The organism is Gordonia cholesterolivorans (genome assembly GCF_039531975.1).
In the GTDB taxonomy this organism is placed as follows: Bacteria; Actinomycetota; Actinomycetes; order Mycobacteriales; family Mycobacteriaceae; genus Gordonia; species Gordonia sihwensis.
In genome coordinates this window covers 1-354,853 of the sequence record NZ_BAAARB010000001.1, presented here as the reverse complement: position 1 = coordinate 354,853, position 354,853 = coordinate 1, and the positions used below count along the sequence as shown (strand labels likewise).

Genomic DNA, 354,853 nt, shown 5'->3' with positions numbered 1-354,853 from the left:
ACCGGAACCATTGACGCCGACGGCATCGACGCCGAGGCTTTGGCGGCGGCGCGGGGTCGGGATCTGCGCAGTGCCGCTCAGCGCACGCACGATGCGTTGCTGGCGTTGTGTGATTGCGTTCTCGCCCGCGGCGGACTGGGTGCACCGAACCGGATACCGGCCGAACTCGTCATCACCGTCACCGATCAGGATCTCGCCGCGCATGCCGGAATCGCGTTGACCGCGACAGGTAGCCGTGTTCCGATCGGTGAACTCGTGCGGCTCGCTGCCGAGGCTGTGCCGCACCTGGCGGTCTTCCGGCATCACACCAGCGAGCTCCTCTACCAGGGTCGCGCGGCACGGTTCGCCAGTAAAGCGCAGCGGTTGGCGTTGTTCGCCCGCGACCGCGGTTGCACCGCACCCGGCTGCGACCGCCCCTTCGCCCAAACCCAAGCCCATCACGCACCGGACTGGATCACCCCGGCCGGACGCACCGACATCGACGCCCTCGGCGCCGCGTGCGGACGCCACAACCGCGCCGTCGGCACCAACCGCGGCCAATGGGAGACCACCATCCTCACCGACGGACCCGACGCCGGACGCATGGCCTGGCGACCGGCCACCACCGATCAACCTTGGCGCCTGAACCCGATCCACCACGCCGGGCAGGCACGGCACCTGCACCCGCGAGAACGGCATCGGCAAGAATCGGGCCCACCACCGGAAAGACCTTCGGAACCCGGCGGACCCGCGAGCTACCGATTCCGGGCCCAGCCGAGCGAGAACGCCGCGAAGGGCTTCGGCGCCGCGTCGGCGTAGAAGGAGTCGAGCGCCACGATCTCCCAGCCCGCCTCGGTCAACATCGTGGGGATGTCGCGGGTGAGGTGGCATCCTCCGCCGAGACGCTTCTGGATCGGCTCCAGTCGGCGCTGCCATCGGCGTACGCCGGGGTCCGGAGCCCTGCCGTGCTCGAGGAAGGCGAGAATCCCGCCGGGTTTGACGACCCGCCGCAGCTCCGCGAGCGCCACGGGGAGTTCCGGAATGGTGCACATGGTGAACGTCGACAACGCCGAGTCGAACGAATCGTCGTCGAAGGGCAGCCGCTGCCCGTCCAGACCACCCCGCTCGATCGGCACGGACGACGCCGCGACCCGCGCGGCCCCGAGTCGCCAACCGGTATCACTCGGCTCCACCGCGGCGACACGCCTCACATCCGCCGGATACCGGCCGACGTTGAAGCCGGACCCGAAACCGATCTCCACCACATCGCCGGACAGCGGCTCGCAGGCCCGGCGCCGCAGATCGTCCATCGCGGGCATCCCGCAGGTCTTGACGATGATCCGCGGCAGCACGTGCTCGGAGTAGAAGCCCATGTGCCGACGATATTTCATGGCCGCTTCCGGAGGGCGCGGAGTCGGAGCCGACCTTCGGATCGGCTGCCTCGTCCCGGCGCATAGGGTCTATATCCATGAACCCGTCCACCCTGCAGGCGCGTGTGATCGTCGACGAACTGATCCGCGGCGGTGTCACCGAGGCCGTGCTGTGCCCGGGATCGCGGAACGCGCCGCTGGCCTTCGCGCTGCATGCGGCTGACACGCAGGGCCGCCTTCGGCTCCATGTCCGCATCGACGAGCGGTCGGCCGGATACCTCGCACTCGGATTGGCCGTGGCCTCCGGCCGCCCGGTGCCGATTGTGATGACTTCCGGCACCGCCGTCGCGAACACCGGGCCCGCCGTCTTCGAAGCGAACTACGCGCGGGTGCCGCTGGTCGTGATCAGCGCCAACCGGCCGTACGAGCTCCTGGGCTCGGGCGCCAATCAGACCATCGAGCAGTTCGGCATGTTTGGCACCCAGGTGCGCGCAGCCATCAGCCTCGGGCTCGCGGAGGAAGACCTCGATACCAACTCCCAGTGGCGGTCGGCGGTGGGCCGGGTCCTCGCATCTGCGCGCGGCGCGCGCACCGGCAACGCCGGGCCGGTGCAGTTCGACATCCCGCTGCGTGAGCCGCTGGTGCCCGACGCGGGGGACCTTCCGGACACCGACCTCTCGGTCCTGGATGACGGACGTTTCGCCGGGCGCCCCGGCGACGCTCCGTGGACCTACGCGCCGGTCGGCAAGCTCGACATCCCCCTGGAGATCGACCTCTCGCGCGACACCGTCGTGGTGTCCGGGCACGGCGCCGGAGTTCATCCCGAACTGGCAGCACTGCCGACCGTCGCCGAGCCGACAGCGCCGAGCGCGGCGAACCCCCTGCACCCGCTCGCACTCGGCAAGCTGAGACCGAAACAGGCGATCATCTGCGGGCGCCCGACTCTGCACCGCTCCGTGTCGAGGCTGCTCGCCGATCCGTCGGTGGAGGTGTTCGCGCTGACCACCGGCCCGCGGTGGCCCGACGTGTCCGGCAACGTGGTCGCAACCGGCACCCGGGCGGTGGCCACCGGTGATCCCCGGCAGACATGGCTCGACGAGGCCGCGCGAGTCAACAACCTGGTGGAGCAGGCGGTGACGACCGAGCTCGACGCCTCACACCAGAGCACGGGTCTACACGTGGCTCGGGCCGTCGCCGCCGCGATGACGCCCGGCGGCACGCTCGTGGTCGGTGCGTCGAACCCGATCCGGGACATCGCGCTCGCGGGCACCGTCGCCGACGGAGTCAAGGTGATGTCCAATCGCGGGGTCGCCGGCATCGACGGAACCAACGCCACCGCGATAGGCGCGGCCCTGGCCCGCGGACGGACCGTCGCGCTGATGGGCGACCTCACGTTCATCCACGACGCCACCGGTCTCGTCATCGGCCCGGATGAGCCGCGCCCCGCCGATCTGCGCATCGTGGTCGCGAACGACGACGGCGGCGGCATCTTCGGCCTCCTGGAACAGGGCGATCCGCGTTTCGCGCGCGACGCCTACCTCGGCGTCTACGACCGGATCTTCGGCACCCCGCACCGCACCGACCTCGCCGCGATGTGCGCGGGATTCAACATCGGCCACCGCCGCGTGCGACTCGACGAGCTGTCCGACGCTCTCACCGGCCCCGCGCCCGAGGGCGGCATCGAAGTTCTCGAGGTGCGCACCAACCGTGACGGTCTGCGCGAACTCCACGCCCGGATCGCCGCCGGGCTCGACGCGGCACCCGACTATCCTGAGCAGTCATGACCCGGACAGTGCAGCGGCGCATTCAGATCGCGCTGGTGGCCGTCGGCGTCGTGGTGAGTCTCATCGGCGCGGTCATCATCGCCGGCGCCTACCGCAACGACTCGAAGATCGACGCCAACAAGGCCACCGCCGTCGCCGAGGTGATCTCCGCCGACCGCCTGCACGCCGCCGTCAACTTCGTGACCCCGGACGGGGTACTGCGCAACCCCAAACTAGGCCTGCTGTACCCCACGCATCTGTCCACCGGGCAGCGCATCCTCGTCGACTACGACACCACCGATCCCGACAACCTCGCCCGGCCGGTCGGCCGCGATGCCCAGTTGTCGATCGTCCCCGCACTGTCGGTGATCGCCGCGGGCTGGGCGGTGGTGATCGTCCTCATGGTCGGGGTGGCCGAGACCGGGCGCCGCACACGCCGCGATTAGGCTGGACTCCATGACAGACAGCACCGACCACGGCGCCGGAACGCGCGCGAGCCTCGAGAAGGAGCCGTCCGAGGTCGCCGAGATGTTCGACGGCGTCGCACGCCGCTACGACCTGACGAACACGGTGCTCTCATTCGGTCAGGACCGGCTCTGGCGGCGCAACACCCGCCGCGCGCTCGACCTGAAGCCGCGCGACGTGGTCCTGGACCTCGCCGCGGGCACCGCCGTGTCCACCGTCGAACTCGCGGCCTCGGGTGCCACGTGCATCGCCGCCGACTTCTCACTCGGCATGCTCCGAGCAGGCGCGAACCGCAAGGTGCCGAAGGTGGCCGCGGACGCGCTGCACCTGCCCTTCGCGGACGCCTCCTTCGACGCCGCGACCATCTCATTCGGTCTCCGTAACGTCAACGACGTGCCCCTGGCCCTGTCGGAACTCAATCGGGTGCTCAAGCCCGGCGGCCGGCTCGTGATCTGCGAGTTCTCCACTCCGACGCTCAAGCCCTTCCGCACGGTCTACATGGAGTACCTGATGAAGGCGCTGCCCGCCGTCGCCACGAAGGTGTCGAGCAATCCCGCCGCGTACGTCTACCTCGCCGAGTCGATTCGCGCGTGGCCGGACCAGGCCGCTCTCGCGTCGATGATCGGCGACGCCGGATTCGGCGAGGTCACCTGGCAGAACCAGACCGGCGGAATCGTGGCGATCCACCGGGGCGTGAAGAGCGCGCAACCCGCCGCGTGAGTCCCGGACCGGTCAGCTGAACGGCGGCCGGTCCTCCAGAGTCGAAGCGATGCGGCCGGCGCCGCGCCAGGCTCGGGCGATGAGATCGGCGTCGTCCGGGGTCAGGAGATTGCCCATCACGCGCACCACCGCCGACATCAGCCGAGCCGAACGGATCCCGGGCCGGCCGAGCAGCGGCACCGTCTGCGGGACGGTCAGCAGACCCGCGGCCCGGCGCGCCGCGGCGAATGCGACACCGTACTCCGACCGCAGCAGCCCCGGCCACGCGACCGAGTAGTCGTGCTCCGACTCCAGCATGTCGACCGCCAGGGCGGCCGTCTCGATCGCGTAGTCGATCCCCTCGCCGTTGAGCGGATTGACGCACGCGGCGGCGTCACCGATCAGCATCCAATTCGCTCCGGCCACTCCGCTCACCGCTCCGCCCATCGGCAGGAGCGCCGAAGCGATCCGTTGCGGCGCCGACGTCAGCTGCCAGTCACCTGCCACCATCCGCGCATAGTGCTCCACCACCGGGCGCAGAGCCATCGACGCCGGCCGGCCCGCCGTGGCCAGAGCCCCGACCCCGACGTTCACCGTTCCGTCGCCGAGCGGAAAGACCCAGCCGTAACCGGGCAGAAGCGCACCGTCCGGATCGCGGAGCTCGAGATGCGAGCCCATCCATGCGTCGCCGGACCTCCCCGAGTCGACGTACGACCGCGCGGCCACGCCATACGCGGTGTCACGGTGCCACCGGCGCCCGAGCGACTTTCCGAGCGCCGATCGCACACCGTCCGCCACGATCACGTCCCGCACGCGGATCTGACGCCGTTCACCGTCCCGTACCACGGTCACCGACTCGATCCGGCCGCCGACCAGCTGCGCGCCGACGGCCTTGGCCCCGGACACCATCCGGGCGCCGCGCGAGAGCGCGAAACGGCGGATCGCGTCGTCGAGTTCGGTGCGGGCGATCGCGCTGCCGTACGCGCCGAAACGGTCGGCGGCCGGCCACTCGACCCGCTGCCGTGCGCCCCAGCCGTTGAGCTCCAGGCCCCGGATGCGGGGACGGCCGTCGAGCAGACCGCTCATGCCGAGTCGGTGCAGGCCGGTCACCGCCCTCGGCGTCAGCCCGTCGCCGCACGTCTTGTCCCGGGGGAACACCGCCGCGTCGAGCAGCACCACATCCGATCCGCGGGCCGCGGCATGGGCTGCGGCCGCCGCACCGGCGGGTCCGGCGCCCACCACCAGAAGGTCGGCGGAATCGGGAACGGCTTCGCCGGGCGTCGCGCTTGTCACCCGACCAGTATGTCTGTCGCCGTGAGCAGTTACGCTTCTGGTGTCGCCGAACGACGAATCCGCGGCGTTCGGATCACCGATGGGATTGGGCCAAACACGTGAAGTCCACTTTTGCCGGACTGGACCTCGGGACCGGCGAGTTCGCCGGGCAGGTGCAGGAGTCGCTTCAGCGCGTCGAGGATCTGTTGATCAGCGAGCTGTCGTCGGGGGACGACATCCTGGTCGAAGCCGCCACCCATCTGGCCAAGGCCGGTGGCAAGCGGTTCCGTCCGATGTTCGCGATCCTCGCCTCGCACTTCGGTACGACTCCGGGGAGCGACGACGTCATCACCTCGGCCACCGTCATCGAGATGACCCACCTGGCCACCCTGTACCACGACGACGTCATGGACGAGGCCTCCCTCCGCAGGGGAGCGCCGAGCGCCAACGCGCGCTGGTCCAACTCGATCGCGATCCTCGCGGGCGACTTCCTATTCGCGAGGGCCTCGCACCTGGTGTCGACACTGGGCCCGGAGGCGGTCCGGATCATCGCCGACACGTTCGCCGAACTGGTGACCGGGCAGATGCGTGAGACCGTCGGCGTCAGCGCCGGCGGCGACCCCATTGATCACTACCTCAAGGTGGTGTGGGAGAAGACGGGGTCGCTGATCGCGACCGCCGGGCGCTTCGGCGCGTACACCGCCGGCGCCGACGCGACCACCGTCGACACGCTCGCCCGGCTCGGCGACGTGGTGGGCACCGCATTCCAGGTCTCCGACGACATCATCGACATCGCCTCCGTGAGCGGCGACTCGGGCAAGACGCCCGGCACCGACCTCCGCGAGGGAGTCCACACGCTGCCGGTGCTGCTGGCGCTCGCGGGCGACGGGCCGGGCAGCGAGCGGTTGTCGCAGCTCCTCGTCGACCCGCAGAGCGGAGCGGCACGACCACTCGTCGACGACGGCGAGGTGAACGAGGCCCTGAACCTGCTCGTCGACTCGGCGGGCATGAAGCAGGCCCGCGCTCGCCTGGAGGCGATGGCCGACGAGGCCGACGGGCTCCTCGCCGGTCTGCCCGCGGGACCGGCGAACGACGCTTTCAGCTCACTTGTGCGCTATACGGTCGACCGCGTCGGCTGACCGTCGCGACTCGCGTATTCTTCGCGCGTAGTGACTGCGGTAACGGCTGGAACTATCGGGGTGGTCCTGCACGTTTGCCACTGTGAATGAAGTTCTAAGGACAGTGTTCTTCTGACAGTGAGGTGCCATGCATTTCAACGGCCTCAAGACGGCGGCGTTGATGGGCTTGATGTCCGCGATCATCGTCGGCATCGGTGCGTTGTTCCACAACCCGAACATCCTGGTGTTCTCGGTTCTGCTCGCCGTGGGCACCAACGCCTACGCCTACTTCAACAGCGCCAAGCTGTCGCTGCGGGCGATGCACGCGCAGCCGGTGACCGAGGTGCAGGCGCCTGAGCTCTACCGGATCGTGCGCGACCTCGCCACCCAGGCGCACCAGCCGATGCCCGCGCTCTACATCAGTCCCACCGAGTCGCCGAACGCGTTCGCGACGGGGCGCAATCCCAAGAACGCCGCGGTGTGCTGCACGTCCGGGATCATGCAGTTGCTCGACGAGCGCGAGCTGCGGGCGGTGCTGGGCCACGAGCTCTCCCACGTCTACAACCGCGACATCCTGATCAGTTCCGTCGCCGGCGCGATGGCCGCGGTGATCAGCGGCCTGGCCAACATGGCCATGTGGATGGGAGCGTTCGGCGGCAACCGCGACAACGGGCCCAACCCGCTGGCGATGATCCTGATCGCGATCCTCGGTCCGGTGGCCGCGATGGTGATCCAGATGTCGGTGTCCCGGTCGCGGGAGTACCAGGCCGACGCGTCGGGCGCGGAGCTCACCGGTGATCCGCTGGCGCTCGCATCCGCGCTCTCGAAGATCTCGGGCGGCATCGCTGCCGCACCGCTGCCTCCGACGCCGGATCTGGCGAACCAGTCGCACCTGATGATCGAGAGCCCGTTCCGCCCCGGCGAGAAGCTGTCGCGCCTGTTCTCCACGCACCCGCCGACCGCCGACCGGATCGCGCGGCTCCACGAGATGGCGCGCAACGGCGGTCAGCGGTTCTGATCCTGCTTCCGCTTCGCCGCCCAGCGCCCGACGAGCACCGCGGCGAGGGCCCCGACGACTCCTCCGGCGACGGCCCCGCCGACGCCGTCGCCGGGATCGATTTCGGCGATGACGGCCGTGGCCATCGAGACCGCGCAGCCCCCGAAGTAGCAGCCGATCAGAGCGGTGCGCACCCACGACTCGCCGCCGTAGGCGAGGGCGTGGGCGTCGACGCCGCGAGCCCGGCAGTACCGCTGCCACTCGACCGACGGGATCAGCAGTCCGAGGAAGAAGGCCACGGTGACCCAGGCGGGAACGAACCACGCGGACACCGCGGCCAGCGTCCACAGCAGGATCGTCGCCAGTATGAACACGTAGGCGTAGGCCTCGAGCATCACGGCCCGTTCGCGCTCGTCGCCCCACGAGTCGTCGGTGTTGCGCAGCAGGAGCGCGGGAAGGGTCTTCGTCTGAGGTGACATGTCAGTGCTCCTCGGGTAGCGGAAAAAGCTCTTCGACCGAACTGTTCAAGGTCCGAGCTATCCGAATCGCCAGATACACCGACGGTGCGTAGTCGCCTCGCTCCAGCGAGACCACCGTCTGCCGGCTGACACCCACCGCCGTGGCGAGATCTGCCTGCCGCAGACCGGCTCGAGTGCGTGCCGCCTTCACCGGTGACGGAGTTTCGGACATGCAAGAAGTCAAGCCGACTTGTCATCAGTGTGTCAAGTCGGCTTGACTCGGGGTCTGTCGCTGAGGAGCTGCGAGGGCTAGCGGTAGTTCACGAACTGCAGCGCGATGCCGAAGTCCTCGCCTTTGAGCAATGCGATGACGGCCTGCAGATCGTCGCGCTTCTTCGACGAGACGCGCAGCTCGTCGCCCTGGATCTGAGCCTTGACTCCCTTGGGGCCTTCGTCACGGATCTTCTTCGAGATCTTCTTGGCGTGCTCGGAGTCGATGCCCTGGACCAGCTCTCCGGTGATCTTAAAAGTCTTGCCAGAGGAGACGGGCTCGCCGGCGTCGAACGCCTTGAGGGAGATGTCCCGACGGATCAGTTTCTCCTTGAACACCTCGAGGCCGGCCAGGGCGCGCTCCTCGGCGTCGGAGGTGATCACGATCTTCTCTTCACCGGACCAGTCGATGGTGGTGTTGGTGCCGCGGAAGTCGTAGCGCTGCGAGAGTTCCTTGCCCGCCTGGTTGAGGGCGTTGTCGACCTCCTGGCGGTCGACCTTGCTCACGACGTCAAACGAAGAATCAGCCATGAGAACCAGCCTATCAGCGGTCTGAACAGCAGATTTGCGCGGACATACGGGGTACGTTGTATTCTTCTACCCGTTGCCTTCACCGGACTTCTCCGCGCGAGCGGAGCGGTTTCGTGGACGGCGGCACGGCAGATTGCCCGAGCGGCCAAAGGGAGCGGATTGTAAATCCGTCGCGCAAGCTACATAGGTTCGAATCCTATATCTGCCACTGAGGACTTGCACCGCGCATAATCGGCGTGACCAGCGGTTTTGGTTAAACTGAGAGCGTGTGTGTAACCTCGTTGAGGCTCTTCGGTTACGGACTGTTCGCAGGCTGGATCCGGACGGCACGCCCCCTTAGCTCAGTCGGCAGAGCGTTTCCATGGTAAGGAAAAGGTCGACGGTTCGATTCCGTCAGGGGGCTCGCTTGGTTGTGACCGACTCGGTCGCGGCCGAACAGGGCGGTGTAGCTCAGCTGGTTAGAGCGCACGACTCATAATCGTGAGGTCGGGGGATCGAGTCCCCCCACCGCTACACATACCGCCTGCGCACGGTGGGACCTCGGCCCCCAAGCGTGGGACCGAAGAACTGCAAGACGCGAAAGTAGGCAACAAAGTGGCTTCCTCAACCGATGTGCGGCCGAAGATCACCTTGGCGTGCGAGGTGTGCAAGCACCGCAACTACATCACCAAGAAGAATCGTCGCAACGACCCCGACCGTCTCGAGCTGAAGAAGTTCTGCCCGAACTGCGGTAAGCACGAGACTCACAAGGAGTCGCGCTGAGGCGTCGTCGCTTCCGCGACCCCTCCCGAGCTTTTCAACGAGCCGTCTCACTTGGTGAGACGGCTCGTCTGATTTTGTCCGGAGCCGATCGGAGTGGACAATCTTCGTAACGAATCAGTTGCGAATCGTTTCCCCGGAGGCCTTGTTCCACACCGATCGCCGGGGCCGTGCGGCCTGACCGCGCCGAGTGAGGAGACACCGTGACCGGTCAGCTGGAGGACATTCGGGTCGACAACCCACTGGAGGCTGCGCCGATGGGCGATCCGACCGCGGCGGAGGTCGCTGAACACACCAAGTCGATGGTCGGTTTCAAGTACACCGTCGACGACTACTACGAAGTCGGTCGTCAGGACATCCGCAGGCATGCGCGGGCGGTCCAGGACTCCCATCCGGCGTTCTGGGACGAGGCAGAGGCCGCGAAGCTCGGCCACGACACGCTCTTCGCGCACCCGACCTTCGTCTCGGTGCTCGGACTCATCGCGCAACGCAGGCTGTTCGACGACGTGATCACCGGATACGACATGTGGCAGATCATGCAGACCGATCAGCGGCTGATCATGCACCAGCCGATGCGCTTGGGCGACCGGCTGGTCTGCGACGTCTCGCTCGAGTCGTTCCGGCAGTCGATGGGCGCCGACCTGCTCGTCAGCAAGAACATCATCTGGAATCAGCACGAGGAGCCGGTGATGACGACCTTCACCTCGGTGGCCGCCCGACCCTCGGTGGATGTGGATCCGGGACTCGTCGCGAAGCTCAACGAAGTGATGATGCAGGTGGACGTCGATCCCGCGGTCGGGAAGACCGTGCACGGACCGTTCAGCAGGTACGACGAGCCCGACCCGGTGGTGGAGCCCAAGGCCTACGGGGCTATCGACTTCGACACCCTCGAAGTGGGGCAGGAACTCCCGCAGGTCACCAAGACCCTCACGCTCGGAAACCTGGTGAACTACGCGGGCGTCTCGGGCGACCCGAACCCCATCCACTTCTCGCCGGAGGTCGCGGAGGCGGTCGGCCTCGAGAGCGTGGTGGCGCATGGAATGCAGACGATGGGCCTCGGTGCCAGCGTCATCGGCTCGTTCGTCGGAGACCCCGCGGCCATCCACGAGTACAACGTGCGGTTCACCAGTCCGGTCTACGTGCCGGCGGTCGGCGCGGCGCAGGTGGACTTCGGCGGCAAGGTCAAGTCTCTCGACCCGCAGACCCGGCGGGGAGTGATCGCGCTGGTCGCCAAGCAGTCCGGGCGGAAGATCTTCGGCCGCGCGCAGGCGCTGGTGCAGTTCAACTGACGCCGCCCAGTCGGGGCGAGTTGGGGCGAGCGGCAGCTTTGCTCTACACTCATCTGAGTCTGATGCTTCAGAATCACGCGCTGCCTGAGGGTGGCGCGTTGGTTTTGTTAGCCTTGGATCAAAGTGTGGGTCGACGGGCCCGCGCAAAGGGGCGTAGCTCAATTGGCAGAGCAGCGGTCTCCAAAACCGCAGGTTGCAGGTTCAAGTCCTGTCGCCCCTGCCCACCGGGGCACTAGCAGACGAAGGGATCGGTGAGAAGGTGGCCAAGCGAGATCGCAAGGCTTCTTCAGACGTCAACGACGATCTGGTGGTCGACGACGTCGCCCAGTCCGACTCCGCCGAACTGCGTCCCAGCGGCAAGCGCTCCGCGCGCGGCCGTCGGGGTGCCGGCTCTGCGACCGCGGTCGCAGAGCGTACCGCCGAGTCCGCCGCGACCGATACCGGCGTCAGCCGCAATCCGTTCGTCCGCATCTGGACCTTCCTCAAGCAGGTCGTGTCGGAGATGCGGAAGGTGGTGTGGCCGACTCGCAACGAGATGGTCAACTACGTGATCGCCGTCTTCGCGTTCGTCGTGGTGGTCACGGCGTTCATCGCCGGCCTGGACATCGGATTCGCCAAGCTGACCCTGCTGGTGTTCGGCTGACAGGCAACTATTACAGGGCGGCCAGCCCGAGTGACCAACGAAGGAGCGTGGGGCAGTGAGCACCCCGGAGAACGAGATCGAATCGCCGGAGATCGGCGACGAGACCGCCGAGGCCACGCCGGTGGATGTGTCCGCTGACGACGTGGACCAGAACGCCGAGGTCACCGAAGCCGTCGATCCGGTCGCCGAGTTGAAGGCGCAGCTGCGCCGCCTGCCCGGGGAGTGGTACGTCATCCACTCGTACGCGGGCTACGAGAACAAGGTGAAGACCAACCTGGAGACGCGCGTCCAGAACCTGGACGTCGGCGACTACATCTTCCAGGTCGAGGTGCCGACCGAAGAGGTCACCGAGATCAAGAACGGCCAGCCGAAGAAGGTCAACCGCAAGGTGCTTCCCGGCTACATCCTGGTGCGGATGGAACTCAACGACGAATCGTGGAGCGCCGTCCGCAACACCCCGGGAGTGACCGGATTCGTGGGCATGACCTCGCGTCCGTCGCCGCTCTCGATCAAGGAAGTGGTGCAGTTCCTGATGCCGCGCGCCGAGGTCCGCAAGGCGGAGGCCGCCAAGGCCGCCGCGGCTGCGGGCGAGAGCGTCGAGGCCGCTGCCGCCGCCGCGTCGAACCTCGTCGAGGTCGACTTCGAGGTCGGCGAGTCGGTCACCGTCATGGACGGACCGTTCGCGACCCTGCCGGCCTCCATCAGCGAGGTCAACACCGAACAGCGCAAGGTGAAGGTGCTCGTCTCGATCTTCGGTCGTGAGACCCCGGTCGAGCTCGGCTTCAACCAGGTCGAAAAGCTCTGACCTCGCGCCGCAGCCGTCGAGCGCTGTGACCAGAATTGAGACTTCCGCGTATCCAGCGTGCGCGGATCTGTAGGAAAAAGGACAAGAGGACATGCCTCCCAAGAAGAAGAAGATCGCCGGAATCATCAAGCTCCAGATCCAGGCGGGCCAGGCCAACCCGGCGCCGCCCGTGGGGCCGGCGCTTGGTCAGCACGGCGTGAACATCATGGAGTTCTGCAAGGCGTACAACGCCGCGACCGAATCGCAGCGCGGCAACGTGGTGCCGGTCGAGATCTTCGTGTACGAAGACCGCTCGTTCGACTTCAAGCTCAAGACCCCGCCGGCCGCCAAGCTGCTGCTCAAGGCCGCAGGTCTGCAGAAGGGTTCGGGTGAGCCGCACGTCAACAAGGTCGGCAAGGTGACCATGGACCAGGTCCGCGAGATCGCCAAGACCAAGACCGAGGACCTCAACGCCAACGACATCGAGGCGGCCGCCAAGATCATCGCCGGCACCGCGCGTTCGATGGGCATCACGGTCGAGGGCTGAATCCCTCATCCGAGAGACCGATACCTGAAACACCCCGTGGGAGGGCCGCGCTCGGCCCACTAACCACTAACTCCCGCCGATACGGCGGGGAGAAGGAACAGAGCACATGAGCAAGAAGAGCAAGGCCTACCAGGCCGCCGCCGAGAAGATCGACCGCGACAAGCTGTACAGCCCGCTGGAGGCTGTGACGCTTGCGAAGGACACGTCTTCGAAGAACACCGACGCCACCGTCGAGGTCGCCATGCGACTGGGCGTCGACCCCCGCAAGGCCGACCAGATGGTCCGCGGCACCGTCAACCTGCCGAACGGCACCGGTAAGACCGCCCGCGTCATCGTCTTCGCCGCCGGTGACAAGGCCACCGAGGCGGCTGCGGCCGGTGCGGACGAGGTCGGCGCCGAGGACCTGATCGAGAAGATCCAGGGCGGGTGGCTCGACTTCGACGCCGCGATCGCGACGCCGGACCAGATGGCCAAGGTCGGCCGTATCGCGCGAGTCCTCGGACCGCGCGGCCTGATGCCGAACCCGAAGACCGGCACCGTGACCACCGATGTCACCAAGGCCGTCAACGACATCAAGGGCGGCAAGATCAGCTTCCGCGTCGACAAGGCCGCGAACCTGCACTTCGTCATCGGCAAGGCGTCGTTCGACGCCGCCAAGCTGGCCGAGAACTACGGCGCCGCGTACGACGAGATCATGCGCGCCAAGCCGTCGGCCGCCAAGGGCCGCTACCTGAAGAAGGTCACCGTCTCGACCAACACCGGCCCGGGCATCCAGGTCGATCCCGCGGTCTCGCGCAACTTCACCGAAGAGGCCTGATCCTCAGCAGAGCCTGAGAAAAGGGGGCACCGCCGATCGGCGGTGCCCCCTTTTCTCGTCATCGGGCGCGGCGATACTCCTGACGCGGACGGCCGGTTCCGCCGTATTGCAGTGACATCCGGAGCGCGCCGCAGTCGACCAGGGCTGCGAGATGGCGCCGAGCGGTCGCCGCGGAGACTCCCACTCGGGCCGACACGTCGTCGGCGAAGAGCACCGAGTCCGGGCCGAACAGGTCGAGTATGCGCTGCTCGGTCGGTGAGGGGTTGTCGTTGCGCTTGGCGGTGGCAGGCTTCCCGAAGCGCAGCGCTCCGAGCGCTGAGTCGACGGCAGACTGATCGACGTCCGCGGAGTCCAGTACACGGCGGTACTGGATGTATCCGGCGAGGCGGCGCGCGAGGTCGGCGTCGGCGAAGGGCTTGATCAGGTAGCTCAGCGCGCCGGCGCGCATCGCCGACCGGACAGCGGCTGAATCGGTCTCCGCGCCGACGACGAAGCAGTCGCGATCGAGTTCGCCGATCAGGTCGATCCCCGAGCCGTCCGGCAGGTACACGTCGAGCAGCACCAGTTCGATCTCAGGATGGTCGGCCAGTGCCGTACGCGCCGCCGCGATGGAGCCCGCGCGAGCGACCACGCGGAAGCCCTGCACCGCGGCGACGATCGCGGAGTGCAGGGCGGCGACCCGGAAGTCGTCGTCGACCACGAGCACCCCGTAGTCGGTCTCAGTCATCAGATTCATCCTCCGCTGTCTGCTCTGTGGTCTGCTCGGTCGCGATCACGCCGGGAAGGCCGGCCACCAGCACCGCGCCGTGACCTGATTCGCGGCCTCCGGGGTCCGCGACGCGCACTTCGCCGCCGATCCGTCGCGCCAACTGTCGCACGATCGACATCCCCATCCCGCGGCCGCCAGGGACCGCGCCTGTCTTGGTGGTGATCCCTTCGGCGAAGATCTGCTCGGGATCGGAGAAGGGGATGCCCGCGCCGGAGTCGGCGACGGTCACCCACAGCACCTCGCCGGGGCCGTCGTACGAGTCGGTGAGTATCTCGACCTCCACCTCAGCGTCGGTTGAGCCCGCGGCCGCCTCGATGGCGTTGTCGAGCAGGTTTCCGACCACGGCGGTGACGGTGACCGGATCGGTCAGGCTTCCGGTGACCCAGGTCTGGTCGCCGAGACGGAGGGAGACGCCGTGTTCGCGGGCGTGCGCCGCCTTTGCCTCGAGGAACGCGTGGAGGTGGGGTTCGGTGACGTTCTCGATGCCGTCGAGTCCGCCGCTCGCGCCGGTTCCGGTCAGTTCGTCGAGATAGTCGAGGGCGTCGTCGACATGCCCGTGCCGCAGGAGTCCAGCGAGCACGTGCATCCGATTCGCGGTCTCGTGTCGCTGGGCGCGGAGAGCAGTGCTCATCACCTGGATGGAGTCGTTCTCGCGCGCCAGTGCTTCGAAGTCGGTGCGGTCGATCACCGACACCACCATGCCGAGGTCCTGCCCTTCGGTGATGATGCGGTGCGACGAGACCAGGACGATCCGGTCGCCGACAGTGGCGGCGATGGGATCTGGCGTCGGAGTGGACAGGACTCGGCGAACCCGCGGCGTGAGGCCGATGCCGTCGACCGGGCGCCCCACCGGGTGGTGGAGGGACAGGAGTTCGCATGCGGTCTCGTTGGCCACACGCACCACGCCGGTCGCGTCGACGGCCAGCACGCCGTCCGACAAGGAGTGGAGTACGGCACCCTGGTTCCGGACGAGTTCGGCGAGTTGGTCGGGCTGCAATCCGAGGGTGAGGCGCTGCCAGCGCCGAGCGAGAAGGATCGATCCGATTGTGCCGATCGCCATGGCGCCGAGCGCGATCCAGACGGTGGTCAGGATGTCGCGGCGGGACTCGCCGGCGAGTTGACCGGTGGAGACGCCCACGCTCACCAATCCGATCACCTGTCCGCCGGCGCCACGGATGGGCACCTTGCCGCGGACGGATTCGCCGAGCGTGCCGCGGTCGGTCGTCAGGTCAGTCTCGCCGCTCAGAACGCGGTCGGCGTCGGTGGAGACGTGCTTGCCCAGCTCCACAGGGTCAGGATGGGCCAATCGCACGCCGTCGGCGTTCGCGATCACGATGAACAGTGCGGAGGTCGCGCGACGGACCGCTTCTGCCTGGCGCTGGACCGGTCCGTCGACCAAGTCTGTCGCCGGCAGCGACGTGCCCTGGTGGCTGCCGACGCCGGCGACCACGTCGGGGTCGACGGCGACGGTCTCGGCGATCGCGAGCGCCCGCTGCCCGTACTCTTCGCGAACCCGGTCGTCGGCCCCGGAGATCACCGCGCCGAAGCCGACGCCGAGGCTGACCGCGATGACGACCAACTGCAGCAGCAGCACCTGAGTTCGCAACCGCATGGCGACAGCCTAGTGTCGCGATACCGCGTGCCACCGGGTCACAGCGGGATCGCGCCGATCAATCCGCCGACGACGAGCATCGCGAGCGAGACCAGTGCGGCGCGCCAGAGGACCTGCTTGTGATGGTCGGCGAGGCTCACTCCGGCGAGAGCGACCAGCAGCAGGATCGCCGGGACCAGCGGGCTCTGCATGTGGAAGGGCTGGCCGGTGATCGACGCCCGAGCCATCTCGGTCGGATCGATGCCGTATTCGGCCGCGGTCTTCGACAGAACCGGCAGCACGCCGAAGTAGAACGCATCGTTGCTCATCAGGAAGGTGAGCGGGATCGACAGGACGCCGATCACCACGGCCATATGCGGTCCCATCCAGGAGGGGATGCCGTCCGCGAGCCACCGAGCGATCGCGTCGACCATTCCGGTGCCGCTGAACACGCCGGTGAGCACGGCGGCCGCCAGTACCATGGCGACTACCGAGACGATGCTCGAACTGTGCCGGGTGATCGCCTCCTGCTGATCCTTCAGATGCGGGAAGTTCACTGCGAGGGCGATCGCGGCCGCGATCATGAAGAGAACCGGGATCGCGATGATGTCGGCGCCGAGCACGGCCAGCAGCGCCACCGTCAGCGCCGCGTTGACCCAGAACAGCTTGGGACGAAGAGTGGTCCGGGTGGGATCGAGGACGCCGGTGAGCGCCGAGTCTCCGTCGTTCGCGTCGTCCGAACCCCACGAGGAATCGGCTGCCGGCGTTCCGACAGCTTCGGCGGCGGTGATCGAGGCAGAGCCGCCGGTAGGCATGTCGTCGCGTCCGGCCCCGCGCGATGAGGCGAGCACCGATTCCCGGATCTCGATCCGCCCGATGCGGCGGCGCTCCAGCACACCGAGGTGGAATGCGAACGCGAAGACCACCAGCATGCCCGCCGCCAGCGCCGGAAGCATCGGCAGGAACACCGCGTTCGTATCGATCTTGAGGGCGGTCGCGGCGCGGGCGGTGGGGCCGCCCCAAGGCAGGATGTTCATCGTGCCGTTCGCGAGACCGGCGACCACGGTGAGCACGACCGGGGAGACGCCGAGCTTCAAGTACAGCGGGAGCAGCGCGGCGGTGGTGATGATGAAGGTCGTCGATCCGTCACCGTCGAGGGAGACGACGGCTGCGAGAGCCGCCGTGCCGACCACCAGGCGAGCGGGATCGTTGCGTACCAGTCGGACGATGAAGCGCACGATGGGGTCGAAGAGCCCGACGTCGATCATGAGTCCGAAGAAGATGATCGCGAAGAACAGCATCGCGGCGGTGGGGGCGAGGTCGGCGATGCCGTCCTTGATCATGTCGCTGACCCCGAGTCCGGCACCGGCGAACAGGGCGAACGCGACCGGGACGAGAATGAGCGCGACCACCGGTGTCGCGCGTTTGGTGATGATCAGGAACATGAAGGTGGCGACCATCGCCAACCCGAGCGCTACCAACATTGCGTGCTCCTTCGTGCCGTGAAGTTCCGGAAGGTCGTGTGACCCGCCACTTGAGCACTCTGGTCGTAACGTGAATCACAGTCGAGGTTGTGTGCGTTAGTCGCCTTTCGCGCATTGTGCGCAGGGCCCGTACAGCGCCGGCGTCGAACGCGTGGGCCTGTGGACAGCGGCCTGGGAGACGTCACGGTGCCCCGATAGCCTGTGACTCATGCGCGACGACAAACTGCTCACCCGGATCGGCGGTCTCCTGCGGCAGGCGGAGGGCACGGACAACGAGCACGAGGCGGAGGCGTTCATGGCGGCCGCTCAGCGGCTCGCGACGGCGGCCTCGATCGATCTCGCGATGGCCCGGGCGCACGATCCCGCAGCCAGGAAGGCCGCCGCGCCGATCACCCGGCAGATCGAGATCGGCAAGGCGGGCAAGCGGGGACTGCGGACATACGTGCAGTTGTTCGTGCAGATCGCACAGGCCAATGATGTGACATGCGACGTGGCGTCCAATTCCACCTTCGTGATCGCTTACGGCTTCGAGACCGACATCGACGCCTGCGAGGCGCTGTACACGTCGCTGGTGATTCAGATGGTGGCCGCGAGCGATGCGTACCTGAAGTCGGGGGCGTACAAGGGGGAGACTGCCAGGCAGATGGTCACCAAGACCGCGGGCTACCGCCGTCGACGTGTGGTCGAGGAGAAGGCGCTCTCGCCGATCACCGCCCGGCTCAACTTCCAATCGGCGTTCGCGGCACGGATCGGCACCCGGCTCCGCGCGGCGCGCGACGAACAGCAGCGGGAGACGGTGCGCATCGAGACCGAGAGCGGCCCGGCGCGCTCGGTCTCCTCGGCGGTCGCGCTGCGGGACAAACAATTGGAGATCAAGGACTTCTACCGCTCCGAATCGAAGGCCCGCGGAACGTGGCGTGCGAGCAGTGCCACGGCCGGGTACTCTTCGGCCGCGCGCCAGGCCGGCGACCGTGCCGGCCGGCGCGCGCGCATCGGCGCCGACCGGGAGTTCGGTGCGCCGCGCGGCGCGCTCGAATCGTGAGCCGCGACCAGACGCGCCGACGGCTGTACGACGCCGAGCGCCTGGTGTTGCGGATGTTCGAGCGGGCGGGCGGCGCGCATACGGTGCAGCTCGCCGGCACCGAACTGACGTTGCCCGCGGAGGCGAGGTTCGGCTCGGTGGACGACGTCTCCGCGTACGCCCGGCGCGTTCTGGCCCTGCCGTCGGTTCGGGCGGAGTTCACTCGGGCGATCGTCCCGGTCCGGGTTCGGACGAGACGAGGCGAACGTGCCGCGCACTACGAGCGGGCGACCGCGACCATCGCCGTCCCGGACTCGGCCGGCGGTCGCTGGGCACTGCGGGAACTCGTCGTCCTGCACGAGTTGGCGCATCACTTGGACGAGGTGGGCGCTCCGGCCCATGGTCCGGCGTTCGTCGGAGCTCTGATCGGGCTCGTCGAGCGGGTCCTCGGGCCCGAGGCAGCGTTGGTCTACCGCGTCGTCTTCGGCGACAGCGGACTGTCGGCGCGCTAACCCCGCTGCGCGGTCGCGGCGACGATCGGCACCGGGGCGGCACCGAGCTCGCCGTCGGTCTGGAAGGTCAGGTAGCTGGGCTTCGCCGGGTCCAGGACCAGCTGCTGACGGCGCCCGCGGGCCTTGATCAGGTCGGGGACGATCGTCAGATAGCGCGGCAGGCTCGCCGCGTACACGTCCACCCGCAGACGGTGGCCCGGGGCCAGGACCGCGTCCGTGGGCACGAGGTCGACGTCGATGCGGACCGGCTCGTCCGCGGGAACGGGCAGCCGGCGTGACCGCGTCAGGTAGTGGTACGCGTCGAGCAGCACGCCGTCGTCGGTGTAGGTGGACCGCGACGGGTCGAGCGCGCGGTTGGAGGCTGTGAGTGCGCCGTTGGTCAGCACGGTCGACGTCCCGTCGGGTGCGACGTCGTTGACCGTCACGGCCCAGATCCCCTCGTGCGCCGTCGTGGAGACGTTCAGACGCAGATTCATCTCGCCGGAGACCTGCGTCGGCCGGTCGACCGGCTCGCTGGTGAACGACAGGGCCGCCTCCTCCTGGAAGCGGGCATCGGTCGCGAAGCTGTCGCCGAGCACGATGGCCGCGCCCGCGGTCACCTGCGCGAGATCGCGGGAGACGAATCCGCGCAAGCTCGGCCGGATCCGCAGGGAGCGGCGCCGGGAGGCCGGTGAACTGCGCAGCGTGCCGTCGTGTTGCGCGTGCAGTGCGGTTCCGGTGGGCCCCTCGGTCAGGAACAGGCGCCGCGGTGCCACCTCCTGCCGGGGGAACGACGGTCCGCACGACCACGCGCCGCCCTGCTGTTCCAGGGTCACCGGTCCGTAGGCGTCGACTCCGTTCTCGACGCCCTTGAGCCAGCGGTCGAACCACGCCCGCTGGAGGACGTCGAGGCGGGGCGGTGCGAACGGGCGCTCGTGACCGAACCCCGGGTCGAGGTGGTAGCCGTCGGCGATGAGCGCCTGCTTGCGTCCGGGCTCCATCTGCAGCTTGGAGTAGACGCGCGTGGCACTGCGGCCGAAGAGATCGTGCCAGCCGCCGACCGTGAACGTGGGACACACGATGTTCTCGATCGCGGGATCGCGCTCGGCGAAGTACGGATCGTCGAAGATCCGGTCGTCTCGAGCGGTCAGGAAGCCCCACATCAGCGACGGCATCTCCGTGGCCGGAGACTTCACGCGCGCCGACAGCCACCGGTACGCGTCGCCGCGCAGCACGTCGGCGACGGCGGTGGCCGGGTTCGGCAGCCACTTGAGCCCGTTGACCAGTGCCAGCCACAGCGGGATGAAGGCCGACGGCATACCGCCGGTGATGTAGATGTCGCGGACCACGTCCTCGCTGCCCTCGACGGCGAAGACGGCTTTGAGTTCCTCGGGGCGGTGTCCCGCCGTCTGCAGGGAGTTGATGGCCGAATACGACCATCCGGTCATCCCGACGCCGTCGGCGTACCAGTCCTGAGCGCTGATCCAGTCGATCACCTCGAGGCTGTCCTGCTGTTCGCGGGAGCCGAGGATCTGCCATTTGCCGTGCGAGGTTCCCGTTCCCCGGACGTCCACCAGGACCTGTACGTACCCGGCGCGCACCAGATTCCGGTTGATGCCGAAGACGTCCCACAGCCCCTTGGAGAAGGTGCGCGTGATGCGCGTGGCGCCGGCGAGCGGCCCCTCGTCGGCGACCATCATCGCGCTGGCGGTCTGGACGGTCTTGCCGATCACGGGAGCGTGCAGTGCGTGGTCGAGCCCGTCCAGCACTGCCCGGTTATAGGGATTCATGTTGAGGATCGCCGGCAGGGGAGTGCGGATCGGCTGACCGAACCGATTCGCCGGCCGGACGAGCGTGGCGCGCAGGGTGACCCCGTCGCTCATGGTGAGACGAATGCTGCGGTCGATGTGAACGCGCGGATAGGGCTTCGGCCCGTCGACGGCTCGACGCCATTCGAGGCCGGCGACTCCGCCGGCGGCATCGCGGTAGTCGGGTGCCGGGATCAGAGCCGGACGTTCCTGCGGGACTGCGAATCCGCTCTGCCCCTCGGCCAGGCCGCCCAGGTCGTACTGAAGCGTCATTCTCACGTCCCCCCTTTGCATTCGTCACAGTGCGGGCTGGAGTCGGCCCGAGCGCATCGGTGTGGCGTGAGTCACGCGGGCGTCCTCCCTAATCTAAAACGATGCACAGCCAGATCGTTAATCCGGGGTTGCCGAACCGGTGTGCTCGCTTGACCCGATCGTGACCGAGACAGCCGCCTCGAGCAGGATTCCGGCCGAGATCTGAACGGAGAGATCCCGTTCGGGGACGCTCGACGACTTGACTGCGCCGCCGATCCTCTGCGCCGCGGCGCCGGTCGCGTCCGGCAGACGCGCCGGCCTGTGCCAGTCCGGTCCGAAGACCGGCAGTCCCTGCGGGTCGGTGGCGCGGTTGTCCCACGCGGCCTGTGCCGCGGTGAGGACCAGTCCCGCCGCCGCTGAACGCAGTTCGCCGGCGCCCGCCGCCTCACGGGGAAGGTCTGTCGCGACCAGTGCGAGATAGCGGGCGAGGATGCCGGCGAAGAGGCCGCCGTCCCCGCCGCCGGCGCCGCGAATCACACCGTCGACGGTCATGCGGTCGCCGACTGCTCGCAGGATCCGGTCGATACGGTCCAGGTGCACGGGTGAACCGGTGAGGCGAAAGGCCTCGGTCTCGGCACCGAGGGCGACGCCCTGGCAGTAGGTGAAGACCGTTGAGTCCAGCTCACGCGTGCCGTCCGGCCGGGACCACACGCCGTCGGCGATCAATCCCGACGGCAGGCGCAGTTCGCGTTCGATCCAATCGGCCATCTCCACGGCACGGTCGGGTCGGCCGGTGCGGGCCAGCAGAATCGCGGCCGGACCGTTGGCGGGGGTGTTGAAGAACGAGTCGGTGGTCCGCCAGGGGATTCCGCCGCCGAGTTCGGGTGACCACGCGTCGTGCATCCGGTCCCGCAGCGTGTGCAGCGCCCGGCGGTGCGATGCGCCCGCGGTGTCGTGCAGATGGCGACCGGCGCGTTCGAGAGCCAGGCCCAGCCACGCCATGTCGTCGTAGTAGGCATTGGTCCAGTGCGCGACGTTCCGCACCCAGATCCCGCGCAGCAGCGCCGCGGCGTCGTCGGCGCAGCGCCGGTCCTCCCGGTGGACGGCGCCGTCGACGAGCAGGTCCACCAGATGGGCCTGCCACCAGTAGTTCCATGACGCTGTCAGGCGCTCGCGCGAGAGCGGTCGTCCGGGCATCGGCCAGGCGACCCGGCCGATGCGGGTGAACGGCAGCCAGCCGCCGACCCGGCGCAGGTGGCGAGCGGCGATCGCGGATTGTGCGGCGGCGGCTCGGTCCTGTGCCTGCACCTCGGCCGATTTGGAATCGGGGCTCATGCCGGTTAGCCTATTAGCCGGTGCAATGAGTCCGACGAGGTCGGACACTTTGCGTCAGTTCAACCAGAGACCGTTGGTTGTCGGAAGTGTTTCCGATCGAAGGCCCGATGCGAGTCGGCGGCCCACGCAGGATGAACGTGGTGAGACCATCTCACGGCCTTTGTGCCGTGCTATGCGCGCCCCGTGCCTCCTGCCCGGGGCGTTTTTCATTTCTCGCGGACCCCTCGTCGAGCGCCCCCGCCTCCCACCGCATTCTCTGGACAGAGGTGCCCCGGTACGCCGGGGCACGACGAATGTGACACGAGAGGAGGCGAAGTATGGCTAAGGCTGACAAGGTCTCTGCAGTTGCAGAGATCACCGAGCAGTTCAACGGTTCCACCGCTGCTGTGATCACGGAGTACCGCGGACTGACGGTGCCGCAGCTCCAGGAGCTGCGTCGCTCGCTCGGCGAAGGCGCTACCTACTCCGTCGCCAAGAACACCCTCGTCAAGCGCGCCGCTGCTGAGGCGGGCCTCGAGGGTCTCGACGACCTGTTCTCCGGTCCGACCGCGATCGCCTTCATCGAAGGTGAGCCGGTTGTGGCCGCCAAGGCGATCAAGACGTTCGCCAAGGACAACAAGAACCTGGTCATCAAGGGCGGCTTCATGGACGGCCGTGCGCTGTCCGTGGCGGAGATCGAGCAGATCGCCGACCTGGAGACCCGTGAGGTCCTGCTGGCAAAGCTGGCGGGCGCCATGAAGGGCAACTTGGCAAAGGCCGCAGGGCTGTTCACCCAGCCCGCATCGCAGGTCGCGCGGCTCGCCGCGGCCCTGCAGGAGAAGCAGGAAGCCGGCGGCGAAGCCGCGTAGCTCACTGCACTCTCCACTTCGGCTCCGGCCGATCACCCATGAACCAGCCTGCGACGCAGGCGCCCCCGTTCCGGCGGGGATCTAACGGAAGGACGCCATCATGGCGAAGCTCACCGCTGACGAGCTCATCGAGCAGTTCAAGGAACTGACCCTGCTGGAGCTCAGCGATTTCGTGAAGAAGTTCGAAGAGGTCTTCGAGGTCACCGCTGCCGCTCCGGTCGCCGTCGCCGCCGCCGGTGCTCCGGCCGCCGCTGCCGAGGCCGCTGCCGAGCAGGACGAGTTCGACGTCGTTCTCGAGTCGGCCGGCGACAAGAAGATCCAGGTCATCAAGGTCGTCCGCGAGGTCGTCTCGGGCCTGGGCCTGAAGGAGGCCAAGGATCTCGTCGAGGGTGCCCCGAAGGCTCTCCTGGAGAAGGTCAGCAAGGAAGACGCCGAGGCTGCCAAGGCCAAGCTCGAAGAGGCCGGCGCTTCGATCTCGCTCAAGTGATCTGATCGACGATCACGAGATCGCCGCATAGGCGATCGCCGAGGCGGGGCTCGCAGGGATACCTGCGAGCCCCGCTTTCGTCGTTCTCTCAGGCGGTTGTCGAGACGGCCGAAGCGACCGCCGGAGCGGCCGCTGAACGACCCCAGGGCGGGTGGTCTTCGCCCGAGGCGGGCGCCGGGGCCGGGCCGACATCGCGGGCCACTGAGGGGCCGCTGGGCACACTTTCCGCTGGTGTGACGGGTATCTCGCTTCAGATCGGCGTTCGCTTTGGACCACGCCGCTTCTTTGGGTATTCTCAGGCCACCAAGATGTTACTAGCGGGTACAGCAACTTCGGAGCAGAGTTCGGCTCCCGACTCCGAAGTGTGACTTGAACCTCTGGTGCGTTAGAGTGACCGCAGCCACAGCCGTCCCAGGTCGGTGGCTGCGAAGACTCTGTAGGGGGAGCGAGGCGCCTCGCCTCACCTACGTGGTACCTAGAAAGGTTTGGAGGAACACTGTGGGTGTTGAGGTCAAGGTCGAGGGACTGACGAAGTCGTTCGGCTCACAGAACATCTGGCGAGACGTCTCGCTGACGCTGCCCGCCGGAGAGGTCAACGCCCTGCTCGGTCCGTCCGGTACCGGTAAATCGGTCTTCCTCAAGACGCTGATCGGCCTGCTGCATCCCGAGCAGGGCTCGGTCGTCATCGACGGCACCGACATCACCGAGTGCTCCGCCAAGGAACTCTACGAGATCCGCAAGCTGTTCGGTGTCCTATTCCAGGACGGCGCCCTGTTCGGCTCGATGACGCTCTACGACAACATCGCCTTCCCGCTTCGTGAACACACGAAGAAGAAGGAAGACGAGATCCGCCGCATCGTAATGGAGAAGGTGGAGCTGGTCGGTCTCGCGGGCGCCGAGGGCAAGCTTCCCGGTGAGATCTCGGGCGGTATGCGCAAGCGCGCCGGCCTGGCCCGCGCACTGGTCCTGGACCCGGAGATCATCCTCTGCGACGAGCCGGACTCGGGCCTCGACCCGGTGCGAACCGCATACATCTCGCAGCTGCTGATCGACATCAACGCCGAGATCGACGCCACGATCCTCATCGTCACGCACAACATCAACATCGCCCGCACCATTCCGGACAACATCGGCATGCTGTTCCGCAAGGAACTCGTCATGTTCGGCCCGCGCGAGCAGCTGCTCACCTCGGAGCAGCCGGTGGTCAAGCAGTTCCTCTCCGGCGACCGGTTCGGTCCCATCGGCATGTCCGAGGAGAAGGACGAGGCGGTCGCGGCGGCGGAGGCGGCAATGCAGGCCGCGGGTATCTCCGGCGGCGGCACCAAGGACGACTTCTCCGAGATCATCGCGCAGGTGCAGCCGAACCCCGGCATGCCGGTGCGCAAGGCGGCCATCCGCCACCGCGCGAACGTGCTGGCCATGCTGCCCTCGCTGCCGGAGAACGCTCAGGCCGCGATCCGCGCGTCGATCGCCGAGGAGGACGAGCGCGCCGCGCAGTCCCCCGAGTCCGTTGCGACGCTCGTGGCCCTCGCCAACACCGACTTCAGCGACCCCGCGGCAGTACAGGCCGCGCAGGACCAGGCTGACACCCAGGTGATCGAACGTCCGACCGACGTTCTCGCCACCGCGGCTGACGATGCTCAGACGCAACCGATCGATACCGCTGCGATCGAGACCGCCGTCAACCAGTCTGATGGACAGGGGAGTACCCAGGCATGACGAGTGCCACCTCGCGTGGCGTCGACAAACTGGCGAAGGCCGGTGAGGGCGCGCTTGCCCAAACCGGCAATATCGTCCAGTTGTTCGTCGACGTCGCCCGCCAGCTTTTCGTGCGGCCTTTCCAGTTGCGCGAATTCATTCAGCAGGCCTGGTTCATCGCCAGCGTCACGATTCTGCCGACCGCGCTCATCGCGATTCCGTTCGGCGCCATCGTCTCGCTGCAGACCGGCTCGCTGATCAAGCAGCTCGGCGCCGAGTCGTACACGGGTGCGGCGTCGGTGCTCGTCGTCGTGCAGCAGGGATCGCCGCTGGTGACCTCGCTGCTCGTCGCGGGAGCCGCTGGCTCGGCGGTCGCGGCCGATCTCGGCTCACGGACCATCCGTGAGGAGATCGACGCCATGGAGGTGCTCGGCATCAACCCGGTCCAGCGGCTGGTGGTGCCGCGCGTGCTGGCGATGGTGCTCGTCGCAGTCCTGCTCAACGGCCTCGTCGCCGTGGTCGGCATCGGCGGTGGCTACTTCTTCAACGTGGTCGTGCAGGGCGGTACGCCGGGTGCGTACCTCGCCTCGTTCGGCGCGCTCGCTCAGTTGCCCGACCTATACATCTCGACGCTGAAGGCAGTGATCTTCGGTGTGATCGCGGGTGTGGTCGCGGCCTACAAGGGCCTCAATCCGAAGGGCGGCCCGAAGGGCGTCGGTGACGCGGTGAACCAGTCCGTCGTCGTGACCTTCCTGCTGCTGTTCTTCGCCAACCTGATCATTACTGCGGTCTTCCTGCAGATCGTTCCGCCGAAGGTAGGTTAGTGATGACTCGTGGTGTGACGATCGCCAAGAGCCGGCCGGAGTACCTGCTCTACGAGACCCGCAAGCAGCTCGGGCGTCCGCTCAAGCTCCTCGACGGCGCCGGCGAACAGATGTCGTTCTATGCGCGCACGCTCGCTTGGATCCCGCGGACCCTGGTGCACTACACCCGAGAGGTGATGCGCCTGCTGGCCGAGGTCGCCTTCGGTTCGGGAGGTCTGGCCGTCATCGGCGGCACGATCGGCGTGATGGTCCTGATGTCGGGATTCACCGGCGTCGTGGTCGGTATGCAGGGCTACGCGGCCCTCGACCAGATCGGTTCGCAGGCACTGACCGGCTTCTTGTCGGCGTACGTGAACACCCGTGAGGTGGCACCCCTGGTGGCCGGTCTCGCATTGTCGGCGACGGTCGGCTGCGGTTTCACCGCTCAGCTCGGCGCAATGCGGATCTCCGAGGAGATCGACGCGCTCGAGGTGATGGCAGTGCCGTCGATTCCATTCCTCGTCAGCTCCCGGGTCATCGCCGGCTTCATCGCAGTGATCCCGCTGTACGTGCTCGGCCTGATGGCCGCCTACCTCGCCTCGCGCGTGGTGAACACGGTCTTCAACGGTCAGTCGACCGGTTCGTACGACCACTACTTCAATCTGTTCCTGCCACCCGTCGACGTCCTGTGGTCGTTCGGCAAGGTGCTGATATTCGCGTTCGTCATCATCATGATCCACTGCTACTACGGCTACTTCGCCAGCGGCGGGCCCGCCGGCGTGGGTGTGGCCGTCGGTCACGCCGTGCGAACGGCGCTGGTGCTGATCGCGGTGATGGACTTCTTCCTGGGCCTGGCGATCTGGGGTACGACCACGTCGATCCGAGTGGGAGGTTAGGAAACGTGGGGACGCTCAAACGCAGGCTCCTGGGCCTGTTGTTCTTCGTCGTCGTCATCGGTCTGCTGGCGGTCTCGGTGCTCAAGTTCCGGGGGACGTTCGACGACTATTCGACGGTGACGCTGCGTACGGACAACGCGGGCAACTCGCTGGTCAAGAACGCCGACGTGAAGGCCAACGGGGTGGTCGTCGGCTCGGTGCGCAATGTGGACGTGGAGCCCGGCGGCAAGGTCAACGTCGAACTCGGCATCAATCCCGACCAGATGCACAATCTCCCCGACGGCACCACGGCCCGGGTGCTCCCGAAGACACTGTTCGGTGAGCGGTACATCGCTCTGCAAATCCCGGAGAGCTCGGACGGCGGCACGCTGAAGGACGGATCGGTGATCCTGACCGACCCGAAGGGCAACTCGCAGGAGGTCGAGGATCTCTTCGACGCGCTGCTCCCGGTCATCAAGGCGATCCCGCCGGAGGACCTCAACGTGACGCTGAGCGCGATCTCGCAGGCGATCGGCGGCAAGGGCCACCAGATCGGCGAGATCGTCGATCGGCTCAACACGATCTTCACGCGGGTCAACGCGAACATGACCGATCTGCAGGGCACCATCCGCGGACTGGCGTCGTTCTCGCAGACCTACTCCGAAGCGGTGCCGGACATCATCGACGCGCTCGACAACCTGCGCATCACCGGTAACACCGTGGTGGAGCGGCAGGGCGATCTTCGGTCGACCATCCAGACGCTGAGCGTGGCCGCGGTGGACACGACCAAGTTCCTCAAGGCCAACAAGAAGGACATGCTGAACCTGTTCATCGACTCCGAGCCCTTCCTGAAGGCTGCGGCGCGCCAGTCGCCGACCTTCGGCTGCATGTTCCACAACTTCGCCACGATCGTCCCGAAGGTGGGCCCGATCGTCGGCAAGGGCACCGCCAACCCCGGCGTCCACGTGAACCTGCAGTTCGTGAACCCGCGCGGCCGGTACCTGCCCAACCAGGACGAGCCCCGGCTGCTGTGGGTGGATCCGCCCGCCCGCTGCTACGAGCCCGCAACCAACGGCCGCCCGTTCCCGCAGTACCCCGGCGGCGGTGTTCCCGACGGCTCGTACCAGCCGCCGTCGCGTAACCCGGGTCCCAAGACCTGGCCGGATCTGCCTCAGCCGCAGTTCAGCGGCACGCCGAGCGGCACCGTGTCGGAGACCGACTACCAGCGCCAGATGCAGGTGCTCTACGGGGCGTCGTCGGGTGTGAGCCCGGAGCAGGTGCCGCTGTGGGTGACCTCCATCGGTGCCGGATCGCTGCAGGGAGCGCAGGTGACCGTCAAATGAGAGGCGTCGTCGCACCCCTGGTGAAGCTGATCATCTTCGCCCTCATCACGATCTTCGCCACCGCGATGCTCGGTCTGACCATCGCCAACGCCGGCTCCGGCGGCAAGGCGAGCTTCAAAGCCGTGTTCGACGACGCGGCCATGCTGAACCCCGGCGACGATGTCCGCATCGCGGGCGTCCGCGTCGGCCAGGTCGAGAGCGTGGAGATCACCGACCGCAACAAGGCGCTCGTAGGATTCAGCGCCGACCGTGATCGGCTGCCCAAGGGCACCCAGCTGTTCATCCGGTACCGCAACCTGACGGGACTGCGTTACATGGCGCTGGAGAAGGGGCCCGGATCGGCGAACGACACCGTCGGCGCCGGATACACCTTCACCAACTCGCCCACGCATCAGAGCACGCACGACGCGGTGAACCTGACCGAGCTGTTCAACGGTTTCCGTCCGCTGTTCAAGCAGATCACCCCGGAGGACATCAACAAGCTCGCCGAGACCATGATCAAGGTCTTCCAGGGCGACATGGACACCACCATCGGCGACCTGATCAGCGACACCGCCGGACTCACCAACGCCCTGGCCGACAAGGACAAGGTGATCGGAGAGATGATCACCAACCTGACCAAGGTGCTCAACACGGTGAACCGGAACGACGACCAGTTCACCAGCCTCCTGGTGAACACCGAGAAGCTCATCACCGGGCTCGCGGCTCAGCGCGGGTCGGTGGGATCGGCGATCACGTCGGTGTCGAACCTGACCACGGTGACCGGTTCGATCCTGAGCAAGACGCGACCGGCCATCCAGGGCGACATCGCGGGGATCAAGTCGCTGTCGGACCAGCTGAACTCGCGCGACGACGACATCGAGAAGGCGCTGACCAACCTTCCGGTCAAGCTGCAGAAGATCGGCCGGGCCGCGACCTTCGGCTCCTGGTTCCAGTTCTATCTGTGCGGCATCGACGTCGTCGCGGGCAACGGTAAGTCCACCCTGCTGACGCAGCCGGTGGTGCCGCTGCCGAACATCAACCACGTCCTCTACACCAGCGCCGCCACGCGATGCTGGCGCGACATGAAGCCCGGGGGGTGAGCATGACCGACCGACAGAACACACCCGACGGGCAGCCGGAAGTTCCGACGACGCCTAAGAAGAGCCGACGGTTCGCCGGCCGACGGAGTGCGACGAGCATCGGCGCACTCGGTCTGCTGATCCTGATCATGGCCGCGGTGTCGTCCTTCTACCTGAAGGACCTGCCGCTGCTGGGCGCGGGCGCGCGCTACACCGCGCAGTTCTCCGAGGCCGCCGGGCTCAAGGCGGGCAACGAGGTCCGTGTCGCCGGCGTCAAGGTGGGCGAGGTGACCGAGGTCGCGCTCGACAACGACAAGGTCGACGTCACCTTCACCGCGAACAACACCTGGATCGGCAACCAGACGCAGGCGTCTATCCAGATCAAGACGGTGCTCGGCCAGAAGTACCTGGCGCTGAACCCGCGCGGCAGCGAACTGGCCGACCCCCGGGTCAAGCTCACCGACACGGTCGCGCCGTACGACGTCATCGAGGCCTTCGGTGACGCGGCCGATCAGATCGAGAACGTCGACACCGACGAGGTCGCGAAGTCGCTGCGGACGCTGTCGGCCGCCTTCTCCGGCACCAACGCCGACGACATCAACTCGTCGTTGACCGGCATCTCGCGGCTGTCGAACACGATCGCGAGCCGCGACCAGGAGGTGCAGCGGCTGCTGAAGGCGACCAAGGACGCCTCCAAGATCCTCGCGGACCGGAACGAGGAGTTCACCCGGCTGATCGCCGGCACCGGCGTCCTGCTCAAGGAACTGAACAACCGGCAGAAGAGCATCTCGGCTCTGCTCGCGAGCACCACCACCCTTAGCAAGTCGCTCAGCGGCATCGTGAAGGACAACGAGGCGCAGATCGGTCCCGCACTCGATTCCCTCAAGGGCGTGACCGACATGCTGACCAGGCAGAACAAGAATCTGCGCGACACGATCACGTACATGGCGCCGTTCTACCGCGTCTACGCGAACGTGCTCGGCAACGGTCGCTGGTTCGAGGCGACGGTCACCAACCTGCTGCCGCCCGCACTGCCGCAGCAGAACACGACCAGGCTGCCGAACATGACTAAGAATCTGAACAACGGTGGAACGGGGGCCGGCGGATGACGGAGTCAGGTCAGACCTCCGGTCTGTTCAACAAGCGCAACATCGTCTACGGCGCACTCGGTCTGGTGCTCGTCCTCATCATCGCCGCAGGCGGCTGGTGGGCGTCGACCCTGATCGGCACCACCAAGGTGCACGCCACGTTCACCAGCGCGGTGGGCATCTACAAGGGCAGTGACGTCCGGGTGCTCGGCGTCGACGTCGGCAAGGTCACCGACGTGACCCCGCGCGGCGACGTGGTCGAGGTCGACATGCGGGTGAACCGCGGTGTGAAGCTCCCGGCCGATGTCAAGGCCGTGCAGATCATCCCGTCGATCGTCGCCGACCGCTACGTGCAGCTCACCCCCGCCTACTCCGGCGGGGCGCAGGCGGGAAGCGACGTGACGCTGTCGACCAAGCAGACCAAGGTGCCAGTGGAGATCGACGCGATCTACGCCAACCTTCAGAAGCTGTCGAAGTCGCTCGGACCCGAGGGCGCGAATCAGAACGGTGCCGTCACGGACTTCGTGGACGTCTTCTCGAAGAATCTGGACGGCAACGGCGCGAAGCTGGGCGAGGCGATCACGAACCTGTCCAAGGCCGCGGGAACGCTGTCCGACGGCAGCACCGACCTGATGAGCACGATCCGCAACCTGAACGTCTTCGTGGGTGCGCTGAAGGAGAACGACGCGCAGGTCCGGCAGTTCAACAGCCAGATGGCCTCGTTCAACACCTTCCTGGCCGGCGAGCGCGACCAGCTGGGCAAGGCGCTCGACAGCCTGTCGTACGCGCTGGGCGATGTCGCGACGTTCATCTCCGACAACAACGACAAGATCGGTCAGGCCGTCCGCGACCTGCAGCCGACGGGTCAGGCGCTGCTGGACAACAAGGATCACCTGCTCGAGATCCTCACCGTCCTGCCGGTCACGATCAGCAACCTGATCAACGCCTACGACGCGGAGTCGGGCACCGTCGCGATGCGCGTCAACATCCCGGAGTTGCAGGACCCGCTGGCCGCCGGCTGCCGGTTGCTCGACTTGGGCAAGCTGCTGCCCGGCAATCCGATGGCCGTCGACTTCAGCCGCAAGCTCGCGCCGCTGGTCAACAACTGCAAGAACGTCGCCACGCAGATCACGAAGGGCGTTCTGGAACCGGTGCTGCCGGTGCTGCCCTTCGGAATCATGAGCGGTGACAAGGAGCAGAAGAACCCGGCACCGGGTACCGTCCCGGGCAATCCGGACCCGAGTCTTCCTGGAGGACAGCGATGAAGGTGAAACTGTCGACGCGAGCCCGCGTCGCCGGTATGGGTGCCGCACTCGCGACCGTTCTCGCGGTGACCACCGGTTGCTCCGGTATCCAGTCGGTACCTCTGCCGGGCGGTGTGGACGTGGGGTCGAACCCGCGGACCTACAAGGTGGTGTTCAACAACATCCTGGACCTGGTCCCGCAGTCGGTCGTGAAGATGGACGGCATTCCGGTCGGCCAGGTCACCAAGGTGGAGGTGCCCACCGGTGCCTGGGATGCGCTGGTGACGATCAAGGTCAAGAACAGCGTCGATCTCTCCGACGAGGCCTCGGCCTCGGTTCAGCAGACCAACCTGCTCGGCGAGAAGTTCGTGGCGCTGTCCGAGCCGCAGGGCGTGACAGCGCAGACGCCGCGTCAGCCCGAGTCGGAACCCATCCAATCGGACCGCACCCGCACCGTCACCGATATCGAGCAGTTGCTCGGCGCACTGTCGATGCTGCTCAACGGCGGCGGCATCAACCAGCTCGAGCCGATCATCACCTCACTGAACGAGGCGCTCGGCGACCGGCCGAACACGGTGCGCTCGCTGCTGAAGCAGTCGGAGAAGTTGATCGACAGCCTCAACAAGCAGCGCGACGACATCATCAGCGCGATCGACGGCGTCAGCAAGCTGTCGGCGCGTGCCAATCAGCAGACGGCTCAGATCGAGCGGATCCTGAACCAACTGCCTGCGGGTGTGAAGGTGCTCGAGGAGCAGCGCCCGCAGTTCGTTGACCTGCTCACCAAGCTCGACGATCTGGGCCAGGTCGGCACCGACATCCTCGGCAAGGCGCACGATCAGATCATCACCGACCTGAAGGCGCTGCGCCCGATCCTGTCGGAGCTCGCGAAGTCGGCACAGGACGCGGTCACCGCGTTGCCGCTGATGCTGACCCATCCCTTCCCGGACGATCTGCTGCCCGGTGTGCACGGCGACTCGACCAACCTGTTCGCGACCCTCGACCTCCGGCTGCTGAATCAGCTCGAAGCGCTCGGCGTGGGACAGGGCAAGCCGGTGTACCAGGCGCCGACCGTCAGCCCGCCGAAGATCGACCCGAACAACCCGTACATCAACGGCAACGGACCCCGCTGGGGCTGGCCGACGATCTCGCTGCTTCCGCCGGCGGCCAACTCGCGGAAGGGTCCGAACACTCCTCCGTCGGGTGGCACGTACCCGATGAATCCGTCGTCGGGGACCGCCCAGAGCAAGTCGGGCCAGAAGAACTCGGTGCAGAAGAAGCCGTCGGACAAGAAGGCTCAGTACTCGCCGATGCCGTCGGGAGACGAGAACTTCCTGGACGGGCCGCTGCGGATGCTCGGAGGTGGTGACCAGTGACCAGTCGTCTCGTCAAGATTCAGCTGATCGTCTTCGTGGTGATCGGTGTGCTGGCGATCGTCTACGTCGGTGCCAAGTACGCCCGGCTCGACAAGCTGGTCGGCGTCTCCACCTACAAGGTGACCCTGCACATGCCCGACGCGAGCGGCATCTTCACCAACGCGGAGGTGACCTATCGGGGAGTGCCGGTGGGTCTGGTCGGTGACATGAAGATGGTGCCGAACGGCGTGGACGTGACGCTGGACATGAACTCCGGCGCACCCAAGGTCCCCGCCTCGGCTCAGGCGGTGCTGGCGAACCGATCGGCGATCGGTGAGCAGTTCATCGACCTGCAGCCCAAGACGAGCGCGGGGCCCTACCTGGAGAACGGATCGCGCATCCAGGGCGCCGAGACGCCCCCGAAGCTGCAGGACGTCATCGCCGACACGATCAGCCTCACCAAGACCATTCCGGTCGATCAGCTGAGCAGTGTGATCCGGGAACTCGGCACGGCGTTCAACGGCAAGGGCGAGGACCTCACGCACTTGATCTCGTCACTGGACAAGCTGTCGAAGGACGGCGTCCGGAACATCGAACCGATCACGCAGCTGCTGCAGAACTCCAATGTGGTGCTGTCGACGCAGGCCGACCAGTCCGACGAGATCCTCGCATGGTCGAAGAATCTCGACCGGGTCTCCGCCCAGCTGGTGAGTTCGGATCCGGCGATCCGCCGCATTCTGACGAACGGCCCGCCGGCGGGCACCGCGCTCTCGACCTTCCTGCAGGACAACGGTGCGGATACCACCAAGCTGATCCATCAGCTCGGCGGAACCGTTCACGCGGCGGCGCCGGCGTCGTTCGCCACCGGTGCCACCTTCGCGATGCTGTCGGCATTGTCGGCGGGCAGCCACAGCGCCGCTCCCGGCGACGGCCAGATCCACTTCGGCATCGTTCTGGAGACCGGCAACCCGGTGAGCTGCACCAAGGGCTACGAGAGCACGTGGGCGATGATCGCCGAGATGAAGAAGCGCAACCCGAACTTCGACGTCAATTACGACGATTTCCCGTTCAACACGAAGGCCAACTGCAACGTGCCCGAAGGGAACCCCACGTCGGTCCGCGGTGCCAACCGCGCCGCGCTGGCGAATCCGTACATCGCACAGCCGTGGGACAACACGCCGAAGAAGGATCCGGACAAGTTGAACCTGAATCCGCTCGCGACCCAGCTGGCCGCTCTGATGGGTGTGCATCCGAAGTGACGCCCGGCCGATCCGTCGCCGTCTCCGCGGCGGCGACGGATTGGCACGGCGTGCCTCGCGATGACTACAGTTGCGCTCGATGACACACGAAGACACCAGCCAGCCGCAGGACGAACCGGTGGACGCCGCGACGTCCGCCGAGCCTCCCGTCGCGTCCGAATCCGCTGAGGCGGACACCGTCGAGGTGAAGTCCGCTGAGGCAGAGACCGCTGAGGTGGAGACCGCTGAGGCAGACGTCGACGATGCTGCTGCGGACGACGCTGCCGAGGACGACGCAGCCGCGCCGAAGCGTTCCCTGCGGTTCTGGTCCCGGTGGTCCAGCGGCACCGAGGAGGCCGACACCGACGACGCGTCCGCGCGGTCGCCCATCGCCTCCTTGGCACTGGCTGCCGCCGTCGCGGCACTCATCGCTGCGGTGGTGTGTCTCGGATACTTCGGCTACACGGGGATCCGCGCATACACGGTCGACTCGGAGGCCGATCAGCTCCGCAACGAGTCGGTCGATGCGGCCGAGCAGGCCGTCCTCAACATCACCGCGGTGGACCCCAAGGACACCGCGGGCTGGAAGAAGCGTCTGGAGTCGTCGCTCACCGGAGATGCCCTCAAGCAGGTGAACACCGGCGTCGTGGCCGACGTCGAGCAGCGTGTCGCGGCCTCCGGGGGACAGGTCGGCAAACTCGAGTCGCGTATCACGCGCAGCGCCACCACGGAGCTGAGCACCGACGACGACACCGCCACCGTTCTGGTGTTCGCGAACGTCGCATCGACGATCCCCAATCAGCCCGTCGCGCAGCAACAGATGGGCTTCCTCCTGACGATGGTCGACGTCGACGGTGTGCGTAAGGCGACCAAGGTGGTCGCGCTGAACCCGATCGACTACACCGACACCGGCTCCGGGGTGTCGACCGCGCCCGGCCAGGGCACCGCGGACCAGTCGCAGGACTCGCAGCCGCAGGAGGGTGGAAACTGATGGCCGGCGGACGTCCGAACAAGCCCGGATCCGGAAAGCGGACACCGAAGGTCGCGGGCCGCGCGGCGCCGCGCGTCACGGTATCGAGGCCGGTGCAGGCCGACACAGACGCGCAGATGCAGCACTCGACGGTCCCTACCGAGCCCGTCGACACCGCCGGAACCACCGTGTCCGGCGTGGAGCGCAAGCGCCAGGTGGCCGCGGAGAAGGCGGCCCGGGAAGAGGCCGCCGCCGCTGCCCTGAACCAGGGGCGCCCCCCGCGCGACACCTCGTCGACACTCCGGCTCGCGGCGATCACCGGGGCCGTCGCCGTCGTACTCGGCGTCATCGCCACCGTCCTCGCATTCCACCCCGGTGTCACCGTGAGCGACAACCGTGCGTTCGTCGACCAGCGCGAGACCGACAAGGTGCTCAGCCAGGCGCGGGCCGGCGCGTGCGCGCCCTTCCAGTTCGACTACAAGAAGCTCGACCAGTGGGCCGCGTCCACCCGCGACACCTTCACCGGTGGAGCGCTCGACCAGTTCGAGACCTTCTTGAAGACGAACCGCAGTGTCATCGAACAGTCCAAGACGGCGTCGGAGTGCCAGATCGACGCTCTCGGCCTGTCGGACCTCACCGATGAGCGCGCGGTGGTGGTCGGCACACTGATCGTGAGCACCTCGCGAGACGGCGTGATCGCCGACTCCCAGGTGCCGCATGTCCAGTACACCTTGACCAAGGACGATGGCGGGAATTGGAAGATCAGCGAAGTCGGACAGTTCTGATCGAGGGCGCTGAACAGGCTTTTCTGACCGATTCGGCGCGTTTCGCTTGACGTGACAGCCTCGGCACGTCACGCTGTCACAAGTTGATTGTCTCCAGGTAGGCAGCCGTCGACAATCATTCTCCGGCAGGGGTATACCCATTGCCATAGATATCTGATACAGTTGGACGTTGCGCTGGCTGCCTCCTGTCCGCTGATCGATCATCCTTCCAGCCCTCCCTCCGGGGACGGTTCTCGGGTGTGATGTTTGTGCAGGTCGCACGACCACCGCAGGCCACCATGGCCACGCACCGAGAAACTTCGTGTTGGAAGGACGCATCTTGGCACTCGACCGCCAGTCCACCTCAACCACAGCGGGAATCATCCCGGGCGCGCCGCACCGCGCTTCCTTCGCCAAGATCGACGAGCCGCTCGAGGTTCCGGGTCTGCTGGATCTGCAGCTCGACTCGTTCGAATGGCTTGTGGGTACGCCCGAGTGGCGCGCAAAGGCGATTGCACGGGGTGAGGAGAACCCGGTCGGCGGACTCGAGGAAGTCCTCCGCGAACTCTCGCCGATCGAAGACTTCTCGTCCTCGATGTCGCTGTCGTTCTCTGATCCGCACTTCGACGAGGTCAAGGCCTCGATCGATGAGTGCAAGGACAAGGACATGACCTACGCGGCGCCGTTGTTCGTCACCGCGGAGTTCATCAACAACAACACCGGTGAGATCAAGTCGCAGACCGTCTTCATGGGCGACTTCCCGATCATGACCGACAAGGGCAGCTTCATCATCAACGGCACCGAGCGTGTCGTGGTGAGCCAGCTGGTCCGCAGCCCCGGTGTCTACTTCGACTCCACGATCGACAAGACCACCGAGAAGACGCTGCACTCGGTGAAGGTGATCCCGGGCCGCGGCGCCTGGTTGGAGTTCGACGTCGACAAGCGCGACACCGTGGGTGTCCGCATCGACCGCAAGCGTCGTCAGCCGGTCACCATCCTGCTCAAGGCACTCGGCATGACCAACGAGGACATCGCCGAACGCTTCGGCTTCTCCGAGATCATGATGTCGACCCTGGAGAAGGACGCGACCACCAATCAGGACGAGGCCCTGCTCGAGGTCTACCGCAAGCTGCGTCCGGGTGAGCCCCCGACCAAGGAGTCCGCGGAGAGCCTGCTGGAGAACCTGTTCTTCAAGGAGAAGCGCTACGACCTCGCTCGCGTCGGCCGCTACAAGATCAACAAGAAGCTCGGCCTCACGGCGAACCCGATGGTCGGCGAATCCACGCTGACCACCGAGGACATCATCGCCACGGTCGAGTACCTGGTGCGCCTGCACGAGGCCGACCCCAACATCACCACCATGATGACCGTCCCGGGCGGCGTCGAGGTGCCGGTCGAGGTCGACGACATCGACCACTTCGGCAACCGCCGGCTCCGCACCGTGGGTGAGCTGATCCAGAACCAGATCCGCGTGGGCCTGTCGCGTATGGAGCGGGTGGTGCGTGAGCGCATGACCACCCAGGACGCCGAGGCGATCACCCCGCAGACGCTGATCAACATCCGCCCCGTGGTCGCGGCCATCAAGGAGTTCTTCGGAACCAGCCAGCTGTCGCAGTTCATGGACCAGAACAACCCGCTGTCGGGGCTGACGCACAAGCGTCGTCTCTCGGCGCTGGGTCCGGGCGGTCTGTCGCGTGAGCGCGCCGGCCTCGAGGTCCGCGACGTGCACCCCTCGCACTACGGCCGCATGTGCCCGATCGAGACCCCCGAGGGTCCGAACATCGGTCTGATCGGTTCGCTCTCGGTGTACGCGCGGGTGAATCCGTTCGGCTTCATCGAGACCCCGTACCGCAAGGTGGTCGACGGTGTGCTGACCGACGAGATCGAGTACATGACCGCCGATGAGGAGGATCGCTACCTGATCGGTCAGGCCAACACCAACTACGACGCCGACGGCACCATCACCGACGAGCGTGTCCTGGTCCGCATCAAGGGCGCCGAGGTGGAGTTCGTTCCGGCCAAGTCGGTCGAGTACCTCGACGTGTCGCCGCGCCAGATGGTGTCGGTCGCCACCGCGATGATCCCGTTCCTCGAGCACGACGACGCCAACCGTGCGCTGATGGGCGCCAACATGCAGCGCCAGGCGGTGCCGCTGGTCCGCAGCGAGGCGCCGCTGGTCGGCACCGGCATGGAGCTGCGTGCGGCGGTCGACGCCGGCGACGTGATCGTCACCGGCAAGACCGGTGTCGTGGAGGAGGTCTCCGCCGACTTCATCACGGTGATGGCCGACGACGGAACGCGCGACAGCTACCGTCTGCGCAAGTTCGAGCGCAGCAACCACGGCACGTGCGCCAACCAGGTGCCGATCGTCGACGAGGGGCAGCGGGTGGAGGCCGGTCAGGTCCTGGCCGACGGCCCCTGCACCGACCAGGGCGAGATGGCGCTGGGCAAGAACCTGCTCGTGGCGATCATGCCGTGGGAGGGTCACAACTACGAGGACGCGATCATTCTGTCGCAGCGCCTCGTGGAAGAGGACGTGCTCACCTCGATTCACATCGAGGAGCACGAGATCGACGCCCGCGACACCAAGCTCGGTGCCGAGGAGATCACCCGGGACATCCCGAACGTCTCCGACGAGGTGCTGGCCGATCTCGACGAGCGCGGCATCGTCCGCATCGGTGCCGAGGTCCGCGACGGCGACATCCTGGTCGGCAAGGTCACGCCGAAGGGCGAGACCGAGCTCACCCCGGAGGAGCGCCTGCTGCGCGCGATCTTCGGTGAGAAGGCTCGCGAGGTCCGCGACACCTCGCTGAAGGTGCCGCACGGCGAGACCGGCAAGGTCATCGGTGTCCGCACGTTCAGCCGCGACGAGGACGACGACCTGGCGCCCGGCGTCAACGAGTTGGTCCGCGTCTACGTGGCGCAGAAGCGCAAGATCCAGGACGGCGACAAGCTGGCCGGCCGCCACGGCAACAAGGGCGTCATCGGCAAGATCCTCCCGCAGGAGGACATGCCGTTCCTGCCCGACGGCACCCCGGTCGACATCATCCTGAACACCCACGGTGTTCCGCGTCGTATGAACATCGGCCAGATCCTCGAGACCCACCTCGGCTGGGTGTCGAAGGCCGGCTGGGACATCGACACGGAGAAGCTCGAGGAGGAGTGGGCCAAGCGCCTGCCCGAGGCGATGCACTCGGCTCCGCCGAACACGAACACCGCGACCCCGGTGTTCGACGGTGCGAAGGACGACGAGCTCGCGGGTCTGCTCGGTTCCACCCTGCCGAACCGCGACGGTGAGGTCATGGTGGGTCCGGACGGCAAGGCGACGCTGTTCGACGGTCGTTCCGGCGAGCCCTTCCCGTACCCGGTCTCGGTCGGCTACATGTACATCATCAAGCTGCACCACCTGGTGGACGACAAGATCCACGCGCGTTCCACCGGTCCGTACTCGATGATCACCCAGCAGCCGCTCGGCGGTAAGGCCCAGTTCGGCGGCCAGCGCTTCGGTGAGATGGAGTGCTGGGCGATGCAGGCCTACGGCGCCGCCTACACCCTGCAGGAGCTGCTGACCATCAAGTCGGACGACGTCGTCGGCCGCGTGAAGGTGTACGAGGCCATCGTCAAGGGCGAGAACATCCCCGAGCCGGGCATCCCGGAGTCGTTCAAGGTGCTCCTGAAGGAGCTCCAGTCGCTGTGCCTCAACGTGGAGGTCCTCTCCAGCGAGGGCACCGCCATCGAGATGAGCGACACCGACGACGAGGACCTCGAGCGCGCTGCTGCCAACCTTGGCATCAACCTGTCGCGCAACGAGTCCGCCACGGTCGACGATCTCGCCAACTGATCCTCACCTGACTAGAAGAGACACTGAAAGGCAACTAGTGCTCGACGTCAACTTTTTCGACGAACTGAAGATCGGCCTTGCGACGGCCGACGACATCCACAACTGGTCGTACGGTGAGGTCAAGAAGCCGGAGACCATCAACTACCGCACGCTCAAGCCCGAGAAGGACGGCCTGTTCTGCGAGAAGATCTTCGGACCGACTCGCGACTGGGAGTGCTACTGCGGCAAGTACAAGCGCGTGCGCTTCAAGGGCATCATCTGTGAGCGCTGCGGCGTCGAGGTGACCAAGGCCAAGGTGCGCCGTGAGCGCATGGGCCACATCGAGCTGGCCGCCCCGGTCACGCACATCTGGTACTTCAAGGGTGTGCCGAGCCGGCTGGGCTACCTGCTCGACCTGGCGCCGAAGGATCTCGAGAAGATCATCTACTTCGCCGCCTACGTGATCACCGCCGTCGACGACGAGCTGCGTCACGCCGAGCTCTCGACCCGCGAGGCCGAGATCGGTGTGGAGCGCAAGGCGATCCTCGACGATCTCGAGGCCGCTCTCGCCGAGCGTCAGCAGAAGCTCGAGGCCGATCTGGCCGAGCTCGAGGCCGAGGGCGCCAAGGCCGACGCCAAGCGCAAGGTCCGCGACGCCGCCGAGCGTGAGCTCAAGCGCATGCGTGACCACGCGAACCGCGAGGTCGAGGCTCTCGACGAGATCTGGGACAAGTTCACCAAGCTCACCCCGGGCGATCTGATCGTCGACGAGCGTCTGTACCGCGAGCTCGAGGACCGTTTCGGCGAGTACTTCACCGGCTCGATGGGCGCCGAGGCCATCAAGAAGCTGCTCGAGAACTTCGACATCGAGGCCGAGGCCGAGTCGCTGCGCGAGACGATCCGCAGCGGCAAGGGCCAGAAGAAGCTGCGCGCGCTGAAGCGGCTGAAGGTCGTGGCGGCGTTCCAGCAGTCCGGCAACTCGCCCCAGGCGATGGTGCTCGACGCCGTGCCGGTGATCCCGCCGGAACTGCGCCCGATGGTTCAGCTCGACGGTGGCCGCTTCGCGACCTCCGATCTGAACGATCTGTACCGCCGTGTCATCAACCGCAACAACCGTCTCAAGCGACTGATCGACCTCGGTGCTCCCGAGATCATCGTCAACAACGAGAAGCGGATGCTGCAGGAGTCGGTGGACGCGCTGTTCGACAACGGCCGTCGCGGCCGTCCGGTCACCGGGCCGGGCAACCGCCCGCTGAAGTCCCTGAGCGATCTGCTCAAGGGCAAGCAGGGCCGATTCCGTCAGAACCTGCTCGGCAAGCGCGTCGACTACTCGGGCCGAAGCGTCATCGTCGTCGGCCCGCAGCTCAAGCTGCATCAGTGCGGCCTGCCGAAGCTGATGGCTCTGGAACTGTTCAAGCCCTTCGTGATGAAGCGTCTGGTGGATCTCAACCAGGCCCAGAACATCAAGTCGGCCAAGCGCATGGTGGAGCGTCAGCGCCCCGCCGTCTGGGATGTCCTCGAAGAGGTCATCGCCGAGCACCCGGTTCTGCTGAACCGTGCGCCGACGCTGCACCGACTCGGCATCCAGGCCTTCGAGCCGCAGCTGGTGGAGGGCAAGGCCATCCAGCTGCACCCGCTGGTCTGTGAGGCGTTCAACGCCGACTTCGACGGTGACCAGATGGCCGTGCACCTGCCGCTGTCCGCGGAGGCGCAGGCCGAGGCCCGCATCCTGATGCTGTCCTCGAACAACATCCTGTCGCCGGCATCGGGCCGCCCGCTGGCCATGCCGCGTCTGGACATGGTGACCGGCCTGTACTACCTGACCACCCAGAAGGACGGTCTGACCGGCGAGTACACCGGTGCCACGGACGGCGACGTGGAGCGCGGCGTCTACTCGAGCCCGGCCGAGGCCATCATGGCCGTCGACCGCGGTGCGCTGACCATCCAGTCGCGCATCAAGGTGCGGCTGACCGACCAGCGTCCGCCCGCCGACGTGGAGGCGGAGCTGTTCCCGGAGGGCTGGACCCGTGGTCAGCCGTGGGAGACCGTCACCACCCTGGGACGTGTGCTGTTCAACGAGCTGCTGCCGCGCGACTACCCGTTCATCGACGAGCAGATGCCGAAGAAGCGTCAGGCCGTGATCATCAACGATCTCGCCGAGCGCTACCCGATGATCGTCGTCGCGCAGACCGTCGACAAGCTGAAGGACGTGGGCTTCTACTGGGCCACCCGCTCGGGCGTCACCGTCTCGATGTCGGACGTTCTGGTGCCGCCGGCCAAGGCAGAGATCCTGGAGCGCTACGAGGAGCGGGCCGACGGTCTGGAGCGCAAGTTCCAGCGCGGTGGTCTTACCCCCGACGAGCGTCGCGACGCCCTGGTCGAGATCTGGAAGCAGGCCACCGAAGAGGTCGGTAAGGCGCTCGAGGACTACTACCCCGACGACAACCCGATCACGATGATCCCGAAGTCGGGTGCCACGGGCAACATGACCCAGGTCCGCAACCTGTCGGGTATGAAGGGCCTGGTGACGAACCCGAAGGGTGAGTTCATCCCGCGCCCGATCAAGTCCTCGTTCCGCGAGGGCCTGACCGTTGCCGAGTACTTCATCAACACGCACGGCGCTCGTAAGGGTCTGGCGGACACGGCACTGCGTACGGCCGACTCGGGCTACCTGACCCGTCGTCTGGTGGACGTGTCGCAGGACGTCATCGTCCGCGAGACCGACTGCGGCACCGAGCGCGGCATCGTGGTGCCGCTCGGCGAGAAGCAGCCGGACGGCAGCATCATCCGCGACGCCCACGTCGAGACCTCGGCGTACGCCCGTACGCTCGCGGCCGATGCGGTCGACGCGGACGGAAACGTCGTGGTGGAGCGCGGGCACGACCTGGGCGATCCGGCCATCGAGGCTCTCCTCGCGGCAGGCATCTCCGAGGTCAAGGTCCGTTCGGTCCTGACCTGTGCCACCGGCACCGGCGTGTGCGCGCACTGCTACGGCCGTTCGATGGCCACCGGCAAGCTCGTCGACATCGGCGAGGCCGTCGGCATCATCGCGGCGCAGTCGATCGGTGAGCCCGGCACGCAGCTGACGATGCGTACCTTCCACCAGGGTGGCGTCGGTGACGACATCACCGGTGGTCTGCCGCGAGTCACCGAGCTGTTCGAAGCCCGTGTCCCCAAGGGCAAGGCCCCGATCGCCGAGGTCTCGGGCCGGGTCCGCATGGAGGACGACGACCGGTTCTACAAGATCACGATCATCCCGGACGACGGGAGCGACGAGGTCGTGTACGACAAGCTGTCGAAGCGTCAGCGTCTGCGCGTGTTCCGCCACGAGGACGGCAGCGAGCGTCTGCTGGCCGACGGCGATCACGTCGAGGTCGGTCAGCAGCTCCTCGAGGGCGCTGCCGATCCGCACGAGGTGCTCCGCGTGATGGGCCCGCGTCAGGTGCAGATCCACCTGGTCAACGAGGTCCAGGAGGTGTACCGGAGCCAGGGTGTGTCGATCCACGACAAGCACGTGGAGACGATCGTCCGCCAGATGCTGCGCCGTGTGACGATCATCGACTCCGGCGCCACCGAGTTCCTGCCCGGTTCGCTCACCGAGCGCGCCGAGTTCGAGGCGGCCAACCGGGCCGTCGTCGCCGAGGGCGGGGAGCCGGCTGCCGGCCGACCGGTCCTCATGGGCATCACGAAGGCCTCGCTGGCCACCGATTCGTGGCTGTCGGCGGCGTCGTTCCAGGAGACCACCCGCGTGCTGACCGATGCGGCGATCAACAATCGCAGCGACAAGCTCGTCGGCCTCAAGGAGAACGTGATCATCGGTAAGCTGATCCCGGCCGGTACCGGTATCAACCGCTACCGCAACATCGAGGTCCAGCCGACCGAGGAGGCCCGCGCAGCGGCGTACGCCCTGCCGACCTACGACGACACCTACTACAGCCCGGACGGCACCTTCGGTGCCCCGAGCGGTGCCGCCGTTCCGCTGGACGACTACGGCTTCGGCAGCGACTTCCGCTGATCCGACCGAACGCAGGGTCCCGTCTCCATCCGGAGGCGGGACCCTCGTCGTATCGTGCCTCGACCCGGCGAACGCCGCCGATTTAGAACGTGTTCTACGATGGCCGCATGGCTCTGATCACCGACAGTTGGATCGACATCGACGCTCCCGCCGCCGTGGTGTGGCAGGTGCTGACCGACTTCGATGCGTACGGCGAATGGAATCCCTTCCAGGTGGAGTGCCGATCCACCCTGCGGCCGGGCGATCCGATCGACATGCGCTTCCGGCTCGGTCCGGGCGGGCTGAAGCGGACGCGTGAGTACATCGACGCCGTCGACGAGGGCCGGTCGTTCTCCTATCGGATGAAGCCCGCGCCGTTCGGCGCGGTGCGCAGCCTGCGCAGGCACACCGTGGTGGACCTCGGCGACGGACGCAGCCGGTACGAGTCGCACTTCGAGATCACCGGCCCGGCGTCGGGCATCGTCAAGCTGCTGTTCGGCAAGGAGCTCGTCGCGAAGTTCGCTTCCGTGACGCGGGCTCTGGCGCCACGTGCGGAGGAACTCGCCCGGGAATGAGCGCGGCGTGCGCTCAGGCGCCGATCGCGCGCGCGATCATCGGCCATGAATTGCGAAGGTCGGCGTAGAACAGGCCCCAGGTGTGGACGCCGTCGGGCCGGTGCACGAAGGTGTGCGGGATACCCAGGGCGCTCAGCCGGTCGGCCATATTCGTGGTGCACCGCAGCGCGATGGCCTCCATGATGTTGCCGCCGACGAGCCCGCCGCCGGTGCGCAGCGGATCACCGTCGACGGGACCGGGCAGGCCCGAACCCGCCGACAGGTAGACGGCGGTGCCGCGCAGCTTGGCGGCATTGAGCACTGGATCGTGGGCACGCCAGGCCGGGCCGCCGGGAGGTCCCCACATATTGAGCACGTTGCCGCCGCCGCGGGCGACGATCGCCGTGGCCGCGATGGTGCCGAGCGGATCGGCGGCGCCGGGACAGCCGCTGTACGCGGCCACGGCGCGGTACTTTCCGGGCGCCTGCGTCGCGAGGTCGAGTGCCGGACCGGCGGACATGGAGACACCCGAGAGTGCGCTGACTCCGTTGGTGCGGAAGGCTCGGTTCACCGCTGCGGGGAGCTCCCGGTTGACGAAGGTCTGCCACTTGTTGCGGCCGAGGATCGGGTCGTCGGAGATCCAGTCGGTCATCATCGAGAACCGTCCGCCGATCGGCAGGACCACATTGGTGCGCTTATCGGCGAAGAACCGGCGAACCGGTGTGTTGTCGTACCAGGAGATCCCGTCCTCGGCACCGCCGGCGCCCGGCAGCATGTAGAAAGTCGGAAGTCCGCTCGGCCGTCCGGCGGGATGCAACACGTGCGCGCGGATCGTGCGATGCATCGACGGCGAGTACACCGAGATCAGGCTGACGGTGGCACTGATCCGTTGTTCCGCGGTCACGCGGGGCGCCGCATCGGCCGGAGCGGCGGGCAGCACCAGGAGCGCCATCGTGCCGGCGAGGGCGATGATCGCGAGGCGTGCGATCCAGGGCATGCGTCGAGTAGTGCGAGTTCCTGCCATACAGGGCACCGTACGAGACGGGTGTGACGGATGGGAAACCGGCAAAGCCGGTCGTTTCTGAATCGATAGAGTCGCGAGACTCGGCCCCCGTCGCCGGCGTGCGTTCGCGAGGAATGGATTTGTGCCACCTCGACCTGGGCGAAGTCAGATTCGTGCCACGTCGTCCGTTCAGCCGAAACGAACCCGGAATCTGGCACGAATTATGATTCGACCGATTTGCGAAGAGATCCGCCCCCTTCTGGAGAAGAACTGTGACTGAGCCCATGAACCGTGCGCAGCGCCGCGCACTCGATCGCGCCGAAGGCGCGCGCCGACGCCGGCTGAAGAAGGGGATCGCTGCGGTGGGAGCCGTCGCGGCTCTGGGTGCAGGTGCGGCCATGGCTCCCGCGGGTCACGCCTTCGCGGAGACCTCGACCACCGCGATCGCCGGGCTGGGCGATCTGGACCCGAACGCGATCCTCGGCATGCTCGACGATCCGATGGTCTCCCAATTCGTCGAGATGTGCCGGACGGGTGCGCTCGCGACCGGTCCGGACTCGTCGAAGAGCACGGACTTCGATCCGGCGGCCCCGCCGCAGGCGATCGCGGACTGCAAGGGCTCCAACGGAACGGGCGTCGCGTTGGTGCTGCCCGAGACTCTCGAGGTCGGCCAGGCGGCCGAGAACATGGTGCTCGACCTCGGTGACGACATCAACCTGCTCGTCGTCAAGTACCGGATGGGGGAGCGGAACCTGCTCGAGATCCTCGGCGGCGTCACCCTCGGCAGGGACTTCGTGAAGGGCGCTGCCTCCGCGCTGGGCATGCCGAGGGTCGATCCGGGCGCGTTCGACAAGTACAAGACCTACGCCGAGATCCAGCGCGACGCGGCCCTGCCGGTGAACAGGGCGGCGAAGGACGGATGCCTCCAGAACGACGGATCGATCAAGAACACGGTGCTGGGCGGCTGCCTCTTCGTCGGCGGTACGAAGGTCACCAAGGGCGAGGATCTCAATCTCGAGAAGCGCACCGAGGCGCTCAAGCTCGCCGAATACCTGACCAACCACAAGTACGACTACACCCAGCCGCAGGATCTGCCTGCTCCGGTGAAGCCGATCGGCAGTTCCACCATCGTCGGCGACGGCATCAACGTCGCGCTGTCGATGCGCGGGGGAACTGCGCTCGCGCAGACCGCCAACGCGCTGGCGGTAGCGCTCGCCGGCGCCGATCACGGGCGGACGTCGACCGCGCAGTCGCAGCTGGGTCTCGCGTCCGCGGTGAACATGGACACCAGCGACATCAAGTTCACCTGGTTCGGACAGGAACTCGACTTCACCCAGCTGCGCAATGCGGGTCTGCTCGACTCCAGCCTCGCGGGTGAGGCCGGGGCCGACGCCGCCGGAATGCTCGATCTGGTCGACGGCATCAACGGCAACCTGCCGGGTCTGAAGGAGGTGGCCTGCTTCGGCTTCCAGACGCGGGCGACGGCGGAGGGCCTCGGTTCGTGTACCAACGCCCTCGGCACGTTCGACTACTACAAGGATCTGCGTCCGGTCACCGACGGCGGTCACCGCCAGGAGCAGTGGGGACTGACCGACGTCACGTCGTTGCTCTTCGGCAACGATGCGCTGCTGAAGCAGATGGCACCGCTGCTGTCGGGCGACGGCGACCTCGGCTCGATGATGGACACTCCGTTCGTGGCCGACATGCTCAAGGCGTTGATGTCCGGCGAGGACCGGATCAAGTTCGCCAAGGACTTCGTGCGGTTCACCAAGGACGTGCAGACGGTGTACGCCAAGGAACCGGTGTTCGAGGCCGACGGGGTGACCCCGAAGCTCGATGCCGACGGCAAGCAGGTGATGCGGGTCAAGACCGCGCCGCGGATGGTCGGCGTGTACGAGTGGGTCAATGAGGAGTACCAGGCGCCGGTCGTCGACGAGAACGGCGCTCCCGTCATCGACGAGGAGACCGGCGAGCAGAAGACCGAGACCAAGACCAGGTCGGTGAAGAAGCCAAAGCTCGGTCCCGACGGCAAGCAGCTGATGGAGCAGGCCACCGATGAGTCCGGTGCGCCGATCCTCGATCCGGTGGTGGAGCGGACCGTCACCGCGCACTGGCTGACCAGTGATTACGGACTGCGCAACCCGATCACCGTGGAATGGCTCGGACACCAGATCGTGTTCTTCCCGCCGGTGGAGGTGAACGGCAGCACTCGCCCGAACCTGATCGGACTGCCGCAGATCACGAGGATCACTCAGGGTGCGCACGCCGGCCTGCTGCCGAAGATCAGCCTGGTGCAGGTGGACAATCCGTTCGGACTCGGCACCCTGAGCCTCGACAACCCCTTCGATCCCATCGGGACACTGCGCAACTACCTGAACACTGTCACGATCGGCGACGACGTGAAGTTCGCCAAGAACCTGATCGACGGGCTCACTGCGAAGCAGACAGGGCCGACAGGGCCGGGGAGTACTGCCGAGCCGACGCAGGATGACGACACGGCGACCCCCGCCGCGGTCACCACCTCCGCTCCCGAGCGTGCGCTCGCCGACGCGGTCGTCGGCGAACCGTCGACGAATCTGCCTCCGATGATCGTCAACCCGGCTCCGGAGCCGGCTCCGATCGAGATCGTCGAGCCCGCGCCGTCCCAGGAGACGCCGACCCAGGAGACGCCGTCTGAGGAGCCCGCCGCCGAGACGCCTGCGAGCGAGACCCCTGCGAGCGACCAGCCCGCGCCGGAGACTTCCGCCACCGAGCCCGAGCCCGCCCTCGCGGGCTGATCCGCCCGCCGGTGTTCCCATACAGTTGACGCATGGGTGTCCCGACCCGCTACCGATGGCTGCTCCACGTCGACCTCGACCAGTTCCAGGTCTCCGTGGAGCGGCAGCGGCGACCGGAGTTGGTCGGACAGGCGGTGATCGTCGGCGGGGACGGCGATCCGACGCGTGCCCGGCAGGTGGTGACCTGCGCCTCGTACGAGGCGCGCGCGGACGGAGTACGGGCAGGTATGCCGATGCGCGCCGCGAGCAAGAAGGCGCCCGACGCGGTATTCCTCCCGCTCGACATGGGGGAGTACGAAGCCGCATCCGAGCGCGTGATGGACGTCCTCCGGGGATTCGGCGATGCACTCGAGGTGTGGGGCTGGGATGAGGCCTATCTGGGAATCGAAGACCGCGCGGGCCCGCGTCTGCTGAGTGCCGCCGACGTCATCGAGACGGCGCGGAGCATCAGACGAGCGGTGGTGGCGGCGACCGGGTTGGACTGCTGCGTGGGCGTCTCCGACAACAAACAGCGTGCCAAGGCGGCGACCGGATTCGCGAAGCAGGCCGTCCGGAGTCCGGAGGCCGGCGAGGAACAGCGGGTCTTCGTGCTCGACGACGGCAACTGGGCCTCGCTGATGAACCACCGTCCCTGCCGCGAACTGTGGAGTGTGGGATCGCGGACCGCGGCCAAGCTGTCGGCCGCGGGAATCGACACTGTGGCGCAGCTCGCCGCCGCCGATCGAGACGACTTGACGGCGATGTTCGGCCCGCACCAGGGCGACTGGCTGTACGTGCTGTGCCGGGGCGGAGGCGATGACGCGATCTCCGACGAGCCGCGGATCGCCAAGTCGCATTCGAAGGCGCGGACCTACGACACCGACCTCACCGATCCCGGCCGACTGCACGAGGCGGTGCGGGCCCTCACCGAGGAGGTGCTCGAACAGGTGGTCGCGGAGGGGCGCACCCCGTTCCGTGTCGGCCTCACCGTACGGACGGCCACATTCTTCACCAGAACCAAGATGCGTAAGCTGCCGGCTCCGACGACGTCTCTCGATGCGATCGCGGCTGTCGCGGACGATTTGCTCGACGCCTTCGAGATCGACCGGCCGATCAGACTGCTCGCGGTGCGGCTGGAACTGCTCGACCCGGAGTGAATCCGGCGGCAGTGCGGCCGCCGGATTCCGGCGCGGGTCAGGTGAGGTTCACTCCGGCCGAACGAGCGTGCAACTCGCGGATCTCGTCGGCCAGTTCGGGGGCCGGACCGGAGACGGGGACGTCCGGTGCGACCTCGTTGATCGGCAGGGCCGCGACCGGGCCCTCGGGCAGACCCCACTCGGTGCGCCAGGTGCTGAGCCGGCGGGCGCCGACCGCGTAGACGATCCGCCCCAGCCCGACCCACGCGTGCGCCGCCGAACACATCGGACAGTGTTCGCCGGAGGTATAGTCGGTGGCCGCGGCTCGTTGTTCCTCGGTCAGATTCTTCGCCGCCCACCGGGCGATCGCGAACTCCGGGTGCCGCGTGCGGTCGCCGGCACCGACCCGGTTGCGGTCGGCGAACCGGACCATGCCCTCGGCATCGACGATCAGCGAGCCGAACGGTTCGTCGCCCGAGTCGAGCGCTTCGCGGGCGAGAGTGATGCATCGACGCAGGTGCACCAGGTCCACGTCGGTCGGTGCGGTGATCGTGTGGGTCATGCGGCCGACGTTACCGTGGAGAACCCCGCGGTCAGCGGGGTACCCGGAACGCGAGGAGCCGGGCGTCGGCGTCCACGTCGAGCCCGAGGCGATCCCAGGGCACACCGATGCGCAGCACCGCGTAGGCGGAGGTCGGAAACCGGTCGATCTCGCCGGCCGGATCGAGGCTCAGGGCGGTCTCCGGCATGCCGGGGAAGTGCCCCACCACCAGCACGGTGGACGCTTCGGGCGGGGTGTGGATCCGAACCGCCTCGAACACCTCCGACGGCGTCCCGCCGTACAGATCGTCGATGAACTCCACCGGCGCGGCGACGCCGGTCTGTTCGAGGGTCATCCTCGTCCTGAGCGAGGTGGAACAGAGCACCTGATCGACGGCGAGGCGGTCCTCGGTCATCCATCGTCCGGCGAGCTGCGCCTGCCGCATCCCGCGCTCATTCAGCGGGCGATCGTGATCGTAGACACCGTCCGGATAGGCGGACTTGCCGTGCCGCATCAGAATGAGGGTGCGGTCGGTCATGCGGCACCGGTACTGCGCACGGTGCGGTCGGCCGCCATGCGCCGAAGCAGTTGAGCGGTCTCTCGCCACGCCGAGACCTCCTGCACGTAGAGGACGTGCTCCTCGATGCGTTCGTCGGTGAGCGCCTCGTCGGCGAGCTCGGTCAGTTCCAGCAGTTCGTCGACGCAGTGGTTGATCAACGCCGGGATGCGCGAGCCCCCGCAGGCATCGTCGATGTCCTGCGACGACAGTGTCGTCATCCGCTCGAGTTCTCTGCGATAGCTCATGCCCACACGGTAGATCCAGGGGGTGACAGAACCGGGCAGGCGCGGCCGCGGCGGGGCCGGACGAGGCTTAAACCCGCTGTGGCCGCAACCCTGTGCGGCGCCTCGGGATCTTCGTACGGTTCCATCCATGACGACAACACAGCTCATCGACATCCCGGATTCGCGGACCCCGCTCAACTCCATCGCCGCCGCCACGGCCGATGCCGTCGCCGCCAGGGCGAGCAATGCCCAGGTGGTCTTCGGCGCATCCGCGGTGGCGACGGCCGGAGTGTCGAGCGAGGTCTCCCTGCGCTCGTTCAGCGTCCGGGTCGACGAGCCGCCGACCCTCGGCGGAACCGACAGCGCGCCCAACCCGGTCGAGTACTACCTGGCCGCACTGCTGTCGTGCCAGGTGGTGACCTACCGCTTCTGGGCCGAACGGCTCGGGGTGGAGTTCGACGATCTCACTCTGTCGGCCGAAGGTGATCTGGACGTCCGCGGGTTCTTCGGACTCGACGCCGACGTGCGACCGGGATTCACCGCGGTGCGCGTGATCGCCGACATCTCCGGACCTGCGTCGGACGGGGACTACCAGCGGCTCCAGGAGATCGTCGAACGCCACTGCCCGGTGCAGGACCTGACGGTGAACGCCACGCCGGTCACCACCGAACTCCGCATCGCACGCTGAGTCCCACCGGCCGGTAGCCGACTCGGGCGGTGTCGCGGGCACTAATCTGTCAGTGATGCATACCTGGGCACCGATACTGCTCGCGATCACCGCAGCAGTGCTGATCGCCGGCGGAACCGTGCTTCGGCAGCGGGCGTCGGCCGCCAGTGGCGCCATCACCGCCGGCTGGTGGCTCGGAGCCGTGATCGCACTGGCCGGCTTCGGTCTCCAGGCCGCCGCGCTCGGCCTCGGATCGATACTCGTGGTCCAGCCACTGGTGGTGCTGGCGGTCCTGTTCGCGCTGCCCATGGAGGCCTGGATAGACAGACGCCGGTTCGAGCGCGCCGAATGGCTGTGGGGTCTGACGCTCGTGGTGTGCGTGGTCCTGTTCCTGGTGCTCGCGCGCCCGGTATCGACCGATCGGCGACCGAACGTGGTGGTCATGGGCATCACGGTCGGGGCATTGGTGCTGGGGATCATCGGAATCGTGGTCAATGCCGAACGGTGCCGGAGCGCGCATTTCCGAGCGCTGAGCTACGGTCTGGCGTCCGGAGCGTTGTTCGGCGTGTCCGCACTGCTCATCAAGGCTGTCGCCCTGCGCATCGTGGACGACCCGCTGTCCGTGCTCCCGCATGCCGAGCTGTACCTGCTCATCGCGGTCATCGTGCTGGCGATCGTCGCGCAGCAGCGGGGTTTCGGTGCCGGCGATCTGCAGACCTCGTTCCCCGCGATGAACGTGATGGAACCGACCGTCGCCATGATCCTCGGCGTCGCACTGCTCGGCGAGAACATCTACGTCAGCGCGCCGACGGCCGTGTTCCTCTGCGTCGTGGCGCTGGTCGCGGCGACGGCGGTGGTCAAGCTCGCCCAGGACGCGGCGGTCCGAGGCGGACAGCGGAGTGAGACGCGTGAAGAGCGGGTGAACGTCGGACCGTGACGTCCACGCACTGAGTCGGGGTGTGTGCCGGCTCAGTCCTGCTCGATGAGCGCCGGGAGCGACTGCGCCCATTCCTCGGCGGCCTTGGCCGGCTTCACCGCCGAGGACGCGTCGTGGCGGAAATGCTCGCCGACCTGGACCGCGCCCAGCTCGGTGAGCTTGGCAGCCATGATCTCGCCGCCCTTGTTGTAGGTGTCGCCGTAGACGGTGTCGCCCATGCCGAACACCGCGAAACGCAGCCCGGCGAGGTCCGGCTTCTCCTCGTCCAGTTCGTCCGCGAACGGGAGCGCGCTGGAGGGCAGTTCGCCCTCGCCGTAGGTGGAACAGACGACCACCAGGAAGTCGTTCGCGTCGAGATCCTCGACCGCGAACTCCGCCATGTCGTACACCGACGGATCGTGGTCTGCTGCCAATACGTCTGCGATGGCGTCGGCCACGAGCTCGCCGGTGCCGGTCTCGGTGCCGTAGAGGATGACAGCTGACATAGTTGCTTACTCCTGGGTATTGCGGTCTGCGACGACGATTACGGTAGCGTAACCTAATCGCTCAGTCGAATCCCCTACCAGGGACTTTGTTCCCTCATGAGGCCGGGGCGGACCCTTTTCCCCACTGTCGTGACGACCGAGGGGCCCGTGATCGACGCTGCGATGAGGCTCGAGTGGCTGCCGGGACCATAGTCCTTTACGGGTGATGCTGTTGCCCATGAGGTGCCGAGCGTGGATACGATTGACGCCCGTCTAAGAAAGTAGGTCCCCATGGACTGGAGTTCGTTCTGGAACGTGATCTGGTACACGGTGCTGGTCTTCGCCTTCATCGCATACCTGATGGTGCTCTTCATGGTCCTGACCGACCTGTTCCGCGACCACAAGCTGGCCGCCGGATGGAAGGTCGTCTGGATCATCTTCCTCATCGTTCTTCCGTATCTCACAGCGTTCGTCTACCTGATCGCGCGCGGGCGCGGCATGACCGAACGCAGTCAGGCAGCGGCGCTGGCCGCGGAGAAGGCGAACCAGGAGTACATCCGGCACGCGGCGGGCAAGAGCTCGCCGGCCGCCGACATCGCGACCGCGAAGTCGCTGCTCGATGCGGGCACCATCACCGAGGCCGAGTACGAGGCCCTCAAGGCCAAGGCCCTCGCGTCCTGAGCTGATCGCATTCGACCCGATGCCCGGGACCTGCTCGTCAGGTTCCGGGCATCTGCGTCTCTCGGTGCACTGCGTCTTCCGGGCGCAGTCCGCGGGTCCGATTACTGTGGGGGACGATCGGACTGCCACGGGAAGGGGCGTGATGGCGACGCGCATCGACAGCTGGATCTGGGCGATCCGGCTCACCAAGACGCGGTCGGCCGCGGGTGCCGCGTGCCGCGCCGGACACGTCCAGCTCAACGGTGCGACCGCCAAACCCGCGGCGCCGGTGTCGATCGGCGACCGGGTCACCGTGCGGCTGAACGGTCGCGAGCGGATCGTCGAGGTGACGCGGCTGATCAGCAAACGGGTCTCCGCACCGGCCGCGGCCGAGTGCTACATCGACCACAGTCCGCCTCCGCCGCCGCGGGAGGTTCTTGCCAGCCTCCCGCGGCGCGATCGGGGTTCGGGACGGCCGACGAAGCGCGAACGCAGGCAACTCGACCGTTTCCGCTCGGAGATCATTCTGGTGACGCTGGCCGCGCTCGCGGCGCTGCTGCTCGCCGGGTGCTCGGGCGGCGGTTCCGACTCGGCGGATGTCTCCGAGACGCCGAAGGCGGGAACGGGTCCGCAGTTCGCGCGATGCGGTGGGCTGACGACCGACGACGTGGTCCGGATGTCGGGCATGGCGGGTCTGCGGCTGGCGATCGACAATCCCTCGACGTGTGAATGGCGCGCCGACGCGCAGCGCAACGGTTCGGTCTCGTTCAACTGGTACCGCGGCTCGCCGATCGGACGCGAGCGAGGGACCGAACAGCTCAGCCGCGACACGACGCAGGACTACGAGATCGACGGCAATCCCGGCTTCCTCGCCCATACCGCGGGAATCTGCGAGATCGGCGTCGCGTGGGACGCCGACTTCATCGAGATCTCGCTGGCGTCGCCGATCAGTCCGGGCGCCGGTCCCACCATCGCCGAGGACCAGCTGTGCGGCGCCGCGAAGAGCATCACCGAGAAGGTCGTGAAGGGGGCGGCATGACGTCGATCCGGAGGCGGGCGACCGCGGCGGTGCTGGGCCTGGCGGCGGTCGCGGCGTCGGCAGCGTGCACGGTGGACGGACAACCCGTCCGCGAGGGAGGAGCGGTCGGTTCCGACACCGGCCACGTCGACACCAGCCGTTTCGACAAACTGCTCGCCGAGTGCGAGGTACTGCCCGCGGCGACGATCGCGAAGGCGGTGGGCGGAACCACCGCCGAATCGAACTTCTTCGGAGCGAACTGCCGTTGGTCGGTGCTGCCGCAGCAGATCGACGTGACCTTCAACTGGTTCGAGTGGGGCGATTACAACCTGGAGAAGGAGACCGCGCAGCATCTCGGCTTCACCACCGAGAACATCTCGGTGCAGAGTCAAGCGGCCTTCACCCAGCGCGACCCCGCGAGGCCGGCTGTCTGCGGAGTGACCGCGAAGTCGCCCGCGGGCGGGATCTTCACGTGGTGGGTGGAACCGGAGGGGCAGCAGGCCGGTGACGCCTGTGCCGCGCCGGTCAAACTGATGGAGTTGATCCTGACCGGCGCCAACTAGTCCGCGCGGGATTCACGGCGCGGAATGATTCACGGCGCGGGAATCGACGCCACCGAGACCGACGCCGCCACCTGCGGTTCGCCGGCGTCGTCCGGGATGACGAACCAGATCAGCAGGGTGCCGTCGAGCCGCTGCCTGCGGATGGTGACGCGCGTGCCGGGGGTGATCGGACGCAGGTACTCGATGATCGCCCGGTGCGGTCCGTCGATCAGGTCGGCGTGATGGACCAGCTCGTCCTCGACCGCTTCGAAATAGGCGGCGTTGTTGAGGTGCTTGAACGGGTCGAAGTCGGTGATCCGCAGGACGTGTTCCCGGTCGGGCAGTTCCAGTGCTTCGGCCGCCGGCGGGGTGGCGGGATTCATCGCCCTCCAGCGCAACCGGTGCTCGTCCGTCATCGCGGTGAGCGTCTCCATCGCGAGATCGCTGATGCGTGCGGGCGTTCCCGACTCGGTCATGTTGATCCAGAAGGCCTCGGTCTCCACGAGGCCGTTGGGCCGAGGCTCGGGATTGAACCGGTTGGTGCCGCCGTCGGCGGTGATCCGGACGCGCATGTTGGTCCACCGCGTCGACAGTGCGCCGCACCACCGTTCCATCCTCAGCTCCGACGGCCAGGTGATCGGTTCGAGGACGTCGACCACGGTCCGGCGGATGATCCAGAAGGGGTCGGTGTCGGCGAACGGAAGGACGGCGATGTTGTCGTTCGCGACGTCCTGCAGATATCGAGCGATCCCGTCGAGCCGAACTCTCATGTCCTGGTCGATGTCGCCGGTCCGGACGCGGTATCCGGCCGAGTAGAAGTCGGCTCCCGGCTTGCGGTCCTCCAGGGGCCGGTAGGCCTGCGGTGCGGTCATTCGGGTGGGGACTCCTCTGCTTCGTCCGGAGACGGGGATACGCTTCGGGCATGGCGGGGTGTGACCTCGAATACGGTACTCTCGGAGAAACTAGAACACGTTCACCCTTGAGCTCGAAGGGATGTCCCAGATGACGCACGTAATCACGCGATCCTGCTGTAACGACGGATCTTGCGTTGCCGTCTGCCCGGTCAATTGCATTCATCCGACACCGGACGAACCGGACTTCCTCACCGCCGAGATGCTCTACATCGACCCGGAGACGTGCATCGACTGCGGCGCCTGCATCGACGAGTGTCCGGTGAGCGCGATCTATCCGGACGATCAGCTCCCCGAGAGGGAAGAGCCCTTCCTCCAGATCAACGCCGACTACTACAAGGACCACGACGTCGAAGGCGGACTCGTGCGGCATCCCAAGCCGCCGCAGCTGCCCGACACCGAACTCCGTGTCGCCATCGTCGGAGCCGGGCCCGCCGCCTTCTACGCCGCCCAGGAGTTGGTCAAGAAGGCCCAGGTGCGCGTCGACATGTTCGACCGTCTGCCCACCCCGTACGGGCTGGTCCGGGCCGGAGTCGCCCCCGACCACGCGCAGACGAAGGGGGTCGAGGAGACCTTCGCCGCGGTGGAGCGGAAGCGGAACTTCACCTACCACCTGGGCGTGGAGGTGGGCGAGCACATCACCCACGACGAACTGCGCGAACGCTACGGTGCCGTCCTCTACGCCGTCGGCGCCGCACACGACCGCCGCCTCGACATCCCCGGTGAGGATCTGGCGGGCTCGATCGCCGCGACCGACTTCGTGGCCTGGTACAACGGCCACCCCGACCACGCACAGCGGGAGTTCGACCTCAGTGCCGAGCGCGCGGTGGTGATCGGCAACGGAAACGTGGCGCTCGACGTGGCGCGCATCCTGGTCACCGATCCCGACGAGCTCGCACGGACGGACATCGCCGACCACGCACTCGACGTCCTCCGCGCGTCCAAGGTGCGCGAAGTGGTGGTCGTGGGACGGCGCGGTATCGAGCACGGCGCCTTCACCAACGGGGAGTTCGTGTCGCTGGCCGACCTCGAAGGCGTCGACGTGGTGATCGACGAATCGGAGTTGACGCTGTCCGAAGAGACGGCGGCCGCGCTGGCCGACGACTCGCTGGACTCGGTGATCGCGACCAAGATCCGCCTGGCCCGGGAGTTCGCCGCGATGCCGCGGACCGAGGGGAGTCGACGGATCGTATTCCGCTTCCTGACCTCTCCGGTGGAGATCACCGGTGACGGTGCGGCCGCCTCGGTGAAGCTGGTGCGCAACCGCTACATCGGCGACGGCGGGATCGAGCGCACCGACGAGATCTCCGAGCTCGACGCCGGGCTGATCGTCCGGTCGATCGGATACCGGAGCCGGCCGATCAAGGGCCTGCCCTTCGACGAGGGCCGGTCGGTGGTCCCGAACGCCGGCAGCCGCGTCCTCGACGGGTCGGCCGGGGATCCGATTCCGGGCGTCTTCGTCGCCGGCTGGGTCAAGCGCGGACCCACCGGGGGCATCGGCCGGAACCGGCTGTGCGGCGAGGAGGCCGCGGCGGCGATCCTGGCCGACTTCGCCGCCGGCGCGCTGACGGATCCCGCGGTCGACAACTCCGACGTCGCCGACCTGGTGGCCTCTCGCGGCGCACATCGCGTGGATCTGGCGGGCTGGAAACGCATCGACGCGGCCGAACGCGAGGCCGGGTCGGAGTCCGGCCGCCGACGGGTCAAGTTCGTCTCCGTGGAGGAGATGACCGGCGTGGCCGGTCAGGCCGATCCCGTCGGACAGGCCCTCTAGTGCGGATCGCGCTGCTGTCGTACCGCAGCAAACCGCACTGCGGGGGCCAAGGCGTGTACGTCCGCCATCTCTCGCGGGAACTGGTCGCACTCGGCCACGACGTGGAGGTCTTCTCCGGTCAGCCGTATCCCGAGCTCGACGCCGGCGTCCGGCTCACCAAGGTGCCGAGCCTGGACCTGTACGGCGAACCCGAACCGTTCCGGACTCCGCGGCTCGGCGAGTATCGCGACTGGATCGACGTGCTCGAGGTGGCGGCCATGTGGACCGCGGCGTTCGGTGAACCGCTGACGTTCAGTCTGCGGATGGCGCGGCTGCTGCGCGGCCGGCGAGCCGACTTCGACGTGGTGCACGACAACCAATGCCTGGGCTACGGGCTGCTCGATATCAAGCGTCAGGGTTTCCCGCTGGTGGCGACGATCCATCACCCGATCACCCGCGACCGTTCGCTGGCGGTGAAGGCCGCCGTGGGACTGAAGAAGATCAGCGCGTGGCGGTGGCATTCGTTCCTGGCGATGCAGGGCCGCGTGGCGCGGCGGATTCCGTCGCTGCTGACCGTCTCGAACAGCAGCGAACAGGACATCCGCGATGCGTTTCACGTGGAGCCGGGCGCACTGGCGACCATCCCGCTGGGCGTCGACGTCGATCTGTACGCGCCCCGCGGCGAGCGGGTCCCCGGGCGGATCGTGTGCGTCGCGAGCGCCGACGCACCGCTCAAGGGGGTCTCGTACCTGCTGGAGGCGGTCGCCAAGGTGGCCGTCGAACGGGACGTGCACCTCACGCTGGTGTCGAAGCTGGATCCGGATGGCCCCTCGGCGCGGCTGATCGACGAACTGTCCATCGGCGAGCGGGTGTCGGTGGTCTCCGGACTCGACGACGCCGAGCTGGCCGACCTGTTGGCGAGCGCGGAGATCGCCTGTGTGCCCTCGCTGTACGAGGGCTTCTCGTTGCCCGCGGTGGAGGCCATGAGTTGTGGCACACCGCTGGTGGCGACTCGTGCGGGCGCGATCCCGGAGGTGGTCGGCGAGGACGAGTCGGCCGCCCTCCTGGTTCCTCCCGGCGATGCCGGCGCTCTCGCGCAGGCGCTGCTCCGGCTGCTCGAGGATCCGGAACTGGCGGCGCGCACGGGCGCGGGCGGTCGCGCCCGTGCCACCTCGAGGTACAGCTGGTCGGCAGTCGCCAAAGCGACAGCGGATCGATATCGGGCGGCCGTCGACGCCGCCGCGGGCGAAGGGAACTGACACGTGCTCACTGTGGATTTCGACCGTCTCGCCGTCGGACCGGGAGTCAAGGCCATCGACATCGGCGCCGGTCAGGGCCGTCACTCGTATGAGATGCTGCGCCGCGGTGCGGAGGTCATCGCCTTCGACCAGAACGAGAAGGACATGGCCGACGTCGCGGAGATGTTCGGCGCGCTGGCCGCGGCGGGGGAGGTTCCCGAATCGGGTGTCGCGCGCACCGAGGTCGGCGACGCGCTCGCGCTGCCCTACGACGACGAGTCCTTCGACGTCGTGCTGATGTCGGAGATCCTGGAGCACATCCCCGACGACGAGGCGGCCATCGCCGAAATGGTCCGCATCCTCAAACCCGGCGGGTCGGCCGCGGTCACCGTTCCCCGCTACTGGCCGGAGAGGGTGTGCTGGGCGCTCTCGGACGAGTACCACGAGGTGGAGGGCGGCCACGTCCGTATCTACCGCGAGTCGGAGCTGGCCGACAAGCTCGCGGCAGCGGGCCTGGAGATCACCGGATCGGGACACGCGCATGCCCTGCACGCGCCGTATTGGTGGCTCAAGTGCGCGGTCGGCGTCGACAACGACCGCAACCCGCTGGTCCGCGGCTATCACAAGATGCTGGTGTGGGACATGATGAGTAAGCCGTGGGTCACCCGTGCGGGCGAGCAACTCTTGAATCCGCTCGTCGGGAAGTCGGTGGCGATCTACTTGCGCAAGCCGGCCGGACTCGCCGAATCCGCGTAACGATGGCCGTCCCCTCCGTGTCCGGCGTCCTGACGCCCGCGCAAGTGCGCGCGACCGGAGCCGCGATCGTCGGAATGCAGGAGCCCGACGGTGCGCTTCCGTGGTTCCCGGGCGGCAAGACCGACCCGTGGGATCACGTCGAGTCGGCGATGGCCTTGTCGGCGAGCGGCTACCTCGACGCTGCTCGTGCGGCGTACGAATGGTCGGCGCACACCCAGCGCGACGACGGTTCCTGGCCGATGGAGCTGCGGGCCGGGCGGGTCGTCGACCCCGGCGTCGACAGCAACTTCTGCGCCTACATCGCGGTCGGAGTGTGGCATCACTATCTGATCACCGGTGACGAGGCCTTCCTGTGGAGCATGTGGCCCACGGTGCGTGCCGCTCTGGACCGGGTGTTGATGTTCCAGCGCGGCGACGGGGCGTTCCGATGGGCGGCCGACTACCGGACCGGAGCCATGTTCGACGACGCCCTCCGGACCGGCAATTCGAGCATCTACTCGGCGCTGTGCTGCGGTATCCGCATCGCGGGCGAGGTGGGAGCCGACGCCGGCACGTGGGAGCGTTCGCGCGGTGACCTCGCGGTGGCGTTCACCCGGCCCGACGAGGTCTTCGTCGCGGCCGGCGAGCATTCGATGGACTGGTATTACCCGGTTCTCGGCGGGCCCCTGCGCGGCGATGCCGGCCGCGCGCAGATCGATGCGGAGTGGGAGAGGTTCGTGGTTCCCGGACTGGGAGCGCGGTGCGTGGACCATCGCCCGTGGGTCACCGGCGCCGAGACCAGCGAGCTCGCGCTGGCGCTGGAGGCGCTCGGCGACGTGGATCGCGCGGCGGCGATGGTGGAGTCGATTCAGCACCTGCGTGATCCCGACGGTTCGTACTGGACCGGGCTGGTCTTCGCGGACGGTAAGCGCTGGCCGGTGGAGCGCAGTTGCTGGACGTCGGCCGCGGTGATCCTCGCGGCGGACGCGATCAGCCGTGCGACACCCGCCGGCGGCATCTTCGCCGAACTCGACGACGACCGTCTCGCAGCCGATGAACCGGTAGCGCAAGGGCGATGATTGGACTAGTGTCCAGTCTAGCGTCCAGTGAGGGCGTCTGAGTTCGGAGGGCCAAGTGGATTACGGAATCGTGCAGTTCACCAGCGACCGCGGTCTGCGACCGCACGAGTTGGCGCCGCTGATCGAGCAGGCGGGCTTCGCCGCGTACTACGTGCCCGAGCACAGTCACATCCCGACCAGGCGCGAGGCGGCCCACCCGCGGACCGGCGACGCGAGCCTCCCCGACGAGAGGTACACCCGGACGCTGGACCCATGGACGTCGTTGGCGGCCGCGGCGGCGGTCACCTCACGCATCGAACTGTCGACGGCGGTGGCGCTGCCCGTGCAGTCGGACCCGCTGACCCTCGCGAAGACGATCGCGACCCTCGATCACCTGTCGGGCGGACGCGTGCGCCTCGGCGTGGGCTTCGGCTGGAACCTGGACGAGTTGTCGGACCACCACGTCCCGGCGGGCCGCCGGCGCACGATGCTGCGCGAATACCTCGAGGCGATGCGCGCCCTGTGGACGCAGGACGAGGCCGAGTACCACGGTGAGTTCGTCGATTTCGGTCCCAGTTGGGCGTGGCCGAAACCGTCCCGGACCATCGGGGTGTCGGTGGGCGCGGCGGGCACCGAGAAGAACTTCACGTGGATCGCGCGCAATGCGGACGGTTGGATCACGACACCGGGCGAGACCGACATCGACGAGTCGGTGGCCCTGCTCAAGACGATCTGGGCCGACGCGGGACGCGACGGCGCACCGCAGATCGTCGCGCTCGACATGCGGCCGGACGCCGAGCGGCTGGCGCGGTGGGACCGGATCGGAGTCACCCGCGTCCTCTACGGGCTGCCGGACGAGAACGCCGACACCGCGCGCTCGTATCTGGAGAAGCTGGCGGGCAAGCTCGGACTCGGAGTCGCCGCGTAGGCTCAGCGGATCCGCCGCAGGACGCGCAGTGAACCGTGCGCGGACTGCTCGGTGAACCGGCCGGAGTCGAGGGCCTGACGGTAGATCTCGTACGGCGGCCGCCCGCCGTCGTTCGGGTCGGGGAAGACGTCGTGGATGAGGAGTGCGCCGCCGGCGCGGACCCACCCGGACCACCCGTCGTAGTCGTTCTGCGCGGCCTCCATCGAATGGCCGCCGTCGATGAACACGAAATCCACCTCGCGTCCCCAGACCCGCGCGGCGGCGGTCGAGGGCGCGAGCAACCCGAGCACGGTCGATTCCAGCCCGGCGTCGTACATCGTCCGCCGGAAGCGGGCGGCCGTGTCGAGCAGTCCGCTGTGACTGTCGACGAGTTCGGTGTCGTGGTACTCCCAGCCCGGCTGATGCTCCTCCGAACCGCGGTGGTGGTCGACGGTGACCACCAGGGCGCCGTATGCTTCGGCGGCGGCGCCGAGGAACACCGTCGATTTTCCGCAGTAGGTGCCGATCTCGACGCCGATGCCGACCGAGTCGGGCTGCGAGAGATACGACGTCGCCGCCTCGTGCAGTGCGAGGGCCTCATCGAGCGGCATGAAGCCGGGCGCTTCGTCGGCTACGCGCAGACGCTCGTCGGACAGTCCGTTGGTGGGGGAGGTCAATGCCATCGTTCAATCGTATAGACAGGTGTCCGACGGTTACCGTGGAAGTCATGAAAGCACAGGTGATCGTCAATGAAGTGGGCCCGGAAGGCCTGGAACTGCAAGAGATTCCGGCTCCCGAGCCGCAAGCGGGTCAGTACCTGGTGGATGTGCGGTCGTGCGGAGTGTGCTTCCCCGACCTGCTGATGAGCCGCGGCGAGTATCAGCTGCGGCCGCCGCTGCCCTTCGTTCCAGGCACCGAGGTTGCCGGCGTCGTCGCCGCGGCTCCGGAGGGCGGTCGGTTCGCGGTCGGCGACCGCGTGGTCGTCGCATCGATGCTCGGCGGATTCGGTGAGCAGATCGCCGTGGCCGAACAGCAGTTGTTCCCCCTGCCCGACGAACTGAGCTTCGACGAGGGCGCCGCGCTCGGCATCAACTTCCAGACCGCGCTGTTCGCCTTGAAGATGCGGGCGAATCTGCGGACCGGCGAGACCGTCGGGGTGCTCGGTTCCGCGGGCGGCATCGGTGTGGCCTCGATCATCGTCGCCAAGGCACTCGGCGCCCGGGTCGTCGCGGTGGTGCACCGGACCGGCAACGAGGAGATGCTCCGGGCGCTGGGCGCCGACGAGGTCATCGCACTGACCGAGGGGTGGAAGGACCGGGTCCTCGAGCGCACCGGGGGAGGCGTGGACGTGCTGATCGATCCCGTCGGCGGTGAGGTCTTCGACGAGGCGCTCCGCACCGTCGCGCCCGACGGCCGTTTCGTGGTGATCGGCTTCGCCGCCGGCGGCATCCCGACGGTGAAGCTCAACCGCGTGCTCTTCCGGAACATCTCCGTCGTCGGCGCGGCATGGGGCGAATACATCCGGACGCACCCCGAGGTGCCCGGGCTGCTGCACGAGGACATCGTCCGGTTGGTCGGGGAGGGGATGCGACCGCCGGTGAACCACGTCTACGAACTCGCCGAACTGCCGCGGGCGCTCACCGATCTGGCCGAGGGTCGCGTGCGGGGCAAGGCGGTGGTGCGGATCTCGTGACCGCGGCCTCCCGGACCGCGGCGGCGAGGTCCGCGAGCAGGGCCGGATCGGCGCGGTAGGGCGTGTTGAAGCCCAGCCGGTCCACCCACGGTCCGTACCGATCCACCAACTCGGCAGCGCCCGAGCCGATGTCGTCGACGGTGACCGCGACGGCGTCGACCAGCGCGTCGTCGACCATCTGAGCCATCGCCGTCCAGTCGCCTGCGCGTGAGAGCTCGTGCAGCCTGGGGCCGAGCTCGGCGCGGCCGACGGCTTCGAGCACCGGATGGTAGGCGGGCGTGGAGCCGTAGAACGCGACCTGCGTCCGCACGGCTTCGCGCGCCGCCGCGCGGTCGGCTGCGTCGCGCCCGGTGATCACCATCGCCGAGTGGTGGACCTCCGGGACCCGGCGCCGCGCCGACGCCGCGCCTGCGGCCAACGCGGGCAGGGTGGTCTCACGCAGGAACGCGGGCGGGCACAGCGGATGCGAGAGGAATCCGTCGGCCGTCTCGCCCGCGACCGCCGTCATCCTCGGCCCCACGCCCGCAAGCCAGATCGGCGGCGGACCGAAGCCCTCCACCTCTCGCGCGTCGGGCCGGAACAGCGGCGGCATCAGCGTGTGCTGGTAGAACTCGCCGCGGTGGTCGAGGCGGCCGCCCGTCTCCCAGCTGTCCCAGATCGCGCGGATCGCAGTGACCATGTCGCGGATCCGGTCGGCGGGGCGGCTCCACGGCATCCCGTATCGCCGGGTGATGTGCGGCTTGATCTGAGTGCCGAGGCCGAGCACGAACCGCCCGCGTGAATAGGCCTGCAGGTCCCATGCGGTGGTCGCCAGCAGCATCGGGTTTCGGGCGAACGCGATCGCCACCGAGGTCCCGAGCCGTACCCGCTCGGTGCGTTCCGCGGCGAGCAGCAGCGGCAGGAACGGATCGTGGGCGCCTTCGAAGGTCCACACTCCGTCGTATCCGGCCGATTCGGCGGCGGCCGATGCCGCGCCCATCTGCTCCAATCGACAGACGATCGTCGTGTCGACATACACGGTGTCAGCCGATTCCGAAGAGCGCGGCGGCGTTGTCGTGGAACACGCCGCGCAGCCAGCGGTCGCCGAGGTCGAGCCGGGCGCAGGCGGCGAGCGCCTCGGTGTAGCTGTACGGAATGTTGGGGAAATCGCTGCCGAAGAGGATCTTCTCGCCGACGTCCCGGAGCCGGCCGAAGAGCTCGCGGGGGTACGGCGCCGACTCCTCCGAGAACGCGGTGAACGACATCGTCGTGTCGAGCCGGACGTTCTCGTACCGTTCGGCGAGTGCGAGGAAGGGCTCGTACTCGGGGGTGCCCATGTGCGCGACGATGAGCGGCAGGCTCGGGAACCGCCGCAGCAGTTCGTCGATCGGTTCCGGGCCGGTGAACTCGCCCGGTGCCGGACCCGAACCGCAGTGGATCACCACGGGGATCTGCGCGTCGTCGATCCGTTCCCACACGCCGTCGAGCAGCGGATCGATCGGCGAGTACGCGCCGACCTGGATGTGCGACTTGAAGATCCTCGCTCCGGCGTCGATCGCCTCGGAGACGTACGCCGCGGCCCCCTCCTCCGGGTAGAAGGTCGCCGTCTGCAGGCAGTCCGGGTGCGCCGACGCGAACTCCGCCGCCCAACTGTTGAGCCATCGGGCCATATCGGGTTTGTGGGGATAGATCATCGACGAGTACGCGCGCACACCGAACGCGCGCAGCGTCTCGACGCGGCGGTCCTCGTCGGCCCGGTAGGCGATCGGCCACTGCCTGCCGAGCATCGGGCCGGCGGAGTCGAAGTACGCCCAGACCTTGTCCATCACCCGGCGCGGCATGAAATGGGTGTGCACGTCGATGAGACCCGGAATGCCCAGCTCTCGCCAGATGCGCTGAACGGCTTCGGACTCCTCGGCGGAGAAGGGCTCCATGCGATGATCGTCACACATGGCCTCGACGCTACCGAACGGCCGATCGGTGGCCGGCGGACCGGTGGGAACGATCGAGCCGGGTGGGTCATTCGCCGCGGGTGACGCCTCCGGATCCGCCGGCCCACAGTGACCGACCATTGCAGTGACCGACCATTGGGTTACCGACCATGCCGGACGCGTGGGTCGCGCGACGGGCGACGAAAGGACTGCGATGGACGAAACCGGGTCCTGCGCCGCTGCAACGCCGACGGTCCGGCCGCCGGTCGCGCAGATGATCGCGCTGACCCCTGTCGGGATCGCGGTCGGCGCGTTGTGCGCGCTCGGGCTGTGGGGCGTCTCGGCGCTCGCGGAACTGGTTCAGAAACTGGTCTGGGACGATCTCAGTGCCGCGCTCGGCGTGTCCGGCGACAACGGCTGGTTCATCTTCGGGACGCTCACCGCTGTCGGTCTGCTCGCCGGACTCGTGATCCGGTACCTGCCGGGCCATGCCGGCCCCGATCCGGCGACGGAGGGACTCGTCTCCACTCCTCTCGAAATACGCGTGCTCCCCGGCCTCGTGCTCGCCACCGTTCTGACCCTGTCCGGCGGGGTGAGCCTGGGGCCGGAGAACCCGATCATGGCGATCAACGCCGCGATCATCGTCGGGCTGGGTGTCCGGCTCGTGCCGAAGCTGGGGCAGAAGGAGTGGATGGGGCTGTCGACCTCGGCCACGATCGGCGCGATGTTCGGGACACCGGTCGCCGCGGCGCTGATGCTGTCCGAACTCAACAGCGGCGATCCCCGCGTCCCGCTGTGGCACCGGCTGTACGTGCCGCTCGTCGCCGCGGCGACCGGTTCGTTCGTGATGCTGCACTTCACCGATCTCGGGCTGTCGATGGGTCTGCCGGACGAGACGATCGGCGGTGTGGTCCACGTGCTCCTCGCCATCGGTGTCGCGGCGGCCGCGGCAACCGTCGGCGTGGTCGGTGCCGCGCTCTTCGACCCCCTGCACCGACTGCTGAACACCCGGTTGCCCGGTCCCGTGGTGCGGCTGACCGTGGCCGGGGCGGTCCTCGGCGGCCTCGGTGCGCTCGGCGGCACCATCACCCTGTTCAAAGGCCTCGAGCAGATGAACGAGCTGCCGGGCGAGGTGGCGACCACCACCGCCATGGGATTCTTCGTGTTCGCGGCGGTGAAGCTGTGCGCGCTGCTGGTCGCCGGGGCGTCAGGTTTCCGGGGCGGCCGGATCTTCCCCGCGGTGTTCATCGGAGCGGCCTTCGGATTCGGCGTTCACACACTCTGGACCTCGATACCGCTGACCCTGTGCGTGAGCGCGTCGGTAGTCGGGATCTCGGTGGCCGCTGCGCGCAACGGCTGGCTGAGTCTGTTCCTCGGGTTGGCGATCGTGCCGCAGATGGATCTCATGGTTCCACTGCTCTTCTCCACGCTCGCGGCGTGGCTGGTGGTGGCTAACGCACCGGAATTGAGTGCTCGGCCGGTCGAGATCCGACGAGATTCGCAGGATACGGAGAGGAACGTCTGAGGTGGCCGTGTCAGCGATCATGCGCCGGATCCGAAAGATCTCGCGGCCGAGACCAGCGGATGCCGTATCCGGTCTGGTGACCGCGTTGTTCTCCATCCCGGAGGGGATGGCGTACGCGTCGATCGGTGGATTCAATCCGGTCAGCGGTCTGTATTCGGGGATGCTCTCGACACTCGTGGGGTCGATGTTCGCCCGGACCGCGTTGATGGTCACCACGCTGACCAGTGCTATCGCACTGTCGTCGCAGAGCGTGCTGTCCTCGGCCGGCCTCGACCCGCACGACGTCGGGAACATCGCGATGCTGACGGTGGCGGTCGGTGCCGTGATGCTGGTGATGGGTCTGCTGCGCGTCGGCGCGATCATGGACTTCGTCTCGAGCGCCGTGATGACCGGATTCACGGTCGGCATCGCCGTACAGATCGTGGCGGGGGTGCTCGGCGACGTCACCGGCTACGACCCGGAACGGCACAACACCGTCGTGAAGTTCGTCGAGGTGCTCGGACACGTGCCCCAATGGTCGGGGGCGTCGGTGGCGGTGGCGCTCGGCACCGTCGCGGTGTGGGGAGTTCTGCAGTTCGTCAGACCGGTCAAGTCGTACGCCACGCTGATCGCACTCGTCGCGGTCACCGCGGTGGCCGCGGTGACCGGCGCCGACACGGAGACCGTCGGTGATATCGCGAAGGTGCCGAACAGTCTGCCGCCGTTCACGTTTCCGGATCTGAGTGCATTCCCGAACCTCGTTCTCGGAGCGTTCGCCATCGCCCTCGTCGGTCTCGCTCAGGCAGCGGGCATCTCGGCGGCGGTGCCGAACCCGGACGGATCGAAGGCGAGTGCGTCCGGGGACTTCTCGGCGCAGGGTGCGGCCAACATCGTCGGCGGCTTCTTCGGATCGCTGCCGACCGGCGGCTCCCTGTCCCGCACAGGTGTCGCGGTCTCCGCGGGCGCGACGAGCCGCTGGGCGGGCGTCTTCGCCGGTGCGTGGCTGGTGGTTCTCGTGCTGATCGCCGGCGCCGCCGCGCAGATCATCCCGATGCCTGTCATCGGGGGACTGCTGTTCGTCATCGGGTTCGAGTTGATTCAGGGTCGATGGGCCGACGTCACTCTGGTTCTGCGCACGGCGCCGCTGAGCGCCGTCGCGATGGTGGCGACCTTCCTCGCGACGACCCAGATCCCCCTGCAGTACGCGATCCTCGTCGGTGCCGGAATCTCGCTGGTGCTCTACTGCGTCCAGGCGGCACGCAGCGCCCGGCTGCTGGCGCTGGTCCGAGACGACGAGGGCTGGTGTCTGGAAGAACCGCCGAAGACGCTGCCCGCCAACGGAATCACCGTGCTGTACTACGCCGGCGTCGCGCTGTTCGCAGAAGTGCCCCGCATCTCAGAGACGTGGCCGGCGCCGCCCTCCGCACCGGGCCGGTTCGTGGTGATTCTGAACGTACGCGTCCTGCCCGACGTGCCGTCGGCGACACTGCAGAAGCTGCTGCGCGCGAAGGCCGAGGCATTGCGGAAGTCGGGCGGGCGTCTCATGCTCGCAGGCGTCAGTTCCGCGATGATCGACGCGGTGACGCGAGCGGGCCTGGTCCGAGCGCTGGGCGAGGAGAATGTCGTGCCCGCGTCCCGGCATGTCTTCGGTGGTCTCGACACCGCCTACGCCGAAGCCCAGCGCTGGCTCGCGGAGACCGACGGGAACGGTCCGGACACAGGTACGTCCTGACCTCGTCGTCAGGCGTCGTGATCTGCGGCGGTCGCTGCACGCAACTTCGCGATCTGATCCGGGGACGGGAGATTCCTCGGTGAGACCATGATTCCCTCCGCCGTCACCGTCGGGCCGTCCGCGTCGCAGAGTTCGGCCCGCACGAAGACCTTCCGTCCTTCCGATCCGGTGGTGCGGGCGCGCAGATCGACGTCGCCGAGAGGTGTCGGGCGCAGGTACTTCACGGTGAGCGTGCCGGTGAAGCAGGGGGTTCCGTTGCCGACGCTGGCCGCTTCGCCGAGCATCTGATCGAGCAGCATGGCCGAGATCCCGCCGTGGACCAGGCCGGCCGGGCCCTCGTACGCGGCGCCGAGCCGTACCCGAGCGGTGGCCGTCCCGTCGTCGTGGTGGTCGACCCGCAGCGGGGGAGCGATGGCGTTGCGCACACCCACGGCCGCGTTGCCCCACGGCATGCCGGTGAAGTCGCGGGTGAACGGCACTCCGTAGCTGCCCGGCTTCTGCGCTGCGCGCAGTGAGGCGGTGACCGCGTCGATCCGCCGGCGCGCGTCGTCCAGATCGTCGTCGGGCACCTCGGTGCGGATCACCGCGTCGATCAGCGCGCGGACCGACTCGGTCAGCGGTTCCACCACGGCGAGCTGCGCAGCGATCTCGTCGGCGCTGAGGTCTACCAATCGAAAGTCCATGCCGGTCAGCCTATGGTCGTGCGCGGTCTCGACGGGCGCGGGTTCGGGCTCAGTGCTCGGACTTCCGGTGCTTGCCGGCGACCTCGCCGAACATCATCGTCATCTTGGTGCCCAGCGGCCAGCCGACGTAGTAGCAGAGGAACAGTCCGATCTCGTTCAGCTCCTCCGGCGTGAGTTCGCCGTTGCCGAGCGCCGCCGCCGCCTGGATCTCGGCGACGTCCACCTGACCGTTGGCGGCCAGCGCGCCGAGGAGGACCAGCCTGCGGTCGCGGTGGGTGAGGCCCTCGCGGCTCCACACCTCGCCGAAGACCTGATCGGCGGTGTGCGCGAAGAAGTCGCCCGGACCGTCGGACATCTCCCAGCCGTACACCTCCGACATCGTCGCCAGGCCCTTGCGGCGTCGCTCGGTCATCGGGGGCAGATCGTCTTGCGGGGTCGGGTTCACAATGCTCCTTCGGTTCGGTTCATTTCGCTGCGCGCCGGATCAGCCGTCGCGGCGTGCGTCGTGGGCGGAATGGGGCACACCGAGTCCGGCGGCCAGATCGGTGAGGGCGCGGCGGCCCAGCGGGAGGTCGACGCCGAGCCGGTCGGCCAGGGTCAGTGCCAGGGTCAGGTCCTTCTCGCCGAGATCGCGGACGTGCGTGAAGACACCGAACCAGAAGTCGTCGGGAGCGATCGGCCCGGTGGTGTCACGAAGCATGATCGCGCCCGCACCGCCGGTGATCGCATCGGTGTGCCGGACCACTCGCCCGAGTTGTGCGATGTCGATTCCGGCGGCCTCGGCGAGTCGGGACGCCTCGGCCGTGGCGGCGAAGGAGACGAAGTGCAGCAGGTTGCGGGCCAGCTTCATCCGCGTTCCGTCGCCGGCCGCCGGGCCGGCATGGACGATGAGATCGCCCGCCGGCGCGAGTGCGGCTCTGGCCCGCTCGTAGCCGGCGCGATCGCCGCCGATCATGATCGCCAGCCGGCCCTCCGCAGCCCCGGGGGCGCCGCCGGAGATCGGAGCGTCGAGCACGACGATCCCGTCCGCCGCGCACGCGGCGGCCTGCTCGGCCGCCGTCTCGGGGGCGATGGTGGAGTGGATCGCGATGAGCGAGCCCGGCGCCAGGTGCGGGCGCAGTTCCCCGATCACCTTGCGGACCTGGGCGTCGTCGCGAACGCAGATGCTGACCAGATCGCTGGCGGACGCGAGTTCGGGCAGACCGTCCACGGCGACCGCGCCCGCATCGACCAGGGTGGCGACGGCATCCGGAGAGAGGTCGAAGACGGTGGTCGGAGCGGATCCGGCCAGGCGCGCAGCCATCGGACCGCCGATGTTGCCGAGCCCGACACAGCCCAGCCGCAGTGCCTCGCTCATGAGCGGATGACCTGTCCGCCGTCGACGTTGAAGATCTGTCCGGTGATCCAGGACGCCTCGTCGGACAGCAGGAACAGACACATGCCGACCAGATCCTGCGGCGTGCCCATCCGCCCCAGCGGGAGCTTGGCGACCATGTCGTCGACCATCGCGGCGGGAGTGGTGGAGCGGGTGGCCTCGGTGTCGATGGGGCCGGGGGCGATCGCGTTGATGCGGATGCGCTGACCGCCGAGTTCGACGGCGAGCTGCTGGGTGAGGCCGTTGACGCCCACCTTGGCCAGACCGTAGAAGCCGCTGTACAGCCAGGCCGCCGTCGACGACTGGTTCACGATCGCCCCGCCGTGCCGCATATGCGGGTAGCAGGCGCGGGTCACGTTGAGCGCACCGTCGAGGTTCACGCTCATGAACTTCTTGTAGTAGTCCCACGGCACGGTGGTCAGGAAGTCGAGCTTCATGCCGCCGTAGATCGCGGCGTTGTTGACGAGCGCGTCGATCTTCCCGCGTTCGTCAACGACGGCCGTCGCGAGCGATGCCGCGGAGTCGGGGTCGGAGACGTCGGTGTGCACGTACATGCCTCCGATCGCGTCGGCCACCGACCGTCCGGCGTCGTCGTTGACATCGGCGATCACCACGTACGCGCCCTCGTCGGCGAGTGCCCGGGCGTAGGCCTCTCCGATGCCTCCGGCGGCGCCGGTGACGATGGCGGTTTTGTCGGCGAATCTGGTCATGTTGTTCCTTCGGGGTGTTGTGGGGTGTGGGCGGGGGGTGGAGGTGGGGGTGGAGGTTTCGACTCGCTTCGCTCGCTCAACCAGCGGGCGGGGCCGGCCAGCGGGAGAGGTGGGCAGCGGGCGGGCCAGGCCGGCGGGAGAGGTGGGAGCGGGAGGGGCCGACCTCCCTATACGGGTGTGGCGACCGCCTTGATCTCGAGGTACTCCTCGAAACCGGCGCGGCCCATCTCTCGCCCGATTCCGCTCTGCTTGTAGCCGCCGAACGGGACGTCGGCGGAGTACCAGATGCCGCCGTTGACGCTCATCGTCCCGGTGCGGACGCCGTCGACCACGGCGTTCACCCGTTCCGGCGATGTGCCCCACACGGCGCCCGACAGTCCGTAGGGGGAGTCGTTGGCGAGATCGATCGCGTCGTCGTCGCCATCGTGCGGGATGATCACCAGCACCGGGCCGAAGATCTCCTCCTGTGCGACGCGAGCGGAGTTGCCGACGCCGGAGATGAGCGTCGGTTCGACGAAGAAACCGCGGTCCAGTCCGGCGGGCCGGCCACCGCCGATCTCGATCACGCCGCCCTCCTCGCGTGCCAGACGCAGGTAGTTCTCGACGCGCTCCCGCTGCCGGGCGGAGATGAGCGGTCCGCAGACCGTTCCCGGGTCCGTCGGGTCCGCCGCGGACAGGCCCGCCATCGCGTTCTTGGTGAGTTCGACGGCGGCCGCGAGCTTCTCGCGCGGCACCAGCAGACGGGTGGTGATGGCGCAGCCCTGCCCGGCGTGAGTCACGACGGAGAACGCCGCCATCGAACAGGCGGCTGCAAGGTCGGCGTCGTCGAGCACGATGAAGGCCGACTTGCCGCCGAGTTCCAGAAAGACCTTCTTGAGCGTGGGCGCGGCGGCGGCCATCACCCTGCGGCCGGTGTCGGTGGAACCGGTGAACGAGACGAGATCGACGCGGGGGTCGGTGCACAGTTGCTCACCGAGTGCGTGGTCGGTGGAGGTGACGATGTTGACCACGCCCGGAGGGCAGTCGGTCTCCTCGGCGATCACCTTCCCGACCAGCGCGGCACACCACGGGGTGTCCGGGGCCGGCTTCAGGACCACGGTGCAGCCGGCGGCGAGCGCCGGACCGATCTTGGCGAAGTTGATCTGGTGCGGAAAGTTCCACGGTGTGATCGCGCCGACCACACCGATCGCCTCGGCGCGCAGCTCTCGCCGGTTCTTGATGCCCATCGGGCTCGCCTCGCCGAGATCGGTGATCCACGAATAGCTCTCGGCGAGGTCGGCGAAGTACCCGAGATCGGTGATCGGCCCCACCAGCTGCGGGCCGTGCGTCAGGAACGTGGGACAGCCCACTTCGGCGACCGTCAGCTCCCGCAGTTCGTCCGCGTGCGCGAGCAGTGCGTCGCGCAGTTGCCGCAGGCAGTGGGCGCGGAAGGCGTGGTCGCGCGACCAGTCGGTCCGATCGAAGGCTCGGCGGGCGGCCTCGATCGCCCGATCCATGTCGGACGCGGTGGCTTCGGCCGCCTGGCCGATCACCTCCTCCGTAGCGGGGTTGACGACGTCGAAGACGCCGCCGGAACCGGGGATCAGGGCGCCGTCGACGAGCAGGTCGGTGGCGGTGTCGGGCCTGAGTGGGAGGCTCGCTCGGGTCATTGTCAGAACTCCATCTGGACAGGTGTCTGGACTTCGGTTCAACCGTAGAGTAGCGTGCGTCACATGTCCACCCCAGTCGAGTCCGCCGGTGTCGCGGCCGAGTCCACCCGGCGGCGCCTGAGTCCGCAGCAGGCCGAGAAGATCACCAAGATGACCGAGGCGGCCGTCGAGATCCTCGCCGCGGACGGCTTCGATGCGCTCTCGGTGCGTGACGTCGCGAAGCGCGCGGGGGTGGCGCCGGCCACCGCCTACACGTATTTCAGCTCGAAGAGTCACCTGGTGGCGGAGGTGTTCTGGCGGCGTCTGGCCGCCGGAGTGCCCGAGGTGGACGCCTCCCTGCCCCGGGCCGAGCGCGTGGCGCAGGTGCTGCGCGGAGTCTCGACCGTGGTCGCCGGAGAGGGACAGCTCGGCGGAGCCGTCACCGTCGCGCTGCTGGGCAGCGACCCGGACTCCGAGCACCTGCGGTGGCGGATCGGCGGGTTCATTCACGACCGCCTCGCCGCCGCGGTCGGTGACGACCACCCCGATGCCCCTCGGGTGGTGGACGCCCTGCAGATGCTCTACGCAGGCGGACTCGTCACCGCCGGCATGGGACACCTGACCTACGAAGCGACATCCGAGCGGCTGGTCGCGGCCGCCGCACTGCTCTTCAACGATTGATGGGAATGAGACGTTGACCGTCACCGACACCGGAATGCAGGAGTCGATTCCGTTCGACCCGTACGACTACGACTTTCACGAGGACCCGTATCCGACCTACGCGCGGCTGCGCCGCGACGCGCCGGTGTACCGCAACACCGACGGCGACTTCTGGGCGCTGGCCCGGCACGACGACGTCTCCGAGGCCTTCCGCGACAACGTGCGGCTGTCGAACAGCTGGGGCGTCTCGATGGATCCGACGTCGTACAACGAGAACGCCGAGTACGCGATGAGCTTCCTGGCGATGGACGACCCGCGCCACCTGCGCCTGCGCAAGCTCGTATCGAAGGGATTCACGCCGCGCCGGGTCAGCGAGCTCGCACCTCGGATCCACGAGCTGACGAATCGGCACTGGGCGCGCTGCGTGGAGATGGGGGAGTTCGACTTCGTCCACGACTTCGCCGGACTGTTGCCGATGGACGTGGTCTCGGAGCTGCTCGGGGTCGGGCCGTCCGACCGCGCATACCTGCGACGGCAGTCGGATCTGCTGATCCACCGGGAGGAGGGCGTCACCGATGTACCCGAAGCCGCTGTGCGCGCCTACCTGGAGTTGCACGGCTATTACGCGGAGCTGCTCGCCGACCGTCGCAGACGCCCGGGCGACGACCTCGTCTCCGCGCTGATCGGCGCCGAACTCGTCGGAGACGGGGTGGCCGCGGCGAAGGGCGAGCGCACCACGATGACCGACCAGGAGATCATCGGCTTCATGATGCTCATGGTGGTCGCGGGCAACGAGACCACCACCAAGCTGCTGGCGAATTCCGTCTACTGGGGTCATCGCAGCGGGGGGCAGGTGGCGGGGATCCTCGATGAGGTCGGCGCGGGCGCCGATCCGGCGGCCGTCGTCGGGGACTGGGTCCAGGAGACGCTCCGGTTCGACACCTCCACGCAGATGCTGCTGCGGCGCGTGGTCGACGACGTCGAATACGGCGGCTACACCATTCCCGCGGGCGATCGGGTGCTGCTGCTGATCGGTTCGGCGAATCGAGACGAAGAGGTCTTCGGGCCGGACGCGGACCAGTACCGCATCGGCCGTGACAGCAGCCGCACCATCCTCTCGTTCGGACTCGGCACGCACTTCTGCCTGGGAGCGCACCTGGCCCGACTCGAGGCCGACCTCGGCCTCGCCGAGATCGCCCGAACCGTCAAGAGTTTCGACGTCGACCTCGACGCCGCCGAACGCGTGCACTCGGTGAACGTCCGCGGTTTCGCGTCCCTCCCGATGAAAGTGGTCCCCCGATGAGATTTCAGCCCCATCCCGAACGTCGGCCCGTGCTGGTCGCCGGTGCCTCGTCCGGCATCGGCGAGGCCACCGCCCTGGCCCTCGCCACGGCCGGCCATCCGGTCGCCCTCGGCGCACGCCGTGTGGAGAAGTGCGCCGCGACTGCCGCACGGATCGTCGCCGACGGAGGTGAAGCGGCCGCCGTCGCGCTCGACGTGACCGACGACGACTCCGTCCGGAACGCGGTCGACGCGGCGCAGGAGGCGCTGGGTCCCCTCGAAGTGGTGGTCGCCGGTGCCGGCGATCTCCAGATCGGCCGAGCCCACGAGATGCCGGTGGACGAGTGGGCGGCGCAGATCGATGTGCACCTGGTCGGCGCGTACCGGCTCTACCGCGCGGTGGCGCCCGCGATGATCGCGCGCCGCCGTGGCGACATCGTGTTCATCAGTTCCGACGTCGTCGCCCACCCGCGTCCGTGGTCGTCGGCGTACGTCGCCGCCAAATGCGGTGTCGAGGGCATGGTCGCCACCATCGACATGGAGTTGGAGGGCACCGGGGTGCGCGCCGGTCTGGTGCGGCCCGGCCAGACGATCACGGGCATGGGCATGAATCTCGATCAGAAGCAGACCGAGGCGATGCTCAACGACTGGATCGCGTTCGGCCTGGCCCGGCACGGCAACTTCCTCACACCCGAGAATCTGGCTTCGGCTGTCATGGCGATGATCTCGATGCCGCCCGGCGCGCACATGCGATCGGTCGACGTCGAAGCCGAGGGCGAGCTCGTACCGCCGGAATCGTCCACCCCCGCCCAGCCCGAACCGGTCGCGCATTCGGAAGGAGCACCGGCATGACCACGAGCGCATCTCACACTGAACCCTCTGACCGCGCAGCATCCTCCGAGCACGCAGCATCCTCCGACCCTGCAGCATCGATCCGCGTATCCGGCGGAGAGGGCGAGCACGGACACCTCGACGAGCTCGCCACCGATCCGATCGGCCTGTTCCGGCGTGTCCGGGCCGAGCACGGCGACGTCGGGATGTTCCAGCTCGCCGACCGGGAGGTGGTCCTGGTGAGCGGTGCGGCCGCGAACGAAGAGTTCTTCCGCGCGCCCGACGAGGTGCTCGATCAGGGCGCCGCGTACCCCTTCATGACTCCGATCTTCGGTGAGGGCGTCGTCTTCGACACCAGTCCCGAGCGGCGCAGCGAGATGCTGCACAATCAGGCGCTCAAGGGGGCGCACATGAAGCAGCACGCGGTCACCATCCCCGACGAGGTGGAACGGATGATCGCCGGCTGGGGCGACGCCGGCGAAATCGATCTGCTCGACTTCTTCGCCGAACTGACGCTGTACACCTCGTCGTCGTGCCTGATCGGACGCAAGTTCCGCGAAGAGCTGTCGGGCCACATCGCGCACCTCTATCACGAGCTGGAGAAGGGCACCGACCCGATCGCCTACGTCGACATGCACGCCGACATCGAGAGTTTCCGCCGACGCGACGCCGCGCGCGCCGAGTTGGTAGAGTTCATCGGCGGCGTGATGGACCGCCGTATCGCGAACCCGCCGGCCGACTCCGCCGACCGGGATCTGCTCGACGTGCTGGTGTCGCTGAAGAACGACGACGGTTCGCAGATGTTCAGTCCGGACACCGTGACCGGCATCTTCATCTCGATGATGTTCGCGGGCCACCACACCACTTCGGGGACGGCGGCGTGGACGCTGATCGAACTGCTCAAACATCCGGACCATCTCGCCGAGGTCGTCGGCGAACTCGACGGGATCTACTCGGACGGCGTCGAGTACAGCTTCGCTGCGATGCGTCAGATCCCGAAGCTGGAAGGCGCGATCAAGGAGGCGCTGCGACTGCATCCGCCGCTGATCATCCTGATGCGCCTGGTTCAGGAGGACTTCGAGGTCGGCGGGGTCACGGTTCGCGCCGGACAGTCGATCGCGGTCTCGCCTGCGGTCTCGAACCGGCTGCCGGAGGACTTTCCGGACCCGGACTCCTTCGATCCCGCTCGGTACGAGCAGCCGCGGCAGGAGGATCTGGTCAATCGCTGGACGTGGATCCCGTTCGGTGCCGGACGGCATCGCTGCGTCGGCGCGCAGTTCGCGATGATGCAGTTGAAGGCGATCTTCTCGGTGCTGCTGCGCAACTATGAGTTCTCCCTGGTTCAGGAGCCGGACAGCTACCGCAACGACCATTCCAAGATGGTCGTGCAGTTGCAGCAGCCGTGCCGCGTCGCCTATCGGCGGCGGGAGCGGTGATGCGCGTCGTCGTCGATCTGGATCTGTGTCAGGGACACGGGATGTGCGAGTTGGAAGCCCCCGACGTCTTCGAGGCGGGCCGTGACGCGGTGACGATCCTGAACGAGAACCCTGACGAATCGCAGCGCGCCGAAGTGGAGGCCGCTGTTCGGTTCTGCCCGACCCAAGCACTGAAGATCGTGGAGGAATGACATGGCTTTTCCCCGTGCCGAACTGGACGAGATGAAGCAGCGTTGGCTGGATGCCAACGTCGAAGCCGAGAAGGCGGGCGACTGGCGCCCGCTCGCGGATTTCTACACCGAGGACGCCACCTACGGCTGGAACTACGGTCCGGAGAAGGACTTCATGGCCGTGGGCCGCGACGAGATCCGAGAGATCGCGCTCGGCCAGGAGATGGAGGGCCTGGAGGGCTGGGAGTATCCGTACCAGGCGTGGGTGATCGACGAGCGGACCGGCGACATGATCGGGCTGTGGCGCCAGGTGTACTCCGGCGCCGGGAACCCAGTGAGCGGGCCGATTGACGTCAGCACTCGAGCCGACGGTTCCCACTACGCGGTGCACGGCATCGGCGGGAGCTGGTTCCGTTACGCGGGGAACTTCCAGTTCGGCTGGCAGCGCGACTTCTTCGACTTCGGGAACGTCTCGGCACTGTTCCTGGAGATGCTGACCGATCAAGCCTGCAGTGACGGCATGCTCAAGCGCATCGAGAAGTCCGCGCCGGGGAACCTGCCCGGTTGGTATCCGCTCGGGCAGTCGCCCGTCGGCCTGTGGGACCTGCCGTGAGCCTGGCCGGACTGACCCGCGCGCAGTTGGTGGCTCTGGTCCCGGAGTCGCTGCTGTCGGGCCAGCTGATCGATCGGTCCGGGATGGCACACCTGATCGCGGCGTTCGGCCGCGAGGGCATGACCCAGGTCGCCATCGAGGAGTGGATGGCGGCCAGCCCGGTGTACACGGGGCGGATGCGGACCGCGCTCGGGATCGAGGGCGACGGGGTCGAGGACATGTTCAAATGCCTGCAGCTCGATATCGGTGCGCCGCCGCAGTTCATGGACTTCCGCTACCGGATCGTCGATCGGTACCACGGCTCGTTCGTGCTCGATCACTGCGGCGCGCTTCTCGACGTGGAGCCGATGGGCGACGAGTACGTGACGGCCATGTGCCACGACATCGAGGATCCGACATTCGATGCGACCGCCATAGCGACCAATCGGCGCGCGCGGATCCGTCCGGTGCACCGACCGCCCCGCGTACCCGCGGGCCGGACGCCGCACTGCGAGTGGACGGTGACGATCGAGCCCGACCGCGAGGAGCTTCCGTTGCCGGAGGTCACCGAGCCGACTCTGCGAACCCGGGCGGCGTCGATCGCCCTCAGCCCGATCGACGGGTCCGCCGGCGACGGTCTCGCCGATTACCGCGGTCCGCTCGTCGAGGACCTGGCCTTCGACGAGTTCTCCACCTCCGCACTGGTGCGGATCGCGGAGGAGACGGCCTTGCAGCACCAATTGCTCGCGATCGGATTCCTGGCATCCGTGCGACGCCGGACCGATGCTGCGCGCGCGGACGAGATCCTCGAGAAGCAGCTCATCGGCATCGCGGGGATCACCGCCGAACGATTGTCGGCCGCGCTGTTCGACGGTCGGTCCGACGCGACGGCGCTCGCCGGCGTTTTGAACGCGCACCCGGTGTTCGGCCCCGAGCAGTACACGGGGGTGGTCGCGCAGGTGCGCGAAGACGGTGACGGCGTTCGCGTGCGCATTCGAGTGGATTCGCCTGCGGTGGAGGACGGCGCGTGGATGCGGCTGTTGGCCGCGGGCCGGCTCGGTGCGATCGCGTCGGCGGTGCGGGCGGTCGAGCCGACGTGGGTCGTCGAAGAGAGTGCCGTGAACGGCGACGAACTCGTGGTGACCGTCGGCCGCGGCGATCCGCAGCCCGAGTGCGACGAGGTCGCCATCGTGCGCTTCTCGGCCGGGTCGTCGTTCACCTTCGCCGACCGCGGTCCGTCGAAGCCCCTGCCGCTCTCGGTGGTGTGAGGAGAGGGGCGCGCCTGTGGACGTGTGCCTCGGGTAGACGCGAGGCTCGGCGACAGATCCCCCGTCCCGGACGGGGGATCTGTCGCTGAGTGGCGCTGCTGCGGATGGCGGATCGTGGGCTGTGGACGGCGGATGGAACCGTCTTGGGCCCGGTCGCGTCTAAAGAGATATGTGGCCTGCAGATCGATACGGACTCATCTGGCGCGGCGTCGCCCTGGATTCCGGAGTCACCGAACGCGAGATCCGGGAGGCCGTTCGCAGACACACGCTGATACCGGTGGGACGGGGCGTGTACGTGACGCGTGAGTCGCTCGGTCCGGACCCGGGGCAGGCGCTGCGGGACCGCTATCGGCTCCGGTGCGTGGCGGCCGCTGTCGGAACCGCCCGCGACTGCGGCAACGTGCTCAGTCACGAGTCTGCGGCCGCAGTCCTCGGGCTCGGGACTCTGCGTCCCGATCTCACGAGCATTCACCTCACCAACGGTCGCAGCAACGGCGGTCACCGTCGACCCCACCGCGTGATACACAGCGGGGGACTGCGCGACGACGAGGTCGTCGAGGTCAATGGGCTCGCGGTGACGTCGATCTCGCGGACCGCGGTCGACGTGGCGCTCTCGGTGCCGGACTTTCCGCGGGCCCTGTCGGTCATGGACAGCGCACTGCGGCTCGGTGCGGATCGCGGCGTACTGCTCGCGGAGCTCGCACGGCCGCGGCGCGGAGTCGCCCGGGCGCGTCGGGCGCTGCGTCATGCGGACGGGCGGTCGGACAACCCCGGCGAGTCGTGGGGCGGGCACAGATGATCGAGGCCGGACTGCCAGTTCCCGAGCTTCAGACCCGCTACCGTCTGCCGAGCGGCCGGACGGCGATCTGCGACTACGACTGGGATGGGTCCGTGGTGGCGGAGTTCGACGGTTTCGGGAAGTACCGGCGGGAGATGCGGAAGCCGGATCAGCCGGCTGACGACGTGGTGATCGCCGAGAAGCTGCGCGAGGACGAACTGCGCGCCCGATCTGCACGTGGTGCGGTGGACGACCGAACACTTGGCGTTCGGGCAGATGGTGCCGCTGCTGCGACGGCAGCTGTCGCGGTTCGGGATCCTCCCCGCGGCATCGCGGACGCGAGGCTCGGCGACGAAACACCCGTCCCGGACGGGGGATCTGTCGCCGGCAGGCGCGACGTCAGACGTCGAAGCGCGCGTCGGCCGTCGCCCGTCCGAGGAGTCGGTCGCCGTCGTACATGCGGGCGTCGAAGAGGCAGAGACGGCGCCCGAGCTTGACCGGCACGACGTCGATGCGCACGCGGCGGCCGTCGACGACGGGCGACCGGTGGAATTCGCAGGTGAAGTCGATCAGCTGGTAGCCGCCGCCGGCGCGGACATTGCGCTGGGCTCCGAACGAGCACGCCTGGGCGAGCATCGCGGCGATCACTCCGCCGTGCATGGTGCCCATGAGGTTGCGCATCCACGGTGCGGTGGTGAACTGCACGTCGACGGAGCCGTCGTCGCCGGTTCCCGTGACGCCGCCGTCGAGGATCTCTGAGATCGGGCCCATCGGGAGCGAACCGTCGATCAGCTTCGCGACCACCTCGGCACCGGAGAGGGACGGGTCGATCCGCTCGACCGCGGGTACGCCGTCGGGTGCGGGCTGTTCCGGATGCCACTGAAGGTCGCCGCTGGTGGGACGACCGACCCGGACGTTGCGAGCGGTGCCGAAGCACACCGTCTCACCCGCGGACCCGGCGATGGTGACCGACGTGGTGCCGAACGCGTCGTCGTGCATGCGGAGGTCGGCGCTCGCGCGGAGCACGTCGTGGGGCGCGGGACGCCGCACCATCGACATCGTGAGCCGTGCCTGCATCGACGACGACGCGGCGTCGAGCCGGTAGAAGGGAACGCCACCGACGTCGTCGAAGAGCACCGTGAGAGCCGGCAGTTCGATGAGGCCGCGGTGATCGGTGACGCCGCTGCCGAGCTTCTGGACCAACACCGGTGCGTCGACGTCGGTGTCCCGGCCGATGGCGAACGTGGTGAACGGGTCGGCGATCGGCGGGGCGTGACTCGTCATGGGTCCGTCCTATCAGGGGACAGCGCGCGGGGCGAAACTCGCGGACTCGGATGAGACCGGTGCCACTCGCGCGGGGTCCGGAAGAGAAACAATCATTCACGCTTGATTTGTTTGCCGATCCGTGTGACGCTGGGCGCATGGCGATCGTCGATGAACTCGTTCAGGCATTGCAGGCGGAATCGGAATCCCTCGACGGCCTCGTCGCGGAGCTCTCCGACGAACAGTGGGCCACCCCGACGCCGGCCCAGGGGTGGACGGTGGCGCACCAGATCGGTCACCTGCACTGGACCGACCGCGTGTCCCTGCTGTCGATCACCGATCCCGCGGGGTTCGGCGACCTCGTCGAGCAGGCGATGGGCGACCCGTCGGGCTTCGTGGACGCGGCAGCGGAGACCGAGGCGGCCAGGCCGCCCGCCGAACTCCTGGCCGACTGGCGCAAGACGCGCGACCGGCTCGGCGGTGCGTTGGTCGCGGTCCCGGAGGGCACCAAGCTCACGTGGTTCGGTCCGCCGATGTCCGCGGCGTCGATGGCGACCGCGCGGATGATGGAGACCTGGGCACACGGTCTCGACGTCGCCGACGCGCTCGGTGTGAAGCGTCCCGAGGGCGACCGCATCAAGAACGTGGTGCACCTCGGGGTCCGAACCCGCGATTTCGCCTACCTGGTCAACGGGCTCGACGCCCCGGCCGAACCGTTCCGCTACGAGATCACCGCGCCGTCGGGCCGGCTGTGGACGTGGGGACCGGAAGACGCGACCGACATCGTCCGCGGCCCGGCGGTGGACTTCTGCGAACTCGTGACTCAGCGACGGCACCTCGACGATCTGAACCTCGAGTTCATCGGCGACGAGGCCGCCGCGTGGTCGCGGATAGCCCAGGCCTTCGCCGGACCTCCCGGCGCCGGCCGAGCGCCCCAGAGGTCCTGAGCGCCGGCCGCACCCGCACCCACACGCGTGAAACACCAGGAGGAATGATGTCCGACGCATCGCGTCCGGTCCGGATCGGCAACGTCTCCGGCTTCTACGGCGACCGCTTCAGCGCGGTCCGCGAGATGCTCGAAGGCGGCGATCTCGACTTCATCACCGGCGACTACCTCGCCGAACTCACCATGCTGATCCTCGGCCGTGACCGCATGAAGAACCCCGACCTCGGTTACGCGAAGACCTTCCTGCGGCAGATGGAGGAGAACCTGCACCTCGTCGCCGAGAAGGACGTCAAGGTGGTCGTCAACGCCGGCGGACTCAACCCGCACGGCCTCGCGGTGGCGCTCAGGGAACTGGTCGACCGCCTCGACGTGGATCGCCGGGTCGCCTTCGTCAACGGTGACGACATCGTCGGGCGGGCGGGTGAACTCGGGCTGGGATCACCGATCACGGCCAACGCCTACCTCGGCGGATTCGGTATCAAGACAGCGCTCGACGCGGGCGCCGACATCGTCGTCACCGGCCGTGTCACCGACGCCTCGCTGGTGGTCGGGTCGGCGGCGTCGGTCTTCGGCTGGGGCTACGAAGACCTCGATCAGCTCGCGGGTGCGGTGGTGGCCGGGCACATCATCGAGTGCAGCGCCCAGGCCACCGGCGGCAACTATTCGTTCTTCACCGAGATCCCGGACATGACGCGGCTCGGCTTCCCCATCGCCGAGGTGCACGCCGACGGCAGTTCGGTCATCACCAAACACGAGGGCACGGGCGGCGCGGTGCAGGTCGGAACGGTCACGGCGCAACTGCTCTACGAGATCGGCGGGCCGCGGTACTACAACCCCGACGCGACCGCGCGGATCGACACCGTCGAACTCGCGCAGGAGAGCACCGACCGCGTGCGGGTGAGCGGGGTGCGGGGAGAGGCGCCGCCGAAGGACCTTAAGGTCTCGCTCAATCACCTGGGCGGCATCCGCAACGAGTTCGAGGTGGTGCTCACCGGCCTCGACATCGAGGCCAAGGCCGAGCTGTTCCAGAAGCAGTTCGAGGCCGCGCTCGGGCAGCGTCCCGCCGAACTCACCTGGGAGCTGGTCCGCCTCGACCGTCCCGACGCCGACACCGAGGAGCAGGCCAGCGCGATGCTGCGCTGCGTGGCCCGCGACACCGACCCCAAGAAGGCCGGACGGCAGTTCACCGGTGCGGCAGTCGAACTCGCGCTCGCGAGCTACCCGGGTTTCACTCTCACCGCACCTCCCGGCAACGGTTCGCCCTACGGCGTCTTCGAGCCCGGCTACGTCGACGCCGCGCTGGTTCCCCACCAGGTGAACCAGCCCGACGGGGTCACCGTGCGAATCGATCCGTCGCCCCTTCGCGCGGAACCGATCGTCGACGAGAGCGTCCCGGCGGCGGCGTCGTCGACCGACTGGGGCGAGACCGTCGACCTTCCGCTCGGCACCGTGGCCGGTGCCCGATCGGGGGACAAGGGCGGCAGCGCCAACATCGGGCTCTGGGCCCGGACCGACGACGAGTACGCATGGCTCGACGAGACGCTCAGCGTCGCCAAGCTCAAGGAACTGCTGCCGGAGGTCGCGGACCTGACCGTGCATCGGTACCCGCTTCCGAATCTGCGGGCCGTCAACTTCGTGATCGAGCAGGTGCTCGGGCGCGGCGTCGCCGAGAACGTCCGCTTCGATCCGCAGGCCAAGGGGCTGGGAGAGTGGCTGCGCTCGCGCGTGGTACCGATCCCGACCCGTTTCAGCAAGACAGAAGGGAACTGATCCGTGCCCATCGCCAGTGACATCTGGGATTCACCGGAACGGCGTGAACTCCGCGCGAGTATCGCCGGTTTCGCCAAGCGGCACATTCTGCCGTATCAGGACGAGTGGGAGCGCGAGGGACTGATTCCGCGCGAGACCCACCTGGCCGCGGCCGAACTGGGACTGTTCGGTCTCGGCGTGCCGGAGGAGATCGGCGGCAGCGGCGGCGACCTGATCGACTCGATGATCCTGGTGGAGGAACTGCACTGTCAGGGCGTCGCGGGCGGCGTCTTCGCCTCGCTGTTCACCCACGGCATCGCTCTGCCGCATCTGATCGCCGCGAACGACCCGGCCCAGATCGACAAGTGGGTCCGGCCGACCCTGGCGGGCGAGAAGATCGGCAGCCTCGCGATCACCGAACCCGGTGGCGGCAGCGACGTCGGCCACCTGCGCACCAGCGCCGTGCGCGACGGGGACCACTACGTGGTGAACGGCTCCAAGACATTCATCACCTCGGCGGTGCGTGCCGACTTCGTCGTCGCGGCGGTCCGGACCGGAGGGCCCGGCGCCGCGGGAGTCTCGCTGCTGGTGATCGAGAAGGGCACGCCGGGATTCGAGGTGGCGCGCAAGCTCGACAAGATGGGCTGGCTCAGTTCCGACACCGCGGAACTGTCGTTCACCGACGTCCGCGTGCCGGCCGCGAACCTCGTCGGTGCCGAGAACTCCGGCTTCGCGCAGATCGCGCAGGCCTTCGTCACCGAGCGCGCCTCGCTGGCGGCCCAGGCGTACGCGAGCGCGCAGCGGTGCCTGGACCTGACCCTCGACTGGGTGCGGAACCGGGAGACCTTCGGCAAGCCGCTCATCTCCCGGCAGTCCGTGCAGGACACGGTCACGGAGATGGCACGCCGGATCGACGTGGCGCGGACCTACACCCGGGCGGTCGTCGAACGGAAGGTGTCGTCGGGCGACGACCTCATCGCCGAGATCTGCTTCGCGAAGAACACCGCTGTCGAGGCGGGCGAGTGGGTGGCGAACAAGGCGGTCCAACTGCACGGCGGAATGGGTTACATGCGGGAGTCGGAGGTGGAACGCCAGTACCGCGACATGCGCATCATCGGCATCGGCGGCGGCACCAACGAGATCCTGACCGGACTGGCGGCGAAGCGATTGGGGTACCAGGCATGACGGTTCTGAGGAGCAAGATCGACACCTCGTCGGCGGAGTTCGCGGCCAACGTCGAGGCGATGAACGCCAAACTGGCCGAACTCGAATTGGAGTTCCGCAAAGTCCTCGCCGGCGGCGGCGAGAAGTACGTCGAGCGGCACCGCAAACGCGGGAAGATGACCGCGCGCGAGCGAATCGAGCTGCTGGTCGACGAGGATTCGCCTTTCCTGGAACTCTGCCCGCTCGCGGCGTACGGCTCGCAGTTCACTGTGGGCGCCTCGGTGGTGGTCGGCATCGGCGTCGTCGAAGGCACCGAATGCCTGATCGTCGCCAACGATCCGACGGTCAAGGGCGGCACCTCTAACCCGTGGACGCTGCGGAAGATCCTCCGGTGCAACGACATCGCCCGGCAGAACCGGCTCCCGGTCATCTCGCTCGTGGAGTCCGGCGGTGCCGACCTCCCGACGCAGAAAGAGGTCTTCGTCCCCGGCGGACGGATGTTCCGCGATCTGACGCAACTGTCGGCGGCGGGCATCCCGACCATCGCACTGGTCTTCGGCAACTCCACGGCGGGCGGTGCCTACGTCCCCGGAATGAGCGATCACGTCGTGATGATCGAGGACCGTTCCAAGGTCTTCCTCGGCGGCCCGCCCCTGGTCAAGATGGCCACGGGTGAGGAGAGCGACGACGAGGAACTGGGCGGCGCCAAGATGCACGCCCGCGTCTCCGGACTCGGCGACTACCTCGCGGCCGACGAGCAGGACGCGGTGCGGATCGGCAGGCGGATCGTCGCCCGCCTCAACTGGCGCAAGCAGGGACCGGAGCCGATCGCCGAGCCGGTCCGCGAACCCCGGTACAGCCCGGAGGAGCTGCTCGGCATCGTTCCTCCCGGTCTGAAGATCCCCTTCGACCCGCGCGAGGTGATCGCGCGCGTCGTCGACGACTCCGACTTCGACGAGTTCAAACCCGAGTACGGCACCTCGCTGTGCACCGGCTGGGCCCGGATCCACGGCTACCCGGTCGGTATCCTCGCGAACGCGCAGGGCGTGCTGTTCTCGGCCGAATCGCAGAAGGCCACTCAGTTCATCCAACTGGCCAACCGCAGCAACACGCCGCTGCTGTTCCTGCACAACACCACCGGCTACATGGTCGGCAAGGAATACGAGCAGGGCGGCATCATCAAGCACGGCTCGATGATGATCAACGCGGTGTCGAACTCGACGGTGCCGCACATCTCGATCCTGATGGGCGCGAGTTACGGAGCGGGCCACTATGGCATGTGCGGCCGGGCGTACGACCCCCGCTTCCTGTTCGCGTGGCCCAGCGCCAAGAGTGCGGTGATGGGCGCCGCGCAGCTCGCGGGCGTCATCTCGATCGTCTCCCGTGCGGCCACCGAGGCACGCGGCGGCACCGTGGACGAGGAGGCCGACGCCGGAATGCGCGCCATGATCGAGGCGCAGATCGAGGCCGAGTCGGTGCCGATGTTCCTGTCCGGGATGCTCTACGACGACGGCGTCATCGACCCGCGCGACACCCGGACGGTGCTCGGCCAGGCGCTCTCGGCCATCGCGTCCGCCCCGGTCGAGGGCACCAGCAACTTCGGCGTCTTCCGGATGTGAGGAATCTGCACATGACTACAGCCATCTCTCAGAAGCCGATCACCAGCGTGCTCGTCGCCAACCGCGGCGAGATCGCGTGCCGGGTCTTCACCACCTGCGTCACGATGGGCCTGCGCACCGTCGCGGTGTACTCCGATCCGGACGCCGACGCCCCGCATGTGCGGGCCGCCGACGCCGCGGTCCGACTGCCGGGTTCCACCTCGGCCGAGACGTACCTGCGCGGTGAGAAGATCATCGCCGCCGCACAGGCGGCGGGCGCGGACGCGATCCATCCCGGGTACGGATTCCTCTCGGAGAACGCCGAGTTCGCGCAAGCCGTGATCGACGCCGGACTGACGTGGATCGGTCCGCCGCCCGCCGCGATCACCGCGATGGGCTCCAAGGTGAACGCGAAGGCGCTGATGGAGGGCGCCGGTGTGCCGGTGCTCAAGGACATCGATCCCGAATCGGTCACCGCCGATGATCTTCCGCTGCTGATCAAAGCCTCCGCGGGCGGCGGCGGACGCGGCATGCGGATCGTCCGCGAACTGGGCGAGTTGAGCGACGCCGTCGCCGCGGCCCGGCGCGAAGCGGAGTCGGCGTTCGGCGATCCGACCGTGTTCTGCGAGCCGTACATCGAGCGCGGCCACCACATCGAGGTCCAGGTGATGGCCGACGACCACGGCCAGATCTGGGCGGTCGGCGAGCGGGAATGCTCGATCCAGCGCCGGCATCAGAAGGTGGTCGAAGAGGCTCCGGCACCGCTCGTGGAGCGGATCGGTGCCGACATGCGCGACAAGCTCTTCGCGGCCGCACGCAAGGCGGTCGAGTCGATCGGCTACCGAGGCGCGGGCACCGTCGAGTTCCTCGCCGACGAGACCGGCAAGTTCTTCTTCCTGGAGACCAACACGCGACTGCAGGTGGAGCATCCGGTCACCGAGCTGACCACCGCCGTCGACCTCGTGGAGTGGCAGCTGCGCGTGGCCCGGGGCGAGCCGCTGGGACAGATTCCGGCGACCGCTCCGGCGGGCGGCGTCGGCCACGCGATCGAGGTGCGGCTCTACGCCGAGGATCCCGCGCACGACTGGCAGCCGCAGTCGGGCACCGTCGCGCGCATCGACCTCCCCGCCGCCACCCGGTTCGGGCTGCTGGAGCGGCCCGGGGTCCGCGTGGACTCGGGAATCACCGACGGCAGCGAGATCTCGACCTTCTACGATCCGATGCTCGCCAAGGTGATCTCCTGGGCTCCCGACCGCGACCAGGCGGCGGCCGTGCTGGCCCGTGCCCTCTCGGACGCGCGCATCCACGGTGTCGTCACCAACCGCGACATGCTCGTGAACACCTTGCGCGAGGCCGACTTCCTCGCCGGCGCGACCGACACCGGCTACCTCAGCGACGAGCGGATCGCCGAGTTGTCGCGGCCGCTCGCCGGCGACGGCGCGGACGTGGTGGCGGCGACCGTCGCGGCGCTGGCGCAGTCGGCGCGCAACCGCGCCGACGCCCGTGCGGTCCCGGCGGCGCCGTCGGGCTGGCGCAACATCGCCTCCGACTACCAGCGCAAGACCTACCTCGCCGCCGATGGGACCGAGATCGTGGCGCGGTATCGCTTCGGGCGCGACGGGCGAGCCGAACTGCCCGATCTGGACGATGCGACCGTGGAGTCCGTCGAGCCCACCGAGGTGGTGCTCTCGCGCGGCGGCGTGGTGCGCCGCTACGAGGTGAGCGCGGTCGGCGACCGGGTGTTCGTCGACTGGCCGGGCGCATCGGTGACACTGACCCGCGCACCGCGGTTCGTCGACCCGGCGTCCGTGGAACGGCCCGGTTCGCTGCTGGCGCCGATGCCCGGTTCGGTGATCCGGGTGGCGGTGGCCGAAGGCGATCGCGTGACGGCCGGACAGCCGCTGCTGTGGCTCGAAGCGATGAAGATGGAGCACACCATCAAAGCACCCGCCGACGGCGTGGTGTCCGTCCTCGCGGTGGAGCCGGGACGGCAGCTCTCGGTGGGCGATGTGCTCGCCGTGATCACCGAAGAGGAACCATCCGCGGAGTGAGCCCTCGCGGGACCAGACCTATCTCCAACCGAACTCCAGGAGCCCCAATGAGTTTCATCGAGACCGAAGAGCAGACAGCGCTGCGCGAGGCCGTGGCCGCGCTGGTGAAGAAGTACGGCCAGCAGTACTTCAGCGACTGCGCCCGACAGGGACGCAAGACCGACGAACTGTGGCAGGAGGCCGGCGAACTCGGCTTCATCGGCGTCAACCTGCCGGAGCAGTACGGCGGCGGTGGCGCCGGAATGTACGAGCTCGCGATCGTGATGGAGGAACTCGCCGCCGGCGGCAGCGGGCTGCTCATGATGGTCGTCTCGCCGGCCATCTGCGGCAACATCATCGCCCGCTTCGGAACCGACGACCAGAAGCAGCGGTGGATCCCGGGCCTCGCCGACGGCTCGATCACCATGGCCTTCGGCATCACCGAACCCGACGCCGGATCGAACTCGCATCAGATCACGACCACCGCTCGCCGTGACGGCGACGACTGGATCCTCAACGGCCGCAAGGTCTTCATCTCCGGCGTCGACCAAGCGCAGGCGGTGCTCATCGTGGCGCGGACCGAGGATGCCAAGACCGGCAGGCTCAAGCCCGCGCTGTTCATCGTGCCCACCGACACACCGGGCTTCGAGCATCAGATCATCGACATGGAGATGCTGAACCCGGAGAAGCAGTTCACCCTCTTCCTCGACGACGTCCGGCTCCCGTCCGACGCGCTGGTGGGATCCGAGGACGCCGCGCTGAGTCAGCTCTTCGCCGGTCTCAATCCGGAGCGGATCATGGCCTCCGCGTCGGCGATCGGCATGGGCCGCTACGCGCTCGACCGCGCCGTCGAGTACGCGAACGATCGGACCGTCTGGAAGACGCCGATCGGGGCGCACCAGGCGATCGCTCATCCTCTCGCGCAGGGCAAGATCGAGCTCGAGATGGCCAAGCTGATGATGCAGAAGGCCGCCACCCTGTACGACGCGGGCGACGACTGGGGCGCCGCGGTCCCCGCCAACATGGCGAAGTACGCGGCGGGCGAGGCCACCGCCAAGATCGTCGACCAGGCCATCCAGACCCTGGGCGGCAACGGTCTCACCGTCGAATACGGTCTGGCCGCGCTGCTCCCGCTGTCGCGCCTGACGCGCATCGCTCCGGTGAGCCGCGAGATGATCCTGAACTTCGTCGCGCAGACGAGCCTGGGACTGCCGAAGTCGTACTGATCCCGTTTCGCCGCCCTTTCCAGCGGACGTCGCGGGGTTTCGACTGCGGCTCTCGCCCTTTCAGGTTCGTCGAGTAGCGAGGAACAGAGTGAGGAGCGTATCGAGGCCGTTGACCTGCGCGGTCTCGATACGCCCGACTCGCTTCGTTCGCGGAGAATCGACAATCCGGTAGTTGCGACCAGCCGAGTACGGGCCTTCCTCATCGACCTTCAGAAGGAGAACCATGACCGACGACATCCTCGTCCACACCGCCGTAGACGCGTCCGTCCTCACCGTCACGCTCGACTCACCCGCCAACCGCAATGCGCTCAGCTCGGCGCTCGTCGCGCAGCTGCAGACGGCGTTCGATGCCGCGACCGACGAGGAGATTCGGGCGGTCGTGCTGACGCACACCGGCGGGACGTTCTGTGCGGGCGCGGATCTGGGGGAGGCGCTCAAGCGCGGTCTGAGCCCCGAGGAGGCGACCGCCGAGGGCGGTCGTGCGATGGTCGGACTGATCCGCACCGTCCTCGAACTCGACAAGCCGGTGATCGTCGTCGCCGACGGACACGTCCGTGCCGGTGGACTGGGGTTGGTCGGCGCGGCCGACATCGCGCTCGCCGGACCGGCCGCCACCTTCGCTCTCACCGAGTCCAGGCTCGGCCTTGCGGCCTCGATCATCTCGATCCCGTTGCTGGCCAAGATGTCCGCCCGGGCAGCCGGCCGATACTTCCTGACCGGAGAGAAGTTCGGCGCCGACACCGCGGCCGGGATCGGCTTGGTGACCGCCGCCTGCGCCACGGCCGACGACCTCGCCGCTGAACTCGACAGTGTGCTGGAAGGCATCCGCAAGGCGTCCCCGCAAGGACTGTCGGTGAGCAAGAAGCTGACCACCGCGGCGCTGCTCGACGGCTTCGACGTGCAGGCGCAGGCGCGCGCCGAGGAATCGATGCGACTGTTCGCGTCCGACGAGGCGCGGGAGGGAATGACGGCCTTCCTCAGCAAGCGCCGACCGGAGTGGGACACTAGCCGCTGATGAACGCGCCACTCCGTGAACCGCAGCAGGACCGGTCCCGAGCCACTCGGGAGCGGCTGCTGGCGTCGACTGTCGACTTGCTCGCCACCCGTGGCTGGGCCGCGACGACGGTCGCGAAGGTCGCGGAGGAGGCCGGTGTCTCACGAGGCGCGGCGCAACATCACTTTCCGACGAGGGAGGCGTTGTTCACCGCGGTCATCGAGCAGATGTACGACGACATGACCGAGGACGTCGGGCACTCACTGGAGAGCATCCCGTCGGGTCCGGGCCGGATCGCCGCGGTGGTGGAGCAGGCCGTCTCGATCTATACGGGAACGTCGTTCAAGGCCGCGCTTCAGGTGTGGGCCGCCGCGGCGTCCGATCCCGCCCTCGCCGACGTGATCCGTCCGCTGGAGGCCAAGATGGGCCGAGCGGCCCACGCCTTCGTCGTCTCCGGACTCGACCCCGACGGGACCCGCCCGCAGGCCTACCGCCTGGCGCAGATCACCCTCGACCTCGCCCGCGGCTTCGGCCTGGCCGACACGCTGACCGACGATTCGCGCAGACGCGCCGGGGTCCAGGCGGCGTGGGTGGAGCAGCTGACCGCGGCTCTGGACTGATCGCGTCGGGGCGCGGGTCAGGAGTGCGCCATCACCTGCAGGGCGATCACTGCCAGTGCCAGCGCGGCTTCGATCGTCAGCATCACCACCTGCTGCTTCCAGCTGAGGCCCACCCGATGTACGGCCCTCGCGCAGATCAGGACCAGGGCGATGGCGAGGGCGATCGTCGACGCGAGCAGCGCCGCGTTCACGTCCCAGCCGGTGATCAGGCTGACTCAGAGGAACACAAAGGGCAGCGTCACCGACGACAGTGCGCCGAAACTCGTCCGCACGGCGTGCGCGAACTCGTGACGGCTCATCATCACGCCGTGGACCACCGTGTGAGCGAGGACGTCTGCGGTGAAGACGGCGAGCACCGTGCCTCCGAGCGTCACGGCGAGGGTGGCCAGCGCGGCGGGGGCGCTCACGTCCCCGTGCGCTCGGATCGCCAGCGTCACCGAGAGCGTCGCGAAGACGAGATAGATGGACTCCTTCAGAACCGCAGCCTGTTCCTCTCGGGTCGGCTGCGCGCGGGTGCCGGACATGCACAGAGCGTAGTCGGGCCCGCCGCGGCGTAGGGTCGGTCGTGGTGGCCGGGTAACGGCCACGCGCGAGCAGAAGGGGCGGGCATGGACGACGGTCCGGTGCGCGGTTTCGAAGCGATGATGGCCTCGATCGACTCATCCGTCTACCTGGTGACGGCAGCCGCCGACGGTCGCCGAGCGGGTTGCCTGGTGGGTTTCGCCGCGCAGATGAGTATTGAACCGGAGCGGTTCGTGGCCGGGATCTCGCGACAGAACCACACCTATCCCATCGCCGCGGCGACCGGTCACCTCGGTGTGCACGTGGTCTCCCGCGAGCACCTGGATCTGGTGCGACTGTTCGGCGGAGAGACCGGGGACGAGGTCGACAAGTTCGAGCGCTGTCGATGGGTTCCGGGACCGCACGGCGTGCCGATCCTGTCCGACGCCGAGGCCTGGTTCGTCGGCCGAGTGCTGGCTCGGCACGACGTCGGCGACCACACGTGCCACGTCCTCGCTCCGGTCGCCGGCGGCGGGTCGGCCGGCGGGCGCGGAGGCTTGGCGGGACTGGCCGACGTCGACGACCTCGAACCGGGGCACCCGGCCTGACGCACGGCGGGAGGACATCCTCCTGGCGACCGGCGAATGGAAACCGCGGGCCCACCGGTGTCGATCACCGATGAGCCCGCGGAGTTCGGGGGGACGAGGCCTACGACTCGTGCATGATCACGCCGCGGATGTTCTTCCCGTCGCGCAGATCCTGGTAGCCCTGATTGACGTCCTCCAGTGAGTAACGCTGGGTCACCAGCTCGTCGAGCTTCAGCTGACCGGCGTCGTACAGGCGCAGCAGCTTCACGATGTCGTACTGCGGATTCATCGAACCGAAGAGCGTGCCCATGATCGTCTTCTGGTTCAGCGTCAGATCCGCACCCGAGACCTGGACGGTGAGCTTGGCGGGGTCGGCCAGACCGGTGATGACCACCTTGCCGCCCTTGCCGATGACAGCGGTGGCCGCCTGGACCACCGGGACGTCGACGGTACCGACCAGGATGAGGGCGGCGTCGGCGCCCTTGCCCCAGGTCAGCTCGGTCACCTTCTCCTGCGCCTCCTCGGCGGTCGCGAAGGCGTGCGTGGCGCCGAACTTCAGCGCCTCGGTGCGCTTCATCTCCACCGGGTCGACGACGACCACGTACTTGCAGCCCGCGCTGACCGCGCCCTGAACCGCATTGATGCCGAGGCCGCCGATGCCGTAGATGACGGCGGTGTCGCCCGCGCGCAGATTGCCCGCGTTGACCGCTGTGCCCCAACCGGAGGGGACGCCGCAGCCGACGAGGACAGCGGTCTCCAGCGGCAGCCAGTCGTCGACCTTGACGACCGAGTGCTGCGAGATGGTGGCACGCTCGGAGAACGTGCCGAGCATGCACATGGCGCCGAAGTCCTGGCCGTTCCCGTGAAAGCGGAAGGTGCCGTCGGGCATGGAGCCCTCGAGGATGGTGGCGCCCATGTCGCACAGGTTCTGCCGGCCCGTGGAGCAGTAGCGACAGGTGCCGCAGTTCGGGATGAAGCTGCACACCACGTGGTCGCCGGGCTTCACCTTGGTGACGCCGGGGCCCACCTCCTCGATGATTCCGGAGCCCTCGTGACCACCGACGATGGGGTAGCGGGGCGGGAGGTCGCCGTCGGTGAGGTGGAGGTCGGAGTGGCAGAGGCCTGCGGCGGTGTACTTGATGAGGACCTCGCCCGGGCCGGGGCCGTCGAGGTCGAGTTCCATGATCTCGAAGGGCTTGCCGGGCTCGAGGAGTACGGCGGCTTTGGTCTTCATGGTGGGTTCCTTAAGGGTTGGTTGGGTGGGGTTGGTGAGTGGGTTGTTGGTTTCGACTCGCTGCGCTCGCTCAACTGGCCTGTGGGGGACTCGCTCAACTGGCGGGCGGAGGGGAGTCGCTCAACCAGCGGGTGGAGGGAGGGCCTGGGCGGGGACGCCCGCGCGAGTCAGAGGGCGATGTTGACGGACTTGGTCTGGGTGTAGAGGTCCAGGGCGGAGTCGCCCAGTTCGCGGCCCCAGCCGGACTGCTTGAAACCGCCGAAGGGGAGGGCGGTGTCGAAGCCGTTGTACTGGTTGACCCACACCGATCCGGCCTTCACCGCCGCGGCGGTGCGGTGCGCCTTCGAGATGTCCTTGGTCCAGATTCCCGCGGCGAGTCCGTAGATCGAGTCGTTGGCAGCACGGGCGACGTCGTCCTCGTCGTCGAACGGCAGGGCGGCGACGACGGGGCCGAAGATCTCCTCCTCCACGATCGAGAACTCCGGCTTCACGTCCACGAAGACGGTCGGTTCGATGAAGTAGCCCTTGTCGCCCCAGCGGCCGCCGCCGGTGAGAGCGCGTGCCCCGTCTGCCAGGCCCTGCTGGATGTAGCTGTTGACCCGATCGAACTGCTCCTGCGAGACGAGCGGTCCGAGTTCGGTGGTCGGATCGAGACCGGGGCCGATCTTGGCCTGCGACGCGGCGTCGGCGACAGCCTGCGTGAACTCGTCGAAGATGCTGCGCTGCACGAACAACCGGGTGCCCGCGACGCAGCACTGACCGTGGTTGAACATCCACGCCGCGACCGAACCGGCGACGGCCGACTCGATGTCCGCGTCGGCGAAGACGATGTTGGGGCTCTTGCCGCCGAGTTCCAGCGACACCTTCTTGAGATTGCCGGTCGCGGCCTGGACGATCTTCTTACCGACTTCGGTAGACCCGGTGAAGGCGACCTTGTCGACGTCGAGGTGCGCCGACAGCGCGGCGCCTGCGTCGCCGAATCCGGTGACGATGTTGACCACGCCGGGCGGGAAGCCGGCCTCCTCGAAGACCTCGCCCAGCATCAGCGCACTCAGGGGCGTCTGCTCGGCAGGCTTGAGGACCACGGTGTTTCCGGCAGCGAGCGCCGGAGCGAGCTTCCACGTGGCCATCAGGATGGGGAAGTTCCACGGGACGATCTGGCCGCACACGCCCAGCGACTCACGTCGGGTGTAGGCGTGGAACTGGGCGTCCGGACCGGCGAACGGCATCGACGGGGTGATCGACGAGCCCTTGATCTTGGTGGCGAGCCCGGCGTTGTAACGCCACACGTCCGCCGACCAGGAGACGTCGACCGCTGTCGCGATGGTGACCGACTTGCCGTTGTCGAGCGCCTCCAGCTGCCCGAAGATCTCGGCTCGCTCGGAGAGGATGTCGCCGACCCGCCAGATCAGGCGTTCCCGTTCGTTCGGCTTCATCCGGCCCCACGGGCCCTCGTATGCGGCGCGCGCCGCGGCCACGGCGCGATCGACGTCGGCCGCCTCACCGTGCGCCACCCGGGTGATCACCTCGCCGGTGGCCGGGTCGTGGGTCGCGAAAGTGCGGCCCGACGCCGCGTCGACCCACTGGCCGCCGATCAGCAACTGGCGGTCGCGGGACACGAAATCGGCTACGGCCGGATGAAGGGCCGAATTGAGGGTGGCGGTCATGGAAGCCTCCTGACGAGATGGGCACGTCGCGCACCGTGTGATGCGCGCCACTGAATGAGTGCCCCTCATTTGTCACATGCCGCCGCGAGCCCGCCGTGTGCAGAAACTGAACAGTGCCGGTGGACACGGCCTGTACACGGACCGGGTACGCGCCGTGTCAGCGGGAGATACCCAGCGCCCGGATCCGGGCGTACAGGGTGGTGCGGGAGACGCCGAGCGCCTTGGCGGCATGCGATTTGTTGCCGTCTGCGGCGTCGAGCGCATCGATGATGGCCTGGCGTTCGGCCTGCTCCAGACCCATCAGACGGGAGGCGCGGGAACTGCCGCGGTAGCCCTCCGGGAGGTCGGCGGCGGTGAGTTGCCTGCCGCCGCGCGCCAGGGTCGTCTCGGCCGCGGCACCGAGCACCACCGACATCTCGGTCAGGTTGCCCGGCCACTCCTGGCAGGCCAGCGCGTCTGCGGCGTCCGGACCGAGTTCCAGGCGGCGGTCGCAGCGCTCCAGCATCCGCTGGGCCAGGGAGACGATCTCGCTGGTGCGCTGCCGCAGCGGCGGCAGGGTGACGCGGGTGCGGCAGCAGCCCACGAGCGCGGCGAGGCCCGCGGCGCCGCCGGTGACCGGCTCGCAGACGACGACGATCGGCGGGAGATCGGGCCGATGGGTGGCTATCGCCGCCTGCAGCAGGCGGATCGAGCGATCGTCGAGGAGATCGGCGCCGTCGACGACGAGACCGTGGCCCGCGGAACGGGCCTCCCGGATCGCCGCCGCGACATCCGGAGGCGTGCCGTCGAGCAGGGCCGCGGCGACGTCGAGTCGCACCCGGCGATCGTCGGGGATCAACGACTGCGCCTCGGTGGTCCGGCCCGTGCCGGGCTCGCCGCAGATCGCGACCGACGCCGCGGCGGCGCGCGGCACCGGATCGGCGGGTGTCCGATGCCCGACGCGGGGACGCAGGCGGAATACGGCGGCGTGCCGTACGCCGTCGACTCGGTCGATCTCGATGTCGGCCTCGATGCCGGACACCAGGGTGATGGTCCGGCGCCGCTCGGAGCGGTCGTGGAGCATCGCGCGGAGCGACCCGAAGTCGGCGGAGCCGAGCAACTGGGCGGCCAGGGCGTTGGTGAGCTGCAGGTCGTCGCCGACCGCGGCGACCGCGACATCGCGGCGCGACGAGGTCTTCTCGAACGCGGCGATCACGGCACGATGGTCGGCGTGCGTGCGGTTCAGGAGCCGTTCGGCGATGTCGTCGACGAGCCCGCGCACCAACGGCACCGACAGCGGGTTGATCTGCGGGGCCACCTCGGTCATGCAGATCGCGCCTGCGACGCGGCGGGTGGCCGGGTGTACGATCGGCCGGCCGAAGCAACTCAGCGACCGGAACTGCTCCAGGTAGTGCTCGGATCCGTTGATGACCACGTCGCCGCGCACCTCGACGGTGGTGCCCAGCGCGGTGGTGCCCATCCGAGACTCGTCGCAGGCGGCGCCCTCGACGGCGCCCACCGACTCCAGATGCCGCTCCAGTGTGCTGTCGGCCGAGACGCGCGAGACCATGCGGCAGTCCTGATCCACCAGCAACAGCGCCGTGGTGGTGCCGCTGAGCATCGATGCGGCCCGCGCGAGCACCGGCCGCGCGGCGTCGAGCAACCGGTCGTCGGCGATGTCGCGGACGGCCGGCCGGAACGGCGAGTCGGGGGACAGGCCGGACTGGGTGACGCGACGCCAGGACGCGGCGATCACGTCACGCTGGGGAAGTGGGGTGGTCACGACACCACTGTGACATGGATCATGCGCGATCGGTAGGTCCGGGCGATCGCACTCGGTCGCACTCGATCGCGCCGGGCGGTCCGCGTCGCCGTGCGCCGTCCCGGCTACGGTTGGTCGCATGCGAGTGGCGACCTGGAATGTGAACTCGGTGAGACAGCGAGTGCCCCGGCTGCTGCCGTGGCTGGACGAGCGGTCGCCCGACGTGGTGTGCCTGCAGGAGACCAAGGTCACCGACGAGGCGTTCGCGGCCGAACTGGGTGACGAACTCGCCGCACGCGGCTACGAGTTCGCCCACGCGGGGCAGGGACAGTGGAACGGCGTGGCGCTGCTGAGCAGGGTGGGGCTCGACGACGTCCGGATCGCATTCCCCGGCGCACCCGGTTTTCCCGACCCCGAGTCGGCTCCGGAAGGGCGGGCGGTCTCGGCGGTGTGCGACGGGGTGCGCGTGTACTCGGTGTACGTCCCCAACGGCCGCGAGGTCGGCTCCGACCACTACGCGTACAAACTGGCGTGGCTCGCGAAGTTGCGGGAGGCCGTCGAACCGGAGGCGGATTCGACCGTCGTCTGCGGCGACTACAACATCATCCCGACCGACGACGACTGCTTCGATCCGGCGGCCTTCGTCGGTCACACGCATGTCACCGACGCCGAGCGTGCGGCGTTCGAGGCGCTGAAAGGCGCCGGTCTGCACGACGTGATGCGGGAGCACTGGCCCAGCGAACGGATCTACACCTACTGGGACTACCGTGCCGGAATGTTCCACAAGGATCTCGGCATGCGGATCGACTTCCTGCTGGCCGGAGGCCCGGTGGCCGCGCGCGCCCAGGCCTGCTGGGTGGACCGCAAGGCCCGCAAGGGCACCAAGCCCAGCGACCACGCACCGGTGTTCCTGGATCTGGACACCGCGCCTGACGGCGACGTGGGTCCGGTGGTCCCGCCGCCTTCGCGTCCGGCACAGGTGAAGCCGGGGTCGGTGAAGCTGCCGCACTCGGTGGCCGACTGAGGGCTCTCGGGTTCTCAGCCGTAGGTGAACGAGAAGACCTCGAGCCCGGGGGACGGTGCCAGTTCGAGCCGCCCTCGCCGACTGCCGGTCCCGTCGACGATCTGATGGAGGGTCGGCGGTCCGCTGATGGGGATCGTCGAGGAGGAGCCGTCGTCGCGTCTCACGGTGATCGTCCCCGTCCCGCCGGCGACGACGTACACGTTGCGCGCACGGTAGTTCAGCGAGATCGCCGCATCGCGACGCGCGGTGGCACCCTGACGGTCGAGCGTCCACCGGCCGCGCAGGGCGAAGGAGTCGGGGGCCGGGCTCTCCGGAAAGTCGAAGTCCGCGGTGCCTGCCGAATAGGGGGTGGGACCCGCGTAGTTCCCGGCCTTGCCGATCCCGAGGTACGTCTCCGCCGTGGTCGGCTCGGTCGGCGTGGTGTCGGCGCGCTCGGTGGGCGGCGGTAGCGTGCTGTCGGGCCGGGCGTCGGCGAGCAAGTCGCGGATCATCCGCTCCGACGTCGCGTACCCGCCTTCACCGAACTCGATGTGCCGCACCACTCCGGTGGAGTCGATGAGGTACTGGGCCGGCCAGTAGCTGTTGCGGTAGCCGGTCCAGGTCGAGAACGCCGGATCGAGCGCTATCGGGTAGTCGATGCCCAGGCGTTCGGCCGCGGCGACGACGTTCGACGGCACCTTCTCGAAGGCGTACTCCGGGGTGTGGACCCCGATCACCTCCAACCCGCTGTCGCGATACGTGCGATACCAGTCCACGACGTGCGGAATGGATCGCTGGCAGTTGATGCACGAGTACGCCCAGAAGTCGATGAGGACCACTTTTCCGCGCAGTTGTGACAGCGGCAGAGCGTGGTCGCCGGGGGTGTTGAACCAGTCGGTGATACCGGTCAGCGGCGGCGCCGTACCGCAGCTCTGCAGACGATCGGCTCCGTCGGTGCAGTTCGAGAGTTCGCGATTCGCGTCGGTGACGATGCCTCCGAGATCGAGCCGGCGATTGAGATCGTCGGTGCCGCCCACCGAGTCCTGCAGGGACCCGGTGTAGTCGGGGATCGCCCGCTGGAGCGCGGCCGGGGCGTCGAAGACCAAGCCGACGGCGAGGCCGATCGTCACCAGTCCGCCGATCACGCGGATCAGCCGTTGCCTGCGCCGGAAGGCGCTCACCCGTTCGGCGATCCGCCGACCGGCCAGCGCGAACACCAGCAGCGGGAGCGTCGAACCCACCGCGAAGGACAACGTCAGCGCCACCGTGGAGAGCCCGATCGATCCCGTCGCACCGGCGACCACGATGGCCGCGAGCACCGGACCGGCGCACGGAACGTAGAGCACACCCAGTGCCAGCCCGAGCCCGAATCCGGACCGCCCGCGGGCCACCGGCCGCTGCGGCAGCCGGGCGAAGGGCTTCTCCAGGAGCCGTTCGACGGGCGGAAAGATCAAGCCGAGTCCGATCGAGACCAGCGCTGCCAACCCGATCCACCGGATGGTGTCCTGCGGCAGGTGCAGCAGCGACAGCAGGCTCGACCCGACGAGCGTCACCGCGGAGAAGCTCACGACCAGCCCGGCGATCACCAGGTACGGCCGCGCGCTCTCGGCGAACCGCCGTCTGCGGTCCGGTCGTCCCTGGGACGGCTGTTCGGTCTCCTCCGGGCCGCGGGCGTTCTGCGCGCCGGAGAGGAACAGGACCGGCAGCACCGGAAGGATGCACGGCGAGATGCCGGTGATGAGTCCGCCGACGAAACCGATCGCGATCACTGTGTTCATGACCGGTATTCGGTGGCGTCGACGGCCCGGATGGGTCGGCCCGGCGGCACCGCCGGACAACCGGCCCATCCGAAATCCGGAGGGCGCCGAATGACCCATGTCACTGATGACGACGCCGGCGCCCGTCGGCGTTCGACGAGAAGGAGCAGTCGATGAGAACCAGCAAGACCATGGGTGCCAAGGTTGCGGCGATGGGCTTCGCCCTCGCAGTCGCGGGCACCATGACCGCGTGTTCGAGCGACGACTCGACGAGTACGTCGACCACGGACGCCATGCCGACGACCGCGATGAGTTCGCAGACGATGAAGGCCGATCCGGCCGCGGATCTGGTGGGTCCCGGCTGCGCGGCCTACGCCGAGAAGGTGCCCACCGGTCCCGGGTCGGTGACCGGCATGTCCACCGAACCGGTAGCCGTCGCCGCGTCGAACAATCCGATGCTGACCACGCTCACCTCGGCGGTGTCCGGCGGCCTCAACCCGAAGGTGAACCTGGTCGACACCCTCAACGGCGGTGAGTTCACCGTGTTCGCCCCGGTCGACGACGCCTTCGCGAAGGTCGATCCGGCCACGATCGACTCGCTCAAGACCGACTCGGCGGGCCTGACCAGTCTGCTGACCTACCACGTGGTGCCGGGCCAGCTGAGTCCCGACCAGGTCGACGGCGTCCACAAGACGGTTCAGGGCGACACCGTGGACGTGACCGGCAGCGGCGACGATCTGAAGGTCGACGGCGCGAGCGTGATCTGCGGCGGAGTCCACACCGCGAACGCGACCGTGTACCTGATCGACCAGGTGCTCATGCCGCCCGCCAAGCCCTGATCCGCGCCGGCCGGTCTCAGAGCCGGTGATACCGGGCCAGCGCGACCTCCCGCTCGGCCCGGTGATCGACCATCGGCGGCGGATAGCTCGCCGGAGACGGCGACAGCGGCAGCACCGCGTCCCCGTCCCCGGCGAGCAGCCACGGCCGGTGAACGGCCCGGCCCGCGATGCCGCGGAGTTCGGGCACCCAGCGCCGGACGTAGTCGCCGTCCGGGTCGAACCGCTCACCCTGCGAAACCGGGTTGAAGATCCGGAAGAACGGCGCCGCGTCGGTGCCGCAGCCCGCGGTCCACTGCCATCCGTGCTGATTGGAGGCGAGGTCGCCGTCCACGAGGTGCTTCATGAAGTGTCGGGCACCCCGCCACCAGGGCAGATGCAGGTCTTTCGTCAGGAACGAGGCGACGATCATTCGCACCCGGTTGTGCATCCAGCCCTCGGCCAGCAGCTGACGCATACCCGCGTCGACGATCGGATACCCGGTACGGCCCGCACACCACGCGTCGAAGGCGGCGTCCGCGTCGGGCCCGCTGTGGTACTCCAGGGTATCGAACGCGGCGTGATAGTTGGCGCGCGCGGTGTCCGGGCGCCGATGCAGGACGTCGGCGTAGAAGTCGCGCCAGGCGAGCTCGCTGCGGAGCGCGACGGCTCCCGCGTCACCGCGTCCGCGCAGATCGTGCAGCAGCGTCCGCGGGTGCACGCAACCGAACTTCAGATACGGCGACAATCGGGTGGTCGCGTCGAGGTCGGGACGGTCGCGATCGTCCGAGTACCGGTCGAGGCCGCGCTCGGCGTCCTGCTGGAAGCGCCGCCAGCGCCGCAGTGCGGCCGCCTCACCCGCGGGTGGCAGGTCGACGGATGTCCGCTCGGCGAGGGCGTCGAAATCCAGACGCTCACCCAGACCGTCTGGGTCGATCCAGTCGAGCGTTCCGGCATCGGTGCGTGCCGGAGAATGCCAGCCGTGGTCGAGCCAGGCGCGGCGGTACGGGGTGAACACCCGGTACGGCCCGCCCGCCTTGGTCCGGAGTCGGCCGGGCGAGACGGCGTACGGCGAACCTGTCCGCACCAGTGGCACGGCGCCCAGCGCCGCTTCGACGGCGTCGTCGCGCATCCGGCCGTACGGCCCGAAGTCTTCGCTGATATGCACCGACGCCGCGCCGATCCGGGTGGCCAGATCGGCGATCACGGCCGCCGGCTCACCGTGGGTGAGCAGCAGGCGGCCGCCCAGGTCGGCGTCGAGGGCGCGCAGGCAATCCGCGAGGAATGCCAGACGCGGCGCACCGGAGGGTCGCCGCAGTCTGTCGTCGATCACGAAGACAGCCAGCGCCGCGTTCGCACGGTCGGCGGCGGCGAGCAGTGTGGGCAGGTCGGTGAGCCGCAGGTCGCGGCGGAACCAGACGATCGCGGGAGCGTTCACCCGACCAGTGTGCGCCGTGCCGGGCCGGTCCCGCCTCGACCCATCCGCGCGTCGGCCGACTCCGAATGCCTGGTGTGACTGACAGTGGAACCTTCGCAGCGCCGAATTTCGCCGAACCCTCCCGCATCGCCGTCGTGGGCGGCGGAGTCGCGGGACTGACCGCCGCGCTCCGGTTGTCGGAACGCCATCGGGTCACCCTCTTCGAAGCCGACGACCGGTTGGGCGGCCACGCGCACACGCATCGGATATCGGAGGCGGACGGAACGCGGGTCGCAGTCGATTCGGGATTCATCGTCCACAACGACCGCACGTACCCGACGCTCCTTCGCCTGTTCGAGGAACTCGGTGTCGCCACCCGGGACACCGACATGTCGATGTCGGTCCGCTCGCAGGCGACGGGACTGGAATACGCCGGTGCGCTGGGCTTCGCGGGGCTGTTTCCGACGTGGCGTACCGCGCTTCGCGGACGCTACCTGCTGATGCTCCTCGAAGTGGTCCGGTTCCACCGGTCGGCGCGCCGCCTGCTGGCCACTGCCGACGACGACTGCCGGCTCGGGGAGTTCGTCGAGCGGACGAGGCTGTCGTCGTACTTCCGCGACAACTTCCTGCTGCCGCTGGTGGCGGCCGTGTGGTCGTGCGACGCGGAGACGGCCGCGGAATACCCGGCCCGCTACCTCTTCACCTTCCTCGACCACCACGGCATGCTCTCGGTGTACGGTTCGCCGGTCTGGCGCACAGTCGTCGGCGGATCGGCCGTCTATGTTCGGGCGATCGCCGATCGCGTCGAGGCGCGCGGAGGTCGCACCCGGTGCGGAGCCCCGGTCACCGCGGTCGCCGACGAGCCCGGCGGGGTCGTCGTCACCGCGAACGGGACATCCGAGACCTTCGACGGCGCGGTGATCGCCACTCACCCGCATCAGGCGCTGGCCATGCTCCGGTCGCCGACCCGGCTGCAGACCGAGGTGCTCGGCGCCATCGGCTACAGCGCCAAGCCGGCGGTCCTGCACACCGACGAGACGCTGCTGCCGACCGCCGTGCGCGCCCGGGCGTCCTGGAACTACCAGATCCGGGCCGACGGTTCGGCGGTCGCCGTGACCTACGACCTCACCCGGCTGATGAGGTTGTCGCAGGGGCGCGGCGGGCCGCGGTATCTGGTCACCATGGGACGGACCGATCTGGTCGACCCGGCGACGATCCTCGCGGAGATGGACTACGAGCATCCCGTCTACGACGCCGGTTCGGTGGCAGCCCAGCAGCGGCTGCCCGAGATCGATACGGACCGAATCGCTTTCGCCGGTGCCTATCACGGTTGGGGCTTCCACGAGGACGGCGCCGCCTCGGGTGCCCGGGCCGCGGCGCACTTCAGGACGACACGGACGGCGGTGCGACGATGACGGCGCCCGCACTGGTCCACACCCGCATCAGCCACATCCGCCGCGAACCGGTGGACCATCGGTTCGCGCACCGGAGCCTGAGCTGGCTCGTGGACATCGACCGCCTGCCGCGCCTGCCACGGGGACTCCGCTGGGCCGCCCGCTTCCGGCCCGAGGACCACTTTCCGTCGCCCGCCGCGGCCGGCGAGACCCTGCGGGGGCGACTGGAGTCGTACACCGACTCCGTCGGAGCCCCGCGGGCCGACGGCGCGGTCATCGCTCTGCTCTCGCCGCGCGTGGCCGGGTACGTCTTCAATCCGCTGTCGGTGTTCTGGTGCCACGACCGCGACGGTCGCCTCCGGTACGTGATCGCCGAGGTTCACAACACATACGGCCAGAGGCACTGCTATCTGGTGCGCACCGACGGCGCGGGACGGGCCGAGGTCGACAAGGAGTTCTACGTCTCACCGTTCAACGACGTGTCCGGACGTTATCGACTCGTCTTGCCCGAGCCCGGCGCCGACGGCCGGATCCGGCTCAGCGTGGTCCTCGAGCGACCGGGCCGCAGCCGATTCACCGCGACCCTCACCGGACGCGCGGAACCGGCGACTCCGGCCGCGGTGGTGCGCGCACAGCTGCGCACCCCGCTCGCCCCGTGGGTCGTCGCGGCCCGCATCCGCCTCCACGGGATCCGGCTGTGGTGCCGCGGCCTGCGCGTGGAGCCCCGACCTCACCCCGACACGAAGGAGCGTTCACGATGACGACCGACGACAGCCGTCGCACCGACGATTCCCGGCACACCGGCCGCCGCGACCGCATCCCGCGGATCGACCCGGTGCGCTGGCCGGATGTGTCCGCGCCGCCGCACGCCCGCATGTCCGGGCTGCGCGCCTTCGCCGCGGAACGGCTCTTCCGGCGGGCCGCGGCGAGACTGCCGATCGCCGTCGAGTTCCCCGACGGGAGCCGCATCGGCCGGCTCGACGGCCGGATGGTGCCGAGAATGATCGTCCGTGACCCGGAGTCGTTCTTCGCCCGTCTGGGCGCTTCCGGGCTGATCGGCTTCGGCGAGGCGTTCATGGCGGGGGAGTGGACCACCGACGACCTCGTCGGGGTGCTCAGCGCGTTCGCGGCCGACGTGGCCGATCTGGTGCCCGCGTCGCTGCAGCGCCTGCGTTCCTCGGTACTGCCGCGGCATCCCGCGGACGAGGAGAACTCCCTGGCCAACACGCGGTCGAACATCGCCCGCCACTACGACCTCTCCAACGATCTCTTCGCCGCCTTCCTCGATGAGACGCTCACCTACTCGAGCGCCTTCTTCGGCACCGACCGCGACGCGGAACGCGCGCAGTGGTCCGACCTCGCGGACGCACAGCGCGCCAAGATCGACCGGCTGCTCGACGCCGCGGGCGTGGGGCCGGGAACCCGTCTGCTGGAGATCGGGACCGGGTGGGGCGAACTGTGTCTGCGAGCGGCCCGGCGCGGGGCGTTCGTCCACTCGGTGACGCTGTCGGCAGAACAGCGAGACCTGGCGCTGCGGCGCGTGGCCGAGGCGGGCGTGGCCGACCGCGTCCGCATCGACCTGCTCGACTATCGGCTCGTGCGCGGCCGGTACGACGCCGTCGTCTCGGTGGAGATGCTGGAGGCGGTGGGGCGTGAGTACTGGCCCGTCTACTTCCAGACCCTCGACCGGCTGCTGGTGGACGGCGGTCGCGCCGCCCTTCAGGTGATCACGATGCCGCACCGGCGGATGCTGGCCTCGGAGGGCACCTACACCTGGGTGCACAAGTACATCTTCCCGGGCGGGCGGCTGCCGTCGATCGAGGCCCTGCGCGAGGTCGCGACCCGCGGCACCGCCCTCCGGCCCGCCGGGGAGTTCGCGATGGGCCTGCACTACGCACGGACCCTGCATCTGTGGCGGGAGCGTTTCCGGTCCGCGGACGAGGCGGTCGGCCGGCTCGGCTTCGACGCGGTGTTCAAGCGGATGTGGACCTTCTACCTCGCCTACTCCGAAGCCGGCTTCCGGTCCGGCTACCTGGACGTGTACCAGCTCCGATTCGACAAGACGGCGCCCGCGGGGACGCGATCGTCATGATCGCGCCGCTCGCGACGGCTAGGCTGGCGTGCGATGACACACGCCGACTCGCCTGCGGTCCGCCAATGACCGCGGGCGGCGCACAACTGGAGGACCTGCTCGGCCTCGTCGCGTCCGGAGATCGCGGTGCTTTCGCCGACCTCTACGACCGCACCAGCGCGCGGGTGTACGGGATGGTGCTGCGGGTGCTGCGCGATCAGGGGTACAGCGAGGAAGTGACGCAGGAGGTGTACCTCCAGGTGTGGCGCGAGGCCCGGAATTTCCGGCCGGATCGCGGCAGCGCCGTGTCGTGGCTGCTGACCATCGCTCACCGGCGGGCCGTCGACCGGGTGCGGTCGGAGCGATCGGCGTCCGACCGCGACACCCGGTACGGCGTTCGCGAACTGGTCGAGATCACCGCGGGCGTCGAGGAGGAGGTGCTCTCCCGGGAGAACGGGCGGCGGGCGCGCGAGTGCCTCGGCGCCCTCACCGCACTGCAGGCTCAGGCGGTGAGTCTGGCGTTCTACGAGGGCTTCACCTATCGCGAGGTGGCCGAACGGCTCACGGTGCCGTTGCCGACGGTCAAGAGCCGCATCAAAGACGGACTGAAGAGGCTGAGGGGGTGTTTGGGCGGTGAGTGAAGACCCGGACTACCTGCGTGAACTCGCCGCGCTCATCGCCCTCGACGCGGTCGACGACGTGGAGCGCGCCCGGATCACGCGGATCGTGGGGAGCGCCGAGGACGGCGACCGACAGATCTTCGAGGCGGAGCTCAGGGCGGTGCGCGAAGCACTCGCCGGAATCAGCGAGGCGACGGCCACACCGCCGCCGGCCGCGTTGCGCGACCGCGTCCTCGACGGAGTCTCGGGCCAGGAGCAGACGGCGCCGGTGCATGAACCCGAGCCGACGGTCGCCGACCCCGAGCCGCCGTCGCGGCGCATCCGCTATGCGTGGGTGGCCGCCGCGGCCGCGGTGGTCCTGGGGATCGGCGGCGGCGTCGTCGGCTACACGCTCGCCGACCGGTCGCAGCCGGCCGAGCCCTCGCAGGCCGAGCAGATCTTCGCCGCACCCGACGTCCGCACCACCACCGGAACCGTCGCGGGCGGCAAGGCCTCGGTCACGTATTCGCCGTCCACCGGCGAGGGCGTGCTGGTGATGAACGACGTGCCGCGCCCCGAGCCGGGCACGATCTATCAGATGTGGCTGATGGGGCCGAGCGGGCCGAAGCTCGCCGGAACGATGTCGGCCGCGGACGTCGCGCCGTCGACCACCGCGGTCATCACCGACATGCACGGTGCCACCGCGGTCGCATTCACCGTCGGCGACGCCGCGACGCCCGACAAGCTGATCAGCGCCCCGGTCGCGGAACTGCCTCTGAGCTGATCGCTCAGCCGAGCTGGTCCTCCAGGTACCGGGGACGGCAGATCACCCAGGCGCCGCACAGCATCACCACGACGGTGGCGGTGAGGAAGCCGAACGGGACGGTCCATGAATGTGTGGCGTCGTGCAGGACCCCGAACAGCATCGGCCCGGCGCATGCCAGCAGGTAGCCGACGCCCTGGCCGAATCCGGACAGCGACGACGACCCGGTGCTGGTGCGGCTGCGCAGGTTGATCAGCGTCAGCGCCATCGGGAAGGTGGTGGGCCCGATGCCGATCAGGACGGCCCACAGCCACGGCGCTGCCAGCGGCGCCCACAGCAGCCCCGCGAAGCCCGCCAGCCAGCAGGCCGCGAAGCCCAGGGCGAACGGGAACGGATTGGCGAACCGGGCACACAGGACCGGCGCCACCAGCGTGCCCGCGAACCCGATCCCGGAGAACAGCGCGACCATCGCACCACCGAGTGATTCGCTGCCCCCGGCGTCGCTGAGCACCTCGGGCAGCCAGGTGAACATCGAGTAGGTCATCAACGAGGTCATGCCGAACATCAGGGTGAGACCCCAGGCCATGCTGCTTCGCCAGACCGGCAGTCGCGCGGCCTCGTCGACCGCGGGACGCGCCTCGTCTGGCAGATCGGCCTCGGCGCGGACGGTGGCCCGTCGTTCGCGCACCACCCACATCCAGGGGAGCAGCGCGGCGAGGGGGACCAGTGCCCACATCGCGAGCGAGGTCCGCCAGCCCGCCGCGTCCGCGACCGGCACGGCCATCGCGGCGGGCAGCGCGGTGCCGATCTGCACGAAGGTGATGTACACCGTGCTGACGAGCGCGATCTTGTCGCTGAAATAGCGCTTCACCAGGGGCGGGATGAGGATGTTGCCGACTCCCATGCCGAAGAGTGCGACACCGGACAGGATGAGCAGCGCCGCGACGCCGCCGACGAAGGGACGGCTGGCGATGCCGACTCCGGTGAGGATCACCGCGGCCAGCGTGGTCTGCTCGATGCCGAAACGCCGGCCGAGGGCGGGGGCGAAGACGCCGGCCAGACCGAACATCAGCGTCGGCAGCATGCCGAGCAGACCGCTGACGGTGTGGCCGAAGCCGAGGTCGTCGGAGATCCGCGCGAGCAGCGGCGTGATCGAGGTGACGGCCGTGCGGAGGCTGAGCGAGAAGAGCACGATCGCGACCAGGACCATGACGCGGCCGCGCCAGGCCCCGATCGGGGTTCGGAATGGTGCGGCGGTTGTCGCGGAATCGGTGACCATGGCCTAAATCGTAGGATGAATGGTTGTATTGAGGCAAAGTGATTTAGACTGCAGGAGTGCAGACAGTGAAGCGTCAGAGTCTCATCGCGCAGGTGACGCAGCAACTGAGAAACGAGATCGCCGCCGGCCGCTGGCAGGTGGGTGAGCGCATTCCCACCGAGCCCGCGCTGTGTGAGATGACCGGTACCGCGCGGAACACCGTGCGCGAAGCAGTGCAGGCGTTGGTGCACGCGGGGCTGCTGGAGCGCAGGCAGGGGTCGGGGACCTACGTCATCGCCACCGATGAGCAGGAGGTGGCGCTCGGTGACTTCTTCGCCGCGGCCCGGCGGCAAGACCTCCTGGAACTGCGCGAGGCGCTGGAGGTGACCGCGGCCGGACTGGCCGCCCGCCGTCGGGACGACGATGACATCGCCGCGCTGCGTCGACTGCTGGCGCAGCGCAATGGGTTCTGGGACGGCGCCGACGCTGCCGAGTCCGTACACTCGGCAGCGGTCGAGGCCGATGCGCACCTGCACCGCGCCATCGTCGCCGCCAGCCACAACGAGGTGTATCTCGAGTTCTACGACTCGTTGCTGCCGGCGCTGCGAGAGTCGATCGCCGAACACGGTATCGGCGCGCACAGGTCGTACGAGGCGCTCCACGTCGAGGTCGTCGAGGCGGTGATCGGCGGGGATGTGGACGGCGCCCGGGCGGCCGCTCGGCAGTTGCTCACCCGCGTCGGCGAATCCGGATGATCGGCGCCGGTAGTGAACTGTTTCGGTGCGGTTCGCGCAGTGGTGTCAATCATTTTGACCGTGGTAAATCCGGGCGGTAAAGTATTTCGTCGGCGCCTTGCCAAGCTGGGTGCTGCTCACCTTCCGGCGTCCGAGCGGGCGCCGAGAGGGCGGAGTCGTGGATCGGCGTAGGGCGTGCGACACGCCCGACAACGGGTGCACGATTCGAACCTGACCTGCATAGACGTGCAGGTGGGGCGAGTTGCGGAAGTATCTGTCCACGCGTGAGCGTGGCGGACCGCTTGCCCGGAGCACCAACCGCAACGAATACGAACAAGGCCCGGCGGGAGCCGGTCCTCAAGGAGAAAGAACTCAGTGCCAACCATTAACCAGCTGGTCCGCAAGGGCCGCAAGGACAAGACGTCCGCCAAGAAGACGGCTGCCCTGAAGGGCAGCCCGCAGCGCCGCGGCGTGTGCACCCGCGTGTACACCACCACCCCGAAGAAGCCGAACTCCGCTCTGCGAAAGGTCGCCCGTGTGCGCCTGACCAGTGGCGTCGAGGTCACCGCCTACATCCCCGGTGAGGGCCACAACCTGCAGGAGCACTCGATGGTGCTCGTCCGCGGCGGTCGTGTGAAGGACCTCCCGGGTGTTCGTTACCGCATCATTCGCGGCTCGCTCGACACCCAGGGTGTCAAGGACCGCAAGCAGGCTCGCAGCCGTTACGGCGCCAAGAAGGGGAACTGATCTAAATGCCACGTAAAGGACCCGCTCCCAAGCGCCCCCTGATCAGCGACCCCGTCTACGGTTCGCCGCTCGTCACCCAGCTCGTCAATAAGATCCTGCTGGACGGCAAGAAGTCGACCGCCGAGCGCATCGTGTACGAAGCCCTCGAGCAGGCCCGTGAGAAGACCGGCACCGATCCGGTCGTCACCCTCAAGCGTGCGCTCGACAACGTCAAGCCCACCCTCGAGGTCAAGAGCCGTCGCGTCGGTGGCGCCACCTACCAGGTTCCGGTCGAGGTGAAGCCGGGCCGCGCCAACACCCTCGCGCTGCGCTGGCTGGTCACCTTCAGCCGTCAGCGTCGCGAGAAGACCATGGTGGAGCGTCTGGCCAACGAGCTGCTCGACGCCTCGAACGGTCTCGGTGCATCGGTGAAGCGTCGCGAGGACACTCACAAGATGGCCGAAGCCAACCGCGCCTTCGCTCACTACCGCTGGTGAGGCTGCCGCATCGGACCGGGGGATGCGCACGCGAGCCCGGTCCGATGCGTCGCACACTGACAGACTCAGTTCCAAAAACTTCCCGAAGGGAACCTAATGGCACAGGAAGTGCTCAACGACCTCACCAAGGTCCGCAACATCGGCATCATGGCGCACATCGATGCCGGCAAGACCACGACCACCGAGCGCATCCTCTACTACACCGGTGTGAACTACAAGATCGGTGAGACCCACGACGGCGCGTCGACCACCGACTGGATGGAGCAGGAGAAGGAGCGTGGTATCACCATCACCTCCGCCGCCGTGACCTGCTTCTGGAACAACAACCAGATCAACGTCATCGACACGCCCGGTCACGTCGACTTCACCGTCGAGGTGGAGCGCGCGCTCCGCGTCCTCGACGGCGCCGTCGCCGTCTTCGACGGCAAGGAGGGCGTCGAGCCGCAGTCCGAGCAGGTCTGGCGCCAGGCCACCAAGTACGACGTCCCCCGCATCTGCTTCGTCAACAAGATGGACAAGATGGGCGCGGACTTCTACTTCACCGTGCAGACGATCATCGATCGCCTGGGCGCGAAGCCGCTGGTCATGCAGCTCCCGATCGGTGCCGAGGATGCCTTCGACGGCGTCGTCGACCTGCTCGAGATGAAGGCCATCACCTGGCGCGGAACCGTCGAGATCGGCGCCGAGCCGACCATCGAGGAGATCCCCGCGGATCTGGCCGACAAGGCCGCCGAGTACCGCGAGAAGCTGCTCGAGACGGTCGCCGAGTCGGACGAAGCTCTCATGGAGAAGTACTTCGCCGGCGAAGAGCTCACGATCGACGAGATCAAGGGCGCCATCCGCAAGATGACGATCAACTCCGAGATCTACCCCGTGCTGTGCGGCTCGGCGTTCAAGAACAAGGGCGTGCAGCCCATGCTCGACGCCGTCATCGACTACCTCCCGAACCCGCTGGACATCGGCGAGATCGAGGGCCACGTCGTGGGCAACGAGGAAGAGATCATCTCCCGCAAGCCCAGCAAGGACGAGCCGTTCTCGGCACTGGCGTTCAAGATCGCCGCGCACCCGTTCTTCGGCAAGCTCACCTTCGTCCGCGTGTACTCGGGCCGTGTGGAGCCGGGCACCCAGGTCATGAACGCGACCAAGGGCAAGAAGGAGCGCATCGGCAAGCTCTTCCAGATGCACGCCAACAAGGAGAACCCGGTCGACGACGCGGTGGCCGGCCACATCTACGCGATGATCGGCCTCAAGGACACCACGACCGGTGACACCCTGTGCGATCCGGCGAACCCCATCGTCCTCGAGTCGATGACCTTCCCGGACCCGGTCATCAACGTCTCGATCGAGCCGAAGACCAAGTCCGACCAGGAGAAGCTGGGCACCGCGATCCAGAAGCTCGCCGAAGAGGATCCGACCTTCTCGGTGAACCTGGACGAGGAGACCGGCCAGACCGTCATCGGCGGCATGGGCGAGCTCCACCTCGACATCCTGGTCGACCGCATGAAGCGCGAGTTCAAGGTCGAGGCCAACGTCGGCAAGCCGCAGGTCGCCTACCGTGAGACGATCCGCAAGACCGTCGAGAAGCACGAGTTCACCCACAAGAAGCAGACGGGTGGCTCGGGTCAGTTCGCGAAGGTCATCATCAAGCTCGAGCCGCTGGTCGACGCCGAGGACGGCGCGACCTACGAGTTCGCGAACGCCGTCACCGGCGGTCGTGTCCCGCGCGAGTACATCCCCTCGGTGGATGCCGGTGCGCAGGACGCGATGCAGTACGGCGTTCTGGCCGGCTACCCGCTGGTCAACCTGAAGGTCACCCTCCTCGACGGTCAGTACCATGACGTCGACTCGTCGGAGATGGCCTTCAAGATCGCCGGTTCGCAGGCCCTCAAGGAGGCTGCGAAGATGGCTCAGCCCGTCATCCTGGAGCCGATCATGGCCGTCGAGGTCACGACTCCGGAGGACTACATGGGCGACGTCATCGGCGACCTGAACTCCCGCCGTGGCCAGATCCAGGCCATGGAGGAGCGCAGCGGTGCACGAGTCGTCAAGGCTCAGGTGCCGCTGTCGGAGATGTTCGGCTACATCGGAGACCTGCGGTCGAAGACTCAGGGCCGGGCTAACTACTCCATGGTTTTCGACTCGTACGCTGAAGTTCCGGCGAACGTGTCGAAGGAGATCATCGCGAAGGCAACGGGCGAGTGATCTCGCCCTCCGCCTTGGCGGACCTCGCGCCGGGGTCGGCTATCGAATCCGCGCGCACAAACGAATAAGGTGGACGGCCAGGTCCCGGCACGACGCCGGGCCGGCCGGACACCGGTTCAGCAAGACCGCTCCTGCCGACGGCAGGAAGTAAGAAACCCACTGCTGGGAACCACCCGGCAGCAACAGTCCAGGAGGACACAAGTGGCGAAGGCGAAGTTCGAGCGGACCAAGCCGCACGTGAACATCGGCACCATCGGTCACGTCGACCACGGCAAGACCACCACCACGGCGGCCATCACCAAGGTGCTCGCCGACCAGTACCCGGACCTGAACGAGAGCTTCGCTTTCGATCAGATCGACAAGGCGCCTGAGGAGAAGGCTCGTGGTATCACGATCAACATCTCCCACGTCGAGTACCAGACGGAGAAGCGTCACTACGCTCACGTCGACGCTCCGGGTCACGCCGACTACATCAAGAACATGATCACCGGCGCCGCTCAGATGGACGGCGCGATCCTGGTCGTGGCTGCCACCGACGGCCCGATGCCGCAGACCCGCGAGCACGTGCTGCTGGCTCGCCAGGTCGGCGTCCCCTACATCCTCGTCGCACTGAACAAGGCCGACATGGTCGACGACGAGGAGATCATGGAGCTCGTCGAGATGGAGGTCCGCGAACTGCTGGCCGCCCAGGAGTTCGACGAGGACGCTCCGGTGGTCCCGATCTCGGCGCTGAAGGCGCTCGAGGGCGAGGAGAAGTGGGTCAAGTCCATCCAGGACCTGATGGCCGCTGTCGACGAGTCGATCCCGGACCCGGTCCGTGAGACCGACAAGCCGTTCCTGATGCCCGTCGAGGACGTCTTCACCATCACCGGTCGCGGCACCGTCGTCACCGGTCGCGTGGAGCGCGGCGAGGTCAACGTGAACGAGGAAGTCGAGATCGTCGGCATCCGCGAGAAGAGCACCAAGACCACCGTCACCGGTATCGAGATGTTCCACAAGCTGCTCGATTCGGCTCAGGCCGGCGACAACGCGGGTCTGCTGCTCCGCGGCCTCAAGCGTGAGGACGTCGAGCGCGGTCAGGTCATCGTCAAGCCGGGCACCACGACTCCGCACACCGAGTTCGAGGGCCAGGCGTACATCCTGTCGAAGGACGAGGGCGGCCGTCACACCCCGTTCTTCAACAACTACCGTCCGCAGTTCTACTTCCGCACCACGGACGTGACCGGCGTCGTGACCCTCCCCGAGGGCACCGAGATGGTCATGCCGGGCGACAACACCGAGATGACTGTCAAGCTCATCCAGCCGGTCGCCATGGACGAGGGCCTGCGCTTCGCTATCCGCGAGGGTGGCCGCACCGTCGGTGCCGGCCGCGTCACCAAGATCATCAAGTGATCTAGTCTGACGACTCAGGACGCCCGTCCCGCTGATGCGGGGCGGGCGTTCTGCTGTTCCGGGGGCTCCAGGCGTACGTCGAGTTCGTCGGCGAACCCGAACCGGCGTCGGCGCCGCCTCAGGCTCGGTGGAGCTCGGCGTGCAGATGGTGCGAGACGGGGACGTCGGCGTAGGCCATCCACAGGTCGTACGTGAGGGTGTCGCCGGCGAGTTCGAAACGGCGTTTCACCGCGTGCACCTGTTTCGCGTCGGGGGAGACGCCCAGAGTGTGCTGGGCGAACTCGAGAACGGCGTGGTGAGCGGGGGCGCGCTGGAGTTCCACGAAGCCGGTCGGCTGCGCCACCAACAGTTCCGCGTGCTGCTTGCCCGCCAGACGCAGGAAGCCGGTCTCGGTGTGCATCGGGCGGCCGCCGCCCGGTGCGCGCGTGCGCGATCGATAGAACAGGAAGGGCCGTCCGCTCGGCGACAGCTCGATCTCCTCGTCGTAGGTGAAGCTGTCGATCGTCGCATAGTGTCCGGCGCCGGTACCTCGCCAGAGACCGGCGAAGGCAGCGAGCGGGCCGAGGGGGTTGCGCTGTGAATCGGACATGCTGCCAGGTTAGACCCCGACCGGGGTCAGTCCGGGTGCAGTTCGCGCAGCCAGGACGACGACGGTGCGTCGGACGGCGACCGCCAGTCGCCGCGCGGCGAGAGCGATCCACCCGACCCGATCTTCGGGCCGTTCGGCATCGCGGTGCGCTTGAACTGGCTCGACATGAACCGCTTCAAGAAGACCGTCAGCCACTTGTCGATGGTGGCCTCGTCGTACTCGTTGCGTTCGTCGTCGCGCATCAGATCCGACCACGCGCCGCGGCTCCGGTCGCCCCACGCCTGCCGGGCGAGGTAGGCGATCTTGCTGGGCCGGTAGCCGAACCGCGTGAGGTAGTAGAGGAAGAAGTCGTGCAGCTCGTACGGGCCGACGTGGTCCTCGGTGCTCTGGATGTTGCCCTCGGCGTCGGCGGGCACGAGCTCCGGTGAGATCACGTCGGAGAGGATCTCCTGCAGGGTGCTGACGGTCTCGGGTCCGTAGCGGGCGGTGCTGATCTTCCAGCGGATGAGATGCTGGATCAGCGTCTTGGGGACGCTGCCGTTGACGTTGTAATGCGACATCTGGTCGCCGACCCCGTAGGTGCACCAGCCTAGGGCCAGCTCCGACAGGTCGCCGGTGCCCAGCACGATCCCGCCGAGGTGGTTGGCCAGCCGGAAGAGGTGGGAGGTGCGCTCTCCTGCTTGGACGTTCTCGAAGGTGACGTCGTAGACCGGTTCCCCGTCGGCGAACGGATGCTTCAGGTCGGCGAGCATCTGCATGCATGACGGCCGGATGTCGAGTTCGTTGCCGGTGACGCCGAGCGAGTCCATGAGGACGTGGCTGCGCGCCAGGGTGGCGCCGCCGGTGGCGAAGCCGGGCATCGTGTACGCGTGGATGTTGGTGCGCGGCAATCCCATCGCGTCGAAGGCCTGGATGGCGACGAGCAACGCGAGGGTGGAGTCGAGACCGCCGGAGACGCCGATGACCACCTTGTCGATTCCGGTGGAGCGCAGCCGCGCGACGAGCCCCTGCACCTGGATGTTCAGCACGTCGTGGCACCGCTCGTCTCGGTCGGCGGCGTCGGCGGGAACGAACGGGAAACGCGCGACCGTCCTGCGCAGAGCCCCGGTGGTCTCGGGGACGTCGAGGTCGAACGAGATGCGGCGCATCGCCCGCGAGCGTTCGGCGAAATCGCCCACCTGGTCGCGCAGGGAGATCATCCGGGACCGCTCCTGCCGCAGCCGGTCGAGGTCCACATCGCTGACTATCAGCTGCGGTTCCATCGAGAAGCCCGCGGTGCGCGCCAGCAGGGTGCCGTTCTCGGCGATCAGTGCGTCGCCGTCCCAGGCCAGGTCCGTGGTCGACTCGCCGAAGCCGGCCGAGACGTAGACCTGCGCGGCGATGCAGCGCGCCGAGTGGCCGGTCACCAGCGACCGCCGGTACGCCTGCTTGCCCACCGTGACCGGGCTGCCCGAGAGGTTGACCAGTACGGTGGCCCCGGCGAACGAGGCCCAGGTGCTCGGTGGGATCGGCACCCATCCGTCCTCGCACACCTCCACGTGGATTCGCAGGCCGGGCAGGTCGTCTGCTTCGAAGATCAGGTCGGCGCCGAACGGCACGCGCTGTCCGCCGATGACGGCGGTGTCGCGGACCGCGTCGCGTGCGGCGGCGAAGTAGCGCTGCTCGTAGAACTCGCGGTAGTTGGGCAGGTACGACTTCGGTGCGACGCCGAGCACGCGGCCGCCGTGGATCACGATCGCGCAGTTGTACAGGGCGTCGTCCACCCGCAGCGGAGCGCCGACGATCACCACGGGCGTCGTCTCAGCGGTCGCGGCCACCACGGCGGCCAGCGCGGCCTCCACCTCGTCGAGCAATGCATCCTGCTGGACGAGGTCGTCGACGCTGTAGCCGCAGAGGCCCAGCTCGGGGAAGGCGACGACGGCCACCGACTCCCGATGGGCCTGCTGGATCAGTTCGACGGTGCGCGAGGCGTTCTGACGCGGGTCGGCCAGGGCGACCTGCGGGACGGCAGCGGCGAGACGGGCGAAACCGTGTGAGTAGACCGACACTCCTTCAGGCTAATGCGTCGCTGCGTGCCACGATGGAGGGGAGTCGGCGCGGGCCGCCTCGTCTGTGTCCGTAACGTCTTCAAGGTCAGGTGTTCTGCGCATGTCCAGGTTCCTCGCACGTTCTTCTGTCTTCGCGGTCCTCGCGGCCACCGCCGCTCTCCTGGTGGGGCTGGTGGCGGGCCCGGCGTCGGCGCATTCGGCGCTGGTCGGCTCCGACCCCGAGCAGGGGGCCAAGGTCGCGACGGCTCCCGAACGGGTGACGCTGACCTTCAACGAGAACCTGAAGTCCTCGTACGCGGTGCTCAAGGTGGTCGGCCCCGACGGACACTTCTGGCAGCAGGGCGAGCCCACGGTCGACGGTCGCGACATATCCGTTGCCCTGCACGGACTGGGGCCGGCCGGTGAGTACAAGGTCAACTACCGCGTCACTTCGGCCGACGGCCACCCGGTGGAGGGCCAGGTGACCTTCGAATTGACGGCTGCGGGCAACGGCACCCCCGGCGCCGTCGCCGACGACTGGCAGCCGGAGACCGATAACGGTGTGAAGGTGTGGCCGTTCATCGTCGGCGGTGTGGTCGTGGTGATCGTCGTAGCCGGTGTGCTGGCGCTGCTGCTGGCCCGTCGCCGACGCTGACCCGCATGCCCGGAGCCGAGACGGTGCGACTGCGCGCCGGATTCGCCATCGCCGCGGCGGCTCTGGCGGTGGTGGGCGTGGCGATCTGCCAGGCGCTGGCCGCACCCGAGCCGGCGGCGTGGGCCGGCGCGGTGACGATCGGTTCGCTCTCGCTGCTGCTCGGCCTCGGTGCACTGCCGCTGATCGGCGCGGAGCCCTCGGTCCGGGTGATCGTCGGCGCCGGGGCGATGTGGGGAGTCGCCAGCGTCATCGGCGGATGGCTGCAGGTGGCCGACCGCATCGGGGTCTCGCCGTTCGAGGTGGGTGTCGGTGATCTGACGACCGGCGTGCAGACCGGCTTGCCGGTGCTGGTCGGCGCCGTGGGATCGCTGGCCGTCCTGGGCTGGGGTTATGCCGCGCTCCGGGCGGAGCCGCCGGTGCTCTTGGTCTCCGTGATCGCGGGCCTCGGCGTGCTGGCGGTCTCGGTCACCGGCCACGGCGGTGAGTCGGTCTGGACCCCGGTGTTCCTCGCCGTGCATTCGATCTGTGCGGCCTGGTGGGCCGGCACGCTCGCCGCGCTGGTCGTCACGGTGCGCGGGAAAGGCGGCTGGGCCCGGACGCTTCCGGAGTTCTCCCGATGGGCGATGCCCGCGGTAGGCGCGTTGATCGTCACCGGGGTGGTCGCCGCGGCGGTGCAGCTCGGTGTGGGTCCGCAGCTGTGGGAGACCGGCTACGGCCGGATCCTCGTGGCGAAGGCGGTTCTGCTGGCGGTGGCGCTGGCGCTGGCGTGGTGGCACCGGCGGTCGTGGCTGCCGCGCGCACGACGGCACGGAGTGAGCGAGCGGGAGTCCATCGTCCGGGCCGGCACCGAAGTGCTGGTGCTGGCACTGATTCTGGGTCTGGCTGCCGGGTTGGCGACCACCGGGACCGGTTAGCGGCCGGCGTCGCCGCTTCCCGCCGCCGGCCGATCCCAGGCGGCGAGCAGGATGTCGAGCATCTCGATGCTGTGGCCGAGGCCGCTGATGTGGCTCTGGCCGGCCAGCGGATGGAGTTCGGCGTGCGGGAGCAGCTTCACCATGTGCTCGCCGTGGGCGAACGGGATGATGTTGTCGGCGTCGCCGTGCCACCAGTGAACATAGGCGTCCACGTCGGAGATCCGGAATCCCCAGTCGCGGACGAACAATTGCAGGTCGGCGAACGGAGCCTCCATGCGGCGGCTGCCGCCGTGCAGCAGGTCGTCGAGGAACATCGCCCGGAACTCCGGGCGTGAGAGCAGTTCCCGGTCGGCCTCGGGGGAGAGGCGGCCGTAGAGGCTGATCGCCGGGTCGGCGATGGGCCGCGCGAAGCCCAGGACCGTGCTCAGCACCGACCCGATCGGTCGGCCGGCCACATTGAGCAACGGAACGGCGAACTGTGCGAGGTCCACGGCGCCGCCGCGGATCCCGTCGGGTCCGTTGACCGGAGCCACACCGCCGACGATTCCGGTCGACACCACGCGGTCGGGCAGGAAGCGCGACACGGCGAGTGAGTACGGGCCGCCGCCGGAGAGTCCGATCACCGAGAAGCGGTCGACGCCGAGGGTGTTCAGGACGGTCTGGAAGTCGAGCGTGAAGTCGGCGATCGACTCGTACCGGTGAGGCGTCGACGACCCGACGCCCGGCCGGTCGAGCCCGATCAGGCGGAAGCCGCGCGTCTCGGCGTATTCGCGCGCCTCGGTCGGGATCTGCCGTCGGGCTCCGGGGGTGCCGTGCAGCCACACGACGGCCGGGCCGCCGGGGGAGCCGAACTCGGAGAAGCCGATGCGTCGGCGTCGCTTGTCGCCGACGGCGATGGAGCCCTCGAGCTTCGGTCGGTCAATCGGAATCACGTCGCGGAGTATGTCAGATGCGCGCTGCCCGCACGAGATGGATTCTCATATTTGTCTAAGAGGAACCTGTGAGCAGGGACGACCCTCTCGGGCGGGTGTATTTTGGAGGGATGCCAGCACTGAGCAGTCGTCTCGCCGCCATGCGCCGCGGCATCGGTCACGCCATGCGTCCCCATCCGGTCACCGGGGTCCCGTCGGGCCGGCGGCTCGAGCTTCCGGGGCGCGGGGAGACCTTCGTCACCGACTCCGGGCGGCGCGACGGTCCGGCCGTCTTTCTGCTTCACTCGGTCAGCACCACCGGACTGCTCTGCTGGTATCCGGTGATCCCGCTCCTGGAACGCGACTTCCGCGTCATCACCATGGACCACCGTCTGCACGGTCGCGGGATCGAGTCCGACACGTTCTCACTCGACGACTGCGCGGACGACGTGGTCGCCGTCGCCGACAGCCTCGGGATCGACTCGTTCATCGCCGCGGGATTCTCCATGGGCGGAGGCATCGCACAGCTCGCCTGGCGCCGCAGCCCCGACCGGGTGGCCGGGCTCGTCCTCTGTTCGACCGGCCCGTACTTCTCCAGCATCGATCCCGCTCGGCTGGCGCTCGAGCAGCGTCTCGGCAAGGCGCTGAGCGTCGTCGAAAAGGTTCTCCCCACTCCGTCGGAACGGATCCTCGACGACCCGACCGCTCATCCGGTCAAATGGGGTCTGGCACAGGTCACCTCCACGAGACTCGGTCTGCAGGGCGTGTTCGCCGAGGCGATGGCCCGATTCGATTCGCGCGATTGGCTCGGTGAGATCGATGTGCCGACCTCGGTGGTGGTCTCGACGTTCGACAAGGTGGTGCAACCCGAACGGCAGCAACTGCTCGTCGACGGCATCCCGGGCGCTCAGCGTTTCGATGTCGCCGGTGGCCATGCGTGCTGTGTGCTGGGCGCGGAGAAGTTCATTCCGGAGTTCACGGCGGCCGTCCGTTCGGTCGAGCGCCAGTCGTTGACTGTCTGACACGAGAGGTCGTGCCGGAGCGTCGGTCGGCGGTTCGGTAGACTGCCACAAGTCGTGCACCGCACGCGACGCCCCTATAGCTCAGTTGGTAGAGCTACGGACTTTTAATCCGCAGGTCGTAGGTTCGAGCCCTACTGGGGGCACTGGTGGAAGCCAGGCCGGAGAACATCTCCGGCCTGGCTTCTTCGCTTCCGGTCTCCGACGGCTGTCGGCGCGGCGCTCGCCGATCACCCTCGATGTGCGTGTGAATAGCCGAAAAACGTCGCTGACCACACGATTTGCGTTCTGTCGACGAAGTGCCATAAAGTTTGTCTCGCTCCCAACGAGGAACACCGGCCCCCTTCGTCTAGCGGCCTAGGACGCCGCCCTTTCAAGGCGGTAGCGCGGGTTCGAATCCCGTAGGGGGTACGCGGTGAGAGTCTGATAAGGTTCTCAAGGCAACAAATTGAATATGGCCCTGTGGCGCAGTTGGTTAGCGCGCCGCCCTGTCACGGCGGAGGTCGCGGGTTCGAGTCCCGTCAGGGTCGCTTTTTGGTTTCGGTTTTTCACCGGCACCGTCCGGCCAGGTAGCTCAGTTGGTACGAGCGTCCGCCTGAAAAGCGGAAGGTCGTCGGTTCGATCCCGACTCTGGCCACATTCGATCAGAGGCCCACCGGCAACGGTGGGCCTCTGATCCTTTTCGTCTGAACATCTCTCGTCGTCTGAACATCTCCGGCAGGCCCGCGGATGGTGCGAACCGGATCGAGTTCACTGTGTGTCCATGTCATTCGGCTGCCGCGTAACCTTAGGGTCCAGCTAGGAAGTTTCTGCCGCCCTGTGGAAGGGTTTCGGTGATAGCAGCGCGCACAAGGAGGGGCGATGGCCAACGGCGGGACGCCGCAGGAGAACGATCCGGCGTTGAACATTGTCGACAACGTCGTCGACCGCGAGTACACCGTCGAGCGGTTGGTGGAGAACCCGGTAGAGAAGGTCATCGATAAGCCGGTCACGCTCGAGCGGATCGTGGAACGGCTGGTGGTCAACACCGTCGACACCATCATCGACAAGCCGGCGACGGTCTCGCGGCTGATCGAGAAACCCGTTGTGACGGTGGTCGACGAGATCGTCGACAAGCCCGTGAGCGTCAGCCGCGCCGTGGAACGCCCGGTGGTGACGATCGAGGACGAGGTCGTCGACAAGCCCGTCAACATCCATCGCCGGGTCGAGAAGCCGGTGGTGACGGTGGTCGACAACATCATCGAGATGCCGGTCGAACTCCAGCGACTCGTGCAGCAGCCGGTGGTGACGGTGGTCGATGAGATCGCTGAGAAGCCGGTGGAGCTGTCGCGGTTGGTGGAGAAGCCGGTGGTGACGGTGGTCGATGAGATCGCTGAGAAGCCGGTGGAGTTGCCGCGGTTGGTGGAGAAGCCGGTGGTGACGGTGGTCGATGAGATCGCTGAGAAGCCGGTGGAGTTGCCGCGGTTGGTGGAGAAGCCGGTGGTGACGGTGGTCGATGAGATCGCTGAGAAGCCGGTGGAGCTGTCGCGGTTGGTGGAGAAGCCCGTCGTCACCTTCGTCGACGAGATCGTCGACACCCCCGTCGACGTGCCGCGCGTCATCGAGAAGCCGATCGTGACGGTGAAGGACGAGATCGTCGACAACGAGATCGACATCCCGCGGTTGGTGGAGAAGCCGATCGTCACGATCCTCGACGAGATCGTCGACAAACCGATCGAGATCCAGCGGCTCGTGGAGAAGCTGCTCGTGACTGTGGTGGACGAGATCGTGGAGCGGCCCACCGAGGTCTCGCGCATGGTGGAGAAGCTGCTGGTCGAGATCACCGACGACGTCGTCGAGAAGCCCATCAGCGTCGAGCGGATGGTGGAGAAGCCGATCGTCACCATCGTCGACAAGGTGGTGGAGGTCCCGGTCGAGTCGGTCGTCGAGAAGGTGATCGAGAAGCCCGTCGAGAAGATCGTCGAGGTGATCCGCGAAGTTCCCGTCGAGAAGATCGTCGAGAAGGAGATCGAGGTCCCGGTCGAGAAGATCGTCTACAAGCCCGTCGAGAAGGTCGTCGAGAAGCACGTCGACGCGACCGAGGAATCGGCGGCGGAGACGACGGTCGAGAAGGAGATCGAGGTCCCGGTCGAGAAGATCGTCTACAAGACGGTCGAGAAGGTCGTCGAGAAGGAGATCGAACTCGTCGTAGAGAAGGCGGAGATCAAGACCGTCGAGGTGCCGCGCGAGGTGATCGTGGAGCAGATCGTCGACAAGCCGATCGAGAAGCCGGTCGACCATGTGGTCGAGCGGATCGTCGAGAAGCCGAACGTGGTCGAGAAGGTGATCGAGAAGCCCGTCGACCGTGAGGTGGAACGGATCGTCGAGATCCCCAACGTCACCGAGAAACTGGTCGAGAAGCCGGTGGACCATGTGGTCGAGCGGGTGGTCGAGAAGCCGAACGTGGTCGAGAAGATCGTCGAGAACCCCGTCGAACACGCCGTGGAGCGCGTGGTCGAGAAGCCCGAACTGGTCGAGAAGATCATCGAGAAGCCCGTCGAGCACGTGGTGGAACGGGTTGTGGAAGTGCCCAACGTCGTCGAGAACGTGGTGGAGAAGCCCGTCGACCGTGTCGTCGACAAGGTGGTCGAGATCCCCAACGTCATCGAGCAGGTGGTGGAGCGGCCCGTCGACCGCGTGGTGGAGCGGGTGGTGGAGCGGCCGAATGTGGTCGAGAAGATCGTCGAGCAGCCGGTGGACCATGTGGTCGAGCGGGTGGTGGAGCGACCGAATGTGGTCGAGAAGATCGTCGAGCAGCCGGTGGACCATGTGGTCGAGCGGGTGGTGGAGCGACCGAACGTGGTCGAGAAGGTCATCGAGCAGCCGGTCGACCGCGTGGTGGAACGCGTCGTCGAAGTGCCCAACGTGATCGACAAGGTCGTCGAGCGCCCCGTTGACCGCGTGGTGGAGCGGGTGGTGGAGCGGCCGAATGTGGTCGAGAAGGTCATCGAGCAGCCGGTGGACCGGACCGTCGAGCGCGTGGTGGAACAGCCCAACGTGGTCGAGAAGATCGTCGACAAGCCGGTGGAGCACGTCGTGGAGAAGATCGTCGAACGGCCGGAGATCATCGAGAAGGTGGTCGAGCAGGAAGTCCGCCGCGAGTTCGACAAGAACGTGCAGACCCCCGTCCTGGTGGAGAACGTGATCGAGAAGCGGTTCGACCACGTCGTGGAGCGGATCGTCGAGAAGCCCGTCGAGCACATCGTGGAGAAGGTGGTCGAGAAGCCGGTCTACGTCGAGGTCGAGAAGGTGGTCGAGAAGCCCATCGAGCAGATCGTCGTGGTCGAGAAGCCGGTCATCGTCCGCAAGGTGGTCGAGAAGCCGGTGGAGACCTACGTCGAGGAGTCCGAGGACACCGTCCGGACCGTGACCCACGACCAGCCGGAGCCGGCGACCGGCGGCGAGACGCAGTACGTCCAGCCCGAGCCCGACACCGGCAGGCATCACTGGGTGGACGCCGGCACCGGGCAGCACCCGGACCACGGCTTCGCCGGCTCCGAATCCGAGGAGACGCGGCCGCGCGTCAAGGTGGACCCGACGTACACCGTTCGCCGGGCGCGTCACCGCAGCCCCGACTGAGATCAGTAGGCACGACGGCATCCGAGGGGAATGTTCCCTCGGATGCCGTTGTGCGTCCTGATGCCGGCACGCACCCGGCCCTACAGTGGACGCATGAAAGCTGTGGTGTGTCACGAAGGTTCGCTCGACGTGCGCGAGATGGAGGTTCCCCGCCCCGGCCCGGGCCACGTATTGATCAAAGTGCTCCGCGCCGGGATCTGCGGGTCCGACCTGCATGCGCGGGTTCACGGAGACGTCGCCGCCGACATCGGGGAGAAGGTGGGCTACGACCACTTCATGCGCCCCGCCCACGAGGTGGTGATGGGCCACGAGTTCGTCGGGGAGGTGGTCTCGTACGGTCCCAAGTGCCGCAAGCGGTGGAAGCCGGGCACCGCGGTGGTCGCGCTGCCGATCATCCGTCACGACGGCGAGGTCGAAATGGTGGGGCTCTCGGCGCAGGCGCCCGGAGCGTACGCCGAATACATGGTGGTCCAGGAAGATCTGGCGATGCCCGTCCCCGACGGTGTGGACGTGGAACTCGCGGCCTTGACCGAGCCGCTCGCGGTGGCGCATCACGCGGTCCGGCGCAGTGAGATCGGCCGGCGCGACGTGGCCGTTGTGGTCGGCTGCGGCCCCATCGGCCTCGCGGTGATCCTGATGCTGAAAGCGGCGGGAGTGCGCACGGTGGTCGCCGCCGACCTCTCCGAACTGCGCCGCGACCTCGCCCGTCAGTGCGGAGCAGACGTCGTGGTCGACCCCGCCGTCGACAGTCCTTGGGACGCGGCGCCGCAACAGAGGAAGCACTTCACCCGCGTCGGAGATCTGTTCTCGGTGGCATTCGACGCCATGCACGCACTTCAGACCATTCCCCGGACGCCGTGGTGGTCGCTGATGAGCGTCGCCGACAAGCTGTCGCTCACGCCGCGCGGGCCAGTGGTCTTCGAATGCGTCGGCGTTCCCGGAATGATCGACGACCTCGTCGCGCACGCGCCCTTCCGCTCGCGGGTCGTGGTGGTCGGAGTGTGCATGGAGCCGGATGTCTTCCAGCCGGCGATGGCAGGCAACAAGGAGATCGACCTGCGCTTCGTCTTCGGCTACGACCCCGCCGAGTTCCGGGCCACGCTGCACATGATCGCGCGCGGGACGGTTCAGCCGAGGCCGCTGCTGACCGGGACGGTCGGGCTCGGCGGTGCCGCGGGGGCATTCGAGGCGCTCGCCTCGGCACGCAGTCACGCGAAGATCCTCATCGATCCGGCGAGCGACGTCGTGGACGTCTGAGCGTCCGGAGGTGATCCGGCGGTACTTTCCGTGATTGGCGCCACAACCGGAATTATGCGGACCACGGTCCGGTTATGCTCTGTGTGTGCGGCACACGCCGCCGCAGAACCACAGACGCCATCGAGATCGCTTCCGCAAGGAGAACCGTCATGACTGCAGCAACCGTCACCCCCGCTGACCTGACCCCCGGCACCTGGACCATCGACCCGGTCCACTCGACCATCGGCTTCTCGGTCCGCCACCTGATGGTCTCGAAGGTCCGCGGCACCTTCGACGCCTTCACCGGCGCCATCACCATCGCCGAGGACGGCACGCCGTCGGTCCAGGCCGAGATCGACGTCACCTCGATCAACACCCGCAACGAGCAGCGCGACGGCCACATCAAGTCGGCCGACTTCTTCGACGCCGAGAAGTTCCCGACCGCCACTTTCACCTCCACCTCCGTGGTGGAGAAGGGCGGGGACTACGAGCTCACCGGCGACTTCACGCTCAAGGGCGTCACCAAGCCGGTGACCCTGAAGATGGAGTACAACGGCGTCAACGCGGGAATGGGCCAGGGCCCGGTCGCGGGCTTCGAGGCCTCGACCGTGATCAACCGCAAGGATTTCGGCATCGACATCGAGATGCCGCTGGAGACCGGTGGAACCGTGGTCGGTGACAAGATCACCATCACGCTCGAGATCGAGGCGACGCACACCGCCTGATCGCTCCACCCCGACATCACCTCCCGGTCTTCGGTAATCTCAGTGAGATTCCATTGGGCCGGGAGGTGATTGCTTGTGCGTGGCGAGACTCGCACTGAGCTGCACCGTTTTGCCGAATGGGTGGACCGCAGGCTGAAACTGGCCTACTTCGGCGGGCGGCTCGTGGAAGGCGGAAGCGAACGCGTCGCCACCGAGTGGCGGGCGATGGACGTGGAGACCCGCCGCGGAATCGTCGCCCGGGCCATGGTGCTCGGAAGCGCGATTCTCGGCGGGGCCAAGATCCTGATCAGCATCGAGACCTTCATCGCGGTGTTCCTCGCGTTCAGCGGCGGCGAACTCACGCTGCACTCGGGTTCCGAGGATCCCGGCATGCTCGCGGTGCTGTTCTCGACGCTGGTCGGACTGATCGTCAGTCTCGCGATCTCGCTGCTGTTCCTGAAACCGCAGTTCGCGTGGTTCGTCAGCGGCGGTCCCGCCGACGACGACCGTCGAAGACAAGTGCAGGTGATCCCGACCCGCGTGGTGTACGCCGACTTGGTCGGCTGGCTCGCCGCGTACCTGATGTACGTGGTGCTCTCCGACGCCGAGCCGGTGTTCCTGCTCGCCATGCTCGTGGCGTTCATGCTCGCCGCCATCACCTCGGCGTGCCTGAACTACATGTTCATCGAGAGCGCGGTCCGGCCGTTGACGGTGCTCGCCTTCGGCGGGCGGTCGATGCGGTTCGCGATGCACGGCGTGCGCGAGCGCATGGCGGTGATCTGGCTGGTCTCCTCGGCGGTGCCGATGGTCGGGATGGTCACGATCATCGTCGGGCGGGTACTCGGCCTGGTCCCGCAGGTGGAGGATCGTTTCGACTGGCCGATCGCGTTTCTGGCCTTCATCGCGCTCGCCTCGGGCGGGCGCGTCGTCGGACTGGTGGGCCGTGCGATCCGCGATCCCCTCAACGAGATGAGTGATGTCATCGAATCGGCTCGCGACGGCGACCTGACCAGGCGCGTCGCCGTCTACGACTCCTCCGAGATCGGTGTGCTCCAGCACGGCATCAACGGGATGCTCGACGGGCTTCAGGAACGTGACCGGATGCGCGAGATCTTCTCCCGCCACGTCGGAGTGGGGGTCGCCGACCTGGCTCTCGAACACGGCGGAGATCTGGTCGGATCGAACACCGAGGTCGCGGTGATCTTCGTCGACATCACCGGGTCGACGTCGTTCGCGGCGCGGCGCGACCCGCGCGAGACCGCGGTGGTTCTCAACGCCTTCTTCTCCATCGTCGCCGAGGTGGTGGAACGGCACGGCGGCTTCATCAACAAGTTCGAGGGCGATGCGGCGCTCGCCGTATTCGGTGTGCCCGCGCCACTGGACAATCCCGCCGAATCGGCGTTGGTGGCCGCGCGCGAACTCGGTGTGGCGCTCGGTGAGAAGCTCCCGCTGGAGTGGGGGATGGCCGTGGCCTACGGTCCGGTGTTCGCCGGCAACATCGGAGCGCGGACCCGGTACGAGTACACCGTGATCGGGGACCCGGTGAACGAGTGCGCGCGGTTGTCCGACCGGGCCAAGGAGGGATACTCGCCCGTCTACGCCAGCGGCGCGGCCATCGACCGTGCCGGCGCCGACGAGGTGGCGAAGTGGCGCCGCGTGGATCGGGTGACCCTGCGCGGTCGGCCGGAGCCGACCGAGATCTTCGCGCCGCGCGAGTTGCTGATCCGCGCCGAGCCGCCGTCGCTCGGTAGTGTGCTGGCTGACCTGGTGAAGTTCGCCATACCGCGTGAGCGTTCGCCGCGTGCGGCCGCGAAGGAGCAGTGACATGAGCGATCGGCCGACAGCCGGATTACCCGACCAGAGCGGCCGCACCTGGGTGATCACCGGCGCGAACAGCGGGCTGGGTGCCGAGATCGCCAGGGCTGCCGCGGCGGCAGGCGCCGACGTGACCCTCGCCTGCCGCAACCTGGACAAAGCCGAACGTGTGGCGGGCCGGATCGGCGCGTCGGCGCGCGTCGCGCATCTCGATCTGGCCGATCTGGGCTCTGTGCGCGATTTCGCGGCCGGCGTCGAGCCGTTCGACGTCCTGGTCAACAACGCCGGAGTGATGGCATTGCCGCACAGGCGTACGGCCGACGGTTTCGAGATGCAGATGGGCACCAACCACCTGGGGCATTTCGCCCTCACCGGACTGCTGCTGCCCAGAGTGCGCGAGCGGATCGTCATCATGTCCTCGCTCGCGCAGAACTGGGGAAGGATCCACGCCGACGACCTCAACTGGGAGCGGCGGCGCTACAACCGATGGGCGGCGTACGGCGACTCCAAGCTGGCGAACACCGTGTTCGGACGAGAGCTGGCGCGCAGGCTCACCCAGTCGGGATCCCCCGTGCGGGCGGTCCTGGCTCATCCCGGCTACACCTCGACCGGTCTGATGGGGCAATCCGAGACGCCCGTGGACTACTTGATGAAGGCGGGCGCGATGCTTCGCGTGGGACAGCCTGCGGCTCAGGGGGCCTTGCCCGCACTGTTCGCGGCGACGGCCGACGTCCCGAACGGCAGCTATTGGGGACCCAACCGGGTGCTGCGCGGTACACCGTCGCGCGCACGTTATCGTGCGGCGGCCGACGATCAGCGGGTTCGCGACCGCCTCTGGTCGGCGTCCGAGGAACTGACGGGCGTCACTTTCGACGTCTGAGAGCGCGCGGGTCAGCGCACCCCGGCGGGACGGAACTGGACGCTGATCCGCGGGCCGACCCCGGGCGTCTTCGGGACCGCGTGATCCCATGTGCGTTGGCATGAGCCACCCATCACCAACAGATCGCCGGAACCGAGGACGAATTTCCGTGACGGTCCGCCGCCCCGCGGGCGCAGCAGAAGGGTGCGCGGAGCGCCCAGGGAGACGATCGCGACCAGGGTGTCGTCGATCCGTCCCCGGCCGATCCGGTCACCGTGCCAGGCGACGCTGTCGGAGCCGTCCCGATACAATGCCAGACCCGCGGTGGCGAAGCCGTCGGGCAGTTCTCGTCGGTAGTGGTGCGTCAGTGCATCGCGGGCCCGTTCGAGGATCTCGTGCGGCAGCGCGCTGCGCTGATCGTAGAAGGCCAGCAGCCGCGGGACGTCGACCACCGACTCGTACATCTGCCGGCGTTCGGCTCGCCACGGGACATCGGCGCGCAGGGCGTCGAACAGGTGCATCGACCCGGTGACCCAGCCGGGGCGCACATCGACCCAGGCGCCGTCGGAGAGCGGGTGTCGTACGGTGATCGCGCTCAGTGCGGCCAGGCCGACGTCCGCGTCAGCCGAGTCGAACAACGAGGCCTGAACTCCAGTGCCCATGGCTGGAGCCTACCAGGGTATCGAACGTACGTTCTAGTACGAACGGCGCGCGGTCATCGCAGACTGCCGAGTCGCTCGGCGGCCTCGGCGATGACCTCGTCGCGCTTGCAGAAGGCGAAGCGGACCAGGTGCCGCCACGGCTGATCGTCGTCGACGAATGCGCTGACCGGCACGGCGGCGACCCCGATCCGCGCCGGCATCTCGCGGCAGAACTCGAATCCGTCCGAATACCCGAGAGGGCGCGGATCGGCGCAGACGAAGTACCCGGCCTCGCTGCGGTGGACGTCGAACCCGGCCGTGCGCAGCGCGTTCGACAGGACGGTCCGTTTGCGCGCCAGGTCGGCGGCGTTGGCCCGCACCCAGTCCATCTCGGTGCGCAGCGCGTGCGCTACCGCGGGCTGGAACGGTCCGCTGCCGACGTAGGTGAGGAACTGCTTGGCCGCACGCGCCGCCGCCACCAGATCGGCGGGGCCGGTGATCCAGCCGACCTTCCACCCCGTGCACGCGAAGGTCTTGGCGGCGCTCGAGATCCGCAGGGTGCGCTCGGCCATGCCGGGCAGCAACGCGAGCGGGTGCTGGCCGCGGCCGTCGAAGAGCAGGTGCTCGTACACCTCGTCGGTGATGGCGACGGCGTCGTACTCGATCGTCAACCGTGCGATCTGGGCGAGGTCGTCGTCGGTGAGTACCGTGCCCGTCGGATTGTGCGGCGAGTTGACCAGCACCGCAGCGGTATTCGGTCCGAACGCGGCGGCCAGCGCCGATCGGTCGAGCACGAATCCGTCGCCGTCGCGCACCAGCGGAACGGTGCGCCGGACACCGCCCGCGAGGGCGACGCAGGCCGCATAGGAGTCGTAGTACGGCTCGATCATCACCACCTCGCGGCCGGGCTCGACGAGCCCGAGCAGGGCACCGGCGATGGCCTCGGTGGCGCCGACGGTCACCAGGACCTGCGAATCGGGGTCGCGGTCGATGCCGTAGTGATCGCGTTCATGTGCGGCGATCGCGTGGCGCAGCGACGGCACGCCGATCCCGGGCGGGTACTGATTGCCGCCTGATTCGATCGCGTCGACGGCCGCCGCCAGCATCGATGCCGGCCCGTCGGAGTCGGGGAACCCCTGACCCAGGTTGATCGCGTCGTGCTTCACCGCGAGGGCCGACATCTCCGCGAAGACGGTGGACGTGAACGGGCGCATGCGGTCGACCAATGGCATGGCTCCAGGTTGGCACACACCCGACCGATGCGGTCAGCGGACGTGCGCCACTCCCGTGCACGTCGGTGCGGCCAGGGTGAGGAAGGGCCCTCGGTTCATCGCTCGCGTGGTGATCCGGACCGGTCCCGGACCCGTGGCGATCTCCGCCGAGAACCCGGCGCCCTCGGCGTCGTGGGTGAAGTGGGCATTGCTCTGGCCGCTCCGGCCGGTGCGCAGGTTCTTCCAGGTCAGGGTGCCGTCGGTGCGGTAGCCCCAGATGCTCGGATTGCCCCAGGTGACGCTGATGCGCCCATTGCCGTCGGGGTAGACGGTGACGCCGCCGTAGTAGGGATTATCGATGATGTTCGGTGACAGGCCGATGCAGTTCTGCGCGACGTACTCGCTGGTCTCGATGTCGGCGCCGGCCGCGCCGGCCCCGGCCGCGGTTCCCGCGACGACGGCTCCCGCTGCGAGAGCGACGACAGTTCCGGTGACGAGACGGTTCACGGTTCCCCCTTGGAATCGACGATGGTGTTCGAACCCCCGACAACCGGTATGTCGCACGAACAGACGACGAGTGTTACGTGCGTCTCACGGCAGCGGCGGTCCGACGATGTCGTCGGCGTCGACGATCCGGTACGCGTAGCCCTGCTCGGCGAGGAATCGCTGGCGGTGCGCGGCGTAGTCGGCGTCGAGGCTGTCGCGCGAGACGACCGAGTAGAAGTGCGCTTGACCGCCGTCGGCCTTGGGCCGCAGCAGACGGCCGAGGCGCTGGGCCTCCTCCTGGCGAGAACCGAACGTACCCGAGACCTGAACCGCCACCGAGGCCTCGGGGAGATCGATGGAGAAGTTCGCGACTTTCGAGACCACCAGGGTCTGCAACTCTCCCCGGCGGAAGGCGTCGAAGAGCTTCTCGCGTTCGGCGTTCCGGGTGGAGCCCTGGATCACCGGGGCGTCGAGTTCCCGGCCCAACTCCTCGAGTTGGTCGATGTAGGCGCCGATGACGAGGGTCTGGGAGTCCCGGTGGCGTTCGAGGATCGACCGGACCACGCGGATCTTGGAGTGGGCGGTGGAGCAGAGCTTGTACTTCTCCTCCGGTTCGGCGACGGCGTACTGCAGCCGCTCCGAATCGGTCATCGTCACCCGGACCTCGATGCACTCGGCCGGAGCGATCCAGCCCTGCGCCTCGATGTCCTTCCACGGGGCGTCGTAGCGTTTGGGGCCGATGAGGCTGAAGACGTCGCCCTCGCGTCCGTCCTCGCGGACCAGCGTGGCGGTGAGGCCGAGGCGCCGTCGCGACTGGAGGTCGGCGGTCATGCGGAACACCGGGGCCGGAAGCAGATGCACCTCGTCGTAGATGATCAGACCCCAGTCGCGCGAGTCGAACAGGTCGAGGTTCTTGTACTCACCCTTCGATTTGCGGGTCATCACCTGGTAGGTGGCGATGGTGACGGGTCGGATCTCCTTGCGCTCGCCCGAGTACTCGCCGATCTCGTCCTCGGTCAGGGAGGTCCGGGCCACCAACTCACGCTTCCACTGGCGGCCGGCGACCGTGTTCGTCACGAGGATCAGCGTGGTGGCGCCGGCCTTGGCCATCGCCGCGGCGCCGACCATAGTCTTTCCCGCACCGCACGGCAGGACTACGACGCCCGAACCGCCCGCCCAGAACGAGTCGGCCGCCAACTCCTGATAGTCGCGCAGATGCCAGTCGGTCTGCTCCAATTCGATCGGGTGCGCCTCGCCGTCGACGTAACCGGCGAGGTCTTCCGCGGGCCAGCCGACCTTCAGCAGGATCTGCTTGAGGCGCCCGCGCTCGGACGGGTGGACCACGACGGTGTCGTCGTCGATCCGCGCGCCGAGCATGGGCGCGACCTTCTTGTTCCGCAGGATCTCCTCCAGCACGGCGCGATCCAGACTCACGAGGGTGAGCCCGTGCGCGGGGTTCTTCATCAGCTGGAGCCGCCCGAAGCGGCCCATCGTGTCGACGATGTCGACCAGCAGCGGCTGCGGAACCGGGAAACGCGAGTGCGTGACGAGGGCGTCGACCACCTGCTCGGCGTCGTGGCCGGCGGCCCGCGCGTTCCACAGTGCCAGCGGAGTGACCCGGTAGGTGTGGACGTGCTCGGGAGCGCGCTCGAGTTCGGCGAAGGGTGCGATCGCGGCCCGCGCGGCGGCCGCCCCCGGATGGTCGACCTCCAGCAGGAGGGTCTTGTCCGATTGCACGATGAGAGGTCCGTCGGTCACCGGTCCATTGTCCAGGTTCGGGCGCGGTGCGGCCACCTGCCGTCGGGAGTCAGAGCACCTCGACGCGGGTGATCCGGTGCAGCGCGAACCGGAGGTCGGGCTCGCCGCCCTCCTCGTCGGCCACCAATTGTCCGGCGGCCAGCGAACGGGCGTGCACCACATGCCGACTCGCCGCGCCCTGCGCGTCCACATAACCGATGCGCAGGCGCCTCCCGGTGCGCAGGGCCAGTTGGATCAGCGTGGACACGGTCTCGCCGGCGGCACCCGACGCCGAGGCCGCGGCGACCGGTCCGGCGGCGCGGTCGGCGGTCCGCATCCGGGAGACGACGGCGTGCGCCTGACCGGGACCGAGAGCGGCGCGTCGATGCGGTGGGGACGACGCCGCACCGCGGGCCGGGACGCGGACGCCTCGGCTGCGCAGGTCGATCAGCGCTCCGGAGGAGTCCTCGCCCGCGGGGCTGAACCCCGATGCGCGCAGCCGGTCGATCACATCGCGCAGCGGTGCCGCCGACACCGCGACTGTCGGGGCCAGGGCGCGCAGGGCCAGCTCGGTCGCGGCCTCGCTGCGCAGCACCTCGGTGAGCGTCGCGGTGTCGTCGCAGCGGATGAACGACGCCGCCACGCCCACGCGCAGCCGGCCGTGTCTGCGGGCGACGTCGTCGATCAGATATGTCAGCGACTGCGGCACGGGCGTCCGTGAGTGCTCGTGGAGGAACGTGGCGATCTCGGCACTGGTGCGGCCGGTGTCGAGCGTGCGCCGCACACTGTCTTCGGTGATCCGATACATCGAGGCGGCACCGCCCGATTCGAGGTCGGCGATCAACCGGAGCCGGTCGGCCACGTCCGGATCGAGCGGCCCGGGCACCACGACTGTCAGGTCGGCCTGGACCAGAAAGTAGTCGATGAGGTCGGGCAGGGACGCGTCCATCGCCGCGAGCACGTCGGCCGCCGACTCGGCGTCGGCGGGAACGTCGAGGAGCAGCCGCCCGGCGGTCGTGAGCGAGCCGTGCGCCACGAGTCCGAGTTCGGTCGCCTCGCGCAGGGTCTCGGACACCACGTGCACGTTGAGTCGGCGGAGACGGCGCGGATGACGCCATCCGAGCACCGCGGTCAGCGCTTCGGGGGACACAGGGTGGGCGGGCTCGGCGTCGGCGAGCGGAGCCAGCACCGCGCGGCGTGAGGCCGCGGCGGTGGCGTCGAACAGTTCGGACGACAGCGCCGCGAGGGTGTTCCCCTCGCGGTCGGTGTCGCCGATCTGCCAGGGCTGCCGCGGCAGATCGAGCCACGCCCGCGCCATGCCGAGCCATCGTCGCCCGGAACTCAGATGCGCCCAGGCGTCGACGGCGCCGGTGGGCGCGAAGACGTCGTCGGCGAGGTGGTCGCCCGCGTCGGAGTCGGGCGCACCCGCGTCGAGCAGCCGCTGCCTGGCCAGCAGTTCGACGAGCAGGCCGACGCGGCTCACGGTCAGGGCGGTGGTCTTGGCGAGGCGCCGGAGTTCGCGGATGCCCAGGCCGCCGGACCGCAGCAGGGCCGCCGGTGCGGTGCCGAGCGCCTCGATCAGATCGCCGGAGTGACGGAGCAGTTCGAGCGCCTCGCCCGCCCCCGCGGCGTCGACGGCCTTCGCGTCGAACCGCCCGGGGCCGTCCGCACCGGTGAGTGGCGGTTCCCGCAGGACCGCGGTCTCGAGCGGCGGCTGACCGCGAAGCAGTTGTCCCACCTGGGGCGGAAGCTCCACAGTCTGCTCATCGATCCGTGCGAGCAGGCCGAGGGAGATGAGGGTGGGCACCGGCGCGCTCGGATCGGCATCCGGTGCGGCGTCGCGACTGCGCCCGAGAGACGACCCCTGGGCGAGTGTGGTGAGCAGTTCCCTGGGCCGCTCGGCGGCCGATTCGATGCGCTCGCGGATCTGCGCGGGAGTCGACTCCGCGATGGGGCCGAGCAGATTGTGAGCCCGCCACGGCAGGGCGGCGGGCAGATGCGCCCCGGCGATCCAGTCGGTGTGCCTGCCGCGCCGGCGGGGGCCGGTGCCCCACAGCAGTGCACGGGTGACCATCTGGTCGAGACGCGCGTCGACGTCGCCGCGCCGCGCCCGCCGACCGAGACGGGCGACGATCGCGTCCCGGCTCACCGGCCCGAGGAGTTCCTTGCGTTCGCCGATCGCACTGGACGCGTCGAGAAAGGCCTCGATCACTGCGACCGCCAGAAGGTCGAGCCCTTCGCCCGCCAGGGAGATCGACGCCGCCGACAGCGCGCGCTGGGCGAGGACACCGGTGCCGCGGGGCGGGGGAGAAGCGAGGTCGGGCCGGGCGATCAGCAACTCGACGAGCGCATCGTCGGACCGCTCGGCGAGATCGTCGGCCAACCCGCGCAGCGGCAGGTCGGGACTCATTCGGACAACTGTACCGCCGGTTCAGCGGGCATGGCACAATGAGGCCGTGGCTAAGAAGAGTGGATACGTGGACAACGGTTGGCCGACGGATATCGGTGAGCAGCACGCGGTGACGGAGTTCACCTCTCACCTGGCGGGTGCGCTCTCGCCGTTCGGCGATTACTACGAGCTGCCGCAGCCCGTCGACAGCCTGCCGTACATCCAGTCGAAGACCGTCGTCAACCGCTGACCTGACCTGAGCTCTGCCGAGACCGGCCGGACCGTGTGGTCCGGCCGGTTTTCGTGCGCCATGCGTCACGTCGGTGCGGGGGCGGTCGCGAAATGCGAGAAGACCCCCGCCGAAGCGGAGGTCTTCTCGGATGAACTTCTCGGGTGATCAGGGGAGGTTGATCAGGCCCTTGTTCTGGTTGTACAGCTTCAGCTGGTCCGGGGTGAGCTGGTAGCCGGAGTCCTTGGCGGCCTTCCAGGCGCTGCGCACCTCGGGGCTCACCTTGGAGTCGTTGACGACCTTGTCGATCTGCTGCTTGGCCTCTTCGGTGTTCTTCGCGTCGGCAGACTTGGCCAGGCCGGTCTTCGGGGCGTCCTGCTGCTTCGGTGCGAGCGGGTTGGCCGGCTTGGGGGTGGCCGGGGCGCTGCGCTGGGTGGGGCCCGAGAGGGGACCGCCGCAGGTGGGCCATGCGCCCTTGCCCTGGGTGGCGAGAACGCGCTCGCCGACGGCGATCTGCTGCTCGCGGGTGGCCTGGTCGGCGCTCGGTGCGTACTGGGTGCCGCCGTGGGCCGCCCAGGTGCTCGGGCTGAACTGCAGGCCGCCCTGGTAGCCGTTGCCGGTGTTGATGGCCCAGTTGCCGCCGGACTCGCACTGTGCGACCTGATCCCACTCGGAATCGGTCGCTGCCGAGGCGTGACCGCCGCCCATCAGGGCCGCGCCGCCGCCGATGATGGCCGACGTGAGGGCGATCTTCGCGAAAGTCTTGGTATTGGTCGTCTGCTTCGAGTGACGTCCGGACATATGTCTTCGTTTCCTCTCTCCACGCGCCTACGAGGTGAGCTGTCGGGTTCGGGCTGAGAGGTGCCCGGTCCGGCTCGCGTCACTGGGTGCGACGTCTGCCGGGCTTAACCCCAAGGCCGACCACCGAGGTGATCGACCGGTTCCCGGAGGATTGTGGGTCCCCCGTCCTCGCTCCTGAAACTGCATCAGCGGGTGTCCTGCCGGCGGAGCGAGGTTGGGCGCGACCGGCGGAACGGGCGTTCGGGTGGTCGCCTGGGTGGCGGCCGTCATGAACACTACGTCGTCGAGCCCGCGAGAACATCTGATGCGAAGAGGTGCTCTGAGGTGGTGTGAAGCGGCCGATCGGGCGTCGTGGCACGTCCGTGCTGCTCACGGCACTGATACCCGTCTCGTATCCCGTTCGTTATCGGGTTGTTATGTGACAAAGGTCACATCCTGATTGAGAGTTCCGACACGCCGGTATGTCAGGATTGTGCGCGTCGAGCTTCGAGCGCGCGGAAGCTGCTGGCGTGGAAGACAAGTGGTTCGACGTTCGGGTCGCAGCGCAGGGCGTCGATGGTCAGAAGCACCACGAGGTGGTCGCCCGCGGGGATCTCTGAGAACACCGTGCATGCCAGGTGGGCGGCGGCGCCGGGGATGAAGACCGCGCCCGAGTCGTCGGCGATGGGGCGTACCCCGGTGAACCGGTCCTCCGGCGGCCCCGCGAGCCTGCGGCAGACTTCGCCCTGGTGCGCGGCGAAGACACTCACGCCGACGGTGCCGCCCCTCAGTGCGGGCCAGGTGGTGGAGCCGTTGCGGACGCACACCGACACCAGCGGCGGATCGAGCGAGACGGTGGTGAAGGCGCTGGCGGACATCCCGATCGGGTCGCCCCCGGGATCGTCGCCTGTGCGACACACGGCCACCACGCCGGACGGGAAGCAACTGAAAGCTCGTTTGAGTTCGGTCTCGTCGCTGACGGGCCGCAGCGGCCGGTCCGGGTCGATGCGGTTCACCGGCTGCGCCGGCCGGACAGCAGGGCGAACACGATCCCGAGCAGCAATCCCAGCGGTGCGCCCATGGCCAGAACGTAGACGGTCGTGACGACGGCCGTCCCGGTGTCCCGGACCGCCGGGAACAGCAGGGCGATGCTCGCGATCATCCCGATGCCGAACATGACGACGGCGACCCCGAGCAGGCGTGAGGACTTCTGGGTCTGCATGGCGTCAACGGTAGCCCGAACGCTAGAATCTGTTGCAGCGCGCCTCCGCTCGGACTGCCATCGGGCCAAGGCGCTTTTGTCTGTGGCAGACCAGATCAGTTGTGAAGGTGAGCACTGTGCCGACCGGCCGGGTGAAGTGGTACGACTCCGCGAAGGGCTTCGGGTTCCTGTCGCAGACCGACGGCGAGGATGTGTACGTCCGGGCCAACGCGCTGCCCTCGGACGTCTCGGAGCTGAAGGTCGGACAGAAGGTGGAGTTCGACATGGCGGCGGGACGCCGCGGCCCGCAGGCGCTGCGTGTCACGGTCCTCGAACCGGCGCCCAGTGTCGCGCGCAACACGCGCGAGGCGGCACGCCGCGAGCGGGACGCGAAGCGTCTCTCGCCCGACGAACTGCACGGGCTCATCGCCGATCTCATCACCTTGCTCGAAGGCAAGGTGCAGCCGGATCTGCGCAACGGCCGCTATCCCGACCGGAAGACCGCCCAGCGGATCTCGGAGGTCGTCCGCGGCGTCACACGCGAACTCGACCGCTGAGGCGGGCGTCCGTCCGGCCGAGCTAGCCGCGCTGGTCGGGCAGCGTCGCGGTGTTCGGAATGCGGAAGTCGACCGGCAGAGTCCGGATCGAGAAGGTGCCGCGGATCGACAGGTCGACGTCGAGCGAGTCGTTGTCCTGGCCGGGGGTCTTCTCCCGGTACGCCGAGATCGACGACACCTCCACGCCCATCAGCACCCGATCGGGTTCGCTATGCAGGATCTGCGTGAAAGTGGTGCCCGGCAGGTGCAGCCACATCACGCGTGCGATGCCCCGTGGTGTCGCGTATTCGGCGATGAGCGTCCACGGCCCGTCTGAGATCTCCTTCGGAACGCTCAGGGTCACCCGCTCGCCGATGGCGACCGGGTGGTCGTAGGTGCGGAGCTTGAACTTGCCGTTCCGGTCGACGAGTCGGCAGTCGTCCATCTTCACCGAGCACCAGTACGACGGTTCGGCCCGGGTCAGGTGGTCGCCGGCCTGGAACGAGATGGTCGGCAGCGGCTTCTCGTGTCCCCGGACGAGCAGCGTGGTGGCGCCGGCGATGATCACCAGGGCCGCGACCACCACGGCTCCGATGATCGCGAGGGCCTTCTTGTCTCCCGGTTGCAACACGTCGAATACGTCCTTCGGTTAGGGGGCGGGGGGCTGGGGGATGTGCGGGCCCGATCAGGGGCGTGTCGGCCGCGGCTCAGCGCGGTGCGCGCAGATGGTCGGGCACTTCGATCGGCATCGTCGGGGCCGCGTGATCGGGGCGGCGGCCGCCGAAGCCCGGCACCATCGTGGAACCGCGGCTGGTCAGGAAGGTCTGGACGAGACCGATGCCGACGAACACGGTGACCACGGTGAAGCCGATCCACAGCTCGGTGGGCAGGAGCACACCCAGGGTGGCGCCGAAGACCCAGCAGAGTTGGAGCACCGTCTCCGACCGGCCGAATGCGGACGCCCGGGACTCCTCCGGTAGATCGTCCTGGATGCTCGAGTCCATGCAGACCTTCGCGATGGCGCTGGTCGCCGAGCCGATGAAGCCTGCGACGACGACGAAGATCAGCGAGTTGAAGACCGCGGCCAGCAGACATCCGACGAATGTGGCCGCGGTGGACCACACGACGATCGCGGTGGGATTGCGCAGCTCGATCCGCGTGCCGAGGCCGTTTCCGACGGCGTTGCCGACGCCGGCGGCGGCACCCACCGCACCCAGCATCATCAGCTGCGCCCAGCCGGAACCCAGGTGGTCCTGCGCCTTGGCGTAGAAGGCGATGTACAGGGTGAGAAACCCGGTCAGGATGCGGATGGTTCCGTTGCCCCACAGTCCGGTCACCACCGAACGGCCCAGCGGCTGGCGCATCTTGGCCGCCAACCGCTTCGAGAGGCTCGGCTTGTGGGCCCGCTCGGTGGGGGCCTCGGCGTCCGGACTGCCGCGGTAGGTGATCGTCGTCGGGACCTCGCCCTCGGTCACCTCCACCCACGACGGGATCTTCATGCAGTAGTAGCCGCCCATCGCTGCGACCAGCACCAGCCAGATCATCGCGCCCGGAACGTGGAAGGGGAGGAACTTGCCGAGCACCATCTCGAGCGCGCCCGCGATGCCGCCGCCGACGATGGTGCCGCCGATCAGGCCGAACGTGGTGAGCCGGGAGTTGACGCGGGGCAGATCGATCGAGGGCGGCAGCACGCGCGGTGCCACGGCCGATTTGAGCACCCCGAACGATTTCGACAGGACCATGAGCCCGAGTGCGCACGGATAGAGCACCCACGGCTTGTACGTGAGCTGCCCGGATGAGGAGTCCCACGAGGAGTTCACGATGATGAGCAACCCGAGGACCGCGCGGAGGCCGAAGGTCGCGGCCATCGCGATTCGCCGCCCGTTCTGCAGCCGGTCCAGAAGCGGCCCGATCAGCGGTGCGATGAGCGCGAACGGTGCGATCGTCAAAGCCAGGTACAGGCCGACGTTGACCTTCGATTCGCCGGTGGCCGCGGCGAAGAACAGCGTGTTCGCCAGCGCGACCGCCATCGCGGCGTCGACGGCGCTGTTGGCGATCACCGGCAGCGTGAGCGCGGTGAGTCCGGACCGGTCGGCGCCGTCGGCCGTCGCCGCGCGATGCACCATGTTCACGCCGCGGGCGGTGAAGTACTTCGACCGCCGCGCGAAGACCCGGACCACCGTGACCTTCTCGGGTGGAACGTATTCGGTGCCGCGGCGACGGTCCTGCGCGCCGGCCTCCGGCTTGATCCGGGTGGTCGGCTGGTCGACGGGTTCGGTCTGCGGGTCGAGCGGGGGCAGATGCGGGTTCCGGGTGCGCGGAGGCAGATAGCCCTCGCTGGCCGGACGTTCGCGGGACTCGAACGGTCGGGTGGGCACGCGCGGTCGCGGGTCGGCCGGGTAGTTCGCCTGGCCGGGATGCGGCGCCGGCCGCCGCGGAGACCGCGGAGACTGCTGCCGGTCACCGCCGTGGGGGCGGTTGTCACCGGGTTGACGAGGATTCACGTCATCAATTGTTCCCTATGACGCGGACAAGGCTGGGAACAGGCGGCGCCCGACGCTTCGTGTGTGCCTCGCCGATCCCGCGAATCGTCTGCGAAAGGTGCCTGACGTGCATTACCCGGGCCGCTATTGCACACTGGAAGGGTGAGTGTTGCATTCGAGAACGGCGCCCTGGTGGATGCTGTCGCCTTCGCGCGCGAAGCATTGATCGCCGACGGCGAAACGCCTGGTGAGCATCTGGGGGCGCGCTCGGAGGGCGAGTACGCCGCCACCCACTACTTCGCCGCCGAAGTCCCCGGCTACCGGGGTTGGCAGTGGTGCGTCGTCGTCGCGGGTGCGCCCGAGTCGAGGGAACTGACGGTCAGCGAGACCGTCCTGCTCCCCGGCGACGGCGCTCTGCTCGCCCCCGAATGGGTTCCCTGGGTGGATCGCGTCGCGCCGGGCGATCTCGGTCCCGGCGATCTGCTTGCCGCGCCCGCCGACGATCCGCGGCTGGTCCCCGGGCAGATCGACACCCTCGACGTCGATCCCATCGACCGGGATCAGGTGGGGCAGGTCTCGGCGGAGATCGGCCTCGGACGCAAGCGCCTGCTCTCCTTCGAGGGCCGCGCCGACGCCGCCCAGCGCTGGTACGACGGCGAATTCGGTCCCGATTCGGCGATGGCCCGCAACGCCCGGCACTCGTGCGGGACCTGTGGTTTCTACCTGCCCCTCGCCGGAGCGCTCCACGGCGCCTTCGGCGTCTGCGCCAACGAGCTGTCCGCCGACGGCCGCGCGGTCTCCGCGGAGTACGGTTGCGGCGCGCATTCGGACGTACGGCCCGCACCGGGCAATGGCAGCCCGGCCTACGACGCCTTCGACGACGGTGCCGTCGAGGTCGTGACGCTGCCGGCCGTTCCGGCGAGCGATGCCCCGGCCGGAGACTGATCCCGCGGATCCGTTCGGGACCGCGGACCTGCGCCGGAGCACCCTGCAGGGCTGGCTGTCGTCGCCCACCCGTCTGGCCGAGGACGCTGCGGCCGAGGCGGAACTTCTCGAGATCGGTTACCGCGACCGCCTCTTCACCGAGCTCGCGGCCAATGCGGCCGACGCGGCGAGCCTGGCCGGCATCGACGGCCGGGTGGCGGTGTGGGCCGACGGCGCCACCGTCCACGTCGCGAACACCGGTGCGCCGCTGACGGCCGCCGGAGTCCGGTCGCTCACGGCGCTGCGCGTGTCGCCGAAGAGCCCGCTGATCCACGGCGGGACCACCGTCGGCCGCTTCGGCATGGGTTTCCGTGCCACCTCGCTCGCCGCGCGCGTCACCCTCGCCTCACGCAGCGGATCGATCGAGTTCGACGCCGATCGGACTCGCGGACAGATCCGCGCGCTGATCGACGATCCCGATTCGGAGCTGGATCTCGATCGGGTCCCCGCGCAGCGACTGGCCTGGCCCTCGGCGGCCCAGCCCGCTGCGGGATTCGACACCGAGGTGGTGCTGGAGACGGCCGACGAGGAGGCCGCGGCCGCGATCGTGTCGGCGGCGCAGCACCAGGCGCCCGACCTCCTGCTCGAACTGGAGGCGCTCGCGCGGATCGACGTCGCCGGGCGGAGTTACGAGCGTCGGGCCGACGGCGACACCGTCGTCATCACCCGCGACGGCACCGAGCACCGGCGCTGGCTGATCGCGCGAGCCGACACCGCCCGATGGCTGGTGCCGATCCGGGACGGACGGATACGGCCGCTGTCGGGCGACGCGCTGCGCAGCCCCACAGCCACGGATATCGAACTGACCCTTCCCGCGCGCGTGATCGCCGACCTGCCGTTGACACCCGATCGCCGGGAACTGCATCCCGACGCCGACGTCGAGGCGGCGGCCGCGGGTTATCCCGAACTCGCGGCACTGGTTCCCGACGACCAGAAGCAAGCGGTGATTCCCCCGCCGGCGCTCGCATCGGGCCGGGTGGACGCGGTGCTCCGGGAGGCGGTCCGGGACCGGCTGCGCACTGCCCGGTGGCTGCAGTCTGCCACCGGGGAGGCGCTCTCGCCCGAACGGGCATGGGTGCTCCCGGGCCTGACGGCCGACCTCGCGGCGCTGCTCGGCGACGTTCTCGAACCGTTGGCGCATCCGGATGTCAGTGACCGGGTGACGGCGTCGCTGCTGGTGGGGTTGGGCGCTCGGCGCCTCGGCCTGGCCGATCTGGCCGAGCTGCTGTCCGGTGCCGGCGGCGAGGACACCGCATGGTGGTCGCGGCTCTACGCGGCGCTGGCGCCGATGGTCCCGGACGCACGGACCGCCGAGGAACTGGGAACGCTGCCGGTTCCGCGCGCCGACGGCCGCATGAACGTCGGGTGCCGCGGGCTCTTTCTCATCGAGGGGCTGGACGGGCTCGACGATCCGCCCGTCCCGAGCTGGGTGCCGACCGTCGATCCCGCCGCCTACGACCCGCTCCTGGACCGCCTCGGACTCACGCGCATCTCGCCCGCGGCGGCGCTGGCGCTGCCCGAGCTGATTGCGGAGCTCGACGCCGGCCCCGATTCCGACGACCCCGCTGCCGACCCGGACGCCGTGACCGACGTGGTGCTCAGGATCCTCGGACTGCCCGACGCCGGTCGCGCGCCGGCCGAACTCGGCGGTCTGGAACTGCTCGGAGCCGACGGCGAGCGGTGGCCGGCGGACGAACTCCTGCTGCCCGACAGCCCGCTGGCGCGGGTGCTGGTCGACGACTCTCCGTTCGGAACCGTCGCCGATTCGGTGGTCGAGACGTACGGGCCGACGGCTCTGCGCCGACTCGGCGTCGGATGGGGATTCACGCTCGTGCGCGACGACGCGCCCGTCGCGCCGGATCACGACCTGCCCGACGAGGAGCGATGGTGGGAGGAGCACGAGGTGCCGCCCGAAGAACTGATCGCCGTTCGCGACCTGGACCTCGTCGACTCTCGGCAGTGGCCGGCCGCTCTCGCGCTGCTGGCCGACGACCCCGACACCGCGTCCGCGCTGACCGGCGGGTACACGCGGTGGTGGCTGCGCCGATACGCCGAGATCGACGGCACGGCGCTACGGGGTCTCCGATCGGTCGACGAGACGTCGCTGCGCGGGCTGTTCGACCCCGTCGAGGTGCCCGCGGCGGCCGCCGGACTTCTCGCCGCCGGTGAGCCGGACGACGCCGACGACGCGGCCGACTGGCTGGCAAGGCTCGCCGATCCGGCACGGACGGTCGCACCCGGCGTCGCAGTCCGTGCCCATGCCGCGCTGGTCAGTGCCGTGCGGTCCGGGACGTTCGCGGTCGACGACGTCGAACCGCCCCGAGGCGCCCGGACGGTCTCCGGCGAAGTCTCCGACGATCCCGTGGTGGTCGGGGCGCCGTGGTGGACGATCGTGGTGCCCGCCGGTCGCGCCGTCCTGCCTGCGATCCCGCCCGACGCCGATTCAGCCGCTCTGCTGGCCGATCTCCTCGATGCACCTACCGCGGCCGAGGCCTACCGGGTGATCCCGGACCAGGGCGGCGAGTCCGTCGGACCCGACTCCGCCGACGCCGTCCGGCTGTCCGCGGCTGCCGGACTGCCCGCGCCCCACCGCGTGCGGCTCCACGACGATCTCCACGTCACGGTGACCGGTGAGACCGACGAACGGCGTCGCGTGCCCCTGTGGGTGGACGACGACGGGACGGTGCATCTGAGCCGATGTCGGGAGCGGGCGGACGATGAGCCAGTACCGTGAGCGGCGAGCCGCGAACGATGAGTTCCCTCCAGAGACACCAGCGAGGCAGTAGTGCAGCAGTTCCCGATCGACGAACGCATCACCGACTGGGTGGTGCACTCCCGGCACGAACCGCTGACCTCGGTGATGCAGTTCCTGACCGTCCTCGGTGACACCCTGACGGTGGTCCTGGTGGTCATCGGGGTGCTGGTGCTCGCGTGGGTGGGCAACCGCATCGACCTCTCGGCACTCATCGTGGTCGGCAGCCTGAGCGGCTACGTGCTGATGGTGCTGCTCAAGCTCTTGTTCGCCAGACCCAGACCACCGGTCACCGACCGGCTCATCGACGTCGGGGGAGCGTCGTTCCCCTCTGGGCACGCGATGCTCAGCACCGTCGTGTACGGGCTCTCCGCCGTCATCCTGTACCGGCTGTATCCGCGCGTGCGGGCGCGACCGCTGATCCTGCTGTGGATTCCCGCGCTGATCGCGGTGATCGGTCTCAGCCGGGTGTACCTCGGCGTCCACTGGACCTCCGACGTCGTCTTCGGCTGGTTGTTCGGACTGATATGGCTGCTCGTCTGTCTCGTGGCCCATGCGCAACTGGTCCGGCGACCCGCCCTGCTGCGGGTGGGAACCAAGCGGGTGACGAATTCGGTGGCCCAACAGGCCCAGCACGATCAGCAGGTGAAGAACGCCAGGGATCAGCGCACGTCGAGCCCTTCCTGAGCGCCGCGGGAACCGCGCCGCACGGCGGCCTTCTGGAGGAGTACCACGCCGGTGCCGAGCACACCGACGCCGAGCCCGACCAGGCACACCGGCAGCGCGCTGTCGGGACCAACACCGCCGAGCCACACCACCAACGTGGCCACCGTCCAGATCAGCATCCCGGCCACGATGACCGGTTCGGGTGCCCTGAGCCTGGCCGGGAGTTGCGGGATCTCGGACTCGTCTGACATGGGTTCAGACTAGCTTTCCCGCCCGTGGTGGTTCGCGCGCGGCGCATGCGCAACAATTATCCGGTCCATTGAATGCCCGACACTGAGAGGCCCGCCGATGACCGATCCGGCCGACAACGAACCGCAGGAGGCGAACGGCACCGACACGGCGAAGACGTCGCAGTCCGTGCTGGATCGGTACTTCAAGATCCGCGAGCGCGGTTCGACGGTGGCCCGGGAAGTGCGCGGCGGACTGGTCACGTTCTTCACGATGGCGTACATCGTCGTCCTGACGCCGATCATCATCGGCGGTGTCCCCGGGAAACCGATCAACGCCGACTCCCTCGGCAACGTGCTCCCGATGCTTCAGGTGGCCGCCGTGGTGGCACTGGCCGCGGGTGTGATGTCCATCGTATTCGGCCTGGTCGCCAACTATCCGTTCGGCCTGGCGGCCGGCATCGGGATCAGCAGCCTGCTGGCGGTGACCATCGCGCCGCAGATGAGTTGGCCGGCGGCGATGGGCCTGGTGGTGATCGACGGTGTCATCATCGTGCTGCTCGGCCTCACCGGTGTCCGGACCGCCGTCTTCAACGCCGTGCCGGCCGAACTCAAATCGGCGATCGCTGCGGGCATCGGCGCATTCATCGCCTTCATCGGTTTCATCAACGCCGGCTTCGTGACCCGGCCGGAGGCTGCCGGCGCCCCGCCGGTCCAGCTGGGGCACGACGGGTCGATCGGCACCGTGCCGACGGTCGTCTTCGTCGTCGGCGTCCTGCTGATGGCGGTCCTGGTGGTGCGGAAGGTGCCCGGCGGACTGCTGCTCGGGATCATCGTGATGACCGTGGTCTCGATCATCGTCGAGGCCGTGATGCATCTCGGCCCGGCGTCCGAAGGCCACGGGGGCTGGGCGATGAACGTTCCCAAACTCCCGAGCGGCATCGGCGGACTGCCGGACCTGTCCCTCGTGGGCGATGTGGACCTGTTCGGCGCGTTCACCGGACAGTTCGACGATGTCAGCGTTCTGATCGCCTGCGTCTTCCTGTTCACCCTGCTGCTGTCGAACTTCTTCGACGCGATGGGCACGATGACCGGTCTCGGCAAGGAGGGCGGTCTCGCGGACAAGGACGGCAATCTCCCGGGCATCGGACGGGCGCTGATGATCGAGGGTACGGGCGCCATCGTCGGCGGCGCGTCGTCCGCGTCGTCGAACACCGTGCTGGTCGAGTCGTCGGCGGGCATCGCCGAGGGCGCGCGCACGGGATTCGCGAACATCGTGACCGGTGTGCTCTTCCTGGCGGCGATGTTCTTCACCCCGCTGTACAGCGTGGTGCCGATGGAAGCTGTCGCACCCGTGCTGGTGGTCGTCGGCGCGATGATGATGGGCCAGATCAGGGACATCGATTTCACCCGGTTCGAGCTCGCGCTCCCGGCCTTTCTGACCATCGTCACCATGCCGTTCACCTACTCGATCGCCAACGGCATCGGCGTCGGCTTCATCAGCTGGGTGGTGCTCGGAGCGGCGCGGGGACAGTGGCGCCGGATGCATCCGCTGCTGTACGTGGTGGCGGTCCTGTTCCTGCTCTACTTCGCGAGAGGGCCGATCTCCGATCTGATCTCGGGCTGACGCGTCAGAAGAACGTGCCCGCGAAGGGCGCCTCGTCGACGGCGAACATCGCCGCCAGCTGCGCTACGACCTCCGGATCCGCGTCGATCCGTCCGGCGGCGGCCATCTCGCGGACGCCGACACCCCCGAGGTAGACGCTCGAGAGCGTGGCGATGTCGATGCCGGCCTGCGGGGCGTCGTCGGTGCGCGTCACCGTCGCACGGGCATCGGCGACCGTCAGCCGGTAGCGTCCCGCACGGTCGCCGAAACCATCGGTCACGTCCAGGACCAGGTCGCCGTCTGCGCCGTAGGTGCGCAGTTCCAGGGCGGCGACGACGTCGAGGATCGACACCCACAGCTCATCGGCCCGTCCCTGCACCTCGAGGGCTCGCGCGTTCACCAGCTTGTGCGGCAGCGGGTCGTCGACCGGGATCGACGCCGTAACGGCCGAGACCAGGTCCAGGCTCGACAGGACGCGCCACAGGTCGGTGTGTGCCTCCGGCGTGGCGGCGACGAAGTCCTCGACGATCGCGGTCTTGTCGCGGGCATCGATCCGGTACGCCGCATAGCCGTCGGCGTGCAGTAGGTAGTGCAGGCCGCTGGTCTGCGAGTTCCGGCGGAAGGCGCGGTCGGCGATGATCGACGGCCACCAGGTCTCCGGGCGGGTGATCGCGCCGTTGCGCCCCGCGGCCCAGCGGCGATGGACCTCGGGGACGTGCCGGACCACCTGCTCGCTGTTGCCGTAGCGGACCCGGGAATCGGCCGGCGGGGGAGTGCGGAACTGCGCGGACGCGGGAGTCACGCGGACGCGATGAGAGAAGATCGCGGGCCCGAAACCGAAGCGTTCGTAGATGCCGCCCTCCGACGCGGTGAGCGTGGCGAGGGGGAACTCGCGTTCACGCCAGGTCCGGTACTGCTCGGTGATCATCCGCCGCAGCAGACCGCGGCGCCGATGGGTGGCCGACACCGAGACCCACGACAGTCCGGCCGTGGTGGCCGACTCGCCGCCGGGGACGGTGAGCGGCACGGGGAAGTACAACGAGACGGCGACGATCGGACGTCCGTCCGAGCCGGTGTCGCGGATGATGACGGTGTCGCCCTCACCCGCCCGGTTGCGGAACTCGATCATCTCGTCGGCGGGCAGCGGCTTCGGCAGGGCGAACGCACGGGCGTCGATCTCGAGGATCTCCGGCCAGTCGGTGCCCCTGGGGCGTTCGAGCGAGAGCGGATCGGCAGCGTCAGACGACGAATTGTTCACCCGTCCAGTGTGCCAAAGCTCACCGACGCCGGTGCAGAGCGCCGCTGACCGGCCACGATGTGGCACCGTTGACTGGTGACCTCGACAGACGCAGTCCGGCCGACCGACCACCTCGCCGTGGACGTCATCGACATCGTCGACCCGTCCGATCCGCGGATCGACGACTTCCGGGACCTCAACTCGGTGGACCGCCGCCCGGATGTACCCGCGCTGCCCGGCGGCCGGGTGGGGAAGGGGCTTGTGATCGCGGAGGGAGTGCTGGTGGCGCAGCGGATGATCGCCTCGAGGTTCTCTCCGCACGCCTTCTTCGGCGTCGACCGCCGGCTCGACGAACTGGCATCGGACCTCGAAAACCCGGCACTGGCCGGGGTGCCCTTCTACCGTGCGAGCGCCGAGGTGATGGCCGAGGTGATCGGCTTCCACCTCAATCGCGGCGTCCTCGCCGCGGCCCGGCGGCCCGTCGAACTCTCGGTTCCCGAGGTGATCGAGAACGCGCGCACCGTCGCCGTCCTGGAGGGCGTCAACGATCACGAGAACATCGGCAGCATCTTCCGCAACGCCGCGGGCCTCGGCGTGGACGCAGTGATCTTCGGGACCGGGTGCGCCGACCCCCTGTACCGACGGTGCGTGCGCGTGTCGATGGGGCATGCGCTTCTCGTGCCCTTCGCTCGCTCGCAGGCGTGGCCGGCCGACCTGGACCTGCTGCGGTCGGCCGGATTCACCACGGTGGCACTGACTCCCGGCGAGGGCAGCGTCCCCCTCGCCGAGGCGGTCACCGACGGCAAGGTGGCCTTCCTGGTCGGGGCCGAGGGCCCCGGCCTGGCCGAACACACGATGCGCCGCTGCGACGTCCGCGCGCGGATCCCGATGAGCCGGGGCACCGATTCGCTGAACGTCGCGACCGCGGCGGCGGTGGCCTTCTACGAGCGCGCCCGCTGATCTGTGCCGATGGTGTTCCCCCCGCCGGTTGAGCGAGCGCAGCGAGTCGAAACCCTCCCAGGCTGGTTGAGCGAGCGCAGCGAGTCGAAACCAACGTGTGTCGGTTCCCTCCCAGGCTGGTTGAGCGAGCGCAGCGAGTCGAAACCAAACCCCACGCGGTTTCGACTCGCTTCGCTCGCTCAACCAGCGGCGGGGGCTGCGCTCGCTCAACCAGCGGCGGGGGCTGCGCTCGCTCAACCAGCCTGGGAGGGCCGGTATTCGCTCAACCGGCGTCGAAGACCGTCACAGACGACCGCGGAAGCCGAAATAGCGGGAGATCGGTCCGGGAGTGCGCGCGGGCGGGGAGTCCGGCTGCTGCTCCGACTGCGGCTTCGGGGTCGCGACCGGCGCGGGAATCCGCTGGATCGGCTCGGTCTCCTCGGTCGACCCCTCCGGAGCGGCGTGCGCGTGATGCGGCTCGGTCGGGGCGTCCGCGCGGAGGGGCACCGATGATTCGATCACGTTGTCGAATCCGTCGTCGGGCCCGACGCGGTAGACGGTGACGGGGATGCGCGCGGGGTCGACGGCCGACGATGTGTCGCCGTGGAAACTGAAGCCGAACCAGGCGCCGTGCGCGGCGTCCGCGAGTTCGCCGGGATGGAAGGGCAGCGCGAGCGGGTCGTGTTCGGCGGCGGCCTGCGGGTGATCGCCCGCCCAGAACGGCCCTTCGAACGGATACGGCAGTCCCACGTCGGTGCGGATCACCGTCGGCGTGCCGACGAAGGCGCGCTGCAGTTCACCGTCCTGCCAGCGGGCCACACATCCGGTGTCAGTGTCGGGGTCGAGCGAGACGAGAGCCCAGGTCTGGCCGACACCGAGATCCTCGAGATAGGAGGTCAGCTCGTCGGGGTCGGTGGTGCGAAGGCTGGCGCCCGCGAGCACCGCCAGGCGGCCGAAGTGCGCGGCGAACACCCGGTTGTCGGCGCCGTCGACGGCAGCCGCGAGATCGGAGGTTCCGATGGGCGTGATCTCGGTGTCGGCGAAGGCCTTCTCGATGAAGTCCGCCGTCTTCTCCGGATCGATGTACACGCCGCCGGCCAACTCCGCCGCCGGATCGGGGCAGGCGATGAACCAGAGGGCAGATATGTTCGGCAGCACCGAGTCTCCAAGTCGCATCAGTCGTTCGGGTGGCTTCGGACGCCGAGCAGTACGTCCTCCCACGCCGGCACGGTGGGTGTCGCACGCTTGCCGCGGTGCCGCGGTGCCGTCGACTCCCTCTCCTCCTGCGGCGTCGATGCCTCCACTCGACGCTCGTCGTCGTACCGCAGATCGAGGACCTCTCCGAACGGGTCCCGTCGGTGACTCTGCCGTCCGGTGAGGTCGTTGGCATCCACCGTGACGTATTCGTGCCCGTCGGGCGCCACCTCGTGGGCCGGAGGCTTCGGTACCGCCTGCACTGTGGGCCTGCGGCTGCTGCGCGCCAGCTCCGGTTCGGTCAGCTCGACGGCCAGATCGTCCATCGGGTCGGTGGTCCCGCCGTGCGATCCGGGCACGAAGCGCCAGTGTGCGAAGAGGTCCGAGCCCGGTTCCGGCGACACCTGGACCACCCACTGACCCGACTCCGTGCGCCACGCGTCCCATTCGGCGTTCTGTGGTGAATGTCCGCGCAGCACAAGGCATTCGGCCACCATCTCGCCGAGTGTGCCTGCGACGGGACCGTCCACCCCCATCGGATGCGAGGCGCGCGCGAGTTCCGCGGCCCGGCTCCGTTCCAGGATCACCGGATGCGCGAACCGATTGATCTTCTCGACTCCGACCCCGGTGGCGGCGGCGAGTTCTTCGACGCTGGCACCGGAGCGGACGCGAGCCTGGATCTCCCGGGGCGTCAGCGACAACGTCGCCTGCGCATCGGTCGGCTGGTCGGCCACCGGCTGAGCGGGCCCGGAGGGGGTCGACTCGGGCCGGGCGGCGTCGGTCGACGCGCACTCGCACTGGGCGGGGACATCCGCCTCAACCGATTCCGGCGGGTGGACGAGCGCGCGCAACGTGCTGTCGATCGGGATCTGAAACTCTTCGCCGGAGTCGAGGTCCATCACGACGATGAACGCACCGTCTGAGTCGGCGCGATCGGCGTGCAGTTCACGCATCGACTCCTCCTCCGGTCACCAGGTACGCGGATACCGCACTCAACACTAGTGAATTTCTGTGCCGGAGCGCGAGAGGACACGCGGCCCTTCTGTGAAGATCAGATCTGCGATCCGGGTCAGAGGCGCTCGACGATGTAGTCGATGCACTGGGTCAACTTGGTGACGTCCTCGGGGTCGATCGCCGGGAACATGCCGATGCGCAGCTGGTTGCGGCCGAGCTTGCGGTAGGGCTCGGTGTCGACGACCCCGTTGGCACGCAGCGTCTTGGCGACGGCCGCGGCGTCCACCGAGTCCGCGAAGTCGATGGTGCCGACCACCTGGCTGCGGTGCGCCTCGTCGGCGAACGGAGTCGCGAACTCGCTGGCCTCGGCCCAGCTGTAGAGCCGCGAGCTGGAGTCGGCGGTGCGGCCGGTGCAGAAGTCCAGACCGCCGTTGTCGTTCATCCACTCGATCTGGTTCTTCAGCAGCAGCAGCGAACCGAGCGCGGGCGTGTTGTAGGTCTGGTTCTTGGAGCTGTTGTCGACCGCCGTCGGCAGAGACAGGAACTCGGGGCACCAGCGGCCCGACTCCTTGATCTCCTCGATGCGAGCCAGTGCGGCCGGGCTCATGATCGCGATCCAGAGCCCGCCGTCGGAGGCGAAGCTCTTCTGCGGCGCGAAGTAGTAGACGTCGGTCTGCGCGATGTCGACCGGCAGCCCGCCCGCACCCGAGGTGGCGTCGATGGCGATCAGGGCATCGCCTGCGGCGGCCGGGCGGACCACGGGAACCGCGACGCCGGTGGAGGTCTCGTTCTGCGCCCAGCCGATGAGGTCGACGCCTTCGACGTCGTCGGCGGTCAGCGCAGCCGGGTCGGGTGCGGTTCCGGGATCGGTCGAGACGACCTTCGGATCCTGAAGGAACGGGGCCTTCTTGGACACGGTGGCGAACTTGGAGGAGAACTCGCCGTAGGTGAGATTGAGGGCGCGCTCGCGGATCAGGCCGAATGCCGCGGCGTCCCAGAACGCGGTGGTGCCGCCGTTGGAGAGGACGACTTCGTAGCCCTCCGGCAGCGAGAACAGCTGTGCCAGACCCTCGCGGACCGCGCCGACGACGTTCTTGACCGGTGCCTGACGGTGGCTGGTGCCGAAGACCGAAGCGCCGGTGTCGACCAGCGATTGCAGCTGCTCGGGGCGGACCTTGGACGGGCCGCAGCCGAAACGGCCGTCTGCGGGAAGGAGTTCGGCGGGCAGCGTGATCGCGGTATCGGTCATGACGACGATTCTAAGACAGCCCAGCACGGCATTGCGCAGCAGCGGGCGCCGTGCAAGAGCAGGATGACTCTGGACACCGTTTCGCTGTTTCGTCGAAAGTGAGGAAATGGACACGTCGAAGGTGATCGATGTACGAGCTCTGCGGAAGAACTTCGGCAGATTCACCGCGCTCGACGGGCTCGACCTGAGTGTCGAGACCGGCGAGATCGCCGGATTCCTGGGGCCGAACGGCGCGGGTAAATCTACTACCATCCGCATCCTGCTCGGCATGCTCCGCCACGACGGCGGACAGGTCCGGCTTTTCGGTGCCGACCCGCATCGCGATGCGGTGTCCGTGCACCGCCGGCTGGCCTATGTGCCCGGCGACGTCACGCTGTGGCCGCAGCTCAGCGGTGGTGAGTCGATCGACCTCCTGCTGCGGCTGCGGGGTCTGGACCCGGCAGCCACGCCCGCGCGCGACGAACTGATCGAGCGGTTCGAACTCGATCCGACGAAGAAGGCGCGGTCGTACTCGAAAGGGAACCGGCAGAAAGTGGCGCTCGTCGCGGCCTTCGCGGCCGACACCGATCTGCTGGTGTTCGACGAGCCGACGTCCGGGCTCGACCCGCTGATGGCGCGCGAGTTCATGCGCTGCGCTGCCGAGCGCGCCGCACGCGGGGCGGCCGTCCTGATGTCGTCGCACCTGCTCTCCGAGGTGGAGGAGCTCTGCAACACCGTCACGATCATCCGGGCGGGAAAGACCGTGCAGGCGGGCCGGCTCGAGGATCTGCGACATCTGCGCCGGTTGCGGGTCACGGCCACCCTCCCCGGTCCGAGCGACCTGTCCGCGGTGCCGGGGGTGCACGATCTCGACACGACGGCTTCCGGGGACGTGACCTTCACCGTCGACGACGATGCCCTCCCCGCCGTCACCGCGGCGCTGTCGGCCGCGGGGGTCGCCCGGCTGGCGATCGAACCGCCGAGCCTGGAGGAGTTGTTCCTGCAGAACTACCGCGATCAGGACGATCAGGACGCGGTCCGCGGCAGCCGGGAGCGGGCATGACTTCGCCGACTACGCGCTGGCCGCTGCTGGCGCGCATGGACGTGCGCCGTGAGCGGCTGATCATCCCGGTGACAGTGGTGCTGTTCGCGGCCATCAATCTGTCGACCGCCGCGATGATCCAGAATCTCGCCGGCGATCCCGCTCAGCAGCAGAGCCTGCGGACGGTCGCGGGGACCAATGCGGCGTTCCGGTTCCTCTTGGGAAGTGTTCCCGGAGACGACTCTCTGGCGGCGCTGGCGTCGTGGCGGGCGGGACTGTTCATGATCGCCGCGCTCGGCGTCTGTGCCGCGATGGCGGTGGTTCGGCTGACCCGCAAGGAGGAGGAAGAGGGACGCACCGAGTTGGTCCTGGCCGGGTCGGTCGGACCGGTGGCTCCCGCCGTCGCCGCGGTGAGCGTCGTCGTCGGTTTCGTGCTCGTCGTGTCCGCGGCGATGGCGGCGAGCCTGCTCACCGTCGACGGCGCGGACCCGGTGTCGCTGCTCGCGGTGTTCGCGCAATACGCCTCGACCGGTCTGGCCGCCGCCGGCCTGGCGCTGGTCGCCGCCGAGGTGTTCCCCTCGGCCCATTCGGCGAATCTCGCCGCGTCCGGCGTGGTGCTCGCCGGATACGTCCTGCGCGGCGTCGCCGACACGGTGCCCGCCGCGGCCTGGTTGAGATGGACGAACCCGGTCGGCTGGGCCGAGGCGATCGAGCCCTTCGACGGCAACAGTTTCTGGCCGGCGCTGGCCTCCGTCGCGGCGTTCGTCGCAGGTCTCGCGCTGGCTCCGGTGGTCCGCAGGCGCCGCGACCTGGGGGCGGGGCTGCTCGCCGCCAGACCCGGCCCGGCGACCGGACCGCACTTGCGGTCGCCGCTGGCTCTCGCGTGGCGGCAGAGCCGTTCGACGGCGGCGGCCTGGATCGGCGGCGTCGCGGTGTACGGCGTCACGGTCGGCGTCATCACCGATCAGGTGGATCAGTTCGCGGGTACCAACAAGGCGATCACCGACTTCCTCGAGTCGTCCGGAGCGGCGGGCACACTGAAACAGGTCTTCCTGTCGACGATGACCGGGTTCCTCGCGGTAGCGGCGGTGGGTGCGGGCGTCTCGCTGCTCACCAAATGGCGGTCGGAGGAAGTGAGCGGTCGCCTCGAGGTGCTGCTCGCCACCCCGGTGTCCCGGCGACGCTACTTCTGGACCCAGGCGGGTGTCATCGGTGTCACCGTGGTGATCGTGATGGCGGCGGCGCCGGCATCGGTCCTCCTCGGCGCCGGACTCTCCGGCGCGGGATGGGGGAGCACGGCGGAGGTCGCATTCCCGATGGCGGCGGCTTCGGTCCCGGCGGCCGCGGCGACCATGTCGCTGGCCGTGCTGCTGTACGGCGCCCGGGGACGGCTCGCCGTGGTCGGCTGGCCGATCCTCATCGCCTCGTGGCTGCTGGGCCCCTTCGGCGGGATGCTCGGCCTGCCGCAGTGGGTGCGCGACGTGTCGCCGTTCACGCACGTTCCCCAGATTCCGCTGCAATCGGTCCAGGCGCTGCCGCTCGTGATCCCGGCGCTCGCCGCAGCGGCCTTCGTGGTCGCCGCCGCGGCGCTCTGGGAGCGGCGGGATCTGGGGCAATAGCGGGTTCTGAAGAATTGGGCAGACCTGCGGCAGAGGTGTGGGCCGCGTCCGTGACGCGGGTCTCGCCGGCCACCGCGCGATCGACGCGCATCAGCCGGGCGAACAGTTGGATGAGCGGACCGACTGCCACCGCGTAGAGCACGGTGCCGACCCCGAGGGTGCCGCCGAGAGCGAACCCGACCGCCACCACTGCGACTTCCAGGACGGTTCGGACCACGCGCACCGACCATCCCGTCCGCGCAACGATCCCGGTCATCAGGCCGTCGCGCGGCCCGGGGCCGAGCCGTGCGCCGATGTACAGCGCGGTGGCGAAGCCGTTGAGGACGATGCCGCCCAGCATCATGGGGACCGCGACCGCGAGCCCGGGGCGGTCGGGCAGGTAGGGGGAGACCGCGTCGAAGGTCAGGCCGAGGACCACCACGTTCGCCACGGTGCCCACGCCGGGCCGTTGTCGGAGCGGAAGCCATGCGAGCAGGACCACCGCACCGACGATGATCGACACCGTGCCGATCGAGAGGCCCACCTGGTCGGCGATTCCCTGATGCAGGACATCCCAGGGGATGTTGCCGAGTCCGGCGTGCAGGATCATCGCCATCGAAGCGCCGTAGAGCACGAGGCCGACGGCGAGTGCGAGGAGTCTCTTGAACATGAGACCACCGTGGCCGAAACTGGCCATTGAATCCATAGCCAGTTGTGGAACACTGGACTTGTGATCACTCCTACCGGCGCAATCGGTGCGGCTGCACTGGCACGACATCTCGGGGCCTGGCGCCCGGACGGTCCGCGGCCCGGCTATCAGGCGCTTGCGGACGCGCTGCGGATGCTGGTGCTCGACGGACGTGTTCCGGTCGGCACCGCGCTGCCGAGTGAACGCACCCTCGCGCAGGCGCTGAACGTCTCGCGCACGACGGTGGCGGCGGCCTACGCGGCGCTGCGCGACGGCGGCCATCTGCAGTCGCGGCAGGGGGCGCGCAGTGTGCTCACCCTGCCGGTGCAGGTGCCGCCGGAGCCGATCGATCTCGGGGCCGAAGCCGACATGATCAAGCTCAACATCGCCGCGCCGACCGCTCCCGAACAGATCGTTCACGACGGATTCCGCCATGCACTCGAATGCGCGCCGGGCTACCTCGCCGGAACCGGGCTGTATCCCAATGGCCTGCGTGCACTCGCGGAGACGATCGCCGAGAGGTACACCGCGCGCGGTCTGCCGACCACGCCTGATCAGATCCTCGTCACCTCCGGCGCTCAGCACGCGTTGCGCCTGGTGCTCGACGTCCACGTCGCGCCGGGTGATCGCGTCCTGCTCGAGCAGCCGACTCATCACGGGACCATCCTGGCCCTCGCCCGGCATCGTGCCCGGCCGGTCACGGTGGGACTGCATCCCACCTATGGCTGGGACCTCGACCAGCTCGAATCGGTGGTCCGGTTGCAGCAACCGCGCCTGATCTTCGTCATTCCCGATTTCCACAATCCCACCGGACTGCTGCTCGACGAGGCCGGGCGCCTGCGCCTCGCCGAGATCTCCGCGCGTCACCGGGTGCCGGTGATCGTCGACGAGACGATGGTGGAGTTGGGGCTCGACGTGAGTGCGCCGCCGCCGGTGGCGGCCTTCGCTCCCTCCGCACGGGGACCGAGGCACAGGTCGCAGATCATCACACTCGGTTCGGCCAGCAAGACCGTCTGGCCGGGTCTGCGCGTCGGCTGGATCCGCGTCGACGGCAGGCCGGACGCCTACGCGCTGGCTCGCTACGAATCCGATCTCGGGGGAGCGGTGGTGGAGCAGTTCGCGGCTCAGTACGCACTCGCGAATCTCGACGCCTTCCTTCCCGCACGCCGGGCGGTGCTCCGCGCCCAACGCGCGGCCGCGTTGCGGGCGATCGGCCGACACCTTCCCGGCGCGGTGCCGGTGCGCGGTGTGGGCGGTCTCTGCCTGTGGGTGGCGCTGCCCCGCCCGGTGGCGACCGCGACGGCCGCGGCGGCGGCCGAACTCGGCGTCCGACTGATCCCCGGCGGCTCGTTCGGCCCGCTCGGCGGCTTCGACGGCCACATCAGGGTCCCGTACACGCTCGATGCCCAGACGCTCGTGCGTGGGATCGAACTGGTCGGTCGGGCTTACCGGGCGGTGTCCGGAGTCGACGCCCCGGCGCCGGTGCCGGGCGTCGACGGACTGCCGGATCGGCTGGTGGTGTGATCGGAAGTAGCATGCAGGGCGTGAAGAAGCTGGTAGACCTGCCGAGTATGCGAGTCGGATACGGGTCGGGTGCGGACGGTTCGGGTGACGGGGCGGCGGGTGCCGACGGAGTGCGAGCGAATCTCGATCCGTCATGGCTGACCGGGGACCCGCCCTGGCGATCGCTCTTCGAGACATGGCTGGCCGAAGCCATCGCCGCGCGCATCCCCGAACCCAACGCCATGGTGCTGGGAACCGTCGATGCGCAGGGCCGTCCGGCGACGCGCACCGTTCTGTGCAAGGGAGTCAGCGAAGCGGGCATCGTCTTCTTCACCGGCTACGACTCGCAGAAGGGACGGGCCATCGCTGCCAATCCCCATGCGTCGGCGACGTTTCCGTGGATCGCGCTGGAGCGCCAGGTCCACTTCCGCGGCCGCGTGGTGAAGGTGGACTCGGAGGAGACCCGCCGCTACTGGGAATCGCGGCCGCGCGGATCGCAGCTGTCGGCGTTCGCATCGGCGCAGTCGCAGCCGATCGGCTCCCGTGCGGAACTGGAGGAGGCCGCGGCGGCGGTCGCGGAACGATTCGGCGGTGCGGACGAGGGGGAGCCGGTACCGGTTCCGCCGGGCTGGGGCGGATACCGCCTGGAGCCGGAGATCGTCGAGTTCTGGCAGGGGCGCGCCAACCGGTTGCACAACCGGGCCTGCGCCGTCCGGACCGCCGACGGCTGGCGGTTGGAGCGGCTCCAGCCCTGATGGCGCGTGGAATCCTGGCCGATACCCGGCCGCTGCAGAACGTCTACTTCCGCCGGCTCTGGACCGCCAACATCATCACGGTGGTCGGTGCGCAACTGACCATCGTCGCCGTGCCCGCACAGTTGTACGCGATCACCGGAAGCTCGGCGTACGTCGGACTCAGCGGTGTCTTCGGCCTCGTCCCCCTGGTGGTCTTCGGGTTGTGGGGCGGGGCGCTCGCCGACACCTTCGACAGGCGTCGCATCCTGATGGTCACCACTGTCGGCCTGATCGTCACCTCCGCGGCCTTCTGGGCACAGGCGGCGGCCGGAGTCGGCAATGTCTGGCTCCTGCTGGTGATCTTCGCGCTTCAGCAGGCCTTCTTCGCGGTCAATCAGCCCACGCGCACAGCTGTTCTGCCCCGTATCCTGCCGCTCGAACGACTGCCCGCCGCGAACTCGCTGAACATGACCGTGATGCAGGCCGGTGCCATCGCCGGACCCCTGGTCGGCGGTGCGCTGATCCCGGTTCTGGGCTTCTCGACCCTGTACTTCGTCGACGCCGTCTGTCTGTTCGCGACCCTGTGGGCGGTGGTGAGCCTGCCCCCGCTGCCGCCGGAGCACGGCGTCCCCGACGCGGGCGACGGCGGTACGCCGCCCGCGCGGCCCACCGCCGGCTTCCAGTCGGTGGTCGACGGCCTGGTGTACCTGAAGGGCCACCCGGTGCTCCTGATGTCGTTCGTCATCGACCTGATCGCCATGATCTTCGGGATGCCGCGCGCGCTGTTCCCGCAGATCGCACATGAGAGCTTCGGTGGACCGTCCGACGGCGGCGTGGCCTTCGCGCTGCTGTTCATCGCCATCCCGCTCGGCGCGGTGGTCGGTGGCGTCCTGTCTGGCTGGGTGTCGCGGGTGCAGCGGCAGGGACGCGCGGTGGTGGTGTGCGTGCTGATCTGGGGTGTCTCGATCGCGGTGGCGGGCGGGGTGTTGGTGTTCGCCCACGGCTCCATGCTTCCCGTCCTCCCGATCGTGGTGCTGGCCCTGATGATCGGCGGTGCCGCGGACATGGCGTCGGCGGCCTTCCGCCAGACGATGCTGCAGTCGGCGGCCAGCGACGACGTCCGCGGCCGACTGCAGGGCGTCTTCATCGTGGTGGTCGCGGGCGGCCCGCGCATCGCAGACGTGACCCACGGCGCCGCGGCAGCCGCGGCCGGGACCGCTGCGACCTTCGCCGGAGGCGGTGTGCTGGTGGTGATCTTCACGGTCGTCGCGACGCTGGCCGCGCCGGTGTTCTATCGGTACCGGGTATCGACGGGTTAGCTGTGATGTCCGGGGACGTTCAGTCGAGCGATCGCAGGAACTCGATCATCGCCGCGCTGACCCGGTGAGCGGGATGCGACGACTACCGACGCGGGGCCGCGTCGTTGCTCTGCCACGGCAAGTTGGCCCTGCGCGAGGCGTGCACCGGACAGTAGTGGATGGGATTGCCGCGTTCTGATTCCGGCGGAAGGTTGCGAAGCGGGCTCTCCAGCAGCGGCGCGTCGGCCGCGACACGGCCCGACAGTCGGTCGACGGCGTCCCGGCGGCGGGGATGACTCTCATAGCGCGGCGGCAGCAGCCCCATCACCACGTTCACCGCCTTCCCGAAGAGCCGGAACCGGCGCTCGTCGGCGGGGGTCCACGTCAACTCCATCATCTCGCGGACCGGTTCGTCGTACAGACCGGTGGTGATCCACATGAAGAACCGCCCAATGACTCGGATCTGCTTGCGCCACAACCACATAGGCATCCACGCGCGCATCCAGGGCGGAGGCGGCAACTGCGAGATGTCCAACACGGTGCGCACTGCGGCATGGTCGCGGAGCACATGCCGGCACATGTGGTCCCAGTACTCGAGGAACTCCTCGTAGGTGTCGGGGCACGGACGCATGCTGACGCCGTACTGGGCGTACCAGCCACGAGACTCCTCGAACAACGCTCGCTTGTCCGCCTCGGAGATCGGTGGGCCGAAGGCCTCGGCGCACCGGATGTTCCCGTACCAGAACGTCGCGTGCGCCCAGTAGAAGACGTCGGGATCGAGTGCGTGATAGCGCTCGCCGTTGTCCATGGTGCCTTTGATGGTGAGGTGGTAGTCGCGCACGCTGCGGCCCGTCTCCGGGGTCTGGTCGAAGACGACGCCGCTGATCGGGTAGAGCGAGCGCATGAGGCGTTCCCAGCGCTCGCCGAAGAAGTCGGAGTGATCCCAGACTCCGGCGGCGAGCTTGGGGTGCATGTTCTGCATCGAGCCCGACCACAGGCCCATCAGCATCCCCCGCCAGCTTCCGAAGTAGCGCCAGGTGACCGAGCCGGGTCCCGGAGCCGGAATGTCGGATGAGGATCGAGCGCCCGGGACGCGGCCGTTGTCGCCGAATCGCTCACTGCCGGACGGGGCTGCCACCTGGGTCATGAGACAAACGTTAATATCCGTCTCACCGCTAGTCAACGATACTGCTAGTCAACGATCTCGACAGTCAACGATCTCGACAGTCAGTGGCCCCGGGGCGCGGGACTCATCGCAGGACGAACCGCACCTCGTCGCCCGCCGTCAGCTGCGCTGCCCGCCAGACCGACTCCGGGTTCAGGACGGCCACCACCGGGTATCCGCCGGTCACCGGGTGGTCGGCGAGGAAGATCACCGGCTGGCCGCTCGGCGGGATCTGCACACCGCCGAGCGGGACGCCCTCGCTGCGCATTTCCGGCAGGTCGGAGCGGTGCTCTAGCGGCGGGGCGGAGTGGTCGGAGGGGTCTCGGTCCAGGCGGACTCCGACGCGGTTGCTCGCCGGCGCCACCCGCCAACGTCCGGTCCCGAGAACTCCGACGTCGACGAGCCGGTCGTCGCGCGGTCCGGGGGCGGCGACCAGTTCGACGATGTCCGCGATGCTGCCGACGGGTGCGAGCGAGGTTGCGGGCCAGTCGTCCTCGCAAGTTCCGACGGTCAGCACGTCGCCGGCGCGCAGGGGGGCCGGGCCCAGTCCGGAGAGGGTGTCGGTGGATCGGGAACCGAGTTCCGCCGGTACATCGAACCCGCCGCGCACCGCGAGATAGTTCCGGCAGCCGCGAGACGGGGTGTGGATGCGGATCATGCCGCCGTCGTGGACCGCGACGACGCTGTGGCTGCCGACTTCGATGCCGTCGACGGTGAGGCTGACCGCCGGGCCGGTGACCGCGATCAGCATCCGGCCCGTGGCCCGCGCCGCCCATCCGCCGAGCGTCACCTCGATTGCCGCGGCGTCCTCGGGGTTCCCGACGAGTCTGTTCGCCTGCGCGAGGGACGGGAGGTCGGCGGCGCCGGATCGTGGTACGCCGAGATGCGCGAGGCCGGGGCGACCGAAGTCCTGAACGGTGGCGAGCGGGCCCGGAGCCTCGATGCTCAGGCGCGCCTGAGGTTGCTGTGCCGGAGTGGCCGGAGTGGGATGTGTCACGATGGCGCCTCGGTCGGCTCGAAGCGGACCGTCATTCCCGCGGTCAGCAGTGACGGCGGACGGGCCTCGCTGTCCCACATCGGCAGATCGGTGCGGCCGAGCAGGAACCAGCCGCCCGGACTGCTGCGCGGGTAGACGGCGCTGTAGCCGGCGGCGACGGCGACCGATCCCGTCGGCACGGCGGTCCGCGATTGGCCGCGGCGAGTGATTCGAGCGAGGGCGTCGGCGTCCCGAGCGCTGGTCTCGGGGCCGGGTACGAGATAGCCGAACCCGGGCGCGAACCCCATGAACTGCACGGTCCACAGCCCTCTCGAATGCGTTGCGATCAGCTGTTTCTCGGTCATTCCGGCGAGTGCTGCGGCGTCGGCGAGATCGTCGCCGTCGTACACAACCGGGATCACCAGATCCGGCGGTGAAGGAGTCGGGGAGTGCTCGTCCGGGGGAGTGAAGGACCGCCGTGCGTCGTGGACCACCCGCAGTACCGACAACTCGTCCAAGCCGGAACCGGGTCGGGTCTCCACGAGGATCGTGTGTGCGCCGGGCACGATGTCGCACGGCATCAGGCGACCCTCGTCGAGGGCCTCGCGAAGGGCACGCGCGGTGTGTGCGGCTTCGGCTTCGGGGGCCCGGCCGGTGCTGAAGTCCAGGAGGACGGCGTCGCTTCCCGCTCGGAGCTCTCGCATTCCAACACGGTACCGACATGTGAGTAAGCTGAGCACGCGACAAGCGTCGCGGGCGCCGAGGTGACCCTCATGCGGCGTCTCAGTCGAACCACGACTAGGTTGTTACCCAGCAACTGCTCACCCGCGAGTCAAAGGGGTTTGTGTGTCCGTTGACAATGACGTGACCGAACAGGCGACAGGAAAGTTCACCTACCCGGGTGGCGAGATCGACCTGCCGATCCTCAAGGCCACCGAGGGCAGCGATTCCGTCGCTCTGGGCCCGTTCCTCGCCCAGACCGGGTTGACGACCTTCGACGGGGGCTTCGTCAACACCGCGTCGACGAAGTCCGCGATCACCTATATCGACGGTGATGCGGGCATCCTGCGGTACCGCGGTATCCCGATTGAGCAGCTGGCGGAGAAGTCCACCTTCATCGAGGTGAGCTACCTGCTGATCTACGGTGAGCTGCCGACTGACGCGCAGTTGGAGGAGTTCGCCACCAAGATCCAGCGGCACACCCTCCTGCACGAGGACCTCAAGCGGTTCTTCGACGGCTTCCCGCGCAACGCGCACCCGATGCCGGTGGTCTCGAGTGCGGTCAACGCGCTGAGCGCCTACTACCAGGACTCGCTCGATCCGAAGGATCCCGAGCAGGTGGAGCTGGCCACGATCCGGCTCCTCGCCAAGCTGCCGACCATCGCGGCTTACGCGTACAAGAAGTCGCAGGGTCAGCCGTTCCTGTACCCGGACAACTCGCTGAGCCTGGTCGAGAACTTCCTCCGGATGACCTTCGGCTTCCCGGCCGAGCCCTACGAGGTCGATCCCGAGGTCGCCAAGGCCCTCGACATGCTGTTCATCCTGCACGCCGATCACGAGCAGAACTGCTCGACGTCGACGGTGCGTCTGGTGGGCTCGTCGCAGGCCAACCTCTTCACCTCCATCTCGGGCGGCATCAACGCGCTCTGGGGCCCGCTGCACGGCGGCGCCAACCAGGCGGTGCTGGAGATGCTCGACGAGATCCGCGCTTCCGGCGGCGACACCAAGGCCTTCATGACCAAGGTGAAGAACAAGGAAGACGGCGTGAAGCTCATGGGCTTCGGTCACCGCGTGTACAAGAACTACGACCCGCGTGCAGCGATCGTGAAGAAGACCGCCGATCAGATCCTCACCTCGCTGGGTGTGGAGGACGAGCTGCTCGACATCGCGAAGGGCCTGGAAGAGGTCGCGCTGCACGACGACTACTTCGTCGAGCGCAAGCTCTACCCGAACGTGGACTTCTACACCGGCGTCATCTACCGGGCGATGGGCTTCCCGACTCGCATGTTCACCGTGCTGTTCGCTCTCGGCCGGCTGCCCGGCTGGATCGCTCACTGGCGTGAGATGCACAACGATCCGACCACCAAGATCGGCCGTCCGCGTCAGCTGTACACCGGTTACACCGAACGTGATTACGTCCAGATGGGGGACCGCTGACCATGAGCAAGCCCGAAGTCGACTTTCCGGAGGGCCCGGCCCCGACGTCGCTGGAGATCACCGACCTGGTGATCGGTGACGGTCCCGAAGCGCAGCACGGCGGCACCGTCGACGTGCACTACGTCGGCGTGGAGTTCGACTCCGGCGAGGAGTTCGACTCGTCGTGGGACCGCGGGCAGTCCGCCCGATTCCCCCTCGACGCGTTGATCCCCGGTTGGCAGGAGGGCATTCCCGGAATGAAGGTCGGCGGTCGACGCCGACTGGTGGTTCCGCCGGAGCTGGCCTACGGTCCGGCGGGCGCCGGACACCGGCTCTCGGGCAAGACCCTGATCTTCGTGATCGATCTGCTCGGCGTCTGACCTCGGACATGACAGACAAGGCCGCGTCGCTTCCCTGCGACGCGGCCTTCGTCGTCCCCGGGCGGACCGGTCGGCGAGGCAGGCCGGAGCGGTCCGCTGGTTTGAGCGAGTCTCGTAGTCCCGCAGAGTCGAGCGAGTCTCGTAGTTCCGCAGAGTCGAGCGAGTCTCGTAGTCCCGCTGGTTGAGCGAGTCTCGTAGTTCCGCTGGTTGAGCGAGCGAAGCGAGTCGAAACCCCCACACCCCACACCCAAGGAGCGAAGATGACATTCACCGCGATGGTGGCACGCGAGAGCGCTGACGGCATCAGCCTGGCCGCGGAGACGGTCGACGACACCTTCCTCCCTCTGGGCGAGGTGACCATCAAGGTCGAGTACTCGAGCATCAACTACAAGGACGCTTTGGCCGTCACGCCACGCGGAGGCGTGGTCCGCGAGTATCCGATCGTTCCGGGCATCGACATCGCCGGAGCGGTGAGTGAATCGACCTCACCGGAGTTCGCGCCGGGCGACCCCGTGGTCGCTCACGGCTACGACATCGGTACCGCCCGTCACGGGGGCTACGCCGAGTACGCGCGGGTCCCTGCCGACCAGGTGGTTCGTCTCGAATCTCTCTCGACTCGGGAGGCCGCCGCGATCGGCACTGCGGGATTCACCGCGGCGATGAGTGTGAAAGCGATCTTGGACGGCGGCTATCGTCCCTCCGACGGGCCGATCCTGGTCACTGGCGCCAGCGGCGGTGTCGGTTCGGTGAGTGTGGATCTGCTCTCGAAGTTCGGTTTCGAGGTCGTCGCATCGTCGGGCAAACCCGATGCTGTGGACCTGCTCACCCGGTTGGGGGCGTCGTCGGTGATCGGCCGGCTCCCGGAGGACCCCGAGGCGAGGATCCGTCCGCTCGACAAACAGCGGTGGTCGTCGGCCGTGGACTGTGTGGGCGGAAGGACGCTCGCCTACGTTCTCAGTACTGTCCGTTACGGCGGTACTGTCGCCGCGAGCGGTCTGACCGGCGGGGCGGACCTGCCGACCACGGTGATGCCCTTCATTCTGCGCGGGGTGACCCTGGCCGGCATCGACTCGGTCCAGCTCGGCATCACCGCCCGGCGTGCCCTGTGGCAGCGACTCGAGACCGACCTGCGCCCGCAGCATCTGGATCTGCTGACCTACGAGGTGGGGCTCGACGAGTTGCCGCAGGCACTCGACCGCATTCTCGCCGGCGGAGCGACCGGTCGAGGAGTCGTCACGATCTGACAGCCGGCTCAGTTGGCCGTGAGGTCGGCCCCGAACTCGAGGAACTGAACTGATCGCGCGGGATCGGTGTTCTGCTGGTTGGCGCGCAGTGCTTCGAGTTCGGTGGCGAAGACCCGCTCCACGCGCGGGCCGCCGTCGTCGCGCACGATGGCCCATACGCCCGGCTCCGCGTCGATGATCCCGGCATCCTGTTCAGGCTCCGGCGACGTGCGCGGGCGAGTGGCAGAGGCCGCGATGTCGGCCCATGTGAGCGTGGTCCGAGGATTGTCGAGGGCTTGACGGAGCAGCTTCCGCAAGCCTTCTCCGGCTTCGCGGGCGAAGCGGTCGAAGTCGTCGGGACCGAAGTCGTTCGATGGAGCCATGCTGTCCATCGTCCCCACGATCAGGCGCCGGCGCCAGCGGTGTGTCCGGTCAGGCGGCCAGGAGTGTGTGGAGGTAGTTCTCGATCCGGGATTCGCTGGGTTCGGGCGGCGGCTGGGGTTCGTGGTCCGGGAGTAGTTCGGCGTGGTGGATCTGGTTGATCCGCCATCCGGGCGGTCTTGTCCTGCCGCGGCTGGTGTTGCCGCTGGGTCGCCAGGCGACGCGGCCAGCGTGGGGACCGTCGATCAGGATCATCGTCTGCCATTGCCCGGGGCGGGGGCCGACGGAGCGATTGTGGCGCCCGCATGCGGCGCCGAGGTGGTCGATGTCGGTGGGGCCGCCGTCGGCCCAGTCCGGGAAATGATGGGCCTGCGTCCGCGAGAACGGGGCCGCGCAGCCGGGGGCGGTACAGCCGCGGTCGCGGGCGAAAAGCATCAACCGCTGCGCCCGCGACGCCAGCCGACGACCCCGACCGAGATACAACGCCTGCCCGGTATGACCGGAGAAGACCGCCAGATGCGGAGTCGCGGCGGCGGCGACCTCGATCAACTCCGCCACCGGCACCCGAGTCCCGGTCGCGGTCAACGCCACCCCAGCCCGCTCGGCCAACTCCCGGTCGGTGACAGTGATGACCAGATCACCCGACCGCCGACCACCCCCAGCACCGCGGGAGGTGCGCAGCAGCGCCTGCAGACCGTCATGGGTGCGCTGCCCCGGCGTGCGAGTATCACGCTCCACCGCCGCCGCCAGAGCGGCCGGGTCCGCCGACTCCACGGTCCCGGATGGGGAGTCGGGGTCGTCGGGGTTGTTCATTCCCGGCGCCGCCCACGACGGCAGTGCCGCCTCCATTTCCGCCCGCAACGCCGGAGTCAGATACCCGCGGACTTTGCTCATCAACCGCAGATCCTGCGGCAGCACAGCGAAGCCGCGCAGGCGTTTGCGGTCGCGTTCGTCGGTGACGGTTCCGTCCGGATCCAGGTGCGCGAGCAGTCGGATGCCGGCGGTGCGGACACCGGCCGGACTCAGCTCGCGGGCGACCCAGGCCAGCTGTGCCTCGGCGCGTGCTCGGGTGTCGGCGTCGATGGCGGTGGGGATCTTGTCCATGACGGCGTCGATTTCGCGGACGTGGTCGGCACCGATCGCACCCTCGCCCACCGCGACCGCGGTCGCCGGTAGTACCGGCGGGCGGGTTTGTCCTTGCAGGTCGGTGAACCGTCCGATCCCGGCGGCGCTGACGCGCCGGCGTCGGGCGGCACCGTCACCGAGCCGCAACCCCTGCGCCAAATACTGATGCACCGACAGGTACCCGACCTTGCGGTAGGCGCCGCGGTCGGAGACCTCCACCAACACCGCGGCGTCCACACCGTCGAGACGACGATGAGTACGCTCCAATGTCTCGACGGTTTCCAGCAGGGTGTCTTCGGGGACCGCGGACAGTGGCAGGGACGCGAACTTGGTCGCCGCAGCTTCCAGCAGGCGCGCGAGGGCGGCCGGGTCGTCCGGGAGCAGCACTTCTGACGCGACCATCGAACCCACCCCCTTTCGACCTGCACAGTGTTCGAGAACACTTCTGCTGTGTTTCTATGTTCGAATCATACCGATCCCCTCCGACAAAACCTCCGACAGGACCTCTGGCAACCTCTGCTGCTCAAGCCGGGCGCGCAGCCTCGGCTCACTTCCGGCCCGACACCATCGCGGCCACCTCACCCCACTTGATACGACTGCCGGTGCGCAGGATCGACCGCGTGTAGATCCGCGATGCGACCCAGACGGCGAGCAGGCAGGCGGCGACCATGATGGCGAAGGTGCCGATCACCTGCCCCGGATCGGTGTCTCCGGTCGCGATGCGGATGGGCATCAGCACTGCGCTGAACGGCGGGATCCAACTGAGCGTCTGAATCAGCGTGGAATCGAGCGCCTGGATGCCGAAGGTGCCGGAGTACAGTGCGGCGAGCACGAGGATCGTCAGCGGTGCCGAACTGGAGTTCAATTCCTCCTGCCGGCTCACCATCGCGCCGGTGGCCGCATAGAGCGCGGCGAAGAAGAGGAATCCGAGCAGGAACCACGCGATCACGGCGGCGAAGACGGTGGTCGCGGTGCCGGTCAGGGTGAGGAGCCCGGTGGCGCGGCCCGCGATGAGCGCGGTCGCTCCGATCAGCACCACCTGTGCCAGAGAGATGGCGCCGATACCGAGGATCTTGCCCCAGAGCAGCTGGAGCGGACGCACGGCCGACAGCAGCAGTTCGACGATGCGCGACGACTTCTCCTCCACCACGCCCACTGCCACCATCAGCCCGCCCATCATGATCGTCATGATCAGCAGGATCGATCCGATCAGGGCGACGGTCACACGCTGCGCCTCGTCGGGCTTCTCGGCCTGCGTCCGGTCCAGCGTGAAACGAGGCTGCGGCAGCCAGGCGGCGTCGACGCCGCGGGCGGACAGCGCCTCCGACAGATCTCGCTGGGCGACGGCACCGCGCAGGACGCCCTCGATCGTCGGATCCATGCCGTTCTTGCTGACGGCGGTGTAGGCACCGGGTCCGGTGACGATGAGAGCCGCGGCCAGATCCCCGTCGCCGACGGCCGACCGCGCCGCGTCTGCGTTCGGCAGCACTTCGGTCTCGATCCGCTGTCCGGCGGCGTCTCCGCCGGACTCGATGGTCGCCGACAGTCCGGCGTCTGCGCCGACGATCCCGACCTTGTCGACGCTGTCGCCGCCGGACAGTGCGGACCAGACGATGGCGCCGATGATGATCACCGCCATCATCACGCCGGTCGAGATGATGAACGACTTCTCCCGCGCGCGGGTGTTGATCTCGCGCCCGGCGACGAGCTTGATGTTGTTCAACGTGGAATTCATTTCGTCACACCAACTCTCGGAACAGCTCGGTCAGGGAAGGGGCGGTGGTGGCGAACCGGTGCACTGGGCCGGCGGCCATCGCGGCGGTGAGAATCTGCTGGTCGTCGGTTCCGTGGTCGATGTGCAGCACGGCCGAAGCGTCGCGGTACTCCACATCGGTGACGCCCGGCAGGCCGTCGGCCCAGCGGGTCTCCGACCGTGGGCCGCGCACCTCCAAGCGAAGGCCGTCGCGGGCACGGAGGTCGTCGACGGTGCCGAGTGCCTTCATCACCCCGCCGGAGATGACGCCGACTCGGTCGCAGAGACGCTCCACCAGGTCGAGCTGGTGCGAGGAGAAGATGACCGGGATGCCCTGCGCGGCCTTGTCGGTGAGGACTTCGCTCATCACGTCGACGGCCACCGGATCGAGCCCGGAGAAGGGCTCGTCGAGCACCAGCAAGTCGGGGTCGTGCACCAGTGCGGCGGCCAGCTGCACGCGTTGTTGGTTGCCGAGTGAGAGGTCGTTGACCTGGTCGCCGAGCCGACCGTGGATGCCCAGCCTGCGAGTCCACTTCTCGGTCGCGTCGGCGGCCTCGGACTTCGACAATCCGTGCAGCCGTGCGAGGTAGGCGAGCTGATCGCCGACCTTCATCTTCGGGTAGAGACCGCGCTCCTCGGGCATGTACCCGATCCGCTTGCGGCCGTCGAAGTCGATGGGCGCGTCGCCGAGCCGCACGTCGCCGGAATCGGCGGCCAGCACGCCGAGCACGATGCGCATCGTCGTCGACTTGCCTGCCCCGTTGCTGCCGACGAATCCGAAGATCTCGCCCGGCGCCACGGAGAAGGTGACATCGTCGAGCGCCCGCACGGAGCCGTACGACTTGGCGAGGTGATTGATGTTCAGTGCTTGTGGCACGGGGATCTCCTAGATCTCGTCGCTGGAGTGTTCGGGTTCGGGGTCCTGCATCCACCAGGACATGAGGACGTCGGGAACGCAGGAGAGCGCGTACACGGACGCGATCAGCAGCCACGCGATCGACATGACGGTCTCACCGGAGACGTAGTCGCGGTAGCCGAGGACGATGAGGATGGCGTAGACGACCATCATCGGCGGCAGGAGCAGGTTGTAGCTGAGCGCGCGGGCGGCGTTGCGCTGAGTCAGCTGCAACTCGTCGAGGGTGTCGGCGGGTGCGCCCGCGATGGATTCGGTGACCACTCGCAGCATCATCAGCACCACGAGGGAGGTCACCAGGCCGATCGCGAAGGGCACGGCCGACCACAGCGGCGCCCAGAACGATGCGATCGAGGAGATCACCACCACGCAGAGCAGGATCAGCAGGACCGACGACAGCAATCGTCGGCCGCGGCGGTTGCGAAGGCCGGGCAGCCACGTACCGGTGGTTCGGACGAAGGTGTCGTGGCGTCGCGCCGCCGACCGGCTGTACCGCCGCACCCATTCGGGGATGGCGGAGTCTGGAAACACGTAGTTCGGGTCATGCATGGTCGGGTCCCCCGTACAGTTCCGTCGACATGGCGGTGAACTCGGTCCGGCTGAAGACCGCTTCGACCGGCAGGCCGAAGACGTCGCAGATCCGGAACGCCAGGTCGAGGCTCGGATAGTTGTCGCCACGCTCCAGCGCGCCGACCGACTGAACATTGATGTCGACCAGTTCGGCCAACTGCGCCCGTGACATCTTCCGCTCCGCGCGCAGAACGGCGATGCGGTTGTAGATGGGGAGCTTGGGTCCCCGCCTGATCGGACTCACAGAACACAGTGTTGGGAAAACACAACAAATTGTCAATGGTTCAGTATCAAGTCGGGCCCGGAGGGCACCGCTGAAGCGCGGTGGATAGCATGCCCGCATGATTGTGAGCAGCACCGTGGGATCCGTGACGACCATCGAACTCGCCCGCGAGGAGAAGCGGAACGCCCTCGATCAGGACATGGTCCAGGGCCTCTCGGAGGCGTTCACGGCCGCGGTCGACGGCGGCGCCCGCGCCATCGTGCTCACCGGTCGGGGCAATGTCTTCAGTGCTGGCGCCGACCTCTCCGGTCCCGTCTACGACCAGTCGTTCCTGGACCGGCTCGTCGCACTAATCGAGCAGATCGAATCGACTCCCGTCCCCGTCATCGCCGCACTGAACGGCGCCGCGCTCGGAGCCGGATTGCAGCTGGCGATGGCGGCCGATCTCCGGGTGATGGCCGATGTGGCGTTCGCGGGGATTCCGGCGGCCAAGATCGGCGTCGCCGTCGACGAGTGGACCATCAGGAGGCTTGTGTCGCTGGTGGGTGCGGGCCAGGCGCGCGGGATGCTGCTCGGCTGCGAGCCGCTCTCGTCGGACCGTGCCCTCACGCTCGGCTTCGCCAACAGGTTCGGTGATCTGGCCGTCGCCCAGAAGTGGGCCGCCGAGATCGCCGAGTACGCGCCGCTCACCCTGCGGCACTACAAGCTCGTGCTCACCGGAGACGGGGCGCGAGACGACGCGCCCGAGGAACGAGCGGCCGCCATGCGCGCGGCGTGGCTCAGCGAGGACGTTCAGGAGGCCCGTGCCGCGCTGGCGGAGAAGCGTGCCCCGGTGTTTCAGGGACGCTGAGTTTCAGGGGCGCTGATCAGTCGCCGAGGGTCTGCCGCAGATAGGGGTTCGCGAAGGTGCGGTTCGGATCGAAGTGATTCCGGACGGCGAGGAAGTCGTCGAACTCGGGATACACACTGCGGAGGTACTCCGCGTCGCGGGTGTGCATCTTGCCCCAGTGCGGCCGGCCGCCGTGCGCGACCATGATGTCCTCGACGTCGCGGAAGTAGGCCTCGGAGTCGCGCACGTCGTCGCGGTGATAGCGGTGTACCGCGATGTAACCCGATGCCCGGCCGCTCGCCGTCGAGAGCATCAGGTCGTCGGCCGCGGCCGCGCGCACCTCGACCGGGAAGCTCACCTTGTGCCTGCGCCGGTTGATGGTGGCACGCAGTTCGCGCAGCGCCTCCGGTACCGCTTCGAGGGGGATCGCGTACTCCATCTCGCGGAACCGAACGTTGCGTGCGGAGATGAAGATCTTGTCGGAGCGGTCGGTGTATGTGCGCGCCGACAGCGCCCGCCCCGACACCTGATTGATCGCGGGGACCACGCGCGGTTGGGTGGCGCTGAGCGTGCACAGCACCCGGAACATCCCGTTCGAGAGCAGTTCGTCGTCGATGTAGCGGCGGATCTTGGACGGTCCGTTCGCGGGGGTGCCCGCGGGCAGCCGGGTGTTGGTCTTGGTGAGGGTGCGGGTGGTGTGCGGGAACCAGTAGAACTCGTAGTGATCCACGGAGGCGACTCGATCGAGGAAGCCGTCGATGGTCTCGTCCGCGTCGGCGGGTGCCTCCACCGCTTCGATCGCGAAGGCGTCCACCAGCTGGAGCGTGACATCGGTCAGCACGCCGAGTGCGCCGAGGCCGAGAGCTGCGGCCTTCAGGTCGGGGTCGTCCTCGCCGACGGTGCGGACCTGCCCGGTTCCGTCGACCAGCGTGACGCCGCGGATCTGCGTGGAGATACCGCCGAACGCCCCGCCCGTGCCGTGCGTGCCGGTGGACGTGGCACCGGAGACCGTCTGCCGGTCGATGTCGCCGAGATTGGTCATCGCCAGACCCAGCGGCTCGAGCATCGCCGGAATCTGGTGCAGGTGGGTGCCCGCTCCGAGGATGATGCGCTTGCGGTCGGCGTCGACGGCGCGAACGCCCTGGAATCCCGACATGCCGACCTGGATGCCCGGTGCGACGGCGATCTCCGAGAAACTGTGGCCTGCGCCGACCGGCTTCACCGTCTCACCGCGTTCGGCCGCGGCCCGGACGGCGGCGGCCAGTTCGTCGACGCTCTGCGGGACGATGAGCCTGCTGGGGGCGCAGTGCGCGGTCCCGCCCCAGTTCGTCCACCTACCCGATGCCGCTCGGCTCACAAGAAACACTTCCCTTCTCCACGGTAGGTCGGAACCACCTCGACGACGTCCGCACGCCCGGCGGAGTCTCGTTCGATGAGGGCCACCGACTCCGACCTCTCGCACACTTCACCCGACTTGGTGTGCCGGAACCACACCCTATCGCCGACCGTCAGCGACCGTGCGGCCGAACCGCGCAGCGGAGTCTGCACCTCGCCCGCGGCCTCGGTGCCGATGAACTGCAGGCCGGCGGGCCAGACCGGCTTGGGGAGACGGTCGGGTCCCGGGGGGCCGGAGGCGATCCATCCACCCCCGGCACATGTCACGATTTCGTCGTCGGGACGGCGCAGAACGTCGAGTCCGAAGGACAGCGCGGGCGCCGGACGGAAGTGCCTGTACGTGTCGAAGAGATGTCCGCCGAAGAAGCCGCTGCCCGCGGCGATGTCGGTGATCGCCCGGTCCTTGGCCGTCTCCTCCAGCGATCCGGTGCCGCCGGCGTTGACGAACTCCAGGTCGGCCACCTCGCGCAGCGCCGCGATCGCCTTTCCGCGGCGGCGCCGCAGTTCCAGCATCGACACCGCCTGCATGGTCTGCACCGCGGTGTTGGTCAGGAGCTTGCCCGCGACCTCGTTTCCGACCCCCGCGACCTGCGCTTCGTACGACATCGCGCCCACCAGACGGAACCCGTCGCGCGCGACGACCGTGCGCGCTAGGGAGCGTGCCTGCTCCACGGTGTGAACGGGGGAGCGGCGGACCCCGACGTGGACGTGGCCGGCGGCGGCGCGCAGGGAGGCGTCGAGGTCGATCGCGATCCGGACCTCCGGTCGCCGCCCTGCGGCGGCGACGTCGTCGACGATGTCGAGTTGAGCCGGGTCGTCGATGAGCAGGGTCACCCGCTCGCACGCCGTCTCGTCGGCCAGCAGCCGTTCCAGGGCGCCCCGTCTGACCGTCGGGTACCCGAGGAGTACGTCGGTGATCCCGGATTCGGTGGCCAGCCAGTGCGCTTCGGCGACGTCGTAGGCCAGGACGCCGGCGAATCCGTCGCGCCCGAGGACGTCGTCGATGACCGAGCGCACACGCAGCGACTTGCTGGCCACCCGGATCGGGACGCCCCCGGCGCGGGCGCGCAGATCGGCGATGTTGTGTTCGAGTGCCCCGAGATCGAGTGCGAGCACAGGGGAGTCGAGTCCGGCGCGGCGCACCGCGTCGTCGATCCCGCCCCAGTAGTCCGCGGGATCGGTGACGTACGGGCTTCGCGTGGGCGGCATGGCGCAGCACTCCTTGTGTAGAACTCCGGCGGTTTCGACAACGATTACGCTAGACAAGCGTGAGGACACTGGGAAACACCGTCGCCGAAAGCGCTTCGGCAGTACAGGCGAGACTCGCGCGGACGGCACGGATCTTGCCGCCCGTGCACGCGGTGGGCGCGAGCCGCGAACAGATCGCACCGATGACCGCGGCTTCGCGGTTCGCGACGGACGGAGTCTTCGCCAACCGCGAGGCCGCCGCTCAGGTCCAGGGCCCGGACATGTCGGTGATGATCGACATGATGCGGCGTCGGGGGAGGCCCGGCCACCGCGTCCCGGTTCTGCGTCCCGAGTTCTCCGGCGAACCCGGTGCGCTGTCGGCCACCTGGCTGGGCCATGCGAGCATGGCTGTCGAACTCGACGGCGTGCGGATCGTCACCGATCCGGTGCTGTCCGACCGTTGCTCGCCCTCGCAGAGCATCGGTCCCCGGCGCATGCACCGGGCGCCCCTGACGGCCGGCGAGCTGCCCCCGCTCGACGTCGTGCTGATCAGCCACGATCACTACGACCATCTGGACACCCCGACGGTGCTGACCATCGCGCTGACACAGCCGAACGCGATCTTCGTCGTGCCGATCGGTGTCGCGGCGCATCTGATCTCATGGGGCGTCGATGCCGCGCGCATTCGGCAGGCCGACTGGTTCGAACAGGTGGATCTGACGGTCCGCGGCACCACGATCAGCTTCCACGCGGTGCCCGCCCGGCACTTCTCGGGCCGTGGACTCTCCCGCAACCTGACCCAGTGGGTCAGCTGGGCGGCCGTGGGACCGCAGCACCGCTTCTTCTTCTCGGGCGACACCGGATTCACGGAGAGCTACGCCGACACCGGCGCGGCGCTCGGCCCGTTCGATCTCAGCCTCGTGGCCGTCGGCGCCTACGATCCCGTGTGGCCGGACGTCCACGTCGACCCGGAAGAGGCACTCGTGGTCCATCGACTGCTGAACGGCGACGAGCGCGACGCGCTCTTCGTCCCGATCCACTGGGGTACGTTCAATCTCGCGCGGCACTCGTGGGCCGACCCCGTCGGCAGACTCACGACCGAGGCGGACCGGGTGGGCGTCGACATCTGCGTGCCGCGGCCCGGCGCCACGCTGGTCGCGCACAGCCGCAGCGGCACAGCCTTTTCCGATCCGACCTGGTGGGAGCGATCCGCATGACCACATCGACGACCACCGAGCGCGATCCGGGGCTCACCGACGAGCAGGTGGCCGCACGCGTCGCGGCGGGGCAGGTCAACGTCACCTCCGACAAGTCGGGCCGCTCGGTCGCCGACATCGTCCGGGCCAACGTGTTCACCAGGATCAACGCAATCCTCGGGGTGCTGTTCCTGATCGTCGCCGCCACCGGCTCGTTCATCAACGGACTGTTCGGGCTGCTGATCGTCGCCAACAGCGGCATCGGCATCATTCAGGAGGTCCGCGCCAAGCGCACCCTCGACCGGCTGGCGATCGTCGGACAGACCAGACCGGTGGTCCGGCGCAACGGAATCGCCGCCGAGATCCCCTCGGATCAGGTGGTGCTGGGCGACGTCATCGAACTCGGTCCCGGCGATCAGGTGATCGTCGACGGCGAGACCATCGAGTCGGAGTCGCTCGACATGGACGAGTCGCTGCTCACCGGCGAGGCGGACGCCGTCGATAAGTCTCTCGGCGACGAGATCATGTCCGGCAGCTTCGTGGTGGCCGGCTCGGGTGCGTATCGCGCCACCAAGGTCGGCGCTGATTCGTACGCCAACAAGCTCGCTGCGGAGGCCTCGAAGTTCTCGCTCGTGTCGTCGGAGCTGCGTTCGGGAATCGATCAGATCCTCCGGGTGATCACCTGGCTGCTGATCCCGGCGGGCATCCTGACGATCATCAACCAGCTGTTCATCAGCCAGAACGGGCTGCGCACCGCACTGCTGGGCATGGTCGCCGCGCTGGTTCCGATGGTGCCCGAAGGCCTCGTGCTGATGACGTCGATCGCCTTCGCGGTCGGTGTGGTCCGCCTGGGGCAGCGGCAGTGCCTGGTGAACGAACTCCCGGCCATCGAAGGTCTGGCGCGCGTCGATGTGGTGTGCACCGACAAGACCGGCACGCTGACCGAGAACGGCATGCGGCTGTCGGAGGTGCGGATCGTGGCACCCGGCTCGGGTCCGGGCGCGGTGAAGCAGGGGGATGTGGAAGCGGCCCTCGCGGCGATCGCCGCGCACGATCCGCGGCCCAACGCCAGCATCGCGGCGATCCAGGAGGCGTTCCCGGACGCTCCCGAGTGGTCGACCTCCGCGGTGCTGCCGTTCAGTTCGGCCAACAAGTTCTCGGGCATGTCGTTCATCGACGCGTCCGGCGTCTCGGTGGGGAACTGGCTGATCGGCGCACCCGACGTATTGCTCGACCCCGACAGCGACACGGCCCGGCTGGCGTCCGACCTCGGATCGACCGGATTGCGGGTGCTGCTGGTCGCGACCACCGATGTTCCGGTCGATACCGAGCCGACGGCCGACACGGCGGTGCCCGGAACGCTCGTGCCCACCGCCCTGGTGGTGTTGGAGCAGCGTGTGCGACCCGACGCCCGCGACACCATCGAGTACTTCGAGTCGCAGAATGTCGCGGTCAAGATCATCTCCGGCGACAACGCCCGATCGGTGGGCGCCGTCGGGGAGTCGCTGGGACTCGGCTCGCCCGAGACCGCCGTCGACGCTCGCGAGTTGCCGACCGACGACGCCGAACTGGCCGGTGTGATCGCCGACCACGATGCCTTCGGCCGGGTGCGCCCGGACCAGAAACGCGCGATGGTCAAGGCCCTGCAGTCCAAGGACCACACCGTCGCGATGACCGGCGACGGCGTCAACGACGTGCTCGCGCTCAAGGACTCCGACATCGGCGTCGCGATGGGTTCGGGTTCGTCGGCCGCGCGTTCGGTGGCGCAGATCGTCCTGCTGGACAACAAGTTCGCGACGCTGCCCTACGTGGTCGGCGAGGGCCGCCGGGTGATCGGCAACATCGAGCGTGTGTCGAACCTGTTCCTCACCAAGACGGTGTACGCGGTGCTGCTGGCGCTGCTCATCGGCGGCGCGGGGCTGCTCGCCAAGGTGATGGGCTGGGCGTCGATCAGCTACCCGTTCCAGCCGATCCATGTCACCATCTCGGCCTGGTTCACCATCGGGGTGCCTGCCTTCATCCTCTCGCTGGCGCCGAACAACGAGCGCGCTCAGCCGGGCTTCGTCCGCCGGGTGCTGACGCAGGCGGTGCCGAACGGCATCATCGTGGGCCTGTCCACGTTCGTCTGCTTCTTGCTGGTGAACCGCGACTACTCCGCGGCCCTGGGCGGGTACGTCGCGAATGCGGCGACCCGGCCCTCCGACGGGATCGCCGCCGTCGCCAACGCCACGCAGACCGTCGGCGCGGTCCAGACACAGGCGGCCACGGCCGCGCTCGCGACCATGATCGCGGTCGCGGTGTACGTGCTCGTGGTGGTCGCGCGTCCCTACAACTGGTGGAAGATCCTGCTGCTCGCGGTCTCGGTCGGGATGTACGTGCTGATCTTCATGCTTCCGCTGAGCCAGCGGTGGTTCCACCTCGACTCGTCGAACGGTCCGATGATGGCGGTCGCGGGAGTGTGTGCGGTCGTGGGCATCGTCGCGGTGGAGGTCTCCACACGCGTGCTCGACGGCGTGCTGAATCGGCGGTCGCGCACCGCTGAACCGCTGGTGTGACTGGACCGCCGGTGTGACGCGCGCCCGCCTGAGTCGACGTACCATCGGCACATGGATCTCAAAGGACTCGTGGACAAGGCCAAGGACGCGCTGAAGTCGAACCCCGATCTCATCGAGAAGGGCGGCGACCTAATCGACAAGGCCACCGGCAACAAGTACGCCTCGCAGGTCGACAAGGCTCAGGACGCCGCGCGCAAGGCGGTCGGTGCCGAGCAGTCGAAGCCCGAGGACCGCAGAGCCGAGCACGCCCCGGCCGAGCAGCCCCAGGCCGAACAGGCCGAACCGCCGAAGGGCGAAGGCCCGGCCCAGTAGGCAACTCCCGGGGGTCGGTCAGGCCCGTGGATGCCGCCGGTACGCCGACACCGACGGCTCGCCGTCGATCCAGAACCGCCACGGTCGGTCGGCGGCGAGCCGGACGCCCACGCGCGGCCCGGCGATCACGTGCCCGCCGGCGGTCGGATCCGACGCCGGGTCGGCGGGCAGCAGGTGCACGCCGACCGGATCGAGCAGATCGGTGTCGAGGTCGGCTTTGGTGATTCCGAGCGCGCGGGTGAGATTGCCCGGGCCGCGTGCGAGGAGATGCTCGGCGACGCCTCCGCGGCGGTCGCGGGCCGCCTGCACTCCGTCGATCACCGCGCCGGCTCGGATCAGCACCGCCGAGCCCTGCCCCTCCGGACTGGTGACCACGTTCGCGCAGTGGTGGGTGTGGATCTGATACACGTACAGGCGGTTCGGCGGACCGTACATGATCTCCGACCGCGGCGTCCGGGTGAACGCGTGCGAAGCGGGGTCGTCGGGCCCGTTGTACGCCTCCACTTCGGTGATTCGCACCGACACGCCGTGCCCCACCAGGACACGGTTCAGGAGCGACCGCGCCGCCGCGAGGATCGTCGGCTCGGGTGCCGTCCCGGCGTGGGCCGGATCTACCTGTGACGCGCGGTGGCGGTTAGTCTCTGTACTCATGGCAAAGACCAGTGACTCCATTCATGTCGCGCTCTCCCCGGAAGACGCCTTCAAGTGTGCCGCCGATCTCGCCCGGTACGACGACTGGCTGGTCCTCCACGACGGCTGGCGCAGCCCGCTGCCCGCCCCCGACGACCTCAAGAAGGGCACCGCGGTCTCGTCGGTGGTCTCCGTCAAGGGGGCGCGCGTGCGGTTCGCGTGGGAGATCGAGAAGCTCGACCGGCCCGGCGAGGTCGTGCTCAAGGGTAACGGCAAGGGCGGAGTGAAGGCCAAGATCAACCTGCTCGTGAAGCCGGAGGGCGACGGCTCCCGGGTCACGTTCCTCATCGACCTCGGCGGTCTGCCGCTGATCGGACCGGCGGGCAAGGCCGCGGCGATGGCGGTCAAGGGCGACATCGAGAAGTCGCTCGTCAAGTTCAACGAATTGTTCGGCTGAGCCCGGCAGAGCGGAGCCGACCGATCAGTACGCCGACACGGTGATCGTTCCCGTGTAGGTGCACATCGAGGCGCCGTTCGGGTAGGCGACGGTGAGCGCCGGAGTCCAGGTGCCGGTGTTGAGAACACCGTTCAGCCCAGATCCGCCGCTGGTGAACACGGTCTTCGGCGACGCGAGCGTCTGCGGGCCGGTCGCGGTGCCCGCGACGCCGGCGGGCGCCGTCGCACTGTAGGTGACCTGCGATTTAGGAATCACTGCGCCGTTCGGGCAAGTGAAGTCCGTCGAAGACGCGCTCGCGGACCAGCCCTGTCCCTGCCACGTACTCACCGTGACGGTGGGCAGGATGCCGGTGGCGCTGGTGGCGTACGGCACGATGGTCCCGTAGGAGCCCGCCGAGACCGACAGATCCGATGCCGCCGACGGCGCGACGGCGGCGCGTCCGTGTTTCACGTCCTCGGTGGACGGGTTCGAGGAAGTCGTCGAGGTCGCCGGGGACACCGACGACGGGGGACGGCTGGTGGCGGCCTGGGGGGTGGTCTCGGTGATGGGCTCAGTGGTCTCCGCGGTAGGCGTGACAGTCGGCTCCGCGGTCGGAACCACGGCCGTCGTGTCCGGAGCCGGCGACTCGGAGAACTGCGCATCCGCGGAATCGGCCGGCGACGTCGTCGACGTGGTCGATTCAGAGGGTGTGGCCGAGGCGGGGCAGACGCCGACAGCCAACACTCCGGCAGTCGCGAGGGCGACGGTGCCGAGCGCGGCCCTCAGTGCGCTGTTCACACGGACTCTCCCGGCCCGGACGACGATCCCCGGCGTCGTCGGAGCAGCCACGCGGCGATGCCCGCCAGTGCTGCGGCGGCGATGACGACGATCGTGACGATCAGCGCGGTGTTCGACGATCCTTCGGTCTGATCCGACTGGTCGAAGGTGATCGATGCGGTCGAGTCGTGCGTGTGCACCCCGCTCTCCAACTGCACCTCGGCCTTCCACGGGCCGTCCGGGAGCTGTGCGCTGTTCGGGACTGCGAACACGACGTCGGCCGACTCACCCGGAGCGATGGTCATGCCCTTCGACGAGACCGCCTTGGCGGAGAGCCCTCCGGGTCCCTCACTCAGCTTCAGGGTGCCGGTGACGTCGACGGCGCGCCCTCCGGTATTCGTGACGTGGGCGGTCACTTCGGCGCCGTTGTCCGCACCGCGACGTCCCTCGAGCTTCTCGATCGCGAAGTCCGACGGCGGGCCGTTGCCGGGTCCGGTGGAGAGGTACATGCGGACGCCGACACGGGATGCGAGGCCGATGCCGGTCTCCTTGTTCTGGTTCGGCACCGTGGACGCCCAAATGACGCCGTACTGCTCCATCTCCGGCGCGTCCTTGGGTACGGCAATCGTCACCGCGACTCTGGCCTTCTGTCCCGGCGCGAGGTTCAGATTCGGCTTGTCGACGCTCGTCCACGACGTCAGGAGGTTCTTCGTTCCCGGCTCGCCCGGGACGAAGCTGCCGTCGACGATGCCGGCCGGTCCCGGGTAGACGGCGATCTTCATCGCGGTGTCGGTGCCGTTCGTCACCTGGACATGGCGTGTGATCGTGGTGCCGGGGTTCAGGTTGTCGATGATGTAGAGCTGCGCCCGAGGATCGTCCTTCGACTTCGCGGGGACGTCGAGCAGTCGGATACCGATGGAACCGTCCGGCGTTCCGCGGTCGGCCGGTGCCGTCGACGATCCGGGCGCGGCACCGGCGACGGCGGGACCGGTGAGGAGGACGACACCGGTCAGGAGGGCCGCTGTCAGCGTCGCGAGAAGTGCACGGAGGGAGGAGGTGGGGCGCATGCTGGGCTTTCGAGTGCGGTGGCCGGGACACGCGCGGTGCGTGTCCCGGCCACGAGGTTCTAGCCTGTCGGGGTCAGGCGACGGAGACGGTCACGGTGCCGGAATAGCTCCCAATCGGCAGACCGCCGGTGGGGAAGTCGACCGTCAGAGCCGGACTCCAGGTGATGATCTCGAGCGGCCAGGTGAGGCCGGTCCGGGTGACGACGGTAGCGGGGGATCCGAGGCTCTTCTCTCCCTGCCCGGTGACGTCGCCGCCGCCGACCTTGCCGATGATCGCGTTCGCCTCGTACTTCACGTCGGAGGCGGGAATCGTGACGCCCTGACCGGTGAAGTCGGTGGAGGATGCCGTGGTCTCCCAGGAGCGGGGAGAGCCATTGCGATTGTCGGTCACCGAGGCCGTCGGGAGGCCCCCGGTCGCCAGGGTGCCGTTCGCGTTCGGGACGATGGCGCCGAGCGGCCCCGCGGTGATCGACAGATCGCCGCCCTGGCCGGCCACGACGAAGGTCACCTGGGTGTCGGCCGATGGTGCGGCCTCGGCAGCGCCGGAGGGGACGAGGATTCCGGCGGCGGCAGCGGCGGCCACCGCCGCGACGAGTGGGAGTTTGCGCATGTTTCGGGGCTCTCTGGTGATGTGGCCGATCGGGTGGGAGGAACCTCGGCGACCTGATCGGGTAGACGGCGAGGTGTGCCCGACAGGCGGGCGCGCCGACGGGTGTCAGCGCGCGAAACATAACGCGATGTGCCGACTATGAAGCGGGGTCGGGCCGCACTTCGTGTGATCGTCGGACAGTTCCTGTGCCGCAGTGCCGGCCGGTGGCACAAATCAGCGGTTCCGCCGTCGTGTGGAGAGCCGTCGTGTGGAGCCGTCGTGTGGTGGTGCGTCCTCAGGGGGGCGCGGCCCGGATCGACGGTGTCAGTCCCCAGCCGGCGCGAAGCCGCCTTTATCTGCGGTCGGAGCCGTGGCGAACCAGAGGTCGGGTGTCACTGACGCATACTCGGCGTCGGCCGGTCGGTAGTACAGGCCCGATTCGACGATCGCCTTGATCGGGTACCCGTCGGGTGCTTGCATCGGATCGTTCGGCAGCGGGCGCGACGCCCCGATCGGCAGCGGCACCTCTCCGCCCTGGGAAGGGACTCGCGCGCCCGGCCGCACGGGCACCTCGGCGGCCTTCGCCGCTGCGGCGGCCGCCTCGGCCCTTGCGATCGCGTCCGCGGCGCTCGTCTCCCGGCCGTCCGCCAAGGCCCGCAGCCGGTCCGCGCGCTCGTCGGTGACCGGAGGGAATCCCGGGCCGGTCGCCGGGGAATATGTCTTGTAGTTGTAGGAGTTCAGTCCGCGCAGCCACGCCAGCATCAGGCCGACGAGCGGGATCAGCAGCAGGAGCATCCACCACCAGGCGGAGATGCCGTCGTCTGAGGCTTCGGCCTCACTCGCGGCAGCATTCGTGGAGAAAAGAACGATGTGGGACCCGTTGGACGGCGTCCGAACTCTGTTCGTCTGCTCGTTCTTCGCGCCTGCATCTTCGAACACGACTTCCTGCGCGCCCGACTCCGCGGTCCACACGATGACGCCGTTCTCATACAGCTGCCGGTAACCGTCGCCTGATTGGGTCAGATCGCCCTGCTGCTCACCGAGGGAATCCTCCATGGTGACCGAGAGTTGGTTGATCGCCTGCCGTGCGTCGTCGCGCGTGTCGGCGTGAGCGGGGGTCGGAACCGACAGCGCGGCGGTGACCGCGACGGCCAGTCCGAGGGTGAGTGCGCGGATTCGCGACGTCATCACTGAGAGATCCTCCTGAGCTGAGCAGCACTGCGGGTGCTTCGCTCACGACTCTAGACACAGCACTCTGGACACTGCGTGCTCCCGGTAGGATTCGAACCTACGACACCCGCTTTAGGAGAGCGGTGCTCTATCCCCTGAGCTACGAGAGCGGGGACCGCGGTGAGCGTCATCGGTTCGCCGCCGGCCCGGTCGGCGGCCGAGATGGGGACGCGGTCGCCGACGAGGAGAAGTCTACGTCACCGGCTCGGCTGCGACGCCGAGCGCCTCTGCTCCTCCGCACCCGCGACGCTCACTCCACATCGCCGGTGTCCGGACCGGTCGTTCGCCCCGCGGCCCGCTGTCCCGGCTACCGTAGGTGCCATGACCAAATCGATCACCGGGCAGCGGACTGTGCTGGTCACCGGAGCGAGCAGCGGAATCGGGGAGGCCGTGGCGCGACAGTTCGTGGCGCTCGGACACAAGGTGTACGGCACCAGCCGCAACCCGGACTCGGTGCGCAACCCGATCCCGGGCGTCACGTACCTGCGCCTCGACAACGAGGACTACGCGTCGGCCACCGAGTGCGCCGAGGCTGTCGGCGATCTCGACATCCTCATCAACAACGCGGGAGAGAGTGCCGCGGGTGCCTTCGAGGACACGCCGATGGACGCCGTCGAGCACCTGTTCAAGGTCAACGTCTTCGGGCCGGTCGCGCTGACGAAGGCTGTGCTGCCGCGTATGCGCCATCGTCGTACCGGGACCATCGTGATGGTGGGGTCGATGCTCTCGAGCTTCCCGGTCGCGTTCCGCACCAACTACGCGGCCACCAAGTCGGCGCTCAAGGGCTACGCGATGGCGCTGCGCCGCGAGGTGGCGCCGTACGGAATCCGCGTCACCACCGTCGAACCCGGCACCATCGCGACGGGGATCGGCGAGCGGCGCACCATCCACATCAAACCCGACTCGGTGTACCGGGAGGAGTACGAGACCCTCGCGGCGGCGACGCGCCGCAATGAGGCGAAGGGGATCTTGGCGGCGTCGATGGCGCAGGAGATCGTCGAAGCCGCGCTCGCGGAGCACCCGCGACCGCTGTACGCCCGCGGCAATCGGGCGCCGATCGTCTTCGCACTGCGGCGTCTGGTTCCGCGTCAAACGGTGCTCGACCTCACCGCGCGCATCCACGGCTTGAAGAAGGTGCGGCTCTGAACGCCGTGCTGCTGCGCGTCATCGGGATCGGACCGGGGTCGCCGCGCCAGATCACACTGGAGGCGGTGGATGCGATCGGCGCCACGGACGTCTTCTTCCTGCTCGACAAGGGCTCTCGCACAAGCGAACTGACCGCTCTCCGGGAGAAGTTCCTGACCGAGTACGGTGCGCCCGGACATCGCGTGGTGGCGATCGCCGACCCGCCGCGCGATCGTCGTCCCGACGATTACGAGGCCGAGGTCCGGCGCTGGCACGCCGCGCGCGTCGACGCGGTGCGGGCCGCGGTCTCCGAGCATCTGCGTCCCGGCGAGACCGGCGGTTTCCTGGTGTGGGGCGATCCCGCGCTGTACGACTCCACACTCCGCATCCTGGACCAGCTCGCCGCGCGCGACGACGTCTCCGTCGAGGTCGAGGTGATCGCCGGTGTGACGAGCGCGTCCGCGCTGACCGCCGCGCACGGGATCGTCGCGCACGGCATCGGCGAACCGATCCTGACCACCACGGGCCGCCGGCTCTCGGCCACGCCCGCGGGTGCCGACGCCAATCAGATCGTCATGCTCGATTCCGACCTCGCCTTCCGCGAGACGGCCGCACCCGACGACCTGGTGTACTGGGGCGCCTACCTGGGCACCGAACACGAGATCCTGGTGAGCGGCCGGGTGGCGGACGTCACCGCGGAGATCGAGGAGAAGCGGGCGCGAGCGCGTGAACGGCTCGGCTGGATCATGGACATCTACCTGTTGCAGAAGGCTCGCTGAGCGGCCCTCTCACCAGGGTGTCGCGACCGCCTCGAGAACGGCGTCGGCGATCTCCGTGCGGCAGATGACGAAGTCGGGCATGTACGGCTGCGGGTTGTTGTAGACGATCTGCCGTCCGTCGAGCCGGCTGCAATGCAGTCCCGCCGCCAGCGCGACGCCGACCGGCGCGCAGTTGTCCCACTCGTACTGGCCGCCGGAGTGCACGTAGGCGTCGACATCGCCGCGGACCACGGCCATCGCCTTGGCGCCCGCCGAACCGATGCGGATCGCGTCCATGCCGAGCCGATCGGCGACCGCCGCGGAATGATACGAGTGTCCGTACCGCGACACCGCGAGTCGGCCCGTGAGCGGCCCGTGAGTGGCGGGTACGTCGTCGCTGCGGAACACCTCGTTCTTCGCCGGGAGCGACACCGCGGCCGCGGCCGGCGTGCCGTCCACCGCGAGCGCAACGTGCACCGCCCAGTCCGATGTACCCATCGCGAACTCGCTCGTGCCGTCGAGCGGATCGATGATCCACACCCGCCCGGCGCGCGAGCGGTCGCCGACGTCCTCGGCCTCCTCCGAGAGCACGGCGTCCCGTCCTCGGTGCCTGCGCAGGACGGTGGAGATCCATGCTTGCGCCAGTGCGTCTCCCACATCGCCGACCAGGGGGCCGGTGAGCAGATCCCGGTGGCGGATGCCCAGGAGGATCTCGCCCGCGCCTTCGGCGATAGCGGCGGCGAGTTCGGCGTCGGACATCGCGGGAGGGGACGGGCGCATTCTCTAACTAGAACACACGGGCGCAGGCTGGAGCACCCGGCGGATTTCCGGTCGGGTCGGTCCGGCTCACGTGAGAAAGTCCGACCCGTGGCGCACACTGGGGGCATGCCGGAGCTTCCCGAAGTGACCGCCATCGCGACGTACCTCGACTCGCGGGCCGCCGGCCTGCCGATCCGGCGGGTCGACGTCGCCTCGCTCGCCGTGCTCAAGACCGCCGATCCGCCGTACACGGCGCTGACGGGCCGCATCGTGTCGAGCGTCGACCGTATCGGGAAGTACCTGGTGATCCGGACCGCGCCCGGGCCCGCGGACGGCGGTGCCGCGGTCGACGACGAGATCGACCTGGTGATCCACCTGTCCCGTGCCGGGTGGGTGCGTTGGAGCGACTCGCTCTCGCAGACTCCGCCGAAACCGGGAGGCAAGGGCCCCATCGCGCTGCGCGTTCACTGCGGGCTGCCCGGTGAGGGATTCGACGTCACCGAGGCCGGGACGCAGAAGCGGCTGGCGGCCTGGATCGTCCGCGACACCGCAGAAGTGGAACGGATCGCCGGCCTCGGGCCCGACGTTCTGGCGCTGGACCGCGACCAGTTCGCCGCAATCCTCGCCGGCAGCAGCGCGCGGATCAAGAACCTGCTGACCGATCAGCGGGTCGTCGCCGGCGTGGGCAACGCCTACTCGGACGAGATCCTGCACACCGCTCGGCTGTCGCCCTTCGCCACGTCGAAGAGCCTCTCGGACAAGCAGATCGACGACCTGTACCGGGCCGTCCGCTCGGTGCTGCACGATGCGATCGAACGGCTCGAAGGACAGGAGGTGGCCCGCCTCAAGTCGGAGAAGCGCACCGGGCTTCGGGTCCACGCGCGCACCGGCCTGCCCTGTCCGGTGTGCGGCGACACCGTCCGTGAGGTGTCCTTCGCCGACCGCTCGTTCCAGTACTGCCCGACGTGTCAGACGGGCGGCAAGGTGCTGGCCGACCGCCGGATGTCGCGGCTGCTGAAGTAGGCGATCGACGCGGGTGGCCGCTGCGCTCCGGGCCGTCGACCGCCGCTCCTACACCCGCGTACGCACTAGGAGCACGTTGTAGTCGTCCCAGCGGCTCGCGTTGAAGTAGAGATCGGGACCGGTGCCGCGCAGGGCGGGTGAGTTCGGGAGCATCATCGGCGCGTACAGATCCAGGCTCGCCGGAGCGATCCGGCGCGGGCCGCTCCACGGGCCCTGCGGAGACGGTGCCGTGCGCATCAGCACGCCGCGCGGGCTGTCGAGCATCACGTACTTGTTCAGGAAGGGACTCCAGGCCACCGACAGTTCGGTGACCGGTCCGCGCACCACCGGTCGCGCGGCGTCGGGCGACGGCGCCCAGACGCGCCCGGTCCAGTACTGATACCTGCCGAGGTCGAGGATGTCGGCGGGCCGGAAGCGAGCGACGTACGCGGAACCGAAGCGGCCGTTCGGGGTGCCGTACTGGTAGATCCAGCCGGCGTCGGCGCCGCGCCCCTTCACGTAGGCGCTCTGCTGGAAGTGCGCGTCACCGGCCCGGATCGACGGCGAGCCCGCTCCGGTGGGCACCGTGACTCCGGCATTGACGCGGATGGTGTTCTGCGGGGTGGACCAGGTGCGGCCGTTGTCGTTCGAGACCGCCGTCGCCGAGTAGTTCGTGTACCAGACACTGGCCGGGCCCCAGGCTCGGACCGACATGTAGTTGACGTACTGTCGGCCGCCGATCGAGATGCCGGCGGTCGGAATCGTGGTCTTCTCGATGCCGTCGAACCCGAGCGCGCCGAACATCTGGCCGGCGTAGCCGCTGCCGTCGAGGCGCAGCCCGTCGGACAGGTTCCGGTCGGACGACCGCAACAGCGCGTTGTGGCGCCACTGCTGATCGCCGGTGAGGCAGTTGCCGAAGGTGTCGCCGAAAGCGAGGAGCGTCTGCCCGCGGCCGTTGTCCCAGGCGACTCCGACATCGGTGCCGGAGACGCCGAACCGTCCGAAGGTCCTATTGGGGCTGCGGGGACCGGTGACCCACGCGACAGTCGCGGTGGTCCCGTCGTCGTAGGCGGGCATGGCCTTCTGCGGACCGGCCGGGGCGCCGCCGCGGGGCAGGAACTTGCCGATCACCGGAATCGGGACCACCGGGCCGCTGTTGCTGCAGGCGCGAGCGTCGGCGGGTGCGGTCACCGACAGTGCCGCCGCCGCGGACGCGGCCGTGATGACACAGGCGGTGAGCATCTGGAGCGTTCGGAGTCTCAGACGGCGCATGGTTCCTCATCTGTGGCTGGAGTGCTTACCGTGCCTCTCTTTGGTAACAGGCGGGTTCGGTGCTCGTACAGCGATACGGCACGGGTGTCGCCGACTCGAGGGAATCGGGTGATATCACCGTGACAGGCGAGTTCGCACCAACGCGACGTTGTAGTCGTCCCATCGGCTGCCGTGGAAGTAGAGGTCGGGTCCGGTGCCGGTGAGCGCGGGCGACTGGGGGAGCATCATCGGAGCGTAGAGGCCCAGCGTCCCGGGGACGAGCAGCCTGGGTGCGCTCCACGGTCCTTCGGGATGGTCGGCGGTCCGCATCTGGACCCCGGTGGTGGGACTGTGCAGCATCACGTACTTGTTCAGGAACGGACTCCACGCCACCGACAGTTCGGTGACCGGTGCGGGAAGGACCCTCCCGGCGGAGCCGCCGGGGATGTCGTCGATGGAGTCGGACCAGCCACTGCCGGTCCAGTAGTGATAGCGGCTCAGGTCGAGGACGTCCGACGGCCGGAATCGGGCGAGGTAGGCGCCACCGAACCGGCCGTTCGGGGTGCCGAACTGGTACACCCAGCCGTCATCGTCGCCGTGCCCCTTCACGTAGGCGGCCTGCTGGAACTTGCTGTCGTTGGCGTGAACAGACGGCCATCCCTCCGGGATGGGCAGCGAGACGCCGGCGTTCACGCGGATGGTCGCAGGCGGCGTGGTCCAGGTCTGTCCATTGTCGGAGGAGACGGCGGTCGCGGAGAAATTGGTGTCCCACTGGCCGGGGAGTCCCCACTTCCGGACCGACATGTAGTTCAGGTACTGCTTGCCGTCGATGGCGATCGCAGATGTGGGGATGGTGGTGACCTCGACGCCGCTCCAGCCGATCGCCCCGATCATCTGACGGGCGAAGGCCGGCGCGTCCGCGGCCACCGAAGCGCCGGAGTGGACGTCGCCCGGAACGCCGTCCGGCACGGTGAGTCCGTTCGTCAGGTCGTCGTCGGTGGTGCGGAGCAGAACGTTGTGCCGCCACTGCCTGCCCGGTGCCGTGCAGTCACCGAATGTGTCGCCGAAGGCCAGGAGGGTCTGGCCCGCGCCGTTGTCCCAGGCGATGCCCAGATCGGTGCCCGAGATGCCGAAGCGGGTGAAGGTCCGATTCGCGCTGCGGGGTCCGGTGGTCCACGCGACGGTGCGGGTGACTCCGTTGTCGAACTGCGGGAGTGGGCCCTGTGGTCCTTGCGCGGCACCCGAACCGGATCCCGACGAACCCAGCGAGCCAGATGAGCCCGGCGATCCTGATGAGCCCAGCGATCCGGTGTCGAAGAAGGGCAGGCTCGACCCGTTGCCCTGGGTGCCGCAGGGTGCCGCGGCGGCGTCTCCGACTCCCGGAACCGTCACGAGGACGGCCGCGGTGATCGTCGCAGCCGACACAGTGAGGCTGCGGAAGGGAAGGAGGCGGCGGAAGGGAGGCATGGGCTCACTCCTGTTACGCAAGGTGAAATTGTGATGGAAGTTACTAGAGTGACGTTGATCGTCTCATCCCGTCGGTTCGCCGCGCAACGGCGCGTCCGGCCGATCACGCCGCGGTGCCGACCCTCGTCACGGCCGGTAGATTCGGCTGCATGGTTCGCGAGAAGATCATCATCACCGGTGCGAGTTCAGGTCTCGGAGAGGGGATGGCCCGCGAGTTCGCGGCCCGCGGCCGCAGTCTGGGACTCGCGGCGCGACGGATCGATCGGCTGGAATCGCTTGCCGGGCAACTCGAATCATCCGCGCGCCGGGTGGCAGTCAGGCAACTCGACGTGACCGACGCGGATGCGGTCCCAGTGGCCTTCGAGGCGCTGTCGGAGGACCTCGGCGGTGTCGACCGGGTGATCGTGAACGCCGGGCTCGGCAAGGGTGCTCCGATCGGAACCGGACACGCCGCGGCCAACATGGAGACCGTTCAGACCAATCTCGTCGGTGCGCTCGCGCAAGCCGAAGCGGCGATGGAGATCTTCCGCAGGCAGAACGCAGGACACCTCGTCCTGGTGAGTTCGATGAGTGCGGTCCGGGGCCTGCCGAAGGCTCAGACCGCGTACTCGGCCTCGAAGGCAGGAGTCTCGGCCCTCGGACAGGGGCTCAGAGCCGAACTCGCGGGAAGCCCGATCACGGTGACGGTGCTGCTTCCGGGTTACATCGAGACGGACATCAACCGCGGAGTGAAGACCTCGATGATGACCGACACCGAGCGCGGGGTGAAGGCGATGGTCGCGGCGATCGAATCCGAACGCGCCCGCGCGGCGGTTCCGGCGTGGCCGTGGACGCCGATCTCGTGGGCGCTGCGCTACCTGCCGGAGTCGCTCTCGGCGAGGCTGATCTGAGCCACACCTCGCGAGGAACTCGTTCGACCGAATAATGTGGGGACAATGATGACGAATCTGCGTGGACGGCTCGACGGGACGGACGATTTCGACATCACATCGACTGTCTCGTGGCACGCTCTGGCTGCTCACCAGCAGCATGTGTACTCGCTGCACCTGCGTGAACTCTTCGTGATGGATCCTGATCGCGGACGTGATCTGACGGTCGACGCCGCCGATCTGCACATCGACTTCTCCAAGAACCTGATCACCCGGGAGACCGTGGAACTGCTCGCGGCACTCGCCCGTGAGGCCGGTGTGGAAGAGCAGCGCGATGCCATGTTCGCCGGGGCGCATCTGAACACCTCGGAAGACCGTGCCGCGCTGCACATCGCGTTGCGGCTCCCGCGCGACGCCGAACTCGTGGTCGACGGCCAGGACGTGGTGGCCGACGTGCACGCGGTCCTCGATGCGATGGGCGAGTTCACCGACCGGGTGCGCAACGGCGAGTGGACCGGCTACACGGGCAAGCCGATCACCGACGTGGTCAACATCGGTATCGGGGGCAGCGACCTCGGTCCGGTCATGGCGTACGAGGCGCTCCGCCACTACCGTCATCCGGGGATCGCCGGGCACTTCGTCTCCAACAGCGACCCGTCCGATCTGGTGTCGGTGCTCGAGGGACTCGACCCCCAGACCACGCTGTTCGTCGTCTCGTCGAAGACCTTCACCACCCTCGAGACCATCACCAACGCGACCGCGGCGAAACGGTGGCTGCTGCGTGAGCTCGGGGTCGACGGGGCCGACTCGGACGCGGTCGCCAAGCATTTCGTCGCCGTCAGCACCAACACCGACGAGGTCGCGAAGTTCGGTATCGACACCGCCAACATGTTCGGATTCTGGAACTGGGTGGGCGGCCGCTACTCGATCGACTCGGCGATCGGGCTGTCGTTGATGATCGCCATCGGCCGTGAGCTGTTCGGCGAATTCCTCGCCGGTTTCCACGCGATGGACGAGCACTTCCGGACCGCGCCGCTGGAGCGGAACGCGCCGGCGATCCTCGCGCTGGTGGGTCTGTGGTACTCCAACTTCTGGGATGCGCAGTCGCAGGCCGTGCTGCCGTACTCCGACGACATGGCTCGGTTTCCGGCATACCTGCAGCAGCTGACGATGGAGTCGAACGGGAAGTCGGTCACCGCCGCCGGACATCACGTCACCTCGCCGACCGGCTCGATCTACTGGGGTGAGCCGGGGACCAACGGGCAGCACGCCTTCTACCAGCTCCTGCATCAGGGGACCTGGCTGATCCCGGCCGATTTCATCGGGTTCGCGCAACCGCTCGACGATCTGCCCGCGGCCGACGGACGCTCGATGCACGACATCCTGATGAGCAACTTCTTCGCACAGACGCAGGTGCTCGCCTTCGGCAAGACCGCCGACGACATCGCCGCCGAGGGGGTGCCGCCGAAGCTGGTGCCGCACAAGGTGATGCCCGGAAACCGCCCGTCGACGTCGATTCTGGCGCCCAAGCTCACGCCCTCGGTCCTCGGACAACTGATCGCACTCTACGAGCACGAGACCTTCGTGAAGGCGATGATCTGGGGGATCAACCCCTTCGACCAGTGGGGTGTGGAACTCGGGAAGAAGCAGGCCGTCGATCTGCTCGGCGTGATCAGCGACGACGCCGCGCCTGCGCCGCTGCCGGACTCGTCGACCGACGCACTGGTGCGCTGGTACCGCACCGAACGCGGCCGGCCGTCCTGAGGCCGCCGGAAGGCAGGGAGGTCGCTAACGCCCCAGCGGTCCGCGGCCCAGTCTCAGGAGCAGCATCGCGAGGGTGTGTCCCTCGGACCCCAGCGCGGAGAAGCGGTCGAGGACCTTCATCTCGCGGCTGTGCACCAGGCGCGGTCCACCCGTAGCCATGCGGTGCGCGCCGATCTTCTTCGACACGGCGCTGCGCCGCTGAATGGCGGCGAGGATGACAGCGTCCATGCGGTCGATCTCGACTCGGAGTTCCTCGATGTCGTCGGGCAGGGCGGTGACATCGTCGCTCAACCCCAGCGCTTCCAGATCCAGCGCGAACCGTCCGCCGCCGTCGTTTCCGTGGGCCGCGCCGTCATTGGTCTGCTGATCATCCTGGTCACTCACGTCTTCCGATTTTGCCACGCAGGGTTCGCAGGCGTGGCGGCGCGTAGTGAACAATGCAGTGATGACCACCGCCGCGATGACCACCGCGAGAACGACCGCCGCGAGAAGAGTCGGAGCACTGGCACTGGCGCTGATCATGGTGCAGCTCGTCGTGCGCGCGGTGCTGGTGATCTGGGGAAACTTCTACTGGGACGACCTCATCCTCATGGGGCGGGCGTCCACGTACCCGATTCCGTCCTGGGATTTCCTGGGTTACAGCCACGACGGCCACTTCATGCCCGCCGCGTTCCTGGTCGCCGGGCTCACCACGGCACTGGCCCCCGTGCAGTGGTGGCTGCCCGCGCTGACGCTGCTGGTCCTGCAGGTGGTCGCCTCACTGGCGGTGTGGCGGATGATCCGCATCCTCGCGCCGCGGGCGGGGGGCTGGGCGCTGGCCGCCCTGGGCTTCTATCTGTTCGTTCCGATGACCGTCAGTGCCTACGTCTGGTGGGCGGCCGGTCTGAACACCCTGCCGATGCAGGCCGCGATGGCAGTCGTGGTCGGCAACGCGGTAGCGCTGGTCCGCGACCGCCCGGACCCGGTGCGCAGCCGGCGTCTGCTGATCGGCGCGGTGGCCGCCTTCGTGGTCGGTCTGCTGTTCTTCGAGAAGTCGCTGTTCATCCTGCCCATCGCCTTCGTCGCGGCGGTTCTCGCGCTCCGCAATCGCTCATCGGCCCGCTGGGACGATGAGGCCGACTACCGATCGTCACCGCTGAGCCAGGCCTTTCTGCGGGCTCGTCCGCTGTGGCTGATCCTCGGCGGCGTGTTCGTGGTGTGGGCCGCGGTCTTTCTCGCGACGTCGACGGCCACGGCCGGCGTCCACTCCATCGGGCAGACGGCCCATCTGGTGTGGCGCAGCATCAACAACGCGATCGTGCCCTCGTTCACCGGCGGTCCGTGGGTGTGGGAGCGGTGGACGCCGTCGCCGCCGATGGGTTTCCCGAGCGTGTGGATGATCGTCCTCGGCTGGGTGGTGCTGGCGGCGGCGATCGCGATCACCGTGCGCCGCAGACGCGGCGTGGCGCTGATCTGGTTCTTCGCATTGCTGTACGCGGTGGCGGCCCAGATTCCGGTGATGTGGAACCGGTCGAGCGGCAACACCGCGCTCGAGCTGGCGCAGACCATGCGGTACCTGCCCGACACCGCGCTGGTGCTGGCGATCGCGTTGGCCCTGATCGCCGCGGCGCCGCCGAATGTCGGTGCACACACCGCGGGACCCTCACAGCCCGACCGGCGGATGGCGGTCGCGGCCGCGGTGGCGGGTGCGGCCTTCCTGGTCTCGGCGGTCACGGCCACGATGTCCTTCGGGCAGTCCTGGCGTGACGATCCGACCGGCGGCTATCTGCGCACCGCGCGTGCGTCGCTGGCGTCGATGGACGGCAAGACGATGTTCGATCAGCCGGTGCCGCTCGAGGTGCTGCTGCCGGTCGCTTATCCGAACAACATGATCAGCCATGTCTTCGGCCGCCTGCGCGAGCGTCCCGACTTCGGGAAGGTCACCGATGAGTTGAAGGTCCTCAATGCGGAGGGTCGCCTGGTCGCGGGAGCGGTGTCGCCGGCGCGGACCTTCGAGCCGAGCCGGGGCAGCTGCGCCAAGCCCGGCATCGACGACCTCACCAGGCTGCCGCTGAGCGGCCCGTTGATCGACTGGCAGTGGACCGTCGGTTTCAGCTACTGCGCCGACCGAGCCGGCACCGTGGAACTCCGTCTCGAAGGGGGCGACCCCGTCGAGGTCCCGGTGCGATCGGGACTGCACGCGGCCTACGTCCAGCTCGACGGGCACGGCACCGAACTCCGGATCCGGCCGGTGACGCCGGGGCTGCGCCTGCACACCGGGGACGGCAGGGTGGGGGCGCCGGTGATGGCCGAGGCGGCGCCGTGACCGATGGTCGGGGGACAGGCGTGACGGCGAGGACTGTCGGGGGCCGAAGGTAGCCTGAAGAGGCCATGAACTCTTCACCTGCCGCCATCGACGAGACCCAGCTGAGCGACCGGGGACGCGAACTCCTCGACGGACTGAACCCCCAGCAGCGAGATGCGGTGCTGCACACCGGGTCGCCGCTGCTGATCGTCGCGGGAGCGGGATCGGGTAAGACGGCCGTGCTGACCCGGCGCATCGCCTTCCTGCTCGCCGAACGGAACGTGACGCCGGGACAGATCCTCGCGATCACGTTCACGAACAAGGCCGCAGCCGAGATGCGCGAGCGGGTAATCGACCTGGTCGGACCGCGCGCTGCCTACATGTGGGTCTCGACCTTCCACTCCACCTGCGTTCGGATTCTGCGGGCGCAGTCGAGCCTGCTCGGTGATCGCAATTCGAACTTCTCCATCTACGACGCCGACGACTCGCGCAGACTGCTCGGCATGGTGGTCCGCGACCTCGACCTGGATCCCAAGAAGTTCAGCCCGCGCGGTGTGGGCACGTTGATCTCCAACTTCAAGAACGAACTGAAGGATCCCGACGACGCCGCGGCGGAGGCGGCGGCCGACGGCCAGAGTGATCTGGCGGCGGGCACCGTCGCCCAGATCTACGCCGAGTACCAGCGTCGGCTGGCGGCGGCGAACGCCTTCGACTTCGACGATCTGATCGGCGAGACGGTGTCGTTGCTGCAGCGGCACCCCAATGTCGCCGAGTACTACCGGCGCCGCTTCCGGCACGTGCTGATCGACGAGTACCAGGACACCAACCACGCGCAGTACGTGCTGGTGCGGGAGCTCGTCGGCGAGCAGACGACCCCGAGCGGCCTGGAGCCGTCGGAGCTGTGCGTGGTCGGCGACGCCGACCAGTCGATCTACGCCTTCCGCGGCGCGACGATCCGCAACATCGAGGAGTTCGAGCGCGACTACCCGGACGCCGAGACGATTCTGCTCGAACAGAACTATCGCTCCACCCAGACCATCCTGTCGGCGGCCAACGCCGTCATCTCACGCAACGCGGGACGCCGTGAGAAGAAGCTGTGGACCGATTCGGGCGACGGCGACCTGATCGTCGGTTACGTCGCCGACTCCGACCGCGACGAGGCCGCGTTCATCGCGAAGGAGATAGAGGAACTCGTCGATTACTCGATCGGGGGTTCGGCGAGCCACACGTACGCCGACGTCGCGGTGTTCTATCGCACCAACACCGGGTCGCGGTCGCTGGAGGAGGTCTTCGTCCGCCACGGAATCCCCTACAAGGTGGTCGGCGGCACCAAGTTCTACGAGCGCAAGGAAGTGCGCGACGTGATCGCTTACCTGCGCGTGGTGGCGAACCCCGACGACTCGGTCAGCCTGCGCCGGATCCTCAACACACCGCGGCGCGGGATCGGCGATCGTGCCGAGGCGTGCGTCGCCGTCCATGCGGAGAATCTCGGCATCAGCTTCTACCAGGCGCTGGTGGAGGCGACCGAGAACCGCGTCCCATTGCTCAATACACGCGCGGTCAAGCAGATCACCCTGTTCGTCGACCTCATCGAAGGACTGCGCAGCGACTTCCTGATGGCCTTCGGCGCCGTCGGCGGCGAATCGGTCGACGACGCCGTCGCCGACGCGACCACGGAGGGCGGCGACATCGGCGAACTGGTCGACGCGATCGTCGATCGCAGTGGCTACCGTGCCGAGTTGGAGGCGTCCAACGACCCGCAGGACGCCGCACGGATGGACAACCTCAACGAACTGATCGCCGTCGCCCGAGATTTCAGCATGGAAGCCGCGCAGCGGGCCGATGAGCCGACCGACCCCGACACGGACGCGGCCGGCGAGATCGTTGGCGACGGTGAACCCGAGCCCGGCTCGCTCGCGGCGTTCCTGGAGAAGGTGGCCCTAGTGGCCGATGCCGACCAGGTGCCCGACGAGGGAGAGGGCGTCGTCACCCTGATGACGCTGCACACCGCCAAGGGGCTGGAATTCCCTGTCGTCTTCGTCACCGGCTGGGAGGACGGGCACTTCCCGCATATGAGGGCTCTCGGCGATCCGGCCGAACTCAGCGAGGAGCGACGGCTGGCGTATGTCGGGATCACTCGAGCCCGCCAGCGTCTCTATCTGACCCGTGCGATGTCGCGCGCATCGTGGGGACAGCCGGTGTCGAATCCGGAATCGCGGTTCCTGCAAGAGGTTCCGCAGCACTTGATCGACTGGCGGCGTACCGAGCCGAAGCGTGGCATGCGAGAGTTCGGCTCTCGCGGCGGCAGCTTCGGATTCGGTTCAGCCGGCGGAGGATCGTCCAACGGTTCCGAGTCGGGTTTCGGCTCGGGGCTGCGCGGACGGTCGTCGTACTCGTCCGACCCGACCCGTGGGCGGAACAAGAACGTCCACTACGAGATCGGCGACCGGATGAACCATCCGCAGTACGGGATGGGGAAGGCCGTGGCGAAGGAGGGGAGCGGTGTCACCGAGCGCATCACGTTCGACTTCGGCGGGAAAGTGGGCCGCGTGACGTTGATGACCGTCGGCGGACTGCCGGGGGAGAAGCTGTAGGGCGGGGGTGGTGGGCAGAGCAGACGTCTCGATACGCTCGCTCACTACGTTCGCGTGCTACTCGACCAGCCTGGGGGGCTGGTGCTGCTCGGCAAGCCTGGGGGGCTGGTGCTACTCGACCGGCCTGGGGAGCTGGTGCTGCTCGGCAAGGTCGGTGGGCCGGTGCGGCTCGGCGAACCGAACCCGTCGGTGTCTGACTAGCCGGTGAGTGCGGAGAGGCGGACGCCCTTCTTGGCGAGCCAGATGGCGGGATCGATCTTCACGTAGGCGCCGCTCGGGCCCTTGATCCACACCTCGAAGTGGCAGTGCGGTCCGGTGGAGAACCCCTCGGAGCCCACCAGCGCGATGGTGTCGCCGGCGGTGACCTGCTGGCCCTTGTGGACCAGCACACCGGAGGAGGCCATATGGCCGTAGACGGTGATGGTGCCGTCCGGCGCCTTGAGCCGCACCCAGTTGCCGAACCCGGAGGCCGGTCCGGCGTCGATCACCACGCCGTCGGTGGCGGCATGGATGGGCGTACCGAGCGGTGCGGCCATGTCGATGCCGCCGTGGAAGGTGCCCCAGCGGGGCGCGAAGGCCGACGTGAGGTTGTAGACGCCCATCGGGATCGGGGAGACCACGAGGGGCTTCTGCTTCGCGGCGATGGCGGCCGCCTGCTCCTTGGCGATCTTCACGCCCTGCGAGAGCTGATCGCCGAAATCGCTCATATCGGCCTGCGAGGCGGCCGGAACGGCTCCGGGGCCGGTGTCGCTCGCGGAGGTGTTCGCTACCGGGACGACGTTCGATCCGTCGACCGGCGCGGGGTCGGCGGGGGCCTGGGCGAGTGGGCTCGCCTGGCCGTCGGATCCGGAGCCGGTGACGGCGATCGCGGTGGCGCCCGCGGCGATGGCGAATAGGGCGGTACGAGCACGCAGGGCCGACGAGGGGGCGCGGAGGCGGTGCTTCGGCTTGCCGGTCTCGGGCTGCGCGGCCACCGCAGTGGCGGTGGTGTCGGCAGCGGTGTCGTCGACCGCTGCGTCGTCGGTGAGAAGGATCTCGGTGGTGCTGACGGTGTCCTGGTTCAGTGCGGACCCGCCGAGGCCGATGCGCAGCGAGCGCGAAGGGAGCGGGAAGTCGTGAGTGCTGGGGGTGTCGAGAGGAGTGGGGTCGGCTTGGCCGGCGGTTGCGCCGTCACGGTCGAGAAGGCTCCGTGCTGCCAAGTCGTTCACCTCAAATCCTCAGCGCTGCCGCTCGAGGCAGCGGCTCGCATGTCGTGACCTAGTTGTTACCAACCCTGACGACGGTAACGAACGGTCGGCGCTAAGTCCACCGCCTCTTTCTGTGACGTCCTCATTCTGGCTGCTCAGCGGCCACAATTGCGGTGCATAAGGGGTTACTGGTCAGTAGCGCGTGAGATGCGGCACAAGGTTGGGGTCGCGTTCGAATGCGACGGCGCCGGGGGTTTAGAGTCGCCTATGGCCCGCGTTACACCGGAGCGGGCGAAACATTACTTCAGATGGTGAGCTGAATGGATCTCTTCGAATACCAGGCGAAGGAACTGTTCGCCAAGCATGGGGTACCCACCACACCAGGTCGGGTGACTGACACTGCCGCCGATGCGCGGGCGATCGCCGAGGAAATCGGCAAGCCCGTGATGATCAAGGCGCAGGTCAAGGTCGGCGGCCGCGGTAAGGCCGGTGGCGTCAAGTACGCCGCAACCCCTGATGACGCACAGACGCACGCTGAAAACATCCTCGGGCTCGATATCAAGGGCCACGTTGTCAAGAAGCTCCTCGTTGCCGAGGCCAGTGACATCGCCGAGGAGTACTACATCTCCTTCCTGCTCGATCGCGCCAACCGCACCTACCTGGCCATGTGCTCGGTCGAGGGCGGCATGGAGATCGAAGAGGTCGCCGCAACCAAGCCGGACCGGCTGGCTCGCATCGCCGTCGACGCGGTCAAGGGCGTCGACCTGGCGTTCGCGCGCGAGATCGCCGAGAAGGGCCATCTGCCCGCCGAGGTCCTCGACGCGGCCGCCGTGACCATTCAGAAGCTGTGGGAGGTCTTCGTCGCCGAAGACGCCCTGCTCGTCGAGGTCAACCCGCTCGTGCGCACGCCGGACGATCAGATCCTGGCGCTCGACGGCAAGGTGACGCTGGACGGCAACGCCGAGTTCCGGCAGCCGGGCCACGCCGAGTTCGCGGACAAGGACGCCACCGATCCGCTCGAGCTCAAGGCCAAGGAGAACGACCTCAACTACGTCAAGCTCGACGGTCAGGTCGGTGTCATCGGCAACGGTGCGGGTCTGGTCATGTCGACCCTCGACGTGGTCGCCTACGCCGGTGAGAACCACGGCGGCGTGAAGCCGGCCAACTTCCTCGACATCGGCGGCGGTGCGTCCGCCGAGGTGATGGCGGCCGGTCTGGACGTCATTCTCGGCGACGAGCAGGTCAAGAGCGTCTTCGTGAACGTCTTCGGCGGCATCACCGCCTGTGACGCGGTCGCCAACGGCATCGTCGGCGCGCTCGCCAAGCTGGGCGACGCCGCCAGCAAGCCGCTGGTGGTCCGTCTCGACGGCAACAAGGTCGAGGAGGGTCGCAAGATCCTGGCCGAGGCCAACCACCCGCTGGTGACCCTGGCGGACACCATGGACTCGGGTGCCGACAAGGCCGCTGAGCTGGCGAACCAGTAGGAGACGAAGAAGACTCATGTCGATCTACCTGAACAAGAACAACAAGGTCATCGTCCAGGGCATCACCGGCGGCGAGGGCACCAAGCACACCGCGCTGATGCTGAAGGCCGGCACCAACGTCGTCGGCGGTGTCAATGCCCGCAAGGCAGGCACCACCGTCTCGCACGTGGACGCCGACGGTAACACCGTCGAACTGCCGGTGTTCGCATCGGTCGCCGAGGCCATGGAGAAGACCGGGGCCGACACCTCGATCGCCTTCGTGCCGCCCGCCTTCTCGAAGGACGCCATCATCGAGGCCATCGATGCCGAGATCCCGCTGCTCGTGGTCATCACCGAGGGCATCCCGGTCCAGGATTCGGCCTACGCCTGGGCGTACAACGTCGACAAGGGCGCCAAGACCCGCATCATCGGCCCGAACTGCCCCGGCATCATCACGCCGGGCGAGGCGCTGGTCGGCATCACCCCGAACAACATCACCGGCAAGGGCCCGATCGGCCTCGTGTCGAAGTCGGGCACCCTGACCTACCAGATGATGTACGAGCTGCGCGACCTCGGCTTCTCGACCGCCATCGGCATCGGCGGAGACCCGGTCATCGGCACCACCCACATCGACGCGATCGAGGCCTTCGAGAAGGATCCGGAGACCAAGCTCATCGTCATGATCGGCGAGATCGGCGGCGACGCCGAGGAGCGTGCGGCCGACTACATCAAGGCCAACGTCACCAAGCCGGTCGTCGGCTACGTCGCGGGCTTCACCGCGCCGGAGGGCAAGACCATGGGCCACGCAGGCGCCATCGTCTCTGGCAGTTCCGGCACCGCGCAGGCCAAGAAGGAGGCCCTCGAGGCCGCCGGCGTCAAGGTCGGCAAGACCCCGAGCGAGACCGCCGCACTGGCGCGCGAGCTCTTCGACGCACTCTGATCGGACTCCGGTCCGGACGGACCTGAGAGTCGGACGACGAAACGTCCCGGTACGGCTGCATTGCCGCACCGGGACGTTTCGCATTCAGCCATAATCGTCGAGTGATAACCGATCTGGTCTCGGGTGCCGTGAACCGCGTGCTCGATGTTCCGCGTGCAGTGATCCGCGGCGTGCTGTCCGAGGCGATCGCATTCCTCACCGAAGAGATCGACCTGACCGAGGTGCTGCTCGCGGCCGTCGACCTCGACCGGGTGCTCGGCGAAGTGAATCTGCAGGCCGTCGTGGAACGACTGGACCTCAACGCGGTGATCGACACCATCGATCTGCAGAAGGTGCTCGACGGCATCGACCTGACGCCGATCCTCGACCGGCTCGATCTCAACCCGGTTCTGGCCAGACTCGACATCGACGCGGTGGTCGACGGAGTCGACCTCGACAAGGCGGTCCGGCGCATCGATCTCGACGCCGTCCTCGCGGGCGTCGATCTGGTCGTGGTCGGCAACCGGGTGATCAACGGCGTGGATCTCTCGTCGATCGTGCGCGACGCCAGTTCCACCGTGACGACCGAGATGATCTCCGACGTCCGGACCAGCAGCGAACGCGCCGACGACGCCGTGGAGGGCTTCGTGAACCGGGTCTTCCGCCGGAAGTCCGACGATGACTGAGCCGCGCGACGCGCGGCCGCGGACCGCGGGGATCGTGACCAGGCTGATCGCCGCCGTCATCGACGTGGTGCTGGTGGTCGCGCTTCTCGGTCTCGGTTATCTGGGGACGGCCTTCGTCCTGTTCACGATGGATATCACCAACTTCGCCTTCCCGCAGGTCGGGTGGTGGTTCACCACCAGCGGATTCCTCGGCATCGCGTTCGTCTATCTGGTCGCCGGGTGGTCGGTGACCGGCCGGACGGTGGGGAACGTGTTGATGGGACTGCGTGTGGTGCGCGTCAGCGGACGGCCGATGCACTTTGCGCAGATCCTGCTCCGGGCGTTGACCTGCGTGGTGTTCCCGGTCGGACTGTTCTGGGTTGTGCTGTCTCCGCGGCGGATGTCGTTGCAGGACGCGGTGCTGCGGACCAAGGTGATCTACACCGACGGATGAGAGAGGGGCGGACCGCCGCCGTCGACCGGGCCCGCAGTGTCGGATCCGGGTGGTTAGATACGGACATGACCAACCCGCCGCATCCGGATCAGCCGGACCCGAAGCCGGACTCGCAGCAGGCCCTCGGCCAAGAGACGAATTCCTGGACTTCCGCCAACCCGATGCCCGGATACGGTCCGGGACCGAGTGCGCAGCCGGGACCGCCGCCGATGATGTACGGCGCGCCCGGTTACCCGCCGCCTCCCGCCAGGCCCCCGCTCCTCTCGCGCACTCCGACGCCGGTCCTGATGGCCGTCGGGTCCACGGCCGCCGGACTGGTCACGTTCTTCACGGGATTCCTCGGCTGGGTGACGGTCTCAGACGAGATCGACCACAAGGCCGAGGTCTGGGCCACTGGCATGAACGGAACCTTCGACGTGCCCGCTTACCTCAGCCCGTCGCTGATTCTCAGTCCCGGCTGGTTCTTTCTGCTGCTGGGGACAGTCGGTGTCGCGGCAGCGGGGCTGGCCGCACCGAGGTGGCGGCGCTACCTGCCATTGCTGGCCTTCCTCGCGATCTTCGGCTGGCTGGGTCTGCTCGTCTGCGCACTGGGTCTTCCGCCGTTCCTGAGTCTCGGGGCCGGTGCCTATGTGGCGCTGACGGTCGGTTTCATCCAAGCGGCGTTGTTGGCGATCGCCGCGGTGATCGACGGTCGTGCTCCCGCCGACCAGGGGCCGCCGCCCCGATTCTGAGTTCGGTCGGACGCGAGCGGTGATCGTTCGGCCGAATCGTGCTGCGCCCTGGACGAGGCTCGTCGCTCGTCGTAGCGTCGAGGACAGAGCGTTCGCCGGAGGCAGTCCACAGGGATTGGAGGCTCGCCATGATCCGCAGAATCACGCTCCTCGCCGCCGTGGCGGCGGTCGGACTCACCGTCGCCTTCGCCGGGGCACCGGCCGCGTCGGCCGCACCGACCCACGCGCCCCCTCCGCGGATGTACTGCACGGGTACGGTCTGCTTTCTGATCTGCGCGGCCATCGACGCGATCTCGCCGGTCCCGCAGCGCTGGTGCTACCCGTTGTGGACGCCGAACATGAGTTGACTGCCCGAACGCCCGGCGTGAGGCATCATCGGGCATATGGGTACTGAGCGGCCGGGTGATGAGCGGCCAGACGCCGCGGCGATGATCGACGCCGTGCTCGACGACGGGACGTGGTGCAGCTGGGATCGGTCCACCGAGCCGGAGTCGGTCTGTACCGGCTCGGGGCGCGTCGGCGGTCGTCCCATCGCCTTGGTGGTCAGCGAATTCGGTGTATCGGGCGGGTCGATCGGCGCGACGGCCGGTGCGCGAATCGTCGAGGCGGTGCGCCGCGCCACCGCGGAGCGGCTGCCTCTCCTGGCGCTTCCGGCGTCCGGCGGAACGCGCATGCAGGAGGGCACCCCGGCGTTCCTTCAGATGGCCGCCATCACCGCTGCCGTAGCAGAGCATCGCGACGCCGGCCTGCCCTACCTGGTGTATCTGCGACATCCGACCACGGGCGGGGTATTCGCCTCCTGGGGGTCGCTCGGCGACGTCACCTGGGCTCAACCCGGAGCGCTGACCGGATTCCTCGGACCCAAGGTGTACGCGGGCATCCACGGCCGCCAGTTCCCGGCGGGCGTGCAGACCGCCGAGAACCTGCACCGCCTGGGATTAGTCGACGACGTCGTCGACCACCGCCGCCTCGGCGCTCGGATCGCGAGCGTCCTCGCGGCGCTCGATCCCGCTGCGGCGGCCGTCCGGCACGAGGCGGCGGGACCGCTCGCCGCGAAGGTCGACGACGCGTGGTCGGCGGTGGCCGCCACACGTGACCGGATGCGCCCCGGGCTGACCGAACTCGAGACTCACCTCGGGGCGGTGCGGCTGGCGGGCGACGGGCCGATCCGTATCGCGCTCGCGAGGTTCGGCGGCCGTCCAGTGGTGCTGGCGGGGCAGGATCGCCGAATCCAATCGGAGGGCCGGTCGATCTCGGCCGACGCCCTTCGCGTCGCTCGCCGGGGTATCGCGCTCGCCGTCCGATGGGGACTGCCGCTGGTGACCGTCGTCGACACCAGCGGCGGCGAACTGTCGCGGGCGGCCGAGGAATCGGGCCTGGCTCGGCAGATCGCCGCGTGCACGATGGAGCTGCTGTCGGCCGCGACTCCCACGGCGTCGGTTCTGCTCGGGCAGGGCGCGGGCGGCGCGGCGCTCGCGATGTTCCCGGCCGACCGTGTGATCGGTGCCGCTGACGGCTGGCTCGCACCGCTTCCGCCCGAGGGGGCGAGCGTCATCATGCACGGCGACGTCGGCCATGCGGCCGAGATGGCCCGGGCTCAGCACGTCTGGGTGCGCGAGCTGCGCCGGCTGGGAATCGTCGACGAGGTCGTGACGACACTCGACGAGACGGTGGCGGCGATCGACCGCTGGATCGCCACCGACCCCGTCGCCGATCGCTCGGGGCGGGTGCGGGTCGGGCGGTAGAGTCGGCAGCGTCATGTCTTCGCAACCCGTCCCGACGCCGCGACCGGCCACTCGCCGTGAACAGGCGAAGGCGGCGCGGCGCGTGGAGATCCTGTCGGCGGCGGCCAGGCAGATGGCCCAGCGCGGCTACAACGGAGTGCGGCTGGAGGACATCGGCGCCGAGGTCGGGATCAGCGGCCCGGCCATGTACCGGCACTTCCAGTCCAAATCCGAGCTGCTCGACACGATTCTGATCGACATCAGCGAGCGGCTGCACGACGGCGGCGTGGCCGCGGCGGCCGAGGGCGGAACACCGGTCGAGGTGCTCGAACGACTCATCGAGTTCCACATCGACGTGCTGGTGACCCGGCCGGACCTGATCAGTGTGCAGGACCGCGATCTGTGGTCGCTGTCGCCGCAGGCGCGGCACCGCGTGCGTTCGTTGCAGCGCCGTTACGTCGAGGTGTGGGTGCGAGTGCTGATGGACCACGCCATCGACCGCGGCGTCGAACTCGAAGCGGTAGAGGCGCGGGTGCGCATCCACGCCATGTTCGGTCTGCTCAACTCCTCGCCGCGGCTTCCGGAGTTTCCCCGGGACCGGCTGCGCGGATTGCTGACCGGAATGGCGATGGGCGCGTTGCAGGGCTGACGGCACGCCGGCCAGGCTCCCACGAGACCGTTTCGGGTCCGTGCGAGGGCGCCTCAGCTGCACAATTCACTCATTCCGCTGTGAGACCCCGCCAGGGACTGGCGAATGTGGGCGCCGTCACCTATCCTGTATTTCAGTTAATCGAAGCTAACTGAAAGGGCGGCATGACGGCGACATCCTCTTCAGACGCGCATCACGCCAATGTGGCCGTGTTGCGGACCCGGCTGCTCGCCGCGGCGCAGGGCGGCGGCGAGAAGGCGCGAGAGCGACATCTCTCGCGCGGCAAGCTCCTCCCACGCGACCGGATCGACGCCCTGATCGATCCGGGTTCGCCGTTCCTGGAGGTGGCTCCGCTCGCGGCTTACGACATGTACGATGGCAAGGCTCCGGCGGCCGGCGTGGTGGCCGGCATCGGCCGGATCCACGGCCGCGAATGCATGATCGTCGCCAACGACGCCACGGTGTCGGGCGGCACGTACTACCCGGTGACCGTCAAGAAGCATCTGCGCGCGCAGGAGATCGCGTCGCAGAACCGGCTGCCGTGCATCTACCTGGTCGACTCCGGCGGTGCGATGCTCCTCAACCAGGACGACGTCTTCCCGGATCGGGAGCACTTCGGCCGCATCTTCTACAACCAGGCCACCATGAGCGCGGCCGGGATTCCGCAGATCTCGGCAGTCCTCGGTTCCTCGACTGCGGGCGGCGCCTACGTCCCGGCGATGAGCGACGAGAACGTCATCGTGCGGAACCAGGGCACCATCTTCCTAGCGGGCCCGCCGCTGGTGAAGGCGGCGACGGGCGAGGACGTGACCGCGGAGGAACTCGGCGGCGGAAGCATGCACTCCACCGTCTCCGGTGTCACCGACCACCTCGTCGACAACGACGAGCAGGCACTGGCCAAGGTGCGCGAGATCATCGCAACCCTCGGCCCGCGCGAGCCCGCGCAGTGGGAGACGGTGCCCACCCGCGCGCCGCAGCGCCCGCAGACCGACATCTACGACGTGGTGCCGACCGATTCGCGGATCCCGTACGACGTGCGCGAGGTCATCGAGATCCTGTCCGACGGCGGCGAGTACACCGAGTTCAAAGCCGGCTACGGCACCTCGCTGGTGACGGCGTTCGCGAAGATCCACGGTCACCCGGTCGGGTTCGTGGCCAACAACGGCGTGCTGTTCAGCGAGTCGGCGCTCAAGGGAGCGCACTTCATCGAACTGTGCGACCAGCGCCGCATCCCGCTGATCTTCCTCCAGAACATCACCGGTTTCATGGTGGGTCGCCAGTACGAGGAGGGCGGCATCGCCAAGAACGGCGCCAAGATGGTCAACGCCGTGGCCTGCGCACGCGTGCCCAAGCTGACCGTGATGATCGGCGGCTCGTTCGGCGCGGGCAACTACTCCATGTGCGGCCGCGCATACTCGCCGCGCTTCCTGTGGATGTGGCCCAACGCCCGGATCTCCGTCATGGGCGGACCGCAGGCCGCAGACACCCTGGCCACGGTCCGGCGGGGCGGTATCGAACGTTCCGGCGGCACTTGGTCGGCGGAGGAGGAAGAGGCCTTCAAGGCGCCGATCCGCGATCAGTTCGAGCGTCAATCCGACGCGTACTACTCCACGGCGAGACTGTGGGACGACGGGATCATCGATCCCGCCGATACCCGAACCGTGCTGGGGCTGGCCCTGGAGGCCTGCCGGTACGCGCCGCTCGACGATCCCGCCTACGGCGTCTTCCGGATGTGAGGGACATGCACGTGAACACCGCTACTGACACTCGCAGCATTCGCAAGGTCCTCGTCGCCAACCGCGGCGAGATCGCCTGCCGTGTGATCGCCACGCTCCACGACATGGGCATCAAATCGGTGGCCGTGTACTCGGACGCGGATGCGGACGCCCCGCACGTCAAGGCCGCGGACGAGGCCGTCCGGCTCGGCCCGGCACCGGCGACGCAGAGCTATCTGCGGATCGACGCCGTCATCGAGGCGGCCCGGCTCACCGGTGCCGACGCCGTGCACCCCGGCTACGGCTTCCTGTCGGAGAACCAGCAGTTCGCCGAGGCACTGGCCGAAGCGGGCATCATCTTCATCGGACCGCCCGCATCGGCGATCGCCACGATGGGCGACAAGATCACCGCGCGCGACGCGGTCACCAAACGCAGCGTGCCCGTTGTCCCGGGCATCTCCCGTCCGGGCCTGACGGATCAGGAACTGATCGACGCCGCGGGCGGCGTCGGCTTCCCCGTACTCATCAAGCCGAGCGCGGGCGGCGGCGGCAAAGGCATGCACCGCGTGGAGGACCCGTCCGGACTTCCCGAGGCGCTGGCCACCGCGCGTCGCGAAGCGGCGTCGGCGTTCGGCGACGACACCCTGTTCCTCGAACACTTCGTGCTCACGCCGCGGCACATCGAAGTGCAGATCCTGGCCGACGAGCACGGCAACGTGGTCCATCTCGGTGAGCGCGAGTGCTCCCTGCAGCGCCGCCACCAGAAGGTCATCGAGGAGGCGCCGTCGGCGCTGCTCGACGAGGCCACCCGGCAGCGGATCGGCGAGGCGGCCTGCGATGCGGCCCGCAGCGTCGGCTACACCGGGGCGGGAACCGTCGAGTTCATCGTCTCGGCCACCGCGCCCGAGGACTTCTTCTTCATGGAGATGAACACCCGGCTGCAGGTGGAGCATCCGGTGACCGAGATGGTGACCGGTGTCGACCTGGTGGAGCAGCAGGTGCGGATCGCCCGCGGTGAGAAGCTGGCCTTGACGCAGGACGACATCGTGATGACCGGTCACGCGGTGGAGGCGCGCGTCTACGCCGAGGATCCGGCGCAGGGATTCCTGCCGACCGGTGGCGAGGTGGCGCGGCTGTCGTGGCCGCGTGCGGCCTCGATGGAGCCGGCTCGGCTCGCCACCGGGGCTCAGCGGCCCGGTGTCCGCGTCGACAGCGGCATCGAGGAGGGGTCGGTGATCGGCAGTGATTACGACCCGATGCTGGCCAAGGTGATCGCTTACGGCACCGATCGCGCCGAGGCGCTCGACCGTCTCGACGAGGCCTTGTCGGAGACCCGGCTGCTCGGCGTCGTGACCAACATCGGCTTCTGCCGTTACGCGCTCGCGCAGCGCGATGTGCGCGACGGTGTGCTCGACACCGAACTGCTCGACCGGATCGCCGCCGACTACGCCGCCCCGATGCCCGATCCGCACGCGCTGGTCGCGGGTGCGCTCGGCGCTCTGGACCTCGGCGACCCGGACGATCTCTGGTCGTCCGCGATCGGCTTCCGCATCGGCGCACCGTCACCGGTCCTCGCGCGGCTGGCCGAGTCCGGGCACGTCTACACGGTGTCGGCGCAGATCGATCAGAACCGCACGCCGCGGCCGGGGACCCTCGACGCACACGTGACGATCTCCTTCGAGGATCTCGACCGCGAACCGTGGCAGGCCCCGGTGCGGCTGCGCCAGGTGCCCGGCGACGCCTTCGACCTGATCGTCGACGGACGTTCGCACCGCTGGGAGGTGGCGGTCGACGCCCGCGGCGGTCGCCGCTGGGTGTCGGGCCGGCCGGGAACCTGGATTCTGCACACGGTCCGTGCGCTGTCGGAGCACGATGAAGGCGATGCCGCGGGCCACATCGTCAGTCCGATGCCGGGCACCGTGGTCGCGGTGCCCGGGGTCGACGGCGAGCAGGTCGCGGCCGGCGACCCGCTGGTGGTGGTCGAGGCGATGAAGATGGAGCACACCCTTCGCGCTCCGATCGACGGAACCGCGTCCATCAAGGTCCGGGTCGGGGACAAGGTGGACGCGCAGCAACTGCTCGCGCACGTCCAGGTCGACGACTGAGCCGCTTCGACGCGAACCACGTCAACGACACACGGCTCCACAGCTAGAGACTTTCAACCCCAGACAGCGATCCACAGACAGCGCCGGACCGATGGACCCGGCCCCACATACGACGAGGAATCTCACTCCATGGAACTGACGCAGGAATACACCGACCTGGTGAGCACGGTGCGCGACTTCGCACAGCAGGTGGTGGCGCCCGTCTCCGCCGAACACGATGAGAAGAAGACCTTCCCGTACGAGGTCGTCGCGCAGATGGGCGAGATGGGCCTGTTCGGCCTGCCGTTCAGCGAGGAGTTCGGCGGGATGGGCGGCGACTACTTCGCGCTCGCCCTCGCACTCGAGGAACTCGGGAAGGTCGACCAATCGGTCGCGATCACGCTCGAGGCCGGGGTCGGTCTCGGCGCGATGCCGATCTACAAGTTCGGCACCCAGGAGCAGAAGGAGACCTGGCTGCCGGATCTGCTCGCGGGCCGCCGTCTCGCGGGCTTCGGTCTCACCGAGCCCGGCGCCGGTTCGGACGCCGGCGCCACCGCGACCACGGCACGCGAGGACGGCGACGAGTGGGTGATCAACGGTGGCAAGCAGTTCATCACCAACTCCGGCACCGACATCACCTCGCTCGTGACCGTCACGGCGGTCACCGGGCAGCGCGACAACGGCAAGAAGGAGATCTCGACGATCATCGTGCCCGCCCGAACACCGGGTTTCACCGCTGAACCCGCGTACAACAAGGTCGGCTGGAACGCCTCCGACACCCACCCGCTGAGCTTCGACGACGCGCGCGTGCCACGGGAGAACCTGCTCGGCGAACGAGGCCGCGGCTACGCGAACTTCCTGTCGATCCTCGACGAGGGCCGGATCGCCATCGCCGGTCTCGCGACCGGCGTCGCCCAGGGGTGCGTCGACGAATCGGTCAAGTACGCCCGCGAGCGCAAGTCGTTCGGCAAGGCGATCGCCGAGTTCCAGTCGGTGTCGTTCGCGATCGCCCGCATGGAGGCCCGGGCGCACGTCGCGCGGATGGCGTACTACGACGCCGCCGCCAAGATGCTCGCGGGCAAGCCCTTCAAGAAGGAGGCCGCGATCGCCAAGATGATCTCCTCGGAGGCCGCGATGGACAACGCCCGGACGGCGACGCAGATCCATGGCGGCTACGGCTTCATGAACGAGTACCCGGTGGCCCGGCACTACCGCGACTCCAAGATCCTCGAGATCGGCGAGGGCACCACCGAGGTGCAGCTCATGCTGATCGCGCGATCGCTGGGACTGCCGGCATGACCGCGGCCGACGGCGGCGCCAAGCACGTCACGCAGCGTGGGCTCTGGTTCGAGGAGTTCGAGATCGGCACCGTCTACGAACACCGTCCCGGGCGCACCATCACCGAGGCGGACAACACGTTCTTCACCACGCTGACGATGAACACCCAGGCCCTGCACTTGGACGCGGCGTGGTCGGCCACGCAGCCGGGCTTCGGCGGTCAGCGGCTGGTGAACTCGATGCTCACGCTGTCGACGATCGTCGGGCTGTCGGTGGCACAGCTGACTCAGGGGACGCTGGTCGCGAATCTCGGCTTCCACGACATCGCCTTCCCGGCACCGATGTTCGCCGGCGACACCCTGTACGGCGAGACCGAGTGCACCGGCAAGCGGCTGTCCAAGTCGCGTCCGGGCGAGGGGATCGTCGACCTGACGCACATCGGCCGCAATCAGGACGGAGTGATCGTGGCCCGTGCCTCGCGCTCGACCCTCGTGCGCGTTCGACCCGAAGGGGAATGACAGTGTCCGGAGTGAGAGGGTCGGGAATGACAGGGTCCACAGCGCAATCCTGGACGCCGGCCGGACCGGCTCTGCTGTTCTGCCCGGCCGACCGCCCCGAGCGGTACGCCAAGGCGCTCGACCGCGCCGACATGGTGATCCTCGATCTCGAGGACGCCGTCGCCGAGGTCAACAAGGCCGACGCCCGGGAGGCGCTGATCGCCGATCCGATCGCGGCCGACCGGGTGATCGTGCGGATCAACCCCGCGGGCAGCGTGGAGCATCAGCGGGATCTGGACGCGGTGCAGTGCACGCCGTATCGGGTCGTGATGCAGGCGAAGGTCGAATCCGCGGCGCAGATCACCGCGCACGGACTGCCCACCATCGCGCTCATCGAGACACCTCTCGGCGCGGTTCGTGTCGAGGAGATCGCGGCGGCGCCCAACTGCGTCGGCCTGATGTGGGGTGCCGAGGATCTCGCGGCCGGGATGGGCGGCACGTCGAGCAGGTTCGGTGCGGACGAGCCGGGCACCGGCGGCTACCGCGACATCGCCAGGCACGTCCGGGCACGGGTCCGGCTCGCGGCCGCGGCCTTCGGTGTGGCGGCGATAGACGCGGTCCACATCGACATCGCGGACGTGGACGGACTCGTGGCGGAGGTCCGCGACGCCGTCGCCCAGGGTTACACGGCCACCGCCTGCATCCATCCGAGTCAGGTGGAGCACATCCGCGCCGGCTACGCACCGTCGGCCGAGCGCGTCGAATGGGCCCGCAAGGTGTGCGACGGCGCCCTCGCGCACGACGGCGGCGTGTTCGCCGTCGACGGGCAGATGATCGACGGCCCGGTGATCGCCCAAGCCCGAGCGATCCTCGCCCGGGTGATGCAGCCTCCCGCCGGCTGAGCCGGCACTCGCCCCCGCATCCGACCGACCCACCCGACCCCCACGAGACACCTCAACCCTCACGGAGGACACCATGACCGGCACAGCCGCCGCCCCCTCGTACGCGATCGGGGAGACCGAGCCCCCACTTCTCACCCAGACGATCGGTGCGACCCTCGCCGCCACCGCGGGCAGCTATCCGGACTCCGACGCCCTGATCGACGCCGCCGTCGACCGGACCTGGACGTACGCCGAGTTCCGCCGCGACGTCGTGGCGTTGGCGGCCGGACTTCTCCGGCACGGGGTGGCGCCGGGCGATCGCGTGGGGCTCTGGGCCCCGAACCGGTTCGAGTGGGTGCTGACTCAGTTCGCGGCCGCCGAGATCGGCGCGATCCTGGTCGTGATCAATCCGTCGTACCGGCGCCACGAGCTCGCGTACGCACTCAAGCAGTCGGGCACCTCGCTGGTGCTGGCGGCCACGAGCTTCCGCGACTCGGAGTACGCCGTCATGCTCGAGGACGTGCGCGACCAGACGCCGGACCTGCGCGAGGTGGTGCTGTTCGAGTCGGATGCCTTCGCCGAGATGCTGACCCCGCCGTCGGCGGCGGAGGTGGCCGAGATCGCCGAGATCGCGGCCGGACTGAACCCGGACGATCCGATCAACATCCAGTACACGTCCGGTACCACCGGCGCGCCGAAGGGCGTCACGCTCACTCATCTCAACATCGGCAACAACGGTTACCTGGTCGGATCGCTGCTGGAGTACACCCAGCACGACCGCATCTGCCTGCCGGTGCCCTTCTACCATTGCTTCGGCATGGTGATGGGCAACCTCGCGGCGATCGCCTTCGGCTGCGCCATGGTGATCCCCGCCCCGGCCTTCGATCCGAAAGCCACACTCGCGGCGGTCGAGAAGTATCGGTGCACCAGCCTCTACGGCGTGCCGACGATGTTCATCGCCGAGTTGGCTCTCCTGGACTCGAGCGCCGACGAGGGCACCGCCTTCGACCTGTCCTCCCTGCGTACCGGCATCATGGCGGGCTCGCCGTGCCCGGAGCAGGTGATGCGCCGGGTGATCGACGAGATGAACATGTCGCAGGTGTCGATCTGCTACGGCATGACCGAGACCAGCCCGGTCTCGACGCAGACGCGCATGGACGACGACCTCGACCTTCGCGTGGGGACGGTCGGCCGTGTCGGGCCGCACTTGGAGATCAAGATCGCCGACCCGCTGACCGGCGAGACCCTGCCGCGCGGTGAGACCGGCGAGTTCCGCACCCGCGGGTACTCGGTGATGAAGGGCTACTGGAACGATCCGGAGAAGACCGCCGAGGTGCTCGACGCCGACGGCTGGATGGCCACCGGCGACCTCGGGGTCATGGCCGACAACGGATACGTCAGAATCACCGGCCGCATCAAGGACATGGTGATCCGCGGCGGAGAGAACATCTACCCGCGTGAGATCGAGGAGTTCCTCTACACGCATCCGGACATCATCGACGCCCAGGTGATCGGTGTCCCGGACGAGAAGTACGGCGAGGAACTGATGGCCTGGATCCGGGTTCGCGAAGGCGCGGACGAACTGACCGCGGACTCGATCCGTGAGTTCGCCACCGGTCACATCTCCCGTCACAAGATTCCCAAGTACGTGCAGATCGTCGACGAGTTCCCGATGACCGTCACCGGCAAGGTGCGCAAAGTGGAGATGCGCGAACGCGCGATCGAGGTCCTGGGGCTGGGGTCGTGACCGTCTTCGATCGTTTCGCCGAGAAGTTCTCCGAACGCGCCGGAGCGCCGCTGACCTCATACGACGACGTCTGGCAACGGTCGGTGACCGATCTGCCGGGCTTCTGGCGGTGCGTGTGGGATTTCTTCGCGCTCGACGAGATCGCCGAGACGCCGCTGGGCGACGGGGACGACGCGGTGCTTGCCGACGACACCATGCCCGGTGCCGTGTGGTTCCCCGGTACGGCACTGAATTACGTCGACGTGGTGCTGAGACATGCGGATCTGCCCGGCGAGGCGATCGTCGGATTGGACGAGGACGGCAACCGCACATCGGTCACGTGGGCCGAACTCCCGGTTCGGGTCGGCGCCGTCGCGCACGCGCTCCGCGAGGCGGGTGTCGGCCGCGGCGACGTCGTCGCGGCGTACCTGCCCGACATCCCGGAGGCCGTGATCGCGTTCCTCGCCACCGCGTCACTGGGCGCGATCTGGTCGGGTTGCGGTCAGGACTATGCGCCGGAGGGTGCGGCCGGCCGGCTCGCGCAGTTGGAGCCCACGGTGCTCGTCTCCGCCGCGGGCTACCGATACAACGGCAAGGAGGTCGACAAGCGTGCCGACTCGGTCACGCTCGCCGGACTGCTCGGCGACGAGGTCACGCACATCATGGTCGGCGACCCCGGCGCCGGTGACGTCGGCGACCCCGGCGCCGCAGTGGTGCGCTGGTCGGAGGTGATCGCGGACGAGAGTCGCCGTCCCGAGCCGGTGAAGGTCGCGTTCGATCATCCGCTGTGGGTGCTGTTCTCCTCGGGCACCACGGGCCGCCCCAAAGGCATCGTCCACGGGCACGGCGGCGTGGTGCTCGAGCACCTGAAGGCGGCGGCGATCCAGTCGGATCTGGACACCGAGTCGGTCTTCTTCTGGCAGACGGCCCTGTCGTGGATGATGTGGAACTACCAGGTCGCCGGGCTGCTGGTGGGGGCCCGGATCATCACGTACAGCGGTTCGCCGCTCTACCCGGACGCGGACCGCCTCTGGCAGATCGTGGCCGACGAACGGGTCACCTTCTTCGGCACCAGCCCGGGACAGCTGCAGGCCTCGCGCAAGGCCGGACTCCATCCCGGCGCGGACCACGACCTCTCGGCGCTGCGGCTGCTGGGCAGCACCGGTTCGACGCTCGCGGCGGATCTGTTCGGATGGATCGACGAGAACGTGAAGGCGGGTCTGCCGGTGTCCTCGATCAGCGGTGGCACCGACGTCGTGAGCGCATTCGCGGGTGGCACCACGGGAGTGGAGGTGGTCGCCGGGGAACTGTCGGCACGCTATCTCGGCGTCGGACTCGAGAGCTGGTCGCCGAGCGGTCGGCCGCTGATCGGCGAAGTGGGCGAGATGGTCGTCACCACGCCGATGCCGTCCATGCCGGTCAGATTCTGGAGCGACCCCGACGGGGAGCGCTACCGGAAGGCGTACTTCGCTCACGAATGGGAGGGCGAGGGCCCGGCGAAGCCGGTGTGGCGGCACGGTGACTGGGTCACCGTCACCGAGCGCGGATCGCTGGTGATCCACGGCCGCAGCGATGCGACGCTGAACCGGCACGGCATCCGTATGGGTTCGGCCGACATCTACGAGGTGGTCGAGGGTATGCCGGAGATCGCCGAGGCCTTCGTGCTCGGCGTCGACGGACCGGACGGCAAGTACTGGATGCCGCTGTTCGTGACCCTGGTCCCCGGTGCCGAACTCACCGATGAACTGTCCGCGCGTGTCGCCGCCGAGGTGAAGACTCGGTTGTCGCCGCGGCACGTTCCCGACGAGATGATCCTCGCGCCGGGCATCCCGCACACCCGGACGGGGAAGAAGCTGGAAGTGCCGGTCACGGCGATTCTCGCCGGCCGGAGCGAGGTCAACGTGGATCCGAAGTCGGTCGACGACTACGGCCTCATCGAGTGGTACGCCGAGCAGGGAAGAGCCCATCGCTGGTGATTCGACCGATGGACGGCGTTCAGCGGACAGACAGGGACGTGTATTAGCGTGGACCAGAAGTTCGCCGGCCATCGCCCACGGTGGCCCTAGTCTCACGAGGAGTGATCGGATGACGTACCCGCAGTCGGGGTCTGGCTATGGCCAGGGCGACGCCGGATCCCAGTCGGCCTACGGTCAGCAGTACGGCCAGCAGTCCGGCTACGGTCAGCAGCAGTACGGCCAGCAGCAATACGGGCAGCAGGCCGGCTACGGCCAGCAGTACGCGGCGCAGCAGCAGTACGGCCAGCAGGGCTACGGCTACCAGCAGCCGCAGCAGCCCGCGAGTCAGGGCCTTCCCGCGAACACGACGACCATCCTCGCCGCCGTCATCGGCGCGCTCGGCGTCATCACGCTGTTCTGCGGATTCGTGGCGGGTTTCAAGGAGACCGGTCCGTACGGTGCCCAGTACAGCGCGAAGCTGTTCGAGACCGAGTTCGCGACCCCGTACGGTCTGATCGCCGTCGCGGGTGTGCTGGCTCTCGCGACCTTCCTGCTCGGTACTGAGAAGTGGGTCGCAGGCGTGGTGTTCGCGCTGTCGACCGTCGGTGCCCTCATCACGGTGTTCCAGTTCGCGACCGCTGACGCGGGCAAGGGAGCCGGCGCGATCATCCTGCTGATCACCTCCATCCTGGCCTTCCTGGCCGCGGTGGTGTGGCTGCTCATCGAGGCGGGTCAGATCAAGACGGCCGCCGCCGATGCGTCGGCCGCGGCCGCGGCTCCCGCCGCCGCCCACGCGGCGCCGGCGGCGGATCCCGCGGCGTCGTCGTACGGCTACGGCTACGGTCAGCAGGCCCAGCAGCAGGCGGCCCAGCAGCCGGCGGCCGGATACGGTCAGCAGGCGCAGGCCTCCTACCAGCCCGGTTCGAGTTACGGCCAGCCGTCGGCGACACCGTCGTACGGTCAGGCCGACACCCCGCCGGCCTCGGACGCCGGGGCGACCACCGCCTTCGTGAAGCCGGAGGATGCCGACAAGCAGTAGCACTGCTCGCTCAGTCAAGAAACTGTCGAGTTCGTACCCGTACGGGGTACGAACTCGACAGTTTTTCGTTCGGGGCAGGGGAGTGCGGCGCGTCGGCGGGGCTCGACTGCCGGACCGTGACACCCTGGTAAGCGATGTCCGCGCCTTCAACTTCGAATCTGGCGGCCCGTCTTCGGCAGGTCCGTCTGGCCCGCCGTGCCGACCAGGAGCCGAAACTGCCCGCCACCTGGGACGTGATCAAGGTCGGGCTCACCGTTCCGACCGTCGCCTGGCTGGTGTCGGCGGTGATCGTGCTGATCACCAAGGTCGCGGCGGGCGCGGGGTTCTCCAGCTTCGGGTCTGCGACCGCGGCCGGATGGCTCGCGGCCAATCAGACGGCGCTGACCGTCGGCGGCGTCACCATCGGGGTGCTTCCGCTGGTTCCGACACTCCTGATCGGATACGGAACGTACCGCGTGGTCCGTCGGGCGACGGTCGACGCGACCTCGTTCAACGAGCTCCTGCGCATCGCTGGAACGGCTGTGGTCGGGCCACTGGTCGCGACCGCGCTCGCTCTCGCGGTGGTCGCCGACGGCAGTTCGTCCGGTCCGGTGGGCAGTCCGAGTCCGCTCGTCGCGTTCGGCATGACGATCGTGGTCCACGGTGTGGCGGCGCTGGCAGGCGTGGTCCCTCGCGTGATCGGGCCGTTCCTCGATGAGTTCGCCGTCGCGGCGTCCGACCGGATCGGCGCCGAAGCCGGGGTCGCCGCCTTCTTCGCCTTGATCGCCGGGGGCGGGGTCGCCGTGTTCGCGGGCTTCCTCGCGCATCTCGGCGCGGTCTCCGATCTCGTCTCGCGAGGCAACACCTTCGACGGCTACCTCGGGCTGTCGGTGTTGTCGATCCTCTACCTGCCGAACTTCGTGGTGAACGCCGCGGCCGTCACCGCGGGCGCGAGCGCGACGCTGGGCGGCACGACGATCGATGCGCTGAGCACGCATCCGGGGACGCTGCCGCCGGTGCCGATCGCGGCGGTGGTCCCCGGCTCCGATCTCGGCGCCTGGGGGGCGTTGCTCTACGCCGTGCCCGCACTGGCCGGTGTGCTGATCGGCTGGCACACCCGCAGCGACGACCTCGTCGCCCATCTGCGGGCGATCGGCGTGGGGGCGGCGGTGGCCTCACTGCTGATGGTGGTGGCTGTGGCGTTCTCGGGCGGCACGCTCGGCGAGATGGGGGAGGCCGGCGTCAGTGTTCCGCTGGCCGGGGTCTTCACACTGACCGCGCTCGGGGTGACGGCGACGGCGACCGCCGGGATCCTCTGGCTCAACCGCAGGTTCGGCGGTCGGCGGGCGTACGGGGCTCCCGACCTGGATCTTGACGAACTGCTCGACGAGCCGGAACCGGTGGACGCGGATGCGGACTCGAACTCAGGAGCGGACGCGGATTCGGACTCGAATTCGGACCAAGACCCGGACTCGGGTGACGGGGACGGGACCGAGGCGCTCGACGACGTCGATCCGGCGGTCGCGAGTGGCGCAGACCACGGACCCCCGGCGGGGGACCGACCTCCCGGTTCAGTGCGGGAACTGGACAACTAAGCTGTAGGTCGTGACATCAGCCCAGGACGCCCGTGTGCCCGTGGTCGTCATGGCATCCGGCACCGGATCGTTGATGGCCGCAGTCCTCGACCTCGCAGCAACCGACGACGCACCCTTCCGCGTCGTCGGCGTAGTGGTCGACCGCGACTGCGGGGCCGCCGACCGCGCCGTCGACGCCGACCTGCCCGTGATCCTCTGCGAGTTGCGGGAGTACCCCGACCGTGAGGCGTGGGACGCGGCGCTCACCGCCTCGGTCGCGGAGTTGGCCCCGGAGTGGGTGGTCACCGCAGGATTCATGAAGATCCTCGGCCCCGCATTCCTCGACCGTTTCGGCGGCCGGATCCTCAACTCGCATCCCGCGCTGCTGCCCGCGTTCCCCGGCGCGCACGGGGTCGCCGACGCCCTCGCGTACGGCGTCAAGGTCACCGGCACCACGGTGCACCTCGTCGACGACGGCGTCGACACCGGACCGATCCTCGCGCAGCGCATCGTGGAGGTGCTGCCCGACGATTCCGAAGAGACCCTTCACGAACGCATCAAAGAAGTCGAACGTGTGCTGCTGCCGGAAGTGGTGCATGCGGTCGTGACCCGTGGCGTTGTCACAGATGGACGAAAGGCACACATCAAGTGAATGCACCTGCAGACTCCGGAGCTCGCGCGGTGAAGCGCGCGCTGATCAGCGTCTATGACAAGAGCGGGCTCACCGAACTGGCGACCGCCCTCCACGGCGCGGGCGTCGAGATCGTCTCGACCGGCTCCACCGCCAAGACCATCGCCGGTGCGGGCGTTCCGGTGGTCGAGGTCAGCGAACTGACCGGCTTCCCGGAGTGCCTCGAGGGGCGGGTCAAGACCCTGCATCCGCGGGTGCACGCGGGCATCCTGGCCGACACTCGCAAGGACGATCATCTGGCGCAGCTCGACGAGCTGGGCGTGGCGCCCTTCGAGTTGGTGGTCGTGAACCTGTACCCGTTCACCGAGACCGTCGCCTCCGGTGCCGCCCCCGACGAGTGCGTCGAGCAGATCGACATCGGCGGTCCTTCGATGGTCCGTGCCGCCGCCAAGAACCACCCGTCGGTGGGCGTGGTGGTGGATCCCGCCGACTACCCGGACGCAGCCGCCGCCGTCGCCGGTGGCGGGTTCACCCTGGCACAGCGGAAGCAGCTGGCGGCCAAGGCCTTCCGTCATACAGCCGATTACGACGTCGCCGTCGCCTCGTGGATGACCTCGGTGGTCGCGCCGTCGGAGGAGACCGCAGGCGAACCGGGTGCGACCACCGGTGCGCAGTTCCCCGTGTGGGCCGGCGCCACCTGGAAGCGGTCGGCCACCCTGCGCTACGGGGAGAACCCGCATCAGGGGGCCGCGCTCTACGTCGACACCGACGCAGCACCGGGGCTGGCTCAGGCCGAGCAGCTGCACGGCAAGGAGATGTCGTTCAACAACTACACCGACGGCGACGCCGCCTGGCGTGCCGCCTACGACCACACCGAACCGGCGGTCGCGATCATCAAACACGCGAACCCCTGCGGCATCGCGGTGGGGGCCGACATCGCCGAAGCGCACCGCAAGGCGCACGCCTGCGATCCGGTCAGCGCGTACGGTGGCGTGATCGCCACCAACCGCGAGGTGTCGGTCGAGATGGCCGAGCAGGTGGCGGAGATCTTCACCGAGGTCATCATCGCGCCGAGCTACGCCGACGGCGCGGTGGACGTCCTCTCGCGGAAGAAGAACATCCGCATCCTCGTCGCGCAGGCTCCGGCCGAGAGCGGTATCGAGATGCGTCCGGTCTCGGGCGGGTTGCTCCTGCAGGAGCGCGACGTGATCGACGCCGAGGGCGACGATCCGGCCAACTGGACGCTCGCCACGGGTACCGCGGCCGACGAGCAGACGCTGCGCGATCTGGTCTTCGCCTGGCGTGCCTGCCGTGCGGTCAAATCGAACGCCATTCTGCTCGCCTCCGACGGTGCGTCGGTCGGCGTCGGAATGGGTCAGGTCAACCGCGTCGACTCCGCGCATCTGGCGGTGAACCGGGCGGGCGAGCGCGCGGCGGGCGCGGTCGGTGCGTCCGACGCCTTCTTCCCGTTCCCCGACGGTCTTCAGGTGCTGATCGACGCCGGCGTGCGCGCGGTGGTCCAGCCGGGCGGTTCGGTCCGCGACAACGAGGTGATCGAGGCCGCCAAGGCTGCGGGCGTCACGATGTACCTGACCGGGGCGCGTCACTTCGCACACTGAGTGCCGTACGGCACGTGAGGCGCGCATGAACAGCGCTCTCGCCGCATGACGGTGATCGGGCTCCTCGCACTCGTGGCCGCGGGATTCGGTGCGGGCGTGGTCGGCTACGTGACCGGGCTGGCTTCTATCGTGAGCTATCCGGCGCTGCTCGCGGCGGGCCTGACGCCCCTGTCCGCCAATGTCACCAACACGGTGGCTCTGGTCGCCGTCGGTGTGGGGAGTTTCGCGAAGTCGGGCCGGGCGCTCACTGCCGACGACGGCGGCCGGTCGCTGCTGCGCTCGTCGCTGATGGCGCTGGCCGGCGGAATCGTGGGTGCGGCGTTGCTGCTGCTGGCGCCCGCCGCGGCGTTCGGATACGTCGTTCCGTACCTGGTGGCGCTGGCGTCGGTCGCGCTGCTGGCGCAGCCCGGTCTTCGACGGTGGATCGAGCACGGCTCCGACCGTCCGGTGGCCTGGCCGGTCGCGGTGTTCGTGGTGTCGATCTACGGCGGCTATTTCGGTGCGGGAGCCGGCGTGATCTTTCTCGCGCTCGCGCTGCTCCTGACGAGTCTGCCGCTGTGGCACTCCATGCTGCTGAAATCGGCGCTTCTGGGCGTCGCCAATGCGGTCGCGGCCGTCGCCTTCATCGTCTTCGGTCCGGTGCACTGGCCGGCGGCGGTGGCGATGGGCATCGGCTGTCTGCTCGGCGGCTGGATGGGGCCGCCGCTGGTCGCTCGGCTGCCTGCCCGGCCCCTGCGGATCGCGATCGGTCTGTGCGGTCTCGGACTCGCGGTATGGCTCGGCCTCCGTCCGGCCGGCTGAGCCGTACGCGTACCTGAGCCGTACGCGTCCTACGGAATCGCTCGCCGCAGAGTCGCGTACGAGACGCCCGACAGCGCCGCCACCAGGACGAGCCCGTAACCGCCTACCGCGACCGGCGTGAGACCGGTGAACCAGCGTCCGACGGCCGGCCAGCCGCCGCCGAGACTGATGCCCAAGATCGCGAGGGCGATCGCCGCGGCCAGACCGATGCCGATGAGGACCAGTGTCAGCATGCCGAACCGCTTGTACACGGTGGCGGCGAAGAAGCCGATGGTGAACGTGAGCATCGGCGCCATGAAGTACAGCAGGCCGGCGGCCGCGGGTCCCTGGTTCCAGATCCACGGCACCGCGAAGAAGTAGCCGTCGATCCCCCAACCGTCGGTGGCCTTCTCGATCAGGCCGCCGATCACGTACAGCACGGCGAGGCCGATGGACGCGAGGAGGGCGGTGAGGGTGGTCCCGAGATAGAACTCGCGACGAGTGACGCTCATGGCCTGGGAGAACGGGAAGGTCAGCGACATCGCCTGGATGCCGATCACGGCGAAGTACCAGAGGGGTGCCTGTGATGCGCCGCCGTAGATCGGGTCGGTGAGGTCGCTGACCGAGGCGTAGATCGCGCCGTAGATGATCAGCGAGATCGCGAACGCGGCGCCGAAGATCGTCAGCGGCAGCCAGACGAAGATCTTCTTGTTGATCAGTTGCATGCGGACGACGTTCGCTGTGCGGTTCATCGCGAGGCTCCCATCGGACGAGAGGTTCGCTCACGCCGGTCGGCGCGAGTGGTGAGACGGACGATCAGTTCCTGCATCGAGACCGGAGCGGTGGCGATGCCGCGGGCGGACAGTTCGGCCAGGTCGGTGTCCTCGAGTCGTCCCAGGACGGTCACCGAGGCGACGGAGCCGAGTCGGTCGCGGTGCAGTTCTTCGCGGTCGCCGATGAAGGCGTCGACGGCGGATTCGGCGCCGACCACGGTGAACGCCATGCCGCGGAGGTCGTCGGCCGACTCGTTCAGGACGAGCCTGCCCTCGTCGACCACGAGCACCTGCTCGACGAGGTTCGAGACCTCGTCGATGAGATGGCTCGACAGCAGAATGGTGCGGGGGAAGTCGCTGTAGTCCTCGAGGAGACGGTCGTAGAACAGTTGTCGGGCGACGGCGTCGAGACCGAGGTAGGGCTCGTCGAAGAAGGTCACGTCGGCGCGGGAGGCGAGGCCGATGATGACTCCGACCGCGGACAGCTGACCCCGGGAGAGCTTCTTGATGCGCCGGCAGTCGGGAAGCCGGAACTCCTCCACGAGGCGGTCGGCGAGTTCTTGGTCCCAGTTCGGGAAGAACAACCGTGCCATCTGGAAAGCCTGGGCCGGAGTGGAGTCCTCGGGGTAGCGCTGGCTCTCGCGTACGAAGCAGATGCGCGGCAGGACGTGCGTGTTCTCGTACGGGTCTTCGCCGAAGATCCGGGGCTCACCGGACGTCGCGAAGTTCTGAGCGGTGAGGATCGACATCAGCGTGGTCTTGCCCGCGCCGTTGCGGCCGAACAGCCCGCAGACGGTGTTCGCCGGAAGGTCGAAGCTCACGTCGTCGAGGGCGTTCGTCGATCCGTATCGCTTGGTGAGGCCTCGCGCGCTGATGGCGGGTGCGCTGGTCTGGCTGGTCATGGCCGGACTCCTTCCGACGGCTGATCGATGGTGGTGGAACGTTCGTGAATGAGGGCGACGACGTCGTCGGTGGTCAGGTTCAGCCGGCGTGACTCCACCAGCAGCGGAGTCACGAACCGGTCGGCGAAGGCCTCCCGGCGACGCACGCTCAATGCGGCGCGGGCCCCGGCGGCGACGAACATTCCCACGCCGCGCTTCTTGTAGAGGACGCCTTGGTCGACGAGCAGGTTGATGCCCTTCGCTGCGGTCGCGGGATTGATGCGATAGAAGGCGGCGAGTTCGTTGGTGGAGGGCGCGCGAGTCTCCTCGGGCAGGGTGCCGTCGATGATCGAATCGGCAACGTGGTCGGCGACCTGCTGGAAGATGGCCCTCCCGTCGTCAATCATTGGACCGCCTCGGTTTCTTGGTTAATTACTCGACTAACTAACCATGCAACCAGTCGTCGGAGGTTGTCAAGGGGTGCGGTGCGATAGGTTGGCCGAATGAGCGATCGGCGATGCCCGTGCGGTTCGGGAGAGGTGCTGTCGGAGTGTTGCGGGCGCTACCTCACGGGCCTCGGTGTGGGGAGGCCGGCGCCGACGGCCGAAGCGTTGATGCGCAGCAGGTTCACGGCGTTCGCACTCGGTGACGAGGAGCACCTGCTCGCGACCTGGCATCCGGACACCAGGCCGGACGAGTGTGCACCCGACCCCGGCACGCGCTGGCTGCATCTCCATATCGACGAGGTGGTGGACGGGTCGCCCTTTCATCAGACGGGCGTCGTCGCCTTCACTGCCGTCTTCCGCGACTCCGGAGGCCGCGGTGAACTGCACGAGCGCAGCAGATTCGTCCGAGTCGGCCGTGTCTGGCTCTACGTGGACGGCGTGCACGCGGGGTGAAGCGGCCGCCACGCGCTGTGAACGGGCTGCCGCGGCGTTCTCCCGCGACAGGCGGCGGTCGTCGATGCTCAACCAAGGGGTTGACAACGCACCTCACGCGGCGTCTACTCGTAGACAACCATTTGGTTGAATAAGGAGGTCGACGGCGATGGCCGACGAGTTGTCTCTCATATTCGCGGCACTGGCGGATCCGACGCGTCGAGACATGGTCGCGCGTCTCACGTCCGCGGACGCGACCGTGGGGCAGCTCGCCGAACCCTACGACGTCAGCGTGCAGGCGATCTCCAAGCATCTGAAGGTGCTCGAAGAGGCCGGCCTGGTGACGCGCTCACGGGACGGGCAACGACGTCCGGTGCACCTGGAGACCGAGGTCTTCGACCTGATGGCCAAATGGATCGAACGGTATCGCCGCCGAGCGGAAGCGCGGTACCAGCGGCTCGACGCAGTCCTCGCAGAGATGACGGGCGCCGATGCCGCGCACTCCACCGACACCGAAGGGGCCGCATCATGAACACCGAGACCTATCCCGAAGCCGCGATCGACGCCGACCCGGCGCTGCCGATCATCCGGATCACCCGCGACTTCCGGGCCACACCGGCCCAACTCGCCAAAGCGCACCTCGACCCGGAACTGTTCATGCGGTGGGTGGGACCCGACGCCATCACCTCGCGCGTCGTGATCTGGGATGCCCGCAGCGGCGGCGAATGGCGGTACGTCTCCGAACACGAGGGGCAGGAGTTCGGGTTCCGGGGCTGCTTCCACACCGTCGGCGACGATCGCATCGTTCAGACGTTCACCTTCGAGGGCATGCCCGACGAGGTGTCGTTGGAGACCCTCCGCTTCATCGATCTGGGCGACGGGCGCACCCGATTGGAGGCGCAGTCGCTCTGCGACTCCATCGAGGTCCGTGACGCCTGGCTGCGGTCGGGTATGGAGGTCGGCGTGCGGGAGGGCTATGCGAAGCTCGACCGATTGCTCGCCGACGGCGAGGTCCGGGCGTGAGCCGACTGAGCGGTCTCACGGCGTCCGATCGTCACCGCGTGGTCGCCTCCGACTTCGGTTCGCAGGCGGCCGCCACGGCCGACTGGGACGCGCCGTCGCCCGTCGACGGCTGGCGGGCACGGGACGTCGTCGCCCACCTCACCGGGTGGTTTCCGGCGTTTCTCGCCGACGGCGGCGTTCGGTTCGACGCGGCGCCGTCGGCCGACGATCCGGCCGCCGTCTGGTCGGCGCACTCGGCGCGTGTCCAGGAGCTGTTCATGCGCGACGACGTCGAGTTCTCGCACCCGAGGGTGGGCACGATGCCGCTGGCTGATGCCGTCGACCGCTTCTACACAGCCGACGTGTTCATGCACACCTGGGATCTCGCGCAGGCGAGCGGCCGTCGCCCGGACCTGGACGCGGAGTTCGCGGCGCAGTTGCTGGACGGACTGCGGGGGATGGAAGAGGTGCTGCGCTCGTCCGGTCAGTACGGTCCCGCGAAGACCGCACCGGCTGGCGCCGACCCAGTGATGCGCCTGGCGGCGTTCATCGGCCGCGACCCGCACTTCGCCGACGCCCGATAGCCGTCCGGAGCAGGGCCCTCAGGCGGACCAGTCCGGGTCCCGGCCGGCGAATCCGAGGATGTGGTCCGTCTCGTCGCGATCCGCGCCGACCTCGACGGGGGCGCCGAAAACGCCGGGCCTGCGGGTCACCTCGTCGGGGACGTGGGCGAAGACGTCGCGGATGAACTGGACGGCTGCGGCCGGGAACCGCACGCGCGAGCCGGTGGCCGCGGCGAGGTCCCAACCGTGCAGGTACAAGTCCACCGCGGGGAAGGACAGACCCTCCCTCACCGTCCGGCGTCCGACGGGGCTGTCGACCTCGCGGTCCAGATCGGTCACCTCGGCCAGGGCCTGACGGGCCTGTGCCGCTGCGGCCGCCCACCACACCGCCGGGTCGCCCTCGACCGCCGACGAGGGCGGATCGTGTCTGTTGAACTCGCGCTCGCCTCCGCGGAGTATGCGCGCGCCGACCAGTGCCGCCTCGCCCACGTGCCCGAGGACGTCCAGTGCCGTCCATCCGTCGCAGGGAGACGGAGCGGTCCAGCGGTCGGCGGGCACGGTCTCCACCACGCCGGTGAAGAAGGTCAGCCCGTTGTCGTAGGTGTCGAGGGAATCCCAGGGAGCGGTGTTCGAGGACATGATGCGAATCCTTCCGAAGAGGTGAGTAGAGCGTATCGACGAGCACTGACAGACCACGGACGAATTCGCCGCCTTCAGCGGGCGGGCCGGATCGGGAGGTAGCGTGGATGACGTGGCTGTCACCGATATCGACACTCCTGCACCGGCTCTCACCACCGTCGGCGAACTGCGTGCCTCCGGGCACGTGGAACGTGACGTCCGGGACGAGATCCGCAACAATCTGCTGACGGCGCTGCGCGCAGGCGACGACCCGTGGGACGGCATCGTCGGATTCGACGACACCGTGATCCCGCAGCTCGAACGCGCGTTGATCGCGGGGCACGACGTGGTGATGCTCGGTGAGCGCGGACAGGGCAAGACCAGGCTGCTGCGCACGCTGGCCGGGCTGCTCGACGAATGGACGCCGGTCATCGACGGCTCCGAACTCGACGAGCATCCGTACAACCCCATCCTGCCCGCCTCGATCCGGCGGGCCGCGGAGCTCGGTGACGCGCTGCCGGTGGCATGGCGGCATCGGAGCGAACGGTACAGCGAGAAGCTCGCGACCCCGGACACCTCGGTGGCCGACCTGGTCGGCGACATCGACCCGATGAAGGTGGCCCAGGGGCGGAGTCTTGGCGATCCGGAGACCATCGCATTCGGTCTCATCCCGCGGGCTCATCGCGGCATCATCGCGATCAACGAGCTGCCCGACCTCGCCGAACGGATCCAGGTGTCGATGCTCAATGTGATGGAGGAGCGAGACATCCAGGTCCGCGGCTACAGCCTGCGACTGCCCCTCGACGTCCTCGTGACGGCCAGCGCGAATCCCGAGGACTACACCAATCGAGGGCGGATCATCACTCCGCTCAAAGACCGGTTCGGTGCCGAGATCCGCACGCACTACCCGCTCGACCTGCAGGACGAGGTGGACGTCATCGAGCAGGAGGCCGACCTCGTCGCCTCGGTGCCGTCCTATCTGATCGAGGTGCTGGCGCGATTCACCCGCTACGCCCGCGAGCATCCGTCGATCGACCAGCGCTCGGGTGTGTCCGCGCGGTTCTCGATCGCCGGTGCGGAGACGGTGGCCGCGGCCGCGCTGCATCGTTCCGTGGTGGCCGGCGAGGAGTTCCCGGTCGCGCGACCGGTCGACCTGCACGCGGTGATTGAGGTGCTGCGCGGCAAAGTGGAGTTCGAGTCCGGCGAGGAGGGGCGTGAGCTCGAGATCCTCGACTACCTGCTCCGCAAATCCGTCGCCGACACCGTCCGGGCCCACCTAGGCGGCGTCGACATGGCGCCGCTCGTCGCGGCGCTGGAGGCGGGCGAGGAGGTGCTCACCGGCGACCGCGTTCCCGCGGGCGACGTGCTCACAGCGCTCGGCGACACCGGCGCGGTGGCCGAGGTGATCGACGAGATCACCCGGCGCCTGGATTCCACCGACGCCGCCGAGCGCGCCAGCGCCGCCGAACTGGCCCTGGAGGGGTTGTATCTCGCGCGCCGGATCGGCAAGGACACCGACGAGTACGGCCGCACCGCCTACCTGGTGGAACAGGTCGACGAGGACGACACGGCCTAGCTCATGAGCAGAAGGCGCTTCCACCGCTCGTCCTACCGGCGCTACACCGGCGGGCCCGACCCGCTGGCGCCGCCCGTCGACCTCCGCGAGGCCCTGGAGGCGATCGGTGACGACGTGATGGCGGGATCCTCGCCCGACCGTGCGCTTCGCGAGTTCCTCCGTCGCGGGAGCGAGAACATGCGCGGGCTGGACCGGCTGGCGGAGATGGCGAACCGCAGACGGCGCGAACTGCTACGGAACCGGAACCTCGACGGGACGTTCGACGAGATCCGCGAACTGCTCGATTCGGCGGTGCTCAGCGAACGCAAGCAACTCGCGCGCGACCTCGACGACGACGCCCGGCTCGCCGAGATGCAGATCGAGAGCCTTCCGGCGTCGACGGCGCAGGCGGTCCGCGAACTCGCCGACTACGACTGGCGCAGTCCGCAGGCGCGCGCCGACTACGAGAAGATCTCCGACCTGCTCGGGCGCGAAGTGCTCGACCAGCGGTTCGCCGGAATGAAGCAGGCTCTGGAGGGCGCCACCGACGACGATCGTCGGCGCATCTCGGAGATGCTCGACGATCTCAACGACCTGCTCGCCGCGCACAATCGCGGCGAGGACACGAGCGAGCAGTTCGCCGAGTTCATGGACAAGCACGGCGAGTTCTTCCCGGAGGATCCGCGCAGCACCGAGGAGCTGATCGACTCCCTGGCGCGCCGGTCCGCCGCAGCGCAGCAGTTCTTCAACTCGCTGACCCCCGAACAGCAGGCGGAGCTCGCCGAACTGTCGCAGCAGGCCTTCGGTTCGCCTGCGCTGATGTCGCAGCTCGCGCAGATGGACGACGCGCTGCGTCAGGCGCGGCCCGACCTCGACTGGAACGGCGGCCAGGAGTTCTCCGGCGATCAGCCGATGGGACTCGGCGAGGGCGCGGCGGCGCTGCGCGATATCGCCGAGCTCGAGAACCTGGCAGAGCAGCTGTCGCAGGGATACGCGGGGGCGCAGCTCGAGGACGTGGACCTCGACGCCCTCGCGCGGCAACTCGGCGACGAAGCCGCGGCCGATGCGCGGACGCTCGCCGAACTCGACCGGGCGATGCGCGAGGAGGGCTTCTTCGACCGCGCCCCGGACGGTCAGACGAGGTTGAGTCCGAAGGCGATGCGCCGACTCGGGCAGGCGATCCTGCGTGACATCGCCCAGCAGTTGTCCGCACGCGGCGGCGACCGGCAGTCCGACCTCGCCGGCCGGCTCGGGGAGCCCACCGGAAGCAGCCGTGAGTGGCAGTTCGGCGACACCCAGCCGTGGAACGTCACCCGCACCGTCACCAACGCGGTGTTGCGCACCGTCGCTGAGGACCCGTCCGCGGCCGCTCGTCTCGCATCGGGCGACGGCGTGCGCCTCGACGTCGGTGACATCGAAGTGATCGAGACCGAGGCGCGGACCCAGGCCGCCGTCGTCCTCCTCGTCGACACCTCGTTCTCCATGGTGATGGAGGGCCGTTGGACTCCGATGAAGCGGACGGCATTGGCCCTCAATCAGCTCATCAGCACCCGGTTCCGCACCGACGAACTGCACTTGATCGAGTTCGGCCGCGTGGCCCGCGACACCACCGTCGACGTATTGACCGCGCTCGAGCCGCGGATGGAGCAGGGCACCAACCTGCACCACGCGCTGTTGCTGGCGCAGCGGCACCTCCGGCGGTTCCCGAATGCCCAGCCGGTGGTGCTGATCGTCACCGACGGTGAGCCGACCGCGCATCTGGAGCCGGACGGAGAGGACTTCTTCTTCTACCCGCCGCATCCGCGCACTATCGGGCTCACGGTGTCGGAGCTGGATCATCTCTCGCGCATGGGCACCCAGATCACGTTCTTCCGGCTGGGCGAGGATCCCGGCCTGGCGCGGTTCATCGACCGCATCGCGCGCCGGATCGGCGGCCGCGTCGTGGCGCCGGACCTCGACGGTCTCGGTGCGGCCGTGGTCGGGGATTACCTCCGGTCGCGACGGGCCCGGTAGCCGGCGGTGGGGTTCACCCGAGAGGAACTGCTCGACCGGATCGGTGCGACCGTTCCGGATCTGATCGGCCCCGACTGCCGGCTGCTGATCGCGGGCATCAATCCCGGGCTGTGGACCGCGGCGACCGGGGCCCACTTCGCCCGGCCCGGCAATCGCTTCTATCCGGCACTGCACGCCGCGGGCATCACCGATCACGTGATCGACGCGTCGGCGGGGATGTCCGACGACGACGCCGCGGCGCTCACCGATGCCGGGATCGGCATCACCAATGTCGTCGCGCGGGCCACCGCGAAAGCCTCCGACCTGGCTCGGGACGAGCTGCTGCGCGGCGGTCGGGAACTGGAGGCGACGGTGCTCCGGGTGCGGCCGCGCGTCCTCGCGATCCTGGGGGTCACCGCCTATCGCGCGGCGTTCGGGCGCCGCACGGCCGTGGTGGGCCGGCAGCCGGAGTCGATCGGCGGCGCCGAGCTCTGGGTCCTGCCGAACCCGAGCGGGTTGAATGCGCACGAGACCGTCGAGACCCTGGCGGCTGCGTACCGGCGGGCGGCGGACGCGGCCGGGGTACGCGATGTGCGTCGCCGGTGAGCCGGGCGATTCTTGTCTAGGCTTGGGCAGATGAGCGACATCGAGCCCCGCACCTCCCGTGCTCCGCAGCCATCCGCCGGTGATGCCGCCGCGATGCTGGTCAGCGACGCCGACCGCGAACGCACTCATTCCTATCTATCGGCCGCGATGACGATGGGCGTGCTCACTCCGGAGGAGTACAGCCGGCGCGCCGGCGATGCCTCGGTCGCGCGGACCCGGGCCGATCTGGACGCATTGACTCGGGACCTGCCCCTCGATCAGCTCCGCTCGGTGGCCGCCGACGCCGCATTCGGCCAGACCCGCGTCAGTGCCTCCGGTGCCGATCCCGTCACGTCCGCGTCCGGCTTCTTCGGCGGAACCGAAGTCGGCGGAGGCGCGGTCGTGGGTGATCGACTGAAGGCCACCGCAGTGATGGGCGGCGTGGTGCTCGACCTGCGGAACGTCGAGTACACGGCGCCTATGCTCACGGTGAAGTGCAAGGCGATCATGGGCGGCGTCGACATCGTGGTCCCGCCGGACGTCACCGTGGAGGTGCACGGGAGGGCTGTCATGGGCGGCTTCGACGGCAGCGCCGCCGGTCCCGGCGGCGAGGGCGCCCCGCGGGTGGTGATCACCGGATTCTCGTTGATGGGCGGGGTCCGTGTGCAGAGGCGCGGCCGGGCCGACCGGCTCGGCCCCCGTCGTGCCCGCTGACGGCGGGCCGGTCAGGCCAGCGTGGCGGCGATCAGCGCGATGACGGGGATCGACAGGAGCGTGGTGATCAGGGCCGAGTCGCGGGCGAGGACCTCACCGCGCCGGTATCTGGTCGCGTAGACCAGGACGTTCTGCGCGGTCGGCAGGGCGGCGATCACGACCTGCGCGAACAACCGATGCCCGGTCATCCCGAATCCCCAGCGTGCGAGCGCGTAGGCGACGAGCGGCATCGCGACCACCTTCATCGCGGCGGCCAGCGCGACGTCTCGCCGCGGACTCTGGCCCTTCTTGAATACGGTGACGCCGGTGAGCGTGAGGCCGAAGGTGAGCAGCGCCAGCGGGACTGAGGCCTGCCCCAGCATGTCCAGCGGTTCCATCACGGCCTGCGGCGGATGCCATCCGGCCACCGAGACGATCAGGCCGATCACGCCGCCGACCAGGATCGGGTTCTTCAACGGCGTGGTCACCGTGCGCAGCGTCGAGGTCCGTCGCTCGGCCGACAGCGCGGTCAGATCGAGGGTCGCGAGGGCGACCGGGGAATAGAAGACGATCTGGAACAGCAGCAGGGGAGCGATGAACGACGCGTCGTCGAGCACGAAGATCGCGATCGGCAGACCCAGGTTCACGCTGTTGACGTACGAGGAGGACAACGCGCCGATCACGATCTCCGGTACGGCGCGGCGCAGCCAGAACCACGCGATCAGCGCGTAGACCGCGCCCACGGCGACGGCCGATGCCGAGGCGACCACGAGCGTGGACGAGAAGATCGCCGACAGATCGCTGGTGGCCAGAGAGTGGATGAGCAGTGCGGGTGTGCAGACGAAGAAGACGGTGCGCGCCAGCACCGCCGCCGCGTGTTCGCCGAGACTGCCCGTCCGGCCGAGAACGTAACCCAGGGCGACGACGATGAAGATGACGGTGAACCCCGAGATGACGCCAGACACCCGACGCATTATGCCCGCGGCGCCCGAACCCTCCGGTCACGACCTCGTCCGGGCCGCCGCGTTTTGCATCCGGGAGCCCGCGGCGGCTAACCTGGTCTGGTTGTGTGCCGCGGCCGCTGTGCCGTGGTGAGAAGACTTCAGCGGGTCTGGCGGGTCGGGAGACAGCCCGAGCCCACCCGCGCCAGGTAAGAGAAGGGCTGGAACCATGGCAGTACCCAAGCGCCGGATGTCGCGGGCCAACACCCGTAGCCGTCGTTCGCAGTGGAAGGCGGACAACGTCGCACTGCAGGAAGAGAAGATCAACGGTGTTTCGCAGCGCATCCCGCGCCGCCTGGTCAAGGCAGCGAAGCTCGGTCTGGTCGATCTCGACCGTCGCTGAGCGCGGCTGACACACAGACTTCAACGGCTGGGGCCGGCGAGAGATCGCCGGCCCCAGCCGTTTCGTCGTGGGGCCTGCGGAGGCTCCGTCTCGTCGGAGGCTACTGCGAGAGGATCTTGTTCACGCCGCGGTTGAGGACGTTGGGAATGAACTTTGCCGCGTTGCCCAGAACCGTGGTCTGCAGCCCCACCGAGTAGCTCGTGCGGCTCAGCACGCGGTCCGCGATGGTCGGATGAACCGATTCCCAGACCTTGTCGGCGACCTGTTCGGGGGTGATGCGGACACCGAGCGTCCTGGTTGATTTCGCATCGTTGTCGGCGAGCGCGGTCTTGGCCCACAGCGGCCAGATGCTCACGACGCGGATGTCGTCGGCCGCCCACTCCAACTCCAGCGCCTCGGTGAGACCTGCGACGTAGAACTTGGTCGCGCTGTAGGTGGCGATTCCCGGCTGGCCGTAGATCGCGGATGCGGAGGCGATGTTCACCAGATGCGATCCCGGAGTCGCCTTGAGATACCGGTGGGCCGCCTGTGCGCCCAGGGTCACTCCCAGTGCGTCGATGTCGATCTGCGCCTTGATCGCGTCGGTCGAGATCTCGGTGAGGGGGCCCGCAACCAGGATCCCGGCGTTGTTGTCGAGCACGTCGAGGCGGCCGTCGGTGTGCGAGGTGAACTCGGCCAGTGCCGTCGACCACTGCTGCGGGTCGCGGACGTCGAGGTGACCGGTGATGAAGTCGGGGTGCTCCTCGCGGACGGCGGCCAGCGCCTCGTCGCTGACGTCGTAGACGCCGACCGTCCAGCCTTCGAGGGCGAATCGCTCGGCGGTCGCGAGGCCGATGCCCGCGGCACCGCCGGAAATGAAGATCGAAGGCATGACTCTGGATTCTCCCCACTGTGACCTGCGAGGACGCCCCTCGCATTGATATTACTCTCCGGTAGGAACTCTAGACCGTTTACGTCTCAGGACGCGAGTGTTACCGTGACAATGATTGTTGTTACAAGATGCGATGGAACAATGTACCGGAGGTCAACATGACGGCAGCGATCGAACGGGAGAACGCGGGCGACAACCTGATCAGCCTGCAGGACTCGGGTGCCGAGCAGGTGTCCGAACGGTTGCTGCGATCGGCCGCCCGGCTCTCGCGCAATGCGATGACCGAGATCGACTGGTCGTTGCCGATGGATCCCGACAAGTACGGATGCAGCCCGGAGTGGTCGTCGCTGTACGGCACCGACTACTGGGACGAGCTCACCCACGAGCAGCGAGTCGATCTGACGCGTCACGAGTTCGCGTCGATCATGAACATCGGCATCTGGTTCGAGATGATTCTGCAGGAGATGGTTCTGCGCGATCAGTACGTCGGCGACTACCACTCCTCCGAGTTCCAGTTCGCGCTGGTGGAGATCGCCGATGAGTGCCGGCATTCGCTGATGTTCGCCAAGGCGTCGGAGAAGATGGTCGGCACTTCGTATCATCCGCACCCGAAGATCGCCCAGTTGGGCAAGTCTTTCAAGCTCCTTGCGCGCAACGAGGTCGCCTATGCGGGCATTCTCGTCGCCGAGGAGGTTCTCGACGTGTTCCAGCGCGGATGCATGCGCGACGAGCGGGTGCTCCCCTTCATCCGGACCGTCAACGAGATCCACGTTCTCGAGGAATCCCGGCACATGAAGTTCGCGCGCGAACAGGTGCGTGAGTCGGTCGACGGGATCGGCTGGGCCCGCAGGCAGTTCAGCGCGCTGTCGGTGGCGGCGGGCGCGTACCTCATCGTGAGCAGTCTGATCCAGCCGAAGGCCTACGCCGATGCGGGACTCGACGTGAAGCGTGCGCTGGCCGAGCGCCGCGACAACGGCCACTTCCACTCGATGATCCGCAGCAGCTGCGGTCACCTCATGGAGTTCCTCGACGAGGTGGGCCTGCTGACCAAGCCGGCCATGCACTACTACCGCAAGGCGCACATGATCTAGCGGCGGATCGATCGCCGGACCCGCTTCCCGACCAGCCCGGACGCGCTCGAAGTAAAGGGGCACTCGTTGTCGTTCGTCATCACCCAGTCCTGCTGCAGCGACGCCGCCTGCGTGTCGGTGTGCCCGGTGAACTGCATCCACCCGACGCCGGAGGAACGGGGTTTCGGCACCTCCGACATCCTGCACATCGACCCCGACGCGTGCATCGACTGCGGAGCATGCGCCGACGCGTGCCCGGTCAATGCGATCTTCCCGGCCGACCGGCTCGGTGAGCGCGACGAGATCTTCGCCGACATCAACGCCGCCTACTATCGCGACAACCCCGATGTCTCGTCCGGCTGGACCGATGTGGTGTACCCGGAGATCCCGCGGTTGCCGCGCGATCTGCGGGTCGCGATCGTCGGCACGGGCCCGTCGGGCGGATACGCCCTGCGGACGGTGCTGAACCGGACGGACGCGCAGGTGACGGTGTTCGACAAGCTGCCCACACCGGGCGGATTGGTCCGCGCGGGCGTCGCGCCCGACCATCCGAGCACCAAGGACGTCATGAAGACCTTCGACATCCTGTACCGGGACCCGCGGGTCACGATGGCCACCAATGTCGAGATCGGCCCCGATGTACGGGCCGGTCAGATCACGCCGGGCGAACTGGCGCACCACTTCGACGCCGTCTTCTACGCGACCGGTGCATCGCAGGCCCGCCGCCTCGGGATCGCCGGCGAGGATCTGCCGGGCAGTACGTCGGCCACCGAACTGGTGGCCTGGTACAACGCCGTGCCCGGCGCTTCGGGGCCGAACATCCCGGTCGACGGCAGCGGCCGGGCCGTGATCGTCGGGACGGGCAACGTCGCGCTCGACATCGCCCGCATCCTCGTATCGCCGCCGGAGGCGCTGGCGGTCACCGACATCGCCGACCGTGCGCTCGACCTCCTGCGCAGGCAGGACATCCATGAGGTGGTTCTGCTCGGCCGGCGAGGTCAGGACGCCGCGGCGTACACCGCGGCCGAGCACCGCGCGCTGTCGGTGCTTCCCGGCGTGGAGGTGGTGGTGCACGACGGCACGGCCTCGCTCGACCTGCTGCCCGACCTGCCGCCCGACCTCTCGGGACCCGCGTCCTCCGACCGCCGCCGGATCGTGTTCCTCTTCAACACGGTCCCCGAGGCCGCACACGGAGACGGCGCGCTGCAGTCGGTCTCGGTGAACACCGGCGGACGCTCGTACCGCATCGCCGCAGATCTGCTGGTCCGATCGATCGGTTACCGGTCCGTACCGGTCGGCGGGCTTCCGTTCGACACCGAAGCGGGCCGGTTCCCGGTGCGCGAGGGCCGAATCGTCGACGCCGAGGGCATGCCGATTCCCGGTGCGTACGCCGTCGGCTGGGCCGCCCGCGGATCCACCGGCGGTATCGGCTCCAACAAGTTGCACGCCATCGACACGGTCGAGGCGTTCATCGAGGACGCCGCATCCGGTCTGCGTCGCGCAGGCGGTACCGCCGAGGAGTTCAGTGCACTGTTGCGGCGCAGGCGACGTCAGGCGATCGGCTACCGGGGGATCGCGGCGATCGACCGGCGCGAGCGCGAGCTGGGCGCCCGTCAGGGGCGTCCCCGGGTGAAGTTCACCGAGGTGGCCGACATGCTGGCGGCGGCGGGACGGCGGCGTCGCTGAGCGCGACCGAATCGCGCCGAACGGCGTGTTCGCTCAGTCGAATCTCAGTTGTGGATATAAGACTGTAACCATGCGCATCCTGGTGGTGGACGACGATCGTGCGGTCCGCGAATCGCTCCGACGGTCGCTCAGCTTCAACGGATACTCGGTCGAGACCGCGGGCGACGGGCTGGAGGCGCTGGAGAAGGTGATCGCCGATCGCCCGGACCTGATGATTCTGGACGTGATGATGCCGCGTCTGGACGGTCTCGAGGTGTGCCGGCGACTCCGGTCGGCGGGCGACGACCTGCCGATCCTCGTGCTCACTGCCCGCGATTCGGTCTCGGAGCGGGTCAGCGGGTTGGACGCGGGCGCCGACGACTACCTGCCCAAGCCCTTCGCACTCGAGGAACTGCTGGCCCGGTTGCGGTCGCTGCTGCGCCGCACCACCCGGGACGAGGAGGAGAGCGAGGCGGTCTCCTTCGCCGACCTCACCCTCGACCCCGTGACCCGCGAGGTGACCCGAGGCGAGCGCCAGATCAGCCTCACCCGCACGGAGTTCGCGCTGTTGGAGATGCTGATGAGCAACCCGAAGCGGGTGCTGACCCGCAGTCGCATCCTCGAGGAGGTGTGGGGCTACGACTTCCCGACCTCCGGCAACGCGCTGGAGGTCTACATCGGCTACCTGCGCCGCAAGACCGAGGCCGACGGCGAGCCGCGTCTGATCCACACCGTGCGCGGCGTCGGATACGTTCTGCGCGAGGGCACCCCGTAGCCGATGCGTGGTCCGTTCCGCCTGACGCGCGCGGTCTCACTGCGACGCCGCGTCGCGCTCCTGGCCGCCGCGGTGGTCCTGCTGTCGGCGGTGCTGATGGCCGGAGCCGCGTATTTCGTGGTGTCGCGCGCGATGTACAACGACGTCGACACCCAGCTCGTCGCCCGTGCCGACGGTCTCACCGCCCTCGCCAAGCTCGGCCGGCTGAGCAACGGTCCCGAGGCGCTGGTGGCGGGCACCGTGTTCTCCACGTCCATCTCGATCGCCCTGATCGAGCAGGACGGCCGCGCCATCATGGTCGGCGACGTCCCCTTCGGGGATCCGGAGAAGGATGTGGCGAAGTCGACCAATCCGCCGGGCAAGCTCAATCAGAGTCTGCGAACCACCGCCAACCACCGGGTGCTGGCGCGCAAACTGTCCGACGGCAGCACGCTGGTGCTGGCGCAGTCGCTGGACCGGACGGACGCGGTCCTCGGCCGGCTCGGCTCGGTGCTGTTCATCGTCGGCGGAGCGGGGGTGGCCTTCGCCGCGATCGCCGGAACCGCGGTGGCCCGCACCGGACTGCGCCCGGTCACCCGTCTCACGGCCGCGGCCGAACGCGTCGCACGAACTCAGGACCTCACGCCGATCCCGGTGACCGGCAAGGACGAACTCGCGCGGCTCACCGAGAGTTTCAACACGATGCTGCGCGCGCTCGCCGAGTCGCGCGACAAGCAGGCCCGTCTCGTCGCCGACGCCGGACACGAACTCAAGACTCCGCTCACCTCGCTGCGCACCAATCTCGAACTGCTCATCGCCTCATCGGCACCGGGTGCACCGCCCGTACCCGCGGCCGACATGGTGGAACTGCGCTCGGATGTGATGGCGCAGATCGAGGAACTGTCGACCCTGGTCGGCGATCTCGTCGACCTCGCGCGCGACGACGCGCTGGAGGCCGTGCACCAGGAGGTCGCCCTCGAAGACGTCATCGACGCCGCGCTCGAGCGGGTCCGGCGCCGGCGCGCCGACATCGACTTCGACGTGGAAACCGTTCCGTGGTTCGTCTTCGGTGAGGAGCACGGCCTCGCGCGGGCGGTGCTGAACGTGCTCGACAACGCAGCGAAGTGGAGTCCGCCTGGCCGCACCGTGCACGTGCGGCTCCATCAGGTGGGACCGGCCAGTGCCGACCTGACGGTGGCCGACGCGGGGCCGGGCATCGCCCCGGAGGATCGCGAGATGGTGTTCGAACGGTTCTACCGCGCCGATGCGACTCGATCGATGCCGGGTTCGGGCCTCGGCCTGGCGATCGTGCGGCAGGTTCTCACCCGTCTCGGGGGCTCGGTGGCGGCCGAGGGATCCGACCAGGGAGGTGCGCTGATTCGCATGCGGATACCCGGTCTGCCGCACCATACTGAGCCCGATCCGATCGTCGTGAGACGCTGACGATCGTTCACAGGTACTCGGCAGGAACCTCGCAGTAACTCGGCAACGGGGACTGAGCGGCTTCACAGAATGGTGCAATAGGGTTTAATCCATGACCAACGGCGAACACCCCGGCAACGACGATTGGCGTCAGGTCCCCGGAGATCCGAATCAACCTCCGACCGGCGGACTTCCCACGAATCCCTACGGCAGTGCGGACGCTGGAAACCATTCACCGGGCTCGCCGTCGAACCCGCCCAGCGGTCAGTTCCCGTCGCCGCCTCCGGGAGCGACCGGCCCGCTCGGTCAGTACCCGCGGCCCGATCAGCCGACCGCGCCGTACTACCAGCAGCAGCCGGGCGGAACCGCACCGCTAGGGCAGATGCCGCAGGCGCCCGGATCGTCGTCGGCCGACGTTCCACCGGCACGGTCGAACGGGGGTCGCAAGCTTCTCATCGGCGCCGTGGCCGTCGCGCTCCTCGCGGGCGGCGCGGGAGGAGCGATCGGCGCCTCGGTCGCGGGCGGTTCGGACAAAGACGGATCGTCGACGTCGAACGTCGTCGCCTCCGGACCCACCAACACCGCGCAGCCCAGTGCCGCGCCGGGTTCGGTCCAGGCCACCGCGGCCCAGGTCCTCCCGTCGGTCGTCTCGATCACCGTCGAGGTCGGGAATCAGGTCGGATCGGGCTCGGGCGTCATTCTCAGCGACAACGGCGTGATCCTGACCAACAACCATGTCATCAGCGCCGGCGGCGGTAAGCCCGCGGACAAGATCCTGGTCAGCTTCTACGACGGCAGTCGAGCGATGGCGAAGGTGCTCGGCACCGATCCCACATCCGACATCGCGGTCATCCAGGTCGACAAGACCGGTCTGCGGCCGATCACCATCGGCTCGTCGGCCAACCTCTCGGTGGGCCAGGAGGTGATCGCCGTCGGGTCGCCGCTCGGACTCGAAGGGACGGTCACGACCGGCATCATCAGTTCCCTGAACCGGCCGGTGTCCACCTCCGGCGCCGACGGTTCGGTGGAATCGGTGATGGACGCCATCCAGACCGACGCGGCGATCAACCCGGGCAACTCCGGCGGCGCACTCGTCAACGCCAACGGTGCGTTGATCGGCATCAACACCGCCATCGCGACCGTGAACGGCGGCACCGAGCAGCAGTCCGGCAGCATCGGCCTGGGTTTCGCGATTCCCGTGGACCAGGCGATGCGGATCGCGAACGCGCTGCGCTCGGGCGGCCGTGTCCAGCAAGCGAGCCTCGGCGTCAACGTCCGGCCCAGCAGCGACGTGACGCAGCCGGGCGCCCAGGTGGTGAATGTGGTCGGCGGCGGTGCCGCCGATCAGGCGGGAATCCCGAAGGGCGCGGTCATCACGCAGGTCGAAGACCGCAAGATCGCTTCGTCGGACGCGCTCGTCGCCGCTATCCGTTCCTATGCTCCGGGGGATACCGTGAAGATCACGTACGTCGTCAACGGGCAGACCAAGACCGTCGACGTGAAGCTGGGCGCCAGCTGATCGGCACCGGGCGCCCGGAGGACAAGCCACACACGAGCGCCGCGACGGCGGTGCACTCGAGGAAGGTCGAATCATGATTGACGCCGCAGAAGCCGAAGCCGAAGCCGTGGTCCAGGGCATCGTGACGCCGCGGGCCCTGGTGGTGGTGATCGACGACCGCGCCGTCGGCGGGGAGGATCACGATCTGCTGGGGCCGCTGGTGGTGGAACTGCTCGAGGAGGCGGACTTCCACGTCGACGCGACCACCACGGTCTCCGGCGACGAGGTGGAGATCCGGAACGCGATCAACACCGCCGTGATCGGCGGCGTCGATCTCGTCGTCTCGGTCGGCGGTGTCGGGGTGGGGCCGCGGGACGTGACGCCCGAGGCGGCCGAGCCCCTGCTCGATCGTCGGCTGGCCGGCATCGAGGAGGCCATTCGCAGTTCGGGACTGTCCGCGGGCGCTACCGACGCGGGGCTCTCGCGCGGACTCGCCGGCATCTCGGGGCAGACGGTCGTGGTCAATCTCGCCGACTCCCGCGCGGCCGTCCGTGACGGCATGGCGACGCTGATCCCGTTGGCGCATCACGTCATCGCCGCGATCAGTGAGTTCTGAGACGTCTTCGGCCGACCGGTCGGAGGAGGAGGCGTGGCGTCGCAAGCGGCGCCTCGACGCCGTCTTCGGCGATGAATTGCCCGAGGTCAGGACCGACCCGGGCGAAGACGCGCATTCCGGGCGTGGTCGTCGTTGGTACGACGAGAACCGGCCCCCACACCATAACTAGCGGGTAAGTGACCCTTCTCACGTGAAATCCGGCAATCCTCTCCGGCGCCGAGCGGCGACTGTGCGGCTGGGTTAATCTAAGCCGCGGCTGAGAATCCATTATCTGCCGCACAGTCTTAAGCCGACCGTGGTGTCGGTCACGTTGAAGGGTGATACGTGTGAAGTTCAGTGGTGTCGGTAAGCGCCGCGCTGCAGCCCTGGCTGCAGTCGCGCTCACCGCAGTAACCGGAGCAGTAGTCGGAGCAGGTCAGGCTGACGCAGGTCGTCTGCCGGGTGGCCGCACCAAGGCCGTCGGTGTCGACGGCCAGGTGGTGGAGATCGCGCGCAGCGGCGAGAGCAGCCGGATCATGCCGTCGTTGGCCGCCAACGGTGCGGGCCGCGCGGCCGCCGTGTCGGGAACCTACAAGACGACCTTGAGCAAGGGCACCGGTGTCATGACCGTCGGTTACCTGGTCGGTTGCCAGGTGAACCTGACGGGCTTCACCGGCACGCTCAGCGGATCGTTCGACCTGTCGGGAGGCGTGTCCGGTAGCGGTTCGCTGTCCGTGCCGCTGGCTCCGGGCCAGGTCGTGTACGCCAAGACGGACAAGATCAGCCTCAAGAAGAGCAAGGGCACGATCATGGTCGACAGCTTCTCGATCGACGTGCAGCAGTGCGGCGGGTACGCCTCGGCGCGCTCGGTGGTCCAGGTGGTCGCGGCCGACGGCTACGACGCCGAGGAGAAGTCCCTGTCCGGCAACAGCGGTTACGTGCAGGCCAACCTGCTCGGCACCCCGTTCAGCCTCGGCTGACCCGAGATCACAGACTCACGAGGTAGAAGAATGAACAAGCGCGTAGTCCGCGGTCTCACCGCGTCCGCAGCACTCGCCGGCGCCGTCGCCGCCGGCGCCACGCTCGCCGCTCCGGCCAATGCCGTCGCACTGCCGAGCGTCTCGAAGACCAAGTCGCTGCCCGAGGGCAGCGTCACCATCAAGCTGTACGGCGAGTCGGCCAGGATCGGCCGCGCCGTCACCAGCACCCCGCTTTCCCGAGAGGTCTTCGTCTCCGGCAAGGTCAGCGTCAAGACCACCGGCGGCGTCAAGGGCGGCAGTGTCAATGCCGGCTACATCGTCGGTTGCCAGGTCAACTTCGGTGCCGACATGGGCGCCACCGGCAAGATCACCGGCAGCATCCCGGATCAGACGGTCACGCTAGACCCGAAGGCATTCGGGGGCACGGGCGGCATCAAGCTGTCCCCGGGCAAGGCTGTCTACACGCCGGTCATCCATTCCGTGGTCGACGACTACGAGACCAACGCGTTCACCTTCAAGAACGCTCAGGGCGGCGTCGCCTACAGCAACGAGCGCTTCGGCGTCGACGGCTGCGCGGGCTACGCCCAGGCGCGTGCCAAGGTGACCGTCCGCGTCTCCACCGACACTTACGTCGGCAACGTGACGCTCTACGGCAAGCCGTTCAGCATCGGCTGACCGAGCACCAGGCGAAAAGGGCCGCGACCTCCGAGGAGGTCGCGGCCCTTTCCTGTGCCGGTGGCTTTCGAGCCGGGCGCCGGTCAGCGGCGGTAGTCGTCCAGCAGGCCGACCAGTTCGGCGAAGAGTTGCTGGTTGAGTCGGAAGGCCACCCGGACCTCGTCGACGATGCGCTCGCGGTCGGCGGCGCTGAGCGAATCGCCGATCGCGTCGAGCTTGGCCCGGTACGCGTCCTTGTAGGGCTTGTTCGCGGTGGCGAGCTCGAAGGAGTACATCGAGACGCCCTCGCCGCCGAGCTCGAACTCCCGGTCCAGGAGGCGGCCGATGGCCTGGCCGCCGGACAGGTCGCCGAGGTAGCGCGTGTAGTGGTGAGCCACCAGATGGCCACCCCGCGACGCGGATTCGGTGATGCGCGCGGCATAGGCGTCGGCGGCCGGAGAGTCGACCGGCTCGGGAACGATGCCCCCGCGCGCGCTCCAGTGAGCCAGATCGGCGTCGATCGTCGCGACCCGCTCCAGCGCCGGGTCGTGGACCAGTGACACCTGGGGGTCGTCGGCGAGGGCACGCGATGCGCGCTCGAGCGCGTCGTACACGATGCGCAGGCGCTGCAGGTAAGCGATGTACCCAGCCTCGTTGATCCGGCCGGCCAGCAGCTCAGAGATGAACTCGGAGTTCTCGGCCTGCTCGTGCTCGGAGGACGATCCCTGCTTCATCTGCTCCGACAAGCGGAGGTCTGCCGCGAGGTCGGGAGATGCGGTGGTCGGCATAACGTCCCCTTCAGAGATCGAGTTAAAGGCAAGGCTAAGGTAACAATTTCGCGTCGTACGCGCGAGTCGGAGTGCCCGAAAACGACGCACGGCACCCGCCCCGCAGCGGGTGCCGTGCGTCTCGTCGAGAATTCGGTCTCGTCGATGAGTCAGCGTGAGTGACGCGGCGCGTCACCGGGATTCTGACCCGGAGGCGGCGGGTACTGGCCCGGAGCGTACTGACCCGGGGGCAGATTGCCCGGAGGCGGGTACTCGCCCGGCGCCGGATTCGGGGTCGGAAAGCCTCCGGTCGGCGGGCCGGACGGCGGCGTGAAACCCTGGTGCCCCGGCTGCTGCTCGTGCTGCGGGTGGGCCTGCGGCGGAGCCTGCTGCGCCTGAGGCGGGATGTTCATGGTCTGCGTCCGATCGCCGTAGCCGGGTGACGGGGGAGGCGCCATCGGCGCAGGCGGCGTCGGTGCCGGCTCGCGGTTCGCGCGATCGGCGGCAGCCATCTCCGCCTCCTTCGCGGCCTTCTCGGCTTCGTCGCGCTCCTTGGCGTCGGGGTCGAGGGCATTGCGGATCTGCGTCAGCAGGACGATCTCGGGATCCGGATCCTCCTCCTTGTCCTGGAGCTTCCGGAGTTCCTGCAGCTTGTTGTACGGAACGACGATCAGGAAGTAGACCACCGCGGCGACGATGATGAAGTTGATGACCGCGGAGATGACGGCACCGAAGTCGAGGAAGGTCGCGGGGTCGTCGGACTTGATCGAGAATCCGAACCCGCAGATCTGGGCGGGGCCACTGGCGGCGCCGTCCGCGGTGGGGCAGTCGCCGCTGGGAATCGTGGCGAGGAGGGGATTGATGATCTTCTCGGTGAATGCGGTGACAATCGCCGTGAACGCCGCACCGATGATCACCGCTGTGGCCAGTTCGACCACATTGCCCCGCATTATGAAGTCTTTGAAACCTTTGAGCACGCGCGTCCCCTCTGATCTTGGTGCTATTGCTGGTTGCTGAGTCTAAACCACATATAAAGGTTTCGTGCGGTGGAACAGGACCGTTCGGCTGTCATTCAGTGGAGTATGACGGCCAAGGCCATGTCTAATCCGGTCGATGCCACTCGGCGGGCCGCCTGCTCGTTCATCGCCAGAAGAATCGGCGTCGCCGCCGAGTTCATCGGTTTGCCCGACGGATTCGACGGTTCGCCGGCGACTATCGCGCCTCGGGCCAGAACGGTGGCCTCCGAATCGAGGACGTCCACCACGTCGCCCTGGCGGACCAGGGCGACGACCGACTCGTCGGCGGGGCGGATCGGCACCAGCCGCGCTCCCGGATCGCCGGTCAGTGCGGTGGGCAGCCGCGACGTGAGCAGCCGTGTCTCGGTGATCATCTCGCCGCGGCGCACCGGTCCGGTCAGCTTGCGGCCGATCGCGGAGCCGGTATCGGTGAGCGCACCGGGAGGGGACAGGTCGGCCGGTACGGCACGCGCGGCGAGATCCGCGGCGGTGAGGAGAGTGCCCGGTCGAAGATCGGTCGCAGCCGTCAGTACGATCGGCGAACCGACGTGCCGCCGCGATACGGCGAATGCGCCGAGCGCGGCGATGACGAGAAGTGCCGCAGCGATTCGTCGAATCCGAATTGACCGAAATCGTCCAGTACCGAGAATGGCCTGCACCCGCGACAACGCGCTCGGTGAGAGATGGCCGGGGCGATGCGAAATCCTCATACCGCAACAGTCCGCTGGGTGGCGCCGCCGGTCGTGGGCAATTCGCCGATTGTGGATGCGCACGCTCGCTCGACAACGATTTCCACAGATTCGGTGTCTGCAAAGATGTGTACATGAGCGATCACGGGGTCTACGGCCCATCGACGACCGACTCGGGGACCGATCAGGGATCGTCGCGGCGACAGGCGTGGAAGGGCTGGATCAGCGGTGACATCCAGGGCGGCGCGGTTCTTCTGGTCGCCGCACTGCTCGGCTTCGCCCTCGCGAACTCGCCGTGGCGCGAGGGGTATCACTCGATGCTGGAAACCGTGGTGGGGCCGGCGTCGCTTCATCTCGACCTGTCGCTGGCCGAGTGGGCGGCCGACGGTCTGCTCGCGATCTTCTTCTTCGTCGTCGGGCTCGAACTCAAGCACGAATTCGTCGCAGGCAGTCTGCGTGACCCGCGCCGCGCCGGTGTGCCCGTGGCGGCGGCGGTGGGCGGGATGGTGGTTCCCGCACTCATCTATGTGGCGATCGTCGCCACCAACGATCCCGAGGCGCTGCGCGGGTGGGCGACGCCGACCGCTACCGACATAGCCTTCGCGCTGTCGGTGTTCGCGATCTTCGGCGCAGGACTGCCCAGCGCGCTGCGCGTCTTCCTGATGACACTCGCGGTGGTCGACGACCTGCTCGGAATCATCGTGATCGCCACGGTCTACACCGAGACCATCGACTTCGTGATGCTCGCGATCGGGCTGGTCTGCGTCGTGGCCTTCGGGTTCGCGGTGAGATTGCGTCGCACGCACTGGTGGATTCTGGCGCCGCTGGGGCTGGCCGCGTGGGGATTCGTCCACGCGTCCGGTGTCCATTCCACCGTGGCCGGCGTCCTCCTCGGTTTCGCGGTCCCCGCCGCTCTGGTATTCGACGAGCGTCACCCGCGCACCGAATCGTTCGCGGAGACCGTGGCGCCGATCTCGGCGGGCATCGCCCTGCCGTTGTTCGCGTTCGCCTCTGCGGGTGTGACGGTCATCGGGGTGGGGCACATCGTGCAGCCGGTGAGCATCGGCGTGTTCTGCGGTCTCGTGGTCGGCAAAGTGCTCGGAGTGGTGGTCACCACCTTCCTGGTGACACGGCTGACGCCGCTGCGTCTCGCGGAGGGCATCTCTGTGCGCAGCCTCGTGCCCGTGGGACTGCTGACAGGTATCGGCTTCACAGTCGCACTGCTGATCGCCGAACTGTCGTTCTCCGACGCCACCGGTCTCCCCGCGGATCACCAACCCGCGGCGAAGGTGGGGATCCTGCTCGGTTCGCTGGTCGCGGCCGTCCTCGGCGGTGCGTTGCTCCGGTGGGACGTGCGGCATGCGCGCGTGAACGGCGAGGCCGCCGTCGAGCTGGACGACTAGGCCGAAAGCACTCGATCCGCACCGTCGCTGGCACTCGGAATGATTGAGTGCCAGATTCGGTTTACACTAGACAACGAGTTCTCGACCTTCGGAGGTTTCCGTGCCCACCTACAGCTACGCGTGCACTGAGTGCGACAACAAGTTCGACATCCAGCAGGCGTTCTCTGACGACTCGCTGACCGAGTGCCCGCAGTGCAGCGGCCGCTTGCGCAAGCTCTTCAATTCGGTCGGCATCGTCTTCAAGGGCAGCGGTTTCTACCGCACCGACTCTCGCTCGGGCGGATCGGTGGCGGCCAATTCCTCCTCCAGCGACTCCGGCTCGACCTCGTCGTCGTCCGACTCGTCGACGAGCGGTTCGGCCTCCGGGACGAGCGCCGCGGCGGCACCGGCGGCAGCCTCCGCCTGACACGGGCTCGCGCGGGTCGCTCCGCGCAAATGTCCGATCAGCCCGGTGACACGCGGCTGAATCCGCCGCCCGGGGTCAGCACCCAGTCCATCGGGACGTCGTTGGCCTCGTGCGGGACGCCGTCGTCGAACAACTCGGCATCGTGCACCACGGCCACCACCGGCGCCTCCACGGCGGCGAGGGTGCGGTCGTAATAGCCGGCACCCCGGCCGAGCCGCGCGCCGGTGCGGTCGGCGGCCACCGCCGGGACCAGGATGAGGGCGGCGTCGTGCAGCACATCCGGATCGAGCCGGTAGCCCTGAGGTTCGAGCAGGCGCCACCGGCCCTGAGTCAGTGAGCTCTCGCCGCGGTACTCGCCCCACTGCAGTCGTGCCGGATCGCCCTCGGGGACGATCGGAAGCAGCACCCGCAGCCCCTGATCGAGCAGCGCGTCGAGCATCGCCGTCCCGCCGGGTTCGGCGCGGGTGGCGACGTATGCTGCGACCGTGTCGCCCGCGGCGAGTTCGACGGGCAACCGATACATCCATTCGGCGAGTTCCGCATTGCACTGGGCGAGAACGAAGGGCGACATCCGGGACCTGGCATCGAGGACGCGGCGCCGCATGTCGGACTTTTCGGTGCTCATGGCTCCCTTTCAGAGACTCACGTCCGATCCTGCCAGAAACGGCCATTACGCTGAGGCACATGTCCGACACCTCCGCTCGACCGTCAGGCCGGCGCGCCGTGATGCATGCGCCGCCCATCCCGTACACCGCCGTCGTTCCCGCGGCCGGTCTCGGCACCAGGTTTCTGCCGGCCACCAAGACGGTGCCGAAGGAACTGCTGCCCATCGTCGACACCCCCGGCATCGAGTTGGTGGCCGAAGAGGCGAAGTCGGCGGGTGCCGAGCGGCTGCTGATCGTCACCTCGCCGGGTAAAGACGGTGTGGTCGCGCACTTCGTCGAAGACCTGGTCCTCGAGGGCCGCCTCGCCAAGCGCGGCAAGGAGGCGATGCTCGCCAAGGTGCGGAACGCCCCGTCGCTGCTGGAGGTGGACTCGGTGGTGCAGGACCGCCCGCTCGGCCTCGGCCACGCCGTCGGCTGCGTGGAACCGGAACTGGCTGACGACGAGGATGCGATCGCGGTGCTGCTGCCCGACGATCTGGTGCTGCCCGGCGGAGTCCTCGGCCGGATGGCGGCCGCACACGCTCGGTACGGCGGCAGCGTCCTGTGCGCGATCGAGGTGCCCGGGGAGAAGATCAGCGCGTACGGCGTATTCGACGTCGAGGAGGTCGCCGACGATCCGGAGGTCAAGCGGGTGCGCGGCATGGTCGAGAAGCCGCCCGCAGCGGAAGCTCCCTCGAATCTGGCGGCGGCGGGCCGGTACATCCTCGACCGCAAGATCTTCGACGCGTTGCGCACCATCGAGCCGGGCGCGGGCGGCGAACTCCAGCTGACGGATGCGATCGCGTTGTTGATCGAGTGGGGCGAGCCCGTCCATGTCGTGGTCCACGAGGGCAGCCGGCACGATCTCGGGAATCCCGGCGGATACCTGAAGGCCGCCGTCGACTTCGCTCTCGACCGTGACGACTACGGTCCGGAGCTGCGGGAATGGCTGGTTCGACGGCTCGCCGACGACTGACCGATCTCGCTGTGTTCAGCGCGCCTGCGGGCTCTGCGCGGAGCGGGCCGTTAGCCTCGAACTGCGCGTTGCCCGGTCGTGCGAGCGGTCGGCGCGCACCGATCTGAGACCACTCGGGGGACGTGAGGAGAACTATGCGCTCGGTCGAGGACCATTTGAGCCTCGTGACGGCTTCGGTGGTCGCACCGCGACCGGTGCAGGTGGCCATCTCCGAGGCCGAGGGCCTGCTGTGCGCGGAGGAGGTCGTCACCTCCGACCCGCTGCCCGGTTTCGATCAAGCCGCCGTCGACGGTTACGCGGTGCGCGCGGTGGATGTGGCGCCGGCCGGCGCTCCCGCCCCCGACGATGTGACCGAGCTGAACGCGGACGGGATCGAGGTGGAGGAACTCGACGACAGCGGCCGGCTCGTGGTGCATCTCCCGGTGGTCGGAGACGTGACCGCGGGTTCGCGCACCCCGACCCGGCTGCAGCCGGGACAGGCGGTCCGGGTCGAGACCGGAGCGCCGATGCCCACGCTGGCCGACGCGGTCGTGCCGGTCAGATGGACCGACGGGGGCGAATCGCGGGTGATGGTCGGGCACGCCGTCGACAGCGGCGACTACGTCCGGCGCACCGGCGACGACGTCCGTCCCGGTGACGTCGCGGTCCGCGCGGGCGCGGTGATCGGCCCCGCGCAGGTCGGTCTGCTGGCCGCGGTCGGACGGTCGCGGGTCCTGGTGCATCCGCGACCGCGGGTCTCGGTGATCGCCGTCGGCAACGAACTGGTCGACATCGATCGGAAACCCGGTGCGGGGCAGGTCTTCGACATCAACAGCTATTCCCTCGCGGCCGCCGCGCGCGACGCCGGCGCCGACGTGCACCGCGTCGGGATCGCCGAGCGCGACCCCGCCCGCCTGCGCGAAGCCGTGGAGGCCCAGCTGATCCGGTCGGAGATCGTGGTGATCTGCGGATCGATCGGCGGGGCCGCGTCGCGCGCCGTGGGCGAGGCGCTCGCCGATCTCGGCGACCTCGAGATCGGGCGTGTGGCAATGCATCCGGGATCGGTGCAGGGCTTCGGACGGCTCGGGCGGGACGAGATCCCCACCTTCCTGCTGCCCGCCAACCCGGTCAGCGCGCTCGTCACCTTCGAAGTGATGGTCCGGCCCCTCATCCGCATCGCCCTCGGCAAACGGCAGCCGATGCGGCGCATGGTGACGGCACGGACGATCGGCCCGATTCTGTCGGTGGAGGGCCGGCGCGGATTCCTGCGCGGCCAGCTGATGCGCGACGAGCGGTCCGGGGAGTATCTCGTCCAGGTGATCGGCGAGTCGGAGAGCGGCGCCTCCCATCTGCTGGCGGAGTTGGCCGAGGCCAACTGCCTGATCGTGGTGGACGAGGACGTCGAAGAACTGCGGACCGGTGATCACGTCGATGTCATGTTCTTGGCGCAGCGCGGATAGCGGGCCGGGCCGCCTGACTACAATCGCCCTGTGCTGAGGTGGTTGGTCGATTCGCCGCGGAGCCCGGGTTGGCCGGCGGAGCTGGGACCCGTCCGGGTCAAGTCCGGTGTGGTTCGCGTGCGCCCGATCCGGATGCGTGATGCGGGCGAGTGGAGTCGACTGCGGATCAAGAACCAGAACGACTTGCTTCCGTGGGAACCGACCGGCCAGGGGCCGTGGGACGCGCGCCACCAGCCGTCGTCCTGGGCGCCGCTGTTCTCGCTCCTGAAGTCCGAGGCCAAGCGCGGAACGGTGCTGCCCTTCGTGATCGAGGTGGACGGACGGTACGCCGGGCAGCTGACCATCGGCAACGTTCAGCGCGGGGCGGTGCGCAGCGCGTGGATCGGGTACTGGGTCGATTCCGACGTGGCGGGCGGTGGCGTGGCCTCGGCCGCCGTGGCGCTGGGTGTCGATCACGCCTTCGGGCCGGTCGGACTGCACCGGCTGGAAGCCACCGTGCAGCCGGAGAACGCGGCGTCGCAGGCGGTGCTGACCAAGATCGGCTTCCGTCGCGAGGGATTGTTGAAGCGGTACATGGATGTGAACGCGCGGTGGCGCGACCATCTGCTGTTCGGGCTCACCGTCGACGAGGTGTCGGGGAGCGCGGTCGACACACTGATCCGCGCCGGTCGCGCCCACGCCGTCTGAGGTGCTGATCGTTCGCTGAGAAATGGAAGTTCCCCGGCGCGCCTGAGCCGCACGCCGTCGGACGGTTCCTACCCTGTGGAGTGGATACTCGTCGCTCGACCCGGAAAGGAGCTGCCGGTCATGCCGACTTCTGTGCTGTGGGTGACCCTGATCGCAGTTTGGCTGTTCGTGCTGGTCCCCATGGTGCTGCGCGGTCGGCCTCAGGCCCGCAAGACAACCGAAGCGGCTGCGAACACCCGCCTGGTGCACCGTGGCGGCTCGAGTCGGCGGACGTCGAGCAGGACCGCGGCTCGGGCGCGCGCCGCCCAGCGCGCCGCCGCGAAGGCCGCCGAACAGGCGAAGGCCGCGCAGCGCAAGGCCGACGTCACGGCCGTTTCCGCGACGCAAGCGGCGGACGAAGCGGATGCGGCAGTCGACGATCGGGATGACGACGTCGACCGTCTGGAGGCCGATTCGGGGGTCATCGAGACCGTCGACGCGGAGCTCGTCGACGAAGCCGGAGACCAGACACCGGCGGAGACCGAGGACGACGATGTGGTCGATGTCGAACTCGACGACGCCGACCTGGATGGACTGGACGACGCCGAGATGGTCGACGCCGAAGAGTCTGCCGAGGAGCCTGAGGCGGAGTCTGAGGCGGGGCCGGACGTGGACGTCCTGTCGGCGGTCGAGATGACCGACCAGATCCCGGTGGTTGTAGCGGACGTGGTCGACCTCGACGAGGCACAGGCCGCGCGTGACGCGGATCAGATCCCGGTGGACGAGGCATACGACGAGGCGAACGACGGCGAGGTGTTCGAGGAAGACCAGTACGAGGAGCACGCCGAGGACGACCAGGACGCGTACGAGTACGACGAGTACGACACCGAGGACGACGAGAGCGAGTACGCGCAGGACGAGTACGCGCAGGACGATGACGACGATGCAGCGGCGGCGGGCGAGTTCGGCTCCGTCCTGGACGACGACGCGGGGTCTGCTCCGACGGCGCGCGAACTCCGCGGTCGCGGCGGGCGCGGACCGGACCATGTGGCCGAACGTGAGCGGATGCAGTACCGCGAACGGCAGCGGATGGTCCTCATCCTGGCAGTGCTCACGATCGGATCTATCGTCGGCGCATTCGTCTTCCGGCCGTGGGGGATCATCGCCGCGGTCGCGATGGTCGCGGTGTTCTCGCTGTACCTGGTGTTCCTGCGCAGAACAGTGCGTGAGGAGCACGCGCGAGCTGCTCAGCGCGCGGCTCGCCGCCGACGTCAGCGGTTGGAGGACGAGCGGCTGCAGTCTCGTCGAGCCGAACCCACCTACATGGAGCCGCCCGCACGCCTCCGCCGGCCCGGCGGAGCGATCGTCCTCGAGATCGACGACGAGGACCCGGCCTTCGACCATCTCCCGACTTACGACTTCGCCTACCAGTCCGAGTACGACGACAGCGCCGACGATGATCACGACAGCCTGCAGTTCCGTCGAACGGCTGTGTAACGCTGCCGTGCGGCATGATTCGCCCTAGGCTGGAGACATGAGCGACGACGACCAGTGGTACTTCGATCTCTCCACGGGCAACGTGACGCAGGGCAAGATCGGCAACGTATTCAATCGGATGGGACCCTATCCGGATGAGGCGACGGCGCGTCGTGCGCTGGAGATCGCCGCCGCGCGCAACGCGGCGGCCGATTCTCAGGACGACGAGGAGTCGTAGGCGTCTTCCGCGAGATGCACGCTGTCAGGGCTGCTCGCCGGTGCTGATCGTGTCGGGGTGGGCGACTACCCATTCCCTGCACAGTTTGGCAGCGCGGCGAAGTGCGATGAGTTCACCGAGATAGCTCGCGGCGCCGCCGACGAACGGGATCCAGCCCAGCCAGCTCAACAGGCGTGGAGAGCCCGGTCGATCGCCGAGCGACCGGGACAGGTCGTGAAGGGTGCGGCCAACGCTCCACAGCCGGGACACGAACGCCTTCTCTCGGCGGGTCGAACCGTCGTCGAAGGGTTCGGCGTCGGCAGGGGATTCGAGTCGGACATCGAGGTTCCGGCCGAACAGGATCGATGCGAGCATCGTGACCGCGGCGTCGCGTGACACCACGCCGTACTCACGGCTCACCGCACGCAGCACCAGCGCCTGGCTGGCGAATCCCAGGTAATCGGACATCGGCAGCTTCTTGGTCCAGGGACCGAAGATGCTGGGGAACGCGACGCCGCCGGTCGTCACCAGACCGATGCGGGAGACCCACCAGTCGGCGTGGTCGCGCAGTGGCAGGTCGTCCCATCCGGCGGTACCCGGCCAGTCGAGGACGTTGAGAACGCCGGACGCTGCGACGGCACTGCGGTCGAGGCAGTTCCGCGGATTCTGGAAGGCGTGCGTCCGAGGCTTCAGGTCCAGCGGATCGGCGGTGATGAGCACGTCGAGCATCGGGTCGATCGTCGCGATCGCGCGGTCGAGGACCGTCGCGACCTCTGTATCACTGAGCGCCATGCCGCTGAGCTTATCGTCGTGGGCCGGGGCGTGCAGGTCCCGTCATGGCGACGGGACCTGCGGACAACCCGGGCGACTAGCTGCTCGGCTGGCTCTCCTCGGTGGGAACGCTGTAGGTGCAGTTCGCGGTGGCCGCCGGACCCTTGCTGGTCTGGGTGTTCTTCACCTGGCCGTTCACCAGGATCTCGCAGGTGATCGTCTGGCTCGCGTCGGCCTCGAAGTCGTTCGTGGCGGTGAGGCTGGCGATCTTGCCGAACCCCTGCAGGGTCACGTCCTTGGTCCAGGGCAGCTGCGCTGCGGTGTCCTGGGCCATGTTGAAGTCCTTGTCGCTGTAGGTCACCGACGCGGTACCCCCGCCGGTGACCCGGTAGGTGACGGTGGCGGTGCTGTTCGCGGCCTTGTCGATCTCATTCGCGACGCCGCCGACCATTGCTGAGCAGCCCGCGATCACGGCGATGAACAGCACCACCAGTCCGCCGACGATCCACGGCCACTTCTTTCGCTTCTTCGCCGGCGGCTGCGGGGCGTACGGGTACGGCTGACCGTAAGGATTCGGCTGCTGACCGTACGGATTCGGCTGCTGAGGCTGCGACTCGGGGTTTGTCATCTCGGACTCCTGTGAAAGGTGTTGCCTGAGGGATGAAACCCCTCAGTCGGACATCCGGGATGGTATGCGAAGGGTCGGACAAACCGGCTTAAGTCGTCTAGTCGGACGACAGAACGGCGTCGCGTGAACGGACGCGCGCGGTGGAATGGCGCGCTCAGTAACTCCGCGCGAATCCGAGGACGTTGCTGACGTACTCGGCGGAGTTGTTGTATCGCAGGACGGCGCGGCTCTGCCCGGCCGGATCGGCCAGGTCCAGGTTCTCGTCGCAGAGGTAGCGCGCCGTCGTCAGTGCCGCGTCGAAGAGGTTCTGCGGGTCGGCTTTGCCGTCGCCGTTGCCGTCGGCCGCATAGTGTTCCCACGTCGCGGGGAGGAACTGGGTCGGTCCGACGGCGCGGTCGTACTGTGCGTTGCCGTCGAGACGTCCGCCATCGGTGTCTGCGATGACCTGGTTGCCGGCGAGCGAGCCGTCGAGGACGGGGCCGTATATCGGATGCCGCAACTGGCCGCGCGAGTCGGCGTCACCGAAGTTGGCGTGCTGCGACTCCACCCGGCCGATGCCTGCGATCAGCTTCCAATCGATATGGCATCGGGGCGTGGTCTTGGCCATCGTGGCCGCAGCCGAGCGGTAGGCCTCGAAGTTGATGCGCGGGATCACGCCGGTCGTCACCGAGGCGGGCAGCGCGGGTGCGGGAGGGGTGGCGTGCCGTGTGGCGGCGACCGGCCGGACTGGGGTCTGGGTGGTCGACGGTGCCGGACGGGGGTCGGCCTCGGCACGGATGGGCGTCGAGGCCGCGGCGTGGTCGGAGGATGCCACGCGGTCCGGGGAACTCGACGTCACGCCCATCAGGGCTCCGGTGACCGGAACCAGGCCGGCCGCGACGAGCAGGGCGGACTTCAGCGGTTTGCGATTCGGATGCATGGTCAGACCTTGGTGTCGGGGAGGGTGGCTTCCTCTCGACAGCCGGCCACGCAGGCGATTCGGGCCGCGAACGGCGGCTGTTCGAGGACTGCGGACGAACGTACATGAGTTCGTCGCGATACCGTTATTAGGTCGTTACCAAGCGCCTATGGTGCTTTGTAGTAGTTCGGTGATATTGCAGGTCAACGACGGCGCCTCGCCCAGTTTGTGAGGTGAGACACGAAACCGCAGGTAGCGTCCGATTTCCGGAGTTCGGGGTGGAGCTCACGCGCGGTGTGTCTCGCGCGGCTTGCACCTCACGCGACGTGAGGTTGCATGGTGGAGACATGGCGAACGTGTCGAAGCGGTGGAGCGCCGGTCAGGTCGCGGAGACGAGCGGACTGACGGTGCGGACCCTGCATCACTGGGACGAGATGGCTCGCCCCGCTACGGGTGCTGTCTGATCAACTCCGGCGCGTCGATGCGGAACTGATCGCTCTGGGCCGGTTGCGGGAACGACTGGCCGCAGTGGTCGCCGCCGGGGACGCCAGTGTCGAGTGCGTCGACCCTGCGGAGATGCTGCGGCTCATGCGAGCGGCTCGCACCGGCGCGGGCGAGGTGCTCGACCGCCACTTGAACGGGGAGCAACGCGAGCGCCTCGCTGCCGCAGCGGCGGAGACCGGTCCGGGCCTGGCCTACCGGACCGAGATCGAATGGCCTCATCTGTACCGACGAGTCGAGGAATTGCGCCTGTCCGGTGCGACCGCCGACGACCCGCGCGTGCAGAAGCTCGTGAGCCGGATGGAAGAACTCTCCGTACAGGTCACGGGTGATGACGCTGAGATCAGCGCCGCAGTGCGCGGCGCGTGGCGGGATGATCCTGCGGGCATGTCGGGGGGCCGCACAGGTAGCGGACCCGTGGCGTGCGTTGGCGGAGTTCGTCGATCACGCGCGGCGCGTCCACCTACCCGACGCCGCCGCCGGCGACGGCTCATGAGCTCGTGGCCCGGTGCGGGCTCGCTCCTCCCGCTGTTCGTGCCCCTGGTGATGCTGCTGATCTTGGCTGGTCTCGGCGTGATCGCGTGGGCGGTGCCGATCAGCGTGGCGGTGGCGTGCGCCGTCTTCTCATCGCTCGTCTGTTGGCGGAAGCGCTTCCGGGGATGCGGCCGTGAGAACGAGTGAGGCCAGGTCGAGGATTTCCTCTGACCTGGCCTCACTTCTGTGGAGCTAAGGGGAATCGAACCCCTGACCTACTCGATGCGAACGAGTCGCGCTACCAACTGCGCCATAGCCCCTGAGCGTCTTGCCGACGACCGGAGATCAGTCTAACAGGACGCGAACGCCGGTACGCAAAGCCCCTGCGTCGAGGGGCCGCGTACCGGCGTCCAACGGTGGCCTATCCGCCGAAACCGATGGTGATGGCGACGTGCAGGAGGTCGCCGCCGAAGACGGTGAAGTCGTTGAAGAACTGGGTCAGAGCGGGGAACATGTGTTCGCCTTTCGGTAGGAGTTGGCCGCATCGGGCGATGCCAGAAAATCGTTACACAACCGGTCGAATCGGTATCTCTATGCAGACCCGAATCACATTCACCTGCGGTGGTGGCTACGAACACAGTGCCGTTCGTGCATGAAAGAAAGTGCGTTTTAACTGCGGGTTTGCTGTGAATATCTGGTGCGCGCCGCGCTCCGCGGAGATCCGGACACCCGAAGTTAACCTGACCTCACTTCTGGTTAACGCACGGGGCGCCGGGGAAGTCTTGAGTGGCAGTCGAGACTCGCTGGTTCCGGTGTCCGAGGCGCCGTCTACTCTCGCGCATGTGGGAATGACGAGGAGGCCGCGACGGACAGCTCTGGCAGTCGCCTCCGGAGCGCTCGTCGCCGGCCTGGTGTCCGGATGCTCGCTGCCCGCGCCCGCCGCGCAGGCTCCGGCAACTCCCTCGGTGACGCGCTCGCACGTTCCCGTACCGGTGTCCCCGTCCGGGGCCGTCGAGCCGGAGACGCAGGCGCCCGCTCCCGTGGGGACGGCGCGGGCCGGGCTGGCGCGACTCGCGGTCAAGGGGCGGGCGCCGAAGACGGGGTACGCGCGCGCCGAGTTCGGTCCGGCATGGACCGACGACCAAACCGCCGCCTGGGGTCGCAACGGGCTGAGTACGCGGGAGGACATCCTCTCCCGCGATCTGACCGATGTGACGTGCAAGGTCCGCGGCACCTCGCCCCGCGTGCCGCCGTGCGTGGTGCAGTCAGGGACTCTGCACGACCCGTACACCGGCTCGGTGGTCGAATTCGTGCGCGGGAACAAGACATCGGCATTGGTGCCGATCGACCACGTCGTGAGCCTGGGCGACGGGTGGCAGAAGGGCGCACAGCAGTTGAGCCGGGCCGAGCGGATCGCCTTCTCGAACGATCCGCTGAACCTGATCGCCTCGACGCGCGCCCCCAACTCCGCCAAGTCCGACTCGGACGCGGCGTCCTGGCTCGTGCCGAACAAGAGCTTTCGCTGCGCATACGTGGCGCGGCAGGTGGCGGTCAAACTCAAGTACCGCCTGTGGGTCACCGGCGCCGAGAAGGACGCGATCTCCCGGGTTCTCGAGAAGTGCCCTGATCAGCCGCTGCCGACCGAGTCGGACGCCGTGCGCCGCACCTACGGTTGACGGCGAGGTCTTATCGCCGAGTGGGGTCGTCGACGCCGGAAAGTGGCGTGACCATTCGGACGGCCGAAATCCACTGATCTGGAACACATTCCGCGCCATCGGGTGCTACCGTGCGCCGGTCTTCGGGCGAGTTGTCCAGAACTCAGCGGCGAGTCGGAGCCGGTGCTAGTTCAAATCACATGAGTCACACCGCGGTCTTCCGTGCGGAGACGGCGGCGGGATCACCGCTCGATGTCTTTCAAGGGGATGGCATGCATTTGACGCCGCGTGAGCTCGACAAGCTGACGATTCTGAATCTCGCGATGGTGGCCGAACGTCGAAAAGCCCGCGGGCTCAAACTGAACCACCCCGAGTCAGTCGCGATCATCACCGCCGCCGCACTCGAGGGCGCTCGCGACGGCAAGACCGTCGAACAGGTCATGAGCGAGGCCGCCAACGTCCTCACCGTCGACGACGTGATGGAAGGCGTCGGCGACATGATCACCAAGGTCCGAGTGGAAGCCGTGTTCACCGACGGCACCCGTCTCGTGACGGTCCACAATCCGATTCGTTGACCACCACTCGGCGAGCTTACGAAGGGTAGCGCAGCATGGCCTCGGAGAATTCGACGAACGACGATGGGGTGCCCTCGGGAGTCCCGGTGGGCGGGTACGTCCTGCGGGACGAGCCGATCGAGCTCAACGTCGGGCGGCCCCGACAGAAGATCACCGTGCGCAACACCGGTGACCGGCCGGTCCAGGTCGGATCACACTTCCACTTCACGGAGGCGAACCGGGCACTCGAGTTCGATCGGCCCGCCACCTTCGGATGGCGCCTGGACATTCCGGCGGGCACCGCGGTGCGATTCGAGCCGGGCGACGAACAGGACGTGACGCTGGTTCCGTTCGCCGGCAAGAGCCGGGTGTACGGGTTCAACGGCATCGTCAACGGCTGGGCTCCGGTGCGCGACATCTACCGGCCGCGCTATCAGCACGTGGTGGACCTGCTCGAGCAGCGAGGCTTCAAGTCCGCGCCACAGCCCGCACAAGCCCGTACGTCAGAAATTGAGGACAAGTGATGACCAGCATTTCTCGGAAGGATTACTCGGGACTCTTCGGTCCGGTCGCCGGCGACAAGATCCGCCTCGGCAACACCGATCTGTACGTCGAGGTGGAGAAGGACCTCCGGGTCATCGGAGACGAAGCCATCTACGGCGGAGGCAAGACGCTGCGCGACGGTATGGGCCAGGACCCGTCGTCGACGAGCGACACCGGCGCCCTCGACATCGTCATCACCAACGTCGTCATCATCGACGCCGAACTGGGCGTGGTGAAGGCCGACGTCGGTATCGAGGACGGCAAGATCGCCGGTATCGGCAAGGCGGGCAACGCGTCCACCATGCACGGAGTCACGCCGGGCCTGATCACCGGGCCGGCCACCGATGCGATCTCCGGCGAGCAGTTGATCCTCACCGCGGCGGGCCTCGACTCGCACGTCCACATGATCTCGCCGCAGCAGTCGTACACCGCACTGTCCGGCGGCATCACCACGCTGATCGGCGGCGGCGTCGGTCCCACCGACGGAACCAACGGCACCACGATCACCTCCGGCGCATGGAATCTGGAGATGATGCTCAAGGCCAACGAAGGTCTGCCGGTGAATGTCCTGCACTGCGGCAAGGGCAACTCGTCGCGGCGTCCGCCGATCGAGGAGCAGCTGCTCGCCGGGGCGGGCGGTCTCAAGATCCACGAGGACTGGGGTTCCACACCGGAGGCGATCAAGACGGCGCTGGCCGTCGCCGACGATTACGACATCCAGGTGGCGATCCACACCGACACGCTGAACGAGGCCGGCTACGTCGAGGACACCATCGCCGCATTCGACGGCCGGACGATTCACACCTATCACTCGGAGGGCGCGGGTGGCGGTCACGCGCCCGACCTGCTCCGCGTGACCGCGGAACGCAATGTGCTGCCCGCGTCCACCAACCCGACGCTGCCCTACGGGATCAACTCGCAGGCGGAGCTGTTCGACATGATCATGGTCTGCCACAACCTGAATCCGCTGGTGCCGTCCGACGTCGCCTTCGCCGAGAGCCGCGTCCGCGCCGAGACGATCGGCGCCGAGAACGTGCTGCACGACATGGGCGTCATCTCGATCGTGTCGAGCGACTCGCAGGCGATGGGCCGGATCGGCGAGAACTGGCTGCGCACCGTTCAGATGGCCGATGCGATGAAGCGGTCCCGCGGCAAGCTGCCCGAGGACGCGCCGGGCAACGACAACTTCCGCGTGCTCCGCTACGTCGCCAAGGTGACGATCAATCCGGCGATCACCTTCGGTCTGGCCCACTCGGTCGGTTCGATCGCCCCGGGCAAGATGGCCGACCTGGTGCTGTGGGAGCCGGCCTTCTTCGGCGCCAAGCCCCGCACCGTCATCAAGGGCGGAGTGATCAACTGGCATGCGATGGGTGATCCGAACGCGTCCCTGCCGACCCCGCAGCCGGTGATGTACCGCCCGATGTACGGCGCCTACGGGAAGACCCTGCAGGAGACGTCCGCGACCTTCGTCTCCAAGGCGGCGTACGAGTCGGGGATCGCCGAACGGTACGGACTCGAACGCCAGGTGATCCCCGTCCAGGACACCCGTGAGATCAGCAAGGACAACATGGTCCGCAACGACTACATACCCGACATCGAGGTGAATCCCGAGACCTTCGCGGTCACCGTCGACGGCGAGCACGCGTACGTCGAACCGGCCACCCACATCAGTCTCAACCAGCTGTACTTCTTCAGCTGAACTTCATCAGCTGACCGCACCCGCTACCGACCGCATTACGGAGGCAACTCTTCATGAAAAGTCCGGCGACCGGGCTCAACGTCGTGGAGTCGATTCTCGGCAACGAGCACGACGACGAATGGAAGGCGCGGTTGGCCGACGCCGACTGCGACTACGTCTTCCTCGACCAGTGGGAGGCGCAGAAGTCGCGGCTGTGGCGGACCACCGCCAACGGCGACGAGGTGGCCGTGTCGCTGGACCGCGGCGTGCAGCTCCGCGACGGCGACGTGCTCGAATACGACGAGGACGCAAAGACCGCGATCATCGCCCGGATCACCCTTCAGGACGTGATGGAGGTGGACCTGAGCCAGGTGGCTGGACGCGACGAGAACACCGTGATCCAGACCTGTCTGGAGCTGGGGCATGCGATCGGCAACCCGCACTGGCCCGCCGTGGTCAAGGGCGTCAAGGTGTACGTGCCGCTCACCGTCGCGCAGCCGGTGATGAACTCGGTGATGCGCACGCACGCACTCGAGGGCGTGGTGCACCGGTTCATCCCCGGCGCCGAGGTGATCCCGTACATCGCGCCGCACGAGGCTCGACGGCTGTTCGGCGGTGCGGCCCGCGAGGGCGGGGGCCACACCCACACGCATCCGCACGGCCACGCCGGTGACGACCACTGACGTGACCGAGACCGGCGCCGTCCCCGACATCACCCGCTTCATGCGGGCGATGCAGTTCTCCGACACGATGCTGCCGGTCGGCTCGTTCTCCTTCTCCAACGGCCTGGAGACGGCCGTCGCCGAAGGCCTGGTCACCGACGCCGAGAGCCTGCGGCAGTTCGTGCAGGTGTGCGTGAAGCAGGGAGCGTCCTGCGACGGCATCGCCGTGCTGCACGCGCACCGCGCCGCGCTCGCCTGCGACGACGCGGGGCTCGCGGATGCCGACTTCGCGGTGATCGAGCGCAAGCTCAACGAGGAGGGCCGCGTCATGGTGACGCGGATGGGCCGCAAGCTCGCCGAACTGGGACTCCGTCTGGCGCCGATCGCCGACTGGCTCGAGCGGATCAAATCGGGCGAGGTGCCCGGCACCTATCCCGCCACCCGGGCCCTGGTGCTCGCCGAAATCGGTGCCGGCGAACAGGAGTCGTTCGGCATCCACCAGTACGGCGTCGCCGCGACCGTGGTGGGAGCGGCGCTGCGGGTGGTTCGCGTGGACCACATGGACACCCAGCAGATCCTCTTCGATGTCGGCGCGACCGCCGACGAGGACTACCACGCGGTGAAAGACCTGAGCTTGGACGACATGTCCACGTTCGCTCCCATGCTCGACATCTTCGCGCCGATCCACGTCCGATCGCACGTACGCATGTTCTTGAATTGAGGACCCAATGAAGAAGACCACTCGCATCGGCGTCGGCGGACCCGTCGGCTCGGGCAAGACGGCACTGCTGGAGGCGATCACGCCGCACTTCGTGGAGCGCGGCACCAGCGTGCTGATCATCACCAACGACGTCGTCACCACCGAGGACGCCAAGCACGTGCAGAAGGCGCTCAAAGGGGTGCTCATCGAGGAGCGGATCGTCGGCGTCGAGACCGGCGCGTGCCCGCACACCGCGGTGCGGGAGGACCCGAGCATGAACCTGGCCGCGGTCGAGGAGATGGAGGCGACCTTCCCCGACGCCGACATCGTGTTCATCGAGAGCGGCGGCGACAACCTGACGCTCACCTTCAGCCCGGCCCTCGTCGACTTCTTCATCTACGTGATCGACGTGGCCGCCGGCGACAAGATCCCGCGCAAGAACGGTCCGGGCATCGCGCAGTCGGACATCCTCGTCATCAACAAGACCGATCTGGCGCCGTACGTCGGCGCGGATCTGTCGGTGATGGAACGCGATTCGGCCGCGCAGCGCAACGGTAAGCCCTTCGTGTTCACCAACTGCAAGACCGGAGAGGGTGTCGAAGAGGTCGTCGACCTGATCGCCCACGGAGTCCTCTTCGACTCCGTCGGCGGCTGACCGAGGCCGTGGGCGCCGTGGACCTGCCCGAGCTGGCGATCTACCAGGATCAGCCCAGACAGGCCCGGGTGGGCACCCCCGGAAAGATCGGTGCGTTGCGAATGCGATTCGAACAACGGCGTGGCAGAACCGTTCTCGCCGACCTGTACCGCCAGACGCCGCTGCTGGTGCAGCAGGCCCTGTACTGGGACGAGGCCGTCCCCGACATGGCGTGCGTCTGCATCGTCTCCACCTCCGGCGGAGTGGTGCAGGGCGACCGCCTGTCGGTCGACGTCGTGGCCGAGACCGATACGCGCGTCCACATCACCACCCAGTCGGCCACCAAGGTGCAGCAGATGGACGCCAACTACGCCGTGCACGCGCAGACCTTCGTGCTCGGCGACGGGGCCTACGTCGAGTACCTCCCGGGTTCGACGATCCCGCACCGCAACTCGCGGTACGTGGTGACGAGCGACATCGAGATCGCCGAGTCGGCGACCCTGCTGTCCTCGGAGATCGTGCTGTCCGGCCGCAAGCACCACCGCGCCGACGAGGTCTTCGGGTACGACGTCTTCTCCTCGCTGATGAAGGCGCGGCGCCCCGACGGGACGCGGTTGTTCACCGAGAAGATCCTGATCGAACCGCAGCGCAGCCCCATCCGCCATCCCGGCGCCATGGGGCGCTACGACGTCTTCGGCAACGTTGTCGTGCTGACCCCGCCCGAGCACGCCGAGGCCATCCTGGTCCGAGTGCCGACCGGCCTCATCGACGGCGCCTACAGCGGCGCTAGCCGGCTCCCCGGCGACTGCGGACTCATCTTCAAGGTGCTCGGCGTGGAGCGCCAGCCCGTCACCGAACGGGTCCGGGCCTTCTGGTCGATCGTGCGCGAGGAAGTGCTCGGTGCACCGATCGGCCCCGCACAACTGTGGCGGGGCCAGCAGTGACGACGGCCGCGGCTCACCCCGCCCGCGGTTTCGCCAACCCCCTGCAGGAGGAGCCTGCAGACTCCGACAAGCCGAGGAGACGAGTGAATGTCTGAACCTTCAGCGAGCGTGCTGGCCGCCGGAGCGTCCCTGGAAGTGAGTCCGGGTGACACCGGCTGGGTGCTGATCTGCGCGGCCCTGGTGCTGTTCATGACACCGGGTCTGGCGCTGTTCTACGCGGGCATGGTCAGCAAGCGGAACGTGCTGACGATGATGCAGCAGAACATCGTGCCGATCGGAATCGTCACTCTCACGTGGGTCGTCATCGGATACACCCTGGCGTTCGGGCCGTCGAAGGGCGGGGTCACCGGCGATCTCGAACTGTTCGGGCTCTCGGATCTGGGGTCGGTGCCCACCAACCCGCGTCACGTGGTCGACGCCGCGACGCATCTGGCGATTCCGACGCTCGCCTTCGTCGCCTACCAGATGATGTTCGCGATCATCACACCCGCGCTGATCACCGGCGCGGTGGTCGGCCGGTTGAAGGCCTTCGGGTGGGTGGTGTTCCTGATCGCCTGGTCGGTGGTGGTGTACCCGCCGATCACGCACTGGCTGTGGAACCCGGGCGGCTGGCTGGTGAAACTCGGAGCGCAGGACTGGGCGGCGGAATTGTGGTGCACGCGTCGGCGGGAGCCGCCGTGGTCGCGTTGCTGCTGGTGCTCGGCCGGCGGAAGGTGTTCGGGAACCGCGCTCCGCTGCCGCACTCGATCCCGTTCGTGATCGTCGGCGCCGGAATCCTGTGGTTCGGCTGGTTCGGGTTCAACGCGGGCGACGGCCTGCGCGCCGACGGGCTCGCCGCGCAGGCCCTGCTGAACACGCACGTCGCCGGTGCGGCGGCACTGGTGGTCTGGCTGTTCATCGAATGGGTCCTGACCCGCAAGGCCACCGTGCTCGGCGCGGTGACCGGCGGCGTCGCCGGACTGGCGACGATCACTCCCGCGGCCGGATACGTCAGCACCGTCAGCGCGTTGGTCATCGGCGTGCTGGCGGGCGCCGTCTGCCACCTGGCGCTGCGGCTCAAGGACGTCTTCAAATACGACGACGCGCTCGACGTGATCGCCGTCCACTTCGTCGGCGGCGTTCTCGGCACCCCCGCCGTCGGTTTCTTCGGCAGCCGTGAGATCAACGACTCGGGCCACGACGGGCTGTTCTTCGGGGGAGGCGGGGCACTGCTCGGACACCAGGTGGTGGCACTGCTGGCGGTCATCGGCTACTCGTTCGTCCTGACGCTGATCATCGCGCTTCTCATCAAGTGGACGGTCGGGCTGCGGGTGGACCCGGCCGACGAGGACCGCATGGACGAGGTGGAACAGGGGGCCTGCGCCTACAACGACGACGAGTCGGTGACGGGTTCCACGTCGGTCCGGCCGACGGCCGGCAGCTGACCCGCAGCGTCGTCCGACAGATCCAGCACGCATCGGCTGCGCGCTCGCACGAGCGCGCGGCTGTGGCTCACGAGTGCGACGCCGACCCCGTCGCGCGCCAGCGCGCTGATCAAGTCGACGACGGCGCATGCCGAGATCGGGTCGAGCATCGCCGTCGGCTCGTCGCACAGCAGGTATCCCGGACGCTGCACGACCACTCGTGCCAGGCAGGCGCGCTGGAGCTGACCGTCGCTCACTTGTGGCGGGAACCGGTCGAGAAGATCGAGGGCGAGCCCGGCGCGTTGCGCCGCGACGGCGGCGGTGTCGCGCTCGGCGCGCCTGCCGGCGATCCGCGCCGGTTCGGTGATGGTCTGGGCCAGGGTCCATCGGGGATCGGCCACCTGTCGCGGATGCTGCGCGAGCATGGCGATCGATCCCGGCCTCGGACGGACCGATCCGTCGTACGTGACCGATCCGCGAGCGGGCCGGACCAGGCCGGCGAGAGCCCGCAGCAGCGTGGTCTTGCCGCTGCCCGACCGCCCGAGGACACCGGTGATCGAGCCGGGACGGACGTCGACGTCCACGTCGCTCACCACCTCGACACCGTCGTAGCAGACGGTCAAACCCTTCGCCTCGATCACCGGACCTCCTGCAGGAACTGCGCGATGTACTCGTCGTCGGTCAGTCGCGTCGTCGCGTCCGCAGAGTACGCAGCGTCCGCCGCGTCCGACGCTGACGTGGAGGCGAGGCCGTCGAACTCGCCGGCTGAGAACCGGGCGAGCAGTCGGCCCTCGCGCATCACGGCGATCGCATCGCAGACGCCGACCTGCCGGAGGGTCTCGATGTCGTGGGTGACGACGAGGACGCCCGCGCCGTCGGCCGCGGCTCCGGCGAGCAACCGCCAGGTCGCCGCGGCCAACTCGGGGTCGAGCGCCGAGGTCGGCTCGTCGGCGACGAGGACTCGCGGCCGGCCCGCGACGGCCGCGGCTATCGCCGCACGCTGCGCCATCCCGCCGGACACCTCGTGCGGATACCGGTCCAGCGCCCGCGCCGGATACGCGACCGCGTCGGCCAGTTCACGGACCGAGCGGTCCGCGCCCAGTACCGTCACCGTCTCGGACAAGTGGCTTCCGATGGTCCGCACCGGCGTGAAGCTCGTGGCCGGCGACTGCGGGACCAGGCCCACCTCTCGTCCGCGTACCCGATGCCACGCCGAGTCGCGAGGGTCCAGCGTGCGGTCGCCGATCCGCACGCGTCCGGTGGCGACCGAGCCGACGGGGAGCAGTCCGCACAGAGCCGAGGCGACCATCGACTTGCCGCAGCCGGATTCGCCGATCAGCGCCGTGACCGTGCCGGGTGCGAGTTCGAGCGAGACGTCGTCGAGCACGCGCACCGCGGTGCGCCGCCGGCCCCGGTCCGCGGACACGTCCACCGTGACGCCGGCCAGGGAGGCGACCGCGGCCGTCACCAGACGCTCCCGGCCGGCGGTCGGTGACGCCGCGCCACCAGTGTTCCCAGGCGCGTCACCGCGAGCGCGGCGGCGATCAGCGCCAGCCCCGGCACCACCAGCGTCCACCACGCACCGGTGAGCACGTCGCCGCGGGCGTCGTCGAGCAGGGTGCCCAGGCTCGCCCGATCCGGCGACAGACCCACGCCGAGGAACGACAGTGTGGTCTCGTGCCAGACCGCGTGGGGCAGAAGCACCACCATCGCGACCAGGGCCTGCCCGGTCACCGCGGGCACCATGTGCCGGGTGGCGATGAAAGTGCGGCCCGCGCCCGCGAGCCGCACCGACTCGATCCATCCCGCGGTCTGCAGACTCAGGAGTTCGGTGCGGACCACACGAGCCACCGCGGGCCAGTGGGTCAGCGCGATGGACGCGATGATCGCGAGCGGGGCGCCCCGCCACATCGCGGCGATGACCACCCCGAGCACCAGATGGGGAAGGGCGTTGACACCGTCGACCAACCGCATGGTCAACGCGTCGAACCAGCCGCCGAAAGCGGCCGCTCCCACGCCGACGGCGATGCCGATGGCGGTCGACACCAGGGCGCAGATCGCGGCGATGAGCAGGGAGATCTGCAGGCCCTGAGCGGTCCGGATCGCCAGATCGTGGCCCGAATGATCGGATCCGAGCAGGAAATCGTGTCCGGGCGCGGTCAGCGCTCGCGCGAAGTCGGGCTGCTGCGGGCCCGCGACGAGCGGCGCGATCACCACGACGGCGACGGCCGCCAGGCCCGCCGCCAGCCATCCGGTCCGGCCGGGGCGCAGCTTCACTCGCCCGATCATGCGGTGAGCCCGATCCTCGGGTCGATCCAGGCGGCGGCCGCATCCGACAGCGCCGAGCCGACGATGACCAGCACCGCCGATCCCAGGGTGAGCGCGGCGAGCAGCGGGAAGTCGAGTGCGACGGCCGAATCGACGAGTGCCTTCGCCAGTCCGGGCCAGCCGAAGACGGTCTCGACGATCGCGGCGCCCGCGATCAGTTCGGGCAGCCGGGTCCCGATCAGTGCGAGCGTCGGCAGCACCGACACCGGGAGCACGTGGCCGCGCAGCAGCCGCATCCCGCTGATCCCGCGCGCACGCGCCGCGAGGACGGCATCCGAGCCCGTCGCCTCGACCACCGAGGCCCGGGTGGTCAACAGCAGCCACGGGATCATCGACACGGTCAGCGCCACCGTCGGCAGCACGCCGTGCGCGAGCAGATCCGACGGCGAGTAGCGGTTGCCCGGGGTTCGCGCACCCGAGGACGCGAACCAGCTCAGACCGACGGCGAAGACGGTGACCAGCACCAGCGAAACCACGAACGGCGGGACGGCGGCGAGAACGGTGGCGCCCGCGGTGCAGCATCGGTCGAGCAGTCCGCCCCTCCGCATGCCCGCCACGGTCCCGACCGACAGTGAGATCACGGTCGCCAGCGTCAAGCTCACCGCGGCCATGCCGAAGGTGAAGGGCAGGCGTTCGGTGAGCGCCGTCGCGACCGGCTGGGACAGCGTCGAGGACCAGCCGAGGTCGCCGCTGAGTACATCGCGCACCACTGCCACCACGCCGACCACCAGCTCTGATCGACGTGATAGGCGGCGACGGTGGCCTCACGCTGAGCCTGCGTCGCGCTCTGATACCTGCTGCCCAGATACGCGGTGAGGGGATCGAACGGTGATGCCGCGGCCAGCGCGAAGATGCCGAGCGAGATGAGGCCGACGGTCGGGACCCCGATGAGGGCGCGGCGCACGAGCAGTCGGCCCGCGCGGCGCGTCCGGGATCGGCCGGCGCGCGGTTCGGGCGGTTCGTCGATCGGGGCCGGTCGCCGTACGGCGGGCCGGTTCGGCGCGATGGTCATCGTCTCACCGCCGCCAGGACGGCAGGTTCCACCACGGCCCCCACACCACCCCGTGAGCATGCGGTTCCAGCACCGGGGGATCGTAGCGCCAGCCGTCGTCGCGAACGGCGTAGGTATGATGGACGAAGGCGAGGAACACCGAGGACGGCACCTCCCGGTACAGCCGCTGGATCTCGCGGTAGCGGGCTTCGTTCGCCGGCCCCGGAGCGCTCGCGCGCGCCTGTTCGAGCAGGCGGTCCATCTCCGGAGAGCCGAAGTCGCCTGGATTGGAGAACGGCGACGCACCGGGCGTCCGGGTGTGCAGTGCGGAGTAGACCTGGGAATCGATGCTGTACGGGAACTCGCCGCCGGCCAGGAGCACCGCGTCGTCGGCGAGCCGGGATTCGGTCTCGTCCCAGCTGGCGCCGTGCGGATCCACGGAGATCCCGACGCGTTTCACCGCGGCGGCGAACGCGACCGCCAGGTCGCGACGGAGGGTGTCGTCGGCGGGGTAGAGCAGTGTGAACTCGGCCTTGTCGCCGCCGCGCCGGCGGACGCCCGACGGCCCGCGGACCCACCCGGCGCGGTCGAGGATCGTGCCCGCGCGAGCGACGTCGACCGTGAACTGGGCGGCGGGCTCGTAGTTCTCGCCGTAGACCGCCGAGATCGGGGTGGCGGCAGGGGCGCCTCGACCGCCGAGCACATCGTCGACCAGCGCACGGCGATCGACCGCGAGATTCATCGCGAGCCGGGCGGCGACGTCCGCCGTGAACGCGTTCTGCGAGGGCAGACTCACGCTGCGCCAGTCGGCGGAGTCGGCGTCGACCACCGTGACGCCGGATCGGTCCGCCAGACTGTTCGCGAGTTTGGGCGGCAGGTTCGCTCCCGACACCTCGCCGCTGACGATCCGTTGCGCCCGGGCGTTGTCGTCGGGCGTGTAGGTGTAGACCACCTTCTTCAGGGCGGGCGCCGACCCCAGTAGTCCTCGCGCGCGACGAAGACCGCTTGATCGGGCTGCAGGGATTCGAGTCGGTACGGGCCGGTGCCCACCGGATGCCTGCCGATGTCCCAATCCGCGGCCGGACGGTTCTCGACCTTCTCCGAGGGAACGATGCCCAGCAGCAGATACGGTGACGGATCGGCCTCGCCGGTCACGTGGACGGTCACCGCGTGCGGACCTTCGGCCGCGACTTCGGAGATAGGGCCGATCGCCGCGCTCACCGACGAGGCGACCGCGGGGTCGGTGAGCGCGCGGTAGGTGGCGACCACGTCGGCGGAGTCGAGTGCCGAGCCGTCGGAGAATCGGACGTCCTCGCGCAGCGGCAGCCGCCAGACCCCCGGGCTCACCGCGCGCGGGGGCTCACTCGCGAGCGCCGGCACCAGGTCTGGTACCCGGGAGCTGTCCGCTGCCGACGGCCGGAGGAGACCCTCGTAGAGGGGCGAGACGCCGAGTGTCCCGTAGCCGTCGAGGGGGTTGTAGCCGCCGAGCTCGACGGCGTCGGCGAGGACGATCTGGCCGGTGCCTCCGGCGTCGGACGACGTGCACCCGGCGAGGCCGAGGACGAGAGCCGGAACGAGGACGAGGGCGGGACACAGGAGGCGGCTGGTGCGCATGGAGCTGTGCCTGACGTCGAAGGAGGACGGGACATGTGTGTGAACTGACATATGTCGAATTGAACGTGTATCAGAGATTCGGCGGCGCGGCCGGATTCGCGGAAACGATCGACGGACCCGTCGCGGGCGCGGCCCCGACCGTGATGGAATGACCACACGAGTTCGAGAGGAAATGCGCATGGCGGAACGGTCTGCGCAGTCGCGGGAGCGGCTGACGCCGAGACAGATCGAGATCTGGTCGACCCGTTTCGCTCTTCTCGGTGATCCCACCCGCCTCGCGCTCCTGGTGGAGATGCATCGCAAGCCCGATCTGGCGGTGGCCGAACTCGCCGAGCGCGTGGGGATCACCGAGAACGCGGCATCGCAGTCGCTCCGTGCCCTCCGCGACAGCGGGTGGGTGCGGACCGCCCGGGCCGGGCGCCGCGTGCGCTACTCGATGATCGACGACGCCGTGGTGCACCAGATCCTGCACGACGTAGTCGGGATCGCCCACGTACACGGCCATCCGCAGCGCGCGACATCCGGGCGCGGGCGGCGACTGACGTCGCGAGGTCCCCGACACCCGCCGGTCGCTCACAGGGTCAGGGCCAGCCCCAGCAGGCACGCGACCACCGACCCGGCGAGAGTCGACGCCTGATAGATCACCGCGCGGGGTGTCAGACCGAAGAACAGAGTCTCGTACATCGAGGTGGAGAACGTGGTGAACCCGCCGCAGAAGCCGGTGGCGATGATGACGTTCCAGTTCGAGTCGAGCGAACCGGTGGTCGCCCACCCGGCGATCAGACCGATGAGCAGTGAACCCAGGATGTTGATGATGGCGGTCGGACCGATCGCGGTGGTCAGCTTGCGTGTGCGCATCAGCGCGTCGAGGACGAAGCGGGTCACGGCGCCGAGCCCGCCGCCGACCATCATGGCGAGGACGATCACGGTGTCGCCTCCGCGGGCTGCGGGACGTACCGGCGCGCGGCGGCGACCCCCACCGCCACCGCGATCAGTCCGATGAAGACGCTCGCCGCGGCGTACCCGGCAGCCAGATACGGGAAACCGTCACGACCGAGGTCGGAGAGGTCCAGGGCGAAGGAACTGTAGGTGGTGAGGCTGCCGCAGAAGCCGGTGCCGACCCCGAGCCGGATCTTCTTGCGAAGACCCGCGTCCGGCCCCAGTCGCAGCAGCAACTGCAGCAGGAAACCGAGAATCAGTGCGCCGGCGATGTTGACGGTGAAGATGTCCCACGGCCACCGCCCCTTGCCCGACGGCAGATTCTCCTCGGCGAGCCAGCGGACGAAGGTGCCGGCCATTCCGCCGAGGAACACCCAGATCACGCCGGTGCCGCGCAAGGCGTCCGGTACGTGCATGCGCTCTGACATGTCGGTCCCTCACCCCGTAGCTGTCGTGAACAAGCGAATCCTATAAGACGTGAGGCCGGTTTCGGCCGAAGCCGCCGACCTCGAATCCGGCTCGCGCGCAACGGGTGACCGACCGCCGCGCCGGGTAGCGTGGACATGTGACCCACACCTCATCTGCACGCGGCGGTGCGTCCGGACTTCCGAGCGACGGTTCCCCGGTGGTCTCGACCACCACCGGGCGTGTCCGCGGAAGGATCCGCGGCGGCGTCGCCGCGTTCCTCGGAATCCCTTACGCCGCACCGCCCGTCGGGGCCGCCGCCTTTCAGGAACCGCGTCCGCACGAGCCGTGGGACGGCGTCCGCGACGCCACCTCCTACGGTCCCACCGCACCACAGGTCGGGTATCCGGCACCGATAGCCGCGATCCTCGACAACGTCGTCGAACTCGGCGACGACTATCTGAACCTGAACGTGTGGACTCCGGATCCTTCGTCCGAAGGTCGACTGCCGGTGATGGTCTGGATCCACGGCGGTGCCTTCGCCCGAGGATCGAACCGGATCGCGATCTATGCCGGCGACACGTTCGCGCGTGACGGTGTGGTGTGCGTCGGCGTCAACTACCGTCTGGGAGTTCCGGGATTCGGCGCCTTCCCGGACGCGCCGGACAACCGGGGACTGCTCGATCAGATCGCGGCGCTGGAGTGGGTGCGCGACAACATCGCCGCCTTCGGCGGCGATCCGGCGAACGTGACGATCTTCGGTGAGTCTGCGGGGGCGATGAGTGTCGCGTCGCTGCTGTCGTCACCACGGGTCACCGGCCTGTTCGGGCGGGCCGCGATGCAGAGCGGCAACGGCATCACGGTGGCCGACGTCGACGACGCCCGGAAGGTGACCGCGCGACTCGCCGAGCGGCTCGGAGTCCCCCATGCCGCAGCCGCGTTCGGCGAGATACCGACGGCGGATCTGCTGAAGGCGCAGACTCAGGCGGTCCTCGAGTTCACGATGAACCCCGACCCGGAGATCTGGGGCAAGACCGTCACCGACATCGGCATGGGCATCATGAACATTTTCCCGGTCCTCGACGGCGAGATCTTGCCCGACATTCCGCAGAATCGGATAGCCGACGGCGCGGGCGCGGGGATCGGGCTGCTCGCCGGCTGGAACGCCACCGAGTTCCGGTTCTTCTTCGCTCCGACCGGAGTGCTCGAGGCGGCGACTCCCGAGATGGCGCGGGCGATGCTCTCACGTGCCGGAATGCCGACCGCACTGCTGGACGAACGGCTCGCCGACGGGGTGAGCGCCGGGGATGCGTTATGCGAGGCGATCACGGCGATCGCCTTCGCCGACCCCACCAGAGCACTCGCCGAACTGCGTCCCGAGTCGCCGACATACCTCTACGAGTTCGCCTGGGAGAGCCCCGTGTGCGACATCCGGGCCGGACACGCCGTCGAGCTGCCCTTCGTCTTCGATCACCTGGAAGCGGCTCACGCGCTCACCGGACCGGACCCGGACCAGTCGGTCGCCGACGCGATGCACGCGGCGTGGGTGCGGTTCGCGAAGACCGGAGATCCCGGATGGGCGCGGCACACCGAAGCCGCCGATCCCCACGTATTCGGCTGAGATCCCGATGGGCCTCCATGGGCCTCGGCGGAGTCATCTTCCGGGCGTCACCAGGCTCAGCCCCTCCTCGATCCATCCGCCGACGACGTCGAGGGCGTCCTGCGCGGCGTCGATATCCGGGGCGCGTTCGATGTACGGGGGCGGACAGCGCCCGGCCACCACGGCGGCCATCGCCCGCATCGCCCCGGAACCCTCGTCGTCGAGATAGCCCGAGTGCGCGGAGCGTCCCGCTACCGGCGTGCCGTCGCTGTAGTTCCCGGTGTCGAGCCGTGTCACACCCGGCGCGGTGTCCGGATCGCCGCCGTGGACCGATGAGCCCATCTGCTGCCAGTACTGGATCGGGTCACCGGGCGGGGTGAGCGAGTACCGCTGGACGTGCGGCTCGGCGTTGTTCCAAGGCCGGTCCTCCACACCGGTGCCCGCCGACGAGGCGTACACCACGCGATCGGATCGCAGCCCCGACTGTTCCGCCGTGCCGACCACGGCTCCGCCGTACGAATGCCCGATGACGGTGGTCTTCAGGTCGAGCCCCGACGCGTCGATCTGCCGGTCGAGCGCCGCGGCGAACTCCACCAGGCCCGGCGCCATCCGGCGTGCGGGCTCGGCGTCGGAGGCGGTGCCCGCGATCGGGCTGAGATCGGCGTCGATCAATTTCTGCGGCAGCGGGCCGTCGGCGTAGACGATCACCGGTGCGCCGCTGGCGTGCGACAGGTTGGCTGCGCGCCGCCGATAGACGTCGACGCTGTGTAACCCGGTTCCGGTGCCGGGGACCAGCACCGCCGCGCCGGTGGCGTCCGCTGTCAGATCTCCGACGAGTTCGATGAACCGGCCGTCTCCCACGTCGCGGAAACCCAGAAAGGTCCGCGGAACCGACCTGCCGGGATGCAGCGGGTCGGGTGCGGGACGCAGGAGGGCGCGCAGCTGTCGGGCTTTCGCACCGTCGCGCCGGCCGGCCGCGACTTCGGCGTCGAGCGTCCGCTGAATCGAGATGGTGTTGGCCTCCGCGCGGTCGGCGAAGTCGATGCCGTTGAGGTTCCCGACAACCTCCGGCACGGAATCGATGAGATTGCGTCGCTGCGCCGGAGCGAGTGATTCCCAGTACCGTTCCACCACGTCCGGCGGCATCAGGTCCAGCAGTCGGCCCGCTTCGGTGGCCTCAGCGTATCCGCCGATCGGGAGGGGCACCACGTTCCCCGACCCGTCGAGGTGCCGCATCAGCATCGTGAGCCTGCCGCTCAGCGCGGTGTCGGCGGCGTCGGCCTCAGTGAGGAGGGCGGTGATCCGCTCGGTGAGATAGTCGGCGTCCGCGCGACGTCGAGGATCCGGGTGGGCGACGGCGCCGTCGTCGCCGATGTTGAAGCCCGAGCTCCGCGCCGTGCGGATCTGGCCGACGATGCGGTCGCGCACCGCGGACAGCCGTCCGTGTCCCTCTCGCGTGGCGTCGGAGAGGTCGACGAGCGTCCGCTCGAATCGATGCAGCGCCGTGACTTCGGCGTCGACGCGGTGCCCGGCACTGGTTCGGGTCACTCCCGACCAGGTCGGATCGAGGTCGAAGGACCGGCGGACGGCATCGGCGGTGTTGGCGACGCTCTCACCGCCGACGTCGAAAGCGGTGGCCGTGGCCAGCAGGGTCTCCGGACGCCATCGGAGAACCTGGGCGACGCCGGTCACCGCGGCCTCCGGAGGGCGGCGAGGTCGGCGGCGCAGGCCCGGTCCGACTCCACCGTCGTCGTGTTGAACTTCTCGAGCGCCGCGGCCGAGCCGGCGAGGTGCCGTGAGAGGGCTGCGGCGGCGTCGTGCACCGCTGCGGCGCACGCTCGCAGTGATTCCGCCGACCTGCTGCCCGCCAGAGACAGATCGCCGGCCTCGCAGTCGAGGCCGGCGATCTCATCGCTGGACCGTCGCCAGAGGGCGACGATGCTGTTCAGTTGATCGGGAGTGATGCCGAATCCCATGGACGCCTCCGAATGATCGAGATGAACTCTTCATTCGTTAGACGCACGCGGAGCTTGTTCGGCTCCATCGTTCATCCACAGGCCGGCGTGGCCCGTCTCCTCTCGGGTCAGGCCGGGACCGGTGCGGTTCCGGGCCGGGGGAGGGCGCCGGCCTCGGCGTCCGCGAGCAGATTCGCCACGGTTTCGCCGGAGTCGGTCTTGTTGGTGCCGATGAATCCGGTCGGGCCGCGCTTGATCCATCCGGTCACGTACAGGCCCGGAATCGCCTCGCCGTTCTCCACCACGCGGCCGGCGACGTTCGCGACCGTGCCCTTCTCGTCGTCGAAGGGCAGACCCGGAACGGGGCGACCCCGGTAACCGATGGCCGTGAGCACCAGACCCGCGTCGATCACCGACTCCTCGTCGCCGCCGGTCTTGACGAACCGGACTCCGGAGGCATGCCCGTCGCCTAGGATCTCCACCGGGGTGAGCCCGAAGGACAGCCGGATGAAGGGCTCGGCGGGCTTGCTCCGCTGCGAGATCTCCCGCAGTAGATTCACCTTGGCCGCCACCGTCGGGTCGTCGATGTTCGTCGCGTCGACACCGGACAACTCGGCGGGATCGACCCACACCCGCGCGGGACCGTCGGCCAGGCCGATCAGCTCCGGGAGCGTGAACGCCGCGTGCTCGGGACCGCGCCGCGCCACCACAACCACTTCGCGCAGATCGGATGCGCGCAGTGCCGCCAAGGCGGTGGGATCGATCGTCGTCGGTGCGAGCCGATCGGTGTCGGCGGTGAAGATCCGCGCGACGTCGAGGGCCACGTTGCCGTTGCCGATCACGACCGCTCGCTCGGCCGAGAGATCCGGTGCGGCGTACGCGAAATCGGGGTGGCCGTTGTACCAGCCGACCACCGAGGTGGCGCTCTGCACGCCTTCGCGATCCACACCGGGGATCTGCAACGGCCGGTCGGTGGGTGCTCCGCCCGCCCACAGCACTGCGTGGTGAGAACTGCGGAGCTCGTCGAGCGAGACGTCGCGGCCGATCTCGGTGTTGAGCAGGATCTGGATGTTCGGATGACGTGCGATCTCGTTGAAGAGGTCGGTCACCGTCTTGGTGGACAGGTGATCGGGCGCGACGCCGAAGCGGACCAGACCGAAGGGTTCCGGCAGACGCTCGTACACCGTGACCCTGACCTGGCGATGCTTCAGAAGCTCGTCGGCGGCGTACATGGCCGACGGTCCCGAGCCGACGATCGCGATGCGCAGTTCGTCGGGTGTCGCGCCGCCCAGCGCCGCGGGCTTGACGATGGGCGCCATCGGCAGCCGCCAGTCGGTGCGGACCGGGAAGCGCGTCTCGGTCGGCGCCGGATCCGGGTAGTGACCGGCGTTCACGTCGGCGAAGCGCGCGGCCTCCTCGGGAAGTCGGTGCCCTGGGACGATCGCGCCGACCGGGCACGCGCTGACGCACGCACCGCAGTCGACACACGTCGATGGATCGATGTAGAGCATCTCCGAGATGCCGAAGTCAGGCTCGTCTGGAGTGGGATGAATGCAGTTGACCGGGCATGCGTAGACGCACGAGGCGTCGCCGCAGCAGGCCTGCGTGATGACGTGAGGCACTGTTGTCTGTTCAGCTCGCGTTGTAGGTGGGCTCGCTGCGGTAGCGAGAGGAACGGCCGTCGATGCCCATCGCGCGCCACACCTGGCGGGAGGCCGGGTTCATCAGGCCACACTGCTCGGCGAGCATGCGGACGTCGCCGAACACGCCGGACAGGAAGATCTGCGACTGCTCCGACTTCCAGAAGATGTCCTTCATGACGCTCTTCGGCACGTCGAACTCACGCTCGAAGTCCTTCGGCGGAACCACGATCGCGCTGCACAGCACGCGCATGACGATCGGCATCGCGATCGACAGTGCGAACTTGGTGATCGGGCCCTTGCGGGGGACCGTGTTGCGCAGGTGGTTGTGCGCGAACGAGATGTGCCGGGCCTCCTCGGCCACGTGGAGTTCCATCACCGCGGACATCGCGGGGTGCAGTTCCTCGCGGGCGCGCAGGAAGTCCTTCTGGATGTGGTCGATCGGCTCTTCGCCCGCCAGGACGCCGAAGTAGAAGATCGTCGGCCAGAAGGTGGAGAACAGCGGGATGATCGGCGATGCACGGCGCAGCCACCAGCGCATTCCCTTGGTGTCCATGCCGATGCGGTTCACCAGCTCCTGGAACATGAGGGTGTGGTTGCACTCCTCCTTGGCCTCGTGAGTGGTGTAACGGAACCGCTTGTCACCGTTCGGGAGGCGGTCGGCGTACTGCATGAGGCCGCGGATCAAGATCGACTCGAACTGAAGACCGACCTTCGCGACATTGGCCTGGCGCCACATGCCGATCTTGATCTGCTTCTCCTTGGGGAGGCTCTGGTACCAGGGATGCCGGCCGATCGGGTCCACCTTGTACGAGAGGATCCACCGCGGATCGTTCGGGATCACGGCCATGTGCGGCGCGTCCCAGTCGATGTCGATGTAGGGGTCGAAGTTGCGCCGGACCGACGCGGTCGAGAGGTCCTCGAGGACCTGCTGGTAGTCGGTCCCGGTGTCCTGCTTGGCAGGCGGTGTGTACGTGGTGGGCCGGGGCTGCGTGGACGTCATTGTCTTCTCCTGACTTGCGTCGGTGGACGAAGGCCGCCGAAGTAGAACTTGTTGTCCCAAGCGTCGCACCGCAGCCCGATCTTGTCAATGTTCGATGGCACAGTCAGCGTGGACAAATGGCGGTGTCGCGGGTCACACCGCCGGCAAGGGAGAATGACCGCGTGGAGATCGTGGGAATCGTCGTCGTGTGCGTGCTGGCGGTCGCCGGCGCCAACCAACTCGCCCCCCGCGTGCGGATCGCCGCGCCGTTGCTGCTGGTCGGTTTCGGGGTCGCCGTGAGCTACCTGCCGGGAGTCCCGCCTATCTGGGTGGATCCGGAGGTCGTGTTGATCGGCGTGCTTCCGCCGCTGCTGTACGCCGCGGCCGTGGCGCTGCCCGCGATGGACTTCAAGCGCGACTTCCAGGCGATCAGCGGACTGTCGATCGTGCTGGTCGTGATCAGCGCGCTCCTGCTGGGACTGCTCTTCATGCTGATACTGCCGGACGCGGATTACGCCACCGGCGTGGCGCTCGGTGCGATTCTCAGTCCCACCGACGCGGTCGCGACCACCACCGTCAAACGGGTCGGTGCGCCGCAGCGGCTCATCACGGTGCTCTCGGGGGAGAGTCTGTTCAACGACGCGAGCGCGCTGGTGGTGCTCCGCGCCGCGATCGCCGCGATGGCGGGCGGACTGTCGATGGTGGGCGTGGCCCTCTCGTTCGTCTGGGCGATCATCGGCGCCGTCATCGTCGGCGGCGCAGTGGGCTGGGTCTTCATCGTCGCCCGCGCGCGCATCTCGAACGCCGCGGTGGCGACGGCGGTCTCGTTCACCGCGCCCTACATCGCGTACGTGCCGACCGAGATCATGGGCGCCTCCGGACTGGTGGCCGCGGTGGCCGCCGGACTGGTGACGGGCCGAGGGTCGGTGCGCAGGCTCACCGCGGCGCACCGGCAGTCGGACCAGCAGACGTGGCGAACCGTCGAGTTGCTCTTGGAGGGCGGCGTCTTCCTGCTCATGGGACTCGAACTGAAGGCCCTGGTGATGGATGTGACGGCGAGCCACGAAAGCGTCATCCACGCCTTCTGGCCCGCGGCGATCGCGTTCGTGCTGTTGATGGTGATCCGGTGGGGATTCGTGATGACCCTGGTCGCGGCCATCTCCCGGCGGTCGCGCAGGGTGATCGCCCGGGAGCCGATTCTCGAGCAGATGCAGGACCGACTGGGAGATCCCGACGCGGCCGCCGACCGGCTGACGCGGCGGTTCCAGCGCCGGATCGACCGGCGGCTCGCGGACATCGAGTACTACCGGACCGAGTCGATCGGCTTCCGCGAAGGACACGTGGTGGTCTGGGCGGGGATGCGCGGTGTCGTCACGCTGGCCGCGGCGCAGACCCTCCCCGCCGACACGCCGTACCGTTCGCTGTTGGTACTCGTCGCCTTCGTCGTCGCGACCGGGTCGCTGATGATCCAGGGCAGCACGCTGGGTGCGTTCATCAAATGGATGAGGCTGCCCGACCACCGTGCCGACGCGGCGCGTGAACTGCAGCGGCTGAACCGGGAGATGGCCTCCATCAGCGTCGAAGTGCTCACCGACCCCGCTGTCTGTTCCGACAGCATGCTCGCCCGCAATGTGGAACAGGTGCGCTCGCTGGAGGCCTCCGACGACGGCGACCCCACCGGCGACGTCCTGGACCGGCGTCTGCGCAACGCGGTCGAGATGCGGCGCGTCCGACGCGTCATCATCGACCGCCAGCGTGCCGAACTCATCGATCTCCGCGACCGCGGCGCCTACAGCTCGGAGGCCCTGACCTCCGCGCTGGCGCGCCTCGACGCGGAGGAGATCAGCCTCGACGCGCAGGCGAGCCGGTGAGCGGCTGCGGGCCGGTCAGTCCACGATGACGCTGGGCAGTGCGCCGGTGAACCAGAGAAGCGAGAGCGCCAGCAGGAACCACGTCGCACCCTGCCAGATCTGCCACCGGCCGCCCGATTTCCAGTTCAGGTAGGTCCGGACCATCGCCGCCAGGGTCCCGAGGATCACGACGCTCGGGGCGGCGAGGATGAAGAACTCGTTGAGTCCGCCGCTGGTCGACATCGCCGCGATCAGCACCACGACTCCGAGTGCGACGGTGACGCAGACATGCGTCGCCGCGTCGCGGATCTCGCGCGGGGCGGTGGTGGTCGACATCGTCAGGACACCTCGATTGCGTCGGGTTGGGGACGTTTGACCTCTATTGTACGGATCGACACACCCGGACCTAGTACCGATGCGGCGGCCGGGCTCTTGGTGAACAATGGGAGCCGAGGCTTAGTACGGAAGCCGACACAAGGGCTCCGGGCCGGTGTGAAGGAGAGCAGTCGCAAATGAGCTTGATTCTGGTCGGCGTAGACGGATCGCCCGAATCGACCAATGCGGTTCGGTGGGCAGCTGCCGCGGCTGCCCTCGAGGACCTCGATCTGAAGATCGTCGCCGCATACAGCTCCACCACCAGTGACTACGCCCCCGGCCTCGTGATCCCGCAGGACGTGATCGACGCGATCCGCAGCGAAGCAACCGGGTTCGTGCAGGAGGCCGCCGCCACCGCTCGCGAGGTGGCTCCGGACGTGAAGCTGAACGGCTCGATCGTCGAGGGAGACGCCGCTCGCGTGCTCCTCGAACTCGGCGGACAGGCGCAGATCACCGTGCTCGGCACGCGCGGTCTGAGCAGTGTGAAGGGTCTGTTCCTCGGTTCGGTGAGCACCAGCGTCGCCGCGCACTCGAAGGGCCGCGTCGTGATCGTGCCCGGCGGGGCCCTCGGCGGTGACGGACCGGTCGTGGTGGGCGTCGACGACTCCAAGATCAGCGACCCGGCGGTGGCCGAGGCGTACCGCCAGGCCGATCTGCGGAAGAAGAAGCTGGTCGCCGTGCACACCTGGACTCCGCTCGATGCCGACGCCCTGCACGGTTTCGGTCTCGACGAGCAGGAGATCGACGAGATGTCGCAGCAGGCGGTCGAGGCCGTCGCCGAGCGCATGGCCGGATACGGCCAGGACTACCCGGATGTGGAGGTGGAGCGCGTGGTGGTTCCGGAGGAGCCGGCGAAGGCGATCCTCGACGCCGCGGGCGACAAGGCTTCGCTGATCGTCATGGGCAGCCGTGGCCGCGGCGGCTTCACCGGACTGCTGCTGGGATCGCGCAGTCAGAAGGTGCTCCATCACGCGCAGGTGCCGGTGATGATCGTCCGCCGCTGACGGCAGCGTCGGTAGCGAGACAGGGTTTCGACAGGAGCCGGGCGCGGAAGCGCCCGGCTCCTGCACGTTCGCGGCGGCCGCCGACCGTCGCCGACCGGATGAGCGGGCCGGTCGCGCGCACCCGATAATCTGAGTCCACAATGAAGAACCTGCCTCGCGGACTGTGGATCCTGCTGATCGCGAACGCCGTGATCGCGCTCGGCTTCGGTCTCATAGCCCCGGCGCTGCCGATCTTCGCCAAGACCTTCGACGTGTCGTCGGCGGCGGCCGGGTTCGTGGTCTCGGCGTTCGCGCTGATGCGGCTGCTGTTCGCGCCCGCAGGCGGCCGTCTGGTGACGATCCTCGGGGAACGCAAGATCTACCTGACCGGATTGCTGATCGTCGCGCTGAGCACCGCGGCCTGCGCGTTCGCGCAGAGCTACTGGCAACTGCTGGTGTTCCGGGCGGCGGGCGGCATCGGTTCGACGATGTTCACCGTCTCGGCGATGGCATTGCTGATCCGGCTCTCGCCCCAGGAGGTTCGGGGACGGGCCTCCGGATACTTCTCGGCGGGCTTTCTCGTCGGCAACCTCACCGGACCGCTGATCGGTGCGGCGCTGGTGGACTTCGGTCTCCGTCTGCCGTTCGTGGTGTACGCGATCGCGTTGCTGGTCGCGACCGCTGTGGTGGCGACGTTCATGCCCCCTCCGCCCGAGCCGCAGCGCGCCGACGCGGCCGACGCGGTCCTGCCCGCTGCGCCGGCGTTCTTCGCGTCGCTGCGACAGCGCGAATACCGCGCGATCCTGACTTCGAACTTCGCGCAGGGCTGGGCGTCGATGGGGGTCCGCGTGGCACTGGTGCCGATCTTCGTCCAAGACGGGCTCGGTTACGGGACGGCCTGGGCGGGCATCATTCTGGCGTGCTACGCCGCGGGCAACATGATTGCGATCCTGCTGTCGGGCCGGTTGTCGGATCGATACGGGCGACGAGCGGTGATGATCCCCGGACTGATCGTGGCCGCTGCGGGGACGCTGCTGCTGGGCTATTCGCCCGACATCTGGATCGCGCTGGCTCTGACCGCCGTCGCCGGCGTCGGCTCGGGCCTGTTCGCACCCACGCACCAGGCCGCGCTCGGCGACATGCTGGCGGGCAAGCGGCGTGGCGGATCCGCGCTCGCGGCCTACGGCATGGCCTCCGACCTCGGCGCGGTGTCGGGCCCGATCCTCACCGGTCTCGTCGCCGACGTCTTCGGTTTCGGCCCGGCCTTCATCGTGACGGGCTGTGTGGTGCTGCTGGCCCTGGCGATGTGGCTGGTCACACCGCGTCAGCTCACGACCAGCTCGGCAACCAGATCTGCTGACCCCATTCGACGTTAGAGATCGGCGCGCCGGTCAGAACCGGCCAGAGCCACACGAAGTTCGCGACCACCAGCGCGATGTACAGCGAGACCACCAGGACGCTGATCAGCCGTCTCTCCGATGTGGCGCCGCGGGGTGCGGCGCGCAGGAGGTCGCCGCAGACCAGTGCCAACCCCATCACCAGGAACGGGGCCATCGCCGTGGCGTAGAAGAAGTACATCTGCCGGTCGATGTCGGCGAACCAGGGCAGGATGCCCGCGCCGTATGCGGCCAGGACCGCCGCGTAGCGCCAGTCGCGGCGGGACACGATGCGCCAGAGCGCCCACACGATCATCGGCAGCGACAGCCACCACATCGCCGGCGTACCGATCAGCATCTGCGCACGCACGCAGTCCGAACCACCGCATTGATCAGGCCCGTAGGAGATGGCGTAGAGCATCGGACGCAGACCCATGGGCCAGGTCCAGGGTTTCGACTCCCACGGATGGTGATTGCCCGCCGCGTTGGTCAGCCCGGCGTGGAACTCGAGGATGCCCGACTCGTAGTACCAGAACGACCGGACGGCCGCAGGCACCCACGAGAACGGGCCGCCGGCGCCGATCTTTTCTCCGACCACGTAACGGTAGACCGAGGTCTCGGACGAGAACCACGGTGCGAAACTCGCCACGTACATGAGGAAGGGGAGCACGCCCAGTGACGCCGCCGACGGGATCAGGTCGCGTCGCAGCACACCGACCCACGGACGCCGGACGCGGTAGGCGCGGCGTGCCGAGACGTCGAAGGCCAGTGAGAGCAGCGTGAACACGATGACGAAATAGGCGCCCGACCATTTGACGCCGCAGGCCAGCCCCAGCATCACCCCGGCGGTGAACCGGTACCAGCGGAAGCCGAAGCGCGGACCGAAGGGGGAGTCGTCCATCCGGCCCTGCAGCCACACCCGGTGCATGCGCTGGCGCATCTGATCGCGGTCGGCGATCAAGGCGGCGAAAGCGAGCACGATGAACAGGATCTGGAAGATGTCGAGCATCCCCATGCGGGACTGCACGAACAGCACGCCCTCGCAGATCGCGAAGACGCCGGCGATCGCACCGATCAGCGTCGACCGCGCCATCCGCCGGACCGTCAGATACACCGCGAGCACGATGATCACACCCGAGACCGCCGACATGAAACGCCAGCCCATCGGGTTGTAGCCGAACATCCATTCGCCGCCCGCGAGGATCCACTTGCCCACGGGCGGGTGGACCACCAGGCCGTACGCGGGATTGTCCTCGATGAAGTTGCCGCCGGTCAGGACCTGCCATCCCTGAGGGACGTAGTGCTTCTCGTCGAAGACCGGTGTGCCCTTGTCGGTCGGGTGCTGCAGATCCCAGAACCTGGTGGCCACCGCGATGAGGACCAGCATCGCGCCGACGACGGTGCCGCGGAGCCGGTCGGTGGGCCCGAACACCGGCTCCGGGACGCGCGGACCGGGTGCCGTGCCGAGGTCTTCGGTGAGCGCGCGGTCTTCCGCGGTCGCGCGGTCGAGGATGGCGGCGGGGGTCACCTGTGCGATGGTAGCCGGATCAGTAGTCTGAGTCGGTGACCAGTAGTGACGGACAGTCGAGCGCAGCGGGGGCCGGACGGCTGGTGCTGGCCGGGACTCCGATGGGACAGCCCGGCGACGCGTCGCCCCGGCTCCGCGAGGCGCTCGGTTCGGCCGACATCGTGGCCGCCGAGGACACTCGCCGGACGCGTGCGCTGGCGGCGGCGCTCGACGTCGAGATCAACGGCCGGGTGATCAGCTACTACGACCAGGTGGAAGCGTCCAGAGCGCCGGCTCTGGTCGAGGCGATCGCCGGCGGAGCGACTGTGCTGCTGGTGACCGATGCGGGGATGCCGTCGGTGAGCGATCCCGGCTACCGGCTCGTGGTCGCGTGTGCCGACGCGGGGCTGCCGATCACGTGTCTGCCGGGTCCGTCCGCGGTGACGACCGCGCTGGCGCTGTCGGCGATGCCGTCCGAACGGTTCTGCTTCGACGGCTTCGCTCCCCGTAAACAGGGCGCGCGCCGGGACTGGCTGGCCGAACTGCGCACGCAGCCGCGCACGGTCGTGTTCTTCGAATCTCCGCACCGGCTGGCGCAGACTCTCGCCGACGCCGCCGATGTGCTGGGTCCGGACCGCCGCGCCGCGGTCTGCCGGGAGCTCACCAAGACCTATGAGGAGGTGCGGCGGGGCCGGCTCGACGAGCTCGCCGAGTGGGCGGCCGATGGCGTCAAAGGCGAGATCACCGTCGTGATCGCCGGAGCGTCCGAGACGGACGAGACGGTGGGACTCGACGAGGTGGTGGAGCGGGCCCGCCGGCTCGCCGACTCGGGGCTGCGGCTGAAGGACGCGTCCGCCCGGGCCGCCGCCGGTACCGCCTACTCGCGGCGGGACGTGTACCAGGCCGTGCTGGAGAGCCGAGGGGAGTGAGAGTGGCACGGCTGCGCGGTCTCGACGACGTGGTTCGCGAGCTGAATCCCGCCTACTTCTCCCTGGTGATGGCTACCGGGATCGTATCGATCGCAACCGAGATCGAAGGCTGGCGGTTGCTGTCGGTGATCCTGATGTGGATCACCGGTCTCGCCTTCGGCGTGCTGCTGCTGCTCAATGCGGCCCGGCTCGCCCGGCATCGCGACGCGGTGGTCTTCGACCTCCGGGTGCCGAACCGCACTTTCGGCTTCTTCACCGTCGTCGCGGCGACGAGCGTGCTCGGGACCCGGCTGATGCTCGACGGTCATCTCGTCGCGGCCCTGGTGCTGCTGGGCTTCGCCGCCTCGATGTGGCTGGTCCTGGGTTATGCGCTGCCGCCGATGGCGTTCACCGCACGCATCGGCCAGTCGCAGCTCGAGCGCGCCGACGGCACCTGGTTCCTCTGGGTGGTGGCGACGCAGTCGGTGGCCGTTCTCGCCGCCGCCGTTCAGCCCCACGTCACCAGCGGTCGGGCCGAGCTCGCGCTGCTGGCCGCGTTGTGCTGGGCGGTCGGGGTGTTCCTCTACATGGCCGTGGCTCTGTTCGTGGCCGCGCGAATCTTCATGCACCATCCGAAACCGGACCAGTTGAGCGGCGCGTACTGGATCGCGATGGGGGCGACGGCGATCACCGTGGTCGCGGGCGCGAACATCGAGAGCATGGCGGACGTGCCGGTGCTGGACGTGATGCGCGGAACCGTCGAATCGGTGTCGGTCTTCTTCTGGGCGTTCGGTACCTGGCTGGTACCGCCGTTGCTGTTCGCCGGGTACTGGCGGCATATCCGCCACCGGATACCACTCCGCTACGACGCCTCGTTCTGGGCCATCGTGTTCCCGCTCGGCATGTACGGAGTCGGCAGTCACCAGATCGGCTCGGTGAACGGTATCCCGCTGATCGATCACATCGGGCACGTCGAGATCTGGATCGCCACGGCGGCCTGGTTCGTGACCTTCGTGGGGTTCGCGGCTTCGCTGGCCGGTCGGTCGCCCCGGCTGCTGCCGCTGCGGTCTATCGAGAACGCGGGCCCGGATGCGAGGTGAAGCCGACGATCGAGGCCGCCTTGTCGAGGCATTCCTGCCACTCCGCGGCCGGTGACGAGTCGATGGTGATCCCGCCGCCGACGCCGAGCGTGAGGCCGCCGTCGGGGCCGACGGCCACCGTGCGGATCGCCACGTTGAGGTCGAGCAGGCCGCCCGGGCCCGCGACGCCCACCGCGCCGCAGTAGATCCCGCGCGCGTGATCCTCCCAGTCCGCGAGCAACTCGGCCGCGCGGATCTTCGGGGTTCCGGTGACCGATGCGGGTGGGAAGGCGGCATCGAGCAGGGAGCGGTTGCCGACCTCCGCACGCAGGGTCGCGGCCACCGTCGACACCAGATGCCACACGCCCGGGGCGCCGACCACCGTCAGCAGATCGGGCACGGTCACCGATCCGGTGCGCGCGACGCGCCCGAGATCGTTGCGGACGAGGTCGACGATCATCACGTTCTCGGCCACGTCCTTGGTGGACGCGGCGAGTACCGCTGGGTCGGCGGCGGCCGGAGCCGTGCCTTTGATGGGCGACGACGTCACTCGGTCGCCACGCCGGTCCAGGAACGACTCGGGGCTGAAGCTCGCGACGGATCCCCAACCCCCGGACAACCAGGCCGCCTTCGCCGGCGCCGTGGCGGCGGCGATGTCGGCGAAGAAATCGATGGGCCGGCCGTCGAGCTGCCCGTGGAACTGCGTGCAGACGCATGCCTGGTAGACCTCGCCGTCGGCGATGGCGTTGAGGCACTTCTGGACGGCGAACAGATGTCGGTCCCGGTCGGGGGAGACCCATTCGGCCGACCACCGCCTCGACTCGGGTGGAGCCGCCGCCTCCAGCGCCGCCCGGGCCCAGTCCGGCAGCGGGGCACCGGTGGCGGTGTTCCACGACCATTCGCCGTGCGACAACGTCAGCACTCCGTCGGTGACGCCCCCGACCACCGAGGGCAGCGGGGAGTCCTCAGCCCGGACGGGGAATCCGAGTGCGCCGAACCAGTACCCGTCGGGCCGGTCGGGTGGCGCGAGCCCGGGGACCAGTTCGATCGACGGTGCGATCACCGCGTCGGCATCGGCCCAGTCACCGATCAGCCCGGCCGGGCCGGGCAGTCCGCGATCGGCGGCGGCCGCGTCGAATGAGCGGAGGACGTCGAGCGCGGAGGGTCCCCGCGCCGGCACCGGATCACGAGTCATGCGTCCGCGGCGGGACTTTCCTGGCGCGGAAACACCGGGGCGGGCTTCGGCAGGGCGGTACCCGGCGTCAGCCGGTCGGTGACGGCGGTGAACCGGCGATCGGCGTCATCTGAGCCGACGGCGAGCAGATCGAGCAGGGTGGAGGCCGACTGCGGCATCACCGGCTGCACCAGCAGTGTCACGATGCGCACCACTTCGGCGCATACGTAGAGCACGGTGGCGGTGCGGTCGAGGTCGGTCTTGGCGAGCTTCCACGGCTCCTGCGCGGAGACGTACCGGTTGGCGTCGGCCAGCACCGACCACAGTGCTTCGAGCCCGAGGTGAATGGCCTGCTTGTCGAACTGTTCACGGACGCGCGGCAGCAGAGCGTCGGCGGCGTCGAGCAGGGCGCGGTCCTCGGCCGTGAACTGACCCGGCTCGGGCACCTGCGACCCGAAGTACTTGCCGATCATGCTGAGGGTGCGCTGGGCGAGGTTGCCGTACTCGTTGGCGAGATCGGAGTTGTTGCGCGAGACGATCGCCTCCGCCGAGTAGGAGCCGTCCTGCCCGTACGACACTTCGCGGAGGAAGAAGTAGCGCACCGTGTCGAGCCCGAACTTCTCGACCAGTTCGTGCGGGTCGACGACGTTGCCCACCGACTTGCTCATCTTCTGGCCGCGGTTGAACAGGAAGCCGTGCGCGAAGACCCGTTTCGGGACGTCGATGCCGGCGCTCATCAAGAAGGCCGGCCAGTAGACGCAGTGGAATCGGATGATGTCCTTGCCGATGATGTGCAGGTCGGCGGGCCAGTAACGTTCCAGCGTCTGCTGGTCGTCCGGGAAACCGACTCCGGTGAGGTAGTTGGTGAGGGCGTCCACCCACACGTACATCACGTGCTCGGGCGCGCCCGGGACCTTCACGCCCCAGTCGAAGGTGGTGCGCGAGATGGAGAGGTCGTTGAGGCCGCCCGCGACGAAGCTGCGGACCTCGTTGCGCCGCACGTCCGGTCCGATGAACTCGGGATGCTCGTCGTACAACGCGAGGAGACGGTCCTGATAGTTGGAGAGGCGGAAGAAGTAGGTCTGCTCCTCGGTCCAGGTGAGGACGTGACCGTTCTCGGTCGCAACGCGGTTGCCGTCCTCGTCGACGGTCGTCTCGTCCTCGGTGAAGAAGGCCTCGTCGCGGACGTCGTACCAGCCGGCGTAGGAGTCGAGGTAGATGTCGCCCGCCGCCTCCATCCGCTTCCAGATCTCCTCCGACGCCCGGTGGTGGTCGGAGTCGGTGGTGCGGATGAACCGGCTCAGATCGGTGCCGAGCGCGGCGTGCAGCGCCTCGAAGCGATCGGAGTTGGTCTTCGCCAGTTCCGCGGTGGAGACGCCCTCCTTCTCCGCGGTCTGCTGCATCTTCTGACCGTGCTCGTCGGTGCCGGACTGGAACCGGACGTCGAAGCCGTCCAGCGCCTTGAATCGCGCGAGGACGTCCGCGGAGATGAACTCATAGGCGTGCCCGATATGCGGGGCGCCGTTCGGGTACGCGATGGCGGTGGTGATGTAGAAGGGCGACGACGCGCCAAAGGACTCGCTCGGCATAGTAGCCCGATTGTACGTGCTCGCGATTCGTCTACCGCGCTGAGCGCTGGTACGGCTCGCATCCGGGCGGGGCCTCGGGTGCGGTGCGCGGCCCGAGCCGTGGAATGCCGAGGGTGACCGGATCGTCGCCGAGGACGAATCGCTCACCGTGATGGGCGAGTTCGACCGTCGGACCCGACAGCAGTCGGTAGGTCGCGGTGTCGGAGTCGACGGCGACGACGATGCGCGATTCGCGGATCATCATGCGGAACGACATGTAGCTGAGCTTCGAGGGAAGGCGCGGGGCGAAGGTGACCTGACCGTCGAAGTCGCGCATCCCGCCGAATCCGGCGACGCAGTCGGTCCAGGCGCCGGCCAGGGCCGCGATGTGCAGTCCCGACGAGACGTTGTTGTGCAGGTCGTGCAGATCGGTGAATACCGATTCGCTCATCAGGTCGTAGGCGAGGTCGAGGTATCCGACCTCGGCCGCGGTGACCGCCTCGCAGCAGGCCGAGAGCGACGAGTCGCGCACGGTGATCGGGTAGTAGTAGTCGAAGTTCGCCAGTTTCTGCTCAGGGGTGAAGCGGTCGCCGAACAGGTACATGGCGAAGACGAGGTCGGCCTGCTTCACCACCTGCTTGCGGTACAGGTCGAAGTACGGGTAGTTGAGCAGCAGCGGGTACCTGCCCTTCGAGCGCTCGAAGTCCCACCGGTCGAGTTTGGTGAACGACTCGCACTGCTGGTGGACGCCGAGTGCGTCGTCGTAGGGCACGGTCATATCGTCGGCGCACTGCGTCCAGAAGGCGGTCTCGTCGTGCGTCACGCCGAGCTGTCGTGCCACGACGGGCTGGCGCGAGCACGCGGCGACCGCGTCGCGCAGTGCCTGCTGGGCGGCGAGATTGGTGAAGACGTTGTTGTTGACGATCGCCGTGTACTCGTCGGGGCCGGTGATTCCGTCGATGCGGAACTTGCCCGCCGAATCGTGGTGGCCGAATCCGGCGAAGAACCTGGCGATCTCCACCAGCAGCTCGACGCCGCACTCGACCTCGAACGCCTCGTCGCCGGTGGCGCGGATGTAGCGGGCGGTGGCGTTCGCGATGTCGGCGGACACGTGGACTCCCGCGGTGCCGGCCGGCCAGTAGCCGGAGCACTCGTCACCGTTGATCGACCGCCACGGGAACATGGCGCCGTGCTGTGCGAGTTCGGCGGCCCGCGACCGGGCCTTGTCCATCGTGGCGTGCCGCCAGCGGAGTTCCTCGCCCGCGGCGGCGGGAACCGTGTACGTCAGCATCGGCAGCACGAAGCTCTCGGTGTCCCAGAACGTGTGGCCGTCGTAGCCGGGGCCGGTGAGCCCCTTGGCCGGGATGGCGCGCGATTGCCCGCGCGCACCGGCCTGCAGCACATGGAACAGGGAGAAGCGCACGGCCTGCTGGAGTTCGGGATCGCCGTCGAGTTCGATGTCGGCGTCGAGCCAGAACTCGTCGAGGTAGTCGGACTGCTCCTGTTTGAGGGCCTCCCAACCGGTCTCCTTGGCCATTGCCAGCGCGGCGTCCACCTGGGCGCGCAGCGCGGGCACCGACCGTCGGGCCGACCAGCCGTAGCCCATGTACTTGGTGAGCACCAGCTTGGTGCCCTGGGGCACGGCGGCCGCGACGGTGAGGCGTGCGAGGTCGCCGTCTGCGCGGATCGAGGTGTCCGCGGATGCGGGCAGTTCCAGTTCGTGGTCCATGCCCGCCGCCACGGCGAGTCCCGAGCGTGCGGTGTGGTGGACGAGAACCGCGGAGAAGTCTTCGCAGTCCGCGAGATCGGCGACCAGTGGGCGCTCCAGCGCCGCCGCCAACCGCGGATCCTCCTTGGCGGAGGCCGCCCCGCCCATCGGCTCGTTGGCGAGCAGATCGGACTGGAGGACCAGTTTCATGTCTTCACCGATCGGCTCCACCTCGTAGCGGATCGCGGCGATGGTGCGCTTGGTGAACGAGACCAGTCTTTCGGATCGGATGCGGACGGTGCGCCCGGTCGGCGAGGTCCACAGGGTGCTGCGCCGCAGGGTGCCGGTGCGGAAATCGAGTACACGTTCGTGCTCGACGGTGCGCCCGTACCTCAGGTCCATCGGCTCGTCCTCGACGAGCAGGCGGATGATCTTGGCGTCCGTCACATTGACGACGGTCTGTCCGGACTCGGGGTAGCCGTAGCCGCTCTCGGCGTAGGGCAGGTCGCGCAACTCGTAGAACCCGCTCAAGTAGGTGCCCGGCTTGTCGACGGGTTCGCCTTCCTCGAAGCTGCCGCGCAGTCCGATGTGACCGTTCGACAGCGCGAACAGGGTCTCGGTGCGGCCGATCATGTCGATGTCCAGTCCCCGCCAGCGCAACTGCCACGGGCTGACGTCGAATCCCTCCACCGGGTGCACGCCGTGCTGCGGGATGTTGACCGGGTCCGTGTGGCTCGACGTGTCGCCGTGCGTGGTGTGGGCCAGCTCGCTGGTGGTCGGTTCGATCACGGACGGTCCTTCTCGGGCTCGTAGCTGCTCGGTTCGGCGGCGCGGTGGGCGGTCAGTTCTCGGCGAGAAGATCGTCGAGGTCGGTGACGACGATAGAGGCACCGGCGGCTTTCATCGCATCCGACTGGCCGCTGCCCACGCGATCGATGCCCACGACGTAGCCGAAGTCACCGGCAGCGCCCGCGGCGACCCCGGACACCGCGTCCTCGAAGACCGCCGCGGCGGAGGGAGCGACACCCATCAGTTCCGCACCCCGCAGGTACGAGTCGGGCGCGGGCTTGCCCGCGAGTCGCTCGGCGACGATGGTGTTGCCGTCGACGCGCTGTTCCACGAACTGCGTCAGTCCCGCGGCTTCGAGGACCTGCTCGCCGTTGCGGGAACTGGTCACCACCGCGATGTGAAGCCCTGCCTCGCGGGCGGCGTGCAGGTAGCGGACGGAACCGGGGTAGGCGGTGACGCCGTCGCGGGCGAGCGCGGCGAGAAAGGCGTCGTTCTTTCCGTCCGCGATCGATGCGGCGGTGTCGTCGTCGACGGTGATGCTCCGCGACGCGAGGAAGGTGCGCACGCCGTCCATTCGGGGCCTCCCGTCGACGTAGTCGAAGTAGTCCTGGTCGGTGAACGGGCGGAGGCTGTCGGTCCGGCCTCCGATGTCGCCGCCGGCTCGTCGGGTGAGGAAGGTGTTGAACGCGTCCGTCCACGCGACGCGGTGCACCGATGCGGTGTCGGTGAGCACTCCGTCGAGGTCGAAGAGCGCAACCGTGATGTCATCAGGGAGTCCCAGCACGGTCACGACGCTACCCGCCGATCGGGGTCTCTACCCGTCAGACGTGTCGTGTCCCCGGCGGCTGCATCCGCACGGGCCGGCGGGTGCGGATTCGGCGGATGCAGATTCTTCGCTTGTCCGGCGTGGTGGATGGGGTTGAGTCGCCAGGGGTGATTGGTGGTGGCTGGTCGCCAGGCTATGCGTCCGGTGTGGGGTCCGTCGGGGAGGATGGTGGTTTCCCATTGTCCGCGTTTGGTGCCGACGGCGCGGTTGTGGCGTCCGCAGGCGGCGCCGAGGGCGTCGATGTCGGTGCGTCCGGCGGGGGTGATCCAGTCCGGTGCGTGATGGGCTTGGGTTTGTGCGAAGGGTCGGTCGCAGCCGGGGGCGGTGCAGCCGCGGTCGCGGGCGAACAACGCCAACCGCTGCGCTTTACTCGCGAACCGTGCCGCGCGGCCTTGGTAGAGGATCTCGCTGGTGTGATTGCGGAAGACGGCCAGGTGCGGCACGGCGTCGGCGGCGAGCCGCACGAGTTCGCCGATCGGGATGCGGGTGCCGGTGGCGGTCAGGGCGATTCCGGCGTGGCCGGCGAGTTCTTGATCGGTGACGGTGATGACGAGTTCGGCTGGTATCCGGTTCGGTGCTCCGAGTCCACCGTGGGCGAGAACGTAGTCGCACAGGGCCAGCAGTGCGTCGTGTGTGCGTTGGGCGGCGCTGCGTAGATCCCGACCCCGCGCCGCCGCGAGAGCCTCGGCGTCGATGCCGTCGGCGTCGATGGTTCCGGTGGGTGAGTCGGGGTCGGTGGGGTTGTTCATGCCGGGTGCGGCCCACGCGGTGAGGATGACTTCGAACTTCGCCCGCAACTCCGGAGTCATCGCGCCGCGCACTTTGCTCATGAGTTGTCGGTCTTGCGGGAGGATGGTGATTCCGCGTTGGCGTTGCCGGTCGACGTGATCGCTTTCCTGACCGTCGGGGTCCAGGTGAGCGAGCAGGCGGTCACCGACCTTGCCCAGATCATCCGGATTCAACCCGGCCGCAGCCTGAGCGAGTTCGGCCTCCGCACGGGCCTTGACTTCCGGCGAGATGCAGCCGGGCACTTTCGCCAAAACGGCCGAGATCACCAACGCGTGTTCGGCGCCGACAGTCCCGGCCGCGACCGCGGCGGCGGTGGCGGGCTTCCGGGGAGGCAGCGTCTGCCCTTGGAAGTTGGAGAACTCGCCGATGGTCTCGGTCATCCGGAGCCGTCGACCCGCCTCACGGGTCCCCAGCCGCAAACCCTGCGACAGGTACTGATGCGGATTCAGATAGCCCGCGGTGCGGTGAGCATTGCGGTCGGAGACCTCCACCAACAATCTGGACGAAACGCCGTCCCAGCGTCGCCGGATGCGTTCGGCGGTCTGTGTGTGGGCCAGCAGTTCCGGTTCGGTCTCCGGTGACAGGGAGGTCTCGGCGAGCTTCACCGCCGCGGCATCGATCAACGCCAACAACTCCGCGGGCTGGTCCGGCAGTGCACCGGTGGCAACGACAGTCGCGATCGAATCGGTGATCGGATCGGTCATCGCTGCCACCTCCCCCGAGTGTTTCAGCTGGTCACACCATGTTTTCTTGGATATCTGAACACTACCAATCGGGTATGACACAACTGATTTCATAGACAGACGCACGTGCGCCGGCTCAACTCTGTTACGCCGTGGGGCATCGGTGACAGGCTCGATGGTTTCGGTGGGAACCCTCGAACGGCGGCCTGGGCAGAGCGTCGACTGCGAAGTGCCCCAGTTTCCAGGCGGACCCGGATTTCCGCGACGGACACGATCTCGGGCAAGGTGGGTCTGTGACCGACTCGACGGGTGAACTCACCGCCAAGGAGATCAAGAAGCGTAAGCGACGCCTGCCGCCACCGGACCCGGAAGCGCTGCCCGGGCTGGTCGACGCACACACGCACCTGGCGGCCTGTGGCGGGCGGACGGAGGCCGACGTCCGAGCCATCCTCGACCACGCCGAGTCGGTCGGCGTGGAGCAGGTGGTCACCGTCGCCGACGACATGGTCGACGCCCGCTGGGCTGTCGCCGCCGCGCATTGGGACCGACGAGCGTTCGCGGCCGTCGGACTGCATCCCACTCATGCCGCCGATCTGGATGACGAGGCCCGAGCCGAGCTGGAACAGATGGTCGACGACCCCCGCGTGGTGGCCGTCGGTGAGACCGGTCTGGACTACTACTGGACGACCCGTTCGGACGACTGCGCGGACCCGACCACCCAACGCGACGCCTTCGCCTGGCACATCGATCTGGCCAAACGATCCGGCAAAGCGCTGATGATCCACAATCGCGACGCCGATCGCGACCTGCTGGACGTCCTCGCGGCCGAGGGGGCGCCGGAGACGGTGGTGATGCACTGCTTCTCCGGCGACCGTGCGATCGCCCGCGAATGTGTCGACCTCGGGTATGTGTTGAGCTTCTCCGGCACTGTGACGTTCAACAACTCCGGCGAGTTGCGTGAGGCCGCACTTCTGACTCCCGACGAGCAGTTGCTGGTGGAGACCGACGCACCGTTCCTGACCCCGCATCCCTATCGTGGCCAGCCCAATCAGTCCTATTGCGTGCCCTACACCGCTCGCGCGCTGGCCGCACTGCGCGGCGTCGACGATCACGAGTTGGCCCACACGCTTGGAGCAAATGCGCGCCGGATATACAAGTTTCCGTTGCGGTAACCCACCCCGATTCGTTACCGTACCGTGATCCGTGCTGCCGACGCGGATAGCTATACCCAACCCGGCAGGGAACTGTATGTCTGTCTTGAAGAGAATCAACACGTCCACCTCCATGCGCGCCCGAGTAGCCCTCGGAGCCGTGCTGACCACCGTCACGGCCGGAGCCGTCACCGGAGCTGTCATGCACAAGGAGGTGACGCTGGCGGTCGACGGACAGACCATGCATGTGAGCACGATGGCCTTCTCGGTCGGGAGCGTGCTGCGCGACAACGGCATCGACCCTGCCGACGGCGACAAGGTGAACGTGCCGCTCTCGAGTGCGCCGCGTGACAACCAGACCATCACGGTCGACCGCCTCAAGAAAGTGCAGCTGGTGGTCGACGGCAGGCCGTTGAACATCACCACCAACGCGTCCACCGTCGGTCAGGTTCTCGCTGAACGCGGCATGGCGACCAGCGCGGTGACCGCACCGCTGAACGACGTGCTTCCGGTGGACGGTGCCGATCTCGACGTCACCCTGCCCAAGCGGGTCAAGCTCGACGACGGCGGCCAGAAGTCGACGCCGAGCATTGCGGCCAAGACGGTCGGCGACCTGCTCGCCCGTGCGGGCAAGCCGCTCTCGCCCACCGACAAGGTGGTGCCCGCGGCGCAGACTCCGGTCAGCAAGGACATGGACATCCGCGTCACCCGGATCAAGACCGAGGAGAAGACCCTCACCGAGGACGTCAAGCCGCCGGAGAACACCAAGGACGACGACAGGCTGACCCGGGGAACCAAGAAGGTCGAGGACCCGGGTACTCCCGGCAAGGCCGATGTGAAGTACTCGATCACCACCGTCAACGGCAAGGTCGTCAAGAAGACCAAGATCAGCGAGAAGGTTCTCGTGGAGCCCAAGGCTGCCACGGTCCGCGTCGGAACCAAGCCGGGTGCACCGGCGGTTCCGTACGGCGTCTGGGATCGTCTCGCTCAGTGCGAATCGACCGGCAACTGGGCCATCAACTCCGGCAACGGGTTCTACGGCGGCATCCAGTTCGACCAGAACACCTGGGATCGCTGGGGCGGCCAGGAGTACGCGCCGCGTCCGGATCTCGCCACTCGCGAGGAGCAGATCGCCATCGCGGAGAAGACGCAGGCCGCTCAGGGCTGGGGCGCGTGGCCGTCCTGCTCGTCGCAGATCGGCCTCCGCTGATCCTCGCCCGCGGTGCAGCCGTCCGCTGCGGCACCTCCCGACGATCATCAGTCACAATGTTCAGGTGAACATCGTCCCTGATTCGCCTCGTCTGCTCGGTCCCGCCGAGATCCGCGCACTCGCCGCAGAGCTCGATGTGCGCCCGACCAAGACGCTGGGGCAGAACTTCGTCCACGACGCCAACACCGTTCGCAGGATCGTGTCGGTGTCCGGCGTCGGTGCCGACGACGTGGTTCTGGAAGTGGGACCGGGACTCGGATCGCTGACCCTCGCGCTGCTCGCCGAGGCCGGCCGCGTGGTGGCGGTGGAGATCGACCGCACGCTCGCCGCGCGACTGCCACGGACGATCGCCGAGTTCGCGCCCGCACAGGCGGCGAACTTCGACGTCGTCACCGCGGACGCCCTCACCGTCACCCCCGCCGACCTCCCGTACGCGCCGACCGCGCTGGTCGCGAACCTGCCGTACAACGTCGCGGTTCCGGTGCTGTTGCACCTCATGGCGCAGTTCCCGACCATCCGCACCGCGCTCGTGATGGTGCAGGCCGAAGTTGCCGACCGTCTCGCCGCCGCTCCGGGCGGCCGGATCTACGGGGTGCCGAGCGTGAAGGCCCGCTTCTTCGGCGACGTGGCCCGAGCCGGTTCCGTCGGCAAACACGTCTTCTGGCCCGAACCCAAGATCGAGTCGGGCCTGGTCCGCATCGACCGCCGCGACGTCTACGGGACCGACCCGGAGCTGCGGGCGCAGACATTCGCCGCGATCGACGCCGCATTCGCTCAGCGCCGCAAAACCCTGCGGTCGGCGCTCTCGTCGTGGGCGGGCAGCGCCCCGCGGGCCGAAGAACTCCTCCGAGCGGCGGGAATCGACCCCGGGCTCCGCGGGGAACGGTGCGACGTCGATGACTTCGTCCGGCTCGCGCGCGCCGGCCACGCAGCCGGGATCGAGACCGGAGCCGCCCGATGATGGGTGGCGCGACCGCCCGGGTCCCGGCGAAGATTAATCTGCACCTGGGCGTCGGGCCGCTCCGCGACGACGGATACCACGAACTGTCGACGCTGTACTGTGCGCTGTCGCTCTACGACGAGGTCACCGTGCGCGGCGACGACGCGCTGTCGGTGACCGTCCGCGGCGAGAACCGCCGACAGGTGCCGTCGGATGCGACGAACCTCGCCGCGCGGGCCGTGGTCGCGTTGGCGCGGCATGCCGGGATGGACCCGCACGTGGCGATCACCATCGACAAGACGATTCCGGTGGCCGGGGGCATGGCCGGCGGCTCGGCCGACGCCGCCGGGGCGCTCGTCGCTGCGGCCCGGCTCTGGCGGCTCGACATCGCCCGCGACGAACTCCTCGCCATCGCCGCGGAACTGGGCTCGGACGTCCCGTTCTCCGTGGTCGGCGGCGCAGCGCTCGGCACCGGCCGGGGAGAGCAACTGCTGCCGGTGCTGCACCGCGGCGCGTTGCACTGGGTGCTCGCGGTGTCGGGCAGCGGGCTGTCCACTCCGGACGTGTACCGGGAGATCGACCGGCTCCGGGCCCGCGACGGCGATGACCAGCCCGCCGCCGCGGGCGTCGCCCGTCCGGACGAGCTGATGCAGGCGCTCGCATCGGGCGATGTGCGCGCCGTGGCCCCTTTGCTCCACAATGATCTGCAGCCGGCCGCGCTGTCGCTGCAGCCGATGCTGCGGCGCACCCTGCGGGCGGGCCGCGAGGCCGGAGCGCTCGCCGGGATCGTCTCCGGGTCCGGGCCCACCTGCGCGTTCCTGTGCGCCGACGAAGACGCCGCCGTCCGGGTGGCCGCCGAACTGTCCGGGTCCGGTGTGGCCAAGGCCGTGCGGACCGCGTCCGGGCCGGTGGCGGGCGCCCGCCTCATCGCGGTCAACTGACCTCGCCGACCACTGACCTCGCTGGACGACTGACCTCGCTGGACGACTGACTGAACGGAAAGCACGAATGCCCCCGCGTACCAATACGTCGCTGATCAACGCCGAACGCATCAGCAAGAGCTTCGGCATCAAGCCGCTTCTGGACGAGGTCAGTGTCGGCGTGCACGAGAGTGAGCGCATCGGCGTCGTCGGGCTCAACGGCGGCGGTAAGACGACCCTGCTCGAGATCCTGGCGGGCATCACCGAACCCGATTCCGGGCGCCTCTCGCGGGCGGGTGGCATCCACATCGCGACGGTCACTCAGGGCGGCGACCTCGATCCCGGCATCACCGTCGCCGACGCGGTGGTCGGCGCCGACGCCCCCGAACACGAGTGGGCCGGCGACGCCCGGATCCGCGGCATCCTCGCAGGTATCGGGGTCGACGCGATCCTCGACCGCAAGGTGGGCGAGCTCTCCGGAGGGCAACGTCGTCGGACGGCCCTCGCGGCCGCGCTGGTGACCGACTCCGACCTGCTGATCCTCGACGAACCGACCAACCATCTCGACATCGAGGGCGTTCACTGGCTCGCCGAACATCTGGTGAACCGGCGCAGCGCGCTCATCGTCGTCACTCACGACCGCTGGTTCCTGGACACCGTCGCCACCCGCACGTGGGAGGTCCACTCCGGGCGCGTAGACGAATACGAGGGCGGCTACAACGACTGGATCTTCGCGCGAGCCGAACGCGCCAGGCAGGCCGATGCCGCCGAGGAGCGCCGGCGCAACCTCGCGCGCAAGGAACTGGCGTGGCTGCGGCGCGGTGCTCCAGCGCGCACGTCCAAGCCGCGTTACCGGGTGGAGGCGGCCGAGAAGCTGATCGCGAACGTGCCCCCGCCGCGCGACACCGTCGAACTCTCCGCATTCGCCAAGCGCCGCCTCGGCCGCGTGGTCATCGAACTCGAGAACGCGCGGCTCACCGCACCGTCGTCGGACGGCGCCGAGGGTCGAGTGCTGCTCGAGGACACCACCTGGCGGCTGGCGCCGGGGGAGCGGGTCGGCCTCGTCGGGGTCAACGGTTCCGGCAAGACCACGCTCCTGCGGGCGCTCGCCGGCGAGGTGCCGGTGTCGCCGGGCCGCCGCATCGAGGGCAAGACCGTCTCGATCGGCTGGCTGCGTCAGGAACTCGACGACCTCGATCCCACCCTGCGCGTGCTCGACGCTGTCGAGGAGGTGGCCGGTCATGTGACGCTCGGCGACAAGGAGTTGTCGGCGAGTCAGCTCGCGGAACGGCTCGGGTTCTCCCCGGCGCGACAGCGCACGCCGGTCGGAGACCTGTCCGGCGGCGAACGTCGCCGCCTGCAGTTCACGCGTGTGCTGATGGCCGAACCCAATGTGCTGCTGCTCGACGAGCCGACCAACGATCTCGATATCGACACGCTCCAGCAGGTGGAGGATCTGCTCGACTCCTGGGCCGGAACGCTGGTCGTGATCAGCCACGACCGGTATCTGATCGAACGGGTCTGCGACAGCACCTGGGCGCTGTTCGGCGACGGCGCGCTGACGAACCTGCCGCGCGGAATCGACCAGTACCTGGAACGACGGGCTGCCGAGACCGATGCGCCTCCGGCCCGCCGATCCGCTCCGGCCGCCGAGCCGAAGCCCGCGTCCGGTGACGGCGGACTCTCGGCCGCCGAACACCAGGCGGCGCGCAAGGCACTCGGCCGCGCGGAGCGTCAGATGGAGAAGCTCAGTGCGCAGGAGGAGAAGCTCCACGCCGAGATGGTCGACGCCGCCGTCGACCCCGAGCGGCTCGCCGATCTGGACGCCAGACTCCGGGAAGTGGTGGCGGCCAAGGAGATCGCCGAGGCCGAGTGGATGGAGGCGGCCGAACTGCTCGATTCGTGACCGCGGCGCGCGTGCGCGTGCGCCGGCCCGATACGTGACGCGACCGCATCGCGTGACGGTGTCGGCCGGGGAGCCTGCGAGGGTCACAGCTAGTTGTTACGTTGTTCCAACCAAGTGTCGCCGACCTGGCGATCAGGCATGACTCCTGAGAGGTTCACATATGACGACTCCGCCTAACGATCCGTTCAACCAGCCCGAGGGCGAGCAGCCCGATCACGGACAGTCCCAGCCCGGTCAACCGCAGCCCGGCCAGTCCCAGCCCGGTCAGTCCCAGCCCGGTCAGCCCGACTACGGTCAATCCCAACCCGGCCAATCCCAGCCCGGCCAATCCCAGCCCGGCCAGACGCCGTACGGTCAGCCCCAGTACGGGCAGACGTACGGCCAGCAGCCCGGAGGCTACGGCCAGCCGTCCGATTACACGCAGCAGTTCGGCGCCTACAACCAGCCGACCTACCCGGTCGATCCCGGTGCCGCTCACCAGCCGCCGCCGGAGGAGTCCGGCTCCTTCCTGTCGGCGCTCTTCGACTTCCAGTTCAGCAAGATGGTCGCCACCCGGGTGATCCCGGTGCTGTACATGATCGTCACGATCGTGTTCACCATCATCGCCGCGATCGCACTGATCGGCGGCGTGATCTCCGGCTTCGCCGAGATGGGCGACAACGTCGGCGCGGGCCTGTTGACGGTGATCGTGGCACTGATCATCGTGCCGCTGGTGTACCTCATCTATCTGATCCTCGCGCGCGTGATCTTCGAGCTGTACATCGCGATCTTCAAGATCAGCCAGAACACCGCTCGTATCGCCGAGAACACCGGCCGCGTCGCGGAGAACACCTCCCGCAGCTGATCGGGTACTCGGGCGGGTCGAGCGGTCGCTCGACCCGCCCGTTCTCTTCTGCGGTACGGACGCTGCGCTACCGTGACTGAATGTCCTACATCCGCACCCAGGTGCGCGGCGGCGTCGGCGAGATCGTCCTCGACCGCCCCCGCGCGCTCAATGCCCTGGATCTGTCGATGATCACCGAGATGCACTCCGTGCTGGAGGAATGGGGCGACGACGATGCGATCGAGACCGTGCTGGTCACCTCCTCGAGTGATCGCGCCTTCTGCGCCGGCGGCGACATCCGCGTGGTGCGCGACCACGTGCTCGCCGGTGAGAGCGACGAGGTGGTCCGGTACTTCGCCGCCGAGTACCGGCTGAACCAGCTCGTCGCGGAGTACCCGAAGCCGTACGTCGCCCTCGTCGACGGTGCGGCCATGGGTGGTGGACTGGGCATCAGCGTGCACGGCGAGGTCCGGGTGGTCACCGAGAAGGCGTTGATCGCGATGCCGGAGACCGCGATCGGGTTCTTCCCCGATGTGGGGTCCACGTATTTCCTTCCGCGTCTGCCGCAGGGCGTCGGGATGTGGCTCGGGCTGACAGGCGCACGCCTGCGCGGCGCCGATGCCGTCGCCATCGGACTCGCGACTCATTTCGTGCCGTCGGAGCGGATCGACGATGTGGCGAACGCCGTCCGCCGCGGAGACCCGCTGCGGGACGCACTCGCCGACCATCGTGGGCCGGTCACCAGCGATCTCCCGCTGCGCAAGATCGCCGAGTACTTCGACGACGACAACGTCGTCGGCATCGTGGGCGGCCTGCGCGGTGCGGTCGGTGACGCGTGGGCCGAGGAGATGCTCGATCTGCTGGCGTCGGCGTCACCGACCAGCCTGTGGGTGACGGCCGGGCTGATCACCGCGGGGGCGACCTCATCGCTCGCCGAGTGTCTCGACCGTGAACTGGCCGCGGCCGGCCGCATCACCCGGCATCCCGACTTCGTCGAGGGCGTCCGCGCGGTCCTCGTCGACAAGGACCGGAATCCGGCGTTCTCGCCCGCGACCGTCGAAGAGGTGGATGCCGCGACCGTCGCCGCGATCATCGCCTAGCGCGACTGCGTCCGGACCTACTTCTCCACGGTGAACAGACCCGACAGCGCCGCCGACTCGGGTGGGGCCGCCGGGACCGTCGGATCGTCGTAGGAGACGTCGTCGTCGGGATCGAAGGGATTCGCCCGCGCAGCGAGCGCGTCGGGGCAGTCGAATCGACCTGCAGCCCTCGTCTCGGTCACGGTTGCGAGCCGCAGCGTGCACGTGGCGGATGTGAAGTACGTGCCGTCGAGCGAGACGCCGACGGTCGCGGTGATAGGCGCCCCGGGCTCCCGGGCCGACGCACCGGCCGGCCAGGGGAGGATCCCACCCGCGAGATCGACCGCCAGGAACTCCAGTTGCCCGCCCTCGCCGCGGTCTCCGGTGAAGGTGAACAGCAGCGTGTCCGGCGGCACCGCGGGGTCGGTGCGGCCGGACTTGGCGAAGGCGACGCAGCGCTGCGAGCCGGGACGCTTCACCGAGACCGTCATCGTGCCGCGCGAATAGTTCAGCCCGTAACCGCTCCGGACGATCCGGCCGGCCGCGGGTGTCGCCGAGCAGTCACCGTCGGCGAGCGTCTTGGTCGACCCGTTGTGCGGAGGCGGTGGGACCGATTCGTCGACGGTCGTCGCGTCGGTGCCGCAGGCGGTCAGGCCCAGGAGCATCAGGGGCACCGCGGCGCGGCGCAGCGGGACCATCAGTCGGCCGCGGCGACCAGCGGCTCCAGCAGCAGATCGGGGTGTTCCTTCTCGATGTACTGCAGGCGCCACTTGTCGGAGAACAGGGCGAGGATCGCGCCGTCGCTGCGGGTGAAGACCTCGACGCCGCGCTGACGGTTGAGCTCGGGTGCGCTCTGTTCGTCGGTGCGGCGGGCGAGGCTGTATCCGAGCGGTTCGATGATGGTGTCGACGTTGAACTCCGCCTTGATTCGCGCGGTGACGACCTCGAACTGCATCGGGCCGACGGCGGCCAGGACCGGCGAGGCGTCGCCGCGGACGTCGTTGCGCAGCACCTGGACCACGCCTTCGGCGTCCATCTGGTCGACGGCCTTGCGGAACTGCTTGTACTTGTCGGCGGTGGTGACGCGCAGCGACGAGAAGTGTTCGGGAGCGAACGAGGGGATCGGCGGGTACTGGATCCGGGGGTCGATGTACAGCGTGTCGCCGGGGGCCAGTGCCATCGCGTTCACCAGGCCGACCACGTCGCCCGGGAACGCGGTGTCGACGGTGGAGCGGTCGCGCCCGAACACCGCCTGCGCGTACTTCGTCGCGAACGGTTTGCCGGTCTGCGCGTGCGTGACGACCATGCCGCGCTCGAACTCGCCGGACACGATCCGCATGTAGGCGAGGCGGTCGCGGTGACTGGTGTCCATGCCGGCCTGGACCTTGAAGACGACGGCGCTGAACGGGTCGGTCACGGCGCGCTCGACGCCGTCGATCGACTCGCGCCCGCGCGGCGGCGGCGCGAACTCGACGAGGGCGTCGAGCAGCTGCCGCACGCCGAAGTTCAGCATGGCCGAGGTGAAGATCATCGGCGACGTCTGGCCCGCCAGGAACATCTCCTGGTCGTGGTCCTGGCCCAGCTCGGCGAGGAGTTCGCTCTCCTCCCGGGCGGCCACCCACGCGTCGCCCTCGCGCTCGGCCGCCTGGTCGGCGGTGAGGAGTTCCTCCGGCGCGATCTTCGCTCCGCCCGCCGTGCGCTCGAAGTGGATGTAGTCGCCGGTGCGGCGGTCGAGCAGACCGCGGTAGTCGCCGGCGATGCCGACCGGAACGTACAGCGGGGTCGGGATCAGGCCGATGCGCTCGCTGATCTCGTCGATCAGCTCCAGCGGGGTTCGGCCGGGGCGGTCCCACTTGTTCACGACGGTGATGACCGGGATTCCGCGGTGGCGGCAGACCTGGAACAGCTTCAGCGTCTGCGGCTCCAGTCCCTTCGCCGCGTCGATCAGCATGACGGCCGCGTCCACCGCCGTCAGCACCCGGTAGGTGTCCTCGGAGAAATCGGAGTGACCGGGTGTGTCGACGAGATTGATGACGTTCGGTGCATCGGCGGCGTCGGCGTCGCCCGGCGAATAGCTGAACTGGAGTGCGGTGGAGCTCACGGAGATTCCGCGTGCCTTCTCCATCTCCATCCAGTCCGAGACGGTGGATCGGCGGCCGCCCTTGCCGTGCACCGCGCCTGCCTCGCTGATCATCCGGGCGTGCAGCGCCAGGGCCTCGGTCATCGTCGACTTGCCCGCGTCGGGATGGGAGATGATGGCGAAGGTTCGACGGCGCTTCACCTCGCGTGCGATGACCTCAGAACTCACTCGATTACGCTATCTGTCTGCCGACGTCAGACGCAAAATCTCCGAGTGAGCGAAGGAATCCCCGTGCCGCTGCCCGATCCAGCCGTGCTGACCCTGTTGATCGGCGGCGCGGTGGTCGCGGGCTGGATCGACGCGGTGGTCGGCGGAGGCGGACTGGTGCTGATCCCGCTGCTGCTCATCGTCTTTCCGTCGATGGCGCCGGCGACGGCACTCGGCACCAACAAGCTCACCGCGATCTGGGGGACCGCGACCGCGGCGGTGCTGTACCTGCGGCGGGTGCCGGTCGACCGCGGGCTCGCCGCGGCGAGCGTGCCCGTCGCCGCCTCGTGTGCCGCGCTCGGCGCGCTGGCCGCCGGAGCCCCCAGTTCTGACGTGATGCGGCCGGTGGTCATCGTGCTGATGGTGGCGGTCGGTCTCTTCGTGGCGCGCCGCCCGGAGTTCGGGTCGGCGAGCGCCGCCGGTTCGAGACCGATCCGGCGCGGCCGCTACGCGGCGGCGCTGGTGGCCTTCGGCGTCATCGGCTTCTACGACGGAATCTTCGGTCCGGGGACCGGCATGTTCCTGATCATCACGTTGACGGCGCTTCTCGGCCAGAGTTTCCTCACCAGTGCCACGCTGGCGAAGGTGGCGAACACTGCCACCAACGGCGGTGCACTCGTGGTCTTCGCGGTGCAGGGCGACGTGTGGTGGACGCTGGGCGCGATCCTGGCCGCGGCCAACATCGCCGGATCGGTGCTGGGATCGACGCTGGTGCTCGGCCGTGGCACGGGCGTGGTTCGGGTGGCGCTGCTCGTGGTGGTCGTGGTGATGGCCGGTAAGCTCACCTAAGACCAGTTCTGGTGATCGAAGAAATTTCGGCTCCCGCAACGGTCTCACAGAGCGCTGCGGGAGCCGAAATTCTCGGAGCTCTCACTCGAACGGTATCGGCGGCATCGTGACGACCTGAGCGGCGTAGCTGAGCCCGGCGCCGTAACCGAGCAGGAGGGCCGTGTCGCCGGGTTTGGCCTGCCCGGTGGAGAGCAGGTCCTCCATGGCGAGCGGAATCGACGCCGCCGAGGTGTTGCCGGTCTTCTCGATGTCGTTCGCCACGACAGTCGACTCGGGGAACTTCAGACTGCGCGCAAGCAACTCGTTGATCCGCGAATTGGCCTGATGCGGAACGAAGACGTCGATGTCGGCGGCGTCGACCTTGGCGACGTCGAGGGCGCGCTGAGCGGCCTTGCCCATCTCGAACGCGGCCCAGCGGAACACGGCGGTGCCCTCGAGCCGCAGGTACGGCCGCTTCTCGATGTCGCCGGCGTCCATGTAGCTGACCCAGTCGATGTCCTGCCGGATCGCGTTGAACTGGGTTCCGTCGCTTCCCCACACCACCGGGCCGAGGCCCTGCTTCTCGGTGGGGCCGACCACCACGGCGCCCGCGCCGTCGCCGAAGATGAAGCAGTTCGTGCGGTCGGTCATGTCCAGAGTCACCGACAGTTGTTCGGCACCGACCACCAGTACGTGAGTGGCGCTGCCGCCGCGCACCATGTCGGAGGCCAGCGACAGCGCGTAGCCGAATCCGGCGCAGCCGACGGTGACGTCGAACGCGGGGACTCCGTTGGCACCGAGTTCGGTGGCGATCGCGACGGCGCCGGCGGGCGTCAGCAGCAGATGGGTGTTGGTGGCGAGGATGACCGCATCGATGTCCGCGCCCGAAAGGAGGGCGTTGGCGATCGCCTTGCGGCCGGCGTTGACGCCCATCTCCACCACGGTCTCGTCCCGGCGCGCGAACCGCCGGCTCTTGATGCCGGTGCGGGTGTAGATCCATTCGTCCGAGGAGTCGATGTGCTCGCAGATCTCGTCGTTCGTGACGACGCGCTCGGGGCGGTGGGCGCCGATCCCGAGCATGCCGATCATCTGTGTGCCGACGGCTTCAGGCAATTCGGCCATATCTGGGTCTCCGATCGCTAGGCATGTGTGCCGGAGCACACCTTTGTCTTCCACGCTCTCACGGCCGCGCAGTTACCTGGAAGTAACGCGAGGCGCCGAGTGGGTCGGTAAAATATTCATCAAGCGTTGACCAGAGTGGCTCGCAGTGGTCAGATGGTCCTATGCGCGCGATGATCCTCAAGGAGTTCCGCGAACTCAGGCGAGACCCCCGCACGATGGCCATGCTGATCGTCCTGCCGCTTCTGCTGCTGGTGATCTTCGGGTACGCGGCCAACTTCTACGTCTCCTCGGTCAAGACCGCGGTGGTCGGGCCGACGGCGACACAGGTGGCGCAGTCGCTGCCCGGGTACTTCGATGTCACCGATACCTACCCCGACCGCACGGCCGCAGACGCGAAGGACCTGCTGCGCGAGAACGAGGTCGATGTCGCGGTGGTGGCCCCCGCCGGTCCCGGGGAGCAGGCGACGGCGTTCGTCGACGGTCGAACATGTTCGCCGCCCAGTCGAGCGTCGGGGTGCTCAACAAGTTCGGCGACCGGATCCACGTCGAGGTCCTCTTCAACCCGGATCTGAAGACGTCGTGGGTGATGGTGCCCGCGATCATCGGTCTGATCCTCACGTTCATCGGCACCATCATCACCAGCATCGGTCTGGTGCGGGAGCGGGAGGCTGGCACACTGGAACAACTCGCGGTGATGCCGATCCGGCCGAGTCAGGTGATTCTCGGAAAGATCGTGCCGTACTTCCTGCTCGCGGCGGTCGACCTGATCATCGTGACCGTCCTCGGCATGCTGTTGTTCGACGTCCCGTTCAACGGGAACGTGCTGATATTCGCGCTGGGATCAGCGCTCTTCCTGTTCGTGGTCCTCGGGTTGGGAGTCTTCATCTCGACCGTCTCCCAGACCACCGGGCAGGCGATTCAGACCGCATTCATGCTGTTGATGCCGCAGATTCTGCTCTCCGGCATGATCTTTCCGCTGGAAGCGATGGCCGCGGGCGTGCGGTGGATCGGTTATCTGCTGCCGCTGACCTATTTCACGATGATCTCCCAGGGGGTGATGCTGCGCGATGCGCCGATCTCGTCGCTGTGGCTCCCGTTGGTGGTCCTGGCGGTGATGGCCGTCGTGGTGTTCACCGGGGCGACGCTCCGCTTCCGGCGTGATCTCGCTCCCAACGCGCCGAAGGTGCACAACGCGGCGAGCGAGGCGGGCGCCGAATGATCGCCGAGATCGACGGGGTGAGCGTGCGGTTCGGTGACCGGACGGCCCTCGACGATGTGTCCGTGCGGGCGCCGGCCGGGACGGTCGTCGCACTGGTCGGCGGCGACGGCGCGGGCAAGTCGACGCTGCTGCGCACCGTGGTCGGTGAACTCGCGCCGACGACGGGCACGGTGCGTGCGCCGCGGAAGAACCACATCGGATTCCTCGCCGCGGGCCCGGGCAGCTGGGCGGCGCTGACGGTGCGGCAGAACCTGGAGTTCGTCGGCGGGATCTACGGCCTGCGCGGAACCGAGCTCGACCGGCGGTGCGACGAACTGATCGGGCGTGCCGGCCTCGCGGACGCGGCGGACCGGACCGCCTCCGCGCTATCCGGCGGTATGCGCCGCAAACTGGGAGCAGCCATGGCGATGCTGCACCGGCCCGAGCTGCTGGTCATGGACGAGCCGAGCACCGGAGTCGATCCGGTCAGCCGCATCGATCTGTGGCGGATGATCTCCGAGGCGGCGGCGGAAGGCGCCGCGGTCCTGATGTCGACGACGTACCTGGACGAGGCGAACGCGCCGGGCACCTGGTGGTCCTCGACTCCGGACGGGTTCTGACACAGGGCTCCTACGACGACGTGCGCTCCGGATTCACCGGAGTCGTCACTCGCTCGGCACAGCCTGCGCGACCGGAGTGGTCATGGCGCCGGGGACGCGAGCGTCACGAGTACTGGCCCGACGAACGGCCCGGCGGCGAGACCCGCCCGGTCGATCTCGAACCGGTGGACCCCGATCTGGAGGACATCGTCATCTCACTGTCGCTCGCCGACCGGATGCGACGGGAGGTGACGGCATGAGTGAACCGGTGCTGCGGGCGCGGTCGGTGACCCGGCGATTCGGCGACGTCACCGCTGTCGACGATGTGTCGATGAGCGTCGAAGCAGGCGAAGTGGTCGGGCTCATCGGGGCCAACGGAGCGGGGAAGACCACGCTCATCCGCATGCTTCTGGGCCTGTTGGCGGCGTCCGAGGGCTCCGTCGAGGTCCTCGGCGGCGCGCCGGATCGGGATCGTCGTGCACGATTGGGCTACGTTCCGCAGAACCTGGGGCTCTACACCGACCTCACGGTGGAGGAGAACCTGGAGTTCAGCGCCGACGCCTACCGCGCGCAGAACGCCGAACTGCCCGGCCGGTTCTCCGACGTGCGGCGCACCCTCGTGCGGGATCTGTCCCTGGGCGCCCAGCGGCAGGCGGCGTTCGCCATCGCCCTCGCTCACCGACCGGAAGTCCTCGTTCTCGACGAACCGACGTCCGGCGTCGACGCCCTCGCCCGCGCCCGGCTGTGGGACACCATCCGTCAGCAGGCGGAGGCCGGCGTCGGGGTGCTGGTCACGACGCACTACATGGAGGAAGCGCAGCAGTGCGACCGGCTGCTCCTGATGGTCGGCGGTCGGCTGGTCGGTTCGGGCAGCGAGGACGACATCATCGGCGACACCCGCGCGATCGCCGTTCGCACCGACGACTGGGCGGCGGCCTTCGCGGCGTTGAACGACGCCGACGTGCCGGTGATCCTGGCCGGCCGCGACATCCGAGTGCCCGACACCGATCCGGCGCAGATCGACGCGGTACTCGACGCCGCGGGAGTCTCCGCCGAGTGCGAACCCGTCCGAGCCACCATCGAGGAACGGATGCTGGTTCTCGCCCGGGAACGGCCGGCGCAGTGAACGCACGCACCAGGGGGCGGCCGCCGGGCGACGACGGAGCCGGCCGGACTCGCGGTGCGATCCTCGACGCTGCCCGGGAGCTGTTCGCCGCCAAGGGATTCGACCGCACGTCGATGCGCGAGGTCGCGCGGGCCGCCGGCGTCGACGCCGCGTTGATCCACCACTACTTCGGAACCAAATCGGGCCTGCTGGTGGCGGCGCTGACTCCGGAGCGCGATCCGGCCGACATCCTGGCCGGGGTCGCGGAGTCGACGGACGTCGGCGTCGCGCTCGTTCGCCGCGCCATCGGCTTCTGGGAGGAGAATCCGGAGCAGCGGCTGCGCGCGATCGCGATGCTGCGTGTGGCGGCGACGGACGACGAGGTCGCGGGCAGAGTGCGGGAGTTCTTCCTCGGTGCGGCCGGACGAGTCCTGCACGACGCGGCGCGAGGCGATCAGAGGCAGCGGAGGATCTCGCTGGTCGCGAGCCAGATGCTGGGCCTGGTGATGGCCCGCTACGTCTTCGCGCTACCCGAGATCGCGAGTGCGACGCCGGACAAGCTCGCCCGCCAGGTGGGGCCGGTGATGGATCACTATCTGACGGGCGACCTCTAGACACCTCCATGTCAGCTGTACTCCCCGGACATCTAGCGCCGCCGGGTAGTGCGTCCGCTCCGGCACTGACCGGATTACCGTGACAGGTATGTCCGTCACGACCACTCGGCTCCTGGTGCTCGGCGCGGTCGGATTGTTCGAGCCGGTGAACGGCTATCAGATCCGGCGCGAGCTGATGTCGTGGCAGGTCGACGCCTGGGCGAGCATCAATCCCGGATCGATCTACCACGCTCTGCGATCTCTGGCGGGCCAGGGGCTCCTGATCGATCACACGATCGGCGACGGCGGTCGCGACGTGGTGGTGTACGAACTCGCCGAAGCAGGCAGGGTAGTGCTGGAGGACGCGATCGTCGCCGGGGTCTCGGAGGTGAACATCTACGACCGCCACGCTTTCCAAGCCGCGTTCGGACTGCTCCCGATGCTCGACGACCGGCGCGCGGAAGCGGCTCTGCGCGCCCGCCGGGACGCGGTGCGCCGGGCCATCGGCGACGTCATGCCACCGGAGGACGGGCGGGTCTACGCACCGCCGCACGCGTTGCGCTCTCTGGCACTGTGGAAGCAGTTCGCGGAGGTGGAACTGCACTGGCTCGACGGGGTGCTCGCCGACATCGCCTCCGGCGCGCTCAGCTTCGAGGACACCGGCCGGTGGGCGCCGCCCGCCGACGACCCCGGCTACCAGATCGTCGAGGATCGCGAACGCTATCGCGCGGCGCTGCACCGCGCGCCGAACTGACTACCCGCCGAACCGACCACCCGCCGAACATGACCGGCCATTGACACGCCGCCTGCCGTCGTCGCACTATTGACTAGTCAAATTTGACTACCGGAAGGAACCGGGATGATTCACGCACGCGGACTCGTCGCGACTTTCGTCACCGGCAAGGGCAAGTCCAAACGCGAGGTCCGTGCGGTCGACGGCGTCGACCTGGACATCGCCGAAGGGGAGGTGGTGGGCTTCCTCGGCCCCAACGGCGCGGGCAAGACGACGACCTTGCGAATGCTGACTACGCTCCTGCGCCCGACGGCGGGGACCGCGACGGTCAACGGGTACGACGTCACCACCGAGTCGGTTCAGGTGCGGCGCAGCATCGGCTATGTCTCCCAGATGGGTGCGACGTTCTCTCAGGCGCTGGCCGGAGACGAGGTGGCCGACCACGGCCAGTTGTACGGCATGAGCAGACGTGACGCCGTGCGACGAGGTAAGGAACTGTTCGCGCAACTGCAACTCGACGGACTGTGGGATCGCATGCCCAAGAACATGTCGGGCGGTCAGCGGCGCCGACTCGACATCGCGATGGGACTGATCCACGATCCGACGCTGGTCTTCCTCGACGAGCCGACGACGGGGCTGGACCCGCAGGCGCGCGCGAACCTGTGGGAACACATCTCCAAGCTGCGCACCGAGCGCGGTGCCACGGTGTTCCTGACCACGCATTACCTGGATGAGGCGGACGCGCTCTCGGACCGGATCATGATCATCGACAACGGCCGGATCGTCGCGGCCGACACACCGGAGAACCTCAAGTCACAGGTGTCCGGCGATCTGGTGCACCTGGAGTTCGGCGCCGGTGAACCCGTCGCACGCGCGGCGGCGCAACTGGAGTCGCTCGGTGCCACCGAGATCCGCGTCGACGGCGTCGGAGTCCGGGCCCGGCTCCGCGGGTCGGCGAAGGTGGTGCCGGGGCTGTTGCGCGAACTCGAGGCGAGAGGCAACACGATCGAGTCCATCGAGATCATGCGGCCGACCCTCGACGATGTCTTCCTGACCCTGACCGGCCGCAGTCTTCGCGATGCGGAGGCCGCTGCCGACACCGAGGAGGTGTCCGATGAGATTTCTGCGTGAGTCGTACATCGTCTTCCGCCGGCAGCTGCGGATGAATCTGCGCAATCCCGCGTGGGTCCTCATCGGCATCATGCAACCGGTGATGTATCTGGTCCTCTTCGGGCCGTTGCTGAAACCGCTGGTCGCGCAGTTCCCGGGAGTCGGCGACAACGCGTACACCTTCCTCGTTCCCGGTCTGCTGGTGCAGCTCGGAATGTTCGGTGCCATGTTCGCCGGGTTCGGGCTGATCGGCGAGTGGCGTGAGGGCGTCATCGAAGCCGAGCGCGTGACACCGGCCGGCCGGACCTCGCTGCTGTTCGGCCGGCTCCTGCGCGACCTCCTGCAGCTGCTCGTCCAGGCACTGATCCTCGTGGCTCTCGGCTACGCGATGGGAATGCGGGCCTCGGTGCCGGGCATCGTTCTCGGCATCGTCATCACGCTGTTGGTCGGCGGTGCCTGCGCCGCCGCGTCGAACGCCTTGGCGCTCACCACCAAGAGCGAGGACGTGATGGCGCCGGTCCTCAACATGCTGCTGATGCCGATCCTGCTGCTGTCGGGCATCCTCCTGCCGATGACTCTCGGGCCGGCGTGGCTCGAGCGCGTGTCGGACTTCATGCCCTTCCGCTGGATCGTGGACTCGGTGCGCCGTTCGTTCCTCGGCGACGTGATGTCGTCGCAGGTGGCGTGGGGTCTGCTGGCGGCGATCGTGCTCAGCGCCCTGGGCGGATGGTGGGGCACCAGCGTCTTCCGGAAGGAGAACGCCTGAGCCCGACCGGCGTCAGTCGACCGCGTCAGGACCGGCGTCAGTCGACGATGCCGGCCAGATGCGCGGCGAGGGGTCCCGGCTCGGCCTCGTCGAGCCCGTCGAAGGACGAGACGGTCGGGGCCGGCGGAAGTGTCGCCACGCAGCCGGCGTAGCTCAGACCCGCGCCGAAGCCGAGGATGAGGGCCAGCTGGCCGCCCTGGGCCTTGCCGGTCGCCAGCATCTCCTCGATGGCCAGCGGGATCGAGGCCGCCGACGTGTTCGCGGTGTTCTCGATGTCGCCCGCCATCGGCAGGTCGTCGGGCAGGCCGAGATTCTTCCGCATCAGCTCGTTGATCCGGGCGTTGGCCTGGTGCGGGACGAAGACCTCGATGTCCGAGGGCCCCGCACCCGACTCGGTGAGCAGCTTGGTCAGCGCCTTGGGCAGGGTGATGGCGGCCCAGCGGAACACCCTGGGCCCCTCCATCTTGATGATCATCCGCCCGACGGGATCGGTCTGCGGATCCTTCTCCTGGTACTCGACCGATCGTGCCATGTAGTCGACGGTGTTGATGTTCTGCGCGATGGCCTCGGCGTTCTCGCCGTCGCTGCCGGACACCACCGGGGAGATTCCGTTCACCTCGCTCGGCCCCACGACCACCGCTCCGGCCCCGTCTCCGAAGATGAATCCGGTGCTGCGGTCGGTCGGGTCGAGACCGACGGACATGGTCTCGACGCCGATGACGACGGCATAGTGTGCGCTGCCCGCGCGGAGCGCGTCGGCGGCGACGCCGAGGGCGTAACCGAAGCCGCCGCAGCCTGCCGCCACATCGAAGGCGGGGATGCCGTTGAGGCCGATGTCGGAGGCGATGATCGGGGCTCCGTGCGGGACGTTCCACGGCCAGCTGCTGGTGGCGAGAATGATCAGATCGATCTTCTCGCGATCGACACCGGAGTTGACGATCGCGCGATCGGCGGCCGCCGCTGACATGCTCCGCATCGTCTCGTCGCCGCTGATCCAGCGACGGTTGCGGATGCCGCTGCGCTCGAAGATCCAGTCGTCGGACGAGTCGAGCACCCGGCACAGCTGGTCGTTGGTGATCAGTCGCTTGGGGCGGTATGCGCCGATGCCCAGCATCGCAACGTTCGGGTGGCCCGACGGGGTAGCCAATGTCGCCAAGATTCGTCCGTTCTCATTGCTCGATTCCGGCGACCGTGGTGCGCCGGACACTCGGGCGTAATTCTACTTCCGGGCCGAACCGGCGTCGGCAGAGGATGTCGGCTCGACGACCGCGGGGGCGGAGTCGGTGTTCCGGGCGCCCAGCGTCATCAGGCCTCCGACCACGGACAACACACATGCCATCGCGAAGACCAGCCAGAATCCGCCGACCGCGGCGACCAGTCCCGCTCCCAGCATGGGCCCGACCAACTGACCCAGGGCCGCGGAGACGTTGACGATGCCGAGGTCCCGGCCGTGATCCTCCACGTGCGGCAGCAGATCGGTGGCGAAGGCGAGGCCGACGGTCATGAACGCGCCGTAGCCGACACCCATGAGAGCCGCGCCGGCCATCGTGACCGCATACGTGGGATGCGCGAGGATCACCAGTCCCGAACAGGCCTGGACCATCGCCGCGACGACGGTGAGCGTCCGGCGGTGGCCCCGACGGTCGGAGATCATCCCGAAGATCACGGAGCTGCCGACCACGAAGATCGTGTACACGACGATCAGGATCAGAAGATTGTCCTCGGCCGCGTCCTTGTCCTGGTGCAGGCCGTAGAGGAGGAAGAACAGGAACAACGATGTTCCGAGTGCGTTGCCGACGTTGGCGATGAGTCGACCGCCGAGCATCCAGCAGAAGTCGCGGTCTCGCAAGGACGCCCAGCGTGGGCGGTCGGTGATGCCGATCGCGAGTTCGCTGCGCGGCGCCGGGCGGTCGGGCAGGCCCATCGACGCCCACGTGCCGACCACGACGACGAGTGCGGCCAGCACCAGATAACCGGGCAGGACATCGAGACCGAGGACCACCACCGTGCCCACGCCCAGGACGATGCCGAGGGCCTGTGAGGAACCGATGGCCGCCGAGGCCGCGCCGCGCTGGTCGGGCGCCAGCTGATCGGGGATCATCGCGGTGAACGCCGCCGATGCCACCGCTACTGCCACCGAGACCCCGACCCAGCAGATCGCCACCAGCCAGGGACGGTGGGCGAGCCCGGTCAGCGCGAGGAAGAGCGCGATGCCCCAACTGCCGCCGAGCGCCCAGACTCGGCGTCGGCCGCCCAGCCACGACGGGAACCGGGAGCCGTCGGTGCGGTCGGACGCGGCACCCGCGAGCGGACCGGCGACCACGCCCGCCAGGGCGCCGATGCCGAGGATGAGGCCGGACACCACCACGCTGTGGATCCAGCGGTCGCCGTCGTCGGAGGTCTGCGAGTCGAGCTGCAGCGGCAACAGCAGTTGCAGGGGTGTCAGCTGCGCCATCCAGATCACCAGCCAGGCGAGCGTGAACAGTGTCATCCAGCGGCGCCCGATCGGGGCGGGGCGGTTCACGCGCGGTTCCCCTCGATGACGCGGCGGTACCAGTCGTAGGAGGCCTTGGGCGTGCGCTCGGCGGTGTCGAAGTCGACGTGAACCAGGCCGAAGCGCTGGGTGAAGCCGTCGGCCCACTCGAAGTTGTCGATCAGCGACCACACCGTGTACTCCTCGACGTCGGCGCCGGCGGCGATGGCCGCTCCCACCGCGCGGATATGACCGTCCAGATACGAGATCCGGTCAGCGTCGTCGACGCGTGCGGCACGGTCCGGCTCGGGGAACGAGGCGCCGTTCTCACTGACGATCAGGGGCGGGAGGTCGCGATAGCGCTCGGTGAAGTCGACGAGCAGCGCGGTGAGCGCTTCGGGGACGATCGGCCACTCGTCGCCGAATCCGGTGACCGGTGCCCCCGGGGTGGGGACGATGTCGAAGGGGATCGGATTGTCCTCGCCCGTCGGAGCGGTCACCGTCGTCGGGTTGTAGAAGTTGACCGCGTAGAAGTCGGGCGCCTGGCCGATCGTCTCCATGTCGCCCTCGCGCACCGGCATCTCGTGGCCGAACGCGGACAGGTCCGGGTACGCGCCGGTGAGAATCGGATCGGCGAAGATGCGATTGTGGAGCAGGTCGTAGGCGTCCACGGCCGAACGATCGGCGGGGGACTCGGGATTCAGCGGCCGGACGTGCGTGTGGTTGTTGGCGACGCCGACGGCGTCGGCTCCGGCCGCCCGCAGCGCTCGGGTGGCCAGACCGTGAGCCAGCAGTTGGTGATGGGCGGTCGGGAGGGCGTCGAAGATCAGGAACTCTCCGGGCGCGAGCGCGCCGACGGCGTAGCCCTGGAGCGTGGTCATCGCGGGTTCGTTGATCGTGTACCAGTTCTTCACCCGGTCGCCGAGCCGGTCGGCGACGAGTTCCGTGTAGTCCGCGAAGCGTGCGGCGGTGTCGCGTGAGCACCAGCCGCCGGCCTCGTGAATCGGCACCGGCAGATCCCAGTGATACAGCGTGGGAAAGGGCGTGACGCCCGCCGCGAGCAGATCGTCGACCAGTCGCGAGTAATAGTCCAGGCCCGCGGGGTTCGAAGGCCCGGTGCCGTCTGGCTGCACCCGGGTCCATGAGATGGAGAACCGGTAGCGGTCGAGCCCGAGGCCGGCGGCGAGCGCGACGTCCTCGGCCCACCGGTGATAGCTGTCGGGGCCTGGTTCGGCGGTGGAACCGTCGATCACCTTGCCGGGCGTCTGCACCCACAGATCCCACACCGACCGACCGCGGCCGCCTTCGTCGCGCGCACCCTCGATCTGGAACGCTGCCGTAGCCGCCGACCAGCGGATCGGGCGGGGCAGCCCGGGGATGTCGGTTCTGGTGTCGCCTGCGGGCGCCGTCATACCGATGACCTCCTTCATGTCGCGGGATTTGATCAATTGATCAAGAGTCGACTGAGGACATCATCGCCGACGGCGAGGGGATCGGGAAGGCGGTCGCGCAAATTTGTCCCGACGGCCGCAGGCTCGTCGGGCGGGTCCGGTGACGTCGGGCCGACTACCAGGCGTGAACGACGTTCTGAGCGGCTTCGAGTCCCTGCTTCACGAGCAGTTCGGCGGCGTCGACACCGTTGGCCACCAGCAGTTCAACCTCGGCCTTCGCCGAACCGGGAAACGGTTTGAGGACGTAATCGGCCGGATCCTGACGTCCGGGCGGGCGCCCGATGCCGAGACGGACGCGCAGGTAGTCGCGGGTACCGAGGGTCTGGCTGATCGAGCGCAGGCCGTTGTGCCCGCCTTCACCGCCGCCGAGTTTGAGACGCACGGCACCGAAGTCGATGTCGAGCTCGTCGTGGAGCACGATCAGGTCGCCGGGAGCGACCGAGTAGTACGACGCCAGCGGGCCGATCTGCCTGCCCGTGACGTTCATGTACGTCCGTGACTTCGCGACCAGTACCGGTTCGCCGCCGATGCGCACAGTGGCGGTCAGCGCGCCGGAGCGCTTGTGCACGGAGAATTTCTCGCCGTACGAGGAGACCAGGCCGTCGGCGACCATCGCGCCGACGTTGTGCCTGGTCTTCTCGTAAGCGGGACCGGGATTGCCCAGTCCGACAATGAGTTTCACTCAGAGCCGTCCAGCCGGGGAGATCACTCCGCGGCGTCCTCGGCGGCTTCCTCGTCGGCCTCCTCGCCCACGGTCTCCGCGGCGGTCTTGGCGGCCTCGATGGTGACCACGAGGGTCTCGGGGTCGGTGATCAGCTCGACGCCGGCCGGCAGCTTCAGGTCGGCGGCGGTGACGTTGGTGCCCGCGGGGAGGTTGTGGACGTCCACGACGATGTTCTCCGGGATGTGCAGGGCCTCGGCCTCCACCTCGACGGCGCTGGCGTCCTGAATGGTGAGCGTGCCGCTGGCGGCGACGCCCTCGATCAGGATGGCGACCTCGACGTTGACCTTCTCGCCACGCTTGACGATGAGCAGGTCGACGTGCTCGATGTAGTTGCGGATCGGGTGGACGTCGACCTGCTTGGTCAGCGCGAGCTGCTTCTGGCCGGCGATGTCGAGCTCCACGACGGCGTTGACGCCGTTGGCGCGCAGAATGGCGGCGAGCTCACGGTCGGGGAGCAGCAGGTGCTCCGGGTCGGTGCCGTGGCCGTACAGGACGGCGGGGACCTGGCCTGCGGCGCGGGCGCGGCGCGCGGCGCCCTTGCCCTTCTCTTCACGGACGGCGGCGGCGAGCTGCGGGGCGGTAGCCATGCGATTCTCCTCGGTTCGGGATTCTTCGTGGTGGCGCCTCAGCGTCGCCGCACACGGTCGAGGAGTGGACTGACGACGCAGTCCGCAGAGCTGGTGACCGTCGCGCCGATAACGGTGACTTCGCACCCTCGCCGAGACAACAGCGGCAAGAATACCATCGGGGCATGACCTCACAGAAACCGACGGATCTCGTCCACGCCTTCTTCGCCGACCTCGCCCAGGGTCGGGTCGAGGCGGCCCTGGAATGCGTGGACGACGAGATCGTGTACACCAACGTCTCGCTGCCGACCGTACGAGGCAAGCGACGGTTCGCGAAGGTGATGCGCGGGCTCAACGGCGATCGCATCGGATTCGACGCGCAGATCCGCGCGATCAGCGCCGACGACGACGGCGTGGTGCTGACCGAGCGGATCGATGAACTGCGGGTGGGGCCGTTGCGGATCCAGTTCTGGGTATGCGGCCGCAACGAGGTACGCGAAGGCCGGATCGCCGTGTGGCGTGACTACTTCGACTTCTGGAACTGCACCCGGGGATTCGTCCGCGCGCTCGCCGCGGTGGTCGTTCCGGGTTTGCATCGGCCGCTCGAGGATCCGGTGAGTGCGTACAGCGTGAATCGTTAGCGGGGCTGAATCGTTAGCGGGCTACGGCAGGATCTCGTCGAGTCGGTCCATCGGCCGGGCGAGCCGGGTGCCTTTCTCGGTGACGACGAAGGGCCGCTCCACCAGAACCGGATGGTCGACCATCGCATCGAGCAGCTCGTCGTCCGAGGCGTCGGCGAGCCCGAGTTCCTTGTACAGCTTCTCGCGTCTGCGGACCGCCTGAGCGGGCGTCAGCCCGGCGGCGTCGAACATGGCCGTGAGCTGTTCGCGCGTCCAACCGGTGTCGAGGTACTTGACGACCTCGGGCTCGACGCCCGCCTCGCGCAGCCGGGTGAGTGCGTTACGGGAGGTGGTGCAGCGGGGGTTGTGATAGATCGTGGCGTCCACGTGGTCCAGGTTACTGGGTGCCGGCTTGCTGCGATCAGCTCTGCTGGGGCCTGATCTGCTGGGGCTTGAGCCCGTCGGCCACCAGGGCGATCGAGCCGCGGGCGTGGTCGGCGGTCTCGCTGAGAAAGGCGATGCCGGTCAGTACGCGCAGGATGTCGACCGGATCCACGTCCTCGCGGATGGTGCCCGTTCGCCGTCCTTCGCTGAGGAACCGGACGAGTGCCGCGATCAGATTGTTGCGTGTCTCGGTCCGGAAGTCGGTATCCGAGGCCAACAGCGGGCGGATCGCGTCGGGGACGGCGCGATGGGTGATCAGCATGTCGACGAACCTGGTCATCCAGCCCTGCAATGCGGCGTGGGGCGTCGGCTCGTCGGTGAGGAAGTCCTCGGTGGTGTCGCAGAGGGTGGTGATCCGGTGCCGATAGACGGCCTCGATCAGGTGCGCGCGTGTGGGGAAGCGGCGGTAGAGCGTGCCGATCCCGACGTCGGCTTCCGCCGCGATGAGGGTGAGCGGGGCGTCTGCGCCCTCACGATCGATCACCGTCGTCGCCGCTGCGACAAGACGGTTGTAGTTGGCCTGCGCGTCTGAACGCAGGCGGGTCCCGGGCTCGGGTGCGGCAGGCACGTCGGTGTCCCCCGTTCCTCGTTCTCGTCGTCGCCGGTGTTGCAGATACGACAGTAGCCGCTCTCGCATTGCTATCCGGAGGACCCTCCGGATAGTGTGTGGACACACTCCTCGCGAGCGGGCACCGACCCGCTCGCATTCGTATCGGATGAGGTCGTTCTTAGATGGTTGAACAGAAGACGGGCCCGGAGGCCCTGGAGAAAGCGCCGGCCACCGGCGCCGTCGTAGCGGTCCTGGCGTTGGCCGGCATCGTCGTCTCCTTGATGCAGACGCTGGTGATCCCGATCATTCCGCACCTGCCGGAGTACTTGAACGCGCCGGCGTCCAATACCGCGTGGGTGATCACCGCGACACTGCTGGCAGCGGCGGTCGCGACGCCGGTGATGGGACGGCTGGGTGACATGTTCGGCAAGCGGCGCATGATGCTGGTGAGCATGGGCATCATGATCGTCGGTTCGGTGATCGGTGCGCTGAGCACGTCGGTGGTGCCGATGATCGTTGGACGAGCTCTGCAGGGTCTCGCGGCGGGTGTGATTCCGCTCGGCATCAGCGTGATGCGCGACGTGCTGCCGAAGGAGAAGTTGGCCGGCGCGGTCGCGACCATGAGTGCATCGCTGGGCGTCGGCGGTGCCTTCGGGCTTCCGCTGGCGGCACTGATCGCCGAGTACGTCGATTGGCACTGGCTCTTCTGGGTGTCGGCGATCATGGGTGTCGTAGGCGCGATCGCTGTCGTGATCGTGGTTCCGGAGTCGCCGGAGAAGTCGGGCGGCGGCTTCGACTACGTCGGCGCCGTGACGCTGTCGGGCGGTCTGCTCGCGCTGTTGCTCGCAGTCTCGAAGGGAGCCGATTGGGGCTGGTCGAGCGGCACCACCCTCGGCTGCTTCGCCGCAGCGATCGTGCTCTTCATCCTGTGGGTGAGCTGGGAGCTGCGCAGTTCGCAGCCGATCGTCGATGTCCGCGTCGCCGTCCGCCCGCAGGTGCTGTTCACCAACATCGCCTCGATCGTCTTCGGTTTCGCGATGTTCGCGGCGAGCATGGTCTTCCCCCAGGTGGTCCAGATGCCGGAGGCCACCGGCTACGGTCTCGGTGGGTCGATGATGGTGGCGGGCTTGGTGATGGCGCCGTTCGGCATCATGCTCCTGCTCGCGGCACCGCTCTCGTCGTGGCTGACCAACACCTTCGGACCGAGGATCACCCTGATGGTGGGCGCGATCGTGGTGGCGTTGGGCTACCTGCTCGGCGTCTTCGCCCTGCACTCGATCTGGCAGCTCATCGTCATCGGCATCATCATCGGATTCGGAACCGGACTCGCCTACGGTGCGATGCCCGCGCTCATCATGGGAGCGGTTCCGCCGTCGCAGACCGGTGCGGCGAACAGCTTCAACACGCTCATGCGTTCGCTCGGCACGTCCTTCGCCAGTGCGCTGGCGGGTGTGATCGTCGCGCAGATGACCATGACGCTCGGTGGCGTGGCAGTGCCGTCGGAGAGCGCGTTCCGCTGGATCATGGCGCTGGCCGCCGGCGCCGCCGTGGCCGCGCTGGTGCTGGCGTTCTTCATCCCCGGACGGTCCGACGCTCCGGGTGGCGCGGCGACCGGATCGGAGGAGACCGTCGACGTCGCGATCGAGGGAATCGAACAGACCGTCTGAACGGGCGGGTCACGCCGCTTAGACGAACGCGAGACGCCATGGCCGGTTTCCCGGGCCATGGCGTCTCGCGTCGTGTCTTTCGCGTCGTATGCGGTACTGGTCAGGCGTTCCCGTTGAACAGGCTGGTGACCGAGCCGTTCTTGAACACCTCGAGGATGGTCTGCGCGAGCAGCGGTGCGATCGACAGGACCGTCAGGTTGTCGAAACGCTTGTCCTCGGGGATCGGCAGCGTGTCGGTCGCGATGACCTCCTTGGCGCCGCAGGTGGCGAGGCGCTCGGCGGCGGGATGCGAGAACACGCCGTGCGTGGTGGCGATGATGACGTCGCCGGCGCCGGCCTCCTTGAGAACCGACACGGCGCCCGCGATGGTGCCGCCGGTATCGATCATGTCGTCGATCAGCACGCAGGTCTTGCCCGCGACCTCACCGACGACGCGGTTCGACTTGATCTGGTTGGGGACGTCGGGGTCGCGCGTCTTGTGGACGAACGCCATCGGAGCTCCGTCGAGCGAGTCGGCCCACTTCTCGCCGACCTTCACACGGCCGGCGTCCGGAGACACCACGCAGATGTTGTCGGTGCCGTACTTGTTGCGCACGTACTCGGCCAGCTGGCCCTGTGCGTGCATGTGGTCGACGGGGCCGTCGAAGAAGCCCTGGATCTGGTCGGTGTGCAGATCCACCGTCACGATGCGGTCGGCGCCCGCGGTCTTGAGCAGATCGGCGATCAGGCGCGCCGAGATCGGCTCGCGGCCGCGGTGCTTCTTGTCCTGGCGTGCGTAGGGATAGAACGGGATGATCGCCGTGATGCGCTTGGCCGAGCCGCGCTTGAGCGCGTCGATCATGATGAGGGTCTCCATGACCCACTGGTTCATCGGGTACGGGCAGCTCTGGAGCACGAAGGCGTCGCTGCCGCGGACCGACTCCTCGAAGCGGACGAAGATCTCGCCGTTCGCGAAGTCGCGCGCCGTCTGCGGGGTGATGTGAACGCCCAGCTCGTCCGACACGGCCTGCGCCAGTTCGGGATGTGCCCGTCCGGCGAACAGCATGAGGTTCTTCTGATTGTCGGTCGTCCAAGTCATGGGTGACTCATTCTCTCCTAGGCGGTCGGCTTCTGTACTCGGAGTGTGAGCGCCGGGGCGGTTCGTGGCCGCCGTCGGCGCAGGGTGACGCTATTCGGTCTGCTGGGTGTGATCGTGCTGGGTGTGATCGTGCTGGGTGTGATTCTGCTGGGTGTGATTCTGCTGGGCGGCGCGGGCGGCGTCGGCGGCAGGGGTGCCGGGGCGCTTGGCGATCACCCAATCGGCGATGTTGCGCTGGGCGCCCGCCGACACCGCGAGGGCTCCCGGCGGCACGTCGTCGCGCAGCACGGTGCCCGCGCCCGTGTAGACACCGTCGCCGATCGTGAGAGGGGCGACGAACATGTTGTCGCTGCCGGTGCGGCAGTGCGAGCCGATGACCGTCTTGTGCTTGGCCACGCCGTCGTAGTTGACGAAGACGCTCGACGCGCCGATGTTGGTCTTCTCGCCGATCTCCGCATCGCCGACGTACGTTAGGTGCGGGACCTTGGTGCCCGCGCCGATCTGGGCGTTCTTGGTCTCGACGAACGTACCGATCTTTCCGTCTGCGCCGAGGACCGTGCCGGGTCGCAGATACGCGAACGGGCCGACGGCGGCGCCGGGCCCGATCTGCGCGTCGGAACCGTGGGTGCGGATCACCGCAGCTCCCTCGCCGACGGTCACGTCGGTGAGCGTCGTGTCGGGGCCGATCACCGCGTCGTCGGCGACGGAGGTCCGGCCGCGGAGCTGGGTGCCCGGCTCGACGCGCACGTCCCGGCCCAGCGTGACGTCGACGTCGATCCAGGTGGTCGCGGGGTCGACGACGGTGACGCCGGCGAGCATGTGCTTGCGGACGATCCGGCGATTCAGTTCGGCTCCGAGATCGGCCAACTGCGCGCGGTCGTTGCAGCCGGCGACCACGCTCGGATCGGAGACGGTGAGTGCGTGCACGGCCCGGCCGGCCTCGCGCGCGATGCCGACGAGATCGGTGATGTAGTACTCGCCCTGCACGTTGTCGGTGGACAGACTGGTCAGGCCGGTCCGCAGCATGTCGGCGGCGAACGCGTAGATCCCCGCGTTCACCTCGGTGATCGCACGTTCGGTCTCGGTCGCGTCCTTGTGCTCGGTGATCGCCAGGACGTCCGACGACGCGATGTCCAGGCCGGGACCGCCCGCCCGGACGATTCGTCCGTAGCCGGTGGGGTCGTCGGCGATGAAGCTGGTCAGCGTGACGGCGGCCGGTTCGCCCGCGTCGTCGCGCAAGTGTTCGGCGACGAGCGCGGACAACGTGGAGCCGTCGAGCAGCGGGGCGTCGGCGACCGTGACCAAGACGGTTCCGGAGAAGTCGTCGGGGAGTCCGGTCATTCCGGCGCGGGCGGCGTCGCCGGTGCCCAACGGCTCATCCTGAACGGCGACGGTCACCGGCCTCCCGAGTTCCTCGGCGATCTCTCCGATGGCGGCGGTGACCCGCTCGCGTTCGTGACTGACGACGGCGACGAGGTGATCGGGGTCGAGTTCGGCGGCGCCGTGCAGTGCGTGGCCGAGCAGGCTGCGTCCGCCGATCTCGTGAAGGATCTTCGGGGTCTTCGACTTCATCCGGGTACCGGCACCCGCCGCCAGCACAATGACGGCGACTTCTTCGTTCGACTGGGCCGGCCGTCCGGTCATCCGAGTCCCTCCGCATCTCAAGGTCGCGAGCGTCGACGCACTCCTGCAGAGCTTTCCATCCCGCGGAGGTACGCCGGGGCAAATCCTACGCAGCCGGTGCGGTCAGGTGTTATTCGGCGAGGTGCGCAGTGGCATTCACAACACTGCCGTCAGCGACACCTCGTCCGTCGAGGGCGGGCGGCTACCGATAATGCGGATTGTTCATCACCGGGATCTGGATGCTGATCGGCAGACGCAGTTCGGACATGTACAGCAGGACGAACTGTCGGAGGAACTCATCGAACAACCAGTACGCCTTCGGCGGCGTGCCGACATCGAGCAGCCCTTCGCGGACACGAACGTACGGGCCCCACGCCGTTTCGAGCATCGGTGACCACACCGGTTCGCGGGGGATGCGCAGCCAGTCGGCGATCTGATCTCCGAGCATGAAACGGGTGATCGCACCCAGGACACCGCGGCTCAGCAACGTCAGATCGAGGTTCATCCCCAGGTCGAGCAGCATGTCGGCGAGCTTGACTCCCTCGGGTGTCGGCCCGACGACGGGATCGAGCACCTGCCTGGCCTGTGCCTCTGCGGCGGACCAGTCGGCGGGGATGTACTCGTCTCGGATGCCGAGGAAGTGCGCGGTCAGCTGCCACGTGTGAAGGAACCCCGCTGCCTCCGCGGTGTCGATCGGCACACCCCACTTCGTGAACTGGCGCATCGCGCTCGTGGGCAGGCTGTGCCATGTCACCATCATGTCGGCCTGGCTGATCGGCAATCGCTCATCCGCGGAGTGTTGCCAATACGGAGACTTGGGCAGAATGTGCCGCACTCCCGAGTGTGCGAGGCGCGTCTTGATGCAGGTGACGATGTGCTCGCCGTCGGGAGCGAAGGCGTTCGCGGTCCCGATGTCATAGCCCAGTTTCGCGGTCTTCGAGATCCGGTCCTTCATGGCCGCGCCGCCCCAGGAGTAGTAGACGGCGCGTGCCTCGTGCGGGATGACAGTGCTGAGCATGCCGCTGACGAAGCCGTAGACGACGCCGAGGTAGGTGCCGCGTTTCTCGTTGAACCGAGCGGCGGCCGCGAGCTTGCCGCGGTCGGTCCACTCGGGGAGTCTGCGCGCTTCGGCGAGGAAGTCGCGCAGATCGTCGGGTAGACCCGGCGGGAGCGGCTGGCCGTTGTGGATCCAGCCCTTGAGCAGCTTGTTCACTCGTGGGATCTCGCCGCGTTCGGCGAGCGATGCGACGAGGCGGTCGCAGTCCGGATCCCAGACGTGATGAGGATCGACGCCCGCTCCGCTTCCCGGTACGGATCTGGCGGGCGACCAGGTCCACGGTGTCGCCTGCGCCGCGGTGGCCAGCGCCCCGGCCGCGCCGAGTGTGGCACCGGCTTTGAGGACAGTACGGCGGTTCATGTCGTGCATCGTGGTCTCCCGTCGGCCAAATGAAACAGATAGGCAGTGTTTGTAACATAGTGCCGACGGCGGCCGTCCGTCTCGGGATTCGCAACATGGGGTGGTCAGCCGATGCCGTAGCGTGAAGGAGTCGGGTAGGTGCTCAGAGGAGTTGAAGGCGAGTGGTGATCCCTGCGGCCGGCCGGGTCGAGGCCACGCTTTTCGAGCGTGCGATGCAGCAGGCGGTGCAGACCGATGCCGTCGAGACCGACCGGACGCGGGCCAAATTGCTCGACGCAGCGTATGAGCAGTTCTGCGAATCGGGGATCGGGCGCACCTCGATGGAAGAGGTGGCCCGACGTGCCGGGACGGCTCGGATCACGATCTACCGCAAGTTCGCCACCAAGGACGCGCTCGTCGACGCGGTCATGGTCCGCGAGTTCCAGAACTACTTCACCGAGTTTCTCGACGTCATGGCGCAGGCGCCGACCCCGGCCGACCGTGTGGTCCAGGCCTTCGTGACGTCGTTGCGGACCATCGGCGGCAATCCGCTGATCCGAAAGCTGCTCGAGACCGAGCCGGCGATGGTTCCGGGCTTCGTCGGCGGCGGCGACGGTCGTACTCTCACCGTGGTGCGCGACTTCGTCGCGCACCAGATCCTTCGCGAACAGACCGCAGGGAACATCCCCAAGCGGGTGCGGACCATACCGGCTGCCGACCTGGTGGTCCGGATCGCGGGGTCGTTCCTCACCATCCCCAGTGACCTCATGGACTACGACGACATCGGCGAGCTCTCGGATTTCGCGCGCGAGTTCCTTCTTCCGGTGCTGGGTCTCAAGTAGCGTCGCCCGGCGCGCGCCGGGGGAGGGTCGATGTCGCGGATCGACGAATCCAGTGGTACGCAGTCCTGTCGGATGTACCATCCGATTGGGTGTATCGCTGGGTGTGCCCGGGTGCCGGAGTGCGACGAGGGGTGGTTCTCCGGCACCTGGGGAGCAGGAGATCGCCGTGGCACTCGACGAAGGGGGCGGACCAGCCGCCGGCCGCGAATACGCCAGCGGGCCCGGGCTGCGAGGGGGACGCGGCTGCCGGCATGGTCACTGCGCACGCCGTTGCTCCGCCACCAGGACTCGAACCTGGAATGCCTGAACCAAAATCAGGAGTGTTGCCATTACACCATGGCGGATTGCCGCGGAGACGATTCTGCCACAGCACTCGCAGGGCCCACCGGGCACCATGACACCGGGAGTCGTGACGGGCCTGGTACCAAGGCGGCCTGCGATTCGCCTTCTCGTACGCCTCTGTTCTCTCCGGACGTCTGTTCTCTCCCTGGACGTCGCGCGAGATCACCCAGACTATTAGGTTAGTCTTACCTAGCTATGAGGAAGATCAAGCGGGGCCGATCCGGCCGAATCCGAGTCGCCGCGATGGCGACCGCGGCCGTGACGGGGCTGGTGACAGCGGTTTTCGCGGTAGCGCCGACAGCTGTGGCGGCGCCAGTGCAGACGACGGGATCGCTCGTTGCGTTGGAACATCTGGACAAGACGCTGTGGCGGATGACCGTCCACTCGGAGTCGATGAATCGCGACATCCCGCTGCTGGTGCTCCGACCGCCGGTGAATGAGGAGCATGCGCCGACGCTGTATCTGCTCAACGGTGCCGGCGGAGGCGAGGACGGGGCCAGTTGGCTGGCGCAGACCGATGCGCTCGAGTTCTTCTCCCGCAAGCACGTCAACGTCGTGATCCCCGAGAAGGGGATCGGCAGCTACTACACGGACTGGGTGTCACGAGACCCGAAGATCGGCCGGCCGCAATGGGAGACGTTCCTGACTCGCGAGCTGCCGCCCGTCGTCGACGACGCCCTGGCCTCGGACGGCCGTCGCGCCGTGGCCGGACTGTCGATGTCGGCCACATCGGTCTTCAACCTCGCGATCGCGCGACCGGGGCTGTATCGGTCGGTCGCGTCGTACAGCGGCTGCGCACGCACGAGCACACCGGAAGGCGAAGCCGCCGTGCGCGGCATCGTGTACACCGCGGCGGGCGCCGACGCGACCAACATGTGGGGACCGGCCGGTTCGCCCGGGTGGACTCGCAACGACCCGTACGTCAACGCGGCCGGCCTGCGCGGGCTCACGCTGTATCTGTCGAGCGGCAGCGGGCTGCCGGGACGCTACGACACTCCCGAACATCAAGCACCCGGGGCGCCGCCGATCGCCGATCAGATCCTGGTGGGCGGTGCCCTCGAGGCCGCCACGTCGGCATGCACGGCCGCGATGGCGCAGCGCTTGCGGTCGCTGAACATCCCGGCGACCGTGCATCTGCGCCCCACTGGAACCCACTCCTGGAACTACTGGCAGGACGAGCTGCACCGGTCCTGGCCGACGATCGCCGCCGGGCTGGACCGATGACCTCGGCAGAGACCGCGATCCAGCCGAGGCGTGCGGAGTCGCACCTGCAGGCGGTGCGGGATGCGGCCGGCGAGACGGTGGTCGCGCAGTGGCTGGCCGTGGCCGCGGCCCGCGCGGAGGCGGTGGCGGTCCGCACCCCGGACGGCTCGATCACCTATGCCGAACTGGCGGCTCGGGCGCAGGACCGCGGCCGCGCCATCGCCGCCGCGGTACCCGACCGCGATCGCCCGGTCGCGGTCGAGACGGAGTCCGACATCGATTCGGTCGCCGCCATCCTGGCGGTGTTGTGCTCGGGCCGGCCACTGGTGCTGCTCGATCCCTTTCTGCCGGACGACCGACGAGGCCACATTCTGGAACTCTCCGGCGCGCGGGAACTCAGCCCGGCCGAGATCCGAGCGCTCCCGGCCGCGCCCGAACCGGTTCCCGAGCCCGCACCGGGCGACATCGCGGTGCTCATCTTCACGTCGGGATCGACGGGGCGGCCGAAGGGCGTCGCCCACACGCAGCGGGGCTGGACCAACCAGGCGCGCGACGGACGGGAGTTCATGGGTCTTCGCCCCGACGACCGAGCCGCAGTGCTTCTGCCGTTGAGCTTCGGGGCCGGATTCGACTGCCTGGTGATGACACTGATCAACGGTGCGACGATGCTGCTCTGGGACGTGCGGAGGCGCAGCGCCGCCGATCTGCGCGACTGGCTCGATCGCGAAGCGGCCACCACCGCGCACGCCACTCCGTCGCTGTTGCGCGCCTGGCTCGCCGGAAGCCCCGGCGCTGATGGCGCCGGCAGGACGGGCGGGCTCAACGACCTCCGGCTGTTGTCGGTGTGCGGCGAGCCGTCGCACCACAGCGACGTCGAACTCGCACGCCGCACCGTCCTGTCGAGAGGCACCTTCTGCTGTTGGTCGGGGTCGTCGGAGACCGGCGACCTCGCCTTCAACCTGTTCCCGCGCGATCGGGCGGTGGTGCCCGGGCCGCTGGCCGCAGGCACGCCGGCAGCGGGCAAGCGCATCCGGATCGTCGGCGACGACGGCGACGATGTGCCGGTGGGTCAGACCGGCGAGATCGTCGTCGAGTCCCGGTATCTGGCTGCCGGCTACCACCGCGATCGGGCGCTGACCGCCGATCGCTTCGTCCGCCTCGACGACGGTCGCACCCGCTTCTACACCGGCGACCTGGGCCGATTCGACGAGACCGGCGACCTCCTCCTTCTCGGCCGGCTCGATGACGCGATCAAAGTGCGCGGCTACCGAGTCGAGCCCGCCGAAGTGGAGTTCGCGCTGCGGCAACTGCCGTGGGCGGTGGACGCCGCGGTGGTCGCCGATCGCGACGCCGGCGAACTCACCGGCTACCTCGCCGTGGATCCGGCGACGTGGGCGCCCGCGCCGTCGGAAGTACGTGCGGCGCTGCGAGACTCGCTGCCGGAGTGGATGGCGCCGCGGCACATCGTGGTGCTCACCGAGTTCCCGCGCACCGAACGAGGCAAGGTGGACCGCGCCGCTCTGCCGCCGCCTCCCGAACGAGTGATCGAGCCCGTCCGCGGTCCCACCGAAGCCGCACTGGCCGCGCTGTGGTGCACAGTGCTCGGGCTCGACGAAGTGGGCCGGTCGGAGGACTTCACCGCGCTCGGCGGTGATTCGCTCGCCGCCGCACGCATGCTCGCCGATCTTCGCGACCGCTGGCTCGTCGACCTCTCGACGGCCGAGTTCGCCGAGACACCGACGGTCGCGGGCCTGGCGGTGCTGCTCGACGACGCGCACCGCGACCGCGCGCAGACCGCGGCGCGCGGCACGCTGAGCCGGTTGCGCGACGGCACCGGGGTGCCGCTGTTCTTCGCGGCGGGTGCGGGCAGCCCGGCGGCCGCGTTGCTTCCGGTGGTTCGCGAACTGCCCGGCGACGGTCCCGTCTACGGGCTGCAGGCACACGGTCTCGAACAACGCGGCCGCGCCGACCGTTCGATCCGCGCCGCGGCCCGCCGCGCCATCCGGGAGATCCGTGCCGTGCAGCCCGCCGGACCGTACCGGTTCGCGGGCTACTCGTACGGCGGCTTCGTCATGCTCGAGGCGGCCGCGATCCTCCACGGACGGGGTGAGCGCGCGAACGTCGTTCTCATCGACACGCTGTTCGAGCCGGAACTGCGCGCTCGTCTCGCCGCCGGCCGGGACGGTGATGCGGTCGCAGGTACTGCGGACACCGGCGACACGCTGCCGCTGCCGGATCGGCGGACCACCGGCACTGTCACTGGCGCTGCGACTGTCACTGCGTCTGCTGTGCCGCCGGCGCGCGGTACCGGGGCCCGGAGGCTCTCCGCTTGGAACCGTGCCTGGAATCGCGCCGCGATGAGATTCCTGGTCGCCACCGCCGGACTGTGGCGGCTGCCGGCGACATTGCAGTGGACGGTCTTCTGGGATCTGGGACGAGCGTTGATCCGACAGCACCGGCCCACGCCGTACCCCGGGTCGGTCACGATGATCGCCGCGGAATCGAACCCCGACGACCCCGCGACCTGGTCACTTCTGGCGACCGGGGGCGTCACCGAGGTGCGTGTGCCGGGAGATCACCATTCGATGATGCGTGCGCCCTTCGCGGCCGGCACGGCTGCGGCCGTGCATGCCGCGCTCGCCGCGAACACGGGAGCGGAGGAAGGAACCGGTGATGACGAGTATTCAGATGACGAGTGATTCACCGGTCCCCAAGACTGATCTGACCGTGGCCGCGGTCGTCACGTCCTTCGAGCCGACCGACCGACTGGTGGACGTCGTCCGGCGGGCGGTTGAGCAGGCCGAATCCGTGGTCGTGATCGACGACGGCTCCCCGTCCCTGACCGACCGTGCCGACCGTGGGGACCGTGAGGAATCCGCCGTGCGGACGATCCTGGACCGGTGCGCCGAGGCAGGCGCGCATGTGGTGTGCGCTCCGCGCAACGCCGGCATCGCCAGCGCGCTGAACATCGGTGTGCGGCGGGCACTGGACGCCGGGGCCGACGCCGTCCTGACCCTCGACCAGGACACGCTGATCGACGGCGACTACCTCAACCGTGCCCGCACCCATCTGCATCTGGCGGCCTCGCTCGGACTCACCGAGGTGATGGTCTCGCCCGCACTCATCAACGACGACGTCGCGCCCTTCTGGTTCGCCGAGCGAGGCTTGACGCTCGCCTTCGAACCGCTGCAGTCCGGCCTGGTCGTGACCGCGGAACTCTTCGCCGCGATCGGCCTGTTCGATGAGGACCTGTTCATCGACTGCGTCGAGACCGAGTTCTATCTGCGCGCACGGGAGCGCGGGGCACCGGCGCTCATCGTTCCCGGCGGTCGGATCGAACACAGCCTGGGCCACCGAGCCCGGTGGACGCCGCCGCGTCCGCTGCGCCCGCTCATGCGTCCGTTGATGCGGGAAGGCGCGCGCGGCGGCACAGACGGCGAGGCGATCGAGTTCTCGCAGGACGCGCCGTTCCGCCACTACTACATCGCGCGGAACCGGCTCGCCCTGTATCGCCGCTACGGCCGGCGCGAGCCGCTGTGGTGCGCGGTGTCGATCGCCAAGGACACATTCGTCCGAGGCCGCGCGATGTTGATCGGCAGCCATCGGCCGGCGCGCGCGTACCTGACCGCGGCCGGGACCCGCGCCGCGTTGCGCGGGGAGACGGGAAAGATACCGAAGCGGACACTGCTGCGATCGATGCGGCCCGCCGACCGCGCGCGGGCGATCGGGGAGCGCCCCGCCGAACCCGACCGCGGCCTGCCCCGGCTGGTCTCGGTGGTGATCCCGGTGCGCAACGCGGCCGCGGTCATCGACGAACAGTTGGCGGCGCTCGCCGGGCAGGACTACGCCGGCGACTTCGAGGTGATCGTCGCCGACAACGGGTCCACCGACGGTCTCGCCGACCATCTCGCGGACCACCCGCTCGCCGACCGCCTGCAGTTGCGCCGGGTGGACGCCTCGGCCGGACGCGGTGCGTCCGTGGCCCGGAACATCGGGGTGGAGTCCGCGCGCGGCGACTTCATCGCCTTCTGCGACGCCGACGACCGCGCGCATCCGCAGTGGCTGACCGAGCTGACGGCGGTCGCGCGGACGCATTCGGCGGTCGGCGGCGCGGTGGAGACCGACAGCCTCAACACCCCGCACGTGCAACGCTGGCGCGGCATGCTGCCGCCGGAGACTCCGTATGAGTTCCCCGGTTTCCTGCGGGTGTCGCCGACGTGCAACCTCGGTGTCTGGAAGGACGTCTTCACCGCGGTGGGCGGATTCGACACCGCGTACGACCGAGGGGCCGAGGACTCGGATTTCACCATTCGGGTCCAGTTGGCGGGCGGTGTGCTGGGCCATGCGCCGGGGGCACTGGTCGCCTATCGGCTCCGCGACACGCTCAGTGGCCTGTGGAAGCAGTCGGTGATGTGCGGCGAGGGCGATGTCCGTCTGTACTCCGATTACCGCTCGTACGGGCTGCCGCGGCGGAAGTGGTACGGGACACTCGATGAGGTGGCGTACGTGGTGCTGCGGAATCCGTTGCTGCCCACCGCGATCACGGGTGTGCCGACCGGCAGGTGGCTATTCCACGCCGGAAACCTCCTCGGCCGCGTCCGCGGCAGCCTCCGCCACCGCTGCTGGTACGTGTAGCCCGCAGTCGAAATATTTTGGCTCCCGCAACGGTCTCACAGGCCGGTGCGGGAGCCAAAGTTTTCGAGAGGACGGGCGGGGTCGCCGGTGTGCAGCACGTGGGCGAGGGCGGCGGCCACACGAGCCGGATTCCGGGCACCGAAGACGTGCCTGCCGAAACTCAGCCCGGCCACCGACGACTCGGCCACCCGGGTGCCGAACTCGATCGCCGACTCGTCGTCGTGATAGGCGCCGCCGGCCACAACGATCGGCAGCGGGCAGGAGTCCGCGACCGCGTCCATGGATGCGCGATCGCCCGCGTAGTCGAGCTTGACGATGTCGGCGCCGAGATCGGTGGCGATGGCAGCCAGATGCGACAGCGTCGCGACCGACTGGGTTCCCGGCGTCTCGGCCATTCCCCGGTTGTACATCATGGCCAGGAGCGGAATGCCGAGCCGGGTGCACTCGTCGCTGACCACGCCGAGATCGTTGAGTTGCTGCGCCTCCGTGGGCGATCCGATGTTGACGTGGATGCTCACCGCGTCCGCTCCGAGAGCCATCGCCTCCTCGACCGAACCGACCAGGACTTTCGAGGTGGTGTCCACCGACAGCGAGGTGCCCGCGGACAGATGCACGATCAGACTCAGTTCGCGGAAATGAGCCGGATCGATGTGGCGCGCCCGGCCCTTGTGGACCACGAGTGCGTCGGCGCCCGCCTCGGCGAGCATCGCGGCGGTCCAGTCGGCGTGGTTCTTGCGACCCAGTGGGCCGACCGTCACCGAATGGTCGATCGGGACGATCAGCGCGCGTCCGGTCGGCGCGGAGAAGATCCGGCGCAGCCGCAGCGTCTTACCGGACAGCGACGCTGTGCGCGGTGGTGCCGAGTGCCTCATCGGTGCTCCTCTCGAGAGTGAATGAGGGTAGCCTATCCTGTGTTGCATGGATCTGTGCGCGAGGGGCGGAATCGCTCGCTATCTGGACCGGATCGGCCTGGACGAGGCCGACCTGCCGAACGGGATCGAAGCGGTGGTGAGCGCGGTGGCCACGGCTCAGCACGCGCGGGTGCCGTTCGAGAACCTCGGGATCCACGCCGGGCGCGTGGTCGGTGTCGAGCCGGCGCGGATCGCGCAGCGCCTCGTGGACGACCGTCGCGGCGGCATCTGTTACGAACTCAACGGACTGCTGCTGTACGCCCTGCGGGCGCTGGGCGTGCCCGCCGTTCTGCACGGTGCGCGAGTGGATTCGGGAGCGGGATTCGGTCCGGCCGACGGTCACGTGGCAGTCGTGGTGCCGGGCGATCCCGCGATGCTGGTGGACGTCGGCTTCGGCGGCGACATGATCCTGCGGCCGATCGATCTCGCCGACCCGGCCGGCCGCGACGTGTCGGCCGGCGCGGCCCGCTACCGGATCGACCCTGCGGTCCGAGAGTTGGATGAGTTCGCCGGGATGGCCCGTTGGCACAGCACCTCCGGGCAGTCGAGGTTCACCGGCTCGGTGATCTGCACGCTGCCGGTCGACGCCGGCCGGCGCACGATGACCGGCCGCATCGACCCCGAGTCCGGCCGGATCGATTACCGGATGATCGAGGTCGACGGCGACTCTCGCCGGGAATACGCGGTCGTGGCGGCGGACGTGCCCGGGCGGCTGTCGGACGTCTTCGGTATCGACGACCCGCGGCCGCCGATGCGCAGTGCGGTCGGGGGTCACCGGTAGCGCCAGTCGGTCGGGAACGGAAGGCCGAGATACACCTCGCCGAGTTCGCGGCGCGCGGTCTCCGACGCCACCCAGCGCTGCAGCCGGGCGCGGCGCAGCGGCCAGTCGAATTCGTCGTCGTGTCGGTGCAGCGCGCTGGTGAGCCGCCAGGAGAACGCCTGTGTCTGCCAGATCCGCTCCAGCGCGGTGGCCGAATACGCGTCGGGCAGGTCGGTACGCCGGTCCGCGTAGTAGCCGCCCAGCGCGTTGGAGAGGACGCACGCATCCGACACCGCGAGGTTGAGGCCCTTCGCTCCGGTCGGCGGCAGGATGTGGGCGGCGTCGCCCAGGAGGAACAAGGAACCGACCCGCATCGGTTCGGTGACCGCGCTGCGCAGGCGGGTGAGGCTCCGCTCGATGATCTCCCCGGTCTCGAGCTCGTCGGCGTCGTCTGCGGCGCTCCGGTGGCGGAGCTCCTTCCAGATCCGTTCGTCCGACCAGTGGGCGAGGTCGGTGTCGTGCGGGACCTGCAGGTACTGCCTCGACAACTGCGGGCCGCGCATGCTGTGCAACGACAGGCCGTCGGGGTGCGCGCTGTACATGCCCTCCTCGGTGACCGGCGTGCTGTGCGCGAGAATGCCGAGCCAGGCGAACGGGTACACGCGCTGCACCGTCCGAACGTGCGGTTCCGCGGTGGCTCGCGCCACCCCGTGGAAGCCGTCGCAGCCGGCGACGAAGTCGGCTTCGACCACGCCCGTCGAGTTCGGAGTCCGGAAATGGACCTCGGGCCGGTCGGTGCCGATGCCTTCGACGGCGACGGCCTCGGCGTCGAAGATCACCGGCGCGGCGCGGCCGGGGAGCGCATCGATCAGATCGCCGACCACCTTCGCCTGTCCGTAGACGAAGGCGTTGCGGCCGGTGTCGGCGTGGAAGTCCAGGTGGTGTGTGGCGCGGTCGAATCGCAGGTAGAAGCCCTTGTGTCGCAATGCCTCCCGGTGGAGGTCGGCGCTGACGCCGAGCTGGTCGAAGACGTCGACGGTGGACTGCTCCAGCACGCCGGCGCGGACGCGCGAACGGACGTGTTCCTCGGAACTCCGCTCCAGCACCACGGCGTCGACACCCTGGAGCGCCAGCATGTGCGCCAGGCTCAATCCGGCGGGGCCGGCGCCGATGACGGCGACTCGGGTGCGGATGCGCTGCGGGGGAGGAGTGGGCACCGTGGATCCTTCGTTAAGTTGGCTAGGCTAACCTATCTTTTCAGACGACCGTGTCGGTGTTCATGCGGGGTCGGGTTGTTCATGCGGGGTCGGAACGACGCCGCCGGCCGCACATGACCGCACCGACCGGTTGCACCCGTGCCCGACGAAACGACAGGAGTCCGCCCATGCCCGGCAGCCCTCACGGCCCCGGAACGCCTCGCATCCTCTGGTACCTGAACGGGATGGACGGCGAGGTGCCGTGGCAGCCGGAGTATCGCTCGGAGCCCTCGCTGGAGCATCTGCGTTCGGTGGCGGCGACCCTCGACCGGCTCGGCTACTACGGGGTGCTCTGCACGGCTCGTGAACCCATCGCCCTCGTGTCGGCCACCGAGCGGCTGCGATTCCTCGTTCCGGAGTATCCGGGCGCCAAGCCGCCTGCGCTCATGGCCGAGCAGGCCCAGGTCTTCGACCACTACTCGGGTGGCCGGATGATCGTGAACCAGGTCAACGGCGCCGATCCGGTCCTTGCTCGATACGGGCGTTTCGAAGGCAAGGACGAGCGGTACCGGGTGTCGGCCGAGTACTGGGAGACCGTGCGGCGCATGTACTCCGACGATCCCTCGGCGGTCGACGGCCAGTACTTCCGCGCCGGTCCGCAGTACAAACCGTCGATTCCGGGGCCGAGGCAGGAACGGCTGCCCATCTGGGGCACCGGCGCGTCGGCGGCCGGGCTCGAGCACGCGGCGCAGGTGCTCGATGTGTACTTGAGCTTTCTGGCGCACCCCGACGCGCTGGTCCGGACCTTCGACGCGGCTCGCGCCGCGGCGCGCGAGCGCGGCCGCGAGCTGCCCTGCGGCGTGCTGGCCAGCGTGGTGGTCCGCGACACCGACGAGGCGGCCTGGGAACGTTTCGAGTGGCAGTTGGCGCAGACCGACGCCGCGGAGATGGCGCGGCTGGCCGATCGGAATCTCCGCTCGTTCGGCTTTCCCGGACTCGACGAGATCGCCTCGGACGACGCTCAGGTGCAGGCGCGGATCGACGCGCTGCGGGCCGGCCGGATCCCCGGCCGCGACGAACTGGAGTTCCTGCCGGGTCTGGCCGCAGGACTGACGACGTGGACGTCGGGGGAGCCTCCCTTCGACATCGCCGGGAAGGGCTCGGGAAACTATCTGGTCGGCAGTCCGGAGACGGTGGCGGCCACGCTGCGCAAGCTGTCGGCCGAGCTCGGCGCGGACACCTGGATCCTGTCCGGATGGCCGCTCGCGGAGGAGGCCGAACGCTTCGCCGAACAGGTGCTTCCCCTGCTGGGCTGAGGTCGACGCGGTCGGGCCGGTTTCGGCTCGACCGCCCCCGTGCCCTCGACCGCCCCCGTGCCCCCGACCGCCCCCGTACCTCAGCGCTCCTCGCAGAACTCCGTGATCGGCAGTCCGACGTGCCGCGCCTCCGGTGGCACATAACCGAGCAGCACGTCGCCGGGCTTGAGTTCGGTGACGTTGTTCACCGAACCGCCCGGACCCAGCAGCCGGACGTGCCAGTCGTCCTGCGCGATCACGTTGATGGTCCGGCCGTCGGCCGACCGCGCGTTGATCGAGATCAGTGGTCGCCGTTCGATCTTGACGCGCCCGATCAGCACCTCGCGAGCGGAGCCGTCGCTGCGGACCGCGAGAATCGGCTGTCCGGCGCGCAGTTCGCTCACGTAGCGGGTCCGGTTCTCGGGCGCCAGCACGTACGAGTGCACCGCGCCCGCATTCCATCGGAAGGGCCGGGTCGGCATGTAGGGCAGCGGGTGGGTCTCGCTGCACGACAGGAACATTCCGCTGGCGAACGAGCCGATCAGGCATCCCTCGTCGAGTTCCAGGAGCGAGCAGGTGTCGATGCAGGCACGCTCGCCCATCCCGATGTGCTCGACACCGGTGATCGTCAGCTCGGCCAGTTCGACGCGCGCCGCGGACGGTTCGAGGACCGCGGCCAGGGCCACGACGTCGTCCGCGTGGCGGGGAGCCAGCAGCAGTCCGTCGGAGCCGTGTTCGAGCACCAACTTCACGATCTCCGCGTCGGTGATGTCGTCGACCACGGTCACGGTGCGACCGCCGGAGTTCTCCGCCGCGGCGATCACGATCTCGAGGGGGATCTTGGTGGGGTCGGTGAAGGTCAGCAGCGTCCATCCGATGCGCCGGACCCATTCGCAGGCCTCGCTGAGCGTGTCGGAATCGCGGACCACGACGTGTACGCCGTCGGCGTGGCTCGGCAGCGTCTCGGGAGTCGCGCGCTCGACGAGGGTCAGGTCGATGCCCTCGGTTCGGGCGCCTTCGGTGCCCTCGGGGGGAACGGTATCGCCCGCGATGAGGATCTTGCGGACGGTCGGCGGCAGGGTGGCGAGGAACGCGGCGTCGTCGGTGAGGATTCCGTCGATGTTGTAGTTGAGCGCCGCGGCCACCACGGCGTCGCGCTGCTGCCCCGACAGTGCGCGCACGTCCACCCAGGCGAAGTGCTCGCCGGTCCGGGTCGCGTCGCCGACCGCGCGCAGCGGCGTCACCCGGTCGGTGACGTGGACGGGCGGCACCTCGACGGGTGCGTCGGTGGTTCCGGTCTTCTTGGGCATCGAACTCTCCTTGCGCAAATATGGCTAGGCTAACCTATTTTGAAGAGATTAACGCGTGGTCGACGCGCGACGGTAACCGGCCACTGCGGGCCCGCTGAACGCGGCGAGCAGGCCCACCGACCACGCCGCCGTCGTCAGCGCGGGGCCGAGCACCTGGCCGCCGGTCGAGATCCCGCGGATGGCCTCCACCGCGCAGCTCAGCGGCTGATACTCGACCACCGGCCGCAGCCACGCCGGGTAGGCGTCGGCGGGCACGAAGCCGGTGTTGAAGAACATCGCCAGATTGGTTCCGACGGCAATCCACTCCACCAGGCGGGACTCCGGCCGGAGCAGTGCGAGGGCGGTGACCATCACCGAGAACGACAGGCCGAATCCGAGTGCGACGGCCAGGATCCCCAGTGCGCCGGGGAGGCCGGTGTGGATCCGGAAACCGATGACGGCACCCACAGCCAGGACGGCGGCCACGGTGATGAGAATCCGCACCGCCTCCGACAGCAGCCGGCCGATCATGGCCGACGCCCGGTGCACCGGAAGCACCCAGGTGCGCGCGAGCAGGCCGGAGGTGCGCTCCCGGCGCAGACCGAGCCCGCTGATCGACGCCCCGGACATCGCGCCGATCAGCGCGAACATCGGGACCATGCCGAAGGCGTTCGATTCGCCGGAGTGCGCGCTGACCGGGCGGTCCAGTACCACCCAGAACAGCAGAACCATCAAGGCCGGAAAGAGCAGCGACTGAAGCAGGGTCGCGGGATCGGCGGCTGCTTTGCGGAGAATCCGCTCAGCCTGGATCGCCGAACCCCGCCACAGCGCGTATCCGCTGCGCTCGGGTGCCCATGCCGCTCTCGGAGGGAAGTGGACTATGTCGGTGATATCGGTGATATCGGTGGCGTCGGGGATCGGGCTTCGGTCGGTCACGGATACGACCGCCGTCTCTGCTGGGCGAGGTAGGCGAGCGCGGAGAAGACGACGGCCAGCGCCGCCAGCCAGATCAGCGCCGGAGCTGCGGTCTCGGCGGTGAGCGAGCCGTCGGCCAGATCGCGCATCGTCGCCGCGAAATGGGAGATCGGCTGGTTGCGTGCGAAGGGTCGCGCCCACTCCGGAAAACTCGACTCGGGTACGAAGCCGGTGGAGAGCAGACCGAGGACCAACTGCGGAAGAATAAGAAGCTGAGAGGTCGCCTCGGGGCCGCGTGCCAGGATGCCGAGCGAGTCCGCGGCCATGGCGAGAACTCCGCCCACGGCGAGCGCGAACAGCACGAAGCCGACAGCGCCCGCCGCACCGCCGGAGAAGCCGAAGCCCAGCAGAGCGCCGAACAGCAGCGCCGTCGCGATCGACACCGCCGAGCGGACCAACGAGGTGGTCATGCGGGCGGTGAACGGAACCAGGGCGGCGACCGGCATCGACGACAGTCTGCGGTTCATTCCGCGGAGCTTGTCCAATGCCGAGCGCTGGGCCGCGGCGATGGCGGTGAACGCGACCGCCTGCAGCACGATGATCGGCATCAGGAACTGTGCGTAGTCGACGCCCTGTTCACTCATCACCACCCGGAGCGGCAGGTAGAAGCCGAGTGCGAAGACGATCGGCATCGCGATTGCGACGGCGAACTCTCCTTCGCCGTAGGCCGAACGGACGCCTCGGACGGTCATCGTCAGCCACTGCCGGACGAACCGGTGGTCGTGCGTGATCACCGTCGGGTCGCGTCGGTCGGGCCAGCGGAGCGAAGGCGATCGAGTCCCGGATCGAGTCCCGGATCGGGTCATCGGATCGGTTCCGGTGCGGCGGCCGGCGGGCCGCCGGTGAGGCGCAGGAATACGTCGTCCAGCGAGGGGCTGCGCAGTCCGATGTCACGCAGGGCGACGCCGGCGCCGGCGGCGGCCGCGATCACCTCCGCTATGGTGTCGACCCCGTTCGGCGCGTTGAGCGTGACGGCCCCGTCGGCACTGTCGGCCCCCTCGGCACTGTCGGCGCCGGACGCGACGTGATGATCGGCGCTCAGCCGGTCCCGGAGCAGCGAGCGCAGGCGGGGTGCGTCGTCGGGGTCTGCGGGGATCGCCTCGCAGAACGTGCCGCCGACGCGTTCCTTGAGTTCGGCGGCTGTGCCCTCGGCGACCACCCGACCGCGGTCGAGGACGACGATGGCGTCGCTGAGCCGATCCGCCTCCTCGAGGTACTGGGTGGTCAGCAGGGTGGTGACGCCGTCCTGCTTGAGCGCCTCCACCAACGACCACACCGCCTGTCGGCTGCGCGGATCCAGACCGGTCGTCGGTTCGTCGAGGAAGACGACCGAGGGTTCCACGATGAGGCCGCAGGCGATGTCGAGGCGCCGACGCATGCCGCCCGAGTACGCGAACACGGGTCGCTTGGCCGCGTAGGTGAGGTCGAATCGTTCGAGCAGGAAATCGGCGCGTTCACGTGCGGCCGCCCGCCGGAGGCCGAGCATCCGACCGAAGAAGACGAGGTTGTCGCGGCCACCGAGCGTCTCGTCGAGGGCGGCGTACTGGCCGGTCATCGAGATGGCCTCGCGGACGCCGGCGGGGTCGGCGACCACATCGCGTCCGGCGACGGTGGCGGAGCCCGCATCGGGTTCGGTCAGGGTGCACAGGATGTCGACGACCGTCGTCTTGCCTGCGCCGTTGGGGCCGAGGACGCCGAGGACCGATCCGCGCGGAGCGTTGAACGTGACCCCGTCGAGGGCCCGGACGTCGCCGAACGACTTCGTCAAACCGTCGACGCGAATCGCCGCTTCGACCGCCGGTTCGTGAGGTCCGAGCATCCGATCACCTGCCTGACATCGATGGAACGTACCGGGCGCGTCATCGTCCTCGACCGGTGTTAAGGTTAGCCTCCACTAAGCAGGTTAGCCTGCGCTAAATATGGACGATCGTCCGGACCCCGGACGATACCCGACCACCGTCGGACCCGAGAAGAAGCAGATTGAACAGTGACGCTTGACGACATGCGCGCCGCGGTACGCGACGCACCCGCATCCGACGATTTGATCGTCCCGCTCTCGTCGGCGCAGCGCAGTATCTGGTTCTCCCAGCAACTCGACCCGACCACCCCGATATCGATCGCCCAGTTCGTCGACGTCACCGGCGAGCTGGACCTCGACCTGCTGACCCGGGCCGGGCGGCGAGTGGTGCGAGAGTTCGGCGTCACGATGATCCGCCTCGTTCCCGCTGAGCGCCCCGGAGACGCCCCGTCGCAGCGGTGGGACGACGACGCGCCCGACGAGATGAGCCATCTCGACTTCCGCGACCGCCCGGACCCGGAAGCGGCCGCCCGCGCGTGGATGGACGCCGAGTTCCGGGCCCCCGTCGACCTGTTCTCCGACCGACTGATCGAATCGGTGACCCTCCGCGTCGGCGACCGGCGCTACTTCTGGTACATGCGGGTGCATCACATCCTGCTCGACGGCTACGGCGCCGCGGCGCTCACACAGCGCGTCGCGGAGGTGTATTCGGCGTTGGCCGCAGGCGAAGAGGTATCCCCGACACGGGCCGGAACGCTCGCCGACCTCGTCGCCGACGATGAGAAGTACCGGTCCTCCACTCGCTTCGAACGCGACCGCGCGCATTGGGCGAAACGGCTCGACGACCTGCCCGACCCGATCCGGCTGGCCGACACCTCCAGCGCCGCGGGCGGGATGTCCCGCGTCGCGGGCGGTGAGGTGGACGCGGCCGCCGCGGCGGCGATCTCCCGGTTCGCCGACGAGCACACGAGCACAGTCGCGGCAGTGGTCGCGGCGGCGGCCGCCGCCTATCTCGCCCAGATGGCCGGCACTGACGACGTGGTGCTCAGCCTTCCGGTGTCGGCTCGTACCAACGCCCTGCTGCGGCGCTCGGGCGGAATGGTCTCCAACGTGGTGCCGATCCGGGCCACGGTCGACGGCGACACCACCGTCGCCGACCTGGTTCGGGCCGTCACCGCGGAGTTCGGCGGTGCCCTCCGGCATCAGCGGTACCGCTTCGAGGACATGATGCGCGACCGCGCGCAGCAGCAGGACGAGTCCGCGGTCGGCCGCTCGTTCTTCGGACCCGCGATCAACGTGATGATGTTCCGTGACGAGGTGCGGCTGGGCGAGTGTCTCGGCCGCAGCCGGATTCTGAGCACCGGCCCCATCCAGGATCTGGCCTTCACCGTCTACGGCGACGGCGACGACCTTCGGATCGATCTGGAGGGGGCCGCCTCCGCGTATCCGGACACCGTGTTGCAGCGACATCGCCGGCGGTTCCTCCACTTGCTCGACGAGATCGTCGGTGCGGCACCCGACACCGCGGTGGCGTCCCTGCGGGCCCTGTCGGCCGACGAACGGGCGGCGCTGGTGCCCGCGCGCGGCCCGGCGGCGCCGACCGCACGGCTGCTGCCCGACATCCTGACCGCGGCGGCGCGACCCCACGCAGACGAGCCCGCACTCCGCGCCGCCGGCGTCGAGTGGACCCACCGCGAACTCTGGCGCCGGATCAACCGGCTGGCCCGACTGCTCATCGGACGCGGAGCCGGGCCCGGCGCGGTGGTCGCAGTGCTGGGTACGCGCGGCGCAGACGCCGTCGTCGCCGAGCTCGCGGTGCTCGTCGCCGGCGGGGCGTTCGTCCCGATCGACACCGCATTGCCCGCTGAGCGGATCGCGTACCTGCTCGACGACAGCGGTGCCGCTCTCGGGATCGCCGGGCCGGGAACGGTGGTACCCACGGCCGCCGGGCGAACCGACTGGGTTCGTCTCGACGATCCACGGGTGCTGGCGAGTCTCGACGCGATGCCCGACGAACCGGTCACCGACGCCGACCGCCCGCGTCCGCTGCGAGTGGACGACGCGGCGTACCTGATCTACACGTCGGGTTCCACCGGCAGGCCGAAGGGCGTGGTGGTGACCCACCTCGGCGGCGCCGCTTTCGTCGCCGAGCAGCGTCGACGCCACGGCGTCCGGCCGGGAGACCGGGTCCTGCAGTTCGCGTCGCTGAGCTTCGACGCATCGATTCTGGAACTGCTGCTCGCGCTGGCCTCCGGCGCCACTGCGGTGGTGGCGCCGGGTGGGCTCTACGGCGGTCGTGAGCTCGCCGAACTGCTGCGCCGCGAACGGATCTGCCACGCCTTTCTGACTCCCGCGGCGCTCGCCTCGGTGCCCGAGGACGCACTGACCGATCTGCGGACCGTCGTCGTCGGCGGTGAGGCGTGCACCGCGGATCTGGTGGCGCGCTGGGCGCCGGGCCGGTCGATGTTCAACGCGTACGGGCCCACCGAGTCGACCATCATGGCGACCGTCGCCGGCCCGCTCGTGCCGGGCGCGGACGTACCCATCGGCACGCCGATCACCGGTACCCACGCGGTGGTGCTCGACCGTCGTCTGGCGCCGGTGCCGGTCGGAGCGACGGGCGAACTCTACGTCGGGGGCGTCGGGGTCGCCCGCGGCTACCACCGGTCACCGGCGAGAACCGCTCAACGTTTCGTCGCCGATCCGTTCGGTGCCCCGGGCGCGCGCCTGTACCGCACCGGCGATCTGGCGCGCTGGCGCGCCGACGGTGCGCTGGAGTATCGCGGACGCGCCGATCACCAGATCAAGATCCGCGGTTTCCGCGTCGAACTCGGTGAGATCGAGGCGGCACTCGCGGCGGTGCCCGGGGTGGACGCGGCGGCGGCCGCGCTCGCGACCACGCCCTCCGGCCGGCCGGCCCTCGCCGGCTACTACGCCGGGGCCGCGGACGCCGCAGCCGTGATCGGGCATCTGCGCACGGTACTGCCCGCCCATGCGGTGCCCGCCGCCCTGATGCGTGTCGAGACCATGCCGCTCACGGCCTCGGGCAAGATCGACCGGGCGGCGCTGCCGGTCCCGGAGGTGACCCGAGCCGCTTACCGGGCGCCGCGGACCACCTCGGAGCAGTCGGTCGCGGAGGCCTTCGCCGACTGCCTCGGCGTCGCCGCTCCCGGCGCGGACGACGACTTCTTCGCGCTCGGCGGCGATTCGCTGTCGGCGACCCGTCTCGCGGCCGACCTCGGAGTCCGCTTCGCCGCACAGGTGCCGGTCCGCTGGATCTTCGAAGCGCCCACCGTGTCGGCGCTCGCAGAGCGACTGGACGATCCCCTGAACCGGCCGGTTCCCGAACTGCGTCCGACGGTCTCCGGTGACGACCGGATCCCGGTCTCGCCGCAGCAGCGGCGCATGTGGGTGGTCAATCAGCTCGACACCGGCTCCGCGGTATTCAACATCCCGCTCACCCTCCGTCTGCGCGGCGCACTGGACGCGGCAGCGCTCGAGTCCGCCTTCGCCGATGTGGTGGAGCGTCACGAACCGCTGCGCACGTACTACCCCGACAGCCCGGCCGGGCCGATCCAGCTGGTGCTCTCCGACCCGCCGCGGCGTGCGCTCTTGCCGGAACCGGTGGACGCCGACCGTCTCGACGAGCGCATCGCGCAGGCGTGCGCGATCGGGTTCGACGTCGCGTCCCGGGTTCCGGTGGAGCCGACGCTGTTGCGCCTGGCCGACGACGACCACGTCCTGGTGTGCGTGGTTCACCACATCGTCCTGGACGGCTCGTCGACGGCTCCGCTCGCCCACGACCTGGGCGTCGCGTACCGCGCGCGCCGCCGCGGTGCGGCGCCCGACTGGCCGCCCCTGCCGGTCACGTACCGCGACTACACCGCGTGGCACCGCGGCCTGATGGGCGAGCCGGACGACTCGGCGTCGACCGCGGCCCGTCAGCTCGACCACTGGCGCAGCAAGCTGGCAGGAGCGCCGGAACTCCTCGCACTGCCGACCGATCGGCCACGCCCGGCCGTCGCGCGCGGGCGCGGCGTTTCGCTGCGCGCCGAGCTCCCGGCGGCATCGGTGCAGCGCATCAGAGCGCTCGCGGCGACCACCGGGACCACCGCCTTCATGGTCAACCACGCCGCGCTCGCGGTGCTGTTGGCGAGACTGTCGGGCACTGACGACATCGTGGTCGGCACGCCGGTGGCCGGTCGCGGACATCGCGACCTCGCGGGCCTGGTGGGCATGTTCGCGGGCACCGTGGCACTGCGTTGCCGCGTGCGCCCCGAGCAGGGCTTCGACCGTTTGCTCGCGCAGGTCCGGGAGACGGATCTGGGCGCCTTCGAGAACGCCGACCTGCCGTTCGACGTCGTCGTCGACGCGCTCGCACCGCGTCGCTCGGCGGCCTACCATCCCGTGTTCCAGGTCGGCTTCTCGTATCAGAACATGGCCGCCACCCGCGTCGACCTCGACGGACTCGACGTCGAGATCGCCGAGCCCGACACGTCCATCGCGAAATCGGATCTGCACCTGACCCTGACCGACGACGCCGCGCCCGGCCGCCCGGGCGCCATCGCGGTGCAGTGGGACTACGACGCGGATCTCTTCGATCACAGCACCGTCGCGCGATGGCATACGTTGTGGATCGCACTGCTCGACGCCGCACTCGACAGCCCGGCCACTCCGGTGGGCGATCTGGCGGTCGAGTCCGTGCCGCAACCGGCGGCCCGGGTCGCCGTGCCGACCGGGGACACCGGGACCACTGGAGACACCGGGACCACCCTCACCGGACTGCTCGACGCGGCCTGCTCGCGGTACGCCGACGAGGTCGCGCTCTGGGCCGACGGCGCCGATTCCGCCACGGCCGTCGACTATCGGACGCTCGCCGAACGTTCGCGGCGGCTGGCGCGGCGGCTCATCGCACTCGGCGTCGGGCCCGGCGACCGCGTGGCGGTCGCCGTCGACCGGTCGTACGAACTGGTCGAGGCCGTCCTGGCCGTCCTGGGTGCGGGGGCGGCGTATGTCCCGATCGACCCGAACGGGCCGTCGCACCGCGTCGAACTGATCCTCGGGTCCGCGTCGCCGTCGGCGATCCTGGTCGCGGGCGCACGGGCCGGAACCGTGCTCTCGAGGTCCGGACTCCCGGTGCTCGACGTCACGGACACCGCCGAGGCGCCCGCCGGTCCGATCCTCGACGCCGAGCGAACCCTCCCGCTGCTGCCGGACCACCCGGCCTACGTGATCTACACCTCCGGATCCACCGGGGTCCCGAAAGGCGTCTCGGTGCCGCACCGGGCGATCGCGGCGCAGCTGAGATGGAAGTCGGCGGCATTCCCCGTCGGGCCCGGCGACACCCTGCTCCTCAAGACCCCCGCCACCTTCGATCTCTCGGTGTGGGAGCTGTTCTGGCCGTTGATCAGTGGGGCACGGCTGGTCCTGGCCGCCGCCGGCGGCCACACCGATCCCCGGTACATCGCCGACCTGATCCGGCGCACCGAGCCGACGGCGGTCCACTTCGTCCCGTCGCTGCTCGAAGCCCATCTCGACGCGCTCGACGACGCACGCGAACCGTTCCACCGGCCCGAGAGCCTGCTCTGCATCGGCGAGGCACTGACCGGTTCCACCGCGCGCCGTGCGCACGAGATGCTCGGTGCGCGGATCGAGAATCTGTACGGGCCCACCGAGGCGGCGGTCGGCATCACCCGGCACACGTGGTCGCCGTCGGACGCCGCGGTCACCGTTCCGATCGGCGGCGCGGTCGACGGGTCCGAGGTGCTGGTACTCGACCGTCGTCTGCACCCGGTGCACCCCGGCGTGGTCGGAGAGATCTACCTGCGCGGCATCCAGCTCGCCACGGGCTACGAGGGGCGGGCCGACCTCACCGCGGCCCGATTCGTCGCCGATCCGGCGGGCACCGGCGGCCGGCTCTACCGCACCGGCGATCTCGCGCGGCGGAGCGCCGACGGCGAACTGGAGTACGTCGGCCGCAACGACTTCCAGGTGAAGATCCGCGGACAGCGGATCGAACTCGGGGAGATCGAACACGCCCTCGTGCTCGACGAGCGAGTGCGCGCGGCTGCCGCGGCGGTCCACGATCAGCGCATCATCGCGTACGCGGTGCCGGAGTCCTCCGAGCGGCTCGACGTAGCCGCGGTCCTGGCCGGACTCCGCAAGCGGGTTCCGGCGTACCTGGTGCCGACCGCGATCGTGGTGCTCGACGACCTGCCGCGCAACCGCAACGGCAAACTCGACCGCGGGGCGCTGCCGGAGCCGCCACGCGAGCGCCGCGACTACCGGGCCCCGGAGACGGCGACCGAACACGCGCTGATCGCCCTGCTCGGTGACCTGCTGGGCGAGCCGGCCGCCGATCGCCCGATCGGCATGACCGACGACTTCTTCGACCTCGGCGGCAACTCGCTGCTCGCAGCCCGGTTGTCGGCTCGCATCGCCGACGATCTGGGAGCGGCGCTCCCCGTCCGGACCGTGTTCGACAGTCCGCGGATCGCCGATCTGGCGCGGGCGGTCGACGCCGCGGTCGCCGTCGATCGCCCGACTCTGACCACGGCTTCCCGACCCGACCCGATTCCGCTCTCGCGCGCACAGCGCCGCATGTGGCTTCTCGACCGGATCGATCCGGGTTCGGCGGCCTACAATCTCCCGTTCGCACTGCGTCTGGAGGGACCGCTCGACCTGGCGGCGCTGCACCGTGCCGTCGCCGCGGTGATCGACCGGCACGAGGCTCTGCGGACGGTGTTCCCGGACCGGGACGGTGTCGGCGTTCAGGAGATTCTGCCGACCGCGACGGCGCTCGCCGGGGCCGGGCTCGACGCCATGGAGGTCGAAACGGTGGCCGCCGACGCGCTCGACCACCGGATCGCCGCGGTCGCCTCCGCCGGATTCGCGCTGGTCGAAGAGATCCCGCTTCGGATGCGACTGTTGCGTGTCGCCGCCGGCGCCGCCGGAGAGCCTGCCGCAGGCGGGCCTCCGGTGCACGTTCTGGTGACCGTGGTCCATCACATCGCCGCGGACGGCTGGTCGCTGCGGGTGCTCGCGGCCGACCTGCTCTCCGCTTACACCGGTCGCCGGCCGGACCCGCTTCCGGTCCAGTACGCCGACTTCGCCCTGTGGCAGGCCGCGATGCTCGGGGACACCGATGGAAACGCCCGCGGCTCCGCGCCCGCCGATCGGCACCCGAGCATCGAGGCGCAGTTCCGTCAGTGGGAACGCATGCTGGCGGATCTGCCGGAACCGCTGCAACTCCCGACCGACCGCTCCCGCCCGGTCCAGCCGACTCGCGCGGGCGCCACTCACGAGCTGGTGCTCGACGCCGGACTCGCCGCAGCCGCGGGCGCGTTCGCGGCGACACGGCGAGCGAGCTTCTTCCACGTCGCCCACGCCGCACTGGCACTGGTGCTGTCGCGGGTGAGCGGTGCCGACGACGTCCTCGTCGGCACCCCGGTGGCCGGCCGGAGCTCCGCCGTTCTCGACGAGGTCGTCGGCATGTTCGTCGAGACCGCAGTGCTGCGGACCCGCATCGACGAGACGCAGCCCGCGCGCGACTTCGTCGACCTGGTCCGCGACGCGGACCTGAGCGCGCTCGCTGCGTCGAAGGTCCCGTTCGACGAGCTCGTCGACGCCTTCGAACCCGACCGCGGCGGCGCTCACCATCCGCTGTTCCAGGTCATGCTCGCCTTCGGCGACCCGGTTCCGGCGCCGATGACGACCGGCGACCTCACCGCCGTCCCCATCGAGATCGAGGTGCCGCTGGCGCGCTTCGACCTGCATGTGACGCTCGACGTGCCGCCGACGGGCGTGGGCGATCATCCGGTGCGCACCCGCTGGACCTACGCGACCGAACTGTTCGACGAGACCACCGTCGCGGCCCTCGCCGGGATGTTCGCACGAGTGCTGAGCGCACTGGTGGCCGAGCCGGACCTGCCGCTGCACCGCGTCGAGATCCTCTCACCGGAGCACCACCCGGCGCCCGCCTCGCCCGCGGCAGTCGTACGGGCGAACGACGCCACGCTGGCGGATCTGCTCGCGGGCGCGGGCGGCCCCGTCACCGGGCCGCTCCTGGTGGGCGGCACCGCGGCGCTGTCGGCCGGACAGTTCCGCCGCCGCGTCAACCGCACCGCACGGGAGTTGATCGCCGCGGGCGTCGGTCCGGAGCGGACGGTGGCGATCGCCGTCGACCGGTCCGTCGACATGCTGGTCGCGATCCATGCGACGGTCCTCGCCGGTGGCGCCTACCTGCCGATCGACACGGCGCAACCGCCCGCGCGTGTGGCGGCGATGCTCGACGTCGCCGCGCCGGTCGCGGTGGTCGCCGATCCGGAGTCGGCCGCCAGGCTGCCCGCGGGCTGCCGCATACCGGTGACCGATCCGCGACTGCTGCATCTCGATCGGTCCGACGAGGAGATCACCGACGCGGACCGTAACGGTCGGCTGCGCGCTGCACATCCGGCGTACGTTCTGTTCACCTCGGGATCGACCGGCGAACCGAAGGCCGTCACGATCACGCACGCGGCGATCGTGAACCGGCTCGACTGGATGCAGGTGCGCTACCGGATCTCCGTCGGCGACACGGTCCTCCAGAAGACGCCGACCACGTTCGACGTCTCGGTGTGGGAACTGTTCTGGCCCACCGTCGCCGGGGCGCGAACCGTCCTCGCCGAGCCCGGGCTGCACCGTGAGCCGTCGGCACTGGCCGAGCTGATCGACGCCGAGCGGATCTCGGTGATCCACTTCGTGCCCGCGATGCTCGACGTCTTCCTCGCCTGCGGCACGCGGGCCCGTCTCGACTCGCTGCGGCTCGTGTTCACCAGCGGTGCGGCTCTCGGCAGCGCATCGGCCGCGGCGGTCCTGTCGCGGACCGGAGCCCGACTGCACAACCTGTACGGGCCGACCGAGGCCGCGGTCGACGTGACGGCAGCGCACGTCACGCCGGGCTCGCTGGACGGCCGGCCGGTCTCGATCGGCAACCCCACCGAGGGCAATACCGTGCACGTCCTCGACCGCCGGTTGCGACCGGTGCCGATCGGCGTCACCGGGGAGCTCTATCTCGGCGGCGTCCAGCTCGCCCGCGGCTACCACGGCCGTCCGGCGCTCACCGCCGGACGATTCGTGGCCTCACCGTTCGGTCCGGGCGAGCGGCTCTACCGCACCGGCGACCTCGTGCGCTGGCGGCGCACGGGGGCTGCTGCCGGTGCCGCGGGTGTCGAGCGGCGAGGCGGTGTGGGGCGCCAGAACGTGGAACTGGAGTTCTGCGGTCGCAGCGACTTCCAGATCAAACTGCGCGGACAGCGTGTGGAGCCGGGTGAGATCGAAGCCGCTCTCGCGGCGCATCCCGACGTCTCGGCCGTCGTCGTGGTGCCCTACGACGATCCGCGGTCCGGACCGCAGCTGGTCGCGCACGTGGTCCCCGCCGCGGGCTCCGCAGCCGATGCACGGACGCTTCGGGCACATCTCGCGGATCGGGTGCCCGAGCACATGGTGCCCGCCCACATTCTGACCACCGACGCGCTGCCGCTGTCGGCCAGCGGCAAGGTCGACAGGGCGGCGCTGCCGTTGCCCGCGACCCCCGTCCGCGGAGACCACGCCGTCAGGGAACCCGCCACCGCGACAGAGACGGCGATGCTCGGGATCTTCCGGGAACTGCTGGGCGACGGCGTCGGTGTGGACGACGACTTCTTCGAGCACGGAGGAAACTCGCTCACCGCGACTCGCGTGGTCGCGGCCGTCGGGGAACGGCTCGGCGCGCGGCTGGCGGTGCGTGAGGTCTTCGACCACCGCACCGCCGCCGCCCTCGCCGCCCTCGCTGACCAGCGGGACGCTTCGCAGGCGACCGCTGAGGCCGAGCCGGGCGAGCCGGGCGATCCGATGCCGCTGGCCGCGGCGCAGCGGCAGATGTGGTTGCACAACCGCATCGATCCCGCCTCCAGCGCCTACCTGATCCTGGCTCCGCTCCGCATCCCGGGCCGGATCGACGTCCCGGCGCTGACCGCCGCGATCGCCGACGTCCTCGACCGGCACGAGGTTCTCCGGACCGTCTACCCGGAGAGCGTCGACGGGCCCCGCCCGCAGGTACTGGCGCCGGGGGAGTACAGCTCGGAGGCACTGGTGACGGTCCTCGGTCCGGGCACCGACGCCGACTCAGCCGGCGAACCGGCGGTGACCGCGGCATTGGCAGCCGCGATGGACCTGACCGTCGATCTGCCGCTGCGCGTGGTGGTCCGGCCCGACGGCGATCACACGGTGGTCGTGCTCGCCGTGCATCATGTGGCCGCCGACGGGTGGTCGATGCGGATCCTCGCCGCCGACACATCCACCGCCTACCGTGCCCGAGTCCTCGGAGGCGCACCGGATTTCGACGTTCCCTCCGTCTCGTACGCCGATCATCTGCGCCATCGCGCCGCACGGAGAGGGTCGGTCGACGATCCGTCCTCCAGCGCCGCCGCGCATCTGAGGTACTGGCGCGACCGGCTCGCCGACGTCGAGGACGCCGCTCGTCCCCGGCCGGACGGAGCGCCCGAGGAGGTGGCGCGGGTGCATCGCGCGGCGGTGGACTCCGCCGCCGGGGAAGCGCTCGCCGCCCTCGCCGAGCGATCCGGCGCCACGCTGTTCAGCGTGTTGCACGCGGCTCTGGCCGTGGCGCTGGCGCGCAGCGCCGGAGGCACCGACGTCATCATCGGCACCCCGCTGTCCGGCCGCGAAGCACCCGGGGTCGCTGAGACCGTCGGCATGTTCGTCACCACCGTTCCGCTGCGCACGACCGTCGAGCCGGAGAGTTCGGTCCGCGACATCATCGAGCAGTCGCAGCAGACCGTGCTCGGCGCCCTCGACCACGGTGACCTGGACATCGAGGAGATAGTCGACCTACTCGACCTCCCGCGCCACCGCGACAGCCATCCGCTGATCCATGCGACTCTCACCGTCGACGGAACGCATCCGGCCGCCCGCGGCGAGGGCGCAGCGCTCGCCACGAACATGCTCCACGTCGACGTGCCCGTCGCGCGATTCGACATCGAGTTCACGGCGACTCCCGACGCATCGGGCGGTCTGCAGCTGGCCGTGGTTCATCGGGGAGAGGCGTACCGGGCCAGGACTGCTGCGACCCTGCTGAATCGCTGGGAACGCGTCATCCTGGCGATGGCCGGTGAGCGGGTCGAAGCCACCGAAGGCGCGCAGGGAGACATCGACCTCACCACACCGGCGGAACGGGCGGCGCTGACCGAGATCACCCGCGGCGGACCGGCTCCGGCCGACCGCTACCTCGGCGACGTGCTGACCACCCCTGGCCAGCGGATGATCACCGTCGACGCCGACGGTCGGCTCCGACACCACGAACCCGAGCAGATCGCCGCGCATACCAACCGTCTCGCCCGTCTGTTGATCGCCCGCGGGGCCGGGCCGGAGACGGCGGTGGCGCTGTGCCTGTCGCGCTCCTATCTGTCGGTGATCGCCACCCGCGCGGTGGCCGCGACCGGCGCGGCATTCGTCCCGGTGGATCCGCGTCATCCCGCCGACCGGGTCGCGTTCATGCTCGAGGACTCGACTGCCGCGCTGATCGTGACCACGGTGGCCGACCGCGACCTGACCGCGGCAGGCGTTGCCGCGCTGGGCGGTGCACTCGTACTCGACGATCCCGCGATCGAGGCCGAACTCGCCCGATACGACGTCTCACCTCTCGGGCGTCACGAACTGCGCGCCGCGCCCCACCCGGACCAGACCGCGTACCTGATCTACACCTCCGGAACCTCCGGACGGCCGAAAGCCGTCGCCGTCACGCACCGGGGCATCGCATCGTTCGTGGCCGAGCAGCGCCGCTACGGTGTCGAGAAGCATTCGCGCGTCTTGCATTTCGCGTCGCCGAGCTTCGACGCCTCGGTCCTGGAACTGCTGCTCGCGGCCGATGCCGGGGCGACGGCGGTCGTCGTTCCCCGGTCGGTCTACGGTGCCGACGACCTCTCGTCGATCCTTCGCGAAGCGGCCGTGACTCACGCCTTCCTGACTCCGGCGGTTCTCGACACCATCGACGAGGAACTGCCCGAGCTGACCACCGTGATCGTCGGCGGCGACGCGTGCTCGACGGCTACCGCCGACCGCTGGATCGGTCGCGGCACGCGGTTCTTCAACGCCTACGGCCCCACGGAGACCACGGTGATGGCCACGCTCGCCGGGCCGATCCGGGCTACACGCGACGGACTTCCCATCGGCGAAGCCGTCACCGGCTCCACCGTCCGCGTACTGGGCGCCGACCTGCGGCCCGTGCTGCCCGGCGCCGCGGGCGAGGCCTACGTGAGCGGACCGGGACTCGCTCGCGGCTATCACGGCCGCCCGGGCCTCACCGCCGTCACCTTCGTCGCCGATCCCGACGGGCCGCCGGGGTCGCGGCGCTACCGGACCGGCGATCTGGTGGCGGCCGCATCCGTCGGCGAGGAGCAGTGGCAGTTGCGGCATCTCGGCCGGCTCGACGCGCAGCTCAAGATCCGCGGACACCGCGTTGAACTGGGCGAGGTCGAGTCCGCGCTCCACGGCTGCCCCGAGGTTCGCGCCGCGGTCGCTGCCGGCAGGCCGGGCCCCGACGGTCGAACCACTCTGGTCGCATACGTCGTGCCGGCCGACGGTGCCGATGTCGCCGACGCACTGCGAGACCGCCTGCGCGCCACCCTGCCGTCGTACGCGGTGCCCACCGCATTCGTCGAACTCGCCGAGCTGCCGCTGACCCCGTCGGGAAAGGTCGACCACCGCCGACTGCCCGAGCCGGAGTTCGCGTCCACCGGTCCGGTGGCCGTGGCCGGAACCTCCGAAGTGATGGTGGCGGAAGCCTTCGCACAGGCGTTGGGCCGGACCGAACTCGGACGCGACGGGCACTTCTTCGACCTCGGCGGCAACTCGCTGATGGCCGCCCAGACCGTCGCGCTGCTGCGGGCACGCACGGGCAGGGAACTGGCTGTAGCCGACCTCTTCGACGCGCCCACCGTCGCCGGTCTCGCCGCCCGGCTCGACGCCGGTTCTCCCGTCTCCGGTCCCGGCCCGGGCGATCTCGAACGGCCCGAGCACATTCCGCTCGCCCCGGCCCAGCAGGGCATGTGGTTCCTCAACCGATTCGACCCCGACGCGCGCACCGAGAACATCCCGCTGGTGCTGCGGATGACCGGTGACCTGAACGTGCCGGCGTTCCTGGGCGCGGTCGACGCGCTGGTGCGCAGGCACGAGGTACTGCGCACCGCGTATCCCGACTCCCCGGACGGACCCCGCCAGCTGATTCGGCCGGGTCACGATCACGGGCTCGAGGTGGAACTTCGGGCGGTGCCGGAGACCCGGATCGACGAGGCCGTGCGGTCGGTGACCGGCCGTGGATTCGACGTGACCGCCCGCCCGCCCGTCCGCGCGGCGCTGCTGTCCGCGGAGGAGGGGACCGGCCGGCACACGTTCGTTCTCGTCCTGCACCACATCAGCGCCGATGGACTGTCGGTGGCGACACTGGCCGGCGAGCTGGCGGCCGAATACCGGACCCGGCTCACCGGCGATTCGGACACGGGACAGGACAACGCTGTGGATTGCACGCCGGGTTGCGCGCCGACGCCACTGCAGTTCGCGGATTTCGCAGTCTGGCAGCACTCCTGGCTCAACGAACCCGACGGGACGGCCGCCGCGGCGCTCGCGAGCTGGCACGAGCGGCTGCGCGGTGCACCCCCGGTGATCGACCTGCCCACCGACCGGCCCCGCCCGGTGCGGCCGAGCGGACGCGGGGCGCGCGTGGAGTTCGCCGTCGAGCCGGCCCTGCACGCACGAATGGTCGACTTCGCAGCGCGCAACCGCGCGACGGTGTTCATGGTGGCGCACACCGCACTCGCCGTCCTGCTCGGCCGGCTGGGGAACAACCGCGACGTCGTCATCGGCACGGCGAGCGCCGGCCGGGTGCACGCCCGGCTGCAGGGAGCCGTGGGCATGTTCGTCAACATGCTCGCACTCCGCACCGACATTCACGGGGCGGCCACCGGCGCCGCGGCCCTCGCGATCAGCCGCGAGGCCGCGCTCCACGCCTTCGCGAACGCCGGAGTCCCGTTCGACACCGTGGTCGCCGGGCTCGACCTCACCCGATCCGTCGCTCACCATCCGGTGTTCCAGGTGGCGCTCTCGTACCAGAACATCGGTGGCCTGTCGATGGAACTGCCCGGACTGGACGTGACCGTGGTCGACGACAGTCCCGACGTCGCGGAGTTCGATCTTCACCTCACCCTGGCCGAACGCGGCGAACCCGGCCTGACCGGCCAACTGGTCTTCGCCACCGACCTGTTCGACGAAGCCACCGCCGCCGAGTTCGCCGCGCGGTACGTACGGATCCTGGCCGGATTGCTCGACGACCCCGACCTCCCGGTGGGCGACCTGCCCGTGCTCGGCGACGATGAGCCCGATGCGGGCTCGGCGGCACCGCCGGACCACCCGTGCCCCGGCTCGCAGACCCGCGGTCTCGTGGACGGATTCGTGCGGTGCGCCGAGCAGCACCCGGACGCGGTCGCGGTGGTCGACGGTACCGAACAGGTCACCTACGGCGAACTGTCGGAGCGTGTCGGGCTCCTCGCCGCCGCACTGCGCGACCACGGTATCGGGGGCGGTGTCGGGAGCGAGGAGCGTGTCGCGATCACCGCGCCGCGGGGCCTGCATCAACTGGTCGCCATGTACGCGGTCGTCGCATGCGGCGCCGCCCACGTCCCAGTGGATCCGTCGGCGCCGCAGCGCGCGTCCATGATCCTCGAGGTCGCCGACCCGGTACTGGTGCTGGGTGTGGGGCCGTCGCCGGCCGCCGACCGCGCGTATCTGGACCTCGCCGACCTCGCCGACCTCGCCGGTGTCGCCGACCTCGCCGACGTCGCGTGCGGTGACGCGGCGTCCGAGTGGCGGGCAGCGGATCGTCCCGATCGGGCGCCTCATCCCGAATCGGCGGCATACGTCCTGTTCACGTCGGGGTCGTCGGGCACCCCGAAGGGAGTGAGCGTGCCGCACGCGGCCGTGAGCACCCAGCTGGCGTGGATGCAGGAGCGCTATCGACTGGGACGCGGCGACACCGTCCTGTTGCGGACCGCGGCCGGTTTCGATCTGTCGGTGTGGGAGTACTGGTGGGCGCTGCAGGCGGGTGCGCGCATCGTGATCGCCGAGCCCGGCAGTGAGCGTGACGGGACCGCGCTGCGCAGGCAGATCGCTCAGCACCGAGTCAGCGTCCTCCCGACTGTGCCCTCGTCCCTGTCCATGATCCTCGACGCGGGCGAGCTGCCCGGCTCGGTGCGCACGGTGCTGTGCATCGGCGAAGAATTGCCGCCCGAACTCGTGGCCCGGCTGCGCGCCTCCGGCAGCACCGCCGACGTGCACAACCTCTACGGGCCGACGGAATTCGCCGTCAGTGCCACCGGGCACGAGGTCGCCCCCGGAACCGAGAACGAGTGTGTGCGGATCCCGATCGGAGTAGAACAGCCGACGGTCCGCGCGCGAGTGCTCGACGCGCGTCTTCATCCGGTGCCGGTCGGAGTGGTCGGCGAACTGTACCTGGCCGGACCGCAACTCGCGCGCGGTTATCACGCCGACCCGGCGCGTACCGCCGCGTCGTTCGTCGCCGACCCGGCCGGCGGTGGCCGCATGTACCGGACCGGTGATCTCGTGCGTCGAACGCGCGGCGGACAGCTTGAATACGTGGGTCGCGCCGACTTCCAACTCCAGATCCGCGGCTTCCGGGTCGAACCCGGCGAGATCGAGGCCGTGCTGCGTCGATGCCCCGGCGTCGGCGACGCCGCTGTCACCGCGGTCGACGGTCCCGGCGGCGCGCGGCTGGTCGCCTTCGTCACCGGCGATGCGGACACCGAGGACCTGACCGGCGCGCTGGCGGACCGGCTTCCCGCCTACCTGCGACCCGACGTGCACCGGCTCGAAGCGTTGCCGTACAACGCCAACGGAAAGGTCGATCGCGCACGGCTTCCTCGCCCCGAACGACGTCGGCGCGACCACCGGCCTGCCGAGTCCGAGGTCGAACGCGCCGTCGCCGAGGTGGTCTCGGAGGTGACCGGGGCGCCGGTAGTCGGCATGTCGGACGACTTCTTCGAGCTCGGCGGCAACTCGCTGACGGCGACACGTGTCGCGGCCCGGCTGGCGGCGCTCTCGGGCCGCTCTGTGCCCGTGCGGACCGTCTTCGACGCGGCCGACCTCGGAGATCTGGCGGCGCGCATCGAGCGTGCGGCGCCGACAGAGACTCCCGAACTGGTTCGGATCGACGACGACGGGCCGATCCCGCTCGCTCCGGCGCAGCGCCGGATATGGGAGGCGGTCCGAGCCGGGCAGGGCGCCGACTGGAATGTACCGATCGCCCTGCGCTTCACCGGCGAGCTCGACCGCACGGCGCTGCACGCTGCACTTCGCGATGTCTTCGACACGCACGAGGCACTGCGCACGCGCTACCGGTCGGCGGAATCGGGTGAGGACGACGGACTGCTGCCCGTGGGGGAGGTCCTCGGCATGCCAGAGGTGGACGCCGCGCTTCGCGACGGGCTGGTACCCGTCGAGGTGGACGCAGGCCGGCTCGCCGACGCGGTCTCCGCAGCCGCCTGGGAGCCACTCCACCTCGACCGGATCCCGCTGCGCGCCAGACTGTTCACGAGTGCAGACGACAGCGGGAACAACACTGCGGTGCTGCTCCTGGTGCTTCATCACCTCATCTTCGACGGCCGGTCCATGCCGCTGCTGGCGCGCGACGTGCTGACCGCGTTCACCGCGCGTGCGACCGGCATCGCCCCCGAACTGACTTCACCGCCGGTGCGGTACCGCGACTACGCGCGCTGGCGATCCGGCATCGTCGGCGCACCCGATGCGCGGACCGAGCACTTCCGGCGTTCGCTCGATCACTGGACGAGCAGGTTCGGGGAGAACGCGCTACCCGGGCCGCAGCTGTTGACCGACCGGCCCAGACCACAGGTGTGGGACTCCCGCGGCGACTCCGTCGGGATCAGCGTCGAACCCGAGTTGCACCGAGAGCTCGATCGTCTCGCCCGCAGTCGAGGCGGTGGCTTGTTCCCCGTGCTGCAGGCGGCATTCGCGCTGGTCCTGTCCACACGGATCGATTCGTCAGCCGGAGCCGACCGCGCGGTCCATCTGGCGACGGCCAACGCGAATCGAGTCCATGCTGCCGTCGACGGCGTGATCGGGAACTTCGCCGACGATGTTCCGATGCGGATCGACGCGTCCGATGATCACCGGGTGGCCGACATGATCGCCGACGTGCACGGGCAACTCGTCGACGGATTCGCGCACGCGGACGTCACGGTGCCCGATTTGCTCGACCACCTCGGTGTGACCCGGGGCCCGGGCGGGGCCACCGGTCATCCGGTGTTCCCGGCGACGCTCATCCTCCAGCAGGCCGAAGTCTCGGATACTGCCTTGACGGAACTCGATCTGGGCACGGTGACCGTGGCGCAGGAACCGATCGCGGCAGTCGTGGCCAAGCACGAACTCGAGGTCACGCTGCTCGAACTGCGCGAAGACGGCCGGCCGGCCGGGCTGCGCGGCACTCTGCTGTACCCGGTTGCGCTCCTGGACGCCGCGACCGCCGCCGCCGTCGTCGACGACCTGTTGTCGGTGCTGCGATCGATGGCGGCAGCCGACGACGGCCTGACAGCCGGACGGATACGAGCACAGATCGCGTCATCGAACCGGAAGGAGACGTCATGAGTGCCGCTATCGGCGCCTCCGTCGTCATCGCGTGCTACCGCGGGCTGCCCGAACTCGACGTCCAGCTGCAGGCCCTTGCCGCCCAGGACTTCACGGAGCCGTTCGAGGTGATCCTGAGTGACAACGAGGGCTCGGCCGACCTGGAATGGTTCGCACTGAACCACCCACTGCGTGGACGGCTCGACCTGCGCTGGGTCGACGCCTCGGGAACTGCGGGCACGTCCCACGCACGCAATGTGGGGACCCGAGCTGCTCGGTATCCGTTGATCGCGTACTGCGACCAGGACGACGCCGTCCATCCCACCTGGCTGCGTGCAATCGTCCAGGCCCTCGGTTCCGCGGACATCGTCGGCGGACCGTTGGAGCGCGAGACGCTCAACGACCCGGTGGTCGCAGCATGGCGCGCCTTGCCGGATCCGGCCGAACCCGTTGTGCTGGGGCGCTTTCTGCCGATGACGTTCGGATGCAACCTCGGCGTCCGTCGCTCAGTGTTCGACGCGGTCGGCGGATGGGACGAGAGCTATCCGACGGCCGGCAGTGACGTCGAGTTCTGCTGGCGCGTGCAGACGCGCGGCTACGAGTTCGGCTATGCGCGTGACGCTTTGGTCGCCTACCGGTACCGCACCGGAATACGCGAATCGTGGGACCAGGTGATCGACTACGGCCGTGAGGAGGCCCGGGTGGCCCGAGACTACGGGGCTCCGGGCAGGCAGTGGTGGTGGCCGCTTCTGCACGCCGGCGTGGTGGTGGGGATGTGTCCGGTCTGGCCGTGGGCGTGGTCTCGGAGTCGACGGGGCGAGTGGGTGTGGATCACCGGGAACCTCGTCGGCAGGATCGCCGGCAGTGTGAAGTACCGGACGCTCTACCTCTGAGGCGTCGCCTGAGGAGTAGGTCGAAGAATCGACGCCAATCCGCGCCATAGCAAACCTGCGGCTCCAGTTTCGTCACTGTGACTCATGCGGATTCGATGCCCGACCGTCTGGTCGACCGGCCTCATCGTCGCGATGAGCAAGGATCGCGGGCCGCTGACCAGCCGATTTGACCTCAAGGGCGCCGATTGCGTAACTTATTCGGAGTCAGAGCGGCGAGGCCGCGATGACGTCCCCTTACTCTGATCGCCGCGATTTCGGTCGCGGTGTTCTTGTGCGGGGTCGGCCGAATCGGGTCTGAAAGCTTCGACTATTCAGTGAGTCCCTGTGAGGGATCACTGATTGGTGGGTGTCTGGAGGATTGTGTTAGGCTGGTGAGGTTGCTCCGGAGACGGGGTGGCTGACAGATAATTGCAGATGTCTGCTGGTGTTCGGCCCTTGTTTGTGGGGGTTGGTTCTGGTGGGTGTGTGTTCTTTGAGAACTCGATAGTGTGTTTTGGATTTCTTGTGCCACTATTTTTTTGTTTTGTGGCGTGGGAGATTTTTGGACAGATTGTGCTTGCCGGCCCTTTTGGGGGGTTGGTGAGTGTTTTGGATGAATTTTTTACCATGTCAGTTTTTTGGATTTGGTCAGGTTCTGTTTTCTGGCTTTGTGTTGAAATCTTGTGGTTTCTGCATTTTTTGTTGGAGAGTTTGATCCTGGCTCAGGACGAACGCTGGCGGCGTGCTTAACACATGCAAGT

Annotated in this window: 312 protein-coding genes, 11 tRNA genes, 1 rRNA gene, 5 pseudogenes and 1 riboswitch; of the genes and pseudogenes, 203 read left to right on the top strand and 126 right to left on the bottom strand. The window is 68.6% G+C overall.

All coding sequences use genetic code 11. The features are described from left to right. Nucleotides 1-798 (top strand): HNH endonuclease signature motif containing protein (locus ABFX36_RS01650; RefSeq protein ID WP_346074732.1); only part of this gene is annotated, 798 nt, incomplete at its 5' end. On the opposite strand, the gene ABFX36_RS01645 is transcribed toward ABFX36_RS01650, so the two are convergent. Beyond that, the gene (locus ABFX36_RS01645; protein ID WP_346074731.1) at nt 735-1,352 is read right to left on the bottom strand and encodes a class I SAM-dependent methyltransferase; all 618 of its coding nucleotides are present in this window, start codon (nt 1,350-1,352) and stop codon (nt 735-737) included. The two genes, ABFX36_RS01650 and ABFX36_RS01645, sit on opposite strands and share 64 nt — an antisense overlap. Before the next feature lie 95 nt (nt 1,353-1,447). Between ABFX36_RS01645 and menD the strand changes: the two genes are divergently transcribed. The 3 genes from menD to ABFX36_RS01630 are packed head-to-tail and all read left to right on the top strand — an operon-like array spanning nt 1,448 to nt 4,297. Beyond that, complete coding sequence (gene menD / locus ABFX36_RS01640) at nt 1,448-3,133, top strand: 2-succinyl-5-enolpyruvyl-6-hydroxy-3-cyclohexene-1-carboxylic-acid synthase (RefSeq protein WP_346074730.1); 1,686 nt, start codon at nt 1,448-1,450, stop codon at nt 3,131-3,133. Then, nucleotides 3,130-3,558, top strand: coding sequence for a hypothetical protein (locus ABFX36_RS01635; protein WP_006894363.1), 429 nt, complete (start codon nt 3,130-3,132; stop codon nt 3,556-3,558). Before menD ends, ABFX36_RS01635 begins: the two co-directional genes overlap by 4 nt. A 10-nt stretch (nt 3,559-3,568) precedes the next feature. Next, nucleotides 3,569-4,297 (top strand): demethylmenaquinone methyltransferase, encoded by a 729-nt coding sequence (locus ABFX36_RS01630; protein ID WP_006894365.1) that lies wholly within the window; start codon nt 3,569-3,571, stop codon nt 4,295-4,297. 12 nt (nt 4,298-4,309) lie between these two features. Here the strand turns inward: ABFX36_RS01630 and ABFX36_RS01625 are convergent, their stop codons facing one another. After that, nucleotides 4,310-5,569, bottom strand: a complete 1,260-nt coding sequence (locus ABFX36_RS01625) for a geranylgeranyl reductase family protein (RefSeq protein WP_346074729.1) — start codon at nt 5,567-5,569, stop codon at nt 4,310-4,312. A 98-nt stretch (nt 5,570-5,667) separates the two neighbouring features. On the opposite strand from ABFX36_RS01625, the gene ABFX36_RS01620 reads away from it, so the two are divergent. Both ABFX36_RS01620 and htpX read left to right on the top strand, forming a co-directional pair. Continuing rightward, the gene (locus ABFX36_RS01620; protein ID WP_006894368.1) at nt 5,668-6,687 is read left to right on the top strand and encodes a polyprenyl synthetase family protein; all 1,020 of its coding nucleotides are present in this window, start codon (nt 5,668-5,670) and stop codon (nt 6,685-6,687) included. Nucleotides 6,688-6,814: 127 nt separating this feature from the next. Next, nucleotides 6,815-7,684, top strand: a complete 870-nt coding sequence (gene htpX / locus ABFX36_RS01615; protein ID WP_045538053.1) for a zinc metalloprotease HtpX — start codon at nt 6,815-6,817, stop codon at nt 7,682-7,684. On the opposite strand, the gene ABFX36_RS01610 is transcribed toward htpX, so the two are convergent. The 3 genes from ABFX36_RS01610 to ABFX36_RS01600 all read right to left on the bottom strand — a co-directional run bounded on the left by ABFX36_RS01610 (nt 7,672) and on the right by ABFX36_RS01600 (nt 8,922). Further along, entirely contained in the window at nt 7,672-8,142 is a 471-nt protein-coding gene (locus ABFX36_RS01610) for a hypothetical protein (protein ID WP_006894372.1), read from the bottom strand. The genes htpX and ABFX36_RS01610 overlap by 13 nt on opposite strands. A gap of 1 nt (nt 8,143) precedes the next feature. Continuing rightward, nucleotides 8,144-8,353: a helix-turn-helix transcriptional regulator gene (locus ABFX36_RS01605; protein ID WP_039866583.1), complete on the bottom strand. Its 210-nt coding sequence runs from the start codon at nt 8,351-8,353 to the stop codon at nt 8,144-8,146. 77 nt (nt 8,354-8,430) lie between these two features. Continuing rightward, nucleotides 8,431-8,922, bottom strand: a complete 492-nt coding sequence (locus ABFX36_RS01600) for a YajQ family cyclic di-GMP-binding protein (RefSeq protein ID WP_006894373.1) — start codon at nt 8,920-8,922, stop codon at nt 8,431-8,433. A gap of 127 nt (nt 8,923-9,049) precedes the next feature. On the opposite strand from ABFX36_RS01600, the gene ABFX36_RS01595 reads away from it, so the two are divergent. From ABFX36_RS01595 to rplA, 10 genes are all read left to right on the top strand, one after another. Beyond that, nucleotides 9,050-9,130: transfer RNA gene (locus tag ABFX36_RS01595), tRNA-Tyr, on the top strand. 122 nt (nt 9,131-9,252) lie between these two features. Beyond that, nucleotides 9,253-9,325: transfer RNA gene (locus ABFX36_RS01590), tRNA-Thr, on the top strand. A gap of 36 nt (nt 9,326-9,361) precedes the next feature. Continuing rightward, nucleotides 9,362-9,435: transfer RNA gene (locus ABFX36_RS01585), tRNA-Met, on the top strand. A gap of 81 nt (nt 9,436-9,516) precedes the next feature. Beyond that, nucleotides 9,517-9,684: a 50S ribosomal protein L33 gene (gene rpmG / locus ABFX36_RS01580; RefSeq protein ID WP_006894375.1), complete on the top strand. Its 168-nt coding sequence runs from the start codon at nt 9,517-9,519 to the stop codon at nt 9,682-9,684. A 200-nt stretch (nt 9,685-9,884) separates the two neighbouring features. Continuing rightward, nucleotides 9,885-10,970 carry a fused (3R)-hydroxyacyl-ACP dehydratase subunits HadA/HadB gene (locus tag ABFX36_RS01575; protein ID WP_006894377.1) on the top strand — a complete coding sequence of 362 codons (1,086 nt, stop codon included), beginning with the start codon at nt 9,885-9,887 and terminating at the stop codon, nt 10,968-10,970. Between the two features lie 147 nt (nt 10,971-11,117). Further along, nucleotides 11,118-11,190 (top strand) — tRNA-Trp (locus ABFX36_RS01570). Between the two features lie 39 nt (nt 11,191-11,229). Beyond that, nucleotides 11,230-11,613, top strand: a complete 384-nt coding sequence (gene secE, locus ABFX36_RS01565; protein ID WP_006894379.1) for a preprotein translocase subunit SecE — start codon at nt 11,230-11,232, stop codon at nt 11,611-11,613. 55 nt (nt 11,614-11,668) lie between these two features. Continuing rightward, nucleotides 11,669-12,418, top strand: coding sequence for a transcription termination/antitermination protein NusG (nusG, locus tag ABFX36_RS01560; RefSeq protein WP_006894381.1), 750 nt, complete (start codon nt 11,669-11,671; stop codon nt 12,416-12,418). Between the two features lie 91 nt (nt 12,419-12,509). Continuing rightward, nucleotides 12,510-12,944: a 50S ribosomal protein L11 gene (gene rplK, locus ABFX36_RS01555; protein WP_006894383.1), complete on the top strand. Its 435-nt coding sequence runs from the start codon at nt 12,510-12,512 to the stop codon at nt 12,942-12,944. A gap of 106 nt (nt 12,945-13,050) precedes the next feature. Next, nucleotides 13,051-13,761 carry a 50S ribosomal protein L1 gene (gene rplA, locus ABFX36_RS01550; protein WP_006894385.1) on the top strand — a complete coding sequence of 237 codons (711 nt, stop codon included), beginning with the start codon at nt 13,051-13,053 and terminating at the stop codon, nt 13,759-13,761. A 58-nt stretch (nt 13,762-13,819) separates the two neighbouring features. On the opposite strand, the gene ABFX36_RS01545 is transcribed toward rplA, so the two are convergent. The 3 genes from ABFX36_RS01545 to ABFX36_RS01535 are packed head-to-tail and all read right to left on the bottom strand — an operon-like array spanning nt 13,820 to nt 17,605. Further along, nucleotides 13,820-14,488 (bottom strand): response regulator, encoded by a 669-nt coding sequence (locus tag ABFX36_RS01545; protein ID WP_039866639.1) that lies wholly within the window; start codon nt 14,486-14,488, stop codon nt 13,820-13,822. Further along, nucleotides 14,481-16,142 (bottom strand): sensor histidine kinase, encoded by a 1,662-nt coding sequence (locus ABFX36_RS01540; RefSeq protein ID WP_278126121.1) that lies wholly within the window; start codon nt 16,140-16,142, stop codon nt 14,481-14,483. The genes ABFX36_RS01545 and ABFX36_RS01540 overlap by 8 nt, the downstream gene beginning before the upstream one ends. 38 nt (nt 16,143-16,180) lie before the next feature. After that, nucleotides 16,181-17,605, bottom strand: a complete 1,425-nt coding sequence (locus ABFX36_RS01535) for a CitMHS family transporter (RefSeq protein ID WP_045538059.1) — start codon at nt 17,603-17,605, stop codon at nt 16,181-16,183. A gap of 208 nt (nt 17,606-17,813) precedes the next feature. On the opposite strand from ABFX36_RS01535, the gene ABFX36_RS01530 reads away from it, so the two are divergent. Both ABFX36_RS01530 and ABFX36_RS01525 read left to right on the top strand, forming a co-directional pair. Further along, nucleotides 17,814-18,647 carry a DUF2786 domain-containing protein gene (locus ABFX36_RS01530; protein WP_006894391.1) on the top strand — a complete coding sequence of 278 codons (834 nt, stop codon included), beginning with the start codon at nt 17,814-17,816 and terminating at the stop codon, nt 18,645-18,647. Beyond that, complete coding sequence (locus ABFX36_RS01525) at nt 18,641-19,138, top strand: TIGR04338 family metallohydrolase (protein WP_039866641.1); 498 nt, start codon at nt 18,641-18,643, stop codon at nt 19,136-19,138. Before ABFX36_RS01530 ends, ABFX36_RS01525 begins: the two co-directional genes overlap by 7 nt. Here ABFX36_RS01525 and ABFX36_RS01520 read toward each other — a convergent pair. Together ABFX36_RS01520 and ABFX36_RS01515 are read right to left on the bottom strand one after the other, a co-directional pair. Beyond that, complete coding sequence (locus ABFX36_RS01520) at nt 19,135-21,198, bottom strand: CocE/NonD family hydrolase (RefSeq protein ID WP_045536578.1); 2,064 nt, start codon at nt 21,196-21,198, stop codon at nt 19,135-19,137. The genes ABFX36_RS01525 and ABFX36_RS01520 overlap by 4 nt on opposite strands. A gap of 117 nt (nt 21,199-21,315) precedes the next feature. Continuing rightward, nucleotides 21,316-22,512, bottom strand: coding sequence for a glycoside hydrolase family 76 protein (locus ABFX36_RS01515; RefSeq protein WP_045536580.1), 1,197 nt, complete (start codon nt 22,510-22,512; stop codon nt 21,316-21,318). A gap of 317 nt (nt 22,513-22,829) precedes the next feature. On the opposite strand from ABFX36_RS01515, the gene rplJ reads away from it, so the two are divergent. From rplJ to ABFX36_RS01435, 16 genes are all read left to right on the top strand, one after another. Continuing rightward, on the top strand, nt 22,830-23,360 hold the full coding sequence (gene rplJ / locus ABFX36_RS01510; RefSeq protein WP_006894397.1) for a 50S ribosomal protein L10: 531 nt from the start codon (nt 22,830-22,832) through the stop codon (nt 23,358-23,360). 100 nt (nt 23,361-23,460) lie between these two features. Continuing rightward, nucleotides 23,461-23,847 carry a 50S ribosomal protein L7/L12 gene (gene rplL, locus ABFX36_RS01505; RefSeq protein WP_006894398.1) on the top strand — a complete coding sequence of 129 codons (387 nt, stop codon included), beginning with the start codon at nt 23,461-23,463 and terminating at the stop codon, nt 23,845-23,847. A gap of 498 nt (nt 23,848-24,345) precedes the next feature. Then, nucleotides 24,346-25,566, top strand: a complete 1,221-nt coding sequence (locus ABFX36_RS01500) for an ABC transporter ATP-binding protein (RefSeq protein ID WP_045536583.1) — start codon at nt 24,346-24,348, stop codon at nt 25,564-25,566. After that, nucleotides 25,563-26,369 carry an MlaE family ABC transporter permease gene (locus ABFX36_RS01495; protein ID WP_006894400.1) on the top strand — a complete coding sequence of 269 codons (807 nt, stop codon included), beginning with the start codon at nt 25,563-25,565 and terminating at the stop codon, nt 26,367-26,369. Before ABFX36_RS01500 ends, ABFX36_RS01495 begins: the two co-directional genes overlap by 4 nt. A 2-nt stretch (nt 26,370-26,371) precedes the next feature. Beyond that, complete coding sequence (locus tag ABFX36_RS01490; RefSeq protein ID WP_045536585.1) at nt 26,372-27,244, top strand: MlaE family ABC transporter permease; 873 nt, start codon at nt 26,372-26,374, stop codon at nt 27,242-27,244. A 5-nt stretch (nt 27,245-27,249) separates the two neighbouring features. Next, nucleotides 27,250-28,566 carry an MCE family protein gene (locus tag ABFX36_RS01485; protein ID WP_006894402.1) on the top strand — a complete coding sequence of 439 codons (1,317 nt, stop codon included), beginning with the start codon at nt 27,250-27,252 and terminating at the stop codon, nt 28,564-28,566. Then, nucleotides 28,563-29,648, top strand: coding sequence for an MCE family protein (locus ABFX36_RS01480; RefSeq protein ID WP_006894403.1), 1,086 nt, complete (start codon nt 28,563-28,565; stop codon nt 29,646-29,648). Before ABFX36_RS01485 ends, ABFX36_RS01480 begins: the two co-directional genes overlap by 4 nt. Nucleotides 29,649-29,650: 2 nt before the next feature. Beyond that, nucleotides 29,651-30,736: an MlaD family protein gene (locus tag ABFX36_RS01475; RefSeq protein WP_346074728.1), complete on the top strand. Its 1,086-nt coding sequence runs from the start codon at nt 29,651-29,653 to the stop codon at nt 30,734-30,736. Continuing rightward, complete coding sequence (locus ABFX36_RS01470; RefSeq protein WP_006894405.1) at nt 30,733-31,980, top strand: MCE family protein; 1,248 nt, start codon at nt 30,733-30,735, stop codon at nt 31,978-31,980. The genes ABFX36_RS01475 and ABFX36_RS01470 overlap by 4 nt, the downstream gene beginning before the upstream one ends. Beyond that, nucleotides 31,977-33,332: an MCE family protein gene (locus tag ABFX36_RS01465; protein ID WP_062367416.1), complete on the top strand. Its 1,356-nt coding sequence runs from the start codon at nt 31,977-31,979 to the stop codon at nt 33,330-33,332. Before ABFX36_RS01470 ends, ABFX36_RS01465 begins: the two co-directional genes overlap by 4 nt. Further along, on the top strand, nt 33,329-34,570 hold the full coding sequence (locus tag ABFX36_RS01460) for an MCE family protein (protein WP_006894407.1): 1,242 nt from the start codon (nt 33,329-33,331) through the stop codon (nt 34,568-34,570). The genes ABFX36_RS01465 and ABFX36_RS01460 overlap by 4 nt, the downstream gene beginning before the upstream one ends. A gap of 79 nt (nt 34,571-34,649) precedes the next feature. Continuing rightward, the gene (locus ABFX36_RS01455) at nt 34,650-35,540 is read left to right on the top strand and encodes a hypothetical protein (RefSeq protein ID WP_062367415.1); all 891 of its coding nucleotides are present in this window, start codon (nt 34,650-34,652) and stop codon (nt 35,538-35,540) included. After that, nucleotides 35,540-36,304, top strand: coding sequence for a hypothetical protein (locus ABFX36_RS01450; RefSeq protein WP_346074727.1), 765 nt, complete (start codon nt 35,540-35,542; stop codon nt 36,302-36,304). The genes ABFX36_RS01455 and ABFX36_RS01450 overlap by 1 nt, the downstream gene beginning before the upstream one ends. A 319-nt stretch (nt 36,305-36,623) precedes the next feature. Beyond that, nucleotides 36,624-40,124 carry a DNA-directed RNA polymerase subunit beta gene (gene rpoB, locus ABFX36_RS01445; protein ID WP_346074726.1) on the top strand — a complete coding sequence of 1,167 codons (3,501 nt, stop codon included), beginning with the start codon at nt 36,624-36,626 and terminating at the stop codon, nt 40,122-40,124. 37 nt (nt 40,125-40,161) lie between these two features. Beyond that, the gene (locus ABFX36_RS01440) at nt 40,162-44,118 is read left to right on the top strand and encodes a DNA-directed RNA polymerase subunit beta' (protein ID WP_006894411.1); all 3,957 of its coding nucleotides are present in this window, start codon (nt 40,162-40,164) and stop codon (nt 44,116-44,118) included. A 107-nt stretch (nt 44,119-44,225) separates the two neighbouring features. After that, a complete protein-coding gene (locus ABFX36_RS01435; protein WP_346074725.1) occupies nt 44,226-44,672 on the top strand; it encodes an SRPBCC domain-containing protein in 447 nt (148 codons plus the stop codon). 13 nt (nt 44,673-44,685) lie between these two features. On the opposite strand, the gene ABFX36_RS01430 is transcribed toward ABFX36_RS01435, so the two are convergent. After that, entirely contained in the window at nt 44,686-45,675 is a 990-nt protein-coding gene (locus tag ABFX36_RS01430) for an alpha/beta hydrolase (protein ID WP_428832036.1), read from the bottom strand. A 251-nt stretch (nt 45,676-45,926) separates the two neighbouring features. Between ABFX36_RS01430 and ABFX36_RS01425 the strand changes: the two genes are divergently transcribed. Beyond that, complete coding sequence (locus ABFX36_RS01425; RefSeq protein ID WP_346074724.1) at nt 45,927-48,431, top strand: hypothetical protein; 2,505 nt, start codon at nt 45,927-45,929, stop codon at nt 48,429-48,431. Between the two features lie 32 nt (nt 48,432-48,463). After that, nucleotides 48,464-49,567, top strand: coding sequence for a DNA polymerase IV (locus tag ABFX36_RS01420; RefSeq protein ID WP_062367410.1), 1,104 nt, complete (start codon nt 48,464-48,466; stop codon nt 49,565-49,567). A 37-nt stretch (nt 49,568-49,604) separates the two neighbouring features. Here the strand turns inward: ABFX36_RS01420 and ABFX36_RS01415 are convergent, their stop codons facing one another. Genes ABFX36_RS01415 through ABFX36_RS01405 form a run of 3 tightly spaced genes read right to left on the bottom strand, consistent with a single transcriptional unit; the run spans nt 49,605 to nt 50,891 of the window. Further along, nucleotides 49,605-50,108, bottom strand: a complete 504-nt coding sequence (locus ABFX36_RS01415) for a nucleoside deaminase (RefSeq protein ID WP_346074723.1) — start codon at nt 50,106-50,108, stop codon at nt 49,605-49,607. Nucleotides 50,109-50,139: 31 nt separating this feature from the next. Continuing rightward, a complete protein-coding gene (locus ABFX36_RS01410) occupies nt 50,140-50,625 on the bottom strand; it encodes a SixA phosphatase family protein (RefSeq protein WP_006894417.1) in 486 nt (161 codons plus the stop codon). Beyond that, nucleotides 50,622-50,891, bottom strand: coding sequence for a hypothetical protein (locus ABFX36_RS01405; protein ID WP_346074722.1), 270 nt, complete (start codon nt 50,889-50,891; stop codon nt 50,622-50,624). The genes ABFX36_RS01410 and ABFX36_RS01405 overlap by 4 nt, the downstream gene beginning before the upstream one ends. 127 nt (nt 50,892-51,018) lie before the next feature. Here ABFX36_RS01405 and ABFX36_RS01400 point away from each other — a divergent pair, with 127 nt between their 5' ends. Both ABFX36_RS01400 and ABFX36_RS01395 read left to right on the top strand, forming a co-directional pair. Further along, complete coding sequence (locus tag ABFX36_RS01400; protein ID WP_062367406.1) at nt 51,019-51,558, top strand: OsmC family protein; 540 nt, start codon at nt 51,019-51,021, stop codon at nt 51,556-51,558. Between the two features lie 55 nt (nt 51,559-51,613). Continuing rightward, nucleotides 51,614-52,474, top strand: a complete 861-nt coding sequence (locus ABFX36_RS01395; RefSeq protein ID WP_039866598.1) for a DMT family transporter — start codon at nt 51,614-51,616, stop codon at nt 52,472-52,474. 32 nt (nt 52,475-52,506) lie between these two features. Here ABFX36_RS01395 and ABFX36_RS01390 read toward each other — a convergent pair whose 3' ends face one another. After that, on the bottom strand, nt 52,507-52,959 hold the full coding sequence (locus tag ABFX36_RS01390; RefSeq protein WP_045536613.1) for a flavodoxin domain-containing protein: 453 nt from the start codon (nt 52,957-52,959) through the stop codon (nt 52,507-52,509). Nucleotides 52,960-53,229: 270 nt separating this feature from the next. On the opposite strand from ABFX36_RS01390, the gene ABFX36_RS01385 reads away from it, so the two are divergent. From ABFX36_RS01385 to ABFX36_RS01375, 3 genes are all read left to right on the top strand, one after another. Beyond that, nucleotides 53,230-53,619, top strand: coding sequence for an SHOCT domain-containing protein (locus ABFX36_RS01385; protein ID WP_006894423.1), 390 nt, complete (start codon nt 53,230-53,232; stop codon nt 53,617-53,619). Nucleotides 53,620-53,761: 142 nt separating this feature from the next. Continuing rightward, entirely contained in the window at nt 53,762-54,637 is an 876-nt protein-coding gene (locus ABFX36_RS01380; RefSeq protein ID WP_346074721.1) for a DUF3558 family protein, read from the top strand. After that, nucleotides 54,634-55,179: a DUF3558 domain-containing protein gene (locus tag ABFX36_RS01375; RefSeq protein ID WP_006894425.1), complete on the top strand. Its 546-nt coding sequence runs from the start codon at nt 54,634-54,636 to the stop codon at nt 55,177-55,179. Before ABFX36_RS01380 ends, ABFX36_RS01375 begins: the two co-directional genes overlap by 4 nt. 29 nt (nt 55,180-55,208) lie before the next feature. On the opposite strand, the gene ABFX36_RS01370 is transcribed toward ABFX36_RS01375, so the two are convergent. Further along, nucleotides 55,209-56,030 carry an acyl-[acyl-carrier-protein] thioesterase gene (locus ABFX36_RS01370; RefSeq protein WP_346074720.1) on the bottom strand — a complete coding sequence of 274 codons (822 nt, stop codon included), beginning with the start codon at nt 56,028-56,030 and terminating at the stop codon, nt 55,209-55,211. Nucleotides 56,031-56,160: 130 nt separating this feature from the next. Here ABFX36_RS01370 and ABFX36_RS01365 point away from each other — a divergent pair, with 130 nt between their 5' ends. The 5 genes from ABFX36_RS01365 to ABFX36_RS01345 are packed head-to-tail and all read left to right on the top strand — an operon-like array spanning nt 56,161 to nt 61,781. Further along, the gene (locus tag ABFX36_RS01365) at nt 56,161-57,843 is read left to right on the top strand and encodes an FAD-dependent oxidoreductase (protein ID WP_346074719.1); all 1,683 of its coding nucleotides are present in this window, start codon (nt 56,161-56,163) and stop codon (nt 57,841-57,843) included. Further along, nucleotides 57,843-59,081, top strand: a complete 1,239-nt coding sequence (locus tag ABFX36_RS01360) for a glycosyltransferase family 4 protein (protein WP_062367404.1) — start codon at nt 57,843-57,845, stop codon at nt 59,079-59,081. The genes ABFX36_RS01365 and ABFX36_RS01360 overlap by 1 nt, the downstream gene beginning before the upstream one ends. A gap of 3 nt (nt 59,082-59,084) precedes the next feature. Then, nucleotides 59,085-59,816, top strand: a complete 732-nt coding sequence (locus ABFX36_RS01355) for a class I SAM-dependent methyltransferase (protein WP_222111199.1) — start codon at nt 59,085-59,087, stop codon at nt 59,814-59,816. Between the two features lie 2 nt (nt 59,817-59,818). Beyond that, complete coding sequence (locus tag ABFX36_RS01350; RefSeq protein ID WP_346074718.1) at nt 59,819-60,874, top strand: prenyltransferase; 1,056 nt, start codon at nt 59,819-59,821, stop codon at nt 60,872-60,874. Nucleotides 60,875-60,929: 55 nt separating this feature from the next. Further along, nucleotides 60,930-61,781 (top strand): LLM class F420-dependent oxidoreductase, encoded by an 852-nt coding sequence (locus tag ABFX36_RS01345; RefSeq protein ID WP_006894431.1) that lies wholly within the window; start codon nt 60,930-60,932, stop codon nt 61,779-61,781. Between the two features lie 2 nt (nt 61,782-61,783). Here the strand turns inward: ABFX36_RS01345 and ABFX36_RS01340 are convergent, their stop codons facing one another. Continuing rightward, a complete protein-coding gene (locus ABFX36_RS01340; protein WP_222111196.1) occupies nt 61,784-62,443 on the bottom strand; it encodes a class I SAM-dependent methyltransferase in 660 nt (219 codons plus the stop codon). Between the two features lie 44 nt (nt 62,444-62,487). Between ABFX36_RS01340 and ABFX36_RS01335 the strand changes: the two genes are divergently transcribed. Next, entirely contained in the window at nt 62,488-63,453 is a 966-nt protein-coding gene (locus tag ABFX36_RS01335; RefSeq protein ID WP_197462931.1) for an NADPH:quinone oxidoreductase family protein, read from the top strand. Here ABFX36_RS01335 and ABFX36_RS01330 read toward each other — a convergent pair. Both ABFX36_RS01330 and ABFX36_RS01325 read right to left on the bottom strand, forming a co-directional pair. Beyond that, nucleotides 63,398-64,432 carry a TIGR03617 family F420-dependent LLM class oxidoreductase gene (locus ABFX36_RS01330; protein WP_278126164.1) on the bottom strand — a complete coding sequence of 345 codons (1,035 nt, stop codon included), beginning with the start codon at nt 64,430-64,432 and terminating at the stop codon, nt 63,398-63,400. The two genes, ABFX36_RS01335 and ABFX36_RS01330, sit on opposite strands and share 56 nt — an antisense overlap. Nucleotides 64,433-64,475: 43 nt before the next feature. Further along, nucleotides 64,476-65,384 carry an amidohydrolase family protein gene (locus ABFX36_RS01325; protein ID WP_062367426.1) on the bottom strand — a complete coding sequence of 303 codons (909 nt, stop codon included), beginning with the start codon at nt 65,382-65,384 and terminating at the stop codon, nt 64,476-64,478. Between the two features lie 193 nt (nt 65,385-65,577). Between ABFX36_RS01325 and ABFX36_RS01320 the strand changes: the two genes are divergently transcribed. After that, the gene (locus tag ABFX36_RS01320) at nt 65,578-66,888 is read left to right on the top strand and encodes an ion channel protein (protein ID WP_346074717.1); all 1,311 of its coding nucleotides are present in this window, start codon (nt 65,578-65,580) and stop codon (nt 66,886-66,888) included. A gap of 1 nt (nt 66,889) precedes the next feature. Next, nucleotides 66,890-68,599, top strand: coding sequence for a SulP family inorganic anion transporter (locus tag ABFX36_RS01315; protein ID WP_346074716.1), 1,710 nt, complete (start codon nt 66,890-66,892; stop codon nt 68,597-68,599). Nucleotides 68,600-68,607: 8 nt separating this feature from the next. On the opposite strand, the gene ABFX36_RS01310 is transcribed toward ABFX36_RS01315, so the two are convergent. From ABFX36_RS01310 to ABFX36_RS01290, 5 genes are all read right to left on the bottom strand, one after another. Then, entirely contained in the window at nt 68,608-69,282 is a 675-nt protein-coding gene (locus ABFX36_RS01310) for a PaaI family thioesterase (protein ID WP_346074715.1), read from the bottom strand. 49 nt (nt 69,283-69,331) lie between these two features. Further along, nucleotides 69,332-69,694 carry a carboxymuconolactone decarboxylase family protein gene (locus ABFX36_RS01305; RefSeq protein ID WP_062367423.1) on the bottom strand — a complete coding sequence of 121 codons (363 nt, stop codon included), beginning with the start codon at nt 69,692-69,694 and terminating at the stop codon, nt 69,332-69,334. A gap of 72 nt (nt 69,695-69,766) precedes the next feature. Then, nucleotides 69,767-70,639, bottom strand: coding sequence for an NAD(P)-dependent oxidoreductase (locus tag ABFX36_RS01300; RefSeq protein WP_346074714.1), 873 nt, complete (start codon nt 70,637-70,639; stop codon nt 69,767-69,769). After that, a complete protein-coding gene (locus tag ABFX36_RS01295) occupies nt 70,636-71,367 on the bottom strand; it encodes an SDR family oxidoreductase (RefSeq protein ID WP_006894441.1) in 732 nt (243 codons plus the stop codon). Before ABFX36_RS01295 ends, ABFX36_RS01300 begins: the two co-directional genes overlap by 4 nt. A 167-nt stretch (nt 71,368-71,534) precedes the next feature. After that, entirely contained in the window at nt 71,535-73,016 is a 1,482-nt protein-coding gene (locus ABFX36_RS01290; protein WP_006894442.1) for an aldehyde dehydrogenase, read from the bottom strand. Nucleotides 73,017-73,079: 63 nt separating this feature from the next. On the opposite strand from ABFX36_RS01290, the gene ABFX36_RS01285 reads away from it, so the two are divergent. The 8 genes from ABFX36_RS01285 to ABFX36_RS01250 all read left to right on the top strand — a co-directional run bounded on the left by ABFX36_RS01285 (nt 73,080) and on the right by ABFX36_RS01250 (nt 80,032). Then, nucleotides 73,080-73,676, top strand: a complete 597-nt coding sequence (locus ABFX36_RS01285) for a TetR/AcrR family transcriptional regulator (protein ID WP_006894443.1) — start codon at nt 73,080-73,082, stop codon at nt 73,674-73,676. A 34-nt stretch (nt 73,677-73,710) separates the two neighbouring features. Continuing rightward, nucleotides 73,711-74,958 (top strand): cytochrome P450, encoded by a 1,248-nt coding sequence (locus ABFX36_RS01280; RefSeq protein WP_346074735.1) that lies wholly within the window; start codon nt 73,711-73,713, stop codon nt 74,956-74,958. Then, on the top strand, nt 74,955-75,788 hold the full coding sequence (locus ABFX36_RS01275) for an SDR family oxidoreductase (RefSeq protein ID WP_062367397.1): 834 nt from the start codon (nt 74,955-74,957) through the stop codon (nt 75,786-75,788). Before ABFX36_RS01280 ends, ABFX36_RS01275 begins: the two co-directional genes overlap by 4 nt. Continuing rightward, complete coding sequence (locus ABFX36_RS01270) at nt 75,785-77,203, top strand: cytochrome P450 (protein WP_346074713.1); 1,419 nt, start codon at nt 75,785-75,787, stop codon at nt 77,201-77,203. Before ABFX36_RS01275 ends, ABFX36_RS01270 begins: the two co-directional genes overlap by 4 nt. Then, nucleotides 77,203-77,394 carry a ferredoxin gene (locus ABFX36_RS01265; protein ID WP_045536639.1) on the top strand — a complete coding sequence of 64 codons (192 nt, stop codon included), beginning with the start codon at nt 77,203-77,205 and terminating at the stop codon, nt 77,392-77,394. Before ABFX36_RS01270 ends, ABFX36_RS01265 begins: the two co-directional genes overlap by 1 nt. Before the next feature lies 1 nt (nt 77,395). Next, on the top strand, nt 77,396-77,986 hold the full coding sequence (locus tag ABFX36_RS01260; protein ID WP_006894448.1) for a nuclear transport factor 2 family protein: 591 nt from the start codon (nt 77,396-77,398) through the stop codon (nt 77,984-77,986). Beyond that, nucleotides 77,983-79,233, top strand: coding sequence for a hypothetical protein (locus ABFX36_RS01255; protein ID WP_006894449.1), 1,251 nt, complete (start codon nt 77,983-77,985; stop codon nt 79,231-79,233). The genes ABFX36_RS01260 and ABFX36_RS01255 overlap by 4 nt, the downstream gene beginning before the upstream one ends. A gap of 169 nt (nt 79,234-79,402) precedes the next feature. Continuing rightward, on the top strand, nt 79,403-80,032 hold the full coding sequence (locus ABFX36_RS01250; protein WP_231875719.1) for a hypothetical protein: 630 nt from the start codon (nt 79,403-79,405) through the stop codon (nt 80,030-80,032). Between the two features lie 378 nt (nt 80,033-80,410). Here the strand turns inward: ABFX36_RS01250 and ABFX36_RS01245 are convergent, their stop codons facing one another. Then, the gene (locus ABFX36_RS01245; protein WP_045536644.1) at nt 80,411-81,295 is read right to left on the bottom strand and encodes a PaaI family thioesterase; all 885 of its coding nucleotides are present in this window, start codon (nt 81,293-81,295) and stop codon (nt 80,411-80,413) included. 137 nt (nt 81,296-81,432) lie between these two features. Here ABFX36_RS01245 and ABFX36_RS01240 point away from each other — a divergent pair, with 137 nt between their 5' ends. The 8 genes from ABFX36_RS01240 (at nt 81,433) to ABFX36_RS01205 (ending at nt 91,601) form a co-directional block, all read left to right on the top strand. Further along, nucleotides 81,433-82,221 (top strand): TIGR03084 family metal-binding protein, encoded by a 789-nt coding sequence (locus ABFX36_RS01240; RefSeq protein ID WP_062367396.1) that lies wholly within the window; start codon nt 81,433-81,435, stop codon nt 82,219-82,221. A 47-nt stretch (nt 82,222-82,268) separates the two neighbouring features. After that, nucleotides 82,269-83,990 carry an acyclic terpene utilization AtuA family protein gene (locus ABFX36_RS01235; protein ID WP_062367421.1) on the top strand — a complete coding sequence of 574 codons (1,722 nt, stop codon included), beginning with the start codon at nt 82,269-82,271 and terminating at the stop codon, nt 83,988-83,990. Between the two features lie 3 nt (nt 83,991-83,993). Continuing rightward, the gene (locus ABFX36_RS01230) at nt 83,994-85,154 is read left to right on the top strand and encodes an acyl-CoA dehydrogenase family protein (protein ID WP_045536648.1); all 1,161 of its coding nucleotides are present in this window, start codon (nt 83,994-83,996) and stop codon (nt 85,152-85,154) included. Next, nucleotides 85,151-86,752, top strand: a complete 1,602-nt coding sequence (locus ABFX36_RS01225; RefSeq protein ID WP_346074712.1) for an acyl-CoA carboxylase subunit beta — start codon at nt 85,151-85,153, stop codon at nt 86,750-86,752. Before ABFX36_RS01230 ends, ABFX36_RS01225 begins: the two co-directional genes overlap by 4 nt. Before the next feature lie 11 nt (nt 86,753-86,763). Next, the gene (locus ABFX36_RS01220; protein ID WP_346074711.1) at nt 86,764-88,782 is read left to right on the top strand and encodes an ATP-binding protein; all 2,019 of its coding nucleotides are present in this window, start codon (nt 86,764-86,766) and stop codon (nt 88,780-88,782) included. Nucleotides 88,783-88,829: 47 nt separating this feature from the next. Then, a complete protein-coding gene (locus ABFX36_RS01215) occupies nt 88,830-89,987 on the top strand; it encodes an acyl-CoA dehydrogenase family protein (protein WP_006894457.1) in 1,158 nt (385 codons plus the stop codon). A 223-nt stretch (nt 89,988-90,210) separates the two neighbouring features. Next, nucleotides 90,211-91,002, top strand: coding sequence for an enoyl-CoA hydratase family protein (locus ABFX36_RS01210; protein ID WP_346074710.1), 792 nt, complete (start codon nt 90,211-90,213; stop codon nt 91,000-91,002). Beyond that, the gene (locus ABFX36_RS01205; RefSeq protein WP_006894459.1) at nt 91,002-91,601 is read left to right on the top strand and encodes a TetR/AcrR family transcriptional regulator; all 600 of its coding nucleotides are present in this window, start codon (nt 91,002-91,004) and stop codon (nt 91,599-91,601) included. The genes ABFX36_RS01210 and ABFX36_RS01205 overlap by 1 nt, the downstream gene beginning before the upstream one ends. Nucleotides 91,602-91,618: 17 nt before the next feature. On the opposite strand, the gene ABFX36_RS01200 is transcribed toward ABFX36_RS01205, so the two are convergent. Next, nucleotides 91,619-91,792 (bottom strand): hypothetical protein, encoded by a 174-nt coding sequence (locus ABFX36_RS01200; protein WP_346074709.1) that lies wholly within the window; start codon nt 91,790-91,792, stop codon nt 91,619-91,621. Nucleotides 91,793-91,816: 24 nt separating this feature from the next. Continuing rightward, complete coding sequence (locus ABFX36_RS01195) at nt 91,817-92,125, bottom strand: hypothetical protein (protein WP_006894461.1); 309 nt, start codon at nt 92,123-92,125, stop codon at nt 91,817-91,819. Between the two features lie 84 nt (nt 92,126-92,209). On the opposite strand from ABFX36_RS01195, the gene ABFX36_RS01190 reads away from it, so the two are divergent. After that, nucleotides 92,210-92,710 (top strand): flavin reductase family protein, encoded by a 501-nt coding sequence (locus tag ABFX36_RS01190; protein ID WP_045539621.1) that lies wholly within the window; start codon nt 92,210-92,212, stop codon nt 92,708-92,710. A 100-nt stretch (nt 92,711-92,810) separates the two neighbouring features. Here the strand turns inward: ABFX36_RS01190 and ABFX36_RS01185 are convergent, their stop codons facing one another. From ABFX36_RS01185 to ABFX36_RS01175, 3 genes are all read right to left on the bottom strand, one after another. Further along, nucleotides 92,811-93,923, bottom strand: coding sequence for an NDMA-dependent alcohol dehydrogenase (locus ABFX36_RS01185; RefSeq protein WP_006894463.1), 1,113 nt, complete (start codon nt 93,921-93,923; stop codon nt 92,811-92,813). A 167-nt stretch (nt 93,924-94,090) separates the two neighbouring features. Next, entirely contained in the window at nt 94,091-95,590 is a 1,500-nt protein-coding gene (locus ABFX36_RS01180) for an aldehyde dehydrogenase family protein (protein ID WP_006894464.1), read from the bottom strand. 157 nt (nt 95,591-95,747) lie between these two features. Next, entirely contained in the window at nt 95,748-97,352 is a 1,605-nt protein-coding gene (locus ABFX36_RS01175) for a sigma-54-dependent Fis family transcriptional regulator (RefSeq protein ID WP_346074708.1), read from the bottom strand. A gap of 118 nt (nt 97,353-97,470) precedes the next feature. Here ABFX36_RS01175 and ABFX36_RS01170 point away from each other — a divergent pair, with 118 nt between their 5' ends. Beyond that, nucleotides 97,471-98,355 (top strand): exodeoxyribonuclease III, encoded by an 885-nt coding sequence (locus tag ABFX36_RS01170; RefSeq protein ID WP_006894466.1) that lies wholly within the window; start codon nt 97,471-97,473, stop codon nt 98,353-98,355. Between the two features lie 14 nt (nt 98,356-98,369). On the opposite strand, the gene ABFX36_RS01165 is transcribed toward ABFX36_RS01170, so the two are convergent. Further along, a complete protein-coding gene (locus ABFX36_RS01165; RefSeq protein ID WP_222111187.1) occupies nt 98,370-100,112 on the bottom strand; it encodes a cytochrome c biogenesis protein DipZ in 1,743 nt (580 codons plus the stop codon). A 152-nt stretch (nt 100,113-100,264) separates the two neighbouring features. On the opposite strand from ABFX36_RS01165, the gene ABFX36_RS01160 reads away from it, so the two are divergent. Next, on the top strand, nt 100,265-100,930 hold the full coding sequence (locus ABFX36_RS01160; RefSeq protein ID WP_006894468.1) for a fasciclin domain-containing protein: 666 nt from the start codon (nt 100,265-100,267) through the stop codon (nt 100,928-100,930). Between the two features lie 16 nt (nt 100,931-100,946). Here ABFX36_RS01160 and ABFX36_RS01155 read toward each other — a convergent pair whose 3' ends face one another. Further along, complete coding sequence (locus ABFX36_RS01155) at nt 100,947-102,344, bottom strand: cryptochrome/photolyase family protein (RefSeq protein WP_346074707.1); 1,398 nt, start codon at nt 102,342-102,344, stop codon at nt 100,947-100,949. A 65-nt stretch (nt 102,345-102,409) separates the two neighbouring features. Here ABFX36_RS01155 and ABFX36_RS01150 point away from each other — a divergent pair, with 65 nt between their 5' ends. The 5 genes from ABFX36_RS01150 (at nt 102,410) to ABFX36_RS01130 (ending at nt 107,171) form a co-directional block, all read left to right on the top strand. Next, nucleotides 102,410-103,738 carry an NAD(P)/FAD-dependent oxidoreductase gene (locus ABFX36_RS01150; RefSeq protein WP_081598042.1) on the top strand — a complete coding sequence of 443 codons (1,329 nt, stop codon included), beginning with the start codon at nt 102,410-102,412 and terminating at the stop codon, nt 103,736-103,738. Further along, nucleotides 103,735-104,478: a DUF1365 domain-containing protein gene (locus ABFX36_RS01145; protein WP_006894471.1), complete on the top strand. Its 744-nt coding sequence runs from the start codon at nt 103,735-103,737 to the stop codon at nt 104,476-104,478. Before ABFX36_RS01150 ends, ABFX36_RS01145 begins: the two co-directional genes overlap by 4 nt. Then, the gene (locus tag ABFX36_RS01140) at nt 104,475-105,809 is read left to right on the top strand and encodes a class I SAM-dependent methyltransferase (RefSeq protein ID WP_006894472.1); all 1,335 of its coding nucleotides are present in this window, start codon (nt 104,475-104,477) and stop codon (nt 105,807-105,809) included. The genes ABFX36_RS01145 and ABFX36_RS01140 overlap by 4 nt, the downstream gene beginning before the upstream one ends. A gap of 65 nt (nt 105,810-105,874) precedes the next feature. Beyond that, the gene (gene sigK / locus ABFX36_RS01135) at nt 105,875-106,429 is read left to right on the top strand and encodes an ECF RNA polymerase sigma factor SigK (RefSeq protein ID WP_278126199.1); all 555 of its coding nucleotides are present in this window, start codon (nt 105,875-105,877) and stop codon (nt 106,427-106,429) included. Then, nucleotides 106,422-107,171, top strand: coding sequence for an anti-sigma factor (locus ABFX36_RS01130; protein WP_346074706.1), 750 nt, complete (start codon nt 106,422-106,424; stop codon nt 107,169-107,171). Before sigK ends, ABFX36_RS01130 begins: the two co-directional genes overlap by 8 nt. 4 nt (nt 107,172-107,175) lie before the next feature. Here ABFX36_RS01130 and ABFX36_RS01125 read toward each other — a convergent pair whose 3' ends face one another. Further along, on the bottom strand, nt 107,176-108,429 hold the full coding sequence (locus ABFX36_RS01125) for a CynX/NimT family MFS transporter (RefSeq protein WP_278126202.1): 1,254 nt from the start codon (nt 108,427-108,429) through the stop codon (nt 107,176-107,178). A 56-nt stretch (nt 108,430-108,485) separates the two neighbouring features. On the opposite strand from ABFX36_RS01125, the gene ABFX36_RS01120 reads away from it, so the two are divergent. From ABFX36_RS01120 to tuf, 5 genes are all read left to right on the top strand, one after another. Then, nucleotides 108,486-109,163: a FadR/GntR family transcriptional regulator gene (locus ABFX36_RS01120; RefSeq protein WP_278126204.1), complete on the top strand. Its 678-nt coding sequence runs from the start codon at nt 108,486-108,488 to the stop codon at nt 109,161-109,163. Nucleotides 109,164-109,517: 354 nt separating this feature from the next. Further along, on the top strand, nt 109,518-109,889 hold the full coding sequence (rpsL, locus tag ABFX36_RS01115; protein WP_006894477.1) for a 30S ribosomal protein S12: 372 nt from the start codon (nt 109,518-109,520) through the stop codon (nt 109,887-109,889). 5 nt (nt 109,890-109,894) lie between these two features. Continuing rightward, the gene (gene rpsG, locus ABFX36_RS01110) at nt 109,895-110,365 is read left to right on the top strand and encodes a 30S ribosomal protein S7 (protein WP_006894478.1); all 471 of its coding nucleotides are present in this window, start codon (nt 109,895-109,897) and stop codon (nt 110,363-110,365) included. Nucleotides 110,366-110,461: 96 nt separating this feature from the next. Further along, nucleotides 110,462-112,567, top strand: coding sequence for an elongation factor G (fusA, locus tag ABFX36_RS01105; protein ID WP_006894479.1), 2,106 nt, complete (start codon nt 110,462-110,464; stop codon nt 112,565-112,567). Nucleotides 112,568-112,768: 201 nt separating this feature from the next. Then, nucleotides 112,769-113,959, top strand: a complete 1,191-nt coding sequence (tuf, locus tag ABFX36_RS01100; protein WP_006894480.1) for an elongation factor Tu — start codon at nt 112,769-112,771, stop codon at nt 113,957-113,959. Between the two features lie 118 nt (nt 113,960-114,077). Here tuf and ABFX36_RS01095 read toward each other — a convergent pair whose 3' ends face one another. Together ABFX36_RS01095 and ABFX36_RS01090 are read right to left on the bottom strand one after the other, a co-directional pair. Beyond that, nucleotides 114,078-114,548, bottom strand: coding sequence for a heme-binding beta-barrel domain-containing protein (locus ABFX36_RS01095; protein WP_006894481.1), 471 nt, complete (start codon nt 114,546-114,548; stop codon nt 114,078-114,080). A gap of 26 nt (nt 114,549-114,574) precedes the next feature. Then, a complete protein-coding gene (locus tag ABFX36_RS01090; RefSeq protein ID WP_006894483.1) occupies nt 114,575-116,596 on the bottom strand; it encodes an NAD(+) synthase in 2,022 nt (673 codons plus the stop codon). Between the two features lie 100 nt (nt 116,597-116,696). Here ABFX36_RS01090 and ABFX36_RS01085 point away from each other — a divergent pair, with 100 nt between their 5' ends. Then, entirely contained in the window at nt 116,697-117,230 is a 534-nt protein-coding gene (locus tag ABFX36_RS01085) for a copper resistance CopC family protein (RefSeq protein ID WP_006894484.1), read from the top strand. A gap of 5 nt (nt 117,231-117,235) precedes the next feature. Further along, nucleotides 117,236-118,144, top strand: a complete 909-nt coding sequence (locus ABFX36_RS01080; RefSeq protein ID WP_006894486.1) for a copper resistance D family protein — start codon at nt 117,236-117,238, stop codon at nt 118,142-118,144. Here the strand turns inward: ABFX36_RS01080 and ABFX36_RS01075 are convergent. After that, nucleotides 118,141-119,076 carry an alpha/beta fold hydrolase gene (locus tag ABFX36_RS01075; protein WP_045537590.1) on the bottom strand — a complete coding sequence of 312 codons (936 nt, stop codon included), beginning with the start codon at nt 119,074-119,076 and terminating at the stop codon, nt 118,141-118,143. The two genes, ABFX36_RS01080 and ABFX36_RS01075, sit on opposite strands and share 4 nt — an antisense overlap. Before the next feature lie 110 nt (nt 119,077-119,186). Here ABFX36_RS01075 and ABFX36_RS01070 point away from each other — a divergent pair, with 110 nt between their 5' ends. From ABFX36_RS01070 to ABFX36_RS01025, 10 genes are all read left to right on the top strand, one after another. Next, complete coding sequence (locus tag ABFX36_RS01070) at nt 119,187-120,077, top strand: alpha/beta fold hydrolase (protein ID WP_045537588.1); 891 nt, start codon at nt 119,187-119,189, stop codon at nt 120,075-120,077. A 70-nt stretch (nt 120,078-120,147) separates the two neighbouring features. Beyond that, nucleotides 120,148-120,220, top strand: a tRNA-Lys gene (locus tag ABFX36_RS01065). Nucleotides 120,221-120,412: 192 nt separating this feature from the next. Beyond that, a tRNA-Glu gene (locus ABFX36_RS01060) sits at nt 120,413-120,485 on the top strand. Between the two features lie 45 nt (nt 120,486-120,530). Beyond that, nucleotides 120,531-120,604: transfer RNA gene (locus ABFX36_RS01055), tRNA-Asp, on the top strand. 33 nt (nt 120,605-120,637) lie between these two features. Then, nucleotides 120,638-120,711 (top strand) — tRNA-Phe (locus ABFX36_RS01050). A gap of 224 nt (nt 120,712-120,935) precedes the next feature. Beyond that, a complete protein-coding gene (locus tag ABFX36_RS01045) occupies nt 120,936-123,692 on the top strand; it encodes a hypothetical protein (protein ID WP_101841615.1) in 2,757 nt (918 codons plus the stop codon). Between the two features lie 93 nt (nt 123,693-123,785). Beyond that, complete coding sequence (locus ABFX36_RS01040) at nt 123,786-124,949, top strand: zinc-binding dehydrogenase (RefSeq protein ID WP_222111383.1); 1,164 nt, start codon at nt 123,786-123,788, stop codon at nt 124,947-124,949. A gap of 149 nt (nt 124,950-125,098) precedes the next feature. Beyond that, nucleotides 125,099-125,653, top strand: coding sequence for a YceI family protein (locus ABFX36_RS01035; protein WP_045537582.1), 555 nt, complete (start codon nt 125,099-125,101; stop codon nt 125,651-125,653). A 75-nt stretch (nt 125,654-125,728) separates the two neighbouring features. Then, nucleotides 125,729-127,456: an adenylate/guanylate cyclase domain-containing protein gene (locus tag ABFX36_RS01030; protein WP_278126289.1), complete on the top strand. Its 1,728-nt coding sequence runs from the start codon at nt 125,729-125,731 to the stop codon at nt 127,454-127,456. Nucleotide 127,457: 1 nt separating this feature from the next. Continuing rightward, nucleotides 127,458-128,327, top strand: coding sequence for an oxidoreductase (locus tag ABFX36_RS01025; protein WP_006894557.1), 870 nt, complete (start codon nt 127,458-127,460; stop codon nt 128,325-128,327). 11 nt (nt 128,328-128,338) lie between these two features. Here the strand turns inward: ABFX36_RS01025 and ABFX36_RS01020 are convergent, their stop codons facing one another. The 5 genes from ABFX36_RS01020 to ABFX36_RS01000 form a co-directional block, all read right to left on the bottom strand. Further along, entirely contained in the window at nt 128,339-128,968 is a 630-nt protein-coding gene (locus tag ABFX36_RS01020; protein ID WP_346074705.1) for an alpha-ketoglutarate-dependent dioxygenase AlkB, read from the bottom strand. Between the two features lie 53 nt (nt 128,969-129,021). Next, nucleotides 129,022-130,179, bottom strand: coding sequence for a pyridoxal phosphate-dependent aminotransferase (locus ABFX36_RS01015; RefSeq protein WP_039866699.1), 1,158 nt, complete (start codon nt 130,177-130,179; stop codon nt 129,022-129,024). A gap of 33 nt (nt 130,180-130,212) precedes the next feature. After that, nucleotides 130,213-130,665, bottom strand: a complete 453-nt coding sequence (locus ABFX36_RS01010; RefSeq protein ID WP_006894563.1) for a hypothetical protein — start codon at nt 130,663-130,665, stop codon at nt 130,213-130,215. 84 nt (nt 130,666-130,749) lie between these two features. After that, nucleotides 130,750-132,402, bottom strand: coding sequence for a DNA repair helicase XPB (locus tag ABFX36_RS01005; protein WP_006894564.1), 1,653 nt, complete (start codon nt 132,400-132,402; stop codon nt 130,750-130,752). Between the two features lie 49 nt (nt 132,403-132,451). Next, the gene (locus tag ABFX36_RS01000; protein WP_222111381.1) at nt 132,452-134,791 is read right to left on the bottom strand and encodes a helicase-associated domain-containing protein; all 2,340 of its coding nucleotides are present in this window, start codon (nt 134,789-134,791) and stop codon (nt 132,452-132,454) included. 46 nt (nt 134,792-134,837) lie between these two features. Between ABFX36_RS01000 and ABFX36_RS00995 the strand changes: the two genes are divergently transcribed. After that, nucleotides 134,838-135,020: a hypothetical protein gene (locus ABFX36_RS00995; RefSeq protein WP_006894566.1), complete on the top strand. Its 183-nt coding sequence runs from the start codon at nt 134,838-134,840 to the stop codon at nt 135,018-135,020. 147 nt (nt 135,021-135,167) lie between these two features. Here the strand turns inward: ABFX36_RS00995 and ABFX36_RS00990 are convergent, their stop codons facing one another. From ABFX36_RS00990 to ABFX36_RS00980, 3 genes are all read right to left on the bottom strand, one after another. Beyond that, nucleotides 135,168-135,800, bottom strand: coding sequence for a transglycosylase family protein (locus ABFX36_RS00990; RefSeq protein ID WP_006894567.1), 633 nt, complete (start codon nt 135,798-135,800; stop codon nt 135,168-135,170). An 8-nt stretch (nt 135,801-135,808) separates the two neighbouring features. Continuing rightward, nucleotides 135,809-136,001: riboswitch (cyclic di-AMP (ydaO/yuaA leader) on the bottom strand. A gap of 263 nt (nt 136,002-136,264) precedes the next feature. After that, nucleotides 136,265-136,795: a flavin reductase family protein gene (locus ABFX36_RS00985; RefSeq protein ID WP_346074704.1), complete on the bottom strand. Its 531-nt coding sequence runs from the start codon at nt 136,793-136,795 to the stop codon at nt 136,265-136,267. Next, nucleotides 136,792-137,001, bottom strand: a complete 210-nt coding sequence (locus ABFX36_RS00980; RefSeq protein ID WP_006894572.1) for a hypothetical protein — start codon at nt 136,999-137,001, stop codon at nt 136,792-136,794. Before ABFX36_RS00980 ends, ABFX36_RS00985 begins: the two co-directional genes overlap by 4 nt. Nucleotides 137,002-137,117: 116 nt before the next feature. On the opposite strand from ABFX36_RS00980, the gene ABFX36_RS00975 reads away from it, so the two are divergent. Further along, nucleotides 137,118-137,537 carry a cold-shock protein gene (locus ABFX36_RS00975; RefSeq protein WP_006894574.1) on the top strand — a complete coding sequence of 140 codons (420 nt, stop codon included), beginning with the start codon at nt 137,118-137,120 and terminating at the stop codon, nt 137,535-137,537. 22 nt (nt 137,538-137,559) lie between these two features. Here the strand turns inward: ABFX36_RS00975 and ABFX36_RS00970 are convergent, their stop codons facing one another. Continuing rightward, a complete protein-coding gene (locus ABFX36_RS00970) occupies nt 137,560-138,147 on the bottom strand; it encodes a DUF2771 family protein (RefSeq protein ID WP_346074703.1) in 588 nt (195 codons plus the stop codon). Nucleotides 138,148-138,223: 76 nt separating this feature from the next. Then, nucleotides 138,224-140,020: an MFS transporter gene (locus ABFX36_RS00965; RefSeq protein WP_346074702.1), complete on the bottom strand. Its 1,797-nt coding sequence runs from the start codon at nt 140,018-140,020 to the stop codon at nt 138,224-138,226. 141 nt (nt 140,021-140,161) lie between these two features. Between ABFX36_RS00965 and ABFX36_RS00960 the strand changes: the two genes are divergently transcribed. From ABFX36_RS00960 to ABFX36_RS00950, 3 genes are read left to right on the top strand one after another with little or no spacing between them, the layout of a single operon-like run. Then, the gene (locus tag ABFX36_RS00960) at nt 140,162-140,944 is read left to right on the top strand and encodes a DUF3027 domain-containing protein (RefSeq protein WP_039866704.1); all 783 of its coding nucleotides are present in this window, start codon (nt 140,162-140,164) and stop codon (nt 140,942-140,944) included. Further along, nucleotides 140,925-143,717 carry a sacsin N-terminal ATP-binding-like domain-containing protein gene (locus ABFX36_RS00955; RefSeq protein ID WP_346074701.1) on the top strand — a complete coding sequence of 931 codons (2,793 nt, stop codon included), beginning with the start codon at nt 140,925-140,927 and terminating at the stop codon, nt 143,715-143,717. Before ABFX36_RS00960 ends, ABFX36_RS00955 begins: the two co-directional genes overlap by 20 nt. Before the next feature lie 51 nt (nt 143,718-143,768). Beyond that, nucleotides 143,769-144,422 (top strand): phosphatase PAP2 family protein, encoded by a 654-nt coding sequence (locus tag ABFX36_RS00950; RefSeq protein WP_006894582.1) that lies wholly within the window; start codon nt 143,769-143,771, stop codon nt 144,420-144,422. Here ABFX36_RS00950 and ABFX36_RS00945 read toward each other — a convergent pair. Further along, nucleotides 144,398-144,652: a DUF2530 domain-containing protein gene (locus ABFX36_RS00945; RefSeq protein ID WP_006894584.1), complete on the bottom strand. Its 255-nt coding sequence runs from the start codon at nt 144,650-144,652 to the stop codon at nt 144,398-144,400. The two genes, ABFX36_RS00950 and ABFX36_RS00945, sit on opposite strands and share 25 nt — an antisense overlap. 97 nt (nt 144,653-144,749) lie before the next feature. Here ABFX36_RS00945 and ABFX36_RS00940 point away from each other — a divergent pair, with 97 nt between their 5' ends. Beyond that, nucleotides 144,750-146,255: an NCS2 family permease gene (locus ABFX36_RS00940; RefSeq protein WP_006894586.1), complete on the top strand. Its 1,506-nt coding sequence runs from the start codon at nt 144,750-144,752 to the stop codon at nt 146,253-146,255. 4 nt (nt 146,256-146,259) lie between these two features. Here the strand turns inward: ABFX36_RS00940 and ABFX36_RS00935 are convergent, their stop codons facing one another. Beyond that, nucleotides 146,260-147,492: a GNAT family N-acetyltransferase gene (locus ABFX36_RS00935; protein WP_006894587.1), complete on the bottom strand. Its 1,233-nt coding sequence runs from the start codon at nt 147,490-147,492 to the stop codon at nt 146,260-146,262. Between the two features lie 75 nt (nt 147,493-147,567). On the opposite strand from ABFX36_RS00935, the gene ABFX36_RS00930 reads away from it, so the two are divergent. After that, complete coding sequence (locus ABFX36_RS00930; RefSeq protein ID WP_346074700.1) at nt 147,568-148,431, top strand: TrmH family RNA methyltransferase; 864 nt, start codon at nt 147,568-147,570, stop codon at nt 148,429-148,431. Nucleotides 148,432-148,713: 282 nt separating this feature from the next. Here the strand turns inward: ABFX36_RS00930 and ABFX36_RS00925 are convergent, their stop codons facing one another. The 3 genes from ABFX36_RS00925 to serC form a co-directional block, all read right to left on the bottom strand. Next, nucleotides 148,714-149,586, bottom strand: coding sequence for a DUF6928 family protein (locus ABFX36_RS00925; RefSeq protein ID WP_260868686.1), 873 nt, complete (start codon nt 149,584-149,586; stop codon nt 148,714-148,716). Continuing rightward, nucleotides 149,586-150,557, bottom strand: a complete 972-nt coding sequence (gene sepH / locus ABFX36_RS00920; RefSeq protein ID WP_222111378.1) for a septation protein SepH — start codon at nt 150,555-150,557, stop codon at nt 149,586-149,588. The genes ABFX36_RS00925 and sepH overlap by 1 nt, the downstream gene beginning before the upstream one ends. Nucleotides 150,558-150,673: 116 nt before the next feature. Further along, complete coding sequence (serC, locus tag ABFX36_RS00915; RefSeq protein WP_222111377.1) at nt 150,674-151,807, bottom strand: phosphoserine transaminase; 1,134 nt, start codon at nt 151,805-151,807, stop codon at nt 150,674-150,676. A 106-nt stretch (nt 151,808-151,913) separates the two neighbouring features. Here serC and ABFX36_RS00910 point away from each other — a divergent pair, with 106 nt between their 5' ends. Then, nucleotides 151,914-152,849: an ABC transporter ATP-binding protein gene (locus tag ABFX36_RS00910; RefSeq protein ID WP_045539402.1), complete on the top strand. Its 936-nt coding sequence runs from the start codon at nt 151,914-151,916 to the stop codon at nt 152,847-152,849. A 1,470-nt stretch (nt 152,850-154,319) separates the two neighbouring features. On the opposite strand, the gene yczE is transcribed toward ABFX36_RS00910, so the two are convergent. Then, nucleotides 154,320-155,096, bottom strand: a complete 777-nt coding sequence (gene yczE / locus ABFX36_RS00905; protein ID WP_231875717.1) for a membrane protein YczE — start codon at nt 155,094-155,096, stop codon at nt 154,320-154,322. Nucleotides 155,097-155,156: 60 nt separating this feature from the next. Here yczE and yczR point away from each other — a divergent pair, with 60 nt between their 5' ends. Genes yczR through ABFX36_RS00890 form a run of 3 tightly spaced genes read left to right on the top strand, consistent with a single transcriptional unit; the run spans nt 155,157 to nt 158,670 of the window. Beyond that, the gene (gene yczR / locus ABFX36_RS00900; RefSeq protein ID WP_346074699.1) at nt 155,157-156,638 is read left to right on the top strand and encodes a MocR-like transcription factor YczR; all 1,482 of its coding nucleotides are present in this window, start codon (nt 155,157-155,159) and stop codon (nt 156,636-156,638) included. A gap of 11 nt (nt 156,639-156,649) precedes the next feature. Beyond that, complete coding sequence (pdxH, locus tag ABFX36_RS00895) at nt 156,650-157,372, top strand: pyridoxamine 5'-phosphate oxidase (protein ID WP_346074734.1); 723 nt, start codon at nt 156,650-156,652, stop codon at nt 157,370-157,372. Beyond that, nucleotides 157,372-158,670: an MFS transporter gene (locus ABFX36_RS00890; protein WP_346074698.1), complete on the top strand. Its 1,299-nt coding sequence runs from the start codon at nt 157,372-157,374 to the stop codon at nt 158,668-158,670. Before pdxH ends, ABFX36_RS00890 begins: the two co-directional genes overlap by 1 nt. Nucleotides 158,671-158,752: 82 nt before the next feature. On the opposite strand, the gene ABFX36_RS00885 is transcribed toward ABFX36_RS00890, so the two are convergent. From ABFX36_RS00885 to ABFX36_RS00875, 3 genes are all read right to left on the bottom strand, one after another. Then, entirely contained in the window at nt 158,753-159,796 is a 1,044-nt protein-coding gene (locus tag ABFX36_RS00885; RefSeq protein ID WP_346074697.1) for an oxygenase MpaB family protein, read from the bottom strand. A gap of 103 nt (nt 159,797-159,899) precedes the next feature. Continuing rightward, a complete protein-coding gene (locus ABFX36_RS00880; protein ID WP_222111373.1) occupies nt 159,900-160,811 on the bottom strand; it encodes a 5-oxoprolinase subunit C family protein in 912 nt (303 codons plus the stop codon). Then, complete coding sequence (locus ABFX36_RS00875; RefSeq protein ID WP_346074696.1) at nt 160,808-161,494, bottom strand: 5-oxoprolinase subunit B family protein; 687 nt, start codon at nt 161,492-161,494, stop codon at nt 160,808-160,810. The genes ABFX36_RS00880 and ABFX36_RS00875 overlap by 4 nt, the downstream gene beginning before the upstream one ends. Nucleotides 161,495-161,636: 142 nt before the next feature. On the opposite strand from ABFX36_RS00875, the gene ABFX36_RS00870 reads away from it, so the two are divergent. The 3 genes from ABFX36_RS00870 to ABFX36_RS00860 all read left to right on the top strand — a co-directional run bounded on the left by ABFX36_RS00870 (nt 161,637) and on the right by ABFX36_RS00860 (nt 164,550). Continuing rightward, nucleotides 161,637-162,947 carry a citrate synthase gene (locus ABFX36_RS00870; RefSeq protein ID WP_346074695.1) on the top strand — a complete coding sequence of 437 codons (1,311 nt, stop codon included), beginning with the start codon at nt 161,637-161,639 and terminating at the stop codon, nt 162,945-162,947. A gap of 2 nt (nt 162,948-162,949) precedes the next feature. Further along, entirely contained in the window at nt 162,950-163,306 is a 357-nt protein-coding gene (locus ABFX36_RS00865) for an FKBP-type peptidyl-prolyl cis-trans isomerase (RefSeq protein ID WP_006894604.1), read from the top strand. A 260-nt stretch (nt 163,307-163,566) separates the two neighbouring features. Further along, entirely contained in the window at nt 163,567-164,550 is a 984-nt protein-coding gene (locus ABFX36_RS00860; RefSeq protein ID WP_346074694.1) for an oxidoreductase, read from the top strand. A gap of 8 nt (nt 164,551-164,558) precedes the next feature. Here the strand turns inward: ABFX36_RS00860 and ABFX36_RS00855 are convergent, their stop codons facing one another. The 6 genes from ABFX36_RS00855 to ABFX36_RS00830 all read right to left on the bottom strand — a co-directional run bounded on the left by ABFX36_RS00855 (nt 164,559) and on the right by ABFX36_RS00830 (nt 169,515). Then, complete coding sequence (locus ABFX36_RS00855) at nt 164,559-164,912, bottom strand: hypothetical protein (protein ID WP_006894606.1); 354 nt, start codon at nt 164,910-164,912, stop codon at nt 164,559-164,561. A 49-nt stretch (nt 164,913-164,961) separates the two neighbouring features. After that, the gene (locus ABFX36_RS00850) at nt 164,962-166,437 is read right to left on the bottom strand and encodes an HNH endonuclease signature motif containing protein (protein ID WP_346074693.1); all 1,476 of its coding nucleotides are present in this window, start codon (nt 166,435-166,437) and stop codon (nt 164,962-164,964) included. Between the two features lie 145 nt (nt 166,438-166,582). Further along, nucleotides 166,583-167,770, bottom strand: coding sequence for an ABC transporter permease (locus ABFX36_RS00845; protein WP_222111766.1), 1,188 nt, complete (start codon nt 167,768-167,770; stop codon nt 166,583-166,585). Between the two features lie 4 nt (nt 167,771-167,774). Then, a complete protein-coding gene (locus ABFX36_RS00840; RefSeq protein ID WP_006894615.1) occupies nt 167,775-168,665 on the bottom strand; it encodes an ABC transporter ATP-binding protein in 891 nt (296 codons plus the stop codon). A gap of 9 nt (nt 168,666-168,674) precedes the next feature. Beyond that, a complete protein-coding gene (locus ABFX36_RS00835) occupies nt 168,675-169,250 on the bottom strand; it encodes a hypothetical protein (RefSeq protein ID WP_006894616.1) in 576 nt (191 codons plus the stop codon). After that, the gene (locus tag ABFX36_RS00830; protein WP_006894618.1) at nt 169,243-169,515 is read right to left on the bottom strand and encodes a helix-turn-helix transcriptional regulator; all 273 of its coding nucleotides are present in this window, start codon (nt 169,513-169,515) and stop codon (nt 169,243-169,245) included. The genes ABFX36_RS00835 and ABFX36_RS00830 overlap by 8 nt, the downstream gene beginning before the upstream one ends. Before the next feature lie 97 nt (nt 169,516-169,612). On the opposite strand from ABFX36_RS00830, the gene ABFX36_RS00825 reads away from it, so the two are divergent. Further along, the gene (locus ABFX36_RS00825) at nt 169,613-170,344 is read left to right on the top strand and encodes an enoyl-CoA hydratase (protein WP_346074692.1); all 732 of its coding nucleotides are present in this window, start codon (nt 169,613-169,615) and stop codon (nt 170,342-170,344) included. Nucleotides 170,345-170,360: 16 nt separating this feature from the next. On the opposite strand, the gene ABFX36_RS00820 is transcribed toward ABFX36_RS00825, so the two are convergent. Continuing rightward, a complete protein-coding gene (locus tag ABFX36_RS00820) occupies nt 170,361-171,680 on the bottom strand; it encodes a D-arabinono-1,4-lactone oxidase (protein WP_346074691.1) in 1,320 nt (439 codons plus the stop codon). After that, a complete protein-coding gene (locus ABFX36_RS00815; protein ID WP_045539187.1) occupies nt 171,677-172,927 on the bottom strand; it encodes an alanine racemase in 1,251 nt (416 codons plus the stop codon). Before ABFX36_RS00815 ends, ABFX36_RS00820 begins: the two co-directional genes overlap by 4 nt. Before the next feature lie 143 nt (nt 172,928-173,070). Here ABFX36_RS00815 and ABFX36_RS00810 point away from each other — a divergent pair, with 143 nt between their 5' ends. Genes ABFX36_RS00810 through ABFX36_RS00800 form a run of 3 tightly spaced genes read left to right on the top strand, consistent with a single transcriptional unit; the run spans nt 173,071 to nt 176,969 of the window. Beyond that, nucleotides 173,071-174,123 carry an MBL fold metallo-hydrolase gene (locus ABFX36_RS00810; RefSeq protein WP_006894624.1) on the top strand — a complete coding sequence of 351 codons (1,053 nt, stop codon included), beginning with the start codon at nt 173,071-173,073 and terminating at the stop codon, nt 174,121-174,123. Next, nucleotides 174,120-176,657, top strand: coding sequence for an HAD-IC family P-type ATPase (locus ABFX36_RS00805; protein WP_006894625.1), 2,538 nt, complete (start codon nt 174,120-174,122; stop codon nt 176,655-176,657). Before ABFX36_RS00810 ends, ABFX36_RS00805 begins: the two co-directional genes overlap by 4 nt. Nucleotides 176,658-176,708: 51 nt before the next feature. Continuing rightward, complete coding sequence (locus tag ABFX36_RS00800) at nt 176,709-176,969, top strand: antitoxin (protein ID WP_039866711.1); 261 nt, start codon at nt 176,709-176,711, stop codon at nt 176,967-176,969. Between the two features lie 18 nt (nt 176,970-176,987). On the opposite strand, the gene ABFX36_RS00795 is transcribed toward ABFX36_RS00800, so the two are convergent. Then, nucleotides 176,988-177,641, bottom strand: a complete 654-nt coding sequence (locus tag ABFX36_RS00795; RefSeq protein WP_006894627.1) for a DNA-3-methyladenine glycosylase — start codon at nt 177,639-177,641, stop codon at nt 176,988-176,990. Here ABFX36_RS00795 and ABFX36_RS00790 point away from each other — a divergent pair. Beyond that, nucleotides 177,619-178,056: a type II toxin-antitoxin system Rv0910 family toxin gene (locus ABFX36_RS00790; RefSeq protein WP_006894629.1), complete on the top strand. Its 438-nt coding sequence runs from the start codon at nt 177,619-177,621 to the stop codon at nt 178,054-178,056. The two genes, ABFX36_RS00795 and ABFX36_RS00790, sit on opposite strands and share 23 nt — an antisense overlap. 24 nt (nt 178,057-178,080) lie before the next feature. Here ABFX36_RS00790 and ABFX36_RS00785 read toward each other — a convergent pair whose 3' ends face one another. The 5 genes from ABFX36_RS00785 to ABFX36_RS00765 form a co-directional block, all read right to left on the bottom strand. Then, on the bottom strand, nt 178,081-178,833 hold the full coding sequence (locus ABFX36_RS00785; protein ID WP_346074690.1) for a hypothetical protein: 753 nt from the start codon (nt 178,831-178,833) through the stop codon (nt 178,081-178,083). After that, nucleotides 178,830-179,879: a COG1361 family protein gene (locus ABFX36_RS00780; protein ID WP_006894633.1), complete on the bottom strand. Its 1,050-nt coding sequence runs from the start codon at nt 179,877-179,879 to the stop codon at nt 178,830-178,832. The genes ABFX36_RS00785 and ABFX36_RS00780 overlap by 4 nt, the downstream gene beginning before the upstream one ends. Before the next feature lie 73 nt (nt 179,880-179,952). Continuing rightward, a complete protein-coding gene (locus tag ABFX36_RS00775) occupies nt 179,953-180,489 on the bottom strand; it encodes a hypothetical protein (RefSeq protein ID WP_006894635.1) in 537 nt (178 codons plus the stop codon). 303 nt (nt 180,490-180,792) lie between these two features. Further along, nucleotides 180,793-181,656: a sunset domain-containing protein gene (locus ABFX36_RS00770; protein WP_006894636.1), complete on the bottom strand. Its 864-nt coding sequence runs from the start codon at nt 181,654-181,656 to the stop codon at nt 180,793-180,795. 79 nt (nt 181,657-181,735) lie between these two features. Next, nucleotides 181,736-181,808, bottom strand: a tRNA-Arg gene (locus ABFX36_RS00765). A 211-nt stretch (nt 181,809-182,019) separates the two neighbouring features. On the opposite strand from ABFX36_RS00765, the gene ABFX36_RS00760 reads away from it, so the two are divergent. Both ABFX36_RS00760 and cobF read left to right on the top strand, forming a co-directional pair. Beyond that, nucleotides 182,020-182,844, top strand: coding sequence for an SDR family oxidoreductase (locus tag ABFX36_RS00760; RefSeq protein ID WP_346074689.1), 825 nt, complete (start codon nt 182,020-182,022; stop codon nt 182,842-182,844). Between the two features lie 5 nt (nt 182,845-182,849). Further along, a complete protein-coding gene (cobF, locus tag ABFX36_RS00755) occupies nt 182,850-183,602 on the top strand; it encodes a precorrin-6A synthase (deacetylating) (RefSeq protein WP_006894642.1) in 753 nt (250 codons plus the stop codon). A gap of 9 nt (nt 183,603-183,611) precedes the next feature. Here the strand turns inward: cobF and ABFX36_RS00750 are convergent, their stop codons facing one another. Further along, nucleotides 183,612-184,361, bottom strand: a complete 750-nt coding sequence (locus tag ABFX36_RS00750) for a 3'(2'),5'-bisphosphate nucleotidase CysQ (protein WP_346074688.1) — start codon at nt 184,359-184,361, stop codon at nt 183,612-183,614. A gap of 105 nt (nt 184,362-184,466) precedes the next feature. Here ABFX36_RS00750 and ABFX36_RS00745 point away from each other — a divergent pair, with 105 nt between their 5' ends. Then, on the top strand, nt 184,467-185,363 hold the full coding sequence (locus tag ABFX36_RS00745) for an Fpg/Nei family DNA glycosylase (RefSeq protein WP_346074687.1): 897 nt from the start codon (nt 184,467-184,469) through the stop codon (nt 185,361-185,363). A gap of 48 nt (nt 185,364-185,411) precedes the next feature. On the opposite strand, the gene ABFX36_RS00740 is transcribed toward ABFX36_RS00745, so the two are convergent. Together ABFX36_RS00740 and ABFX36_RS00735 are read right to left on the bottom strand one after the other, a co-directional pair. Next, entirely contained in the window at nt 185,412-186,614 is a 1,203-nt protein-coding gene (locus ABFX36_RS00740; RefSeq protein WP_346074686.1) for a glycoside hydrolase family 183 protein, read from the bottom strand. Nucleotides 186,615-186,728: 114 nt separating this feature from the next. Further along, complete coding sequence (locus tag ABFX36_RS00735) at nt 186,729-188,060, bottom strand: glycoside hydrolase family 183 protein (protein ID WP_346074685.1); 1,332 nt, start codon at nt 188,058-188,060, stop codon at nt 186,729-186,731. Nucleotides 188,061-188,209: 149 nt separating this feature from the next. Here ABFX36_RS00735 and ABFX36_RS00730 point away from each other — a divergent pair, with 149 nt between their 5' ends. Together ABFX36_RS00730 and pgi are read left to right on the top strand one after the other, a co-directional pair. Further along, nucleotides 188,210-188,950: an SDR family oxidoreductase gene (locus tag ABFX36_RS00730; protein WP_346074684.1), complete on the top strand. Its 741-nt coding sequence runs from the start codon at nt 188,210-188,212 to the stop codon at nt 188,948-188,950. A 48-nt stretch (nt 188,951-188,998) separates the two neighbouring features. Then, a complete protein-coding gene (gene pgi / locus ABFX36_RS00725) occupies nt 188,999-190,693 on the top strand; it encodes a glucose-6-phosphate isomerase (RefSeq protein WP_346074683.1) in 1,695 nt (564 codons plus the stop codon). Between the two features lie 24 nt (nt 190,694-190,717). Here the strand turns inward: pgi and ABFX36_RS00720 are convergent, their stop codons facing one another. Further along, on the bottom strand, nt 190,718-191,005 hold the full coding sequence (locus ABFX36_RS00720) for a chorismate mutase (RefSeq protein ID WP_231650238.1): 288 nt from the start codon (nt 191,003-191,005) through the stop codon (nt 190,718-190,720). Between the two features lie 133 nt (nt 191,006-191,138). Between ABFX36_RS00720 and ABFX36_RS00715 the strand changes: the two genes are divergently transcribed. Then, the gene (locus tag ABFX36_RS00715) at nt 191,139-192,998 is read left to right on the top strand and encodes a TgpA N-terminal domain-containing protein (RefSeq protein ID WP_346074682.1); all 1,860 of its coding nucleotides are present in this window, start codon (nt 191,139-191,141) and stop codon (nt 192,996-192,998) included. A gap of 65 nt (nt 192,999-193,063) precedes the next feature. Continuing rightward, the gene (locus tag ABFX36_RS00710; protein ID WP_062367658.1) at nt 193,064-195,571 is read left to right on the top strand and encodes a UvrD-helicase domain-containing protein; all 2,508 of its coding nucleotides are present in this window, start codon (nt 193,064-193,066) and stop codon (nt 195,569-195,571) included. 197 nt (nt 195,572-195,768) lie between these two features. Here the strand turns inward: ABFX36_RS00710 and ABFX36_RS00705 are convergent, their stop codons facing one another. After that, a complete protein-coding gene (locus ABFX36_RS00705) occupies nt 195,769-196,779 on the bottom strand; it encodes a M23 family metallopeptidase (RefSeq protein WP_346074681.1) in 1,011 nt (336 codons plus the stop codon). Nucleotides 196,780-197,078: 299 nt separating this feature from the next. Here ABFX36_RS00705 and sucC point away from each other — a divergent pair, with 299 nt between their 5' ends. The 20 genes from sucC (at nt 197,079) to ABFX36_RS00605 (ending at nt 219,142) form a co-directional block, all read left to right on the top strand. Further along, nucleotides 197,079-198,242: an ADP-forming succinate--CoA ligase subunit beta gene (sucC, locus tag ABFX36_RS00700; protein ID WP_006894653.1), complete on the top strand. Its 1,164-nt coding sequence runs from the start codon at nt 197,079-197,081 to the stop codon at nt 198,240-198,242. A 16-nt stretch (nt 198,243-198,258) separates the two neighbouring features. Then, nucleotides 198,259-199,161: a succinate--CoA ligase subunit alpha gene (sucD, locus tag ABFX36_RS00695; protein ID WP_006894654.1), complete on the top strand. Its 903-nt coding sequence runs from the start codon at nt 198,259-198,261 to the stop codon at nt 199,159-199,161. Nucleotides 199,162-199,262: 101 nt separating this feature from the next. Beyond that, complete coding sequence (locus tag ABFX36_RS00690) at nt 199,263-199,826, top strand: hypothetical protein (RefSeq protein ID WP_006894655.1); 564 nt, start codon at nt 199,263-199,265, stop codon at nt 199,824-199,826. Beyond that, nucleotides 199,819-200,259, top strand: coding sequence for an RDD family protein (locus ABFX36_RS00685; protein ID WP_006894656.1), 441 nt, complete (start codon nt 199,819-199,821; stop codon nt 200,257-200,259). Before ABFX36_RS00690 ends, ABFX36_RS00685 begins: the two co-directional genes overlap by 8 nt. A 65-nt stretch (nt 200,260-200,324) precedes the next feature. Beyond that, on the top strand, nt 200,325-200,990 hold the full coding sequence (locus ABFX36_RS00680) for a DUF5336 domain-containing protein (protein WP_346074680.1): 666 nt from the start codon (nt 200,325-200,327) through the stop codon (nt 200,988-200,990). Nucleotides 200,991-201,118: 128 nt separating this feature from the next. Further along, the gene (locus ABFX36_RS00675; RefSeq protein ID WP_045538625.1) at nt 201,119-201,337 is read left to right on the top strand and encodes a hypothetical protein; all 219 of its coding nucleotides are present in this window, start codon (nt 201,119-201,121) and stop codon (nt 201,335-201,337) included. A gap of 36 nt (nt 201,338-201,373) precedes the next feature. After that, nucleotides 201,374-202,735, top strand: coding sequence for a carboxyl transferase domain-containing protein (locus tag ABFX36_RS00670; RefSeq protein ID WP_346074679.1), 1,362 nt, complete (start codon nt 201,374-201,376; stop codon nt 202,733-202,735). Between the two features lie 13 nt (nt 202,736-202,748). Then, complete coding sequence (locus ABFX36_RS00665; RefSeq protein WP_006894659.1) at nt 202,749-203,363, top strand: TetR/AcrR family transcriptional regulator; 615 nt, start codon at nt 202,749-202,751, stop codon at nt 203,361-203,363. 164 nt (nt 203,364-203,527) lie between these two features. Continuing rightward, entirely contained in the window at nt 203,528-205,099 is a 1,572-nt protein-coding gene (locus ABFX36_RS00660; protein ID WP_006894660.1) for a carboxyl transferase domain-containing protein, read from the top strand. A gap of 5 nt (nt 205,100-205,104) precedes the next feature. Then, nucleotides 205,105-207,183: an acetyl/propionyl/methylcrotonyl-CoA carboxylase subunit alpha gene (locus tag ABFX36_RS00655; RefSeq protein ID WP_346074678.1), complete on the top strand. Its 2,079-nt coding sequence runs from the start codon at nt 205,105-205,107 to the stop codon at nt 207,181-207,183. A gap of 129 nt (nt 207,184-207,312) precedes the next feature. Next, nucleotides 207,313-208,461, top strand: coding sequence for an acyl-CoA dehydrogenase family protein (locus ABFX36_RS00650; RefSeq protein WP_006894662.1), 1,149 nt, complete (start codon nt 207,313-207,315; stop codon nt 208,459-208,461). After that, entirely contained in the window at nt 208,458-208,958 is a 501-nt protein-coding gene (locus ABFX36_RS00645; protein ID WP_006894664.1) for a MaoC family dehydratase, read from the top strand. The genes ABFX36_RS00650 and ABFX36_RS00645 overlap by 4 nt, the downstream gene beginning before the upstream one ends. Nucleotides 208,959-208,984: 26 nt before the next feature. After that, nucleotides 208,985-209,839, top strand: coding sequence for an HpcH/HpaI aldolase/citrate lyase family protein (locus tag ABFX36_RS00640; protein WP_101841611.1), 855 nt, complete (start codon nt 208,985-208,987; stop codon nt 209,837-209,839). 73 nt (nt 209,840-209,912) lie between these two features. After that, nucleotides 209,913-211,565, top strand: coding sequence for an AMP-binding protein (locus ABFX36_RS00635; protein WP_045539572.1), 1,653 nt, complete (start codon nt 209,913-209,915; stop codon nt 211,563-211,565). Continuing rightward, nucleotides 211,562-213,520, top strand: coding sequence for an acetoacetate--CoA ligase (locus ABFX36_RS00630; RefSeq protein WP_346074677.1), 1,959 nt, complete (start codon nt 211,562-211,564; stop codon nt 213,518-213,520). Before ABFX36_RS00635 ends, ABFX36_RS00630 begins: the two co-directional genes overlap by 4 nt. A gap of 109 nt (nt 213,521-213,629) precedes the next feature. Next, nucleotides 213,630-214,538 (top strand): DUF5336 domain-containing protein, encoded by a 909-nt coding sequence (locus ABFX36_RS00625; RefSeq protein WP_006894672.1) that lies wholly within the window; start codon nt 213,630-213,632, stop codon nt 214,536-214,538. Between the two features lie 134 nt (nt 214,539-214,672). After that, nucleotides 214,673-216,112, top strand: a complete 1,440-nt coding sequence (locus ABFX36_RS00620) for a cell division protein PerM (protein WP_278126323.1) — start codon at nt 214,673-214,675, stop codon at nt 216,110-216,112. 49 nt (nt 216,113-216,161) lie between these two features. Further along, nucleotides 216,162-216,743: a phosphoribosylglycinamide formyltransferase gene (gene purN / locus ABFX36_RS00615; RefSeq protein ID WP_222111768.1), complete on the top strand. Its 582-nt coding sequence runs from the start codon at nt 216,162-216,164 to the stop codon at nt 216,741-216,743. Next, entirely contained in the window at nt 216,740-218,341 is a 1,602-nt protein-coding gene (purH, locus tag ABFX36_RS00610; protein ID WP_278126324.1) for a bifunctional phosphoribosylaminoimidazolecarboxamide formyltransferase/IMP cyclohydrolase, read from the top strand. Before purN ends, purH begins: the two co-directional genes overlap by 4 nt. Nucleotides 218,342-218,386: 45 nt before the next feature. After that, the gene (locus tag ABFX36_RS00605; RefSeq protein WP_006894676.1) at nt 218,387-219,142 is read left to right on the top strand and encodes a sulfite exporter TauE/SafE family protein; all 756 of its coding nucleotides are present in this window, start codon (nt 218,387-218,389) and stop codon (nt 219,140-219,142) included. Nucleotides 219,143-219,171: 29 nt separating this feature from the next. Here the strand turns inward: ABFX36_RS00605 and ABFX36_RS00600 are convergent, their stop codons facing one another. From ABFX36_RS00600 to ABFX36_RS00590, 3 genes are read right to left on the bottom strand one after another with little or no spacing between them, the layout of a single operon-like run. Next, nucleotides 219,172-219,873, bottom strand: coding sequence for a hypothetical protein (locus ABFX36_RS00600; RefSeq protein ID WP_006894677.1), 702 nt, complete (start codon nt 219,871-219,873; stop codon nt 219,172-219,174). Further along, nucleotides 219,870-220,796: an ABC transporter ATP-binding protein gene (locus ABFX36_RS00595; RefSeq protein ID WP_006894679.1), complete on the bottom strand. Its 927-nt coding sequence runs from the start codon at nt 220,794-220,796 to the stop codon at nt 219,870-219,872. The genes ABFX36_RS00600 and ABFX36_RS00595 overlap by 4 nt, the downstream gene beginning before the upstream one ends. Next, nucleotides 220,793-221,182, bottom strand: coding sequence for a GntR family transcriptional regulator (locus tag ABFX36_RS00590; protein WP_006894680.1), 390 nt, complete (start codon nt 221,180-221,182; stop codon nt 220,793-220,795). Before ABFX36_RS00590 ends, ABFX36_RS00595 begins: the two co-directional genes overlap by 4 nt. A 96-nt stretch (nt 221,183-221,278) precedes the next feature. On the opposite strand from ABFX36_RS00590, the gene ABFX36_RS00585 reads away from it, so the two are divergent. From ABFX36_RS00585 to ABFX36_RS00570, 4 genes are all read left to right on the top strand, one after another. After that, entirely contained in the window at nt 221,279-221,674 is a 396-nt protein-coding gene (locus tag ABFX36_RS00585; RefSeq protein WP_006894681.1) for a YchJ family protein, read from the top strand. A 148-nt stretch (nt 221,675-221,822) separates the two neighbouring features. Then, entirely contained in the window at nt 221,823-222,185 is a 363-nt protein-coding gene (locus ABFX36_RS00580) for an ArsR/SmtB family transcription factor (protein ID WP_006894682.1), read from the top strand. Then, on the top strand, nt 222,182-222,676 hold the full coding sequence (locus ABFX36_RS00575; RefSeq protein WP_045539336.1) for an SRPBCC family protein: 495 nt from the start codon (nt 222,182-222,184) through the stop codon (nt 222,674-222,676). The genes ABFX36_RS00580 and ABFX36_RS00575 overlap by 4 nt, the downstream gene beginning before the upstream one ends. After that, a complete protein-coding gene (locus tag ABFX36_RS00570; protein ID WP_006894684.1) occupies nt 222,673-223,239 on the top strand; it encodes a maleylpyruvate isomerase family mycothiol-dependent enzyme in 567 nt (188 codons plus the stop codon). The genes ABFX36_RS00575 and ABFX36_RS00570 overlap by 4 nt, the downstream gene beginning before the upstream one ends. An 18-nt stretch (nt 223,240-223,257) precedes the next feature. On the opposite strand, the gene ABFX36_RS00565 is transcribed toward ABFX36_RS00570, so the two are convergent. Next, on the bottom strand, nt 223,258-223,857 hold the full coding sequence (locus ABFX36_RS00565) for a TIGR03086 family metal-binding protein (protein WP_278126330.1): 600 nt from the start codon (nt 223,855-223,857) through the stop codon (nt 223,258-223,260). A 103-nt stretch (nt 223,858-223,960) separates the two neighbouring features. Between ABFX36_RS00565 and ABFX36_RS00560 the strand changes: the two genes are divergently transcribed. The 4 genes from ABFX36_RS00560 to ABFX36_RS00545 are packed head-to-tail and all read left to right on the top strand — an operon-like array spanning nt 223,961 to nt 228,682. Beyond that, entirely contained in the window at nt 223,961-225,412 is a 1,452-nt protein-coding gene (locus ABFX36_RS00560) for a sigma 54-interacting transcriptional regulator (protein WP_346074676.1), read from the top strand. A gap of 3 nt (nt 225,413-225,415) precedes the next feature. After that, nucleotides 225,416-227,404 carry a VWA domain-containing protein gene (locus tag ABFX36_RS00555; protein ID WP_045539332.1) on the top strand — a complete coding sequence of 663 codons (1,989 nt, stop codon included), beginning with the start codon at nt 225,416-225,418 and terminating at the stop codon, nt 227,402-227,404. Nucleotides 227,405-227,410: 6 nt separating this feature from the next. Beyond that, nucleotides 227,411-227,989 carry a G/U mismatch-specific DNA glycosylase gene (gene mug, locus ABFX36_RS00550; RefSeq protein WP_062367645.1) on the top strand — a complete coding sequence of 193 codons (579 nt, stop codon included), beginning with the start codon at nt 227,411-227,413 and terminating at the stop codon, nt 227,987-227,989. A gap of 30 nt (nt 227,990-228,019) precedes the next feature. Beyond that, nucleotides 228,020-228,682 (top strand): DUF1707 SHOCT-like domain-containing protein, encoded by a 663-nt coding sequence (locus tag ABFX36_RS00545; protein ID WP_346074675.1) that lies wholly within the window; start codon nt 228,020-228,022, stop codon nt 228,680-228,682. A gap of 11 nt (nt 228,683-228,693) precedes the next feature. Here ABFX36_RS00545 and ABFX36_RS00540 read toward each other — a convergent pair whose 3' ends face one another. Beyond that, a complete protein-coding gene (locus ABFX36_RS00540) occupies nt 228,694-229,626 on the bottom strand; it encodes an AEC family transporter (RefSeq protein WP_006894690.1) in 933 nt (310 codons plus the stop codon). A gap of 205 nt (nt 229,627-229,831) precedes the next feature. Between ABFX36_RS00540 and rpmF the strand changes: the two genes are divergently transcribed. After that, nucleotides 229,832-230,005, top strand: coding sequence for a 50S ribosomal protein L32 (gene rpmF, locus ABFX36_RS00535; RefSeq protein WP_006894691.1), 174 nt, complete (start codon nt 229,832-229,834; stop codon nt 230,003-230,005). Nucleotides 230,006-230,105: 100 nt separating this feature from the next. On the opposite strand, the gene ABFX36_RS00530 is transcribed toward rpmF, so the two are convergent. Then, a complete protein-coding gene (locus ABFX36_RS00530; protein ID WP_006894692.1) occupies nt 230,106-230,876 on the bottom strand; it encodes an SDR family oxidoreductase in 771 nt (256 codons plus the stop codon). A gap of 158 nt (nt 230,877-231,034) precedes the next feature. On the opposite strand from ABFX36_RS00530, the gene ABFX36_RS00525 reads away from it, so the two are divergent. The 8 genes from ABFX36_RS00525 to ABFX36_RS00490 all read left to right on the top strand — a co-directional run bounded on the left by ABFX36_RS00525 (nt 231,035) and on the right by ABFX36_RS00490 (nt 239,535). Beyond that, complete coding sequence (locus tag ABFX36_RS00525) at nt 231,035-231,967, top strand: AurF N-oxygenase family protein (protein WP_006894693.1); 933 nt, start codon at nt 231,035-231,037, stop codon at nt 231,965-231,967. 66 nt (nt 231,968-232,033) lie between these two features. Next, nucleotides 232,034-233,632 (top strand): FAD-dependent oxidoreductase, encoded by a 1,599-nt coding sequence (locus tag ABFX36_RS00520; protein ID WP_346074674.1) that lies wholly within the window; start codon nt 232,034-232,036, stop codon nt 233,630-233,632. A 70-nt stretch (nt 233,633-233,702) separates the two neighbouring features. Further along, nucleotides 233,703-234,386, top strand: a complete 684-nt coding sequence (locus ABFX36_RS00515; protein ID WP_006894695.1) for a response regulator transcription factor — start codon at nt 233,703-233,705, stop codon at nt 234,384-234,386. Between the two features lie 3 nt (nt 234,387-234,389). Then, entirely contained in the window at nt 234,390-235,808 is a 1,419-nt protein-coding gene (locus ABFX36_RS00510; protein WP_346074673.1) for a HAMP domain-containing sensor histidine kinase, read from the top strand. A gap of 91 nt (nt 235,809-235,899) precedes the next feature. Beyond that, nucleotides 235,900-237,306 (top strand): S1C family serine protease, encoded by a 1,407-nt coding sequence (locus ABFX36_RS00505; protein WP_346074672.1) that lies wholly within the window; start codon nt 235,900-235,902, stop codon nt 237,304-237,306. A gap of 73 nt (nt 237,307-237,379) precedes the next feature. After that, nucleotides 237,380-237,901, top strand: coding sequence for a MogA/MoaB family molybdenum cofactor biosynthesis protein (locus ABFX36_RS00500; RefSeq protein ID WP_006894701.1), 522 nt, complete (start codon nt 237,380-237,382; stop codon nt 237,899-237,901). 326 nt (nt 237,902-238,227) lie between these two features. Continuing rightward, a complete protein-coding gene (locus ABFX36_RS00495; protein ID WP_346074671.1) occupies nt 238,228-238,860 on the top strand; it encodes an MspA family porin in 633 nt (210 codons plus the stop codon). Nucleotides 238,861-238,890: 30 nt separating this feature from the next. Next, on the top strand, nt 238,891-239,535 hold the full coding sequence (locus ABFX36_RS00490) for an MspA family porin (RefSeq protein WP_045538912.1): 645 nt from the start codon (nt 238,891-238,893) through the stop codon (nt 239,533-239,535). A gap of 83 nt (nt 239,536-239,618) precedes the next feature. Here ABFX36_RS00490 and ABFX36_RS00485 read toward each other — a convergent pair whose 3' ends face one another. The 3 genes from ABFX36_RS00485 to ABFX36_RS00475 all read right to left on the bottom strand — a co-directional run bounded on the left by ABFX36_RS00485 (nt 239,619) and on the right by ABFX36_RS00475 (nt 242,007). Further along, the gene (locus ABFX36_RS00485; RefSeq protein WP_045538910.1) at nt 239,619-240,302 is read right to left on the bottom strand and encodes a biliverdin-producing heme oxygenase; all 684 of its coding nucleotides are present in this window, start codon (nt 240,300-240,302) and stop codon (nt 239,619-239,621) included. A 149-nt stretch (nt 240,303-240,451) separates the two neighbouring features. Next, complete coding sequence (gene mscL, locus ABFX36_RS00480; protein ID WP_045538908.1) at nt 240,452-241,258, bottom strand: large conductance mechanosensitive channel protein MscL; 807 nt, start codon at nt 241,256-241,258, stop codon at nt 240,452-240,454. A 95-nt stretch (nt 241,259-241,353) separates the two neighbouring features. Next, nucleotides 241,354-242,007, bottom strand: a complete 654-nt coding sequence (locus tag ABFX36_RS00475) for an SAF domain-containing protein (RefSeq protein WP_062367642.1) — start codon at nt 242,005-242,007, stop codon at nt 241,354-241,356. A 113-nt stretch (nt 242,008-242,120) separates the two neighbouring features. On the opposite strand from ABFX36_RS00475, the gene nhaA reads away from it, so the two are divergent. Both nhaA and ABFX36_RS00465 read left to right on the top strand, forming a co-directional pair. Next, complete coding sequence (nhaA, locus tag ABFX36_RS00470; protein WP_346074670.1) at nt 242,121-243,389, top strand: Na+/H+ antiporter NhaA; 1,269 nt, start codon at nt 242,121-242,123, stop codon at nt 243,387-243,389. 100 nt (nt 243,390-243,489) lie between these two features. Further along, nucleotides 243,490-243,795, top strand: coding sequence for an FmdB family zinc ribbon protein (locus ABFX36_RS00465; RefSeq protein WP_006894708.1), 306 nt, complete (start codon nt 243,490-243,492; stop codon nt 243,793-243,795). 37 nt (nt 243,796-243,832) lie between these two features. On the opposite strand, the gene ABFX36_RS00460 is transcribed toward ABFX36_RS00465, so the two are convergent. Beyond that, entirely contained in the window at nt 243,833-244,420 is a 588-nt protein-coding gene (locus ABFX36_RS00460) for a 5-formyltetrahydrofolate cyclo-ligase (protein WP_006894709.1), read from the bottom strand. 59 nt (nt 244,421-244,479) lie between these two features. Between ABFX36_RS00460 and ABFX36_RS00455 the strand changes: the two genes are divergently transcribed. The 5 genes from ABFX36_RS00455 (at nt 244,480) to ABFX36_RS00435 (ending at nt 249,234) form a co-directional block, all read left to right on the top strand. Next, the gene (locus ABFX36_RS00455; protein ID WP_039866719.1) at nt 244,480-245,415 is read left to right on the top strand and encodes a UTP--glucose-1-phosphate uridylyltransferase; all 936 of its coding nucleotides are present in this window, start codon (nt 244,480-244,482) and stop codon (nt 245,413-245,415) included. 134 nt (nt 245,416-245,549) lie between these two features. Next, a complete protein-coding gene (gene glp, locus ABFX36_RS00450; RefSeq protein WP_222111747.1) occupies nt 245,550-246,854 on the top strand; it encodes a molybdotransferase-like divisome protein Glp in 1,305 nt (434 codons plus the stop codon). Between the two features lie 30 nt (nt 246,855-246,884). Beyond that, nucleotides 246,885-247,541, top strand: coding sequence for a GNAT family N-acetyltransferase (locus tag ABFX36_RS00445; RefSeq protein WP_039866720.1), 657 nt, complete (start codon nt 246,885-246,887; stop codon nt 247,539-247,541). A gap of 120 nt (nt 247,542-247,661) precedes the next feature. Further along, on the top strand, nt 247,662-249,017 hold the full coding sequence (locus tag ABFX36_RS00440) for a gephyrin-like molybdotransferase receptor GlpR (protein ID WP_346074669.1): 1,356 nt from the start codon (nt 247,662-247,664) through the stop codon (nt 249,015-249,017). 37 nt (nt 249,018-249,054) lie between these two features. Next, nucleotides 249,055-249,234 (top strand): hypothetical protein, encoded by a 180-nt coding sequence (locus tag ABFX36_RS00435; RefSeq protein WP_006894714.1) that lies wholly within the window; start codon nt 249,055-249,057, stop codon nt 249,232-249,234. Between the two features lie 24 nt (nt 249,235-249,258). Here ABFX36_RS00435 and ABFX36_RS00430 read toward each other — a convergent pair whose 3' ends face one another. The 3 genes from ABFX36_RS00430 to ABFX36_RS00420 all read right to left on the bottom strand — a co-directional run bounded on the left by ABFX36_RS00430 (nt 249,259) and on the right by ABFX36_RS00420 (nt 251,531). Next, a complete protein-coding gene (locus tag ABFX36_RS00430; RefSeq protein ID WP_006894715.1) occupies nt 249,259-250,005 on the bottom strand; it encodes a hypothetical protein in 747 nt (248 codons plus the stop codon). A 76-nt stretch (nt 250,006-250,081) separates the two neighbouring features. Next, entirely contained in the window at nt 250,082-250,612 is a 531-nt protein-coding gene (locus ABFX36_RS00425) for an MmpS family transport accessory protein (protein WP_006894716.1), read from the bottom strand. Between the two features lie 154 nt (nt 250,613-250,766). Beyond that, nucleotides 250,767-251,531 (bottom strand): lytic transglycosylase domain-containing protein, encoded by a 765-nt coding sequence (locus tag ABFX36_RS00420; protein WP_006894717.1) that lies wholly within the window; start codon nt 251,529-251,531, stop codon nt 250,767-250,769. Nucleotides 251,532-251,963: 432 nt separating this feature from the next. Here ABFX36_RS00420 and ABFX36_RS00415 point away from each other — a divergent pair, with 432 nt between their 5' ends. Continuing rightward, the gene (locus ABFX36_RS00415; protein WP_045540197.1) at nt 251,964-252,692 is read left to right on the top strand and encodes a hypothetical protein; all 729 of its coding nucleotides are present in this window, start codon (nt 251,964-251,966) and stop codon (nt 252,690-252,692) included. Nucleotides 252,693-252,732: 40 nt separating this feature from the next. On the opposite strand, the gene ABFX36_RS00410 is transcribed toward ABFX36_RS00415, so the two are convergent. After that, nucleotides 252,733-252,805 (bottom strand) — tRNA-Ala (locus ABFX36_RS00410). 528 nt (nt 252,806-253,333) lie between these two features. Here ABFX36_RS00410 and ABFX36_RS00405 point away from each other — a divergent pair. The 9 genes and pseudogenes from ABFX36_RS00405 to ABFX36_RS19015 all read left to right on the top strand — a co-directional run bounded on the left by ABFX36_RS00405 (nt 253,334) and on the right by ABFX36_RS19015 (nt 261,279). Further along, nucleotides 253,334-254,161 (top strand): HNH endonuclease family protein, encoded by an 828-nt coding sequence (locus tag ABFX36_RS00405; protein ID WP_081598052.1) that lies wholly within the window; start codon nt 253,334-253,336, stop codon nt 254,159-254,161. A 251-nt stretch (nt 254,162-254,412) separates the two neighbouring features. After that, entirely contained in the window at nt 254,413-254,715 is a 303-nt protein-coding gene (locus tag ABFX36_RS00400; protein ID WP_006894743.1) for an urease subunit gamma, read from the top strand. 35 nt (nt 254,716-254,750) lie between these two features. Then, nucleotides 254,751-255,218: an urease subunit beta gene (locus tag ABFX36_RS00395; protein ID WP_062367637.1), complete on the top strand. Its 468-nt coding sequence runs from the start codon at nt 254,751-254,753 to the stop codon at nt 255,216-255,218. After that, nucleotides 255,218-256,936 (top strand): urease subunit alpha, encoded by a 1,719-nt coding sequence (locus ABFX36_RS00390; RefSeq protein WP_346074668.1) that lies wholly within the window; start codon nt 255,218-255,220, stop codon nt 256,934-256,936. The genes ABFX36_RS00395 and ABFX36_RS00390 overlap by 1 nt, the downstream gene beginning before the upstream one ends. A gap of 53 nt (nt 256,937-256,989) precedes the next feature. Further along, nucleotides 256,990-257,598: an urease accessory protein UreE gene (locus ABFX36_RS00385; protein WP_006894747.1), complete on the top strand. Its 609-nt coding sequence runs from the start codon at nt 256,990-256,992 to the stop codon at nt 257,596-257,598. Further along, nucleotides 257,585-258,298, top strand: coding sequence for an urease accessory protein UreF (locus tag ABFX36_RS00380; protein WP_231875742.1), 714 nt, complete (start codon nt 257,585-257,587; stop codon nt 258,296-258,298). The genes ABFX36_RS00385 and ABFX36_RS00380 overlap by 14 nt, the downstream gene beginning before the upstream one ends. 7 nt (nt 258,299-258,305) lie before the next feature. Further along, complete coding sequence (gene ureG / locus ABFX36_RS00375; RefSeq protein WP_006894749.1) at nt 258,306-258,932, top strand: urease accessory protein UreG; 627 nt, start codon at nt 258,306-258,308, stop codon at nt 258,930-258,932. 8 nt (nt 258,933-258,940) lie between these two features. After that, nucleotides 258,941-259,855 (top strand): urease accessory protein UreD, encoded by a 915-nt coding sequence (locus ABFX36_RS00370; protein WP_052692460.1) that lies wholly within the window; start codon nt 258,941-258,943, stop codon nt 259,853-259,855. 87 nt (nt 259,856-259,942) lie between these two features. Next, nucleotides 259,943-261,279, top strand: a pseudogene (locus ABFX36_RS19015) (ammonium transporter). Here the strand turns inward: ABFX36_RS19015 and ABFX36_RS00355 are convergent. From ABFX36_RS00355 to ABFX36_RS00335, 5 genes and pseudogenes are all read right to left on the bottom strand, one after another. Continuing rightward, a complete protein-coding gene (locus ABFX36_RS00355) occupies nt 261,219-261,899 on the bottom strand; it encodes an ABC transporter ATP-binding protein (RefSeq protein ID WP_045540044.1) in 681 nt (226 codons plus the stop codon). The pseudogene ABFX36_RS19015 and the gene ABFX36_RS00355 sit on opposite strands and share 61 nt — an antisense overlap. Next, nucleotides 261,896-262,726, bottom strand: coding sequence for an ATP-binding cassette domain-containing protein (locus ABFX36_RS00350; protein ID WP_346074666.1), 831 nt, complete (start codon nt 262,724-262,726; stop codon nt 261,896-261,898). Before ABFX36_RS00350 ends, ABFX36_RS00355 begins: the two co-directional genes overlap by 4 nt. Then, nucleotides 262,723-263,547, bottom strand: a complete 825-nt coding sequence (locus ABFX36_RS00345) for an ABC transporter permease (RefSeq protein ID WP_278126368.1) — start codon at nt 263,545-263,547, stop codon at nt 262,723-262,725. Before ABFX36_RS00345 ends, ABFX36_RS00350 begins: the two co-directional genes overlap by 4 nt. Then, nucleotides 263,544-264,598 (bottom strand): annotated as a pseudogene (locus tag ABFX36_RS00340) (ABC transporter permease). The gene ABFX36_RS00345 and the pseudogene ABFX36_RS00340 overlap by 4 nt, the downstream one beginning before the upstream one ends. A gap of 4 nt (nt 264,599-264,602) precedes the next feature. Further along, nucleotides 264,603-266,191: pseudogene (locus ABFX36_RS00335) on the bottom strand (ABC transporter substrate-binding protein). A gap of 178 nt (nt 266,192-266,369) precedes the next feature. On the opposite strand from ABFX36_RS00335, the gene ABFX36_RS00330 reads away from it, so the two are divergent. Continuing rightward, nucleotides 266,370-266,828, top strand: a complete 459-nt coding sequence (locus ABFX36_RS00330; protein WP_006894757.1) for an ArsR/SmtB family transcription factor — start codon at nt 266,370-266,372, stop codon at nt 266,826-266,828. On the opposite strand, the gene ABFX36_RS00325 is transcribed toward ABFX36_RS00330, so the two are convergent. Together ABFX36_RS00325 and ABFX36_RS00320 are read right to left on the bottom strand one after the other, a co-directional pair. Further along, a complete protein-coding gene (locus ABFX36_RS00325; RefSeq protein ID WP_006894758.1) occupies nt 266,765-267,118 on the bottom strand; it encodes a fluoride efflux transporter FluC in 354 nt (117 codons plus the stop codon). The two genes, ABFX36_RS00330 and ABFX36_RS00325, sit on opposite strands and share 64 nt — an antisense overlap. Further along, nucleotides 267,115-267,558: a FluC/FEX family fluoride channel gene (locus ABFX36_RS00320; protein WP_346074665.1), complete on the bottom strand. Its 444-nt coding sequence runs from the start codon at nt 267,556-267,558 to the stop codon at nt 267,115-267,117. The genes ABFX36_RS00325 and ABFX36_RS00320 overlap by 4 nt, the downstream gene beginning before the upstream one ends. Nucleotides 267,559-267,695: 137 nt before the next feature. On the opposite strand from ABFX36_RS00320, the gene ABFX36_RS00315 reads away from it, so the two are divergent. After that, on the top strand, nt 267,696-269,156 hold the full coding sequence (locus ABFX36_RS00315) for a carboxylesterase/lipase family protein (protein ID WP_428832035.1): 1,461 nt from the start codon (nt 267,696-267,698) through the stop codon (nt 269,154-269,156). Between the two features lie 33 nt (nt 269,157-269,189). Here ABFX36_RS00315 and ABFX36_RS00310 read toward each other — a convergent pair whose 3' ends face one another. The 4 genes from ABFX36_RS00310 to ABFX36_RS00295 form a co-directional block, all read right to left on the bottom strand. Next, the gene (locus ABFX36_RS00310) at nt 269,190-270,827 is read right to left on the bottom strand and encodes an alpha/beta hydrolase (protein ID WP_006894761.1); all 1,638 of its coding nucleotides are present in this window, start codon (nt 270,825-270,827) and stop codon (nt 269,190-269,192) included. Further along, nucleotides 270,824-271,111, bottom strand: coding sequence for a hypothetical protein (locus ABFX36_RS00305; protein WP_006894762.1), 288 nt, complete (start codon nt 271,109-271,111; stop codon nt 270,824-270,826). The genes ABFX36_RS00310 and ABFX36_RS00305 overlap by 4 nt, the downstream gene beginning before the upstream one ends. Before the next feature lie 107 nt (nt 271,112-271,218). Continuing rightward, on the bottom strand, nt 271,219-272,712 hold the full coding sequence (locus ABFX36_RS00300) for an FAD-dependent oxidoreductase (RefSeq protein ID WP_346074664.1): 1,494 nt from the start codon (nt 272,710-272,712) through the stop codon (nt 271,219-271,221). Between the two features lie 10 nt (nt 272,713-272,722). After that, a complete protein-coding gene (locus ABFX36_RS00295) occupies nt 272,723-273,733 on the bottom strand; it encodes an AurF N-oxygenase family protein (protein ID WP_006894764.1) in 1,011 nt (336 codons plus the stop codon). 161 nt (nt 273,734-273,894) lie between these two features. Between ABFX36_RS00295 and ABFX36_RS00290 the strand changes: the two genes are divergently transcribed. Then, the gene (locus ABFX36_RS00290; protein WP_062367669.1) at nt 273,895-275,583 is read left to right on the top strand and encodes a cation:proton antiporter; all 1,689 of its coding nucleotides are present in this window, start codon (nt 273,895-273,897) and stop codon (nt 275,581-275,583) included. 15 nt (nt 275,584-275,598) lie between these two features. On the opposite strand, the gene ABFX36_RS00285 is transcribed toward ABFX36_RS00290, so the two are convergent. After that, the gene (locus tag ABFX36_RS00285; protein WP_006894767.1) at nt 275,599-275,898 is read right to left on the bottom strand and encodes a hypothetical protein; all 300 of its coding nucleotides are present in this window, start codon (nt 275,896-275,898) and stop codon (nt 275,599-275,601) included. A gap of 176 nt (nt 275,899-276,074) precedes the next feature. Here ABFX36_RS00285 and ABFX36_RS00280 point away from each other — a divergent pair, with 176 nt between their 5' ends. Next, the gene (locus tag ABFX36_RS00280; RefSeq protein WP_346074663.1) at nt 276,075-276,941 is read left to right on the top strand and encodes a universal stress protein; all 867 of its coding nucleotides are present in this window, start codon (nt 276,075-276,077) and stop codon (nt 276,939-276,941) included. A gap of 140 nt (nt 276,942-277,081) precedes the next feature. Then, complete coding sequence (locus tag ABFX36_RS00275; protein WP_006894770.1) at nt 277,082-278,296, top strand: MFS transporter; 1,215 nt, start codon at nt 277,082-277,084, stop codon at nt 278,294-278,296. Here the strand turns inward: ABFX36_RS00275 and ABFX36_RS00270 are convergent. Continuing rightward, nucleotides 278,250-279,824 carry a dolichyl-phosphate-mannose--protein mannosyltransferase gene (locus ABFX36_RS00270; protein ID WP_082083917.1) on the bottom strand — a complete coding sequence of 525 codons (1,575 nt, stop codon included), beginning with the start codon at nt 279,822-279,824 and terminating at the stop codon, nt 278,250-278,252. The genes ABFX36_RS00275 and ABFX36_RS00270 overlap by 47 nt on opposite strands. A gap of 35 nt (nt 279,825-279,859) precedes the next feature. Here ABFX36_RS00270 and rsmI point away from each other — a divergent pair, with 35 nt between their 5' ends. Both rsmI and ABFX36_RS00260 read left to right on the top strand, forming a co-directional pair. Then, nucleotides 279,860-280,732, top strand: a complete 873-nt coding sequence (gene rsmI, locus ABFX36_RS00265; protein ID WP_346074662.1) for a 16S rRNA (cytidine(1402)-2'-O)-methyltransferase — start codon at nt 279,860-279,862, stop codon at nt 280,730-280,732. A gap of 2 nt (nt 280,733-280,734) precedes the next feature. Beyond that, a complete protein-coding gene (locus ABFX36_RS00260) occupies nt 280,735-281,811 on the top strand; it encodes a tellurite resistance/C4-dicarboxylate transporter family protein (protein WP_045537759.1) in 1,077 nt (358 codons plus the stop codon). Here the strand turns inward: ABFX36_RS00260 and ABFX36_RS00255 are convergent. The 5 genes from ABFX36_RS00255 to ABFX36_RS00235 form a co-directional block, all read right to left on the bottom strand. Beyond that, nucleotides 281,780-282,985, bottom strand: a complete 1,206-nt coding sequence (locus tag ABFX36_RS00255; RefSeq protein WP_346074661.1) for an aminodeoxychorismate synthase component I — start codon at nt 282,983-282,985, stop codon at nt 281,780-281,782. The two genes, ABFX36_RS00260 and ABFX36_RS00255, sit on opposite strands and share 32 nt — an antisense overlap. Beyond that, complete coding sequence (gene metG / locus ABFX36_RS00250; RefSeq protein ID WP_045537763.1) at nt 282,982-284,553, bottom strand: methionine--tRNA ligase; 1,572 nt, start codon at nt 284,551-284,553, stop codon at nt 282,982-282,984. Before metG ends, ABFX36_RS00255 begins: the two co-directional genes overlap by 4 nt. Nucleotides 284,554-284,584: 31 nt before the next feature. Next, nucleotides 284,585-286,954: a glycoside hydrolase family 65 protein gene (locus tag ABFX36_RS00245; protein ID WP_045537778.1), complete on the bottom strand. Its 2,370-nt coding sequence runs from the start codon at nt 286,952-286,954 to the stop codon at nt 284,585-284,587. 127 nt (nt 286,955-287,081) lie between these two features. Continuing rightward, nucleotides 287,082-287,813: an HAD family hydrolase gene (locus tag ABFX36_RS00240; protein ID WP_045537780.1), complete on the bottom strand. Its 732-nt coding sequence runs from the start codon at nt 287,811-287,813 to the stop codon at nt 287,082-287,084. Between the two features lie 2 nt (nt 287,814-287,815). Continuing rightward, the gene (locus ABFX36_RS00235) at nt 287,816-289,348 is read right to left on the bottom strand and encodes an HNH endonuclease signature motif containing protein (protein ID WP_346074660.1); all 1,533 of its coding nucleotides are present in this window, start codon (nt 289,346-289,348) and stop codon (nt 287,816-287,818) included. A 272-nt stretch (nt 289,349-289,620) separates the two neighbouring features. Here ABFX36_RS00235 and ABFX36_RS00230 point away from each other — a divergent pair, with 272 nt between their 5' ends. From ABFX36_RS00230 to ABFX36_RS00200, 7 genes are all read left to right on the top strand, one after another. Then, on the top strand, nt 289,621-290,499 hold the full coding sequence (locus tag ABFX36_RS00230) for a TatD family hydrolase (protein ID WP_006897675.1): 879 nt from the start codon (nt 289,621-289,623) through the stop codon (nt 290,497-290,499). Between the two features lie 76 nt (nt 290,500-290,575). Continuing rightward, nucleotides 290,576-291,688, top strand: a complete 1,113-nt coding sequence (locus tag ABFX36_RS00225) for a resuscitation-promoting factor (RefSeq protein ID WP_062368012.1) — start codon at nt 290,576-290,578, stop codon at nt 291,686-291,688. Between the two features lie 64 nt (nt 291,689-291,752). Then, entirely contained in the window at nt 291,753-292,649 is an 897-nt protein-coding gene (gene rsmA, locus ABFX36_RS00220) for a 16S rRNA (adenine(1518)-N(6)/adenine(1519)-N(6))-dimethyltransferase RsmA (protein ID WP_006897677.1), read from the top strand. After that, the gene (locus ABFX36_RS00215) at nt 292,649-293,569 is read left to right on the top strand and encodes a 4-(cytidine 5'-diphospho)-2-C-methyl-D-erythritol kinase (protein WP_006897678.1); all 921 of its coding nucleotides are present in this window, start codon (nt 292,649-292,651) and stop codon (nt 293,567-293,569) included. The genes rsmA and ABFX36_RS00215 overlap by 1 nt, the downstream gene beginning before the upstream one ends. Before the next feature lie 67 nt (nt 293,570-293,636). Continuing rightward, a complete protein-coding gene (locus ABFX36_RS00210; RefSeq protein WP_045537767.1) occupies nt 293,637-295,454 on the top strand; it encodes an ABC-F family ATP-binding cassette domain-containing protein in 1,818 nt (605 codons plus the stop codon). Between the two features lie 160 nt (nt 295,455-295,614). Further along, a complete protein-coding gene (locus ABFX36_RS00205) occupies nt 295,615-296,298 on the top strand; it encodes a DUF4282 domain-containing protein (protein WP_045537768.1) in 684 nt (227 codons plus the stop codon). An 80-nt stretch (nt 296,299-296,378) separates the two neighbouring features. Continuing rightward, complete coding sequence (locus tag ABFX36_RS00200; RefSeq protein WP_006897681.1) at nt 296,379-297,377, top strand: enoyl-CoA hydratase/isomerase family protein; 999 nt, start codon at nt 296,379-296,381, stop codon at nt 297,375-297,377. A gap of 17 nt (nt 297,378-297,394) precedes the next feature. On the opposite strand, the gene ABFX36_RS00195 is transcribed toward ABFX36_RS00200, so the two are convergent. After that, nucleotides 297,395-298,054: a hypothetical protein gene (locus ABFX36_RS00195; protein WP_006897683.1), complete on the bottom strand. Its 660-nt coding sequence runs from the start codon at nt 298,052-298,054 to the stop codon at nt 297,395-297,397. Continuing rightward, entirely contained in the window at nt 298,054-299,664 is a 1,611-nt protein-coding gene (locus tag ABFX36_RS00190) for a peptide chain release factor 3 (RefSeq protein WP_045537770.1), read from the bottom strand. The genes ABFX36_RS00195 and ABFX36_RS00190 overlap by 1 nt, the downstream gene beginning before the upstream one ends. Nucleotides 299,665-299,727: 63 nt before the next feature. Between ABFX36_RS00190 and ABFX36_RS00185 the strand changes: the two genes are divergently transcribed. After that, nucleotides 299,728-300,492: a TSUP family transporter gene (locus ABFX36_RS00185; protein ID WP_062368014.1), complete on the top strand. Its 765-nt coding sequence runs from the start codon at nt 299,728-299,730 to the stop codon at nt 300,490-300,492. A gap of 81 nt (nt 300,493-300,573) precedes the next feature. Here ABFX36_RS00185 and ABFX36_RS00180 read toward each other — a convergent pair whose 3' ends face one another. Then, the gene (locus ABFX36_RS00180; protein WP_045538489.1) at nt 300,574-301,593 is read right to left on the bottom strand and encodes a beta-ketoacyl-ACP synthase III; all 1,020 of its coding nucleotides are present in this window, start codon (nt 301,591-301,593) and stop codon (nt 300,574-300,576) included. A 161-nt stretch (nt 301,594-301,754) separates the two neighbouring features. Here ABFX36_RS00180 and ABFX36_RS00175 point away from each other — a divergent pair. From ABFX36_RS00175 to ABFX36_RS00145, 7 genes and pseudogenes are all read left to right on the top strand, one after another. After that, nucleotides 301,755-302,812, top strand: a pseudogene (locus ABFX36_RS00175) (ABC transporter permease). Then, nucleotides 302,809-303,650: pseudogene (locus ABFX36_RS00170) on the top strand (ABC transporter ATP-binding protein). The pseudogenes ABFX36_RS00175 and ABFX36_RS00170 overlap by 4 nt, the downstream one beginning before the upstream one ends. Next, entirely contained in the window at nt 303,647-304,516 is an 870-nt protein-coding gene (locus ABFX36_RS00165) for an ABC transporter ATP-binding protein (RefSeq protein ID WP_062368016.1), read from the top strand. The pseudogene ABFX36_RS00170 and the gene ABFX36_RS00165 overlap by 4 nt, the downstream one beginning before the upstream one ends. Beyond that, complete coding sequence (locus tag ABFX36_RS00160) at nt 304,513-305,109, top strand: TetR/AcrR family transcriptional regulator (RefSeq protein ID WP_346074659.1); 597 nt, start codon at nt 304,513-304,515, stop codon at nt 305,107-305,109. Before ABFX36_RS00165 ends, ABFX36_RS00160 begins: the two co-directional genes overlap by 4 nt. Nucleotides 305,110-305,197: 88 nt before the next feature. Then, nucleotides 305,198-305,842, top strand: coding sequence for a PadR family transcriptional regulator (locus ABFX36_RS00155; protein ID WP_346074658.1), 645 nt, complete (start codon nt 305,198-305,200; stop codon nt 305,840-305,842). A 105-nt stretch (nt 305,843-305,947) separates the two neighbouring features. Beyond that, nucleotides 305,948-306,952, top strand: coding sequence for an ATP-binding cassette domain-containing protein (locus ABFX36_RS00150; protein ID WP_346074657.1), 1,005 nt, complete (start codon nt 305,948-305,950; stop codon nt 306,950-306,952). Next, nucleotides 306,936-307,697 (top strand): ABC transporter permease, encoded by a 762-nt coding sequence (locus tag ABFX36_RS00145; RefSeq protein ID WP_346074656.1) that lies wholly within the window; start codon nt 306,936-306,938, stop codon nt 307,695-307,697. The genes ABFX36_RS00150 and ABFX36_RS00145 overlap by 17 nt, the downstream gene beginning before the upstream one ends. A 37-nt stretch (nt 307,698-307,734) precedes the next feature. Here ABFX36_RS00145 and ABFX36_RS00140 read toward each other — a convergent pair whose 3' ends face one another. From ABFX36_RS00140 to ABFX36_RS00120, 5 genes are all read right to left on the bottom strand, one after another. Further along, nucleotides 307,735-308,853: a beta-ketoacyl-ACP synthase 3 gene (locus ABFX36_RS00140; RefSeq protein WP_045538511.1), complete on the bottom strand. Its 1,119-nt coding sequence runs from the start codon at nt 308,851-308,853 to the stop codon at nt 307,735-307,737. Nucleotides 308,854-308,916: 63 nt separating this feature from the next. After that, the gene (locus ABFX36_RS00135; RefSeq protein WP_062368020.1) at nt 308,917-310,221 is read right to left on the bottom strand and encodes an MFS transporter; all 1,305 of its coding nucleotides are present in this window, start codon (nt 310,219-310,221) and stop codon (nt 308,917-308,919) included. Next, nucleotides 310,218-311,582 carry a GH1 family beta-glucosidase gene (locus tag ABFX36_RS00130; protein ID WP_346074655.1) on the bottom strand — a complete coding sequence of 455 codons (1,365 nt, stop codon included), beginning with the start codon at nt 311,580-311,582 and terminating at the stop codon, nt 310,218-310,220. The genes ABFX36_RS00135 and ABFX36_RS00130 overlap by 4 nt, the downstream gene beginning before the upstream one ends. Before the next feature lie 154 nt (nt 311,583-311,736). Beyond that, nucleotides 311,737-312,303 (bottom strand): aminoacyl-tRNA hydrolase, encoded by a 567-nt coding sequence (gene pth / locus ABFX36_RS00125; protein ID WP_045538499.1) that lies wholly within the window; start codon nt 312,301-312,303, stop codon nt 311,737-311,739. A gap of 23 nt (nt 312,304-312,326) precedes the next feature. Beyond that, entirely contained in the window at nt 312,327-312,932 is a 606-nt protein-coding gene (locus ABFX36_RS00120) for a 50S ribosomal protein L25/general stress protein Ctc (protein ID WP_006897698.1), read from the bottom strand. A 164-nt stretch (nt 312,933-313,096) separates the two neighbouring features. Here ABFX36_RS00120 and ABFX36_RS00115 point away from each other — a divergent pair, with 164 nt between their 5' ends. Next, nucleotides 313,097-313,552 (top strand): limonene-1,2-epoxide hydrolase family protein, encoded by a 456-nt coding sequence (locus ABFX36_RS00115; RefSeq protein WP_006897699.1) that lies wholly within the window; start codon nt 313,097-313,099, stop codon nt 313,550-313,552. Nucleotides 313,553-313,573: 21 nt separating this feature from the next. Here ABFX36_RS00115 and arsC read toward each other — a convergent pair whose 3' ends face one another. Further along, on the bottom strand, nt 313,574-313,918 hold the full coding sequence (arsC, locus tag ABFX36_RS00110; protein ID WP_006897700.1) for an arsenate reductase (glutaredoxin): 345 nt from the start codon (nt 313,916-313,918) through the stop codon (nt 313,574-313,576). Nucleotides 313,919-313,952: 34 nt separating this feature from the next. Further along, complete coding sequence (locus tag ABFX36_RS00105; RefSeq protein WP_346074654.1) at nt 313,953-314,543, bottom strand: TetR/AcrR family transcriptional regulator; 591 nt, start codon at nt 314,541-314,543, stop codon at nt 313,953-313,955. A 164-nt stretch (nt 314,544-314,707) separates the two neighbouring features. Here ABFX36_RS00105 and ABFX36_RS00100 point away from each other — a divergent pair, with 164 nt between their 5' ends. Beyond that, nucleotides 314,708-316,192, top strand: coding sequence for an MFS transporter (locus ABFX36_RS00100; RefSeq protein WP_346074653.1), 1,485 nt, complete (start codon nt 314,708-314,710; stop codon nt 316,190-316,192). Between the two features lie 100 nt (nt 316,193-316,292). Here the strand turns inward: ABFX36_RS00100 and ABFX36_RS00095 are convergent, their stop codons facing one another. From ABFX36_RS00095 to ABFX36_RS00085, 3 genes are all read right to left on the bottom strand, one after another. Then, nucleotides 316,293-317,270 (bottom strand): ribose-phosphate diphosphokinase, encoded by a 978-nt coding sequence (locus ABFX36_RS00095; RefSeq protein WP_006897703.1) that lies wholly within the window; start codon nt 317,268-317,270, stop codon nt 316,293-316,295. Between the two features lie 90 nt (nt 317,271-317,360). Further along, a complete protein-coding gene (gene glmU, locus ABFX36_RS00090; protein ID WP_222111719.1) occupies nt 317,361-318,914 on the bottom strand; it encodes a bifunctional UDP-N-acetylglucosamine diphosphorylase/glucosamine-1-phosphate N-acetyltransferase GlmU in 1,554 nt (517 codons plus the stop codon). Nucleotides 318,915-319,095: 181 nt separating this feature from the next. Beyond that, the gene (locus ABFX36_RS00085) at nt 319,096-320,319 is read right to left on the bottom strand and encodes an oxygenase MpaB family protein (RefSeq protein WP_278126417.1); all 1,224 of its coding nucleotides are present in this window, start codon (nt 320,317-320,319) and stop codon (nt 319,096-319,098) included. A gap of 152 nt (nt 320,320-320,471) precedes the next feature. Between ABFX36_RS00085 and ABFX36_RS00080 the strand changes: the two genes are divergently transcribed. Then, on the top strand, nt 320,472-321,131 hold the full coding sequence (locus ABFX36_RS00080; protein ID WP_278126419.1) for a TetR/AcrR family transcriptional regulator: 660 nt from the start codon (nt 320,472-320,474) through the stop codon (nt 321,129-321,131). A 273-nt stretch (nt 321,132-321,404) separates the two neighbouring features. Here ABFX36_RS00080 and ABFX36_RS00075 read toward each other — a convergent pair. Then, nucleotides 321,405-321,475, bottom strand: a tRNA-Gln gene (locus ABFX36_RS00075). A gap of 193 nt (nt 321,476-321,668) precedes the next feature. Between ABFX36_RS00075 and ABFX36_RS00070 the strand changes: the two genes are divergently transcribed. From ABFX36_RS00070 to ABFX36_RS00060, 3 genes are read left to right on the top strand one after another with little or no spacing between them, the layout of a single operon-like run. Continuing rightward, nucleotides 321,669-322,697 (top strand): alpha/beta hydrolase, encoded by a 1,029-nt coding sequence (locus tag ABFX36_RS00070; protein ID WP_278126421.1) that lies wholly within the window; start codon nt 321,669-321,671, stop codon nt 322,695-322,697. Then, on the top strand, nt 322,694-325,375 hold the full coding sequence (locus ABFX36_RS00065; RefSeq protein WP_278126422.1) for an AMP-binding protein: 2,682 nt from the start codon (nt 322,694-322,696) through the stop codon (nt 325,373-325,375). Before ABFX36_RS00070 ends, ABFX36_RS00065 begins: the two co-directional genes overlap by 4 nt. Then, on the top strand, nt 325,350-327,311 hold the full coding sequence (locus ABFX36_RS00060; protein WP_346074652.1) for a glycosyltransferase family 2 protein: 1,962 nt from the start codon (nt 325,350-325,352) through the stop codon (nt 327,309-327,311). Before ABFX36_RS00065 ends, ABFX36_RS00060 begins: the two co-directional genes overlap by 26 nt. Before the next feature lie 35 nt (nt 327,312-327,346). Here ABFX36_RS00060 and ABFX36_RS00055 read toward each other — a convergent pair whose 3' ends face one another. Next, nucleotides 327,347-328,183: a 2-amino-3,7-dideoxy-D-threo-hept-6-ulosonate synthase gene (locus ABFX36_RS00055; RefSeq protein ID WP_346074651.1), complete on the bottom strand. Its 837-nt coding sequence runs from the start codon at nt 328,181-328,183 to the stop codon at nt 327,347-327,349. Nucleotides 328,184-328,229: 46 nt separating this feature from the next. Between ABFX36_RS00055 and ABFX36_RS00050 the strand changes: the two genes are divergently transcribed. After that, nucleotides 328,230-329,003, top strand: coding sequence for an arylamine N-acetyltransferase family protein (locus ABFX36_RS00050; protein ID WP_346074650.1), 774 nt, complete (start codon nt 328,230-328,232; stop codon nt 329,001-329,003). Here the strand turns inward: ABFX36_RS00050 and ABFX36_RS00045 are convergent. Continuing rightward, complete coding sequence (locus ABFX36_RS00045; RefSeq protein ID WP_346074649.1) at nt 328,994-330,199, bottom strand: 4-hydroxybenzoate 3-monooxygenase; 1,206 nt, start codon at nt 330,197-330,199, stop codon at nt 328,994-328,996. The genes ABFX36_RS00050 and ABFX36_RS00045 overlap by 10 nt on opposite strands. 167 nt (nt 330,200-330,366) lie before the next feature. Here ABFX36_RS00045 and ABFX36_RS00040 point away from each other — a divergent pair, with 167 nt between their 5' ends. Further along, nucleotides 330,367-331,494 carry an LLM class flavin-dependent oxidoreductase gene (locus ABFX36_RS00040; RefSeq protein ID WP_346074648.1) on the top strand — a complete coding sequence of 376 codons (1,128 nt, stop codon included), beginning with the start codon at nt 330,367-330,369 and terminating at the stop codon, nt 331,492-331,494. An 80-nt stretch (nt 331,495-331,574) separates the two neighbouring features. On the opposite strand, the gene ABFX36_RS00035 is transcribed toward ABFX36_RS00040, so the two are convergent. From ABFX36_RS00035 to ABFX36_RS00020, 4 genes are all read right to left on the bottom strand, one after another. Then, the gene (locus ABFX36_RS00035; protein WP_006897715.1) at nt 331,575-332,783 is read right to left on the bottom strand and encodes a 3-dehydroquinate synthase II family protein; all 1,209 of its coding nucleotides are present in this window, start codon (nt 332,781-332,783) and stop codon (nt 331,575-331,577) included. A gap of 48 nt (nt 332,784-332,831) precedes the next feature. Further along, on the bottom strand, nt 332,832-333,698 hold the full coding sequence (locus ABFX36_RS00030; RefSeq protein ID WP_346074647.1) for an ABC transporter permease: 867 nt from the start codon (nt 333,696-333,698) through the stop codon (nt 332,832-332,834). Next, complete coding sequence (locus ABFX36_RS00025) at nt 333,695-334,471, bottom strand: ABC transporter permease (protein ID WP_346074646.1); 777 nt, start codon at nt 334,469-334,471, stop codon at nt 333,695-333,697. The genes ABFX36_RS00030 and ABFX36_RS00025 overlap by 4 nt, the downstream gene beginning before the upstream one ends. Before the next feature lie 68 nt (nt 334,472-334,539). Beyond that, entirely contained in the window at nt 334,540-335,556 is a 1,017-nt protein-coding gene (locus ABFX36_RS00020; protein WP_346074645.1) for an ATP-binding cassette domain-containing protein, read from the bottom strand. Between the two features lie 168 nt (nt 335,557-335,724). Here ABFX36_RS00020 and ABFX36_RS00015 point away from each other — a divergent pair, with 168 nt between their 5' ends. From ABFX36_RS00015 to ABFX36_RS00005, 3 genes are all read left to right on the top strand, one after another. Next, a complete protein-coding gene (locus tag ABFX36_RS00015; RefSeq protein WP_346074644.1) occupies nt 335,725-353,241 on the top strand; it encodes an amino acid adenylation domain-containing protein in 17,517 nt (5,838 codons plus the stop codon). Further along, nucleotides 353,238-354,113: a glycosyltransferase family 2 protein gene (locus ABFX36_RS00010; protein WP_346074643.1), complete on the top strand. Its 876-nt coding sequence runs from the start codon at nt 353,238-353,240 to the stop codon at nt 354,111-354,113. The genes ABFX36_RS00015 and ABFX36_RS00010 overlap by 4 nt, the downstream gene beginning before the upstream one ends. A gap of 678 nt (nt 354,114-354,791) precedes the next feature. Further along, nucleotides 354,792-354,853 (top strand): 16S ribosomal RNA (locus tag ABFX36_RS00005); the annotation flags it as partial.

Excerpts from the sequence above, each read along its gene's own strand:
- ABFX36_RS00505 (WP_346074672.1), top strand. The coding sequence starts at position 235,900 with ATGACCAACGGCGAACACCCCGGCAACGACGATTGGCGTCAGGTCCCC.
- metG (WP_045537763.1), bottom strand. The coding sequence starts at position 284,553 with ATGCCGAGCGAGTCCTTTGGCGCGTCGTCGCCCTTCTACATCACCACC.
- rplA (WP_006894385.1), top strand. The coding sequence starts at position 13,051 with ATGAGCAAGAAGAGCAAGGCCTACCAGGCCGCCGCCGAGAAGATCGAC.
- ABFX36_RS00625 (WP_006894672.1), top strand. The coding sequence starts at position 213,630 with ATGACGTACCCGCAGTCGGGGTCTGGCTATGGCCAGGGCGACGCCGGA.
- ABFX36_RS01250 (WP_231875719.1), top strand. The coding sequence starts at position 79,403 with ATGTGGCCTGCAGATCGATACGGACTCATCTGGCGCGGCGTCGCCCTG.
- ABFX36_RS01395 (WP_039866598.1), top strand. The coding sequence starts at position 51,614 with ATGCATACCTGGGCACCGATACTGCTCGCGATCACCGCAGCAGTGCTG.
- ABFX36_RS00555 (WP_045539332.1), top strand. The coding sequence starts at position 225,416 with ATGAGCAGAAGGCGCTTCCACCGCTCGTCCTACCGGCGCTACACCGGC.
- ABFX36_RS00585 (WP_006894681.1), top strand. The coding sequence starts at position 221,279 with ATGAGCGATCGGCGATGCCCGTGCGGTTCGGGAGAGGTGCTGTCGGAG.
- ureG (WP_006894749.1), top strand. The coding sequence starts at position 258,306 with ATGAAGAAGACCACTCGCATCGGCGTCGGCGGACCCGTCGGCTCGGGC.
- ABFX36_RS00685 (WP_006894656.1), top strand. The coding sequence starts at position 199,819 with ATGACTGAGCCGCGCGACGCGCGGCCGCGGACCGCGGGGATCGTGACC.
- ABFX36_RS00200 (WP_006897681.1), top strand. The coding sequence starts at position 296,379 with ATGTCCTACATCCGCACCCAGGTGCGCGGCGGCGTCGGCGAGATCGTC.
- ABFX36_RS01490 (WP_045536585.1), top strand. The coding sequence starts at position 26,372 with ATGACTCGTGGTGTGACGATCGCCAAGAGCCGGCCGGAGTACCTGCTC.
- ABFX36_RS01375 (WP_006894425.1), top strand. The coding sequence starts at position 54,634 with ATGACGTCGATCCGGAGGCGGGCGACCGCGGCGGTGCTGGGCCTGGCG.
- ABFX36_RS00980 (WP_006894572.1), bottom strand. The coding sequence starts at position 137,001 with ATGCAGACCCAGAAGTCCTCACGCCTGCTCGGGGTCGCCGTCGTCATG.
- pgi (WP_346074683.1), top strand. The coding sequence starts at position 188,999 with ATGACGAATCTGCGTGGACGGCTCGACGGGACGGACGATTTCGACATC.
- ABFX36_RS00100 (WP_346074653.1), top strand. The coding sequence starts at position 314,708 with ATGGTTGAACAGAAGACGGGCCCGGAGGCCCTGGAGAAAGCGCCGGCC.
- ABFX36_RS00150 (WP_346074657.1), top strand. The coding sequence starts at position 305,948 with ATGATTCACGCACGCGGACTCGTCGCGACTTTCGTCACCGGCAAGGGC.
- ABFX36_RS01270 (WP_346074713.1), top strand. The coding sequence starts at position 75,785 with ATGACCACGAGCGCATCTCACACTGAACCCTCTGACCGCGCAGCATCC.
- ABFX36_RS01380 (WP_346074721.1), top strand. The coding sequence starts at position 53,762 with ATGGCGACGCGCATCGACAGCTGGATCTGGGCGATCCGGCTCACCAAG.
- ABFX36_RS01035 (WP_045537582.1), top strand. The coding sequence starts at position 125,099 with ATGACTGCAGCAACCGTCACCCCCGCTGACCTGACCCCCGGCACCTGG.
- ABFX36_RS01180 (WP_006894464.1), bottom strand. The coding sequence starts at position 95,590 with ATGACCGCCACCCTCAATTCGGCCCTTCATCCGGCCGTAGCCGATTTC.
- fusA (WP_006894479.1), top strand. The coding sequence starts at position 110,462 with ATGGCACAGGAAGTGCTCAACGACCTCACCAAGGTCCGCAACATCGGC.
- ABFX36_RS00020 (WP_346074645.1), bottom strand. The coding sequence starts at position 335,556 with ATGCTCGGACCTCACGAACCGGCGGTCGAAGCGGCGATTCGCGTCGAC.
- ABFX36_RS00675 (WP_045538625.1), top strand. The coding sequence starts at position 201,119 with ATGATCCGCAGAATCACGCTCCTCGCCGCCGTGGCGGCGGTCGGACTC.
- ABFX36_RS00740 (WP_346074686.1), bottom strand. The coding sequence starts at position 186,614 with ATGCGCCGTCTGAGACTCCGAACGCTCCAGATGCTCACCGCCTGTGTC.
- ABFX36_RS01480 (WP_006894403.1), top strand. The coding sequence starts at position 28,563 with ATGAGAGGCGTCGTCGCACCCCTGGTGAAGCTGATCATCTTCGCCCTC.
- ABFX36_RS00735 (WP_346074685.1), bottom strand. The coding sequence starts at position 188,060 with ATGCCTCCCTTCCGCCGCCTCCTTCCCTTCCGCAGCCTCACTGTGTCG.
- ABFX36_RS01420 (WP_062367410.1), top strand. The coding sequence starts at position 48,464 with ATGGGTGTCCCGACCCGCTACCGATGGCTGCTCCACGTCGACCTCGAC.
- ABFX36_RS00330 (WP_006894757.1), top strand. The coding sequence starts at position 266,370 with ATGGCGGAACGGTCTGCGCAGTCGCGGGAGCGGCTGACGCCGAGACAG.
- ABFX36_RS00500 (WP_006894701.1), top strand. The coding sequence starts at position 237,380 with ATGATTGACGCCGCAGAAGCCGAAGCCGAAGCCGTGGTCCAGGGCATC.
- ABFX36_RS00060 (WP_346074652.1), top strand. The coding sequence starts at position 325,350 with ATGACGAGTATTCAGATGACGAGTGATTCACCGGTCCCCAAGACTGAT.
- ABFX36_RS00395 (WP_062367637.1), top strand. The coding sequence starts at position 254,751 with ATGGCCTCGGAGAATTCGACGAACGACGATGGGGTGCCCTCGGGAGTC.
- ABFX36_RS00730 (WP_346074684.1), top strand. The coding sequence starts at position 188,210 with ATGGTTCGCGAGAAGATCATCATCACCGGTGCGAGTTCAGGTCTCGGA.
- ABFX36_RS01515 (WP_045536580.1), bottom strand. The coding sequence starts at position 22,512 with ATGAGCCCCGATTCCAAATCGGCCGAGGTGCAGGCACAGGACCGAGCC.
- ABFX36_RS01025 (WP_006894557.1), top strand. The coding sequence starts at position 127,458 with ATGAGCGATCGGCCGACAGCCGGATTACCCGACCAGAGCGGCCGCACC.
- ABFX36_RS00430 (WP_006894715.1), bottom strand. The coding sequence starts at position 250,005 with ATGGCGCTCAGTGATACAGAGGTCGCGACGGTCCTCGACCGCGCGATC.
- ABFX36_RS00825 (WP_346074692.1), top strand. The coding sequence starts at position 169,613 with ATGATTGTGAGCAGCACCGTGGGATCCGTGACGACCATCGAACTCGCC.
- ABFX36_RS01605 (WP_039866583.1), bottom strand. The coding sequence starts at position 8,353 with ATGTCCGAAACTCCGTCACCGGTGAAGGCGGCACGCACTCGAGCCGGT.
- rpmF (WP_006894691.1), top strand. The coding sequence starts at position 229,832 with ATGGCAGTACCCAAGCGCCGGATGTCGCGGGCCAACACCCGTAGCCGT.
- ABFX36_RS00440 (WP_346074669.1), top strand. The coding sequence starts at position 247,662 with ATGCCGACTTCTGTGCTGTGGGTGACCCTGATCGCAGTTTGGCTGTTC.
- ABFX36_RS01475 (WP_346074728.1), top strand. The coding sequence starts at position 29,651 with ATGACCGACCGACAGAACACACCCGACGGGCAGCCGGAAGTTCCGACG.
- ABFX36_RS00945 (WP_006894584.1), bottom strand. The coding sequence starts at position 144,652 with ATGTCAGACGAGTCCGAGATCCCGCAACTCCCGGCCAGGCTCAGGGCA.
- ABFX36_RS01265 (WP_045536639.1), top strand. The coding sequence starts at position 77,203 with ATGCGCGTCGTCGTCGATCTGGATCTGTGTCAGGGACACGGGATGTGC.
- ABFX36_RS01295 (WP_006894441.1), bottom strand. The coding sequence starts at position 71,367 with ATGACCAGATTCGCCGACAAAACCGCCATCGTCACCGGCGCCGCCGGA.
- ABFX36_RS01495 (WP_006894400.1), top strand. The coding sequence starts at position 25,563 with ATGACGAGTGCCACCTCGCGTGGCGTCGACAAACTGGCGAAGGCCGGT.
- ABFX36_RS00010 (WP_346074643.1), top strand. The coding sequence starts at position 353,238 with ATGAGTGCCGCTATCGGCGCCTCCGTCGTCATCGCGTGCTACCGCGGG.
- menD (WP_346074730.1), top strand. The coding sequence starts at position 1,448 with ATGAACCCGTCCACCCTGCAGGCGCGTGTGATCGTCGACGAACTGATC.
- ABFX36_RS01170 (WP_006894466.1), top strand. The coding sequence starts at position 97,471 with ATGCGAGTGGCGACCTGGAATGTGAACTCGGTGAGACAGCGAGTGCCC.
- ABFX36_RS01220 (WP_346074711.1), top strand. The coding sequence starts at position 86,764 with ATGACTACAGCCATCTCTCAGAAGCCGATCACCAGCGTGCTCGTCGCC.
- ABFX36_RS01020 (WP_346074705.1), bottom strand. The coding sequence starts at position 128,968 with ATGGGCACTGGAGTTCAGGCCTCGTTGTTCGACTCGGCTGACGCGGAC.
- ABFX36_RS01190 (WP_045539621.1), top strand. The coding sequence starts at position 92,210 with ATGGACGACGGTCCGGTGCGCGGTTTCGAAGCGATGATGGCCTCGATC.
- ABFX36_RS00620 (WP_278126323.1), top strand. The coding sequence starts at position 214,673 with ATGTCCGCGCCTTCAACTTCGAATCTGGCGGCCCGTCTTCGGCAGGTC.
- ABFX36_RS00890 (WP_346074698.1), top strand. The coding sequence starts at position 157,372 with ATGGCGCGTGGAATCCTGGCCGATACCCGGCCGCTGCAGAACGTCTAC.
- ABFX36_RS00805 (WP_006894625.1), top strand. The coding sequence starts at position 174,120 with ATGACCACATCGACGACCACCGAGCGCGATCCGGGGCTCACCGACGAG.
- ABFX36_RS00640 (WP_101841611.1), top strand. The coding sequence starts at position 208,985 with ATGACAGGGTCCACAGCGCAATCCTGGACGCCGGCCGGACCGGCTCTG.
- ABFX36_RS00130 (WP_346074655.1), bottom strand. The coding sequence starts at position 311,582 with ATGACGGCGCCCGCAGGCGACACCAGAACCGACATCCCCGGGCTGCCC.
- ABFX36_RS00205 (WP_045537768.1), top strand. The coding sequence starts at position 295,615 with ATGACGACTCCGCCTAACGATCCGTTCAACCAGCCCGAGGGCGAGCAG.
- ABFX36_RS00475 (WP_062367642.1), bottom strand. The coding sequence starts at position 242,007 with ATGAGGATTTCGCATCGCCCCGGCCATCTCTCACCGAGCGCGTTGTCG.
- ABFX36_RS00225 (WP_062368012.1), top strand. The coding sequence starts at position 290,576 with ATGTCTGTCTTGAAGAGAATCAACACGTCCACCTCCATGCGCGCCCGA.
- ABFX36_RS00095 (WP_006897703.1), bottom strand. The coding sequence starts at position 317,270 with ATGACTTGGACGACCGACAATCAGAAGAACCTCATGCTGTTCGCCGGA.
- purN (WP_222111768.1), top strand. The coding sequence starts at position 216,162 with ATGGCATCCGGCACCGGATCGTTGATGGCCGCAGTCCTCGACCTCGCA.
- ABFX36_RS01240 (WP_062367396.1), top strand. The coding sequence starts at position 81,433 with ATGGCGATCGTCGATGAACTCGTTCAGGCATTGCAGGCGGAATCGGAA.
- sigK (WP_278126199.1), top strand. The coding sequence starts at position 105,875 with ATGACCGCGGGCGGCGCACAACTGGAGGACCTGCTCGGCCTCGTCGCG.
- ABFX36_RS00070 (WP_278126421.1), top strand. The coding sequence starts at position 321,669 with ATGAGGAAGATCAAGCGGGGCCGATCCGGCCGAATCCGAGTCGCCGCG.
- ABFX36_RS01185 (WP_006894463.1), bottom strand. The coding sequence starts at position 93,923 with ATGAAGACCAAAGCCGCCGTACTCCTCGAGCCCGGCAAGCCCTTCGAG.
- nhaA (WP_346074670.1), top strand. The coding sequence starts at position 242,121 with ATGAGCGATCACGGGGTCTACGGCCCATCGACGACCGACTCGGGGACC.
- ABFX36_RS00065 (WP_278126422.1), top strand. The coding sequence starts at position 322,694 with ATGACCTCGGCAGAGACCGCGATCCAGCCGAGGCGTGCGGAGTCGCAC.
- ABFX36_RS01280 (WP_346074735.1), top strand. The coding sequence starts at position 73,711 with ATGCAGGAGTCGATTCCGTTCGACCCGTACGACTACGACTTTCACGAG.
- ABFX36_RS00715 (WP_346074682.1), top strand. The coding sequence starts at position 191,139 with ATGACCACCGCCGCGATGACCACCGCGAGAACGACCGCCGCGAGAAGA.
- ABFX36_RS00435 (WP_006894714.1), top strand. The coding sequence starts at position 249,055 with ATGAGCGACGACGACCAGTGGTACTTCGATCTCTCCACGGGCAACGTG.
- htpX (WP_045538053.1), top strand. The coding sequence starts at position 6,815 with ATGCATTTCAACGGCCTCAAGACGGCGGCGTTGATGGGCTTGATGTCC.
- ABFX36_RS00145 (WP_346074656.1), top strand. The coding sequence starts at position 306,936 with ATGAGATTTCTGCGTGAGTCGTACATCGTCTTCCGCCGGCAGCTGCGG.
- ABFX36_RS00305 (WP_006894762.1), bottom strand. The coding sequence starts at position 271,111 with ATGGGATTCGGCATCACTCCCGATCAACTGAACAGCATCGTCGCCCTC.
- ABFX36_RS00635 (WP_045539572.1), top strand. The coding sequence starts at position 209,913 with ATGACCGGCACAGCCGCCGCCCCCTCGTACGCGATCGGGGAGACCGAG.
- ABFX36_RS01465 (WP_062367416.1), top strand. The coding sequence starts at position 31,977 with ATGAAGGTGAAACTGTCGACGCGAGCCCGCGTCGCCGGTATGGGTGCC.
- ABFX36_RS00595 (WP_006894679.1), bottom strand. The coding sequence starts at position 220,796 with ATGACCAGCCAGACCAGCGCACCCGCCATCAGCGCGCGAGGCCTCACC.
- ABFX36_RS01645 (WP_346074731.1), bottom strand. The coding sequence starts at position 1,352 with ATGGGCTTCTACTCCGAGCACGTGCTGCCGCGGATCATCGTCAAGACC.
- ABFX36_RS01545 (WP_039866639.1), bottom strand. The coding sequence starts at position 14,488 with ATGACTGAGACCGACTACGGGGTGCTCGTGGTCGACGACGACTTCCGG.
- ABFX36_RS01405 (WP_346074722.1), bottom strand. The coding sequence starts at position 50,891 with ATGAGCTATCGCAGAGAACTCGAGCGGATGACGACACTGTCGTCGCAG.
- ABFX36_RS00280 (WP_346074663.1), top strand. The coding sequence starts at position 276,075 with ATGAGCTTGATTCTGGTCGGCGTAGACGGATCGCCCGAATCGACCAAT.
- ABFX36_RS00780 (WP_006894633.1), bottom strand. The coding sequence starts at position 179,879 with ATGCGCCCCACCTCCTCCCTCCGTGCACTTCTCGCGACGCTGACAGCG.
- ABFX36_RS00195 (WP_006897683.1), bottom strand. The coding sequence starts at position 298,054 with ATGGTCCCGCTGCGCCGCGCCGCGGTGCCCCTGATGCTCCTGGGCCTG.
- ABFX36_RS01455 (WP_062367415.1), top strand. The coding sequence starts at position 34,650 with ATGACACACGAAGACACCAGCCAGCCGCAGGACGAACCGGTGGACGCC.
- ABFX36_RS01125 (WP_278126202.1), bottom strand. The coding sequence starts at position 108,429 with ATGGTCACCGATTCCGCGACAACCGCCGCACCATTCCGAACCCCGATC.
- ABFX36_RS00680 (WP_346074680.1), top strand. The coding sequence starts at position 200,325 with ATGACCAACCCGCCGCATCCGGATCAGCCGGACCCGAAGCCGGACTCG.
- ABFX36_RS01040 (WP_222111383.1), top strand. The coding sequence starts at position 123,786 with ATGAAAGCTGTGGTGTGTCACGAAGGTTCGCTCGACGTGCGCGAGATG.
- ABFX36_RS00035 (WP_006897715.1), bottom strand. The coding sequence starts at position 332,783 with ATGCCCAAGAAGACCGGAACCACCGACGCACCCGTCGAGGTGCCGCCC.
- ABFX36_RS00425 (WP_006894716.1), bottom strand. The coding sequence starts at position 250,612 with ATGACAAACCCCGAGTCGCAGCCTCAGCAGCCGAATCCGTACGGTCAG.
- glp (WP_222111747.1), top strand. The coding sequence starts at position 245,550 with ATGCGCTCGGTCGAGGACCATTTGAGCCTCGTGACGGCTTCGGTGGTC.
- ABFX36_RS00420 (WP_006894717.1), bottom strand. The coding sequence starts at position 251,531 with ATGCATCCGAATCGCAAACCGCTGAAGTCCGCCCTGCTCGTCGCGGCC.
- ABFX36_RS01385 (WP_006894423.1), top strand. The coding sequence starts at position 53,230 with ATGGACTGGAGTTCGTTCTGGAACGTGATCTGGTACACGGTGCTGGTC.
- sepH (WP_222111378.1), bottom strand. The coding sequence starts at position 150,557 with ATGCGTGAACTGCACGCCGATCGCGCCGACTCAGACGGTGCGTTCATC.
- ABFX36_RS00525 (WP_006894693.1), top strand. The coding sequence starts at position 231,035 with ATGACGGCAGCGATCGAACGGGAGAACGCGGGCGACAACCTGATCAGC.
- ABFX36_RS00650 (WP_006894662.1), top strand. The coding sequence starts at position 207,313 with ATGGAACTGACGCAGGAATACACCGACCTGGTGAGCACGGTGCGCGAC.
- rpsG (WP_006894478.1), top strand. The coding sequence starts at position 109,895 with ATGCCACGTAAAGGACCCGCTCCCAAGCGCCCCCTGATCAGCGACCCC.
- ABFX36_RS01300 (WP_346074714.1), bottom strand. The coding sequence starts at position 70,639 with ATGAGCGAGGCACTGCGGCTGGGCTGTGTCGGGCTCGGCAACATCGGC.
- ABFX36_RS00510 (WP_346074673.1), top strand. The coding sequence starts at position 234,390 with ATGCGTGGTCCGTTCCGCCTGACGCGCGCGGTCTCACTGCGACGCCGC.
- ABFX36_RS00925 (WP_260868686.1), bottom strand. The coding sequence starts at position 149,586 with ATGCGACTTGGAGACTCGGTGCTGCCGAACATATCTGCCCTCTGGTTC.
- ABFX36_RS00085 (WP_278126417.1), bottom strand. The coding sequence starts at position 320,319 with ATGCACGACATGAACCGCCGTACTGTCCTCAAAGCCGGTGCCACACTC.
- ABFX36_RS00565 (WP_278126330.1), bottom strand. The coding sequence starts at position 223,857 with ATGTCCTCGAACACCGCTCCCTGGGATTCCCTCGACACCTACGACAAC.
- ABFX36_RS00860 (WP_346074694.1), top strand. The coding sequence starts at position 163,567 with ATGACATTCACCGCGATGGTGGCACGCGAGAGCGCTGACGGCATCAGC.
- ABFX36_RS01235 (WP_062367421.1), top strand. The coding sequence starts at position 82,269 with ATGTCCGACGCATCGCGTCCGGTCCGGATCGGCAACGTCTCCGGCTTC.
- ABFX36_RS00320 (WP_346074665.1), bottom strand. The coding sequence starts at position 267,558 with ATGTCAGAGCGCATGCACGTACCGGACGCCTTGCGCGGCACCGGCGTG.
- ABFX36_RS00875 (WP_346074696.1), bottom strand. The coding sequence starts at position 161,494 with ATGCGAGAGCTCCGAGCGGGAAGCGACGCCGTCCTCCTGGACTTCAGC.
- ABFX36_RS00815 (WP_045539187.1), bottom strand. The coding sequence starts at position 172,927 with ATGCCGCCCACGCGAAGCCCGTACGTCACCGATCCCGCGGACTACTGG.
- ABFX36_RS01195 (WP_006894461.1), bottom strand. The coding sequence starts at position 92,125 with ATGTCCGGCACCCGCGCGCAGCCGACCCGAGAGGAACAGGCTGCGGTT.
- ABFX36_RS01320 (WP_346074717.1), top strand. The coding sequence starts at position 65,578 with ATGGACGAAACCGGGTCCTGCGCCGCTGCAACGCCGACGGTCCGGCCG.
- ABFX36_RS01085 (WP_006894484.1), top strand. The coding sequence starts at position 116,697 with ATGTCCAGGTTCCTCGCACGTTCTTCTGTCTTCGCGGTCCTCGCGGCC.
- ABFX36_RS00210 (WP_045537767.1), top strand. The coding sequence starts at position 293,637 with ATGCCCCCGCGTACCAATACGTCGCTGATCAACGCCGAACGCATCAGC.
- ABFX36_RS00235 (WP_346074660.1), bottom strand. The coding sequence starts at position 289,348 with ATGACCGATCCGATCACCGATTCGATCGCGACTGTCGTTGCCACCGGT.
- ABFX36_RS00155 (WP_346074658.1), top strand. The coding sequence starts at position 305,198 with ATGTCCGTCACGACCACTCGGCTCCTGGTGCTCGGCGCGGTCGGATTG.
- ABFX36_RS00710 (WP_062367658.1), top strand. The coding sequence starts at position 193,064 with ATGAACTCTTCACCTGCCGCCATCGACGAGACCCAGCTGAGCGACCGG.
- ABFX36_RS00865 (WP_006894604.1), top strand. The coding sequence starts at position 162,950 with ATGAGCAAGCCCGAAGTCGACTTTCCGGAGGGCCCGGCCCCGACGTCG.
- ABFX36_RS00400 (WP_006894743.1), top strand. The coding sequence starts at position 254,413 with ATGCATTTGACGCCGCGTGAGCTCGACAAGCTGACGATTCTGAATCTC.
- ABFX36_RS01045 (WP_101841615.1), top strand. The coding sequence starts at position 120,936 with ATGGCCAACGGCGGGACGCCGCAGGAGAACGATCCGGCGTTGAACATT.
- ABFX36_RS00670 (WP_346074679.1), top strand. The coding sequence starts at position 201,374 with ATGGGTACTGAGCGGCCGGGTGATGAGCGGCCAGACGCCGCGGCGATG.
- ABFX36_RS01290 (WP_006894442.1), bottom strand. The coding sequence starts at position 73,016 with ATGACCCGAGCGAGCCTCCCACTCAGGCCCGACACCGCCACCGACCTG.
- sucC (WP_006894653.1), top strand. The coding sequence starts at position 197,079 with ATGGATCTCTTCGAATACCAGGCGAAGGAACTGTTCGCCAAGCATGGG.
- ABFX36_RS00665 (WP_006894659.1), top strand. The coding sequence starts at position 202,749 with ATGTCTTCGCAACCCGTCCCGACGCCGCGACCGGCCACTCGCCGTGAA.
- rplL (WP_006894398.1), top strand. The coding sequence starts at position 23,461 with ATGGCGAAGCTCACCGCTGACGAGCTCATCGAGCAGTTCAAGGAACTG.
- ABFX36_RS00040 (WP_346074648.1), top strand. The coding sequence starts at position 330,367 with ATGCCCGGCAGCCCTCACGGCCCCGGAACGCCTCGCATCCTCTGGTAC.
- ABFX36_RS00990 (WP_006894567.1), bottom strand. The coding sequence starts at position 135,800 with ATGTCCGGACGTCACTCGAAGCAGACGACCAATACCAAGACTTTCGCG.
- ABFX36_RS00055 (WP_346074651.1), bottom strand. The coding sequence starts at position 328,183 with ATGAGGCACTCGGCACCACCGCGCACAGCGTCGCTGTCCGGTAAGACG.
- ABFX36_RS00255 (WP_346074661.1), bottom strand. The coding sequence starts at position 282,985 with ATGACTCGTGATCCGGTGCCGGCGCGGGGACCCTCCGCGCTCGACGTC.
- ABFX36_RS00405 (WP_081598052.1), top strand. The coding sequence starts at position 253,334 with ATGACGAGGAGGCCGCGACGGACAGCTCTGGCAGTCGCCTCCGGAGCG.
- ABFX36_RS00955 (WP_346074701.1), top strand. The coding sequence starts at position 140,925 with ATGCCCCGGCCGGAGACTGATCCCGCGGATCCGTTCGGGACCGCGGAC.
- ABFX36_RS00885 (WP_346074697.1), bottom strand. The coding sequence starts at position 159,796 with ATGACCCAGGTGGCAGCCCCGTCCGGCAGTGAGCGATTCGGCGACAAC.
- ABFX36_RS01310 (WP_346074715.1), bottom strand. The coding sequence starts at position 69,282 with ATGGACTTTCGATTGGTAGACCTCAGCGCCGACGAGATCGCTGCGCAG.
- ABFX36_RS01470 (WP_006894405.1), top strand. The coding sequence starts at position 30,733 with ATGACGGAGTCAGGTCAGACCTCCGGTCTGTTCAACAAGCGCAACATC.
- ABFX36_RS00850 (WP_346074693.1), bottom strand. The coding sequence starts at position 166,437 with ATGGTCGCGTCAGAAGTGCTGCTCCCGGACGACCCGGCCGCCCTCGCG.
- ABFX36_RS00545 (WP_346074675.1), top strand. The coding sequence starts at position 228,020 with ATGAGCGACATCGAGCCCCGCACCTCCCGTGCTCCGCAGCCATCCGCC.
- ABFX36_RS01635 (WP_006894363.1), top strand. The coding sequence starts at position 3,130 with ATGACCCGGACAGTGCAGCGGCGCATTCAGATCGCGCTGGTGGCCGTC.
- ABFX36_RS00645 (WP_006894664.1), top strand. The coding sequence starts at position 208,458 with ATGACCGCGGCCGACGGCGGCGCCAAGCACGTCACGCAGCGTGGGCTC.
- ABFX36_RS01210 (WP_346074710.1), top strand. The coding sequence starts at position 90,211 with ATGACCGACGACATCCTCGTCCACACCGCCGTAGACGCGTCCGTCCTC.
- ABFX36_RS00455 (WP_039866719.1), top strand. The coding sequence starts at position 244,480 with ATGTCCGACACCTCCGCTCGACCGTCAGGCCGGCGCGCCGTGATGCAT.
- ABFX36_RS00770 (WP_006894636.1), bottom strand. The coding sequence starts at position 181,656 with ATGACGTCGCGAATCCGCGCACTCACCCTCGGACTGGCCGTCGCGGTC.
- ABFX36_RS01370 (WP_346074720.1), bottom strand. The coding sequence starts at position 56,030 with ATGACCGCACCGCAGGCCTACCGGCCCCTGGAGGACCGCAAGCCGGGA.
- ABFX36_RS01610 (WP_006894372.1), bottom strand. The coding sequence starts at position 8,142 with ATGTCACCTCAGACGAAGACCCTTCCCGCGCTCCTGCTGCGCAACACC.
- ABFX36_RS00745 (WP_346074687.1), top strand. The coding sequence starts at position 184,467 with ATGCCGGAGCTTCCCGAAGTGACCGCCATCGCGACGTACCTCGACTCG.
- ABFX36_RS01150 (WP_081598042.1), top strand. The coding sequence starts at position 102,410 with ATGCCTGGTGTGACTGACAGTGGAACCTTCGCAGCGCCGAATTTCGCC.
- ABFX36_RS00590 (WP_006894680.1), bottom strand. The coding sequence starts at position 221,182 with ATGATTGACGACGGGAGGGCCATCTTCCAGCAGGTCGCCGACCACGTT.
- ABFX36_RS01305 (WP_062367423.1), bottom strand. The coding sequence starts at position 69,694 with ATGACCGAGCGACGCCGCAAGGGCCTGGCGACGATGTCGGAGGTGTAC.
- ABFX36_RS00790 (WP_006894629.1), top strand. The coding sequence starts at position 177,619 with ATGGCAAAGACCAGTGACTCCATTCATGTCGCGCTCTCCCCGGAAGAC.
- ABFX36_RS00575 (WP_045539336.1), top strand. The coding sequence starts at position 222,182 with ATGAACACCGAGACCTATCCCGAAGCCGCGATCGACGCCGACCCGGCG.
- ABFX36_RS01335 (WP_197462931.1), top strand. The coding sequence starts at position 62,488 with ATGAAAGCACAGGTGATCGTCAATGAAGTGGGCCCGGAAGGCCTGGAA.
- ABFX36_RS01205 (WP_006894459.1), top strand. The coding sequence starts at position 91,002 with ATGAACGCGCCACTCCGTGAACCGCAGCAGGACCGGTCCCGAGCCACT.
- ABFX36_RS01325 (WP_062367426.1), bottom strand. The coding sequence starts at position 65,384 with ATGTGTGACGATCATCGCATGGAGCCCTTCTCCGCCGAGGAGTCCGAA.
- yczE (WP_231875717.1), bottom strand. The coding sequence starts at position 155,096 with ATGTTCAAGAGACTCCTCGCACTCGCCGTCGGCCTCGTGCTCTACGGC.
- ABFX36_RS00800 (WP_039866711.1), top strand. The coding sequence starts at position 176,709 with ATGGATCTCAAAGGACTCGTGGACAAGGCCAAGGACGCGCTGAAGTCG.
- rplK (WP_006894383.1), top strand. The coding sequence starts at position 12,510 with ATGCCTCCCAAGAAGAAGAAGATCGCCGGAATCATCAAGCTCCAGATC.
- ABFX36_RS01225 (WP_346074712.1), top strand. The coding sequence starts at position 85,151 with ATGACGGTTCTGAGGAGCAAGATCGACACCTCGTCGGCGGAGTTCGCG.
- ABFX36_RS00660 (WP_006894660.1), top strand. The coding sequence starts at position 203,528 with ATGACGGCGACATCCTCTTCAGACGCGCATCACGCCAATGTGGCCGTG.
- ABFX36_RS01145 (WP_006894471.1), top strand. The coding sequence starts at position 103,735 with ATGACGGCGCCCGCACTGGTCCACACCCGCATCAGCCACATCCGCCGC.
- ABFX36_RS00910 (WP_045539402.1), top strand. The coding sequence starts at position 151,914 with ATGGACACGTCGAAGGTGATCGATGTACGAGCTCTGCGGAAGAACTTC.
- ABFX36_RS01260 (WP_006894448.1), top strand. The coding sequence starts at position 77,396 with ATGGCTTTTCCCCGTGCCGAACTGGACGAGATGAAGCAGCGTTGGCTG.
- ABFX36_RS00295 (WP_006894764.1), bottom strand. The coding sequence starts at position 273,733 with ATGACGTCCACGCAGCCCCGGCCCACCACGTACACACCGCCTGCCAAG.
- ABFX36_RS01540 (WP_278126121.1), bottom strand. The coding sequence starts at position 16,142 with ATGCGGTTGCGAACTCAGGTGCTGCTGCTGCAGTTGGTCGTCATCGCG.
- ABFX36_RS01070 (WP_045537588.1), top strand. The coding sequence starts at position 119,187 with ATGCCAGCACTGAGCAGTCGTCTCGCCGCCATGCGCCGCGGCATCGGT.
- ABFX36_RS00845 (WP_222111766.1), bottom strand. The coding sequence starts at position 167,770 with ATGAATTCCACGTTGAACAACATCAAGCTCGTCGCCGGGCGCGAGATC.
- ABFX36_RS00515 (WP_006894695.1), top strand. The coding sequence starts at position 233,703 with ATGCGCATCCTGGTGGTGGACGACGATCGTGCGGTCCGCGAATCGCTC.
- ABFX36_RS01520 (WP_045536578.1), bottom strand. The coding sequence starts at position 21,198 with ATGACGCTTCAGTACGACCTGGGCGGCCTGGCCGAGGGGCAGAGCGGA.
- ABFX36_RS01365 (WP_346074719.1), top strand. The coding sequence starts at position 56,161 with ATGACGCACGTAATCACGCGATCCTGCTGTAACGACGGATCTTGCGTT.
- glmU (WP_222111719.1), bottom strand. The coding sequence starts at position 318,914 with ATGACCGGACGGCCGGCCCAGTCGAACGAAGAAGTCGCCGTCATTGTG.
- ABFX36_RS00940 (WP_006894586.1), top strand. The coding sequence starts at position 144,750 with ATGACCGATCCGGCCGACAACGAACCGCAGGAGGCGAACGGCACCGAC.
- ABFX36_RS00530 (WP_006894692.1), bottom strand. The coding sequence starts at position 230,876 with ATGCCTTCGATCTTCATTTCCGGCGGTGCCGCGGGCATCGGCCTCGCG.
- ABFX36_RS01400 (WP_062367406.1), top strand. The coding sequence starts at position 51,019 with ATGACGACAACACAGCTCATCGACATCCCGGATTCGCGGACCCCGCTC.
- ABFX36_RS01430 (WP_428832036.1), bottom strand. The coding sequence starts at position 45,675 with ATGGCAGGAACTCGCACTACTCGACGCATGCCCTGGATCGCACGCCTC.
- ABFX36_RS00775 (WP_006894635.1), bottom strand. The coding sequence starts at position 180,489 with ATGCGCAAACTCCCACTCGTCGCGGCGGTGGCCGCCGCTGCCGCCGCC.
- ABFX36_RS01340 (WP_222111196.1), bottom strand. The coding sequence starts at position 62,443 with ATGGCATTGACCTCCCCCACCAACGGACTGTCCGACGAGCGTCTGCGC.
- ABFX36_RS00750 (WP_346074688.1), bottom strand. The coding sequence starts at position 184,361 with ATGCGCCCGTCCCCTCCCGCGATGTCCGACGCCGAACTCGCCGCCGCT.
- ABFX36_RS01275 (WP_062367397.1), top strand. The coding sequence starts at position 74,955 with ATGAGATTTCAGCCCCATCCCGAACGTCGGCCCGTGCTGGTCGCCGGT.
- ABFX36_RS01535 (WP_045538059.1), bottom strand. The coding sequence starts at position 17,605 with ATGTTGGTAGCGCTCGGGTTGGCGATGGTCGCCACCTTCATGTTCCTG.
- ABFX36_RS01160 (WP_006894468.1), top strand. The coding sequence starts at position 100,265 with ATGAGAACCAGCAAGACCATGGGTGCCAAGGTTGCGGCGATGGGCTTC.
- ABFX36_RS00050 (WP_346074650.1), top strand. The coding sequence starts at position 328,230 with ATGGATCTGTGCGCGAGGGGCGGAATCGCTCGCTATCTGGACCGGATC.
- ABFX36_RS01215 (WP_006894457.1), top strand. The coding sequence starts at position 88,830 with ATGAGTTTCATCGAGACCGAAGAGCAGACAGCGCTGCGCGAGGCCGTG.
- ABFX36_RS00460 (WP_006894709.1), bottom strand. The coding sequence starts at position 244,420 with ATGAGCACCGAAAAGTCCGACATGCGGCGCCGCGTCCTCGATGCCAGG.
- ABFX36_RS01390 (WP_045536613.1), bottom strand. The coding sequence starts at position 52,959 with ATGTCAGCTGTCATCCTCTACGGCACCGAGACCGGCACCGGCGAGCTC.
- ABFX36_RS01450 (WP_346074727.1), top strand. The coding sequence starts at position 35,540 with ATGGCCGGCGGACGTCCGAACAAGCCCGGATCCGGAAAGCGGACACCG.
- ABFX36_RS01140 (WP_006894472.1), top strand. The coding sequence starts at position 104,475 with ATGACGACCGACGACAGCCGTCGCACCGACGATTCCCGGCACACCGGC.
- ABFX36_RS00605 (WP_006894676.1), top strand. The coding sequence starts at position 218,387 with ATGACGGTGATCGGGCTCCTCGCACTCGTGGCCGCGGGATTCGGTGCG.
- ABFX36_RS00795 (WP_006894627.1), bottom strand. The coding sequence starts at position 177,641 with ATGGAGTCACTGGTCTTTGCCATGAGTACAGAGACTAACCGCCACCGC.
- ABFX36_RS00385 (WP_006894747.1), top strand. The coding sequence starts at position 256,990 with ATGAAAAGTCCGGCGACCGGGCTCAACGTCGTGGAGTCGATTCTCGGC.
- ABFX36_RS01330 (WP_278126164.1), bottom strand. The coding sequence starts at position 64,432 with ATGGGCGCGGCATCGGCCGCCGCCGAATCGGCCGGATACGACGGAGTG.
- ABFX36_RS01015 (WP_039866699.1), bottom strand. The coding sequence starts at position 130,179 with ATGCCATTGGTCGACCGCATGCGCCCGTTCACGTCCACCGTCTTCGCG.
- ABFX36_RS00390 (WP_346074668.1), top strand. The coding sequence starts at position 255,218 with ATGACCAGCATTTCTCGGAAGGATTACTCGGGACTCTTCGGTCCGGTC.
- ABFX36_RS00285 (WP_006894767.1), bottom strand. The coding sequence starts at position 275,898 with ATGTCGACCACCACCGCCCCGCGCGAGATCCGCGACGCGGCGACGCAT.
- ABFX36_RS01435 (WP_346074725.1), top strand. The coding sequence starts at position 44,226 with ATGGCTCTGATCACCGACAGTTGGATCGACATCGACGCTCCCGCCGCC.
- ABFX36_RS00600 (WP_006894677.1), bottom strand. The coding sequence starts at position 219,873 with ATGAACCGCACAGCGAACGTCGTCCGCATGCAACTGATCAACAAGAAG.
- ABFX36_RS00215 (WP_006897678.1), top strand. The coding sequence starts at position 292,649 with ATGGGTGGCGCGACCGCCCGGGTCCCGGCGAAGATTAATCTGCACCTG.
- ABFX36_RS00580 (WP_006894682.1), top strand. The coding sequence starts at position 221,823 with ATGGCCGACGAGTTGTCTCTCATATTCGCGGCACTGGCGGATCCGACG.
- ABFX36_RS00120 (WP_006897698.1), bottom strand. The coding sequence starts at position 312,932 with ATGGCTACCGCCCCGCAGCTCGCCGCCGCCGTCCGTGAAGAGAAGGGC.
- ABFX36_RS01415 (WP_346074723.1), bottom strand. The coding sequence starts at position 50,108 with ATGACCCACACGATCACCGCACCGACCGACGTGGACCTGGTGCACCTG.
- ABFX36_RS01000 (WP_222111381.1), bottom strand. The coding sequence starts at position 134,791 with ATGAGTCCCGACCTGCCGCTGCGCGGGTTGGCCGACGATCTCGCCGAG.
- ABFX36_RS00180 (WP_045538489.1), bottom strand. The coding sequence starts at position 301,593 with ATGGCCGAATTGCCTGAAGCCGTCGGCACACAGATGATCGGCATGCTC.
- ABFX36_RS01600 (WP_006894373.1), bottom strand. The coding sequence starts at position 8,922 with ATGGCTGATTCTTCGTTTGACGTCGTGAGCAAGGTCGACCGCCAGGAG.
- ABFX36_RS00275 (WP_006894770.1), top strand. The coding sequence starts at position 277,082 with ATGAAGAACCTGCCTCGCGGACTGTGGATCCTGCTGATCGCGAACGCC.
- ABFX36_RS00760 (WP_346074689.1), top strand. The coding sequence starts at position 182,020 with ATGACCAAATCGATCACCGGGCAGCGGACTGTGCTGGTCACCGGAGCG.
- ABFX36_RS01095 (WP_006894481.1), bottom strand. The coding sequence starts at position 114,548 with ATGTCCGATTCACAGCGCAACCCCCTCGGCCCGCTCGCTGCCTTCGCC.
- ABFX36_RS00485 (WP_045538910.1), bottom strand. The coding sequence starts at position 240,302 with ATGCCGACCACCGCATCTCCCGACCTCGCGGCAGACCTCCGCTTGTCG.
- sucD (WP_006894654.1), top strand. The coding sequence starts at position 198,259 with ATGTCGATCTACCTGAACAAGAACAACAAGGTCATCGTCCAGGGCATC.
- ABFX36_RS01245 (WP_045536644.1), bottom strand. The coding sequence starts at position 81,295 with ATGACGAGTCACGCCCCGCCGATCGCCGACCCGTTCACCACGTTCGCC.
- ABFX36_RS01410 (WP_006894417.1), bottom strand. The coding sequence starts at position 50,625 with ATGACCGACCGCACCCTCATTCTGATGCGGCACGGCAAGTCCGCCTAT.
- ABFX36_RS01080 (WP_006894486.1), top strand. The coding sequence starts at position 117,236 with ATGCCCGGAGCCGAGACGGTGCGACTGCGCGCCGGATTCGCCATCGCC.
- ABFX36_RS01165 (WP_222111187.1), bottom strand. The coding sequence starts at position 100,112 with ATGAACACAGTGATCGCGATCGGTTTCGTCGGCGGACTCATCACCGGC.
- ABFX36_RS00835 (WP_006894616.1), bottom strand. The coding sequence starts at position 169,250 with ATGCATGACCCGAACTACGTGTTTCCAGACTCCGCCATCCCCGAATGG.
- ABFX36_RS00345 (WP_278126368.1), bottom strand. The coding sequence starts at position 263,547 with ATGATCGGGCGAGTGAAGCTGCGCCCCGGCCGGACCGGATGGCTGGCG.
- rplJ (WP_006894397.1), top strand. The coding sequence starts at position 22,830 with ATGGCTAAGGCTGACAAGGTCTCTGCAGTTGCAGAGATCACCGAGCAG.
- ABFX36_RS01530 (WP_006894391.1), top strand. The coding sequence starts at position 17,814 with ATGCGCGACGACAAACTGCTCACCCGGATCGGCGGTCTCCTGCGGCAG.
- ABFX36_RS00655 (WP_346074678.1), top strand. The coding sequence starts at position 205,105 with ATGCACGTGAACACCGCTACTGACACTCGCAGCATTCGCAAGGTCCTC.
- serC (WP_222111377.1), bottom strand. The coding sequence starts at position 151,807 with ATGACCGATACCGCGATCACGCTGCCCGCCGAACTCCTTCCCGCAGAC.
- ABFX36_RS01630 (WP_006894365.1), top strand. The coding sequence starts at position 3,569 with ATGACAGACAGCACCGACCACGGCGCCGGAACGCGCGCGAGCCTCGAG.
- pdxH (WP_346074734.1), top strand. The coding sequence starts at position 156,650 with ATGCAGGGCGTGAAGAAGCTGGTAGACCTGCCGAGTATGCGAGTCGGA.
- ABFX36_RS00165 (WP_062368016.1), top strand. The coding sequence starts at position 303,647 with ATGAGTGAACCGGTGCTGCGGGCGCGGTCGGTGACCCGGCGATTCGGC.
- ABFX36_RS00490 (WP_045538912.1), top strand. The coding sequence starts at position 238,891 with ATGAACAAGCGCGTAGTCCGCGGTCTCACCGCGTCCGCAGCACTCGCC.
- ABFX36_RS00855 (WP_006894606.1), bottom strand. The coding sequence starts at position 164,912 with ATGGCTCCATCGAACGACTTCGGTCCCGACGACTTCGACCGCTTCGCC.
- ABFX36_RS00115 (WP_006897699.1), top strand. The coding sequence starts at position 313,097 with ATGACCTCACAGAAACCGACGGATCTCGTCCACGCCTTCTTCGCCGAC.
- ABFX36_RS01350 (WP_346074718.1), top strand. The coding sequence starts at position 59,819 with ATGGCCGTCCCCTCCGTGTCCGGCGTCCTGACGCCCGCGCAAGTGCGC.
- ABFX36_RS01285 (WP_006894443.1), top strand. The coding sequence starts at position 73,080 with ATGTCCACCCCAGTCGAGTCCGCCGGTGTCGCGGCCGAGTCCACCCGG.